The sequence below is a fragment of the Chromobacterium sp. CV08 genome (assembly GCF_051129845.1).
Classification (GTDB): Bacteria; Pseudomonadota; Gammaproteobacteria; order Burkholderiales; family Chromobacteriaceae; genus Chromobacterium.
The window spans coordinates 1,738,106-2,189,623 of the sequence record NZ_CP150453.1; the positions used below are offsets into that span (position 1 = coordinate 1,738,106).

General features: G+C 64.5%; 409 protein-coding genes, 21 tRNA genes, 3 rRNA genes and 1 riboswitch (1 of these 434 running past the window's edge). Of the genes, 255 read left to right on the top strand and 178 right to left on the bottom strand.

The features are described from left to right. The first annotated feature begins 112 nt into the window (after positions 1-112). Positions 113-1,207, top strand: a complete 1,095-nt coding sequence (locus WNM05_RS08325; RefSeq protein WP_434634109.1) for an HD-GYP domain-containing protein — start codon at positions 113-115, stop codon at positions 1,205-1,207. On the opposite strand, the gene WNM05_RS08330 is transcribed toward WNM05_RS08325, so the two are convergent. The 4 genes from WNM05_RS08330 to yjgA are packed head-to-tail and all read right to left on the bottom strand — an operon-like array spanning position 1,208 to position 3,901. Continuing rightward, positions 1,208-1,774: a hypothetical protein gene (locus tag WNM05_RS08330; RefSeq protein WP_434634111.1), complete on the bottom strand. Its 567-nt coding sequence runs from the start codon at positions 1,772-1,774 to the stop codon at positions 1,208-1,210. Positions 1,775-1,827: 53 nt separating this feature from the next. After that, entirely contained in the window at positions 1,828-2,778 is a 951-nt protein-coding gene (locus WNM05_RS08335; RefSeq protein WP_434634113.1) for a YheT family hydrolase, read from the bottom strand. Then, positions 2,775-3,353 (bottom strand): molybdopterin adenylyltransferase, encoded by a 579-nt coding sequence (mog, locus tag WNM05_RS08340; protein ID WP_434634116.1) that lies wholly within the window; start codon positions 3,351-3,353, stop codon positions 2,775-2,777. Before mog ends, WNM05_RS08335 begins: the two co-directional genes overlap by 4 nt. After that, positions 3,353-3,901, bottom strand: a complete 549-nt coding sequence (yjgA, locus tag WNM05_RS08345) for a ribosome biogenesis factor YjgA (RefSeq protein ID WP_434634118.1) — start codon at positions 3,899-3,901, stop codon at positions 3,353-3,355. The genes mog and yjgA overlap by 1 nt, the downstream gene beginning before the upstream one ends. An 82-nt stretch (positions 3,902-3,983) precedes the next feature. On the opposite strand from yjgA, the gene pmbA reads away from it, so the two are divergent. The 5 genes from pmbA to WNM05_RS08370 all read left to right on the top strand — a co-directional run bounded on the left by pmbA (position 3,984) and on the right by WNM05_RS08370 (position 8,664). Continuing rightward, positions 3,984-5,327: a metalloprotease PmbA gene (gene pmbA / locus WNM05_RS08350; protein WP_434634121.1), complete on the top strand. Its 1,344-nt coding sequence runs from the start codon at positions 3,984-3,986 to the stop codon at positions 5,325-5,327. Then, entirely contained in the window at positions 5,324-5,971 is a 648-nt protein-coding gene (gene alkB / locus WNM05_RS08355) for a DNA oxidative demethylase AlkB (protein ID WP_434634122.1), read from the top strand. The genes pmbA and alkB overlap by 4 nt, the downstream gene beginning before the upstream one ends. A gap of 2 nt (positions 5,972-5,973) precedes the next feature. Beyond that, positions 5,974-6,867, top strand: coding sequence for a DNA-3-methyladenine glycosylase family protein (locus WNM05_RS08360; RefSeq protein WP_434634124.1), 894 nt, complete (start codon positions 5,974-5,976; stop codon positions 6,865-6,867). A 71-nt stretch (positions 6,868-6,938) separates the two neighbouring features. Beyond that, a complete protein-coding gene (locus tag WNM05_RS08365) occupies positions 6,939-8,078 on the top strand; it encodes a patatin-like phospholipase family protein (protein WP_434634125.1) in 1,140 nt (379 codons plus the stop codon). A gap of 100 nt (positions 8,079-8,178) precedes the next feature. Continuing rightward, a complete protein-coding gene (locus tag WNM05_RS08370) occupies positions 8,179-8,664 on the top strand; it encodes a disulfide bond formation protein B (protein WP_434634126.1) in 486 nt (161 codons plus the stop codon). 49 nt (positions 8,665-8,713) lie between these two features. Here WNM05_RS08370 and WNM05_RS08375 read toward each other — a convergent pair whose 3' ends face one another. From WNM05_RS08375 to WNM05_RS08440, 14 genes are all read right to left on the bottom strand, one after another. After that, a complete protein-coding gene (locus WNM05_RS08375) occupies positions 8,714-10,339 on the bottom strand; it encodes a CHASE2 domain-containing protein (protein WP_434634127.1) in 1,626 nt (541 codons plus the stop codon). A gap of 56 nt (positions 10,340-10,395) precedes the next feature. Further along, the gene (locus WNM05_RS08380) at positions 10,396-11,934 is read right to left on the bottom strand and encodes a FecR family protein (RefSeq protein ID WP_434634128.1); all 1,539 of its coding nucleotides are present in this window, start codon (positions 11,932-11,934) and stop codon (positions 10,396-10,398) included. Positions 11,935-12,102: 168 nt separating this feature from the next. Next, a tRNA-Asp gene (locus WNM05_RS08385) sits at positions 12,103-12,179 on the bottom strand. A gap of 6 nt (positions 12,180-12,185) precedes the next feature. Continuing rightward, positions 12,186-12,262, bottom strand: a tRNA-Val gene (locus WNM05_RS08390). Between the two features lie 32 nt (positions 12,263-12,294). Further along, positions 12,295-12,371 (bottom strand) — tRNA-Asp (locus tag WNM05_RS08395). A gap of 7 nt (positions 12,372-12,378) precedes the next feature. Next, positions 12,379-12,455: transfer RNA gene (locus tag WNM05_RS08400), tRNA-Val, on the bottom strand. A gap of 33 nt (positions 12,456-12,488) precedes the next feature. Next, a tRNA-Asp gene (locus tag WNM05_RS08405) sits at positions 12,489-12,565 on the bottom strand. A 14-nt stretch (positions 12,566-12,579) separates the two neighbouring features. Next, positions 12,580-12,655, bottom strand: a tRNA-Val gene (locus tag WNM05_RS08410). A gap of 20 nt (positions 12,656-12,675) precedes the next feature. Beyond that, positions 12,676-12,752: transfer RNA gene (locus WNM05_RS08415), tRNA-Asp, on the bottom strand. Positions 12,753-12,765: 13 nt separating this feature from the next. Further along, positions 12,766-12,841, bottom strand: a tRNA-Val gene (locus tag WNM05_RS08420). Positions 12,842-12,861: 20 nt separating this feature from the next. Then, positions 12,862-12,938 (bottom strand) — tRNA-Asp (locus tag WNM05_RS08425). Between the two features lie 12 nt (positions 12,939-12,950). After that, positions 12,951-13,026: transfer RNA gene (locus WNM05_RS08430), tRNA-Val, on the bottom strand. 20 nt (positions 13,027-13,046) lie between these two features. Then, positions 13,047-13,123, bottom strand: a tRNA-Asp gene (locus WNM05_RS08435). Between the two features lie 12 nt (positions 13,124-13,135). After that, positions 13,136-13,211: transfer RNA gene (locus WNM05_RS08440), tRNA-Val, on the bottom strand. A gap of 213 nt (positions 13,212-13,424) precedes the next feature. On the opposite strand from WNM05_RS08440, the gene WNM05_RS08445 reads away from it, so the two are divergent. Continuing rightward, positions 13,425-14,390, top strand: a complete 966-nt coding sequence (locus WNM05_RS08445) for an acetyl-CoA carboxylase carboxyltransferase subunit alpha (RefSeq protein ID WP_434634129.1) — start codon at positions 13,425-13,427, stop codon at positions 14,388-14,390. Beyond that, positions 14,362-15,696, top strand: coding sequence for a tRNA lysidine(34) synthetase TilS (gene tilS / locus WNM05_RS08450; RefSeq protein WP_434634130.1), 1,335 nt, complete (start codon positions 14,362-14,364; stop codon positions 15,694-15,696). Before WNM05_RS08445 ends, tilS begins: the two co-directional genes overlap by 29 nt. 4 nt (positions 15,697-15,700) lie before the next feature. Here tilS and WNM05_RS08455 read toward each other — a convergent pair whose 3' ends face one another. From WNM05_RS08455 to WNM05_RS08475, 5 genes are all read right to left on the bottom strand, one after another. Next, positions 15,701-19,063, bottom strand: a complete 3,363-nt coding sequence (locus WNM05_RS08455; protein ID WP_434634132.1) for a S41 family peptidase — start codon at positions 19,061-19,063, stop codon at positions 15,701-15,703. A 129-nt stretch (positions 19,064-19,192) separates the two neighbouring features. Further along, positions 19,193-21,544: a TonB-dependent receptor gene (locus tag WNM05_RS08460; protein ID WP_434634133.1), complete on the bottom strand. Its 2,352-nt coding sequence runs from the start codon at positions 21,542-21,544 to the stop codon at positions 19,193-19,195. 501 nt (positions 21,545-22,045) lie between these two features. Beyond that, entirely contained in the window at positions 22,046-22,771 is a 726-nt protein-coding gene (locus WNM05_RS08465; protein ID WP_434634134.1) for a UDP-2,3-diacylglucosamine diphosphatase, read from the bottom strand. Between the two features lie 67 nt (positions 22,772-22,838). After that, on the bottom strand, positions 22,839-23,330 hold the full coding sequence (locus WNM05_RS08470; RefSeq protein WP_434634136.1) for a peptidylprolyl isomerase: 492 nt from the start codon (positions 23,328-23,330) through the stop codon (positions 22,839-22,841). Positions 23,331-23,366: 36 nt separating this feature from the next. Further along, the gene (locus WNM05_RS08475; RefSeq protein ID WP_434634137.1) at positions 23,367-23,924 is read right to left on the bottom strand and encodes a peptidylprolyl isomerase; all 558 of its coding nucleotides are present in this window, start codon (positions 23,922-23,924) and stop codon (positions 23,367-23,369) included. Positions 23,925-24,156: 232 nt separating this feature from the next. Here WNM05_RS08475 and WNM05_RS08480 point away from each other — a divergent pair, with 232 nt between their 5' ends. Continuing rightward, the gene (locus WNM05_RS08480) at positions 24,157-25,488 is read left to right on the top strand and encodes an OmpP1/FadL family transporter (RefSeq protein ID WP_434634138.1); all 1,332 of its coding nucleotides are present in this window, start codon (positions 24,157-24,159) and stop codon (positions 25,486-25,488) included. 58 nt (positions 25,489-25,546) lie between these two features. Here WNM05_RS08480 and WNM05_RS08485 read toward each other — a convergent pair whose 3' ends face one another. Together WNM05_RS08485 and WNM05_RS08490 are read right to left on the bottom strand one after the other, a co-directional pair. Continuing rightward, positions 25,547-26,107, bottom strand: coding sequence for a cysteine dioxygenase (locus WNM05_RS08485; protein WP_434634139.1), 561 nt, complete (start codon positions 26,105-26,107; stop codon positions 25,547-25,549). Positions 26,108-26,281: 174 nt separating this feature from the next. Continuing rightward, entirely contained in the window at positions 26,282-26,761 is a 480-nt protein-coding gene (locus tag WNM05_RS08490) for an Lrp/AsnC family transcriptional regulator (RefSeq protein WP_434634140.1), read from the bottom strand. Between the two features lie 125 nt (positions 26,762-26,886). Between WNM05_RS08490 and phhA the strand changes: the two genes are divergently transcribed. Continuing rightward, the gene (gene phhA / locus WNM05_RS08495) at positions 26,887-27,780 is read left to right on the top strand and encodes a phenylalanine 4-monooxygenase (RefSeq protein WP_434634141.1); all 894 of its coding nucleotides are present in this window, start codon (positions 26,887-26,889) and stop codon (positions 27,778-27,780) included. Positions 27,781-27,931: 151 nt separating this feature from the next. Here phhA and pcp read toward each other — a convergent pair whose 3' ends face one another. Genes pcp through pxpB form a run of 6 tightly spaced genes read right to left on the bottom strand, consistent with a single transcriptional unit; the run spans position 27,932 to position 32,618 of the window. Then, positions 27,932-28,564 carry a pyroglutamyl-peptidase I gene (pcp, locus tag WNM05_RS08500; RefSeq protein WP_434634143.1) on the bottom strand — a complete coding sequence of 211 codons (633 nt, stop codon included), beginning with the start codon at positions 28,562-28,564 and terminating at the stop codon, positions 27,932-27,934. Positions 28,565-28,577: 13 nt separating this feature from the next. Next, positions 28,578-29,534 carry a DUF979 domain-containing protein gene (locus tag WNM05_RS08505; protein WP_434634144.1) on the bottom strand — a complete coding sequence of 319 codons (957 nt, stop codon included), beginning with the start codon at positions 29,532-29,534 and terminating at the stop codon, positions 28,578-28,580. Then, the gene (locus WNM05_RS08510) at positions 29,531-30,247 is read right to left on the bottom strand and encodes a DUF969 domain-containing protein (RefSeq protein WP_434634146.1); all 717 of its coding nucleotides are present in this window, start codon (positions 30,245-30,247) and stop codon (positions 29,531-29,533) included. Before WNM05_RS08510 ends, WNM05_RS08505 begins: the two co-directional genes overlap by 4 nt. A 55-nt stretch (positions 30,248-30,302) precedes the next feature. Next, entirely contained in the window at positions 30,303-31,040 is a 738-nt protein-coding gene (gene pxpA, locus WNM05_RS08515; RefSeq protein WP_434634147.1) for a 5-oxoprolinase subunit PxpA, read from the bottom strand. Next, positions 31,030-31,956, bottom strand: coding sequence for a biotin-dependent carboxyltransferase family protein (locus WNM05_RS08520; RefSeq protein WP_434634148.1), 927 nt, complete (start codon positions 31,954-31,956; stop codon positions 31,030-31,032). Before WNM05_RS08520 ends, pxpA begins: the two co-directional genes overlap by 11 nt. Further along, the gene (gene pxpB, locus WNM05_RS08525) at positions 31,956-32,618 is read right to left on the bottom strand and encodes a 5-oxoprolinase subunit PxpB (protein WP_434634149.1); all 663 of its coding nucleotides are present in this window, start codon (positions 32,616-32,618) and stop codon (positions 31,956-31,958) included. The genes WNM05_RS08520 and pxpB overlap by 1 nt, the downstream gene beginning before the upstream one ends. On the opposite strand from pxpB, the gene WNM05_RS08530 reads away from it, so the two are divergent. Beyond that, positions 32,617-32,760: a hypothetical protein gene (locus WNM05_RS08530; RefSeq protein WP_434634150.1), complete on the top strand. Its 144-nt coding sequence runs from the start codon at positions 32,617-32,619 to the stop codon at positions 32,758-32,760. The genes pxpB and WNM05_RS08530 overlap by 2 nt on opposite strands. Before the next feature lie 5 nt (positions 32,761-32,765). Beyond that, positions 32,766-33,278: a winged helix DNA-binding protein gene (locus tag WNM05_RS08535; protein ID WP_434634151.1), complete on the top strand. Its 513-nt coding sequence runs from the start codon at positions 32,766-32,768 to the stop codon at positions 33,276-33,278. Between the two features lie 97 nt (positions 33,279-33,375). On the opposite strand, the gene WNM05_RS08540 is transcribed toward WNM05_RS08535, so the two are convergent. Further along, positions 33,376-34,206: a hypothetical protein gene (locus WNM05_RS08540; RefSeq protein WP_434634152.1), complete on the bottom strand. Its 831-nt coding sequence runs from the start codon at positions 34,204-34,206 to the stop codon at positions 33,376-33,378. Between the two features lie 114 nt (positions 34,207-34,320). Here WNM05_RS08540 and WNM05_RS08545 point away from each other — a divergent pair, with 114 nt between their 5' ends. Further along, a complete protein-coding gene (locus WNM05_RS08545; protein WP_434634153.1) occupies positions 34,321-35,109 on the top strand; it encodes a substrate-binding periplasmic protein in 789 nt (262 codons plus the stop codon). Positions 35,110-35,293: 184 nt separating this feature from the next. Further along, entirely contained in the window at positions 35,294-36,082 is a 789-nt protein-coding gene (locus tag WNM05_RS08550) for a substrate-binding periplasmic protein (RefSeq protein WP_434634155.1), read from the top strand. 9 nt (positions 36,083-36,091) lie between these two features. Here the strand turns inward: WNM05_RS08550 and WNM05_RS08555 are convergent, their stop codons facing one another. Together WNM05_RS08555 and WNM05_RS08560 are read right to left on the bottom strand one after the other, a co-directional pair. Beyond that, positions 36,092-37,270, bottom strand: coding sequence for a DUF1501 domain-containing protein (locus WNM05_RS08555; protein WP_434634156.1), 1,179 nt, complete (start codon positions 37,268-37,270; stop codon positions 36,092-36,094). A 10-nt stretch (positions 37,271-37,280) separates the two neighbouring features. After that, positions 37,281-38,726 (bottom strand): DUF1800 domain-containing protein, encoded by a 1,446-nt coding sequence (locus WNM05_RS08560; RefSeq protein WP_434634157.1) that lies wholly within the window; start codon positions 38,724-38,726, stop codon positions 37,281-37,283. Between the two features lie 122 nt (positions 38,727-38,848). After that, positions 38,849-38,943, top strand: a riboswitch (TPP riboswitch). Positions 38,944-38,988: 45 nt separating this feature from the next. Between WNM05_RS08560 and WNM05_RS08565 the strand changes: the two genes are divergently transcribed. The 4 genes from WNM05_RS08565 to WNM05_RS08580 are packed head-to-tail and all read left to right on the top strand — an operon-like array spanning position 38,989 to position 43,084. After that, a complete protein-coding gene (locus WNM05_RS08565; RefSeq protein ID WP_434634160.1) occupies positions 38,989-40,005 on the top strand; it encodes a thiamine ABC transporter substrate-binding protein in 1,017 nt (338 codons plus the stop codon). A 28-nt stretch (positions 40,006-40,033) separates the two neighbouring features. After that, entirely contained in the window at positions 40,034-40,588 is a 555-nt protein-coding gene (locus WNM05_RS08570; RefSeq protein ID WP_434634162.1) for a GNAT family N-acetyltransferase, read from the top strand. Next, positions 40,585-42,150, top strand: a complete 1,566-nt coding sequence (locus tag WNM05_RS08575) for an ABC transporter permease (protein ID WP_434634163.1) — start codon at positions 40,585-40,587, stop codon at positions 42,148-42,150. The genes WNM05_RS08570 and WNM05_RS08575 overlap by 4 nt, the downstream gene beginning before the upstream one ends. After that, a complete protein-coding gene (locus tag WNM05_RS08580) occupies positions 42,125-43,084 on the top strand; it encodes an ABC transporter ATP-binding protein (RefSeq protein WP_434634164.1) in 960 nt (319 codons plus the stop codon). The genes WNM05_RS08575 and WNM05_RS08580 overlap by 26 nt, the downstream gene beginning before the upstream one ends. On the opposite strand, the gene WNM05_RS08585 is transcribed toward WNM05_RS08580, so the two are convergent. Next, positions 43,074-43,619 (bottom strand): MarR family winged helix-turn-helix transcriptional regulator, encoded by a 546-nt coding sequence (locus tag WNM05_RS08585; RefSeq protein ID WP_434634166.1) that lies wholly within the window; start codon positions 43,617-43,619, stop codon positions 43,074-43,076. The two genes, WNM05_RS08580 and WNM05_RS08585, sit on opposite strands and share 11 nt — an antisense overlap. A 149-nt stretch (positions 43,620-43,768) precedes the next feature. Here WNM05_RS08585 and WNM05_RS08590 point away from each other — a divergent pair, with 149 nt between their 5' ends. Both WNM05_RS08590 and WNM05_RS08595 read left to right on the top strand, forming a co-directional pair. Further along, on the top strand, positions 43,769-44,176 hold the full coding sequence (locus WNM05_RS08590) for a VOC family protein (protein WP_434634168.1): 408 nt from the start codon (positions 43,769-43,771) through the stop codon (positions 44,174-44,176). Positions 44,177-44,284: 108 nt separating this feature from the next. Then, entirely contained in the window at positions 44,285-44,896 is a 612-nt protein-coding gene (locus tag WNM05_RS08595; RefSeq protein WP_434634169.1) for a hypothetical protein, read from the top strand. Here the strand turns inward: WNM05_RS08595 and WNM05_RS08600 are convergent. Next, on the bottom strand, positions 44,869-45,366 hold the full coding sequence (locus WNM05_RS08600; RefSeq protein WP_434634170.1) for a GNAT family N-acetyltransferase: 498 nt from the start codon (positions 45,364-45,366) through the stop codon (positions 44,869-44,871). The genes WNM05_RS08595 and WNM05_RS08600 overlap by 28 nt on opposite strands. A 91-nt stretch (positions 45,367-45,457) precedes the next feature. Next, positions 45,458-46,327, bottom strand: a complete 870-nt coding sequence (locus tag WNM05_RS08605) for a serine hydrolase (protein WP_434634171.1) — start codon at positions 46,325-46,327, stop codon at positions 45,458-45,460. A 283-nt stretch (positions 46,328-46,610) separates the two neighbouring features. Here WNM05_RS08605 and uvrB point away from each other — a divergent pair, with 283 nt between their 5' ends. Next, positions 46,611-48,623, top strand: a complete 2,013-nt coding sequence (uvrB, locus tag WNM05_RS08610) for an excinuclease ABC subunit UvrB (protein WP_434634172.1) — start codon at positions 46,611-46,613, stop codon at positions 48,621-48,623. 68 nt (positions 48,624-48,691) lie between these two features. Here the strand turns inward: uvrB and WNM05_RS08615 are convergent, their stop codons facing one another. Together WNM05_RS08615 and WNM05_RS08620 are read right to left on the bottom strand one after the other, a co-directional pair. After that, positions 48,692-50,263 (bottom strand): hypothetical protein, encoded by a 1,572-nt coding sequence (locus WNM05_RS08615; protein ID WP_434634173.1) that lies wholly within the window; start codon positions 50,261-50,263, stop codon positions 48,692-48,694. Between the two features lie 196 nt (positions 50,264-50,459). Beyond that, positions 50,460-51,431, bottom strand: a complete 972-nt coding sequence (locus tag WNM05_RS08620) for a bile acid:sodium symporter family protein (RefSeq protein WP_434634174.1) — start codon at positions 51,429-51,431, stop codon at positions 50,460-50,462. Positions 51,432-51,526: 95 nt separating this feature from the next. On the opposite strand from WNM05_RS08620, the gene WNM05_RS08625 reads away from it, so the two are divergent. After that, complete coding sequence (locus tag WNM05_RS08625; protein ID WP_434634176.1) at positions 51,527-52,447, top strand: LysR family transcriptional regulator; 921 nt, start codon at positions 51,527-51,529, stop codon at positions 52,445-52,447. Positions 52,448-52,460: 13 nt separating this feature from the next. On the opposite strand, the gene WNM05_RS08630 is transcribed toward WNM05_RS08625, so the two are convergent. Together WNM05_RS08630 and WNM05_RS08635 are read right to left on the bottom strand one after the other, a co-directional pair. After that, positions 52,461-52,802, bottom strand: coding sequence for a hypothetical protein (locus WNM05_RS08630; protein ID WP_434634177.1), 342 nt, complete (start codon positions 52,800-52,802; stop codon positions 52,461-52,463). A gap of 511 nt (positions 52,803-53,313) precedes the next feature. Beyond that, on the bottom strand, positions 53,314-54,000 hold the full coding sequence (locus WNM05_RS08635; RefSeq protein ID WP_434634179.1) for a hypothetical protein: 687 nt from the start codon (positions 53,998-54,000) through the stop codon (positions 53,314-53,316). A gap of 542 nt (positions 54,001-54,542) precedes the next feature. On the opposite strand from WNM05_RS08635, the gene WNM05_RS08640 reads away from it, so the two are divergent. The 4 genes from WNM05_RS08640 (at position 54,543) to WNM05_RS08655 (ending at position 56,748) form a co-directional block, all read left to right on the top strand. Beyond that, positions 54,543-54,668, top strand: coding sequence for a hypothetical protein (locus tag WNM05_RS08640; protein WP_434634181.1), 126 nt, complete (start codon positions 54,543-54,545; stop codon positions 54,666-54,668). A 389-nt stretch (positions 54,669-55,057) separates the two neighbouring features. Beyond that, entirely contained in the window at positions 55,058-55,621 is a 564-nt protein-coding gene (locus WNM05_RS08645) for a porin family protein (RefSeq protein ID WP_434634182.1), read from the top strand. Between the two features lie 55 nt (positions 55,622-55,676). Beyond that, complete coding sequence (locus WNM05_RS08650; RefSeq protein ID WP_434634184.1) at positions 55,677-56,003, top strand: hypothetical protein; 327 nt, start codon at positions 55,677-55,679, stop codon at positions 56,001-56,003. Between the two features lie 394 nt (positions 56,004-56,397). Then, on the top strand, positions 56,398-56,748 hold the full coding sequence (locus tag WNM05_RS08655; RefSeq protein WP_434634185.1) for a hypothetical protein: 351 nt from the start codon (positions 56,398-56,400) through the stop codon (positions 56,746-56,748). Between the two features lie 161 nt (positions 56,749-56,909). Here WNM05_RS08655 and WNM05_RS08660 read toward each other — a convergent pair whose 3' ends face one another. Beyond that, positions 56,910-57,323, bottom strand: a complete 414-nt coding sequence (locus WNM05_RS08660) for a hypothetical protein (protein WP_434634187.1) — start codon at positions 57,321-57,323, stop codon at positions 56,910-56,912. A gap of 825 nt (positions 57,324-58,148) precedes the next feature. Between WNM05_RS08660 and WNM05_RS08665 the strand changes: the two genes are divergently transcribed. The 25 genes from WNM05_RS08665 (at position 58,149) to WNM05_RS08785 (ending at position 78,880) form a co-directional block, all read left to right on the top strand. After that, the gene (locus tag WNM05_RS08665; protein ID WP_434634189.1) at positions 58,149-58,622 is read left to right on the top strand and encodes a low molecular weight protein-tyrosine-phosphatase; all 474 of its coding nucleotides are present in this window, start codon (positions 58,149-58,151) and stop codon (positions 58,620-58,622) included. Between the two features lie 117 nt (positions 58,623-58,739). After that, positions 58,740-59,435, top strand: a complete 696-nt coding sequence (locus tag WNM05_RS08670) for a chemotaxis protein CheB (protein WP_434634192.1) — start codon at positions 58,740-58,742, stop codon at positions 59,433-59,435. Positions 59,436-59,455: 20 nt separating this feature from the next. Further along, positions 59,456-60,832: a sigma-54-dependent transcriptional regulator gene (locus WNM05_RS08675; RefSeq protein ID WP_434634195.1), complete on the top strand. Its 1,377-nt coding sequence runs from the start codon at positions 59,456-59,458 to the stop codon at positions 60,830-60,832. Between the two features lie 2 nt (positions 60,833-60,834). Continuing rightward, positions 60,835-61,158 (top strand): flagellar hook-basal body complex protein FliE, encoded by a 324-nt coding sequence (fliE, locus tag WNM05_RS08680; protein WP_434634197.1) that lies wholly within the window; start codon positions 60,835-60,837, stop codon positions 61,156-61,158. A 95-nt stretch (positions 61,159-61,253) separates the two neighbouring features. After that, positions 61,254-62,969 (top strand): flagellar basal-body MS-ring/collar protein FliF, encoded by a 1,716-nt coding sequence (fliF, locus tag WNM05_RS08685; RefSeq protein ID WP_434634199.1) that lies wholly within the window; start codon positions 61,254-61,256, stop codon positions 62,967-62,969. Further along, positions 62,962-63,960, top strand: a complete 999-nt coding sequence (gene fliG, locus WNM05_RS08690) for a flagellar motor switch protein FliG (RefSeq protein ID WP_434634201.1) — start codon at positions 62,962-62,964, stop codon at positions 63,958-63,960. The genes fliF (WNM05_RS08685) and fliG overlap by 8 nt, the downstream gene beginning before the upstream one ends. After that, a complete protein-coding gene (locus WNM05_RS08695; RefSeq protein WP_434634202.1) occupies positions 63,941-64,819 on the top strand; it encodes a FliH/SctL family protein in 879 nt (292 codons plus the stop codon). Before fliG ends, WNM05_RS08695 begins: the two co-directional genes overlap by 20 nt. Then, a complete protein-coding gene (fliI, locus tag WNM05_RS08700; RefSeq protein WP_434634204.1) occupies positions 64,803-66,194 on the top strand; it encodes a flagellar protein export ATPase FliI in 1,392 nt (463 codons plus the stop codon). Before WNM05_RS08695 ends, fliI (WNM05_RS08700) begins: the two co-directional genes overlap by 17 nt. A gap of 9 nt (positions 66,195-66,203) precedes the next feature. Next, positions 66,204-66,656 (top strand): flagellar export protein FliJ, encoded by a 453-nt coding sequence (fliJ, locus tag WNM05_RS08705; RefSeq protein WP_434634206.1) that lies wholly within the window; start codon positions 66,204-66,206, stop codon positions 66,654-66,656. 54 nt (positions 66,657-66,710) lie between these two features. Further along, positions 66,711-67,673 carry a flagellar hook-length control protein FliK gene (locus WNM05_RS08710; protein ID WP_434634207.1) on the top strand — a complete coding sequence of 321 codons (963 nt, stop codon included), beginning with the start codon at positions 66,711-66,713 and terminating at the stop codon, positions 67,671-67,673. 108 nt (positions 67,674-67,781) lie between these two features. Next, the gene (locus WNM05_RS08715) at positions 67,782-68,294 is read left to right on the top strand and encodes a flagellar basal body-associated FliL family protein (RefSeq protein WP_434634208.1); all 513 of its coding nucleotides are present in this window, start codon (positions 67,782-67,784) and stop codon (positions 68,292-68,294) included. A gap of 5 nt (positions 68,295-68,299) precedes the next feature. Next, positions 68,300-69,304: a flagellar motor switch protein FliM gene (fliM, locus tag WNM05_RS08720; RefSeq protein WP_434634209.1), complete on the top strand. Its 1,005-nt coding sequence runs from the start codon at positions 68,300-68,302 to the stop codon at positions 69,302-69,304. Further along, a complete protein-coding gene (gene fliN, locus WNM05_RS08725) occupies positions 69,301-69,741 on the top strand; it encodes a flagellar motor switch protein FliN (RefSeq protein WP_434634210.1) in 441 nt (146 codons plus the stop codon). Before fliM ends, fliN (WNM05_RS08725) begins: the two co-directional genes overlap by 4 nt. A 5-nt stretch (positions 69,742-69,746) precedes the next feature. Continuing rightward, positions 69,747-70,205, top strand: a complete 459-nt coding sequence (fliO, locus tag WNM05_RS08730) for a flagellar biosynthetic protein FliO (protein ID WP_434634212.1) — start codon at positions 69,747-69,749, stop codon at positions 70,203-70,205. Beyond that, a complete protein-coding gene (fliP, locus tag WNM05_RS08735) occupies positions 70,205-70,957 on the top strand; it encodes a flagellar type III secretion system pore protein FliP (protein ID WP_434634213.1) in 753 nt (250 codons plus the stop codon). The genes fliO and fliP (WNM05_RS08735) overlap by 1 nt, the downstream gene beginning before the upstream one ends. 32 nt (positions 70,958-70,989) lie before the next feature. Further along, positions 70,990-71,454, top strand: a complete 465-nt coding sequence (locus WNM05_RS08740; RefSeq protein ID WP_434634214.1) for a GNAT family N-acetyltransferase — start codon at positions 70,990-70,992, stop codon at positions 71,452-71,454. Further along, positions 71,451-71,720, top strand: a complete 270-nt coding sequence (gene fliQ, locus WNM05_RS08745; protein ID WP_043579223.1) for a flagellar biosynthesis protein FliQ — start codon at positions 71,451-71,453, stop codon at positions 71,718-71,720. Before WNM05_RS08740 ends, fliQ (WNM05_RS08745) begins: the two co-directional genes overlap by 4 nt. Continuing rightward, complete coding sequence (gene fliR / locus WNM05_RS08750; protein WP_434634215.1) at positions 71,720-72,499, top strand: flagellar biosynthetic protein FliR; 780 nt, start codon at positions 71,720-71,722, stop codon at positions 72,497-72,499. The genes fliQ (WNM05_RS08745) and fliR (WNM05_RS08750) overlap by 1 nt, the downstream gene beginning before the upstream one ends. Before the next feature lie 99 nt (positions 72,500-72,598). Next, positions 72,599-73,324 carry a YebC/PmpR family DNA-binding transcriptional regulator gene (locus WNM05_RS08755; protein ID WP_434634216.1) on the top strand — a complete coding sequence of 242 codons (726 nt, stop codon included), beginning with the start codon at positions 72,599-72,601 and terminating at the stop codon, positions 73,322-73,324. A 150-nt stretch (positions 73,325-73,474) separates the two neighbouring features. Further along, positions 73,475-74,776 (top strand): aminopeptidase P N-terminal domain-containing protein, encoded by a 1,302-nt coding sequence (locus tag WNM05_RS08760; protein ID WP_434634218.1) that lies wholly within the window; start codon positions 73,475-73,477, stop codon positions 74,774-74,776. Continuing rightward, positions 74,773-75,942 carry an FAD-dependent oxidoreductase gene (locus tag WNM05_RS08765; protein WP_434634220.1) on the top strand — a complete coding sequence of 390 codons (1,170 nt, stop codon included), beginning with the start codon at positions 74,773-74,775 and terminating at the stop codon, positions 75,940-75,942. Before WNM05_RS08760 ends, WNM05_RS08765 begins: the two co-directional genes overlap by 4 nt. Before the next feature lie 2 nt (positions 75,943-75,944). Continuing rightward, on the top strand, positions 75,945-77,099 hold the full coding sequence (locus WNM05_RS08770) for a UbiH/UbiF family hydroxylase (protein ID WP_434634223.1): 1,155 nt from the start codon (positions 75,945-75,947) through the stop codon (positions 77,097-77,099). A 25-nt stretch (positions 77,100-77,124) separates the two neighbouring features. Beyond that, positions 77,125-77,856 carry a DsbC family protein gene (locus WNM05_RS08775; RefSeq protein WP_434634226.1) on the top strand — a complete coding sequence of 244 codons (732 nt, stop codon included), beginning with the start codon at positions 77,125-77,127 and terminating at the stop codon, positions 77,854-77,856. 58 nt (positions 77,857-77,914) lie between these two features. Continuing rightward, entirely contained in the window at positions 77,915-78,517 is a 603-nt protein-coding gene (locus WNM05_RS08780; protein WP_434634228.1) for a hypothetical protein, read from the top strand. A gap of 102 nt (positions 78,518-78,619) precedes the next feature. After that, the gene (locus WNM05_RS08785; protein WP_434634230.1) at positions 78,620-78,880 is read left to right on the top strand and encodes an acyl-CoA-binding protein; all 261 of its coding nucleotides are present in this window, start codon (positions 78,620-78,622) and stop codon (positions 78,878-78,880) included. Positions 78,881-79,056: 176 nt separating this feature from the next. Here the strand turns inward: WNM05_RS08785 and WNM05_RS08790 are convergent, their stop codons facing one another. The 7 genes from WNM05_RS08790 to nhaR form a co-directional block, all read right to left on the bottom strand. Continuing rightward, positions 79,057-79,515 carry a type IV pilin protein gene (locus WNM05_RS08790; protein ID WP_434634231.1) on the bottom strand — a complete coding sequence of 153 codons (459 nt, stop codon included), beginning with the start codon at positions 79,513-79,515 and terminating at the stop codon, positions 79,057-79,059. Further along, positions 79,512-82,775 carry a pilus assembly protein gene (locus WNM05_RS08795; RefSeq protein ID WP_434634233.1) on the bottom strand — a complete coding sequence of 1,088 codons (3,264 nt, stop codon included), beginning with the start codon at positions 82,773-82,775 and terminating at the stop codon, positions 79,512-79,514. Before WNM05_RS08795 ends, WNM05_RS08790 begins: the two co-directional genes overlap by 4 nt. 2 nt (positions 82,776-82,777) lie before the next feature. Further along, complete coding sequence (locus WNM05_RS08800; protein ID WP_434634236.1) at positions 82,778-83,323, bottom strand: pilus assembly PilX family protein; 546 nt, start codon at positions 83,321-83,323, stop codon at positions 82,778-82,780. Further along, positions 83,320-83,994, bottom strand: coding sequence for a PilW family protein (locus tag WNM05_RS08805; RefSeq protein WP_434634238.1), 675 nt, complete (start codon positions 83,992-83,994; stop codon positions 83,320-83,322). The genes WNM05_RS08800 and WNM05_RS08805 overlap by 4 nt, the downstream gene beginning before the upstream one ends. After that, positions 83,991-84,533 (bottom strand): type IV pilus modification protein PilV, encoded by a 543-nt coding sequence (pilV, locus tag WNM05_RS08810; protein ID WP_434634239.1) that lies wholly within the window; start codon positions 84,531-84,533, stop codon positions 83,991-83,993. Before pilV ends, WNM05_RS08805 begins: the two co-directional genes overlap by 4 nt. Beyond that, a complete protein-coding gene (locus tag WNM05_RS08815; RefSeq protein ID WP_434634240.1) occupies positions 84,524-85,078 on the bottom strand; it encodes a GspH/FimT family pseudopilin in 555 nt (184 codons plus the stop codon). Before WNM05_RS08815 ends, pilV begins: the two co-directional genes overlap by 10 nt. 107 nt (positions 85,079-85,185) lie before the next feature. Next, the gene (gene nhaR, locus WNM05_RS08820; protein WP_434634241.1) at positions 85,186-86,073 is read right to left on the bottom strand and encodes a transcriptional activator NhaR; all 888 of its coding nucleotides are present in this window, start codon (positions 86,071-86,073) and stop codon (positions 85,186-85,188) included. A 132-nt stretch (positions 86,074-86,205) separates the two neighbouring features. On the opposite strand from nhaR, the gene htpX reads away from it, so the two are divergent. From htpX to WNM05_RS08850, 6 genes are all read left to right on the top strand, one after another. Continuing rightward, positions 86,206-87,087, top strand: coding sequence for a protease HtpX (gene htpX, locus WNM05_RS08825; protein ID WP_434634243.1), 882 nt, complete (start codon positions 86,206-86,208; stop codon positions 87,085-87,087). A 57-nt stretch (positions 87,088-87,144) separates the two neighbouring features. Continuing rightward, positions 87,145-88,137 carry a TerC family protein gene (locus WNM05_RS08830; protein ID WP_434634245.1) on the top strand — a complete coding sequence of 331 codons (993 nt, stop codon included), beginning with the start codon at positions 87,145-87,147 and terminating at the stop codon, positions 88,135-88,137. Positions 88,138-88,411: 274 nt separating this feature from the next. Then, a complete protein-coding gene (locus tag WNM05_RS08835; RefSeq protein WP_434634247.1) occupies positions 88,412-89,125 on the top strand; it encodes a response regulator in 714 nt (237 codons plus the stop codon). After that, the gene (locus tag WNM05_RS08840; RefSeq protein ID WP_434634248.1) at positions 89,122-90,576 is read left to right on the top strand and encodes an ATP-binding protein; all 1,455 of its coding nucleotides are present in this window, start codon (positions 89,122-89,124) and stop codon (positions 90,574-90,576) included. The genes WNM05_RS08835 and WNM05_RS08840 overlap by 4 nt, the downstream gene beginning before the upstream one ends. 373 nt (positions 90,577-90,949) lie before the next feature. Next, on the top strand, positions 90,950-92,032 hold the full coding sequence (locus WNM05_RS08845) for a porin (protein ID WP_434634250.1): 1,083 nt from the start codon (positions 90,950-90,952) through the stop codon (positions 92,030-92,032). Positions 92,033-92,196: 164 nt separating this feature from the next. After that, positions 92,197-92,811 (top strand): LpxA family transferase, encoded by a 615-nt coding sequence (locus WNM05_RS08850; RefSeq protein WP_434634251.1) that lies wholly within the window; start codon positions 92,197-92,199, stop codon positions 92,809-92,811. A gap of 51 nt (positions 92,812-92,862) precedes the next feature. Here the strand turns inward: WNM05_RS08850 and mgtA are convergent, their stop codons facing one another. The 7 genes from mgtA to WNM05_RS08885 form a co-directional block, all read right to left on the bottom strand. Then, positions 92,863-95,607, bottom strand: a complete 2,745-nt coding sequence (mgtA, locus tag WNM05_RS08855) for a magnesium-translocating P-type ATPase (protein WP_434634253.1) — start codon at positions 95,605-95,607, stop codon at positions 92,863-92,865. 230 nt (positions 95,608-95,837) lie between these two features. Continuing rightward, positions 95,838-96,179, bottom strand: a complete 342-nt coding sequence (locus WNM05_RS08860; protein WP_434634254.1) for a hypothetical protein — start codon at positions 96,177-96,179, stop codon at positions 95,838-95,840. Positions 96,180-96,419: 240 nt separating this feature from the next. After that, complete coding sequence (locus WNM05_RS08865; protein WP_434634255.1) at positions 96,420-96,797, bottom strand: hypothetical protein; 378 nt, start codon at positions 96,795-96,797, stop codon at positions 96,420-96,422. 689 nt (positions 96,798-97,486) lie between these two features. Continuing rightward, entirely contained in the window at positions 97,487-98,434 is a 948-nt protein-coding gene (gene lipA / locus WNM05_RS08870) for a lipoyl synthase (protein WP_434634257.1), read from the bottom strand. After that, a complete protein-coding gene (gene lipB, locus WNM05_RS08875; protein WP_434634259.1) occupies positions 98,431-99,054 on the bottom strand; it encodes a lipoyl(octanoyl) transferase LipB in 624 nt (207 codons plus the stop codon). The genes lipA and lipB overlap by 4 nt, the downstream gene beginning before the upstream one ends. Positions 99,055-99,071: 17 nt before the next feature. Further along, entirely contained in the window at positions 99,072-99,341 is a 270-nt protein-coding gene (locus tag WNM05_RS08880) for a YbeD family protein (protein WP_434634261.1), read from the bottom strand. An 81-nt stretch (positions 99,342-99,422) separates the two neighbouring features. After that, a complete protein-coding gene (locus tag WNM05_RS08885) occupies positions 99,423-100,568 on the bottom strand; it encodes a D-alanyl-D-alanine carboxypeptidase family protein (RefSeq protein ID WP_434634263.1) in 1,146 nt (381 codons plus the stop codon). 205 nt (positions 100,569-100,773) lie between these two features. Between WNM05_RS08885 and ilvA the strand changes: the two genes are divergently transcribed. The 9 genes from ilvA (at position 100,774) to WNM05_RS08930 (ending at position 111,369) form a co-directional block, all read left to right on the top strand. Next, positions 100,774-102,303: a threonine ammonia-lyase, biosynthetic gene (ilvA, locus tag WNM05_RS08890; protein WP_434634265.1), complete on the top strand. Its 1,530-nt coding sequence runs from the start codon at positions 100,774-100,776 to the stop codon at positions 102,301-102,303. Between the two features lie 45 nt (positions 102,304-102,348). Beyond that, on the top strand, positions 102,349-102,996 hold the full coding sequence (locus tag WNM05_RS08895) for an HAD family hydrolase (protein ID WP_434634268.1): 648 nt from the start codon (positions 102,349-102,351) through the stop codon (positions 102,994-102,996). Positions 102,997-103,434: 438 nt separating this feature from the next. Beyond that, a 16S ribosomal RNA gene (locus WNM05_RS08900) occupies positions 103,435-104,970 on the top strand. A 192-nt stretch (positions 104,971-105,162) separates the two neighbouring features. Then, positions 105,163-105,239: transfer RNA gene (locus WNM05_RS08905), tRNA-Ile, on the top strand. A 122-nt stretch (positions 105,240-105,361) separates the two neighbouring features. Further along, positions 105,362-105,437 (top strand) — tRNA-Ala (locus WNM05_RS08910). Between the two features lie 254 nt (positions 105,438-105,691). Continuing rightward, positions 105,692-108,580 (top strand): 23S ribosomal RNA (locus WNM05_RS08915). A 154-nt stretch (positions 108,581-108,734) separates the two neighbouring features. Then, positions 108,735-108,849 (top strand): 5S ribosomal RNA (gene rrf / locus WNM05_RS08920). The 16S, 23S and 5S rRNA genes sit together here with 2 tRNA genes alongside, the layout of an rRNA operon. Before the next feature lie 156 nt (positions 108,850-109,005). After that, a complete protein-coding gene (locus WNM05_RS08925; RefSeq protein ID WP_434634270.1) occupies positions 109,006-109,146 on the top strand; it encodes a hypothetical protein in 141 nt (46 codons plus the stop codon). Positions 109,147-109,176: 30 nt separating this feature from the next. Continuing rightward, positions 109,177-111,369, top strand: coding sequence for an ATP-binding protein (locus WNM05_RS08930; RefSeq protein ID WP_434634273.1), 2,193 nt, complete (start codon positions 109,177-109,179; stop codon positions 111,367-111,369). Here the strand turns inward: WNM05_RS08930 and WNM05_RS08935 are convergent, their stop codons facing one another. The 4 genes from WNM05_RS08935 to WNM05_RS08950 all read right to left on the bottom strand — a co-directional run bounded on the left by WNM05_RS08935 (position 111,370) and on the right by WNM05_RS08950 (position 114,751). Beyond that, entirely contained in the window at positions 111,370-112,368 is a 999-nt protein-coding gene (locus tag WNM05_RS08935) for a GlxA family transcriptional regulator (RefSeq protein WP_434634275.1), read from the bottom strand. It abuts the gene before it with no gap. Between the two features lie 127 nt (positions 112,369-112,495). Continuing rightward, positions 112,496-113,227 carry an ABC transporter permease gene (locus WNM05_RS08940; RefSeq protein WP_434634277.1) on the bottom strand — a complete coding sequence of 244 codons (732 nt, stop codon included), beginning with the start codon at positions 113,225-113,227 and terminating at the stop codon, positions 112,496-112,498. Continuing rightward, on the bottom strand, positions 113,224-113,913 hold the full coding sequence (locus WNM05_RS08945; protein ID WP_434634279.1) for an ABC transporter permease: 690 nt from the start codon (positions 113,911-113,913) through the stop codon (positions 113,224-113,226). The genes WNM05_RS08940 and WNM05_RS08945 overlap by 4 nt, the downstream gene beginning before the upstream one ends. Positions 113,914-113,986: 73 nt before the next feature. Beyond that, positions 113,987-114,751, bottom strand: coding sequence for an ABC transporter substrate-binding protein (locus WNM05_RS08950; RefSeq protein WP_434634281.1), 765 nt, complete (start codon positions 114,749-114,751; stop codon positions 113,987-113,989). A gap of 481 nt (positions 114,752-115,232) precedes the next feature. Here WNM05_RS08950 and WNM05_RS08955 point away from each other — a divergent pair, with 481 nt between their 5' ends. Then, on the top strand, positions 115,233-120,041 hold the full coding sequence (locus WNM05_RS08955) for an NAD-glutamate dehydrogenase (RefSeq protein WP_434634283.1): 4,809 nt from the start codon (positions 115,233-115,235) through the stop codon (positions 120,039-120,041). A gap of 225 nt (positions 120,042-120,266) precedes the next feature. Beyond that, a complete protein-coding gene (locus WNM05_RS08960; protein ID WP_434634285.1) occupies positions 120,267-121,955 on the top strand; it encodes a bifunctional metallophosphatase/5'-nucleotidase in 1,689 nt (562 codons plus the stop codon). 6 nt (positions 121,956-121,961) lie between these two features. Here the strand turns inward: WNM05_RS08960 and WNM05_RS08965 are convergent, their stop codons facing one another. The 3 genes from WNM05_RS08965 to coaBC all read right to left on the bottom strand — a co-directional run bounded on the left by WNM05_RS08965 (position 121,962) and on the right by coaBC (position 124,765). Next, positions 121,962-122,978 (bottom strand): GGDEF domain-containing protein, encoded by a 1,017-nt coding sequence (locus WNM05_RS08965; RefSeq protein WP_434634287.1) that lies wholly within the window; start codon positions 122,976-122,978, stop codon positions 121,962-121,964. 101 nt (positions 122,979-123,079) lie between these two features. Further along, on the bottom strand, positions 123,080-123,532 hold the full coding sequence (gene dut / locus WNM05_RS08970) for a dUTP diphosphatase (protein WP_434634289.1): 453 nt from the start codon (positions 123,530-123,532) through the stop codon (positions 123,080-123,082). Positions 123,533-123,583: 51 nt separating this feature from the next. After that, positions 123,584-124,765: a bifunctional phosphopantothenoylcysteine decarboxylase/phosphopantothenate--cysteine ligase CoaBC gene (gene coaBC, locus WNM05_RS08975; RefSeq protein WP_434635137.1), complete on the bottom strand. Its 1,182-nt coding sequence runs from the start codon at positions 124,763-124,765 to the stop codon at positions 123,584-123,586. A 156-nt stretch (positions 124,766-124,921) separates the two neighbouring features. On the opposite strand from coaBC, the gene radC reads away from it, so the two are divergent. The 7 genes from radC to WNM05_RS09010 all read left to right on the top strand — a co-directional run bounded on the left by radC (position 124,922) and on the right by WNM05_RS09010 (position 129,474). Further along, positions 124,922-125,596: a RadC family protein gene (gene radC, locus WNM05_RS08980; protein WP_434634291.1), complete on the top strand. Its 675-nt coding sequence runs from the start codon at positions 124,922-124,924 to the stop codon at positions 125,594-125,596. 118 nt (positions 125,597-125,714) lie between these two features. Beyond that, positions 125,715-125,966: a hypothetical protein gene (locus WNM05_RS08985; protein WP_021475733.1), complete on the top strand. Its 252-nt coding sequence runs from the start codon at positions 125,715-125,717 to the stop codon at positions 125,964-125,966. Between the two features lie 145 nt (positions 125,967-126,111). Next, positions 126,112-126,486: an oxidoreductase gene (locus tag WNM05_RS08990; RefSeq protein ID WP_434634292.1), complete on the top strand. Its 375-nt coding sequence runs from the start codon at positions 126,112-126,114 to the stop codon at positions 126,484-126,486. 215 nt (positions 126,487-126,701) lie between these two features. Beyond that, positions 126,702-127,148, top strand: coding sequence for a DUF2844 domain-containing protein (locus WNM05_RS08995; RefSeq protein WP_434634294.1), 447 nt, complete (start codon positions 126,702-126,704; stop codon positions 127,146-127,148). A gap of 9 nt (positions 127,149-127,157) precedes the next feature. Continuing rightward, positions 127,158-128,381 carry a DUF3443 domain-containing protein gene (locus tag WNM05_RS09000; RefSeq protein WP_434634295.1) on the top strand — a complete coding sequence of 408 codons (1,224 nt, stop codon included), beginning with the start codon at positions 127,158-127,160 and terminating at the stop codon, positions 128,379-128,381. 211 nt (positions 128,382-128,592) lie between these two features. Beyond that, entirely contained in the window at positions 128,593-128,877 is a 285-nt protein-coding gene (locus tag WNM05_RS09005) for a hypothetical protein (RefSeq protein ID WP_434634296.1), read from the top strand. A 42-nt stretch (positions 128,878-128,919) separates the two neighbouring features. Further along, positions 128,920-129,474: a flavin reductase family protein gene (locus WNM05_RS09010; protein ID WP_434634297.1), complete on the top strand. Its 555-nt coding sequence runs from the start codon at positions 128,920-128,922 to the stop codon at positions 129,472-129,474. Positions 129,475-129,540: 66 nt separating this feature from the next. On the opposite strand, the gene tyrS is transcribed toward WNM05_RS09010, so the two are convergent. After that, entirely contained in the window at positions 129,541-130,815 is a 1,275-nt protein-coding gene (tyrS, locus tag WNM05_RS09015; protein ID WP_434634298.1) for a tyrosine--tRNA ligase, read from the bottom strand. Positions 130,816-131,038: 223 nt separating this feature from the next. Here tyrS and WNM05_RS09020 point away from each other — a divergent pair, with 223 nt between their 5' ends. Beyond that, positions 131,039-131,695, top strand: coding sequence for a cytochrome b/b6 domain-containing protein (locus WNM05_RS09020; protein WP_434634300.1), 657 nt, complete (start codon positions 131,039-131,041; stop codon positions 131,693-131,695). Between the two features lie 66 nt (positions 131,696-131,761). Here the strand turns inward: WNM05_RS09020 and WNM05_RS09025 are convergent, their stop codons facing one another. Next, complete coding sequence (locus tag WNM05_RS09025; RefSeq protein WP_434634301.1) at positions 131,762-132,205, bottom strand: c-type cytochrome; 444 nt, start codon at positions 132,203-132,205, stop codon at positions 131,762-131,764. 107 nt (positions 132,206-132,312) lie between these two features. Beyond that, a complete protein-coding gene (locus tag WNM05_RS09030) occupies positions 132,313-132,741 on the bottom strand; it encodes a c-type cytochrome (protein ID WP_434634302.1) in 429 nt (142 codons plus the stop codon). A gap of 139 nt (positions 132,742-132,880) precedes the next feature. Here WNM05_RS09030 and WNM05_RS09035 point away from each other — a divergent pair, with 139 nt between their 5' ends. The 6 genes from WNM05_RS09035 to WNM05_RS09060 are packed head-to-tail and all read left to right on the top strand — an operon-like array spanning position 132,881 to position 136,961. Continuing rightward, positions 132,881-133,315 (top strand): Fur family transcriptional regulator, encoded by a 435-nt coding sequence (locus WNM05_RS09035; RefSeq protein ID WP_434634304.1) that lies wholly within the window; start codon positions 132,881-132,883, stop codon positions 133,313-133,315. Positions 133,316-133,328: 13 nt separating this feature from the next. Further along, the gene (locus WNM05_RS09040) at positions 133,329-134,246 is read left to right on the top strand and encodes a CobW family GTP-binding protein (RefSeq protein WP_434634306.1); all 918 of its coding nucleotides are present in this window, start codon (positions 133,329-133,331) and stop codon (positions 134,244-134,246) included. Then, on the top strand, positions 134,243-134,431 hold the full coding sequence (locus tag WNM05_RS09045) for a hypothetical protein (RefSeq protein ID WP_434634307.1): 189 nt from the start codon (positions 134,243-134,245) through the stop codon (positions 134,429-134,431). Before WNM05_RS09040 ends, WNM05_RS09045 begins: the two co-directional genes overlap by 4 nt. After that, positions 134,428-135,171 carry a metal ABC transporter ATP-binding protein gene (locus WNM05_RS09050; RefSeq protein WP_434634308.1) on the top strand — a complete coding sequence of 248 codons (744 nt, stop codon included), beginning with the start codon at positions 134,428-134,430 and terminating at the stop codon, positions 135,169-135,171. Before WNM05_RS09045 ends, WNM05_RS09050 begins: the two co-directional genes overlap by 4 nt. Then, a complete protein-coding gene (locus WNM05_RS09055) occupies positions 135,171-136,046 on the top strand; it encodes a metal ABC transporter permease (RefSeq protein WP_434634310.1) in 876 nt (291 codons plus the stop codon). The genes WNM05_RS09050 and WNM05_RS09055 overlap by 1 nt, the downstream gene beginning before the upstream one ends. Before the next feature lie 18 nt (positions 136,047-136,064). After that, complete coding sequence (locus WNM05_RS09060; protein ID WP_434634311.1) at positions 136,065-136,961, top strand: metal ABC transporter substrate-binding protein; 897 nt, start codon at positions 136,065-136,067, stop codon at positions 136,959-136,961. Here the strand turns inward: WNM05_RS09060 and WNM05_RS09065 are convergent. Beyond that, positions 136,942-137,619, bottom strand: a complete 678-nt coding sequence (locus tag WNM05_RS09065; RefSeq protein WP_434634312.1) for a sulfite exporter TauE/SafE family protein — start codon at positions 137,617-137,619, stop codon at positions 136,942-136,944. The two genes, WNM05_RS09060 and WNM05_RS09065, sit on opposite strands and share 20 nt — an antisense overlap. Positions 137,620-137,967: 348 nt before the next feature. Here WNM05_RS09065 and WNM05_RS09070 point away from each other — a divergent pair, with 348 nt between their 5' ends. The 7 genes from WNM05_RS09070 (at position 137,968) to WNM05_RS09100 (ending at position 142,752) form a co-directional block, all read left to right on the top strand. After that, a complete protein-coding gene (locus tag WNM05_RS09070; protein ID WP_434634313.1) occupies positions 137,968-138,753 on the top strand; it encodes an enoyl-CoA hydratase in 786 nt (261 codons plus the stop codon). 164 nt (positions 138,754-138,917) lie between these two features. Next, positions 138,918-139,820 carry a LysR family transcriptional regulator gene (locus tag WNM05_RS09075; RefSeq protein ID WP_434634314.1) on the top strand — a complete coding sequence of 301 codons (903 nt, stop codon included), beginning with the start codon at positions 138,918-138,920 and terminating at the stop codon, positions 139,818-139,820. 32 nt (positions 139,821-139,852) lie between these two features. After that, positions 139,853-140,308, top strand: coding sequence for a hypothetical protein (locus WNM05_RS09080; RefSeq protein ID WP_434634315.1), 456 nt, complete (start codon positions 139,853-139,855; stop codon positions 140,306-140,308). Between the two features lie 75 nt (positions 140,309-140,383). Further along, entirely contained in the window at positions 140,384-140,803 is a 420-nt protein-coding gene (locus WNM05_RS09085; RefSeq protein ID WP_434634317.1) for a GFA family protein, read from the top strand. Continuing rightward, on the top strand, positions 140,787-141,323 hold the full coding sequence (locus tag WNM05_RS09090; protein WP_434634319.1) for a GNAT family N-acetyltransferase: 537 nt from the start codon (positions 140,787-140,789) through the stop codon (positions 141,321-141,323). Before WNM05_RS09085 ends, WNM05_RS09090 begins: the two co-directional genes overlap by 17 nt. Continuing rightward, the gene (locus WNM05_RS09095; protein WP_434634321.1) at positions 141,320-141,955 is read left to right on the top strand and encodes a glutathione S-transferase family protein; all 636 of its coding nucleotides are present in this window, start codon (positions 141,320-141,322) and stop codon (positions 141,953-141,955) included. The genes WNM05_RS09090 and WNM05_RS09095 overlap by 4 nt, the downstream gene beginning before the upstream one ends. A gap of 149 nt (positions 141,956-142,104) precedes the next feature. Then, positions 142,105-142,752: a hypothetical protein gene (locus WNM05_RS09100; RefSeq protein ID WP_434634323.1), complete on the top strand. Its 648-nt coding sequence runs from the start codon at positions 142,105-142,107 to the stop codon at positions 142,750-142,752. Positions 142,753-142,824: 72 nt separating this feature from the next. Here WNM05_RS09100 and WNM05_RS09105 read toward each other — a convergent pair whose 3' ends face one another. Together WNM05_RS09105 and WNM05_RS09110 are read right to left on the bottom strand one after the other, a co-directional pair. After that, the gene (locus WNM05_RS09105) at positions 142,825-144,057 is read right to left on the bottom strand and encodes a c-type cytochrome (RefSeq protein WP_434634325.1); all 1,233 of its coding nucleotides are present in this window, start codon (positions 144,055-144,057) and stop codon (positions 142,825-142,827) included. A gap of 13 nt (positions 144,058-144,070) precedes the next feature. Continuing rightward, positions 144,071-145,948, bottom strand: coding sequence for an NAD(P)-binding protein (locus WNM05_RS09110; protein ID WP_434634327.1), 1,878 nt, complete (start codon positions 145,946-145,948; stop codon positions 144,071-144,073). Positions 145,949-147,121: 1,173 nt separating this feature from the next. Here WNM05_RS09110 and WNM05_RS09115 point away from each other — a divergent pair. The 3 genes from WNM05_RS09115 to WNM05_RS09125 all read left to right on the top strand — a co-directional run bounded on the left by WNM05_RS09115 (position 147,122) and on the right by WNM05_RS09125 (position 150,097). Then, the gene (locus tag WNM05_RS09115; protein WP_434634329.1) at positions 147,122-147,898 is read left to right on the top strand and encodes an ABC transporter permease; all 777 of its coding nucleotides are present in this window, start codon (positions 147,122-147,124) and stop codon (positions 147,896-147,898) included. Continuing rightward, positions 147,898-148,620, top strand: coding sequence for an ABC transporter ATP-binding protein (locus WNM05_RS09120; protein ID WP_434634331.1), 723 nt, complete (start codon positions 147,898-147,900; stop codon positions 148,618-148,620). The genes WNM05_RS09115 and WNM05_RS09120 overlap by 1 nt, the downstream gene beginning before the upstream one ends. Before the next feature lie 64 nt (positions 148,621-148,684). Further along, entirely contained in the window at positions 148,685-150,097 is a 1,413-nt protein-coding gene (locus tag WNM05_RS09125) for a glycosyltransferase family 9 protein (RefSeq protein WP_434634333.1), read from the top strand. Between the two features lie 223 nt (positions 150,098-150,320). Here the strand turns inward: WNM05_RS09125 and WNM05_RS09130 are convergent, their stop codons facing one another. Genes WNM05_RS09130 through ptsP form a run of 3 tightly spaced genes read right to left on the bottom strand, consistent with a single transcriptional unit; the run spans position 150,321 to position 155,470 of the window. Beyond that, on the bottom strand, positions 150,321-151,985 hold the full coding sequence (locus WNM05_RS09130) for a PTS fructose transporter subunit IIC (protein WP_434634335.1): 1,665 nt from the start codon (positions 151,983-151,985) through the stop codon (positions 150,321-150,323). A 30-nt stretch (positions 151,986-152,015) separates the two neighbouring features. Continuing rightward, positions 152,016-152,972, bottom strand: a complete 957-nt coding sequence (gene pfkB / locus WNM05_RS09135; protein WP_434634336.1) for a 1-phosphofructokinase — start codon at positions 152,970-152,972, stop codon at positions 152,016-152,018. Further along, positions 152,969-155,470, bottom strand: coding sequence for a phosphoenolpyruvate--protein phosphotransferase (ptsP, locus tag WNM05_RS09140; protein WP_434634337.1), 2,502 nt, complete (start codon positions 155,468-155,470; stop codon positions 152,969-152,971). Before ptsP ends, pfkB begins: the two co-directional genes overlap by 4 nt. 188 nt (positions 155,471-155,658) lie before the next feature. On the opposite strand from ptsP, the gene WNM05_RS09145 reads away from it, so the two are divergent. Further along, positions 155,659-156,645: a LacI family DNA-binding transcriptional regulator gene (locus WNM05_RS09145; RefSeq protein WP_434634340.1), complete on the top strand. Its 987-nt coding sequence runs from the start codon at positions 155,659-155,661 to the stop codon at positions 156,643-156,645. Between the two features lies 1 nt (position 156,646). Here the strand turns inward: WNM05_RS09145 and WNM05_RS09150 are convergent, their stop codons facing one another. The 3 genes from WNM05_RS09150 to aroA form a co-directional block, all read right to left on the bottom strand. Further along, positions 156,647-157,192, bottom strand: a complete 546-nt coding sequence (locus WNM05_RS09150) for a cytochrome b (RefSeq protein WP_434634342.1) — start codon at positions 157,190-157,192, stop codon at positions 156,647-156,649. 73 nt (positions 157,193-157,265) lie between these two features. Further along, the gene (locus WNM05_RS09155) at positions 157,266-157,706 is read right to left on the bottom strand and encodes a phosphoribosyl-ATP pyrophosphohydrolase (protein WP_434634344.1); all 441 of its coding nucleotides are present in this window, start codon (positions 157,704-157,706) and stop codon (positions 157,266-157,268) included. Positions 157,707-157,770: 64 nt separating this feature from the next. After that, positions 157,771-159,060, bottom strand: coding sequence for a 3-phosphoshikimate 1-carboxyvinyltransferase (gene aroA, locus WNM05_RS09160; protein WP_434634346.1), 1,290 nt, complete (start codon positions 159,058-159,060; stop codon positions 157,771-157,773). 182 nt (positions 159,061-159,242) lie between these two features. Here aroA and cmk point away from each other — a divergent pair, with 182 nt between their 5' ends. From cmk to rfaD, 10 genes are all read left to right on the top strand, one after another. Beyond that, positions 159,243-159,911, top strand: a complete 669-nt coding sequence (cmk, locus tag WNM05_RS09165) for a (d)CMP kinase (RefSeq protein WP_434634348.1) — start codon at positions 159,243-159,245, stop codon at positions 159,909-159,911. 95 nt (positions 159,912-160,006) lie between these two features. Continuing rightward, the gene (gene rpsA / locus WNM05_RS09170) at positions 160,007-161,698 is read left to right on the top strand and encodes a 30S ribosomal protein S1 (RefSeq protein ID WP_434634351.1); all 1,692 of its coding nucleotides are present in this window, start codon (positions 160,007-160,009) and stop codon (positions 161,696-161,698) included. A 7-nt stretch (positions 161,699-161,705) separates the two neighbouring features. After that, positions 161,706-162,020 (top strand): integration host factor subunit beta, encoded by a 315-nt coding sequence (locus tag WNM05_RS09175; protein WP_434634354.1) that lies wholly within the window; start codon positions 161,706-161,708, stop codon positions 162,018-162,020. Positions 162,021-162,157: 137 nt separating this feature from the next. After that, positions 162,158-162,451: a LapA family protein gene (locus WNM05_RS09180; RefSeq protein WP_434634355.1), complete on the top strand. Its 294-nt coding sequence runs from the start codon at positions 162,158-162,160 to the stop codon at positions 162,449-162,451. Positions 162,452-162,508: 57 nt separating this feature from the next. Next, positions 162,509-163,666, top strand: coding sequence for a lipopolysaccharide assembly protein LapB (gene lapB / locus WNM05_RS09185; RefSeq protein ID WP_434634356.1), 1,158 nt, complete (start codon positions 162,509-162,511; stop codon positions 163,664-163,666). Between the two features lie 63 nt (positions 163,667-163,729). Further along, positions 163,730-164,473 (top strand): orotidine-5'-phosphate decarboxylase, encoded by a 744-nt coding sequence (gene pyrF, locus WNM05_RS09190; RefSeq protein WP_434634359.1) that lies wholly within the window; start codon positions 163,730-163,732, stop codon positions 164,471-164,473. Next, on the top strand, positions 164,470-165,789 hold the full coding sequence (locus tag WNM05_RS09195) for a UDP-glucose dehydrogenase family protein (RefSeq protein ID WP_434634361.1): 1,320 nt from the start codon (positions 164,470-164,472) through the stop codon (positions 165,787-165,789). Before pyrF ends, WNM05_RS09195 begins: the two co-directional genes overlap by 4 nt. 11 nt (positions 165,790-165,800) lie before the next feature. Further along, entirely contained in the window at positions 165,801-166,763 is a 963-nt protein-coding gene (rfaE1, locus tag WNM05_RS09200) for a D-glycero-beta-D-manno-heptose-7-phosphate kinase (protein WP_434634363.1), read from the top strand. 45 nt (positions 166,764-166,808) lie between these two features. Further along, positions 166,809-167,399, top strand: a complete 591-nt coding sequence (locus WNM05_RS09205; protein ID WP_434634364.1) for a DUF924 family protein — start codon at positions 166,809-166,811, stop codon at positions 167,397-167,399. Between the two features lie 52 nt (positions 167,400-167,451). Further along, positions 167,452-168,447: an ADP-glyceromanno-heptose 6-epimerase gene (rfaD, locus tag WNM05_RS09210; protein WP_434634366.1), complete on the top strand. Its 996-nt coding sequence runs from the start codon at positions 167,452-167,454 to the stop codon at positions 168,445-168,447. A 53-nt stretch (positions 168,448-168,500) separates the two neighbouring features. On the opposite strand, the gene WNM05_RS09215 is transcribed toward rfaD, so the two are convergent. Further along, complete coding sequence (locus WNM05_RS09215; RefSeq protein WP_434634368.1) at positions 168,501-169,259, bottom strand: FCD domain-containing protein; 759 nt, start codon at positions 169,257-169,259, stop codon at positions 168,501-168,503. A gap of 180 nt (positions 169,260-169,439) precedes the next feature. Here WNM05_RS09215 and WNM05_RS09220 point away from each other — a divergent pair, with 180 nt between their 5' ends. Then, positions 169,440-170,384: a chemotaxis protein gene (locus WNM05_RS09220; protein WP_434634370.1), complete on the top strand. Its 945-nt coding sequence runs from the start codon at positions 169,440-169,442 to the stop codon at positions 170,382-170,384. Positions 170,385-170,390: 6 nt separating this feature from the next. Here WNM05_RS09220 and arsB read toward each other — a convergent pair whose 3' ends face one another. From arsB to WNM05_RS09235, 3 genes are read right to left on the bottom strand one after another with little or no spacing between them, the layout of a single operon-like run. Then, complete coding sequence (arsB, locus tag WNM05_RS09225; RefSeq protein WP_434634371.1) at positions 170,391-171,407, bottom strand: ACR3 family arsenite efflux transporter; 1,017 nt, start codon at positions 171,405-171,407, stop codon at positions 170,391-170,393. Positions 171,408-171,454: 47 nt separating this feature from the next. Beyond that, positions 171,455-171,871 carry an arsenate reductase ArsC gene (locus WNM05_RS09230; RefSeq protein ID WP_434634374.1) on the bottom strand — a complete coding sequence of 139 codons (417 nt, stop codon included), beginning with the start codon at positions 171,869-171,871 and terminating at the stop codon, positions 171,455-171,457. Beyond that, positions 171,868-172,224: an ArsR/SmtB family transcription factor gene (locus WNM05_RS09235; RefSeq protein ID WP_434634376.1), complete on the bottom strand. Its 357-nt coding sequence runs from the start codon at positions 172,222-172,224 to the stop codon at positions 171,868-171,870. The genes WNM05_RS09230 and WNM05_RS09235 overlap by 4 nt, the downstream gene beginning before the upstream one ends. Before the next feature lie 294 nt (positions 172,225-172,518). On the opposite strand from WNM05_RS09235, the gene WNM05_RS09240 reads away from it, so the two are divergent. The 8 genes from WNM05_RS09240 (at position 172,519) to zapE (ending at position 181,931) form a co-directional block, all read left to right on the top strand. Further along, positions 172,519-173,262: a (Fe-S)-binding protein gene (locus WNM05_RS09240; RefSeq protein WP_434634377.1), complete on the top strand. Its 744-nt coding sequence runs from the start codon at positions 172,519-172,521 to the stop codon at positions 173,260-173,262. Beyond that, entirely contained in the window at positions 173,259-173,957 is a 699-nt protein-coding gene (locus WNM05_RS09245; protein ID WP_434634378.1) for a LutC/YkgG family protein, read from the top strand. Before WNM05_RS09240 ends, WNM05_RS09245 begins: the two co-directional genes overlap by 4 nt. Beyond that, positions 173,954-175,411 carry a LutB/LldF family L-lactate oxidation iron-sulfur protein gene (locus tag WNM05_RS09250; RefSeq protein ID WP_434634380.1) on the top strand — a complete coding sequence of 486 codons (1,458 nt, stop codon included), beginning with the start codon at positions 173,954-173,956 and terminating at the stop codon, positions 175,409-175,411. Before WNM05_RS09245 ends, WNM05_RS09250 begins: the two co-directional genes overlap by 4 nt. Next, on the top strand, positions 175,408-178,209 hold the full coding sequence (locus WNM05_RS09255) for an FAD-binding and (Fe-S)-binding domain-containing protein (protein WP_434634382.1): 2,802 nt from the start codon (positions 175,408-175,410) through the stop codon (positions 178,207-178,209). Before WNM05_RS09250 ends, WNM05_RS09255 begins: the two co-directional genes overlap by 4 nt. 65 nt (positions 178,210-178,274) lie before the next feature. Next, a complete protein-coding gene (cysM, locus tag WNM05_RS09260) occupies positions 178,275-179,165 on the top strand; it encodes a cysteine synthase CysM (RefSeq protein ID WP_434634383.1) in 891 nt (296 codons plus the stop codon). A gap of 76 nt (positions 179,166-179,241) precedes the next feature. Beyond that, positions 179,242-179,853, top strand: coding sequence for a glutathione transferase (gene yfcF, locus WNM05_RS09265; protein WP_434634385.1), 612 nt, complete (start codon positions 179,242-179,244; stop codon positions 179,851-179,853). Between the two features lie 51 nt (positions 179,854-179,904). Further along, positions 179,905-180,687, top strand: a complete 783-nt coding sequence (locus WNM05_RS09270; RefSeq protein WP_434634387.1) for a substrate-binding periplasmic protein — start codon at positions 179,905-179,907, stop codon at positions 180,685-180,687. Between the two features lie 80 nt (positions 180,688-180,767). Beyond that, entirely contained in the window at positions 180,768-181,931 is a 1,164-nt protein-coding gene (gene zapE / locus WNM05_RS09275; RefSeq protein ID WP_434634389.1) for a cell division protein ZapE, read from the top strand. A gap of 12 nt (positions 181,932-181,943) precedes the next feature. Here zapE and WNM05_RS09280 read toward each other — a convergent pair whose 3' ends face one another. Beyond that, positions 181,944-182,693: an MgtC/SapB family protein gene (locus WNM05_RS09280; protein WP_434634391.1), complete on the bottom strand. Its 750-nt coding sequence runs from the start codon at positions 182,691-182,693 to the stop codon at positions 181,944-181,946. Positions 182,694-182,964: 271 nt separating this feature from the next. Here WNM05_RS09280 and rbsK point away from each other — a divergent pair, with 271 nt between their 5' ends. The 6 genes from rbsK (at position 182,965) to WNM05_RS09310 (ending at position 188,803) form a co-directional block, all read left to right on the top strand. Then, positions 182,965-183,855: a ribokinase gene (gene rbsK / locus WNM05_RS09285; RefSeq protein WP_434634394.1), complete on the top strand. Its 891-nt coding sequence runs from the start codon at positions 182,965-182,967 to the stop codon at positions 183,853-183,855. Beyond that, positions 183,852-184,250 carry a D-ribose pyranase gene (gene rbsD, locus WNM05_RS09290; protein ID WP_434634396.1) on the top strand — a complete coding sequence of 133 codons (399 nt, stop codon included), beginning with the start codon at positions 183,852-183,854 and terminating at the stop codon, positions 184,248-184,250. Before rbsK ends, rbsD begins: the two co-directional genes overlap by 4 nt. A gap of 10 nt (positions 184,251-184,260) precedes the next feature. After that, positions 184,261-185,769: a sugar ABC transporter ATP-binding protein gene (locus WNM05_RS09295; protein ID WP_434634397.1), complete on the top strand. Its 1,509-nt coding sequence runs from the start codon at positions 184,261-184,263 to the stop codon at positions 185,767-185,769. Continuing rightward, on the top strand, positions 185,766-186,704 hold the full coding sequence (locus tag WNM05_RS09300; protein WP_434634398.1) for an ABC transporter permease: 939 nt from the start codon (positions 185,766-185,768) through the stop codon (positions 186,702-186,704). The genes WNM05_RS09295 and WNM05_RS09300 overlap by 4 nt, the downstream gene beginning before the upstream one ends. Before the next feature lie 58 nt (positions 186,705-186,762). Beyond that, positions 186,763-187,695, top strand: a complete 933-nt coding sequence (rbsB, locus tag WNM05_RS09305; protein WP_434634401.1) for a ribose ABC transporter substrate-binding protein RbsB — start codon at positions 186,763-186,765, stop codon at positions 187,693-187,695. 91 nt (positions 187,696-187,786) lie between these two features. Next, positions 187,787-188,803: a substrate-binding domain-containing protein gene (locus tag WNM05_RS09310; protein WP_434634404.1), complete on the top strand. Its 1,017-nt coding sequence runs from the start codon at positions 187,787-187,789 to the stop codon at positions 188,801-188,803. Positions 188,804-188,809: 6 nt separating this feature from the next. On the opposite strand, the gene WNM05_RS09315 is transcribed toward WNM05_RS09310, so the two are convergent. Further along, a complete protein-coding gene (locus WNM05_RS09315) occupies positions 188,810-190,198 on the bottom strand; it encodes a CoA transferase (protein ID WP_434634405.1) in 1,389 nt (462 codons plus the stop codon). Positions 190,199-190,307: 109 nt separating this feature from the next. Next, on the bottom strand, positions 190,308-191,561 hold the full coding sequence (locus WNM05_RS09320; RefSeq protein ID WP_434634406.1) for a S10 family serine carboxypeptidase-like protein: 1,254 nt from the start codon (positions 191,559-191,561) through the stop codon (positions 190,308-190,310). A gap of 185 nt (positions 191,562-191,746) precedes the next feature. Between WNM05_RS09320 and WNM05_RS09325 the strand changes: the two genes are divergently transcribed. The 3 genes from WNM05_RS09325 to WNM05_RS09335 all read left to right on the top strand — a co-directional run bounded on the left by WNM05_RS09325 (position 191,747) and on the right by WNM05_RS09335 (position 195,008). Further along, a complete protein-coding gene (locus WNM05_RS09325; protein WP_434634407.1) occupies positions 191,747-192,604 on the top strand; it encodes a flagellin in 858 nt (285 codons plus the stop codon). A 179-nt stretch (positions 192,605-192,783) separates the two neighbouring features. Further along, entirely contained in the window at positions 192,784-193,278 is a 495-nt protein-coding gene (locus tag WNM05_RS09330) for a hypothetical protein (protein WP_434634409.1), read from the top strand. After that, on the top strand, positions 193,275-195,008 hold the full coding sequence (locus tag WNM05_RS09335) for an ATP-binding protein (RefSeq protein ID WP_434634411.1): 1,734 nt from the start codon (positions 193,275-193,277) through the stop codon (positions 195,006-195,008). Before WNM05_RS09330 ends, WNM05_RS09335 begins: the two co-directional genes overlap by 4 nt. 7 nt (positions 195,009-195,015) lie before the next feature. Here WNM05_RS09335 and WNM05_RS09340 read toward each other — a convergent pair whose 3' ends face one another. The 9 genes from WNM05_RS09340 to WNM05_RS09380 form a co-directional block, all read right to left on the bottom strand. Further along, entirely contained in the window at positions 195,016-195,261 is a 246-nt protein-coding gene (locus tag WNM05_RS09340; RefSeq protein ID WP_434634412.1) for a hypothetical protein, read from the bottom strand. 227 nt (positions 195,262-195,488) lie between these two features. Continuing rightward, positions 195,489-196,352 carry a helix-turn-helix domain-containing protein gene (locus tag WNM05_RS09345; protein WP_434634414.1) on the bottom strand — a complete coding sequence of 288 codons (864 nt, stop codon included), beginning with the start codon at positions 196,350-196,352 and terminating at the stop codon, positions 195,489-195,491. A gap of 188 nt (positions 196,353-196,540) precedes the next feature. Continuing rightward, positions 196,541-198,631: a flagellar biosynthesis protein FlhA gene (locus WNM05_RS09350; RefSeq protein ID WP_434634415.1), complete on the bottom strand. Its 2,091-nt coding sequence runs from the start codon at positions 198,629-198,631 to the stop codon at positions 196,541-196,543. After that, the gene (gene flhB, locus WNM05_RS09355; RefSeq protein ID WP_434634416.1) at positions 198,628-199,767 is read right to left on the bottom strand and encodes a flagellar type III secretion system protein FlhB; all 1,140 of its coding nucleotides are present in this window, start codon (positions 199,765-199,767) and stop codon (positions 198,628-198,630) included. The genes WNM05_RS09350 and flhB overlap by 4 nt, the downstream gene beginning before the upstream one ends. Next, positions 199,760-200,545, bottom strand: a complete 786-nt coding sequence (fliR, locus tag WNM05_RS09360; RefSeq protein WP_434634417.1) for a flagellar biosynthetic protein FliR — start codon at positions 200,543-200,545, stop codon at positions 199,760-199,762. The genes flhB and fliR (WNM05_RS09360) overlap by 8 nt, the downstream gene beginning before the upstream one ends. Continuing rightward, positions 200,542-200,814, bottom strand: coding sequence for a flagellar biosynthesis protein FliQ (fliQ, locus tag WNM05_RS09365; protein WP_011136551.1), 273 nt, complete (start codon positions 200,812-200,814; stop codon positions 200,542-200,544). Before fliQ (WNM05_RS09365) ends, fliR (WNM05_RS09360) begins: the two co-directional genes overlap by 4 nt. Positions 200,815-200,827: 13 nt before the next feature. Beyond that, on the bottom strand, positions 200,828-201,571 hold the full coding sequence (fliP, locus tag WNM05_RS09370) for a flagellar type III secretion system pore protein FliP (RefSeq protein ID WP_434634419.1): 744 nt from the start codon (positions 201,569-201,571) through the stop codon (positions 200,828-200,830). Then, positions 201,571-201,915: a flagellar motor switch protein FliN gene (fliN, locus tag WNM05_RS09375; RefSeq protein ID WP_434634421.1), complete on the bottom strand. Its 345-nt coding sequence runs from the start codon at positions 201,913-201,915 to the stop codon at positions 201,571-201,573. The genes fliP (WNM05_RS09370) and fliN (WNM05_RS09375) overlap by 1 nt, the downstream gene beginning before the upstream one ends. Before the next feature lie 9 nt (positions 201,916-201,924). Next, entirely contained in the window at positions 201,925-202,755 is an 831-nt protein-coding gene (locus WNM05_RS09380; RefSeq protein WP_434634424.1) for a FliM/FliN family flagellar motor switch protein, read from the bottom strand. A 227-nt stretch (positions 202,756-202,982) separates the two neighbouring features. Here WNM05_RS09380 and WNM05_RS09385 point away from each other — a divergent pair, with 227 nt between their 5' ends. The 18 genes from WNM05_RS09385 (at position 202,983) to flgJ (WNM05_RS09470) (ending at position 217,060) form a co-directional block, all read left to right on the top strand. Beyond that, positions 202,983-203,324 carry a flagellar hook-basal body complex protein FliE gene (locus WNM05_RS09385; protein WP_434634426.1) on the top strand — a complete coding sequence of 114 codons (342 nt, stop codon included), beginning with the start codon at positions 202,983-202,985 and terminating at the stop codon, positions 203,322-203,324. 11 nt (positions 203,325-203,335) lie between these two features. Next, positions 203,336-205,015 carry a flagellar basal-body MS-ring/collar protein FliF gene (fliF, locus tag WNM05_RS09390; protein WP_434634429.1) on the top strand — a complete coding sequence of 560 codons (1,680 nt, stop codon included), beginning with the start codon at positions 203,336-203,338 and terminating at the stop codon, positions 205,013-205,015. Continuing rightward, positions 204,999-206,057: a flagellar motor switch protein FliG gene (locus WNM05_RS09395; RefSeq protein ID WP_424644923.1), complete on the top strand. Its 1,059-nt coding sequence runs from the start codon at positions 204,999-205,001 to the stop codon at positions 206,055-206,057. Before fliF (WNM05_RS09390) ends, WNM05_RS09395 begins: the two co-directional genes overlap by 17 nt. Further along, positions 206,054-206,725 (top strand): flagellar assembly protein FliH, encoded by a 672-nt coding sequence (gene fliH, locus WNM05_RS09400; protein ID WP_434634431.1) that lies wholly within the window; start codon positions 206,054-206,056, stop codon positions 206,723-206,725. The genes WNM05_RS09395 and fliH overlap by 4 nt, the downstream gene beginning before the upstream one ends. Before the next feature lie 3 nt (positions 206,726-206,728). Beyond that, positions 206,729-208,039, top strand: a complete 1,311-nt coding sequence (gene fliI / locus WNM05_RS09405) for a flagellar protein export ATPase FliI (protein ID WP_434634432.1) — start codon at positions 206,729-206,731, stop codon at positions 208,037-208,039. Next, positions 208,036-208,473: a flagellar export protein FliJ gene (fliJ, locus tag WNM05_RS09410; protein ID WP_434634435.1), complete on the top strand. Its 438-nt coding sequence runs from the start codon at positions 208,036-208,038 to the stop codon at positions 208,471-208,473. The genes fliI (WNM05_RS09405) and fliJ (WNM05_RS09410) overlap by 4 nt, the downstream gene beginning before the upstream one ends. An 83-nt stretch (positions 208,474-208,556) precedes the next feature. Further along, positions 208,557-209,906, top strand: a complete 1,350-nt coding sequence (gene fliD, locus WNM05_RS09415; RefSeq protein WP_434634437.1) for a flagellar filament capping protein FliD — start codon at positions 208,557-208,559, stop codon at positions 209,904-209,906. Between the two features lie 24 nt (positions 209,907-209,930). Continuing rightward, entirely contained in the window at positions 209,931-210,323 is a 393-nt protein-coding gene (fliS, locus tag WNM05_RS09420) for a flagellar export chaperone FliS (RefSeq protein WP_434634440.1), read from the top strand. Next, positions 210,310-210,597: an ABC transporter substrate-binding protein gene (locus WNM05_RS09425; RefSeq protein ID WP_434634442.1), complete on the top strand. Its 288-nt coding sequence runs from the start codon at positions 210,310-210,312 to the stop codon at positions 210,595-210,597. Before fliS ends, WNM05_RS09425 begins: the two co-directional genes overlap by 14 nt. Beyond that, positions 210,594-211,580 (top strand): flagellar hook-length control protein FliK, encoded by a 987-nt coding sequence (locus WNM05_RS09430; RefSeq protein ID WP_434634444.1) that lies wholly within the window; start codon positions 210,594-210,596, stop codon positions 211,578-211,580. Before WNM05_RS09425 ends, WNM05_RS09430 begins: the two co-directional genes overlap by 4 nt. A gap of 14 nt (positions 211,581-211,594) precedes the next feature. Continuing rightward, positions 211,595-212,032 carry a flagellar basal body-associated FliL family protein gene (locus WNM05_RS09435; protein WP_434634446.1) on the top strand — a complete coding sequence of 146 codons (438 nt, stop codon included), beginning with the start codon at positions 211,595-211,597 and terminating at the stop codon, positions 212,030-212,032. Between the two features lie 4 nt (positions 212,033-212,036). Next, positions 212,037-212,732: a FliA/WhiG family RNA polymerase sigma factor gene (locus WNM05_RS09440; protein ID WP_434634448.1), complete on the top strand. Its 696-nt coding sequence runs from the start codon at positions 212,037-212,039 to the stop codon at positions 212,730-212,732. A gap of 15 nt (positions 212,733-212,747) precedes the next feature. Then, positions 212,748-213,611, top strand: coding sequence for a flagellar motor stator protein MotA (gene motA / locus WNM05_RS09445; RefSeq protein WP_434634449.1), 864 nt, complete (start codon positions 212,748-212,750; stop codon positions 213,609-213,611). Positions 213,612-213,614: 3 nt separating this feature from the next. Next, complete coding sequence (locus WNM05_RS09450) at positions 213,615-214,601, top strand: flagellar motor protein MotB (protein WP_434634451.1); 987 nt, start codon at positions 213,615-213,617, stop codon at positions 214,599-214,601. A gap of 274 nt (positions 214,602-214,875) precedes the next feature. Continuing rightward, positions 214,876-215,508 carry a Crp/Fnr family transcriptional regulator gene (locus tag WNM05_RS09455; RefSeq protein WP_434634453.1) on the top strand — a complete coding sequence of 211 codons (633 nt, stop codon included), beginning with the start codon at positions 214,876-214,878 and terminating at the stop codon, positions 215,506-215,508. A 184-nt stretch (positions 215,509-215,692) separates the two neighbouring features. After that, the gene (gene flgM / locus WNM05_RS09460; RefSeq protein ID WP_434634455.1) at positions 215,693-215,944 is read left to right on the top strand and encodes a flagellar biosynthesis anti-sigma factor FlgM; all 252 of its coding nucleotides are present in this window, start codon (positions 215,693-215,695) and stop codon (positions 215,942-215,944) included. Beyond that, positions 215,944-216,369 carry a flagellar export chaperone FlgN gene (gene flgN / locus WNM05_RS09465; RefSeq protein ID WP_434634457.1) on the top strand — a complete coding sequence of 142 codons (426 nt, stop codon included), beginning with the start codon at positions 215,944-215,946 and terminating at the stop codon, positions 216,367-216,369. The genes flgM and flgN overlap by 1 nt, the downstream gene beginning before the upstream one ends. Next, positions 216,350-217,060 carry a flagellar assembly peptidoglycan hydrolase FlgJ gene (gene flgJ, locus WNM05_RS09470; RefSeq protein ID WP_434634460.1) on the top strand — a complete coding sequence of 237 codons (711 nt, stop codon included), beginning with the start codon at positions 216,350-216,352 and terminating at the stop codon, positions 217,058-217,060. The genes flgN and flgJ (WNM05_RS09470) overlap by 20 nt, the downstream gene beginning before the upstream one ends. 106 nt (positions 217,061-217,166) lie before the next feature. Here the strand turns inward: flgJ (WNM05_RS09470) and WNM05_RS09475 are convergent. The 5 genes from WNM05_RS09475 to WNM05_RS09495 form a co-directional block, all read right to left on the bottom strand. Then, positions 217,167-217,242 (bottom strand) — tRNA-Ala (locus WNM05_RS09475). A 7-nt stretch (positions 217,243-217,249) separates the two neighbouring features. Beyond that, positions 217,250-217,325, bottom strand: a tRNA-Glu gene (locus WNM05_RS09480). 24 nt (positions 217,326-217,349) lie between these two features. Beyond that, positions 217,350-217,425, bottom strand: a tRNA-Ala gene (locus WNM05_RS09485). 11 nt (positions 217,426-217,436) lie between these two features. Continuing rightward, positions 217,437-217,512 (bottom strand) — tRNA-Glu (locus WNM05_RS09490). Between the two features lie 8 nt (positions 217,513-217,520). Then, positions 217,521-217,596: transfer RNA gene (locus WNM05_RS09495), tRNA-Ala, on the bottom strand. A gap of 305 nt (positions 217,597-217,901) precedes the next feature. Here WNM05_RS09495 and WNM05_RS09500 point away from each other — a divergent pair. The 3 genes from WNM05_RS09500 to WNM05_RS09510 are packed head-to-tail and all read left to right on the top strand — an operon-like array spanning position 217,902 to position 220,122. Then, on the top strand, positions 217,902-218,666 hold the full coding sequence (locus tag WNM05_RS09500) for an amino acid ABC transporter substrate-binding protein (RefSeq protein ID WP_434634463.1): 765 nt from the start codon (positions 217,902-217,904) through the stop codon (positions 218,664-218,666). A gap of 8 nt (positions 218,667-218,674) precedes the next feature. Continuing rightward, positions 218,675-219,361, top strand: a complete 687-nt coding sequence (locus tag WNM05_RS09505; RefSeq protein ID WP_434634464.1) for an amino acid ABC transporter permease — start codon at positions 218,675-218,677, stop codon at positions 219,359-219,361. Beyond that, the gene (locus WNM05_RS09510; protein ID WP_434634465.1) at positions 219,358-220,122 is read left to right on the top strand and encodes an amino acid ABC transporter ATP-binding protein; all 765 of its coding nucleotides are present in this window, start codon (positions 219,358-219,360) and stop codon (positions 220,120-220,122) included. The genes WNM05_RS09505 and WNM05_RS09510 overlap by 4 nt, the downstream gene beginning before the upstream one ends. On the opposite strand, the gene WNM05_RS09515 is transcribed toward WNM05_RS09510, so the two are convergent. The 3 genes from WNM05_RS09515 to WNM05_RS09525 all read right to left on the bottom strand — a co-directional run bounded on the left by WNM05_RS09515 (position 220,119) and on the right by WNM05_RS09525 (position 226,120). Continuing rightward, on the bottom strand, positions 220,119-221,063 hold the full coding sequence (locus WNM05_RS09515) for a diguanylate cyclase domain-containing protein (protein ID WP_434634467.1): 945 nt from the start codon (positions 221,061-221,063) through the stop codon (positions 220,119-220,121). The two genes, WNM05_RS09510 and WNM05_RS09515, sit on opposite strands and share 4 nt — an antisense overlap. Then, positions 221,064-225,881 (bottom strand): PAS domain S-box protein, encoded by a 4,818-nt coding sequence (locus WNM05_RS09520; RefSeq protein WP_434634468.1) that lies wholly within the window; start codon positions 225,879-225,881, stop codon positions 221,064-221,066. A 163-nt stretch (positions 225,882-226,044) separates the two neighbouring features. Continuing rightward, positions 226,045-226,120, bottom strand: a tRNA-Ala gene (locus WNM05_RS09525). A gap of 219 nt (positions 226,121-226,339) precedes the next feature. On the opposite strand from WNM05_RS09525, the gene hpnC reads away from it, so the two are divergent. The 8 genes from hpnC (at position 226,340) to WNM05_RS09565 (ending at position 232,861) form a co-directional block, all read left to right on the top strand. After that, a complete protein-coding gene (gene hpnC, locus WNM05_RS09530) occupies positions 226,340-227,152 on the top strand; it encodes a squalene synthase HpnC (protein ID WP_434634470.1) in 813 nt (270 codons plus the stop codon). Positions 227,153-227,220: 68 nt separating this feature from the next. Further along, positions 227,221-228,066: a presqualene diphosphate synthase HpnD gene (gene hpnD / locus WNM05_RS09535; protein WP_434634472.1), complete on the top strand. Its 846-nt coding sequence runs from the start codon at positions 227,221-227,223 to the stop codon at positions 228,064-228,066. Beyond that, positions 228,063-229,337, top strand: a complete 1,275-nt coding sequence (gene hpnE, locus WNM05_RS09540) for a hydroxysqualene dehydroxylase HpnE (protein WP_434634474.1) — start codon at positions 228,063-228,065, stop codon at positions 229,335-229,337. Before hpnD ends, hpnE begins: the two co-directional genes overlap by 4 nt. Then, entirely contained in the window at positions 229,334-230,095 is a 762-nt protein-coding gene (locus WNM05_RS09545; RefSeq protein WP_434634475.1) for an SDR family oxidoreductase, read from the top strand. The genes hpnE and WNM05_RS09545 overlap by 4 nt, the downstream gene beginning before the upstream one ends. 19 nt (positions 230,096-230,114) lie before the next feature. Continuing rightward, positions 230,115-230,672, top strand: a complete 558-nt coding sequence (locus WNM05_RS09550; RefSeq protein ID WP_434634478.1) for a hypothetical protein — start codon at positions 230,115-230,117, stop codon at positions 230,670-230,672. A gap of 83 nt (positions 230,673-230,755) precedes the next feature. Further along, on the top strand, positions 230,756-232,117 hold the full coding sequence (radA, locus tag WNM05_RS09555) for a DNA repair protein RadA (protein WP_434634480.1): 1,362 nt from the start codon (positions 230,756-230,758) through the stop codon (positions 232,115-232,117). Positions 232,118-232,121: 4 nt separating this feature from the next. Then, complete coding sequence (locus tag WNM05_RS09560; RefSeq protein ID WP_434634482.1) at positions 232,122-232,682, top strand: sigma-70 family RNA polymerase sigma factor; 561 nt, start codon at positions 232,122-232,124, stop codon at positions 232,680-232,682. After that, complete coding sequence (locus WNM05_RS09565; protein ID WP_434634483.1) at positions 232,679-232,861, top strand: zf-HC2 domain-containing protein; 183 nt, start codon at positions 232,679-232,681, stop codon at positions 232,859-232,861. Before WNM05_RS09560 ends, WNM05_RS09565 begins: the two co-directional genes overlap by 4 nt. Before the next feature lie 95 nt (positions 232,862-232,956). Here WNM05_RS09565 and WNM05_RS09570 read toward each other — a convergent pair whose 3' ends face one another. Continuing rightward, the gene (locus WNM05_RS09570; protein WP_434634484.1) at positions 232,957-233,307 is read right to left on the bottom strand and encodes a DUF2325 domain-containing protein; all 351 of its coding nucleotides are present in this window, start codon (positions 233,305-233,307) and stop codon (positions 232,957-232,959) included. A gap of 202 nt (positions 233,308-233,509) precedes the next feature. On the opposite strand from WNM05_RS09570, the gene WNM05_RS09575 reads away from it, so the two are divergent. Then, positions 233,510-234,310, top strand: coding sequence for a transporter substrate-binding domain-containing protein (locus WNM05_RS09575; protein ID WP_434634485.1), 801 nt, complete (start codon positions 233,510-233,512; stop codon positions 234,308-234,310). A gap of 12 nt (positions 234,311-234,322) precedes the next feature. On the opposite strand, the gene WNM05_RS09580 is transcribed toward WNM05_RS09575, so the two are convergent. Continuing rightward, positions 234,323-235,942 (bottom strand): ABC1 kinase family protein, encoded by a 1,620-nt coding sequence (locus WNM05_RS09580; RefSeq protein WP_434634486.1) that lies wholly within the window; start codon positions 235,940-235,942, stop codon positions 234,323-234,325. Between the two features lie 123 nt (positions 235,943-236,065). Here WNM05_RS09580 and WNM05_RS09585 point away from each other — a divergent pair, with 123 nt between their 5' ends. The 9 genes from WNM05_RS09585 (at position 236,066) to WNM05_RS09625 (ending at position 244,004) form a co-directional block, all read left to right on the top strand. Next, positions 236,066-236,797 carry a C40 family peptidase gene (locus WNM05_RS09585; protein ID WP_434634487.1) on the top strand — a complete coding sequence of 244 codons (732 nt, stop codon included), beginning with the start codon at positions 236,066-236,068 and terminating at the stop codon, positions 236,795-236,797. A gap of 59 nt (positions 236,798-236,856) precedes the next feature. Then, positions 236,857-237,081 (top strand): hypothetical protein, encoded by a 225-nt coding sequence (locus WNM05_RS09590; RefSeq protein WP_434634488.1) that lies wholly within the window; start codon positions 236,857-236,859, stop codon positions 237,079-237,081. A gap of 7 nt (positions 237,082-237,088) precedes the next feature. Further along, on the top strand, positions 237,089-238,327 hold the full coding sequence (locus WNM05_RS09595; protein WP_434634491.1) for a lipoprotein-releasing ABC transporter permease subunit: 1,239 nt from the start codon (positions 237,089-237,091) through the stop codon (positions 238,325-238,327). Continuing rightward, positions 238,320-239,006 carry a lipoprotein-releasing ABC transporter ATP-binding protein LolD gene (lolD, locus tag WNM05_RS09600; protein ID WP_434634493.1) on the top strand — a complete coding sequence of 229 codons (687 nt, stop codon included), beginning with the start codon at positions 238,320-238,322 and terminating at the stop codon, positions 239,004-239,006. Before WNM05_RS09595 ends, lolD begins: the two co-directional genes overlap by 8 nt. 54 nt (positions 239,007-239,060) lie before the next feature. Further along, the gene (locus tag WNM05_RS09605; RefSeq protein ID WP_434634496.1) at positions 239,061-240,368 is read left to right on the top strand and encodes a mechanosensitive ion channel family protein; all 1,308 of its coding nucleotides are present in this window, start codon (positions 239,061-239,063) and stop codon (positions 240,366-240,368) included. Continuing rightward, positions 240,365-240,973: a response regulator transcription factor gene (locus WNM05_RS09610; protein WP_434634499.1), complete on the top strand. Its 609-nt coding sequence runs from the start codon at positions 240,365-240,367 to the stop codon at positions 240,971-240,973. Before WNM05_RS09605 ends, WNM05_RS09610 begins: the two co-directional genes overlap by 4 nt. Next, a complete protein-coding gene (gene nudB / locus WNM05_RS09615) occupies positions 240,974-241,423 on the top strand; it encodes a dihydroneopterin triphosphate diphosphatase (RefSeq protein WP_434634501.1) in 450 nt (149 codons plus the stop codon). It begins immediately after the preceding gene. Positions 241,424-241,738: 315 nt separating this feature from the next. Further along, complete coding sequence (locus tag WNM05_RS09620; protein ID WP_434634503.1) at positions 241,739-243,211, top strand: hypothetical protein; 1,473 nt, start codon at positions 241,739-241,741, stop codon at positions 243,209-243,211. A gap of 148 nt (positions 243,212-243,359) precedes the next feature. Next, positions 243,360-244,004, top strand: a complete 645-nt coding sequence (locus WNM05_RS09625) for a nucleotidyltransferase domain-containing protein (protein WP_434634505.1) — start codon at positions 243,360-243,362, stop codon at positions 244,002-244,004. A gap of 34 nt (positions 244,005-244,038) precedes the next feature. Here WNM05_RS09625 and WNM05_RS09630 read toward each other — a convergent pair whose 3' ends face one another. From WNM05_RS09630 to WNM05_RS09640, 3 genes are all read right to left on the bottom strand, one after another. Beyond that, complete coding sequence (locus WNM05_RS09630) at positions 244,039-245,340, bottom strand: MFS transporter (protein WP_434634507.1); 1,302 nt, start codon at positions 245,338-245,340, stop codon at positions 244,039-244,041. A gap of 44 nt (positions 245,341-245,384) precedes the next feature. Then, positions 245,385-245,885, bottom strand: coding sequence for a gluconokinase (locus tag WNM05_RS09635; protein WP_434634509.1), 501 nt, complete (start codon positions 245,883-245,885; stop codon positions 245,385-245,387). A 184-nt stretch (positions 245,886-246,069) separates the two neighbouring features. Continuing rightward, positions 246,070-247,089, bottom strand: a complete 1,020-nt coding sequence (locus WNM05_RS09640; RefSeq protein ID WP_434634511.1) for a LacI family DNA-binding transcriptional regulator — start codon at positions 247,087-247,089, stop codon at positions 246,070-246,072. Between the two features lie 121 nt (positions 247,090-247,210). On the opposite strand from WNM05_RS09640, the gene WNM05_RS09645 reads away from it, so the two are divergent. Further along, positions 247,211-247,837, top strand: a complete 627-nt coding sequence (locus WNM05_RS09645) for an FMN-binding negative transcriptional regulator (protein ID WP_434634513.1) — start codon at positions 247,211-247,213, stop codon at positions 247,835-247,837. Here the strand turns inward: WNM05_RS09645 and WNM05_RS09650 are convergent. Further along, positions 247,834-248,658 carry a hypothetical protein gene (locus WNM05_RS09650; protein ID WP_434634514.1) on the bottom strand — a complete coding sequence of 275 codons (825 nt, stop codon included), beginning with the start codon at positions 248,656-248,658 and terminating at the stop codon, positions 247,834-247,836. The two genes, WNM05_RS09645 and WNM05_RS09650, sit on opposite strands and share 4 nt — an antisense overlap. 190 nt (positions 248,659-248,848) lie before the next feature. Here WNM05_RS09650 and WNM05_RS09655 point away from each other — a divergent pair, with 190 nt between their 5' ends. Further along, positions 248,849-253,021 carry a PAS domain S-box protein gene (locus WNM05_RS09655; protein ID WP_434634516.1) on the top strand — a complete coding sequence of 1,391 codons (4,173 nt, stop codon included), beginning with the start codon at positions 248,849-248,851 and terminating at the stop codon, positions 253,019-253,021. Positions 253,022-253,127: 106 nt separating this feature from the next. Here WNM05_RS09655 and WNM05_RS09660 read toward each other — a convergent pair whose 3' ends face one another. Then, on the bottom strand, positions 253,128-253,316 hold the full coding sequence (locus WNM05_RS09660; RefSeq protein ID WP_434634519.1) for a hypothetical protein: 189 nt from the start codon (positions 253,314-253,316) through the stop codon (positions 253,128-253,130). Between the two features lie 201 nt (positions 253,317-253,517). Between WNM05_RS09660 and WNM05_RS09665 the strand changes: the two genes are divergently transcribed. Next, positions 253,518-254,228, top strand: a complete 711-nt coding sequence (locus tag WNM05_RS09665) for a hypothetical protein (RefSeq protein WP_434634521.1) — start codon at positions 253,518-253,520, stop codon at positions 254,226-254,228. Positions 254,229-254,282: 54 nt separating this feature from the next. Here WNM05_RS09665 and WNM05_RS09670 read toward each other — a convergent pair whose 3' ends face one another. From WNM05_RS09670 to WNM05_RS09685, 4 genes are all read right to left on the bottom strand, one after another. After that, on the bottom strand, positions 254,283-254,945 hold the full coding sequence (locus WNM05_RS09670) for a hypothetical protein (RefSeq protein WP_434634523.1): 663 nt from the start codon (positions 254,943-254,945) through the stop codon (positions 254,283-254,285). Positions 254,946-255,194: 249 nt separating this feature from the next. Further along, the gene (locus tag WNM05_RS09675) at positions 255,195-255,995 is read right to left on the bottom strand and encodes a class II glutamine amidotransferase (protein ID WP_434634524.1); all 801 of its coding nucleotides are present in this window, start codon (positions 255,993-255,995) and stop codon (positions 255,195-255,197) included. 182 nt (positions 255,996-256,177) lie between these two features. Next, positions 256,178-256,696: a hypothetical protein gene (locus WNM05_RS09680; protein WP_434634526.1), complete on the bottom strand. Its 519-nt coding sequence runs from the start codon at positions 256,694-256,696 to the stop codon at positions 256,178-256,180. A 321-nt stretch (positions 256,697-257,017) separates the two neighbouring features. Further along, on the bottom strand, positions 257,018-257,923 hold the full coding sequence (locus tag WNM05_RS09685) for a LysR family transcriptional regulator (protein ID WP_434634527.1): 906 nt from the start codon (positions 257,921-257,923) through the stop codon (positions 257,018-257,020). 141 nt (positions 257,924-258,064) lie between these two features. On the opposite strand from WNM05_RS09685, the gene WNM05_RS09690 reads away from it, so the two are divergent. Then, positions 258,065-258,925, top strand: a complete 861-nt coding sequence (locus tag WNM05_RS09690) for an MBL fold metallo-hydrolase (RefSeq protein ID WP_434634529.1) — start codon at positions 258,065-258,067, stop codon at positions 258,923-258,925. A gap of 5 nt (positions 258,926-258,930) precedes the next feature. After that, a complete protein-coding gene (locus WNM05_RS09695; protein WP_434634531.1) occupies positions 258,931-259,614 on the top strand; it encodes a DsbA family protein in 684 nt (227 codons plus the stop codon). A 260-nt stretch (positions 259,615-259,874) separates the two neighbouring features. On the opposite strand, the gene WNM05_RS09700 is transcribed toward WNM05_RS09695, so the two are convergent. Beyond that, positions 259,875-261,359, bottom strand: a complete 1,485-nt coding sequence (locus tag WNM05_RS09700; protein WP_434634534.1) for a S41 family peptidase — start codon at positions 261,357-261,359, stop codon at positions 259,875-259,877. A gap of 213 nt (positions 261,360-261,572) precedes the next feature. Here WNM05_RS09700 and WNM05_RS09705 point away from each other — a divergent pair, with 213 nt between their 5' ends. Continuing rightward, the gene (locus tag WNM05_RS09705; protein WP_434634535.1) at positions 261,573-262,895 is read left to right on the top strand and encodes a chitinase; all 1,323 of its coding nucleotides are present in this window, start codon (positions 261,573-261,575) and stop codon (positions 262,893-262,895) included. Between the two features lie 22 nt (positions 262,896-262,917). On the opposite strand, the gene WNM05_RS09710 is transcribed toward WNM05_RS09705, so the two are convergent. From WNM05_RS09710 to WNM05_RS09750, 9 genes are all read right to left on the bottom strand, one after another. Continuing rightward, entirely contained in the window at positions 262,918-263,646 is a 729-nt protein-coding gene (locus WNM05_RS09710) for a peptidylprolyl isomerase (RefSeq protein ID WP_434634538.1), read from the bottom strand. Positions 263,647-263,823: 177 nt separating this feature from the next. Further along, positions 263,824-264,606 carry a peptidylprolyl isomerase gene (locus WNM05_RS09715; RefSeq protein ID WP_434634540.1) on the bottom strand — a complete coding sequence of 261 codons (783 nt, stop codon included), beginning with the start codon at positions 264,604-264,606 and terminating at the stop codon, positions 263,824-263,826. 32 nt (positions 264,607-264,638) lie between these two features. After that, a complete protein-coding gene (locus tag WNM05_RS09720) occupies positions 264,639-265,427 on the bottom strand; it encodes a peptidylprolyl isomerase (RefSeq protein WP_434634542.1) in 789 nt (262 codons plus the stop codon). Between the two features lie 18 nt (positions 265,428-265,445). Beyond that, positions 265,446-265,712: a BolA family protein gene (locus tag WNM05_RS09725; RefSeq protein WP_434634545.1), complete on the bottom strand. Its 267-nt coding sequence runs from the start codon at positions 265,710-265,712 to the stop codon at positions 265,446-265,448. Next, a complete protein-coding gene (locus WNM05_RS09730) occupies positions 265,709-266,011 on the bottom strand; it encodes a YciI family protein (RefSeq protein WP_434635138.1) in 303 nt (100 codons plus the stop codon). Before WNM05_RS09730 ends, WNM05_RS09725 begins: the two co-directional genes overlap by 4 nt. Continuing rightward, positions 266,011-266,544, bottom strand: coding sequence for a septation protein A (locus WNM05_RS09735; protein ID WP_434634548.1), 534 nt, complete (start codon positions 266,542-266,544; stop codon positions 266,011-266,013). The genes WNM05_RS09730 and WNM05_RS09735 overlap by 1 nt, the downstream gene beginning before the upstream one ends. Positions 266,545-266,604: 60 nt before the next feature. Continuing rightward, positions 266,605-267,546, bottom strand: coding sequence for an SPFH domain-containing protein (locus WNM05_RS09740; protein ID WP_434634551.1), 942 nt, complete (start codon positions 267,544-267,546; stop codon positions 266,605-266,607). 4 nt (positions 267,547-267,550) lie between these two features. Continuing rightward, positions 267,551-267,979, bottom strand: coding sequence for an NfeD family protein (locus tag WNM05_RS09745; protein ID WP_434634554.1), 429 nt, complete (start codon positions 267,977-267,979; stop codon positions 267,551-267,553). A gap of 145 nt (positions 267,980-268,124) precedes the next feature. Continuing rightward, positions 268,125-268,253: a hypothetical protein gene (locus WNM05_RS09750; protein ID WP_434634557.1), complete on the bottom strand. Its 129-nt coding sequence runs from the start codon at positions 268,251-268,253 to the stop codon at positions 268,125-268,127. A 112-nt stretch (positions 268,254-268,365) separates the two neighbouring features. On the opposite strand from WNM05_RS09750, the gene WNM05_RS09755 reads away from it, so the two are divergent. Together WNM05_RS09755 and WNM05_RS09760 are read left to right on the top strand one after the other, a co-directional pair. After that, the gene (locus WNM05_RS09755) at positions 268,366-268,953 is read left to right on the top strand and encodes an IMPACT family protein (protein WP_434634559.1); all 588 of its coding nucleotides are present in this window, start codon (positions 268,366-268,368) and stop codon (positions 268,951-268,953) included. A 30-nt stretch (positions 268,954-268,983) separates the two neighbouring features. Further along, positions 268,984-269,916 (top strand): exopolyphosphatase, encoded by a 933-nt coding sequence (locus tag WNM05_RS09760; protein WP_434634561.1) that lies wholly within the window; start codon positions 268,984-268,986, stop codon positions 269,914-269,916. Between the two features lies 1 nt (position 269,917). Here WNM05_RS09760 and WNM05_RS09765 read toward each other — a convergent pair whose 3' ends face one another. Next, positions 269,918-270,577: an HAD family hydrolase gene (locus tag WNM05_RS09765; protein ID WP_434634564.1), complete on the bottom strand. Its 660-nt coding sequence runs from the start codon at positions 270,575-270,577 to the stop codon at positions 269,918-269,920. A 146-nt stretch (positions 270,578-270,723) separates the two neighbouring features. On the opposite strand from WNM05_RS09765, the gene WNM05_RS09770 reads away from it, so the two are divergent. The 3 genes from WNM05_RS09770 to WNM05_RS09780 all read left to right on the top strand — a co-directional run bounded on the left by WNM05_RS09770 (position 270,724) and on the right by WNM05_RS09780 (position 273,454). After that, a complete protein-coding gene (locus tag WNM05_RS09770; protein WP_434634567.1) occupies positions 270,724-271,371 on the top strand; it encodes an AAA family ATPase in 648 nt (215 codons plus the stop codon). Between the two features lie 178 nt (positions 271,372-271,549). Then, entirely contained in the window at positions 271,550-272,500 is a 951-nt protein-coding gene (locus WNM05_RS09775; RefSeq protein ID WP_434634568.1) for a GMP reductase, read from the top strand. 177 nt (positions 272,501-272,677) lie between these two features. Next, positions 272,678-273,454, top strand: a complete 777-nt coding sequence (locus WNM05_RS09780) for a substrate-binding periplasmic protein (protein WP_434634569.1) — start codon at positions 272,678-272,680, stop codon at positions 273,452-273,454. Between the two features lie 242 nt (positions 273,455-273,696). Here WNM05_RS09780 and WNM05_RS09785 read toward each other — a convergent pair whose 3' ends face one another. From WNM05_RS09785 to lptF, 4 genes are all read right to left on the bottom strand, one after another. Further along, positions 273,697-274,191 carry a MaoC family dehydratase gene (locus tag WNM05_RS09785; protein WP_434634572.1) on the bottom strand — a complete coding sequence of 165 codons (495 nt, stop codon included), beginning with the start codon at positions 274,189-274,191 and terminating at the stop codon, positions 273,697-273,699. An 89-nt stretch (positions 274,192-274,280) separates the two neighbouring features. After that, on the bottom strand, positions 274,281-276,851 hold the full coding sequence (locus WNM05_RS09790) for a [protein-PII] uridylyltransferase (protein ID WP_434634574.1): 2,571 nt from the start codon (positions 276,849-276,851) through the stop codon (positions 274,281-274,283). A 1-nt stretch (position 276,852) separates the two neighbouring features. Continuing rightward, entirely contained in the window at positions 276,853-277,929 is a 1,077-nt protein-coding gene (gene lptG, locus WNM05_RS09795) for an LPS export ABC transporter permease LptG (protein ID WP_434634575.1), read from the bottom strand. A 10-nt stretch (positions 277,930-277,939) separates the two neighbouring features. Beyond that, positions 277,940-279,040: an LPS export ABC transporter permease LptF gene (gene lptF, locus WNM05_RS09800; RefSeq protein WP_434634578.1), complete on the bottom strand. Its 1,101-nt coding sequence runs from the start codon at positions 279,038-279,040 to the stop codon at positions 277,940-277,942. A gap of 195 nt (positions 279,041-279,235) precedes the next feature. On the opposite strand from lptF, the gene WNM05_RS09805 reads away from it, so the two are divergent. The 4 genes from WNM05_RS09805 to WNM05_RS09820 are packed head-to-tail and all read left to right on the top strand — an operon-like array spanning position 279,236 to position 284,466. Beyond that, on the top strand, positions 279,236-280,801 hold the full coding sequence (locus tag WNM05_RS09805) for a leucyl aminopeptidase (protein ID WP_434634580.1): 1,566 nt from the start codon (positions 279,236-279,238) through the stop codon (positions 280,799-280,801). Next, on the top strand, positions 280,788-281,216 hold the full coding sequence (locus tag WNM05_RS09810) for a DNA polymerase III subunit chi (RefSeq protein ID WP_434634582.1): 429 nt from the start codon (positions 280,788-280,790) through the stop codon (positions 281,214-281,216). The genes WNM05_RS09805 and WNM05_RS09810 overlap by 14 nt, the downstream gene beginning before the upstream one ends. Beyond that, complete coding sequence (locus tag WNM05_RS09815) at positions 281,213-283,915, top strand: hypothetical protein (RefSeq protein ID WP_434634584.1); 2,703 nt, start codon at positions 281,213-281,215, stop codon at positions 283,913-283,915. Before WNM05_RS09810 ends, WNM05_RS09815 begins: the two co-directional genes overlap by 4 nt. Beyond that, complete coding sequence (locus WNM05_RS09820; RefSeq protein ID WP_434634586.1) at positions 283,915-284,466, top strand: cob(I)yrinic acid a,c-diamide adenosyltransferase; 552 nt, start codon at positions 283,915-283,917, stop codon at positions 284,464-284,466. The genes WNM05_RS09815 and WNM05_RS09820 overlap by 1 nt, the downstream gene beginning before the upstream one ends. Before the next feature lie 71 nt (positions 284,467-284,537). Here WNM05_RS09820 and WNM05_RS09825 read toward each other — a convergent pair whose 3' ends face one another. From WNM05_RS09825 to WNM05_RS09840, 4 genes are all read right to left on the bottom strand, one after another. After that, positions 284,538-285,572 carry a lipase family protein gene (locus tag WNM05_RS09825; RefSeq protein WP_434634588.1) on the bottom strand — a complete coding sequence of 345 codons (1,035 nt, stop codon included), beginning with the start codon at positions 285,570-285,572 and terminating at the stop codon, positions 284,538-284,540. Positions 285,573-285,892: 320 nt separating this feature from the next. Then, positions 285,893-287,572 (bottom strand): hypothetical protein, encoded by a 1,680-nt coding sequence (locus WNM05_RS09830; protein WP_434634589.1) that lies wholly within the window; start codon positions 287,570-287,572, stop codon positions 285,893-285,895. Between the two features lie 539 nt (positions 287,573-288,111). Beyond that, positions 288,112-288,187, bottom strand: a tRNA-Thr gene (locus WNM05_RS09835). A gap of 46 nt (positions 288,188-288,233) precedes the next feature. After that, positions 288,234-288,629, bottom strand: a complete 396-nt coding sequence (locus tag WNM05_RS09840) for a hypothetical protein (RefSeq protein WP_434634590.1) — start codon at positions 288,627-288,629, stop codon at positions 288,234-288,236. Positions 288,630-288,770: 141 nt separating this feature from the next. On the opposite strand from WNM05_RS09840, the gene WNM05_RS09845 reads away from it, so the two are divergent. The 3 genes from WNM05_RS09845 (at position 288,771) to WNM05_RS09855 (ending at position 291,129) form a co-directional block, all read left to right on the top strand. Beyond that, on the top strand, positions 288,771-290,378 hold the full coding sequence (locus WNM05_RS09845) for a methyl-accepting chemotaxis protein (RefSeq protein WP_434634591.1): 1,608 nt from the start codon (positions 288,771-288,773) through the stop codon (positions 290,376-290,378). Positions 290,379-290,464: 86 nt separating this feature from the next. Next, positions 290,465-290,890 (top strand): LexA family protein, encoded by a 426-nt coding sequence (locus tag WNM05_RS09850; RefSeq protein WP_434634593.1) that lies wholly within the window; start codon positions 290,465-290,467, stop codon positions 290,888-290,890. Further along, on the top strand, positions 290,887-291,129 hold the full coding sequence (locus WNM05_RS09855) for a hypothetical protein (RefSeq protein WP_434634595.1): 243 nt from the start codon (positions 290,887-290,889) through the stop codon (positions 291,127-291,129). Before WNM05_RS09850 ends, WNM05_RS09855 begins: the two co-directional genes overlap by 4 nt. A gap of 192 nt (positions 291,130-291,321) precedes the next feature. On the opposite strand, the gene WNM05_RS09860 is transcribed toward WNM05_RS09855, so the two are convergent. The 11 genes from WNM05_RS09860 to sycN are packed head-to-tail and all read right to left on the bottom strand — an operon-like array spanning position 291,322 to position 300,433. Continuing rightward, on the bottom strand, positions 291,322-292,053 hold the full coding sequence (locus tag WNM05_RS09860; protein WP_434634596.1) for a lytic transglycosylase domain-containing protein: 732 nt from the start codon (positions 292,051-292,053) through the stop codon (positions 291,322-291,324). Beyond that, positions 292,046-293,101: an EscU/YscU/HrcU family type III secretion system export apparatus switch protein gene (locus WNM05_RS09865; protein ID WP_434634598.1), complete on the bottom strand. Its 1,056-nt coding sequence runs from the start codon at positions 293,099-293,101 to the stop codon at positions 292,046-292,048. The genes WNM05_RS09860 and WNM05_RS09865 overlap by 8 nt, the downstream gene beginning before the upstream one ends. After that, entirely contained in the window at positions 293,098-293,871 is a 774-nt protein-coding gene (gene sctT / locus WNM05_RS09870; RefSeq protein ID WP_011136156.1) for a type III secretion system export apparatus subunit SctT, read from the bottom strand. Before sctT ends, WNM05_RS09865 begins: the two co-directional genes overlap by 4 nt. Before the next feature lies 1 nt (position 293,872). Further along, entirely contained in the window at positions 293,873-294,142 is a 270-nt protein-coding gene (gene sctS, locus WNM05_RS09875) for a type III secretion system export apparatus subunit SctS (RefSeq protein ID WP_011136155.1), read from the bottom strand. Positions 294,143-294,157: 15 nt separating this feature from the next. Beyond that, positions 294,158-294,841, bottom strand: coding sequence for a type III secretion system export apparatus subunit SctR (sctR, locus tag WNM05_RS09880; protein WP_434634599.1), 684 nt, complete (start codon positions 294,839-294,841; stop codon positions 294,158-294,160). Between the two features lie 49 nt (positions 294,842-294,890). Then, on the bottom strand, positions 294,891-295,856 hold the full coding sequence (sctQ, locus tag WNM05_RS09885; protein ID WP_434634601.1) for a type III secretion system cytoplasmic ring protein SctQ: 966 nt from the start codon (positions 295,854-295,856) through the stop codon (positions 294,891-294,893). Then, the gene (locus WNM05_RS09890; RefSeq protein ID WP_434634603.1) at positions 295,834-296,316 is read right to left on the bottom strand and encodes a hypothetical protein; all 483 of its coding nucleotides are present in this window, start codon (positions 296,314-296,316) and stop codon (positions 295,834-295,836) included. Before WNM05_RS09890 ends, sctQ begins: the two co-directional genes overlap by 23 nt. A 2-nt stretch (positions 296,317-296,318) precedes the next feature. Next, complete coding sequence (locus tag WNM05_RS09895; protein ID WP_043596233.1) at positions 296,319-296,699, bottom strand: hypothetical protein; 381 nt, start codon at positions 296,697-296,699, stop codon at positions 296,319-296,321. Next, positions 296,681-298,015, bottom strand: coding sequence for an EscN/YscN/HrcN family type III secretion system ATPase (locus WNM05_RS09900; RefSeq protein ID WP_434634605.1), 1,335 nt, complete (start codon positions 298,013-298,015; stop codon positions 296,681-296,683). The genes WNM05_RS09895 and WNM05_RS09900 overlap by 19 nt, the downstream gene beginning before the upstream one ends. Before the next feature lies 1 nt (position 298,016). Further along, a complete protein-coding gene (locus WNM05_RS09905) occupies positions 298,017-300,068 on the bottom strand; it encodes an EscV/YscV/HrcV family type III secretion system export apparatus protein (RefSeq protein WP_434634607.1) in 2,052 nt (683 codons plus the stop codon). Beyond that, on the bottom strand, positions 300,068-300,433 hold the full coding sequence (gene sycN, locus WNM05_RS09910) for a type III secretion chaperone SycN (protein WP_434634608.1): 366 nt from the start codon (positions 300,431-300,433) through the stop codon (positions 300,068-300,070). Before sycN ends, WNM05_RS09905 begins: the two co-directional genes overlap by 1 nt. A 210-nt stretch (positions 300,434-300,643) precedes the next feature. Here sycN and WNM05_RS09915 point away from each other — a divergent pair, with 210 nt between their 5' ends. Beyond that, complete coding sequence (locus WNM05_RS09915; protein WP_434634610.1) at positions 300,644-303,403, top strand: two component system sensor kinase; 2,760 nt, start codon at positions 300,644-300,646, stop codon at positions 303,401-303,403. A 300-nt stretch (positions 303,404-303,703) separates the two neighbouring features. Here the strand turns inward: WNM05_RS09915 and WNM05_RS09920 are convergent, their stop codons facing one another. Beyond that, positions 303,704-304,357 (bottom strand): two component system response regulator, encoded by a 654-nt coding sequence (locus WNM05_RS09920; RefSeq protein WP_434634612.1) that lies wholly within the window; start codon positions 304,355-304,357, stop codon positions 303,704-303,706. Between the two features lie 223 nt (positions 304,358-304,580). Here WNM05_RS09920 and WNM05_RS09925 point away from each other — a divergent pair, with 223 nt between their 5' ends. The 9 genes from WNM05_RS09925 to WNM05_RS09965 all read left to right on the top strand — a co-directional run bounded on the left by WNM05_RS09925 (position 304,581) and on the right by WNM05_RS09965 (position 320,719). Beyond that, positions 304,581-304,970, top strand: coding sequence for a hypothetical protein (locus WNM05_RS09925; protein WP_011136145.1), 390 nt, complete (start codon positions 304,581-304,583; stop codon positions 304,968-304,970). Further along, positions 304,967-306,454 (top strand): EscC/YscC/HrcC family type III secretion system outer membrane ring protein, encoded by a 1,488-nt coding sequence (locus WNM05_RS09930; RefSeq protein WP_011136144.1) that lies wholly within the window; start codon positions 304,967-304,969, stop codon positions 306,452-306,454. The genes WNM05_RS09925 and WNM05_RS09930 overlap by 4 nt, the downstream gene beginning before the upstream one ends. 12 nt (positions 306,455-306,466) lie before the next feature. After that, complete coding sequence (gene sctD, locus WNM05_RS09935; protein ID WP_434634614.1) at positions 306,467-307,696, top strand: type III secretion system inner membrane ring subunit SctD; 1,230 nt, start codon at positions 306,467-306,469, stop codon at positions 307,694-307,696. A 21-nt stretch (positions 307,697-307,717) separates the two neighbouring features. Next, on the top strand, positions 307,718-307,939 hold the full coding sequence (locus tag WNM05_RS09940; protein WP_434634617.1) for an EscE/YscE/SsaE family type III secretion system needle protein co-chaperone: 222 nt from the start codon (positions 307,718-307,720) through the stop codon (positions 307,937-307,939). A 53-nt stretch (positions 307,940-307,992) separates the two neighbouring features. After that, on the top strand, positions 307,993-308,799 hold the full coding sequence (gene sctL, locus WNM05_RS09945) for a type III secretion system stator protein SctL (protein WP_434634619.1): 807 nt from the start codon (positions 307,993-307,995) through the stop codon (positions 308,797-308,799). A 137-nt stretch (positions 308,800-308,936) separates the two neighbouring features. After that, positions 308,937-317,963, top strand: a complete 9,027-nt coding sequence (locus WNM05_RS09950) for a hypothetical protein (RefSeq protein ID WP_434634621.1) — start codon at positions 308,937-308,939, stop codon at positions 317,961-317,963. Between the two features lie 400 nt (positions 317,964-318,363). After that, positions 318,364-319,524, top strand: a complete 1,161-nt coding sequence (locus WNM05_RS09955) for a lytic polysaccharide monooxygenase (RefSeq protein ID WP_434634623.1) — start codon at positions 318,364-318,366, stop codon at positions 319,522-319,524. A gap of 71 nt (positions 319,525-319,595) precedes the next feature. Then, positions 319,596-320,117, top strand: coding sequence for a cytochrome b (locus tag WNM05_RS09960; protein WP_434634625.1), 522 nt, complete (start codon positions 319,596-319,598; stop codon positions 320,115-320,117). A 212-nt stretch (positions 320,118-320,329) separates the two neighbouring features. Beyond that, entirely contained in the window at positions 320,330-320,719 is a 390-nt protein-coding gene (locus WNM05_RS09965) for a hypothetical protein (protein ID WP_434634627.1), read from the top strand. Positions 320,720-320,806: 87 nt separating this feature from the next. Here WNM05_RS09965 and sctW read toward each other — a convergent pair whose 3' ends face one another. The 7 genes from sctW to WNM05_RS10000 form a co-directional block, all read right to left on the bottom strand. After that, on the bottom strand, positions 320,807-321,913 hold the full coding sequence (sctW, locus tag WNM05_RS09970) for a type III secretion system gatekeeper subunit SctW (protein WP_434634629.1): 1,107 nt from the start codon (positions 321,911-321,913) through the stop codon (positions 320,807-320,809). A 181-nt stretch (positions 321,914-322,094) separates the two neighbouring features. Next, a complete protein-coding gene (locus tag WNM05_RS09975) occupies positions 322,095-322,682 on the bottom strand; it encodes a type III secretion system domain-containing protein (protein ID WP_011136136.1) in 588 nt (195 codons plus the stop codon). Next, positions 322,679-323,404: a type III secretion system inner membrane ring lipoprotein SctJ gene (gene sctJ, locus WNM05_RS09980; RefSeq protein ID WP_011136135.1), complete on the bottom strand. Its 726-nt coding sequence runs from the start codon at positions 323,402-323,404 to the stop codon at positions 322,679-322,681. Before sctJ ends, WNM05_RS09975 begins: the two co-directional genes overlap by 4 nt. Further along, complete coding sequence (sctI, locus tag WNM05_RS09985; RefSeq protein WP_011136134.1) at positions 323,404-323,742, bottom strand: type III secretion system inner rod subunit SctI; 339 nt, start codon at positions 323,740-323,742, stop codon at positions 323,404-323,406. Before sctI ends, sctJ begins: the two co-directional genes overlap by 1 nt. A gap of 22 nt (positions 323,743-323,764) precedes the next feature. After that, positions 323,765-324,046 (bottom strand): EscG/YscG/SsaH family type III secretion system needle protein co-chaperone, encoded by a 282-nt coding sequence (locus tag WNM05_RS09990; protein WP_011136133.1) that lies wholly within the window; start codon positions 324,044-324,046, stop codon positions 323,765-323,767. Further along, positions 324,043-324,258 carry a type III secretion system needle filament subunit SctF gene (sctF, locus tag WNM05_RS09995; protein WP_011136132.1) on the bottom strand — a complete coding sequence of 72 codons (216 nt, stop codon included), beginning with the start codon at positions 324,256-324,258 and terminating at the stop codon, positions 324,043-324,045. The genes WNM05_RS09990 and sctF overlap by 4 nt, the downstream gene beginning before the upstream one ends. Before the next feature lie 9 nt (positions 324,259-324,267). Continuing rightward, the gene (locus WNM05_RS10000) at positions 324,268-325,122 is read right to left on the bottom strand and encodes an AraC family transcriptional regulator (protein WP_080509009.1); all 855 of its coding nucleotides are present in this window, start codon (positions 325,120-325,122) and stop codon (positions 324,268-324,270) included. Between the two features lie 157 nt (positions 325,123-325,279). On the opposite strand from WNM05_RS10000, the gene WNM05_RS10005 reads away from it, so the two are divergent. The 10 genes from WNM05_RS10005 to WNM05_RS10050 all read left to right on the top strand — a co-directional run bounded on the left by WNM05_RS10005 (position 325,280) and on the right by WNM05_RS10050 (position 332,536). Then, on the top strand, positions 325,280-325,834 hold the full coding sequence (locus WNM05_RS10005) for a secretion protein EspA (RefSeq protein ID WP_011136130.1): 555 nt from the start codon (positions 325,280-325,282) through the stop codon (positions 325,832-325,834). 67 nt (positions 325,835-325,901) lie between these two features. Further along, positions 325,902-326,705 carry a secretion protein EspA gene (locus tag WNM05_RS10010; RefSeq protein ID WP_434634633.1) on the top strand — a complete coding sequence of 268 codons (804 nt, stop codon included), beginning with the start codon at positions 325,902-325,904 and terminating at the stop codon, positions 326,703-326,705. Between the two features lie 70 nt (positions 326,706-326,775). Further along, on the top strand, positions 326,776-327,141 hold the full coding sequence (locus WNM05_RS10015) for a hypothetical protein (protein WP_434634635.1): 366 nt from the start codon (positions 326,776-326,778) through the stop codon (positions 327,139-327,141). A 30-nt stretch (positions 327,142-327,171) separates the two neighbouring features. Continuing rightward, entirely contained in the window at positions 327,172-327,732 is a 561-nt protein-coding gene (locus WNM05_RS10020) for a secretion protein EspA (protein WP_011136127.1), read from the top strand. 65 nt (positions 327,733-327,797) lie between these two features. Continuing rightward, positions 327,798-328,283 (top strand): SycD/LcrH family type III secretion system chaperone, encoded by a 486-nt coding sequence (locus WNM05_RS10025; RefSeq protein WP_011136125.1) that lies wholly within the window; start codon positions 327,798-327,800, stop codon positions 328,281-328,283. Next, positions 328,277-329,788, top strand: coding sequence for a type III secretion system translocon protein (locus tag WNM05_RS10030; protein ID WP_115610135.1), 1,512 nt, complete (start codon positions 328,277-328,279; stop codon positions 329,786-329,788). Before WNM05_RS10025 ends, WNM05_RS10030 begins: the two co-directional genes overlap by 7 nt. Before the next feature lie 11 nt (positions 329,789-329,799). Next, complete coding sequence (locus WNM05_RS10035; RefSeq protein ID WP_011136123.1) at positions 329,800-330,555, top strand: hypothetical protein; 756 nt, start codon at positions 329,800-329,802, stop codon at positions 330,553-330,555. A gap of 70 nt (positions 330,556-330,625) precedes the next feature. Continuing rightward, on the top strand, positions 330,626-331,225 hold the full coding sequence (locus WNM05_RS10040) for a hypothetical protein (RefSeq protein ID WP_434634639.1): 600 nt from the start codon (positions 330,626-330,628) through the stop codon (positions 331,223-331,225). 61 nt (positions 331,226-331,286) lie between these two features. Further along, on the top strand, positions 331,287-331,715 hold the full coding sequence (locus WNM05_RS10045; RefSeq protein ID WP_434634641.1) for a secretion protein: 429 nt from the start codon (positions 331,287-331,289) through the stop codon (positions 331,713-331,715). Between the two features lie 230 nt (positions 331,716-331,945). Continuing rightward, positions 331,946-332,536 (top strand): DUF4113 domain-containing protein, encoded by a 591-nt coding sequence (locus WNM05_RS10050; protein WP_434635140.1) that lies wholly within the window; start codon positions 331,946-331,948, stop codon positions 332,534-332,536. Here the strand turns inward: WNM05_RS10050 and WNM05_RS10055 are convergent. The 5 genes from WNM05_RS10055 to WNM05_RS10075 all read right to left on the bottom strand — a co-directional run bounded on the left by WNM05_RS10055 (position 332,533) and on the right by WNM05_RS10075 (position 338,535). Then, entirely contained in the window at positions 332,533-333,693 is a 1,161-nt protein-coding gene (locus tag WNM05_RS10055; protein ID WP_434634643.1) for a hypothetical protein, read from the bottom strand. The two genes, WNM05_RS10050 and WNM05_RS10055, sit on opposite strands and share 4 nt — an antisense overlap. A gap of 304 nt (positions 333,694-333,997) precedes the next feature. After that, positions 333,998-335,248 (bottom strand): hypothetical protein, encoded by a 1,251-nt coding sequence (locus WNM05_RS10060; RefSeq protein ID WP_434634645.1) that lies wholly within the window; start codon positions 335,246-335,248, stop codon positions 333,998-334,000. Positions 335,249-335,382: 134 nt separating this feature from the next. Continuing rightward, positions 335,383-336,177 (bottom strand): NAD(+) diphosphatase, encoded by a 795-nt coding sequence (nudC, locus tag WNM05_RS10065; protein WP_434634646.1) that lies wholly within the window; start codon positions 336,175-336,177, stop codon positions 335,383-335,385. Positions 336,178-336,203: 26 nt separating this feature from the next. After that, a complete protein-coding gene (locus tag WNM05_RS10070) occupies positions 336,204-337,337 on the bottom strand; it encodes a YbdK family carboxylate-amine ligase (protein ID WP_434634648.1) in 1,134 nt (377 codons plus the stop codon). Then, the gene (locus tag WNM05_RS10075) at positions 337,330-338,535 is read right to left on the bottom strand and encodes a cation:proton antiporter (protein ID WP_434634649.1); all 1,206 of its coding nucleotides are present in this window, start codon (positions 338,533-338,535) and stop codon (positions 337,330-337,332) included. The genes WNM05_RS10070 and WNM05_RS10075 overlap by 8 nt, the downstream gene beginning before the upstream one ends. A 63-nt stretch (positions 338,536-338,598) precedes the next feature. Here WNM05_RS10075 and WNM05_RS10080 point away from each other — a divergent pair, with 63 nt between their 5' ends. Further along, positions 338,599-339,438, top strand: a complete 840-nt coding sequence (locus tag WNM05_RS10080; protein WP_434634651.1) for a zinc-dependent peptidase — start codon at positions 338,599-338,601, stop codon at positions 339,436-339,438. Here WNM05_RS10080 and WNM05_RS10085 read toward each other — a convergent pair. The 5 genes from WNM05_RS10085 to WNM05_RS10105 all read right to left on the bottom strand — a co-directional run bounded on the left by WNM05_RS10085 (position 339,429) and on the right by WNM05_RS10105 (position 344,780). Then, positions 339,429-340,742, bottom strand: coding sequence for an MFS transporter (locus tag WNM05_RS10085; RefSeq protein ID WP_434634652.1), 1,314 nt, complete (start codon positions 340,740-340,742; stop codon positions 339,429-339,431). The genes WNM05_RS10080 and WNM05_RS10085 overlap by 10 nt on opposite strands. A 109-nt stretch (positions 340,743-340,851) precedes the next feature. After that, on the bottom strand, positions 340,852-341,697 hold the full coding sequence (locus tag WNM05_RS10090) for a carbohydrate ABC transporter permease (RefSeq protein WP_434634654.1): 846 nt from the start codon (positions 341,695-341,697) through the stop codon (positions 340,852-340,854). A gap of 8 nt (positions 341,698-341,705) precedes the next feature. Continuing rightward, positions 341,706-342,575 carry a carbohydrate ABC transporter permease gene (locus tag WNM05_RS10095; RefSeq protein ID WP_434634656.1) on the bottom strand — a complete coding sequence of 290 codons (870 nt, stop codon included), beginning with the start codon at positions 342,573-342,575 and terminating at the stop codon, positions 341,706-341,708. 64 nt (positions 342,576-342,639) lie between these two features. Continuing rightward, positions 342,640-343,905: an extracellular solute-binding protein gene (locus WNM05_RS10100; RefSeq protein ID WP_434634659.1), complete on the bottom strand. Its 1,266-nt coding sequence runs from the start codon at positions 343,903-343,905 to the stop codon at positions 342,640-342,642. A 29-nt stretch (positions 343,906-343,934) separates the two neighbouring features. Beyond that, a complete protein-coding gene (locus tag WNM05_RS10105) occupies positions 343,935-344,780 on the bottom strand; it encodes a BadF/BadG/BcrA/BcrD ATPase family protein (RefSeq protein ID WP_434634661.1) in 846 nt (281 codons plus the stop codon). Positions 344,781-344,952: 172 nt separating this feature from the next. On the opposite strand from WNM05_RS10105, the gene WNM05_RS10110 reads away from it, so the two are divergent. Then, on the top strand, positions 344,953-346,164 hold the full coding sequence (locus tag WNM05_RS10110) for an ROK family transcriptional regulator (protein WP_434634663.1): 1,212 nt from the start codon (positions 344,953-344,955) through the stop codon (positions 346,162-346,164). 40 nt (positions 346,165-346,204) lie between these two features. After that, entirely contained in the window at positions 346,205-347,890 is a 1,686-nt protein-coding gene (locus WNM05_RS10115) for a glycoside hydrolase family 9 protein (RefSeq protein WP_434634665.1), read from the top strand. A 12-nt stretch (positions 347,891-347,902) separates the two neighbouring features. Here the strand turns inward: WNM05_RS10115 and WNM05_RS10120 are convergent, their stop codons facing one another. The 5 genes from WNM05_RS10120 to WNM05_RS10140 all read right to left on the bottom strand — a co-directional run bounded on the left by WNM05_RS10120 (position 347,903) and on the right by WNM05_RS10140 (position 360,893). Beyond that, positions 347,903-348,733 carry a hypothetical protein gene (locus WNM05_RS10120; RefSeq protein ID WP_434634667.1) on the bottom strand — a complete coding sequence of 277 codons (831 nt, stop codon included), beginning with the start codon at positions 348,731-348,733 and terminating at the stop codon, positions 347,903-347,905. A 27-nt stretch (positions 348,734-348,760) separates the two neighbouring features. Further along, a complete protein-coding gene (locus tag WNM05_RS10125; protein ID WP_434634669.1) occupies positions 348,761-352,885 on the bottom strand; it encodes a hypothetical protein in 4,125 nt (1,374 codons plus the stop codon). Between the two features lie 584 nt (positions 352,886-353,469). After that, the gene (locus WNM05_RS10130; RefSeq protein WP_434634672.1) at positions 353,470-356,601 is read right to left on the bottom strand and encodes a hypothetical protein; all 3,132 of its coding nucleotides are present in this window, start codon (positions 356,599-356,601) and stop codon (positions 353,470-353,472) included. Between the two features lie 54 nt (positions 356,602-356,655). Continuing rightward, entirely contained in the window at positions 356,656-358,698 is a 2,043-nt protein-coding gene (locus WNM05_RS10135) for a hypothetical protein (protein WP_434634673.1), read from the bottom strand. A gap of 872 nt (positions 358,699-359,570) precedes the next feature. Next, positions 359,571-360,893 (bottom strand): DEAD/DEAH box helicase, encoded by a 1,323-nt coding sequence (locus WNM05_RS10140; protein WP_434634675.1) that lies wholly within the window; start codon positions 360,891-360,893, stop codon positions 359,571-359,573. Between the two features lie 449 nt (positions 360,894-361,342). Here WNM05_RS10140 and WNM05_RS10145 point away from each other — a divergent pair, with 449 nt between their 5' ends. Both WNM05_RS10145 and WNM05_RS10150 read left to right on the top strand, forming a co-directional pair. Next, complete coding sequence (locus WNM05_RS10145; RefSeq protein ID WP_434634678.1) at positions 361,343-362,419, top strand: EAL domain-containing protein; 1,077 nt, start codon at positions 361,343-361,345, stop codon at positions 362,417-362,419. A 61-nt stretch (positions 362,420-362,480) separates the two neighbouring features. Beyond that, positions 362,481-363,305: a hypothetical protein gene (locus WNM05_RS10150; RefSeq protein WP_434634680.1), complete on the top strand. Its 825-nt coding sequence runs from the start codon at positions 362,481-362,483 to the stop codon at positions 363,303-363,305. A gap of 81 nt (positions 363,306-363,386) precedes the next feature. Here the strand turns inward: WNM05_RS10150 and WNM05_RS10155 are convergent, their stop codons facing one another. Continuing rightward, complete coding sequence (locus WNM05_RS10155) at positions 363,387-364,184, bottom strand: response regulator (RefSeq protein WP_434634682.1); 798 nt, start codon at positions 364,182-364,184, stop codon at positions 363,387-363,389. A 32-nt stretch (positions 364,185-364,216) separates the two neighbouring features. Next, a complete protein-coding gene (locus WNM05_RS10160; protein WP_434634684.1) occupies positions 364,217-364,438 on the bottom strand; it encodes a hypothetical protein in 222 nt (73 codons plus the stop codon). On the opposite strand from WNM05_RS10160, the gene flgB reads away from it, so the two are divergent. From flgB to flgL, 11 genes are read left to right on the top strand one after another with little or no spacing between them, the layout of a single operon-like run. Continuing rightward, on the top strand, positions 364,437-364,847 hold the full coding sequence (flgB, locus tag WNM05_RS10165) for a flagellar basal body rod protein FlgB (RefSeq protein ID WP_434634687.1): 411 nt from the start codon (positions 364,437-364,439) through the stop codon (positions 364,845-364,847). The genes WNM05_RS10160 and flgB overlap by 2 nt on opposite strands. Positions 364,848-364,851: 4 nt before the next feature. Then, the gene (gene flgC / locus WNM05_RS10170; RefSeq protein ID WP_101707740.1) at positions 364,852-365,262 is read left to right on the top strand and encodes a flagellar basal body rod protein FlgC; all 411 of its coding nucleotides are present in this window, start codon (positions 364,852-364,854) and stop codon (positions 365,260-365,262) included. 24 nt (positions 365,263-365,286) lie between these two features. After that, positions 365,287-366,009 (top strand): flagellar hook assembly protein FlgD, encoded by a 723-nt coding sequence (locus tag WNM05_RS10175; RefSeq protein WP_434634691.1) that lies wholly within the window; start codon positions 365,287-365,289, stop codon positions 366,007-366,009. Between the two features lie 41 nt (positions 366,010-366,050). Further along, positions 366,051-367,295: a flagellar hook protein FlgE gene (gene flgE, locus WNM05_RS10180; protein ID WP_434634694.1), complete on the top strand. Its 1,245-nt coding sequence runs from the start codon at positions 366,051-366,053 to the stop codon at positions 367,293-367,295. A 22-nt stretch (positions 367,296-367,317) separates the two neighbouring features. Then, positions 367,318-368,058 (top strand): flagellar basal body rod protein FlgF, encoded by a 741-nt coding sequence (locus WNM05_RS10185; RefSeq protein WP_434634695.1) that lies wholly within the window; start codon positions 367,318-367,320, stop codon positions 368,056-368,058. Positions 368,059-368,094: 36 nt separating this feature from the next. After that, entirely contained in the window at positions 368,095-368,877 is a 783-nt protein-coding gene (gene flgG / locus WNM05_RS10190; RefSeq protein ID WP_434634698.1) for a flagellar basal-body rod protein FlgG, read from the top strand. A 47-nt stretch (positions 368,878-368,924) separates the two neighbouring features. Then, positions 368,925-369,608 carry a flagellar basal body L-ring protein FlgH gene (locus WNM05_RS10195; protein ID WP_434634699.1) on the top strand — a complete coding sequence of 228 codons (684 nt, stop codon included), beginning with the start codon at positions 368,925-368,927 and terminating at the stop codon, positions 369,606-369,608. A gap of 22 nt (positions 369,609-369,630) precedes the next feature. After that, positions 369,631-370,731: a flagellar basal body P-ring protein FlgI gene (locus WNM05_RS10200; RefSeq protein WP_434634702.1), complete on the top strand. Its 1,101-nt coding sequence runs from the start codon at positions 369,631-369,633 to the stop codon at positions 370,729-370,731. A gap of 43 nt (positions 370,732-370,774) precedes the next feature. After that, positions 370,775-371,734 (top strand): flagellar assembly peptidoglycan hydrolase FlgJ, encoded by a 960-nt coding sequence (gene flgJ, locus WNM05_RS10205; RefSeq protein ID WP_434634704.1) that lies wholly within the window; start codon positions 370,775-370,777, stop codon positions 371,732-371,734. Between the two features lie 49 nt (positions 371,735-371,783). Continuing rightward, entirely contained in the window at positions 371,784-373,571 is a 1,788-nt protein-coding gene (gene flgK / locus WNM05_RS10210; protein ID WP_434634706.1) for a flagellar hook-associated protein FlgK, read from the top strand. A 30-nt stretch (positions 373,572-373,601) separates the two neighbouring features. Next, on the top strand, positions 373,602-374,528 hold the full coding sequence (gene flgL / locus WNM05_RS10215) for a flagellar hook-associated protein FlgL (protein WP_434634708.1): 927 nt from the start codon (positions 373,602-373,604) through the stop codon (positions 374,526-374,528). Between the two features lie 64 nt (positions 374,529-374,592). Here the strand turns inward: flgL and astE are convergent, their stop codons facing one another. Further along, entirely contained in the window at positions 374,593-375,582 is a 990-nt protein-coding gene (astE, locus tag WNM05_RS10220; RefSeq protein WP_434634710.1) for a succinylglutamate desuccinylase, read from the bottom strand. A gap of 455 nt (positions 375,583-376,037) precedes the next feature. Here astE and speA point away from each other — a divergent pair, with 455 nt between their 5' ends. Beyond that, on the top strand, positions 376,038-377,918 hold the full coding sequence (speA, locus tag WNM05_RS10225; RefSeq protein WP_434634712.1) for an arginine decarboxylase: 1,881 nt from the start codon (positions 376,038-376,040) through the stop codon (positions 377,916-377,918). Between the two features lie 48 nt (positions 377,919-377,966). Here speA and WNM05_RS10230 read toward each other — a convergent pair whose 3' ends face one another. Then, on the bottom strand, positions 377,967-378,491 hold the full coding sequence (locus WNM05_RS10230) for a GNAT family N-acetyltransferase (protein ID WP_434634715.1): 525 nt from the start codon (positions 378,489-378,491) through the stop codon (positions 377,967-377,969). A gap of 116 nt (positions 378,492-378,607) precedes the next feature. Further along, the gene (locus WNM05_RS10235) at positions 378,608-380,008 is read right to left on the bottom strand and encodes an L-serine ammonia-lyase (protein WP_434634716.1); all 1,401 of its coding nucleotides are present in this window, start codon (positions 380,006-380,008) and stop codon (positions 378,608-378,610) included. Positions 380,009-380,507: 499 nt separating this feature from the next. On the opposite strand from WNM05_RS10235, the gene WNM05_RS10240 reads away from it, so the two are divergent. The 4 genes from WNM05_RS10240 to WNM05_RS10255 all read left to right on the top strand — a co-directional run bounded on the left by WNM05_RS10240 (position 380,508) and on the right by WNM05_RS10255 (position 397,407). After that, positions 380,508-382,199 carry a ShlB/FhaC/HecB family hemolysin secretion/activation protein gene (locus WNM05_RS10240; RefSeq protein WP_434634718.1) on the top strand — a complete coding sequence of 564 codons (1,692 nt, stop codon included), beginning with the start codon at positions 380,508-380,510 and terminating at the stop codon, positions 382,197-382,199. A 36-nt stretch (positions 382,200-382,235) separates the two neighbouring features. Further along, positions 382,236-395,603, top strand: a complete 13,368-nt coding sequence (locus WNM05_RS10245; protein WP_434634720.1) for a hemagglutinin repeat-containing protein — start codon at positions 382,236-382,238, stop codon at positions 395,601-395,603. After that, positions 395,588-396,037 (top strand): hypothetical protein, encoded by a 450-nt coding sequence (locus WNM05_RS10250; protein ID WP_434634723.1) that lies wholly within the window; start codon positions 395,588-395,590, stop codon positions 396,035-396,037. Before WNM05_RS10245 ends, WNM05_RS10250 begins: the two co-directional genes overlap by 16 nt. Positions 396,038-396,738: 701 nt before the next feature. Then, the gene (locus WNM05_RS10255; protein WP_434634725.1) at positions 396,739-397,407 is read left to right on the top strand and encodes a hypothetical protein; all 669 of its coding nucleotides are present in this window, start codon (positions 396,739-396,741) and stop codon (positions 397,405-397,407) included. A 173-nt stretch (positions 397,408-397,580) separates the two neighbouring features. On the opposite strand, the gene WNM05_RS10260 is transcribed toward WNM05_RS10255, so the two are convergent. After that, positions 397,581-398,132 (bottom strand): YqaA family protein, encoded by a 552-nt coding sequence (locus WNM05_RS10260; RefSeq protein ID WP_434634726.1) that lies wholly within the window; start codon positions 398,130-398,132, stop codon positions 397,581-397,583. Positions 398,133-398,395: 263 nt separating this feature from the next. On the opposite strand from WNM05_RS10260, the gene aqpZ reads away from it, so the two are divergent. Beyond that, on the top strand, positions 398,396-399,085 hold the full coding sequence (aqpZ, locus tag WNM05_RS10265) for an aquaporin Z (protein ID WP_434634729.1): 690 nt from the start codon (positions 398,396-398,398) through the stop codon (positions 399,083-399,085). 76 nt (positions 399,086-399,161) lie between these two features. Here aqpZ and WNM05_RS10270 read toward each other — a convergent pair whose 3' ends face one another. Next, positions 399,162-400,199, bottom strand: coding sequence for an LLM class flavin-dependent oxidoreductase (locus WNM05_RS10270; protein WP_434634730.1), 1,038 nt, complete (start codon positions 400,197-400,199; stop codon positions 399,162-399,164). A 189-nt stretch (positions 400,200-400,388) separates the two neighbouring features. On the opposite strand from WNM05_RS10270, the gene WNM05_RS10275 reads away from it, so the two are divergent. Beyond that, complete coding sequence (locus tag WNM05_RS10275; protein WP_434634732.1) at positions 400,389-400,781, top strand: nuclear transport factor 2 family protein; 393 nt, start codon at positions 400,389-400,391, stop codon at positions 400,779-400,781. Positions 400,782-400,851: 70 nt separating this feature from the next. Here the strand turns inward: WNM05_RS10275 and WNM05_RS10280 are convergent, their stop codons facing one another. Continuing rightward, positions 400,852-401,517, bottom strand: a complete 666-nt coding sequence (locus WNM05_RS10280) for a 7-cyano-7-deazaguanine/7-aminomethyl-7-deazaguanine transporter (protein WP_434634733.1) — start codon at positions 401,515-401,517, stop codon at positions 400,852-400,854. Positions 401,518-401,704: 187 nt separating this feature from the next. Then, positions 401,705-402,880 carry a hypothetical protein gene (locus WNM05_RS10285; RefSeq protein WP_434634735.1) on the bottom strand — a complete coding sequence of 392 codons (1,176 nt, stop codon included), beginning with the start codon at positions 402,878-402,880 and terminating at the stop codon, positions 401,705-401,707. A 331-nt stretch (positions 402,881-403,211) separates the two neighbouring features. On the opposite strand from WNM05_RS10285, the gene WNM05_RS10290 reads away from it, so the two are divergent. The 5 genes from WNM05_RS10290 (at position 403,212) to tauD (ending at position 408,474) form a co-directional block, all read left to right on the top strand. After that, positions 403,212-404,828 carry a methyl-accepting chemotaxis protein gene (locus WNM05_RS10290; RefSeq protein ID WP_434634737.1) on the top strand — a complete coding sequence of 539 codons (1,617 nt, stop codon included), beginning with the start codon at positions 403,212-403,214 and terminating at the stop codon, positions 404,826-404,828. 169 nt (positions 404,829-404,997) lie between these two features. Further along, a complete protein-coding gene (gene tauA, locus WNM05_RS10295; RefSeq protein WP_434634738.1) occupies positions 404,998-405,987 on the top strand; it encodes a taurine ABC transporter substrate-binding protein in 990 nt (329 codons plus the stop codon). Between the two features lie 2 nt (positions 405,988-405,989). After that, positions 405,990-406,775 carry a taurine ABC transporter ATP-binding subunit gene (gene tauB, locus WNM05_RS10300; RefSeq protein ID WP_434634740.1) on the top strand — a complete coding sequence of 262 codons (786 nt, stop codon included), beginning with the start codon at positions 405,990-405,992 and terminating at the stop codon, positions 406,773-406,775. Continuing rightward, positions 406,772-407,611: a taurine ABC transporter permease TauC gene (tauC, locus tag WNM05_RS10305; protein WP_434634741.1), complete on the top strand. Its 840-nt coding sequence runs from the start codon at positions 406,772-406,774 to the stop codon at positions 407,609-407,611. Before tauB ends, tauC begins: the two co-directional genes overlap by 4 nt. 29 nt (positions 407,612-407,640) lie before the next feature. Continuing rightward, entirely contained in the window at positions 407,641-408,474 is an 834-nt protein-coding gene (tauD, locus tag WNM05_RS10310) for a taurine dioxygenase (RefSeq protein ID WP_434634743.1), read from the top strand. A 58-nt stretch (positions 408,475-408,532) separates the two neighbouring features. Here the strand turns inward: tauD and dbpA are convergent, their stop codons facing one another. Next, positions 408,533-409,915 carry an ATP-dependent RNA helicase DbpA gene (dbpA, locus tag WNM05_RS10315; RefSeq protein ID WP_434634745.1) on the bottom strand — a complete coding sequence of 461 codons (1,383 nt, stop codon included), beginning with the start codon at positions 409,913-409,915 and terminating at the stop codon, positions 408,533-408,535. Positions 409,916-410,077: 162 nt separating this feature from the next. Next, positions 410,078-411,706 (bottom strand): methyl-accepting chemotaxis protein, encoded by a 1,629-nt coding sequence (locus WNM05_RS10320; protein WP_434634747.1) that lies wholly within the window; start codon positions 411,704-411,706, stop codon positions 410,078-410,080. A gap of 264 nt (positions 411,707-411,970) precedes the next feature. Between WNM05_RS10320 and WNM05_RS10325 the strand changes: the two genes are divergently transcribed. The 3 genes from WNM05_RS10325 (at position 411,971) to WNM05_RS10335 (ending at position 414,240) form a co-directional block, all read left to right on the top strand. Beyond that, positions 411,971-413,209, top strand: coding sequence for a TIGR03862 family flavoprotein (locus tag WNM05_RS10325; protein WP_434634749.1), 1,239 nt, complete (start codon positions 411,971-411,973; stop codon positions 413,207-413,209). A 96-nt stretch (positions 413,210-413,305) separates the two neighbouring features. Continuing rightward, on the top strand, positions 413,306-413,644 hold the full coding sequence (locus tag WNM05_RS10330; protein WP_434634751.1) for a YkgJ family cysteine cluster protein: 339 nt from the start codon (positions 413,306-413,308) through the stop codon (positions 413,642-413,644). A gap of 173 nt (positions 413,645-413,817) precedes the next feature. Beyond that, positions 413,818-414,240, top strand: a complete 423-nt coding sequence (locus WNM05_RS10335) for a DUF1801 domain-containing protein (protein WP_434634753.1) — start codon at positions 413,818-413,820, stop codon at positions 414,238-414,240. Positions 414,241-414,252: 12 nt separating this feature from the next. Here WNM05_RS10335 and WNM05_RS10340 read toward each other — a convergent pair whose 3' ends face one another. After that, entirely contained in the window at positions 414,253-415,527 is a 1,275-nt protein-coding gene (locus WNM05_RS10340; RefSeq protein ID WP_434634755.1) for a DEAD/DEAH box helicase, read from the bottom strand. A gap of 169 nt (positions 415,528-415,696) precedes the next feature. On the opposite strand from WNM05_RS10340, the gene hflX reads away from it, so the two are divergent. The 8 genes from hflX (at position 415,697) to WNM05_RS10380 (ending at position 428,512) form a co-directional block, all read left to right on the top strand. Continuing rightward, positions 415,697-417,085, top strand: a complete 1,389-nt coding sequence (gene hflX, locus WNM05_RS10345) for a GTPase HflX (RefSeq protein ID WP_434634757.1) — start codon at positions 415,697-415,699, stop codon at positions 417,083-417,085. Between the two features lie 503 nt (positions 417,086-417,588). Then, entirely contained in the window at positions 417,589-419,727 is a 2,139-nt protein-coding gene (locus tag WNM05_RS10350; RefSeq protein WP_434634758.1) for a type I secretion system permease/ATPase, read from the top strand. 6 nt (positions 419,728-419,733) lie between these two features. Then, entirely contained in the window at positions 419,734-421,155 is a 1,422-nt protein-coding gene (locus WNM05_RS10355) for an HlyD family type I secretion periplasmic adaptor subunit (RefSeq protein WP_434634760.1), read from the top strand. 1 nt (position 421,156) lies between these two features. After that, positions 421,157-422,383, top strand: coding sequence for a glycosyltransferase family 4 protein (locus tag WNM05_RS10360; protein WP_434634761.1), 1,227 nt, complete (start codon positions 421,157-421,159; stop codon positions 422,381-422,383). A gap of 65 nt (positions 422,384-422,448) precedes the next feature. Further along, positions 422,449-422,847, top strand: a complete 399-nt coding sequence (locus tag WNM05_RS10365) for a hypothetical protein (RefSeq protein WP_434634762.1) — start codon at positions 422,449-422,451, stop codon at positions 422,845-422,847. Positions 422,848-422,940: 93 nt separating this feature from the next. Continuing rightward, a complete protein-coding gene (locus WNM05_RS10370) occupies positions 422,941-423,144 on the top strand; it encodes a hypothetical protein (protein ID WP_434634763.1) in 204 nt (67 codons plus the stop codon). Further along, positions 423,134-423,322, top strand: coding sequence for a hypothetical protein (locus WNM05_RS10375; protein ID WP_434634765.1), 189 nt, complete (start codon positions 423,134-423,136; stop codon positions 423,320-423,322). Before WNM05_RS10370 ends, WNM05_RS10375 begins: the two co-directional genes overlap by 11 nt. A gap of 165 nt (positions 423,323-423,487) precedes the next feature. Next, positions 423,488-428,512: a calcium-binding protein gene (locus WNM05_RS10380; RefSeq protein ID WP_434634767.1), complete on the top strand. Its 5,025-nt coding sequence runs from the start codon at positions 423,488-423,490 to the stop codon at positions 428,510-428,512. A 35-nt stretch (positions 428,513-428,547) separates the two neighbouring features. Here WNM05_RS10380 and WNM05_RS10385 read toward each other — a convergent pair whose 3' ends face one another. Next, the gene (locus tag WNM05_RS10385; protein WP_434634768.1) at positions 428,548-429,474 is read right to left on the bottom strand and encodes a LysR substrate-binding domain-containing protein; all 927 of its coding nucleotides are present in this window, start codon (positions 429,472-429,474) and stop codon (positions 428,548-428,550) included. A gap of 103 nt (positions 429,475-429,577) precedes the next feature. Between WNM05_RS10385 and WNM05_RS10390 the strand changes: the two genes are divergently transcribed. The 4 genes from WNM05_RS10390 (at position 429,578) to WNM05_RS10405 (ending at position 432,848) form a co-directional block, all read left to right on the top strand. Then, complete coding sequence (locus tag WNM05_RS10390; protein ID WP_434634770.1) at positions 429,578-430,780, top strand: MFS transporter; 1,203 nt, start codon at positions 429,578-429,580, stop codon at positions 430,778-430,780. A 79-nt stretch (positions 430,781-430,859) separates the two neighbouring features. After that, entirely contained in the window at positions 430,860-431,342 is a 483-nt protein-coding gene (locus tag WNM05_RS10395) for an aldo/keto reductase (protein ID WP_434634773.1), read from the top strand. 36 nt (positions 431,343-431,378) lie between these two features. After that, on the top strand, positions 431,379-431,666 hold the full coding sequence (locus WNM05_RS10400) for an aldo/keto reductase (protein WP_434634776.1): 288 nt from the start codon (positions 431,379-431,381) through the stop codon (positions 431,664-431,666). Positions 431,667-431,735: 69 nt separating this feature from the next. Continuing rightward, entirely contained in the window at positions 431,736-432,848 is a 1,113-nt protein-coding gene (locus WNM05_RS10405) for an alkene reductase (protein WP_434634778.1), read from the top strand. 82 nt (positions 432,849-432,930) lie between these two features. Here WNM05_RS10405 and WNM05_RS10410 read toward each other — a convergent pair whose 3' ends face one another. Continuing rightward, entirely contained in the window at positions 432,931-433,548 is a 618-nt protein-coding gene (locus WNM05_RS10410; protein ID WP_434634780.1) for a LysE family translocator, read from the bottom strand. A 126-nt stretch (positions 433,549-433,674) separates the two neighbouring features. Here WNM05_RS10410 and WNM05_RS10415 point away from each other — a divergent pair, with 126 nt between their 5' ends. From WNM05_RS10415 to WNM05_RS10460, 10 genes are all read left to right on the top strand, one after another. Then, positions 433,675-434,163 (top strand): Lrp/AsnC family transcriptional regulator, encoded by a 489-nt coding sequence (locus WNM05_RS10415; protein ID WP_434634782.1) that lies wholly within the window; start codon positions 433,675-433,677, stop codon positions 434,161-434,163. A gap of 359 nt (positions 434,164-434,522) precedes the next feature. Next, entirely contained in the window at positions 434,523-435,872 is a 1,350-nt protein-coding gene (locus tag WNM05_RS10420; RefSeq protein ID WP_434634783.1) for an MATE family efflux transporter, read from the top strand. 544 nt (positions 435,873-436,416) lie between these two features. Further along, positions 436,417-436,887 carry a chemotaxis protein CheW gene (locus WNM05_RS10425; RefSeq protein WP_434634785.1) on the top strand — a complete coding sequence of 157 codons (471 nt, stop codon included), beginning with the start codon at positions 436,417-436,419 and terminating at the stop codon, positions 436,885-436,887. Continuing rightward, positions 436,884-438,371, top strand: coding sequence for a CheR family methyltransferase (locus WNM05_RS10430; RefSeq protein ID WP_434634786.1), 1,488 nt, complete (start codon positions 436,884-436,886; stop codon positions 438,369-438,371). Before WNM05_RS10425 ends, WNM05_RS10430 begins: the two co-directional genes overlap by 4 nt. Continuing rightward, the gene (locus WNM05_RS10435) at positions 438,368-438,898 is read left to right on the top strand and encodes a chemotaxis protein CheW (RefSeq protein ID WP_434634788.1); all 531 of its coding nucleotides are present in this window, start codon (positions 438,368-438,370) and stop codon (positions 438,896-438,898) included. The genes WNM05_RS10430 and WNM05_RS10435 overlap by 4 nt, the downstream gene beginning before the upstream one ends. A gap of 42 nt (positions 438,899-438,940) precedes the next feature. Next, positions 438,941-440,920 carry a hybrid sensor histidine kinase/response regulator gene (locus WNM05_RS10440; protein ID WP_434634791.1) on the top strand — a complete coding sequence of 660 codons (1,980 nt, stop codon included), beginning with the start codon at positions 438,941-438,943 and terminating at the stop codon, positions 440,918-440,920. Next, the gene (cheB, locus tag WNM05_RS10445; RefSeq protein WP_434634792.1) at positions 440,917-441,957 is read left to right on the top strand and encodes a chemotaxis-specific protein-glutamate methyltransferase CheB; all 1,041 of its coding nucleotides are present in this window, start codon (positions 440,917-440,919) and stop codon (positions 441,955-441,957) included. Before WNM05_RS10440 ends, cheB begins: the two co-directional genes overlap by 4 nt. Then, a complete protein-coding gene (locus WNM05_RS10450) occupies positions 441,954-444,851 on the top strand; it encodes a response regulator (protein WP_434634795.1) in 2,898 nt (965 codons plus the stop codon). The genes cheB and WNM05_RS10450 overlap by 4 nt, the downstream gene beginning before the upstream one ends. Continuing rightward, complete coding sequence (locus WNM05_RS10455) at positions 444,826-445,212, top strand: response regulator (RefSeq protein ID WP_434634798.1); 387 nt, start codon at positions 444,826-444,828, stop codon at positions 445,210-445,212. Before WNM05_RS10450 ends, WNM05_RS10455 begins: the two co-directional genes overlap by 26 nt. A gap of 46 nt (positions 445,213-445,258) precedes the next feature. Continuing rightward, positions 445,259-446,728: a CHASE3 domain-containing protein gene (locus tag WNM05_RS10460; RefSeq protein ID WP_434634800.1), complete on the top strand. Its 1,470-nt coding sequence runs from the start codon at positions 445,259-445,261 to the stop codon at positions 446,726-446,728. Positions 446,729-446,753: 25 nt separating this feature from the next. Here WNM05_RS10460 and WNM05_RS10465 read toward each other — a convergent pair whose 3' ends face one another. Next, the gene (locus WNM05_RS10465) at positions 446,754-447,551 is read right to left on the bottom strand and encodes a helix-turn-helix domain-containing protein (RefSeq protein WP_434634802.1); all 798 of its coding nucleotides are present in this window, start codon (positions 447,549-447,551) and stop codon (positions 446,754-446,756) included. Between the two features lie 312 nt (positions 447,552-447,863). Here WNM05_RS10465 and WNM05_RS10470 point away from each other — a divergent pair, with 312 nt between their 5' ends. The 4 genes in view from WNM05_RS10470 to WNM05_RS10485 are tightly spaced (at most 58 nt apart) and all read left to right on the top strand, a layout consistent with a single transcriptional unit that may run on beyond the window. Next, the gene (locus WNM05_RS10470) at positions 447,864-448,790 is read left to right on the top strand and encodes a 4-hydroxyproline epimerase (protein WP_434634803.1); all 927 of its coding nucleotides are present in this window, start codon (positions 447,864-447,866) and stop codon (positions 448,788-448,790) included. A gap of 55 nt (positions 448,791-448,845) precedes the next feature. Continuing rightward, positions 448,846-449,793: a dihydrodipicolinate synthase family protein gene (locus WNM05_RS10475; protein ID WP_434634804.1), complete on the top strand. Its 948-nt coding sequence runs from the start codon at positions 448,846-448,848 to the stop codon at positions 449,791-449,793. 58 nt (positions 449,794-449,851) lie between these two features. Then, positions 449,852-451,426 (top strand): aldehyde dehydrogenase (NADP(+)), encoded by a 1,575-nt coding sequence (locus tag WNM05_RS10480; protein WP_434634806.1) that lies wholly within the window; start codon positions 449,852-449,854, stop codon positions 451,424-451,426. Positions 451,427-451,429: 3 nt separating this feature from the next. After that, a protein-coding gene (locus WNM05_RS10485; protein WP_434634808.1) for an NAD(P)/FAD-dependent oxidoreductase crosses the window boundary here: on the top strand, positions 451,430-451,518 show its start. The gene runs 1,171 nt beyond the window's last position; the window shows 89 of its 1,260 coding nt (coding positions 1-89); it begins with the start codon at positions 451,430-451,432; its stop codon lies beyond the right edge, outside the window.

Genomic DNA, 451,518 nt, shown 5'->3' on the forward strand with positions numbered 1-451,518 from the left:
GAAAGATTTGCCGGTATTCCGCCGGCGCAACCTCGGCTAGTGAAATATGACGGATTCGTCTCCAAAGGTAAAACTGCCGCGCAATTTTCTACGGCCGGGCCAGCGGACGCCGGTGGACGTCTATGCCAAGAACGGCGTGTTGCTGTTGCGCAAGGGCCACTACGTGCTGACCGAGGATCAGCGCGACCGCCTGGCGCGGCTGGGGCACGGCGAAAGCGGCGAGGTGGAGGCCAGGCTGGAGCGCGAGCGGCTGGAGCGCGCGGCGCAGCGGGAAAAGGAGGCGGCGCAGCAGCGGAACAGCGCGAATCCGCTGCAGGAAATGGCCTTTCTGCTGCGGCGGGCCGAGGGCGTGCTGCAGCACGGCCTGGCGGTGCGCGATCTGCAGGCCAGCCTGCTGGACATGGTCGAGGCCCTGCTGGCCTTGAGCCGGCGCCATCCGGACGGTGTGCTGGCCAGCGTCTTCCTGCTGCCGTACCAGGACATAGGCAGCGCGCAGAGCGTCCACGTGGCGGCGGTGCTGGCGGTGCTGGGGCGCCGGCTCGCGCTGGCCGACGCCGAGCTGCGGCCTATGCTGGGCGCGGCCCTGAGCATGAATCTGGCGATTTCCGGCCTGTTGAACCAGCTGGCGACCCAGAGCGGGCCTATGGATCTGGCGCAGCAGGAGGCGATGTTCGCGCACCCGGCGCTGGGCTCGGCGATGCTGCGCGAGGCCGGCGTGCTGGACGAGCACTGGCACCTGCTGGTGCAGCAGCAGCACGAGCAGCTGGACGGCAGCGGCTACCCGCTGGGCTTGGCCGGCGACGAGATCGACGCCGACGCGCTGTTGCTGCAGATGGTGGACCTGGTGTGCGGCTGCGTGCACCAGCCGCAGCCGCAGTTGCCGGCGCTGGTGCTGGGCAGCCTGTTCCGCGGCGAGTTGGGGCATTTCCCGCCGCAGCACGTGTCGCTGCTGGTGAAGGAGATGGGCATCTATCCGCCGGGCAGCTTCGTACGGCTGGCCAGCAACGAGGTGGCGGTGGTCACCCACCGCGGCGACAAGGCCAATACGCCGAAGGTGGCGGCCTTGCGCAAGCTGGATGGACCGCCTTACGCCGATCCGCTGTTGCGCGACAGCCGCCAGTCGGCCTTCCAGGTGCAGGAGGCGGTGGCGGCGACGACGGCGGCGATCAAACCCGCCTATCTGTACAAGCTGTGGTACAAGCCCTGATCAACGGGCGACCGGCGCCGCCAGCGGGCGGACCTTGACCCGGCTCAGATCCTCTATCTTCCAGACCCGGCGCATATGGCCGAAATCGCGGCCTTGTTCGTTGCCCAGCCTGACTTCCGGCAGGAAGGACATTTCCACCAGCACCTGGCCGAGATAGACGGTTTCTCCGGCGTCCAGATGGAAGGGCGCGTTCAGCGGGAACTGCCGCATCCGCAGATCGGGCCCGAACACGCCGTCGTCGCTCCAGTGGCCCCAGGCGCCGGAGACGCGGTAGTCGCCCGGCGGCAGCGTCATCAGCACCAGCTTGCCCTCCACCGGCGACATGCCTTCCTCGCCGAACACGGTGTCGGTGATCAGGCTGGCGGCGTCCCGCGCGACGACGCGGCCGGAGGCGTCGCTGACGGCGAGGCCTATGGTGGCGCGGTCGGGGTCGAAGGCCTTGCCGACCAGCGAGACGATGGCGTAGGCCTGGCCCGGCGGCGGCGTCAGCGAGCCGTTGAGGCGGCCGGCCATCGTGGTGCAGCCGGCCAGCAGGGCCAGGCAGCAGGCGAAGAGCAGATTGCGCATGGCGCTTCCTTGTCGTCGTTTTCGACAGTGTACGCCGCTAGCGGCGCGCGCGCTCAGGGCGCCAGGTGGGGGGAGAGGAAGGCCAGCAGCCGTTGGGGCAGCCAGTCTATCCGGCCCGGGAACGGGCCGGTGGCGAAGCCGACATGGCCGCCGTCGCTTGGGAAGTCCAGCGTCACCGCCGCCGACACCTGGCCGGCGTCGGGCAGCGCGCTTTCGGGCAGGAAGGGATCGTTGCGGGCGTTCAGCAGCAGCGTCGGCCGGACGATCTGGCCGAGCCGGGGCTTGCTGCTGGCCCGGGTCCAGTAGTCGAGCGCGGTGCCGAAGCCGTGCAGCGGCGCGGTGACCAGATCGTCGAATTCCACGAAGGTGCGGGCGCGGCGCAGCCGGGCGGCATCGAACAGGCCGGGATGCCGCTGCAGCGAGGCCATCGCCTTCGGCTTCAGCGTGTCCATGAACATCCGGGTGTACAAGAGCTTGCCCAGGCCGCGGTCCAGCCGGGTGCTGGCGGCGACGAGGTCCAGCGGCGCGGATACCGCGGCGGCGGCCAGCGGCAGGGCGGCCGCGCCGTCTTCCGCCAGGTAGTTCAACAGCATGCTGCCGCCCAGCGACACGCCGACGGCGGCGATGGCGGCGAAACGGCCGGACAGCCGCTGCAGTATCCAGCGCACCTCGGCCGCGTCGCCGGCGTGATAGGCGCGCGGCAGCGGATTGTCGACGCCGCCGCAGCCGCGGAAGTGCGACACCGCGCCGTTCCAGCCGCGCGCCGCCACCGCCCGCATCAGCGCCTTGGCGTAGTGGCTGGCGCTGCTGCCCTCCAGGCCGTGGAACAACAGTACCAGCGGCGCGTCGGCGCGGCCGTCGACGAAGTCGAGCGCGATGCGGGCGCCGTCCGGCGTGTCCCACAGCTCGCGGCGGTAGGCCGGCGGGTCCACCTTGACGGCCAGCGCCGGCCAGATGGTCTGCGCGTGGCCGCCGCGCAGCCAGCGCGGGGCGCGGTAGCTCATGGCGTCGGCTTGACGGCGGATTTCGGGCGGAAGGCCTTGACCACCGCCTCGTCGGTTTCGATATAGGGCGCGCCTATCAGGTCCAGGCAATAGGGCACGGCGGCGAAGATGCCGGGCGTCTCGACCTTGCCGTCGGCGCCGCGCAGGCCCTCCAGCGTTTCCTGTATCGCCTTGGGCTGGCCCGGCAGGTTCAGGATCAGGCTCTGCTTGCGGATCACGCCGACCTGGCGGGACAGGATGGCGGTGGGGACGAAGCGCAGGCTGATCTGGCGCATCTGCTCGCCGAAGCCGGGCATCACGCGGTCGGCCACCGCCAGCGTCGCGTCCGGCGTGACGTCGCGCGGCGCCGGGCCGGTGCCGCCGGTGGTCAGCACCAGCTGGCAGCCGTCCTCGTCGACCAGCGCCTTGAGCGCCGCCTCTATGCCGGGCTGCTCGTCCCGGATCAGCCTGTCCACCGTCTCGAACGGCGTCGTGACGGCGCGGGCCAGCCAGTCGCGCAGCGCCGGCAGGCCCTTGTCCTCATAGACGCCTTGGCTCGCGCGGTCGGAAATCGAAACCAGGCCTATCTTCAGCATCACTCGTCGTCCTCTTCCTCGTCCTTTTGCCAGATGCGCGGCTTGCCCGGCTCGGGGATCTGTTCCTTGATCAGCTGGTACAGCTGGCGATAGGACTTCGGCGGCTTGTTGTCCTGCTTTTCCTTGCGCGACTGGCGCACCAGCGAATGCAGCTGCTTGGGGTCGGTCTCCGGGAAGCTCTGCAGGAACAGCGGCTGGTTGGCGTCGTCGGCCATCAGCTTCTCGCGCCAGCGTTCCAGCAGCTTCTGCCAGGCGATGTGCTCGGAGGATTCGCCCTTGAGTATCTGCAGATACTGCTGGATGGGCTCGGGGTCGACATTGCGCATCAGCTTGCCGATGTACTGCAGCTGACGGCGGATGGCGCCGTGGGCGGTCAGGCGCTTGTATTCCAGCAGCGCGGACAACAGATCCTCCGGCAGCGCCATTTTCTTCAGCGTATCCTTGGACAGCTCGACCAGTTCGCTACCCAGATCCTGCAGCGCGTCCATGTCGCGCTTGCGCTGGGACTTGCTGACGAAACCATCGTCGTCGTTCTGGTGGTCGGTCATTGTTGCTAGGTCTCACTCGGTTTTCAAGGCTGGTATGATACCGGAAAAGGCCGCCGGCCGTTTCCACGTTCCGAAAGATACTATGGCAGATAAGACATTCAGTTTCAGTCCCGACACCCTGGACGGCGTCGCCGCCCGAGTGCTTGAGCTGGCGCGTCAGCAAGGCGCCAGCGCCGCCGAGGCCGATGTTTCCGAGGGCGTAGGCCAGACCGTCAGCGTGCGCCTGTCCGAGGTGGAGACCATAGAGTACAACCAGGACAAGGGCGTCAGCGTCACCGTGTATCTGGGGCGGCGCAAAGGCCACGCCAACACCTCCGACTTCTCCGACGAGGCGCTGTCCGACACCGTGCGCGCCGCGCTGGACATCGCGCGCTACACCGCCGAGGACGACTGCGCTGGCCTGGCCGATCCGCAACTGCTGGCCGACGACCTGCCCGACCTCGACCTGTTCCATCCGTGGCAGCTGCCGGTGGAGGAGGCGATAGCGCTGGCGCGCCGCTGCGAGGACGCGGCGCGCGCGGTCGACGCCCGCATCCGCAATTCCGAGGGCGCCAGCGTGTCGGTGCAGGCCAACCAGTTCGTCTACGCCAATAGCAACGGCTTCAGCGGCGGCTTCGCCAGCAGCCGCCACAGCCTGTCGGCGGCGGTCGTGGCCGAGGCCGACGGCGCGATGCAGCGCGACTACTGGTATACCGCCGCCCGCCACCGCGACGATCTGCTCCCGGTGGAGGAGGTCGGCCGCCTGGCCGGCGAGCGCGCGGTGAGGCGGCTGGGTTCGCGCCGCGTCAAGACCGGCCAGTACCCGGTGTTGTTCGAGGCCCCGGTGGCGATGTCGCTGCTGGGCCATCTGACCGCCGCCATCAGCGGCGGCAGCCTGTACCGCAAGTCGTCCTTCCTGCTCGACTCGCTGGGCAAGCCGGTGATGGCCCCGCTGGTGACGATAGACGAGGATCCGCTGCTGCTGCGCGGCCTGGCCAGCAGCGCCTTCGACAACGAGGGGGTCGCGACGCAGTCGCGCCGCCTGGTCGACGGCGGCGTGCTGCAGGGCTATCTGCTCGGCAGCTATTCGGCGCGCAAGCTGGGCATGCAGACCACCGGCAATGCCGGCGGCGCGCACAATCTGGTCGTGCATTCGACCGGCGAGAGCCTGGCCGAGCTGCTGGCGCAGATGGGCACCGGCCTGCTGGTGACCGAGCTGCTGGGCCAGGGCGTCAACACCGTCACCGGCGACTACTCGCGCGGCGCGGCCGGCTTCTGGATCGAGAACGGCGTGATCGCCTATCCGGTAGAGGAAATCACCGTCGCCGGCAATCTGCGCGACATGTTCCGCAATATCGAGGCCATCGGCAGCGATGTGCTGGACCGCGGCGGCCGCCGCATGGGTTCGGTGCTGATCGGCTCCATGATGGTGGCCGGCGGCGAGTGAGCGGCAGCCTGTTCGCGCCGGACGACGGCCCCTGGGCCGAGCGGCTGGCGGCCGGCACCGTGCTGCTGCACGGCTGGGCCTGCGCCGACGCCGAGCGCCTGCTCGCGGCGGTGGACGAAGTGGCGCGGCGCTCGCCGCCGCGCGGCATGGCCACGCCGGGCGGCCAGGCGATGTCGGTGACGACCACCAGCTGCGGCGACTGGGGCTGGGTGTCCGACCGCCGCGGCTACCGCTATTCCGCCGTCGACCCCGACAGCGGCCAGCCGTGGCCGGCGATGCCGGCCGCCTTGCGCGCGCTGGCGCGGGACGCGGCGGAGGCGGCCGGCTTTCCCGGCTTCGATCCCGACGCCTGCCTGATCAACTGCTATCTGCCCGGCGCCCGGATGGGCCTGCACCAGGACAAGGACGAGCGCGATTTCTCCGCGCCCATCGTGTCGGTGTCGCTGGGCCTGCCGGCGGTCTTCCTGCTCGGCGGTTCGCGCCGCGCCGATCCGGCCGCCGCGATGCTGTTGCAGCACGGCGACGTGCTGGTGTGGGGCGGTCCGGACCGGATGCGCTTCCATGGCGTGAAGCCGGTCAAGCCGGGCGAACATCCGTTGCTGGGCGGGCGCCGCGTCAATCTCACTTTCCGCAAGGCCCGCTGATCATGTCCGTCCTTCATTGCACCATCGATCTGCCGGCCGGATTCCGGCCGCAGGACATCCTGGCCTTTCATCGCCGCGACGGCGAGCGGCTGGCCGAGCAGGTGGACGACGACGGCCTGAGGAAGGGCTTGTTGTGGCGCGGCCTGCCGGCCTGTCTCGACCTGCGCTTCCGCCCCGGCCGCGCCGTGCTGCGGCTGGAGGTGGACGGCGCCGCCGGGGAGGCCGGCGAGCTGGAGGGCATGGGCCGGCGCATGCTGGGCCTGAACCAGCCGGTGGACGCGTTCGAGAGCCGGTATCGCGGCCATCCGGCGCTAGGGGGCCTGATCGCCGCGCGCGCCGGCCTCAGGGTGCCGCAGACCGCCACGCCGTTCGAGGCGCTGGCCTGGGCGATCACCGGCCAGCAGATCAGCGTGGCGGCGGCCGTGACGATACGGCGGCGCATGCTCGTGCTTTGCGACTGTCGCCATTCCTCCGGCCTGCTGTGCCATCCGGACGCGGCGAGGCTGGCGGCCTTGACGGCCGATCAGCTGGGCGAGGCGGGCTTCTCGCGCGCCAAGAGCCGGGCGCTGCTGGCGCTGAGCCATGGGGCGGCCGACGGTTCGCTGCCGCTGGACGGCTGGCTGGACGGCGCGGCGGCACAGGACATTTCCGAAAGACTGCTGGCGGTGCCCGGCATCGGACCGTGGACGGTCAGCTACGCGCTGCTGCGCGGCTACGGCTGGCTGGACGGCTCGCTGCACGGCGACGTGGCGGTGCGCAAGGCGCTGGGCATGGTGCTGGGCATGGCCGACAAGCCCGATCAACGGCAGGCGGAGGCCTGGCTGAGCGCGTTTTCGCCATGGCGCGCGCTGGTGGCCGCCCATTTGTGGGCGCTGCTGCAGGCTGGAGGCTTCTGACGCTTGCCGTCCCTTCGTCTTTTTGACTATGCCTAAATAGAACTGAACAAGGCGATAAGAAAGAGACGAGCATGGGCAGACCCAGCAGGATCGGTTTGGTGTTGTCGGGCGGGGGGGCCCGCGCCGCCTACCAGGTGGGGGTGTTGCTGGGCATCGCCCGATTATTGCCGGACCCCAGGCACAATCCCTTTCCCATCATCTGCGGCACCTCGGCCGGGGCGATCAACGCGGTGGCGCTGGCTTCCGGCGCCGACAACTACCAGCTGGCTGTGAACTCGCTGGCGCGGGTGTGGAAGCAGCTGCACATCCGCGACGTGTACGACGTCAGCTTCGGCTATTTCGCCAAGACCTTCCTGCACTTCGGCATTTCGCTGCTGAGCGCCGGTCACGCCTGGCCCAATCCGCAGAGCTTCCTCGACAACGCGCCGCTGCGCGAGACGCTGGGCCGCTCGATGCCGTTCGACGCGATCGAGCCGGCGATAGAATGCGGCGCGCTGCAGGCGCTGGCGCTGACCGCGTCCTGCTACACCACCGGCATGTCGGTGACCTTCTTCCAGGGGCAGGACGGCTTGGAGGAGTGGACGCGCTATCAGCGGCTGGGCATACGCGAGCGGATCGGCCTCGACCATCTGATGGCCACCGCGGCGATCCCGTTGATCTTTCCATCGGTGCGGATAGGCGAGAAGTTCTACTGCGACGGCGCGGTGCGCCAGCTGTCGCCGCTGTCGCCGGCCTTGCATCTGGGCGCGGAAAAGCTGTTCGTGGTCGGGCTGGCCAGCCAGCGGCCCGACACGATAGAGCGGCGCAGTAGCGGCGCCTATCCGATGCCGGCGCAGATCTTCGGCCATCTGCTTAACAGCGTGTTCATCGACAGCATGGCGGTGGACATGGAGCGGCTCAGCCGCATCAACCACACCGTTTCCTTGCTGCAGAGCAGCGAGGAGCTGGCCAGCCGGACCCAGCTGAAAAAGGTGGAAATCTTCCAGCTCAATCCCAGCAAGTCGCTGGAAGGCATCGTCTACCGCCACACCCGATTGTTCCCGCCGATACTGCGCTTCATCATGAAGGGCACCGGCGCCACCCGGCAGCGCGGCACCGCGCTGGCCACCTATCTGCTGTTCGAGCCCGACTACTGCCGCGAACTGATCGCGCTGGGCTACCGCGACACCTTGCAGCAGAAGGACGCGATCCGGGCGTTTCTGGAACTTTGACATTTTTTGAACTTTGCCTGCGTACTAAAATCTCAGCTTTTTCGTTTACACTGCGTTCACGCAGCAGACAACCAGAAAGCCTAGGGGGATGGGTTTTAGTATGACGAACAGACAGGGACTTTTCCTGGTGGCGGCCGCCTGCGCCGCCGCCATCGCATTCGCGCTGTACGCGCAATACCAGTTGGGGCAGGAGCCTTGCCCGCTCTGCATACTGCAGCGCATCGGCGTGATGGCTGTCGGCGTCATCGCCTTGCTGGCCGCGCTGCATAATCCGGGACGCGCAGGCGCGCGCGTCTGGGGCGGCCTGCTTGTGCTGGCGGCATTGGCCGGCGGCGGCGTGTCGCTGCGCCAGTTGTGGCTGCAGAGCCTGCCGGCCGACCAGGTGCCGCAGTGCGGACCGGGCCTGGAGTTCCTGATGGAGTCGTTCCCGCTGTGGGATGTGCTGTCCAAGGTGCTGAAGGGCAGCGGCGAGTGCGCCGAGATCCAGGGCCGCTTCCTCGGCATGACGATGCCGTTCTGGGTGGCGGTCTTCTTCGCCGGCGTCATCGTCTGGACGCTGTGGCTGGTGTCGCGCCGCCGCCGCTGAGCGGGCCCGCTCCGTTTACGCGAACCGCCGTCGTCAGCCGGCGGTTTTTTTATGCCCTGAGTTCGGGCGCGCGCGCCGCGCACACCCGGTTGCGGCCCTGGTCCTTGGCCAGGTACAGCGCGTGGTCGGCGTCCTCGAACAGGCTGCGCGGCGTGTCGGCCAACGGCGGCCGGGCCGCGACGCCTATGCTGCAGCTGACCTTGCCGTGAGGGCTGGCGGCGTGCGGCAGCTCCAGGCCGGCAAGATGGCGGCAGAAGCGCTCGGCGGCCGCCATGGCCGCCTCCGGCGAGCAGTTTTCCAGCAGGACGCCGAATTCCTCGCCGCCCAGCCTGGCCACCGTCTCGCCCTTGCGGTCGAAGCAGTGGCGCAGCGCGTCGGCGGTGCGCCGCAGCACGTCGTCGCCGGCGTAATGGCCGTAGCGGTCGTTGTAGCCCTTGAAGTTGTCGAGGTCGATGATCATCAGGGCCAGCGGCCGACGGCGTCGTTGGTGCGCGGCCAGCACGGAGGCGAAGGTTTCGTCGAAGCTTCGGCGGTTGGCGAGACCGGTCAGGCCGTCGGTCATCGCCAGCGCGTGCAGCCGCGTCTGGCCGGCGGCGAAGCGCAAGGCCCCGGCCATCATCAACAGCAGCGCCGCGACGCTGCCGCCCAGCCAGACATGCCCGAAGTAGAGCGTCAGCGCCGAGGCGCAGGGAATGGCCAGCGCGGCGGCGGCATAGCTGCCCAGCAGCCGGTACGGCGCGGTCTGGCGCGACAGGCGCCAGTCGGCCAGCAACAGAACCAGGGCGCCGAGCACGGCCTTCCACGGCGCTTCCAGCGGCGTGACGCGCAGGCCTTCCAGCAGGCCGTGCAGCAGGAAGGCGTTGATCTCCACGCCGGACATGCCGCGGTTGTTGGCGGAGATCGGCGTCAGATGGCTGTCGCCGAGGCCGGTGGCGGTGGCGCCGATCAGCACGATGCGGCCGGCGAAACTGTCGGACGACAAGTGGTTCAGCGCGTCGGAATACGAGACCAGCTGGTAGGGGCGCTCGCCGCCGGAGAACGGCACCATCGCCGCTTTGGCGCGTACCCAGGGCTGGCCTGGCGTGGCCGGCGGCGGGATGTCGCGCCGGCAGCCGTCGGCGAGAGCGGCGACGGCGCCGGCGAAGCTAGGATAGCGGGGCGCGCCCAGGCCGGCCTGCAGATAGACGCGGCGTATGATGCCGTCGTCGTCCTGTTCGAAGTCGGTGTGGCCCAGGCCCGCCATGTTCCGGGCCAGCTGCGGCAGCGGTCGCGTTTCCACCAGCCGCTTGCCTTGCAGTTCGGGAAACACCGGACCGATGACCCGGCCGTTGCGGCGAATGGCCTGCGCCAGGTGCTGGTCGGCCTCCGGCTGCGCCGACGGTTCGGCGATGGCGATGTTCAGGCCGACCGCGCGGGCGCGGTGCAGCTTGTCGAGCAACTGCGCATGGTAGGCGCGCGGCCACGGCCAGCGGCCGAGTTCGGCCAGGCTTTTCTCGTCGATGGCGATCACGGTGACGCCGATATGGTCGCCGTGATCGAAGTTGCCGCGGGTGAGGCCATCGTACAGCCAGAAATCCAGCCGGCTCAGCAATTGGCTGCTGATCAGCAGTAAGCCCAGCAGGGCCAGCAGCAGCGAAGCGAGCTGGCCGGCTCTGGGCAGTCGGGGGGCATGCATTCAACGTTGTCCGGATTACGTCCGCGCGCCGATTGTGACGGCGCCGGAGGCCGAGTTCATGGCAAGGTCAGCGACGGATATTGTTCTTCGGCGTGGTAGCCATCGTTGTCGTCGACGTGGATGGTGACGGCAAACCGGCCTCGCGGCAAGTCGCGCAGCAGCCACAGCGGTTGAGCGGAGGCGAGGCGGAACGTCGTGGCGGCCGGCGCTTCCAGCGGCGCCAGTTGCAGCGTGTAGCGCAGGGCGGGTAGCGGATAGCGGCGGCCGGCGAGCGCGGCGGGGCGAATGTCCGGCACCGTCATCCAGCCGGTCACGTCCAGCCGCTGGACGTCGCCGTAGGGACCGAGCCGGCCGTCGGGGCCGACCGAGGCCGCGCGCCAGTACCAGACGCCCTGGCCCGGCAGCGTCAGTTGCCACTGCGGATGCGCCAGCCGGCCGTCGTACAGCGGCTGGCGGAAGTCGGCGTCGCGGGCCACCTGCAGCCAGGCGGGGTGCTCGGCGTCGGCGGTACTCCGCACCGTCAGCACGGCGCCGCGCTGCTCCGGCCCGGAGACGATCAGCAACGGCGGCGGCGGATAGGCGAGCAGCTGTAGCGGGCGGTGGCTGTCGAAGCCTTCCAGGCCGGCGGCATTGACGGCGCGGATGCTCAGCTGGTAGTCGCCGTTTTCCGGCAATAAGGGATAGAACGAAGGCGCGGCGCCGGTCCGTTCCTGAATCAGGGCGCCGTCGCCAAGCCGGTTCAGGGCCAGGTGGTAGCCGGTTTCGCCTGCGCCGGCCCGCCAGCGCAGCGGCGGCGGATTGAAGTCGTAGCGCGGCGCCAGGCCGTCCAGACGCGGCGCTTCCGGCAGCGCTTCCGGCTGGCCGCCGTCGGACTTGCCGCGCCTGCCGAAACCGGCCGGCACGTCGACCTCCTGCCCTCCGCCTTGCACATGGACTTTGCCGCGCAGCACTTCGGCGGCGGTGTCGTCGGCGGCGGTGCTGCGGACGCGGAACTCGGTGCCTCGGACGGTGGTGACGGCGGACGGGGTTTGGATGCTGTAGCGGCTAGGCATCAGCAGATTGGGTATGACCGAGCTGCCCGTGCTGCCCTGGTCCAGCCGGTTTTGCGAGCGGATCGCGCCGGTGCTGGGGTAGTAGGCCTGGTTTTCCAGCGTCAAGGTGGTATTGGCGTTCAGCACCAGCAGCGAGCCGTCGCGAAAGCGCAGGCGCAGCATGGAGTCGCGGCCGGTGCTGAAGCGGGTGCCGCTGGCATAGCGCTGGCCTCGGATCAGGTCGAGCGCGGCGCCGTTGCGGCCCTGCGCCGTCACCTGGCCGGACATTTCGTCCAGCGTGGCGGCGGCGGCATCCTGTTTGACCCAGGCGTAGGGGATGTTCAGCACGCTGCCGGACGATAGTCGGTATGGGTTGGCGATATGGTTCTGCGCCTGCAGTTGGGGCACGTAGCCGGGGGAAAGCAGGTGCTGCGAGGCGACCGACCACAGCGTGTCGCCGGCTCGTACCCGATATTGCCAGATGGCGGAGTCTGCGGCGGGGGCGGTGCCGGCCAGTATGGGCGGGGAGGCGAGGCAGGCCGCCAGCAGCATTGCCTTATTCATTGTGTAATCTCTTGATATGCAATGTATAAAGTCAGACAGTATCAATGCCAACGGCAATTTTGGCAAATTTACCGCATATGATTGCGAATGCCGTGCATGATGAGCGGAATGCATGCCTTGCCAGGATCGGAATGCAAAAAAGCAGCCCGCGGGCTGCTTTTTCGTCATTGGCGGAGTGGACGGGACTCGAACCCGCGACCCCCGGCGTGACAGGCCGGTATTCTAACCAACTGAACTACCACTCCGTTTTCTGGTGGGCGGTACTGGACTCGAACCAGCGACCCCTGCCGTGTGAAGGCAGTGCTCTACCAACTGAGACTAACCGCCCGAAAGCTTAAAACTGGCACTGCTTTATAACGTTGGCGGAGTGGACGGGACTCGAACCCGCGACCCCCGGCGTGACAGGCCGGTATTCTAACCAACTGAACTACCACTCCGTTTTTCTGGTGGGCGGTACTGGACTCGAACCAGCGACCCCTGCCGTGTGAAGGCAGTGCTCTACCAACTGAGACTAACCGCCCGAAAGCTTAAAAACTGGCGCTGCTTTATAACGTTGGCGGAGTGGACGGGACTCGAACCCGCGACCCCCGGCGTGACAGGCCGGTATTCTAACCAACTGAACTACCACTCCAAACCGTAACCTTCTGGTGGGCGTTGACGGAGTCGAACCGCCGACATTCTGCTTGTAAGGCAGACGCTCTACCAACTGAGCTAAACGCCCACGATGCTGCTTTGTCTTGTTGGCGGAGTGGACGGGACTCGAACCCGCGACCCCCGGCGTGACAGGCCGGTATTCTAACCAACTGAACTACCACTCCAAACCGTAAACCCTGGTGGGCGTTGACGGAGTCGAACCGCCGACATTCTGCTTGTAAGGCAGACGCTCTACCAACTGAGCTAAACGCCCTTCGATACTGCTTGTCTCGTTGGCGGAGTGGACGGGACTCGAACCCGCGACCCCCGGCGTGACAGGCCGGTATTCTAACCAACTGAACTACCACTCCAACCGTAAACCCTGGTGGGCGTTGACGGAGTCGAACCGCCGACATTCTGCTTGTAAGGCAGACGCTCTACCAACTGAGCTAAACGCCCTTCGATACTGCTTGTCTTGTTGGCGGAGTGGACGGGACTCGAACCCGCGACCCCCGGCGTGACAGGCCGGTATTCTAACCAACTGAACTACCACTCCAACCGTAAACCCTGGTGGGCGTTGACGGAGTCGAACCGCCGACATTCTGCTTGTAAGGCAGACGCTCTACCAACTGAGCTAAACGCCCTGAATTCGTTTCGCTGCTTGCGTTTCAGCGAGGAGGCGAATTAAAGCACAGGGTTTAAGCTTGTGCAAGTGGCGGGGCGAAGTTTTTTTGCCGAAGCCCGGGATTTTGAATATTTGCTCCAATTTTCCGTTGTTTTGCCGGCTCAACGGGTGACGGCGAGTTTGCGCCTCATGTATGATGCCGCGAATCAAGGTTTGACGGATGATGTGAAGAATGAAGCCGACCTTTCTCGATTTTGAGCAACCGATTGCCGAGCTCGAGAACAAAATTGAAGAGCTGCGTTTCGTGCAGGACGATTCTGTGCTGGATATCTCCGAGGAGATCGCACGCCTGCAGAAGAAGAGTCTGGAACTGACGAAGACGCTGTATGCCAAGCTGACGCCGTCGCAGATCGCGATGGTGGCGCGGCATCCGCAGCGTCCTTATACGTTGGACTATATCCAGGCGATCTTCACCGACTTTGAAGAGCTGCACGGCGATCGCGCGTTTGCCGACGACGCCGCCATCGTAGGCGGCCTGGCCCGTTTCAACGGCCAGTCGGTGATGGTGATCGGCCAGCAGAAGGGCCGCGACACCAAGGAAAAGATCCGCCGCAACTTCGGCATGCCGCACCCGGAAGGCTATCGCAAGGCGCTGCGCCTGATGAAGCTGGCCGAGAAGTTCGGTATCCCGGTGTTCACCTTCGTCGATACCACCGGCGCCTGGCCCGGCATCGGCGCCGAGGAGCGCGGCCAGTCCGAGGCGATAGGCCGCAATCTGTACGAGATGACCCGTCTGCGCGTGCCCATCGTCGTCACCGTGATCGGCGAGGGCGGTTCCGGCGGTGCGCTGGCCATCGCCGTCGGCGACAGCGTCAACATGCTGCAATACGCGACCTATTCGGTGATTTCGCCGGAAGGTTGCGCCTCCATCCTGTGGAAGACCGCCGAGCGCGCGTCCGACGCGGCCGAGGCGCTGGGCATCACCGCGCCGCGCTTGAAGACGCTGGGTCTGATCGACCGCGTGGTCACCGAGCCGACCGGCGGCGCCCACCGCGATCACGCGCAGATGATGACGACGCTGAAGCGCGTGCTCCAGGATCAATTGAAGGAAGTCCAGAGCAAGGCGCTGGACGAGCTGCTGAAGCAGCGCTTCGACCGCTTGATGAGTTATGGCCGCTTCAAGGAAGACGCCGCCTGATCCGGCGGACAGCCTGACCCTGCATTGGCCGGACGATCTGTCCGGCCAATGTGCTTTTGAGGTCGGCCTGTCCGGCGGGCTGGATTCGGTGGCGCTGTTGGCGCTGTTGTGCGCCGAGCGCGAGCGGTGTCCCGGCCTCGAATTGTCTGCCGTCCATGTCCATCACGGCCTGAGCCCGAACGCCGACGCCTGGGCCGAGCACTGCCGCCGGCTGTGCGCCGACCTCGCCGTGCCCTTGCGCGTCGAACGGGTGACGGTGGCCGTCGGCGGCGGAGACAGCCTGGAGGCGGCCGCGCGCGAGGCGCGCTACGCCGTCTACCGCGGTTCGGCGGCCGGCGTGGTCGCGCTGGCCCACCATCTGGACGATCAGGCCGAGACGGTGCTGCTGCAGCTGCTGCGCGGCGGCGGCGTCCGCGCGCTGGCGGCGATGCCGGCGCTGCGCGAATTGGCGCCCGGCAGGCTGTTGTGGCGGCCGCTGCTGCGAATCGGGCGGGACCGGCTGCACGACTACGTCCGCGCCCGCGGACTGGCCTGGGTCGACGACGAGAGCAATCTGGACACCCGCTACCGCCGCAATCTGCTGCGGCACGACATCCTGCCGCGCATCGCGCGCGCCATCCCCCATTACCGCAGCCACCTGGCGCGCGCGGCCGCCTTGCAGGCCGACGCCGCCGCCGTGCTGGACGAAGTGGCCTCGGCCGACGCGGCCGCGGCCGCGATGGACGGCGGGCTGTCCTGGCCGGCGCTGGCGGCCCTGTCGGCGCCGCGGCGGCGTCTGGCGCTGCTGTACTGGCTGGACAGCCTGGGCTGGGCCGCGCCGGAGCCGGCGGCCTTGCTTGAGTTCCTGCGCCAGCTCGACGAGGCGGGCGCGGGCGCCAGCCCTCAGTTGGAATTGATCGAAGGCCATCTGTTGCGTTATGCCAACGTCGTGCAGGCCTGGACGAAAGTACAGTGTCATATCGGCGACAGTCGGCTCGACTGGCGGGGCGGGGAGGCGCTGGAGCTGCCGGATTGGGGCGGTCGTCTGGAGTGGGAGAAGCGGCCTTTCGGCTTGTCGGAATCGGCGCTGGCCGGCGGCCTGTGGCTGCGGCAGCGCCGGGGCGGGGAAAAACTGCCGGCCCGGGTCGGCCGGCGCGAGATCAAGGACCTGCTGCGCGAGGCCGGCGTGCCGCCGCTGCTGCGGCGGCGCTGGCCCTTGTTGTTCGATGGCGGCGGCGAGTTGCTGGCCTTGCCCGGCATCGCCGTCTCCGCCGCCCATGCGGCGGAGACGGGCTGGTGGCCGATGTGGCGGCCGCGGCGGCCGTGATCCGCTAGAAGCCGCCGAAGCGGCTGCCCTGGGCGCCGCCGGTCGGCGCCTGCGGCGATGCCGCCGGCCGGGTCGGCAGGTTTTGCCGCAGGTAGCGGATGGCGGCCTCCAGCTGGGCGTCCTCGCCGCGGAAGCTGGCCCAGGGCGGGTTGTCCACCTCGATGTCCGGCGCCACGCCGCGTCCCTCCACTACCCAGCGGCGATCGCCGTCCGCGTCGACGACGAACTGCGGCATGCTGGCGGCGCGGGCGATGCCCTTGTCCCGCGTTTCGTTGTTATCGCTGAGCCACATGCCGGCGCCGGCGGTGCGCTGGCCTATCAGCGTGGCGATGCCCAGCCGCTGCAGGCCCAGCGCGAAGGTCTCGCCGTCCGAGTAGGTGTCGCCGTCTATCAGCGCCACCACCTTGCCGCGGAAGGCGTGCGGCGGATTGGAGACGGCCGGCAGCTGGTTGCCCGGCTGCCACCATACCCAGACGCGGCGCAGCAGCTTTTCCAGCAGCCACTGGTCGATATTGCCGCCGTTGTTGCGGCGCAAGTCTATGATCAGGCCTTCGCGCTCGAATACCGGATAGTATTCGCGCGCCCAGCGCGCCGCGTCGGCCTTGCCCATCGCCTGCAGGTGCAGGTAGCCGATGCGTCCCGCCGCCGCCTGCTCCACCCGGTGCCGGCGCTGCCCTTCCCAGCCCAGGTAGCGCAACTGGCGGTCGCGGCCCAGATTGACCGGCTGGACGATGACCTGGCGGGAGGCTTCGCCGCGGCTGACCTTCAGCAGAACCTGCTTGCCGATCTGGCCGCGCAGCGCGCTGGCCAGCGCGTATTCGGTGGCCAGCGGCTGGCCGTTGATTTCGCGGATGACGTCGCCGACGCGCAGGTCCGCTTCCGGACGCGCCAGCGGCGAGCGCTCCTCCAGCAATTCGGGATCGCCGCTCCAGATCGCGTCTATCCGCAGGCCGCCGGCGACCGGGCTGAAGTCGGCCGACAGCTGGCCGACGTCGCCGGCCGTCGCGCCGTCCCGCAGGCCGACCTGGCTGTGCTGGATGCCGATTTCGGCGATCATCTGCGCGATCACGTCGTTCAATTCCTGGCGGCTGGTCACCTTGTCCACCAGCGGTTCGAAACGGCGACGCACGGCGTCCCAGTCGACCGCGCGCAGCGTGGCCAGATGCACGGTGTCGCGGTGCATGCGCCAGGTGTCGGCGAAGATCTGCCGCCATTCGGCGCGCGGATCCAGCGGCAGCGCCCAATCCCTCAGGCTGACGGTGTGTTTGTCCAGTTCCGTCGGCAATTTGGCGGCGGCCGGCACCACCAGCAGACCGGCCTGGCCGGCGGTCTCGCGTCGCAACAGCAGGTGCTTGCGGTCGGCTGACAGCCGGTATTCCTTGACGCCGTCGCTGAGGACGGCGGGCTTGGGCGGAGTCGGGTCCGGCGCCTCTATCGCCAGGCTAAGCAACTGCCGTAGCTCGGCTTCCGGCTTGTCGGCGCGGGTGAAGTACAGGCGCTTGGCGTCGACCTGCAGATTGTCGTAGTTGCCCGGTTCCAGCGGCACCTCGTACAGCCTGTGCATGGCGCCGGCGTCCAGCTTGACCGGCGCGGCCTTTTTGGTGGCCTTGTCGGCGCCGGCCGGCTTGTCGTCCTGCTCGTCCTTGCCGCCTTTTTCGTCGCCGGCGCTCGGGCGCGCCAGCTCGTCGCGCGGCTGGAACGGCCAGCGGGCGGCGGCCTCCAAGAGCAGGCCGTAGATCTTGGCCTGCTTGTTGAAATAGGGGCCGGGATCGCGCTGGCCCCATGGGCTGGGTACTTCCGAGTCGAGATTGCGGTCGCTGAGGAAGTACAGCACCTTGCCGTCCGGCGAGAAGGCCGGGCTGCGGGCGTGGTAGCGGTCGCTGGACAGCGGCTGGTGCATGCCGCTTGCGTCATCGTACAACCACAGCCGGCTGAAATCGTTGGCGGCGTCGGCGGCGTAGGCCAGGTAGCGGCTGTCCGGCGACCAGGCGAAGTCGGCGAATTCGCCCTGGTCCAGCTGGCGCAGCAGCATCCTGGCGCCGCTGGCGGTATCCAGCAGCCAGAGCCGGCGCCGGCCGTCGGTGTAGACCAGTTTCCTGCCGTCGGGGGCGAGGCTGGGCCGGTAGATCGGCGAGTCGCCACCGCGGCTCAACTGGCGGGCGCCGCCGCCGCGGGCGTCGACCCGCCAGAATTCCTGCTCGCCGCTGCTGTCGCTGGTGATCAGCAGCGATTTGCCGTCGGCGGAGAAAAGCAGTTCGCGCGCGCGCTGCCCGCTGTCGGCCAGCACGTCGGCGCGACGGCCTGCGCCGACCGGGAACACCGATACGAAGCCGCGCGCCTGCGCGGCGACGCGGTCGCCGTTCGGCGATACCGCCAGCGCCGACAGATACGGCGCCGGGCTGGCCATCATCCGCGGCCGCAGCTGTTCGAAGTCGGAATTCAGCCGTATCGCCGGCGCGCGGTCGACGCCGGTCCGCGGGTCCAGCACATGGATGGCGCCGGCGCGGGTATAGACGATGCGGCTGCCGGCGGCGGTATGGGCCAGGCTGGCGCCCCGCACTTCGAAATCGCGGTAGGCGGTCAGCGCTTTGCCGTCGGCGAGGACGCCGTCGGCGTCAAGCCGCGCCTGCCACAGATTCAGCCGGCCGCCCTTGTCGCTGATGAAATAGGCCAGGTCGCCGTCGCACATCGGCTGGCGGCTGGTGCCGGGATGGCCGGGGAAGGCGGGCCTGGCTTCCCGGCCCGGCCGCCAGCTCCACAACTGCTGCCGCTGGCCGCCGACGTAGCCGACGACATTGTCCGACGGCTGCGGCTGGCGGGCGAACAGCGTCGGCAGACCCTCGCCGTCGAGACAGGCTTCGGCCGCCTGGGCCAGCGGCAGCGGCGCGCGCCGGCCGCTGGCCGGGTCCAGCAGATAGAGCCGGGTGTCGGGCTTGCCGCTGTAGCGGCTGCTGGCCACCAGCACCCGACCGTCCCGGCTCCAGCCCTCGACCCGGACGCCGCGGTCGCCGTCCACCGTCAGGCGGCGGGTCGGACCGCCGGCGGCCGGCATCAGATAGACCTCGGGCGCGCCGTCGTAGCTGGCGACGAAGGCCAGCCAGCGGCCGTCGGTCGAGATGGCCGGCATCGCGGCGTCGACCGGCCCGCCGGTCAGCCGGCGCGCGACGCCGCCATCGTAAGGCACGCTCCACAATTCGCCCTCGGCGGCGAAGACGATGCCGTCCGGTCCGGCGGCGGCCTGGCGGTAGTAGCCGAGCGCGCCGTCGTCGACGGCGCTGGGCGCCGAGGGCAGGGCGGCGAGGGCCTGGCCGGACAGGCTCAGCGCGAACAGGCAGGACGACAGCGGAAGCGGGATGCGGCGTGACACGGCGATTCTCCGGATGGTTTGGACTGCGAACGAATGGCGATGATGGGGCAAAGCGCCATTGATGACAACGGCGTTAAAAATAAAAACCGGCCGCGTCGGCGGCCGGTTCTGCCAGAGGGTCGGCGATGCTTACAGGTCGACCGACATCGTCACGGCGACGCTGCGCGGCGCGCCCAGGTTGTAGCGCACGGTATCGGCGGCGTTGACCTTGTACGAGCTCGGAATGCGGTAGCTGGTGTTGAACATATTGCTGAGGTTCAGCTTCAGCGTCGGATTCTTCAGCATGCCTATATTGCCGAAGCGGTAACCGGCATCCAGATCCACCGTCGTGTATTCCGGCACCACCTCGTCGTTGACCAGGGTGGCGAACTGCTTGCCGGTGTGTTTGACGTCGGTGCGGACATACCAGGCGCCCGGCGAGTATTGCAGCGACAGCGCGGCCATCCAGCGCGGCGTCATCGGGAAGTCGTTGCCCTGGGTCGCCAGCACGGTGTTGTTGCCGGACGGGTCCTTCCAGCTCAGGTTGTTCTGGATCTCGCTGTGGTTGCTGGTGAACGAGGCGTAGGCGCTCCAGCCCTTGACCGGCACGGTGCCCAGTTCGATCTCGCCGCCCCAGGTATGCACGCCGCCGGCGTTGATGTTCACCGATTTCAGCGTCACCGGGTCATAGGAATTGGCCTGGCGGTTGCGGAAGTCCACGTTGAACAGCGAGCCGCTGAGCGTCAGGATGTCGCCCTGCCAGCGGTAGCCCAGGTCGGTATTGACCGAGGTTTCCGGCACCACGTCGTTGCTCATCACCACCTGTCCGTTGATCACCTGCACATTGCCGTTGCTGCTGCTGTAGGCGTAGTTCGGCACCGCGCGGTAGTTCTTGGTGATGTTGAAGAACACTTGCTGCTTGGGCGCCAGGTAGTAGCGCATGCCGAAGCTGGGCAGGGTTTCGCGGTAGGTCTTGTTGATCGTGTAGTCGTAGGCCGCCGCGCAGGTCTTGCTGGAGGCGCCGCAGCCGTCGTTGGCGTGGTTGGTGAATTCGCGCTTGATCTGCGGCGTGCGCAGGCCGGCGTTGATGCCGAGGCGGTCGTCCAGGAAGTTGAAGGTGCCGATGGCGAACAGCTGGGTGGCGGTGCTGACGGTTTCCCAGTCGCGGTACTGGTACAGGCTGCCGTCCGGGCGGGTGACCAGATTGGACTGCATCCAGGGGTCTTGCGGGCTGCCGTCGGCGTTGGTCAGGCTTTCCGGACCGGTCTGGATGTGCTGGGCCCGCTCGTACCACACGCCGGCCTGCAGCAGATGGTTGCCCAGGCTCTGCTCCATGGTGACGGTGATGCCCGGGCGGCGGGTGCGGGTGATGCTGCTGCCGTTGACCACGATGGTGTCCAGCGTGTCGCCGTCGCCGTTCAAATCCTTGGCGGCCGTGTCGGTATGGGTGGACTTGTTCAGGAAGGCGCTCTCGGACTGGGTCTGCTGGCTGGTGGCGCCGCCGTAGCCGTACCAGAAGTAGGGCTGGATCTTGACGCGGGTGTCCGGACCGAGCTTCAGCACGGCGTCCACCTTGGCGATCACGTTCTCGAACGGGTTCTGCTGCAGCTGGTAGTAGGCCGGATTCGGGCCGGTTTCCTTCTGCGCGGTGCCGTTCTTCGGCGTCAGATGGCCGGGAATGAAGCTGGTGGAGTAGTCGTAGCCGTAGCCGGTCTGCTGCAACTGCTGCAGCGTCGGGGTGCCGAAGGCGTTGCCGATCTGGCGGTTGTACAGCACGGACGCGTTGATGTAGCCGCCGCTGAAGTCATAGCGGATGCCGGTGTCGACGTGGTCGCGCTTCATGCCGCCGGCGCCTTTCCACTTGTCGGTTTCGCTGTGCGAATAGCTGGCGAAGGCACGGGCCTTGCCGTCGGCGAACAGACCGGTATCGCCGCGGATGTAGGTGCGTTGCAGGCTGTTGCTGCCCAGGCTCTGGGCGAAGCGCACGCGGCGCTCCTTTTCCGGATCGCAGGTGACGAAGCTCATATTGCCGCCGCTGGCGCCCATGTGCGGCGCGTCGGTGTCGCTGGAGCCCTGGGTGACCGAGCCCTGGCACAGGTTTTCCAGGTCGACGAATTCCTGCGGGTACACACTGTAGCTGCCGGAGTCGTTGACCGGCACGCCGTTGATGGTGACGCCGATCTGGTCGGAGTTGAAGCCGCGTATGGTCAGCGCGCCGCCGAACATGCCGGAGTTGTCCTGGCTGGACGCGTTGACGCCGGGCAGCATATTGATGCCCTGGTAGATGTTCGAGGTCGGGCTTTGTTTCTCCAGCGCGGCCTTGCTGACGTCGCTGCGCGCCCGCGCGCCTTCCTGTTGTTGCAGCAGGCCGACTCCGAGCTTGTCGCCGGCGCCGGTGATGGTGACGGATTCCAGCTGGGTGCTGTCCGCCAGCGCGGCCGGGCTGCTCAGCGCGGCCAGGACCGCGAGCGCGACGGGGCGCAGATAGTGATGTCGTTTCATTCTATTTCCCTGTTTTGAGCCAGATACGTGGTTTTAATGCTTTTGTCTTGTCGGGCGGGATGGCCTGGGCATGCTGAGAACAAGCTGCCTTCAGGCCGGAGCGGCTAAGTCGCCGTTTGGGTTTCGAGGCAGGCGGCGTTCACGCCGGGCTCGATGGAAAGCGGGGAGGCTGCGGCGGCTCCCGGCGCTTCTGGCTGGATGAACATATTTTGCCTTGAAAGTAATTTCGAAAGCGGCAAATCTAGTCGAACGTCATTTCATTTTCAATAAACGATCATTGCAAAAATAATAAATAAATATGTCTTTATCTTAAATTTTATGCTTTTGGGGCATGAAGTGTGTCGAGTGGTGTCGGCCGCGCGGCCGGCCACAGGTATGGAGAGGCGGGTATTTTTCTGTTGCGCTTCAGGCGTTTGCGGCCGGGGGTGGCCGACGAGGAGGGGACGGCGAAACGGGGGAGCGGCGCCGGCTGGCGGCGCGGCGTCCTCGGAGAGCGGAGGCTTAGCCCCCCAGCGGCAGCGCCTGGATGCCGGCGTCGTCCAGCAGCAGATAGCCGCCGGCCTCGCCGTGCCAGTCACGGATCACCCAGCGCTCTGCATGGCTGTCGCCGGCCTGGTGCCGATGATGGCCGGGCCGGTGCGTGTGGCCGTGGATCAGCGTCGGCCAGCCATGGGCGGCCAGCAGCTGTTGCACGGCGGTCTCGGTGACGTCGGAAATGGCGCTCAGGCCGTTGGCCTGTTTGTTCATTTCGCTTTGCGCGCGCGCGTGGCGGGCGATGGCGTGGCGTTCGGCCAGCGGCCGCGCCAGCATCGCCTGCTGCCATGCGGGGCTGCGGCTGACGGCGCGGAACTGCTGATAGGCGGTGTCGTCGGCGCACAGCGCGTCGCCGTGGCTGAGCAGGATGCGCCGGCCATGGGCCTCGATCAGCGTCGGGTCGTCCAGCAGCCTGGCGCCGCTACGGGCCTCGAAGCCGGCGCCGAACAGGAAATCGCGGTTGCCGCGCATCACGAACAGCGGCGTCTCGGCGGCGAAGGCGCGCAGCGCCGCCAGCGCTTCCTCCAGATACGGGGAATCGTCGTCGTCGCCCACCCAGTATTCGAACAGGTCGCCGAGGATGTACAGCGCCTCTATCCGGCCGCGCCAGCCGGCGAGCGTGTCCAGGAACAGCCTGGTGAGCGCCGGCGTGTCGTCGGCGAGGTGCAGATCGGAAATGAAATGGATGGCCATGGCTGCGCTTGACAGGGATGAACGGAAGCCGGGGCTGGCGCCCCGGCTGCGTGCGAACGGCGGCGTATTAGATGATTTCGGCCTTTTCCAGCACGACCGGATCGACCGGCACGTCCTGATGCATGCCGTTGCGGCCGGTGCGGACGGTCTTGATGCGGTCGACGACTTCCTGGCCGGCGACGACCTGGCCGAACACGGCGTAGCCCCAGCCCTGGCTGCTTTCCGATTTGAAATCGAGGAAGTCGTTGTCGGAGACGTTGATGAAGAACTGCGCCGAAGCGGAGTGCGGGTCCATCGTGCGGGCCATCGCGACGGTGTAGGTCTTGTTGGACAGGCCGTTGTTGGCCTCGTTCTGGATCGGATCCTGCGTCGGCTTCTGGTTCATGTCGACGTCGAAACCGCCGCCCTGGATCATGAAGCCGTTGATCACGCGGTGGAAGATGGTGCCGTCGTAGTGGCCGCTCTTCACGTACTGCTCGAAGTTGGCGGCGGTCTGCGGCGCTTTTTCATGGTTCAGTTCCAGCGTGATTTCGCCGAAGTTGGTCGTCAGTTTGATCATGGTGCTTTCCTTGGTGCGGCAGCCGCAAGCGCGGCCTTACGGTTTGACGGTGACTTTCTGGATGACGATGGGCTCGAACGGCACGTCGTCCATGCCGTTCATGCTGCCGGTGCGCGTCTTGGCGATCCGGTTGACCACATCCATCCCCTTGGTGACCTTGCCGAAGACGGCATAGCCGGCGCCCTGAGGCGTCGGCGACTTGTAATTCAGGAAGTCGTTGTTGGCGACGTTGATGAAGAACTGGGCGGTGGCGGAATTGGGGTCGGCGGTCCGCGCCATCGCGATGGTGCCGACATCGTTCTTCAGTCCGTTGCCGGCCTCGTTGGCGATCGGCGCGCGCGTCGGCTTCTGATTGAGCTTGGTGTCGAAGCCGCCGCCCTGGATCATGAAACCGTCGATCACGCGATGGAACACCGTGCCGTTGTAGTGGCCGGCCTTGGCGTAGGCGACGAAGTTGGCCACGCTCTTCGGCGCGCGGGCCTGGTCCAGCGTGATTTCGATATTGCCCTTGTTGGTGCTCATTTCCACCACCGGGGCGGCCAGCGCCAGCGCCGGCAGCATGGCCAGGGTCAGACTGCAGATCAGTTTCTTCATGATCGGAAGCGATGCCTCGCTGAGGAAGTCGGGGCTGGAATTCTAGCACAGGCCGCCGCGACGATTGCGCCGGCGCCTCTTCATGATGTTTAACGATCTTATGTGTTTTTGTTGCGAAGAGGACGGTTCGAGTTTAGACTCCAGCGCCTAAAAAGATGCGGGCGCTATCTATTTATCATCGCCGCCGCCGTCAGGCGCCGGATCCGCCCGCGCATACAGGAAACACAATAATATGCATCCGCTTCTCCGTCCCCGCCTGCTGTCCTGCGCCGTCGCCACGCTGCTCATCGCCGCGCCGGCCGTCCAGGCGGCCGGTTTCCAGCTGACCGAGCAGAGCGTCGCCGGAATGGGCCGCGCCTACGCCGGCGCCGGCGTCGCCGGCGACGATCTGTCCGCCGTGTTCTACAATCCGGCCGGCATGACCCTGCTGTCCGGCACCCGTGTGCAGGGCGGCTTCACCTACGCCGAGATCGACGCGCCGTTCCACGGCAGCAATACCAGCACCACGGTCAATCCGCTGACGCGGCAGGTCAGCGTCGGCACGGTCGCGGCCGACGACAACGGCCGCGCGCCGGGCGAATTCATTCCCCACGCCTATCTGACCCGCCAGCTCAGCGACAAGCTGTACGCCGGCATCGGCCTGACCACGCCGTTCGGCCTCGGCGCGCGCTACGGCGACAACTGGGGCGGCCGCGACAACGGCATCTCCAGCTCGATCAAGACGCTGGACATCAATCCGTCGCTGGCCTACAAGCTGGACGAGCGCTGGAGCTTCGGCGCCGGCGTCTCCGCCCAGTACGCGAAGGCGCACCTGAAGAAGGGCGCCTACCTGCCGGGCGCGACCGGCGAGATCAAGGCCGACAGCTGGGGCTTCGGCTACAACCTGGGCGTGATGTACTCGTTCGACGCCGATAGCCGCGTCGGCCTGTCCTATCGTTCCAAGATCCATCACCAGGCCGAGGGCGACTACATCAATACCGGCTTCCCGACCCAGGGCGCGCTGGCGCCGCTGGGCCTGAAGCTGAACGGCACCTTCGCCGGCTCGGCCGACGTGACCGCGCCGGAATCGCTGCTGCTGAGCGGCTACAGCAAGCTGAACGGCAAGTTCGCCGTCGGCGCCGCCGCGCGCTGGACCCGCTGGAGCCGTTTCGACCAGCTGGTGATCAAGGGCAGCCCGGCCTTCGGCCCCATCGACACCACCACCCGCATCGACAACCACTGGAAGAACAGCTGGATGCTGTCGCTGGGCGGCGACTACTTCTACAACGACGCGCTGACGCTGCGCGCCGGCCTCGGCTATGAAACCACGCCGGTGCCGAACGCCCAGCATCGCAACGCGCTGATTCCGGACGCCGACCGCGTCTGGCTGAGCCTGGGCGGCAGCTACCAGATCAACAAGCAGGCCCGCGTGGACCTCGGCTACGCCTATCTGCGCGCCGTCGGCGACACCAAGATAGACAACAGCTCGCCTCCGAGCCCGTTCGGCAGCCGCAGCCGGCTGCAGGGCGAGTATTCGTCGATCACCGGCCACCTGCTCGGCCTGCAGATGCAGTACCGCTTCTGAGCTCGGTCCGTCGGTCCCGGAAAAGCACGGCTTAGGCCGTGCTTTTTGTTTGCCGGGATCAGATCTGGTATTCCAGGCGGTCGTCGCAGTGGCGGAAGCGCCGTTGCTGCGGCTCCATGCCGAACAGTTCCATCCGTGCCAGCGGCGGCGAGTACAGGTGCAGCGTCACCAGATCGGCGCCGTCGGCTTGCAGATTGGCCACCTGGTGGATGTCGACATGGCCGTTGATCACCAGGCTGCCGGCCGCCAGCTCGCGCGTTTCGCGCGAGGCGACCAGGCCGGCCGGCGTCTGCGTGAACACCGTCTCGGTGGCCACGCCCTCGACGATGCGGACGCCGCACAGGCTGCCGCGGTGGTTGTGGATGGGGCTGCGCTGGCCGCCGCGCCAGCACAGCAGCAGCAATTCGCAGCAGTCGTCGGCGTAGATGCGGTTGCGGCGGTAGTGGTCGGCGCCGAATTGCCGGAACGGCAGCAGGTCGGCGGCGCCGAGCCGCAGCGAATGGAAGAACAGGCGGATCTGTTCCAGGTTCAGCGGGGTCCGGTACTGCGCCAGTTGGCCGACCGAGGCGGCCAGGCTGGGGCTGAGGGCGGGCGGCGGATACGGGGACGACGCTTCCATCGGCTTCTCCTTCGGGACTGGGCGGGGTGCGGCGGCGTGCTCGGCCGTCGCCGAACTTCAAGGCGCGCGCGATCTTTATATTCTTGTCCGGCCATTCCGTTTCCGGACAGCCGGACCGGGCCACGATTGCGGTATAGCCGCGGCCGACGCCGAGCCGCACGACAGAAATGCCAGTCAGGGCAGCGATGCCAGCGGCAGCTTCATCGTCTGCTTGATCGCATTGAGCACGATGGTCGATTTGACGCTGCGCACCAGCGACAGTTGCATCAACTTGTTCATCACGAAGGCGGACAGCGACGGAAGGTCAGGTACGACGATGCGCAGCAGGTAGTCGGCCTCGCCGGCGGCTGCGTAGCATTCCAGCACTTCCGGCAGCGCGTGGATCGATTGGGCGAAGTCCAGCAACGCCGCCTCGTTGTGCCGTTCCAGGCTGACGTTGGCGAAGGCCATCACCGACAGGCCGACGTGCTCGGGATTGAGCGCCACCTGATAGCCCTGTATCACCTCGTCCTGCTCCATCCGCTGGATGCGGCGTCCGATCTGCGAGGCCGACAGCGGAATGCTCTGCGCCAGCTTCTGGTGGGTGGCGCGGGCATCCTGTTGCAGCTGCTGCAGAATCTGGAAATCGAAGCGGTCCAAGTCTATTTTGCGCATTTGATGCACCTTATGACATTTGATGCGGTAATTCTGCAAAATAAATCGATAAATGGCAAACTATGCGGACTTTCCGCATCGGCAAGGGGCTAAACTAGAGCAAACATCCAATACCGGAGCCAGACATGAACGACCGCGCCGATTTCGTGGTGCCGGACATCACCACGCGCAAGAACGCCGGCTTGAGCCACGACCCGCGCGACTACACGCTGCCGCAGCCGCTGGACCGCTACAGCGCCGAAGACCACGCCACCTGGGCCACGCTGTACCGCCGCCAGAGCGCGCTGTTGCCGGGACGGGCCTGCGACGAGTTCCTGCAGGGGCTGGCGCGGCTGGAGGTGGACGTCGACCGGGTGCCGGACTTCGAGCGCCTGAACCAGAAGCTGATGGCCGCCACCGGCTGGCGCATCGTCGCGGTGCCGGGCCTGATCCCGGACGACGTGTTCTTCGAGCACCTGGCCAACCGCCGCTTCCCGGTCACCTGGTGGCTGCGCGAGCCGCATCAGCTCGACTATCTGCAGGAGCCGGACGTGTTCCACGATCTGTTCGGCCACGTGCCGCTGCTGATCGATCCGGTGTTCGCCGATTATCTCGAGGCCTACGGCAAGGGCGGCATGAAGGCCAAGGCGCTGGGCGCGTTGCCGATGCTGGCGCGGTTGTACTGGTACACGGTGGAGTTCGGCCTGATCCGCACCGCCGCCGGCATGCGCATCTACGGCGCCGGCATCGTGTCCAGCAAGTCGGAATCGATCTACTGCCTGGACAGCGCCAGCCCGAACCGCGTCGGTTTCGACCTGATGCGTATCATGAACACCCGCTACCGGATCGACACCTTCCAGAAGACCTATTTCGTCATCGACAGCTTCCAGCAGCTGTTCGAGGCCACCGCGCCCGATTTCGCGCCGCTGTACCGCCAACTGGCGGAAGCCGCGCCGTGGGGGGCCGGCGACATCGCGCCGGACGACGAGGTGATCCAGCGCGGCGACCGCCAGGGCTGGGGCGACAGCGACGACGTCTGAGTCGGACGGTCCAAAAGCAAGGGCCCGTCTCGCTTGAGCGAGGCGGGCCTTTTTCCAGGACTGCTTCCGGTTCCGGCTTCAATGGTGCGTCGCCCCTTCGGGGTGACGCACCCTACCGGTGACGCAGGTGACATACGGGGGGATGCAGGGGTCAGTGCGTCGCGCCGTCGGCGATCCTGATGTCGTCGCGCCGGGTCAGCGCCACTTGCACCGCCAGCCTCAGCGCCGCCACGCAGTCGTCCAGCCGCATGCTGGGCGCGCCCGGATGCTGCGCCGCCTGCTCCGGCAGATAGGGGATGTGGATGAAGCCGGCGCGCGGCCCGCCGTGGTGCAGCAGGCCGTACATCACATGGTTGCAGACGAAGGTGCCGGCGCTTTGCGACACCGAGGCCGGGATGCCGTTGTCGCGCAGGCCGGCGACGATGGCCTTGATCGGCAGCGTGGAGAAATAGGCCGCCGGGCCGCCGGCCGCCACCGGCCGGTCGACGGGCTGATTGCCGGCGTTGTCGGCGATGCGGGCGTCGTCGACATTGATCGCCACCCGTTCCAGCGTGATGTCGGGTCGGCCGCCTGCCTGGCCGACGGCGATGGCCAGCTCGGGGCGCAGCGCGTCCAGCTGGCGATGGAGCTCGTCCAGCGCGGCGCCGAACACGCAGGGCAGCCGGCGCGCGACGACGCGGGCGCCGGCGATCTGTTCGCCGTCGAGGCGGCGCACCGCCTCCCAGGACGGATTGACGCTTTCCCCGCCGAACGGTTCGAAGCCGGTCAGCAATACCGTTTTCATCCTGCTCTTCCTTTCAGCGGAACATCAGCCAGTTCAGCAGCGCCGCGTTCACCGCCAGCAGCGCCAGCGCGGTCGGCGTCTGCGCCTTGATCACCGCGTTCTTGTCCGGCAGCTCCAGCAGCGCCGCCGGCACGATATTGAAATTGGCCGCCATCGGCGTCATCAGCGTGCCGCAGTAGCCGGAGAACATGCCTATCGCCGCCATCACCGCCGGATCGCCGTGGTGGGCGACGACCAGGAAGGGGATGCCGATGCCGGCCGTCATCACCGGGAAGGCGGCGAAGGCGTTGCCCATCGCCATCGTGAACAGCGCCATGCCCAGCACATAGGCCAGCACCGCGACCCAGCGCGTGTCCAGCGGCAGGTAGGCGGTGGCGACGTGGGCCACCGCCTTGCCGACGCCGGCGTCGGCGAACAGCAGGCCCAGCAGCGCCAGCAACTGCGGCAGCAACACCGCCCAGCCCATGCAGTCCAGCAGCCGGCGCGTTTCGCGCACGCCTTGCGCCGGCGTCTCGCGCGCCAGCAGGCAGGCGGCGCCGAGCGCGGCCAGGCAGGACAGGCCCAGCGCCAGCAGCGTGACGTTGGCCGGGTCGAACAGCGGGCGGCCGGCGATGCGGACGTCCTTGGCCGCCAGACTGAGCAGCACCGTCAGCAGCGGGACCAGCAGCGACGGCAGGAAGACCCGGCCGCCGAGCCGCTGAAGGCTCTGGCGCAATCGCTCGGCGGGGAGTTCGACGTGCCGGCCGGCGCCTAGCCGGCCGAAGACGGCGATGGCGACCATCGCCAGCACCATGGCGCCGGACAAGGCCGCAGGCAGCGCGTCGCCGGTCACGAACAACAGGCCGAACAGGCCCCAGAACGCGGCGCTGCCGAGGCGGCGCGGATGGGCGCGGTCGGCCAGCGTGAACGCCGCGACCGCCAGCAGCACGGCGCCGGCCAGCCAGTACAGATAGTCTATGCGCAGCGTCATGCGCGTTTCTCCGCGGGCAGGGCGGCCGGCGCGCCGGCGCGCAGCAGGGCGCGTTCCAGCCTGAGCAGCCGGGCGCCGTGTATCAGCAGCGCGAACAGCGCGGTGGGAATGCCCCACAGCGCGATGTGCAGCGGTTCGGCGGCGATGCCGCTCTCGCGCAGAAACGTATGCATCAGGATGACCGCGCCGAAGGCGACGAAGATGTCCTCGCCGAAGAACAGGCCGATATTGTCGGTGGCGGCGCACATCGCCCGCAGCTTCTGCGCTAGCGCGGCGTCCGGCTTGCCGTGGCGCTGTTCCCAGGCGCCTTCGGCCATAGGCGCCAATATCGGACGCACCATCTGCGGGTGGCCGCCGAGGCCGGTCAGGCCGAGCGCCGCCGACAGCTCGCGGACCAGCAGATAGGCCGCGAGCAGCCGGCCGGCGGTGGCCTTGCGCATCCGCCGCACCAGCTCGCGCGCCTGCTCTCGCAGGCCGTGGCGCTCCATCAGCCCGACCACCGGCAGCACCAGCAGCACGATCAGCGTCAGGTTGCGGGTTTTCATGAAGCCGTGGCCGAATGCCGCCAGCAGGGCCAGCGGCGCCATGCCGGCCGCCAGTCCGGCGACGACGCCGGCGCCGCATACCACCAGCAGCGGACTGCCGCGCAGCACGAAGCCGGCGACGACGACCGCGATGCCCAGCAGCGGCCACAGATTGACAGCTTGGTCCATGTTTTCTCCTTTGTCTCGACGGCGCCGCGCGGTCTGTCGCCGCGCTGGCGCGGTTTCAGCCGGCGCTTATCCGTACGCCGGCGGCCAGCAGCCGCTCGCGCAGCAGGCGGGCGAAGCGTAGCGCGTGCGGGCCGTCGCCGTGCAGGCAGACGGTATCGGCGCGAAGCGGCACGCTTTCGCCGCCGACGGCGATCACCCGCCGTCGCTCGACCATGTCCATCACCTGGTCCAGCATCGCCTGTTCGCCGTGCAGCAGGTCGCCCGGCGTGCCGCGCGGCACCAGGCTGCCGTCGGCGCGGTAGCCGCGGTCGGCGAAGCCTTCCTCCCAGACCTCCAGCCCCTCGGCGCGGCAGGCGTCGACGAAGCCGCTGCCGGCCAGGCCGACCACCCGCAGCGACGGGTCGAAGTCGCGCACCGCGCGGGCCAGGACGGCGGCCAGTTCCGGTTCGCGGGCCGCCTGGTTGTACAGCGCGCCGTGCGGCTTGACGTGGCGCAGCCTGCCGCCCTCGGCGCCGACGATGGCGGCCAGCGCGCCCAACTGGTACAGAAAGCCGGCGCGGACCTCGTCCGGCGGCAGCCGCATCTCGCTGCGGCCGAAATTGTCCCGGTCCGGAAAGCTGGGGTGGGCGCCGACGGCGACGCCCTTGGCCAGCGCCTGCGCCGCGACCCGTCGCATGGTGGCGGCGTCGCCGGCGTGCCAGCCGCAGGCGATGTTGGCGGAGCTGACCAGGTCCAGCAGCGCGGCGTCGTCGCCGCAGCCTTCGCCCAGGTCGGCGTTCAGATCAATCTTCATCGCACAGCCTTTCTATGCGTCCCAGATAGCGTTGCAATTGCAGTTCGGCCCGGCGGGCGTCCTCGCGGCCGGATTCGACGAAGTGCAGCTGGCCGCCGAGGCGGGCCTGGCCCAGCTGCCACAGATCGGCCGCCACCACCATGCCCAGCCGCGGGTAGCCGCCGGTGGCCTGGGCGTCGGCCATCAGCACGATGGGCTGGCCGTCCGGCGGCAGCTGGATCAGGCCGGGCAGCACGGCATGCGACGGCATGTCGGCGGCGTCGTCCATCTGCAGGCTGGGGCCGGCCAGCCGGTAACCCATGCGGTTGCTGCTGGGCGTCAGCTGCCAGGGACTGTTCCACATCCGTTCGCGGGCGGCCTTGGACAGCCGCGCGTATTCCGGTCCCGGACAGACGCGGATCTGACTGCCTGGACGCGGCAGCCACACGCCGAGGCGACGGCGCGGCGGCAGCGGCGCGCCCAGCGGCAGCCGATCGCCGTCGCGCAGCGCGCGGCCGCCAAGGCCGCCGAAGCCGGCCATCAGATCGGTGCTGGCCGAGCCCAGCAGCGGCGGCACGGCGATGCCGCCGTCCAGCGCCAGGTAGGCGCGCATGCCGAAGCGCGGCGCCTGCAGCCGCAGCGTCTGGCCGGCCCGGAAGGCGGTGCGCCAACCGGGCCAGACCGGCGTGTCGTCGAGCTGGGCCTGGCAGTCGGCGCCGGCCAGCGCCAGCATGCCGTCGCGCAGCAGCCGGAAGCCGGCCGGCGGCAGCGTGATCTCCAGCGCCGCGGCGTCGGCCGGGTTGCCGACCAGCCGGTTGGCGACGGTCAGCGCCAGCGCGTCCATCGCTCCGGCGCGGCAGACGCCGAGGTGGCGGGCGCCGAAACGGCCGAGATCCTGGACCGTGGTCTGCGGTCCGGCCTTGATCACCTCCAGCATCATGCCTCCCCCGCGTCGACGAAGCGCACGGTATCGCCCGGCTGCAGCAGACAGGGCGGTTGTCGCGCAGGGTCGAACAGCGTGACCTCGCTATGGCCGATGATCTGCCAGCCGCCGGGCGACGCGGCGGGGTAGATGCCGGTCTGGCAGCCGCCTATCGCGACCGAACCGGCCGGCACCTGTTGCCTGGGCGTGGCGCGTCGGGGGACGGCCAGCGCCGGATCCAGTCCGCCCAGATAGGCGAAGCCGGGCTGGAAGCCGAGGAAGAACACCGTGTAGTCGGCGGCGGCGTGGCGGGCGACGACTTCGCCGGCGTCTAGGCCGCAATGCCGGGCCACCGCGTCGAGGTCCGGGCCGTGGCGGCCGCCGTAGCGCACCGGGATTTCCACCACCCGCTCGCCGGCTTCGGCGCTCTCGGCCTGTTGCCACAGCTTGCGCAGCCGCGCGGGCAGGGCGTTCGCGTCGGCGCCGTCCGCCAGTTCCAGCGTCAGATTGTTCATGCCGGGGATGATTTCGCGTATGCCGGGACTGCCTTGCAGCCGCTGGGCCAGCCACCAGATGCGGCGTTGGCGCTCCAGCGTCGCCGGCGGCGGCGTCTCCAGCGTCAGGGCCTGGTTGCCCAGCCAGTGGATGGTGGGGGACGATGATGTGGCGGAAAGCATGGATTTCGGCTGGTCAATGGTTTGGGAATATGTTTATGATAAACGCTTAATTGAATGTAATACTGCAATGTTAATAATTTCTCGTCAATTTGCAGTTGTAAATGGCGGGATGATGGCGGAATTCGCCGAAATCGGAGAATGATTGCAATGACCAAGGATTTGCCGAAGATCGTTTCTTCGCAGCATCTGGTATCGGAGCGCAGCCCTGAGTTGTCGGAGTTCGAGTTCAGCCTGACGGTGGTCAACAACGCCTTCCACCGCTGGATGGTGCGTTGCATGGCCGCGGCCGGCGAAAAGGACATGACGCCGACCGAGGTGCTGCTGGTCCATCACGTCAACCATCGCGGCCGGCAGAAGAAGCTGGCGGACATCTGTTTCGTGCTGAACATGGAGGACACCCATGTGGTGGCCTACGCGCTGAAGAAGCTGGTGAAAATGGGCTATGTGGCCAGCGAGAAGAGCGGCAAGGAGGTGCTGTTTTCCACCACCGACAGCGGCCGGGAGCTGTGCGAGCGCTACCGGGAGGTGCGCGAGCGCTGCCTGATGCCGACATTGAACGACTGCGGCGTTTCCAATCCGGAGATAGGCGGCATCGCCCAGCTGATGCGCATGCTGGCCGGCATCTACGACCAGGCGGCGCGCGCCGGGGCCTCTTTCTGATACGGCGGCGGCGCAGACGGGGCCGTCCGCAGCCTTGTCGGCGTCGCCGGGAATTGCGTGGGGCCGCGACGCGCGGGAAAGCATCGCGGGCAGGCGCTCAGATCACCGCCCATATCGCGACGATGGCGGCCACGATCAGCACCCCGGTCAGGATCTGCGAGGTGCTCTTTTCCTTTTGCAGCGCGCGCTTCAGGCTGTCGTGCGCGCTTTCCAGCTGTTCCAGCTTCTGCTGCAGCGCGGCGCGCGCCTCGTCCTGGCCGGCCAGCATCTTCAGCATCTCCTCGCCGCCGAACTCGCGGATCGCCTCCTTGTTCCATACGCCCAGGAGCTTGCTGACCTTGTCCTTGAAGTACAGCGCGCTGCGCTGCGTCTGATCCTGCCATTCGAACTGGAAGGCCTGGCCGGCGTAGAAGGCGTGCTTTTGCATCCTTTCCTCTTCGCTGGTGGTCTGGCCCATGGTGATCAGGCCGGGCGCGATCGCGTAGTCCGGACAGACGCCCTTGGCCCAAGCGATGACGTTGCCGAACAGATAGGTGTCCAGGCCGCTGCCCTGCAGGGCCTGGCTGCACTGCACGCCGCTTTTCGGGCCGAAGGTGACGGTCTGGCTCGGGCGGTCCAGCCTGACCCAGGCGTGGTTGTAGACGGCGTGGAAGCGGCTGTCGTCGCCCTCCAGCAACTGCCAGTGCGCGCCGACGGCGCGGGCGTAGCCGCGGAATTGCAGCCGGAAGTAGTCGGACTGGGCGGTCATCGCCCGGCTGCGCTGCAGGATGCCGTAGACCGGCCCGCCCTCGAGATTGAGGGTGAGGATGGTCTCTCCCAGCGGGATGGCCAGATTGGCCAGATTGACTTCGTTTTCCGGCGGCGGCAGCGGGATTTCCTCTTCGGCCTGCGGCGTCGGTCCAGGGGTCTTGATAGGGTTTGAAGTCATTATCGCTGGTCGTTCATTGGGCGCGTGGATCGGGATGGGGCCCGCATGGGCTGCGGAATTCTATCCTACATTGTAGGGGAGCGCGCTTGCGCTTGCCGAGGGAGGGAGAGGACGGTGCGGTTCATCGGGTATTTCGTTTCCCTGGCCTGCTGGGCTTTGCCGGCGATGGCGGGCGGCCTGTGCGGCAAGACTATCCAGGTGGGCTGGGAGGAGCGGCCGCCGTATCATTACCAGGGACGGGATGGCCGGCCCGCGGGCTACTCGGTGGCGCTGCTGGACCAGGCGGCCGCGCGCATAGGCTGTCGCCTTGCGTATCGCCAGATGCCCTGGTCGCGCACGCTGCAGGAACTGCGGCTGGGCAAGGTCGATGTCGCGATGCAGGCGCTGAAGACGCCGGAGCGGGAGGCGTACGCCTGTTTCGTGCCGGGCTACAGCTCCTCGCTGGTGCGGCTGTGGGTGCGCGGCGACCGCGCGGCGCAATGGCCGGTTTCCCGGCTGCAGGACCTGGGCGGGCTGGGCACGGTCAGGCTGGGCGTGACGCATGGCGACAGTTACGGCGACATATTGGACAGTTGGCTGAAAGCGCCTCCCGGCACGGTGAAGCTGGATGTCGGGGAAACGCTGGCCGGCAGTTTGCGCAAGCTGCAACTGGGGCGGATAGATCTGCTGCTGGCCAGCATGGACACGCTGCCGAATGAACTGGCCCGTCTGCCGCAACAGCCGTCGATCGTGGCCTTGCAGCCGGCATGGCGAGCGGGCGGGGCTTTTTACGTTTTCAGCAAGCGCAGCGTGTCCCCCGGCTTGTGCCGGGCTTTCGCCGGCGCGCTGAGCGAGATGAAACGCGACGGCGTGGTGGACCGGCTCTACCGCAGCCGCTTCAATATCGCGTATCCCGATCCCTGAGTCTCAGAGCCTGTTCACGATTTTTGTACGGCATCGGTCGTTTTCCGCCGGGCTCCGGGGGGAGGTCATTGCCGCCGGTCGTTCATCGGGCGCGTCTTGGGTCGGGATGGGGCCCGCATCGGCGGCGGAAGGCCATCCTGCATTTCAGGGGCGCGCGCTTGCGCTTGCTGTCGGGGAGGAAAGAGTGAGGGAGATCGGTCTTGGCGTCTGGCTGGTGTTCTGGAGCTTGCCGGCCATTGCCGCGGGAATCTGCGACAGGCCGCTCAGCGTCGGCTGGGACGAGTGGCCGCCGTTCCACTACCAGGGGCGCGACGGCGAACCCGACGGCTACGCGGTGCAGCTGTTCAAGCTGGCGGCGGACAAGCTGGGCTGCCGGCTGGTCTATCGGCTGATGCCGTGGCCGCGCACCTTGCAGCAATTGAGGCTGGGCCAGGTGGACGCGGCGATGCAGGCGCTGAGGACGCCGGAGCGCGAGGCCTACGCCTGCTTCGCGCCCGGCTACAGTCCGACGATAGTCAGGCTGTGGGCGCGGCGGGACCGGGGCGCGAAATGGACGATACGCGATATCGCCGACCTGGGTCGGCAGGGCCCGCTGCATCTGGGCGTGACCCGCGGCGACAGCTATGGCGCCGAAGTCGACCGCTGGCTGCAGGCGCCGCCGCCCAATGTCCGGATCGATGTCGGCGAAACGCTGGCGGTCAGCATGCGCAAGCTGCAGCTGGGACGGATAGACCTGTTGCTGGCGACGATGTCGACGGCGTCGCGCGAACTGGCGCGGCTGCCGCCTCAGCCGGCCATCGCGCCGCTGGCGCCGACCTGGCGCGCCGGAGAGGGGTATTACGCGTTCAGCCGAAACAGCGTGCCGGAGCCGCTGTGCCAGGCCTTCGCGCGTACCTTGCAGGCGCTGCGGCAGGACGGCACGGTGGAGCGTCTGTACCGCAGCCAGTTCGGCGAGCCGTATCCGGCGCCGTGAGCCGGCGGTTCAGGCGCGCAGCAGCGGCAGCGGCGCGAAACGGCCGCCCAGCACATTGCGGCTGTCCTTGCCCCACCAGCCGTCTATCGCCGTCGCGTACAGCTGGCGGAAGTCTATCGCGTGCGGGAGATTGCCGTCGCTGACGCCGGCCAGCTGCGGCGTCTTGCCGTAAAGGCCGCCGTTGACGCGGCCGCCGAGCGCGAAGTGGACGCTGGCGGTGCCGTGGTCGGTGCCGCGGTTGCCGTTCTCGCGCGGCCGCCGGCCGAATTCGGCATAGCTGAGCACCAGCGTGTCGTCCCAGCGGCCCAGCCGGGTCATCTCGGCCCGGAGCTGGGCCAGGCCATCGGCCAGCTCGGCCAGCAGGCGGCCCTGCACCGGCTGCTGGTTGCCGTGGGTGTCGAAGCCGGTCAGCGTGATGCGGGCGACGGCGATGTCGACGCCGCGGGCCACGGTGTCGGTCAGCGTGCGCACCGCGACGCCGAAGCCGCCGTTGGGCCTGGGGCCGGCCGTCGGCGCCTCGCTGGGCGCGGTGCGCGGCAGCGGCGCCAGGCTGGCGGCGGCCTGGCGGATGTCGCCTTCCACTTTCAGGATATGCTCCAGCGCCGAGCCGGCCCGGCCGGGCTGCTGGTCGGCCACCAGCTTGGCCTGGCGGGCGAAGTCCTGCGGATTGCTGAGCACCACCGCGCGCGCGCCGCCGTCCAGCGGCCCCAGCACCTGGCTGGACAGCACGACGCCGTCGGCGGCGAAGTGCTTCGGCGTCGGCTGTTCGCGGAACAGCCGCGTCAGCCAGCCCTCGGTCAGGAACTGCTGGCTGGCCGAGGCGGTGTCCCAGATCTCGATCGAGCGGAAGTGCGACAGATTCGGCTCCGGATAGCCGACGCCCTGCAGCAGCGCCAGCTGGCGGTCCTGCCACAGCGGCATCAGCGGCGCCAGCGACGGGTGCAGGCCGATCTCGCCGTTCAGTTGCAGCACCTGCTCGCGGGCGATGGCGATGCCGGGGCGCAGCCGGTAGTAGTCGGCGCTGGCGTAGGGCACGGCGGTGTTCAGCCCGTCGTTGCCGCCCTTCAGCTCCACCAGCACCAAGAGGCGCTTGTAGCCGGCTGGGGCCAGCGCCCAGCTGAGATTGGGCAGCACCGACATCATCAGGCCGGCGCCGGCCGCTTTCAGAAATTCGCGTCGTTGGAACATGGCGGGCTCCTCATTCGACCTGGTAGGCCGGGTCCAGCAGCAATTGGGCGACGGCCCTGGCGCCGCTGGCGCCGGCCGGCAGCGGATTGGCCGGCGGCACCGCCAGCAGCAGGCGGGCGGCGTCGGCGCCGCTTTTGACGCCGTAGATCGCGGCCCACTCGTCCGGCTGAAGCTTCATCGAGTTCAGGCCCTTGCTGACGAAGCGGCGGATCCGCGCCTCGCGGCCGGCCATCTCGTTCAGGCTGCCGTCGGCCTGGACGTAGGCGTCGCGCGCCGGCGCCGCGTCGCGGGCGATGCGGTCCAGGAACTGCTTGCGGCTCAGCAGCGTGGCGCTGTTGATCCAGGCCTCGCCGCCGGGCCAGCCCTTGACGTTGGGCGGCGCGAACACGTCCTGGCCCAGCTGGCGGTTCAGACCGGCGATGACGCGCCAGTCCGGCGGATTGAGATCGAAGGTCACCAGCGTGCCGACGGTCAGCTCCACCGGCGACTTCACCAGCAGGCCCTGGCTGCGCCAGAACTGCGGCGTCAGCAGCATGGCCCGCATCAGGGGTTTCAGCTGGTAGTGGCCGCGGCGGAAGTCGGCGGCCAGCTTGTTCACCGTCGCGGCGTCCGGCGTCGGCGACACGAAGTTGCGCCACAGCTTGTTGGCGACGAAGACGGCGGTGCCGGGCTGCTGCAGCAGCAGCTCGATCACGTCGTCGCCGTCGAAATTGCCGCGCTGGCCGAAGATGAGCTTTTCGCCGGTGTCGCGCAGCCGCGGGCGGACGATGAACTGGTCGTCGCGGTCCAGGCCCCAGCCGGTGAAGGCGCGCGCCGCCTCGCGGATGTCCTGCTCGCTGTAATGGCCTTCGCCCAGCGTGAACAGCTCCATCACCTCGCGGGCGAAGTTCTCGTTGGGCTGTTCCTTGCGGTTGTTGGCGGTGTCCAGGTAGCGCATCATCGCCGGGTCGCGCGCCACCGCGTGCAGCAACTGGCCGAAGTCGCCGAGCGCGTAGTGCCGCAGCAGCAGGTTCTGCTGGTACATCATCTGCGGCGAGCGCACCTTGTCCAGCGCCGACACGAAATGGTTGTGCCAGAACAGCGTCATCTTCTCGGTCAGCGGCGACGGCGTGTCGCGCATCTCGGTCAGCCACCAGCTGCGCAGCTCGACGGCGTGCTGGTTGCGCTCCTGCTGCAGCGCCTTCTTCTGTTCCTCGGAGAGGCCCGGCTGTCCGGGACGTTCGAACGGCTCATTGGCCCAGCCGGGCGGCGCGGTGACCGGCTGGCTGCGGACGCCGGCCAGGATCTTGTCGACGGCGGCTTCGCGGCTCAGCGGCGCCAGCGCGGCGATCTGCGCCGGATTGGCGCCGAAGCCGGTGCGCAGCAGCAGGTGGCGGGCGCCGTCGACGCCGATGTCGGCCAGCGCCGTCAAAGGCAGGCCGAGCAGGGCGGAGGCGAGCACTATGGTTTTGATCATCCAGATTCACCACGGCATGCGGAATGACTATTCGACCGTCAGCATAGCCGTCGGTTTTCGCTGCGGTATTAAGCGAGGGGGTCAGAGTGTTAAGTTGTTTGCTCATCTGGGCTATACTGGCGCCCTGTCACCGGGGGTGCCCGCAACGCGGGCTGAGAGACACCCTGAGAACCTGATCTGGGTCATGCCAGCGGAGGGAGCGTGATGCGCGGGCGCCGTCCCGCCGGCCCGCTTGCTCCGTCGTCCACGCACGGAGAGTTTGATGAAGTTCATTCCCACGCTTGTCGCCGCCGCCCTGGGCCTGTCCGGCCTGTCCGTCCACGCCGCCGAACTGCGCGTGCTGGCGCACAGCTCGTTCAGCGTCGACAAGCCGCTGCTCGCCGCCTTCGAGAAGGAGACCGGCGCCAAGGTGTCCATCATCAAGGCCGGCGACGCCGGCGAGATGGTCAACAAGTTGATCCTGACCAAGTCCAATCCGATCGCCGACGTGGTGTTCGGCCTGGACAACAGCCTGATGGGCAAGGCCGAGCAGGCCGGCGCGCTGGCGCCGCTGCCGGCGGAGTTGGCGAAGGGCGGCAAGGTGAGCCTGCCGGGCGCCGCCGCCGTCGACTACGGCTATGTGACGCTGAACTACGACAAGGCCTGGTTCGCCAAGAACAAGCTGCCGCTGCCGAAGAGCCTGAACGATCTGGCGCTGCCGGCCTACAAGAATCTGCTGGCGGTCGAGAATCCTGCCACCTCCAGCCCCGGCCTGGCTTTCCTGGCCGCGACCATACACGCCTTGGGCGAGGACAAGGCCTTCGCGTTGTGGGGCAGGCTGCGCGACAACGGCGTCAAGGTCAGCAAGGGCTGGACCGAGGCCTATTACACCGATTTCTCCAAGAACGGCGGCGGGCGGCCCATCGTGGTCAGCTACGCCACCAGCCCGGCGGCCGAGGTGTTCTACAGCAAGGAAAAACTGAACGAAGCGCCGACCGGCAATCTGCTGTTGCCGGGTACGGTGTTCCGCCAGGTCGAGGGCGCGGCGCTGGTCAACGGCGGCAAGGAGGCCAAGCTGGCCGAGCGCTTCATCGCCTTCCTGCGCTCGGACACGGTACAGAAGGACATCCCGACGCGGATGTGGATGTATCCGGTGTCGGAGCGCGTCGCGCTGGACCCGGTGTTCAGGCACGCGCCGCAGCCGTCGGCGCACGACACGCCGGACAACGCGACGCTGGCCGCCAAGCAGCGCGGCTGGATTGCCCGCTGGACGCGGGTGGTGCTGAAATCGGGCGTCTGAGCCGCTGTCCCATCATCGCGGAGCCTCAATGAAGATAAACGACATCGTCAGTTCCCGGCTGATCCTGCGCCATCTGGACGCCGATTGCCTGCGGGCCTGCCTGAGCGGCGACGCAGTCGCCGCCGCCGAGCGCCTGGGCGCCCGGCCGGCCGAAAGCTGGCTGGAGGAGGCGGCGCTGATGGAAGTCCGCCTCGCCGACATGGCCGAAGAGCCGCGCTACGCGCCGTGGTCGGTGCGGGCGCTGCTGCGTCGCGACGATCTGGCCATGGTCGGCCACATCAACTTCCACACCTTGCCCGGCCACCCGTATCTGAACGGCTACGGCGACGTCGAGCTCGGCTATACGGTCTACCCGGCCTTCCGCCGCCTGGGCTACGCCCGCGAGGCGCTGCTGGCGATGGCCGGCTGGGCGGCGGCGCAGGGCGGCGTGTCGCGGCTGGTCCTGTCCATCGCGCCGGACAATCTGCCGTCGCAGGCGCTGGCCGCGCAGCTGGGTTTCGCCAAGGCGGGCCAGGTGCGCGACGACGACGGCTGCGAGGATGTGCTGACGGCCGACTGGCCGTTGCCGGGAGCCGCTGTTTGAGGCAGTCCGCCGTTCCCCGGGCCATGCTGGCCGGACTGCCTTTGTCGTTCCTGCTGGCGCTGGCCGTCGCGCCGCTGCTCCGGCTGCTGGCCGAGGGCGGCCTGCAGTTCAGTTCCGGCCTGCTGGCCGATCCCTATCTGCGCTGGCGCCTGCTGTGGTCGCTGGGCCAGGCCGCGGCCAGCTGCCTGGCCTGCCTGGCGCTGGGCGTACCGCTGGCCTGGCTGCTGGCGCGCTACCGTTTTCCCGGCCGCGCGGCGCTGCTGCGCCTGCTGTTGCTGCCCTTCGTGATGCCGACGCTGGTGGCGGCGATGGGCGTGCTGGCGCTGTTCGGTCCGCAGGGCCTGCTGGGCGTCGATCTGCAGGATACGCCGTGGCTGCTGCTGTACGGCAATCTGTTCTTCAATCTGCCGCTGGTGGTGCGCGCCGGCTGCGACGGCTTCGCCCAGGTGCCGGCCAGCCGGCTGGCCGCCGCGCGCACGCTGGGGGCGTCGCCGTGGCGGGCGTTCTGGCGGGTCGAGTGGCCGGCGGCGCTGCCGTGGCTGCTGTCCAGCCTGTGCCTGGTCTTCCTGTACTGCTTCTCCGGCTTCGGCCTGGCGCTGATCCTCGGCGGCCAGCGCTACGCGACCTTGGAAGTGGAGATCTACACGCTGGTCGCCTACGAGTTGAACCTGGCCGACGCCGGCGCGCTGGCGCTGCTGGTGTTGGCGGTCTGCGGCGGCATCGCCGCGTGCTACGCCTGGCTGGCGCGGCGGCTGGCGACGGCGGCCAAGGTCGAGCCGCTGCCGCGGCGGCCGGTGCGGAGTCCGGCTGAGAGGCTGGCGCTGTTCGCCGCGCTGGCCGCGCTGCTGCTGTTCGCCGGCCTGCCGTTGCTGGCGGTGTTGTGGCGCGGCCTGACGGCGACGTCCAGCTGGCTGGCGCTATGGGACGACGAGGTCCGGCTGGCGCTGTGGAACAGCGCCCGCTTCACCGGCCTGACCGTGCTGGCGGCCGGCGCGCTGGGCCTGGCCCACGCGCTGGCCTGCGGCCGCAGCCTGGCCTTGCGCGCCGCGATCTTCCTGCCTTTCGTCGCCTCGCCGGTGTGCGTGGCCTTCGGCCTGCTGCTGCTGTATCCGCAATGGAGCGCGGCGCTGGCCCTGCTGCTGGCGGCCTACGCGCTCTTGGCCTATCCCTTCGTCGCCAAGGCGCTGCTGACGGCGCTGGACGGCCAGCCGCCGCACTGGGGCGATGCCGCGCGCAGCCTGGGCGCCAACCGCTGGCGGGTGTTCCGCCGCGTGCAATGGCCGCTGCTGCGGCCGGCCCTGCGGCGCGGCCTGGCCTTCGCCGCCGCCACGGCAGTCGGCGAGTTCGCCGTCACGCTGTTCCTGTCGCGGCCGGAATGGCTGACGCTGACCACGCTGATCTACCAGCGGCTGGGACGGCCAGGCGCCGCCAACGCCGACGCGGCGATGCAGCTCGCCTGTCTGCTGATGCTGCTGGCGCTGGCCGCGTTCCGGATCATAGAAACCGCCGGCGGCGCCGGCAACGGGGAGGACGGCGGTGCTGACGCTGCAAAACCTGAATAAGCGCTTCGGCGCGCGCGTGGTGGCCGACGGCGTTTCGCTGACGGTGGCCGCCGGCGAGACGCTGGCGCTGCTGGGGCCGTCCGGCTGCGGCAAGAGCACGCTTCTGAAGATGATAGCCGGGCTGGAGCGGCCCGATGCCGGCGAGTTGGCCTTCGACGGCGAGGATCTGGCGCGCGTGCCGCCGGAACGGCGCGGCTTCGCGCTGATGTTCCAGGATTTCGCGCTGTTCCCGCATCTGGACGCGCTGGGCAATGTGATGTTCGGCCTGATCGAGCAGGGCGTGGCCCGGCGCGACGCCGCCGTCCAGGCGCGGACGATGCTGGCGCGGGTGGGACTGGCCGAGCACGGCGGCCGCAAGGTGTGGACGCTGTCCGGCGGCGAGCAGCAACGGGTCGCGCTGGCGCGCGCGCTGGCGACGCGGCCGCGGCTCCTGCTGCTGGACGAGCCGTTCTCCAGTCTGGACGCCGACCTGCGCCGCCAGCTGCAGCGCGAGTTCCGCGCCTTGCTGCGCGCGGCGGGCGTGCCGGCCATCATCGTCACCCACGATCGCGACGAGGCCTTCGCGCTGGCCGACAAGGTGGCGGTGCTGAAGGACGGCCGGCTGTTGCAATGCGCGACGCCGGAGGACATGCTGGCCGCGCCGGCCGACGGCTGGCTGGCGCGCTTCATCGGCTACGACAATGTGTGGGACGGCGCCGTCGTGCCGCCGCAGGCGCTGCTGTTGGGGCCCGATCAACCGCCGGCGCGCATCGTCGAGCTGGCACGGCTGGCCGACGGCGTCAGGCTGAGGGTGGAGGCGCTGGCCGGCGCCTTGACGCTGACCTTGTCGGCGCGCGAGGCGGCGGCGCAGGGCGATGGCCTGCGCGTAGGCGGCGAGATAGGCGTCGGCGTCGATGCGGCGCGACTGCTGCCGCTGGGCGGCGTCAGGGCTTGACCCGGTTCCAGACTTTGCCGAGCAGGCGCAGCAGCTGGCGCCGCTCCTCGAGGTCCAGGCCGTCGCTCAATTCGGCGCAGGCGCGCCAGAAGCCGGGCAGGGTGTCGGCCAGCAGGCCGCGCGCCTGATCGGTCATCCGCAGCCTCAGGCTGCGCCGGTCCGTCGGATGCGGCAAGCGGGCGATCAGGCCGCGCTTCTCCAGCCAGTCGAGCAGGCCGGTCGCGGACGCGCGGGTGATGCCGAAATAATCGGCGATGCTGGACGGCGTCGGCGCTTCCTCGCCCAGCAGGCCATCCTCGAACAGGCGGAACTGCAGCAAGACCTGCAATTTGTTTTCCGACAGGCCGGAGCCGGCCAGCTTCCCGTTCAGCCGCTGCAGCACGTCGTCGCCGAGCCAGAGCAGCAGCAGGCCGGCGGCCGCGGCGTCTGCCGGGGTGTCCGGCGCCGCGGTGGCCGCCAGCAGGCGCAGGTGCGGGGCCATCAGGCGGCCGGCGTCGGTGTCGGCGAAGGAGGTCGGATCGGCTGGGGTCGGCATGATGGCGGCGATGAGGAGAAGACTGGATAGCCGGGGATGCTAGCGGAAAAGCGGTGGCGCGCCAATTTGATTCGTCGACCATTTTGTTAGCTTGACTAATTATATGTTTGGCGTATTATTTGAACGGCTTATTGGAAAAGGAGAAGCCAATGTCGATTCAAGTAAGGGAGTTGCACCATGTCGGTTTCAGCGTGCCCAAGCAACTGGTGGGGCCCATGCATGATTTCTACCGGCAGGTATTCGGCCTGCCGGCCGATCCGGGACGCTGGCACATTCCGGGCGTGCCCGGCTATTTTCTGGAGATGCCGGACGCCACCCAGTTGCACATCATGGGCAATGACGGCGTGTCGCCGTACGCGCAGGGCGAGGGCAGGGACCCGGTCTGCAACCACCTGGCGCTGACGGTGGCCAGCCTGGAGCAGGCGGCCGAAGAGCTGAGGCGTCGGGGGATAGACTTCTTCGGCCAGCGCAACGTCGCCGCGGCCGAACTGAGCCAGCTCTTCGTCCGCGACCCCGCCGGCAATCTGCTGGAGCTGAGGCAGCGGCAGGACGATTGAGGCGCGCTTGGGCGGCGCGACGGGCGCCGCCTGTCTGGTCGGCCAGCATGGGGCGGCGGCCGGCTGGCGTATGGTGGACGCTCTTCATCCGATCAAGGAGGGCAGGCCATGGCGGACGTGCTGAGGTATGGGGACACCATCCGGCTGATCAACGGCTATGCCAATTTCAACGGCGGCTATCTCGATGGCTGCGAGCGCCGGGAGCTGCCTCCCGACGCCAGGCTGGGCGTGCAGACGGCGGTCTCGCCGAACCGCGACAACGGCTCCGGCAGCTGGCGCGTCGAATCGGCCGGCGGCAAGCCGACGGGCGCAGAAGTGCTCAGCTGCGACCCGGTCCATCTGTTCAATCTGCATCGGGACGACGGCGGCTACCTGGCGGTTTTCGGCCAGGCCGCGCCGCCGGAACTCTACCTGGTCGGCACCACGCCGCAGGTCGGCGGCCCGCTGGGCGAGCCGCAGACCTGGCATCTGTTCGCCGACGCCGCGGTGGAGGACGACGGCAAGATACGGATAGGAGAGGCGGTCAGGCTGCTGAACGGCAGGAACCACGGCCAGGGAGGCTTTCTGGACAGCTGCGGCAGCCGGAGCCGGCCGGGCTCGCTGTACGGCGTCTATACCTCGCGGCTGTCGGACCGCGGCGTCAGGCTGGGCGCGCACCATTGCACCGGCTTGTGGCGCATTGTCAGGGCCGGTCAGCCGGTCCCCTGCGCCTCGCCGTAGGCGAAGTCGCGCAGCGCCTGGCCGGCCAGGCGGTAGCGCACCCATTCCGACTGCGGGGCCGCGCCTATCGCTTGATAGAAATCTATCGCCGGCTGGTTCCAGTCCAGCACGCTCCATTCGAAGCGGCCGCAGTCCTGTTCGCAGGCCAGTCGTGCCAGGTGGCGCAGCAGCGCCTTGCCCGCGCCGGACCCGCGCATTTCCGGCGTGACGTACAGGTCTTCCAGATACAGGCCGTTCTTGCCCAGCCAGGTGGAGTAGCTGAAGAAATACACGGCGAAGCCGGCCAGCTCGCCGTCGACGCGGCACAGCAGCGCCCGCGCGGCGGCGTCGGGGCCGAACAGCGTGGCCTCGATGTCGGCGACGCCGGCCTTCACCTCGTGTTCGGCGCGCTCGTAGACGGCCAGTTCGGTGATGAAGCGGTGGATGTCGGCCGCGTCCTGCGGCTGGGCGGGGGTGATGCGGATGTTCAAGAGCGGCTCCGGCAATCAGATGGCGGACCAGTATCGCATGAAAAAGCCGCCCGTCCGATGCGGAGGGCGGCTTGATGGTCCGGCGTAGGGATCAGCCGGCCAGCCAGCTGCCCGGGTGGGCCTCCAGCCAGGTCCGGATGTTCTTGGCGTCGTTGACGCGGGCGGAACTGGCGCCGGCGTCCAGCAGCACGATGACCAGCGGCTGCGAGCCGACGACGGCCTGCAGCACCATGCAGCGGCCGGCCTCCTGGATGTAGCCGGTCTTCTGCACCGCGATGTCCCAGTCGCCCTCGCGCACCAGCGCGTTGCTGTTCTTGTACTGCAGCACGCGGTTGCGCGCCGACAGGATCTGGTGACGCTCGGTGGTGGTGAATTCGCGGATCAGCGGATACTGCTGCGCGGCGCGCACCATCTTGGCCAGATCGGAGGCGGTCGAGGTATTGCGCACGTCCAGGCCGGTCGGGTCGTGGAACACCGTTTCGACCATGCCCAGGCTGCGGGCCTTCATATTCATGCGTTCGACGAAGGCCGGGGTGCCGCCGGGATAGGTGGTGCGCGCCAGCGTCGCGGCGGCGCGGTTTTCCGACGACATCAGCGCCAGCAGCAGCATCTCCTGCCGGCTGAGCGTGGTGCCGACCGCCAGCCGGGAGGTGGTGTGCTTCAGCCGGTCGATCTCGGCGTCCGACACCGTGACCAGCTGGTCGAGCGACACGCCTGAATCGAGCAGCACCATCGCCGTCATCAGCTTGCTGATCGACGCGATCGGCATGCGCTGGTGGGAGTTCTTTTCGTACAGGGTTTCGCCGGTGACGCTGTTGAGCACCAGCACCGAGTGGGAATTGAGCCTGGGGACGGTGTAGCCGGACATTTCGCTGGCCACCATCACGCCCTTCGGCGAAGCCGCCAGCACCGGCATGGCCAGGGCCGCCGATACCAGCAGGCTTGCGATTTTCTTGATCATGCGTCACTCCATCATGTGCGCTTATTTGGAGGAATGCGGACGCCATTCCGTGGGCATTTGTCGCTAAATTCCGACAAGATGTCGGCATCATTCGCAGCATCTGCTATTGGCGCCCTGTTTGCATTTTAAACAATGTTCCGCGTCTGTATAGTGCAAAAAAAGGGGCGCCGGGACTTGTCTTCGGCCCCGGCCGGCGGGGCTCGCGGCCGCGCTCGTCGACAGGGGGTGAGATTGGCGGCGGACAGGCGTAAAATCGGCGGTTTCGCCACCTCGATCGCCCGCCATGCTGCTGACCTTCCCCGACAGCCCGTTCCAGCTGAACCAGCCCTTCCCGCCGGCCGGCGACCAGCCGTCCGCCATCGAAAAACTGGTGGAGGGCCTGTCCGACGGCCTGTCCTACCAGACGCTGCTGGGCGTCACCGGCTCCGGCAAGACCTACACGATGGCCAACGTCATCGCCCGCACCGGCAGGCCGGCCATCATCATGGCGCACAACAAGACGCTGGCCGCGCAGCTGTACAGCGAGATGCGCGAGTTCTTCCCGCACAACGCGGTCGAGTACTTCGTCTCCTACTACGACTACTATCAGCCGGAAGCCTACGTGCCCAGCCGCGATCTGTTCATCGAGAAGGACTCCAGCATCAACGAGCACATCGAGCAGATGCGCTTGTCGGCGACCAAATCGATACTGGAGCGGCCGGACTGCATCATCGTGGCGACGGTGTCGGCGATCTACGGTATCGGCGATCCGTCCGATTACCACCAGATGATCCTGCATCTGAAGGAGGGCGAGCGCACGCCGCAGCGCGACATCATCAGCCGGCTGACGACGATGCAGTACAGCCGCAACGACCTGGACTTCGGCCGCGGCACCTTCCGCGTCCGCGGCGACGTGATCGACATCTATCCGGCGGAAAGCAGCGACACCGCCTTGCGCGTCAGCCTGTTCGACGACGAAGTTGAAACGCTGACGCTGTTCGATCCGTTGACCGGCGCCACCAAGCAACGCGTCGGCCGCTACACCGTTTTCCCTTCCAGCCACTACGTGACGCCGCGCGACACCGTGGTCCGCGCCTGCGAGCAGATCAAGGACGAGCTGCGCCACCGCATCGAGTGGTATCAGAAGGAGGGCAAGCTGGTCGAGGCGCAGCGCATCGAGCAGCGCACGCGCTTCGACCTGGAAATGTTGTACGAGATGGGCTTCTGCAAGGGCATCGAAAACTACTCTCGCCACTTCTCCGGCCGAGGTCCCGGCGATCCGCCGCCGACCTTGATCGACTACCTGCCGAAGAACGCGCTGATGTTCATAGACGAGAGCCACGTCACCGTGCCGCAGGTCGGCGCGATGTACAAGGGCGACGCGGCGCGCAAGGCCAATCTGGTCGAGTACGGCTTCCGGCTGCCGTCGGCCGCCGACAACCGGCCGCTGAAATTCCACGAGTTCGAGAAGCTGATGCCGCAGACCGTTTTCGTTTCGGCGACGCCTGCGGTGTACGAGAAGGAGCACGCCGGCCAGGTGGTCGAACAGGTGGTGCGGCCGACCGGCCTGGTCGATCCCGAGATCGAGATCCGTCCGGTGGCGACCCAGGTCGACGATCTGCTGTCCGAGATCCGCGACCGGATGGAGCGCGGCGAGCGGGTGCTGGTCACCACGCTGACCAAGCGGATGGCCGAGCAACTGGCCGACTACTACACCGAGCACGGCGTCAAGGTGCGCTATCTGCACAGCGATATCGACACCGTCGAACGGGTGGAGATCATCCGCGACCTGCGTCTGGGCATGTTCGACGTGCTGATAGGCATCAACCTGCTGCGCGAGGGCCTGGATATTCCGGAAGTCAGCCTGGTGGCGATACTGGACGCCGACAAGGAAGGCTTCCTGCGTTCCGAGCGCAGCCTGATCCAGACCATAGGCCGCGCCGCGCGGAACCTGAACGGCAAGGCGCTGCTGTACGCGGACCGGATCACCGACTCGATGAAGCGGGCGATGGACGAGACCGAGCGCCGCCGCGCCAAGCAGATCGCGTTCAACGCCGAGCACGGCATCACGCCGAAGGGCGTCGAGAAGAAGGTCAAGGACATCATAGACGGCGTCTACAGCGTCGAGGCCGAACGCAAGAAGCTGGTGGACCAGGCCAAGGTGGCGATGATGGACGAGAAGTCGCTGGCCAAGGAAATCAAGCGGCTGGAGAAGGAGATGCTGGAGGCGGCGCGCAACCTGGAGTTCGAGCGGGCGGCGAGCATACGCGACGAATTGAAGCAGTTGAAGGAAAAGGCCTGGCTAGGCGACTTGTGAGTCGGCGAGGCCATCGCCGCCGCCCACCCCGCGGCGGGGCCGCGGGGTTCGCCGGCCTCGGCGCCGGTTCAAGTCTCCAGCAATTCCTGCGGCAGCGCGGCCAGTTCGGCGCGGAAGAAGCTGCGCTCGTTGCGCCGCAGTTGCGGCAGCAATTGCATCAGCCGCGCGGCGCTGTCGCAGGCCTCGTGGCTGACGCCCTGTTCCCAGGTCTGGAACCATAGCGCCTCCAGCAGCAGATTGGCCAACTGCAGCGGCGTCAACGGCAGCCGGCCCTGATCGTGCTCCTCCAGCGTCAGCGCCGCCAGCAGCGCCCAGCCGCCATCGCCTTTGGCGGCGGCAAACGGCCGGGGGCTGAGCCGGAGGATACGCTCCAGCTGAGCCGGCGGCAGGGGCCGCTGGGCGCGGAAGCCGCGCAGCGTCGGATGGAGGGCGGGCGCGCAGTTCCCGCGGGCGATGCGCAGCAGGAACACGGTGTTCCAGGCCGAGCCGTTGCCGCCGCCGAAACGGTCGCAAATCCATTCGGACAGGCCCAGCCAGCGTATCGCCTGGCGCTGCATCGCCTCCGTCGCCTGCGCCCGTCCGCCGTCTATCAGCCGCTGTTGCCAGAACAGCCACAGGCACCAGCCGATATTGGCCGCCACATGCTGGGCAGAGTCTATCGAATCGGCCTCGTAGGCCGCTTCCAGCGCGCCTGCCAGCGCCTGCAGCGCCGCCTGCGCCCGCTGCGGGCTGCCGTCGCCGAGCGCGGCCTGCTTGTGCAGCAGCGCGCTCAGGTTCAGGCATTCGAAACGGACGCGGGGGTTGTAGCGGAACACCGGCTGCAGGTCGGGCGAGGCGCGCAGCTGGGCGAGGCAGGCTTCGGCGGCGGCCGCCTCGCCGCGGGCGTAGCAGTCCCAGGCTTCGGCGATTCGGGCCATCGCGGCAAAGGTCGGCTGGGCGCTGTCGAAGCGGCTGCCGGCCAGCGCCCGTCCCAGTTTTTTCAACGCCATCCGGCTGTCGTCCAGCTGGGCGCTGCGCCGCCAGGCCAGGCTTTCCTTCACCAGGGCCAGCGCGTGCTGGAAATCGTTGTGGGCGGCCTCGCTGGCGGCGTGGAAGGCCACCGCGGCCTGGCGCCCGGCCAGTCGGCCCCGGCCGTCGCGCTCGTCGCGCATCGCCTGGGTCAGCTGGCTCCAGTAGTCCAGGTCCTGCATCAACTCGTCCAGCGGGCTGCCGTCGGCGGCCAGCGCCTCCGGCCGCAGATCGAGAAACTGTTCCAGCTGGGCGCGTTCCGCCGGCCTGCCGTTGATCAGCAGGCTCAGCCGCTGGCGGCTGGCCATAGGCAGCCAGAACGGACCGCGGCTGCGTCCGGCCGGGTTCAGCAGCGCGACCGGCGTCGCCTGCGGCGCTCCCCAGCCGGCCTCGACGCCCCAGCGGGCGAAGTCGGCGAAGGCGCGCGAAACCAGCATACGTATCGCGTGGTTGCCGGGAAAGCGCAGGCGCAGCGCGGCGGCGGGCAGCGCGCCGTCCTCGTACAGGCTGGCGTAGTAAAGCCGGGCCAGCAGCCACAGCGACTGAAAGCGCGCGGGCGCGCCGTCGACGAGGTAGGGCGGGCTGAGTTCGAGGCAGACGGAACGGTGGGGCTGGCTCATCGATTTCGACATGACGGAAGTTGCGGAGCGGGACGCTTGCCGGCGAAGGCGCGTCCCCGGCGTTTCACGGGCGGTCCGCCGTGAGGCGGCCGGTGCTCGCCGTTTGAGCGGCGCGGGCGCGGCAAGTTCGCGGACGATGCGTTCGTCGGCTGTTTTCGTGAAGATTATCGATGACGGAGGACGCGGGGGCGCAACCGCCTGGCGCCGGTCAGGCTTGCGCCGGGCGCGGCCGGCTGCGGCGATAGCGTTGAGCCAGCATCGCGCACACCATCAACTGGATCTGATGGAACAGCATCAGCGGCAGCACGATGGCGCCGATCGCGTGGCCGGCGAACAGCACCTTGGCCATGGGCACGCCGCTGGCCAGGCTTTTCTTCGAGCCGCAGAACAATATGGTGATCCGGTCCTCGCGCGTGAAGCCAAGCTTGCGCCCTGCCAGCGAGGTCAGCGCCAGCAGCAGCGCCAGCAGGATGCCGTCGACCGCCAGCAGGCCGGCCAACGCCGCCGGCGGCGTCTGCCGCCACAGGCCGCTGATCACCGCCGCGCTGAAGGCGGTGTACACGACCATCAGGATGGATCCCTGATCGACGTATTTCAGCAAGCCCTTGTGTCTGTCCACCCAGCCGCCTATCCAGCGGCGGGCGATCTGGCCAGCCACGAAGGGCAGCAACAGCTGATAGACGATGTCCAGCGCCGAGCCCATCTGCTGGGCCGCGCTGCCATGGTCGATCACCAGCCAGCCGACCAGCAGCGGCGTGATGAAGATGCCCAGCAGATTCGAGGCGGTGGCGCTGCAGATGGCGGCCGGCACATTGCCCTGGGCCATCGAGGTGAAGGCGATCGACGACTGGACGGTGGACGGCAGCATGCACAGATACAGCACGCCCAGATACAGCTCCGGCGTCACCAGCGGCGTCAACGCCGGCCTGAGCAGCAGGCCCAGCAGCGGGAACAGGCCGAAGGTGCAGGCCAGCACCGTCAGATGCAGCCGCCAGTGGCCAATGCCGGCCAGCACGGCCTCGCGCGACAGTTTGGCGCCGTGCAGGAAGAACAGCAGGCCGATCGCCAGATTGGTGGCGAGGTTGAAAATCTGCGCGGCCTCGCCGGAGCAGGGCAGCAGGCTGGCCAGCGCGACGGTGGCGATCAGCGCGAGCGTGAACGAATCCAGCAGTTTGGGCATCGGCGGTCCGGTGGGGGGGTATCGATGCCGATATTGAAGCGCAGCTCAATTAAGAATACAAATGCATTTGTATGATCAATTAATGAGTTGAATTTATGAATTACACGCTGCGGCAATTGCGGGTGTTCCGCAAGGTGGCCGAGCACGGCGGATTCAGCCGGGCCGGCGACGAGCTGGGATTGACGCAGCCGGCGGTCAGCCGCGCGGTGCGGGAACTGGAAGAGACGCTGGCGCTCAGGCTGTTGGACCGCACCACCCGCGAGGTGGTGCCGACCGCCGCCGGCCGCAGGCTGCTGCCCAAGCTGGCCCGCGCGCTCGATGAACTGGACGAGGTGCTGGCGACGGCGCGCAAGGAGGGCGGGCAGGCGATGGGCAGCGTCCACGTCGCCAGCAGTCCGACGCTGTCGGCCAGCCTGATGCCGGCCATCATCGCTGCCAGCCGGACGCGTTATCCGCAATTGAGCCTGCATCTGCAAGACCAGGTGCAGCGCCTCAATGTCGAGGCTGTCCGCGACGGCACCGTCGATTTCGGCCTGGTGGTCGAGCCGGAGCCGGCCGACGACCTGGAGCAGGAAACGGTGCTGGTCGACGACTTCTGGCTGGTGTGCCGCGTCGATCACCGCTTGGCGGAGCAAGAAGAGGTGGCGTGGCGGCAGCTGGACGGCGAGCCGCTGGTGCTGCTGGACGGCAGTTCCGGCAGTCGGCCGCTGATAGACCAGCTGCTGCTTCGCCACGGGCTGGATTGCCCGGTGGCCCAGCAGCTCGGCCATTCCAACTCGGTGTTCCGCATGGTGGCCGCCGGCATAGGCGTCAGCGTGACGCCGGGCCTGGCGATGCCGCTGCCGGCCGATTGCCGGTTGCTGGCGAAACCGCTGTCGCCGCGCGCCAGCCGCCGCATCGTGCTGATACGGCGCCGAAACCGCACGCTGTCGCCGGCCGCGGAAAGCCTGTGGCGGCTGATGCTGGAGATGCGCGGCGAATTGCAGCGGCTGGCCGTTGCGGCCAGCCGGACATAGACCGCCTTCGGGCTTATTGCGCGGTGTTGGACGCCCAGACCGGAATCTTGGGCTCGTAGATCACCAGATTGCCGTCGTCCTGCATCGTGATGAAGGAGCCCGGCTTGCCATTGGTGCCGCTGGCCCACAGCGGTTTGCCGTGGAAGTCGTACAGCACGAAGTTGCCGTCGGTCTGCATGATGGCGCGCATCGCGTCCTTGCCGTTGGTGTTCGACGCCCAAAGCGCGTGGTGATTGGCCATCCGGTACAGCACCAGATTGCCGTCGCTTTGCAGAATCATCTGGTAGGCGCCGTTGGTCGACATCAGATATTGATTGATGCCGAGGAATTGATTGGGGAGAAGGGTGTTTGCCATATTGCTACTCCTTCGAATTGGATTGATGAGAACAGCTACGGCATTGATGCGATGTAATTCGCTATTTGTTTGAATACGCGTTTTGGCGAAATGGCGAGATACATGGCAGGGCGATGATATTTTCTGGCTTTGCCATGGTCAAGATATGCTTTCCCGATTTTTGAATAAATACCCCGTTTGTGACCGAAAGGATGGCTGTGATATTCATTGATTGAATTGGCGTGGATGGTTGGCGTAATTAATGACCGGGCTCGGATTTACTCTTTTCATTTATCGGTATATGGATAAAGCCCATCCTGTTTGTTGGCGTGATTGCGGCAATGTCGAGTGGGGCGGGATTTTAATGCGTTTGGCGATTGTTTACGCGCGGTTGAATGAATTGGAAAAGCTTCGCTTGCGATTCTGCGCCGCTGAGAAACGTTGTAAATGAAAATGGCCCTGTTGCCAGGGCCATTTTTTGAGTCGGCGATATCCGGTCCGCTTCGAATCGGACATCGTCGGCCGCCATCGATTACAGTTCGCGCGGCGGCCGGTAGCCCTCGATGAACACGGCGGGCTCATTGGTGCTTTCGGTGACGAGGACGGCCGGGATGAAGAACGGTTTCCCGGTGGCGACATTCGTGCCCTGGGCGGTGACGCGCATGCCGACCTGCAGCGGATTCACGCGTTCGCCGCCGGTGACGGTGATCGACCACGAGCCGTGCGGGACGTAGGAGGCAATGCCCTTGCCGCCGGCGATCAGCGGAAGCACCAGCGGTTCGGTCGGATGGATGTAGGCGTTGATGACGACATCTTCCATATGGACCTGGTGGGAGACCGCGATGTCTTCGCTAAAGCCCGAGGCGGTCGCGACGGCTTGGTCCGAGGTGGTCGGGGCAGCCGAGGAGGCGCGGCGTCCGTGGGTGATGGTACGGCCGAACTGAGGGGTCGGGCCGCCCTTCAGGCAAGTCAGCCAAGTGGTGGTGAACTCCTTGCCCTCCGCGGTCTTGCCGACGGCGTAGTATTTGTTGCCGGCGTGAGGGCCGCCGTTTTGCGCTTCGCCCGAAGTCATGTCCAGGTTGTAAAAAACATTCATGCCCAACGTGCCGACAGAATAAGTGCCGGCGCCGCTGACAAATACCGGAGGCACGACGATGTGCGAATCCGGGATGTACGGGAAAATACGGACTTGGGTGACCGGTTGCGGGTTCGGGGCCATGAAATTCTCCTGAATAAATAGATGCGGGACTTAGGATCTGCATGGGTTAAGCATCGTCCAGCGATAATGACCGCGCAGACGCCAGCTAAGCTTAGATTAAAAAAATCAAACAGTGCTGTGCAAAAGGACAGGTTGAGTTGGGTGTCAATTTTGATGTCGGATAATTCGAAGTTAAGTAAACATGTTTATTATTGGTTTTGAAAGTTTTTGAGAGAGGCATTGGCATGCCGACATGCTTGTCAATAAAAGTGTTTTGGCTTGATTGGCGATGATGGCGAGACATATTAAGTCAATGGGCTTTCTGTAGAATTACCTAAGCCTGCGAGCGTTAAGTGGACTTGTCTGTTTCGACTGTCCGCCGAGGTGAACCGGTTTGCCGTCCGATATCGTTGGCAGCGGCGGAGAGCTTAGCCGGCGGTGGCTACGACCTGGCAATTTGGCCTCATCGTTTGAGCGATGGCGCCGCACGTATGATTCCGCCGATCGCGAAGCCTGCGCTTGGCAAGGCGAAAGGGCGCTGAGGTTTTTGTGGCTGACGGAAGGTGAGGGAGGTATCCACCGCGCTGATGATGCCGTACCAGGGGCTAGTCGGCTGGCAGCTGCGGCGGCGGGTGACGCATGCCAAGCCTTGCCAAGGCGGCGAACTGGCCGGCTTACCGGAGATGTAGCCGGAGGAAACGTGGCTGATCAAACGCCGCGAGGCCGACAACGGCGATGCCACCATGTTTGAGCTTAGGAGCCGGCTGAACCTGGCTGGCAAGCGCGCGTCCGGCGTGCTGGTGATGCGGTGTTGCCCGGCTGGCCTCCTGCCGTGTCCGGGGCAAGCTGGCCAACTATGGGGGTGTCCTGGTATGCGGCGATATAGTTGAATTGCTCTAATTCATTGAATTCCCATATAAAATTTAAATTTTTAATATTTTCTTAATGTTGAAGTATCTATGTAAGTATCTGTTCACATACTGTTACGTAACTTGCTCCGCCGGACTACGGAAGGAAAACATACGTTTGATTTTTTTGTGGAAAATGACCTCTCCACTAACAATTAATTGATTTAAAAATGAAAAAACTCATCATTGCTTCCGTATTGGGTATGTCTGCAGTTACCGCACACGCGGCTGAAAGTGGTGCATACGTCTTTGGCAATTTGGGGTACAACACCGATAAGATAAAAGACTCTGAGGGCGTCAAAGAGGGCAAGGCAGCCGGTGGAGGATGGGAAGTCGGTGCCGGCTACCGTTTCGGCTCGTACTTTGCGACGGAATTGTCATATATCGACCTCGGCAAGATGCAAGCGACAGTTGGCGACGAGGACGGCGACACGACCAAGGCATCGGTTAAGTTACAAGCTGAGCGTCTGGCTTTTGTCGGCATCCTGCCGGTGTCAGATGCTGTGGAGGTCTTTGGTAAGGTAAGTCTTAACACTCTGCATGCCAATGTTAACGGTGAAAAAGGTAGCAAAGTAAAACCTGGCTTGGGCATTGGGGCCAGCTATGCCATTACCAAAAGCTTGGCTTTGCGCGGTGAGTATGAGCACATCGCGAATATGTTTAAAGATGATGGCGGCAATAGGCTGACTTCTGGCACCAACCTATTCAAGGTTGGTGTTAGCTACAAGTTCTGATGCTTTGGCCCCCCATTGGGGGGCTTTGTTTTAGATGCGGTGAAAAGGGTTTGTCATGAGGTTTGTGTTGTTTGGAGTGGCTTTGCTAGTGGTTTCGATTTCTTCGAGAGCTTCAGGAATGGATGCGGCCGCATTAAGTAAATATAGTGCATGTGTCAATGTTGCTAACTCAGTAGCTCAGCAAGTGACAAGCCTTAATACCATGAGTGGCATAGCACTGCAGCAATGGTTGAATATGCGGCTGCTTGAGTGCAAATTTGTTTCGGAAGAGAAAAGCTCTAATTATGATGAGCATATGGATAAAATGCTGAGATTTGGACATGATCAGCTTATGCAAAGCTATAAGCTAAGGGGGGGAGGCATTAAAGCCTTTGATGGCTAAGTAGTTGTCAGATTGAGTGGGGATATTGGGGGATGAAATTGACTTGTTTTGTCGGAGGCAGGTGTGAGTTGCCAGCCAAATAGATCTAAAGGCCGCAATTGCGGTCTTTTTTTATGGGGTATTCGATGGCGGTTATCAAGGAGCGCGATATTAGGCGCGCGGGCATCGCCGGTGACGGACCCGCGTTTAGACAAATGCAGTAAGCGGCTGGCCTTCTGCCGTGTTCGGGGCAGCCTAGCCAATTATGAGGGGCCTGGCATGCGACGATATGGTTGAAATTGAGTGATGTGGATAGGTTTTGTACAAGAATCGTGAGATAATGTCTGAGATGGTGGAAGCCTAATAATGTCGCGTGCTTTTTTGGGGTGTGCGATCTTTTAAAGAGATGCGGTCAATGCCAGATCTTGATGCACGAACAATAACCAATGTAGCCATGCCGTTGCTGATTTTTTTACCTCTTGCTTATGGCATGCTGCTTGAAAATGCGCGCCGTGAACGGATTGCGAGGGAGTTGGCGACGAAGTGGCTGAATACTGAGCATCCTGGTTGTGTAATTAAGGAAATAGAAGCGACTAAGCTCGCCATGCCTATTTTGGTGGTAATGAAGGTTCGTACGCCGAAGAATGAGGATTTTGAAATTAAGCTTAAGGTTGGAACGATATTGGGCGGTGTTTTTATGGCTAAGATTAAAGTGGTTTATATATGGCGTAAAAATCCGCCATCGGAGCTAAATAAGAACGCTTAGTTAAAGAATCAATTATCAAAGAGGTCGCCAATTGGCGGTCTTTTTATGGGTAAAACGGCGTTGCTGTAAAGTGTAGGTGGCTTGTTTAAAGGACCGGCGCACTTTGCCTGTTGAGGAAAATGACCGGTATTCGGTGGCGCGGTTAGCAAGCCTTATTTTTATTAACTATGGGTAACTATTTTCTGGTCAGTGCAGAAGGTGTAAGGTCCCCCCGTATTACTTTGCCGATATGCCTGCATAACCATCATTTGGTTTTTGGTACTATTGAATCCCATAAATATCAAAGTGATATCGTAGTCGTTGCCCGGATATGCACCATTGTTGTTGCCAAAATAGTGGTCTCTGTTTAAGTCGACTCCATAGCCCCTAGAGGGTTGATTGGAACCCATGGCTTGGCTGAGGACTATGATTTTAAGATCGGAAAAGCTGGAGGCTGTCGCCCCATTAAAAGTTGACTGATTTTGAGATGTGCCGAAAGGAGCAAGTCCTAGCGCTTGAATAGTAGTTTTGTTATTTACCGTTATCGTGAAATCTGCAGAAGTGCCCAAGCAATTGACAATGTTGAGTTGGCCCATTTCTTTCTCTAATTATGGTTGGTGGAGGCAGTTTTAATCAAAAGCATGTTGTTCCATGGATATCTGATTTTTAGCTGTTTGAGGGCGGATCTCTTTCTGGTTGGCGAGTAAGTTTTTAATTACGGTTGATTGTATTTTTCCGTTTTTCATATTGTTAGTTGAAGTATTTCACTGCTATTGAATGTGTCCATGTATTAGATTGTTCGGCTGCCTGCGAGCGGCCTTTTTTTATGGGCAAAACAATGACAGCAATATCGGAACAGATCGCCGCGATGCAGGACTATGCGGCGCAGGCCGGCAAGCGCGAAGCCTGCGGCCTGGTGCCGGACTAGGGTCGTGTCTATCGCTGCCGCAATGTCGTGGCCGAGCCGGCCCACTTCTTTCAGATCGATCCGGCCGGCTGTGCGGCGGCCGAGTCGCTGGGCCGCGTCTTCGGCATCTGGTACCGCCATCCGCAAGGGCTTGCGGAGCGGTCGCTGATTGATATTGATGCTAGTTTCTCGCGGGGGTGTGCTGATCATGTCGGAGGTGTTGGGTTTCAGGCGCCGGCCGATAAGGACGAGTGGTAAAAAATGTTTTGAAATTGGCGAAGGCGGGTGTAAGCAATATTCAAATATAGCTGTTCTAGGCCCTATTTTTTCAAGTAGAAGAGTGAGGTAATGAAAATTTTTCCCATCTCGTCGCACTCCGAAAGAGTGGTTTTGAAATGAATTTCATGTCAATATTCGCACGTAAGTTATTGATCTATTTGTGATGCTTTGTGCAGATTTGAGCCTTTTTTGAGTCTGAAAATCTGGGGAGATAACTCATAAGGCATTGATTGTTATGAATAAGCTATCAATTTTGTTTGTCTGCCACGGCAATATCTGCCGCTCGCCGACCGCCGAGGGCGTGATGCGGGCCAAGCTGGCGCGTGCCGGCCTGGCGGACAGGGTCCGCGTCGATTCGGCCGGCACCCATGGCTACCATGTCGGCGAGGCGCCCGACGAGCGCAGCGAGCGGGCGGCGGCCCGGCGCGGCTACGATCTCGCGCCGTTGCGCGCGCGCATGGTGGCCGACGCCGATTTCACCGGCTTCGATCTGATCCTGGCGGCCGATGCCCACAATCTGGCCGATTTGCGCCGGCGCTGTCCCGACGAGCTGGCCGGACGGCTGCACCTGATGCTGGAACCGTTGGGCGAGGGGCGCGAGGTGCCGGATCCGTACTATGGCGGCGGGCAGGGATTCGAGAACGTGCTCGACCTGCTGGAAGCCGGCTGCGACGGCTGGCTGGCACGCATCTCGGCGCGGCTGGGCTGACCAGGTCGGACATCTCCTGCTAAGCTACCTGAAACAACCCTGTCATGCCCGATGTGAGGCCGGCGCCGCGAAACGGGCTGCCGCCGGCACGGGCGGACTCTGCTGCAAGGTAAATAGATGGCCCTGACTTCGCGCGAGCGAGCGAACAAAGCCCCGCTGGAGATCGTTCCCAGTCACAGCGCGGACGTGATACTGCCGCGCCAGCCGGGCAAGACGCCGCTGGCCAGCCAGACCGTGATCGTCATCGGCTCGTCGACCGGCGGCACCGAGGCGCTGCGGACGCTGCTGACGGCGCTGCCGGCCACCATGCCGCCGATACTGGTGGCGCAGCACATGCCGGAGATGTTCACCCACTCGTTCGCGCAGCGGCTGGACTCGCTGTGCCGTTTGCGGGTGAAGGAGGCCGAGGACAACGAAAGGCTGCAGGCCGGCACCGTCTATATCGCGCCCGGCCATTCCCATCTGTTGATCAAGAGCGCGCCGACGATAGGCTACAGCACCTCCTTGAACACCGGGCCGGCGGTGAACCGGCACCGGCCGTCGGTGGACGTGTTGTTCCGTTCGGCGGCCAATCTGGTCGGCAAGAACAGCATAGGCATCATATTGACCGGCATGGGCCGCGACGGCGCCAACGGCATGCTGGAGATGAAGCAGTCCGGCGCCTGGAACATCGCCCAGGACGAGGCCAGTTGCGTGGTCTTCGGCATGCCCAAGGAGGCGATCGCGCTGGGCGCCGCCCACGAGGTGCTGGCTCTGACCAGCATCGCCCAGCGACTGGTGACGCTGGCGCATCAGCGCCAGCCGTCCGTTTAGAACCTGAAACCCTGGATCTCATGAAGTTTCTACCGATTCTGGTGGTCGAGGATGATGCCGATCTGCGCGAGGCCATCGTCGACACCCTTTCCCTGTCCGGCTATCCGACGCTGGAGGCCGCCGACGGCACCCAGGCGCTGCAGCGACTGAAGCAGGAGCCGGTCGGCCTGATCATTTCCGACGCCCAGATGGCGCCGATGGACGGCTACGCGCTGTTCGAGGAAGTAAAGAAGCATTATCCGGGCGTGCCCTTCATCCTGATGACGGCCTACGGCGTGATAGAGCGGGCGATCGAACTGCTGCGCGCCGGCGCCACCCACTATCTGCTGAAGCCGTTCGAGCCGCCGAGTCTGCTGGCGGAAGTGGAGAAGCATCTGCTGGCGATGCCTGGCGACGACGGCGGCGAAGTGGTGGCGGAGTCGGCCGCGATGCGGCAGCTGTTCGCGCTGGCCGGCCGGGTGGCGCAGAGCGACGCCAGCGTGATGATCAGCGGCCCCAGCGGCACCGGCAAGGAAGTGCTGGCGCGCTATATCCACCGCCATTCCCGGCGTCATGCCGGGCCCTTCGTCGCGGTCAACTGCGCGGCGATACCGGACAATCTGCTGGAGTCCACGCTGTTCGGCCATGAGCGCGGCGCCTTCACCGGCGCGGCGCAGGCGCTGCCCGGCAAGTTCGAGCAGGCGCAGGGCGGCACGATACTGCTGGACGAGGTGACCGAGATGCCGTTGCCGCTGCAGGCCAAGCTGTTGCGGGTACTGCAGGAGCGCGAGGTCGAGCGCATCGGCAGCACGCGGACCATAAGGCTGGACATCCGGGTTCTGGCGACGTCGAACCGCGCGCTGCAGGCCGAGGTCGAGGCCGGCCGCTTCCGCGAGGACCTGTACTTCCGGCTCAATGTCTTCCCCTTGCGCATCCCGGCGCTGGCCGATCGCCCCGACGACATCCTGCCCCTGGCACGATTCCTGCTTAAAAAACATGCGGAGGCCGCAGGACGGGCGTCTCTGGTGTTTTCCAGGGATGCGGAACGTCATTTGACGGCCTATAGTTGGGAGGGTAACATCCGCGAACTGGATAATGTCGTGCAGCGGGCGGTGATTCTTGCCGCCGGGGCGGAAATTCTTGCCGCCGACCTGTTGTTGGGCGATATTTCAGGCGTGGGGCAGCTTACCCGGACGGTGTCCGATTCGGACAGTTCGGTGTCGGATGAAACCGACATGAAAACCCTTGAGAAACGCCATATTCTGGAAACATTGACGACCGTCGGCGGCGTGAAGAAGCTGGCGGCCGAGAAACTGGGCATCAGCGAGCGCACATTGCGCTACAAGCTGCAGCGATACCGTGATGAAGACGCTGCGGCGGCTGGCCAGGATGTTCCGGAGGGAAATGGCACGGAGTAGCCATGTCAGTCAACAATATCGACCAGTTGCTGGGCGAGCTGAGAAGCGCGGCGGCGCTGGCGTCGGGCAAGCAGCCGCAGGCGACGCAGCAGACGCCGCAGGTCGACTTTTCCGACGTGCTCAAGTCGACGATAGAGCAGGTCAATTCGGCGCAGCAGACTTCGGAGGAGATGCAGAAGCAGTTCCAGCTGGGCGACAACAAGGAGGTCAACCTGCAGGACGTGATGGTGTCGCTGCAAAAGGCCAGCCTGTCGTTCCAGACCATGGTTCAGGCGCGCAACAAGCTGGTCAGCGCCTATCAGGAAATCATGAATACCCAAGTCTAGCGCTGTCCGAAACCAGACAGCGGTGGACCTAAATCCAAAACCACCGTATGGCTGATCTGGCAGAAGAAAACGCAACCCCTGTCTGGCGCGCGCGGATGAACGAGGCGGGTGACCGCTTCAAGGCGCTGCCAAACAACAGAAAAATTCTGTTCCTCGCGGCTTTGGCGGCGATCTTCGCCGTCGTCGTCGGCGCCGTCGTCCTCAATCGCACTCCTTCCTATAAGATACTGTTCTCCAATCTCGCCGACCGCGACGGCGGCCAGGTGACCGCCGCGCTGCAGCAGATGAACATCCCGTACCAGCTGGGCGAGGGCGGCGTGATCTCGGTGCCGGCCGACAAGGTCTACGACGTGCGGCTGAAGCTGGCGGCCCAAGGCCTGCCCAAGGCCAGCGGCGTCGGCTTCGAACTGATGGACAATCAGAAGTTCGGCATCAGTCAGTTCAACGAGCAGGTCAACTACCAACGCTCGATAGAGGGCGAGCTGGCGCGCACGATAGAGGCCGTTTCGTCGGTGCAGAGCGCGCGCGTCCACATCGCCACGCCCAAGCAGAGCGTGTTCGTCCGCGAGCAGCAGTCGCCGACCGCCTCGGTGATGCTGCAGCTGTATCCGGGCCGCATCCTCGACGCCGGCCAGGTGGCCGGCATCCTGCACCTGGTGTCCAGCTCGGTGCCGAACCTGCCGGTGAAGAACGTCACCATCGTCGACCAGGACGGCAATCTGCTGTCCAAGCAGACCGGGCCGGAAGACAACTCCGGGCTGGACCAGCGCCAGCTGGGCTTCGTGCGCCAGATCGAGGACGGCTACGTCAAGCGCATCGAGGACATACTCGAGCCGATCTTCGGCCACGGCAACGCCCGCGCCCAGGTGACGGCCAATGTCGACTTCTCCGAGATCGAGCAGACCGCGGAGACCTACCGACCCAATTCCAGTCCGAATCCGTCGGCCACCCGCAGCCAGCAGATCAGCGAGAAGCTGGTCAACGGCTCGGCCAACCCGAGCGGCGTGCCGGGCGCCTTGTCCAACCAGCCGCCGTCGGCGGCCTCGGCGCCGATCACGCTGCCGCCGGGCGCGGCGCCGGGCACCGCCAATCTGTCCGGTCAGGCGGTCAGTCCGAACGGAACCTTGCAGCGCGACATCACCACCAATTACGAGGTGGACAAGACGATACAGCACACCAAGGTGCCGACCGGGGTGGTCAAGCGCCTGTCCGCGGCGGTGGTGGTCAATTACCGTCGCATGCCGGACAAGAGCGGCGAGATGAAGCCGACGCCGCTGACCGCGCAGGAAGTGCAGCAGATCAATAATCTGGTCAAGGAGGCGATGGGCTACAACTCCGGCCGCGGAGACACGCTGAACGTGGTCAATGCCGCCTTCGCCGACAACGCCCAGCCGGTCACCGTGCAGGAAAGGGTGATGGATTACGTCACCGACAACGGCACCAGCCTGGTCAAGTACGGCCTGCTGGCGATCGCGGTGCTGTATCTGCTGTTCGGCGTGGTGCGTCCTATCATGCGCGATCTGGTCAAGCCGCAGCCGGCCCCCGGCGCTGCGGGAGCGGCGGGCGCCGCCGGCGCGGTCGGTCCGGGAGGCCGCCTGCTGGGCGTGGCCGGCGAGGAGGGCGAGGCCGGCGTGGCCGGTGCCGGAGCCGGAGGCCCCGGCGGGGCGGGCGGCGCCGGATCCGGCGAGGATCCGCGCGAAGCGCAGCGGCGCCAGTACAGCAGCAATCTGGAAGCCGTCCGCGAGTTGGTGAAATCCGATCCGCGCATGGCGGCGCAGATCATCAAGGAATGGATAAGCGCCGATGAGTGACAACGGAATACGCAAGAGCGCGGTGCTGCTGTTCAGCCTCGGCCAGAACGAAGCGGTCGAGGTGTTCAAGTACCTGGGCCCGAAAGAAGTGCAGAAGATCTCGCTGGCGATGGCGGCGATCAACAACCTCAGCTACGAGCAGATAGACGAGGTGGTGGCCGACTTCCGCAAGGAATGCGACGCCCGCGCCAGCATAGGCGCGTCCGACGAGTATCTGCGCAATGTGCTGATCGAGGCGCTGGGGCCGGACAAGGCCGCCAACCTGCTGGACAAAATCATGCAGGGCAACGATCACAGCGGCATCGAGAGCCTGAAGTGGATGGATCCGTCCTCGGCGGCCGACCTGATCCGCCACGAGCACCCGCAGATCATCGCCACGATACTGGTCCACCTGGAGCCGGACCTGTCCAGCTCCATCCTGGCCTTCTTCCCGGAGCGGATGCGCAACGAGGTGCTGATCCGCACCGCGACGCTGGAGGGCGTGCAGCCGCAGGCGCTGCGCGAGCTGAACGACGTGCTGACCCAGCTGCTGTCCGGTTCGGACCGCATCAAGAAGAGCGCGTCCGGCGGCGTCGGTCTGACCGCCGAGATCCTCAACTTCATGGGCGGCAACGTCGAGGCTTCGGCGCTGGGCTTCATCCGCGAATACGATCCGGAACTGGCGCAGCGCATCCAGGACAAGATGTTCGTGTTCGAGAACCTGCTCGACATCGACGACCGTTCGATCCAGACCATCCTGCGCGAAGTCCAGTCGGATTCGCTGGTGATCGCCCTGAAGGGCACCAGCACCGACCTGAAGGAAAAGATCTTCCGCAATATGTCGCAGCGCGCGGCGGAAATGCTGCGCGACGATCTCGAATCCAAGGGGCCGGTCAAGCTGTCCGAGGTGGAGGCCGAGCAGAAGGAGATCCTCAAGGTGGTGCGCAAGCTCGCCGACGACGGACAGATCGTGCTAGGCAGCAAGGGTGGCGATGAAGGCCTCATCGAATAACGATCCCATCATTCCGGGCGAGCAGCTGGAGAGCTGGTCCAGCTGGAGCCCGGCCTCTCTCGACGGCTTCACCCAGGCGCTGACGCCGGCTCAGCTGGTCGCGATGGCGCAGATGCGCCGCCCCGGCGCCAGCCTGGCCGAGCGCATCGCCGCCGTCGAATCCGACGCCGCGCCGGCGGCGGCGATGCCGCTGGCGGAGGCCGAGGCCTTGGCGGAGCAGGCCGACGAGGAGGCGCCCGCAGACGAGGGGCCGGCCCTGGGCTACCCGACCGCCGCCGAGCTGGAGGCCATTCATCAGGAGGCCTGGCAGACCGGTCACGACGCCGGCCTGGAAGCCGGGCGGGCCGAAGGTTTCGAGCAGGGCATGCAGGCCGGGCGCGAACAGGGCTCGGCCGATGCGCGCGCCGAGCTGCAGCCCCGGCTGGAGCAGGCGTGGCAGGCGCTGGACGGCATGGCCTCGGCGTTTTCCGCCGAATTGTCGCGTGTCGAGGCGGAGCTGGCCGACGATGTGCTGAGGCTGGCCTGGCGGCTGGCGCAGAAGCTGGCGCAGCAGCAGCTGGAGCGGGACGCGCAGGCCTTGCTGCCCTTGCTGCGGGCCGCGCTGGCCGAGCTGCCGGCCACGCTGGCCAGCGCCAGATTGCGCGTCAATCCGGCCGATCTGGCCGCCGCGCGCGAATTCCTGCAGCAGGAGACCCCGGAGACGGCGTGGCAATGGATAGAGGACGCGGCGATCCGTCGCGGCGGCTGCGTCATCGACACCGCCTCGATACGGCTGGACATCACGCTGGAAACCCGGATGGCGGCGTTGGAGAAGGCGCTGGGCCTGTCTGCAGAGGGCGGCGATGAGCAATCTGATTGAGCGCCAGCGGCGCTGGCTGGACGCCTGCGGCGCGGCGGCGGAATCGGCCGCGCCGTGGCAGCCCTGCGGCCGCCTGGTGCGCGTCACCGGCATGGTGATGGAGGCGGTCGGCATCAAGCTGCCGGTCGGCAGCGCCTGCCGGGTCGCCCTGCCCGAGGGGCGCGAGGTCGAGGCCGAGGTGGTGGGCTTCTCCGGCGACAAGGTGTTCCTGATGCCGTTGAGCAATGTGCACGGCCTGCTGCCGGGCACGCCGGTGCTGCCGATGTCGACGCAGACGCCGCCGGAGTACGGCCGTTCCGGCGGCCCGGCGTCGGCGTCGGGTTCCGATGGCCGCCGGGTGCCGGTCGGCATCGGCCTGCTGGGCCGGGTGCTGGATGCGCTGGGCCGGCCGCTGGACGGCCAGGGGGCGATCGACGTCGACGCCTGGTTCCCGCTGTACAGCCAACCGATCAATCCGCTGGAGCGCACGCCGGTGCACGATGTGCTGGATGTCGGCGTGCGCGCGATCAACGGCCTGCTGACCGTCGGCCGCGGCCAGCGCCTGGGCCTGTTCGCCGGCTCCGGCGTCGGCAAATCGGTGCTGCTGGGCATGATGGCCCGTTTCACCCGGGCCGACGTCGTCGTGGTCGGCCTGATAGGCGAACGGGGCCGCGAGGTGAAGGACTTCATCGACAACATCCTCGGCGAGGAGGGGCGGGCCCGTTCGGTGGTGGTGGCGGCCCCGGCCGACGTGCCGCCGCTGATGCGGCTGCACGGCGCCGCCTATGCCACCGCGCTGGCCGAGTATTTCCGCGACCAGGGCAAGGACGTGCTGTTGTTGATGGACTCGGTCACCCGCTACGCGATGGCGCAGCGCGAGATCGCGCTGGCCATCGGCGAGCCGCCGGTCACCAAGGGCTATCCGCCGTCGGTGTTCGCCCGGCTGCCGCAATTGATAGAGCGCGCCGGGAATGGTGGAGACGGCGGCGGCTCGATCACCGGCTTCTACACCGTGCTGTCCGAGGGCGACGACCAGCAGGATCCGATCGCCGATTCGGCGCGCGCGATCCTGGACGGCCACTTCGTGCTGTCGCGCGACCTGGCCGAGTCCGGCCACTATCCTGCGATAGACATCGAACAGTCGATCAGCCGGGTGATGGTGGACGTGGTGCCTCAGGCGCAGATGGATCTGGCCCGCCAGTTCAAACAGTTGTACTCGCGTTATCGCCGCAACCGCGACCTGATCAGCGTCGGCGCCTACGTCGCCGGCTCCGATCCGGTTCTCGACGACGCGATGCGGCGCCAGCTGCCCATGGTCGGTTTCCTGACCCAGCCGATGCACGAATCGCATGATTACGCCTCCTGCTGCGAGCAGCTGGCGGGCGTGCTGGCCTGAGGCTAGGCGATGGCCGAGAGCAAATACCAGCTGCTGATCCGGCTGGCCGACGAGCGCCAGCAGGCCGCCGCCGAGCGGATGAGCCTGGCGCAGAACAGCCTGAACCAGTCGCGGATGCGGCTGGAGCAGCTGGAAAACTTCCGCGACGAATACCGCCAGCGCCTGGTCGCCGGCGGCAGCCAGGGCATGTCGGTGGTCCAGTATCAGGATTTCCGCCGCTTCCTCGCCAGGCTGGACGAGGCGATGGAGCAGCAGCAGCAGGACGTCGAGCGCTGCACGCAGCGTTTCGTGCTGGAGCGCCAGGCCTGGCAGATGGAGTACAAGAAGCTGAAGGCCTACGAGAAGCTGTTGCAGCGCGAACGCGAGCGCGAAGCGCTGCGCGAGGCCAAGCTGCTGCAGAAGCAGACCGACGAGTTCGCCACCCGCCGTTTCTGGGATCAGACCCACGGAGACGACGCCTGACTTGGCACGCTCCTTGCTTTCATTGACGGCGTCACTGTCAGTCGAGGCTTCATCATGACCATCATCGTCAATACGCCCAGCGCGAACGCGAATCCGGCGACCGGCGCCGCAGGCGGCGCGGCGGGGGCCGCCACCGGCGCGGGGGGCGGCGCCTCCGGCGATCTGTTCGCCAGCCTGCTAGGCATGCAGATGAGCATGGTGGGGGCGATGTTGCCGGGTCTCGGCGATGGCGGAGATGGCAAGCCTGCCGACGACAAGCCCGCCAGCAAGGCCGAATCGACCGATGCCGGCGATGCCCAGGCCGCGCTGGCGATGCCGCTGGTGGCGGCCTTGCAGGCCAGCCTGCAGCCGCAGCAGACGCAGCAGGCCGACGTCAAGGCGCCGACCCAGGATCTGCTGGCGCAGCAGACGGCGACGGCCGCCGTCGATCCGGCTGCCTTGCTGCAGGCCAAGCAGGTGTTCAACTGGCAAGGCGACAAGCAGCAAAAATTGCCGGACCCGGATCAGACCGCCGCGCAATTCTTGCCGCTGCAGCAATTGCAGCCGCAGCAGAATCCGCAACCGCAGCAGCAGGCGGCCGGCGTGGCCGCGCAGCAGCTGACGCTGCCGCAGACGCTGAGCGACCCCAGCTGGGGCAAGGCGCTGGGCGAACAGATGCTGACCATGGTCAATCTGAAGATGGACAAGGCGCAGATCCAGCTGAATCCGCCGCAGATGGGGCCGATCGAGGTCACGCTGAAGATGAACGGCACCGATCAGGCCCAGGTCTTGTTCACCGCGGCGGTGCCGGCGACGCGCGAGGCGCTGGAAAACAATATGCACCGGCTCAGTTCGATGATGTCGGCCAACGGCATACAGCTGACCGATTCTCAGGTGTCCAGCGGCCAGTCCGGCCAGCAGCAACAGGCTTATCAGCAGAGAAAAAACCGTCAGGAACAAGGCCTTGGCGAAGTCGACGGCAACGACGCGCTGACCGCGATCAAGGCCGCGCGCGGCATACTCAGCATCTTCGCCTGACCCGATTTTGATATTGACACTGTTCATTGCGCCGAGAAAACTGGAAAATAAGCTTGGGAAATCGTTTAAGATTTCACTAGGCACTCGATAAAAGAACAGGTCATAAATATGTCTGATGATAAAAAGGCGGAAAAAAAGGCGGGCGGTGGCGGCAACAAGCTGATGCTGATCGTCATCATTCTGCTGGTCCTGGTGCTGGCCGCGGTAGGCGGCCTCGCTGCCTATATGTTCACCAATATGAACAAGCCCCAGGCGGGGGCGCAAGCCGAGCAGGTCAAGGAAAAACCTAAGAAGAAACACGAAGGTCCGCCGATTTTCGAGAAGATGGACACCTTCGTCGTCAATCTGGCCGGCAACGACGGCAGCCTGCTGCAGATCGACATGCAGGCCGAGCTCGGCGACGAGGAAGCCAAGAAGAAATTCACCGATTATGCGCCGAAGATCCGCAGCGCGGTGATTCTGCTGCTGTCGTCCAAGACCGCCGCTGAAATCAGTTCCGCCGACGGCAAGGTGAAGCTGAAGGCCCAGGTCAAGCAGATCATCAACGAGGCGATGGACGCGGGCGACGAACCCGTGGTCGACAGCGTTCTCTTCACTTCCTTCATCATCCAGAAGCAATAAGCGCCATGGGCGACGATATCCTGTCCCAGGAAGAGGTAGACGCGCTATTACGAGGCGTCTCCGGGGAGGACGAAGACGACGACAGCGGGCAGGATGGCCAGGGTGTCCGCGGCTACGACATCGGCCGGCAGGAACGCATCGTCCGCGGGCGGATGCCGACGCTGGAAATCATCAACGAGCGTTTCGCCCGCAATCTGCGCATCGGCCTTTTCAACTTTCTGCGCCGCAACGCCGAAATCTCGGTCGGTCCGGTGCGGGTGCAGAAGTACAGCGAATTCATCCGCAACCTGGTGGTGCCGACCAACCTGAACCTGGTGCACGTCAAGCCGCTGCGCGGCACCGGCCTGCTGATCTTCGATCCGGACCTGGTGTTCCTGATCGTCGACAATCTGTTCGGCAGCGACGGCCGTTACCACGTGCGGGTGGAGGGGCGCGATTTCACGCCGACCGAGCAGCGCATCATCCACCGGCTGCTGGAAGTGGTGTTCACCGAATGCCAGAAGGCGTGGGAGCCGGTCTACCCGATCGAGTTCGTCTACCTGCGCTCGGAAATGAACACCCAGTTCGCCAACATCGCCACGCCGACCGAGGTGGTGGTGGCGATGACCTTCCATATCGAACTGGGCGCAGGCGGCGGCGACTTCCACATCTGCCTGCCGTATTCTATGGTGGAGCCGATCCGCGACCTGCTGTCCAGCACGATGCAGGCCGACCGCACCGAGGTCGACAACCGCTGGGTCAATCTGATGACCCACCAGGTGCAGGCGGCCGAGGTGGAGCTGGTGGCCAGCCTGGCCCACGCCAAGGTGACGCTGGGGCAGATCCTCAATCTGAAGAACGGCGACGTGGTGATGATAGAAATTCCCGAGCGGGTGGAGGCCGACGTGTCCGGCATCCCGGTGTTCGAGGCCAGCTACGGCACCGTGCAGGGCCGTTACGCGTTGAAGGTGGAAAAGATACTGGCGGGGGCCCATGAGTTCATGGAGTCGCCTGGAGAGCAAGAGCAATGAGCGAAGAAGAGCAGCAGGCCGGCGCAGCCGGCGCCGAGGAAGAAGTGTCGATGGACGACTGGGCCGCCGCGATGGCGGAGCAGGAGGTCGCGGAAGAGCAGCAGCCGGCGGCGGAGCCGGTGCCGGCACAGGGTCTGTTCCAGGAGATCGGCGCCGGCGCCATCGCAGGCGGTCCGCCGAACCTCGACATGATCCTGGACATCCCGGTGCAGCTGACGGTGGAACTGGGCCGCACCAAGATCGCCATCCGCAACCTGCTGCAACTGGCGCAGGGCTCGGTGGTGGAGCTGGACGGCATGGCCGGCGAACCGATGGACGTGCTGGTCAACGGCTGCCTGATCGCCCAGGGCGAGGTGGTGGTGGTCAACGACAAGTTCGGCATCCGCCTGACCGACATCATCACGCCGGCCGAACGCATACGCCGCCTGCAGAAATAATGACGATGAGCCGAATCCGAAAAACGCGCCCGGCGTGGCCGGGCGCGCTATGCCTCCTCGCGTCGGCCCCGCTGCTGGCCGCGCCCGTCCAGGCGCCGGCCGCGGCGCCGTCGCCGTTCGTCAGCCTGCTGCAGGTGATATTCGGCCTGGCGGTGGTGCTGGGCGCCATCGTCGGCGTCGCCTGGCTGTTCAAGCGCCTGTCCGGCGGCGTGATGGGCGCCGCGGGACGCATCCGCGTGGTCGGCGGCACCATGGTCGGCCAGAAGGAACGGGTGGTGATCGTCGAGCTGGAGGGCGAGTGGCTGGTGCTGGGCGTGACGCCGCAGCAAGTCAATCTCTTGAGCAAGATGCCGCGGCCGGAAGGCGCGGAGGCGCCGCCGGAGATGCCGGCCGAGCCGTTCGCGCGCTGGCTGAAGGCCGCGCTCGACAAAAGCCGCGCGTCGCAGGGGCGGCAGGACAAATGATGAACAAGAAGATGGCGATCGCCCTGCTCAGCGGCGGGGCGTTGATGCTGCCGTTGCTGGCCGACGCGGCGGCCGGGCTGCCGTTGATGACCAGTACGCCGGCGGCCGGCGGCGGGCAGAGCTATTCGCTCAGCCTGCAGATGCTGTTGTTCATGACCGCGCTGACCTTCATCCCGGCGATGCTGCTGATGATGACGGCCTTTACCCGCATCGTCATCGTGCTGTCGCTGCTGAGGCAGGCGCTGGGCACGACGCAGTCGCCGCCGAACCAGGTCATCGTCGGCCTGGCGCTGTTTTTGACGCTGTTCGTGATGGGGCCGACCTTCGACCAGGTGTACAACAAGGCCTGGGTGCCGTTCTCCGACGACAAGATCAGCTTCAACCAGGCGCTGGACGAGGGTTCCAAGCCGATGAAGGCCTTCATGCTGCGCCAGACGCGCGAGAAGGATCTGGCCTTCTTCATCGAAATCTCGCAGTCGGAGAAGCCGCAGAGCAAGGAAGACGTGTCGATGAAGACGCTGGTGCCGGCCTTCGCCATCAGCGAATTGAAGACCGCGTTCCAGATCGGCTTCATGATCTTCATCCCGTTCATGATCATAGACCTCGTCGTCGCCAGCATACTGATGGCGATGGGCATGATGATGGTGTCTCCGGTGACCATCTCGCTGCCGTTCAAGATGATGCTGTTCGTGCTGGTGGACGGCTGGACGCTGCTGATGGGCTCGCTGGTGCAGAGCTTCTACACCGGATGAGCGCGCGGCTGCAGACGTTGGCGGAGGCCGATTTGCCAGCCTGCTTCCGCCTGTTCCGCGAAAGCGTGCTCGCGCTGGCCGGAGGCGTGTATTCCGCCGAGCAATGCGAGGCTTGGGCGCCGGCGCGGCCATGGGACGAAGGGATCGACGGCGCCTGGCGCAAGCGGCTGGACGGCGCGTGGGCATGCAAGGCGGTGGCCGGGGACGGTCGCCTGGCCGGTTTCGCCTGGCTGAGGCGCGACGGCGAGTTCGACATGCTGTTCGTCGCGCCTTGGGCGGGCCGCCGGGGCCTGGCCGGGCGGATGATCGCCGAGCTGGAGGCGCAGGCTGCGCGCGAAGGCGTGACCGCGCTGTACGCCTGGGCCAGCCATGCGGCCCGGCCGGTGTTCGAGCGCGCCGGCTACGGCCTGCTGCGCGAGAACCGGGTCGACAAGGGCGGCGTGGCGATCGACAATGGCTTGCTGGCCAAGGGCGGCTGGCGGGAGGAGGGGGCATGAGTCCGGAACTGATCATCAGCATCGTGCAGAACGCGCTATACATCCTGATCATCGTGTCGGCGCCGGTCTTGCTGACCTCGCTGCTGGTCGGCCTCCTGGTCAGCATCCTGCAGGCCGCCACGCAGATCAACGAGATGACGCTGACCTTCATTCCCAAGCTGCTGGCGATGTTCCTGGTGCTGGTGCTGGCCGGGCCGTGGATGCTCAATACGCTGATCGAGTACACCACCCGGCTGTTCCAGAGCATACCCAATGTGATCGGCTGATGGCGTTTCCGATCACCGATGTGCAGATCAATGCGCTGGTCGGCGCCTTCGCCTGGCCGTTCGCGCGCATCATAGGCCTGTTCCTGGCCGAGCCCATCTTCGCCTACCGGGGCGTGCCGCGCAGCTTCAAGGCCGCTTTCGCGCTGGTGCTGACCGTGCTGCTGACGCCGTTGCTGCCGCCGTTGCCGGCGGTGCCGCTGGTTTCGGGCGAAGGCGTCGCCATCCTGCTGCAGCAATTGCTGATCGGCCTGGCGATGGGCTTCGTCATGCGCATCGTCATCAGCGCGGTGGAGCTGACCGGCTTCATCGTCGGCGCGCAGACCGGCCTCGGCTTCGCGATGTTCTTCGATCCGATACACGCGGCCCAGGTGCCGGTGCTGTCGCAGATGCTGTCGCTGTTCACCTTCTTCATCTTCCTCGCCTTCGACGGCCACCACATGGTGTTGCGGGCGCTGGCGGAAAGCTTCCAGGTGCTGCCGATAGGCATGGCGATGCCGGCGCAGGGGCTGAAGGCGCTGGCGCTGTGGGGAAGCCATCTGGTCGAGTGGGGCGTCTGGCTGGCGATGCCGGTGATAGGCGCGCTGCTGATCACCAACCTGGCCATAGGCGTGATGACGCGCGCGGCGCCGCAGTTCAACATCTTCACCTTCGGCTTTCCGCTGACCATCATGGTCGGTTTCGGCGCCCTGTATCTGACGCTGCCGATGATGATTCCGGTGATAGAGCAGATGTACCGCGCCGGCTTCGAGATGATGCTGAGGATGCTGCAGGCCAAGTAGCGCCGCCTCTCGTGGACTGCGGCCGCTTTCTGTTAAAATGGCGCGATCTTCAAGAGCGAACCGGGTTCGCCCGAACCGAGACAACAGACAGAGGCAAATATGGCAGGTCACAGCAAATGGGCTAACATCCAGCACCGCAAGGGTCGCCAGGATGCCAAACGTGGCAAGATCTTCACCCGCCTGATCAAGGAAATCACCGTCGCCGCCAAGATGGGCGGCGGCGACGTCAATATGAACCCGCGGCTGCGCCTGGCGGTGGACAAGGCCAAGGCCGAGTCGATGCCCAAGGACAATATCGAGAACGCGATCAAGCGCGGCACCGGCCAGCTGGAAGGCGTCGACTACGTCGAGTGCCGCTACGAAGGCTACGGCATCGCCGGCGCGGCGGTGATGGTGGACTGCCTGACCGACAACAAGACCCGCACCGTCGCCGACGTGCGCCACGCCTTCTCCAAGTACGGCGGCAATATGGGCACCGACGGCTGCGTGTCCTACCAGTTCAAGCACTGCGGCTATCTGGTGTTCGCCCCGGGCGTCGACGAGGACGCGCTGATGGAAGCGGCGCTGGAAGCCGGCGCCGAGGACGTGGTGACGAACGAGGACGGTTCGATCGAAGTGATCACCGGTCCGTACGAGTTCAGTGACATCAAGGACGCGCTGGAGGCCAAGGGCTTCAAGTCCGAGGTCGGCGAAGTGACGATGCGCGCCGACAACGAGACCGAACTGAGCGGCGACGACTCCGCCCGCATGCAGAAGCTGCTGGACGCGCTGGAAGATCTGGACGACGTGCAGGACGTGTACACGTCGGCGGTGCTGGCCGAATAAGCCGGCCCCTATCGTCGCAAGCAACCCGGCCCTGGCCGGGTTTTTTCATGCCGGAGGCGGTGAAAGCCGCCACAGGCTTGGGTCGCGGACGCAGCCGGTGTAAACTGGCGTTTTGCGCCAGCCGCACCCGCGCCAGGAACCGAAACGCACATGCATCGACCGCACGCCGCACGCCGCCAGCACCTGCTGAACCAGATCGGCGCAGGCATCGCCCTGCTGCCCACCGCGCCGGAGGCGGTGCGCAACGCCGATTGCAACTATCCCTACCGCCCCGACAGCTATTTCCTGCATCTGACCGGCTTCTCCGAACCGGAGGCCGTACTGCTGCTCGATGGCCGCAGCGGCAAGTCCGTCCTGTTCTGCCGCGAACGCAATCCGGAAATGGAAATCTGGGACGGCTTCCGCCACGGCCCCGACGGCGCGCGCGAAGCCTTCGGCTTCGACGAGGCCTATCCGCTGTCTGAGATGGACGAGCGGGTGCCGGAGCTCTTGGACGGCTGCGAGCGGCTGTGGTGGCCGCTGGGCCGCCATGGCGCCTTCGACCGCCGCGTCAACGGCTGGCTCGACGCCGTGCGCCGGCGCGCGCACGCCGGCCGCCGGCCGCCGGCGCATTACGGCGATCTGTGCTCGCTGCTCGACGAGATGCGCATGGTCAAGGACGAGGCCGAGATCGAACTGCTGCGCCGCGCCGGCGAGATTTCCGCCGCCGGCCACGTGCAGGCGATGCGGGCGGCGCGGCCCGGCCTGTATGAATACCAGCTGGAGGCGGAGCTCTTGCACGCCTTCGTGCGGCGCGGCGCGCGCCAGCCGGCCTACGAGAGCATCGTCGCCGCCGGCGCCAACGCCTGCACGCTGCATTATGTGGCCAATGACGCGCTGATCGCCGACGGCGAGCTGGTGCTGATAGACGCCGGCTGCGAATGGCAGGGCTACGCCGGCGACATCACCCGCACCTTCCCGGCGAACGGCCGCTTCAGCGGCCCGCAGCGCGACGTGTACGAGATCGTGCTGGCGGCCGAGCTGGCCGGCATAGACGCGGTCCGGCCGGGCGCGGCGTGGAACGCTCCCGGCGACGCCGCGCTGGCGGTGCTGGCGCGCGGCCTGCTGGACCTGGGCCTGCTGTCCGGCACCGTGGACGGCGTGATCGAGTCCGGCGCCTACCGCCGCTTCTACATGCACGGCGTCGGCCACATGATAGGGCTGGATGTGCACGACGTCGGTCTGCGCAAGCAGGGCGACGAATGGCGCCGCTACCGGCCCGGCATGTGCACCACCGTCGAGCCCGGCCTGTATATTCGGGCCGCGGCCGATGTGCCTGAGGCCTTCCACAATATCGGCGTGCGCATCGAGGACGACGTGCTGGTGACGGCCGACGGCAACGAGGTGTACACGGCGGCGGCGCCGAAGACGATAGACGAGATCGAGGCGCTGATGCGCGGAGAACAGACATGAAGGCGATGAACGGCGAACACGCCGACGCGCTGGTGGTCGGCGGCGGCCCGGTCGGCGCGCTGGCGGCGCTGCGGCTGGCGCGGCAGGGCCGCAGCGTGCTGCTGGTGGAAGCCAGGGCGCGCGGGGCCGAAGTCAGCGACGCCCGCGCGCTGGCCCTGTCCTGGCACAGCCGCCAGCTGCTGGCCGAGGCCGGCGCCTGGCCGGACGGCTTGTCGGCCACGGCGATAGACACCGTGCACGTGTCGCAACAGGGCAGCTGCGGCCGCACGCGGCTGGACAGCGCCGACCTGGGCCTGCCGCACCTGGGCGCGGTGGTCGATTACCCGGCCCTGGTCGCCGGTCTGGCCGGCGCGCTGGAGCGGGCCGGCGTGAGGGTGCTGTGGCAAAGCCGCGTGCTGTCGGTGAAGAGCCTCAGCCAGTACGCCTGCGCCGAGGTCGACACGCCGGATGGCCGGCGCCTGCTGACCGCGCGCCTGCTGGCGCTGGCCGAGGGCGGGGCGCTGGCCGATTCGCTGCCGGGCGTCAGGCGCCTGACGCACGATTACCGCCAGTGCGCGGTGCTGGCCGAGGTGGAGACCGAATTGCCGCCGGCCGGCGTCGCCTACGAGCGCTTCGCCCACGACGGTCCGCTGGCGCTGCTGCCGCACGGCGATCGCTACATGCTGGTGTGGACCCGCAGCCGCGCCGACGCCGAACGGCTGGCGGCGGCCGACGACGCCGATTTGTGCGCCGAGCTGCAACAGGCTTTCGGCGAGCGCCAGGGACGCATCCTGTCCATCGGTCCGCGCGCCGGCTTCCCGCTGGCGCTGCGCCAGGCGAGCCGCGTGGTCAGCGGCAGGGTGGTCCTGATCGGCAACGCCGCGCAGACCATGCATCCGGTGGCGGCGCAGGGCCTGAACCTGGGGCTGCGCGACGCCGTCGGCCTCGTCGACGCGCTGGACGGCGCGGCCGATCCGGGCGACGCCGCCGCGCTCAGGCGCTATGCCGGCTCGCGCAAGCTGGACAGCCACGCGGTGGTCGGCTTCACCCATGGATTGATCAAGTTGTTCGACGGCCACCGGCCATGGCAGAACGCGCTGCGCGGCATCGGCATGACGGCGCTGGACGTCCTGCCGCCGCTGCGTCGCAAGTTCGCCGGCCATCTGGTGTTCGGCGTGCGGGGGTGACGATGACTCACGACAGATATCACGCCGTCGTTGTCGGCGGGGGCCTGGTCGGCGCCAGCCTGGCGCTGGCGCTGGGCCGAGCCGGCAGGCGGGTGGCGCTGCTGGAGGCGCGCGAGCCGGACTTCGCCGATCTGGAACAGGGCTGGGATGCCCGCGTCTACGCGGTCAGTCCGGCGAACCGGCGTTTTCTGGACGGCATCGGCGCCTGGCCCGACATGGAGCGGATCGGCACGATAGCGACGATGGACGTGCGCGGCGACGCCGGCGGGCGGATCGCGTTCTCGGCCAGTGACGCCGGCGGCGACGCCGACGCGCTGGCCTGGATCGTCGAGAACCGCTGGCTGCTGGCCGCGCTGTGGCGGCGCTTGCGCGACGAAGGGGTCGAGTTGCTGACCGGCGCGCCGGCGGCGGCCTTGTCCACCACGCCCGGCGAGGCGCGCCTGAGCTTGGCCGACGGCCGCGAATTGCGGACCGAGCTGCTGGTCGGCGCCGACGGCGCCAACTCCTGGGTGCGCGGCCAGCTGGGCCTGCAGGCCAGCGTCAAACCGTACGGCCAGAGCGGCGTCGTCGCCAATTTCGCCTGCGAGCGGCCGCACGGCGGCGTCGCGCGGCAATGGTTCACCGGCGACAGCGTGCTGGCCTGGCTGCCGATGGCCGGGAACCGAATCTCCATGGTCTGGTCCACCTCTGATCCGCAGGCCTTGCTGCAACTGACGCCGCAGGCGCTGGCGGCGCGCGTGGCCGAGGCCGGCGGCCGCCAGCTGGGCGCCTTCGAAACCATCACGCCGGCGGCGGCCTTTCCGCTGCGGCTGGTGCAGCCGGAGGCGGTGGTGGCCGAGCGCGTGGCGCTGGTCGGCGACGCCGCCCACACCGTGCATCCTCTGGCAGGCCAGGGCGTCAACCTGGGGTTCCAGGACGCGGCGCAACTGGCGGCGCTGCTGGCGGGGGCGCCCGACTGCGGCGACTGGATGCTGCTGCGCCGGCACCAGCGGCAGCGCCGCGAAGCGGTGGCCGCCATGCAAATGGGCTGCGATGGCCTGTACCGGCTGTTTCATGCCAAACTGCCCGGACTGCCATGGCTGCGCAATACCGGCCTGTCGCTGACCAACTGCCTGGCACCGCTGAAGCGGCAGTTCGCTCGGCAGGCGATCGGATAACCATTCCACACGGACAAACTACCTGATGAAAACAAGACTGAAATCGCTGGCGCTGGCCAGTTCCATGCTGATGTCGCTGGCCGCCTGCTCGCAAGCCGCCGGCGGCAATCTGGAAGACGTGAAGAAGGCCTTCCTCAGCCACTTCCCGAGCAAGCAGGTGAAGAGCGTCAGCGCCACGCCGGTCAAGGGCATCTACGAGCTGGTGGTGGAAGGCAAGCAGGTGGTCTATGTCAACAGCGACGCCAGCTATCTGTTCGTCGGCGACCTGATCGACACCAAGAGCAAGGAAAGCCTGACCGAGAAGAAGATGGCCGAGCTGTCCAAGGTCGACTTCAACTCGCTGCCGCTGCAATACGCGTTCAAGGACGTGCGCGGCAAGGGCGAGCGCAAGATGGCGGTGTTCACCGATCCCGACTGCCCGTACTGCAAGAAGCTGGAGCGCGAGAGCCTGAAGGACATCGACAATGTCACCATCTACACCTTCCTGTATCCGCTGACCCAGCTGCACCCGGACGCGATGCGCAAGGCCAAGCAGATCTGGTGCTCGCCGGACAAGGCCGCCACCTGGACCGCCTTCATGCGCGACGGCAAGCCGCTGACCGGCCCGGACAACTGCGACACGCCGCTGGACAAGATCCAGGCGCTGGGCGAGAAGCTCGGCGTTACCGGCACGCCGGCGCTGGTCTTCGCCAATGGCCGCGTGGTGCCGGGCGCGATAGACGGCAGCGACATCGAGAAGCTGCTGAGCGCCAAGTAAGCCGGACGAAAACGGGGCCGCGGTCCCGTTTTTTCCGGGAGTTTGAATGGGAGCGGGCATGAGGGCGCGGCGCGGGGAAACGGCGGGACGCCTGCTGCTGATGCTGTGCTTGTCGCTGCTGGCCCATGCGGCCTTGCTGTGGCTGCCGCTGCGGCCCGGTCAGTGGGAGGGCGTCCGTCGCGACGGTTTGCGGGTCAGCTTGACGGCGGCGACAGAGCGCGTTCCGCAAGCGGCGCAGCCGCAGCGACCGCAGCCGCCATCGTCCGAGGTCGCCGCCGCCGGGTCGTCCGGCACGGCCTCGGCCGCCGTGGCGGCGCCGCTGCGCGAGGACGGCGACAGGCTGAGGCTGGGCGCCGACGTCTACTACCCGGCGCGCGAACTCGACCAATTGGCGCAGCAGCTGGGACCTATCACGCTGCCGGACGTCGATCTGGCCGCGCCGGCGGCTCCCATCGTCGCGCTGGTGTTCATCGATGCCGACGGCCAGGTCGACGCGGTGCGCTTCGAAGGCAGTCCGCCGCCGGCGCTGGCGGCCGTCGTCGCCCCGGTCTTCCGCTCGACACGCTACCTGCCCGCCCGCAAGGACGGCCTCGCGGTCAAAAGCTACAAGCGCATCCGTATCGAACCGCAGGTGGAGCCGCCGGCTGCGATGTCGCATTGAGTCCCGCTTCATGCTAAATTGTCCACCGTTCCGGCGCATGCCGGAGGGCTAACACTTCCAGGGGCGGAGCGAACCGCCCCGGTAATCGACAAAGGAAACGCCATGTCTGATCTGCAGACGCTGTTCACCCAGGCCCAGGCCGACGTCAAGACCCTGTCCGAGCGCCCGGACAACCAGACCCTGCTGCAGCTGTACGCGCTGTTCAAGCAGGCCACCGAAGGCGACGCCAATGGCGAACGCCCGGGCATGATGGATTTCATCAACCGCGCCAAGTTCGACGCCTGGGAAAAGCTGAAGGGCAAGGACGCCGCGGCCGCGATGCAGGAATACGTGGACGTGGTCAACAAGCTGCTGGCCGACTAAGACCCGCTAACAAAACCCCTGATCCTGCGTTGCGCCTCCTTGTCGTACTACTTGTACTGCCTGCGTCGGCGCGCCTTGGCTCAGGTACGCTGCGCGGTTTTGTTAGCGGCTCTAAGCCGAGCCGGACCGCGAATCCAGCCGAACGGCGCCCGATGGGCGCCGTTTGCTTTTGGCGCTCACCAGCAGCCGCTGACGCTGAGCGAGCCGCCTCCGGCGGCTATATTGCTCTGATTGCCCAGATTGTCGAGCTGGTAGGTCTGGCAGCTGTCCTGCGCCTGCGCGCCCTGCGGCGTCGCCGTCAGCACGAAGGCGGTGGCGCTGGCGCTGGAGATGGCCAGCGCGTAGTAATTGTTGCCGTTGCCCGGCACGTAGACCGGCCCGCTGGCATAGCCCAGCGTCGCCAGCTGGCTGGCGTAGCCGTTGTTCAGCGAATAATAGCTCTCCTGGCGGGTGGCCAGGTCCTGCAGCGCGGTCTTGGCGGCCGTGCGGTTCGATTGCAGGATGAAGGTCCGGTAGGACGGGATGGCGATGGCCGCCACGATGGCCAGCACCGCCATCGCGATGACCAGCTCCAGCAGCGAGAATCCCCCGGGTGCGCGCTTGTTCCTCACCTTGCCTCCGTTCGCGGCGTTCATCGCAGTTCTATCCAGTTCAATCTGGCGTGCAGATCGAAGGCGGCCGGGTTGATCTGCGGCGGCGTGGCGATCGGGCCGCCGTTGATGCTGCTGCCGATGGCGAAATAATTGTTCTGGTAGCTTACCACGCTGGGACTGCCGGCCATATTGATGGCGATGCCGTTGATCGCGTTGCCGCTGATGCCGCTGAAATTGCCGGCGTCGTTGGCGTAGAAGGAGCGGGCGGTCGCGCCGCCGGTCTTCATGTTCAACGACATGGTGAAGCCGGTGGCGGAGGAGACGGTGCACGAGGAGGCGGCGGTGCTGGGCGGGATCGTGGTGTTGACGGTGAAGGTGCCCAATTCGTTGACCGGGTTGTACACCACCTGCTCGCCGCTGCCGGGCAGGTTCAGCAGCCAGCCGTAGCTGTTGTTGGTGCTGCAGCCGCTGCCGCCCTGCCAGCACACGGCATTGCTCGACAGCGCGCGGTAGCCCTGCACCGAGCCCAGCGTCGAGCTGTAGGAGGCGGTGACGGTCTGCGCGCTCAGGTTGCCGGGACGCAGCGTCAGGCCGCCGACCGGCGCGCTCTGGCCGTAATAGTCCGACGAGGCGCTCAGCGCGTTCCAGCCGGACATGTCCCAGTCCCATACGCCGTACAGGCTCTGCGTGCCGCCGGCGTAGACGTCGGGCGAGGTGGTGGTGAACGGGATCTTCTGGCCGGTGCCGAAGCCGATCAGCACGCGAGGGAGGGCGTCGCCGACCGGGATGGCCGACACCAAGAGCTTGCTGGTGATCGGTTGCAGGCTGCGGCTGCAAGTGCCGCCGCTGACCTGGGCATTGGTGCAGTAGGTGTACTGGCTGGTGAACAGCGGCGCGGCGACGCCCTTGCCGTATTGCGACACGCTCCAGGCCGACGGGCTGCTGCCGGTGACGTCGAAGCGCCAGACATTGCCGAACAGATCGCCGGCGTAGAGGTAGTCGGTGATGCCGTCGCCGTCCAGGTCGGCGGCGGTCGCGTAGTAGATGCCGTTGTTGCCCCCGCCGCCGGACGGATCGTTGCCCGGGCCGCTGCCGGTGTCCAGCTCGTAGAAACTGAGGGCGCCGCTGCCGGATACCAGCATGATGAAGATGGCGGCATGGCCGTTGGCGCTGTTGTAGCCGTTGCCGAATATCGCTCCCCACTGGCCGTTGTGGAAGCGCGCGATCACCGGCGTGCCGAAGGTGTAGCCGAGATCGTTGCCGCAAGTGCTCTTGTTCACGCAGCTCAGCGTGCCGCTGCCGATCTCGCTCAGCACCAGGCTGGCGGCGTTGGCCTCGGAGAAGTTGGCCGGATTGGTGACGTCCAGCAGATACAGCGCCTGGCCGCCGGCGCCCATGCCGCCGAGCAGCCAGGTATGCCAGGCGTTGTTGAAGAACAGATCGTCGGCGGCCGGCGTCGCGTCGACGAAATACTGGTGGGCATAGGTCGGGCTGCTGAACTGGACGGTGTTGGCCTGGGCCGCCGCCGGCAGATAGGCGATCATCTCCTGGCCATCGTTCGGCACCGTGCTGGTGGCGTAGTTGCCGCTGCTGTCCTCGGCGCCGCTGCGGAAGCCGTGCAGCATGCCGTCGTTGCCGCCGCCGTAGATGATGTTGGCGCGCGTCAGATTGGCGGACTTGAAGCTGCTGTAGCTTTGCGCGCCGCCGGCGTTCTCGGCCGGCGTGGCGGACGGATACAGCCTGTCGCTCCAGACGTCGGCATAGCCGTTCTGCGGCGGGCCGACCCAGATCGGACTGCTGTTGACGATGTCGCCCAGGACGCTGTCGCGGTCGCGGAACAGGCCGACGCCCAGCGTGTTGACCTCGTTGCCGCGCGAGCCGCGCAGATACGAAACCCGCGCCGAGCCGTTGCCGTCGCCGTTAAGCGCGCTCTGCTGGGCGGTCGACAGATTGGCCCACTGGAACGGAATGCCCTGACTGCCGTTCCAGCTCAGTATCGCCCGGCTGGCCTGAGCGCTCATATTGTTGACGCCTGTGGCGCTGCAGTTGCCGCCGGTCAGCACGCAGGAGGCGTCCCAGCTGGCGGTGGTGGCCACCGTCACCTGGCCGGTGGCGCTGTTGCCCATCAGCGCGTACGACGCCAGCTCGCCCCACCAGTTGTCGGCGTGGTAGCTGGCCACGTATTGTTGGGTGCCGGTCTTGACCAGCGCGGTCTGCTGGCTGTTCAGGCCGCTGGAGCTGGCGGTCTGCGTCGATGGCTGCACCTGGAAGCAGGCCAGTTCGTGGACGTTGCGGCTGCCGCCGGTCGAACCGGCGAAGCCGAAGGTGATCTGGCTGGGCAGCGGCCCGCTGACCGCGGTGTTGTTGATGTCGTAATTGGAGATCACCGGCACGTAGGCGCCGTTGTTGTAGCTGTACCAGAGGCTGAGCAGATTGCCGGTGGTGATCTTCAGCTTGTAGCTGATCGGCACCGCCTGGCCGCGTTTGGCGGCAGACTCGTTGGCCATCGGCTGGCTGGACGGCAGCTGATAGACGCCGCTGCCGGTGCCGGGGATGTTGATGAACGGGTAGTTCATCACGCTCTGCAGGCCGTAGCGGCCGGTCTTGCACACGCCCTGCACCATGGACGCGCTGAAGCTGCCGCCGAACTGGCCGGCCAGCGCGCTGGCGGCGACCGAGCCGGCGCCGCGCAGCGAGATGTTTTGCGGTCTGGCGCCGGGGCCGGTGGCCGTGTTGTCGTTGCTGGAGCCGCCGTTGGGGAAGTTGCCGTATTCGTCCATGCCCAGGCCGAGGTAGCCGCCTATGATGCCGTTGTACGGCGAATTGACGTTGGAGCAGCTGTAGCCGAGGCTGCCGCCGAAGGAGCCGACCGCGCTCGGAATGGCGGACAGCAGGAAGAAGCTCATGCCGTCGGCGCCGTCGCGCGCCGAGCCGCCGGAATCGCCGTTGTAGGTATAGGTGGTGAAGGTGGCCTGCAGACCGCTATTGGACGGAAACAGATTGTTGTAGACGATGGCGCCGGACTGGTTGCCGGCGCTGTTGGTCAGTCGCAGGGCGCCGTTGCCGACCGGATCGGGCAGCGTGCCGGCGTAGCCGCCGATCTGGGTGTTGCCGCTGGGATCCTTGCTGCCGCAGGCGGGAACCGAGCCGCTGCCGCCGCCGGCGGTCATGCAGGCGCCGCCGAAGACCAGCCAGTTCAACTGGGCGGAGGCGCCGGTGAAATTGTCGGCTATCGTCACCGCTAGGCCGGCGTAGGGCCAGCAGGCGAAGGCGAGGCAGGCGGCGAGGAGGCGCGGTTTCATCGTCATTTCCCCAGGTTGGACACGCCGGAATACAGCGTGTAGGTACTCTGCAACACCACGACCGAGTTGGCGTTGCCGCCGTAGCCCAGCGTGGTCAGCTGGTAGAGGGCGCCGTTGCCGCCGGCATTGAGCCCCAGGTACTGGATGTAGAGCTGGGGCGCCTGGTAGAAGGTCTGGCTGCCGCCGTTGGCGGCGACGCTCATATACGGCGGAGAATAGGTATAGCCGCCGGCCCAAGGCAGCGCCGAGGGATTGGACAGCCCGTTGGCGCAGATCTGCGGCGAGCTCTGGGCGCCGCTGCAACTGACGGCGACGGCATTGGCGTTGTTGCCTTGGGCCAGCCACCATTCGCCGTACTGCAAGGCCGCCTGCGCCGCCTCGAAGGCGCGGCCCTTCTCGCGCATATTGCCGGCCATCCGGCCCTGCAGGCCGACGTTGCGCATCATTGCCAGGCCGATGATGGTGATCACGATCAGCATCATCAGCGCCGCGATCAGCGTGAAGCCGCGCGGGCGGTCGGAGTCGGGGGGGCGGACGCGGCGGCTCATAGCTGGTTCATCAGTCCTATCAGCCAGGACAGCGTGACGCTGGCCGGCTGCCCCGGCTTGCCGGCCAGCGGATTGGCCATCGTCAGCGTCACCCGGATCGAGCGCACCGTCTGGCCGGCCGGCAGATTGGCGGCGTTGTAGTAGTGGTTGACCGAGCCGCTGTTGTTGGAATCGACGCCGTACAGCACGCGCATATTGCTGACTCCGTCGACCAGCACTTGGGCCGCGCCGCCATTGACCGAGCAGGTCAGCTGATTGTTGGGGCTGACGGAGAACTGATTGACGTAGACCTGGTTGGCGCTGCCGGTGTTGCCGGCGCCGTTGCAATTGAGGATGTTGTCGCCCGGCGCGGTGGCGAAGCGCACGCTCAGCGTGTCCGGCGGGCCGTAGCCGCCGGCGATGGACTGCCCGGCGGCGAAGGCGCCTGCCGCCGGCAGCGCGGTGGCGACTGTCTGCGTCTGCGGGGACGGGTAGTAGCCGGCGGACTGGACGATGGTGTTGATGATGGTCATCGCTGTGCGTTGGTTGTCCTGCAGCTGGGCCAGGCCGCTCTGATTGCTCTCGGTCAGCTCGGTGGAGGTGAAGATCATGATCAGGACGCTGAGCAGGAACAGGCCTATGCCTATGGCCACCAGCACCTCGATCAGGCCGCTGCCGCGTTGCCTCCTCATGGCTCCACCACCATCTGGTAATTCTGGGTGGCGGTGCCGGACGCCGTCGAGGCTGCGTTCACCGCGCTTTTCTTCTCCAGCCAGTACACGGTGATCGTGCAGGCGGTCGGCGAGGAGCCGCTGCCGGCGGCGCAGACGATCTGGCCGCTGCCGCCGGGCAGGGCCGCCAGCGTGCCGCTGCCCCATTGGACGACGTCGTAGCCGGCCATCGCGGCCGCGCCGCAATTGGTGCCCGACGCCGCGCAGTCCACGCTCTGGCTCAGCGTCGGCGAGCCGCTGACGCCGCTGGCGCCGACGCTCCAGCTATTGCTGGCGGCGGCGGACAGGCTGCCCCAATAGGCGGTGTTGGCGTGCATCGCCGCCGCCATGCTCTCGGCGGCGATCGAGCCCAGGCTGCGGGTGCGGGCGATGCTGGTGTTGTTGATGGCGGCAGCCTGCATCGCGGCGATGCCGAGCAGGCCCAGTGAAATGACGATCAGCGCCACCAGCACTTCCAGCATGCTGAAGCCGGCCTGCGGAGGAGGGCGGGTCATGGGCATGTGAACTGTCCGGTGGCGTCGGTCTGTCCGCTGCCCAGCATCTGCGGATGGCCGACCGCGGCCAATGCCAGGCAGCGGCGGTTGGCGGCCGCATTGTCAGCGGTATTGAACGTCAGCATGCCGACATTGGCGGCCGGCGCGTAGCCCATGCGATTGAAGCACAGCGCCGGGTTGGCGCCGTTGCTGTAAACGGCGGAGTCGCCGCTGGCGAAAGCCTTCTGCAGCCGCAGCACGGTGCCGCCGCTGTCGCCGCAGCTGTTGTTGGCGGCGACCAGCACGATCCAGCCGGTCGCCCAGTTGGTGTTGCTGCCCGATCCGTTGCAGCTGGCGCCGTTGCTGGACGGGCAGACCAGCACCACCTGTCCGCGCTTGATCGCCTCGTTGCGGGCGAACAGTACATCGCCGTACAGATTGCCGCTTTCCGACAACAGCGCGTTGGTGGCGACGGTGCGCTGATAGGCGGGAACGGCGAAGGCCAGCACCAGCCCCAGCAGCGCCATGACGATCAGCAACTCCAGCAGGGTGAAACCGCGTTCTTCATCCATGACATGATGCCCAGTCTGCCGCAGACGTTTTCTCATTATCGATCAAGTCGATAGCGGATCAGTGGCCGCTAGTCCGGCGACGCCGGCCTTTCGTCGTCAAAACAATCCTAATTGTAGGACCAGGCTTGCAGGATGGCCTGCAGCGCCGGGTGCTGCAGCTTGCGGCGGCTGGCGCTGAGGTAGTAATGCTCCCAGACGCCGTCCAGCGCGCCGACCCGTTCCAGGCCGGGCAGGCCGGCGGTGTCGTCGGGCAAGGCCGGCGTCGGACAGAGTCCCAGCCCCTCGCGGGCGAAGGTCTCCATCAGCGCGTAGTCGTCGAATTCGCCTATCACGCGAGGCCGCAGCCGCTGCGCCTCGAACCAGTGCTCCAGCTGGCGGCGCAGCACGTTGTCGCGGCTGGGCATCAGCAACGGAGCCTGCTCCAGGCTGGCGGGAAAGCCCGGTCGATAGCATTCGCCGAGCGCCGGGCAGGCCAGCAACAGCACAGGGCAGCGCAATAGCTGCCAGGACTGGAATTGCTGCTGCTCGCTGCTGGCGACCGGCCGGTCCGCCAGCACCAGATCGAGCCGGTGGCGACCCAGTTCGCCTATCAGCTCGTCGAAATCGCCCTCGCTGCAACTGAGGCGCAGGCTGGCGTCCAGTTCCAGCGCCGGCTGCAGCAGGCGGCTGGCGATGCGTTTCGGCAGCACGTCGGACACCCCGGCCGCCAGCCTCAGCACCTGATCCAGCCGCGGGTCGGCCAGCGCCTCCGCCAATTCCTCGCCGAGCAGGAAGATGCGGTCGGCGTAACCCTGCGCCACGCGGCCGGCTTCGGTCAGTTCCAGTCCGCGGCCCTGCTGGCGGAACAGCGACCGGCCCAGCTGCTGCTCCAGCCGGGAGATCTGGCCGCTGACGGTCTGCATGCTGACGCCCAGCTGCTCGGCGGCGCGGGTGACGCTGCCGGTGCGGGCGACCGCCCAGAAATAATGCAGATGCTTGTAGTTGAGGCTGTCCATTTAATTATTCGAAAAATTCGTATCGATTATCAGATTTTACTTTATTTTTTCGATGTTTTCCGTGGCATACACTGCAGTGTGGCTATGGCGGAGCCGTGGCCGATGACGGGATGCATTTCGGGAGACTGAACAATGAAACGGGTGATTTTGCTGATTGTGACCAACATCGCGGTGATGCTGGTGCTGAGCCTGAGCGTGAGGCTCTTGGGCCTGGACCGCTTCGTCACCGCCGGCGGGCTGAACCTGGGCATGCTGCTGATGTTTTCGGCGGTGCTGGGCTTCGGCGGCGCCTTCATCTCGCTGGCCCTGTCCAAGACCATGGCCAAGTGGAGCACCGGCGCGCGGGTGATCACCCAGCCGTCCGGCCAGACCGAGGTCTGGCTGCTGAATACCGTGCGCAAGCTGGCCGACCGCGCCGGCCTGGCCATGCCCGAGGTCGCCGTGTACGACGGCGAGCCCAACGCCTTCGCCACCGGCCCCAGCCGGTCGAATTCGCTGGTGGCGGTGTCCACGGGCCTGCTGGCCAATATGACGGAACAGGAAGTGGAGGCGGTGCTGGCGCACGAGATCGCCCACATCCGCAACGGCGACATGGTGACGCTGACGCTGATCCAGGGCGTGGTCAACACCTTCGTATTCTTCCTGGCCCGCGTCGTCGGCTATCTGGTCGACAGCTGGTTGAAGCGCGACGAGGAAAACAGTTCCGCCGGCACCGGCATAGGCTATTTCGTCACGGTCATCGTCTGCGAGATCGTGTTCGGCATCCTGGCTTCCTTGGTGGTGATGTACTTCTCGCGCCAGCGCGAGTTCCGCGCCGACGCCGGCGCCGCCGAGCTGCTGGGCTCGCCGAGGCCGATGGCCGACGCGCTGCGCCGTCTGGGCGGCATCGAGGCGGACGGTCTGCCCCAGAACCTGGCCGCCTCCGGCATCGCCGGCGGCCGCGGCCTGCTGGGCCTGTTCGCGACCCATCCGAGCATGGAAGAACGCATCGCGGCGCTGGAAGGCCGCGGCTGATGGAGCCGGCGGCGGTTTTCCGCCGCCGCGCGTTGATGGATGGAACGGAGTGTTGAATTGATCGATTTTCTGACCGCGCCGGCGCTGGGCTATCCGCTGTGGATCTGGCTGGCCTTCCTCGCCGGCGTGCTGGCGCTGCTGGCCTTCGACCTCGGCGTGCTGCAGCGGGACGGCCGCGAGATAGGCGTGCGCGACAGCCTGAAGCTGTCGGCTTTCTACATAGGCGTCGGCCTGGCTTTCGGCGGCTGGGTGTGGTGGTATCGCGGCGCCGACGCCGGCGTGCAGTATCTGACCGGCTATCTGCTGGAGAAATCGCTGTCGCTGGACAATGTGTTCGTGATCTCGCTGATCTTCGGCAGCATGGCAGTGCCGCGCGCCTACCAGCACCGGGTGCTGTTCTGGGGCATCCTGGGCGCCATCGCGATGCGGGCCTTGATGATAGGCGCCGGCGCCGCGCTGGTGGCCCAGTTCCAGTGGGTCTTGCTGTTGTTCGGCGCCTTCCTGCTGCTTGCCGGCCTGAAGATGCTGTTCGCCGCCGACGAGGAGGCCAAGCCGCTGTCGGAGCAGAAGTTCTACCTGTGGCTGCGCCGCCGGATGCGGCTGACGCCGGATTTGCACGGCAGCGCCTTCCTTGTGCGAGGCGAGCGGCACGGTCTGGCGAAAGGCTGGTGGGCGACGCCGCTGCTGCTGACGCTGATCCTGGTGGAGTCTGCCGATCTGGTGTTCGCGGTGGACAGCATCCCGGCCATCTTCGCGGTGACCCAGGACCCGTTCCTGGTCTACACCTCGAACATTTTCGCCATCCTGGGCCTGCGCGCGCTGTATTTCGCGCTGGCGGCGATGGTGCACCGCTTCCACTATCTGAAGTACGCGTTGGCGCTGGTGCTGGTGCTGATAGGCGTCAAGGTGGGGCTGGTCTATCTGCACGATGCCGGCCTGGTGGCGTTCAAGCTGCCCACCGCCTGGTCGCTGCTGGCGACGGTGTGCCTGCTGGGCGGCGGCGTATTCTATTCGCTGTACCGGACCCGGGGCGGCGAGGCGGCGGGCTGAGGCGAGGAACCAATCGGCTTTTCCACCGCTCAAACAGGCGGAGCGTCCGTCGCTTTCGCGATGTGCTCCGCCTGTTTGCCGCCTGCGCGGCGCGGGCGCCGATTAGAGTCTGTTGACGTCGAGCCAAGCCGTCCACCGCCCCGTTGCCGGCTCTGCGCTCGCACGCCCTGCGCCGCATCCTCCGCCATGCATGGCGCGATCGTTCACGGTCGCGCCGCGCCGGGTGGCGTCGACAGCCCTTGAACCCCCAACCGAATTGTTTAGGAATAGCTTGATGTCCCAACCTTCCCGACTGCTTATCGTTGACGACGATCCGGATTTGCGCGAGCTGCTGAGCGACTACCTGAGCCGGCAAGGCATGGCGGTGGTCGCGGTGGGCGACGGCGAGGCGATGAACCGCATTCTGGCCGAGCAGACCTTCGACATCCTGATTCTCGACCTGATGTTGCCGGGCACCGATGGCCTGACCCTGTGCCGCGATCTGCGTTCGCGTTCCGGCATCCCCATCCTGATGCTGACCGCCCGCGGCGACGAGCTCGACCGCATCATCGGCCTGGAGATGGGCGCCGACGACTATCTGCCCAAGCCGTTCAATCCGCGCGAGCTGCTGGCCCGCGTGCGCAGCATCCTGCGCAGGGTCGAGGAGCGGCGCGACGGCAGCGCCTTGAGGGCGCTGCAATTCGCCGACTGGCGGCTGGAGCTGGGCGCGCAGCATCTGGTGGACCGCGAGGGCGTGGTGACGCCGCTGTCCGGCGGCGAATTCAAGCTGATGCAGGCACTGGCCGAGAACTCTCAGCGGGTGATGTCGCGCGATCAGTTGATGGAGGCGATGAACGGCAAGGAGGCCGGCCCCTTCGACCGCACCGTCGACGTGATGATAGGCCGGCTGCGCCGCCGCCTCGGCGACGACGCGCGCGAACCGTTGCTGATCAAGACCATACGCAGCGGCGGCTATATGCTGGCATGCGAGGTGGTGTCGGTGCGATGAGGCGCTTGCCGCGCACGCTGTACGGCCAGTTGCTGCTGACGCTGCTGACCAGCGTGCTGCTGGCCAATGTGGTCGGCATCGCGCTGGTGCTGACCGACCGCGAGCGGCTCACCCGGACATTGCGCGCCGAGTACGTGGCCCAGCATCTGGCTGACATGATCAATCTCCTGGACGAAACCGCCGCCGGCAACCGCCCGAAGCTGGCCGCCGCGCTGACTTCGCCGTCGGTCCAGGTTCTGCTCGACCACCGCTGGGTGGAGAATCGCAAGACCAGCTTGCCCGAGGCCGGCAAGCTGTGCCAGTTGATCCGATCGGATCTGAATTTCCCCTATCAGATGCAGGTGCTGTCATTCCGCGAGGACTCGCCGGAGGCGGCGGAGGATCTGCTGCGGCCGTTTCTGGCGCCGGGCCAGCATGTGTTCACGCCCGGCAATAAATTCTGGGTGCAGGCGCTGCCGAGCAAGCTCGGCGACGGCGAGGCCGAGTTCAAGATACAGATGGCCACGCTGCAGGTGCGGCTGCGCGACGGCATGGTGGCGACCTTCCGCGTCGGCCAGATCGCCTCGCCTGAGGAGACGCCGTGGCGGGTGACGGCCTGGCTGCTGCTGGTGGCGCTGGTGGTGGCGGCGGTATCGGCCTGGGCGGTGCGTCGGCTGACCCGGCCGTTGGCGCTGTTCTCGCAGGCGGCCACCGGCCTGGCGGCCGATCTGGATCGGCCGCCGTTGCCGGAAACCGGCACCCAGGAGGTGGTGAACGCGACGCGCGCCTTCAACCGCATGCAGAAGGAGCTACAGCGTTATCTGCAGACCCGCAGCCAGATGCTGGCCGGCGTATCGCACGATCTCAGGCTGCCGATCACCCGGATCCGCCTGCGCCTGGAGCAGCTGCAGGAGGGAGCGGCCCGCCAGGCGATAGAGCGGGACCTGCTGGAGATGGACCAGCTGATAGCCGACACGCTGGCCTATCTGCGCATGGGGCAGGGCAACGAGAACTGCGTGTTGTTGAACGTCGGCGCCTTGCTCGAAGGCGTGATCGAGGACGTCGAGGCGCTGGGCGCCGAAGTCATATGCCGGGCCGAGCCGGTCAAACCGTTGTATGCCCGGCCGCAGGCCCTGCGCCGTTGTATCGCCAATCTGCTGGAGAATGCCCGCCGCTACGGCGGCGCCGGCGCGATCGAGGTCAGGCTGCGCGAGCGCGACGGCGCGGTGGCCATCCAGGTGCGGGACCATGGTCCGGGAATAGCCGAGGCTGATCTGGAACGGGTGTTCGAGCCCTATGTGAGGCTGGAGGATTCGCGCGCCAAGCATACCGGCGGCAGCGGGCTGGGTCTGGCGATCGCCCGCGCCATCGCCCGCGAGCATCGCGGCGACATCGCGCTGTTCAATCATCCGCAAGGCGGTTTGTGCGCCGAGCTGCATTTTCCGGCGGAGCGCGGCAGCGGCGCCGCTTAACAATGATTGACAATCGCAAGACGGCGGTGTCTTGCCATCTAAATTGAAAGCAAATACAATCTAACAGTGAATTCTATTGTGGCCCGTTAGCTGTGGGGTTCAGAGAATTCTGGTCAAGTCTATCTTTAATAAGGTCCGCTCAGCGGGCCTTTTTTTTCGTTTTTGTTCATATAAGAAGATTAACAACTTTGTTAATGTTGGTTACGCAACAAAATAACTAGAAGTTGTTAACTTATACACAAATCACTGCTGTTGTATTTACGCACATGGTGTGTCTTTTTTACTACATGAACAGTAGCGTACACTTGCATATATCGAGGCTGGAAATTAGTATGTGATCGCTTTCTAAGACAACCTCAACAGGATGTACGAAATGAAAAAGACTCTGATTGCTCTGGCAGTAGCGACTCTGCCGGCTGCGGCTTTTGCCGATGTGACCATCTACGGCCAACTGAAGGGCGGCATCGAGAACGTTGACGCCGGCGGCGTGAACAAGACCAATGTCGACGACCTGGGCTCCCGTATCGGCTTCAAGGGCAGCGAAGACCTGGGCAACGGCCTGAAGGCCATCTGGCAGGTTGAAAGCGGCTTCGACATCGACGGCAGCAACCGTCAGGGCTACGGCTCCTTCGCCAGCCGCGAATCCTTCGTCGGCCTGGACACCGGCTTCGGCAAGGTCCGCATCGGCAACCTGTCCACCTTCAGCGACTCCAATATGAGCGTCGTGAATCCGTGGGAAAGCGCCAGCAACGCGCTGCAGCTGAATGCCTTCACCCGTGACGACGTTCGCGTGAAGAACGCCATCCGCTTCGACACCGCCAACTACAACGGCTTCCAGGCTGCCTTCCTGTACGGCACCAAAGAAGTCAAGAACGATGTAGTGCGCTCGGACGCCGCTCTGAACGAAGCTCAGCGCGAAACCTACAACCTGGGCCTGTCGTACGAGAACAGCGGTTTCTTCGGCAAGTACCAGTACATCCACCAGACCCCGATGACCCTGGTGAGCGGCGTTCAGACCCAGGCCAACGACAGCCACCGTCTGGAAGCCGGCTACAACGCCAACAATCTGCTGGTGGCCGTCGGCTACCGCAACGACCGCGGCGACAACACCGTCACCCCGCTGAGCTTCTTGTCTGGTGTCAACGTGCCGGTCGACGGCAGCAAGTACAAGTCGCAGGAATACGCGCTGACCGCCGCCTACACCATCGGCGCCTTCACGCCGAAGTTCACCTACGCCCAAGGCGCCAAGGTCAAGATTGACGGCAACACCGAGCCGGATAGCGGCTACAAGCAATACCTGCTGGGCGTGGACTACCAGATGTCCAAGCGCACCGTCGTCGGCCTGCAGTACGGCGAAGTGAAGGCCGACCAGGCCATCTTCAGCAACGTTGCCGACGGTTCCAGCGCCGGCAACAAGCTGCGTGGCGTTGGCCTGAACATGGTTCACTCGTTCTAAGCCAGCACGGCTGAAGGACACGCCGGTGCCGATGGGCTGACATCGGCGGCCGGTTCGCGAAACTGCCGCTCTCCGCGAGGAGGGCGGCAGTTTTGTTTTGCGCCGCCGGCTTGCCGGCCGGCCATCGCCGGTGTTCAATCGTCTCTTTGCGCGAAGGAAGCGAGATGTCCGGATTGCAGCGCTTGCTGGCCTCCGTCGGCGCGGCCCTGCCGTGGCTGGACGCCGAGGCCGCCCCGTGGTTCTGGTTGCGGGATCTGTCCCGCTCGATAGCGTCGGCGCGCGACGGCGCCGCCGTCGGCGACTGGATCGTCGACGGCGAGGCGCTGATCCACCGCAGCGCGGTGCTGGAGGCGGGCGCCATCGTCAAGGGCCCGGTCTGGATCGGGCCGGGCTGCCGCGTCGCCGCCCATGCCTATTTGCGAGGCGGCGTCGTCCTGTGTGCCGGCGCGACGATCGGGCCCGGCTGCGAGATCAAGACCTCCATCGTCGGGCCGGGCAGCCGGCTGGCGCATTTCAACTTCGTCGGCGATTCGGTGCTGGGCGCCGACGTCAATCTGGAGGCCGGCGCCATTCTGGCCAACCACTGGAACGAACGGGCCGACAAGCGCATACGGCTGCATGTCGACGGCGAAACGCTGCTGCCGGGCGTCGACAAGCTGGGCGCGCTGCTCGGCGATGGCGTGAGGATAGGCGCCAACGCGGTGTTGTCGCCGGGGACGGTGCTGGCGGCCGGCGCCGTGGTGCCCAGGCTGGGGCTGGTGGAGCAGGACCGGCAATGAAAAAAGCCGGCCTCTTGGGGCCGGCTTTTCGCGCGAGCGCTTGGCGGTGGCTCAGAACCACTGGCCGTAGCGCTTGATGTAGATCGTCTTCACCGTCTGCGTCAGCGCCAGGTAGCCGGCCATCGTCAGCAGCAGCCACCAGAAGTAGCTGGTGTCGAGCCGGATGAAGCCCAGCGACGAGGCGATCGGCGAGAACGGCAGATAGCAGGCGATGGCGATGGCGACGCTGGTCGACAGCAGCACCGGCAGCGACGCCGTGCTCTGCAGGAACGGGATCTTGCGGGTGCGCAGCATGTGAACCACCAGCGTCTGCGAGATCAGGCCCTCCATGAACCAGCCGGTGTTCATGATCAGCTGGCCGCCGTCGCCGCCGTGCAGATGGTAGGCGGCGCCGGCGCCGAACACCGTCCACAGCAGGATGTAGGTGGTGATGTCGAACACCGAGGACGTCGGCCCCAGCCACAGCATGAAGCGCTTGATGTTGCCGGCCTCCCACTTGCGGGGCTTCTTCAGGAAATCCGGGTCCATCTTGTCCCAGGGCAGGAACATCTGCGACAGGTCGTAGATCAGGTTCTGCAGCAGGAGCTGCATCGCCAGCATCGGCTCCCACGGCAGCCAGGCCGAGGCCACCAGCACCGAGAACACATTGCCGAAGTTGGAGCTGGCGGTCATGTTCAGATACTTCAGGATGTTGCCGAAGGTCTCGCGGCCCTTGATCACGCCTTCTTCCAGCACCATCAGGCTCTTTTCCAGCAGGATGATGTCGGCCGTCTCCTTGGCGATGTCGGCGCCGCTGTCCACCGAGATGCCGACGTCGGCGTCGCGCAGCGCCGGCGCGTCGTTGATGCCGTCGCCGAGGAAGCCCACGGTGTGGCCGCCCGCCTGCAGCGCCTTGACCACCCGGGATTTCTGCAGCGGGGTCAGCTTGGCGAAGATGGTGGTGCGCTTGACGGCCGCGCACAGCGCGACATCGTCCATCGCCTCGATTTCCTGGCCCAGCAGCGGCTTGCCCGGATTCAGGCCGACGTCGCGGCAGACCTTGGCGGTGACGATGGGATTGTCGCCGGTCAGCACCTTGACCGCGACGCCGTATTCGTTCAAGGCCTTGATCGCCGGCGCGGCCGAGTCCTTCGGCGGGTCGAGGAAGGTCAGGAAGCCGCGTACGACCAGGCCGCGCTCGTCGGCGGTCTGGTAGGCCGCCTTGCGAGCGTCCTGCGGAATATGGCGGGTCGCCACCAGCAGCACGCGGTAGCCGTCGGCGTTGAACTCCTGGCTCAGGCGCAGCAGACGGGCGCGCTCCTCGGCGTTCAGCGGGCGGACCTCGCCGTTGTCCTGGATGTGGCTGCAGACGGCCAGCATCTCCTCCACGGCGCCCTTGGATACCATCAGTTGTTGGCCGTTGTCGTCCTGTACGATGACCGACAGCCGGCGGCGCTCGAAGTCGAACGGCAGCTCGTCCACCTTGGCGTAATGCCGCAGCTTGACGCGCTCGCCGAGCGCGTCGGCATGTTCGACGATGGCGATGTCCATCAGATTCTTCATGCCGCTCTGGTGGAAGCTGTTGAGCCAGGCCAGCTGCAAGGTGGTCTCGTCCTTGCGGCCGTGGACGTCGTAGTGGTGCTCCAGGATGATCTTGTCCTGGGTCAGCGTGCCGGTCTTGTCGGTGCACAGCACGTCCATCGCGCCGAAGTTCTGCACCGAGTTCAAGCGCTTGACCACCACCTTGCGCCGCGCCATCGCCACCGCGCCCTTGGCCAGGTTGGCGGAAACGATCATCGGCAGCATTTCCGGCGTCAGGCCGACGGCCACCGCCAGCGCGAAGGTCAGCGCCGACATCCAGTCGCCCTTGGTGACGCCGTTGATCATGAACACGATGGGCACCATCACCAGCATGAAGCGGATCAGCAGCCAGGAGACGCTGTTGACGCCCTTGTCGAAGCTGGTCTCGATGCGCTTGTGGCTGACCACATTGCGCGCCAGCGAGCCGAAATAGGTGTCGGCGCCGGTCGCCACCACCACGGCGCGGGCGGTGCCGGACACCACATTGGTGCCCATGAAGCAGGCGTTGGACAGGTCGAGCAGGCCGGCGTCGCCGTCGGTCCGGCCGTCGGCGGACTTGGCGGCAACCGCGCCCAGCGTGTCGTATTTCTCGACCGGCAAGGCCTCGCCGGTCAGCACCGCCTGGCTGATGAACAGATCGCGCGATTCCAGGAGCCGCACGTCGGCCGGAATCATGTCGCCGGCCTGCAGGTGGACGATGTCGCCTACGACCAGTTCGGTCATCGGAACCTCCAGCCGCACCGGCGCGCTGGGGCCGGCAGGTCGGCGCTGCACGGTGGCGGTGTTGCGCACCAGCGATTTCAGCTTTTCCGCGGCCTTGGCCGAGCGGAATTCCTGCCAGAAGCGCAAAAGGCCGCTGACGGCGATCATCGCCGACAGGATGATGACCTTGGTCCAGTCCTGATCGTCGGGCGGCGCCATCGCGATGTCCATCACGTAGCTGATCGCGCCGAGCACGATCAGAACCATCACGAACGGGTTCTTGAAGGCCAGCATCAGCTGGACCAGCGCGTGCGGCGGCTTGTCGTGCGCCACTTCGTTGGCGCCGTACTGCTGCAGTCGCTGGGCGGCCTCGACGGCGGTCAGGCCCTCCGGCTGGCTGCGCAGGCGCTTGAAGGTTTCTTCCTGCGGTTGCAGCGCTTCGTGGGCCAGCCGGAAGGCGATCTTGTCGCCGGTCTTGCCCGGGGTGGCGATGAAGCCCCGGTTCTTGTCGCGCGGGGTGATGTGTTTGCTCATGGTGTATCTCCAGGCGCTGAGTACGGGCGTGAGCATCCCTGCCGTGAGGCATCAGCGCCGACAACGTGTCAGCTCGAAATCGAGAGAACCTTGCCGCCCGTTGGGGTGCTCTGCGCGAACGCCCCAGCGGGTGGCATCTCAGTGGACATGTGGCGGGTCTAGGTCATGCCGGCTCCTGTGTTGCGTGCGGGGGCGGGCGGCCTTGTCCCGCCCCGCGATGGAAGGGCGGTTCAGCCGGCCAGCGCCCGGTTGGCGGCCGGCGGCAAGGACAGGCAGTCCAGCTTGACGCGGATCAGCGGCAGCGTGGCCAGCCGCTGGGCGACGCCCTGCAGGAAATGCATGCAGGTTTCGGTATTGCAGCGGAAATCGGCGCAGATCAGCCAGGGCGCGAGCGTATGGCAGGTGTCGGGCTCGGCGGCTTGCGGCTGTTCCAGCCACTGCTGGATGCGCAGGCCATGCTTTTGCGCCAGCGCGCGGATTTCGCGCCTGGCCATGCCCAGCGACATCGACGGGCATAGAATGGACAGTTGATAGATTTGCCGCGGGTGTTGGCGGGTAAACGATTTTTGCATCGCGGGCTCCTCCGGTGAGGGAAGGCGCCGGCTGGCGCCGGCGGGGTTCGCGTGGCGACAGGCGGCCCGCGCGGACATGCCGGCGCGGGGCGTGTCGGGTCATGCCGCCGGCGGCATGTCCCGACGATTGCGATCAGCGGGGCGATGCGTGGTGGCGGCGAAGATCCTGCGGTCTCGGTTCGGGTTCTTCGGGCATGGTCGGGCTTTCGGTATGGCGGCAGGCGGCGGTCGGCCGTCGGTTCAGGCGATATGGGCGCGGCCGGGATGGAACATCGCGCGGTGGCCGGCCGGCGCGCCGTGCAGACGGCGGCCCCAGTGCACGCGGCGGATTTCCGGAAGCTGGCTCAGGCGCAGCGCCATCTCGTCCAGTTCCTGGCGTTGCGCCAGCGGACAGTTCAGCACTACCGACAGTTTGCATTGATCGCTGCTGCCTTCGGGGCCGATGGTGACTTGCAGCGCGCGCAGACCCAGATCGTGCATTTCCCAGAATAGCCGTTTGCGCAGCGTGGTAATCACGTCCTTGTCGCAAACGATATTCAGTCGGAAAGCGGCCGATTCATCGGAGCGGTCGCGGCGTTGGAAATATTTCAGCAGTTGGGCCAATTTCAGGGCTTGCATATTGAATCCCCCCATTATTGATTTCAGCGGGTAATAACCATCCCGTTCCGGTTTGAATCAACCGTAATCGGGATACAGCGCAGATTGAATGAGCGATAAGACGCCACGGCTGTTTCCGGCTATTCCCGATACGGGAAATCAGCCGTCCTGCGAAACATGCGTCGCATCCGCTCGCGGTTCTGGTTCTTCCGGCATCGGAACCTCCTGTGCGAAACGAAGCTAGCGCAAACAATCGGTGATATGTCGATCTGTAAGGGGGGGCATCCACGCGGCAGGCGGCCAGCGTCCGACGCGGCGCGCGCGGCAAGTGCCAAGCGGCGCTGGTGCTATGACGAGGTCGGTGCTGTGCGTGCTGGCCAGCGCTGGGCTGGCGATAAGACGCCACATCCTGGCTTTGCAGGATATGGCAGAGGGAATGGTTTCGGTCTGCTGAAATCCTGCAAGGCTATACTGCGATCGAAGATCGACTGGAACCGTCGTTGTCCACGGTTTGCCTTTGCAAAATTAATAACAATCCGACTATAAGCGAAGTTGGCTATTAAAGCAAACCGGATTGTTATTTTGTTGGAAGAGCGTGGCGAATTCGCCATTGTTTATGCGAAAGCCATTTAATTGAAATGGCGAGATCGGCGGGAATTAAAAAACGGCGCCGGGGCATGGGCGCCGGCGCCGTTTCGGAGGGGGCGGATTTACACGCCGGCTTCGTGAGCCTGCACGTCGGCGTGGTAGCTGGAGCGCACCATCGCGCCGACCGCCGCGTGGACGAAGCCCATTTCATAGGCCTTTTCCTCGAACATCTTGAACGTGTCCGGGTGGACATAGCGCAATACCGGCAAGTGGCCGTCGGACGGCTGCAGGTACTGGCCTATCGTCAGCATGTCCACATCGTGGGCGCGCAGATCGCGCATCACTTCGAGGATCTCCTCATCGGTCTCGCCCAGGCCGACCATCAGGCCGGACTTGGTGCGGACTTCGGGATTCTTCGCCTTGTAGTCCTTCAGCAGCTGCAGCGAATGGGCGTAGTCGGCGCCGGGTCGGGCCTGCTTGTACAGGCGCGGCACCGTTTCCAGATTGTGGTTCATCACGTCCGGCGGCGTCTGGGTCAGGATGTCGACGGCGATGTCCAGCCGGCCGCGGAAGTCGGGCACCAGCGTCTCGATCTGGGTGGCCGGCGACATTTCGCGCACCGCGCGGATGCAGTCGGCGAAGTGCTGGGCACCGCCGTCGCGCAGGTCGTCGCGGTCCACCGAGGTGACGACCACGTATTTCAGCCGCATCGCCGCCACGCTCTCGGCCAGATGCCTGGGTTCGTTCGGGTCCAGCGGATTCGGGCGGCCGTGGCCGACGTCGCAGAACGGGCAGCGGCGCGTGCAGATGTCGCCCATGATCATGAAGGTGGCCGTGCCCTTGCTGAAGCACTCGCCGATATTGGGGCAGGTGGCCTCTTCGCACACGGTGTGCAGCTTCTGCTCGCGCAGGATCTGCTTGATCTCGTGGAAGCGCTGGCCGTTGGGCAGCTTGGCGCGGATCCATTCCGGCTTTTTCAGCTTTTCTTCCAGCGGCACGATCTTGATCGGGATGCGGGCGGTCTTGGCCGCGCCCTTGTGCTTCACCCCGGCCTGGTTGTCCGGCTTCATGCGGTCTCCTTGCTTGTGCTCAGGTGGCGTTCCAGGTGCGGCAGCAGCTTGTCGGCGGCTTCGGCGACCGTGAGGTTCACGCCCAGATTCTTCATTTGGGTCACCTTGAGGTTGGCGTAGCCGCAAGGGTTGATCCAGCTAAATGGAGTCAGGTCCATGTCCACGTTCAGGCTCAGGCCGTGATAGGTGGCGCCGTTCTTGATGCGCAGTCCCAGCGAGGCGATCTTGGCGCCGTCCACGTAGACGCCGGGGGCGTTCACGTCGCCATAGGCGGCGATGCCCTGTTCGGCCAGCATGTCTATGATGGCCTGCTCGATGTGGCGCACCAGCTCGCGCACCGCGACGCGCATGCGCTTGAAGTCCACCAGCAGGTAGACCACCAGCTGGCCGGGGCCGTGATAGGTGATCTGGCCGCCGCGGTCGGTCTTCACCACCGGCACATCGTTCTGCTGCAACAGGTGTTCCGGCTTGCCGGCCAGCCCCTGGGTGAATACCGGCGGGTGCTCGACCACCCACAGCTCGTCCGGCGTGTCCGCCGCGCGGTTGTCGGCGAAGGCCTGCATGGCGCGCCAGGTCGGCTCGTAATCGACCCGGCCCAGATGTTTGATGATGCGTGGCACCTGAACTCCCGGCGTTTTTAAAGAACCATCTTGACCATCGGGTGGCCGGTCAGCGACAGGTAGATATCGTCCAGTTGCTGGCGCGAAGTGGCGGTGACGGTGACGGTCAGCGCATAGAAGCGGCCGCCGGAACTTTCGCGCAGCACCACGTCGACCTCGGCGAGATCGGGGGCGTTGATGCGGACCACTTCGGTGAGGATGGCGACGAACTCGTCGTGCCGCTCGCCCATGATCTTGATCGGGAAGCGACAGGGAAATTCAAGCAGTTCCTGTTTTTCGTCGGACATGTCTAGCTACTCTAATGCAATTACAAAACAACGGGCCGCGGACAAGCCGCGGCGCCGCATGGTTTCTCCGGGGGAGGGTGTTTACTTCCAGCCCAGCATCAGCTTCAGGCTGTCCCACAGGCGGCTGAAGAAGTTGCCCTCGTCCACGGCTTTCAATGCTACCACCGGACGCTCCAGCAGTGGCTTTCCATCGAGAGACACGGTCAGCTTGCCGACCACCTGGCCGGCCTTGATCGGCGCGATCAGCGGCTGCATCGTGCTCATGTCGGCTTTCAGCTTGGCGGCCTGGCCCTTGGCCACGGTGGCGAACACGTCGCTGGCGAAACCCACCGACACGGTCTTGCTGTTGCCTTTATATACGGAAACGTCCGATACGCGGGTATTGGCTGCATAAAGTTTGGGCGTATCGAAGAATTGCAAGCCGTAGTTCAGCAGCTTCGAACTTTCCACCGCGCGGGCTTCCGGGCTGGCGGTGCCGACGACGACGGAGATCACGCGGCGGCCGTCGCGGTGGCTGGACGTCACCATATTGTAGCCGGCGCTGTCGGTATAGCCGGTCTTCATGCCGTCGACGTTGGGGTCGCGGTACAGCAGCAGGTTGCGATTGGGCTGCTTGATATTGTTGTAGGTGAACGACTTCATCGAGTAGATCGGGTAGAACTCGGGGTAGTCGCGGATCAGCGCGGCGGCCAGGATGCCCAGATCGTGTACCGTGGTGTAGTGGCCCTCGTGCGGCAGGCCGGTGGCGTTCTTGAACTGGGTGTTCTTCATGCCCAGTTTCTGAGCCTGCTGCGTCATCATCTGCGCGAACACGTCTTCGCTGCCGGCGATGGCTTCGGCCAGCGTCACGCAGGCGTCGTTGCCGGACTGCACGATCATGCCCTTGATCAGATCGTCTACCTTGGCCGGGACCTTGGGATCGAGGAACATCCGCGAGCCCTCGGTCTTCCAGCCGCGCTGCGACACGGTCAGCGTCTGATCCAGCGACAGGCGCTTTTCCTTCAGCGCCTTGAAGGTCAGGTAGGCGGTCATCAGTTTGGTCAGCGAGGCCGGTTCGATGCGGGCGTCCGGATCGCGGGCGGCCAGCAGCTGCTGGCTGTTGTAATCGAGCAGGTAATAGGCCTTGCCGGCGATTTCCGGCACCGGCGGGGTGAAGGCGGTATTGGCGAAACTGACGGACGGCAGGGCCAGCGCGGCGGCCAGCAGGGCTGTGGTGAATTTTTTCATTTTGGCGGGACTTGCTTCAAAGAGGTCGCAAACAGTAGCGGTTGATTATACACACAGTGGCCGGCGCCGTTGCCGGAAATGACCTGTCCGACATCCGGCATATTGCAATGCAGCAACGTTTGCGCGCCGGGCCTCCCGCAGGCTTGGAGTTCCTGCTACTCTGGCAGTTCAAAACAAGAAACTATCAGGGACTTAAGGCATCGCCATGAGCAAGAAGCAAGACTATCTGGAACGCATCCTCACTTCGCGGGTATACGACGTCGCCATCGAAACGCCGCTGGAACTGGCGCCGAATCTGTCGCGGCGCTACCGCAACAACATCCTTCTCAAGCGCGAGGACCTGCAGCCGGTGTTCTCGTTCAAGCTGCGCGGGGCCTACAACAAGATGGCCAAGCTGTCGCCCGAACAGCGCGCGCGCGGCGTGATCACCGCCAGCGCCGGCAACCACGCGCAGGGCGTGGCGCTGGCCGCCTGCAAGCTGGCTTGCGAAGCGGTGATCGTGATGCCGGTCACCACGCCGCAGATCAAGATAGACGCGGTGAGGCAGCGCGGCGGCCAGGTGGTGCTGTCGGGCGACTCGTTCAACGAGGCCTACCTGCACGCAGTGGAATTGGCGGAAGAGAGCGGCCGCACCTATATTCCGCCGTTCGACGATCCGGACGTGATCGCCGGCCAGGGGACGGTAGGCATGGAGATCCTGCGCCAGCACCCGGACGATCTGGACGCGGTCTTCGTCGCCATCGGCGGCGGCGGTCTGGCGGCCGGCGTGGCCAGCTTCATCAAGCGCTTGAAGCCCGAGATCAAGATCATAGGCGTGCAGCCGGTCGATTCCGATGCGATGCGCCAGTCGATAGAGAAGGGCGAGCGAGTCGAATTGAAGGATGTCGGGCTGTTCGCCGACGGCGTGGCGGTCAAGCTGGTCGGCGAGGAGACGTTCCGCATCTGCCGCGAGCTGCTGGACGAGATCATCCTGGTCGATTCCGACGCGATCTGCGCGGCGATCAAGGACATCTTCGAGGACACCCGTTCCATCGTCGAGCCGGCCGGCGCGCTGGCGGTGGCCGGCGCCAAGGCCTATGTCGAGCGCGAGGGCTGCGAGGGACAGTCGCTGGTGGCGATCTCCTGCGGCGCCAATATGAACTTCGACCGCTTGCGTCATGTGTCGGAGCGTTCCGAGCTCGGCGAGCGGCGCGAGGCCATCATCGCCGTCACCATCCCGGAGAAGCCCGGCAGCTTCAAGCGCTTCTGTTCGGTGATAGGCGGGCGCAATATCACCGAGTTCAACTACCGCTTCGCCGACCCCAGCGTCGCCCATGTCTTCGTCGGTGTGCAGATAGCCGGCAAGGACGATGTCGAGAGGCTGCTCGGAGATCTGCGCGCGGCGGACCTGGACGGCATTGACCTGACCGACAACGAGCTGGCCAAGCTGCATATCCGCCACCTGGTCGGCGGCCACGCGCCGCAGCTGAAGGACGAGCGGGTGCTGCGCTTCGAATTCCCGGACCGGCCCGGCGCGCTGATGCGCTTCCTCGAGGCGATGCGCACCGACTGGAACATCAGCCTGTTCCACTACCGCAACCACGGCGCCGACTACGGCCGGGTGCTGGTCGGCATCCAGGTGCCGCCCGGCGACGCGCAGGCCTTCCAGCAGTTCCTCGACACGCTCGGGTATCCTTATATAGAGGAAACCGACAATCCGGCTTATCGACTGTTTCTTGGCAAGACCATCCGTTGATGGTGCAATGTCGGTCTCATTTCCCAAACCGGTAGAGTAGGAATCATGATCAAGGCAGTATTGTTCGACTTGGACGGCACGCTGGCCGACACCGCCCGCGACCTGGGCGCGGCGTTGAACCGCCTGTTGGCGGAGGAGGGGCTGCCGCCGCAGCCGTACGAGGCGATACGGCCGGTTGCCAGCCATGGCGCGCGCGGCCTGGTCCAGCTCGGTTTCGGCGCCGGTCTCGACGCCGAGCGGATGGAGGCGCTGCGAGTGCGTTTCATGGATCTCTACGATGCCAATCTGGCGGTGGATACCACGCTGTTCGACGGCGTCAACGAGCTGATCTCCGAGTTGGACAAGCGCGGCCTGGCCTGGGGCATCATCACCAACAAGTCGATGCGCTTCACCGACCGTCTGGTGCCGTGGCTGCCCTTCGCCGTGCCGCCGGCGGTTACGGTCAGCGGCGATACCGTCGGCGTCGCCAAGCCCGATCCGCGTCCGATGCTGCACGCGACAGGCCAGATCGGTATCGCGCCCGAACATTGCATCTATGTCGGAGACGCGGAGCGGGACATCCAGGCCGGCCGCAATGTCGGCATGAAGACGGTGCTGGTCAACTGGGGCTATTTCTCGGCCCAGGACAAGCCTGAGCAGTGGGGCGCCGATGTCGACATCGACCACCCGCTGCAATTGCTCGATCATCTGTAGGGCGGAGTTAAGGGCGCCCGTGACGGGCCGGCGGCGACGCCGGCCTGTCGGTTTTCGGCCGTTGCGGCCGATTCCGGGCGGTGGGCATCAGCTTTCTTGCGGCCGTCTGTAAATACCCCTCGTTCATATCTCCTGTCGGATCAGTGGCTTGTCCGCGCGGCGGCACTCCGGCGATGAATTTTCCTGATTTTTCGTGCGGAAAGTGTTGACGCAGGTCGGGCTGGGACGTATAGTTCGCCTCCTCAGCTGACGCAGCGAACGAAACGACGGGAACGAAACGGTTCCCGATGAAGACGACGCGGCGATCGGCACCGCTCTTTAACAGAACGAATAACCGATAGGTGTAAGTGCTTGGCGAAAGCCGACACTTGCACTGCAAGAGATAGGAAATACCAGTTATTTCTTTGAACTTGCGTGCCAGAAAATTGCTATGAGATTGAACTGAAGAGTTTGATCCTGGCTCAGATTGAACGCTGGCGGCATGCTTTACACATGCAAGTCGAACGGTAACAGGGTGCTTGCACCGCTGACGAGTGGCGAACGGGTGAGTAATGCATCGGAATGTACCGTGTAATGGGGGATAGCTCGGCGAAAGCCGGATTAATACCGCATACGCCCTGAGGGGGAAAGTGGGGGACCGTAAGGCCTCACGTTATACGAGCAGCCGATGTCTGATTAGCTAGTTGGGGAGGTAAAGGCTCACCAAGGCGACGATCAGTAGCGGGTCTGAGAGGATGATCCGCCACACTGGGACTGAGACACGGCCCAGACTCCTACGGGAGGCAGCAGTGGGGAATTTTGGACAATGGGCGCAAGCCTGATCCAGCCATGCCGCGTGTCTGAAGAAGGCCTTCGGGTTGTAAAGGACTTTTGTCAGGGAGGAAATCCCCAGGGTTAATACCCTTGGGGGATGACAGTACCTGAAGAATAAGCACCGGCTAACTACGTGCCAGCAGCCGCGGTAATACGTAGGGTGCGAGCGTTAATCGGAATTACTGGGCGTAAAGCGTGCGCAGGCGGTTGTGCAAGTCTGATGTGAAAGCCCCGGGCTCAACCTGGGAACGGCATTGGAGACTGCACGACTAGAGTGCGTCAGAGGGGGGTAGAATTCCACGTGTAGCAGTGAAATGCGTAGAGATGTGGAGGAATACCGATGGCGAAGGCAGCCCCCTGGGATGACACTGACGCTCATGCACGAAAGCGTGGGGAGCAAACAGGATTAGATACCCTGGTAGTCCACGCCCTAAACGATGTCAATTAGCTGTTGGGGGTTTGAATCCTTGGTAGCGTAGCTAACGCGTGAAATTGACCGCCTGGGGAGTACGGCCGCAAGGTTAAAACTCAAAGGAATTGACGGGGACCCGCACAAGCGGTGGATGATGTGGATTAATTCGATGCAACGCGAAAAACCTTACCTGCTCTTGACATGTACGGAACTTGCCAGAGATGGCTTGGTGCCCGAAAGGGAGCCGTAACACAGGTGCTGCATGGCTGTCGTCAGCTCGTGTCGTGAGATGTTGGGTTAAGTCCCGCAACGAGCGCAACCCTTGTCATTAGTTGCCATCATTTAGTTGGGCACTCTAATGAGACTGCCGGTGACAAACCGGAGGAAGGTGGGGATGACGTCAAGTCCTCATGGCCCTTATGAGCAGGGCTTCACACGTCATACAATGGTCGGTACAGAGGGTTGCCAAGCCGCGAGGTGGAGCTAATCTCAGAAAACCGATCGTAGTCCGGATCGCACTCTGCAACTCGAGTGCGTGAAGTCGGAATCGCTAGTAATCGCAGATCAGCATGCTGCGGTGAATACGTTCCCGGGTCTTGTACACACCGCCCGTCACACCATGGGAGTGAGTTTCACCAGAAGTGGGTAGGCTAACCGCAAGGAGGCCGCTTACCACGGTGGGATTCATGACTGGGGTGAAGTCGTAACAAGGTAGCCGTAGGGGAACCTGCGGCTGGATCACCTCCTTTCTAGAGAATGGCGATTGCCAAGTACTTACAGCCTATCGGTTATTCAAGTTAAGGGCATTTTGATGAAAACCGGCGCGACTCTGCGTTGGAAAGCTCCTCGTGTACTGGATGTACACGTCGTCGCCTTCCGCCTTGATTCGCTTGGTTTTGATCAAAATGAAGTTGTGGATGCCACGACTTCATAAGTCAACTGGGTTTGTAGCTCAGCTGGTTAGAGCACTGTGTTGATAACGCAGGGGTCGTAGGTTCGAGTCCTACCAGACCCACCAGTTACACTCTGGGTGTTCTGATGAGCACTACAGAAAGCCATTTTTGTGCCAGGCAAGGCGCGAGGGCGCGACGTGTACAGATGTACACGAGCGACGGAGCAACGCAGCATGGGACAAAAAGAGGGGGATTAGCTCAGTTGGGAGAGCACCTGCTTTGCAAGCAGGGGGTCGTCGGTTCGATCCCGTCATCCTCCACCATACGCCGCAAACAAAATCGAATTGAAAAGTTTGATTCTGTTTGCGTTGTTGAAACGCCCGATCTTTAACAAACTGAAGAAGCCGAATATATAAGACGGCGAGACAAACAGCAGGAGTTAACTCTTCTGTTGAATGAATCGTCATCTTGGGTATTTGATTGTATCTAAGGCTGCGGCGCCATATCAAAAGGGGCGGTGCAGTCGTCGCACAAACACTCTCTGTCGTTTTGGTGATCTAGGTTACTGAAATGATAGGGTCAAGCGACTAAGTGCATCTGGTGGATGCCTTGGCGATCACAGGCGATGAAGGACGTGTAAGCCTGCGAAAAGCGCGGGGGAGCTGGCAATAGAGCTTTGATCCCGCGATGTCCGAATGGGGAAACCCCTCCGCAAGGAGATCCCTGACTGAATCCATAGGTCAGTGGAGGCGAACCGAGTGAACTGAAACATCTAAGTAACTCGAGGAATAGAAATCAACCGAGATTCCGTAAGTAGTGGCGAGCGAACGCGGAACAGCCTGTATGTGTTATGAGTTGCGTTAGTGGAATGGAATGGAAAGTCCAGCCGTAGTGGGTGATAGCCCCGTACACGAAAACGCATCGCAAGAACTAGGCATACGAGAAGTAGGGCGGGACACGCGAAATCCTGTCTGAAGATGGGGGGACCATCCTCCAAGGCTAAATACTCGTGATCGACCGATAGTGAACCAGTACCGTGAGGGAAAGGCGAAAAGAACCCCGGGAGGGGAGTGAAATAGAACCTGAAACCGGATGCATACAAACAGTGGGAGCGGACTTGTTCCGTGACTGCGTACCTTTTGTATAATGGGTCAGCGACTTACGTTCAGTAGCAAGCTTAACCGAATAGGGGAGGCGTAGGGAAACCGAGTCCGAATAGGGCGATTGAGTTGCTGGGCGTAGACCCGAAACCGAGTGATCTATCCATGGCCAGGATGAAGGTGCGGTAACACGCACTGGAGGTCCGAACCCACTAGTGTTGCAAAACTAGGGGATGAGCTGTGGATAGGGGTGAAAGGCTAAACAAACTCGGAGATAGCTGGTTCTCCCCGAAAACTATTTAGGTAGTGCCTCATGTATCACTTCCGGGGGTAAAGCACTGTTATGGCTAGGGGGTCATTGCGATTTACCAAACCATGGCAAACTCTGAATACCGGAAAGTGCGAGCATGGGAGACAGACGGTGGGTGCTAACGTCCATCGTCAAGAGGGAAACAACCCAGACCGCCAGCTAAGGTCCCAAATGATCAGTTAAGTGGTAAACGAAGTGGGAAGGCCTAGACAGCCAGGATGTTGGCTTAGAAGCAGCCATCATTTAAAGAAAGCGTAATAGCTCACTGGTCGAGTCGTCCTGCGCGGAAGATGTAACGGGGCTCAAACTGATAACCGAAGCTGCGGATGCACAGTTTACTGTGCGTGGTAGGGGAGCGTTCTGTAGGTCTGTGAAGGTGTCTCGTAAGGGATGCTGGAGATATCAGAAGTGCGAATGCTGACATGAGTAGCGATAAAGCGGGTGAAAAGCCCGCTCGCCGAAAGCCCAAGGTTTCCTACGCAACGTTCATCGGCGTAGGGTGAGTCGGCCCCTAAGGCGAGGCTGAAAAGCGTAGTCGATGGGAAACGGGTTAAAATTCCCGTACTTTTATGTAGTGCGATGTGGGGACGGAGAAGGTTAGGTCAGCAGACGGTTGGAAGTGTCTGTTCAAGCCGGTAGGCTGGAGAGGTAGGCAAATCCGCCTCTCCTTAAGGCCGAGACGTGATAACGAGGGTCTACGGACCTGAAGTGACTGATACCACGCTTCCAGGAAAAGCCACTAAGCTTCAGCTACATAAGAACCGTACCGCAAACCGACACAGGTGGGCAGGATGAGAATTCTAAGGCGCTTGAGAGAACTCAGGAGAAGGAACTCGGCAAATTGATACCGTAACTTCGGGAGAAGGTATGCCTGTTGAGGTGTAGGACTTCGCGTCTGAAGCTTTGACAGGTCGCAGAGAATCGGTGGCTGCGACTGTTTAACAAAAACACAGCACTGTGCCAACACGAAAGTGGACGTATACGGTGTGACGCCTGCCCGGTGCCGGAAGGTTAAGTGATGGGGTGCAAGCTCTTGATCGAAGCCCCGGTAAACGGCGGCCGTAACTATAACGGTCCTAAGGTAGCGAAATTCCTTGTCGGGTAAGTTCCGACCCGCACGAATGGCGTAACGATGGCCACACTGTCTCCTCCTGAGACTCAGCGAAGTTGAAGTGTTTGTGAAGATGCAATCTCCCCGCTGCTAGACGGAAAGACCCCGTGAACCTTTACTGTAGCTTTGCATTGGACTTTGAACAGACTTGTGTAGGATAGGTGGGAGGCTTTGAAGCTGAGACGCTAGTTTCAGTGGAGCCGACCTTGAAATACCACCCTGGTGTGTTTGAGGTTCTAACCTTGGTCCGTGATCCGGATTGGGGACAGTGCATGGTAGGCAGTTTGACTGGGGCGGTCTCCTCCCAAAGTGTAACGGAGGAGTTCGAAGGTTACCTAGGTACGGTCGGAAATCGTGCTGATAGTGCAATGGCAAAAGGTAGCTTAACTGCGAGACCGACAAGTCGAGCAGGTGCGAAAGCAGGACATAGTGATCCGGTGGTTCTGAATGGAAGGGCCATCGCTCAACGGATAAAAGGTACTCCGGGGATAACAGGCTGATACCGCCCAAGAGTTCACATCGACGGCGGTGTTTGGCACCTCGATGTCGGCTCATCACATCCTGGGGCTGTAGCCGGTCCCAAGGGTATGGCTGTTCGCCATTTAAAGTGGTACGTGAGCTGGGTTCAAAACGTCGTGAGACAGTTTGGTCCCTATCTGCAGTGGGCGTTGGAAGTTTGACGGGGGCTGCTCCTAGTACGAGAGGACCGGAGTGGACGAACCTCTGGTGTACCGGTTGTCACGCCAGTGGCATCGCCGGGTAGCTAAGTTCGGAAGAGATAACCGCTGAAAGCATCTAAGCGGGAAACTTGCCTGAAGATGAGACTTCCCTGGAGGCTTGACCTCCCTGAAGAGTCGTTCGAGACCAGGACGTTGATAGGTCGGGTGTGGAAGCGCTGTGAGGCGTGAAGCTAACCGATACTAATTGCTCGTGAGGCTTGATCCTATCATTTGAGTGGCTTGGGATAGCGTGCGAATCTGAGATTCGTTCAGCAGCCGAGACGCGAGATAGAGTGTGTGTGCGACACAATTGAATACCGAATATTCGAGAATCAGGGCGATGTTCTGATTCAGGCTTCTTGAGTTTGTACCAGTTTATGTCTGGTGGCCATAGCGAGGTGGTCCCACGCCTTCCCATCCCGAACAGGACCGTGAAACGCCTTAGCGCCGATGATAGTGTGGCATTCGCCATGTGAAAGTAGGACACCGCCAGACGCCCAATAACGAAGCCCAGCTCAGACGAGCTGGGCTTTGTGCATTGGTGGGCCGCGCCGCGCCCCAAACACAAGCCCCGCCGGGTATCCGGCGGGGCTTTGTCGTTGATGGTTTCCGCCGCATTCGTTTCGGACTGTGGGAAAGAGGCGCGCGACGATGGCCAAGCTTCCCGTCGAGGGCGACCCCGATCCTGTCCAGCTAGCCGTTTGTACGCCGGGGCAGGTGACAGTCATTGCCTGGACCGGACATTTTTGCAAAAATGCGCGGCAGATGTTTTATGCAATGCATATTATTTGAAATGTCAGATGAATTCCTGAGGCAGGACTCTTGAGCAAATTCAAAGGCCGCGAATGGCTACTATTCAGTGCAATCTGGCTGATTTGCAGCTTGTTGGCGGCGGCGCAGTGGGGGGTGGGGGAGTACCGGAGACTGCAGGACGGCTTCGAACAGGCGGCGCATCAGGCTTATGCCGGCGTGGCGCGGCGATTGGATCAGAACGAGTCGGTGCTGTCGGCCATCAACGCCCTGCTGATTTCCCGTGCGACGTTCGACGCGCCTGCCTTGAGCGAGTTCGCCCGCGAGATGCTGCCGCGCTACCAGCAGGTGTACGCGATAGAGTTCCTGCGCAATGTCACCGCCGCCAACCGGCCCGCCTTTCTGCGTGAGATGGAAAGCCGCTTCGGCGAGACCTTCTATATCCGTGATTTTGATGTGACCGGGCGGCGCGCCTGGCAACCTGCTCCGCCGCGCGAGCAGTCGCTGGTGGTGTCTCAGATCGAGCCGGATCTGCCGGCCGCCAGCGCGGTGTTCGGCTACGATGTGCTGGGCGATCCGCATTTCGCCCCGGAGTTGCGCCGCGCCTTGGCGAATGGGCAGAAGGTGTCGTCGCGGCCGTTCGAGTTGTATGACGGCGGGGGGCGGGCCTATCTGCTGATGCAGCCGTTGTTCCGCGATGTGTCAGATCAGCAGGCGCACCGGCGCGAGCTGGCCGGCGTGATGGCATTGGTGGTGTTCTGCGACCGATTGCTGCAGTTGCCGCTGGAGCAAGGCTTGCCGGGCAGTCTCGACCTGTCCTTGTTGCCGAAGGAGGTTGGAGGCAGCGGGGAGCCGCTGTATGAGCGGCCGCATCGTTTCGCCGAGCACGACTGGTGGCCGGTGGTGACCCGCCTGGAAGCGCGCCTGCCGTTGAGCAGCGAGGCGCAGCCTTTCGTGCTGGGCGTGGCCCAGGATGTCCGATTGAACGATCTGGCCTTGTTGCCGCTGCTGCTGCGAGAACTCTTCATCACCTTGCTGCTGGCCGCGATCGGCCTGATCTATTCGCAGCGGATGGCCTTGCGGAGACAACGTAGTCTGGCCGACGAGGAGTTATTCCTGCAGAGCGAAAGGGCGTCCGTGACGCTGAACGCCATTCACGACGGCGTGGTGATACTGAGGCAGGACCGCAGCATAGAAATGGCGAATCCGATGGCCCTGCAATTGGTGGACATGCCGGCCGAGGAGGTGCTGGGCCAGCCTTGCCACGAGGTGTTCAGGCTGCTGGGGGAACTGGCGGCCGAGTTTGCCGAGGATCCGATCGGCGAGTGTTTTCGTACCGGCCGTCCGGTCGAGCTGGCGGAGCGGATGCAGCTGACCACCGCGCGCGGCAAGGTACATTTCGTCGAGGGCGGCATCGCGCCGCTGCTGTCGCGCGACGGCGTGCTGATAGGCGTGGTGTGCGCCTTGCGGGACATGGGGCCGTTGCGCCAGCGCACGGCCGAGGCGCTGGAGGCGAGCGAGACCCGGGTCAAGGAGCATCTGGAGAAGCTGTCGCATGTGGCCAGGCTGCATACGATGGGCGAGATGGCTTCGGGCATCGCCCATGAGCTGAATCAGCCGCTGACCGCGATTTCCAATTACTGCCAGGCGGCGATCCAGTTGCTGGACGGTGTCGACGATGCGCCGCCGCAGGTCAATTCGGCGCTGAAGCTGGCGGTGGCCCAGGCCGGCCGGGCCGGCGAGATCATCAAGCGTTTGCGCGCGCTGGTCAGCAAGCGGGCGATAGAAACCCGGCTGATCGATATCAATCAGGTGGTCGGCAATTGCATGTTCCTGGCGGAGTACGATCTGCGCGAGCGAGGCATCGAGGTGGTGCAGCTGTTGTCCGGTTATTCGATACCGGTGATGGCCGACAGCATACAGCTGGAGCAGGTGGTGTTGAACCTGCTGTCCAACGCGATGGATGCGCTGAAGGACGAGCCTGCGCTGAAGCGCCATGTGATCGTCCACACCCGGCGCGAGGGCAGGAAGGGGATACTGGAGGTCCGCGACACGGGCCGGGGCATCACTCCGGACCTGCTGGAAGTGCTGTTCCACCCGTTCTTCTCGACCAAGCCGCACGGCATGGGTCTGGGCCTGTCGATCTGCCAGACCATAGTCGAGCAGTACGGCGGCCTGATCTCGGCCGAGAACATACCGGCCAGCGGCGCCTGCTTCCGCATCGAGCTACCGCTGGCATTGCAGGCCGAGCGGCAGCTGAGTTAGCTAGGGCTGTGCGCGCTGCAGGCTGCCGGTCTGGGTGCGCTGGGCGCGCTCCTCGCGCGGCGTGATGTTGAAGTGGTTGCGGTAGGTACTGGAAAAATGCGGGCCGCTGGAGAAGCCGCAGGCCAGGCCGATCTGCACGATGGACTTGCTGGTCTGCTGCAGCAGCTGGCGCGCGCGGCCCAGGCGCAGTTCCAGATAGTATTTCGACGGCACCGTGCCCAGGTATTGTTTGAACAGCCGCTCCAGCTGGCGACGCGACACGCCGACGTAGTAGGCGATGTCGTCGGTGGACAGCGGCTCCTCGATATTGGCTTCCATCAGGCTGACCGCCTCGGTCAGCTTCGGCTGGCTGCCGCCTATGCGCGTGGCCAGCGGGATGCGCTGGCGTTCGTTGCCGGGGCGGATCCGCTCCATGCTGAACAGCTCGGACAGCTGGGCGATGAACTCGTGGCCCTGCTGCCGGCCGACCAGATCCAGCATGAAGTCGAAGGTGGCGGCGCCGCCGGCGCAGCTCAGGCAGCGACCCTCGCTCTCGTAGAGATTGGACGTGACGATGACGTCCGGAAACTCCTCGGTCAGCCGAGAGATCTCGCGCCAGTGTATCGTCGCTCGCTGCCCGGCCAGCAGTCCGGCGCGCGCCAGCCAGTAGCTGCCGCAGCCGAGGCCGGCCAGCGTCATCTTGTCCGCGTTTCCTCCTGCCAGGGCCTTGCTCAAATCTTCCAGCGCGAAATCGCTGATGATCTCGTCGGCCAGGATCAGCAGGTAGTCCAGCTTGGGCGCGTAGGACAGCGGCAGGTCCACCGGGAGCCGGATGCCGTTGGACAGCAGCACCGGCGAGCCGTCCAGCGACAGCAGCAGGGTTTCGTACAGCTTCTTTTCCGCCAACAGATTGGCGTGGGTGAGCACCTCGGACGCGCTGGCGAAGTCGGCCATCGAGGCGTGCGGGAGCAGCAGGAAGCCGAAGCGCAGCGGCTTGGCGGTTTGGGACGTGTGGCCCATGGTTCGCGTATCGGTAACGGTTGGCAAAAACGCCGCCATGTCAGGAGGCCTGGCATGGCGGCTTGTCTTGCCCTGCATTGTACGATTTATTTCGGCGGCTCGGGCAGAATTGTCGCCGCGGCGCAGCCTACGATTTGCGCGGGGCGAGGAAGGCCAGGTAGCGGCGTTCGGCCCGCTTCATCAGCCAGACCAGCGCGAAGGTCAGCGCCAGGTAGATGGCCGCGGCGGTCAGGAACGGTTCGAACGGCATATAGCTCTCGCTGTAGATGCGCCGCGCGACGCCGGTCAGGTCGGCCAGCGTCACCAGGCCGGCGATGGCGGTGCTCTGCAGCATCATGATCACCTCGTTGCTGTAGGCCGGCAGCGCGCGGCGCAGCGCCGACGGCAGCACGATGCGCCTGAGCATCAGCCACTGGCCCATGCCGACCGATCTCGCCGCCTCGATTTCGCCCCAGTGGGTGTTGCGGATCTGGCCGGCGATGATCTCGGTGGTATAGGCGGCGGTGTTCAGCGTGAAGGCCAGGATCGCGCAGACGTAGGCGTTCTGCAGATACTGCCAGGCCCAGCTGTCGCGGACCCAGTCGAACTGCGCCAGACCGTAGTAGATGATGAATAGCTGAACCAAGAGCGGCGTGCCGCGGAACAGGTAGCCGAACAGCCAGACGGCGCCGGACAGCGGCCGGTTTTTCGAGGTGCGGGCGACCGCCAGCGGGATGGCCATCAGCAGGCCGAACAGCAGCGACAGGCCGAGCAGCTCCAGCGTCAGGATCAGGCCGTCGCTGCTGGCCAGCATCGGTCCGCCGTCATGGGCGCCGAAAAATTCCGGCAGCCGCTCGATAATCAGTTTCGGATCGATCATAGTCCGCTCTCCTTGACGCCGATCGAATAGCGCTTCTCGGCCCAGTGCAGCAGCAGATTGGACGCGCCGGTCACGATCAGGAACAGCAGGCCGACGACGACGTAGACGTCGAATGGCTGCTGGGTGGCCGATTTGGCGGCGTCGGCGCGGTACATCACGTCGTTGAGGCCGATCACCGACACGAGGGCGGTCGATTTCACCAGCACCAGCCAGTTGTTGGAAAAGCTGGGCAGCGCGTAACGCACCATCTGCGGCAGCTGGATGCGGAAGAAGACCCGCAGCGGCGACATGCCGTAGGCGAGCCCGGCTTCCATCTGCCCCTTGTGCACGGCCATCATCGCGCCGCGGAAGGTTTCGGTCATATAGGCGCCGAAGATGAAGCCCAGGGTGGAGACGCCGGCGACGAAGGGGTCGATGTCGGGACTCTGCCAGCCCAGGTAGCCGCAGATGTCGTTCAGCGCCATCTGGGCGCCGAAAAACAGCAGGAACATCCACACCAGGTCGGGGATGCCGCGCACCACGGTGGAATACAGTTCCGCCAGCAGCGTCAGCGCGCGCGACTGGGTCGATTTGAACAGCGCGCCGACGAGGCCCAGCGCGACGGAAACGGCCAGCGCGGCGCCGGCGAGCTTCAGGGTCAGCACCGCTCCTTCGAGGATGCTGGGGAGGTAGCCTTGCAGAAACATGGAGCCGTCTCGAACAGGGGGGATTGCGGGCGCAGGCGCGCGACGGCGCGCCTGCCCGAGGCGGAGGCCGGGATCAGCCGCCGTAGATGTCGAAGCTGAAGTACTTGTCCTGCACCTTCTTGTAGCTGCCGTCCTTGCGCACTTCGTCGATGGCCTTGTTCAGGCGGTCGAGCAGGGCCTTGTTGTTCTTCTTGACGGCGATGCCGCAGCCGGGACCGAAGTACTTGACGTCGGTGTAGCTGGCGCCGACGAAGCTGTAGCCCTTGCCCTGGGCGGTCTTCAGGAATTCCTGCTCGCCGACGGCGCTGTCGACGAAGACGCCGTCAACGCGGCCGGACTTCAGGTCGAGGAAGGATTCCGGCGATTTGGCGTACGGCACGATGGTCGCGCCGTTCTTGCCCCACAGGTCCTTGGCGAACTTTTCCTGGGTGGAGGCGCGCAGCACGCCTATCTTCTTGCCCTTGAAGCTGGCGGCGTCGACCTTGGTGCCGTCCTTGGCCACCATGCGGCTGGCGATGTTGTAGTACTTGCGGGTGAAGTCCACCGCCTTCTGGCGTTCCGGGGTGATCTGCATCGACGAGATGATGGCGTCGAACTTGTTGGCGTTCAGCGCCGGGATCAGGCCGTCCCAGTCCTGCGGCACGATCTGGCAGGTGACTTTCATTTCCTTGCACAGCGCGTAGGCCATGTCGATGTCGAAGCCCTGCGGCTTGCCGTCGGCGCCTTGCTTGGAGAACGGGGGATAGTTGAGGTCCACGCCGAAACGGAGGGTCTCCGCCTGGGCGGACAGCGAGGCGATCAGGGCAAAACCGGCGCTTGCGATCAGTGTTTTTTTCATGGCGTTGCTTCTCTACTTCTCTCTCGTTGGTCTGCGCCGCGGCGACCGCGCGCGACCGGCTTGTAAACCCCGCACCGGAGGCGACGTTAATGTTCCGATCCGGGCCATTTTGTATTGCGGACTGGCCGTCTTGTGCCGCCAGTTTGAACAGCAAGTGGCGGGTTTGGTCAATCCCCATAAGCAAGTGCGCACATTCTACCTTACTTTTTCCTTTAAATGGAAATATCATATAAATCATGTATTTATTGGTGGTTTGTGCGATTGTCTACAATATTTCACCTTACAGTCTTTGTATAATTGACTGTCGCTTTGCTGTAAGGTATCGGCTGGGTTTTCGGACTGCTTATGCCTATGGGGTGCCTCCCGGGAAAACGGTCTTGCGCGTTTTGTGTAAGTCCGTGTCGCATTAAGGAAATCCGGCTTGGGTGGCGCTATCTACAATGCCCCCGACAACCTCCCTGCTCACAACAAGAGAAGCTAAATGTCGCTTACCAACAAGACCGAACTGGCCAGCCTGATCGCAGATATCCAGGCTGTCGCCGAGAGCAAGCTTTCTTCCAAGGAGACCCAACAACTCGCCGCCTTCTTCCCGATCTACTTCGAGGAGACCGAGCACGCCGACCTCCGGCAGTTCTCGTCGCTCGATCTGTTCGGTGCCGCGATGGCGCATTACGAGTTCGCCGGGAAGCGCTCCGCCGGCCAGGTCAAGTGCCGCATCTACAATCCCGATTTCGAACGCGACGGCTGGCAAAGCACCCATACGGTGATCGAGGTGGTGAACGACGACATGCCGTTCCTGATCGATTCGATCACCATGCTGCTGTCGCGTTACAACCTGAATCTGCACCTGTTGGTGCACCCGGTGCTGTCGGTCGGCCGCGACAAGGGCGGCGTGCTGACCGCGGTGAAGCGCACCGAGGACCGCAGCCTGCCGCTGGAGTCGCTGATCCATGTGCAGATCGACCGCATCAGCGACGCCGCGCTGCTGCAGCAGCTGGAAGCCGAATTGAAGCGCGTGCTGGCCGATATCCGTCTGGTGGTGCGCGACGAGCCCAAGATGCGGGAGGTGTTGGGCGGCATCAGCAAGGATCTGGCCAAGCTGAAGGGCGAGCGCAGCGCCGAGGCGAAGGAGGCGGTGGCCTTCCTCGAATGGATGGCGTCCCGCAACTTCCTGTTCATGGGTTATTGCGACTACGATCTGGTCAAGCGCGACGGCAAGGACAGCCTGAAGATCGTCAAGGATTCCGGCCTCGGCATCCTGCAGGACCAGGGCGACAAGGAGTATTCCGCCAGCTTCGAGCAGCTGCCGCAGGAATTGCGCGAACTGGCCCACCTGCCGCAGCTGATCATCCTGAACAAGTCCCAGACCCGTTCCATCATCCACCGCCCGGCCTATGTCGACTTCGTCGGCATCAAGCGCTTCAACGACAAGGGCGAAGTGATAGGCGAGCGCCGCTTCCTCGGCCTGTACACCGCCAGCGCCTACCAGACCTCGCCGAAGGACGTGCCCATCCTGCGCCAGAAAGTGGCCAGCGTGGTCAAGGGTTGCGACTTCGTCGACGACAGCTACAAGTCCAAGACGCTGGGCTTCGTGCTGGAGAGCTATCCGCGTGACGAGCTGTTCGAGATCCCGGCCGAGGTGCTGGCGCCGATCGCCGAGGGCATCGTCAGCCTGCAGGAGCGCCCGCGCGTGCGCTTCTTCGTCCGCGCCGATCGCTACCACCGCTATGTCAGCTGCCTGGTCTATGTTCCGCGCGACAGCTTCAGCACCGAAGTGCGGCTGAAGATAGAAAAAGTGCTGATGAACGCCTTCAACGGCAGCAGCGCCGAATTCAGCGTGCAGATCGGCGACGGCATGCTGGCCCGCGTCCATTACATCATCCGCACCGCGGCCGCCAAGCTGCCGGAATTCAACGCCTCCGACATCGAGGCCGAGATCGCCCGCCTGGTGCGCGGCTGGAGCGAGGAGTTGCACCAGCAACTGGTCGAAGCCCATGGCGAGGAGCGCGGCAACAGCCTGTTCAACTGCTACAAGGACGGCTTCCCGCTGGCTTATCGCGAAGAGTTCGCGGTGCGCAACGCGGTGCTGGACGTGCAGCACCTGGAGGCCATCGACGCCAGCCAGCCGCTGGCGATGAAGCTGTACCGCCCGTTCCACCGCGGCGGCGCTTCGTTCAATCTGAAGCTGTTCCGCGAAGGTGAGCCGATGGGCCTGTCGGCCAGCCTGCCGATTCTGGAGAACATGGGCGTCAAGGTCCGCGACGAGCACCCGTACTGCGTCAAGCGCAGCGACGGCTCGCAAGTGTGGATCAGCGACTTCGGCCTCGACGTCGGCGGCTTCGGCGAGCAGATGGCCCAGGACCAGGTGCAGCAGGACTTCCAGGAGCTGCTGTCCCAGGTCTTCGCCAAGCGCTGCGAAAACGATGGCTTCAACCGCTTGGCGCTGGTGGCCGGCCTGGACTGGCGCGAAATCTCGCTGGTGCGCGCGCTGGCCAAGTACCTGCGTCAGGGCGGCCTGACCTTCAGCCAGGCCTATATCGAGCAGTGCGTGGCCAACTATCCGGCCATCACCCGCGGCCTGGTCGAGCTGTTCTATGCCCGTCTGGACCCGGTTGGCTTCGACGATGAAAAGGCCGAGCTGCTGCTGGCCGCCGTGCGCGGCATGCTGGACGGTGTCGCCAACCTCGACGAGGACCGCATCCTGAACGGCTTCCTGGCCGTGATCCTGGCCACCCGCCGCACCAACTTCTGGCAGCCGGGCGAGGACGGGCAGTTCAAGTCCTATATCTCGTTCAAGCTGGAATCCAACCAGATTCCGTTCCTGCCGCAGCCGCGGCCGATGTTCGAAATCTGGGTGTACAGCCCGCGCGTCGAAGGCGTGCATCTGCGCGGCTCCAAGGTGGCCCGCGGCGGTCTGCGCTGGTCCGACCGGATGGAAGACTTCCGCACCGAGGTGCTGGGCCTGGTGAAGGCGCAGATGGTGAAGAACTCGGTGATCGTGCCTATGGGTTCGAAGGGCGGCTTCGTCGGCAAGCAACTGCCGGCGCCGTCCGAGCGCGAGGCCTTCCTGGCCGAGGGCATCGCCTGCTACAAGATCTTCATCTCGGCGCTCTTGGACGTCACCGACAATCTGGTGACCGGCCAGATCATCCCGCCTAAGGACGTGCGTCGCCTGGATCCGGACGATCCGTACCTGGTGGTGGCCGCCGACAAGGGCACGGCGACCTTCTCCGACATCGCCAACGGCATTTCCGAGGCCTACGGTTTCTGGCTCGGCGACGCCTTCGCCTCCGGCGGCTCGGCCGGCTACGACCACAAGGGCATGGGCATCACCGCCCGCGGCGCCTGGGAATCGGTCAAGCGCCACTTCCGCCACCTGGGCATCAATACCCAGGAGCAGGACTTCAGCGTGATCGGCATCGGCGACATGGCCGGCGACGTGTTCGGCAACGGCATGCTGCTGTCCGAGCACATCTGCCTGAAGGCGGCGTTCAACCACCTGCACATCTTCCTGGACCCGACGCCGGACGCGAAGAAGAGCTTCGCCGAGCGCGCCCGCCTGTTCAATCTGCCGCGCTCCAGCTGGGCCGACTACAACCGCGAGCTGATCTCCAAGGGCGGCGGCATCTTCGAACGCAGCGCCAAGTCCATCCCGCTGTCGCCGGAAGTGAAGGCGTGGCTGGAGACCGACAAGGACCACATGGCGCCGAACGAGCTGATCCATGAAATCCTGAAGGCCAAGATCGACCTCTTGTACAACGGCGGCATCGGCACCTACGTCAAGGCATCGACGCAGAGCCACGCCGATGCCCGAGACCGCGCCTGCGATCCGGTGCGCGTCAACGGCAACGAGCTGCAGGCCAGGGTCGTCGCCGAAGGCGGCAACCTGACTTGCACCCAGCTGGGCCGCGTCGAGTTCGCGCTGGCCGGCGGCCGCATTGCCACCGACGCCATCGACAACTCGGCCGGCGTCGACTGCTCGGACCACGAGGTCAACATCAAGATCCTGCTGGGCGCGGTGATGCAGGCCGGCGACATGACGCTGAAGCAGCGCAACGAGCTCTTGGCCGAGATGACCGACGAGGTCGGCCATCTGGTGCTGCGCAACAATGTGCTGCAGACCCAGGTACTGGCGATCAAGCGTCTGGAGGCGGCATCGATGCTGTCGACCCACGCGCGGATGATCGCCCACATGGAGAAGACCGGCGAGCTGAACCGCGAGATCGAGTACCTGCCGTCTGAAACCCAGATCAACGAGCGCCGTCTGGCCCGTCAGGGCCTGACCGTGCCGGAGATCGCGGTGCTGCTGGCCTACAGCAAGATTTCGCTGGACCAGGCCATCCTGGCCACCGACGTGCCCGACGACAAGGACTTCCTGCCGGTATTGGTCAACTACTTCCCGAAACCGCTGCAGCAGCGCTTCGGCAAGCAGATGGAACAGCATCAGCTGCGCCGCGAGATCATCGCCAACCAGCTGGCCAACCAGATCATCAACCGCATGGGCACCACCTTCGTGTTCCGCCTGCAGGAGGAGTCGCCGTTCTCTGCGGCAGACATCGCCCGCGCGTGGTGGATCGCCAGCCGCGTGTTCGATGCGGAAAACCTGTGGGGCCGTATCGAGGCGCTGGACAACAAGGTGCCGGCCGATCAGCAGATGCAGCTGATGGTGCTGGTGCGCACGCTGGTGGAGCGCGTGACCCGCTGGGTGCTGCGCAACAAGCGTCCGTTCGGCTCCGTCAACGCGGTGATCGAGCAGTACGCGTCCAAGGTGCAGGGTCTGCTGGCGCAGCTGCCCAAGCTGATTCCGGCGGCCGACTACCCGGCTGTGGACGCGCTGGAGCAGCGCATCGCCCACGCCAATCTGCCCCAGCCGCTGCAGCAGGTGCTGGCCCGTCTGGAGTACGCGGTGCCGCTGATGGACATCATCGAGATCGGCGAAGGCAGCAAGCTGAAGCTGGAGCAGGTCGCCGCCAACTACTTCCAGCTGGGCCGCTCGCTGCAACTGGACTGGCTGCGCGATGCGATCACAGGCCTGCCGCGCGACAACCGCTGGCAGTCGCTGGCCCGTTCGGCGCTGCGCGACGATCTGTACAGCGTCCATCGCAATCTGGCCCGTCAGGCGCTGGAAGGCGTGTCGGCGGCGGACTTCGCCGCGCAGTGGCTGGAGAATCGGCAGGGCGCGGTGGAGATCTGCGGCCAGATGTTCGCCGAGCTGCAGTCGTTCAGCGCGCTGGACCTGGCGATGCTGTCCGCCGGCATGCGCGAGTTGAACAACCACCTGCTGGCCTGATCCGCCGATCATTCCGCGCGGCCGCGCGGAGATGAAAACGACGCCGCGAGAGCATTCTCGCGGCGTTTTTTTTGGGGCGGGCCGCGCGAGCGGCGCGCAATTAAATTTCCGGCGGTGATATTTTTTACAGTTTAAATGTCATGCCGATTGTGTATGGTGCGCACTCCGGCGCGCGATCGTGGCAGCGGCGCGCGCCGGCGAGTCCATATAACAAGGAGCATGTCGATGAAACTGGTTCCGTTGAGCCTGAGCCTGGGCGCCGCGCTGACGCTGAGCGCCTGCCTGTCCACTTCCTCGTCGGTGGCGACGCCGCGAGACGATCAGCAGCGACCGGGCGGCCCGGTGGCCGTCAAGATGATCGCCTTCAACGATTTCCACGGCAATCTGGAGGCGCCCGGACAGCTTGCCGTGCCGGACGCGGCGAATCCGGGGCAGACCGTCAAGGTGACGGCCGGCGGCGCCGACTATCTGGCGGCCTGGGTGCAGCGCCTGCGCCAGCAGTCGCCGAACACCGTCGTGGTGTCGGCCGGCGATCTGATCGGCGCCAGCCCGCTGGTGTCCGGCCTGTTTCACGACGAGCCGACCGTCGAGGCGATGAATATGCTGGGGTTGGATCTGAACGCGGTCGGCAACCACGAATTCGACGACGGCCAGGACGAGCTGTTGCGGATGCAGAACGGCGGCTGCAAGCCCGGCTCGGCCAATAGCTGCCTGATGGGACGCTTCGCCGGCGCCAGCTTCAAGTTTCTGGCGGCCAATGTCAAAAAAAGCGACGGCGGCACGCTGTTCCCCGCTTATTCGATCAAGCGCTACGGCGGCATCCCGGTGGCCTTCATCGGCATGACGCTGAAGGGCACGCCGGAAATCGTGTCGCCGACCGGCGTCGCGGGACTGAGCTTCCGGGACGAGGCCGATACCGTCAACGGCCTGATTCCGCAATTGAAGGCGCAGGGCGTCGGCGCGGTGGTGGTGCTGATCCACGAGGGCGGCTACCAGGCCGGCAGCTACAACGACTGCAACGGCATTTCCGGACCGATCGTCGACATCGTCAAGAAACTGGACAAATCGGTAGGCCTGGTCGTCAGCGGGCATACCCACCAGGCCTACAACTGCGTGATAGACGGCCGCGTCGTCACCAGCGCCAAGAACTACGGCCAGCTGTTCACCGAGATCGATTTCAAGCTCGACCCGGTCGGTCACGGTTTCGTGCCGGGTTCGATCCGGGCGTTGAACCGTCCTGTGACGCAGGACATCGCGCCGCGCGCCGACATCACGGATCTGATCCGGCGTTACCAGGGCCAGGCGGCGCGGGTCGCCAACCAGGTGGTCGGCCAGGCGGCGGGACCGCTGAGCCGCAGCGCCAACGCGGCCGGCGAATCGACGCTGGGCGATGTGATCGCCGACGCCCAGCTGGCGGCCGGAGCCGGCGAGCGCGCGGTCGTTGCCTTCATGAACCCGGGCGGCATCCGCGCCGACCTGGCGCCGGACGCCGGCGGCAACGTCAATTACAAGCAGGTCTACACCGTTCAGCCGTTCGGCAATACGATGATGACGATGGATCTGACCGGCGAGCAGATCGACCAGCTGCTGGAGCAGCAATGGAGCGCGTCGGCCCAGCCCAAGATGCTGCAGGTGTCGGCCGGCTTCAGCTACAGCTGGAGCGCGTCTGCGCCGGTCGGCAGCAAAGTCGACATCTCCAGCATCCGCATCAACGGCGTGCCGGTCGATCCGGCGCTCAGCTACCGGGTGCAGGTCAACAACTTCCTGGCCGGCGGCGGCGACGGCTTCACTGTGCTGACCCGCGGCGTCAACCGCGTCGGCGGCGATGTGGACACCGATGTGCTGGTGCGGTATTTCGGTCAGCGCTCGCCGGTTCAGGTGCCGGCGCTGAACCGCATCTCCAGGCAGCCCTGAGTCTGCTCAGAAGTAGTCGACCGGACTGTCGTGCGTCTGACGGGCGAGCCGCCCGTCGGCCACCAGCTTCTCGTAGCTCTGTACCTGGTTCCGGCCGTGGCCCTTGGCGTAGTAGAGGGCGCGGTCGGCCTGCTCGATCAGCTGCGCGGGCAGCAGCAGCGGATCGATCCGGGTGTGCCCGATGCTGATGGTGATGTTGCGGACCTGCGGGAAGGCGTGGCGTTCGACGGTCTGGCGGAAGCGTTCCAGCGCCAGCTCGGCCTCTTCGGCGGCCGAGCTTTTCAGCAGCAGCGCGAATTCCTCGCCGCCGTAGCGGAACAGGCCGTCGTCCTCGTGGAAGTTCTGCTGCATCAGCTGGGAGAGCAGCAGCAGCACCTCGTCGCCGACCATGTGGCCGAACTGGTCGTTGACCCGCTTGAACAGGTCGACGTCGAGCAAGGCCAGGATGTGAGGCGATTGCGGCGTTTGCGGGTGTTGCAGCGAGGCCAGCAGATTGTAGAAGCGCAGATCGAACTTGCGGCGGTTGTGCAGCGCCGTTAGCATGTCCCGGTCGGCTTCGAACAACAGCCTCAGGAAGTTTTCATGTATGCGGGCCATCGCCTTCAGCATCGCGCGGTTGGCCCGCGCCTCGCCGGCTATGTGGATGATGACCAGCGAGGTGATGTTGCCCATGCAGCGCAGCGGCAGGCACAGGCCGGTCGGCGTGTGCAGGATGCCGTCGTCGTTGTCCGGCCGGTTCAGCAACTCGTAGAGAAAGCCGGGCGGCGGCAGCCAGTTGTCGTCCGAGGTTTCGCGGACCACCGGTTTGCCCGGCCCGGACAGCGCCTCCAGCCGGCGGTGCAGATAGGGGGCGTTGTCGATCCAGCGGCAGGCGAACAGCTCCACCCGATCGACGTGCATCGCCTCCACCAAGGTCGACAGCAGGCTGGATTCCAGCATGTTCTGCTCGCGCTGAGACGTCAGCTCGACCAGATTGTCCAGGATCAGCTTGCTTTCATTGTGTTCCGGCTGCGGCGTCTGCATCGTCGGGAAGCTCCTGGCATGGCCTTGTCGGCGCCGGGCGGGCCCGGACGCCGTGATCTTCACCGAATTATAGCCATGCCGCGGCGCGGCGAAAGCGTGGCTCAGCCGCGGCCGGTGCTGCCGAAACCGCCGGTTCCGCGGTCGGAGGCGGAGAAGTCGTCGACGATGTTGAAGCCCGCCTGGACCACCGGCACGATGACCATCTGGGCGATGCGTTCCATCGGTTCCAGGCGGAACGGCTGCTGGCCCCGGTTCCAGACCGAGACGAAGATCTGGCCCTGGTAGTCGGAGTCGATCAGCCCCACCAGATTGCCGAGCACGATGCCGTGCTTGTGGCCGAGACCGGAGCGTGGCAGCAGCATCGCGGCCAGGCCGGGATCGTTCAGGTGGATGGCGATGCCGGTCGGGATCAGCTTGGTCTCGCCGGGTTCGATGGTCATCGTGTCATCGGTGGCGGCGCGCAGGTCCAGGCCGGCCGAGCCGGAGGTGGCGTAGGCGGGCAGGCTCTCGCGCAGGCGCGCGTCCAGGATCTTGACGTCGATAACGGCTTGCATGGTGTTTCCTTGTGATGCGGCGGCGGCCGTCCGGCCGCCGGGATGGTTGATTCAGCGCGTGGCCAGCAGGGCGGCCAGGTGGCGGACGATGGCGGCGGCCACCTCGTCCTTGGGCATCGAGGGCAGCGGATGTTCGCCGGCGTCGTCGAGCAGCACGACCTGATTGTCGTCGGCGCCCATCGCCTGCTGGGCCAGATTGGCCACCAGCATCGGCAGCTTCTTGCGCTTGCGCTTGGCCTCGGCGAATTCCAGCAGCTTCTGGCTTTCCGCGGCGAAGCCGACGCAGAACGGCGCGGCCGGCAGGCCGGCGACGGTGGCCAGGATGTCGGGGTTTTCCTCCAGCTCGATGGCGGGGGCGGCGGCGCCTTTCTTGATCTTGTGTTCGCTGCGGTTCTTCACCCGGTAGTCGGCCACCGCCGCCACCGAGATGAACACATCGCTGCGGCCGACCTCGCCGAGCACCGCCTGCTGCATCTCGGCCGCGCTTTGCACGGCTATGCGGCGCACGTTCAACGGCGCCTCCATGCCGGTGGGGCCGGAGACCAGCGTCACTTCGGCGCCGGCGTCGCGGCAGGCGCGCGCCAGCGCGTAGCCCATCTTGCCGGAGCTGATATTGGTGATGCCGCGCACCGCGTCTATCGCTTCGTAGGTCGGGCCGGCGGTCAGCAGCACTTTCTTGCCGGCCAGCAGCTTGGCGGCGAACAGGCCGTGCAGCAACTCGACGATTTCATGCGGCTCCAGCATCCGGCCGTCGCCGGTCTCGCCGCAGGCCTGGAAGCCGTTGCCGGGGCCGAGCACGGCCACGCCGTCGGCCTCGAGCTGGGCGACGTTGCGCTGGTTGGGCGGGTTCTGCCACATCTGCAGATTCATCGCCGGGGCGACGGCCAGCGGGCAGGTGCGGGCGGCGGCCAGCGTCGAAACCAGATCGTCGCAGGCGCCGTGGGCCAGCTTGAACAGCAGATCGGCGGTGGCCGGCGCGATCAGGAAGAGGTCGGCGCGGCGCGACAGCTCGATGTGGGCCATCGCATTGCTGGGGCGAGGGTCCCACAGATCGGTGTACACGGTGTGGCCGGACAGGGCCTGGAACGTGGCCGGCGTGACGAAGCGGGTGGCCGCTTCGGTCATCACCACTTCCACCTGATGGCCGGCCTTGATCAGCAGGCGGGTCAGCTCGGCCGACTTGTAGGCGGCAATGCCGCCGCCGATGCCGAGCAGGATGCGTTTGGCGCTCATCATTCGTTCTTCGAGCCGGAAACCGTCCATTCTAGCGGATTTGGCGCGCCCGGTGGTCTTGGGCTTGGTCTTTCGGGGCATGTTAATGTCATTGCTTGTTGCTATCTTGTTGGCCTGTAGACACAAACAATGCTATAGCCAGAAGGAGGTTTCGCAATGTCTATCGCCAAGTGGCCGGAGTCGGAGCGCCCGCGAGAGAAATTGTTGCGGCAGGGGGCGGCGGCCCTCAACGATTCGGAGCTGCTGGCCATTTTTCTGCGCACCGGCGTCAAGGGCGTCAGCGCGGTGGAGCTGGCCAGGAGAATGTTGAGGGACTTCGGTTCGCTGTCCTGCCTGCTGACGGCGGCGCCGGAGGATTTCAGGGCGAGGCCGGGGGTGGGCAAGGCCAAGTACGCGCAGCTGATGGCGTGCACCGAGCTGGTCCGCCGCGCCCTGTCCGAACAGATGAGGCTGGGCGACGCGCTGTCCAGCCCGCAGCAGGTGCGGGATTATCTGCGGCTGAGCATAGGCCGGAGGGATGTCGAGATATTTGTGGTGATATTCTTGTCGGCACAAAACCGGCTGATAGAAGTCGAAGAGGTGTTCGAGGGCACGCTGACCGAAACCAGGGTCTATCCGCGAGAAGTGTTGCGAAGGGCGCTGAGGTACAACGCGGCGGCTGTGATCGTGGCGCACAATCATCCGTCCGGGCTCAGCGAACCTTCCTCGGCCGACAGGATACTGACCCGCACCTTAAAGGATGCGCTGGCGCTGGTCGATATCAAGTTACTGGATCATTTCGTCGTGACCGGGGGGCGCGCGGAATCGTTTGCCGAGCGCGGCTGGCTATAGTGGATGCAGGTTTTCGGTGAGATGGCGGTTCGACAGTGCCGCCATTGGATACGGGGCTTGTGAAGCACAACTGTCTGTTTGGCCTTGAGTTCCCCCACCGCATCACAAGGAGGTCGTCATGAACATCCTGCGTTTGCTGAATGAGTCGGATTACATTCAGGTCAACAACCAGTTCGTCAAGCCGGACTTCCATACGGTTTCCGAAGAGTTTTCCGACGATGACGATGTGGTGCTGGAAGCCACGCTGGACGGCCAGGAATTGGTATTGACGGTGGCCGATCTGACCGACGCCACGCCGTTGGCCGACGGCGGCTTCTGGCTGGAAGGGCTCGGATATCTACGCTTCCTGTCGCAACAGAATCTGCATTGAACCGCCAGGCAGGCGGTTGAGGACGGCCCGGCTTTTGCCGGGCCGTCGCATTTTCGCCGCGCCGGTTTGACCTGCCTCAAGTCCGGAGTGGAGGCGATGCTCTAGAGTGGCAGCGTTATCTGGAGGTCATACGAGCGGGGTGGTCATGCAAAAGTTCAGGATAGGCATGGTGGGAGTGGGAGAAACGGGCACGCCTTTGCTGAAGCAGCTGCTGGACGCGCCATTCGTGGAGCTGGTGGGCGTTGCTGACTTGAATCTGGATCTGCCCGGCATCCGTCTGGCCCGAGAGCGCGGCGTGGCGGTGACCGACAATTTCATCGAGATCGCCGAGCAGGGCGAACGGGTGGACATCATCATCGACGTCACCGGCTCGCGCAAGGTGCGCGAAGACTTGCGCCGCTACATGCAGTTTTCCGGCAACGCGCACACGGTCATCGTCCATGAGCGGGTGGCGCTGCTGATGCTGTCGCTGGGCGCCGGACACCGGGTGGAGACCCGGCATGACGAGTTGAGCTATTGATTGGCAGCGTGTTTGACATGCCCGGCCGCGCCGAATGGCAGCGGGCGACCGGACGAGGAGATGCGGGAGGCGAGAGCCTCCCGTTTTTTTATCAACAAGACGGCGGGAGCCTGGTTGCCGGAGATCGAGTATGCTGAAATGGCTGGACGGGCGCAGCATGCCGCTGCAGTGGCGTTGCGCGCCGGCAATCATGCTCAATGCAAGGGGAAAGCGGAATGATCAAACCAGCCTCGAATTGGATGTGGCTGCTGTTGCTCGCGCCGGGGCTTGCCGGCGCGACGCTGGGGCAGCGTCTGGACGCGGCGTCGACCGGCAGCGTCGCCGGGCGGTCCATGATGGCGGCGCCTGCCTCCACGGCCTTTCGCGTACAGCAAAGCGTCGACGCCGGCGGCCGCCTGATCCGGCAGTACGCCGACGGCAACGGCACGGTGTTCGCGGTGGCGTGGAGCGGCAAGAGCCTGCCGGATCTGCAACAGTTGCTGGGCACGTACTTTCCGGCATACCGCCAGGCGCAACAGGCCAACCGCGCCGGCTTGAACCTGATGCGCGGCCAGATCGGCAGTTTCGTGGTCCACTCGATCGGCCGCATGGGGGCGTTCAGCGGTTTCGCCTACGACGCCGCCCTGATGCCGGCCGGCGTGACACCGGCTCAACTGAACTAAGGGGGCGGCATGAAAAGAATATTTGCGGCATGCCTGGCGTTTGCCTTGCTGCTGGCCGGCTGCGGCGGCGGGGGCGGAGGCGCCGGCTCGTTCTCCAGCGGCAACAACAACAGCAGCACGACGGCCAACAGCGTCGCGATGGTCGTCGACACCGGTCCGGCGGGCGCCCAGGGCGAGTTGAACATCCCCTACGTATCGGTGAAGGTGTGCGCGCCGGGCAGCGCCAGCAATTGCCAGACCATAGACCATGTGCTGGTCGATACCGGTTCCAGCGGCTTGCGGGTGCTGGCGTCGGCGCTGGGCAGTTCGGTGCTGGCCGGGCTGGGGGGACAGCAGGTCAACAGCCGGCAGGTGGTCGAGTGCGCGCAGTTCGCCGACGGCTATACCTGGGGCGCGGTCAATGTGGCCGATGTAAGGATGGCCGGCGAGGTGGCGAGTTCGGTGCCGATCCAGGTGATTTCCGATCCGGTCTATACCACGGTGCCGGCCAATTGTTCCGCCACCGGCACCGATGAGGGCAATCTGGCCGGTCTCGGCGCCAACGGCATCATAGGCGTCGGCCTGGACAAGCAGGATTGCGGACCCGATTGCGTCACCGGCACCAGCAACGGCTTTTATTATCTGTGCGCCAGCGCGTCTAGCTGTCTGCCGGGAACGGTGCCGCTGGCGCAACAGGTCACCAATCCGGTGTCGGCCTTCTCCAGCGACAACAACGGCGTCTTGCTGCAGCTGCCGGCGCTGGCGGCGACCGGCGCGGCGTCGGCCCAGGGCTCGCTGATCTTCGGCATAGGCACGCAGTCCAACAACGCGATTCCGAGCGCGGCCAAGACCTTCCAGGTCTCCAGCGACGGCTTCACGATCAACACCGTCTACAAGGGCCAGACCTATCCGAGCTTCATCGACAGCGGTTCCAACATACTGTATTTCAACGACAGTTCCATCGCGACCTGCACGGTGGGCGGCTCCACCTGGTATTGCCCGGCCTCGCAGCTGAACCTGAGCGCGACGCTGTCCAGCGGCGGCAGCAGCAGCGCGGTCAATTTCAGCCTGATCAGCGCGACGTATCTGAACAGCTCCAACTATGCGGCGATCCCGGCCATAGGCGCACCGATGACCGGCCTGTTCGCCGCTTATTTCGACTGGGGCCTGCCGTTCTTCTACGGTCGCAGCGTGTTCACCCGTTTCAATACCACAGGCGATCGGAGCAATAGCAACGCGGCGTACATCTTCTGATCGGCGCTTTATCTTGCGGCGCAGCAAATGCTCGCCTATAACACAAGCGTCATCACGATGACATCTCCTCTGTCTTTGTGCTTGAGGATAATGGCAAACAGGCCCGGCATAGTCCGGGCCTCTTTTTTGCATAAGGGCCGCACGAAAAGTCAGTTAGCAAACGATTTATTCCATGTTAATTTTTCATGTCGATTTTATTTCTGGAAACGGCGTGAACGCGGCAAAGAAGATCCGGCAACTGCTGGAGCGGGGAAGGGACAGGGAGCAGACGGAGGTGCTGTCCGAACTGGCGGCCGATCTGCAACTGGGGCGGGCATTCGATCTGAGGCGGCTGTTCCGGCTGGAGGCCGAGTATTTCGAGCTGGGCCTCGCGCTGATGCGCGACTGGCGCTTCGGCTACCACATCGCCGAGCGCAGCCGCCTGTTCGACGACATCCTGGCGCGCGACCGGGGGCTGCAGGGCCGGCTGTGCCGGCTGGGGGCCGAGGCCGGTTGACGGTTTCTGTTAGAATCGGCCATTTGCGCAATGGAGACCGGCATGCTGGCCGATGTGGAACTGGCTAAATCGTATCGTTTGCTGAACCACGGACCTACCGTGCTGGTCAGCAGCGCCGCCGGCGGGCGGCGCAATGTGATGGCGGCAGCCTGGGCGATGCCGCTGGACTTCGATCCCCCGAAGGTGCTGGTGGTGATCGACAAGTCCACCTATAGCCGCGAGCTGATCGAGGCCAGCGGCGAATTCGTGCTCAACATCCCGTGCCGCGCCCAGGCGGCGCAGGTGGTGCAGGTCGGCAGCGAGAGCGGCCACGGTCTGGACAAGTTCGCCGCCAGCGGGCTCGAGCCCTTGCCGGCGCAGAGGGTGGGCGCGCCGCTGGTGGCCGGCTGCATCGCCTATCTGGAATGCAAGGTGGTGCAGGAGCCGCACAATCAGCAGCAATACGACCTGTTCATCGGCGAAGTCGTCGCCGCCCAGGCCGACGCCGCCTTGTTCAGCGACGGCCATTGGCATTTCGACGACGATCCGGCCAGGCGCAGCCTGCATTACATTGCCGGCGGCGCCTTCTTCGCCACCGGGGAGGCGTTCAAGGTGTAGGCGCTGCCGAATCCGGCGATAAAAAAGCCCGCCTTCACGGCGGGCTTTTGGATTGACGCGGGGCGCTTACTGCCAATCGACCAGCGCGTACAGCTTCTTGCCGCGCTTCAGCAGCGTGTACTGGCCGAACAGGCGCTCGCCGTCGCCGATCGCATGCTCCAGGCTGTCGGCCTTGGCGCCGTTGACGCTGACCGCGCCGCTCTGGATGAAGGTGCGCGCCTCGCTCTTGGACTTGGCCAGGCCGCCGGCGGCCAGCGCGTCGATCAGGCCGTTGGCGCTCCTGTCCAGCTTGATGGTCGGCAGGCCGTCCTGCGCCAGTTGGGCGAAGTCGTCGGCGGTCAGGCTGGACAAATCGTTGCTGAACAGGCTCTGAGTGATGCGTTGCGCCGCTTCCAGCGCGGCCTTGCCATGCACCAGGGCGGTCACTTGCTCGGCCAGGATGCGCTGGCCTTCAGGCTTGCCTTCGCGGGTCTTGTCGGCTTCCTCGATCGCTGCGATCTCGTCCACCGACAGGAAGCTGAAGTAGCGCAGGAACTTGTAGACGTCGGCGTCGGCGGTGGAGAGCCAGAACTGGTAGAAGGCGTACGGCGAGGTTTTCTTCGCGTCCAGCCAGATGGTGCCGGACTCGGTCTTGCCGAACTTGGTGCCGTCGGCCTTGGTCACCAGCGGCATGGTCAGGCCGAACACCTGGGTCTGGTTCAGGCGGCGCGTCAGGTCGGTGCCGGCGGTGATGTTGCCCCACTGGTCGGAGCCGCCGATCTGCAGCTTGCAGCCCAGGCGCTGGTTCAGTTCGGCGAAATCGTAGCCCTGCAGCAGGCTGTAGGAGAACTCGGTGTAGGAGATGCCCTGGTCGTCGCGGTTGATCCGCTGCTGCACCGACTCCTTCTTGATCATCGCGTTGACCGAGAAGTGCTTGCCGATGTCGCGCAGGAACTCGAGCGCGTTCATCTTGCCGAACCAGTCGTAGTTGTTGGCCATCAGCGCGGCGTTGCCGCCTTCGAAGGACAGGAAGGGCTCCACCTGCTTGCGGATCTTCTCGACCCAGCTTTCGATGACGTCCGGGGTGTTCAGCTTGCGCTCGGTGGCCTTGAAGCTCGGATCGCCTATCATGCCGGTGGCGCCGCCGACCAGGGCCACCGGGCGGTGGCCGGCCTGCTGGAAGCGCTTCAGCATCAGAATGGGCACCAGGCTGCCGATGTGCAGGCTGTCCGCGGTCGGGTCGAAGCCGCAATAAAGCGTAACCGATTCCTTGTTCAGCAGTTCTTGCAGCGCGGCCATATCGGTGGTTTGCGCGATGAGGCCTCGGGCCTCCAGATCCTGAAGAAGGGCGGTTTGCGTCATTTGACTGGGTCTCCAACACGGTAGAAAACAACGGCCCGCACGGGCCGTCAGGGATGCAGTGCCGGCGCCGCGTCGCGATGCCGGGAAAAACGTCCATCTTAACCGAAAATGGGCTCAATTGCGCCTTCAAGCGTAGAATATCCCTTCCCTCGACAGGGATGAGTTTGCCTGGCCGCCGCATTGCGGCAAAATATCGGGCGGTAAATCAGCAAAGGAAGAAGCGATGTCGCAGCAGGTCAAGGTATGGGATGCGCCCACCCGTTTGTTTCACTGGACGCTGGTGGGATTGTTCGGCGCCATGTGGTATTGCGCCGAGCAGGGCGGCGAATGGCTGCAATACCATATCTATTGCGGCGTCGCGTTGGCGTCGCTGCTGGTGTTCCGGCTGATCTGGGGCGTGATCGGCAGTCAGACCGCGCGTTTTTCCAGTTTCGTGCGCGGTCCGAAAGCCATCCTGCGCTATCTGAAGGGCGAGCTGCCGGAGCATGAGGCTCCGGGCCACAACCCGCTGGGCGGCTGGATGGTGGTGGCGATGCTGCTGGCGCTGGCCGCGCAGGTGCTGACCGGCCTGTTCGCCGCCGACGTCGACAGCTATCTGTACGACGGCCCGCTGGCCAAGCACATCGACAGCGGGCTGGCCGAATCCGCCACCGGCGCGCACAAGCTGCTGTTCAACGGCCTCTTGGGTCTGGTGGCGCTGCACATCGCCGCCATCGTGCTCTATCGGGTGGTGAAGAAGCAGAACCTGGTCGGGCCGATGCTGACCGGTTACAAGCCCATGGCCGGAGAGAAGCCGCGGCTGCGCTTCGCCCACGGCGCGCTGGCGCTGGCGACGCTGCTGCTGTCGGCGGGCGGGCTGTATTTCGTACTGTTGCGCTGAAGCGCTTCCGCGGAAAACGACAAAGCCGGCAATCGCCGGCTTTTTGATTTCCATCGCGCGGGGCGCTTATTTTTCCGGGCCGCGGAAGGCGTCGTGACAGGTCTTGCAGTTCTGCGCCACCTGGCCGTAGGCCTTCTTGACCGCGGCCAGGTCGCCGCCCTTGGCGACGGCGGCCAGATTGTCGACCGATTTCAGGAAGGCGTCGCGGTCGGCCTGGAACTTGGCCGGCTGGCTCCAGATTTCCGGCTTGGCGCGGCTCTTGCCGGTGACGCTGTTCGCCGGGAAGTGCTTGAACGGCTCCGCGGCCAGCGTTTTCATCGCTTCCGCCTGCTGCTCGAATTTCACCTTGTCGTAAGGCGCGCGCTCGCGCACAGCCATGCCCATGGGCTCGAACGATTGCAGCAGCATCTTCTTGAAGGCCTGGGTGCGGATTTCGGCCGGCGTGCCGTCGGCGTGGGCGGCGGGGATGGCGATCGCTGCCAGCAGCAGCGCGGTCAGTGTCTTGTTCATGGCGTCTCGAGTCGGTGGCTGGGTTTGTCGGGTGGGCGCTCGGGGCGCAGAAAGCCGATTATATCGATGACGATGGGAAATGGGGCCGGGGGGGCGGCCCGAGCGGATCAGTCTTTGCGGAAATCCTTGTGACAGGCCTTGCAGGTCTGCTGTGTGGCGCCGAACTGGGCCTTGATCGCGGCCAGGTCGCCGGCCAAGGCGACTTGCTTCAGCTTGGCGGTGGCGGCCTTGTGATTGTCGATGGCTTTCTGCCAGTCGGCGGGCTTGCTCCAGATTTCCGGGCGGGCGTCGGTCTTGCCGGCGCCGCTGCCGGCCGGGAAGTACTGCCAAGGCTGCTGCGACAGCTGTTCCAGCTTGGCGGCCAGCTTGGCGAATTCGTCCTTGTTGTAAGGCGTCTCGCCCTTGACCACCTTGCCCATCTCGCCGACCACCGGCTTGTACTGTTTGAACGCGTCCTTGCGCTGGCTGACCGGATCGGCGGCGAACGTCTGGCCGGCCAACAGCAGGGCCAGCGAGGCCATCAACATCTTTTTCATCGAAAATCCTTTTGCATCAAAACGACGCCCGCAGCCTATCACAGCGGGCAGGGCGTCAAAACCCGCATTATGTAAATGGTTGAATGCTTGTGATGTTATACAGTAACATTTGTTCATTATCTAAGCCGATACCGATGATATGGACGTTTCCGCCTATCTCGCCGCCGCCGAGCGGCACTGCGCCGCGCGCGGCAGCAAGCTCACCGATCTGCGCCGCCAGGTGCTGGAGCTGGTGCTGAACCGCAGCGGCGTGGTCAAGGCCTACCAGGTGCTGGCCGACCTGCAACAGCAGCGCGGTTCGGCCGCGCCGCCGACCGTCTACCGCGCGCTGGACTTCCTGGTCGAGCATGGCCTGTTGCACAAGGTGGACGCGCTGAACGGCTTCATCGTCTGCGAACATTTCGATTGCCAGCACGAGAGCCTGATCCTGGTGTGCGAACAATGCGGCCGCGTCAACGAGGTGGACGCCGCCAGCGGCCTGGCCCGGCTGCGCGAAATGGCGCAGGTCGCCGGCTTCGCGCTCAGCCCGCAAAACCTGGTGCTGGCCGGACGCTGCCGGTCCTGTGCCGCCTGAATCTGAAGAAATCATGAACAAGACCAAAGTCAACCTGTTTACCGGCTTTCTGGGCGTCGGCAAGACCACCGCGCTGCGCCACCTGATAGCCAACCGTCCGCAGCATGAGAAATGGGCGGTGATCGTCAACGAATTCGGCGAAGTCGGCATAGACGGCGCCGCCTTGCTGAACGACGAGCTGGCGGTGGCCGAGATCGCCGGCGGCTGCCTGTGCTGCGTCGCCGGCCCGCAGATGACCGCCACCGTGGCCACGCTCTTGCGCCGCGAGAAGCCGGACCGCCTGCTGATCGAGGCCAGCGGCCTGGCTCACGCCGCCGGCGTCATCGACGAATTGCGCGCCAAACCGTTGGGCGAGGCGCTGGAAGTGGCCGCCGTGCTGACGCTGGTGGACCCGCGCCAGTTCATCCAGTCCGACTACCACCGCCAGCCGCTGTACCGCGACCAGATTTCCATCGCCGATGTGTTGGTGGCCAACAAGACCGATACCGCCGACATCCCGACGATGGAGGCCTTCCGCGCGCAGGCGGCGGCGTTGTTCCCGCCGAAGTCGTTGGTCGGCGAGGTCAGGGACGGCCAGTTGGACGTCGCCTGGCTGGACGCCGAACTGGCGGCCAAGCCGCGCTACCGCCCGGCGGTGCTGCCGGATAACACAAGCGCGTGGCAGTCCGCCGGCTGGACCTTCGATCCGGAATTGAATTTCGACGGCGAGCGGCTGACGCGGCTGTTCGACGAGCTGCCGGCCAAGGTGCCGGGCCTGGTTCGCGCCAAGGGCGTGTTCCGCGTGCTGGACAGCTGGGTGTGGTTGAACTGGGCCGCCGGGCAGTGGGGCGCCGCCCAGGTGTCCTGGCGCCGCGACAGCCGCTTCGAGCTGATCGCGCCGGAGTTCGACGCCGCCGCGGTGGAAGCCTGGTTGAAGGAGTGCCTGGAATGAGCGGACGACATTCGCACGATCACGGGCACGGCCATGCGCCGCACCATCATCATGTCACCGCAGCCACGCTGCGCGCGCCGCTGAGCCTGTTGGCCATGTCGGCCGTCCAGCGCGTCGCGCTGACGCTGTTGCCGCTGGCCGGGCTGTGGCTCTTGGTGTGGTGGGCATTGCGGGAGCTGGCATGAGCATCATCCTGAACAATCTGACGGTGTCCTACCAGCGCCACCCGGCGGTGCATCACATCAGCGGCCGCTTCGCCGACGGCGACGCCACCGCGATATTCGGGCCCAACGGCGCCGGAAAGAGCACGCTGCTGAAGGCGATGATAGGCGCGCTGACGCCGGACTCCGGCCATGTGGACCTGAACGGCCACCGCCGCAGCGACATCGCCTATCTGCCACAGCAGGCGGAGATAGACCGCAGCATGCCGGTCAGCGTGCTGGAACTGGTCGGTACCGGCCTGTGGCACAAGAGCGGGCCGTTCGGCAGGGTGGGGCGCGACGGCATCGCCCGCGCGATCGAGGCCTTGGAGCAGGTGGGCCTGGCCGATTTCGCGTTGCGGCCGATCGCCGCCTTGTCCAGCGGCCAGTTCCAGCGCGTGCTGTTCGCCCGCATCCTGGTGCAGGACGCCAGGTTGATCCTGCTGGACGAGCCGTTCAACGCGGTGGACGCCAAGACCACCGAAGACCTGCTGGGCCTGGTGGCGCAATGGCGGCGGGAGAAGCGCACGGTGATCGCGGTGCTGCACGACGCGATGCAGGTCAGGGCGCACTTCCCGCATACGTTGCTGATGGCGCGCGAGGTGATCGCCTGGGGCGACAGCGCCTCGGTGTTGAACGATGACAATCTGCGGCGCGCGGTGGACACCGCCGCCCACTGGCAGGCCCAGGCGCCGGTTTGCGGCCTGGATGGAGCGAGAGCCTGATGCAACACTTGTACGATCTTCTGGTTTCGCCCTTCGTCGAATTCGCCTTCATGCGGCGCGCCTTGGCCGGCTGCCTGGCGCTGGCGCTGGGCTCGGGGCCCATCGGCCTGTTCCTGGTGATGCGGCGCATGAGTCTGATGGGCGACGCGATGAGCCACGCGGTGCTGCCCGGCGCCGCCGTCGGCTTCATGTTCGCCGGCCTCAGCCTGCCGGCGATGAGCCTGGGCGGCTTCGTCGCCGGCGTGCTGGTGGCGTTGCTTGCCGGTCTCGCCACCCGCTTCACCAGCATCAAGGAGGACGCCAGCTTCGCGGCCTTCTACCTGCTGTCCTTGTCGCTGGGCGTGCTCTTGGTGTCCAAGGGCGGCAGCAATGTCGACCTGATGCACATCCTGTTCGGCTCGGTGCTGGCGGTGGACGACGCCGCGCTGTACCTGGTGTCCGGCGTGGCGACGGTGACGCTGCTGACGCTGGCCGTCATCTATCGGCCGCTGCTGCTGGAAAGCCTGGACCCGGTCTATCTGCGCGCGGTCGGCGCGCGCGGCGCCTGGTGGCATCTCTTGTTCCTGATGCTGGTGGTGCTGAATCTGGTGGCCGGCTTCCAGTCGCTGGGCACGCTGATGGCCGTCGGCCTGATGATGCTGCCGGCGATCACCTCGCGGCTGTGGACCGAGCGCATCGAGGCCATGCTGGCGCTGGCCGTCGGCATCGCCTTCCTCAGCGGCCTGGGCGGCCTCTTGCTGTCCTACCACTTCGAACTGCCGTCCGGCCCCGCCATCATCCTGCTGGCCGGCGTGGTCTATCTGCTGTCTTTGTTGTTCGCGCCGGTCGGGGGAGCGTTGCCGCGCTACATCCGCGCGCGGCATCTCGAATCTTGAACCGATAGGGGAACTCCCATGAAGAAGACTCTAGCCGCCTTGCTGCTGCTGGGCATGCCGGTCCTGGCCTTGGCCAAGGTGCCGGTGGTGGCCAGCTTCAGCATCATCGCCGACATGACCCGCGAAATAGGCGGCGACCGCGTCGACGTGGTGTCGCTGGTCGGTCCGGACCAGGACGCGCACGTGTTCCAGCCGTCGCCGGCCGACATCAAGAAGGTGTCCGCCGCCAAGGTGCTGGTGACCAACGGCCTGGGCCTGGAGGGATGGATGTCGCGTCTGGACAAGGCGGCCAACTTCCGCGGCGTGACCGTGGTGGCGTCCAAGGGCATCAAGACCAGGCAGGCGCCGGAAGAGGAGCATGCCGACGAGGACCACGGCCATGAGCACGGCGACGTCGATCCGCACGCCTGGCACGACCCGGCCCGCGTGCAGACCTATATCAAGAACATCAGCGCCGGCCTGATCCAGGCCGATCCGGCCGGAAAGGCCGAGTACCAGCGTCGCGCGGCCGATTACGCCGCCAAGGTGAAGGCGCTGGACGACTGGGCGAAGCGGCAGTTCGCCGCGGTGCCGGCGGCCAAGCGCAAGATGCTGACCTCGCACGACGCCTTCGGCTATCTGGGCGAGCGTTATCAGTTGAAAGTACTGGCGATCCAGGGCGTCAGCACCGAGGCCGAGGCGTCGGCCAAGGGGGTCGCGCAATTGACGAGGCAGGTGAGAAAGGAAGGGGTGAAGGCGGTGTTCATGGAGAATATGAGCGACGCCCGGCTGCTGAAGCAGCTGTCGGCCGAGGCCAAGGTTCAGATCGGCGGCAAGCTGTACGCCGACGCGCTGTCCGGACCGGGCGGTCCGGCGGCCGGCTATCTGCAGCTGATGCGCTACAACGTCGACACCATCATGAAATCGTTCCGCTGACGAGCTGAACCAGCTTCCACGCGCCGATTCCCGCCACGCCCAGTCCGGCCGCCAGCCGCACCGGGCGTTTTTGCATCCAGCGGCGCAGGCCGTCGGCGAACACGCCCATCAGCAACAGATTGGGCAGCGTACCCAGGCCGAAGGCCAGCATCAGGCCGGCGCCGTTCCAGGCGGAGCCGCTGGCCAGTGCCGAGATCGACGCGCTGTACACCAGGCCGCAGGGCAGCCAGCCCCACACGGCGCCCACCGCCGCCGCGCCGCTCATCGAGCGAACCGGCAACAAGCGGCCCAGCAGCGGCTGCAGCCGCCGCCACAGCGGTTTGCCCAGTTTTTCCAGCGCGACGACGGCCTGGCCCAGGCCGGCGAGATACAGTCCCATCGCGACCAGCATCAGGTCGGCCAGCGCCGCCAGCGCCAATTGCCAGGAGTGGGTGGAGGCCAGGCTGAGTCCGCCGGCCGCGAGGCCGCCAAGCAGCGCGCCGATCAGCGTGTAACTGGCGATGCGCCCCAGATTGTAGCCGGCCAGCACGCGCCAGCGGGCCGCGCCGGCGGGGTGGTGCAGCGTCAGCGCGGCGACGATGCCGCCGCACATGCCGACGCAGTGGCCGCCGCCCAGCAGGCCGGCGACCAGCAGGAGCCAGAAATTGGTTTCGATCATGCCGCAAATTGTCCATCAAAGCTCTATGGTAACAGAGAGCCATGACGAAGTTGCATTACGGGGCGGCGGGACTTGACGTGGTGATGACAGTGGCGGGATCTGATTATTTTTGGCATTGTTGACGCAAGCATTCTACAAAAAAGGTTGGATATAATTGTTTTGCCTACTGGCTAAAAGTACAGTTTGCAAAGAGAATGTCTGACCGGACGCGAAACGCGCGCCCGATTGAGCGCGGCGACACGCGTCGGACCCGATCCGGAATTGGGAGCGAGCCATGCCTTTTCGGCTGGGTCGATCCGGATGGGGGCTAAACGTAAAGATAGATGGGGATACAGTGAGGAACACAATATGGCCAGGTATCTGACACTTGAACGGCTGGGAAGATCGGCCATCATCACGCTTTCGAACCTGCCTGCCAATTTGCTGACGGCCGACAGCCTGAACGAGCTGACGGCGACGCTGCAGGCCTTGAATGCCGATGAGGCCGTCCGTTCGGTGGTGATTACCGGTGCGGGCGACTCGTTTTTTTCCGCCGGAGCGGATCTGAAGCAGTTCGCCGCCGGCGACAAGGGCGCGGCCGATGTCGTGCTCCAGGCGTTCGCCGGGGCCTTGCAGGCGATACGCGGCTACCGCGGCGTCACCGTGGCGGCGGTCAACGGCTACGCGCTCGGCGGCGGCCTGGAGTGCGCGCTGGTGTGCGACTACATCATCGCCGAACGCGGCGCGAAGCTGGGACTGCCCGAGGCCAAGGTCGGCCTGATCCCGGCTGCCGGCGGCACGAAGACGCTGGCTGACAAGGTCGGCGTGTCCTGGGCCAAGCGCATCATTCTCGGCGGCGAGCTGGTCAGCGCCGAGAAGGCGTTGAGCATAGGCCTGATCGAGGAGGTCGTCGACCAGGGCTTCGCCAAGATCGTCGCGGTCAGCCTGGCCAACAAGGTGGCGACGCAGGGCGCTTGCGCGGTGGCGGTGGCGCGCAAGCTGATCGAGGACAGCCCCAACCTGAATCTCGACGAGCATCTGAAGCGCGAGCGCGCCGCCATGCTGGGCCTGGTCGGCGGCGACGAGCAACTGGAGGGCGTGTCCGCCTTCCTGGCCAAGCGCACGCCGGGTTGGGCGCAAGAGGATGACGATTGATGCGGTTCGCCGAGTGCGAGCCGCGAACCGACCGCCTGCCCGCATCGATGCGGCAGGCGGTTTGTTTTTGAACGGACGGACATGCTAGCCTAGGCGACATTTGGCATATTCGACCCGGTCGGGGCGCCGGTCGAGTGCCCGGCGGTCGCACAGCAGGGGAAGACATGGAAATTTACCAGTTGCGGACCTTTGTCACCGTGGCGCAGCAGGGCCACCTGACACAGGCAGCCGAACTGTTGCACTTGTCGCAGCCGGCGGTGACGGCGCAGATCAAGGCGCTGGAGGAAGAAGTGGGCATGCAGTTGTTCGAGCGCAGCGCCGGCGGCGTCCGGCTGACGCGGGCCGGACAGGAGCTGTTGCCGGAAGCCCAGGGCGTCCTGGGCGCCGCGCGGGACATCATCAACCATGCCAAGCGGCTCAAGGGCCAGCTCGCCGGCCAGGCCCGGATAGGCGTCAGCCTGATGCCGGACATCCTGAGGCTGGGACCGTGGGTGGCGGCGTTGGTCGACGCCTATCCTTTGCTGGAAGTCCAGCTGACCCATGGCGTATCAGTCGATGTGCTGAACCTGGTGCGCAAGAAGGAACTGGACGCCGGTTTCTATCTGGGCAGGAATCCCTATATGAATGTCAGCACCGTGCCGCTGCGGACGCTGGATTTTCGCGTCGCCTTGCCGGCGGCCTGGGCCGGCCAGCTGGACGGCGGCAGGCTGAAGGAATTGGGCAAGCTGCCGTGGGTCGGGGTGTCGCAATTCTCCAGCCTGTCGAAAATCACGTCCGAATTGTGGCGGGAACTGAACATCTCGCCTAAAAAGGTGGCGGAGAGCGACCACTTGTCGGTGATTCTGGAGCTGGTCGCCGCCGGCGTCGGCGTGGCGCTGGTGCGCGAGGAAGAGGCCCTGGCCTGGCAGGCCGACGGCCGAATCTGGCTGGTGCCGGAATTGCGCCGCAGCGCCGATCTGCAGTTTGTCTATCCGGCGGACCGGGCGGGCGACCCGGTTCTGGAAACCCTGTTGAGGGAGCTGCTTGCGGTGTGGGCCTCGCCCTGTCCGCAGCCTGTTGTCGCCTGAGGCGCGAACGCGCCGCCTGTTGAGGAGGCCATATGGCCAGTTGGATTGTCGGTGCGGTGGAAAACTATTGCGGCGTAGTGGAAAGCGGCCAGCGGCGCTGGCTGGAGGCGCAGCAGGATGCCTGTATCACATGGCTGGCTTCGCTGGCGCCGAAGTTCCCGTTGTCTGAAGGCGAGATGGAGAAGCGGATAGACGGCGGCCTGCTGGTGGGGGCGGCGCTGTGGCAGGCCCAGGCCGATACCCAGCGCGAGCTGATGCTGGCGACGGAGAGACTATGGACCGAGATGGGGCGCTGTATCGCGCGGCAGCTGCCCGACGACGGCGCGGCGCCGATCGCCGCGGTGCGCCAGGCGCTCGAGGTGGGCTGCGTCTCCGGCGCGGCGCTGTCCAAGGCCTCGCGCCAGGCCGGCCACTTCGCCGCGACCAGCTTTTCCGGCATACCGCTGAAGGCCACGCGCGAGGTGCGGCGGGTGTGGGGGCGACGCTGAGCACGGAACCGGGCAAGTCTGTTATGCTTTCCGCATTAATGGAATGGCGCAGCGCGCCATCGAGCGGAGGCCAGCATGCAAATCCATGGCGCCTGCCATTGCGGCAATATTTCTTTCGATCTCGACTGGCCGCCTGAGACGGCCGTCATCCCCGCCCGCCGTTGCGACTGCGGCTTCTGCCGCAAGCACGGCGGCATCTGGACCGCCTCTCCCGCGGCCGGGCTGACGGTGGCGCTGCGCGATCCGCAACGGGTGTCGCATTACCGTTTCGGCACCGGCACCGCCGATTTCCACATCTGTTCCGGTTGCGGCGTCGCGCCGCTGGTCACCAGCGAGATCGACGGCCGCTTGTACGCCGTGGTCAGCGTCAACGCCTTCGAGACGCCTGGCCTGCCGCTGGGCGAGGCGGCCGACGTGTCGTTCGATGGAGAGAGCGAAGCGGAAAGGCTGGCGCGGCGCGCCCGCAACTGGATCCCCGATGTCCGTTTCGCCTGATCGTTTTCCCTTCATCCGGCTGGAGGCCCTGCCGGCCGCCGCCTTGGCCGATTTGGCCGCCGGCAGGCGGCCGACGGCTTGGGACCGCGATTGCGAGGAGGGCGCCTTGCCGCCGCCGGAAGTGGCGAGGCGGGCGCTGCGCCTGCAGGCTGAGGGCGTGGAGGCGCGCTGGAGCCTGCCTTATGCGATGATCGATGAGGGTGGCGCCCTGGTCGGCGCCTGCGGCTTCAAGGGACCGCCCAGCCTGGGAGTGGTGGAAATCGGCTACGCGGTGGCGCCTGCGCGGCGCGGGCGCGGCATCGCCGCCGCCGCCGTGGCGCAATTGCTGCAGAAGGCTGCGGCCGGCGGCGCGCGCCGGGTGCTGGCCAGGATCAATCCGGACAATGCGGCGTCGTCTCGGGTGGCGGACAAACTGGGTTTCGTCCGCGGCGAGGTGGCGCTGGACGACGACGGCGAGCCCTTGGCTCAATGGCTGTGGCCGCCGGCAAGCGGTTTTCCCGATGATGGAGAAGTGTCATGAAGCTGATAGGCATGCTGGACTCCCCCTACGTCCGCCGCGTCGCGATTTCCCTGCAATTGCTGGACCTTCCATTTGAGCACCAGCCCTTGTCGGTATTCAGCGCATTCGAGCGTTTCCGGGAGATCAACCCGGCGGTGAAGGCGCCGACGCTGGTCTGTGACGACGGTACGGTGCTGATGGATTCCACGTTGATCCTGCAGTATGCGGAGTCGATCGCGCCGGGGCGCAGCCTGCTGCCGTCAGATCCGCAACGCTTGCTTCGCTGCCTGCGGGTGACGGGGCTGGCGCTGGCGGCCTGCGAGAAGAGCGTGCAGATCGTCTACGAGCGCAAGTTGCGGCCGGAAGACGCGCGCTACCGGCCCTGGCTGGAGCGGATCGGCAACCAGCTGCTGGCCGCTTACGGCGAGTTGGAGCGGGAGCTGGCATCCGGTTTGCCGGATGTCGGCGGCGGGGCCGTCGATCAGGGCTGGCTGACCACCGCCGTCGCCTGGCATTTCAGCAGGCGGATGGCGGCGGACATCGTGCCGGAGGACAAGTATCCGGCATTGGCCGCCCTGTCCGCCAAGGCGGAGACGCTGGAAGCGTTCCGGGCGGCGCCGTATGGAGATGGCGCGTATCCGCTCCGTGTTTGATGCGATGCGTCAAGCAATGTGTCCGCGATGATTATATTTATTTGATTTATGCTTTTGGCAACTTGTTCGCGCTGATAGTATTCGCTCTTTGCCTGCCGACGGCGGATTGTCCGTGGCCGCCGGCGGGCAGCACAGCGATGGAGCGTGCGATGAAGAAAATCTTGTTGTTGGCGGTGTCCTGCGGGTTCGCCGCGGCGGGGCAGGCTGCCACCGTGCCGGCGGTCGATCTGGAAAGCGCCGGCGTGATCGTCAATGGCAATACCGTCAATCTGTACCGGGTGCCCAGCCTGGATGCGGCGGGCAAGACCCATTATTCCGACGTCACTCTGACTCTGCCGGTGGACAAGAACGGCGCGATCGGCAAGCCGGCGCAGACCGTCAAGCCGTCGGCCAGTCCGCAAGGCCTGCAGTTCGTCGCCGGCAACTACGTCGGCAGCAGCGGCGCCCTGTGCTCGGTCACCACCTCCGCGTTGGCGGATGGGCGGCAGCAAAGCGCGCTCAGCTGCCGTCCGTCCGTCGGCGGCTTCTCCACCGGCCTGGCGGTCAACTGGGTGAGCGGCCCGCTGGCAGGCCACCCTTATGAAGTGGATCTGACCAAGGCCGGCATCGATCAGATCGCCGGCCGCGCCGCCTACTCCTGGGGGGTGATCAACGATCGCAGCGGCGGCTGGTATTACTGCTTCACGACCGGCGACATCGTCAGCGCGGTGCAGTCCGGGCGCCAGATCGCCCTTAATGTCTATGGTCGGGCCAATACGGTGAAGTGCGGCGATGTGTTCACGCTGAACGCGCCCTGATCCCGTAGCGAGCACAAAATAAAACGCCGCCGCATTTCACGATGCGGCGGCGTTGTCGTTGATGAATGGACCTTACTGCTGATGCGCGCCGTCGGCCACGATGCCGCGCACCTTGGCCACGTCGCCGGCGGCCACCGGGCTGGCGGCATTGCCCCAGCTCTGGCGCATATAAGTGAGCACGTCGGCCACTTCCTGGTCGCTCATCTGCTGGGCGTAGCCCGGCATGCTGTATTCCCAGGCCAGATGGCGGGTACGGGCGTTGACGCCGCCTTCCAGCACCACGCGGATCAGCGAGGTGGCGTCGCGCGCCATCACCGCCGAGCTGCCGGCCAGCGCCGGCACCACCTTGTCGTGCCCCTGGCCGTTGGCCTGGTGGCAGGTGGCGCAGTTCTCGAAGAACAGCGTGGCGCCGGTGCGTACCGGGGCGACGTCGGCCGCGCCCGCGCCGGGCAGGCTCTTCAGGTAGACGGCGATCGCCGACAGGTCGGCGGTGTTGATGTGCTGGCTGCTGTAGTGGACCACTTCCGCCATCGGGCCGAAGGCCGCGGTGTAGCGGTTGCGGCCGGTCTGCAGATACTGCACCAGCTCGTCGGCCGACCAGCCGCCCAGGCCTTCGCGCGCGTCGCCGGTCAGGTTGCCGGCGTACCAGCCCGCCAGTTGCGCGCCGGTCAGGTAGCCGGGCTTCTTGTCGCTCAAGGCCACTTCCTGGAAGGCGACGCCGCGCGGGGTGTGGCAGGTGCCGCAGTGGGCCATGCCCTGCACCAGGTAGGCGCCGCGGTTCCACTCGGCATTCTTGCCGGCGTCCGGCTGGTAGCGGCTGTCGTCGTGGAATATCCAGCGCCACAGCGTCAGCGGCCAGCGCATCGACAGCGGCCAGGGGATATCGCTGTCGCGGTTGGCCTGCTTCACCGGCTCTACGCCGTGCATGAAGTAGGCGTACAGATCGCGCATGTCGTCGTCGTTGATGCGGGCGAACGAGGTGTAGGGCATCGCCGGATACAGCGAATGGCCTTCCTTGGCGACGCCGTCGCGCAACGCGCGGGCGAAGTCCTCGTAGCTGTAGCCGCCGATGCCGGTTTCCTTGTCCGGCGTGATGTTGGTGGAGTAGATCTTGCCCACCGGGGTGTCCATCGGCAGCCCGCCGGCGTTTTCCTTGCCGCCGGGGGCGCTGTGGCAGGCGATGCAGTCCGACACGCGGGCGAGGTAGGCGCCGCGTCGCACGCTGTCGGTGTCGACATTCGCCAGCGCGGCGTTCGCCGCAAAGGCCAGCAGGGTCGAGAGGCCCAGGGTTTTCATCAGTTTCATCACGGTGTTCCTGTTAGCTCAACTCGTTGACGGCGCGCCATGCCTGATCGATGGCGGCGTGGGTGTACGGATTCCAGTCGGAGTCGGAGTTGGCGATCGCCACTTTGCCGGCCGGACGACGGGCGGTGGCGATGATGCGCTTGGACTCTTCTTCGTCGTCGTACATCGAGTTGAGGAAGTAGGAATAGCCATGCGACCAGCGGTTGACGGTGATGGCCGCGATGTCGCGCTTGTGTTCGAAGCCTACGGGGCCCAGGATGCGCTGCAGCTGGCTGCGGATCATGTCCTCGTGCTCGGAGAACGGCATCGCCAGCAGTTTGGCGCGGCCCATCCTCCACTGGGTGCGCGGGTCCAGGTTGGAGCCGGCGATGGTGGGCACGTAGACCATGTGCAGGCACATCGGCTCGGACGGCTTGCGCGGGTGCTGGTAGCCGCCGATGTCCACCGGGTAGTCCATCTTGATGCGGCTGTACGGCATCGACGGACAGTAGAGCTCGTGCACGCCCAGCTTCATGAAGCTGTCCCAGTTCTTCAGCACCACCTTGGTGTAGACCAGCGGTGCCTTGACGTTCATCGCCAGCGCCTGCTTCTGGTCGTTTTCCAGTTCCGGCATGATGTGCGGGATCATCATGTTGTAACAGGCCATCACCACGTGGCGGCCCTGCACGCGGTGCAGCCTGCCGCCCTTGTCCAGGTAGCCGACGTCCACCGGACCCTTGGCGTTCTCGACGCGCACCACGGTGCTGTTCAGCCGCAGCCGCACCGGATTTTCCGGCAGGTCCAGCTTGCTGTAGTCGAAGCGGGCCAACACGATGTCGTTCATGTCCTTGCCCGGTGCCGCCTGCGGGATCATCTTGCGCACCAAGAGGCGGGCGATGGACGCGTTGCCGTCAGGGAAGTGGTAGATGTAGGGATCGCGCAGCTCGGCTTCCGCCTCGGCGCTGATCTTGCCCAGGCCGGCCACGCCGTGGAAGCCAGGCAGGTCCAGGTTGCGCGCGTCCAGCGCCGGCAGGCCGTCGATGCCCACCGCCTGGAAATCGTTGCTGCGCGACTGGAAGAAACGGATCGCGGTGGCGCTCAGGCCGACGTGGCGGGACAAATAGGTGCTGTAGCTGATCTTGGCGAGATAAGCCTCGCGCTTGTTCTTGGGCATGTCGCCGAGGTAGTCGCGGGTGCTGGTGTGCAGATCGATCAGCGCGTCGCGGTCCTTCTTAGACATCGGGAAGTCGTTGATGAAGTCGCGGATCGGGCGCGCGTTCAGGCGCTTGGGGTCGATGTCGTCCGCCACCTGCAGATAGGGGTCGCCGCCTACGGTCTTGTCGACGCCGAAGTCCTCCTTGTTGAAGAACACGCCGCGCGACAGCTTGAGATCGGGGTAGAAGTTGCGGTGGAAGTGGCTGGCCAGCCCATCGATGTCGATGGTCAGTTCCTTCATCAGCGCCAGCGCTTCCTTGCTGAACACGTGCTTGGGCGATTGCAGCGATTCGGTGCCGCCGTAGCCCAGCATCAGGCGGTTGCCGACCTTGAACTCGTTGCGTTTGGCGTGGCCGCCGAAGTCGTCGTGGTTGTCCAGGATCAGTACCTTGGCCTGCGGATGCTTCTTGCGGTAGTAATGCGCGGCCGCCAGGCCGCTGATGCCGCCGCCGACCACCACCAGGTCGTAATGCTCTTCGACTTTGGCGCCGCCAAGATTGAACGCATGGTGGGCGCGGCCCAGCTTGTGCGCGTTCTCGAAGGAGCCGTCATGGTTGCCGCGCAGTCCGGTGAGCGAAGGAGGGTAGTAGCTGGCGCTGATCTGTCGGGGGGCGGCACGGAGGATTTCCAGCGGAGTGAGCCCGGCAGCCACCGTTAGCGCAAAACCGTTGAGGAAGTCTCGTCGGGTAATGGACATGGCTTTTCCTGTGTTGTTGTTGGAATAAACCAGCAGCATCTGCGTGCCGTCTGGCGTTCCATTATAACAAACTGTAAAAATTGTTAATTTTTATGCTGCAGGAATGGGGAGGCCGCGGCGGTGAGCGTATGGATCAGGCTGGTCCAGGGCTGAGAGAATTGGATCAGGACGCGCGGTGGCGGGATTGGGCCGGGACGACTTTCTTCTATGCCTACGCGGTGACGATGGTGCCGGCGCAGATGGTTCATCGTGGTGTACCACCACCGTGTTGGGGATGGGCTGCACGAATACGCTGCCGTGCGACATTTCAACGGTATGCGTGAATCCATGAGGATGACCACTGTCGCGTCGAGCCGGCTACCTGCGCCGAGATCACCCGCAGTGGCCTGCTGCCATTCAATGGAAAAGCGCTCAAGTCTTGTGGTGACGGGCAGGGTGGTTCCTGATGGTGGAAATGACGTGGGCTTGAGCTTGGGGGCGTGTCCATGTGAGGGTTTGCAAGAAGCCACATCAGTCTTTTAAACGCATCGGATGGTGGATCCGACCATGCTGCTGAGGGGGGAGGTGGGCCGCTATGGCGGTGCCGGAAGGCACGTCGCGCGTTCGTTGTGATTGCTTGGGGAGGTCACCATGATTGCCGTTTCACTTGGGTCTACAATGGAATTTGTTGCAGTCGATACTGTCATACTGGCGGCGGAATGCGTAAGGTTTGAATCGAACCAGCTCTGTCATGCGGTATGATTCCGCTGCTGCGAGAGGGATTGAAAAAACATTGACATTAAGGTTACCATCCGGGCGAGACGGATAGGGGCTTGATTTTTCAGCGTGGCTCCGGCTGCGCGTTCGTTTATCGAGGCTGTGCACACTCTACGGACAGAGGCTTGCCGGTACGTTCCTCGAGTTTGGGATATTGGCGAATAGGGTTTTGTCATAAATGCCTTGAATTTCCATCTGCTTGGAAGCAGCAGAAGGAGAAAAATATCCAGTATTTTATGAGATAAAAAAGTAAAGGCTGATACTGCCTGCTTTTATAAAGCTTTTTTGCTACGGACTATTCAAAATAAGCCTTTGGATTCCTGTCGAGGCACACTTCAATGGTGGAATCGTTTTGTCTAACGTTGACAATCGAGTTCTTTTTTTTGTCAAATTTTAATAAAGAGCACTGTTTGGGTTATGCATTTGAAATCTCTTCGTGAAATTCCTTATGTGGATTTGGTTTTTAATCTGGTTCACAAAGAAATTAGGACACGTTATTTTGGTGCAGCATTAGGTTTTGCCTGGTCGCTTGGCTCTCCTTTGATAAACACATTGACATATTGGGTGGTTTTTACTTGGATATTTCCCAATAAAAATCCGAATTTTGCACTGTATTTGGTAACTGGGAATTTACATTGGATGTTATTTACCCAGATTTCATCAAATAGCTGCGAGTTGCTGACGGGGGCGGGAGGGCTGATTAAGAAGATACGCTTCCCTAGAGTGCTCATTATTGCATCTGGCTTGTTGACGACATTCACTTTTTGGTTATCTGCATTTGCTATTTATATGGTGCTTTACCCATTGCTGGGAGGAGTATTTACCGCGGCATGGTGGGTCTATCCGTTGTTTTTGCTGCCATATTTGATTTTTATATGTGGTGTTGCGATGTTTTTGTCGATCGGGCATGTTCTGTTTCGTGATTTGAAACATATTGTTGATGTTGTTTTGCCATTGCTGTTCTGGCTAACTCCGATTGTGTGGCATGTTGATTTGATTCATTCCGATAAAATGTTTTTGTTGAATTTTAATCCGCTCTTGCCTTTTATTCAGAGCTTTTCTCAGATATTTGTTTATGGGACGGTTCCAGCATTGCATATGTGGGTGAAAGTTTATGTAATTGCTTTTTCTTCTCTTGCTATCGGTGGTTATCTTTTCCGCTCGAGAGTAAATAAGTTGGTGGAGATTCTGTGATGGCGGTGGGTAAAGCAATTATCAGCATTGAAAATGTTAGCAAGCAATTTATTCTGCATCACAATGCGGGGGCAAGCCTGAAACAAAAATTTGTAGGTTTGTTCAAGAAGCGCTGGCGTTCTCATAAAGAACCCTTTCAAGCGCTTCATGATGTTTCTTTTCAGTTGCATCCGGGCGAGTCATTAGCCCTGCTAGGACACAATGGCTCCGGTAAGAGTACCTTGATGCAGATTATTGCAGGTATTTTAGAGCCAACAAGCGGAAAAGTGGTCACTTCAGGTCGTATTGCACCATTGATCGAGCTGGGTGTGGGGTTCAACCCTGAGCTGACTGGTGAGGAAAATATCTACCTGAACGCTAGTTTGTTCGGTCTTAGCAATGAACAAACCAGATCAAAATTTCAAGATATCGTTGAGTTCTCTGGTCTCGGTAGTTTTATTGATACCCCGATCAAAAATTACTCTTCAGGTATGTTCATGCGGCTAGGGTTTTCCATTGCGGTTCATATTGAGCCGGATGTATTGCTTGCTGATGAGATCCTTGCTGTGGGCGATGCGGATTTTCAGCAAAAATGTTATGACCGCATTCGTGAGCTTCAAAAGGGTGGAATGGCTTTGATCCTTGTGACTCATGCTAAAGAGCAAGCGGCAAAGTTCTGCGATCGCTTTATCCAGCTTGATCATGGTAGAGTGATTGATCAGGGTAGTTTTTGCCATAACTAGTTTTAGGGGCCTCGTCGTTGGATGAGGCTTTTCCTTTGTTTTAGATTGACATGATTTGTGCTGGATGGTCATATTTTTGGCCAGTTGCTTGATTTTGCAGTATGAAAGTGAAAGCTTTTTTGTGCTGAATATGGAAAAAAGACACTCGAATCATGAGTTGAAAAGGTTGAAATTGCATCGAGTTGAAGGGTTGAAGACTAGGCGCAAATCGAGCTTTTTGATTCGAGGTGGGCGCAAGTTCAAGAATCTGATGCGGTCGAATATCGGCGTAGCTTCAGTGTCAAATTATTTTGTGTCGGAAGTGATCAAGCGCATCAGAAAGCGTTTGCTTTCGCTTCGGTCTCGCGAGCTTCGCCTGGATGTCAGGAAGCAAGTTGAGTATTTGCGGCAACACGGTAAAGTTGTCTTGGCTTTTCGTCTGGCTGGTGGAGTTGGCGATGCCGTGATTCATGCTCGTCTGTTAAGAGACCTGGTCATGGCATGTGGAGCATCAGTGCAGATCGATGTCTATTTCAATGGTCCGCAGGTATTAAAATTTATTTTTGCCAATCTGCATGGTGTCAGAAAAGTATTGGACGATGCGCATTTCAATCGTTTGAAAGGCGCTTATGATGTGGCTTGTATATTGACGCATTATTTTCAGCTAGATGATTATGGTAAAAGCCTGGCCAGAATCGAGTCTGTTTCGCCCAAGCTGGCTGATGTATTGCGACGGATTGAAAGCAGTCAGGCCAATCTCGGTGCGTTCATACACCATCAGCCCTCGCTGGATGGTGCATTTTCCGACTATGCGATTGAGAGGGGCTTGACTAGGGAGAAGGGCTTGCACCAGTTGGCTGGCATTGCCTATTCCGGTGCGCAGCTGCCGATCAGGATTCCGAAAAACTGGCCAAGCAATGAGATTCGGCCAGGCGATTTGTATATCACTATCCACGATGGTTGGGATAATTCAATGACCTTGGCATCATCTCGTCCGACCAAGGCCTATCCGATCGACTCATGGAACCAGCTGGTCCATCTGCTCAAGTTGCGTTTTCCGAGCTTGAAGATCGTGCAACTAGGAGGCGGAACCGGGGAAGCCATCGAGGGAGTCGATGTCTGCTTGAGGGGGAAAACCAAGTTGCCAGAGTCGGTCGCCGTGATGAAGAAGGCGCTGCTGCATATCGATTCCGAGTCCGGATTGGTGCATCTGGCGGCGGCGATCGGCATCCCGGCGGTGGTGTTGTTCGGTCCCACCAATATCGAGTATTTCAGTTACCCGGAAAATGTGAATGTGGGTTCTCAGGAGTGCCGCAACTGTTGGTGGAGCGTCGACTCGTGGAGCGATGCCTGTCCGCGCGGATTTGAAGTGCCGATCTGCATGAGCGGCATCATGCCGCAGACCCTGGTCGACAAGGTCGCGGCCTTGCTGGAGAGGCAGCCAAGATGGCGGGCTGCGGGAGCCGGCGGCCTGCCAGACTTGCCGATGGCAGGTTAAGTTGAGGGCCGGTTCGATGACGGCCGCACGCTAAGAGCCTGTTCAACGCCTTTCTTGTGGCATCGGCCGCGCCGTCAGACTAGGCCTTGGAATCACCAAGGCCTAGGCCCTCCGCCTGGCATCCGGGCTGTGCCGCTCACAAAAAGACTCTGAACAAGCTCCAAGGGCCCCGGCGGCATGGTCGTCGGGGCCTTGGTTTTTGGAGTCGGTTCGATGGCAGGGCCTACCGATTTGTTGCCGTCTGCTTCAGCAAGCGCAGCATCACGGCGGTGAGCGCGGTGCCGGCCGCCAGCGCCGCGAGGTAGCCGCCCAGGTGTTCCACCGCGTTCGGAATGGGTAGCACGAACACGCCGCCGTGCGGCACTTTCAGTTCCACGCCCATGGTCATCGAGATGGCGCCGGCCAGCGCCGAGCCGGCCATCAGCGCCGGGATCACCCGGAACGGGTCGCGTGCGGCGAACGGGATGGCGCCCTCGCTGATGAAGGCCAGGCCCAGCACGCCGGCGGCCTTGCCGGCCTCATGCTCGTCGGCGGTGAAGCGGTCGCGGAACAGACGTGTAGCCAGCGCGATGCCCAGCGGCGGCGTCATGCCTGCCGCCATCACCGCCGCCATCGGCGTGTAGACCTGGCTGGCGATCAGGCCGGTGGCGAAGGCGTAGGCCGCCTTGTTGACCGGGCCGCCCATGTCGAAGGCCATCATCGCGCCCAACAGCGCGCCCAAGGCCAGCGCGCTGCCGCCTTGCATGCTTTTCAGCGCCTCGGTCAGCGCCGCCAGCACGGCGGCCACCGGCTGCCCCACCACGTAGATCATCAAGAGGCCGGTCAGCAGCGAGCCCAGCACCGGCAGGATCAGCACCGGTTTCAGGCCGTCCAGATGCTGGCCCAGCTTGATCCGGCGGTTCAGCTCCCGCGTGCCGTAGCCGGCGATGAAGCCGGCGACGATGCCGCCGAGAAAGCCCGATCCCAGGCTGGCGGCCAGCATGCCGCCGACCATGCCGGGGGCGATGCCGGGCCGGTCGGCGACGGAGTAGGCGATGTAGCCGGCCAGTATCGGCACCATCAGCGCGAAGGCCGATTTGGCGCCGATCTGGAACAGCGACCAGGCCAGCGTGCCCTTGTGGGCGTCGTCGAAGGCATAGATGCCGCCCAGCGCGAAGGCCAGCGCGATCAGGATGCCGCCGGCGGTGACGAAGGGCAGCATGAAGGACACGCCGGTCATCAGGTGGCGGTAGGGGCCGTCCTTGGCTTTTTCCTGGTTCGCGGTTTGGGCTGCGGCCGAGCTTGCGCCTTCCCATGGCCGCGCTTCTTCGATGGCGCGGCGGATCAGGCCCTGGCCGTCGCCGATGGCGGCCTTGGTGCCGCTCTTGAACAGCCGCTTGCCGGCGAAGCGGTCCAGCTGAACCTGGGTGTCGGCGGCGATCACGACCAGGTCGGCGGCGGCGATCTCGGCATCGGTCAGCGCATTCTGCGCGCCGACCGAGCCCTGGGTTTCCACCCGCATCGCGTGGCCCAGCGACTTCGCGCCCTGAACCAGGCCCTCGGCCGCCATGAAGGTGTGGGCGATGCCGGTAGGGCAGCCGGTAATGGCGACGATGCTGAGCGCGTGCTCGGCCGCCGCCGCGCCTTCCAGTTGCGCGGCCGGATCGGCCAATACCGCATCCAGCGTGGCATGGCGCGCGGGCCGCTGCCCGGCGCGGCCGTCGTCTGGACAGTCCACCAGCAGGATCTGGCTGGCGGCCTGCAGGACGCCGGCATCCAACGGAGGCTGGCCGTCGATCTCGATGTCTATCCGCTTGCCCTGCCGCTGGGCGGCCTGGCGCAGCGCTTCGGCGGCCAGCCTGGCCTGGGTGCTGCGCTCTCCCGCGCGGATGATGGCGACGATGCTCATGTGTTTCCCCTGTTTCTCAGCGGACGCGGCTCAGGCCGCGTCCAGGGTTTGCAGGCTGACGGCGGCGGCCAGCTCTCGTATTTGTTGTGCCGGCGGCAGGTGTGGACCGACGCGCTGCAGCTTGGCGGCGGCGAAAGCCACCGCCAGCCTCAGGCTATCCCCCGCGTTCAGGCCCTGGAGCCGGGCGGCGGTCAGGCCGGCCACCAGCGCGTCGCCGGCGCCGACGGTGCTCAGCGGTCGCTGCGGCGGCAGGCCGGCCAGCAGCGCCGCGTCGGCGTCCACCAGCAGCGCGCCTTGTTCGCCCAGCGACACCACCACCCGGCCGACGCCCATCCGCTGCAGGCCGCGCGCGCAGCGGACCACGTCGTCCAGGCCGGGCAGCGGGCGGCCGGCCCATTGCGCCAGCTCTTCGCGGTTGGGCTTCACGCAGTCGGGCAGCTCTTCCGGCGACTTGGCCAGAACGGCGGCCAGCGGCGAGCCGCTGCTGTCGACCAGCGTCCAGGCGCCTTGCCGTTTCAGCTGGGCGCACAACCGCGCCAGCGCGTCGCGCGGCAGGCCGGGCGGCAGGCTGCCGGCCAGCACCGCCAGATCGCCGGCTCCGACGTGGGCGAGGCCGCAGGCCAGCGCTTCCAGTTCAGCCTCGCCGGTCTCCGGGCCGGGCAGGTTGACGTCGGTGGTGTCGCCGGTTTCGAGATCGGCCAGCTTGATGTTCACCCGGCAGGCGCCGGCCACCCGCAGCATGCGGTCGTCGATGCGCTTGTCTGCGAACAGTTGCTCGAACGGACCGCTGTTGTCGCGGCCCAGCAGGCCGTGGGCGTGGACCGGCAGGCCCCAGTCGGCCAGACAGGAGGCGACGTTGACGCCCTTGCCGCCGGCGTTGACGTGGGCGGCGCGCGCCAGATTGACCGAACCCGTCCGCAACGCGTCCAGCGTGACGGTCTGGTCGAGCGCCGGATTGGGGGTGACGGTGTGTATCGCGCCGCTCATGCCAGCGCCTCCAGCAACTGCCGCACTTCCTCGGCGCTGTCGCAGGCCAGCGCCTGTTCCGCCAGCTCCCGCAGCCTGGCGTGGCTGTGGCGGCGCAGCATCGCCTTCACCGCGGCGATGTCGTGCGGGCTCATCGACAATTCGTCCACGCCCAGGCCAGCCAGCACGGCGGCGCCCTGCGGATCGCCGGCGATGCCGCCGCAGACGCCCACCCAGCGGCGGTGAGCCGCCGCGCCTTGCACGGTCTGGCGGATCAGCCGCAGCACGGCCGGGTGCAGGCTGTCGGCCTCGGCGGCCAGTTCGGGGTGCTGGCGGTCCATCGCCAGCGCGTACTGGGTCAGGTCGTTGGTGCCGATAGAGAAGAAGTCGACGTAGGGCGCGAACTGGTCTGCCAGCAGCGCGGCGGCCGGCACTTCCACCATGATGCCGATCGGCACCGGCGGCGCGTCCAGTTCCTTGCGCACGCCTTCGCACAGGCCCTTGAGGCGGGTGATCTCCTTCAGCGAGCTGATCATCGGGAACATGATGGACAGCGGTTTGCCGGCCTTGGCGGCGCGGTACAGCGCCCGCAGCTGCGGTTCCAGCAGCTCGCGGCGGGACAGCAGCAGCCGGGCGCCGCGCATGCCGAGGAAGGGGTTGTCCTCATGCGGCAGGTTCAGGTAGGGCACCTGCTTGTCGCCGCCGATATCCAGCGCGCGGACGATCAGCGGCCGGCCTTGCAGCGCCTGCTGCATCGCCAGATAGGTGCGCAGCTGCTCTTCCTCGTCCGGCGCGGCCTCGCGCTCCAGGAACAGGAATTCGGTGCGCATCAGGCCCACGCCTTCCGCGCCGGCCTCCAGCGCGGCGGCGGCCTGGTCCGGGCGATTGATGTTGGCGGCGATCTCGATGCGCTTGCCGTCGGCGGTCTGGCCCGGCTGCCGGCGCTCCGCCTGCTGCTTGTGCCGGTCTTCCCGCTGGCGCCGCTGCCAGGCGCGGGCGGACTCCAGATCCGCCTCGCTCGGGTTCAGATACAGCCGGCCGGCGTCGCCGTCCAGGATGGCGGGGCTGCCGTCGGCCACGTCCAGCAGCGCCGTTCCGGCCGCGACCAGCGCAGGCAGGCCCAGGGTCCGGGCCAGGATGGCGGTGTGGGCGGTGGGGCCGCCGTGGGCGGTGGCCAGGCCCTTGACGCGGGCGAGGTCCAGGCTGGCGGTGTCGGACGGCGCGAGATCGGCCGCCAGCAACAGGGTGTCGGGGCCGAATTCGGCCGGCGCATGGCCTTGCAGCGCCGGGTCCAGCTGGAACAGCACGCGGCGGCCGACATCGCGCAGGTCGGCGGCGCGCGCCGCCAGCAACGGGTTGCCCAGCACGGAAATTTTTTCCGCCAGCCGCTCCACCGCCTGGTGCCACGACCACTCGACGCCATGGCCGGCCACCATCAGTTGGCAGCTGAGCGTGATCAGGTCGGTGTCGTTCAACAGCTCGGCCTGGGCGCGGAAGATGCCGGCTTCGCCGGCGCCCAGCGTCGCCTGGGTGGCCTCGGCCAGATCGGCCAGCTGCCTGCGCGTGGCGGCCAGCGCCTCGTGCAGCCGGTCGCCGCCGTCGGCCAGACTGACCGGACGGTCGGGCACTTGCAGCCGCTCGCCGGCCAGGATGCGCACGGTGCCGATGGCGAGGCCGGGGCTGGCGGCGATGCCGGGCAGGGAGATCATGGGGCCAGCGGGCTGCCAGCCGGCGGTTTTGCGCGTACCGGCGGCGCGCTGGGCGGCGATGGCGGCGGCGGTTTGCTCGGCGATGCTGGCTTCGCGCATGGCCTTGAGCAATTGGCGCACGCCGTCCCCGGCCTGCGGGCCGCGGCCGGACACGGAGACGAGATCGCCCTGGCGCAGGCCGAGCTGCAGCAAGGAGATCAGGTTCTTGGCGTCGGCGACGCGGCCGCCGTGGCGCACCTGAAGCTGGGCCGGACTGCGCCGCGCGGCCTCCACCCACAACGCGGCGGGGCGGGCGTGCAGGCCGTTGGGGTAGTCGAGCCGCCATTCCTCGCGCACGTCCAGGTCCTGCGCCTCGGCGTCCGGCGGCGGGGTTTCCGGCGGCTGCTCAAGCGCGGCGATCAGGTCGGCGCTGTTCTCGGTGGAGAACAGCGGCAGCAGCCTGGCCTCGTCCTGCAGCAGCCGGGTCAGCTGGCGCAGCATCACCAGGTGGTCGTCGGAGCGGGCGGCGATCGCGCACAGCAGGTGGGTGCGCTGGCCGGGGTTCCATTCCAGCCCGGCGGGGATCTGCAGGATGGCGACGCCGGTGCGCAGCACCATCGCCCGGTCTTCCACCATGCCGTGGGGGATGGCGATGCCGTTGCCCAGATAGGTGTTGGCCACTGCTTCGCGGCGCAGCAGGCTGTCTATGTAGTCGGGCGCGATGCAGCCGGCGTCGGCCAGCATGCGGCCGGCCTCGCGGATGGCGACCTCCTTGCCGGCGGGCTGGCAGCCCAGGCGTATCAGTTGCGGAGTGAGCAGGGCGTCGGACACGGCGTACCTCGTTTTTGGGCTCGATATGGCTGGCATTGAAAACGATTACATTTTTGCTGTCAATCCGACAGAACTGGTTAAAATCAAACTTGTGGCGCAATTCAGAAAACTGTTGCGATTCTGCGCTTGCCAGCGTGGCATGCACGGGCGCAACATCGCTTCCGTCAATTGAAAACGATTTCCAAACCATGACTACCAGCATCAAGGACGTCGCGCTGCTGGCCGGCGTGTCGGTGGCCACCGTGTCGCGCGTGCTGGGCAACGGCCCGGTCAGCGCCGCGCTGCGCGCCAAGGTGGAGGCCGCCGTCGCTCAGAGCGGCTACCGTCCCAATCTGTCGGCGCGCCGCTTGCGCTCGCAGATGTCGCGCACCATAGGCCTGATCGTGTCCGATATCCGCAATCCCTTCTTCACCTCGGTGAGTCGGGCGGTGGAGGATGTCGCCTACCAGTCCGGCATGCGGGTGATCCTGTGCAACACCGATGAAAACCCGGACAAAGAGGCGATGTATCTCCGGCTGATGCAGGAGGAGCGGGTGAGCGGGGTGATCTTCGCCGCCACCCGCGCCACCGCCGATTCGCTGGACGTCGCCGGCCTGGGGTTCCCTGTGGTGATGATAGACCGGACGGGGCCGTCCGCCCGCTGTGACGCGGTTCTGCTGGACAACCGGACAGCGGCGGCCCAGTTGGTCGAGCATTTGTTGGATCGAGGTTATCGCCGCATCGGCGGCCTGTTCGGCAATACCAGCAGCACCGGCGCGGAGCGCCATGCGGGTTTCGCCGAGGCGATGCGGAAAGCCGGTTTGCCGGCGGAGGCGCGTTTCGTCGCGCCCAGCGCGGAAGCGGCGCGGGCCGAGGCGGCCATGTGGCTTCAAGAGGCGGACGCGCCGGAGGCGCTGATCGCCAGCAACGGCCTGCTGTTGTTGGGCGTGGCCAAGGCGGTGAGGGAGGCGGGCGTCGTCGTGCCGGGCCGGCTGGCCTTGGCCGGCTTCGACAACGACAGTTGGACCGAGCTGGCCGATCCCGGCATGACGGTGATCGAGCAGCCGGTCGACGAGATCGGCCGCGCGGCGATGGAGATGCTGCTGGAGCGGTTGCAGCAGCCTGAGCGACCGCTGCGCAAAGTGGTGCTGGCGGGCCGGCTGGTCGCGCGCGGTTCCAGCCGGGCGAAGGAGTGAATCAACGCATCGGGCCGGTCAGCCGGGTGACGGTGTCGTCCTTGACGATGAAGTGATGCCACGCGGCGGCGGCGGCGTGCACGATGCTCAGCCATAGCAGGATATTGCCCAGCAATTCGTGCAGCTCCTTCAGGCTCTTGCCCAGCTCTGGGTTGTCGGGCATGAAGGAGGGCAGGCCCAGGCCGAACAGGGCTACGTCGCCGCCCTTGGCCTGGATGAAGGCGACGCCGAGGATGGGCAGCGCCAGCATCAGCGCGTACAGCGCCCAATGGCCGGCGTGGGCCAGCAGCTTCATCAGCGGACTGGGGGCGGGAGAGATGCCGGGAGGCGGATTGCCCAGCCGCCAGGCCAGCCGGGGAAGAACCAGCAGCAGGACGATCAGTCCGGCCTGGACGTGGGCGTAGCCGAGGCCGCTGCGGACCGGATCCCCTTTCGGAAAATTGCCTTTCAGCTCGATGAAGGCCAGTGCGGCGATGACGGCCAGCGCGCACAGCCAGTGCAGGGCGCGGGCGATTTTGCCGTAGCTGTATCGGGTGTTGCGCAACATGTCGGCTCCTTTTGTTTTGATCGTGACATGTTGCAAGCTTAGCTGCTCGAGCCTGGGCGGGCTTTAATCCAATTCAAGAAAAGGACGCGGAACCGCGGGTCTCGGCGTCGCGTATCACGGCCAGCTTGTCGGCGGGCCGCCAGCCTTCCGGTTTCAGCACCTTGCCGTCGGCGCGGCGCACCACCTTGCCGTCTACGCATTTGCGCAGATTGGCGTCGTGTATCGCCTCGCACATCGCCTCCAGCGGCAGGCCTTGCGACAGCAGGAGGCCGCACACCACGTTCAGCACGTCGACGGCCTCGGCCGTCAGCTCGGCGCGGCTTTGCCGCTGCTGTTCGGTAGACTGTGCCGGCAGCGCGCGGTAGTCGGCCAGCGCCTGCTGAAGTTCGGCCAGTTCCTCGTCCAGCATGGTCTGCCACATCGCCAGCTGATCGGGCTGGAATTCGGGGCGGGTGGGGGAGGGGATGTCGAAGCGCCGCATGAAATCGCGGCGCATCCGGAACAGATCGCTCATCGATAGACTCCTTTGTATTGTATATATTGTGTAGTCTATCGATTAAATCATCAATATATTGTGATTATTGCGCCTGCAGCGCGGCCAGGGCCCGGAAGTAGTCCGGGAAGGTCTTGGCCACGCAATTGGGGTCGTTGATGACGACGGGCGCACCCAGGAGCGAAACCAGCGAGAAGCACATCGCCATCCGGTGGTCGTCGTAGGTGTCGATCTCGGCGTTCGGCGTCAGCGCGGCCGGAGGCGTGACGCGGATGTAGTCCGGCCCTTCCTCCACCGTCGCGCCCACTTTGCGCAGCTCGGTCGCCATCGCCGACAGGCGGTCGGTTTCCTTGACCCGCCAGCTGGCGATATTGCGCAGCGTGGTGGTGCCGTCGGCGGCCAGCGCGGCCACCGCCAGCGTCATCGCCGCGTCCGGGATGTGGTTGCAATCGAGGTCTATCGCCTTCAGCCGGCCTTCGGCGCGGGCTTCTATCCAGTTTTCGCCGCGGCGCACTGTCGCGCCCATCAATTCCAGCGCCTCGGCGAAGCGCACGTCGCCCTGTATGCTGGCCTCGCCGACGCCTTCGACCCGCACCGGGCCGCCGGCCAGCGCGCCGGCCGCCAGGAAGTAGGACGCGCTGGAGGCGTCGCCCTCGACGTAGACTTCGCCCGGCGAGATGTAGTGCTGGCCGCCCGGAATGACGAAGCGCTGCCAGCCGTCGCGCTCGACGCGGACGCCGAAGCGCGCCATCAGGTTCAGCGTGATTTCGATATAGGGTTTGGAGATCAGCTCGCCGACCACTTCGATCTCGGCCTGGCCGCCGGTCAGCGGCAGCGCCATCAGGAGCGCGGTCAGGAACTGGCTGGAGACATTGCCCTTCACCTGGATGGGGCGGGCGCAGCGCACGTCGGCCGGCGAGATGGCCAGCGGCGGGAAGCCGGGCTGGCCCAGGTAGGCGATGCTGGCGCCGGCGGCGTTCAGCGCGTCGACCAGGTCGCCTATCGGGCGTTCATGCATCCGCGGCACGCCGGACAGCTGATAGCTGCCGCCCATCAAGGCCAGCGCCGCCGTCAGCGGCCGGAAGGCGGTGCCGGCGTTGCCCAGGAACAGTTCGGCGTTCTTCACCGGGAAGTCGCCGCCGCAGCCGTGGACGCGGAAATCGCGGCTGTCCCCTTGCTGTTCGATCTTCACGCCCAGCAGCTTCAGCGCGCTCAGCATGTGGCGGATGTCGTCGGAGTCCAGCAGCTCGCGCACCAGCGTGCTGCCGCCGGACAGCGCCGCCAGCAGCAGCGTGCGATTGGAGATGCTCTTGGAGCCGGGGAGCTTGATGGCGCCGCCGAGGCGGTCGCAGGCGGACAGATGCAGTTGTTCCATGGGTTTGCGCTTTTTTCAGGATGCGATTCGATCAGTAAGGGACACTGTACCCGCCCACGGCGGCCGCTTGCAATTGCCTTGCTCCGCACCGCGACCGGCCGGCTTGCGCTACAATGCGCGGTTTGGCCGGCCCGTTCCGCAGCGGCGGAGCGGCTTGGCATCGCAACAGGATCAGACTTTTGATGACAGCTCCGGTAATTACCATCGACGGCCCGTCCGCCTCCGGCAAGGGCACGGTGGCGGCTCTGGTCGCCGCGCGCCTGGCCTTCCATTATCTCGACTCGGGCTCGCTGTACCGGCTGCTGGCGCTCCATGCCCGCCGCCGCGGCATCGCCTGGGACGACGAGGCCGCGCTGGCCGAAGCCGCTGCCGGCCTGCCGGTGGAATTCGCCGACGGCGCGGTGTGGCTGGACGGCAACGACGCGAGCCTGGACATCCGCGCCGAGGAAATCGGCATCGGCGCATCCCGGGTCGGCGCGCTGCCGGCGGTGCGCGCCGCGCTATTGCAGCGCCAGCGCGATTTTCGACAGGCGCCGGGCCTGGTGACCGACGGCCGCGACATGGGGTCGGTGGTGTTTCCGGACGCCACGCTGAAGATATTTTTGACCGCCAGCGCCGACGAACGAGCGCTGCGTCGGCATAAGCAGTTGATCGGCAAGGGGGAATCTGCTAACCTCGCACAGATCAAGCAGGACATTATCGAACGGGACGAGCGTGACGCCGCCCGCGCGGTAGCGCCGCTGCGCCAGGAGCCGGACGCCTTTTTGCTCGATACCACGGAGCTGACCATAGACCAGGCGGTCGACAAGGTCCTTGTGTGGTTCGAGGAAAGACAGGTTTCCGGCCATTGATTTTTTTAACGGTCGTTTTTGTTGCAATGCAATAGCGACCGCGTGTTCAACCCTAACCCCGCAAGCCGCAAGGCCTGCAACCGAGAGTACGCTTGATGACTACCCTCTCCATGGAAAACTTCGCTCAACTGTTCGAGGAAAGCCTCACCCTGCACGATATGCGCGTGGGCGAAGTGATCACTGCCGAAGTCGTGGCAGTCGATTCCAATTTTGTAACCGTGAACGCAGGCCTCAAGTCCGAGTCCCTGATTCCGGCTGAAGAATTCAAGAACGACCAAGGCGTCGTTGAAGTTGCCATCGGCGACTTCGTGACCGTCGCCATCGACGCGCTGGAAAACGGCTTCGGCGAGACCAAGCTGTCCCGCGAAAAAGCCAAGCGCATGGCTGCCTGGGTCGAGCTGGAAGAAGCTCTGGAAGCCGGCACCATCCTGTCCGGCCTGATCAGCGGCAAGGTCAAGGGCGGCCTGACCGTCATGGTCAACGGCATCCGCGCCTTCCTGCCGGGTTCCCTGGTCGACGTGCGTCCGGTGAAAGACACCACCCCGTACGAAAACAAGCAGATCGAGTTCAAGGTTATCAAGCTGGATCGCAAGCGCAACAACGTCGTGGTTTCCCGCCGCTCGGTGCTGGAAGAAACCCTGGGCGAAGAGCGCAAGGCTCTGCTGGAAACCCTGAAAGAGGGCGCAGTCATCAAGGGTATCGTCAAGAACATCACCGACTACGGTGCGTTCGTTGACCTGGGCGGTATCGATGGCCTGCTGCACATCACCGACCTGGCATGGCGCCGCGTGAAGCACCCGTCCGAAGTTCTGGCCGTGGGCGACGAAGTGGAAGCCAAGGTACTGAAGTTCGACCAAGAGAAGAACCGCGTATCGCTGGGCCTGAAGCAACTGGGCGAAGATCCGTGGGTGGGCCTGTCCCGCCGCTACCCGTCCGGCACCCGTCTGTTCGGCAAGGTGACCAACCTGACCGACTACGGCGCGTTCGTCGAAATCGAACAAGGCATCGAAGGCCTGGTGCACGTGTCCGAAATGGACTGGACCAACAAGAACGTACACCCGTCCAAGGTGGTTCAGGTTGGCGACGAAGTGGAAGTCATGATCCTGGAAATCGACGAAGACCGTCGTCGTATCTCCCTGGGCATGAAGCAGTGCCTGGCCAACCCGTGGAACGAGTTTGCCGACAACTTCCACAAGGGCGACAAGCTGAAGGGCGCGATCAAGTCCATCACCGACTTCGGCGTGTTCGTCGGTCTGCCGGGCGGCATCGACGGCCTGGTTCACCTGTCCGACCTGTCCTGGAACGAAGCCGGCGAAGAAGCCGTTCGCAAGTTCAAGAAGGGCGACGAGGTTGAAGCCGTTGTTCTGTCCATCGACGTGGAAAAAGAACGCATCTCCCTGGGCATCAAGCAACTGGAAGGCGATCCGTTCAACAACTTCGTTGCGATGAACGACAAGGGCGCCCTGGTCAAGGGTGTGGTCAAGTCCGTTGACGCCAAGGGCGCGGTTATCGCTCTGGACGCCGATGTCGAAGGCTACCTGCGCGCTTCCGAACTGTCCCGCGACCGCGTTGAAGACGCTCGCTCCGTCCTGAAGGATGGCGATGCCGTTGAAGCCGTGATCGTCGCCGTGGACCGCAAGTCCCGCAACATCAGCCTGTCGATCAAGGCCAAGGACGCTCAGGAAGACAACGCTGCTCTGAAGAGCCTGTCCGTTGACAGCGCTTCCGCCGGCACCACCAATCTGGGTGCCCTGCTGAAGGCCAAGCTGTCCGGTTCCAACGAGTAATCGCGTCATGACCAAATCTGAGCTGATCGCGAGGCTGTCGGAGCGACTGGCCGAGCGCAATTCTCAGTTGGTCTACAAAGATGCTGAGTTGGCCGTCAAGACCATTTTGGACGCGATGGCCAACAACCTGGCCCAGGGAAGCCGGATCGAAATCCGCGGCTTCGGTAGCTTCGACCTGAACTACCGTCCGCCGCGCGTCGGCCGCAACCCGAAGTCGGGCACCAGCGTCTCGGTTCCTGAGAAATACGTGCCTCATTTCAAGGCCGGCAAGGAATTGCGAGAGCGAGTGGACTTGTCCCTCGCCGAACAGGCCCAGGCCTGATCGCGGTTTTTGCGTAGCTTGATTGTCGAAAGCGCCGCTTGATGCGGCGCTTTTTTCGTTTTTGCCGCCTGTCGCGACTTGGGTTGTCGCCGGCTATCGTTTAAAATTGCACTCCGGCAAACTCATCGAGCGAACTCATGCGATATTTGTTGCGTATCGTCGAACTGGCCCTGCTGCTGTTACTGATCGCGGTTTCCGTGCAGAACAGCCATTCGGTCGAATTCAAGCTGTTCTTCGGCCAGTCCTGGTCGGCGCCGTTCATCGTGTTCCTGTTGCTGTTCTTCGTCGTCGGCGCCGTGATCGGCCTGCTGGCCACGTTCAGTTTCTATCTGAAGACCCGCCGTGAACTGTCGCAGCTGAAGAAAGAACTGCGCAACCGTCCGCCCGCCAGCAAGGTGATCAACGATCCCAGCGACGCCATCGCCGATTGACGTCTTCCCCCTGGGCCGCGTCCGCGGCCTGTCTTTACCGTCCCGAAAGGATTGCTGTTGGAACTCGATTTGTGGTGGCTGCTGCTGTTTCCGGCCTTTTTCGGCCTGGGCTGGTTCGCGGCCCGGGTGGATATGCGCACGGTGCTGAAACAGGCGAAGTCGGTGCCGACCTCGTATTACCGCGGCCTGGACGCGCTGGTTGACGACAAGACCGACGTCGCGGCGCAGGCGCTGGCCGAAGTGGCGCGCCAGCAGGGCGCGGCGCTGGAGCTGCAACATGTGCTGGGCAAGCTCTACCGTCGTCGCGGCGAGAACGACCGCGCCATCCGGCTGCACCAGCAGATGCTGGATTCATCCGATCTGCCGGGCGAGCACCGGGATCTGGTCCGCAACGAGCTGGCGCAGGACTTCCGCAAGGCCGGCCTGGTCGATCGGGCCGAGGAGATCCTGCTGAAGCTGCTGAACGGCAATATGGCGCTGGCGGCGCGCCGCCAGCTGCTGGACATCTATCAGCAGGACCGCGATTGGCAGAAGGCGATCGAAACCGCCAGGGAGCTGCGCAGCGACGCGCACTCGTTCCAGCACGAGGTCGCGCAGTTTTATTGTGAACTTGCGCAGGGCGAATTGTACAAATCCGATTACGCCAAGGCGCGGCAATATGTGGCCGAAGCCATCGCGGCCAATCGAAAGTGCGTGCGCGCGAGCCTGATTCTCGGCGACATCGAGTTCGCCGAAGGCGCTTTCGATGCGGCCATCGCCGCCTGGCAAAGCATAGAGAAACAGAATTACGAATACCTGTCGATGGCCGCCGAGCGGCTGTTCGACGCTTACGAGAGGCAGGGCAGGCCGCTGGAGGGCATCGCGCTGCTGCGCGGCTACCAGCGTACCTTCCCGCAACTGGAGCTGACCGATCTCTTGTACCAGAAGATCGCGACCTACGAGGGCGAGGCCAGGGCGCTGGAAGGCGTGCGCGAAGCGGTGCACGCGCGCCCGAGCCTGGCCGGCGTGTACCGGATGATAGAGGCGCAGATGGACGAGCTGTCGCCGGAAGGGCGTATGGACGCCGAGGTGGCGCGAGCGCTGATCCTCAAGCATTCGCAGCGTCTGAGCGTGCACCGTTGCAAGTGCTGCAACTTCCGTTCGCGCGCCTTTTTCTGGCACTGCCCGGCCTGCGGCGAGTGGGAAAGCTTCACCGCCAACCGCTCGGAAAACTGAATCACTCGGCGCGAGGCCGCCTGAACGGCGCGCGCCGCGGCAATATAGAATGATGGAGCATTGATGAATCCCCTGATCGCACAAAGCGAAAGCCGGACGGCTTCTCCGGTGGTGGTGGCGCTGGACTTCGCCGACGCGGACGGCGCATTGGCTTTCGCCAGCCGCCTGGATCCGGCCGAGTGCCGCTTGAAAGTGGGCAAGGAGTTGTTCACCTCCAGCGGCCGCCATCTGGTCGAATCGCTGGCGGCCCGCGGCTTCCAGGTTTTCCTGGACATGAAATTCCACGACATTCCCAATACCGTCGCCCAGGCCTGCAAGGCCGCCGCCGAGTCCGGCGTGTGGATGGTCAACGTCCACGCGTCCGGCGGCCGCCGGATGATGGAGGCGGCGCGCGAGGCGCTGGCCGCTTATAGCCAGCGTCCGCTGCTGATCGCGGTGACGGTGCTGACCAGCATGGAGGCGTCGGACCTGGCCGATGTCGGCATAGACGTCTCGCCGCAGCAGCATGTGTTGCGGCTGGCCACGCTGACCCGCGACTGCGGCCTCGACGGCGTGGTGTGCTCGGCGCAGGAAGCCGTGATGTTGAAACGGGAGCTCGGCGCAGACTTCCAGCTGGTGACGCCGGGCATACGCCTGGTCGACGGCGCCGTCGACGACCAGCGCCGCGTGATGACGCCGCTGGCGGCGCTGGAGGCCGGTTCCGACTATCTGGTGATCGGCCGCGCGATCACCGGCGCCGCCGATCCGCTGGCCACGCTGCGCGCCATCAACCAGGACATCGTCCGTTTCCGCGCGGGGCAGGCATGAAAGTCACCGTGATTGGTTCAGGCTATGTCGGTCTGGTGACCGGCACCTGCCTGGCGGAAACCGGCTACCAAGTCTGCTGCCTCGACGTGGATCCGCGCAAGATCGAGATCCTGCAGAGCGGCGGCATCCCGATTTTCGAGCCGGGCCTGGAAGACATGGTGAAGCGCAATGTGGCCGCCGGCCGCCTGCATTTCACCACCGATGTGGCCGAATCGGTGGCCTTCGGCGAAGTCCAGTTCATCGCGGTGGGCACGCCGCCGGACGAGGATGGCTCGGCCGATCTGCAGTACGTGCTGGCCGCCGCGCGCAATATCGCGCGCCACATGACGGCCTACCGCGTGGTGGTCGACAAGTCCACGGTGCCGGTCGGCACCGCCGACAAGGTGCGCGCCGCCATCGAGGACGAACTGGCTTTGCGCGGCGCCGAGATTCCGTTCAGCGTGGTGTCGAATCCGGAATTCCTGAAGGAAGGCGCGGCGATAGACGACTTCATGCGGCCGGACCGCGTGGTGATAGGCGTAGACGACGAGCGGGCCGCCGACATCATGCGGCGGCTGTACAAGCCGTTCCAGCGCAACCACGAGCGCGTGCTGCTGATGGACGTGCGCTCGGCCGAACTGAGCAAGTACGCGGCCAATGCGATGTTGGCCACCCGGATCTCCTTCATGAACGAGCTGGCCAATCTGGCCGAGACCATGGGCGCCGACATCGAGCAGGTGCGCCTGGGCATCGGTTCCGATCCGCGCATCGGCTATCACTTCCTGTATCCGGGCGTAGGCTATGGCGGTTCCTGCTTCCCGAAGGACGTCAAGGCGCTGGTGCAGACCGCAAAGGAGAACGGCCACACGCTGCGGGTGCTCGCCGCGGTGGAGGAGGCCAACGACGCGCAGAAGCTGCGCCTGGTAGAAAAAGTGACGGCGCGCTTCGGCGAGGACCTGTCCGGCCGCCGCTTCGCGTTGTGGGGTCTGGCGTTCAAGCCGAACACCGACGATATGCGCGAGGCGCCTAGCCGGGTGGTGGTGGACGAGTTGTCGCGCCGCGGCGCCGAGATCGTCGCCTACGATCCGGTGGCGGTGCGCGAGGCGCGGAGGGTGATGGGCGACAACGCCCGGCTTTCCTTCGCCGACGACATGATGTCGGCGCTGGACGGCGCCGACGCCTTGCTGATCGTCACCGAATGGAAGATGTTCCGCGCGCCGGACTTCGACCGTATCCGCAGCAGCCTGAAACAGCCGTTGATCATAGACGGACGCAATATGTACGACCCGGTCTGGCTGCGCGAGCAGGGTTTTGATTATTTGGCCATTGGCCGCTAGAGGACTGTGTTATGAGTTTGATGCAAGATCTCGGGCTGGAAAGCGCGAGCTTGGCGGGCGACCTGTCGAAAGCCCGGGTGTTGGTGGTAGGGGACGTGATGCTGGACCGTTACTGGTTCGGCGACGTTTCCCGCATCTCGCCGGAAGCGCCGGTGCCGGTGGCCCGGATCGGCCGCTGCGAAGAGCGCGCCGGCGGCGCCGCCAATGTGGCGCGCAATATCGCCGGTCTCGGCGGCAAGGCCACCATTCTGTCGGTGGTGGGTTGCGACGAGGCGGCCGACGCGCTGGAGCGCCTTCTGGTGGATGATGGCATCGTCACCTCGTTCAAGCGCGACCCCAATATCGCCACCACCGTCAAGCTGCGGGTGGTGGCGCGCCAGCAGCAATTGATACGGCTCGATTTCGAGGACGCGCCCAGCCGCGAGATTCTGACCGACAAGCTGCAGGAGTTCGCCGCGGTGGTCGCCGAGCATGATGTGGTGATACTGTCGGACTACGGCAAGGGCGGGCTGACCCATGTGGCGGAGATGATAGGCATGGCGCGCGCGGCCGGCAAGCCGGTGCTGATCGACCCGAAGGGCGACGATTACAGCAAATACGCCGGCGCCACCTTGTTGACGCCGAACCGCAGCGAGTTCCGCCAGGTGGCGGGCAGTTGGCAGGGCGAACAGGCTTTGACGGACAAGGCCCAGGCCTTGCGCGCAGAGTTGAATCTCGATGCGCTGCTGGTGACCCGCAGCGAGGAGGGCATGACCTTGTTCCGCGCCGATGGTGCGCTGCATCAGCCGACTTTCGCGCGCGAGGTCTATGATGTGTCCGGCGCCGGCGATACCGTGATCGGCACGCTGGGCCTGGCGATGGCGGCCGGCCTGGCGCTGCCGGAGGCGATGAGCCTGGCCAATGCCGCGGCCGGCGTGGTGGTGGGCAAGCTCGGCACCGCTGTCTGCACGCAGCGCGAGCTGTTCGCTTTGTAAAGCCGCGTCCGGCATGCCGGACGCGTCCAGTTTTCGGGAGCGGATATGGCGGTTTTGAGCGTAAATCCGGCGCGGCAAGTACTGGAATTCTGGTTCGGGGGCCTGGATGCCGCCAGGCTCGGCACCGCGCGCGAGATCTGGTTTCGCCGCGACGAGGCTTTCGACGCCGCGATCCGCCAGCGTTTTTTGGCGCTTTGGTCGCAGTTGGAGCGGGGCGAGTGGCTGATCGACGCCGGCGATGCCGAAGCGGCTCTGGCCTGGCTGATCGTCGCCGACCAGTTTCCGCGCAATCTGTTTCGAGGCGAGGCGAGGGCGTTTGCCAGCGACGAAAAGGCGCGAGCCGGCGCGACGCTGGCGCTGCAGCGCGGGCTGGATCAACGACTGCCGCCGGTGGCACGGGTATTCGTCTATCTGCCGTTCGAGCATAGCGAGGATAGGGACGACCAGCAGCGCTCGGTACGGCTGTTTTCCGCGCTGGACGCCGTTTTGCCCGGTTCCAGCTATCTTGACTACGCCAGGCGCCATCAGCAGGTGATCGCCGAATTCGGTCGCTTTCCGCACCGCAACGCGGCGCTGGGCCGGACCAGCACCGCAGCCGAACTCGCCTATCTGGCCACGCCGGGCGCGGGTTTTTGAACAACTTAAATTGCCGGGCGTCAAAAGCCCGTCACAGAGCAAGGATCAACACATGACTATCGTCGTCACCGGCGCCGCCGGCTTCATCGGTTCCAACCTGGTCAAGGGCCTGAACCAGCGCGGCATCACCGACATCATCGCCGTCGACAATCTCAGCAGCGGCGACAAATTCCATAATCTGGTCGATTGCGAAATCTCGCACTATCTGGACAAGCATGATTTCCTGCACCTGTTGCTGGACGGGGAGTTCGAGGGCGAGTTGTCCGCCATCCTGCACCAGGGCGCGTGCTCGGACACGATGAATCACGACGGCAAGTACATGATGGACAACAACTATCAGTACACGCTGGCCCTGTTCGACTACTGTCAGCACCAGGAAATCCAGTTCCTGTTCGCCTCCAGCGCCGCCACCTACGGCAAGGGCACGGTGTTCAAGGAGGAGCGCCAGTACGAGGGACCGCTCAATGTCTACGGCTATTCCAAATTCCTGTTCGACCAGGTGCTGCGTCAGCGGATGAAGGAAGGCCTGACCGCGCAGGCGGCCGGCTTCCGCTATTTCAACGTCTACGGTCCGCGCGAGCAGCACAAGGGGCGGATGGCGTCGGTGGCCTTCCACCATTTCAACCAGTATCGCGAGTACGGCAAGGTCAAGCTGTTCGGCGGCTGGGACGGCTGGGGCGACGGCATGCAGAGCCGCGATTTCGTGTCGGTCGAGGACGTGGTCAAGGTCAATCTGCATTTCCTCGACAATCCGGGCAAGAGCGGCATCTACAATCTGGGCAGCGGCCGTTCGCAACCGTTCAACGACGTCGCGCACGCCACCGTCAACGCCTGCCGCCGCCATGAGGGCAAACCGGCGCTGACGCTGGATGAAATGGTGCAGCAGGGCATCGTCGAATACGTGCCGTTCCCGGATGCCTTGAAGGGCAAGTACCAAAGCTTCACCCAGGCCGACATCGGCAAGCTGCGCGAGGCCGGTTACGGCGCCGAGATGCTGTCCGTCGACGAGGGCGTCAACCGCTATGTCGATTGGCTGATCGGTCGCTGAGTCACGGGTTTTCGGATCCAGACCGCGCCATCGCACGATGGCGCGGTTTTTTTTCAGGCTTCGTTCTGCCGCAGCCGGGCGCGGGCGTCGCGCTCGTCTTGCAGCCGTTGGGCCCGCAGGGTGTCGGCGACGAAGTCTATGTGCCGTTCGGCGGCCTGTTGCGCGGCGTCTGGCAGGCGATCGCGGATCGCCTGCCAGATGGCCAGGTGCTGGCCGCGCAAGGCCTCGGCGACTTCGCCTGCTGCGAACAGGCTGGCGACGTTGTCGTGGATGTGGCGGCGCAAGACCGCCAGCAGGCTGCCGGACAACTGGACGAAGAGCGCATTGTGAGAGGCTTCGGCGACCGCCCGGTGGAATTCGGCATCGGACTGCGCCTGCTCGGCCAGATCGCCGCCGCGGTAGGCCTGCTGCAAGCGGTCGACGCAGCGTTGCAGCCCTTGCAGGTCCGCCGCGGTGGCGCGGCTGGCGGCGTGGCGGGCCGCCGCGCCTTCCAGCACGCGGCGGAACTCCAGCAGATCGCCATGCAGCGCCTGGTGTTGGCGCAATAGCTTCTCCCACGGATCGGAGAAGGAGGCTTCCAGCCTGTCGGTGACCCAGGTGCCGCCGCCCTGGCGGCTGGCGAGCAGGCCGCGCGAGGCCAGTTGCTGGATCGCCTCGCGCAGCGACGGCCGCGATACGCCCAGTTCTTCGGCCAAGCGCCGCTCGGGCGGCAGGCGGTCGCCCGGCTTCAGGACGCCGTCGAGAATGCGTTTCTCCAGTTGCTGCACGATGAGGTCGGACAGTTTGGGCTGAGTGACTTTGGGGTAGGCCATGTGAGGATGTCCGCAATGAGCGCGTTGGTCTGACCAGATGGCCAAGCATAGCAGAATGCGCGGGCGGCGATCGCCGCGGCAAGCGACCGCTGCGGGAAAAAGATCATGAACAGGCTCCAAGCCTCGCCGATTCTGGATATTTGCTATAAAGACGTACTGTCCTTTGCCCGGAGTGCCGTGATGTCGGACCTGCTGAAGAAGATCGATGCCCGCACCAAGCTGGCCGGCACCAACAAGCTGGAGATTCTGCTGTTTTCGCTGGGCAACGACCAGCGCACCGGCCGCAAGGAGGTGTTCGGCATCAATGTGTTCAAGGTGCGCGAGGTGATGCGCACGCCGGAGATCACCACGGCGCCGGAAATGCCGGCCTCGGTCGAGGGCATGGTCAGCCTGCGCGGCGCGCTGGTGCCGGTGATAGACCTCGGAAAATACACCGGCATCGTGACCGCCAAGCGGCCGGAAATCATGATTGTCACCGAGTACAACGGCCACACCCAGGGCTTTCTGGTGGAGGCGGTGGACACGATTCTGCGGCTGGACTGGTCGGCGATGCGGGTGCCGCCCGACATGATCACCAACCGGATGGCGGGCCTGGTCACCGCCGTCACCGAGCTCGAAAACGGCACGCTGGTGATGATGATGGACGTCGAGAAGGTGCTGGCCGAGACCTGCCTGGCCGACGAGGTCCAGAACTATATCTCGATCGAGCCGGTGAAGGAGGACCGCCACATTTTCTTCGCCGACGACAGCGCGGTGGCGCGCAAGCAGATCGAGCGGACGCTGGAAGCGATGCATATCCGCTATTCGTCGGAAATGAACGGCATGCGCGGCTGGGAAACGCTGCAGAAGATGGCGCAGCAGGCGGAGGCGGCCGGGCGCAAGCTTTCCGAAGAGCTTCACCTGATCCTGACCGATGTGGAGATGCCGGAGATGGACGGCTATATGCTGACCAAGATGATCAAGGACGACGCCCGTTTCGCCGGCATCCCGGTCTTGATGCATTCGTCGCTGTCCGGCATGGCCAACAAGAAGCTGGGCGAATCGGTCGGCGTCGACGCCTATGTGTCCAAGGACGAGCCGCAGAAGCTGGCGAGCAAGCTGCGGGAGATGCTGCTGCTGACCTAGGCGTGTTCAGCTTTCATACCATTGCTTGGTCCCGTTGACCGCCTTGACCACCAGCAACATCGCCGGCACTTCGATCAGCACGCCGACCACGGTGGCGAGCGCGGCGCCGGAGTGCAGGCCGAACAGGCCGATGGCGGCGGCGACCGCCAGTTCGAAGAAATTGGACGCGGCTATCAGCGCCGACGGGCAGGCCATGCAGTGCCGCTCGCCCGCCTTCCTGTTCAGCCAGTAGGCCAGCGCCGAGTTGAAGAACACCTGGATCAGGATGGGCACGGCCAACAGTGCGATCACCAGCGGCTGGCCCAGGATGGCCACGCCCTGGAAGGCGAACAGCAGCACCAGCGTCGCCAGCAGCGCGGCCATCGACCACGGGCCGATCCGGGCCATGGCGGCATCGAAGGCGGCCTGGCTTTTGGCGAGCAAGGCCTTGCGCCACAGCTGGGCCAGAAGCACCGGAATCAGGATGTACAACACCACCGAGGCCAGCAGCGTGTCCCACGGCACGGCGATCGCCGAGATGCCCAGCAGCAGGCCGACGATGGGTGCGAAGGCGAACAGCATGATGGCGTCGTTCAGCGCCACCTGCGACAGCGTGAACAGCGGGTCGCCGTTGCTCAGCCGGCTCCAGACGAAAACCATGGCGGTGCACGGCGCGGCGGCAAGCAGGACCAGGCCGGCGACATAGCTGTCCAGCTGTTCGGCGGGCAGCATGGGCGCGAACGCGTGCCGGATGAACAGCCAAGCCAGCAGCGCCATGGAAAACGGCTTGACCAGCCAGTTGACCAGCAAGGTGACGGCGATGCCGCGCACATGTTGCCGCACCTCGTGCAAGGCGCCGAAATCCACCTTCATCAACATCGGGATGATCATCACCCAGATCAGCAAGCCGACAGGCAGATTGACGCCGGCGACCTCCAGCCCGGCTATCGAATGAAACAGGCCGGGCGCCAGTTGGCCGGCGGCGATGCCGGCGGCGATGCACAGCAGCACCCACAAGCTCAGATAACGTTCGAATGTTCCCATCGCGGGGGCTTGGGCCGATGTGCCTGCAGCCATGTCCTGATGCGCGCTCATGAAATGCCCAACGCTTCGCGCACGGCGGGCACCAGCCTGGCGCGGATGTCGTCGCGCACGCGGATGAAGCTGTCCAGCGTTTCGCCATGAGGATCGTGGAAGCCGACATGGATGCGCTTGAGCGGCCGTGGAAAGACGGGACAGCTTTCCCTGGCCTTGTCGCACACGCTGACCACCAGATCGATGTCCTCGTTGATCACGGCGTCCACATCCTTGGGATGCAGGCCATCGGTGGGCAGACCGGCCAGCCGCAGCGCTTCTATCGCGCCGTCTGCCACCGTGGCTTGCGGCGCGGTGCCGGCGGAGAGGGCGCGCGCCAGGCCCGCCAGCTCATGATTCAGGATGGCTTCGCCCATTTGCGAGCGGCAGGAGTTGCCGGTGCACAGCACCAGCACGGTTTTGAGTCGGCTCATGTCGGCGATGCTCCATCGCGGGCGGGCTGGCTGTCGGGCGCGCAGCAGACTGCCGGGGGCCGACAGGGTTCTCCCTGGCAGCAGTTACGGGTCAGAAAGCCGATCAGCGCGTCCATCGCGCCGTATTCGGCCGAATAACGGATGAAGCGGCTCTCGCGCTCGCCTTTGACCAGGCCGACCCGGCTCAGGTGCGACAGGTGGAAGGACAGCGTGGCGGCGGGCAGGCCCAATCGTTCGGCGATGGCGCTGGCGATCAGTCCTTGCGGACCGGCTTCCACCAGCAGGCGATAGGTGGCCAGCCTGGACTCATGCCCGAGAGCGGCCAGGCGTTCGGCTGCGCTTAATATTTCCATATTTCCATTATTATGGAAATAATGAACGCTTGCCAAGCGAGAAATGCGTTGAGCGCATCTCGTCCTCCCCGACTATCCGCTGGGCTCCTTGCGCGCAGCGGCATGGCCCGAGTCCCGACTTTCTCCAAAAAACCACAAAGCGCAATCTTCCGCCAGGCGTGCCTGCCGCGCCGGCGGATGGCTGCGGGCGCATCGGCATGCCGGGGTCGCTCTTGTCATATTGACGAACTCAAGCATTCACTCTAAAGTGGTTTTCATAATAATAATTGGTCTTACCAATTTACAAAGAGAGCCATGAAGACGCCTGCCGACGTATACCTGTTCGGCACTTGCCTGCTCGATCTGTTCCTGCCCGAGGCCGGTCTCGACGCCATCGCGCTGCTGGAACGGCTGGGCATGCGGGTGCACTATCCCCAGGCCCAGAGCTGCTGCGGCCAGCCGGCCTATACCAGCGGCCATCCCAGGCAGGCCCTGGCGGTGGCCCGCGCGCAGCTGGCCTGTTTTCCCGAGGACTGGCCCATCGTGGTGCCGTCCGGTTCCTGCGGCGGCATGATCAAGCACCACTGGCCGCGGCTGTTCGCCGGTGAGCCGGACGAGGCTGCGGCCTGCGCCGTCGCGGCGCGGGTGGCGGAGTTTTCCGATTTCCTGCTGAACCGCCTGGACTGGCGGCCCGAGGACATCGGCCCGCCGGTGGCGGTGGCGGTCCACACCTCCTGTTCGGCGCGGCGCGAGATGAACGTCCACCGGAGCAGCTGGGCGCTGGTCGACCGGCTGCAGAACGTCGAGCGGGTGCTCCACGATCACGAGTCCGAATGTTGCGGCTTCGGCGGCACGTTTTCGATCAAGCATCCGGACATCGCCGGCGCGATGGTGGCCGACAAGGCGCAAGCGCTGCGGGACGGCGGCGCGACGGAGTTCGTCACCGCCGACGCCGGCTGCCTGCTCAATATCAACGGCAAGCTCGGGCAGTGCGGCAGCGCCTTCCAGGGGCGCCACCTGGCCAGCTTCCTGCTTGAACGCACCGGGGGCAAGCGATGAGCGCGCGCGACGCCATTCTGGCCAAGCTGCGCGCCGCGCCGCGCCGGGAGCTGCCGCGGCCGGATCTGGCCGGCCATTTCCGGCGTTTCGCCGACGGCGAGGACGAGGTCGCCAGGCTGCGCCGCTGGGCGGCGGCGATGCGCGCGGCGAAGACCGAAATCCTGTGGACGCGCGAGGCGGACTGGGACGCGGCGCTGGCCGGCTGGCTGGACGCGCATCCGCAGCCGTCCTTGCTGCTGCCGGACGCGCCGCATGGCCGCAGGCTGGCGCGCCGGCTCGAGGGCGGCGCGAATCCGCCGCGCATCGTCTGTTTCGACCGCGAGGTCGACGACTGGAAGGCCGAGCTGTTCGACGTCGCCGCCGCTTTCACCATCGCCCGCTGCGGCATCGCCGCCACCGGCACGCTGGTTCTGTGGCCGGACGAGACGGAGCCGCGGACGATGAGTCTGGTGCCGCCGCTGCACATCGCCTTGTTCGACGCCGCCGCCCTGTACCCGGATTTCTATTCGGCGATGGAGGGTGGGCGCTGGGCCGACGGCATGCCGACCAATGCCTTGCTGATCTCCGGCCCGTCCAAGACCGCCGACATCCAGCAGACGCTGGCCTACGGCGCGCATGGTCCGCGCGAGCTGCTGGTGGTGGCGCTGGTCCCGCCGCATGTCGCGCTGGCCGAGCTGGAAGGGGGCGGGCGATGAGGGCGCATCCCGTCACCGTCCATCGGTCCCGGGCTTTCAAGGACAATGCCCGCGCCGCGCTGGCCGACGACAAGCTGCGGGCCAGCCTGCGCGGCGCGATGGATTTCCTGATGGCCAAACGACTGGCCTCGTTTCCGGACCCGGCGGAACTGGCGGCGTTGCGCACGCTGGGTGAGGGGATACGCCGGCGTTGTCTGTCCAAGCTGCCGGATTTGCTGGAACAGCTGGAAGAAAGGCTCGCCGCCAACGGCGTCCAGGTGCATTGGGCCGAGACGCCCGCCGACGCCAACGGCATCATTCACGGCATCGTCGCCGGCAGGCGGGGCAAGCTGATGGTCAAGGGCAAATCGATGGTCAGCGAGGAGATCGAGCTCAACGATTATCTGGCGGAACGCGGCGTGGAGGCGGTGGAGAGTGATATGGGCGAATACATCGTCCAGCTGGCCGGCGAGAAGCCGACCCACATCATCATGCCGGCGATACACAAGACCCGGCAGGACATCGCCAAGCTGTTCCATGAGCAGTTGCCGGACACGCCTTACACCGAGGACGTCGATGAACTGATCCGGATCGGCCGCCGCGTGCTCAGGCAAAAATACCTGGACGCCGACGTCGGCCTGTCGGGCGTCAACTTCGCCGTCGCCGAAACCGGCACGCTGTGCCTGGTGGAAAACGAAGGCAACGGCCGGATGTGCACGACGGTGCCGGACGTGCACATCGCCGTCACCGGCATCGAGAAAGTGGTGGAGAAGCTGGAGGACGTGGTCCCGCTGTACAGCCTGCTGACCCGTTCCGCGATCGGCCAGGCCATCACCACCTACTTCAATATGATCAGCGGACCGAGAAAGCCCTCCGAGAAGGACGGCCCGCGCGAGGTCCACCTGGTGCTGCTGGACAACGGCCGCAGCCAGGCCTACGCCGACGAGCAGTTGCGCCAGACCTTGCAATGCATACGCTGCGGCGCCTGCATGAACCACTGTCCGGTCTACACCCGAATCGGCGGCCATGCCTACGGCACCACCTATCCGGGACCGATAGGCGAGATCCTTTCGCCGCATCTGATGGGCTTGGCCGACACGCGCGACCTGCCGACGGCGTCCAGTCTGTGCGGCGCCTGCGGCGAGGTGTGTCCGGTGCGCATCCCGATCCCGGAGATGCTGATGCGGCTGCGCGAGGAGAGCCAGCGGCCGGCGAACGAGCCGGTGGACCATCCGCTCGCCGGTCAGGGCGCGGCGGCCAGCGCGGTGGAACGCGCAGCGTGGACGGGTTGGCGCCTGGTCAACGCCTCGCCCGGCCTGTACCGCTTGTTCGGCTGGACGGCGACGCGGCTGCGCAGGCACGCGCCCAAAAATCAGCTGGGTTGGACGCAGAACCATCTGCCGCTGACGCCGGCGCCGAAGACGCTGCACGAGCTGGTGCGCGAGCGGGAGGCAAAGCGGGAGGGGCCGGCATGACGCCCGCCCACGCCGCCTTCCTGGACGACCTGCGCCGGGCGATGCCGGCGTCGCGCATTTTCACCGACCCCTTGTCCACGCTGGCCTACGGCACCGACGCCAGTTGCTACCGCCTGCGGCCGCAGATCGTCGCCCGGGTCGACAGCGAGGCCGAGGTCGCCGATCTGCTGCGGCTGGCCCGCCGGCACCGCGTCGCCGTCACCTTCCGCGCGGCCGGCACCAGCCTGTCGGGCCAGGCGGTGTCGGACTCGGTGCTGGCGCTGCTCGGCGACGGCTTCAACCGGGGCGAGGTGCTGGACGGCGGCGCGCGCATCCGGCTGGGGCCCGGCATGATAGGCGCGCACGCCAATGCGATGCTGGCGCCGTACGGACGCAAGCTCGGGCCCGATCCGGCGTCGATAGACACCGCCAAGATAGGCGGCATCGCCGCCAACAACTCCAGCGGCATGTGCTGCGGCACTCGCGACAACAGCTACCACACGATGCAGGCGATACGGCTGATGCTGGTCGACGGCACGGTGCTGGACAGCGCCGATCCGTCCAGCGTGGCGGCCTTCCGCGATTCGCACGCCGGTCTGCTGGACGGCCTCTCGCGGCTGTCGCGCGAGCTGGCCGGCGACGCCGGGCTGGCGGAGCGGGTGCGGCGCAAATACCGGCTGAAGAATACCACCGGCTACGGCATCAACGCCTTGCTGGATTTCGCCGATCCGCTGGACATGCTGACCCATTTGCTGATCGGCTCCGAAGGCACGCTGGGCTTCATCGCCGAAATCACCTTCCACGCGGTGGTCGAGCATCCGCACAAGACGTCGGCGCTGGTGTGGTTCGACGATCTGAGGCGCTGCTGCCGCGCGGTGTCGGCGCTGGGCGAGGCGAGGGCGCGCCACGGCGTGTCGGCGGTGGAGCTGATAGACAGCCGCAGCCTGCGGGCGGTGCAGGGCAAGCCGGGCCTGCCGGATTTCCTGCGCCGGCCGGTGGGGCCGGACAGCGCCTGCCTGCTGATCGAGCTGCGCGCCGCCGGCGCGGCGGAGCTGGACGGACACGCGGAGGCGATACAGGGGCTGTTGGCCGGTTTCGAACCGCAGGCGTCCAGCGGCTTCAGCCGCGACGCGGGCGAGTGCGCCGGCTACTGGGCGCTGCGCAAAGGCCTGTTTCCGGCGGTGGGCGCCGCGCGGCGGACCGGAACGACGGTGGTGATAGAGGACGTGGCCTTTCCGGTTCCGCAGCTGGCCGACGGGGTCGCGGGGCTGACCGCGCTGTTCGACAAGCACGGCTACGACGAGGCGCTGTTGTTCGGCCACGCGCTGGACGGCAATCTGCACTTCGTGTTCGCGCCCGGCTTCGACAGCCCGGCCGAGGTGGCGCGCTACGCCGCCTTCATGCAGGATGTCAGCGACCTGGTCGCCGGCGAGTACGACGGATCGCTGAAGGCAGAGCACGGCACCGGCCGCAATGTCGCGCCCTTCGTCCGCCAGGAGTGGGGCGACGCAGCGTGGAACATCATGCGCCGGATCAAGGCGCTGTTCGATCCGGACGGCCTGCTGAACCCCGGCGTCATCATCACCGACAACGACAGGCTGCATCTGGAAAACCTGAAGCTTATGCCGGCGGCCGACGACATCGTCGACCGCTGCACCGAGTGCGGTTTCTGCGAGCCGGCCTGTCCGTCTCACGGCCTGACGCTGAGTCCGCGCCAGCGCATCGCGGTCTGGCGCCGCATCCGCCAATTGGAACGCGACGGCGTCGGCGCGGCGGAACGGACGGCACTGAAGTCCGGCTTCCGCTACCGCGCGATCGATAGCTGCGCCGCCACCGGCATGTGCGCGACGCGCTGTCCGGTCGGCATCAACGCCGGTCTGCTGATGCAGCGGCTGCGGGGGCCGGTCCGGCATCCCGGCCTGGCCCGCTTCGCCGCCCGTCACATCGCGTCGATGACGGCGGCGGCCCGGACCGGCTTGACGCTCGCGCGCATGGCGGGCGGGCGCAGGACCATCCCGCTGATCCCGGTCGGCTTGCCGCGCGCCGCCGCGCCGTTGCCGGAGCCGGGCGGCGACGGCGAGCCGGTGGTGCTGCTGGTCAGCTGCGTCAACCGCGCGCTGGCCGACGGCGACGACGGGCGGTCCTCTGCGTTCCATGCGGTCAGCCTGCTGCGCCGAGCCGGTTTCGCCCCCATCTATCCGCCGGGCCGCGACGGCCTGTGCTGCGGCCAGCCGTTCGCCTCTGCCAACGCCGCCGAGGCGCTGGCCATCAGCCAGGACGCGCTGAACGCCGCGCTGCTGCGCGCCAGCGGCGACGGCCGCCACCCGGTCTATCTGGACAACGGCCCGTGCGCGGCGCGGGTGCTGCAGGCGCAGCGCGACGGCTTGCTCGACGCCAGGCTTCGCCTGTGCGACGCCGCCAGCTTCCTGGCCGAGCGCGTCCTGCCCCGGCTGACGATACGGCGGCGGCTGCCGGAGCTGGCGCTGCACATCCCGTGCAGCGTGAGCGCGATCGGCGGGGCCGGCCATCTGCGCCGGCTGGCCGCCAGTTGCTGCGAGCGGCTGACGGTGCCGGACATCGCCTGCTGCGGTTTCGCCGGCGTCAAGGGTTTCACGGTGCCGGAATTGAACGCGCACAGCCTGAGGCGGCTGGCGCCGGCCTTGCCGGCGACCTGCCGTCACGGCGTGTCGATCAGCCGCAGCTGCCAGATCGGCCTGAGCGAGCACGGCGGTATCGCCTACCGCGGCATCGAGGCCCTGCTCGACGCCTGCAGCGCCGAGGACGCCGAACTGTCCTGTTACCGATGGTTATTAGATTAGACAGAACGATTTCGTATCTGCTGATAGCCAATCGATATAATGGGGCCAGTTCTGGGAGAGCCTCTGTGTACAAATATCTGGAAGATTTCGTCGGCGGCACGCCGCTGGTCAGGCTGAAGCGCCTGCCTGCGGGCAACGGCAATGTGGTGTTGCTGAAGCTGGAGGGCAATAATCCGGCCGGCTCGGTCAAGGACAGGCCGGCGCTGTCGATGATACGCCGCGCCGAGCGGCGCGGCGACATCCGGCCCGGCGACACGCTGATCGAGCCCACCAGCGGCAACACCGGCATCGCGCTGGCGATGGCGGCGGCGATGATGGGCTACCGTATGGTGCTGATCATGCCGGAGAACTCCAGCGCCGAGCGGGTGCAGGCGATGCGCGCCTATGGCGCCGAGGTGATCCTGACGCCGGCCGCCGGCTCGATGCCGGCGGCGATAGACCTGGCGCGCAGCATGGAGGCGGCCGGCCAGGGCCGCATCCTGGACCAGTTCTCCAATCCCGACAATCCGCAGGCGCACTATGAAACCACCGGCCCTGAAATCTGGGCCGACACCGGCGGCGGCATCACCCATTTCGTTTCCAGCATGGGCACGACCGGCACCATCATGGGCACCGGCCGTTTCCTGAAGGAGAGGAATCCGGAGATCCGCGTCATCGGCGTCCATCCCGAGCCGGGCAGCCAGATCGCCGGCATCCGCAAATGGGAGGATCCGTATGTGCCGAAAATCTGCGACTTCTCCCGCATAGACGAAATCCAGCAAGTGGGCCAGCGGGAGGCCGAGGACACCGCGCGGCTGCTGGCGAGGCGCGAGGGCATCTTGGCCGGGCCGTCGTCCGGCGGCGCGCTGGCGGTGGCGTTGCGGCTGGACGCCCAGTTGAGGGGCGCCGTCATCGTGTCCGTGGTCTGCGACCGCGGCGACCGCTACCTGTCGACCGGATTGTTCGACCAGGCTTGACGCGGCGGGGTCCGACGCCCGCTTGGCAGCGGACAGCTTGGCGATTAGCATGGTTTTTTGTTCGAAAGATGCCGATATGCTGCAACTTTATGTCGATCAGGATTTTCTCAGTCCCTATGCGATGGCCGTCTTCGTCGCGCTGAGCGAGAAGGGTCTGCCGTTCGAAACGCTTACCCGCGATCTCGCCGGAGGCCAGCAGTTCGAGCCGGCCTACCGCGCGCAGTCTCTGACCTCGCGGGTGCCGACGCTGGTGGACGGCGATTTCTCGCTCAGCGAGTCTTCGGCCATCATCGAATACCTGGACGACGCCTACCCGGCCACCGCCCGCGCGCTGCCGACGGAGCCTAAGGCCCGCGCCCGCGCCAGGCAGCTGCAGGCCTGGCTGCGCAGCGATCTCTTGGCGTTGCGGAACGAGCGCAGCACCGAGACGGTGTTCGGCCTCAAGCCGGCCTTGCCGCTGGGCGCGGAGGCGCGCGCGGCGGCGGACAAGCTGATCGCGGTGGCCGAGGCCGTGGTGCCGGCCGACGGCGGCGAGCTGTTCGGCGGCTGGTGCGTGGCGGACGCCGAACTGGCCCTGCTGCTGAAGCGGCTGACGGCCGACGAGCTGCCGCCGAGGCTGGCCGCCTACGCCGAACGGCAGTGGCGGCGGCCGTCGCTGGCGGCCTGGCGCGCCCGGCAGACTCGCTGAGCCGGTTTCGCCCGCTCTATACTGCGGAAAAGAAGGCAGGGGACGGGGACGATGAGTGTCGGGAAAACGGGCTTCAGGCTGTGGGCCGCCCTGCTGCTGGCTTGCGCCGGCGCGCAGGCGGACGCGGCGACGCGCGATCTGCATTTCGTCACCCAGCTGTTTCCCCCGTTCATCACCGAAGGCGCCGGCGGCAAGCTCGACGGCGCGATGATCGTCATTCTGCGCGAGGCCTGCCGGCGGGCGGACTGGAACTGTACCGTCCAGGCCATGGTGTGGAAACGGGCCTTGCTGACTGTCAGCCAGGGGGGCGCCGACGGGCTGGTGCTGGCGCAGGACGCGCCGGAGCGGCGCGCGGTGATGGAATTGTCCAAGCCGGTGCTGGCCAGCAGCTACGGCCTGTATGCGAAAAACGGCAGCGCCCTGCGCTATCGCGCGCCGGCCGATCTCGCCGGCCGGACCGTGGCGGTCTACGGCCCGTCGCTGTCGCAGACCAATAGCGAGCGGCTGATACAGGGCGTGCCCGGCGCGAGACTGGCGGTGGAGCCGGATCCGGAAACGGTGCTGCGCAAGATGGCCGCCGGCCGCTACGGCGTCGGGGCGGTGGCGTTTTCCAACGACGACGTCGCGCGCTACTGGATGCGGCGCGACGGCCTGGCCAATCTGAACAGGCTGGCCGAGGTCAGGCAGCTGACCTATCTGTACGGCTTCACCCGCAGCCGGGTGCGGACCGGCATGCTGGAGACCTTCAACCGCACGCTCGACGACATGTGCCGCGACGGCAGCCTGAAACGGCTGGCGGCGCCGTCCGGCATCCGCCTGGCCTCCTGCCGCTGAGCGGACAAAGCGGTTATCATCTGGGATTCACGCCGCGCCGCGCAAGCGGCGCCCAACGCAGCGCAGAACAAGCACAAGACATGTCGCAACACACATTCTCTCCGGACGAGAACGTCCACTGCAGCCCCAAGGGCTGGTATCGGATGGCCAGCGAAAAACCCGGCTTCATCCACGACGAGGCGCAGGCCGCGGCGATCGAGCAACTGGACCGGCTGTGGCACGCGCTGGTGGATTTCAAGGCCAAGCGCAACCGCTTTCTCGGCCGCAGCCTGAGAAGTCCGGAGGTGCCGCGCGGCCTGTATTTCTGGGGAGGCGTAGGACGGGGCAAGAGCTTTCTGATGGACGCCTTCTACGCCTGCGTGCCGTATCGCCGGAAGCGCCGCATCCACTTCCACAGCTTCATGGCGGAGACGCACCGCGAACTGAAGAAACTGGCCGGCGGCAAGGACCCGCTGCTGGCCTATGCCGACCAGATCGCCAGGGCGACGCGGCTGCTGTGCTTCGACGAATTCCACGTTTCCGACATCGCCGACGCGATGATACTGGGCCGGCTGCTGTCGGCCTTGCTGGAGCGGGGCGTCGTCGTGGTGACCACGTCGAACTACGCGCCGGACGATCTCTATCCCAATGGCCTGCAACGGCAGAACTTCCTGCCGACGATAGCGTTGATCAAGCGCGAACTGGACGTGCTGAACGTGGACGGCGGCCACGACTACCGCTTGCGCGAGCTGACGCGCGAGCCGCTGTTCATGGTGCCGGCCGACGAGGACAGCGAGCGGCGGATGGAGCAGCTGTTCCGCAAGGTGGGCACCGGCGCCGAGCTGCCGCAGAAGTCCATCGCGGTGCTGGGCCGCGAGATCGCGGTCAGGCGCCTGTCGCCGGGCGTGGCCTGGTTCGATTTCGCCGCGCTATGCGACGGTCCGCGCGCGCAGACCGATTATCTGGAGATCGCCAGCGAATTCCACACGGTCTTCCTGTCCGACATTCCCAGGCTGTCCGCCAAGCAGGCGTCGATCGCGCGGCGCTTCACCTGGCTGGTCGACGTGTTCTACGACAACCGCGTCAAGCTGATCGCCTCGGCGGCGGCCGCGCCGGAGGAGATCTACACCGAGGGCCTGCAGGCCGGCGAATTCTTCCGCACCGCCAGCCGGCTGACCGAGATGCAGTCGAAGAGCTATCTGGAACTGCCGCACCAGTCGATGGCGCAAAGCCACGACCAGCCGCCGCCGGGCGTGGTGCTGTAGCCGGCGGCGCGCTCAGTTGCGCGCCGGCTGGATGTCCAGTTCCTGGATGTGGTCGGCCGCCATGATGTCGCGCGACAGGTCGACCACGCTGATGAAGGTGCGGCGGTTGCGCGCCGAGATCAGGAAGGTCCAGCGGGTGCCGGCCTGGTCGGCCTGTATGCTGACGCTCTCGTCGTGCAGCTCCAGGCCGAAGCGTTCCAGTCGCGCCGCCAGCTTCTCCACCGACCAGTTGTGCGTCGGGTCCAGCCGTATCGTGACGAACAGGCTGACCCGGCGCGGCAGGATGTGTTCGATGCGGTTGACCACGACGACGAAGGCCATGCACAGCACCGTCATCGCGATGGCCGCGCCGTAGAAGCCGACGCCGACCAGGATGCCTATCACCGACGACATCCACACCGAGGCGGCCGAGGTCAGGCCGCTGATGCTCAAGCCCTCCTTCATGATCATGCCGGCGCCGAGAAAGCCTATGCCGGTCAGCACGCCCTGGGCCACCCGGGTCATGTCGCCGTGCACCGTGTCGGGGCTGTGGCCGCCGTACCAGAAGCCGGAATAGCCGATGATGCTGATCGCCGCCGCCGAGGCCATGCAGACCAGGCCGTAGGTGCGCATGCCGGCGGCGCGGCCGTTGTACCAGCGCTCGTAGCCGAGCAGGCTGCCCAGCAGCAGGCCGCCCAGCAGATTGGCGATCAGCAGCAGATTGACCTCGCACTTCGCGCCGCTCCAGTACAGCTCGGTCAGTTGCTGCCAGCTTAAATCCATGTTTTGCTCCCCCGGCGGTTCCATCGTAGATGCCACGATGATTGCATATCCGGCGGTTTTTCCCCAGCATGGCATGTGCGGTCGCCGTGCGTAAGGGAATGGACTGATCGGTATTTCTTTACGTAAAGACATGTAGTCCGCTTGCTACATTTTTGCGTCCGCCTCTTTCGGAGTGCGGAAAATATCTGTTATAAATTCGTGCTGATTACGTTTTAGCTTGTGAATTCCAGTTTATGAACCGCGATGTAGCAAAGATACACAAGGGGGTGGCATGACTCGGGTGCTGGTGGTAGGCAGTATCAATATGGATCTGGTGGTGTCCGCCAGACGCTTGCCGCAGCTCGGCGAAACGCTGCTGGGCGACGGCTTCGCCACCTATCCGGGCGGCAAGGGCGCCAACCAGGCGGTGGCCGCCGCCCGCCTCGGCGCCGAAGTGGCCTTGCTCGGCTGCGTCGGCGACGACGCTTTCGGCCGCGATCTGCGGGCCCATCTCGAACGCGAGGGCATAGACACCGGCGGCGTGCTGACGGCGGCCGCGCCGACCGGCATCGCCGTCATCACCGTCAGCGGCGGCGACAACGCCATCATGGTCGTGCCCGGGGCCAACCACCATTTGCTGCCCGAGCACCTGGACGCCGCCGAGCAGGCTTTCGCCGACGCCGACGTGGTGCTGACCCAGCTGGAGATTCCGCTGGCGACGGTGCGTCGCGCGGCCGAGCTGGCGGCGCGGCACAAGAAGCCGCTGCTGCTGAACCCCGCGCCGGCGGTGCCGCTGCCGGAGGAACTGCTGGAGCGGGTGGCGCTGCTGACGCCGAACGAACACGAATTCCTGACCATGCTGGCCCAGCCGGACGCCGACTGGCGCGCGCTGCTGGCCGATCGGCCCGGCAAGCTGGTGATGACGCACGGCAAGCACGGCGCCTATTTCGCGCTGGCGCGCGGACAGTTGCGCCACCAGCCGGGTTTCAAGGTCGAGGCGGTGGACAGCACCGGCGCCGGCGACACCTTCAACGGCGCCCTGGCGGCTTTCCTGCCGCAGGGGCTGGAAGAGGCGGTGCGCCGCGCCAACGCGGCGGGCGCCTTGGCGGTGACCCGTCCCGGCGCCCAGGGCGGGATGCCGACGCTGGCCGAACTGGAGGCGTTCCTGGAGCGCGGCGCATGAAGAAGTACGGCCATCTGAACCGGGACATCGCCCGCATCCTGGCCGCAATGGGCCACGGCGACAGTCTGGTGATCGCCGACTGCGGGCTGCCGATCCCGCCCGGCGTCGAATGCATAGACCTGGCGCTGCAGCTGGGGCGGCCCGGCTTCGGCGAGACGCTGGACAGCATACTCGCCGACTTCCAGTGCGAGCGGGCGGTATTTGCCGTAGAATGTCAATCGCATAATGTGATGGCGAGGGACAAGGCCGAGGCGCTGGCCCGCGCCGGCGTCGCGCTGGATTTCGTCAGCCACGAGGAGTTGAAGCGGCGCTGCCACTCGGCGCGCGCGGTGATACGCACCGGCGAGTGCACGCCTTACGCCAACGCCATTCTGCATTCCGGCGTGATTTTCTGAGGGGCCGGACATGCAAGTGACCATGCGCGGCATCGACAAGGCCTTCGGACCGGTCAAGGTGCTGCAGAACGTCGAATTCACGGTGCGCGGCGGCGAAATCCACGCGCTGATGGGCGAAAACGGCGCCGGCAAGTCGACGCTGATGAAGATACTCAGCGGCGTGCACCGCGCCGACGCCGGCGAAATCCTGCAGGACGGCCGCCGGCTGGACCTGCGCGACACCGCGGCGGCCGAGGCCGCCGGCATCGCCATCATCCACCAGGAACTGAACCTGATCCCGCAGTTGTCGGTGATGGAGAACCTGTTTCTCGGCCGCGAGCCGTCGCGCTTCGGCGTCATAGACTTCGCCGCGATGCGCAGCCGGGCGCGGGAGCAGCTGGCGGCGCTGGGCGCCGGCGGCATAGATCCGGACGCCGAGGCCGGCAGTCTGTCGATAGGCCAGCAGCAGATGGTGGAGATCGCCAAGGCGCTGGCGCTCAACGCCCGCGTGCTGATCATGGACGAGCCGACGGCGGCGTTGACCGAGCGCGAGATAGACCGGCTGTTCGACTTGATGGCCGGCTTGAAGGCCGGCGGCGTCGGCATCGTCTACGTCTCGCATCGGATGGAGGAGATCTTCCGCGTCTGCGACCGGATCAGCGTCCTGCGCGACGGCTGTTTCGTCGGCGAGCGCGACGTCGCCGCCACCGATTTCGACGAGGTGGTGCGGATGATGGTCGGACGCGAGATAGGCGAGCGCTATCCGAAGCGGCAGGCCGCGCCGGGCGCGGTCAGGCTGGCGGTGGAGAACCTCTCCGACGGGGACATGATAGAAGGCATCTCCTTCGACGTCCGCGCCGGCGAGGTGCTGGGCATCGCCGGACTGATGGGCTCGGGACGAAGCGACATCCTGAAGACGCTGTTCGGCGCCAAGCGCCGCACGGCCGGCCGCGTCGCGCTGGACGGCGTGGCACTCGGGGTGGCCGCGCCCGGCGACGCCATCGCCGCCGGCCTGGGCTTCGTGCCGGAAGACCGCAAGGGCAGGGGGCTGGTGCTGGGCATGTCGCTGCGAGAGAACGCGACGCTGGTCCACCTGGACCGCTACGCCCGTCTGGGCGTGGTGCGCGCCGACGACGAAAAGCGCGCCGTCGACGAGCTGATCGCCCAGCTGCGCATCCGCACCCGCGACGCCGAACTGGACGTCAAGTCGCTGTCCGGCGGCAATCAGCAGAAAGTGGTGTTCGCCAAATGGCTGGCGCGCCCGCCCAAGGTCTTGCTGCTGGACGAGCCGACGCGCGGCGTCGACGTCGGCGGCAAGGCCGAGATCTACCACATCGTCAACCAACTGGCCGCCGCCGGCACCGCCATCGTGATGGTGTCGTCGGAGTTGCCGGAAGTGCTGGCGCTGAGCGACCGCATCCTGGTGCTGCACGAGGGCCGCCAGGCCGGCATCTTCGCCGCCGCCGGCTGCAGCCAGGAAACCCTGATGGCCGCCGCGACCGGCGGGGCCGTCGCCACCGAAACCAGGAAGCAAGCATGACCCCGCAACAAAAAGCCACTCTGCAACGTCTCGGACCGTTCATCGCGCTGGCGCTGGTGGCCGCCGGCCTGTCGGTGATGAGTCCGGATTTCCTGACCGTCAACAATCTGCTGAATGTGATGCGCCAGGTGTCGATCAACGCGCTGATCGCCTTCGGCATGACGCTGGTGATCCTGCTCGGCGGCATAGACCTGTCGGTCGGTTCGATATTGGCCCTGTCGTCGGTGATCGCGGCGACCTTGCTGCGCGCCGGCGCCGATCCGATGCTGGCGACGCTGGCCGGCATCGCCGCCGGCGCCGCGATGGGCCTGTTCAACGGCCTGGTCATCAGCAAGGGCAGGGTGGCGCCGTTCATCGCGACGCTGGCGACGATGACGATACTGCGCGGCCTGGCGCTGGTGTTTTCCAACGGCAGCCCGATCACCGGTTTCGACAGCGAGCTGTTCTCGATGCTGGGCGGCGGCTACGTCGCCGGCCTGGTGCCGGTGCCGGTGGTGTCGATGCTGGTCCTGTTCGCCGTCTTCTGGTTCGTGTTGAAGAAGACGGTGTTCGGCCGCCATCTGTACGCCGCCGGCGGCAACGAGGAGGCGGCGCGGCTGTCCGGCGTCAAGGTCGACAGCATCAAGCTGTGGGTCTACTCCGTTTCCGGCGCGATGTCGGCGCTGGCCGGCGTGGTGCTGACCTCGCGGCTGAACTCGGCGCAGCCGACGGCCGGCACCGGCTACGAGCTGGACGCCATCGCCGCGGTGGTGCTGGGCGGCACCAGCCTGACCGGCGGCCGCGGATGGATCTTCGGCACCCTGGTCGGCGCCTTGCTGATAGGCGTGTTGAACAACGGCCTCAACCTCCTCGGCGTGTCCTCGTTCTACCAGCAGGTGATCAAGGGCGCGGTGATTCTGCTGGCGGTGCTGCTGGACCGCCGCGGCAACAAGTGATTCCGGCGGCCCCGCCGCCCAATGCAGTGCATCTGTCCATTCTTCAGGGAGTCTCAGCATGAAACGCATTCTCACCCCGCTGATGGTTGGCGTTCTGGCCCTCGGCGTCGCCGCCTGCTCCAAGCAGGGGCCGGGCTCGGCCGCCGGCGACGCCAGCGCCGCGGCGGCGGACGGCAAGATCACCGTCGGCCTGGCGGTGTCCACGCTCAACAACCCCTTCTTCGTCGAGTTGCGCGACGGCGCGGCGGCCGAGGCCAAGAAGCAGGGCGTCAATCTGATCACCGTCGACGCGCAGGACGATCCGGCCAAGCAGCAGGCCAGCGTCGAGGACCTGATCCAGAAGAAGGTGGGCGTGATCCTGATCAATCCGACCGATTCCTCCGCCGTCGCCAATGTGGTGAAGGAAGCGACCGACAAGGGCATCAAGGTGGTGTCGCTGGACCGCAGCGTCAACGGCGCCGCGGTCAGCTCCCACATCGCGTCCGACAACACCGCCGGCGGCGTGATGGCCGGCCAGTATCTGCTGGGCAAGCTGGGCGGCAAGGGCCGCATCGTCGAGCTGGAAGGCATAGCCGGCTCCTCCGCCGCCCGCGAGCGCGGCGAGGGCTTCCACCAGGTGGTCGACAACAAGGGCGGCGTCAAGCTGCTGGCCAGGCAGCCGGCCGATTTCGACCGCGCCAAGGGCCTGTCGGTGATGGAGAACATCATCCAGGGCAACAAGGACATCCAGGGCGTGTTCGCCCACAACGACGAGATGGCGCTGGGCGCGGTCAAGGCGATCCAGGCCGCCGGATTGAAGAACGTCGTCGTGGTCGGTTTCGACGCGACGCCCGACGCGGTGGCCGCGGTGAAATCCGGCACGCTGTCCGCCACCGTGCAGCAACAGCCGGCGCTGATCGGCGCCTATGGCGTGCAGACCGCGAAGAAGCTGGCCGAGGGGCAGAAGGTGGAGCGCTTCATCCCGGTGCCGCTGAACCTGGTCAAACAGTAGGCGGCGGCAGGCGGACGGGTCCGGCGCGGTGCGCCGGACCCGTTTTTGCCGATATCATCTATTTCGTCAGTTCCCATCGTCCGCACCGCCAATGAGCCATTTCAAACGCCTGACCATAGACGACATCGCCGAGTTGGCCGGCGTGTCGCGTACGACCGCCAGCATGGTGCTGAACGGCCATGCCGAGCGCTACCGCATCTCGTCCGCCACCGTGGAAAAAGTGCAGCGGGTGGCGCGCGAGCACCATTTCCGTCCTTCGCAGCAGGCGCGCAGCCTGCGCAGCCGGCGCAGCAGCAGCATAGGCCTGGTGATTCCCGACCTGACCAACTCCAGCCACGCCGCGCTGGCGCAGGCGCTGGAGAACGGCTGCCGCGCCCTGGGTTATCAGCTGTTGATGGTGACCAGCGACGAGGACGCCGAACGCGAGAGCGCCGGCATCGGCCAATTGGCCGCCCGCCAGGTGGACGGGATGATAGTCGTGCCGTGCAGCGGCGACGCCGAGCGCTATCTGCCGTGGACCGGCAGGCTGCCCTTCGTCTTCGCCGACCGTCACATCCCCGGCAGCGGCATTCCGGCGGCGGTGACGGCCGCCGCGGCCAGCGTCGAAGCCTTGCTGGGGCCGGTGCTGGCGGCCGGCGTCGACGAGCTGGTGTATTTCGGCGGCCAGCCGACGCTGTCGTCCGGCCGCGAACGGCTGGCCGGCTATCGGCAGGCCCTGGCGGCGCACGGCATCGCGCCGGCCGGCGACTGGGTGGCCGAGCGCGACTTCCAGCGCGAATCCGGTTATGCCTTGATGCGGGACTGGTACCAGCGGCGCGGCCGTTATCCGCGCGCGCTGTTCACCACGGCGATCACCTTGCTGGAGGGCGTGCTGTCCTTCATCCGCGAGCGGCACCGCCTGCGCGAGGCGCCGCAATACCTGCTGACTTTCGACGATCATCCCTTGCTCGATTGCCTGCCGCTGCCGATAGACGCGATCCGGCAGGACAGCGACCGCCTGGCCGAGGCCAGCCTGGGCCAGGTGATGGCGCTGCTGCGCGGCGAGGCGCTGGCCGAACGCGATGTGCGGGTGCCGGCCAGCCTGAACCTGCGCCGCCTGTCGGCTTAGCGTTTTTCAATCGGCCCAGACCGGCGCGTGCGCGTCCAGCGGCATTGACGGCAGCGCCCAGCGCGCCGGCGTCGCCGACAGCAGGGCGGCGTGGCGCACGCTCAGCAGGCGGCCGAAGCCGGATTCGCTTTCTTCCAGCCACGGACGGGCCTGTTCCAGCGTCGGCAGCGATGCCGTCGTGGCGATGCGGCCCAGGCCGCGCAGCCAGCGGCCGGCCTGGGCCAGCGATACTTCGACATGCCAGCTACCGCCCTCCCGCTGCTGGCGGTGCAGCGCGGCGATCGCGCCCAGCGCGGCCAGGGTGCCGGCGCTGTGGTCCAGTATCTGGCCCGGGAAGGCGCGCGGCGCGTCGGCGCCGAAGGCCTCGGCCTCGGCGACGTTGAAGCCGGAGGCGGTCTGGGTCAGAGAGTCGAAGCCGTGCCGGCCGGCCCAGGGGCCGGCGTTGCCGTAGGCGTTCAGCGTGACGTAGACGATGCCGGGCCTGAGGCCGGCCGCCGCTTCCGGCGAGAAGCCCAGCGCCGCCAGGCCGCCGGGGCGGTAGCCCTGTATGAAGACGTGGGCGCCGGCCAGCAGACCGCGCAAGCGCGCCTTGTCCGCCTCCATCGTCAGGTCCAGCCGGGCATTGCGCTTGCCGCGGCCCATGTCGATGTCCAGCGTCGGAATGGTCGGCAGGCGGGGCGAGGTGATGTGCAGCACGTCGGCGCCGTGGGCGGCCAGCACGCGGCCGGCCACCGGGCCGGCGATGACGCGGGTCAGGTCCAGCGCGCGCACGTTCTCCAGCGGGCGTTCGCCGGCCGGCAGCGGCAGCGGGGGCGCGTCGGCGATGCGGTTGATGCTCAGCGTCGGCAAGCCGGCCACCGCCAGGCCCTGGGGGTGGGCGTCCCATTCGTCGAAGCTGCGCAGCGCCGTCGCCACCAGGCCGCGTTCGGCGGCGGCGTCCTCGAAATCGAAAGCGCGCCAGTCTTGCAGCGCGGCGGCGACCGCGGCCTTGTCGTAGTCGCAGTTCAGCAGTTGCAGCACGCCGTCGCGGTGGTGGGGGAAATTGGTGTGTATGCGCAGCCAGCGGCCGTCGCCGCAGCGGTAGACGCCGGCTATCTTGTCCCACGGGTCGGCCGGCGGCTCGCCGTCCACCCGCAGATACAACTCGCTGCGGAACTCGGCCGCGGCGTGGCCCATGTCCACGCTGACCGTCTGCGGGCCGCCGCCGCGCAGTTGCCGGAAGGAGGCGGCGGCCAGGCCGCTGGCGGCGACGCAGGCCTGGGCGGCGCGGCCCAGCGCGAAGGACGACGGCAGCGCCGGCTCGTCGCCGGACAGGCTTAGCCTGTCCAGCCATTCGGGGGCCAGGCCGCAGTGCAGCCATAATTGACGGACGGCGTCGCCGACGATGGCGCTCATGATCGAATCTCCTGGATATCGGATCGGATATTTAAGCGTCAAGCGCGACCGACGGTCAATCTGTTTGTCATTTTTCGGCCTTGTCGGCGCATGGAGCGTGCGCGGGATTTCAGCCGGCGTCGTCGTGCAGGAAGTGTTTCAACATCGCCTGGACGATGGCCGGCTGGTCGTGGGCCGCGTGCAGGCCGGCGTTCTGTATGATGATGTGCGACAGATGGTGGTGTTGCCGGATCAGGCCGGCGGCCAGGCCGTAGGGCCGCCAGCTCTGGCGTTTGCATTGGCGGAATTCAGCCGCGCCGCTCCAGGGCAGCGCGTCCAGCCAGGCGTCGGCGCCCAGATAATTGCCCTCCAAGCAGTATTCGCCGTGATAGAGCAGCACTTTCAGCTTCTCCAGCAGCCGCGGAAACAGCGGCGCCGACGATTCCAGCCACGCGGCCTCCAGCAGCGATTGCGGCGTCGGCTTTAGTTCATTCAGCGAGCGCGGGTCTATGTGCAGGGCCTGCTGCACCGCCGGCCGGGCCAGGTACTCCTCGACCCGGCGGTGACGCGTCGACGGCGGATGGCGGACGTCGTCGAGATCGCGGCCACTGCACTGCCGGATGTAGGCGTTCATGTCCTGGGCGATGTGGCTGGCTTCCTTGCGCTGCAGCGGGGTGACGGCGGTCCGGGTCCGGATGTAGTCCTGGAGCATCGCCTCCAGCCGCTGCCTTTCCTCCTCGTTGATCAGCCGGTGCTGGCTGGCGTAGTCGATATGGCTGGGCAGCTGGATTTCCGGCGCGACCTGGCCGTTGCCCAATCCTATCCCCTTGAGATTGATCAGCGGCTGGCCGCAGCCGTTGCCGTCCAGTATGGCGTTGGCGAGCCGGGCCAGCGTGTGGCCGGTCTGGCCGGCGCCGAACAGATAGCAATCGACTTCGCGGTAGCGCGGCCAGCGCAGCAGGAATTCCTGCAGCGCGTGGTAGAGCTGTTGGCAGGACTCGTCGTGGCTTTCCGGCAGATAGCGCGGATGGGTGGAGAACGACAGGCCGTGGCCCAGCGGCTGGTCCAGCAACAGGTAGTTGGCATGGTGGTGCCAGCTGAACGGATTGGAGTAGACCCGGCCGCCGCTGTCCAGCAGATAGGGACCGTGCTCGTCGAACAGGGTGGCCAGCGCGCCGATGCCGGGACCGCTGTTGATCCATACCAGAAGCGGCGCCCGCTCGGGACTGCCGACCGCCTCGCTGAACCAGAAATACAGCCAGCCGCCGGCCGAGTCTCCTATGGACAGATAGCCGCACAGCTGAGTCGAGCGCACCGGACCGTAATTGGGCAGATGGCTCAGCGCCGCGCTTTCGAACAGGAAGGGATTGGCTTGGACGTTCATGGCCGGGTTATGCCGACGGCTTGTTGGTCTTGATCCGTTATAGCTGTCCTGGCAACGAATAACCGTTTATAAAAAAGGCGTGATTATTCACATATGCTTGCAGTTAAGTTCCGTCCGCCATCGGCCGCCTTGTCTCGGTAACGGCAGCGATGCCGCTTTACGACCAACTAGAGACGGAGCACCCCATGCTGAGCCTGTACACCAATATCGCGGCACTGAACACCAAGTCCAACATGAATTCCACCCAAAGCGCGCTGTCGACCTCGATGACGCGCCTGGGCACCGGCCAGCGCATCAACTCCGCAATGGACGACGCCGCCGGCCTGCAGATCGCCACCCGTCTGGACGCGCAAAGCCGCGGCATGACCGTTGCGATGAAGAACGCCCAGAACGGCATCTCGATGATGCAGACCGCCGAAGGCGCGCTGAACGAAGTGACCAACATCCTGCAACGGATGAAGGACCTGTCCACCGAAGGCGCCAACGGCACCGCCACCGCCAACGACAAGACCGCGATGCAGTCCGAGTACGACGCGCTGGGCAAGGAACTGAACAACATCGTCAGCAACACCACCTTCGGCGGCGAAAAGCTGCTGGCCAAGACCGGCGGCAAGCTGGCCGCGGCCGTGAACTTCCAGATCGGCGCCAGCTCCTCCGAAGTGATGTCCACTGACGTATCCGCGCAGATCACCGCGCTGGACACCGCTCTGCAAGGCGCTTCCGCCCAGTACAAGACCCCGAGCGCCACCGCCGGCACCGAAATCGGCGCCGCCGCCACCATCGACTTGCTGAACACCGCCCTGGACAGCGTCGGTGCCGTGCGCTCCGCCCTGGGCGCCAACTCCAACCGCCTGGATCACGTGGTCAACAACCTGAACAACGTGAACAACAACACCCTGGCGGCCAAGGGTCGCATCATGGACACCGACTACGCCAGCGAAAGCGCCACGATGACCGCCAAGCAGATGCTGATGCAAGCCAGCACCTCGATGCTGAAGCAAAGCGGCAGCATGAACAGCCTGGCCATGTCCCTGCTGCAGTAATATCGTTGCAGGCGGCGGTTTTCCGCCGTCGCACCGCAAGCCAGTGGCGCGAGCCGCTGGCTTTTTGCTTTATGGCGCCCGCCTTGTGTGGCGGCCGCGCGCCATTTATCGGTACAGGGCTGGTTGCGCCCTCCGGGGGTGAATATAATTGGCCGTTTTTGATGCGTGACGGAAAGAGGATGGCTATGCGAAAGGCCTTGTGTGCGTTGATAGGCCTGTGCTTGAGCGCTTGTGTCCTGGCGGATGCCGACCCGGTGGTGCTGACCGTGTCCGGCCGCATTGGCCGTTTCACCGATGCCAAGCGCGGGATCTACCAGTTTCGCGACAGCGATCTGGCCCGCTTGCGGCAGATGAGTTTCACCACCACCACCAGCTGGACGCCGTCGGTGACCTTCAGCGGCCCGCTGGTGCGCGACATCCTGGCCAAGGTGGACGCCAAGGGCACGACGGTGCGGGTGCTGGCGATCAACTATTACCGCTACGACATTTCCACCGTCGAACTGGTGCGGCGCAATGTGGTGCTGGCGCGCCGCATCGACAACAAGCCGTTCGACGTCGCGCACTACGGTCCGCTGTGGCTGATGTATCCGCTGCCGGAGATGACGGATTCCGAAAAGGGCCCGCCGCTTGACGCCAAGCTGGTATGGCAGGTCGAGGCGATGGAGGTGATGTGACGCTGTCCCGCGTGAAGCGCTATCTGCAGGCCCCGTGGTGGCTGATGCTGTCTCTGCTGTTGCTGCTGCTGGCCGCCGGCTGGAATTTCTACCGGATAGACCGCGCCAGCCAGGGGCTGATAGACAGCGGCAAGAGCGAGCAGCTGTACTGGACCGTGGCCCAGTTGCACATCGAGCTGGAGAAGACCCGGGCCGAGCTGATAGGCTTCGCCGCCGATCCCGAGTCGCAGGCCGATCTGCTGCAGCAGTTCCAGCTGCTGCAAAGCCGCTACCAGGTGTTCGAGGCGCCCGACAGCGTGCTGGTGCACCGCCAGCTCAGCAAGGTCAGCGGTTTCGAGGCGCTGGTCGGGGCGCTGAAGCCCTTGCTGCGCGACCAGGAGTGGCAGCGTCTGACGCCGCCGCTGGCGCGCAAGATGGTGGTGAGGATAGACGCGCTGAGACCGGTGCTGGCGAATTTCGCCGTGCAAAGCCGAGAGGCCGAGGTGTCCGCCCGGGTGGCGCGCACCAGCGCGCTGTCCAGCCAGCGTTCGCAGATGATGGTGCTGCAGCTGGTCTTGTGCGGCGGCATAGGCGGCATCCTGTTGATGCTGATGCGCTACCGGGAGCTGAAGGAGCTGGCCGAGGCGCGCCAGTCCTTGCTGGAGCAGGAGCGCGCCGCGCATCAGGCGACGGTGGCGCTGGAGCTGGACCGCACCACCTTCCTCGGCACGCTGGGACACGAGATACGCTCGCCGCTGCAGTCGATGCAGATGTGCATGGAACTGGTGGAGCCGGCGGTGGCGCCGCAGCCGGGCGCGCAGATGGCGCTGAAGCGGCTGAAGGCGGGCATGGGGCAGCTGGCCAGCCAGGTGCACGACATCATGGACATCTCGGCGATCAAGAATATGCAGCTGCGGCTGAATCCCGGCCGGGTCCGTCTGGCGTCGGTGCTGCGCGCCGTGCAGGACGTGATGCAGCCGCTGGCCGACGCCAAGGGGCTGACGCTGAACTGCCGCGTCGACAATCTGCCCGAGATGGTGCTGATGGACGAGATCCGGCTGCGCCAGATCATAGGCAATCTGGTTTCCAACGCGATACGCTACACCGATCAGGGCGCGGTGACGCTGACCGCCCGCGGCCAGACCTGCAACGAGCATATGGAGTTGCTGCTGCAGGTCAGCGACACCGGCATAGGCATCGCCGACGAGGACCGCCAGCGCATCTTCCAGCCGTTCAGCCAGGGGCGCAACCGCCGGCCGGGCAGCAGCGGGCTGGGCCTGTCCATCGTCAAGGAGCTGGTCAGGCTGTTCGGCGGCCACATCGAGATGGAAAGCCGGGTCGGCGCCGGCTCCGTCTTCAGCGTGAGGCTGCCGCTGCGCGAGGTGCAGGACCGCGACGTCAGCCGCAGCCTGCTGCTGGTCGACGACGACGAGGTGATACGCAGCTCGGTGGCCGACTGGCTGGCGCAGGACGGTTTCCAGGTCGCTTGCGCCGCGACGCTGAGCCAGGCGGCCGCCTGCCTGGCCCAGCAGCGCTTCGACATCCTGCTGCTGGACATGCAACTGGGCGAGGACAGCGGCTATCTGCTGGCGGAGCTGGCGCGCAAGCAGCCGCAGCGGCCGCTGATGCTGGCGATGAGCGCCGACCCGACGGAGTTCTCCGACGCGCGGGCCGCCTGGTTCGCCGCCAGGCTGGACAAGCCCTTCGACGGCCCGCGACTGCGCGAGGCGCTGGCGGCGCTGCCGCTGTGACGATGTTTTAAAGCGCTGCCTTGTTCGCAACAGGCCTTGAACAGGCTCTGATGTGGACAGTCTTCGGGCGGGCGGCATGGCCGGGTACGGCTTGTGATACGCCGACTTGAGCGTCGGCCTGTGCGGCAAGCGCCGGCGTGACTTTAGTCACGCGAGCCGCGTTTCCAGACTTCATTGCGAGCACGGATTCAAGTAATTCCTCGCCCGGATTCCTTCGGGCATCCCGTTCCGCGATGGGTTTTTCAGTCAGCATCGATGGCCTCCTTTAGACCCGCTAACAAAAACCCTGATCCTGCGTTGCGCCTCCTTGTCGTACTACTTGTACTGCCTGCGTCGGCGCGCCTTGGCTCAGGTACGCTGCGCGGTTTTGTTGGCGGCTCTTAATGAAAACGCCATTCTCGACGGGCGAGAGTGGCGTTTTTCATCGTCGGCGGCGGAAATGGAGAGGCCGCTTCAAATTTATGGGCGTTGTCCGCCGTCTCAGGCGTGTTCCAGCGCGTTGGTGACCATGTTCTTGATCTGCAGCGCCAGGATGGAGCCGGGCGTCGGCTTGCCGATGTAGTAGACGCCGGGCATCTGCAGCGCCTTGGACAGCTCGCTCTCGTGCTCCAGCGCGTAGCCGGTCAGCACGACGATGGGCACGGTCGCCGACTGGCGGCGTATCGTCTCGATCACGTCCATGCAGCTGGTCGGCTCGCCGAGCACCCAGTCGAGCACGAAGGCGTCGAAGTCCTCGTGCGGCAGCGCCTGCAGCAGCGTCTGCGGATGGCTGTACGGCAGGGCGAACAGGCCCTGCTGCACCAGGATGGCCGACAGCAGGTCGGAGTCCTTGTCGTCGAGCACCGCGACCAGCAGCCGCTTGGTATTGGCGCGGGTCGGCGGGCGTATCGTCAGGTAGGTGACCTCGTAGCCGTCCTCGCCGTCGAACTGGGTGCCGGGGAAGACGTGCCAACAGTCGTGCAGGCGCTTGGCCAGCAGCAGCGGCGAGCAGGAGTCGTCGGCCAGTTGCTCGCCCAACTGTATCCAGCAATGCGCCTCGCCGCTGTGGCTGTTCAGGTGCAGGATGGCCGGCGTCAGCTCGTTGCCGGCCGGGATCTGGCTGTCCTGCTGGGCCGGGTCTATCAGCAGATTCGATGTCGGGATGTTCAGGTAGTGGGCTAGTCTCTCCACCTGGGCCAGCTGCCACGGGCTGCTGCCGTTCAGCTTGCGGTAGGCCTGCGAGGTGCTGAGGCCGAGGATCTGTTCTATCAGGCCGGCCTGCTGGGCCTCGGGCCAGCGGAACTGCTCCAGCTGGCTGCGGATATTGTCGCAAATGATCTGGTTGGCGGACTTGGGTGTCGACATGGGCATATACCGTCACAGGAAATTCATATTCGTGATGCTAACACCCATGCGGCCGGCATGGCGGGTCAATCCGCGCAAAATGGCAAATTTCCCTAATTTGCGAAACATGCATTTGCATTTTCACAACATGCGAAAAATTACAATAGTAATTGCAAGAACTGACCATACCAGTCCGAAACGCGCCTTCGTCAGCCCAGCGTGCCGGTCAGGCTGACCTGGCGATTCTCCGGCACCTCGTTGTACGACAGCACGTTGAGGCCGGGCGCGAACAGCCTGCCGTAGCGCGCCAAGAGCGGTCGGATCTGCGGCATCACCAGCAGCACCGGCGGCTGTCCCAGCTGCTTCATCTGGTCGCGCACCGCCGGCATGCCGGTCTGCAGCTGCTGCAGCACATTGGGATCGACCGGGAAGCTGTCCAGCTGCGGCTTGCCGGTCTGCTGCGCCTGCGACAGCGCGCCGAGCAGCAGGTTCTCCAGTTCGGCCGACAGATTGAAGGCGCGGATCTCGTCGCGCGGGCCGGCGATGGACTGCACGATCTGCCGCCGCAGCGCGCAGCGCACCTCGGCGGCCAGCATGATGGGATCCTTGGTGCTGTCGCTGGCCTCCAAGAGCGCGGTGGCGATAGGCACGATGTCCTTCAGCGACACATTGTCCTGCAGCAGCTGGCGGAAGGCGCGCAGCTGCTGCACCGGCGTCAGCGCCTGGTTCAGCGCCGCCGCCAGCTTGGGCGCCAGCGCCGCCAGCCGTTCGGACAGCGCCGTCACGTCGTCGTGGCGGAACAGCTCGGCCAGGTGCTCGCGCATCACCTTGTTCAAATGGGTGGCCATCACGCTGGCGCAGTCCACCACCTGGTAGCCCAGGCCCAGCGCCTTGCCCTTGTCGGCCTGGGCTATCCAGGTCACCGGCATGCCGTAGGCCGGGTCGATGCCGGGGACGCCGTCGATGTCGCCGTAGACGTCCGGCGAAGGAATCGCCATCAGCCGGTCGGCGTAGACCTCGGCCTCGGCGACGGTGCCGCCCGACAGCTGTATCGCGTATTGCGACGGCCTGAGCCTGAGGTCGTCGCGCAGATTGACCGTCGGCAGCAAGAGGCCCATCTGCTCGGACAGGCTCTGGCGCACGCCCTTGACCCTTTTCGTCAGCGGCGCGCCCTGGCCGGCGTCCAGCAGCGCCACCAGCCGGTAGCCGAGCGCGATGCCCAACGTGTCGGCGTACGGCAGCGTGCTCCATTCCAGTTCGATCTCGGCCTCGCCTTGCAAGGCCGATTTGACCGCCGCCTGGCTGGGGGCGGCGGAGGCGGGCGGCCGGCGCGCGTGCATGCGCCAGGCGACATAGCCCAGGAGCGCGGCGAAGCCGAGGAAGGTCGGCCACGGCATGCCGGGGATGACGGCCAGCACCAGCATCATGCCGGCGGCGCTCATCAGCACCGTCGGCGACGCCAGCATCTGGCTGCCGACCTGCTTGGGCATGTCGGCCTCGTCATTGATGCGGGTGACGATGATGGCGGCGGCCGACGACAGGAGCAGCGCCGGAATCTGCGCGACCAGACCGTCGCCTATCGTCAGCAGCGCGTACTGGCGGAAGGCGTCGCCCATCGACAGATCGTGCATCAGCGCGCCGATGGCGACGCCGCCGAACAGGTTGATGATCAGGATCAGGATGCCGGCGATGGCGTCGCCGCGGACGAATTTGGACGCGCCGTCCATCGCGCCGTAGAAATCGGCCTCGGTGGCGATGTCGCGGCGGCGCTGCTGTGCCTGCTCCTGATTGATCAGGCCGGCGTTCAGGTCGGCGTCTATCGCCATCTGCTTGCCCGGCAGCGCGTCCAGCGTGAAGCGGGCCGACACTTCGGAGATCCGTTCGGCGCCCTTGGTCACCACCATGAAGTTGATGATCATCAGGATGACGAAGACCACCATGCCGACGACGAAGTTGCCGCCTATCACCACATTGCCGAAGGCCTCGATCACCCGGCCGGCGGCATGCGTCCCCTGGTGGCCGTGCAGCAGCACCACCCGGGTGGACGCCACGTTCAGCGACAGCCTGAGCAGCGTCGTGGCCAGGATGATGGTGGGGAAGACCGAGAAGTCCAGCGGCCGCCGCGCCGACACGCTGACCAGGATCACGATGATGGCCAGCACGATGTTGAAGGTGAACAGCATGTCCAACGCCAGAGGCGGCAGGGGCAGCATCACCATCGCCAGGATGGCGAGGAGGAACAGCGGGGCGGCCAGCTTGTGGCGGCCGATGTCGGCAAGCAGTTTGGTCAGCGAGTTCATGATGCGGGCTCGGGGTCGGACAATTCGCGCGGGACCGACAACTCCGGCAGCACCGGATTGTTGCGGCGGCTACCCGCCTGGAACGCCTTCAGTTGCAAAACATAGGTCAGCACCTGCGCCACCGCGCGGTACAGCGGCGCGGGGATCTGCTGGTTGACCTGGGTCGTGTGGTAGACGGCGCGCGCCAATGGCGGCAGCGGCAGCACCGTCAGCTTCATTTCGTCGGCCAGCTGGCGGATGTACAGCGCCATCTCGTCGACGCCCTTGGCGACGATGAACGGCGCCTCGGCGCGGTCCTCGTCGTATTTCAGCGCCACCGCGTAGTGGCTGGGATTGACCAGGACCACGTCGGCGCCGGGCAGCGCCTTGCGCACGCCGCGCTGGGCCAGCTGGCGCTGCAGCTGGCGTATGCGCTGGCGCACTTCGGGGCGGCCCTCGGTGTTCTTGTATTCCTCCTTGATCTCCTGCTTGCTCATGCGCTGCTGCTTCAGGAACAGGAAGACCTGCAGCGGCAGGTCGGCCAGCGCGAACAGCAGGAAGACGGCGGCGAGCTTCAGCAGGCAGGACAGCAAGAGGTCGGCGGCCCCGGCCAGCGTCGGCAGCAGCGGCATGCCGGCGAGGGCGAAGAAATCGCCGAGCGCGGAGGAGGCGATGCGGTACAGCAGCCAGCCCAGCAGCAGCGCCTTGGCGATAGACTTGCCGATTTCGCTGGCGTGCTTGGGCGAGGCCAGCCGCGACAGGTGGGCCAGCGGGTTCATCCGCTCGAACTTCGGGCTGATCTGGGACAGCACGAAGATCCAGCCGCCGGGAAACAGGCTGATCAGCAGCATGGTCAGCGGGATCAAGGCCAGCGGCGCCAGCATCTTCAGCGTCAGCAGCAGCGTGCCGGCGAACAGCTTGGACCAGCTGTTCTCCAGCGCGCCTTCGCCGGCCAGCGAGGCGAAGGCCAGCGCGAACAGCCGACGGAAATCATCCAGCCAGTCCGGCGCCAGCCAGAACATCAGCTTCAAGGCCAGGACCAGGCCCAGCGCCGCGGCCAGGTCCTTGGAGCGGGGCACCTGGCCCTGCTCGCGCGCCTTGCGCAGCCGCTGAGGCGTGGCCTTTTCGGTCTTGTCGCCCTGGCGCGTCTCAGCCATGGCCGGCCGCCAGCAGCGTGTCGAGCAGGCGCAGCGTCTGCCCGCTCAGGCTCAGGTATTGCGGCGGCAGCACCTGCATCAGCAGGCTCAGCGTGCCGAGGCCGAACAGCGTCACCACCGGGAAGCCCAAGGAAAACAGGTTCAGCGCCGGCGCCACGCGGTTGATCATGCCGAAACCGGCCTGGACGACGAAGGTGGCGAACACCGCCGGCAGCGCCAGCACCATCGCCGCCGACATCACCCAGCCGACGCTGGCGGCCAGCGCCGGCAGCGAGGCCTGCGGAATGCCGCCGCCCAGCGGCCAGGCGCGGAAGCTGGCGTACACCACCTGAACCAGCACCAGGTGGCCGTCCAGCGCGAAGAACAGCAGCGCCGCCAGCAGGTAGAGCAGGCCGGACACCACGTCGGAGCTGTTGCCGTTGCCCGGATCGTTCATCACCGCCATCGACAGGCCCATCTGCGACGACAGCAGGAAGCCGAGCAGCGCCAGCACCGACATCGTCAGCTGGAAGGCGAGTCCGAACAAGAGGCCGATGACAGCCTGTTCGACGCTGGCGGCAACGCCGGCGATGGTGAACGGATCGATGGGGGAGTGGGCCGGCATCGCCGGCAGGCAGGCGACGGCCAACAGCAGCGCCAGGCCGATGCGGGCGCGCATCGGCACCACGGCGTCGCCGATGAAGGGGGCGACGACGAAGGCGGCCATCAGGCGGCAGAACGGCCACCAGACCGCCGGAATCAACTCCAGCAACTGGGCGTACAGGCCCTGCATCGTCATCCGACCTGGCTGGCGGCGCGCTGGAACATCGCGACGCAGAAGTCCATCAGGTAGCCGGTGATCCAGTGGCCGGCCAGCGCTATCGTCAACAGCACGATCAAGAGCCTGGGCAGGAAGGACAGCGTCTGCTCGTTGATCTGGGTCGCGGCCTGGATCAGGCTGACGACGACGCCGACGATCAGGCTGGGCAGCACCAGCAGCACCACCAGCGTCACCACCACGCGCAGGCTGTCGTTGACGATGTCGACGGCGATATCGGGCGTCAGCACGGCTTCATCCCTCCTAATAGGCCTGAATCGACGTGACCAGCGTGTTGACGGTCAGCGACCAGCCGTCCACCAGCACGAACAGCAGCAGTTTCAGCGGCAGCGAGATCACCAGCGGCGACAGCATCATCATGCCCATCGCCATCAGCACGCTGGACACCACCAGGTCTATCACCAGGAAGGGGATGAACAGCATGCAGCCGATCTGGAAGGCGGTTTTCAATTCGGACAGCACGAAGGCCGCCAGCTTGACGGTGAAGGCGTGGTCTTCCGGCCGGGCGACGTTCTCCTCGCCGGACAGCTTGGCCACCTGCGCCAGCGCGGTCTTGCCGGTCTGGGCCAGCATGAAGCGGCTGATCGGCTTCGCGGCGATTTCCAGCGCCTGCTGCATCGTGATCTTGTCCTGGTCGAACGGCGCCAGCGCCTCGTTCCACACCTGCAGCCCGACCGGGCGCATCACCAGCAGCGTCAGGATCAGCGCGACGCCGGTGATCAGCCGGTTGGGCAGGCCCTGCTGCAGGCCCAGCGCCTGCCTGAGCAGCGACAGCACGATGACGAAGCGGGTGAAGCTGGTCATCATCAGCACCAGCACCGGCAGCAGGCCCAGCGCCGTCATCAGGATCAGGATCTGGGTCTTGATCGTGAAGTCGACGGAGGCGCCGCCGGCATTGGCCGACAGCAGCTTCAGCGGCTCGGCCCAGGCGGGCGCGGCCGCGAGCAGGGCGGCCGCGATCAGCGGCAGCGTAGCGACGCGCCGCATCAGGCCAGGCTGTCCAGCTGCAGGTCGTTCAGCTCCAGCACGCGCAGGCCGTAGTTGTCGCCGGACACCACCACCTCGGCGCGGCCGATCACGGTGCCGTTGACCTTGATGTCCAGCGGCTCGCCGGCGATCTTGTCCAGTTCGACGACCGAGCCGGCGCCGATCTGGCACAGGTCGGCCAGGCTGATGTCGGCGCTGCCGACCTCCAGCGTCAGTTTGACGGGGATCTTGCGCAGGAAGGGCGTCATGTCGCGCGGGACCGGCGCCGGCGCCGCAGTCGTGTCCGATGCGGCGTCCAGGCCGTCCAGGATGCCGTCCAGGTCGAAGTCTTGATTCAGTTCCATCCGGGTTCCTTATTCGATGTCGGCGAAGCCGCTGAGACACAGCTTGCCCTGGCGTTCCGCGACCTGGGCGCCGAACAGCGGCGAGCCGGACACGCAGGCCAGCGCGCGCGGCGGCAGCTTGATGGGCAGCACGCTGCCGGGTTTGAGGTCGAGGATGGCGCCGAGCGGCAGTTCCTGCTCCAGCAGGCGGGCGTTCAGCCTCAGCCTCAGTTGCTCGCTGAAGCGGGTGTGCTCGACCGCGCCGGGCAGGCGGGGCCGCTGGCCGGAAAGGCTTTGCAGCAGCGCCTCGAAGGCGACGGCGTCCAGCCGCAGCCTCAGCGTGCCCAGCGCCTTGTCGCCGTCGCTCAGGTCCAGCTCCAGCTGCCAGGCCGGCTGCGGCGCGAACGGCAGCTCGCGCGGCGCGGCCTCGGGCGCGGCGGCGCCGAGCCGGCGGATCGCGTTCGCCAGCCGCGGCAGCAGCCGCTCGGCCAGGTTGCGGCCCAGCCGGCGTTCGGTTTCGGTTTCGTCCGGCGTCTCGTCCGACTGGACGGCGGCGCCGAAGCGGTAGTCGAGTATGCCCAGCAGCAGGCTGCGGTCGAAATGGCTGCCCAGCCGCCAGTCGCCGAGCGCATGCCAGCGCCAGCGCCGCTCGTCGGCGGGCGGGGGCAGCTGGCGCAGCGCGGCGATGTGGAAGGAGGCGCGGTAGCGGCGGTTCAGCTCGCGGTCGAGGAAGTCGCCCAGTTCCTGCTGCAGGGCGCGGTCGAACAGCGGCAGCAAGTGTATCGGACGGCCCAGGGTGCGCAGATCCAAGGCCTGCAGGCGGGCGCCTTCCTCGGGCGCAACGATTTTGGCTTTGGGCATGGCGGTATTCGTTTACGGGCGGCGGCTGCGCGGCAGCCTCCGGCGATTGCTGGGAGTGTGCATCTTACTGGCTGTCCGCCAACGGTAAAGGGGGAAAATTCACGGTTTACATTGTGAAAAGTACCGGCTGATTGATAAACCATTAAGTTTAAAATCCGCCAGCCTGCCTAAATAAGGCGACGCCTGCGCGCCCGCAGCGTTTCGATACCGTTGATTAAGGATGTGTGATGGCCACCAATCTGGGCTTGATGATTCATGCCGACCGCAAGCAGCTGCTCTCCGATATGGGCGCGATCGGCCAGGGCGCCGCCGCGCTGCCGCGCCCGGCCGGCGACGAGGTGCCGGCCGGCCATAGCTTCAGCCAGGCCATGGTGTCGGCGGTGAAGGATGTCGACCAGCAGAACCGCCTGGCCTCGGAAAAGATGACCGAGGTCGACAGCGGCCAGAGCGACGACCTGGTCGGCGCGATGCTGATGAGCCAGGAGGCCGGCCTGTCGTTCTCGATGCTGATGCAGGTGCGTAACAAGGTCGTCGGCGCCGTCGACGACCTGATCAAGATGCAGCTGTAACGGGAGCGGACGTGGTCAAACAATTGCGCAGCGGCCTGGCCGCGGTTCAACAAAGAATGGCCGGCCGCGCGTTGCCGCCGGCCGCCGCCTGGCGCTATCTGCTGCCCATCGTGTTGTTGGCCGTCGGCCTCAGCGTGGTGGCGACGCTGTGGCTGTGGCGCGACGACGCCAGCTACAAGCCGGTGTTCGGCGCGCAGGAGAAGGTCAACGGCGCCGACATGATGGCGGCGCTGGACGCCGACAAGATTCCCTACCGCATCCATCCGCAGACCGGCCAGGTGCTGGTGCCGGACGCCGATCTGGCCCGCGCCCGCATGCAGCTGGCGGCCAAGGGCGTCGTCGCGCAACTGCCGGCAGGGCTGGAACTGCTGGACAAGAACGATCCGCTCGGCGTCAGTCAGTTCGTCCAGGACGTGCGTTTCCGCCGCGGCCTGGAGGGCGAGCTGACGCAGAGCATACAGGCGCTGGACCCGGTGCGTTCGGCGCGCGTCCATCTGTCGCTGCCGCGCAGCACCTCCTTCGTCACCGCCGGCAACGAGAAGGGCTCGGCCTCGGTGGTGGTGAGCTTGAAGCCGGGGCAGCAGCTGTCGAACGAGCAGATCGCCGCCGTCGTCAAGCTGGTGGCCGGCAGCGTGTCCACGCTGGAGCCGTCGCAGGTGACCCTGGTCGACCAGGCCGGCAATCTGCTGTCCGCCCACGTCGATCTGTCCGACGGCGGCGTCGCCGGCAACGACAGCGAGGCGGCGAAGCGCTTCCGCCAGGAGGCGTTGCAGAACGTCCGCGACCTGCTGACGCCGGCGCTGGGCGCCGACAACTACAAGGTCAGCGTCACCGCCGACGTCGACAACGACCGGGTCGAGGAGACGCGCGAGAAGTACGGCGAGGCGCCCAAGGTCACCAACGAGGCCTCGCGCGAGGAAACCAGCACCGAAAAGATGGCGCTGGGCGTGCCGGGTTCGCTGAGCAACCGTCCGGTCAACACCGACGCGTCCGGCGGCGCCGGCGAGAAGGCCGGCAACAGCAAGAACGCCGTCACCCGCCAGTACGCCTACGACCGCAACATCACCAATATCAAGCGCGCGCGCGGCACGCTGCGCCGCCTCAGCGTCGCGGTGGCGCTGAATCAGGCCGCGGCGCCGAGCCGCAAGGGCTGGCAGCCGGCCGAGCTGGCCAATATCGACAAGCTGCTGCGCAACGGCCTCGGCATCAACGCCGCGCGCGGCGACGTGCTGGCGGTGTCGACGCTGCCGTTTGCCGCCGCGGCGCAGCAGGAGCCGTTCTGGCAGCAGCCGGAAACCTGGTACGAGGGCGCGCGCTGGGCAGGCTACGCGCTGGCGCTGCTGCTGGCCTATCTGCTGCTGGCGCGGCCGCTGCTGAAGATCGCCCGCCAACTGGCCGAGCGCAAGCTGAAGGACTACGCGCCGGACGAGCTAGACGTGACGCCGGACGATCCGCTGCTGGACAAACGCCCGCCGCGCGAGGCCGCCGGCCAGCGCCAGGCGGCGTTGGCGTCGGCGGCCGCCGCGACCGACAGCCCGGTGGTGCCGCTGCTGGAAAATTACGATCTGCCGCCGGCCGGCTCCCCGGTCGACGTGCTGGTGGACCACCTGAAGGCGCTGGCGGCCAAGGAGCCGGAGCGGGTGGCCGAAGTGGTCAAGCAATGGGTGCAGAACAATGGACGCAAACAATAATCCGGCGCCGGAGTCCCCGGCCTACGCGCCCCCGGCGCCGCCGGCCGGCAACGGCCAGATGAGCGCGATCGAGCAGGCGGCCGTATTGCTGCTGTGCATGGGCGAGGAGCCGGCCGCGGCCGTGTTGCGCTGCCTCAGCCGCGAGGAGCTGCTGCAGGTGACGCAGGCGATGTCCGGCATGAGCGGCATCAAGGTGGACGCGGTGAAGGCGACGATGCAGCGCTTCTTCGACGAATACCGCGAGCAGAGCGGCGTCCACGGCGCCAGCCGCAGCTTCTTGAAGCGCTCGCTGGAGCTGGCGCTGGGCGGCGACATCGCCGGCAGCGTGCTGGACACCATCTACGGCGACGCGATCCGGCCGAAGATGGCCAGGCTGCAATGGGTGTCGCCGCAATGGCTGGCCGAGCGCATCGCCGCCGAGCACGTGCGGATGCAGGCGGTCTTCCTGGCCTTTCTGCCGCCGGCGCTGGCCGGCCAGGTGGTGGAGGCGCTGCCGGCCGCCAGCCGCGACAGCGTGCTGGTCAATGTGGCGCGGCTGACCGACGTCGACCGCGAACTGCTGCACGAGCTGGAGGAACTGGTCGACCGCTGTCTGGAAAGCCTGCACACGCAGAGCACCGCGGTCGAGGGCATGCAGCAGACCGCCGACATCATCAACCGGCTGCCGGGCGACCGCGGCCGGATGATGGAGCTGCTGCGCGCGCACGATCCGGACATCGTCGACGAGATCGAGGTCAGGATGTACGACTTCTTCATCCTGTCGCGCCAGACCGAGGCGGTGCTGATGCGCATCTGCGAGGACATTCCGCTGGAGCAGTGGGCGATCGCGCTGAAAGGCGCCGAGCCGGCCGTGCGCGACGCCATCGTCCAGACGATGCCGCGCCGCCAGGCGCAGAGCTTCGAAGCGACGATGCGCCGCTCCGGCCCGGTGCCCAAGAGCCGCGTCGAGGAGGCGCGTCGCGACATCATGGCCCAGGTGCGCCAGCTGGCCGCCGCCGGCGAGATAGACCTGCAGCTGTTCCCCGAGGAAGTGGTCGAGTGAAATCCTGGCGCCCCTTCCGTTTTCCGCCGCTGATAGACGGCGCGCCGCTGGCGCCCGAGGCCGCCGCCGAAGTGCAGGCCTCGGCCGCCGACGGCTTCCGCCAGGGCATGGACGCCGGCTATCGCGAAGGCTATGACAGCGGCGAGGCCGCCGGCCGCGACGCCGGCTACCAGGCCGGCCTGGAGCAGGGCCGCGCCGAGGGCGCCGCCGCCGCGCGCGCCGAGACGCTGGCCGGACTGGCCTCGCTGGGCGCGCCGCTAGAGGCCGCCATCGACCAACTGAACAGGCTGTGCCGCGACTACCAGGCGGCGCAGCGCGACGAAGTGGTGGAGCTGGTGGCCAAGGTGGCGCGCCAGGTGATCCGCTGCGAGCTGGCGCTGAAGCCGGTGCAGATACTCGACTTGGTGGAAGAAACGCTGGCGGCGCTGCCGCAGGGCGCGCATGCCCGCGGCGAGGTGACGGTGCTGCTGAATCCCGAGGAATGCCAGCGCATACGCGAGCTGGCGCCGGAGCGCGCCGCAGAATGGAGGCTGGAGGCCGATCCGGCGCTGGCGCCGGGCGAATGCCGGGTGCGCGGCGCCGAGTTCGAGGCCGACGCCGGCTGCCAGCAGCGGCTGCAGCACTGCGTCGACAGCCTGCGCGAACAGCTGCGGGCCGAGGAAGGCTAGGCCATGCTGCGCCAGGCCCTCAGCCAGCTCTCGGTGCCGGACGCGCCGGTCGCCACCGTCAGCGGCAAGCTGGTCGGCGTCAGCGGCCTGCTGCTGGAGAGCGTGGGCTGCCCGCTGCAGACCGGCCAGCGTTGCCTGGTCGAGACCGGCAACGGCGGTTGGCTGCAGGCGCAGGTGGTCGGCTTCCGCCGCGAGGTGTCCTTCCTGATGCCGTTCAAGAAGCCGGTCGGCCTGTCCACCGGCGCGCGCGTGCTGCCGGCGCCCGAAAACGGCGGCCTGATGGTCGGCCACGGCTGGCTCGGCCGCATCGTCAACGGCCTCGGCGAACCGCTGGACGACAAGGGCAGGCTGTCCGGCGACACGCCGCTGCCGGCCCATCCGCCGCAGATCAATCCATTGCGGAAAAAACCGGTCGACGCGCCGCTGGACGTCGGCGTGCGCGCGATCAACGGCCTGCTGACGATGGGCCGGGGCCAGCGCGTCGGCCTGTTCGCCGGTTCCGGCGTCGGCAAGAGCGTGCTGCTCGGCATGATCACCCGCCATACCGAGGCCGACGTCGTCGTCGTCGGACTGATAGGCGAGCGCGGCCGCGAAGTGCGCGAATTCGTCGAGCACGCGCTTGGGCCGCAGGGCCTGGCCAAGGCGGTGCTGGTCGTCGCGCCGGCCGACGAGTCCCCGCTGATGCGGCTGAAGGCCACCGAGCTGTGCCACACGCTGGCCGCCCACTACCGCGACCGCGGCCGCAATGTGCTGCTGCTGGTCGATTCGCTGACCCGCTACGCGATGGCGCAGCGCGAGGTGGCGCTGGCGCTGGGCGAGCCGCCGGCGACGCGCGGTTATCCGCCGTCGGTGTTCGGCCTGCTGCCCAGCCTGGCCGAAAGCGCCGGCAACGGCGAGGGCGCGGGCAGCATGAGCGCCATCTACACGGTGCTGGCCGAGGGCGACGATCAGCAGGACCCGGTGGCGGACACCGCGCGCGCCATCCTGGACGGCCACATCGTATTGAGCCGCGAACTGGCCGAGCGCGGCCACTATCCGGCGATAGACATCTCGCGCTCGGTCAGCCGCTGCATGGGCCAGCTGGCCGACGCCGGCCACGGGGCGGCCGCGCGCGACGTGCGCGGCGCCTGGAGCCGTTATCAGGAAGTGCGCGGCCTGTTGCCGCTGGGCGCCTATGTGCCCGGCGCCGACGCCGCCACCGACCGCGCGCTGCGGCTGCGGCCGCAGATCGAGGCGCTGCTGTGCCAGGCGGCCGACGAGGCCGCGCCTTACGCCGACAGCCTGCGGCGGCTGCAGGAGCTCGCCGCCTCATGAACCAGCCGCTGAGACAACTGGACCTGCTGCTCGGCCTGCGCCGGCGCGACGGCGAGAAGCTGGAAGCCGAACTGGCCGCCAAGCGCCGCCTGCAGGACCGTTATCGCCGCAATATCGAGCGGCTGGACCAGCTCAGCGCCGCCAGCGGGGCCAGCGCCGCCGCCGGGCATCCGGCGCTGGCGCTCAATTGCGCCGGCTACAAGAGCCATCTGGCCGGACTCAGGCAGTCGCAGCAGCAGGATTTGCGGCTGGCCGAGGCCGACGCCGAAGTCAGCCGGCAGCGGTTGCAGGCCGCGCAGCGGCGCGAGGAGCAGGTCAAGCTGCTGCGCGACGAGGCGGCCGCGCAGTGGCGGCTGCTGCAGGCGCGCGGCGAGCAGAAAGGCAGCGACGAGGCCGCCGGCCAGGTCTGGCTCAGGGGTGGCGGGAGATGGTGAATATTCACGGCGTTTCAGTCCGCGCGCGCGGCGGTCGCCCTGTAACGGTGCAGACCATTGAATAGCGGACGAAAGGGATAGCGATGGCGATAGATTTCAACGCGATGCCGCCCAGCACCTGGGCGGACAACCTGGCCAAGAACAGCCTGGGCAAGATGCAGAGCGCGCTGGACACCCAGACCAAGGCCTCCAAGGCCCGCAGCGACGCGCTGGGCCAGCTGCAGAAGGCGCTGCAGGACTATCGCGGCAGCCTGACGACGCTGACCGGCAAGAAAAGCCTGGTGGCGATGAACGCCAGCGCCAGCCCGGACGGCGTGGCCACCGTCAGCGCCAAGGGCAACGCCCAGCCGGGCAGCTACAGCCTGTTCGTCGAGCAGCTGGCCACCGCGCAGCAGCTGGCGATGGGCGATCTGTCCGCCGCCACCGCGCAGGCCGGCGACAAATTCACCGTCAAGCTCGCCGGCGGCGACAGCTTCGACGTGCCGATGGCCGGCGCGGACCGCGACGGCGACGGCAAGCTGTCCGTCAGCGAGCTGGCGCTGGCGATCAATCGCGCCAGCGGCAACGCCGGCAAGGTCAGCGCCATCGTGCTGAACAACAACGGCGTGAGCCAGCTGGTGCTGTCGTCCGGCAAGACCGGCCAGTCCGGCGCGATCTCGCTGGATCTGAGCCAGGTGTCCGACGCCGGCCTGAAGAGCGGCCTGTCGACGTCGAAGGAGCTGACCCAGGCGCAGGACGCCGTGGTGTGGCTGGGCGGCAAGGGCAGCGGCGTGCGCATGCAGCAGGCGTCGAACACGCTGAGCAATATCGACGGCGTCAGCGTCACCATCAACAAGGCGATGAAGGACGGCGACGCGCCGCTGCAATTGACGGTGGCCCGCAGCGACAGCGACACCACCGCCAACGTGCAGTCCTTCGTCGACGCGTACAACAAGATCTACAAGGCGATTTCGGACCTGTCGCAGCCGGGCACCGGCGGCAACGCCGCCGGCCCCTTCGCCGACGATTCCAGCGTCCGCGGCCTGAAGAACCAGCTGAACGCCATCCTGCGCCAATCGTTCGACGGCGTGACGCTGGGCCAGCTGGGCATCAGCGCCAGCCGCGACGGGACGCTGACGCTGGACAGCAAGAAGCTCGGCGACACGCTGAAGAACACGCCGGACGCGCTGGACCGCTATTTCAACGGCGTCAGCCAGAACGGCGCGTTGAAGCAGAGCGGCGACTACCTGGACAAGTGGCTGAACTACAGCAGCGGCATGCTGAAGATGCGCAAGGACAGCGAAGACCGCACCGCGAAGGACCTGGGCCGCCGCCAGGACGCGTTGCAGCAGCAGTACCAGCAGCTGTACCAGCGCTATCTGGCGCAGTTCACCCAGCTGCAGGGCATGCAGGACCAGATGACCCAGACCATGGGCATGTTCAATTTCAACTGATTCGAGAGAAGCGGGATCTAGATCGTGGATTACGAAGCCTACCGCAGCTACCACGCGGTAAACCTGGAGTCGCAGACCCACTCGGCCAGCCAGGTCGAGCTGGTGCTGGTGCTGTTCGACGGCCTGCTGGAAGAGATCGCCCGCGCCCGCGGCCACATCGAGCATGGGCGCTTCGAGCAGAAGGGCGAAAGCATCAGCAAGTGCATCAACATCCTCAACGGCCTGTCCAGCGCGCTGGACTTCGAGGCCGGCGGCGACGTGGTGACCAATCTGGCCCGCTTGTACGACTACTGCGCGCACAAGCTGTACCAGGCCAGCATCGAGCTGGACGCCGAAGCGCTGGCCGAGGCCGAGTCGCTGATCGTCAAGCTCAGGGGCGGCTGGGTCGGCGTGCGGGACCAGCATGCCGAGGCCTGACACGGCGAGCTGGTGCCGCGAGATCGCCGCCGCCGCCGAGCGGCGGGACTGGGCGACGCTCGCGGCGCTGGACGCGCGGCTGCGCGCCCGGCTGTCGGCGCCGGACTGCGATCTGACGCCGGAGGACAGGGCGGCGCTGGGCGCCGCCTATCGCAGCGCGCTGGCGCAGAGCCAGGGCGAACTGGACGAATTGCAGCACAGGCTGGCCGGACTCGGCCGGCAGCGCGAAGGCCAGCTGGCCTACGCGCAATTCAGCGAATGGGAACAAGCATGAGCAGAGTGGCACCGCCGCAGATTCCAACTTCGCCGCCGCAGGCCGGCGGCGACGCCGTCGCCGCGGCTCAGGACGAGCTCGGCGGCCTCGCCGCCGCGCCGGACCTGGATTTCGCCGACGCTATGCAGTCGGCGGCCCAGCCGGAACCGCTTGAGGCCGCCGAGCCGGAGACGGCCGCCTTGCCGGCGCTTGTTGCCGATTCCGCCGCAACGAGGACGCCGCCGCCGGGCGAGAGCGACGAGGGCGACAAGGACGGCGACGCGCCGCGCCGGCCCGATCCTGTCGCGCTGAGTCCAGCGATGCTGCCGTCGCCGCTGTTGTCGGCCTTGCTGCCGCAGCAGCAGCAGCAGCAGCCGGCCCCGGCCCGGCCGCGCGAGAACGCCGCCGTCGACGCCGCGCCGGCCGGTCTGGCCGCGACGCCCGCGCCGACGCCGCTCGCCGCCAAGGCGCTGGCCTCGCAACTGGCCGAACTGGCCGCGCCGCGCGAGCAGGCGGCCCCCGCCGCCCAGGCCGCGCCGTTGCCGGCCGCGCCGGTGGCGGAGCAGCCGTCCCGGCCGGCGGAAACTTTCAGCCTGGCGCTGCCGCCGGCGCAGCCGGACAGCTGGAGCGGCAAGCTGCAGACGGCACTGGGCGAGCGCTTGCCGCAGTGGGTCGGCCAGAACATCGATCGCGCGACGCTGAGGCTGGACCCGCCGGCGCTCGGCACGCTGGAAATCGCCATACGCCACCAGGCCGGCGCGCTGACGGTGGAGTTGACCGCCTCGCACGGCGAGGTGGTGCGCCAGTTGCAGGGCATAGGCGAGGCGCTGCGCCAGGATCTGGGCAGCCGCCAGTACACCCAGGTGGCGGTGGACGTCAGGGAAGGCCTGCCGACCGGCCACGGCCAGGGCGGCCGCCAGGGGCGCGAGCAGCAGGCCCAGCAGCAGCCGGGCCGCGCGCTGGGCGGGCAGCTCGCCGGCGAATTTGAATTGGATCAGGGCTAGGAAGGCAGCGACAGATGAATAGCAGAACCCTGATCACGGCCGCGCTGGTGGCCGTCATGGTGGCCGGCGCCGGCGCCGGCGGCTGGTGGTATTACCAACAATCGGCGCAGGCCGCGCCGGCCCGGCCCAAGCCGGTCGACTACCGTTTCATCACGCTGGACAAGATCATCGTGATGCTGAGGAGCGAGGCCGGCGGCGATCCGCGCTATATGGCGGTCGACCTGGTGTTCCGCAGCAGTCCGGAGGGCGAGGCCAAGGTGAAGGAACAGCTGCCGCTGCTGAAGAGCGTGGCGGTGCGCGCGTTGTCGCAGTTGACGCGCGAGCGCGCCAACGCGCTGGGCATAGACGACTACCAGCAGCTGCTGGACCGCGCCTACCGCGCCAATTTCGCGCGCGAGGCGCGCGAGCGGCCGTTCAGCGAGGTGATGGTCAGCAAGCTGATCATCGAGTAGGCCGATGTACGCCGAGAGCTACGCGCAGCCGTCCCGCGCGGCCGACGAGGGCCGGCACCTGGCCGCCTACGCGCCGCTGGTCAAGCGCGCGGCGCGCCAGCTGGCCAGCCAGGCCGGCGGCGTGTTCGATCGCGAGGACATGGAGCAGATCGGCCTGATGGCCTTGCTGGACTGTCTGCGCCGCTACGGCGGCGAGCCGGACGAGCGCTTCGCCGGCTTCGCCATGCTGCGCATCCGCGGCGCCATCCTCGACGAATTGCGGCGGCTGGACTGGCGGCCGCGCGCGGTGAGGCAGGAGGCGCACCGCGTCCGCGACGGCTTGCGCGAGCTGAGGCGCAAGCTCAGGCGTGAGCCGAGCGAGGCCGAGGCGATGTCCTTGCTGGGGCTGGACGCCGACGGCTATCGCGAGGCGCTGCTGGCCGAGAACGCCGAGGCGATGGCCAGCTTCGACGAACTGGTGGCCTCGGGCATGGAGATGGCCGCCGACGGCACGCCGGAGGCGCGCCTGGAGCGGCAGAGCGAGCTGGCGCGCGCGCTGACCGCGCTGAACGAGCGCGAGCAGCAAGTGATCCAGATGTATTACGAATTCGAACTGAGTCTCAAGGAGATCGCGGCGGTGCTGGACCTGACCGAGGCCCGAATCTGCCAGATCAACAAGAGCGCCCTGAAAAAGATGCAGGCCTGCCTGACGGCGGCCTGAAGCAAGGAAACACCCATGCAGCAATTGTTTGGCATTGTGATCGTGCTGGTTTGCGTCTTCGGCGGCTTCATGCTGCACGGCGGCGTGCTGTCCATCATCTGGCAGCCGACCGAGCTGCTGATCATCTGCGGCGCGGCGCTCGGCGCCATCGTGCTCGGCAATCCGCCGCATGTGCTGAAGGAGATGGGCGGCCAGATCAAGCGCGTGGTGGTGCGCAAGAAGCAGGGCGCCGAATTCCAGCGCCAGCAGCTCTTGCTGATGTACGAGCTGCTGATCACCGCCAGCGGCGGCCTGAAGGCGCTGGACCAGCACGTGGAGGCGCCGCGGCAGAGTCCGCTGTTCAACCGCTATCCGCTGGTGCTGGAAAGTCCCAAGCTCCTGGCCTTCATCGTCGACAACTTCCGGCTGATGGCGATGGGCAAGATCAACGCCCATGAGCTGGAGGGCGTGCTGGACCAGGAACTGGACGCGATCCACGAGCAGCTGAACCAGCCGTCCAAATCGCTGCACAAGATCGCCGAGGCGATGCCGGGCTTCGGCATCCTGGCGGCGGTGCTGGGCATCGTGATGGCGATGAACACCGTCGGCCAGGGCGCCGGCGCCGGCGAGATCGCCGCCGACGTCGCCGCCGCCATGGTCGGCACCTTCATCGGCATCTTCTTCTGCTACGGCGTGCTGGACCCGCTGTCCAACGTGATGGGCCAGCAGGTCAAGGAAGAGCTGTCCAACTTCGAGTCGGTCAAGGTGGTGCTGACCACTCACGTTTCCGGCAAGCCGCCGCTGCTGGCGATCGACGCCGGTCGCCGCCTGGTGCAACTGAACACCAAGCCCAGCTTCTCGCAGCTGGAGTCTTGGATCAACGCGCTGGAAGGCGTGTAAGCGATGGCGCCGATCAAGAACAAGGACGGCCACGACGGCGCGGTGATCAAGCGGGTGTCACGCCGCCACGACGAGGAGGGGCACGGCGGGGCCTGGAAGGTGGCGTTCGCCGACTTCGTGCTGGCGCTGATGTGCTTGTTCCTGGTGCTGTGGGTGCTGGCCGCGCGCGATCAGGAGAATCTGCAGCAGCTGCTGACGACCTCCGGCGGCAGCCCCTTGCTGCAGGGCAACGGCCGGCAGATCGACCATATGGGCAATCCGCCGGGCACGCTGATTCCGCGCGACCCGATTCCGGGCCAGAACGGCAGCCAGGCGGCCAGCAAGTCGGCGGTGCGCGACAGCGACAAGCGCGCCAGCGAGCAGCCGGAACTGCCGCGCCGCAGCTACGACAGCGAGGCCGATCTGCGCAAGCTGGCCAGCCAGTTGGCCGAGATGAGCAAGCAGGCGGGCCTGTCCAGCAATCTGCAGACGGTGATCACGCCGTACGGTCTGCGCATCACGCTGCACGACACCGACCAGCAGGGCATGTTCGAACGCGGCAGCGCCATTGTCGAGACGCGTTTCCGCGGCTTGCTGCAGCAGATGGGCGCGATGCTGGGCGAGATCGACAACCGCCTGCTGCTGGTCGGCCACACCGACGCCGCGCAATACCACAGGGCGGGCAGTTTCAACGCGATGTCCAACTGGTCGTTGTCCAGCAACCGGGCGATGGCGGCGCGCATGCATCTGATGCAGGGCGGCCTGGCCGGCGACGCGGTGCTGCAGGTGGTGGGCATGGCGGACCGCGCGCCGCTGGATGCCGGCCATCCGCTGGCGGCGGTGAACCGGCGCATCGAATTGCTGGTCCTGACGTCGGGCCAGGCTCAGGCCGTGGTGGCGATGTATGGTTCGGCGGCAGACGGCAAGACGGGGCTGGCCGGTGTTGCGTCGGCGCTACCAAATGCGAATGACTTGCAAAAACTGAGGGAAAATACCATCGGTATTCGTTGATTTGCTGTTAAGATTGTTTGATCACAAAAGCCTTTGCGTTGCAAGGCTTTTTTTTGTGCGATTTTCACACAAATTTTAACCAAATTATTTACAATTTCCCCGCCGTTGATAACAATGTCGCCTGTATGAGCCAAATCTCATATCGCGAACAATAAATAATGACTCAGGCATCTCCCGTCTCGCGGGGGTTGTGTCGGATAGTCGGGGACGTGTTACCGAGATGAATCAAGAACAAGTTAGGCAGATGTTGCGGCAGACGCCGCTGTTTGGTCATTTGGCAGATGACACCCTGGAGCGGGCTCTGGAATGTTGCGAGACCGTGCGCCTGGCGAAGGGGGAGGCCTTGTACGCCGAAGGGGGCGATTCGGACGCGGTTTACCTGCTGCTTGCCGGTTGCATGCAGGTCTTCGTCGCCGATCCGGGTGGCAAGAAATACGTTTTGCAGATGGCGATGCCGGGCGCGATGCTGGGCATGGAGTCCTTCGTCGACGGCGGCGAGCGCAGCAGCGGCGCGGTGGCCGACGAGGAAAGCGCGCTGTTGGCGTTCTCTCGCGCGGCCTTGCGCGAATTGTTCGACAGCGAGGACGGTCTGCCCGGCTGCGACAAGGTGCGCGGCAGCATCATGTGCTATCTGGTCTCGCTGGTGCGCCACATGACGACGCTGGCGCGCAATCTGGCGCTGCTGGACGTCTACGGCAGGGTCCGCATCCTGATCAATCAGATGCTGATCGAGCAGGACGGCGTGCTGATCCTGCGCAAGCAGTTGACGCAACAGGAGATCGCAGACCAGATCGGCTCCTCGCGCGAGATGGTCGCGCGGATACTGAAGGAGCTGATCTACGGCCACTACATACGGATGGAAAACCGCCGCATCGTGGTACTGAAGATGCTGCCGGAAAATTTCTGACGCCGTGGGCGGCGGCCTCCGGCCGCCGTTTCCGTTTGGAGCCGCACCTGGGCCGGGGCGCGCCGACGCAGCCGGTACGGAGCGGCGCAACCGAGGATCGGGGGTTTTGTCGGCGGGTCTTAAGTTTGACGCGCAGGCGTCGCCTTGTATCGATATCAGACCGCTATAGTCCACAGGCAGACAGATGCAGATATCTTCCATTTTTTCCCGCGGCAGCGAGCCGGCGGCGGCCGGCAAGGCCGAGTCCGCCGCGGCCGCGCCGATCGCGCGAGCCGTCGAGCCGGCCGCGCCGGCACTGGCAGCCACCTTGCAGGCGATGCCGGAAATCGACCAGGCCAGGGTGGACGAGGTGCGCGCCGCGCTGGCGCGCGGCGAGGTGCGTTTCGACCCGCGCCGCTTGGCCGAGCTGATCGAGCAGTATCACGGCGGACGCTGATGGAGGCGGGGCAGGCGTATCGCTGCTTGTTCGCCACGATAGGCGCCGACCTGGCCGACTATCCGCGGCTGCTCGAATGGCTGGAGACCCAGTTCCGCGCGGCGCTGGCGCATGACGCCGAGGCGCTGGAGCGCTGCGCCGGCGAGATCTCGGCGCTGTGCGACAGGCTGGAGCGCAGTCGCCGCGAGCGCCTGGCGGTGGTCGATGCCTTGCTGCCGGCGTCGGCCGAGCGTTCGATGGCCGAAGTCTTGAAGGCCTTGCCGCAGGCGCTGCGCGAGCAGGGCGACGCGCATTGGCGGCGCCTGCGCGGCCTGATCGCCGATTGCCGCGAGCGCAATCTGCGCAACGGCCGGCTGTTGCAGGAGCGCAGGCAGTTGTTGCAGCGCGTGCTGGAGGGGGAGAGCGATGTTTACGCAGCGCAGTGAGGGCTGGCCGGCGGTCGGGTCCGTCCCGTCGGCCGACGCGGTGGCGCTGCCGCTGGATCTGCCGTCCGGCGGCGCCGGTTTTTCCGAGCAGTTCGCCGGCGTGCGCGCCGAGGTCGAGCGCTTCATCGCCGACGGCGAGCCGGGTTCCGCCCAGTCCTTGTCGCCCGAGGCCTGGCGGGTCCGTCAGCAGCTGGGCGCCGGCGGCGCCGATTTTTCCGGCGTGCCGCAGGATGCCCGGGCCTTCGTCGACGAGATGCTGCCGCATGCGCAGGCGGCGGCGGCGCGTCTCGGCGTGACGCCCGATCTGGTGCTGGCGCACGCGGCGTTGGAGTCGGGCTGGGGGCGAAAGCCGCTGACGCGCGCGGACGGCAGCAACGGACATAATCTGTTCGGCATCAAGGCGGACGCGCGCTGGCGCGGCGAGGCGGCGGCGGCGCTGACGACGGAATTCGTCGGCGGCCGCAGGCAGAGCAGGGTGGAGTCGTTCCGGGCCTATCCGGATTATCGCGCGGCCTTCGACGACTACGCCGATCTGCTGGCGTCGAATCCACGCTATCGCGCGGCGCTGGGTGTCGGTTCGGACGCCAGGGCCTTTGCCGACGCCCTGGCGCGCGGCGGCTATGCGACCGATCCCGGCTATGCCGGCAAGTTGGCCGGTCTGGCTGAGCAGTTCCGCAAGCGCGCCCGTTGAGCGGCGCGGACGATGGATTGGCGCCAATGGCGCCAATTTTTGTTTTTGCTGTTTTTGGGAAAATAAAAAGGAAAAAGCCGAAATCTTGCGATTTCGGCTTTTTGACTGGTGGAGGTAAGCGGGATCGAACCGCTGACCTCTTGCATGCCATGCAAGCGCTCTCCCAGCTGAGCTATACCCCCAGTATGCTGGCGTCCCCACGGGGATTCGAACCCCGGTTGCCGCCGTGAAAGGGCAGTGTCCTAGGCCTCTAGACGATAGGGACGTGAATCTGAATCAAATTGTGATGTGGTGGAGGTAAGCGGGATCGAACCGCTGACCTCTTGCATGCCATGCAAGCGCTCTCCCAGCTGAGCTATACCCCCACATAAAGCCTTGGCGTCCCCACGGGGATTCGAACCCCGGTCGCCGCCGTGAAAGGGCAGTGTCCTAGGCCTCTAGACGATAGGGACTAAATTGTTGGTGGAGGTAAGCGGGATCGAACCGCTGACCTCTTGCATGCCATGCAAGCGCTCTCCCAGCTGAGCTATACCCCCACATATCCGCCGATTTCGCTTTCGCGATGACCGTTGGGTCTCGACAGGAGGCGAACTATACCTTGACCAATTTCGCCGTGCAAGCGCTTCGTGAAAATATTTTGAAAAACCGTAGAAATTACCCATTTTGACTGGCGAATGCGGTATCGGGCGCGACAGGGCGGCCCGGTATGGATATTGATATTTATTTATGGAATAAGATCGGAAAATAATATTACTTAACGTTCTAACTTGCCGCTGATAAGGTAGCGCCATGTCCGGCCGCAGGGGCCGGGGGAACACCGCATACCGATGGAGATTCGACGATGAAGAAACTGAATGCCGTGCTGCTGTTGGGACTGTCGCTGGCCGCCGTCGCGGCCCAGGCCGACGATCTGGCCGATATCCGCAAGGCGGGCGTGCTGAAGATAGGCACCGAGGGCACGTATGCGCCGTTCACCTACCATAACGCCGCCGGCGAGCTGACCGGCTTCGACGTCGAGATCGGTCAGGCCATCGCCAAGCGGCTCGGCGTCAGGCCGCAGTTCGTCGAGGGCAAGTGGGACGGCCTGATCGCCGGCCTGGACGTCAAGCGCTACGACGTGGTGATCAACGAGGTGGCGGTCACCGACGCCCGCAGGCAGAAGTACGACTTCTCCACGCCCTACATCGTGTCCAAGGCGGTGCTGATCGTCCGCGACGACAACCGCGACATCAAGCGTTTCGAAGACCTGAAGGGCCGCAAGTCGGCCAATACCCTGACCAGCAATTTCGGCAAGCTGGCGCAGCGCTACGGCGCCGAGATCGTGCCGACCCAGGGTTTCAACGAATCGGTCGCGCTGCTGGAGTCCGGCCGGGTCGAAACCACGATCAACGACAGCCTGTCCTTCCTCGATTTCAAGAAGAAGCAGCCGGGCAGCAAGCTGAAGGTGGCCGCGACCGAGGCCAGCGGCGAGGCGTCGGCGGTGCTGCTGCGCAAGGGCAGCCCGGAATTGAAGGCGGCCATCGACAAGGCGCTGGCGGCGATCAAGGCCGACGGCAGCTACCAGAAGATTTCGTATAAGTATTTCGGCGCCGACGTGTCGCGTTGAGTTGAGGAATGGCAATGCCCCCGTGGTTGCAACTGATGGCGGACTCGCTGCCGTCGCTTCTGTATGCCGGCATGATGTTCACGGTGCCGCTGACGCTGCTGTCCTTCGCCGGCGGCCTGGCGCTGGGCCTCGTCGTGGCGCTGGTCCGGCTGTTCGGGCCGCGCCCGCTGGTCCTGCTGGTGCGCGGCTATTCCTGGCTGGTGCGCGGCACCCCGCTGTTGGTGCAGCTGTTCGTGATCTTCTACGGCCTGCCGCGCGTCGGCATCGTGTTCGATCCGTTCCCGGCGGCGCTGCTCGGCTTCGTGCTCAGCGTGGGCGCCTATACCTCGGAGGTCATACGGGCGGCGATCGCGTCGGTGCCGAAGGCACAGTGGGAGGCGGCGTATTCGCTGGGCATGAGCTGGTCGCAGGCGATGCGCCGCACGATACTGCCGCAGGCGGGCAGGGTGGCGGTGCCGCCGCTGGCCAATTCCTTCATCTCGCTGGTCAAGGACACCTCGCTGGCGGCGGTGCTGACGGTGCCGGAAATGTTCCAGGCCGCCCAGCGCATCGCCGCGACCACTTACGAACCGCTGTTGCTGTATCTGGAGACCGCCTTCATCTATCTATTGCTGAGCACCGTGCTGACCTGGCTGCAGGAGCGGCTGGAAAAACGTTTCGACCGCCATGTGGCGCCTGTGGGGGCGACGGCATGATCCGGCTGAACGACATCGTCAAATCCTTCGGCGGCCATACGGTGCTGGACCGCGTCAGCCTGGAGCTGGCCGAGGGCGGCGTCACCGCGCTGATCGGCCCGTCCGGCAGCGGCAAGAGCACGCTGCTGCGTTGCGCCAACCTGCTGGAGACGCCGGATGCCGGCGAGCTGTCGCTGGCCGGCGAGACGCTGCGCTTCGCGCCCGGCCGCCGTCTGCCGCGCGAGGCCATCCTGCGCGTGCGCCGCGCCACCGGCATGGTGTTCCAGAGCTTCCAGCTGTTTCCGCACCAGACCGCGCTGCAGAACGTGATGGAAGGCCTGTTGACCGTGCAGCGCTGGCCGCGGGACGAGGCCGAGGCGAGGGCGCGCGAATTGCTGGACAAGGTGGGCATGGCGCACAAGGCCGATGCCTGGCCGTCCACGCTGTCCGGCGGCCAGCAGCAGCGGGTGGCCATCGCCCGCGCGCTGGCGCCGTCGCCGCGGCTCTTGCTGTGCGACGAGCCGACGTCGGCGCTGGATCCGGAGCTGGCGGCCGAGGTGGTGGCGGTATTGCGCCGGCTGGCGGAAGACGGCGTCACCATGCTGATGGCGACGCACGATCTGCGGCTGGCGGCCAGCGTCGCGCGCGACGTGGTGCTGCTGGAGCACGGCAAGGTGGTGGAGGCGGGGCCGGCCGCGCAGATTTTCGGCGCGCCGCGCGAGGCGCGCACCGCCGAATACGTGGCGACGCTGACCGCAGGCGCGCGCGCGGTTTCGCTCTAGCCTTCCGCCGACGACGAGGCGCAGACGCGGGCCCGTCCCTGGCGCTTGGCCTGGTAGAGCTGGCGGTCGGCTTCCTCGATCAGCGCCTGCGGCGTCAGCTCGTGGCGGGCGACGACGGTGGCGACGCCTATGCTGGTGGTCACCACGTCGGCGACGTCGGAGGCGGCGTGGGGAATCGCCAGCTCCCGGATCGCCGCCAGCGCGGCGTGCGCGACGCCGACGGCGCCGGCGCTGTCGGTGTCGGGGAGGACGCAGGCGAATTCTTCGCCGCCGTAGCGCGCGGTCAGGTCGTGGGGGCGCCGCGCCGATTGCCTGATCGCCTGCGCGACGCGGCGCAGGCAATCGTCGCCCGCCTGGTGGCCGTAGTGGTCGTTGAAGCGTTTGAAATGATCGACATCGAGCATCAGCAGCGAGATCGGCTGCTGCAGCCTGGCGCATTGCAGCCAGTCGGCCTGCAGCACCTCGTCGAAGCGGCGGCGGTTGGCGACGCCGGTCAGGCCGTCGACCAGCGCGATGGCGCTGAGCAGGTCGGTCTGGAACTTCAGCGCCAGATGCGTGCGCACCCGGGCGCGCAGTATCGTGTGGTTGACCGGCTTGACGATGTAGTCGACGCCGCCGAGCTCGAAGCCGCGCGCCTCGTCGGCCTCCTCGCGCTGCGCCGACACGAAGATGATGGGCACGGCGCGGGTGCGGACATCGGCCTTCAATAGCCGGCACACCTCGAAACCGTCCATGCCGGGCATCACCAGGTCGAGCAGGATCAGGTCCGGCATCACGGCCTGGCACTGTTCTATCGCCTGCTCGCCGTTCAGGGCCATGAAGATCTCGTAATCGTCCTTGAACAGATCGCGCACCAGCAGGATGTTGGCGGTCTGGTCGTCGACCACCAGAATCTTGGGCCGCGTCGCGGCGTCGGTCGGCTCGGTCGGCAGTGGATCCATTTACGCTTCGCTTTCGATCAGATGCTTGACGATGCTGGCCGCCGGCGCGAATTGCAGCAACTGCACCTGTTCGACCAGGTCTTCGACCTGCGGCCGGACGCGTTCCGCCGCTTGCGGCGGCAGCGACATCACCAAGTCTATCGCCGCCAGATTGCCGCTTTCCAGCAGCGGAAGTATCGCATGCAGCCGCTCCCGCCATTGCTGCGGCGACAGCGGCTCGACCGGCGCGTCCTCGGACGGCGGGGGCAGCCGTTCGGCCAGCCGGCCGATGCTGTCGCGCGTCAGCTGCCTGAGTTCGGCGCCGGCCCCGCGCCAGTCGCCGGCATCGGCGCCGGAACCGGCTTTGGCGCGTCGCTCCAGCTCTGCGGCGCGGCGAGCCAGCGCGGCGGCGCCGACGGTGGCCGCGATCCCTTTCAGTGAATGGAAGGTGGCGGCCAGGCCGGCCGTCGCACCGTCGTCCAGCTGCCGTTCCAGTTGTTCCAGCACCCGTTCGGCTTCCGGGCCGAAACGGCGTAGCGCCTTGTGCATCGCTTCCTGGCTGAGGCCGAAGCGCCGCAGCACCCGCTCCTCCGGCTCGATGTCCTGTTCGGACGGCGTTTCGGCGCCGGCATCGGCGGGCGCGTCCGCCGCCCGGCCGGTCAGCGCGAGCAGCCTCGGCACCAGTTGGTTGATGTCTATCGGTTTGCCGATGTGGTCGTTCATCCCGGCGGCCAGGCACGCGTCCCGGTCGGCGGGGCTGGCGTTGGCCGTCATCGCCAGTATGGGCAGGCCGACGCCATGGTCGCGGATGCGGCGGGTGGCCTCCAGGCCGTCTATGTCCGGCATCTGCATGTCCATGATCACCGCATCGAAGCGGGCGCCGGCGGCGGTGGCCATGGCCACGCCCTGCAGTCCGGCTTCGGCCATGTCCACCCGCGCGCCCTCTATGGCCAGCAGCTCCGACGCCACCTGCCGGTTCAGCGCATTGTCCTCGACCAGCAGCAGCCGCATGCCGGCCAGCCGCCGTTCGGACGCGGCCGGCGGCGGCGTTGGCGCGTCGTGCAGACTGCGCGCCACGGTTTCCAGCAGTTGCTGGGGCGTGACCGGCTTGCTCAGGAAATCGGCGAACGGCGTGTCGTCGAGGTCGAGCAGTTCCGACAGTGCTTCGCGGCCGAAGGCGGTGACCATGATAAGCACCGGGGGATGCTCGGCGACGGCTTGACGCAGACGGCGGGCGGCGTCGATGCCGTCCATGTCCGGCATGTACCAGTCCATCAGCACCACGTCGTAACGCCGGCCGGCCTCTGCGGCGTCGACGACCGCGCTGAGCGCGGCGGTGCCGCTGGCCGCGTAGTCGGCATGCCAGCCGGCCGCGCGTATCGTGCCGCCCAGCACCTCGCCCATCAGCGGATTGTCGTCCACCACCAGGATGCGCAGCCGTTCCGGACCGAGCGGAGGCGGCTCGGCCAGCGGCGCGGCGTCGGCGATGTCCATTTCGAGATCGAACCAGAAGCGGCTGCCGCGTCCCGGTTCGCTTTCCACTTGCAGCCGGCCGCCCATCAGCGAGGTCAGGCGCTGGCTGATCGCGAGACCCAGGCCGGTGCCGCCGAAGCGCCGGGTCGTGGAGGCCTCGGCCTGGGTGAAGCCTTCGAAGATGCGACGCTGCTGTTCGGGGCTGATGCCTATGCCGGTGTCGCGGACGGCGAAGCGCAGCAGCGCGCGTTGCTCCCGGAGTCGCCGCAGGCCGACGCTGATCACCACCTGGCCTCGCTCGGTGAATTTCATCGCGTTGCCGGCCAGATTGATCAGTATCTGCTGCAGGCGCAGCCGGTCGCCGGCCACCGCCGTCGGCAGGGCCGGGTCGATCTCGAATACCGTCTCCACCTCTTTCTTGCCGTGGCTGCCGGACAGGATCACGCCGAGCTCGCGCAGCAGTCCGTCCAGCAGGAAGGGGTGCAATTCCAGCTGCAGCTTGCCGGCCTCGATCTTGGAGAAGTCGAGTATGTCGTTCAGCAGGCCAAGCAGCGATTTGGCGGCGGTCTGGGTCTTGGCGACGTAGTCGAGCTGGCGCGGGTCCAGCGTGGTGTGCTGCAGCAGCTGCAGCAGGCCCAGCACCGCGTTCAGCGGCGTGCGGATCTCGTGGCTCATATTGGCCAGGAACTGGCTCTTGGCCATGCTGGCCTGCTCGGCCTGCTGCTTGGCCTGCATCATTTGCGCCTCGGAGCGGCGTCGTTCGGTGATGTCGACGGCGATGCCGACGTAGCCGTCTATGGCGCCGGCTGCGTCGCGTATCGCGGTCACCGCCAGCGAGACCGCGACATGGCTGCCGTCCTTGCGCACATAGGTCCATTCGCGGATTTCGGCGCCGGCGATTTCGGGCAGATGGACGAAGACCCTGAAGCCGGCGACCTCCTCGCCGTATTGCGCGCTCAGTTCGCGTCCGCGGGCGACGACTTCCTGCTCCAGGTGGAAGCGGGCCGGCGTGCAGAGGCCCACCATCTCCTGCTGGGTGTAGCCCAGCATCCGCTCGGCGCCGGCGTTGAACACGGTGATCAGGCCCTTGGCGTCGGTGGCGATGATGGAGACCTCGGACGCGGCGGCCAGCACATTGGACAGCAGCAGGTTCAGCCGCTGGATTTCGGCGTCGGCCAGCTTGCGGCGGGTGGTGTCTATGCGCAGGGCGATGATGCGCTCGATGTCGCCGTGCTCGTCGGCCAGCGGCGCGATCACGGTGTCGGACCAGCGCAGGCTGCCGTCGCGGGCGCGGTTGCAGATCTCGCCGTGCCAGGCCTCTCCGTGCTGAAGCGTTTCGCGCAGTCCCTGCCAGAAGGCGCTGTCGTGTTGGCCGGAGGAGAGCAGGCGGTGGTCCTGGCCGAGCAGGTGTTCGCGGGCGTAGCCGCTGACTTCGCAGAAGCGGTCGTTGACTTCCAGGATGCGGCCGTCGGCGTCGGTGACCGAGTATTGCAGCTGCTGGTTGATGGTGCGCAGCAGCGCCTCGTTTTCGCGCAGCGCGGCGGCCAGCCGGATGCGGCTTTCCACCATTTCGGTGACGTCGTGGACCACCGAATAGAAGCCGCGCACGACGCCGTCGACGATGTCCGGCATGTAGTTGACCAGCGTGTGGCGCATCCTGCCGTCGGGGGCGGGCTGGGTGCGCTCGAACTGCACCGCCTCGCCGCGCAGCGCGGCCTCGATGTGGGGGAGGCTGGTCGCCAGCGAGGCCGGGTCCATCAGTTTGGAGAGCGGCGTGCCGGGCAGGCTGTCCGGCGGGCGCCTGAACCAGTCGTGGTAGGCGCGGTTGGCCAGGTGGTTGACCAGGTCGCGATCCCAGTAGCCTATCATCGACGGCACGGCGTCCAGCATCGTGCGCAGGTCGCGGCGCATGCTTTCCAGCTGTCGGGTGCGTTCCTCCACCTGCTCCTCCAGCCTGGTGTTCAAGGCCTGCAGCTGCTCCTCCATCGCCTTTTGCTGGGTGATGTCGCGCAGCGTGGCCGAGATGCCGACCGCCCTGCCGTCATTGTCGTAGATCGGCGACAGCGATACCGCCGCGTCCATCAGCGCGCCGTCCTTGTGGCGGCGCAGCGTCTGGAAGTGTGCGACGCGCTCGCCGCGGCCGATGCGGGCGAGCAGCGCCTCCTCCTCCGCTTGTCGCTGCTCCGGCACGATCAACTTCGGCAGCGACCGGCCGACCGCTTCGGCGGAGGCGAAGCCGAACATGTCCTGCGCCCCCTTGTTCCAGCTGACGATGGTGCCGTCCAGCGTCATGCCTATGATGGCGTCTATCGAGCTTTCGACGATGGCGGCCAGGTTTTCCTGGGTGTCTTGCAGGCGGCGGCGCGACAGCACATTGCTGCGCCAGGCGTAGGCCAGCGCCCCGCCGATCAGGCTGAACACGGCGCCTATCAGCGCGGCGAGGTCGGTCGACGGCAGGCGCAGGCCGGCGGCGAAGGCCGGGCTGGCGTGGAAGGTCAGCTGCCAGACGCGGCCGAAGATCGGGGCGGACTGGATGGCGACGGCCGAAGGATGCGGCGCCCGGGCCTGGGTGCGGAAGAAGGTGATGGGGCTGGCCGGATTGGTGGTGTCGCTGAGCTCCAGCCAGCCGCTGCCGGGGGCGAAGGGGACTTTCTTCAGCGCCTCGTCTATCTGCAGCGGCGCGTAGCTCCAGCCCAGCGCCAGTCGGCGGCGCGCTTCCACGCCTTCCGGCGTGCGGACGCCGCGGTAGATGGGCAGCAGGAGCAGGAAACCCTGTCCGGGGCGGGCCGAGGACTGTTTCAGCGTGATCGGCTCCGACAGGCGCGTCTCGCCGCTGTCCACCGCCTCCTGCGCGGCGCGGCGGCGGGCCGGGTCGGAGGCGATGTCCAGGCCGATGGCGGAGGCGTTGGCTGGGGGCTCGATCAGCTGGACGATCGCGTGTTCGCCCCGGTAGGGCCGGAACTGCTGGATGGCGAAGGCTTTGTCGCCGCCGGCGCGGATGTCGGCGACGAAGCCGGCCAGCGCGTCGGCGGGCACGCGGCGGATGAAGCCGAAGCCTCGGGTGCCGGGGAACTCGCGTTCGATGTCGCGGCTCAGGCCGTAGCGATGGAAGGCCGCGCGATCGGGGCCGCGCTCGCCGGCGGCGACCACGACGCCGCGAGCGCCGCGCAGGCCGTACTGGTAGCGGTTGAGCCGCTCGGTGACGCCGGTCAGCGCGTCTTGGGCCGCCTGGCTGGCGGCCTGGCGCAGGATGTCGGTATTGCGGCTCTCCATCAGTCGGCAGGAGAGCGCGGTGAGGAGCAGGCCCAGGATCAGCGTGCCCGCCGCCCACCGGATGGCGGAATAGGGGGAAAGCTTTCTCGTCATGGCTCGTTTCGTCGCAGCGGTTGGCGCGGGGCTCCGGGTCGCTTGGCGAGCCCGGCTGTTTGATCATAGTTGCGATTTGGCGACGATGGGACGATGACGGATGGTTTGGAAACGAAAAAAGCCCGCGTGTGCGGGCTGTTTCCAATAATGTGACGCGGTCGTTTGGTGGAGGTAAGCGGGATCGAACCGCTGACCTCTTGCATGCCATGCAAGCGCTCTCCCAGCTGAGCTATACCCCCGCTTGACGCTGCGTTCACAGTGAGGCGCAGTATAAGGGCATCGATTTGGCTTGTAAATACCCGGTGCCGCGAAAAGTGAAAATTGCCGAGAGCGCGCCTGTGCGCGGGCATGGAGGGGGCGTCGATGACATCCGGGCATGGCGATGCCGGCGGACAGGACGCTGTGGCCGGCCTGGGCCTCGGTTATAATCGGCGGTCCGGATATGCAGGAAGGCGCCGATGTCGGTTGGCCATTACGAAAACTTCCCGGTGGGATCGCTGCTGTTGCCGCGCAGGATGCGGCGCGCGGTGCATGCCATCTACCATTTCGCCCGTTACGCCGACGATGTGGCCGACGAGGGCGACGCCGACGCCGCGAGCCGGCTGGCGGAGCTGGACCGGCTGGAGGCCGATCTGGACCGCATCGCGGCAGGCGAGCCGCCGAGGATAGCGCTGATGCGGCCGCTGGCGGCGGCCGTCGCCGAGCACGGCCTGCCCTTGCAGCCGATGCGCGACCTGTTGTCGGCCTTCCGCCAGGATGTGGTCAAGACGCGCTACGACAGTTTCGGCGAACTGGTCGACTACTGCAGGCGTTCGGCCAATCCGGTCGGCCGGCTGATGCTGGCCTTGTACGGGGAAACCGATGCGCGCAGCCTGGCGCAGGCCGACGGCATCTGCACCGCCTTGCAGCTGATCAATTTCTGGCAGGATGTGGCGGTGGACTGGAGCAAGGGCAGGGTCTACCTGCCGCAGGAGGATCTGGCGCGCTTCGGCGTGTCGGAGCGGCAGATCGCCGACGGCCGCGTCGATGCCAAGTGGCGCGCGCTGATGCTGTACCAGGTGGAGCGCGCCCGCAAGATGCTGCAGGCCGGCGCGCCGCTGGGCAGGACGTTGAGTGGCCGGCTGGGGCTGGAGTTGCGGCTGATCGTGATGGGCGGCGAGCGCATTTTGCACAAGCTGCACGCGTCCGGCGGAGATGTGTTCGCGCAGCGGCCCAGGCTGGGCGCCGGCGATTGGGTCTATATGATGTGGCGGGCGTGCCGGGCCAGGTGAGCCGGCGCGACGCCGTGAAATGCAGTCGGCTCGCGGGGCGGGCCGTCGACAAGTTGGGGGAGAGGCGCGTGACGCCGGATCAGTATTGCGAAGACAAGGCCGCGGCCAGCGGTTCCAGTTTCTACTACAGCTTCCGTTTTCTGCCGGAGGAGCGGCGGCGGGCGATCACCGCGCTGTACGCCTTCTGCCGCGAGGTCGACGACGCGGTCGACGAGTGCCAGGACCCGGGCGTGGCCCAGGCCAAGCTGGCCTGGTGGCGGGGCCAGGTGCAGCGCGCCTACCGCGGCGAGGCCGACCACCCTGTGATGCGGGCGCTGCTGCCTCATCTGGAGGCTTTCGGCCTGCCGCAGTCCGAGCTGGAGGAAGTCGTCGACGGCATGGAGATGGACCTGGGCATGGTCCGCTACCAGCGTTTCCAGGACCTGCTGCTGTACTGCCACCGGGTGGCAGGCGTGGTCGGCACGCTGGCGGCGCGCGTCTTCGGCTACAGCGACGAGAAGACGCTGGAGTACGCGCACGAATTGGGCGTGGCCTTCCAGCTGACCAATATCATCCGCGACGTCGGCGAGGACGCGCGCCGCGACCGCATCTACCTGCCGATGGACGAGCTGCAGCGCTTCAACTGCCCGGCGATGGACATCCTGCATTACGAGGAAAGCGAGGCCTTCAAGGCCTTGATGACATTCCAGATCGAACGCGCGCACGAATATTACCGCAAGGCCTGGGAGCTGCTGCCGGCGGCCGACCGCAAGGCGCAGCGGCCCGGCCTGCTGATGGCGGCGATCTATCGCGCCACGCTGGAGGAGATCAGCCTGGACGGGCCGGCCAAGGTCTTGAACCAGCGGCTGTCGCTGACGCCGGTGCGCAAGCTGTGGCTGGCCTGGAAAACCTGGACCTTCGGCTACCGGCCGTGAAGCCCCGCGTGGCGGTGGTCGGCGCCGGCTGGGCCGGCCTGGCCGCGGCGGTGGAGCTGGCCGGGCGCGCCGACGTCGCCGTCTACGAGGCCGGCCGCGAGCCGGGCGGTCGGGCGCGCTGCAGCGGCCGCGGCGACGACAGGTTTGACAATGGTCAGCACATCCTGCTCGGCGCTTATGCAGAATGCCTGCGCCTGATGCGGACGGTCGGCGCCGATCCGGACCGCCTGCTGCTGCGGCGTCCGCTGCAATGGTGGCGGGACGGCGGCGTCAAGCTGCGCTGTCCGAGGCTGCCGGCGCCGCTGCATCTGCTGGTCGGGCTGCTGAGCGCCGACGGCCTGGCCTGGTCCGACAAGCTGGGCCTGCTGCGCGCGCTGGGCGGCCTGAAAGCCGCCGGCTACCGGCTGCCGCGCGATTGCAGCGTGGCGGACTGGCTGGTGGAGCGGGGGCAGGGCGATGCCCTGGTCCGCGATTTCTGGCGGCCGCTGGTGCTGTCGGCGCTGAACACGCCGCCGGAACAGGCGTCGATGCAGGTGCTGGCGACCGTGCTGCGCGACAGCCTGGGCGCCGGGCGCGCCGACAGCGATCTGTTGCTGCCGGCGGCGGACCTGTCGGCGCTGTTTCCCGAGCCGGCCTGGCGCTGGCTGGGCGAACGCGGCGCGGCGCTCCATCGCGGCAGCCGCGTGCGGCGACTCGAGTCCGGAGACGGCCGGCCGCGGGTGGACGGCGTCGAATACGACGCCGTGGTGCTGGCGACGGCGCCCTACCATGCGGCCGACCTGCTCGACGACGCCGGATTGCGCGAGAAGCTGGCGGCCTACCGCTACTGGCCGATCGCCACCGTCTATCTGCGTTTCGACGCGTCGCCGCGGCTGCCGGCGGCGATGATGGGCGTCAGCGGCGGCGCGGCCGACTGGCTGTTCGACCGCGAGGCGCTGGCCGGCGAGGCCGGGCTGGTCGCGGCGGTGCTCAGCGCGCCGGCCGAGCTGCCGGAGCCGGCCGAACTGGCGCGGCGGGTGCTGGGCGACGTGCGGCGGCTGGCGCCCCACCTGGGCGAACCGTTGCAGAGCAAGACGATAATCGAGAAGCGCGCCACGTTTGCCAGCGCGGTCGGCCTGGAGAGGCCGGGACCGCTAAGCCCGTGGCGGCATATTTACCTTGCCGGGGATTGGGCCTGTCCCGACTACCCGGCGACACTGGAGGGGGCGGTGCGCAGCGGCGTGGCCGCGGCGGCGGCCGTGATGCGGGACTTGCGGATAGAGCGACAATGACGATGAAGACAGAATGGGCCGGCGACGCGCTGGCAGGGCGCGTGATCCTGGTGACGGGCGCCACCCAGGGGATAGGGCGCGAGACGGCGCTGGCCTTGGCCCGCCACGGCGCGGCGGTGGTGCTGCTGGCGCGCAGCGTCAAGGGGCTGGAGAAGGTCTACGATGAAGTAGCGGCCACCGGCGCGCCGGAGCCCGCCGCGGTGCCGCTGGACCTGCTGAGCGCCGGAGAGAACGAGTTGGGCACGCTGGCGATGACGATCAAGCGCGAATTCGGCCGGCTGGACGGCATCGTGCACTGCGCCTCGCACTTCTACGCCTTGTCGCCGCTCTCCAACCAGACCATAGAAGAATGGATGAACCAGTACCGGATCAATACGGTGGCGCCGTTCGCGCTGACCCGGGCCTGCCTGCCGCTGCTGAAGGAGGCGCCGGACGCGTCGGTGCTCTTCGTCGGCGAGCATCACGCGCTGCATCCGAAAGCCTATTGGGGCGGCTTCGGCGCCTCCAACGCCGGCCTGCCTTATCTGACCGCGGTGGCAGCCAGCGAATGGGACATGCATCCGAATCTGCGCGTCAACCTGCTGCTGCCGGGGCCGGTCAATTCGCCGCAGCGCAACCGCACCCATCCGGGCGAGGACAAGAGCGAGCGCGGCGACCTCGCCGACCTGATGCCGCACATGCTGTACTGGCTGGGGCCGGACAGCCGCGGCCGCAGCGGCGAGGTGGTGGAACTGGACCTGCGCAAGCCGCGCAGCTGACAAGAAAGGCGGGACGAGCATGAAAAGACTGCTGTTGCTGGCGGCGATGCTGGCGCTGGGCGGCTGCAACTGGGTGAACAGCGTCACCGGCCTGAGCAAGGAGTCGGACAAGGCGGTCGGCGCCGCCTGCCGGCAGACCGGCCGCTCGCTGGAGGCGTGCTATCTGCGCAACCCGGACGCCGACAAGGCCTCGATCTACTCCGGCTGGCGCGAGATGAACGAATACATGGCCAAGAACAAGCTGGAGACGATGGAGCCGCCGCCGGAGAAGCAGGCCGCCAGCGCGGGGCCGGGTGGCGGCGCCCGGCCCGCCAGCTCGGCGATGGCGTCGCCGGCCGGGGCCGGCGGCGGCGACGGCCAGCCCAAGCCGCTGAGCAGCGACGAGGCCGACCAGGCGGCGAAGAACGACCCGCAGGTGGCGGCGGTACTGGCGGCGATACGCAACGGCGGCAAGGACGGCAAGGACGCCAGCGGCGGCAAGCATTCGCAGGGCAATAAGGGCGAGGCGGACCAGAACCGGCTGCTGAACATCATCAATCAATTGAACAAGACCGACGCCAGCCGTCCGCCGGGCTGAGCGTAGGCCGATTGTCCCCGGGCTGCCCCGCGCGCGCCGTCCTGTTATCCTTGCGCCTTTAGATCCCAGCTTTCCATTCGCAGATGGCCAAGAACAAAACCGTATTCAGCTGCACCGAGTGCGGCGGACAGTCGCCCAAGTGGCAGGGCCAGTGCCCGCATTGCAACGCCTGGAACACCCTGGTCGAGGCGGTGGCCGCCCCGGCCGCCGCCGGTCCGCGCTTCCAGTCGTGGGCGGCCAACGTCACCAAGGTGCAGAAGCTGTCCGAGGTGCAGACCGAGGAGACCCCGCGCGATCCGTCCGGCATCGACGAGCTGGACCGCGTGCTCGGCGGCGGCATCGTCCGCGGCGCCGTGGTGCTGATAGGCGGCGACCCCGGCATCGGCAAGTCCACGCTGCTGCTGCAGGCCTTGTCGCAGATCGGCCGGAGCCGCAAGGTGCTCTACGTGTCCGGCGAGGAGTCGGCGCAGCAGATCGCGCTGCGCGCGTCCCGGCTGGCGCTCGACACCAGCAGCGTCGACCTGTTGGCCGAGATCTGCATCGAGAACATTCTGGAGACGCTGAAGCGCGAGCAGCCCGAGGTGGTGGTGATAGACTCGATCCAGACGCTGTACACCGAGCAGGTGACCTCGGCGCCCGGCTCGGTGTCGCAGGTGCGCGAGTGCGCGGCGCAGCTGACGCGGATGGCCAAGCAGAGCGGCATCACCGTGCTCCTGGTCGGCCATGTCACCAAGGAGGGCTCGCTGGCCGGCCCGCGCGTGCTCGAGCACATGGTGGACACCGTGCTGTATTTCGAGGGCGATTCCCACTCCAGCTACCGGATGATACGCGCGATCAAGAACCGTTTCGGCGCCGTCAACGAGCTGGGCGTGTTCGCGATGACGGACCGCGGCCTGAAGGGCGTGTCCAATCCGTCGGCCATCTTCCTTTCCTCTTACCGCGATGATGTCGCCGGTTCCTGCGTGCTGGTGACGCAGGAAGGCACGCGGCCGCTGCTGGTGGAAATCCAGGCGCTGGTCGACGACTGCCACGGTTTCCAGCCGAAGCGGCTGACCGTCGGCCTGGAGCAGAACCGCCTGGCGATGCTGCTGGCGGTGCTGCACCGCCACGGCGGCGTCGCCTGTTTCGACCAGGACGTGTTCCTGAACGCCGTCGGCGGCGTCAAGATCAACGAGCCTGCTGCCGACCTGGCCATCATCCTGGCCATGGTTTCGTCACTGCGGAATAAGGCGTTGCCGGAGAAGCTGGTGGTGTTCGGCGAGGTGGGCCTGGCCGGCGAGGTGCGTCCGGTGACGCGCGGCCAGGAACGGTTGAAGGAGGCCGCCAAGCTCGGTTTCACCCGCGCCATCGTGCCTAGCGCCAACAAGCCGCGGCAGGAGATCGAGGGCTTGAAGGTGTTGGCCGTCGACCGCCTCGATCAGGCGGTGGAATTCTGCAGGGAGTAGCGGCATGGTCGATCCGCAGGCGATAGAGCAGGAACGCCCGTATCTGTTGCGCTACGCGCTGGCCCAATTGCGCGAGCGCGACGCCGCCGAGGAGGCGGTGCAGGAGACGCTGCTGGCGGCGCTGGAATCGCGCGGCAGCTTTTCCGGCAAGTCGACGCTGCGCACCTGGCTGACGTCGATACTGCGCTTCAAACTGATAGACGCCCTGCGCCGCAAGGGCAGGGAGAAGCTGTTCGAATCGCTGGACGACGAGGCCGACGACGGCGACTTCGACGGTCTGTTCACCGACGACGGACATTGGCGCGATACGGTGCGCGCGTGGAGCGGGCCGGAGTCGCAACTGGTTTCCAAGCAGTTCTGGCAGGTGTTCGAAGAATGTTCGAAGGTGATGCCGCGCCGCACCGCGATGGTGTTCGCGATGCGTGAGGTGATGGGCATGGAGATCGCCGACATCTGTAACAATCTGGAGATCAGCGCGACCAACTGTTCGGTGCTGCTGTACCGGGCGCGGATGAGTCTGCGCGAATGTTTTTCGATACGCTGGAGTCGGGAGGACGAGCGATGAGGTTGAGTTGCCGCGCGGCCAGCCGGCTGATATCGGCCGGGCTGGACCGGCCGCTGACCGTGGCCGAGCATCTGAGGCTCAGAATGCATTTGCTGTTGTGCGGCAACTGCCGGCAGTTTTCGCGGCAGCTGGACCTGCTGCGGCAGGCGGCGCGCCGCGCCGGAGACGGGGCCGATTGAGGCCGCCGTTCCGGTAAAAAAAGAGCCGGCTTCGCGCCGGCTCGTCAATCTACAAAGGTAGAGATAGAGAAAAAGCTTTAGCGAAGCAGTCCGCGTCAGCGCTTGCGCTTGACGACCTTGTCGCCGCCGCGCTGCGGGCAGGCGGCGCACGGCTGTTCGCACATCCCGGCGCCGGTCAGCGACTGCTTCAGCGCGCAGACGGAACGGCGACAGGCGATGAAGCGGATCTGCTGTTCGGCCGCCAGTTCGCGGAAATGGCGCATCACATTGTGGCCGAGGAAATCGGTGAACAGGATCAATAGCTCGGTGCCGGCCGGCAGGCGGTCCACCTTGCGTTGATGCGAGCTGTTGCGTCCGCTCAGATGGCGGTGGATGGTGATGCCGTAGTTCTGCAGCACATCGGGGATATTGCCCAGGGTGTCGGCTCCGACCAGCATGGCATTCATGGGACTTCTCCGGTGAGTGGTTTAGTAAACGATAATCGTTCTCATTAATCGAGTCAATGAGAATTTGTCTCAACTCCGCTTCGACTGTTCCTTGGGGCAGTCCGCCGCCGCCTCCCGCCGCTTGCCCGTCTACCGCCGTCGTCCGCCGGTAAATGACCTATCTTGAACCATGCGCGGCATCGCGCCCGGCGGGAGAAAATGGATGACGATAGGCAGGATGGCGATGAGGCTGCTGGCGGCGGGCGGCCTGCTGGCGGCGTTCGCGGCCCCGGCCGTCGCCGGCGACGCGCTGGCGCGCGTGCGGCAGCGCGGGGAACTGGTGATCGGACTGGAGGGCACGTTTCCGCCGTACAGCCTGCGCGCGGCGGGCAGCGGCGAGTTGCAGGGCTTCGAGGTCGACTTCGGCCGCGCGCTGGCGCGGCAACTCGGCGTCGAGGCCGGCTTCCACACGATAGTCTGGCAGCAGATGCTGGACAGCCTGGCGGCGGGGCGGGTCGACGCGGTGATCAACCAGGTGGTGGCGACGCCGGAGCGGCAGCTTCGCTTCGACTTCTCGATACCGTATACCTACTCCGGCCTGCAACTGGTGGTGCGCAAGGCCGACCTGGAGCGCTTCCGCGGCGCGGCGGACCTGGCCGGCGCCCACGTCGGCGTCAGCGCCGGCACCAATTACGAGCAGTGGCTGCGCGCCAACGCGCCGGGCGCCCATATCCACCTGTACCAGGACGATCTGGTCAAATACGACGGCCTGCGCCGCGGCGAGGTCGACGCCATCGTGATCAACCGGCTGGCGGCCTTCAATCTGACGCTGAAGACCCACGGCGAACTGGTGCCGTCCGGCCGCATGCTGGCGCGAGAGGACGCCTGCGTGGTGTTGCGCAAGGGCAGCCCGAAGCTGCTGGCCGAGCTCAACCGCGCGATAGGCCATCTGCAGCGCGACGGCACGCTGCAGGCCTTGTCGCGCAAATGGTTCAAGGCCGACATCGTCAGCCGGCCGCAGTAGCGGCGGGCGGGGCTACAGGTCCTTGCCGGAGCGCCAGATCGCCCAGACCAGCCACACGCTGTTGAACAGCGCCAGCATGAAGCCGAAGAAGCCGAAGAACGGCAGGCCGAACAGCTTGGGGCCGGCGTTGACCGTCATCACGATGGACGAGCCTATGATCAGGCAGCCGGTGACGATGCCCATCGTCAGCCGGTTGCTGCTGCGGTCCAGCTGTTTGCCGAAGCTGTCCAGCCGCTGCAGGTCCAGGTTGACGCGGAACTTGCCGTGGCGCATGTCGCGGCCGACGCGGACCAGGTCGCGCGGCAGGCCGGCTATCATCTCCAGCCCCTCGCTCAGAGACTGGCGGCCGCGTTTCAGCAGCGCCGCCGGATGGTAGCGGGCGACGATCAGCTCCTTGACGAAGGGCGTGATGTGGGCCACCAGCTGGAATTCCGGATTCAACTGCCGGCCCAGGCCCTCCAGCGTGATCAGCGCCTTGAACAGCAGCGCCATGTCCGGCGGCAGCACGATGCCGTGATTGCGTATCAGCGCCATGATGTCGACGATCAGCTGGCTGATGTTCAGCCCCTTCAGCGGCACGTGCTCGTACTGGAACATGAACTCGCCGACTTCGTCGGCGAACTTCGGCATGTCCACCGGCGTATTGCCGGTCCATTCGACCAGCACGTCTATGATGCCGTGCTCGTTGCGCTCGGCGACCGCCGACAGCAGGTCGACGATTTCGTCGCGCCGCGCGTGGCTGATGCGGCCGACCATGCCGAAGTCTATGAAGGCGATGCGGTGCTCGGGCAGGAAGAACACATTGCCCGGATGCGGGTCGGCGTGGAAGAAGCCGTGGACTAGGATCATCTTCAGCACCGCGTCGGCTCCGCGCTGGGCCAGCAGCACCGGGTCCAGCCCGCCGTCCTCCAGCCGGGCCAGCTCGCCGGCCGATACGCCTTCGACGAAGCTCTGCACATTGACGGCGGCGTTGGTGTAGGCCCAGTGCACGCGGGGCACCACCACGCAGGGATCGTCGGCGAAGTCGCGGCCGAAGCGCTCCATATTGCGCGCCTCTATCGCCAGGTCCAGCTCGCGCCTCAGCGAGCGCGAGAACTGGGCGACGATGCCGGCCGGCTGGTAGCGGCGCAGCTCGGGGAATTCCATCTCCAGCAGATGTGCCAGATGGGCCAGGATGCGCAGGTCGGCTTCCACTTTCTCGACGATGCCGGGGCGGCGCAGCTTGACCGCCACCTCGTCGCCGTCCTTGAGCCGGGCGCGGTGGACCTGGGCGATCGATGCCGAGCCTATCGGCTGCAGGTCGAATTCGGCGAACAGCTCGTAGGCCTCGGCGCCCAGCGCGTCGACGATCAGCCGGCGCACCAGCGTCGGCGGCAGCGGCGGCACCCGGTTCTGCAGCTTCTCGAACTCGTCTATCCAGTCCGGCGGGAAGACGTCGACGCGGGTCGACAGGATCTGGCCGAGCTTGATGAAGGTCGGGCCGAGCTCCTCGAAGGCCAGCCTGACCCGCACCGCGGTCGGCTGGGCCGACTCGCCGGCCGGCAGCGACAGATTGAGCCATTCGCCGGCCTTCTCCATCGCGCGCGGCAACTTGAGCCGTTGCGCGAACTCTCCCAGGCCATGACGGATCAAAATGCCGCTGATTTCTCTTAGTCGCGGTAAGTCCCGCATTGCAATCAAGGTTTCCCTAATCATGTGCTTTCCGCTGCCCCGCTTGGCTTTACACTGTTGGCCCCGTCCGATAGAGTGCGGCCTATGAAATTGCAACTCCGCTTATCAGCGCTGGCGCTGGCGGGCTTCATGGTTTTCGCCCAGGCCGCGCCAGACAAGGCAACACCGGACAAGCCCCCCGCCGAAGGGAAGGCCGCCACCGAAAGCGCGGCGCCTGACAAACCGGACGATCCCATCTCCAAATACGCCGCCCCTCCCGAGGATGCGGTGGGCGACCTGCTTTTGCAAGCGATGAGCCTGTTGGGCGTCGCCTACCGTTTCGGCGGCAACACGCCGGACGACGGCCTGGACTGCAGCGGCTTCATCCGCTACGTGTTCCAGAAATCGCTGCGGGTGAACCTGCCGCGCACCGCGGCCGAGATGGCACGGGTCGGCAAGTCGGTCGGACGCGGCGAGCTGATGCCGGGCGACCTGGTCTTCTTCAACACCCTCGGACGCAATTATTCCCATGTCGGCATCTATATGGGCAATAACAAATTCATCCACGCGCCGCGGACCGGCAAGAACATCGAGGTCGCCAACCTGTCGCAGAGCTACTGGGTCGCGCGTTACAATGGCGCGCGCAGGGTCAATCGTAGCACCGCCTACCAGGCGGCCGATACCTCGGATGACGTCAGCGTAAAAGGCGCGGCCAGGAAGCCGGAGGCGGCCAAGTGCCGCAAGGGCCACAAGAAGTGCAAGGCGGAGGCGGCGTCAGGCGCCAAGAAGGGCGCCAAGAGCGCAAAGAGCGGCAAGAAGAAAAAAGGCCGGCACTGAGCCGCCGGCCGAACGACGATGCCCGCTGTCCGCGGGCATCGTGTTTTCAGGAACGGAAAATGGCATTGAAAATCGAGATACCGGTGTGGCGTGATCCCGACGGCAACGTGGTGGCCTGCGTCGAAAAACTGAAGGTGATGCGCGAAAACCTCGAAGAGATCGCCCAGCTGGCGCAGGACGCGTTCGAGGACGCGGTGCTGATGGGCTGCGACGAGACCCAGGTGCGCGACTTCCTGTCTGCGCTGATGCAGAGCCTGGAAAATCCCTACCGTTCCGAAGAATAGGAAAACGATGCCATTCGAAGCCTTTATAGGCCTGCGCTATCTGCGCGCCAAGCGCCGCAACGGATTCATCTCCTTCATCTCGCTGATCTCCATCGTCGGCATCGGCCTCGGGGTGGCGGCGCTGATCATCGTGCTGTCCGTGATGAACGGTTTCCAGAAGGAAATCCGCGGCCGCATCCTCAGCGTGGCGTCCCACCTGGAGGTCAGCGGCTATGACGGCCGGCTCGGCAACTGGCAGGGCACGCGCGACATGCTGGTCAAGCAGCCGCACGTGCTGGCGGCCGCGCCCTTCGTCAGCAGCCAGGGCCTGTTCGTCGCCTACGGCAATGTGCGCGGCGGCCTGCTGCGCGGCATCGAGCCGACGCTGGAGAACCAGGTGGTCGACGTCGGCCGCCACATGGTGGCCGGCAAGCTGGAGAGTCTGAAGCCGGGCAGTTTCGGCATGGCGCTGGGCGTCGAGCTGGCGCGCCAGCTCGGCGTCGGCGTCGGCGACAAGGTGACGCTGATGACGCCGCAGGGCAGCGTCACGCCGGCCGGCATGATCCCGCGTTCCAAGCAGTTCACCGTCGTCGGCGTGTTCAAGGTCGACATGTACGAGTTCGACGCCTCGCTGGCCATGGTCAATCTGCGCGACGCCCAGGTGATGGAGCGGATGGGCGACGCCGTCAGCGGCGTGCGGCTGAAGCTGGACGATCCGCTGCTGGCGCCGCAGCTGAAGGCCGAGCTGCGGCCGCGACTGCCGCAGCTGATGGTGACCGACTGGACCGACACCAATGCCAATTATTTCCGCGCGGTGCAGATCGAGAAGCGGATGATGACCATCATCCTGACGCTGATCGTCGCGGTGGCCGCGTTCAACCTGGTGTCGACGCTGGTGATGGTGGTCACCGACAAGCAGGCCGATATCGCCATCCTGCGCACGCTGGGCGCCTCGCCAGGCAGCATCATGAAGATATTCATGATACAGGGCGCGGTGGCCGGCGTGCTCGGCACGCTGGCCGGCGCCGTCGGCGGCGTCGTCATCGCGCTGAACCTGGACGTGATCGTGCCGGTGATCGAACGCGTCATAGGCGCGAAGATACTGTCCAGCGACGTCTACATGATCGACTACCTGCCGTCCGACGTGCAGTGGGGCGACGTGTCGACCATCACCGTCATCTCGCTGCTGCTGGCGCTGTTCGCCACGCTGTATCCCAGCTGGCGCGCCGCGCGCACCCAACCGGCGGAGGCGCTGCGCTATGAATAAGGTATTGAGCTGCCGCCAACTCGGCAAGCGCTATCAGGAAGGCAAGCTGGCGCTGGATGTGCTGTCCGACGTGAATCTGGAAGTGGGCAAGGGCGAGCATCTGGCCATCGTCGGCGCGTCCGGTTCCGGCAAGAGCACGTTGCTGCATCTGCTGGGCGGGCTGGATACGCCGACTTCCGGCGCGGTGGAGGTGCTGGGCCGCGACCTGTCCTCGCTGTCGGAAACCGAGCGCGGCCGGCTGCGCAACGAGGCCATGGGCTTCGTCTACCAGTTCCATCATCTGCTGCCGGAATTCTCGGCGCTGGAAAACGTGATGATGCCGCTGCTGATCCGGCGAATGAACAAGGGCGAGGCCGCCGCGCGCGCCGAAGCGATGCTGGAGCGGGTCGGCCTCGGCAAGCGTCTGGCGCACAAGCCGGGCGAGCTGTCCGGCGGCGAGCGCCAGCGCGCGGCGATCGCGCGGGCGCTGGTCACCGAGCCGGTCTGCCTGCTGGCCGACGAGCCCACCGGCAATCTGGACGTCCATACCGCGCGCCAGGTCTTCGAGCTGATGCTGGAGTTGAACCGCACGCTGGGGACCAGCCTGATCATCGTCACCCACGACCTGGAACTCGCCGCGTGCACGCAGCGGGTGCTGAGGCTGAACGAAGGCCGGCTGTCTGTGTCGGACACGGTATGACGCTGGCCGTGCCGCCCCGAGGGGCGGCACGGCGCTTTGACTAAGGAGTCGGAATTGCTGTTGTTCATCCGCAAGGAAATGGATTTCTTCGCGCTGCTCGACGCGCTGCAGACCCGCAACGGCCTGATCGAGCTCGCCATCGGCGCCTTGTGCGTGGTGGCCGCCTTCCTGATCGCCCGCCATCTGTTCCTGCGCTGGTTCGCCCATAACCCCGAGCGTTACGAGCGTTTCCTGCCCTATGTGGGCTTCCGCCTGGTGCTGCCCTTGTCGGCGCAGCTGCTGGTGATCGCGGCCGGCCTGGCGTGGAGCCATTACGAACACGCGCCGATGCTGGTGTTGCACATCTTCAGCGCGCTGCTGTTCTGGCTGGCGGTGATACGGCTGTGCACGGCGGTCGTGCGGCAGGCCTTTCCGAAGGGGCGCTTCGAGCGCACTTCCGAGCACTTCCTGGCCTCGGCGTTGTGGCTGGGCTTCGTCAGCTGGGCGATAGGCTTCGACGTGGCGGTGATGGACTGGCTGGAGTCGATATCGTTCCATATCGGCAAGACCCGGCTCGATCTGCTGACCATCATCAACGGCCTGCTGTGGGTGACGGTGATCGTCGTGGTGGCGCTGTGGGCAAGTCGCCTGCTCGAGGCGCGGATCATGAAGCTGAAGCACCTCGATCCGAATCTGCGCATCGTGTTCGCCAAGCTGACCCGAACCGGCCTGGTGGTGGCGTCGGTGCTGGTGGCCCTGCCGGTGATGGGCATAGACCTGACGGTGCTGTCGGTGTTCGGCGGCGCGGTCGGCATCGGTCTCGGCCTGGGCCTGCAGAAGATCGCCAGCAATTTCGTGTCCGGCTTCATCATCCTGCTCGACCACTCGATCCGCATCGGCGACCGGCTGATGGTCGACAACCGCGTCGGCTATGTCACCAAGATGACCTCGCGCTATGTTGTGCTGAAGGGGGGCGACGGCACCGAGGCGCTGATCCCGAACGACGCGCTGATGTCCAATACCGTGATCAACCAGTCGTACTCCGACAAGAATATGTGGACCAGCCTGCCGGTGCAGGTGGCCTACGACACCGACCTGGACCTGGCGCTGGAGCTGCTGAAGCAGGCGGCCGACCACCCGCGGGTGTTGAAGACGCCGGCGGCGAACGCCTTCGTCACGCTGTTCGCCGACAGCGGCATCAATCTGGAACTGGGCTTCTGGGTGGCCGATCCGGAAAACGGCTTCATGGGCCTGAAATCGGACATCAACCTGGCGATCTGGCGCTTGTTCAAGCAGCACGGCATCGAAATCCCGTTCCCGCAGCGCGAGGTGCGCATCGTCGGCGACAAGCCGGCCGGCAGGGCGGGCGCGGAGGCATCATGAGCGCGAAACGGCTGGCCATCATCGACGACGACGAGGCGGTGCGGCAGGCTTTGCTGTGGCTGCTGGACGGCCAGGGCTATCAGGCCGACGGCTTCGACAGCGGCGAGGCCTTCCTGGCCGCCGGCAACGGCGAAGAGTACAATGGCATCATCCTGGACCTGAGGCTGTCCGGCATCAGCGGCATCGTGCTGCTGGAAAAGCTGGCCGACCGCCCCTACTGTCCGCCGGTGATCATGCTGACCGCGCACGGCGACGTGCCGCACGCGGTGGCGGCGCTGAAGCTGGGCGCGCTCGATTTCATCGAGAAACCGTTCGACGATGTCCACCTGCTGCAGCGGGCGGCAGCCGCGGTGGAGCTGGACGAGCGCAACCGCCGGCTGCATGGCCGCCAGCGCAAGGTGTCGGCGGCGCTGGCGCTGCTGACCGAGCGCGAGCGCGAGGTGATGGGATTGATCCTGGCCGGCAAGCTGAACAAGCAGATCGCCGAGGAACTCAGTATCAGCATGAAGACGGTGGAGGTCCACCGTTCCAGGGTATTCGAGAAAATGGGCGTCAAGTCGGCGGTGGAGCTGGCCGGCATGCTGGCCGCGGGAAGCGAGATCTAGATGGGCAACAAGCAGCCGGTATCGGTACTGGTGGTGATACACAGCGCGGACGGCAGGGCGCTGCTGCTCGAGCGGGCGGACAAGCCCGGTTACTGGCAGTCGGTGACCGGCAGCCGCGAAGGCGACGAGGCGCTGATGGCCACCGCGCGCCGCGAAGTGGCGGAGGAGACCGGCCTCGACGCCTCGCGCTTCGAGCTCAGCGACTGGCGCATCGCCAACCGCTATGAAATCTACCCGCACTGGCGCCACCGCTATCCGGAAGGCGTCACCCACAACGACGAGCATGTGTTCGGCCTGCTGCTGCCCGAGCCGTGCGAAGTGACGCTGGCGCCGCGCGAGCATCTCGGCTATCGCTGGCTGCCGTGGGACGAGGCGGCCGAGCTGGCGTTTTCGCCGTCCAACGCCGAGGCGCTGCGCCTGCTGCCGCAGCGGCTGGCCCTGCCGATTTGAGGCCGGCGAGCCGACGCCTTGCGCGTTCGGCCCCCCGCGCCGCCGTGATGCGCACCCCTGTCGAAGGCGGTGCGTTTTTTCAGGCCGCCAGGCCGGGACGCTGCCGCGCGCAAGCGGTGGGACCATTCTGAAAATTCAAACTCCGACGTATTCGAACCGGCGTCCCGCCTAAGCTGGCGCCGCGATTCCGCAGCCATGGCAGGCGATGCCGCAAAGGCATTGCGGCAATCGCCGGCCCGCCTGAAACCGCGAATCCGGCCGGCTTCCTGTTGGGACGACCCAGGCAGGCATGCAGGCATTCACAGGAGTTTGATCATGTCCTTTACCTTATCCGATCTGAAATACACCGTCAGTCATGCAGGGGAAGTCGAGGAAAAGCTGGGCGAGCCGCTGGTCTTGCTCAATTATTCCTCGTTGGAGCATACCGGCGAACTCAGAAACGCCGGCATGCAGATCGCGATGCGACCGGACGGCACCATTCTCGCCAAGGCGAGCTGGGACCAGCATCTCCACGCCCTGACCCCGCACGCCTCGGAAGGGCTGCGCACGAAATGGACCTTGCCGATTCCCGCCGGCGATCAGCAGTTGCAGCGTCTGTGCGTGGGCGCCAACGGCGATACGCTGGTGAGCTCGCTGTATATCATCGAGCACGCCAATATCTTCCTGGGATTCGGCTGCCGGATCAATCTGGTGCGCGAAGACCGCGACAATCCTGCATCCGCGGCCATACTCTGGCATTACGACGTGCCGAACCGGATCGTGAATGGGCATGTGATCGGTGAGAATGTTTGCTGGCCCATTATTTCGAATGACGCGATTTACTTTTCACATGTGCAGTTTGCCGGCGACGGGGATAAGGAGGCGGTCTATTTCCACGCGCTGGATCTGGCCGATGGCAAGGAATTGTGGACGCAAGTCCATCAGGAATACCGGGGCGAGCATGTCAGCCAGCTGCGCTTCGGAGCGGACCGCCTGCTTTATGTGCCGCTCTGCACGGAACAGGGCGGGGAAGGGCGCATCCTGCAGCTCGCGCCCGGCGACGGCCAGATCGCGACGGCCGCCAACGGAAGCGCGTGCTGCGGCATAGGCATGAACGCCGACGGCAGCATGTATGCGCTGACCGGCGCATACGACGAGGGGATGGGAACGTGGAGCCATCTGTCGTTGTGCAGCTTCGCGCCGGAGGGCAGGGGCTACGCCAAGAAGACGCTGTTCACCTTCCCTGCCGATTTCACGACGACCGAGTTCAATCCCAGCCTGATCCTGGGGCCGAAGAAGACCGTCTATCTCGCGCTCAACCGGGTCAAGGCCGGCGTCCCGGAGGCGCAGCTCTACGCGATTCGGCCAGACGGCTCCCTGCTGTGGATGCAACACGTGGACGGAACGGTCTCGGGGGCGCCGGTCCTGACCGAGGAGGGCAGCCTGTACGTCAGCGTGGTCAAGGCCCCGAGCGACGCGGAGAGGGCCCGTTTCGTGCACAAGGGGGAAATCCAGGCGCGCGATGCCGCCACCGGGGCGCCGATCTGGACGACGAGCATAGCGGACATCGTCCACGATTTCGGCAATATCAATCCATTCCTGACTTCGCCGGTCGTGGCGAAGGACGGCACGGTATACGTCGGGGTCATGCTGGCGCGCGAAGATAAGAGCAAACCCGAGGGGGCGAGCTACCACTCTTGCGCGCTGGGGCTGCGCGCGCATCAGCCGCTGGCCAGCACCGACGCCGCTTGGCCTATCGCCCATGGCACGGCCGGCCATTCCGGCATGAGCCCGCTGTGGCCGCTGTGATGCGCGGCGGGGCCGCCTGAACCGTACGGCGCCGTCGGTGGAGAGCCCGCGCAGGCGGGCTTTGTCGCATCCTGATCTTGCCGCAGGCCGATGATGACGTCATCGGTGATATGCTGGCCGATTTGTACATCCACAGGGAAAAGGGCGCATGGAGTCTAGCGATCTGCTGCTGCGCATCGTCGCCGAACTCGAACGGGACCCACGGCTGCACACGGTGCTGCTCTACGGTTCGCGCGCCGACGGCAGCGCCAATCAGGGCAGCGATTACGATATCGCCGCCTTTGGCGAGGTGGCCGATCTGACACGGGACACCCGCCGCATCGACGGCGAATACCTGGACCTGTTCCTGTATCCGGACAGCGTGCTGCAGGCGCCGACCGAGGAGCAACTGTCTCTGCGCGGAGCGAAAATCCTGCGCCAGCGCGGCGAGGAGGCGAGCCGTTTCCTGGACAGGCTGGACGCCCTGCATGCCGCCGGACCGCAGCGGCTGCCGGACGACGAATTGCAGGCGCGACGGGATTGGGCGCACAAGATGGCGGCGCGGATCCGGCGCGGCGATGTCGAGGGCGACTACCGCCGGGCGTGGCTGCTGACGGCCTTGCTGGAAGACTATTTCGTGCTGCGCGGCCTGTGGTTCGAGGGGCCGAAGAAGGCGCTGCGCTGGCTGGCGGCGCATGACCCCGATAGCCGGCGGGCTTTTGAACGGGCCTTGAAACCGGATGCCGGATGCGAGGCGATAGAAGCGCTGGTGCTGAGCGTGGCGGGGCCGCCGCGCGGCTGCGCCATCGAATGAAAAGCCCCGGCTGGGGCCGGGGCGGCGGGTCGCGCTAATCGGCGCCGGGGCCGGGCAGCGGCTCGATGCGGCCGAGCAGGAAGACGAAGGCCAGGATGCCGATGACCAGCATGCAGCCGGCTACCAGGAAGGCGTTGGCGAAGGAGTGGGTGGCGCCGACGATGAGGCCGGTGACGATGGGGGCGACGGCCCCCATCATATTGTTGGCGAAGTTCATGATGCCGCCGACGGTGCCGGTGCCGCCGCGCGGCGCGATCAGCGACGGCAGCGACCAGCCGACAGGCGCGGCGGCGGCCAGGCCGCTGAGCGCGATGGTGATCCAGACGATGGCGACATAGGGATCGGTCGTCGTCGTCGCGCCGAACACCGCCATGCCCATGGTCATGCCGCACAGCAGCACCGTCTTGCGTACGCGGGTCTCGTCGCAGCCGCGCGCGATCAGCCGGTCTATCAGCCAGCCGCCGACGAAGAGGTCGGCCGCGGTGGCGAACAGCCACGGGATGGCGGAGAACCAGGCCGACTTCAGGATATCCATGTGCATCGCCTGAACCAGGTAGCCGGGCAGCCAGGTCAGGAACAGGTAGAACACATAGCCGTAGGCGGCGAAGCCTATCGACAGGCCCCACACCTTGCGCTGGCGCAGCAGATAGCCCAGCATCGCCAGCGAACCCTGCGGGCTGACGCCCTCGGCGGCCGCGCCGCCGTCGACGATATGGCGCCGTTCCGCCTCGCTCAACTTCTTGTCGGCGCTGGGGTCGCGGTAGATCAGGCAGAAGGCGAGGAAGTACAGCACGCTGAGTATCGCCGACACGCCGAAGCCCCAGCGCCAGCCCAGGTGCACGACGGCCAGGGCCACCAGCGGCACGCCTATCACATTGGAAAACTTGGCGGCGGCGTCGAAGATGGCGGTGGCCATCGCCCGTTCGCGGCGCGGAAACCAGTAGCCGGTGGCTTTGGAACTGACCGGGAAGCCCGGGGCCTCGGCGACGCCGAGCAGCACGCGGGCGGCGAAGATGCCGGCGAAGCCGCCGGCGCAGGCGGTCAGCGTGGCCGCCACGCCCCACAGCAGCGCGCCTATCCGGCCGACGCGGGTGGTGCCGAAGCGGTCCAGCACCAGGCCGGTGGGAATCTGCAGCAGCGCATAGCTCCAGAAGAAGGCGCTGAACAGCAGGCCCAGTTCGGCATTGCTCAGGCCGAACTCGACTTGCAGCTGCGGCGCGGCCACCGACAGGCTGATGCGGTCGAAATAGTTGACCAGTATGCCTATGCCCAGCAGCCAGCCTATGCGCCAGCGCCGGGTCGGAATCTTGAAGGGGTGCGGGGACGGGGCGTTCATTGTTGTTCTCCTCGGTACTGCCTCATGGTTTGAAACGGGCGGGGCTAGCCCAGCGCCGCCAGGATCTGCTCCAGCATCGCCTCGGGCGGCTGCGCGATGTCCAGATCGATGGCCCGCTCGTCGGCGCCCGGAGGCTCCAGGTCGCGGAACTGGCTGTCTAGCAGGCTTTCCGGCATGAAATGGCCGTTGCGTTCGCGCATGCGGCTGGCGATCAGCGCCCGGTCGCCTGCGAGGTGGACGAAGAGCAGTTCCGGATCGGCGCCGCGAAGCAGGTCGCGGTAGCGCCGCTTCAATGCCGAGCAGCTCAGCACCAGCGGCGCGCCGGTGGCGCGGCCTCGGCGCAGCTCCTCGGCCAGATTGGCCAGCCAACCGGCGCGGGCGTCGTCGTCCAGCGGGATGCCGGCGCGCATTCTTTCGATATTGGCCGGCGGATGGTAGGCGTCGCCCTCGATGAAGCCGGCGCCGAGCGCATCGGCCAGCAGGCGGCCGACGCTGCTCTTGCCGCAGCCGGCCACGCCCATCACCACGATATTGCGGGTATGCATGTTAGCGCTAACATAAGAATGTGAAACAAAGCCGGCGAGAGGCCGGCGACTCGTTGATGATGTTAGCGCTAACAAATCCAGGGCAACAAGCAGCCGGATCAAGTTTCGCCTTGTCGGACAAGGCAATGTAGTCGGCGCACAACAGCGCTTGCCGCGGCGATCCGCGGGCGGATTTGAGCGGCTGTCAGCTGCTGCGGCGCAGCATCAGCTCGAAGCCGAGGTCGGCGCGCAGCGTCTCCGGCTCGCCGCCGTCCAGCCGCGCCAGCAGCGCGCGCGCGGCGCGGACGCCGATCTCGCGCCGCGGCGTCGCCACCGTGGTCAGCGACGGCGTGCACCAGGCCGCCGCCTGCAGATCGTTGAAGCCGGCGACCGCCAGCCGTTCCGGCACGGCGATGCCCAATTGCTGGCAGCGCGCCAGCGCGCCTATGGCCAGGTCGTCGTTGCAGCAGAACAGCGCGTCGCAGTCCGGCCTCGCCGCCAGCGCGGCGTCCAGCATGTCGGCGCCCATCCGCATGCTCGACGGTGCCGGGTCCAGCCATTCCAGAGCGGCGTCGGCCAGGCCGGCCTCGGCCAGCGCGGCGCGGTAGCCGGCCAGCCGCTTCAGCACCCGCTCGTCCAGCTGCGCGCCGAGAAAGCCGATGCGGCGCTTGCCGCGCGACAGCAGGTGGCGGGTGATGGCGGCGCCGGCGTCCTCCTGCGAGAAGCCGACGCAGCAGCGGCCGTCGTCGGCCAGGTCCATCATGTAGACCGCCGGCAGCGCGTGCCGGCGCAACAGCGCCTCGACCGGCTCGGCGTGGGAAAGCCCGGTCAGCAGCACGCCGTCGGGCCGGTGCTGAAGATAGGCGCGCAGCAGTTTCAGCTCGCGCTCCGCGTCGTAGCGGCTGTCGCCTATCAGCATCTGGTAGCCGGCGGCGTCCAGCACCGTCTCGATGCCGGCCAGCGTATCGAGGAACACGGTGTTGCCGAGCGAGGGGATCAGCACCAGCACCGTGCGCGAGCGCGCCGACGCCAGCGTGCGCGCCGAGCGGCTGGGCACGTAGCCGAGCGCGTCCACGGCCCGCATCACCTGTTCCCTGAGCTGCTCGGACACCTGCTGCGGCTGGTTCAGCGCGCGCGACACGGTGATGGCGCTGACGCCGGCGGCGCGGGCCACATCGTGCATGGTGGCGCCGCTGCCGGAGCGGATGCGCGGCTTTCTCGACATGTTTCTCCCGGGTGGACGAGGGGGACCGCCGCCATTGTAGCGCAGCGGCGGCGCGACGGCTTGCCATCGCATGACGCTCGCTTGTAATGTCTGAGATATCGGACTGTTCCGGAGCGACGCGATGTATCTGCCCAGACATTTTCAACAGGACGACGCCGAGGCGCTGCTGAGGCTGATCGCGGCGCGGCCGCTGGCGACGCTGGTGGTCAACGGCGCCGACGGCCCGCTGGCCAACCATATCCCGATGCTGGCCGAGCGGGACGGCGAGGCCCTGACGCTGCGCGGCCATGTGGCGCGCGCCAATCCGCTGTGGCGATTGCTGGACGGCGCGACGCCGGCGCTGGCGATCTTCCACGGCGACGACGCCTACGTGACGCCGTCCTGGTATCCGGCCAAGGCCGAGCACGGCAAGGTGGTGCCGACCTGGAACTACGCGGTGGCGCACGTCCGCGGCCGCTTGCGCGCCATCGACGATCCGGCCTGGCTGCACGGCCTGCTGCGGCGGCTGACCGACACGCAGGAGGCGGGTTTCGCCGTGCCCTGGCGGGTCGACGATGCGCCGGCGGACTATCTGGACCGGCTGCTGGGCGCCATCGTCGGCATCGAGCTGACGGTGGAGAGCCTGCAGGGCGCGTACAAGCTCAGTCAGAACCAGGACCGGGCCACGCAGCTGCGGGTCCGGGACGGACTGTCGGCGAGCGGCGACGCGCGGGCCGCCGGCGTGGCCGCGGCGATGGCGGAACGTTAGCGCCGGAACCGGGCCAACAGCGTCGCCACATCGTCCTGGACGTGGCGCTGTCCCTGCCGCAATTGCTGCAGAAAGCCGTCCAGGAAGCCGGGCAGCTGAGCGGCCGACGAGGCGACCGCGCCGACGCCTGCGTGGTCCCATTCGCACACCAGGCCCTGCAGATAGGCGGTCAGGCGGTTGCTGTCCTGCTGGAAGGAATGGTACAGGCTGATCGCCGGCGCGCCGCGCAGGTGGTAGTAATCCAGCAGGCCGGGCTTGTCCAGCCTGGCGCGGCTGAGGATGTCGCGGCTGTCGAATTCGACGAACAGCGGCTGCATCGCCTGGCTGCGGCGGCTGTCGCCTCGGTAGGCGCGCGACACGATGCCGATGCCGGTCGGCAACGGCGGCGCCGGCCGGGGGCCGAGCGCCGGATAGCCCAAAAGCAGCGTGAAGGCGCTGGACAAGGGATCGGGCGGCCCGGCCTGGCCCAGCTCGAAGCGGTGGGTCACCGGATGGCGCGCCAGCCAGGCTTCGGGCAGATGGATGGCGGCGATGTCCAGATACTGGGGACTGGCGCAGGCCAGGTCCTGCAGCGGCCATTGGCGGCCGTCGGCGCAGGCGACCGCTTTTTGCCGGTGCGTCACGCAGATTTCGGACAATACCGCTTCGGCGGTGATGATGAAGGTCTCGTCGCGGTATGTCAGCAGCAGGCCGCTGCCCAGGCAGGGCCCGGTCCTGCCGCCGATTTTCTTCGGGTGCAGCGACACCACCATCGGATTCAGGCGCTGGTAGATCTGCTCCAGGCACTGCAGGGGATCATCCAGATCGAACAAGAACTCCATCCCCGGCTCCTCGCGCGAACGGTCGTTACCGCTCAAGCATAGTTCAGATGCGAACCAGGCGGCGGCCGATTCGGCGCCGGCGCGGGCTTGGGCGGCGCGGAATGCTATACCGGTAGTGGACATGCCCGCGCGCGCCTGGCCGCGGCAATCGCCGGACCTTCCGTCCGCCCGGCCCGGAGACGACAACGTCATGCAGATGAGTCCGCGCACCCGCTTCTCGCTGCTCGCCGCCGCCAGCTACGTGCTGTTCGCGCTGGGCTGGGTCTTCTTCTCCGATCAGTTGCTGGCCGGCGTCGCGCCCGGCCGTACCGGCGATTTCACCACCGCCAGGGGCGTGCTCTTCGTGCTGGCCTCCACGGCCTTGTTGCTGGTGGCCCTGAGAGCGGTGCCATCGGCTCAGAGCTCGGCGCCGCCGGACTGGCTGGGCGCCTTACCGGGCGGCATGCTGCCGGGGCGCTGGCCGGCCTGGAGCGGCTATTTGCTGGCGCCGGTGCTGACCGCCGGCGCGGTGGGCTTGCGGCAGCTGCTGCTGGGGCCGGAGGCGGGCACCCATCCGATGCTGGCGCTGTTCCTGCTGCCAGTCATCCTCAGCTCGGCCCTGGGCGGGCTGGGGCCCGGCCTGTTGGCCACGGCGCTGGCGGCGCTGGCCGCCGACTACGGCGTGCAGCCTTATCTGCATGCGGCCGAGGCGTCGTGGAACGGCAAGCTGCAACTGGCTTTCCTGGTGGTGGACGGCCTGACGGCCAGCCTGCTCTGCGCCGTATTGCGCAAGGCCCTGTCACGGGTGGAGATCAATCGCCGCCTGCTGGACGCGGTGGTGTCCAGCACTTCCGACGCCATTTTCGTCAAGGATGTCCAGGGGCGCTATCTGATGGCCAACCGCGCCGCGCTCGCCGTCGTCGGCAAGAGCGACGGCGACGTGCTCGGCCGCGACGACCGCGCGCTGTTCGACGAGATCACCGCGCGCGACCTGATTTCCAACGATCGCGCCATCATGCAGTCGGGGCGGGTGCAGACCCGGGAGGAATTCCTGACGCTGTTCAACGGAGACCAACTGGTCTTCCTGGTGACCAAGGGACCGTTCTATTCGCAGGATGGACGGCTGGGCGGCCTGTTCGGCATTTCGCGCGACATCACCGAACACAAGAAGGCCGAAGACGCGTTGCGCGAGAGCGAGGCCGCCTTGCGGCTGGCCCAGCAACTGGCCGGCATAGGCAGCTGGAGCTGGGACCTGAACGGCGGCAGCCAGAAATGGTCGGTGGAAACCTACCGGCTGTTCGGCCTGGACAGTCGCGATCCGCCGCCCGACTATCCGGGTCTGAGGCGCTTTTTCACCGCCCAGAGCTGGGCCGAGCTGGACGAGGCGGTGGAGCGCTGCCGCACCATAGGCCTCGGCTACGAATGCGATCTGGAGTTGCCGCGGTCGGACGGCTCCTCCAGTTGGATGACGGCGCGGGGCGAGGCGCGGCGCGGCGAAAACGGCCAGGTGACGGGCTTGTACGGCACGGTGCAGGACATTACCGCGCGCAAGCAGATGGCCTTGCAGCTGAAGGCCAGCGAGTCCCGGCTGCAACTGGTGGCCGAGGCGACCAGCGACGGCTTCTGGGACTGGGACCTGCGCAGCGGCCGCGTCTACCGCTCGCCGCGCTATTACGAAGTGACCGGCACCCGGGCCGAAGACGACAGCGGCGATTTCCGCTTCTTCCGCCAACTGGTGCATCCGGCCGATCTGCCCTTCGTGCTGCAGGCCATCGAGGCGCACCGCCGCAACAAGACGCCGCGGGTCGAACTGGAGTTCCGCCTGGCGAATCAGGATGACGGCGTGCGCTGGCTGCAGGTGCGCGGCCGCGCGGTGGAGCGGGACGAGAGCGGGGCGGCGCTGCGGCTGGTCGGCAATCTGTCCGACGTCACCGAGCGCAAGCGCGTGGACGAGGACCTGAGGCTGGTGTTGAACGAGGCCGGCGACGCGATCTGGGTCACCGACGCCGAGGGCTATTACATCTTCGCCAATCCGGCAGCCTGTCGGCTGACCGGCCACGGCGTCGAAGAGTTGCGCGGCATGCATATCCGCGATCTGGTGGCGCCGGAGTGCCTGCCTGCCTTGCCCGCCCATCTGGCCAAGTTGAACAACGCGCCGTTCCAGCGTTCGGAATGGCTGCTGCGCTTGAAGAAGGGCGGCAGCATCTGCGTCGACCTGACGACGGGGCGGCTGAAGGACGGCCGCTACATGGCCTTCGGCCGCGATCTGACCGATCAGCGCCGCGCCGAGCAGGCGCTGCGCAGCCGCGAGCAGCAACTGGCTCGGGTGATAGACGGTTCCGACCAGGGATATTGGGACTGGAACCTTAAAACCGGCGATTTCCAGGTCAGCCCGCGCTGGGAAAGCATGCTGGGTTATGGGCCGGGCGAAATGCGCGTCAACGCGGAGAACTGGTACGAACACGTCCACGCCGACGATGTGGCGCGGGCGCGCGATTCGATCCGGCGCAATCTGGAGGGCGGCTTGTCCAGCCACGAAGTGGAGATACGCTGTCGCACCCGGCTCGGGGACTGGCGCTGGATACTGTCGCGCGGACGGGTGGTCGAGCGCGACGACGACGGCGCGCCGCTGATGATGTCGGGCACCCATACCGACATCACCGAGCGCAAGGTGTTCGAGCAGGCGCAGAAGGAGGCGGCGGCGGTATTCGACAGCAGCTACGAAGGCATACTGGTGGTGAGTCCCGACGGCGTGATCACCAAGGTCAACCAGGCGTTCACCCGCATCACCGGCTACGATGCCGACGAGGCGATAGGACAGCGCCCCAGCATGCTGTCCTCGGGCCAGCAGCCGGCCGGCTTCTACGAGGAGTTGTGGAGCGAGGTCAAGGGGCACGATTTCTGGCGCGGCGAATTGTGGAATCGCCGCAAGAGCGGCGAACTGTACGCCGAGCTGCTGTCGATCTCGGTGGTGCGGGATCAGCAGGGCCAGATCCTGCACTATATCGGCATCTTCTCCGACATCACCCAGCTGAAGCAGCACGAGGCGGAGCTGGACCAGGTCGCGAATTTCGATCCGCTGACCGGCGTGCCCAACCGCCGCCTGCTGTCCGACCGTCTGAGGCAGACCATCGTCCGCGCCACCCGCAGCGGCAAGTCGTGCGCGGTGTGCTTCCTCGATCTCGATGGCTTCAAGGCGGTCAACGACCAGCACGGGCACGAGATCGGAGACAAGCTGCTGGTCGCGGTCAGCAGCCATCTGAAGTCGATTCTGCGCGGCGACGACACGCTGGCCCGGCTGGGCGGCGACGAATTCGTCGTGCTGCTGTCCGATATCGGCACGCCGGAGGAGTGCATGCTGGTGCTCGACCGCGTGCTGGCCGCGGTGGCGACGCCGGTGCCGATAGGGGAGGCCGAGGTCAGCGTCACCGCCAGCATAGGCGTCAGTCTCTACCCGCAGGACAATGCCGATCCGGACACGCTGCTGCGCCATGCCGATCAGGCGATGTATCTGGCCAAGGAGGCCGGCAAGAACCGCTACCAGCTGTTCGATCCGGAAAACGACCGCAAGGCGCAGGAACATCGCCAGTTCCTGGAGTCGCTGCGGCAGGCGCTGGGACGCGACGAGTTCGCCCTGTTCTATCAGCCCAAGGTGGATCTGCAGACCGGCGACATCATCGGCATGGAGGCGCTGATCCGCTGGCGGCATCCGCAGCGCGGTCTGCTGGAGCCGGCCGAGTTCCTGCCGCATCTCCACGGCAACGAACTGGAGACCGCCTTCGGCCTGTGGGTGCTGGACGCCGCGCTGGAACAGGCCGAGCGCTGGCGGCGGGCGGGCCAGGACATCGGGGTCAGCGTCAACGTCAGCGCCCACCATCTGCTGCGCGCCGATTTCTGCCGGCAACTGGAGGAGGCGCTGGCCCGGCATCCCGGCGTCAGTCCGGCCGGTTTCGAGCTGGAGCTGCCGGAAAGTGCGGCCGCCGACGTCGAACAGACGGTGGCCGTGCTGCAACGCTGCCGCGAGCTGGGCGTCGTCATCGCGCTGGACGATTTCGGCACCGGCTACGCCTCGCTGACCTATCTGCGCCGTCTGCCGGTGGACACGCTGAAGATAGACAACAGCTTCGTGCGGGACATGCTGGGCAACGAGGACGACCGCCGCATCGTCGAAGGCGTGATCCAGCTGGCGGCGGTGTTCAATCGCAGGGTGATCGCCGAGGGCGTGGAGACGCTGGCGCACGGCGCGCTGCTGTGTCGCCTCGGCTGCCGCCATGTCCAGGGCTTCGGCATCGCCCGGCCGATGGAGGCCGAAGCGGTGCCGGACTGGTGCCGGCGCTGGCGCAAGGACCAGGTGTGGCTCAAATTGGAGAGCGAGGCGTCCTGAGTTCGGCAGAAATCAGGCCCCATCCCGCGTTTCGATGCGCGGGCCGTTGCGGTTCCGCGGGCTCCCTTGCCATGAACGACAAGGCCCGCGTTGGCGGGCCGGAGCGTCAGCGCTGCAGATAGGTGAACAGCGCCAATAGCACGATGCAGGCAATGACCATCAGATTGAGGGCGACTTCCTCCTGCATGGGCTCGAAATGATGCTTGTCCTGGATGGAGAGGCGGGCGCCGGACAGTTTGTGCAGCCAGTACTGAAGCAGATTGCGCGGACTGGGGCCGTCGGAGTCGGCTTTCATGATGGTTGGCCTGTGTAAAGGAAAATTGATGTTTCGGCCATTCTACTCTTCCCGGCTATGCTTTCAACATTTTTTCGAAACGGAACTGTAGATTATTCGGAATCGAACCGTTCGAGTCGTCTCCCGGCGCGCCGCCGCTGGTCTACACTGGATGCGTATTTCCAGTTGGCTCGTCAGGCGGGGGGAGGGATGCGAAAGGCAATGATGGCGGCGTCCCTGGCGCTGGCCGCCGCCGTCGCGCAAGCTGCGCCGGCCCACTATCTGTCCTATACGCTATCGGTGGAACCGTGGGGCGTGGCCGATACCGATCGCGGTGTCGGGCCGGATTTCATCCGTTTTCTGGCCGCCCAGGCCGGCTTCACCGTCACCGCCGAGGCCCGGCCTTATCTGCGCGTGATCGACGGCATGCGCAGCGGCGAGAACGCGATCAATCTCGGCATTCCCACCGCCGAGCGCAAGCGTTACGGCATATCGATATGCACGATAGGCTCGGTCAAGGTGTCGCTGCTCTACCTGAAGGCGGCGGGACGCGAGCACAGGACGGCGGCCAGTTTCTCCGGTCTCAACGTCGGCGAGCTGCGCGGCAGCCGCACGCTGGACGAATTCGACCGGGCGGTATCGCACAACCGGGTGCTGATCGGCGATATGGCCCAGGGCCTGCGCATGCTCGGCGCCGGACGGCTGGACGCCACCGTCTGCGTCAGGCCGGGATGCGGCAATCTGCTGGGCGCAGTCGGCGTCGACGAGGCGCAGATCGGCGAATGGCTGTTCAGCGAGCAGCCGCTGGCGATTTATGTGTCGCGCGCGAGCGCCTTGTCGCGAGACGCCGCCGCGATGTCGCGGCTGCGGCTGGCCTGCGATTCCTATGCCGGCCGGCAGGAAATACGCCGCTTGCTGGCGCCCTACCATTAGGCTGGAACAACGCAAAACGGACGCCGACAGGCGTCCGTTTTGCGTAGCGGGAACTCAGGCCGACATCGACATCAGCAGGCTGGAGATGTCGCTGGTGCCGGCATTGGCCTGGTACAGGCTGAGCATGGCCTGCATCTGCTGCTGGCTGGCGCTGGCGGAGCTGGACGCGTTCGACGAGCCGGCGCTGCCGCTGGCCGCGCTCAGCAGGCTGTCCAGACCGTTGCTCTGGCCTTGCTGTTCGCCGCCGCCGTGATGGCGGTGGTGATGGTGGCCCTGCCGGCCCGGCTGGGTGGCGTCGGCCTGTTGCAGGCCCTGCTGCAATTGCTGGAAGGCCTGCTGCGCCTGACTGAGGTTGCCGGCCTGTAGATCCTGGCCCAGCGTGTTCAACAGCGAGGACACCGAGCTGCCGCTGTCGGCGGTCGAGCCGGTCTGGCTGGCGTTGATGGCGGCGAACGGATCGGCGGCGCTGGCGGCGGCCGTGCCCGAGCTTGCGGACGACGCGCTGCTGACGGCGTTGTTCAGCGCCGAGGCGAAGTCCTGGCCGCCGTTGCCGGAGCCGTTCAGCTGCTGCAAGGCGGCCAGCGCCTGCTGCGCGCCGGCCAGATCGCCTTGCTGGACCGATTGGGTCAGATTGCTGAAATCCTGGCGTCGCTGCTGGTGCAGCGTCTGCATTTGCTGCCAATAGCTGTTGGAATTGCTGGTGCTGCTGATAGACATGTCGCCTCTCCTTGAGAACGGGTTTTCAGGCCAGAGCTTGCACGGATCCGCTCGTGTCCCTGGCAGCGGCAGGCGTTCACCGCCTTGGAGCCGATCTGCCGGCAATTGTTGCCGCCTTGCCGTCCTCCGTTTCCGCCATCCCGGCCCCTGGGGGCGATTTTGGCGTTTTTTTCAGCAGGAACAATGGCTTGGCTGTATCAATGTCAGCAAGAGGCGTGCCAGCCGGAAGGGCTGGCGTCGGGGAGATGTTTACAGATGTTGCGGCTGTGCTCGGCCGGCCTGCTTGCCCAGCAGCGGCGCGCCGTCGCGGAACAGCAGCAGCTCGCCGGGCGCCAGCGCGGTCCAGCTTTCGTTGTCGGTCAGCGGCTGGGTGGCCACCATCGCCACCTGGTCGCGGGGCGTGGTGACGGTGGCGAAATCGACGCTGACGTCGTCGTCGACCAGATGGGCCGTGTTGAACGGCGAGCGGCGGATGATGTAGTGGAGATGGGTGGAGCAATGGACGAACAGCCACTCGCCGTTGCTCAGCATGAAGTTGAAGACGCCGTTGGCGCTGATCTCGGCGGCCAGCCGCGCCACCTCGTCGAACAGCGCCTCCAGCTCCGGCGGCTCGGACCACTTGGCGCGCAGCCTCTCCATCAGGTGGCAGAAGGCCAGCTCGGAGTCGGTGCTGCCCACCGGACGGAAATACTGGCCGGTCGCCGGCGCGAATTTCTCCAGGTTGCCGTTGTGGGCGAAGATCCAGTACTGGCCCCACATCTCCCGCATGAACGGATGGGTGTTGGCCAGATTGACTTCGCCCTGGGTGGCCTTGCGGATATGGGCGATGACGTTTTCCGACTTGATCGGATAGCGCCTGACCAGATCGGCCACCGGCGATTCCACCGAGGGCTTGTCGTCGAGAAACACACGGCAGCCCTTGCCCTCGAAGAAGGCGATGCCCCAGCCGTCGGCATGATGGTCGGTCAGGCCGCCGCGGCGGTGGAAGCCCTCGAAGGAAAACAGGATGTCGGTAGGGGTGTTGCAATTCATGCCCAGCAGCTGGCACATCGGCTTGATTCCACGTCTTGTCAGGGTTGTCACGTCTTCGGCGGATACCGAAGCACTCATGTAGCTGAGCTTAGGCGATCTGGCGGCGGCGGGCAATCGCCGTGCGGCAAGACCCGGCGTCCGCGTCCACCCGCCGGCGGCGGCGAGCCGGCTTCCCTGACAATCTTGTGGATGGCCTCGGCCTATATCGCGGCGAGCAGCCGTTCCGCCAGGCCGAGCAGCGGCGTGGCCAGCGTGCGTGCGGATTCCGACAGCAGATTGAATTGCACCTTGGCCAGCGCGAGCAGACCTTCGGCCAAGGCCTTGTCTTTCCTGGCGAGGCCTTGCTCGAATCCGACAAGATCATGCTCGAGCTCGCCCAGCTTGTCCTTGTCGTGGTTCATCGCCATCAAATCCTTGGACGCGGTCTCGAAGGCGGCGGCGCTGAACTCCTGCCGCAGCACGGTTGCGACGGACTGCATGGCCTGATTCACGGTCTGGGCCTCCGCGGGCAGGTTCTTGCGCTCTTTTTGAGCGCTTTCGAAATCGAGACGGGCCTTCTCCATCCATTCGGTCCGCTTTTCGGGGTGCTCCTGCGCCGATTCGATCTCGCTGAGCGTCAAAGACAAGAAATATCCCAGGCCATTCCAGGCCAGATACCTGTCGTTATTGTCCTTCATCGCCTTGTCGAACGCCGCCTTCGTTTCTTCAAACGTTGCCATCGAAATTCTCCGGTGAAAGAAAATCGGCCACTTCCCGGTCGAGTCGCCGGCGGCCATATCCCGATTCCGTGGCCCCGGGCGGGCCGCATGGTCGTATCCGATCGGCCATGGGGAAGCTCCCCGGGGAACGCGCGGATTTTTTGCAATCCGTCCACGGCAGACTGTTTCGGCAGTCTATTTCCTCCGGGGAGCGGAAGGAGGCGGCGTCAATTCAAATCGGATCGATCCTAACGGGGATTGCCCGCGCGAAAACCTGCGCGGACGGGGCAGGCGCTGCCGGCCACTCGAATCGGTCGCGGCCGACGAGGTCCGGGGCGGGGCCTAGGTCCGGTCCCACGGCGCTTGCGGGCCGCCGAACTTCTCCACGAGGAAATCCAGCAGGCTGCGCAGCGCCAGCGGCAGCAAGCGGCGCGACGGGTAGAGCGCATGAATGCCGAGCACGGCCGGCTGCCACTCGGGCAGCAGCGCCACCAGCTCGCCGCGGCGCACGTACGGCGCGGCCAGATAGCTGGGTTGCAGGCTGACGCCGGCGCCGGCCAGCGCGGCGCTGAGCAGCGCGCTGGCCTCGTTGGCGCTGATATTGCCGGCCACCCGCACCCGCGATTCCTGCTGGCCGCGCCGCAGCCGCCATTCGCTGCGGCCGAAGTTGCTGTAGCTGAGGCAGCGGTGGCTCTCCAGGTCCTGCGGCTCCCGAGGCGTGCCGTGGCGGGCCAGGTAGGACGGCGAGGCCACCAGCAGCGACAGGCAGTCGCACAGCCGCCTGCCGACCAGGCCGGGATCGGGCTCGTTGGTGATTCGGATCGCGAGGTCTATTCTTTCTTCAATCAGGTTGACGGCGCGGTCGCCCAATTGCAGGTCCACGCGCAGCAGGGGATGCAGCTCGCCGAACTCGGCGATGGCGCCGCCCAGTACCGCGAGGCCGAAGGAGGTGCTGGCCGCCACCCTGAGCAGGCCCCTTACCTGTCCGTCGCGCTGGCTGGCGTCGGCGCGCACCTCGGCCGCCAGCTCCAGCATCTGCTGGCAGCGCGAGAGGCAGGCCAGGCCGGCGTCGGTCAGCGTGACCTTGCGGGTGGAGCGCTGCAGCAGCCGAGCGCCCAGCCATTGCTCCAGTTCGTCGACGTAGCGGGTGACCATCGGGCGCGACATGTCCAGCTTGTCGCCGGCGGCGGTGAAACTGCCCAGCTGCGCCACCTCGGCGAATACCTGCATCGCGGTCAGCCTGTCCATTGATATGCTCGATTTTTGAAACAATAATGTGCAGTTTATCGTATTTATTGGTTCGATTCATGAGCTTATAGTGTGCTCATCTTCACTGAAACGCAGTGCAAACCGCCGGCGGGCGCCGGCATTAGACCCAAGGAGTCACTCATGATCCGTCAAACCCTGATCGCCGCCGCTCTCGCCGCCGCCGGTTTCGCCCACGCCGGCGACCTGAAACTGTCGGTCTACAATGCCGACGGCAACAGCTTCAACGTTTCCTCGGTACTGGTCACCGGCGACAAGGACGCCGTGCTGATCGACACCGGCTTCACCCGTGCCGACGCCTACCGCATCGCCGCCAGGGTGCTGGACAGCGGCAAGAACCTGAAGACCATCTACGTCAGCCAGGCCGATCCGGACTACTACTTCGGCGCCTCGGTGCTGAAGCAGATCTTCCCGAAGGCCGAGCTGGTGGCCGCGCCCGAGACCCTGGCCCACATCAAGGGCAATGTGAAGGGCAAGGTGGCCTTCTGGGGGCCGAAGATGGGCGCCAACGCGCCGCAGGCCAAGCCGCTGTTGCCGACCGCCTTGAAGACCGATACCATCACGCTGGAAGGCAAGAAGCTGGAAATCAAGGACAGCCACGGCATCCTGGGCCATCGCAGCTATATGTGGATTCCGTCGATCCGCGCCATCGTAGGCAACGTCGGCGTCTACTCCGGCATGCATGTGTGGACCGCCGACACCCAGACCGACGCCGAGCGCAAGGCCTGGTTCAAGCAACTGGACGACATGGAAGCGCTGAAGCCGGAAACGGTGGTGCCGGGCCATATGATCGCCGGCGACAAGATGGACGTGTCGACGATACGCTTCACCCGCGACTACCTGAAGACCTTCGAGGCCAAGAACGCCGAAACCCGCGACAGCGCCGCGCTGATCGAGGCGATGAAGCAGGCTTATCCGAACGCGGCGGAAGTCTCCACGCTGGAATTGGGCGCCAAGGTCCGCAAGGGCGAGATGAAGTGGTAACGGGCATGAAACTGCATTATTTCTACGACCCGCTGTGCGGCTGGTGCTACGGCGCCTCCCCGCTGTTGCAGGCGGCGGCCGCGCTGCCGGGGCTGGACTTGGAGATGCACGCCGGCGGCATGCTGGACGAGGCGGAGGGACGCACCGTCACGCCGGAATGGCGGTCCTACGTGATGCCGCACGACAAGCGCATCGCCCAGATGAGCGGCCAGCCTTTCGGCGACGCCTACTACGATGGTCTGCTGAACGACGTCGGCGCGCCGCTGGCGTCCGATCCGCCCATCGCCGCCGTGCTGGCCGCCGCCCGACTCGGGGCCGATCCGCTGGCGATGCTGGCCCGGATACAGCGCGCCCATTATCTGGAGGGGCGCCGCATCGCTGAGTTCGCTGTGCTGGCGGAGCTGGCCGCCGAGCTGGGCATCGCCGCCGAGCGCTTCGAACCGGCCTGGCGCGAAGCCCGGACCGAGGCCGAGCGCCACATCGACGACACGCGCCGGCAGATGGCCAGGCTGGGTTTGCGCGGCTTTCCGTCGGCGGTGCTGGAGCAGGACGGCAAGCTGGAACGGCTGGAGCTGTCCGGCTGGCTGGGCAAGCCGGCCGAACTGGCCGCCGCGCTGTCCCAGAGGCTGCCCCAGCCGGCGGCCGGCGACGGCGACGCGCTGTTCTGCACGCCGGACGGTTGCCGCTGATCCGATCTTGTCCATCGACAACGCCGTCCCATCCGGGGCGGCGTTTTTTCTTTCGCCGAGACCTGGCGTCCGGCGTCGTCCGCCGGGCGGCACTCGGGGTGGGCGGCCTGCTTCATCGCCGCCGCCATCCGCCGGAAGGTGTCAAGCCAGGCCGAACCCAGCTCCGGCGTCCAGTTCTCCGTTCCCAGCTTGGCTCGCGGCCAGGGGCCATGCCTCTCTCCGCGGCGGCGGATGACGCATTCGGGATAGCAGAGGCCGGCTCAGCGCAAGGACGCCAGATCGGCGGCGACGGCGTCCAGCGTTTTCCGCGCCAGCGCCCGCCGGCTTTCCCCCGGCGAGATGGCGACCGGCAGGTCCGGCGCGACGCCGGCGACCTCGTCGCCGCCGTCGGCCCGCAGCCTCGCGCAATCGGGGATGCGAAAGCGCATGCCGGAATGGGGCAGCGTCAGCGGCGTGATCTTGTTCATGAAGCCGCAGCCGTCGCCGCCGGTGCGCGAGCCCACCGTTTTGGCCAGGCGGTTGTCCTGGCTGACGGCGGCGAACATCTCCGCGGCCGAATACGTCTGGCCGTCGGTCAACAGGTAGACCGGACCGTCCCAGGCGGCCTGGCTGCCGAAGGTGAGCGCCGGCCAGAACAGCGTCTCGGCGACGACGCGCGAATAGCGGCCGGCCTCCAGTTCGGCCACCGCGCCGGAGGCATAGCCGGCCTGGATCAGCCGGCTGTGTCGCGCGGCGGGATCGAAGCGGCGTTGCTCGCGCCATACCCAGCCCATGTCCGGTACCGGTTCCGCCCGCAACCGCGAGAGCTTGTCGCGGAAATCGTCGGCAAAGGGGCGCAGCGCGGCCCTGTCCGCCGGCGTCGCGTCGGCCGGCAGATTGGCGTCCAGGTCCGCCAGCCATTGCCGCAGATAGGCCTCGCCTTGCGGGCTCTGCGCCAGCCACAGGGGTTCGGAGCGTACTGGACCGGCGCCGAGCAGCCTGGACATCGCGTCGCCGCTGTCGTTGCCGCCGGGATTGTCGCCGATGTCTATCACCAGCGCCCGGGCGCCGGCGGCCCTGAGCTCGCGCATCCGTTCGGCGGTTTCGCGGTACCAGGCCCGCATGGTCTGGGTGTACAGCCGGTCGGCATCGAGTCGGCCGTCCGGCGTCAGCGCCGAGGCCCAGGCGTTCAGGCATGCCTGCGGATAGTCCTTCGGGTTGAACGAGGGAAGGCGCAGCAGGGCGAGCTTGCCGGCCGCTCCCAGATCGGCGATGCCGCTGCGCATCGGCCGGGCCAGCCCGTCAGCGCTCAGCCGGATGCCGGCCAGCGTTTCGAAGGGCAGCGAGAAGGCGATGCGATTGCGCGGGACATAGCCTTCGGCCGCGCAGCCGCTGATGGCGTCGTCGCGGGAAGCGGGGCGCGGCGGAGGTTCGTGGCGGGGAGACGCTTGTTTCTCGGCCGGCGGGAGCGGGGAAAAGTGGCCGTCGTGAAAGCCGCGCTGGAAATCGAGCAGGGCCTGGCGCGCCTCGGCGTCGCCGCGGGCGCGGGAGAGCGCGCTTCGCGTCTCGCGATCCAGCCGAGGTAGATCGACGCCGCTGCGCGGCGACGCCATCCAGGCCAGGTGGGAATAGCGTTTTTCCAGTTCCTGTTTCAGCAGGCGGTAGTCCTGCAGCCAGGCGGAGCGGTCGAAGCCGGCGGCGGAAGCGGAAACCGAGGCCGCGAGCAGCGCGGCCGCCGCGGCGCGGACGGGATGGAATCGGGACATGGCATGCGGACACAGTGAAATGGAAGTGGATATTATGTCCCGCCAGCAAAAATGCCAATGGATTGTTGGTGTTCTCCGTGTTCATAGATCCGCTAAATAGACGTTACCCATCCCATTGGTATTTATTTGGTATTTATGTCTTGAAAGAAAACGCCAAAGTCATACTATGAAATACCAATCTGATACCAATTAACCGGAATAGGAGCGTCGACGATGCAGAGGGCGATACGTAAGGGAAGGGGCATGCTGGCGATGGCGCTGTTCTTGGCGTGTTGCGGCGCGGCGCAGGCCGCCTGCCCGGGCTGGGCCGAGGGCACGAGCTACAAGGCCGGCGACGTGGTCAGCTACAACAACGCCAACTACACCGCCCTGGTGGCGCATACCGCCTATGTCGGCGCCAACTGGAACCCGGCGGCCTCGCCGACGCTGTGGACGCCGGGCGGCAGCTGCTCCGGCGGCGATCCTGTGCCGCCGAGCCCGCCGAATCCTCCGACGCCGCCCGGCCCGCCGGGAAACACCGTGCCGTTCGCCAAGCACGCGCTGGTCGGCTACTGGCACAATTTCGCCAATCCCAGCGGCAGCGCCTTCCCGCTGGCCCAGGTCAGCGCCGACTGGGACGTGATCGTCGTGGCCTTCGCCGACGACGCCGGCAACGGCAACGTCAGCTTCACGCTGGATCCGGGCGCAGGCAGCGCCGCGCAGTTCATCCAGGACATCCGCGCGCAGCAGGCCAAGGGCAAGAAGGTGGTGCTGTCGCTGGGCGGGCAGAACGGTTCGGTGACGCTGAACAACGCCACCCAGGTGCAGAACTTCGTCAACAGCCTGTACGGCATCATCAGCCAATATGGTTTCGACGGCATAGACCTGGACCTGGAGAGCGGCAGCGGCATCGTCGTCGGCGCGCCGGTGGTCAGTAATCTGGTCAGCGCGGTCAAGCAGCTGAAAGCCAAGGTCGGGCCGAATTTCTACCTGTCGATGGCGCCGGAGCATCCGTATGTGCAGGGCGGCTTCGTCGCCTACGGCGGCAACTGGGGCGCCTACCTGCCCATCATCGACGGCCTGCGCGACGATCTTTCGGTGATCCACGTCCAGTACTACAACAACGGCGGCCTGTACACGCCTTACTCCAACGGCGCGCTGGCCGAGGGGTCGACCGATATGCTGGTCGGCGGCAGCAAGATGCTGATCGAGGGCTTCCCGATCGCCAACGGCGCCTCCGGCAGTTTCAAGGGCCTCAGGCCGGACCAGGTGGCCTTCGGCGTGCCGTCCGGGCGCAGTTCGGCCAATTCCGGCTTCGTCACCGCCGACACCGTGGCCAAGGCGCTGACTTGCCTGACCGCGCTGCAGGGCTGCGGCGCGGTCAAGCCGGCGCAGGCCTACCCGGGCTTCCGCGGCGTGATGAGCTGGTCGATCAACTGGGACCGCCACGACGGCTACAACTTCTCCAAGCCGGTAGCCGCCAGCCTGCATCAGTTGCCTGTCGCCGCGCAGGCTGGCAAGAAAAAAGCCGTCCGCGCGACGCGGACGGCTTGGTAGGGCGGGACCGGATGGCCGCCTCTTAGGCGGCGGTCATCTGGTAGCCGCTGATCTGGGCGGCCGACACCAGGCTGTTCAGGTACTCGTGCATCGCCTGGTTGAACGCCAGGTCGGTCAGGTACTGCTGCAGGCGGTCCTTGATCTCGTCGAAGCCGATCTTGCCGCCTTCGACGCGCTGATCCACCTGGATGATGTGGTAGCCGAACTGGGTTTCAACCAGGTGCGGGGTGATCTGGCCGGCCTCGGTGCCGAACACCGCCTGCTCGAATTCCGGAACCATCTGGCCGCGGCCGAACTGGCCGAGGCTGCCGCCCTGCTTGCCGGACGGGCAGGTCGAATGTTCCTGCGCCAGCGCGGAGAAGCGCGACGGGTTGGCCTGGACTTCAGCCAGGATGCCTTCGGCCTTGGCCTTGATCAGGCTGGCTTCCAGGCCCTCGCCCTTGGGCAGCAGGATGTGGCTGGCGACGGCGCTGTCGCCGCCGACGAAGCGGTCCGGATAGCGCTCGTAGAAGTCGCGGCAGCCGGCCTCGTCGATAGGCTCGACCTGCAGCTTGCCGTCCAGCAGGGTCTGGATGGCCTGTTGCTCGTCGGCGGCTTCTATGCCTTCGGCCTTGGCCTGCTGAACCAGCAGCGTGTGCAGGATCAGTTGCTGGACCGCGGTGTCGCGCGGGCTGGGCGTGTCCGCGTAGTGGTCCAGCTGGGAGGCGATCATGTCTTCGCTGATTTCAACGCCGTTGACGGTGATGGTCATATGAATTTCCTGTGAGGGAGCGGCCAGTCCTGGCGTTTCCGTATGGGGCTGCCGGCGGCAGCGCTGACAAGGGCAGGGCGGGCCTGCGTGCGGATGTGCGCGAAGGTAAGCGCGGCGGGGGGCGCTGTCAAGCAAAACGGGGACGGCAAGCCGTCCCCGTCGCGCCGTCGGTCGCGTTTACTGCTGGATCTGGGCCTTGGCCTTCAGATCGGCGACGTACTTCTCGATGCGGGAACCCATCACGCGCTGGGTCAGCTGCGGACGGATTTCATCGAGCTGCGGCACGTTGCGCTGGGTGCGCACGTCGTCCAGCTTGATCACATGCCAGCCGTATTCGGTCTTCACCGGCTTCGCGGTCACTTCGCCCTTGGCGAGCTTGCTCATCGCCTCGGAGAACGGCGCGACGAAGGTGCCGGCCTCCTGCCAGCCCAGGTCGCCGCCATTGGCCTTGCTGCCCGGATCCTGCGACTTTTCCTTGGCCAGCTTGTCGAAGGACTTGCCCTTCTTCAGCGCGTCGATCACCGACTTGGCCTCGGTCTCGCTCTTCACCAGGATGTGGCGGGCGTGGTACTGCTTGGTTTCCGGCACCGAGGCGACCAGCTTGTCGTATTCGGCCTTCAGGTCGGCGTCGCTGACCGGGTTGGCCTTCTCGAAATCCTTGACCAGGCGGTTGGCCAGCGCCATCGCCTGCATGTTCTGCAGCTCGGCGGTGAATTCCGGAGACTTGTCCAGCCCCTTTTTCACCGCTTCCTGGCGCAGCACTTCGGCGGTGACCAGCTGGTCCTTGATCTGGTCGCGGGCCTGCGGCGTGACGTTCTGGCCCTGGGCTTCCATCATCTTGGCGACGGCGTCGATGCGGGCGTCGGTGATCTGCTGGCCGTTGATGGTCGGGCCGGCTACGGCGATGGCGCTGCCGGCGAAAGCGGCGACGAGGGCGGTTTGCAGCAGGATTTTACGCATTATGTTTTATTCCTGGATCGGGATGGGGTGGATTACTGGATCTTGCTCTTGGCGCGCAGATCTTCGACGGCCTTGGCGATCGCCTCTTCCTGCAACTGGCGGCCGAGCTGCGGCTTCAATTGCTCCAGCGGAGGCACCTGGGCGTCGCGCACATCGGCAACCTTGAACACGTGCCAGCCGTACGACGACTGGTAGGGCTTGCTGCTGATCTGGCCCTTCGGGATGGCCTTCAGCGCCGTGGCCAGAGCCGGGTCCATGCGGGCCATATTGCCCCAGCCCATGTCGCCGCCGGTCTGCTTGGCGTTCGGATCGACCGAGCGGGTCTTGGCCAGATCCTCGAACTTGCCGCCCTTCTTCAGCTGGGCGATGACCTTCTCGGCGTCGGCTTGGCTGGCCAGCGTGATCTGGTAGGCGTGGATGTCCTTGGTGCCGGCGAACTGGGCGGCGAGCTGGTCGTAGCGGGCCTTGATCTGGGCGTCGCCGATGGCGGCCTTGTCGGCGATGTCGGCGAACAGCGCGTCGCGCAGCAGTTCGGCGCGCACCTCGTCCATGCGCTTGACGAAGGCCGGCTGCTTGTCGAGGCCGCGGCGCGACGCTTCCTGCAGGATCACCTGGCGGTTGATCAGCGAAGTCTTCAGCTGTTCGCGCAGTTCGGGCGTGTCCTGCTGCTTGCCGCCGCTGCTCTGCACCACATTGGCGACGGCGTTGTCGAGTTCGGATTTGTCGATGGCGACGCCGTTGACGACGGCCACCGATTCGGCGGCGGCCGGCAGGCTGATCGAGGCAGCCAGCAACAGCGCGGCGATGCGGGAATGTTTCATGTTAGCCCTTTGCAGAATTCACAGCTCTTCTGGGGTGAGCGCGCGGATGGCGAGCGCGTGCACGCGACCGGCCATCAGTTCGCCCAGCGTTTGATAGATCAGCCGGTGGCGCTGCACGCGGCCCAGACCGGCGAAACGGCTGCTGACTATCGTCAGCGTGTAGTGGCCGCCACCGCCCTTGGCGCCGGCATGTCCGGCGTGCAGGGCGCTGTCGTCCTGAATGTCCAGGTGTTCCGGCGCGAGCTGCCGCAGCGCCGTTTCCAGCAGTTGCACGGTATCGCTCATGCCGGGAACACCTGGCGGAAAGGCTTGACCTCGACCGAGGCGTAGACGCCGGCGGCGCGGTAGGGGTCGGCGTCGGCCCAGGCGCGGGCGTCGTCCAGCGAGGCGAACTCGGCGACGATCAGGCTGCCGGAGAAGCCGGCCGGGCCGGGGTCGACGCTGTCTATCGCCGGAAACGGACCGGCCAGCTTCAGGCGGCCGGCGTCCTGCAGCGCCTGCAGGCGGGCCAGGTGATCGGGGCGGACGGCCAGGCGCTTGTCCAGCGTGCCGGGCGCGTCCTGGGCCATGACGGCGTACAGCATCATTTCTTTTCCTCGATGTATTTGCCCAGGAACAGGCTCTGCGCGATCACGAAGACCAGCATCAGCCCCATGCCGCCGAACAGCTTGAAGTTGACCCAGACGTCCTCGCTGAAGTGGTAGGCGACGAACAGGTTCAACGCGCCCATGAAGGCGAAGAAGCCGCTCCAGATCCAGGTCAGCTTGCGCCACACCGGATCGGGCATCTCGATCTGCTTGCCCATCATCATCCGCAGGCCGTTCTTGCCGGCGAACTCGCTGATCAGCAGGCCGACGCCCATCACCCAGTACAGCACCGTCGGTTTCCACATGATGAAGTGCTTGTCGTGCAGCAGCAGCGTCGCGCCGCCGAGCACCACGATCAGCCCGAGGCTGATCCATTGCATCGTGTCCACCTTGCGGTGCTTGAGCCAGGCCCAGCCGACCATCAGCACGGTGGCGGCGATGGCGACGCCGGTGGCGACGAACATATTGCGCGTCAGCCAGTAGGCGCCGAAGAACAGCAGGACGGGGAGGAGGTCGGTAAAAAATTTCATGCGGGTGATTATGGGGGCAGGCGCGGCCAGATTCAAGCCGCGCCGGGCCTCCCAGGCCGATTAACGGTTAGTTTGTTTGATGACGCTGAGCGCGCTGGCGACCAGGCCGCCGACGTCGGCGACATTGCTCGGCATGATGATGGTATTGTTTTCCTTGGCCAATTTGCCGAAGGCGGCGATGTATTGCTCGGCCACTTTCAGATTGACGGCCTCGACGCCGCCGTCGGTGCGGACCGCGCCGGCGACGCGGTTGATCGCGTCGGCTGTTGCGTCGGCCACCAGGCGTATCGCCTCGGCCTCGCCCATCGCCTGATTGATCGCGGCCTGCTTGCTGCCCTCGGAATTGTTGATCGTCGCCTGCATCTCGCCCTGCGATTTCTGGATCGCCGCCTCGCGCGCGCCGGTGGCCAGGTTGATCTGCTCCACCTTCACGCCCTCGGACTGGGCGATGCGGGCGCGCTTCTCCCGCTCGGCGGTGATCTGCGCCTGCATCGCGTGCAGGATGTCCTGCGGCGGCACCAGGTCCTTGATCTCGTAGCGCAGCACCTTGACGCCCCAGTTGATCGCCGCCTCGTCCAGCGAGGCCACGACGCTGCGGTTGATGTCGTCGCGCTCCTCGAAGGTCTTGTCCAGCTCCAGCTTGCCGATGACCGAGCGCAGCGTGGTCTGCGACAGCTGGGTGATGGCGACGATGTAGTTGCTGGTGCCGTAGGAGGCCAGCTTGGCGTCGGTCACCTGGAAGTAGAGGATGCCGTCCACCTTCAGCTGGGTGTTGTCGCGGGTGATGCAGATCTGGCTCGGCACGTCGAGCGGAATCTCCTTCAGGCTGTGTTTGTAGGCGATGCGGTCGATGAACGGCGTGATGATGTTGAGGCCGGGCGTCAGCGTCGCGTGGTAGCGGCCCAGCCGCTCTACGATATAGGCGTGCTGCTGCGGCACCACCGCCAGCGATTTGAAGATGAAGACGACGACGGCCACGAACAGGATCAGGGCGATTTCCATGGATTCATTCCGGTTGTTGAGACGAGATCTTGAACAGATTGCCTTCGCGGCCGGCGATATAGCCTGTGGCGCCGGCGTCCAGCGCCGGATCGAGCAGCAGCGCGTCCCACTCGGCGCCGCGGTAGTGGACGCGGGCGCGGCCGGGCGAGGTCAGCGCGACGATGGCGACCGGCCGTCCCCAGTCGGGGTCGTCCTGCGGCCGCGCCGCCGCGGGCGGATGGCGGCGTCGCCGCTGGCGGATCAGCAGCACGCCGGCCACGCCGCAGACGCTGGCGATCAGCCATTGCAGCGCCGGAGGCGCGTCCAGCCAGGCGGCCATGCCGCCGCAGGCCATCGCCACGGCGATCACCAGCAGGTAGAAGGTGCCGGACATGAATTCGGCGATCAACGCGACCAGCGCGCAGCCGAACCAGAAGATCAGGGCTTGCGACATGCGAGTTTCCGTTCAATGGCCATGAAGGGCATTGTCCGGCTAATCGCCGTCGATGACAACGCGTTGAGCGGACCCGAAGCCTGTTTGCGCGATTTCCGTGGGGAAACGGCTCCGAAACGCTCGCAGCCGGACCGTGGGCAGGCGTTCAGACGTGGTCGCGATCCGGCAGGTGATGGGACAGGTGGATGGCGTCCTCGCTGTCCAGCCAGAACTTGCGGATGTAGAACCACAGGGCGACCACGACCGGCACCGCCGTCAGCAGCAGGATTTTCATGGCGACCGTCCTTCCACTCGGATTCACGTTTCCAGTCTAGACGGTAAACGCGCGGACAACAGACCGGCCCGGCGTTACAATGCCGGCCCGTTTCAAACAGCAAGACGCAAAAATGTTCGAACTGGAAGCAAGAGCCGTCGCCGAGGTGGAAATCCGCAAGAGCCGCTTCATCGGCGTGCTGCTGCCGGCGGCAAGCCGCGAGCAGGCGTTGCGGGAGCTGGCCGCCATCCGCGCGCGCTGGCCGGACGCGCGCCATTACTGCGCGGTGCTGCTGTGCGATGGCGATTCCATGCTGGACGACGACGGCGAGCCGTCGGGTACCGCCGCGAAGCCGATGTACAACGTGTTGCAGCATAAGCGGATCACCAATGTGCTGGCGGTGGTGGTGCGTTATTTCGGCGGCATCAAACTGGGTGCGGGCGGCCTGGTCAGGGCCTACACTCAAGCTGTCAACGCCGCGCTGGCCGAGGCGAGGCTGCTGCCGGTGCGGCGGATGCGCCGGATGCAGCTGGCGGTGGCCTTCGCCGACGAGGCCCGGTTGCGGCATGCCTGCCGCGAGCTGGGGCTGACGGTGGGCGGGCAGCGTTACGCCGAACGGGTCTGGCTCGGCGTCGAGTTGCCGGACGACGAATGGCAGGCGAGGCTGGCCGAGCTGGCCGACCGGATGGCCGGCGCGCTGGAGGCGAAGCCGGACGACTGAGACAACGCGGGTGTAATCGGAGGCAAGCAGATGACGCAGAAAAAGTATCGCTTGGTGACGCGCAGCGATTTCGACGGCCTGGTGTGCGCGGTGCTGCTCAATGAGCTGAACCTGATCGACGAGGTGAAGTTCGCCCATCCGAAGGACATGCAGGACGGCAAGGTCGATATCGGCGGCGGCGACATCACGACCAATCTGCCGTATGTGGCCAAGGCCCATCTGGTGTTCGACCACCACCTGTCGGAGACGCTGCGCAACGCCACCGATGCCGACAACTACGTCATCGATCCGCGCGCGCCGTCGGCGGCGCGGGTGGTGTACAACCACTATGGCGGCAAGAAGGCGTTTCCCGGCATCAGCGACGAGATGATGGAGGCGGTCGACAAGGCCGATTCGGCGCAGTTCAGCATAGAGGAGATCCTCAATCCCAAAGGCTGGGTGCTGCTGAACTACCTGATGGACGCGCGCACCGGCCTCGGGCGCTTCCGCGAGTTCAGCGTCAGCAACTTCCAGCTGATGATGGATCTGATCGGCTACTGCCGCAACCACTCGATAGACGAGATCCTGCAACTGCCGGACGTGCAGGAGAGGGTGGCGCTGTACCGCGAGCACGAGACCGAGGCCAAGGCGCAGATCCTGCGCTGCGCGCGCGCCCACGGCAATGTGGTGGTGCTGAACTTGCTGCGCGAGGAGACGATACATCCGACCAACCGCTTCATGGTGTACGCCTTGTTCCCGGAATGCAGCGTCTCCATCCATGTGATGTGGGGCTTGAACCGGCAGAACACCGTGCTGGCGGTCGGCAAGTCCATCGTCAACCGCAGCTCCCACTGCAATATCGGCGCGCTGATGCTGCAATACGGCGGCGGCGGGCACGACGGGGCGGGCACCTGCCAGGTGGGGCACGATCAGGCCGAGGACGTGCTGGACGAATTGATCGCCCGCATCCGCGGCCTGGGGTGAGCTACAGCGAGCGTATCAGCGCCAGCGCCTGGCGCAGGTCGCCGCATACCGCCAGCGCGGCGGCGCGGTCCTCGGCGCTGGGGACGAGCAGGTCCGGCACCATGATGACCCGGGCGCCGGCGGCCACGCCGGCCTGCAGGCCGAAGCTGGAGTCCTCCAGCACCAGGCAGCGGCCGGGGGCGACGCCCAGCTTGGCCGCGACGTCCAGGTAGACGTCCGGCGCCGGCTTGGTGTGCTCGACCTCGTCGCCGGCGGTGCTGATCTCGAAAAAGGCCCCCAATCCGCTGCGGGCGAGCTTCAAGTCGGCGATCTGGCGCCGGGTCGACGTGGCCACCGCGCGCGGGATGCCCTCGGCGCGAGCCCACTCCAGCAGCTCGACGATGCCGGTCTTCAGCGGTATCTCCTCGTGTTGCAGCATGTGCGAGTAATGGCGGTGCGAGCCCTGCTGCAGCTGGTCGGCCTGACGCGCGTCGCCGAGATAGTCGGCGACGAAGCGCACGCAGCGGGCCATCGACATGCCGACCATCGCCAGCAGCATCTCCTCCCGTATCTCGATTCCGAGCTCGGCGCCTGCGCGGCGCCAGGTTTCGTTGGAAATGCGTTCGGTGTCCAGCATCAGGCCGTCCATATCGAACAGCAGCGCGTCGAAACTGCGGGGCATTGCTTCTCCTGGTTCATGGCGCGTGGCCGATTGCATCCGATTGTGCGGTCGCGGCGGCCCGCTGTCGAGTCGCGGCCGTCATCGGCGGCCGCGGGCCGGTATCGCTCTGGTATAGTGGGCGGGTCACGGCAAGGGGGGAGGAAGAGGTGCGGTCGGTACTGATAGCGAATCCCAAGGGAGGCAGCGGCAAATCGACGCTGGCCACCAATCTGGCGGCCTATTTCGCAGCCGGCGGCAGCAAGGTGATGCTGGGCGACGTCGATCGTCAGCAGACCGCGTTGAACTGGCTGGCGCGGCGCGACGCCGCCTTGCCCGGCATCGCCGGCTGGGAGGTGGAGCCGGACCAGCCCAAGCGTCCGCCGCGCGGCACCGAGGTGGTGGTGCTGGACAGCCCGGCCGGCCTGCGCGGCAAGAAGCTGGCCGCGCTGCTGTCCCAGGTCGGCCATGTCATCGTGCCGATACAGCCGTCGCCGTTCGACATCTGGGCCGGCGAGGCCTTTTTCGAGCAGATGCTGGAGGAAAAGGCGATACGCAAGCAGAAGGCCTTCATGGCGGTGGTGGGGATGCGGGTGGACCCGCGCACGCGCTCGGCGCGGGAGCTGGAGCAGTTCCTGGCGCGGCACGACGTGCCGGTGCTAGGCTGGCTGCGAGATACCCAGCTTTACGTGCAGGCGGCGGCGGCAGGCATGTCGCTGTTCGACCTGCCCGATTCGCGCACCGCGCGCGACCGCGAGGCCTGGCAGCCGATCCTGCGCTGGTTGGGCGAGGACCCGCGGGCGTGGTGCGACAAGTAAAAATTTTTACGTTCAAACTCTTGACGTCGAGAAACAACAGGCGTAGCTTTGTTTCGTAACTGCGTGCGAGCCGACCACAGGCGTCGCAGGGGTAGCTGCAAATGGGAGCCGACAGGGCTCCCGTCTTTGTTTGGGGCCCCTGTTTTTTTATTCCAACCCGTTTTGTGGGAGCACACGCATGATCAAGACCGAACTCAACTACGGCGACGTATACCTGGTGCCGAAGAAAACCGTCGTGGACAGCCGCAAGGAGTGCGACACCTCGGTCCAGTTCGGCCCGCGCCGCTTTGCGATGCCGGTCTATCCGTCGAATATGAAGTCGGTGGTGTCGGCCGAGGGCTGCGAGTTCTTCGCCCGCCAGGGCTGGTTCTACACGATGCACCGCTTCAACGTCGACGCGGTGGCCTTCACCCGCGACATGCAGGACAAGGGCCTGTTCGCGTCGATCAGCGTCGGCGTCAACGACGACACCTACGAGCAGCTGGACGCGCTGAAGGCGGCCGGCCTCACCCCCGAATACATGACGCTGGACATCGCCAACGCCTGGTGCGTGAAGGCGGAGCGCATGATCAAGCACATCAAGCAGCACTTCCCGGCCACCTTCCTGATCGGCGGCAACGTCGCCACCGCCGAAGCCGCGCGCGACCTGGAGGCCTGGGGCTGCGACGCGATCAAGGCCGGCATCGCCGGCGGCCGCGTCTGCATCACCAAGAACAAGACCGGTTTCCACCGCCCGATGATCTCCACCGTGCGCGACTGCGTCTCCGCGGTCACGGTGCCGGTGATCGCCGACGGCGGCATCGTCGAGCACGGCGACATCGCCAAGGCGCTGGTCTGCGGCGCGGCGATGGTGATGGCCGGCTCGCTGTTCGCCGGCTACGACGAATCGGCCGGCGACATCGTCGAGATCGGCGGCAAGCACTACAAGGAATACTTCGGCAGCGCCTCGCAGTTCAACAAGGGCGCCTACGTCAATGTCGAGGGCAAGAAGATCCTGGTCGAGTACAAGGGCAGCATAGGCAAGCTGCTGCGCGAATTGCAGGAAGACCTGCAATCGTCGGTCAGCTACGCCGGCGGCACAACGCTGTCCGCATTGCGCGACGTGGAGATGATCCAGGTTTACCGCTGAGTCCAGGCGGCAGTTTAGGCGGCAGAGTGTCCGGCCCCGCGGTTTTTAGCCGCGGGGCCATTTTTTTCCGGCGATGAAAGCGTGTTTTGAGAGGCGAACTATGATGAAACACGACATCGCGTGGCGGACTGGCATCCTCCTTGGCGAGTCGCATTGGTTTTATGCCTGGAGAGTGTCATGTCGCGTACAGGGATGTGGTTATTAGGTGCTGCGATCGGCATGATCGGCGCGGCATGGTCGGCCCCCGTGCCTTTGCAATTGGGCACTGATGAGTGGTCGCCTTACGAGACGGTGAACGAGTCCCAAGCGCCGGGTTTCAGCGTCGAAGTGATCAGGCGCGTGTTCGAGGCGATGGGGCAGCCGGTGGAAATTCACCAGTATCCATGGGCGCGGGCGCAGAGCATGGCGTTTTCAGGGCAGAACGACGGCTTGTTTTCGGCGTTCCGCAATGCTGAGCGGGCCGCGCATTGCTATTACCCGGATGAGCCGCTGGCCTTGGATCGCTGGGTGCTGTTCGTGCGGCGCGACAATCTGAACCGCTTGGCTTTCCATTCTTTGGCGGATTTGAAAGGCCGTCTGGTGGGCGTGGTTCGGGGGGCGGCGGTTTCGCCGGCGTTTTGGAACGCGGTGAAGAGCAGCGGCAATTATGAAGAGTCCGTGGACGATGACGCCAACTTCCGCAAGCTGCTGGCTGGGCGGGTCGATTACGTCGTGGCCAGCCAGGCTAACGGCGCTCGGGAGCGTTTTCGCATTCCCGGAGGAGAGCAGATCGCGGCGCTGCCGGGCGCAGTGCTGAAGGAGGATGCGCTATATCTCATTTTCAGCAAGCAGTCCGTTAATCAGAAAACTGTTGCCGCATTTTCAAAAGCGCTGCGCCAGTTCAAGCAGACCGGAGAATACCGCGCGATCTTCCAGCGCTACTTTCCCGATATGGCGGATGGAGTCGGCAAATAATCTTCCCGCGGGATATTCGCGATTTTTCTTTCATCTGATCTTTGCCGCCGGATGGCCGGACGTCGGCGCTATTCGGCGCCAGGGTCTTGGTTGGCTGCGCTAAGAACCTGTTCAAAGTCTGCAGAGCTTCTGCGATACGGCGTTGAAAACAAGCTCAACATGCTCATGTACCACTTGTACATTCCGCTTTTTCACTCGTTTTCGCCTTGTCTCGCTCTTGCTCGCGAGACTTTGAACAGGTTCTAAGTCGGAATGTTCTTGGATTCGGCCGGCGGCAGAGTGTCGCCTGGCAGCGGGAGGCGGCATTGCAGCCAGAGCGCCGACTCCAGCTGCATCGCGGTTTCGCCGCGCTGATTCCGGGTGGTCCAGCGAACCTTGACCACGCCGAAGCCGGGCTGGCTGCCGGAGCGGCGCAAGTCCAGTATTTCCACTTCCACCTGCAGCGTGTCGCCGGGCCGGGTCGGCCGCGGCCAGCGCATATTGTCTATCTGCATGCCGATCAGCCCGTTGGCCGCCTGGCCCAGTTCGGACTCGGTCACCAGCCGCATCGACAGGCTGCTGGTGTGCCAGCCGCTGGCGGCCAGGCCGTTGAAGAAGCTGTGTTCGGCCGCTTGCGGGTCGGTATGGAAGGGCTGGGGGTCGAACTGGCGGGCGTAGCGGACGATCTCGTCCTCGCTCAGCGTGTGGCTGGGGCTGAGGAAGCGCTGTCCGGCTTGCAGATCTTCGAAATAGAGCATGGCTTACGTTCGCGTCATGTCGGGCCGTGCAGCATAGCGCCGGCGGCGGCGATGGTCAAAGTCCGAATTGTCGGCGGCCGGACCGCTGCTCAGACGCGCAGCGCGGCGATCAGCGCCGCCTCCAGCGCCAGCGCGGTCTTGTCGTCCTTCAGCGCCGCGCCGGAGACCTGGAAGGAGTCCTCGGCCCGGCTGCCCAGCGTCATGATCTTGGCCGACTGCACGTCGAGGCGGTAGTCGGCCAGCACCTTGGCGATGCGCGCCAGCAGGCCGGGACGATCGCCGGCGACGATGGACAGCACATAGTAGTTGTCCTTGTCGTCCGGGCGGATCGATACCTGGGGCGTGATCGGGAAGTGCTTCAGGTGGCGGCTGATGCGGCCGGTCGGCGGCAGCGGCAGCGGCTGATCGGCGGCCAGCGCCGCCGCCAGCTCGAACTCGATGAAGTTGATCATGTCGCGGTAGTCCCCGTCGTGGTGCTCGGGGACGAAGACGTGGAAGGTGTCCAGCGCGTAGCCGTGGCGGGTGGTGTAGACCTTGGCGTCGGCGATGCTGTAGTTGGTGCGGCCGAAGAAGGCGCAGGCGCGGGCGAACAGCTCGGGCTTGTCGGGCGAGTAGACCAGCACCTGGATGCCGTCGTGGTCGTCGGCCAGGCGCGCGCGTACCATCGGCGCCTGGGGCGCCAGCTGGCGGTTCAGCGCGCGGGCGTGCCAGGCGATCTCCTTGGCCTCGTGGCGCAGGAAGTAGACGGTGTCGAGCTGGGCCCACAGACCGGCCTCGACGCCGTCCGGTATCGCGTGCAGCCTGAGCAGCGCGCGCGCCTGGTTCTTGCGCGCCTCGAGTTCCGAGGCGAGGTCGGTCTCGCCGCCGCGCGACAGCACCCGCAGCGTCGCGTGGTACAGGTCTTCCAGCAGCTTGGCTTTCCAGGTGTTCCACACCTTGGGGCTGGTGCCGCGGATGTCGGCCACCGTCAGCAGGTAGAGCGCGGCCAACCGGCGCGGCGTCGCCACCCGCTCGGCGAAACGCTGCACCGTCTCCGGATCGTAGATGTCCTGCTTCTGCGCGATGCTGGACATGGTCAGATGCTGTCCGACCAGCCAGGCGACCAACTGGCAGTCCTCTTCCGGCAGGCCGTGTGCGCGGCAGAAGGCGTCGGCGTCGGCGATGCCGAGCTGGGAATGGTCGCCGCCGCGGCCCTTGGCGATGTCGTGGAACAGGCCGGCCAGGTACAGGACCTCGGGCCGCTCGAAGTCGTTGATCAGCCGCGACATGAACGGGTATTCATGGTTGTAGGCGCTGATGGCGAAGCGGCGCAGATTGCGCACCACCATCAGGATATGCTCGTCCACGGTGTAGACGTGGAACAGGTCGTGCTGCATCTGGCCGACGATCTGGCCGAAATTGGGCAGGTACTGGCCGAGGATGCCGTACAGATTCATCCGCCTGAGCGTGCGGGTCAGGCCGGAGGGCTCGCGGAAGATCTGCAGAAAGGTTTCGCGGTTGCGCGGATCCTGGCGGAAGCGGTCGTCGATCAGGCTGCGGCTGTGCCACAGCGCGCGCAGCATGCGCGGCGCGAAGCCCGACAGTTCCGGATGGCGCTGCAGCGTCAGAAAGGCTTCCAGTATCGCTGGCGGGTGTTTGGCCAGGGCGTTGACGTCGCGTATGCCCAGCATGCCGTTGACGGCGTGGAAGTATTCGTTGATGTGCTGGGTGACGCGCGGCACCTGCGAGTAGATGCGGCCGCGCAGATTGGGCAGCAGGATGCCGTTCAGCTGGTTCACCGTCTTGGCGGCCCGGAAATACAGCTGCATCAACTGCTCGCTGGCGCGCTTGGCCGGCGTGTCCGCCAGGCCCCAGGCCTGCGCCACCTGCTGCTGCAGGTCGAAGATCAGCCTGTCCTCGCGGCGGCGCGCCAGCAGGTGCAGGTCGATGCGCAGCTTCTGCAGCTGCTCCTCGCTGTGCTTGATCAGCCGCGCCTCGGCCAGCGTCAGGATGCCGCGCCGCACCAGCGAGTCCCAGTTGTCGCCGAGGCCGGCCGCCTTGCTGATCCACAGTATCGTGTGCAGATCGCGCAGGCCGCCCGGGCTTTCCTTCAGATTGGGTTCCAGATTGTTGCTGACGCCGAACTGGCGGGTGTGGCGCTGCTGCTGCTCGCGCGTCTTGCCTTCGAAGAAGGCCAGCGGGTCGCGTTGCGCCTCCAGTCGCGCCATCAGTTCGCGCCAGGGCCGGTCGGGGCCGGCCACCAGCCGGTTTTCCAGCAGATTGGTCTCTATCGTGATGTCGGCCGCCGCCTCGCGCAGGCATTCGTCCAGCGTGCGCACGCTGTGGCCTATCTCCAGGCCGATGTCCCACATCAGGCCGATGAAGTGGCTGACCTTGTCGTTGACCTCGGCCGGCGTCGGATCGGGCAGCAGGATCAGGATGTCGATGTCGGAGCCGGGAAACAGCTGGCCGCGGCCGTAGCCGCCGACCGCGGACAGGCTGGCCTGTCCGTCCAGGCCCTGTTCGCGCCACAGCGCCTCCAGCGCCTGGTCGACGATGCGGCTGTACGCTTTCAGGTAGGCTTGCGGCTCGCGGTCGGCGCGGTAGCGCTCGGCCAGCTGCCGTCTGGCGTCGGCCAGCGTCTGCCGCCAATGCTGGAGGGAGGAGACGCCGGCCGTCATGTCAGCGCCGCTCCTGCTTGGCGATGATGGCGATGCCGCCGACGAGGAAGATCAGCGTCGGCAGCGTCGCGGACAGGATGGCGTTCCAGTCGTACAAGAGGCCCAGATGGCCGAACAAGCGGTTGACGAAGTGGAAGCTGACGCCGAGGCAGATGCCGGCGAACAACTTGATGCCGAGCTGGCCGTGGCGGCGCTGTTGCGGCGTGAAGGCCAGCGCCACCAGCGCCATCGAGATGCAGGCCAGCGGGTAGAACAGCTTGCTCCACAGCGCGATCTCGTAGCGTTGGGTCTGCTGCTTGTTCTTCTTCAGGTGCTCGATATAGGTCAGCAGGTTCAGCGCCGACATCTGTTCCGGCACCACCAGCAGCACCGACAGGATTTCCGGCTCGACGATGGACTTCCACTTCAGCGACGGATAGCTGCGGCTGGTGGTGTGGTCGCCGCCCAGCTCGGTTTCCTTGACGTTTTCCAGCAGCCAGCTGTGCTCGCCCTTGTCGAAGGTGCCGCGTTCGGCCAGCCGCGTGCGCTCCAGCTTGAAGTCCTGGTCGTAGGTGTAGATGCGTATGCCCAGCAGCGTGTTGTCCGGCAGCATCTCGTGGACATTGATGAAGTTCTGGTTGTCCTTGACCCAGATGCCGGAGCGGAACTCCTGGGCGACCATCGAGTGGGTGGCCGACAGCTTGTTGCGCTCGGCCTCCTGCATCGCCCACGGCGCGACGAACTCGCCGAGCAGTATGGTCAGCAAGGCGAAACCCAGGCCGAATTTCAGCAGCGTGGCGGCGATCTGCCGCAGCGTGACGCCGGAGGTGCGGATCACCGTGTATTCGCTGGAGCTGGCCAGCTGCGTCATCGCCACCATGCCGCCTATCAGCACGGCCAGCGGCATCAGTTCGTAAGCGTGGCCGGGCGCCAGCAGCGCCACGTAGCCGGCCATCACGCCGACGGTGTAGCTGCCTGTGCCGAGATTGGGCACCTCGGCCAGCAGGTCGAAGAAGCCGTACAGGCCGAGCAGCGCCAGCAGGGTGAACAGCGTGGACTGGGCAAGGGTGCTGATGATGTAGCGGTGTATCAGTTTCATCGGGATTCTGTCAGTTTTTGCCGAACATCTGGGACAGCGACTGTCCGAACGGAACCTGGGGCTTGTCGCGGTGCTTGAGCAGCAGCAGCGCGATCAGCAGCATCGCCAGGTGCACCAGCGCGACGGTCCAGACGCCGGTCTTGCCTTGCGCGATCCAGTTGCGGGCGATGGTCAGGCCGTTCTGGTAGACGAAGAAGGCCAGCAGCGCGAACAGCAGATTGTAGGTGTGGCCGCTGCGCGGATTGTAATACGACAGCGGCAGCGCCAGCAGCGCCAGGATGACGCAGCTGATCGGCATCGACAGGCGCCAGGCCAGCTCGGCCCGATATTCGGGATTGGCGCTGCCCAAGAGCTGGCCGGTCGGAATCGATTGGCGGTTGCTGGCGGGGCCGACGGCCACCTGGCTCTCGCCTATGCTGGCGCTGTAGCGCTTGAACGCGCCGATCTGGTAATCGGCCTTGCCCGGCTCGCCGACGTAGCGCTGGCCGTCCTCCAGCACCAGCAGGCGCTCGCCGTCCGGCTTGATGGCGATATAGCCGTGCTTGGCGAAAATGGTGCTGACTTTTCCGTCGGTCATGTCCTGCATGAAAATATTGGAAGCGGCGCTGTGCAGGCCGGAATAATTCTCGATGAAGTAGACCTTGGTCGACGAGGCCGATTCCTTGAACACGCCCGGAGAGATCGCCGATATCTCTTCGCGCCGTTTGATGATCTCGGCGTAATCCTGGCTGCGCTGGTCGGCCCAGGGGCCGACGAACAGCGTGACGCCGGCGATCAGCATCGCCAGCGGCACGGTAAAGCGCATGATGGGCCAGATCCAGTCTCGCAGCGACAGGCCCGAGGACAGCCATACCACCATCTCATGGTCGCGCCAGGTGCGGGTCAGTACCACCAGCACGCTGACGAAGACCGTCAATATCATCAATACCGGGAAGAAGCCCAGCGTCCAGAAGCCTATCAGCGCGGTGACGGCCTCGTTGGCGATCTGGCCTTCCGCCGCGCGCCCGAGCAGGTTGATCGCCTGGGTGGAGACGATGATGGCCAGCAGCACGACGAATACGCCCAGAGCGGTGAAAGTCAATTCGCGTGTCAGGCTTTTTTGAAAAACCATTTATTCAGTGCCTTTTTGACTTTTTGTGAAAAGCATTGTGATAATTCGATGAGACAATTCTGAAGCGCCATTTCCGGCAAATTTGGACCAATACAACAATCCTGCGTTCACCGGCGGCGAAGCCGTCCGTCTGCCCCGAGCTTAGACGGCCGTCATGAGGTGGAGCAACGACACTCGTTCTACAGCGGAGTACTTATGGAATTTAACATAAAAAGCGGCAGCCCGGAGAAGCAGCGCGTCGCCTGCGTGATCGTCGGCGTATACGAGTCGCGCAAGCTTACCTTTGCCGCCGACCTGCTCGATCGCATCTCCAACGGCTTCATCAGCGACGTGATCCGTCACGGCGACATGGAGGGCAAGCTGGGCAGCACGCTGGTGCTGCATTCGGTGCCGCATACGCTGTGCGACCGGGTGATGCTGGTGGGGCTGGGCAAGGAACGCGATTTCCGCGCCAAGGAGTACCGGGAGGCGGTGCGCGCCTCCATCCGCGCGCTGACGCAGACCTCCGCCGGCGAGGCCGTCAGCTACCTGTCCGAATTGACTGTCAAAAAACATGACGTCGAGTGGATGATCGAACAGGCCGCCGTGGTGACGCTGGACGCGCTGTACCGCTTCGACCGCTTCAAGAGCAAGCAGGACGAGTCCGTGCGCGAGCCGCGCAAGCTGACGCTGGCGGTGCCGCGCCGCAGCGACCTGGCCGACGGCGAGAAAGGCCTGCAGCGCGGCCTGGCCATAGGCAACGGCATGCGGCTGGCGAAGGATCTGGGCAATCTGCCGGGCAATGTGTGCACGCCGTCCTACCTGGGCGACGAGGCGCGCAAGCTGGCCGAGGCCTTCGGCGCCGAAGTCGAAGTGCTGGGGCCGCGGGAAATCGCCGAGCTGGGCATGCACTCCTTCCTGGCCGTGGCCAAGGGCAGCAGCGAGGAGGCGCGGCTGATCGTGCTGAAGCACAACGGCGCCAAGGACAAGAACGAAAAACCCATCGTGCTGGTGGGCAAGGGCATCACCTTTGATTCCGGCGGCATTTCGTTGAAGCCGGGCGAAGGCATGGACGAGATGAAGTACGACATGTGCGGCGCCGCCACCGTGCTGGGCGCCTTCCGCGCCGCGGCGGAGATGAATCTGCCGCTGAACGTCATCGCCATCGTGCCCAGCTGCGAGAACATGCCGAACGGCAACGCGGTCAAACCGGGCGACATCGTCACCTCGATGTCCGGCCAGACCATCGAGATACTGAACACCGATGCCGAGGGCCGGCTGATCCTGTGCGACGCGCTGACCTATGCCGAGCGCTTCCAGCCGTCCACCGTGATCGACGTCGCCACGCTGACCGGCGCTTGCGTGATCGCGCTGGGCCACATCGCCACCGCGCTGTACAGCAATCAGGACAGCCTGGCGCGCGAGATGCTGGCCGCCGGCGAGGAAGTCGCCGATCGCGCCTGGCACATGCCGCTGTGGGACGAGTATCAGGAGATGCTGAAGAGTCCGTTCGCCGACATGGCCAATATCGGCGGCCGTCCAGGCGGCAGCATCACCGCGGCCTGCTTCCTGTCGCGCTTCGCCAAGGCCTACGACTGGGCGCACCTGGACATCGCCGGCACCGCCTGGAAGGGCGGCAAGGACAAGGGCGCCACCGCGCGTCCGGTGCCGCTGCTGGTGCAGTTCCTGCAGGACCGCGCCGACATCGCGCTGGGCAATGTGGTCCGTCGCGGCCGTCCGCGCCGCGAGGCGCCCGAAGTGGCAGAAGATGACCAGGATTGATTTCTACACCAATGTCGCCGATCCGCAGGATTTCGCCTGCCGATTGGCCGACACCGTGCAGCGCAAGAAAGAACGGTTGCTGATCTGGCTGGACAGCGAACGCGACGTCGAAGTGTTCAGCAACCGCTTGTGGAGTTTCGGCGATACCCGCTTCGTGCCGCATTGCCGGCTCGAGGCGCCGCAGGCCCAGGAAACGCCGGTGTGGCTCGCCGCCCGGTTGCCGGACGAGCTGTCGCACCCGGTATTGTTGAATCTGGGCTCGCAATTGCCCTATGAAATAAACAGGTTTGAGCGCATTCTTGAGATAGTTGGGCGGGATCCGGCCTCGCTGGCGACCGCCCGCGAGCGCTTCCGTGCCTACCGTGAGCATGGTTGCGCGATCGAACATCACGACATGAGTCAAACGCCAACATGACCGAGTCGCCGAAACCGAATGAAGCCGACTGGAATGCCCTGAACCTGCCGGTGTTGACCGATGTGGTCGACGACGCGGCGGTGCCTACGCTGGCGGAAGAGGCGCCGCCGGCGGGCGTGGACGTCCCGGAATTCGATTTCTCTTCCGAGCTGGATCTGCTGGCCTCCGAACTGGACGGCCAGACGCCGTCCGACCCGCCGCCGCTGGAAATACCGGAATTGACGCTGGAGGATTTGCTGGCGGTCGACGCGACGCCGGTGGAGGAACCGTCTCCGCTGGACTTCAGTTCGCTGCCGTCGCTGGAGCTTGCCGACGACGACGGTCAGCCGGAGGCCGACGCCGGCCTGGATTTCGTATTGCAGCCGCGCGCGGCGGAAGCGGACGTCGAAGCCGGCGGCCTGGCCGCGCTGATGGCGCGGGCCAGCCCCGAGCAGGCGGAAGCGGTATTGACCGAGGACGCGCCGCCCGCGGCGTCAGCCGAGGAGGCCGGCGGCGACGATCTGAGCTGGGCCGATGTCGTCGCGGCCGCGTCGCCGCCCGAATCGCTTGCGCCGCAGGCCGCCGCCGCCGAGCCTGCTGCTCCCGAACCCGAACCCGAACCCGAACCCGAACCCGAACCCGAACCCGAACCCGAACCCGAACCCGAACCCGAACCCGAACCCGAACCCGAACCCGAACCCGAATCGGCGGCGCCGGCCTTCACCTCGATTTCGCTGGACAGCCTGCCCAGCGGCGTCCTGGGCGGCGGCGTCGGACGCGAACAGGCGCCGACAGGTTTGGAGTGGCTGTCGACATTGCCTGCGCCGCAGCCGCCGGCGGAAATGACCATGCAGGAAAAGCTGCAGCAGGCGGAACGGATACTGGCCGAGGAGCGCGCCAAGCAGGAGGCGGCCGAAGCCCGGAAGCTGGCCTCGGCCGCGCCGCAGCAGGTCGAACCGCCGCACCCGGAGCCCGAGGTCCAGCCGACGCCGGTGGATTCGGCGGTGCCGCCGGCGTTGACGATGAAGGAACAGCTGGAACAGGCCGAACGGATACTGGCCGAGGAGCGCGCCAAGCAGGCGGCGGCAGAAGCCGAGAAGCTGGCCGCGGCCGCGCCGCAGCAGGTCGAACCGCCGCACCCGGAGCCCGAGGTCCAGCCGGCGCCGTTGGATTCGGCGGCGCCGCCGGCGTTGACGATGAAGGAACAGCTGGAACAGGCCGAACGGATACTGGCCGAGGAGCGCGCCAAGCAGGCCGCGGCCGAAGCCGCGAAGCGAGCCGCTCCGGCGCCGTCCGCGATCGAACCGGCAGAGTCCTCGCCGGACATTCCGGAGTTGAGCGCCGAGGAGCCGGCGTCCGAGCCGGTGACGCCATCGCCGATCGAGGAAGCCGCCGTTCCGGCCGCCGAGCCGGAGGCGGTGGAGATTGCGCAGCCGCAGGCCTCGCCGGACATTCCGGAGTTGAGCGTCGAGGAGCCGGCATCCGAGCCGGTGACGCCGTCGCCGATCGGGGAGGCCGCCGTTCCGGCCGTCGAGCCGGAAGCGGTGGAAAGCGCGCAGCCGCAGGCCTTGCCGGACATTCCGGAGTTGAGCGCCGAGGAGCCGGCGTCCGAGCCGGTGACGCCGTCGCCGATAGAGGAAGCCGCCGTTCCGGCCGTTGAGCCGGAGGCGGTGGAGATTGCGCAGCCGCAGGCCTTGCCGGACATTCCGGAGTTGAGCGTCGAGGAGCCGGCGTCCGAGCCGGTGACGCCGTCGCGGATCGGGGAGGCCGCCGTTCCGGCCGCCGTGCCGGAGGCGGTGGAGATCGAGCAGCCGCAGGCCTTGCCGGACATTCCGGAGTTGAGCGTCGAGGAGCCGGCGTCCGAGCCGGTGACGCCGTCGCCGATCGGGGAGGCCGCCGTTCCGGCCGTCGAGCCGGAGGCGGTGGAAAGCGCGCAGCCGCAGGCCTTGCCGGACATTCCGGAGTTGAGCGCCGAGGAGCCGGCGTCCGAGCCGGTGACGCCGTCGCCGCTCGGGGAGGCCGCCGTTCCGGCCGCCGAACCGGAGGCGGTGGAGATGGAGCAGCCGCAGGCCTTGCCGGACATTCCGGAGTTGAGCGTCGAGGAGCCGGCATCCGAGCCGGTGACGCCGTCGCCGATCGGGGAGGCCGCCGTTCCGGTCGCCGAACCGGAGGCGGTGGAAAGCGCGCAGCCGCAGGTCGAGACGCTGACGGCGGTGCCGGAACTGGGCATCGAGGCGTCGGAATCCCCGGTCGATGAGGCCGTGGCCTCCGAACTGGCGCCGGCGGCGGAGACCCCCTCTGCCGCGCCGCTTGCCGACGACGAGGACTTGCCGGCGCTGTCCGGCCTGCTGGGCAGGCGCGCCGAGCCCGAGCCGGTCGCGCCGGCGGCCCAGCCGTCGGAGGCGCCGCGGCAGGAGGCCGAGGCCGTCGCCGTGGTGAAGGTCGCCGCGATGAGTTCGGGCGCGGCGGTTGGCCGCCAGTTGCCGGCGGGACCGCAGCTGGACGAGAAGGTGCTGTTCGATTCGCTGTACGAGCAGATGCTGCCGCGGATGAAGGTGGAGCTGTCGTTGTGGCTGCAGGATGCGATCGACGTGCAGGCCAAGCAGATGCTGTCCGGCATGATGCACCAGTTGAAGGAAGACTATGAGATGCTGTTCGGCGACGCGTTGAAGGAAAGCCTGCGCCAGGCATTGAACGATGCAGGCAAGGACGTAGACTGATGAGCGATAGATTGTCCAGCATCATCACCCGTACCGGAGACGACGGCACGACCGGCCTCGGCGACGGCAGCCGGGTGGCCAAGGACGGCGCCCGTATCGAAGCCCTGGGCGATGTCGACGAGCTGAACTCGGTGATAGGCGTGTTGCTGGCCGAGCCGCCGCCGCAGCCTATGGCCCAGTGGCTGGCCGAGATTCAGCACGATCTGTTCGATCTCGGCTCGGAGCTGGCGGTGCCCGGCTACGCGGCCATCTCCGATGGCCATGTGCAGGCGCTGGAGGCGCTGGTCGCGTTCATGAACGAGGAGCTGGGACCGCTGAAGGAGTTCATCCTGCCCGGCGGCCTGCGCAGCGCTGCCCTGGCGCATCAGGCGCGCGCCGTCTGCCGCCGTGCCGAGCGGGCGGTGGTGGCGCTGGCGCGCGAGGAGGAGGTATCCCAGCCTTTGCGCCGCTATCTGAACCGCCTGTCCGACTTCCTGTTCGTGCTGGCGCGCTACCTGAACCGCGAAGGCGGGGTGCCGGACGTGCTGTGGCAGGCCGGCCGGAAGCGCTGAACGGCGCCCGTTTTTGATCGTCAGGAACGCCCCGCATCGCGCGGGGCGTTTGTCTTTCCGGCCTCAGCCGTTCAGGCATAGAACTTCGATTTTCCCTCCCGGTCGCTGGCGACGAAGTCACGTACATGATCGAGAAACTTGTCGTGGCGTCCCAGACGGCTGTCGTCCGAGCGATGGTCGGCCGGCAGCTGGTACAACTGGCCGACGTGGCGCACCGAGAACAGGCCGTCCAGCGCCGGGACGATATCGCCTTTGACGCAGTAGTGTCGGATATTGGCGGAGGCCGCGCGCGCCTGCTCCTGGTCGCCGCCGTGCTGGGCAAGCAGCTCGCGCTGCAGGCCTCGGCCGAACTGGGCGCTGCTGAAACATTCGGCGCGTATCGGATGTTGCGGAGTGGACAGCTTCATCGCGGCGTAGGCCGCCATGCCGCCGCCCAGCGAATGGCCGCCGGTGGAGACGGTGTAGGCCGGCTCGCCCGCGCGCATCAGCGGCAGGCCCGCGGCGAGCTGCTGCAGCTTGTGGGTCAGCTGGGCGGCCTGGCGATAGCAGGCCGGTCGGCCGCCGAAGACGGCGTTGCTGATATTGGCGCGCCATTGCCGCGCGACGCTGCCGATATTCTTCAGGTTGCGCGGCGCCAGATCGCCGACGCCGCGGCCGCTGGTGGTGCCGCCGAACACCAGCCGAATCTCGCCTTCGGCCCGGTTGCGGAACACATAGGCCACCAGGCCGCTGTCCGGGTCCAGCAGGCGGCCCTGCTGCGGCTGGTATTCCAGCTTGCCGCCCTTGGCCAGCAGCCTTGCCAGCTCGGTATCCGGCTGCCACCGGGTGTGCTTCAGGCTGTCCAGGTCCCGGCTATAGGGGAAGTTGGCCAGCAGGGCGCTGTCGCCCAGCTGCCGTCTGGCCTGAGGATGATCGAAACGTTCCAGCGTCTGGCGCACGCACAGGCCGTCCAGCGGGTTGGCGTGCCGGCCGGCCTGGGGCGGGGCGGACGCGGCCGGACGGTTCTCCGTCTGGCGCAGCTGCGCCGCCAGTTTGCCGGCGGCGGGCGCGTCGACGGCCGAGGCTGTGGTTTGGCGCGCGCTGGGGCGAAGTCCTTGTATCTGCATGGTAGTGGTCGGCGATGAGATGGATGCGCAGTATGCTAGCGGCGGACAGGCATCCGGCCTTGCAGATTTTATCCATGCCGGGGCGGCGAGTCTAAGAGCGGCTAACACACGGCTGAGCCAAGGCGCGCCGACGCAGGCCGTACAAGTAGTACGACAAGGAGGCGCAACGCCGCATCAGGAATTTTGTCAGCCACTCTAGGCCCTGATCCTGCGTTGCGCTTGGTATTGCCCGCGCCGGCGCGCCTTGGCTCGGGGACGCTGCGAGCTTAACGTCGCCGGCCCGCGCGTCGGCGTCGGGCCGGCTGCCTCCTCGCGCGCGATCAGGGCTTTTCCTGCAGCGAGAAGGGACTGGCGCTGGCGGGATCGTATTTGACCACCGGCGGCGCAAGCCGCTGCGGTACGCCGGTGGCCTTCATATACTGGGCCTGATAGGCGAAAGCGCCGGTGTCCGCATTTCCCGCGACAAAGAAGAAGGCTTCGATCGGCAGGTGTTTGACATCCTCCGCCCCTTTCGGATAACTGCGAACCATGCCCTCGTTCCAGTTCAGGAAGTAATACAGCGGCGAGGCGAGAATCGCGGCATGGAACTGATTGGCTTTCTGGGTGCTGAACGAACACCGGTAATGCCCGTCCATCCTCTGGCTTTCTTTCCAGGCTTCGTAAAGCTGCGGCCCCGTCGCGTCGTCCAGCGTCAGCTTATGCTGGTCCAGATAGGTCTTCAGCGGCTTGGAATCCTGGCAGGATGACGGATCCGCCGGATTGGCGTGACCGTTGAAATACGTGCTGATGGTCGCCTTGAATGGAGAGCGGGGATTCATCGTGCAGAACGCCGTCGTCCGGTCAAACAAAGGTTCCGCTTCGGCGATGGCGTAGTTGGAATCGACATCGGACGGATACAGGCAGGCAAAGTCGACGCGCTGCCCGTCCTGCTGCTGGTCGTCGGTAGGTTTGAACACCACGCCCTGGGGACCGACATGCGCGGCAAGATTCTGCAGCAGCGAATTCGTATCCCTGCGCAGGTAGACGAACGATATGCCGGCCTGCTCACGGCGCGGCGGATAGTCCCATACCGGGTAGGCGCCGGCTGCCGCCATGTGCACCAGCAGCCCGGAGCAGTGGTGCGCCGGTTTGCCGTCGCAGTCAGGCACCGTGTTGTTGAAGCGCCGGTTTAATTCGGCGACGACGGCTTGTCCGTTCCGGTGGGGAGCCGGATTGTCCTCGTCAAGATATTTGAAACCGTGGCTTGCCGCGTCGAAAGCCAGTACCGGGATGTCCAGTTTCCAGTCATTGTAGAAGGTTTGCCTGGTCGACCGGGCCGCGCTGCGGCCCGACTCCGAGCCTGCGGCGTAGACGACGGCCCGCGTGGTCATGCCTTTCAGATCGGAGACCCGCCATTCCGGCATCGGCAGCACCACGGGAACCGACAGTTTGGCGCCGGTCAGCACCGCCTGCTTGAACTCCGCATGGCGCCGGGTGCTGAACGAACATGCCGCCTGTCCGTCGGCGCGCCGCTTCAGCCAGTTGTCCATCGTCACTTCGCACCCGTATCTCACCATCAGCTTGCCGCAGGACGACGGGTCGGAGTCGTTGGCCTGGACCGCCTCGGCGGCCGGCCAGCATCCGCCGGCCGCCCGTTTCTCATCGGCGGGATCGCCGGCCAGCGCGCAATCGGGCAACGTCGCCTTTTGATTCGCGTCCATCGGAAAAACCAGCCCGACCAGTCCCGGCTTGTCGGTAAACGGGTTGGCCGAGGCCTGGTGCAGATACCAGGTCTTGCCGTTGACCGGCAGCGGACCGGCTTCCCGGACCAGCAGGCCGCTCGCGCGGTCGCAGGCGCCGGGGTCCTTTTGGTACAGGCTGCTGAGCCGCTTGGCCAGCTCCGTTCCCTTGAAGACTTCGTCTGCGCGGGCGGGCAGGCTGGCCGTGTTGCCGAGCAACAGCAGGACAAGCAGATTCGTCCGGAATCGCGTAAGGGTTTTGTTTCTCGGCAGGAAAAACATGCGGCCACCTCGTTAAAACTGATTGGGTGGAATCAGATTAATTGCGAGTCTTGGCCCGGCTGCGGCGCCAGTTGAAATTAAGATCGGTCCTAGCAGCCCGTCGACGCCGGTTTGGCGTTTACCCGATCCCGATCCCATCTGTTTTTCCATGGCGATTCAAGGCGGCGGGCCATTTTTCGCGCCCTGCATCCGCTAGAAAACGACCGCTGCCACAAAAAGACCTTGAACGGGCTCTAAGAGCCGCTAACAAAACCGCGCAGCGTACCTGAGCCAAGGCGCGCCGACGCAGGCAGTACAAGTAGTACGACAAGGAGGCGCAACGCAGGATCAGGGGTTTTGTTAGCGGGTCTAAGAATCGGTATTGGACTGTAGGTTATTCTGTTTATATAAAATGGGCGGCGATGTTGGATGGCCAGCGAAAACCGCGTGGCCGCATACTATTTTGCCGGGGGGAGGGGATATTAGACGGCGCTGTCTAATATTCTGTCTAAAACGCATCAGGGGCTTACGGAAATTAATCCGTAAGCCCCTGATTTAATTGGTGCCGGCGGCAGGAATCGAACTCGCGACCCCCTGATTACAAGTCAGGTGCTCTACCAACTGAGCTACACCGGCGAAGAGGTGCGAATTATGCCGCGCTCAACCTGGTTTGGCAAGAGTCTTAGCGTTTTTTATGATGATGGCGGCGATGTTTCTTCACCGGCTTTTTGTGGTGCTTGCCCTTGTGCGCCTTGGCCGGTTTGTGCGGTTTCTTGCCGGCATGGGCGTGGGTCTGCTTGCCGTGCTTTTTCACATGGGCGTGCTTGGCGGCATGCGCGCGGGCCTTGCTCGCCTTGTGCTTGCCGTGGGCCGACTTCGCCTGCTTGTGGCCGGTCTTGGCGTGGCGCTTCGACTGGACCGACTTGGAGGCGGCATGCGGCTGGTGCAGCGGCTTGGCGGCCGGCGCCGGCTGGAAATCGCCGGGCAGAGGCTGGTCTTCCGGTTCGGCGCGGCTCAGCGGACTGGCCAGTGCGAGGCCGACGGCGACGAGGGGAGCGATGAGCTTGATCAGTTTCATGTTCGACTTGTTCGGGTAAAGTGGGACCGGCGATTGGGATCGCGCTGGTATCTGCCTATATTAGCATGAGTGCGGCATGCGGCCAGCGACGGGCCGCATGCGCGAGTGTGACGGGGATGTACTGGATCAGGAGAGACGGCGATGAAGCTTTCCACCCGCCTGGGCATTCTGGTGCTGAACGCCGGCCTGGGTTTGACGGTTCTGGCAGCGGTGGCCTTGTACGGCCTGCATGACTCGCTGCTGGAGAATCACCGGACGCAGATTCACACGCTGCTGACGCTGGCAGGCAAGCAGGTGGCCCATTTCCAGCAACTCGAGCAGGACGGCAAGTTGCCGCGCGCGGAAGCGCAGCGGCGGGCGGTCGAGGCGCTGAGCAGCCTGCGCGACAAGGGCACCTATGTATTCGCCCGCGACGGCAAGGACCTGGTACTGGTGCATCCGGACAAGCGCAAGCTGGGCAAGACCGACCCGGGCGAGAAGCTGCCCGACGGCCGCACGCTGGTGCAGGCCTACCGCGACGCGCTGCGCGACGCCGATATCGGCTTCGTGCAGATTCGCACCCGCCGTCCCGACGGCGACGTCCCGTTGCCGAAGCTGAACGCGGTGATGCGCATCCACGGTTGGGACTGGACCATAGGCACCGGCGTGTTCCTGGACGATGTGGACCGGGTGTTCGATCAACTGGCGATGCGGCTGCTGTGCATAGGCGGAGCGGTGCTGGGGCTGGTGATGTTGCTGGCCTGGCTGGTCGCGCGCTCGATTTACACGGTGATAGGCGGCGAACCCAATCAGGCTTCGCGCACCGCGCGCGGCATCGCCGCCGGCGATCTGTCGCTGCAGGTGTGCAGCGAGCGCGACGACAGCCTGATGGGGGCGATCGCGGCGATGCAGGGCAGCCTGCGCGACATGATACAGCGGCTGCAGGGCGGGGCCGACGATCTGGGGCGGGCCGTCGGCGGCCTGAGCGGCCAGATCGAGCGGATCGACCATGTCGCGAAGGAGTCGCTGCAGGTGACGCGCGGCACGTCGCAGGAGATCGAATCGATGGCGGCCAGCAGCAGCCAGGTGACGGCCTGCGCCGATGAGACCGAGAACAATTCGTTGCGTTCCTGCAAATTGGCCAGCGAGGGCGAGAAGCTGGTGACGCAGGCGGCGGAAGAGATCCAGCTGGTTTCGGGGCAGATCGCCGACGCGTCGTCGCTGATCGGCAGCCTGGCGGGGCGCTCGCGCGAGATCGACGGCATCGCCGCCGAAATCAAGGAAATCGCCGACCAGACCAATCTGCTGGCCTTGAACGCGGCGATAGAGGCGGCGCGCGCCGGCGAAACCGGGCGCGGCTTCGCCGTGGTGGCCGATGAGGTGCGCAAGCTGGCAGAGCGCAGCTCGCATGCGACGCAGCGCATCACCGACATGGTGCAGCGGATACAGGTGGATACCGATTCGGTGGTGGACAGCATGAGCGAGGTGAGGCCGCTGGTGGCGCGCGGGGTGGACCGCGCGCGCGAGGCGGCGCTGGCGCTGCGCGAGATCAACCAGGGCGCGGAGCACTCGCTGGACCAGATCCGCGCGATGGCGCGGGTGGCGACCGAGCAGGCGCAGGCCAGCCACAGCGTGGCGGCCAATGTCGCGTCGATCACGCGCATGGTCGACGAATCGCAGGCCTCGGTATCGGTGGCGAACGGCGATGTGGCCGCGCTGGCGGAACTGGCGCAGCAGCTGAAGGATTCGGTGTCGCGGTTCCGCTTGTAGGCATGGCCGGCGCCGGCTGTCGGATGGCGGTGGCGCGCGGCGCGACTCTGCTGTATCTTGAATGTGTACATATTCAAGGTGCCGGCATGAGCGCATATCATCCCTTATCGATTCCGCCGCAAGGCGGCGTCCTGCCGCTGGCGGGCGGCACCGTCCGCGCCGGCTTTCCGTCGCCGGCCAGCGACCACATGGAAAGCGCCATCGACCTGCACGACTACCTGGTCGGCGATCCGCTGGCGACCTTCATGGTGAGGGTCAAGGGCGACTCGATGGAGGGCGCCGGCATAGACGACGGCGATCTGCTGGTGGTGGACAAGGGGCTGACCGCGCATCACGGCGACATCGTGGTGGCGGTGGTGGACGGCGAGTTCACCGTCAAGCGCCTGCATCAGAAGCGCGGCTGCTGCGCGCTGATGCCGGAGAACCCGGCCTATCTGCCCATCGTGATGGAGGAGGGGCAGGAGCTGCAGGTCTGGGGCGTGGTCACCGCCTGCGTGAAGAAATTCCGATGAAGACCTTCGCGCTGGTCGACGGCAATAATTTCTACGCCAGCTGCGAGCGCGTGTTCCGGCCCGACCTGGCCGACAAGCCCATCGTGGTGCTGAGCAACAACGACGGCTGCGTGGTGGCGGCCAGCGCCGAGGCCAAGGCGCTTTCCGGCATCAAGATGTTCGGTCCCTTCTTCGAAATCGCCGGTTTGTGCCGGCGGCACGGCGTCACGGTGTTTTCCAGCAATTACGCGCTTTCCTAACTTTATGTGGAATAGAAAATCAAGAAATAAAACGGTTCATTGGCGGCGGCTTCCGCGACAATCATCTTGGCTCGTCGGCTAGGATAGGTGTCGCTCGTTACTCGGTTACGATGGGCTTGACGGCGACGATTAGCCTGTCCACTGCTCGTTGCGCGGCGACGGTTGGACTGACCCGGGTGCAGTCCACACTATCTAGCTTCTAGGAGGGGGCGGAGATGACAGCAGCAAGCCGAATAGCTTGGCCGGGATGGATTGTCCCGCAGGGGTCGGTATCTGGGTTTTGCTGGGGCCGGGGGTGGGGCCTGGAGGCAAGGGACGGGACTCTGGCTCCGAATACGATGCCATTACTTTTTTTACATAGTTTTGCGTTTCCGGATACGGCGGGATTTTCCTGCCATGCTTTTTAACTGCGCCTTCCCCCGCGTTATACCCAGCGATTGCAAGCTCCAGATCGTTCTCGAAGTGATTCAGCAGCCATTTCAGATAGCTGGCGCCGGCGCGCAAGTTGTTTTCCGGATTCATCAAATCGGTAAATCCAAAGCGTTTCCCGGTTTCCGGCATCACCTGCATCAGGCCTTGGGCACCCTTTGACGAGATGGCCCGAGGCCGATAGCCGGATTCGACCTTGATGATCGCATGCAGCAGTTTGGGATCGAGATCCAGCTCATGGGATATTTTATGGGCCAGCGGCAGATGCGCGGCGATGCCGTCTTGAGGTGCTGTCTTGGTTTCCGGGCCGGATGAGACGGGTTGGCTGGAGGCCGCCGGCTCCGAACCTGCGCGAGCGGATGGCTCTGGACCCCGGGTCCAGACCAAGGGCGCGGATTGGGATGGAGAGGACTCGGCAAGCGGGGCTGCCCACGCATGCGAAACCAAGCTGACACTACATAGCAGAAACCTGATAATGGGCTTGATGTCAATCATCGTCTTCATCGTCATAGTTAATATTCATGGCCAAGCGCAGGATCTGCGCAACCGGTTCGAATAGCTCGGCGGATATGTACCCGCCGATCTTGGTTTTCGCGGCCAGCGCGCGCGCGACTTCAATGTTTTCCACCACCGGGATGCCGGCTTTTTCGGCCAGCTTCACGATATGCAAGGCCATCGCATCGCGGCCGACTGCGGTCACCAGAGGGAGAGGGGTTTCGCCGGGCTGGTAGCGCAGGCAAACCGCGATGTGGGTGGGGTTGCGGACCACCGCGGTGGATTTGGAGACATTGTCGGCCAGGCTGCCGCTTTGAATCTCGCGATGCGCTTCCTTGCGCTTTTGCTTGATCTCGGGATTGCCTTCCGAGTTTTTGAATTCCTGCTTGATGTCTTCAAGAGACATCATCAGTTGTTTGGTCGTGTTGTAACGCTGGAAGGCGAAATCGGCGATGCCGAAAATGATGTAAAAGCCGATCAACGAAGCCCACATCCAGAACAGCAGCTGGGTGCTGACGCGCATGCCGGTCGCGACATCGCTCAAGGGCAGAAATTGGATGGATGGGCTGTACTGCCGCAGCAGGTAGAAGAAGATCAGCGACAATATCGTCACTTTGAAGATGGACTTCATGAACTCGAACAGGCTACGCATCGAGAACATCTGCTTGAGGTTGGAGACCGGGTTCAACTTCTCCAACGACGGCTTCAGCGCTTCCGTCGCCAGCAAGGGGCCGATCTGCGCGATGACCGCCGCGATGGTCATGACGACGACCAGCGCCGCGATGCCGCCGAGGAAACGCATGGCGAGCTCGAGGAAGGCGCCGGTCAATTGATTGATGCCGAAGACGAGATCCTGGTTGACGACGCTGATCGCGACGTCGAGCATAGCCTGCAGCGCTTGCAGCAGATGGGGGCCTTCGAAGCAGAAATACGCGAGCAGTACGGCTAATTGCACGCCGCTGGTGATCTCGGTGCTTTTGGCCACCTGTCCCTTGTTGCGGGCGTCCCGGATTTTCTTGGGGGTGGGTTTTTCAGTTTTCTCGCTCATCTCAACTGCTCCAGCAAGGCGTCGGTCAGCTTGGTGAAGTGCGCGCTGTAATCCAGCAATCCATTGAAGGCGAAGCTCAGGCTGACGATCAGCATCAGCAGCGCGAACGCGCTCTTGATCGGCATGGACAGAAAAAACACGTTCAATTGCTGAGCGGAACGGTTGACCAGGCCCAGCGCCATGTCCACCAGCAGGATGACCACGATGGCGGGCATGGAAAAACGCAGGCACAGCTCGTACATCAGCTGCCATTGACGATAGAAGAACGACAGGGCTTCGGGCGAGTAGTGGATGGCGGCGCCGGGCGGCAGGGTCACGTAGGACTGGTAAATCGCTTCGAGCAATTCATTGAAGCCGCCGCTGATCAGAAACAGCACGCCGAATATCTGAGTGAACAGCAGGCCGAACAGCGAGGACTGCTGGCCCAGCAAGGGGTTCAGCACGCTGGCCATCGACGAGCCGCGCATGGTGTCTATCAGGAAACCGGCCATGTCCAGCACCCAGAACGGGATGGCGGCGCAGAAGCCGATCATGAGCCCGATACATATTTCTCCGGCAGCGAGCAGGACATAGCCCCAGGCGCCGGCAGCGGGCAGCTGCCATTGCGGGTAAACCGGCAGCAGGGGCAGAGCGATCATCAGCACCAGCGAGTTGCGGATCAGCGCGCCGCCCAGATTGGCGGTGCTGAACAGCGGCATCAGCAGAAAGACACCCAGCGGGCGCAGCATGCATAGGCCGAGCACCGGCAGCCATTGTGTCCAGTAGACCATGTCAGTCCCGCATTTGCGTGATCTGATCGAATGCCAATCCCGCGTAATTGAGCAGCACGTCGCCCATCCAGTGATAGGTCATGGCCAGCGTGACCGACACGGCGAGCAGCTTGACCAAGAATTGCACCGTTTGGTCCTGCACCTGCGTCAGCGCCTGTACCAGGCTGACCAGCACGCCGACGAAAGAGGCGACGACGACGACGGGCAGCGACAACAGTAGCACCAGCCACATCATCTGCGTGGCGAGCTGGGCGATCATGGCTTCGCTCATAATGGTCTCCCCGTCTCAGGAAAAAGAAAGAACCAGTTGGCCCAGCAACTTTTCCCAGCCGTTCATCAGAACGAAAACCAACAGTTTCAGCGGCATGGATATGGTCATCGGCGATACCATCATCATGCCCATGGCCAGCAGCACGTTGGATACCACCAGATCTATCGCGACGAAGGGCAGAAACAGCAGCAAGCCGATCTTGAACGCTTCGATCAGCTGGCTCACGGTGAAGGCCGGCATCAGCACCAGCAGCGAATTGTCAGGAATCCTCTGCTGGTATTTCTCAGGCCAGATCTGATGGCCGATGTCGGCGAAGAAGTGTACCTGTTCCGGAGCGGTGTTGCGTTCCAGGAATACGCGGTACGGGGTGAAGACACCAGATTCGACCTGCTGGATGAAGGCTGGGGATTCGATCTTGATCGGGCGGGCGATCAGATTGTCCTGAATCTCCAAGCCTATCGGCGCCATGATGAACAAGGTCAAAATCAGCGCCAGCCCGTACAGGGCGATATTGGGCGGAATCTGCTGGATGCCCAATGCGTTGCGCAGCAGCGCGAACACAACGGCCAGCTTGAGAAACGAAGTGCCCAGCACAACCAGTAGCGGCAGAATGGACAGAGCGAACAGCAAGACGATTAATTGCAGCGGTTGGTCTAGTAAGGACATGGGGAAAACCGGCGTAACATTGAATATCCTCATTATTCAATTGTGATCGCCAGCCTCCCATCGGGTAGATACCTGAACCGTCTCAGCACAGGTGTTCGATCCGTACCGCCAGGCAAGAGTCGATGTCCAGCAAGGTGCCGCGGGCAATAGGACGGCCGCCGGCCTTCAACGTGACCAGGCCGTCGCTGCTGACCGCGCTGGAGAGCAGGGTGCCGGGTTGGAGGTTGCCCAGCTGGTGCAAGGGGAGTTCCATCTTCGCCACTTCCACGGTGACGGTGATCATGGCGTCGCCCAGGGCCTGCTCTTCCGCTGGGCTGAGGGTCGGGGTGATATCCATCCAGTCTTCAAAATCGCTCATCAGAGTCTCCACGGTGAAAATACCGGTTTCGCCGTCCTGCACCAGGCTGGCGATCGGCTGTCGATTGAATAGTCCGAATTTCCCGGCCGCGACGTCGAAGCTGTAGCGCAGCAGCAGCGCATCGCCGACGACCAGCTTGCGAACGGAGGCCATTTCCACCATGCTCCAGCCCGCGATCAGCGAAACGCCTGCTGTAATGGCCGTCTCCGTTTCATCCATTTCCATTGGATAGGCCTGTTCGGCAAGGGCGTCCAGCCAGGACTGGGGGGCGTCCCGCACCAATAGATCAAGCTGTCGTTCACCCCGCAGAATCCTCAGCCGCCAACCCATGCCCGCATCGATGGGTTCCGGTTCCAAGCGCGTGGCCTGCGGCCAAGGCAGACCCTGGTCGTCCAGGCCGCTGCCTGCGTCGGCAAGGGTCCAGACGGCGAGCAATTCGCGCAAATCGGGCGGGGCCATGTCCGAGGAGGGGAGGGACAGCATGGGCTCTACCCATTGCAGCCATTGGGCCTCAGCCATCCATAGCCTTACCGGCTGGTCATCCAACTGGGCGATCAGGCTCAGTCCTGGGCCAGCCTCGCGGTGGTTGAAGGACAGGATCAGGCTGCCGTCGGTGGAATCCAGCCGCCGGCCATGGCCGACCTTGCTCAACAGCAGGCCGGTTTCCTTACTTAAGCGGGGAATTGGCATCTATCACCTCTATCTGCACGGGGCGATCGAACTGCTGGCTCAACATGCATTCCAGTTCGGATGCGCTGCCGAAGGCGTGACGGCATGCTTGCAGATCGAGCGAACGCAGCTTGATCAGCAACTCGATACCATGACATTCGGCCTCCAGTTCCAGGCCGGCCAGCGGGCCATTGGTCAGCCGCAATCGCAGATGGTCCAATTTATTAGCCGCGGCCTGTGGCAATGGTTGTTCCTGCGCGGATGTAGATTGACTCGCAGATAGGCGCGGGTCCGCGGTGGACGTTACAAAATCGATCCAGGCGCCGGCGTTAGGCCGTTGACGCTGAGGGTCGGGTTGTGTTTCCGCAGCCGCCATCAGGGCGGCGAAATGTTTTTCGTCATGCTCGTCGGACGGGCCATGATGCGTGTTGTCGTCCATCTGGCTGGCGTAGCGGCGCAGATGCAAGGGGAAGATATCCATGTTCACTCCATCAAAAGCTTGAATTTTTCCTGGTCCAGCAGGGCCTGGCGCAACAACTGCCGCTGCTCCGCCTTGGCAATTTGCAGATCGGCGCATTGCTTGTCAGTCGCCGCCACTTGCTCGAGAAGGCATTGATCCAGGTGGTAGTAGTCGGCCAGCTGGGACTTGAACGACTGCCATTCCTGCTGATCGAGCACTTGCTCGGCGGCGCCGCAATTGCGCCATTGGCGCCAGAGCTGCTGCCGTTCTTGCAACAGCTGCTGCTTATGGCCGTTCAGATCGGCTTCCCGCTGTTCCAGTTTGGCGATGGCCGCCCGGATGCCGCGTTCGCGCCTTTGTTTGAGAGACAGCAGAGTGGCCAAGGTCAGTCGACTGTCTGCCATAGTTGTTCCAGTGTTTCTGCAAAGTCGTTCTTTTCGGTGACGGATTGGCAAAGGAATTGCCGGATCGCGTCCTTGCGTTCCAGCGCCTCGTCCGCCTCTGCATCCTGGCCAGGTTGGTACTCACCCACCCGGACCAATAGCTCGATTTCCTTGTACGCGGCCATCAGCCGGCGTAATTTCCCGGCTTGCTGGCGATGCTCGGCGCTGACGATCTGGCCCATGATCCGGCTGACGCTGGCGCCGATATCGATGGCCGGGTAGTGGTTGGCCTCGGCCAGCTTGCGCGACAGCACGATGTGGCCATCCAGGATGGAGCGGACTTCATCCGCGACCGGCTCGTTGAGATTGTCGCCCTCGACCAGAACGGTGTAGATGCCGGTGATGCTGCCGGTTTCAGCCGGACCGGCCCGTTCCAGCAGGCGGGGCAGGCGGGCGAAGAAGCTTGGAGGATAGCCGCCGGCGGCTGCGGGCTCTCCCGCGGCCAGGCCGATCTCGCGCGAGGCGCGGGCAAAACGGGTCAGGGAGTCCATCATTAACAGTACGTTCTTACCCTGGTCGCGGAAATGCTCGGCGATGGCGGTGGCGGTGTAGGCGGCTTTCAGCCGTTCCAGCGCCGGACGGTCCGATGTCGACACCACTACGATGGAGCGGGACCGAGCCTCCTCCGACAAGGTATGTTCGAGGAATTCACGCACCTCACGGCCCCGTTCGCCAATCAGCGCCAGCACGATGACGTCGGCAAGGCTGCCGTCGCAGATCATGCCCAGCAACGTGCTCTTGCCGCCGCCCGCCGCGGCGAAGATGCCGATGCGCTGACCCATGCCGCAAGTCAGCAAGCCATCGATGGCCCTGACGCCCAGCGGCAGCGGCGTGTCTATCAATTGCCGGGTCAGCGGATTGGGCGCGGGTCCGTCCAGGCTGCGCAGCTCGCTGTCGGCGGGAAGCTCGTCGCCATCCAGCGGACGGCCGAGTCCGTCGACGACCCGCCCCAGCAGGAAATCGCCCAGGCGCAACTGGTGTGGGCTGCCGGAAGGCCTGACCCGGCTGCCGATGGTGACGCCCAGCGGTTCTTTGAATGGCGATAGCATCACGTGGTCTCCAGTGACGGCGACCACTTCGGCCTCGATGCCGGAAGGTTCCAGCCGGCATAACTCCGACAGGCTGGCGCCGGGCAGCGAGGCTTTCAGCAGGGTGGGGCCAATTTCCGTGACCCGGCCGAACAGTTCGATGCCGGAGCCTTGCCCAGGCGGCGCCGGGGCCAGGACCAGTCGTTCCCGCAGCGTGTTTTCGATGAGACGGATGTCTGGAAGCCGCATTCTAATACTCCCCGATCAGATCGATATTGCCGACCACGCGCAATTCCGCTTCTTCGCCGATTTCCTGAAACGACAACACGTGCAAGTTGAAGAATTCTCTCTCTACCACCTTGCGCAGGAATCGCCGCACGTCGATCGCCGTGATCAGCACCTGATTGCGTTTCTCCGCGTCGCCGACGGCCTCGCGGATGCAGCTCATGATGGCCTGGTTATGCTCAGGATCCAGCGCCGAGTAGGAGCCCGCCGAAGTCTGCCGTATCGCTTCGCGCACCATGCCTTCTATGGTGTCGCCTATCATCCAGCCGCTGATCCAGGGTTGTCCGGCGCGGTAACGCGTGACGATGTGCCGGCGCAGGCCCATGCGGACGTATTCCAGCAACATGACCGGGTCTTTTTCCCGCGGCGCCCATTCGATCAAGGCCTCGAACACGCTGCGCAGATCGCGGATGGACACGCCTTCCGCCACCAGGCGCTGCAGCACGTCGGCGATGCGGCCGATGGGCAGCTGGCGTTGCACTTCCTTGATCAGCTCGGCGTATTTCGACTCCATCGCATCCATCAGGAAGCGGGTTTCCTGCACACCGACGAATTCGGCGGCGTAGCGGTCGATGATGATGGACAGGCAATGAACGATCCGGTCTTCATCCTGATGCAGCTGGACGCCGATGGCGGACAAGGCTTCTTTTTGCGCCGGGCTCTGCCACTGCAGGCTCAGATTGCCGAAAGGCAGCTTGTCGGTCTGCTCGGATTGCGGCAGCTTGGGCGAGGCGATGTCGGCCAGCAATAGCCGCTCGGGCAGCGAAACCGTCAACACCGGTTCTTGGTACAGCAGAATCTGCAATGTGCCGGCAGCCAGCGAAGCGTCCTTCTGCAGCTGGATTTCCGGGAGTGGAATGCCCAACTGCTCGAACTTGCCGTGCCGGAAGGTGTCTAGCAGCGCCGGCAGGCGGCTGGAACGGATAAGGTCAGGCGACAGGCGCATCATCAGCGGCGTGGCGCCGGGCGACATATTGGCGGTCTCGCCGCCGGCATCGGCTCCAGATTCGGAGGAGGGCGAGCCCGTGGAGTCGCTCCTGGCGGCACGCTTGCACTTTTTCACCCACCATGCGGCGGCGCTGACCATCGCGGCGAGAAGGATGAAGTAGATGGCTGGGAAGCCGGGAATCAGCGCGAAAACCAGCAGCACCGACGCGGCCAGCAGCAGGGCCTGCGGCTGTTTGCCGATCTGGTCGGTCAAATCGCTGGCCAGGTTCAGCCTTTGCTCGCCCGGCACCCGGGTCACGATGGTGCCGGCGGTAATGGAAATCAGCAGCGCCGGTATCTGGCCGATCAAACCATCGCCGATCGACAGGATGGCATAGGTGGACAGGGCCGCGCTCGCGCTCATGCCATGCATCATTACGCCGATGGCGGTGCCGCCCAGGATGTTCACCAGGATGATGATGATGCCGGCGATGGCGTCGCCCTTGACGAATTTCATCGCACCATCCATCGCGCCGTACAGCTGGCTTTCCTTTTGCACCAGTCCGCGCAGGCGGCGCGCCTCGTTGGCGTCTATGACCCCGGCGCGCATGTCGCCGTCTATGCTCATCTGCTTGCCGGGCATGGCGTCCAGCGAGAAGCGGGCGCTGACCTCCGCCACCCGTTCCGAACCCTTGGTGATGACGATGAATTGCACCACGGTGATGATGACGAATACGATCAAGCCCACGCCGAGGTTTCCTCCCACCGCGAAACTGCCGAAGGTGTAGACAATTTCACCGGCATCGGCCTGCAGCAGGATCAGCCGGGTGGTGCTGATGGTCAGCGCCAAGCGGTACAGGGTGGTGATCAGCAATACCGAGGGGAAGGCTGAAAATTCCAGCGGCTCCCGGATGTACAGCGACATCATCAGCAGGATGACGGCGATCATCAGATTGAGCGCAATCATGAAGTCCACCAGGCCGGTAGGCAATGGAATGATCATCATGAACACGGCTACCAGCAGCATGACCGCCAGGACGATATCCTGCCGCCCGGCCGCCATCATCAGGAAGGATTTGATCCGGTTCATCAGCCTTCTCCAGCCGTAGCTTCGAGCAGGCGCCGCATGGTTTGCACACAGGAGAGCCAATGGTTGGTTTCACTGCCTGCGGAGGGAGCGCAACTCAGTACCAGCTGATCGCGCAGAATATAGGCACGCAATGGCGTGCCCTGGGTTCTGGCCGGTTGGCAGGATGCCAGCAAGCGTTTCAAGGCTTCACTCTGGTGAACATGTTCGATGCTCCGGGCCAACGACAGCAGGACCCGGCCGTCCAGGTATTCGATGTATAGCCGGAACGGTGGCATGGAGAACTCCATCCGCGGTTCGACACGGGGCGTGGGCAGCTCGGACAGCTGAAGAAACTGTTCCAGCCGCCGTGCGGTTTGTAATTCCATCAGGCTTCTCTGAGGTGGTGGTGGGTGGGCTCGGCCGGAAGTCCGGCATCGTGTGCTAAGCGGCAAAGGCGCCAGGCTCGGGCTATGATCTAAAAATGCTCGGAGTGGGACTATCGGGTGAATACCTGAAGGAGTAGACGTACCGTATGATTTAACTATGCAAAAGGGATGGGGCGCCCCTTGCGCATCGGTTTCAGGATTATTTGGATTATGAAAAAATTATGGGAAACCGCTCTGACCTGGCGTCTAGTCATCACGCTTGGCTGTGTCATCATCATTTTTTGGCTTTCCTCGGAATGCATTGTTTTTTATTCGCGTTATATCAGCACGCAAAGCATTATCCGCAATGAGCTTTCATTGGAACTCAGCGCTTCGGTAAATGAAGAGAGCAACCATTATGAACAGGCTGAGCGGCGCATTCATACCCTATCTACTTTATGGGCATCGATGAAAAGTGGAGCGGATCTTGACGTCGCCGTCGAACGAACGGTATTCGTGCCATTTTCTGGGGCAAAGCCCGATCCGCAACAGCTGAAAAAAGCAATGCAGATTGTGGAGATATTCGGCGATGAGAACGGAAGTGATCACGAATCGACTTTCGTAATGTTGCCGAAGCAAGGGTTTGTTTTCTTTAATCCAAACTCTATGTCCGATGTCTATTTGCAGAAAAGGATGCATATACTTAGCCAGCTTGCCAATACGCCCGGTACGCATGGTTTTCACTGGGGTAGGCCCTTTTGGGATGTTACTAATAAATTATATGTTTCCGTTGCCGAAATTCAGCCTGACACCGGAGTGATGATAGGCAAGAATGTTGAAGTCTGGCGGATGCCCATGCCGAATCATGAGTTGAGAAACGATATTTCTTTTGCGATGTTGACCTATGATGGAGAATGGCTGCCTATAGCGACGACGGATAAAGCGATTCCTTTCGAAGATTTTCCTGCCGCCCATTTCCCATCTTGCAATGAAGACGTCTCTGTCCGGATTGATGATTTTTACTATGTATGCAAGCCCTTTAAGGGGCCTCCATGGAGCATGGTCGCCAGATATCCACAGCGTGCAGTGGCAAGCAAGTCTTTGGACCTGCTACTTGGAACCTTGCCATCAACCGTCATAATGCTATTTATGCTGCTGGTCATTACGTTTTTGGTGCTTAAGCTACAAGTGGGCAGTCCTTTGCAGCGGATTATTGCGGTGATAGATCGTTTCAAGTTGTTGAACTTAGATTACCGTCTGCCAGACAACCGCCAGGATGAATTGGGTCGCATAGCCAAGGCTTACAATAAGCTGTTGGCCACGATTCGGTCCCACTATCGGACACTGGAAGCACGTGTGCATAAGCGCACCCAAGAGTTGGACGAGGCCAGAAAAATAGCAGAGCTGATGAGCCGGCGTAAGAGTGAGCATATTGCCAGCATCAGTCATGAAATACGCACACCACTGAATGGGGTGGTGGGCGCATTGAGCTTGTTGCAGCGCAGTACACTCACATTGCAGCAAAGAGAGCTCATCGATACTGCGCGGTTTTCCACGGATTATCTACTGATCATAATTAATGACTTGCTGGACTTTTCCCATATCGAAGCGGGCCAGCTGGAGTTGTCATACGAATCCGTATCTGTTTTGCAGGTACTGGATCAGGTCATGTTGACCATTCATTTGCGGGCCCAAGAAAAAGATTTGGCGCTAAGAGTTTTGGTAACGGATGAGGTTCCGGCTGAAATGGCTATGGATCGCATGCGGGTGCAGCAAATTCTAATCAATCTGCTAGGCAATGCGGTCAAGTTTACCGAGAGCGGGCACATTAGCGTGCTGGTTGCGCGCAAGGGAGACATGCTGGCGATCTCCATTGAGGATACGGGCCCAGGCATTGCGGAAGACAAGCAACTGGATATTTTTCGACCATTTGTTCAGGTTCATATGCATAATGGTGGCAATGGATTGGGTCTGACCATCGCCTCTCGGCTATCCAATCTGATGGGCGGGGAAATTTTGTTGCAGAGCGAACTAGGGACGGGGTCTTGTTTTACTTTGATGTTGCCGTTGAATGGTCCGCTTAATACGCTTGGAAAGTTCTCCGGCCCTTTCATTGCGCCAAAGGCTTTGCATCCGCAATTACGCATGTGGGGAATGGATCCGCAGGAAGGAGAGGATTCGCGCCTGAAGTCGCCCTCTCTGGGATATTTGCCGGGGCGTTTATGGCGGAGTTTGCAGGCCATTATCCATAATGAGGAGCTGGTTGAAGATGCCTCAGCGCCGCTCTCCTTGTGCCCGTGGTCGTTGAAGGTATTGTTGGTGGACGATGTCAGCGTCAATCGCGATATTGTCGGCCGGATGTTGCTCGAGCTGGGACACAAGGTGGAAACGGCTGCTTCCGGCCGGGAGGCGTTGGAGCATGGGAGGCAGGCTGTCTACGATCTGGTGCTGATGGACGTGCGCATGCCGGATATGGATGGTTATGAGACGACGCGGCGCTGGCGCGACTCGGACGCCGATGTTCTGGATGCCGAGGTTCCCATCATCGCGCTGACAGCCAATGCGATATCCGGAGAGGGGGAGAGGGCCAAAGCGGCGGGAATGAGTGGTTATTTGCCCAAGCCCCTGAGTTTGGAGCAGTTGATGGCGGCGATTGAGCTGGCGGTATCCTTGCAACTGGCCCGAGGCGCTGAATTGATGCCGAATACCCAGTTGCAAAAACCGATGCTGGAACTGGTGGATAACAAGCTTCGCGAGGAGTTGGGCGCGACCCTTCTGTTGTTTGGCGAACGCATCGGCAAGGCATGGGAAGCGCGAGAATCACAGGAGCTGTTGGAAGCGCTCCATGCGTTGAAGGGGTGCGCGGGCCTGGCTGGGATGGAAAGCGTGCATCTGGTTTGCGAACGGCTGGAGGGGGGAATCATGAAAGATGCTTGGCCAAGTCGGCAAGAGATAGACGGGTTGCGAGAATTGCTAAGAGTCGATGGTTGAGGCTCCTGCAATGACAACATCTGTGCGTGTTGCATCACAACTGAATGCCCGCAATGGCGCATCGATTTCATGAACTTGGGCGGCGCTCATTCTCGGGTCCGCTTCACCGCTTTGGGGGGATGATTTCCTGTGATCCGGCCTTGAGCCAGCGAGCCTGCGCATTCGCTTTGAACGTCGGCTCGATACGCATTATGCGTTGTTGAAGCTGGCTTGTTCCCTGATTTTCTCACGGTTTGTTGATGAATTCTGTTAGCGACTCTTAGCCTTCTTTCTTCCAGCTTTCGGTAGCGAACCACTGAGCTAGTGTATGCCGAGCCGTATTGCCCAGTTGGTTAGCTCTACCGCATTGTGGGCATCCAGTTTGCGCATCAGGTTCAGCCGGTGGGTTTCCACTGTCTTGATGGTGATCTTCAGATTCTCGGCAATATCCCGGTTGCGCATTCCTTGGGCGATAAGCTTCAGTACCTGGCTTTCCCGCATGGTCAGCCGGGTTGGCCCTTCTACGTTGCGGGTTTCGGTGATTTGCTCCAGATCGAGGGACGGGTCGAGGAAAGTACGACCCTGGGATGTGATCTGCAATGCTGCCAACAAAATTTGTTGCGGACTTTTCTTCAGCACATAAGCGAGCGCCCCAGCCTCCAGCGCTGCCCGCGCCCTATGTTCGGCGCTGTCGGCGGTGATCACGATGATGGCCAGCTCCGGCCAGCGTTGTCTCAATTGGCGAATGACATCGATGCCATCCATGCCCGGCAACCCCAAGTCCAGCAGCACCAAGTCCGGCTTCAGCTGCAGACAGGCGGAATAGACTTCCAGGCCATTACTGATTTCCCCGACCACATGATAGGCCGGCGATGCCGACAACAGGTTTTTGATGCCACTGCTCAGCAAGGAATGGTCTTCTACCAACAGTACCCGCTGTACGACGGCACTTGGGGAATGTCCGGCTGGAGTCATTGAGGCTACCCATTTGACGTTTCTGATTTTTAGGAATTTTCTTAAATTCAGAGTAATGACTCTGTATCGTTTCCGTCAAGTTTCGCAAACAGGCAAGCACAAGCGCGGGCAGGGAAGGCGTGGGTGGGGCACGTCGCCATGTGGGGTTTCAGGTCATCACCTGATAAATCTCCGCTGACGATCTTCGCACAATGTCAGCCTTCCCCAACGTAATCGAGACGCGATGAAACTTCCTGACTCTTTGGCCGCATTGGAATGGGTTTGCGTGCTCTCGCCCCGCAGTGATCGCTGGCTCCTGGATCTGGCAGGCGTCCCCGCTTGGGGATGGTCCTATCCGCAAGGAATCACGTTGGCTATTGAAATCGAACTGGAGGTCTTGGATGACGCCTGGCTCCAGCGCGTTTGTCTATGGCTGGCGTCGATACGCACCAATCTGGATGATGGCTTATTGCTCGAGCGCGGCAAACTGTATCTGGTCCGCCGTCATGAGCATGGTCTCAGTGCCGTCGAGTGGGAAGCCACATTGAATCAGCAACTGGCCGTGGTGGCCTGGCTGGTCAAGCATGCTTCTTCGGTTTCATCCATTGGCTCGGCAGCTGGGAGGCGGGTATGAGAGCATCGAAATGGCTTGGCCCTGGCTTGGTCGCATTGACTTGCGCACAGGCGTTCGCAGCTATCCCATGGCAGAGTAGCGCGCCATTTTTCCTGTCCACTCGCGGCAGCAAGCTGGCGGATGTGCTGCGCGATCTGGGCGCCAATTACAGCGTCCCGGTGGTGGTAAGCAAGCAGGTCGACGAGCCCTTTATCGGCGCGATCCGCAGCATGCCGCCGGAACAGGCGCTGGATCAGCTGGCGCGCCTGCATAAGCTGGCATGGTATTACGACGGGCAAGCCATCTACGTTTACAAAGCGCAAGAAGTGAGCAGCCAGCTGATCACCCCCGCCTATCTGCAGGTGAGCACTTTGATCAGCCAATTGCAGGGCAGCGGCATTCTGGACCGGCGCTATTGCCGGGTGCGCGCGGTGCCGGCGTCCAACGCGATGGAGGTGCATGGCGTGCCGATTTGCCTCAACCGGGTGGAACAGCTGGCCAAGCGCATCGATGAGCAGAAGCTCAATCACGAACAAAACCAGGAAATCATCCAGCTGTTCCCGTTGAAATACGCTACCGCGGCGGATGGCAGCTACAGCTATCGCGGCCAACAGGTGGCGGTGCCGGGGGTGGTGAGCGTGCTGAAGGACATGGCGCAGGGCCGCACGCTGCCATTGAAGGAAAACCAAGGCCAGCAGCCGCCGACCGACCGCAGCTTGCCGATGTTCTCGGCGGATCCGCGCCAGAACGCGGTCATTGTGCGTGATCGCAAAATCAATATGCCGCTATATGCCAGTTTGATTGAGCAGTTTGACCGCAAACCGGCGCTGATTGAGGTGTCGGTGATGATCATCGATGTCAATTCCCAAGATTTGAGCGCGTTGGGCATCGATTGGTCGGCATCGGCCAGCATCGGCGGCAACGGCATCAGTTTCAACAGTGCTGGTCAGCAAGGCTCGGACAATTTCTCCACCGTGATTTCCAACACCGGTGGCTTCATGGTCAAGCTCAATGCGCTGCAACAGAAGGCCAAGGCGCAGATCCTGTCCCGTCCTTCTGTCGTGACGCTGGATAACACCCAGGCGGTGCTGGACCGCAACATCACGTTCTACACCAAGCTGTTGGCGGAAAAAGTCGCCAAATTGGAATCCATCTCCACCGGTTCTCTGCTACGGGTCACACCACGGCTGGTTGATGAAGGCGGCCAGCGCAACGTGATGTTGACGCTGGTGATTCAGGATGGCCGCCAGGCCGGCACGGTCAGCCAGCATGAGCCGCTGCCGCAGACGCTGAATGCTGAAGTGTCCACCCAGACACTGCTGAAAGCCGGTCAAAGCTTGCTGTTGGGCGGGTTTGTCCAGGACGAGCATAGCGAGGGCGAGAGCAAGATTCCGTTGCTGGGCGATATCCCGCTGATAGGCAAATTGTTCCGCTCCACCCAGAAAAATAGCCGCAGCACCGTTCGCCTGTTCCTGATCAAGGCCGAACCCGCGGTTCAGTCCTAAGGCGCAGTGAAAATGGAATATTTGTTCAAGCTGAAGTGGCTGAACGGCCCGCTGGCGGGGCGGGAATTGGAATTGCCTGCCGGTGAGCTCCGCTTGGGCGGCGACGACCCGGATATCGCGCTGGCGCTGGAAGAGGGGGCCGCGACCGTGCTGACCGTGACGCCGGAAGGCGTGACGATGGCGCCGCCGGTCCCAGTGTGGGTAGAGGGTTTGCCGTGGGATGCTGGCCAGGCGCTGCCGTTGGGGCAGGCGATAGACCTGGCCGGACAGGGGCTGGTGCTGGCCGAAGCGGAAGCGGATGCGGCTTTGGCGATGTTGACGCTGCCGTCCCGACGGCTGCCTGAAGTCGCCACGACCAAGCCCGCGGCCCGCCCCTGGCGTTTGGCCGGCGGCATCGTGCTGATTTGCGCCGCATTGGCGACAGCGGTGCTGCTGTGGCCCAAGCCGGTCGAGCCGCCGCCGTTTGATGTGCGGGCTTGGCTGGCGCGGGAAATGGCCGACCCAGGCCTGTCGGGTGTGAAAGCCGAATGGGATGAGCGCGGCGTGGTCCGTTTGAGTGGCTTGTGCGCCTCATCGAAAGCCATCGAGCGGCTGCGGGGCCGGATGCGTGAGCAAGGCTTGAACTTCAGTGACGAGAGCCTGGACGCCGACACCTTGCGCCACCAGGTTCGCCAGGTGCTGGAATTGAACGGCTACCGCGAAGTGGAAGTCAGCGCCGGACCCAAGCCAGATCAAGTTGTTATCCACGGCGCGATCCAGGCCAATGCCGCTTGGCTGCGCGCGAGTACGCAGCTGAGGGCGATATCTGCGCTGAATGGCTGGCGTGTGGTTAATGATCGAGCCGAATTGTTCGGCCGGTTGGTCGATCGGCTGAGTCGCCAGCGTCTGCTGGACGGACTGAGCATCGGCGTGTCCGGCCAGGAATTGCTGATCAGCGGACAGCTGCCTCCTGAGCGCGCCCGCGCGGTAGCGGCGGAGGCAGCGGCCTTCAATGCGGACGGCACGCGGCTGAAAGCCCGTTTCCAGAATATTCCCGCCGCGGCGCCGGCAGCGAATATCTTGCCTGCGGCCATCGTCAGCGTGGGCGGAAACGCCAACTCCATTTATGTGGAACTGGCCAATGGCATGCGTCTGCAGCAAGGCGGCACCTTGCCCAGCGGCTACCGGATTTATGCGCTGAGCCACACCGCGCTGACCCTGATACAGGAGCAGCGGCTGGTTTCCATTCCACTTCATCTGTAAATCGCCAATAAGGAAAAACCGATGGCCCGTATCACTCATCTGGAAGACGCACTGCGGCGGGACGTGCATGGCGCGGTGCGCGATGCGCTGCTCGCCCGGCTGGATGCCGGCGAGGCGCAACTGAAACAACAGCTGAATCAGCCTCATAGCCTGCAACGGCGGCAGGAGATTGCCTTATTGCAAGCCGCCTGCGCACAGGCTGGCCGAGTTATCGCCATCTTGTGGCGAAGATATCACCCCTAACGATGCCTGCCGAAACGGCGGCGACTACCTGCTTACCCAGAATTGGATGCCTCATGACTCCGCTTTTCCTCCCTGTCACGAAACTGCCGGGCAGCGCGCCGGCTGGACCGATTATCCCTGCCAGTTATTTGGCCGACTATATAGAAGCGAGTGAGATAATCGAACAAGCTAGAGAGCAGGCGAAAAGTATTATCCAAGATGGTGAGAAAAAAATCGAAAATTTGTGTGAAATGTATGAAGAAATAAGTGAAGCCGCATGGCAGGATGGGCTGAAAAATCTAGAGCAGCAAGCACCTGCGCTTCGGCAACAAGCGGTTGCCAATGTCGTTGAATGGTTGATTGCCGAGCAGGAACTGGAACATAAGATTATTGAGCGGCTGGAAGGTCAATTGTACGATGTTCTGGTTCAAGTTTTTAAAGAATATTATGGGCAGCAAAGCGAGTCACAGCTGCTGATTAATCTGCTGCGAGAGCGTGTCAGAGCATTGCTGGATAGTGAAGAGGGCGTGTTGTATGTTTGCCCTGAGCAATATGAGGAACTCAAGCAGGGGTTGATTTCTTTCCCTAAGCTGCTTATTGAATCTGACGCCAGCATTATGGCGGGCAAGGCGTTATTGCAGACGCCGTTGGTGATTCTATCATTGAGCTTGAATGAGCAATTTGATTGGGCTATAAGCCGTTTGTTTTCGCATAGTCATGAAATATGGCAAGAGCGCTTGCTTGATTGCAATATCCCACAACAAGGCGAACTCTCTCTTTTTCCTAAAGATTTTATAGAAGCACGCGGCGGTAATTTTATGAGTGTGAGCGCCAGTCGGGGTAGCGCCGCTGAGCCTGTTGTCGATTCTAGTCAAGGATGAATATAGGAACTCTCGCATAAGATGTTTTTGTGGTGCGAGTGAGGTGAGCTGTAAGGGCTTAATCTTTTTCAGAAGATTTTTCAGTAATCTTCTTGTTTATGAATATTTGTCTTTTAATATTGTCTGGAGTGTAAATCATGGTCCAAAATACATCGCGATTGTATCTTACCCAAAACCGTGTAGATGCTAGTTCGTCTGTGGCCACAATTCAGAAAAGTGGTGAAAAAACGCTCGCAGAGAGCCCGTCCGCGCCGCTGATGAATTTGTTTACGGCTATCCAAATGAAATCCGGCCTCGAGTCTGCTGGTCAGGACTGGACTAAAGATGATTTTATCCGCGATCTATATCAGTGCTGCCTTAAACTTATCCCCTCTCTCCCATCCGAGCTTAAGGAAAATGGAAAGCTGAGTGATGGCGAGATGGAAAGGTTATCCACTGGCATGTCCGATGCTGGTGGAGTGTCACAGCATTTGACTAAGTACGAGCTAGGGCGAATAGAGCATGCGATTGAGGAAACCCTTCAGCAAATGGTCAGTAATCAGGAAAACAATTGGATGCCCGAAAATGATGGGAAGCCTGATGAGCTGATCGAACTGGAAGAGAAATACACGCAGGAGTTCCTATCTAATGATCCAGAAATCGAAGGTGGCTTTAAAAGTGAAGAGCTGGCCGTGCTGGAAAGAGAGTTAGTCAAGCTCTTTTCAGAGCAGTCTGTCAAGGAGTCGGCAGCAGATGGGTTGGGGGCAGAGAAATCGGAAGAACTGTATCATCAGGCAGTTAAAAAATTCGATGCCGAGTTCAAGGGCGAGTACTTGGGATGGAAGACGTTTCAGATTAAAGGGCACAGCCCAGAAAGACCAGAGCTAGATAGGGCAGAGTTAAATAGTATAAAGGATGATCTGGGTACCATATACGAGGAATTGCCGGGTGAACTGCAACCTATTGCAAATGAGTTGCAACTACTTCAACAGAGCTTGGTGCAGATGGCGGACTGCTCACAAGCGATATTGGGGAAACAGCAGGATACCGATGAGGCCACCAAAACCCGTCATTCAGTCAGGCAGCTGAATGGCATAATTACCGCCATGAAGGCAGCGGTGATAGGGCTGACGCAGGCAAAAGAGATGCTAATCTCTGCCGAAAACTGGACGGTCGAAACGGCAGAGAAAAGTAATCCGATGGCAGGGAAACTGCTGGAGACGATAAAAGAAATAAAGAGTGTAGCGAAGGTGACTGAGGCGAGGGCCTATGAAGTTTTAAGCCTTCCCGGACCTTCAGGGTTGGATTATCTTAATAAAAAAGAAGATATGAAGGAACTGCAAAATCATTTTGGAAAATCGACGCCACATATTCTGATTGCGAATGGGGTTGCTACGGCAGTTGATTCGCTCGCTGGCATTGTCGGCCAATTAAAGGAAATCGCAAACTATGGTTCGCTTTTGGATAGTGTTGCTGGGAAAATTAAGGCCGAAGAGAAAAGAGACTGTGATAATGTTGCCGTTGTAAGAGCTCTGAACGGAAGCTTGCTTAACACGGATTGGCAAGCAGTAAAAGAGAGGTTAAGTATTGACAAAAATGATCCTTTCTTTAAGCTTGTGGCTCGTGTCGGAGAAAAAGTAGAAAATAAATTCACGCGCGGAATGGATGTGTTACGGTTTGCGCTGGGCGATCCGAAGCCAGCGCCAAAACTGAATAATAACTATTATAAAGCCCCTAACCGAGTTGATGAATTTTTCCAACCTGTAATCGAAGCGATGAGGTTGATTGCAGCAGGGGAAAAATGGCATATCAAATCCCCCCCCCCGGCATTCAATGCTCATGCGGCACCCTATTCTCGGGAACAACAAGGGGACGCTTTGCTCAGAATGCTGAAAGGCGAATTTAACAAAGGCGTGACAAAGGCCCCCTTTTCTGTCGCTGCGCTGGAAATTTTGACAACGACTGAAAAACTCAAGCGAGTCGCGGATGACCTGAAAGCAGCTGTAGAGATGGCGAAAAAAAGTAAAAATTACTTTTCTGATGCGTATCTTGACGCTTGCAAAAAGACGAGCGCGTTTGCACAGGAAGTGAGTCAGTCAGTTGCAATAAATTTGCAGGAAAGCCTTGAACATCTCCCGGTTCCTAAAAATGAGTATGAAAATAAAGAAACACATCAGTTCAAGGAGTCTCTCACATCGGCTGCGGCGATGCTATCCCGTACTGCAGCAGATCTCGAAAAGGCCGCTTCATCAAATAACAAAGCATATCTGTTAAATGCATTGAAAGTAATAGACACAAACAATAAAAATATTAAGGCTAAAATTAAAGACTCGGTAGAGTCGGTTACAGGGCATAAGTTGCACAATTTCGACATAGATGGCCGGTTGGGCAAGGCTATCGGTATGTGGGCATCTGAGCAGGTCGAACAATATTCGAAAGCACACCCTGAGGTTCCACCTGAAATCATCGAGCGGGCGATGGACCATGTGTTTAATGAGAACCTGAAGCAGCGCTTTGGTCGAACTAATGATCCGAATGCTGTTTTGCTGCGTAATCGTGTTGTTCAGGCACTCAATGACACAGAGGATGGCAATTTATCGCTGCCTGATAAAATAACAAAGGAGCTTGAGCGTACCGATACGTTCGGCAAGTACCTGCAGGAATGGGGGCTGAAAAAAATGACTAGTGCGGCTGCGGCCGGAGTCATTGCGTCATCTGTAGATCTTGGATTTAGCTCAATAGACGGCTTGGTGAATCACGTTCTGAATAGAATGATTTCTATTGAAGGGAGAAAAAACCTGGATATACCACGCCCGGCGTGGTTGAAAGCGATGATCGCTCCCGCCACCATCACTCTGGGAATGCGGGCGCTGCAGAACAGTGCCATGCCAAACCAAGGGGAGCCAGTGGAAGCGATCAAGAAGTATCTGAAACGGGAAGTCCCTAAAGCCGTGTTTCGGTTGGTGACCTCTTTCCTTCCTCGGGGAGTGAATCTGGCTATGGCTGCTCCACTGGCCATTTGGGCAATTGCCGATAAAGACCGGATGGAACATCTGAAGAAGCTGGGTGAAAAATTTCCTCGTGAGCTGATATTTTCGGCGGCTTATGTGGCCGCAATTGGATGCCAGAAATGGGATTCCATATCGGCTCCGCAGGCGCGCGCTTATCAAGGGAAGGATGACGCGGTGGAGGAGCAGGTCAGCAAGTCGGCCGATATCCTCCGCCGGGGGCGTGGTGGCCCGGACGGAATGCAGCCCAGTGAGGAAGCGGCTATTGACTGGGCATTGAGTGAGGCATTGCAACAATTGAAGCAGGAAAAAGACATACTGAATAATCTGACTCCGAAGCAGCGTGATCAGATAAGAGGAATGGGTAGAACGCCTGAGGGACTGCAAACTCAATGTGAAGACCAGATCAAGAGAATACACTCCTATATGAAGGGAGGAGAGAACGAAAATCAGCTGGTTATTGTTGGCCCTGCGAAAATGGGACATTCAAAATTTGATGCATGCGTCCAGAGGGGGGATAGCCATCAGCGTATTTTTATTCGGGAAGGCGTAAACGACCTGAACGACCTGACACACGTACTGCGGCATGAGTTGGTCCACTTGGTGGGTACGGAAGAGCAGGAGACCCGACAATTGATGGCGTTGCTGGACAGCCTGCGAACAGGAAGACCTGTTTCATTGGACGAAGATAAAGAGATTAGGGACACGTCGTCCGGGTTAAGTTTTGCGGCCTTACGAGAAAAACAGGAGAAACTCGAGAAAGAAAAACGTATACGTGAGAGGCTCGCACGTCGCGAAGGATGGAAGACTGACCCCGATCATTATACTACTCGCGAACAGAGAAATCGCTCATCCCACAAACCACAACCATCCCGCGCGCCACAAAAAGTAGTAGAGAATAGTTCTTCTAACCCGCCATCTCATCACATCGAACGTCGCGAACCTACATTGACTGATCTGATAAAGGAATATGATGAGGCTCACCCGATAGTGAACGGGAGGCGTAATGTAACAAAGAATCAAGCTAGAAGTTTTTATACTCAGCTTGCCTCTGGATTAAAACGTTCGAGCAGTATGACGGAACGGGAATTAAGTGTTGTTAATGATATTTATCGCAGGGCTTATCCGCATGAGATGAATATAGCGAAGTTAAGCTGGAATGCATTGAGTGAAATTTTAAAAGATAAAGGTGTAAGTAATATTACGCCTGACACCATCGTAGATATTACAGTTAAAAAAATTACAGTTGATGGAACTTTTGGGCCTGAGCAGCCGATGAAGGTCAAGTTATTGGATCTCGCCCGGGGTGCGTATGTCGATAGTATCGGAGATGGCCATGTCGATGTAGTCACGGACCTTCCTCCTAGCATTAAAGGTCTTTTTCATACGACTCCGTATGTCGGCAGGCAGACATTCGATATTACAACAATGCTTAATAGCAGTGTTCAACGCAAATTGTCCGACATGGAGCAGAATGAGTCTGTTGTATTTCGCGAGCAAATCTGGAAAGGAACGGTTAAAAATACACTGCGGCGAATTGGGGAAGAAAAAAACATAAAAGAATTGAAAGATGCGGCAGATTCAAAAATAAAAACAGGGTATTTTACTCTAAAGAATGACGGTAATCCTGTCGAGGTGGTTGGTATTGTTGCTATCCCTAAGGGTAATGGAAAGCAAATACTGGTTAATATCTTGACCGGAAAAACGTTGGAGGTAGAACCAGACAAAGACTATGGTCCAAGAAATAGTGCTAGTGAAGCTAGCATTAAAAATGATGCTGAAGCTCTCAAAGCGTTTCTTTTGCCAAATTTCAACTTGAATAAAAACAAATTCTTTACAGAAACTGATAAAGACGCCTATGCTTTTAGCGCCACTCGTTATGAAGGCCATCTTGTAGGGCACGCATTGATGTCGGGGCAAAGTGAGGCTCCAACCTTTTACCGTGGCAAATTTGAAATTCATTCGGTGGATTCACTAGATCAGTTGGCAGAACAATTTTCAGCTATGGAAATTTCAGATGCTAAAAATAATGCTAATTTCTTGTTTACTACGGAAGGCGAGGTTTGGGCAAAGAGCTTGACTGCACTCGGTAAGAGGTTTGTTAATGGAGTGGCAATGGCTACTCTGCCGGTATCTAACGTGGCGGGTGTCGCTTTTTTGAATATCGGTTTGACTTTGTTGTCTCATGGCTTGAGCGCACTAGAGATAAGCGTCGAGGACGATGACACCAAGAGAGCGCAGCTGAAAACAGACCTTGCATTGGATATCGTACTCTCTCTCCCTGGGGATGCCGGCGATGTTGTGGATGTGATCAATCGTTTCAAGGGGATGAAGCAAGCCATCACGCTGGGTGGCGGGCAAGGATCTTGGCATAATACCCGACCTCCTCTGGGGGTACAGGGTAACCCACCTGTTCCCCCTACCATCGGTCGTCAGCAGTACGGTCAGAAGTTGGACATCAAACCAACTCCAGAGAATGGACGCGGCCAGTGGGACCAGCAGCACGGCACGCTGCCGGTGCTTGACAGCAGAATGGGCGTGAACGGCGTTGACCTGAACGGCGTCGACATCGTGCGCTCCGGACCCAACCAAGGGACTTACTTGAAAGACGGGAAGACTTACATTCAGCAGGACGACATCGTCTATGAGTTGCGCTGGGACGATAGCGATTCTACCTGGCGGATACAGAAACCCGGTGTCGAAAACGGCACGCCGGTGCACTACGACGCGGATACCGGCAGCTGGCGCCCCGGTGGTCAGAAGGCGGGTATCGTTGGAGATAATAATTCGACCGGGCGGCATGGCACGCTGCCGGTGCTTGACAGCACAATGGGCGTGAACGACGTTGACCTGAACGGCGTCGACATCGTGCGCTCCGGACCCAACCAAGGGACTTACTTGAAAGACGGGAAGACTTACATTCAGCAGGACGACATCGTCTATGAGTTGCGCTGGGACGATAGCGATTCTACCTGGCGGATACAGAAACCCGATGGCGGATACGGCACGCCGGTGCACTACGACGCGGATACCGGCAGCTGGGGCCCCGGTGGTACAGTTCCGCCGCAAGTCCTTAACTCTGGAAATCGGGCCGGTAGTTCGGGGCAGGTAACAGGCCCGAGGAAGAGGCCTCAAGAACTGGACTCTGTGATTACGGATCTTAAAGGCAACGCCGTACTGAAGACTTACATGGATACGCCAGCTGATCGGTGTCGAGATGTCACTAAGATAGCGTATCACAGAGCCAAGGCTCAAGGGCATGATCCAGAGATTGTGCAGTTGGTGAGTTGGAATGGAAGAATAGAAGATCCAGAGAATCATTTTGTGATAAGAATAAAGGTTAATGACGAATTTTATATCATTGATCCGTCGATCACTCAATTTAATAGACTAAAAGAGAAATTAGGAAGCGAAATTGGGGGCGGTGTGGAAATGGTTGACGGCAAGATGTTTGTTGGGCCTGAGTCTGAGTGGAAAAAATTGATGCTATCCAATTACGAAACAAGACTGCTGAAGATGCAGGTTACAAAAAATGATGACTTGCTGACGAATGCCACTAAAGTAGCAGGTGGGCCCTCTGCTGTTGTGGGCGAAGTGATAAATCAACCTCCATGGGTTGGTGAATTGATGAGTACTCAAAAAAGTGCACAGATTTATAAAAGTGAAATCCGAACAAGCCCATCTACCATTGGCGATACTGCGCTAAGGGGAAAGATAGATAGTTGGAAGCCGGAAAAATTCGATTTTTTATTAAAACCAAAGCTGAAGGATGTCAATGCATTGGGGCTAAGAAATAAGGCTCGATTGGAGTCAGCGCTTGGGCTGAATCGAACACTATTAAGTAAACCACCACATTCTCAAGATTTGTCCAGGCTGGTCGATATGCAAAATGCTTTAGGTGGTGAAGCGTTTTTAAGAAAATCACCAGAAGCCAAAATGGATGATTACAAGCACTTAGCTGCGGCCATACATGCGGAGTTGATCAGCAAAACAGAGTCTGGTGCTTATAAACATAGTCTCGAGATGCGTGAGAAATTGGCTGTGTGGTGGGTGGAGGTAAAAACCTCAGAACGTACGTTTGGATATAAATTAAACAATTTTACCGACCCCTATAAAAGCACTCAAGCGGTTGAGGATTCTGTGGGGCTTAGACCATCTGTCTCAGGCGTGGTGAATGGCCAGGCAGGGAGAATTGAATACGATCTTAATGAGCAAGGACTGTATGAGCGAAGAGCTCAAGTTTTTGAAAGGGTTGAAAATAGACAAGGGGCAGAAGTGCGCCTAACAACTAGCGAGACTAATGGTATAGTTGTTAATAATCAGGTCATGGATGCGTTGAATAAAAATCCTAACGGCAAAGTTTATGTATTGACAGGCACTCATGGAAGTCCAAATGGAGTGCGTGATCGTGAGTTGAATGCAGAAATGCGTTTCACCATAGAGGATACACAAAATCTTCCTCCTGCCGTGAGAGACCGGGTTGTTGTTGTTGATTTGGCTCACTCGACTGATGCGTATGTACAAGATCTTCTCAAAAATGCAGTAAAAGGCGATACTATCATCGGCGGGTTTTGCTTCAGCAGGAATGACAATGTAATAAGAAGGGCGCTGGGGTTAGAAATTAAACCTTCTCATATTCCAAAGTACCCGGAGCAGAGCAAGGCATGGCTGTCTAATGTACCTGCTAATCAATACGGGCCTACTTGGGGAACTACGGTTAGACCTGGAGGGGCGGGTAGTGCACCTGTGACAGCTTCTACCTTGCCGGCTGGCACGACTGATGAGTATTTTGAGATGCCTGGCAATGTTAACCTTGACTCAGGAAAACGATATGTTTTCCAGATCGGTGATACGGGGGGAAGGAACTGGACATTGTTTGATGATTATGCGAAAAGCTCCATGGCGAAGCATGGAATTCCCCAGGAAAATGTCTTTGGTGAGCTATCTGCCACTCGGCCAACAAGTCTTTTAAATCCTCCGCAAAGCAATACTCTGTCTCAGCTAACGCTGAATGACAGATTGGATATTCCTGTTCATGGAAGCATTACGGGGCCATCCGATCCGGGAGACCTAGGGGTTGGTCGACCACAGCATTTCAGTCCGAAACAACTTGCTGAAAAACTGCAGAGTTATGGTCTGAAGCAAGTTGGCGTTCTGCGTATTGATTCTTGCAATGTAGGGGATGGAGATTATCTTGTAAGGTTGAAGAAAGAGCTGGATAAATTAAATATTAAGGTTGGTTATCTTAGTGCGCCAAATGGCTATTTGCAAGCAACGCACTTGCCATTTTTGCATATAAGGCCGGTTTGGCAAACAAAATTCTGGAACCCATGGAATGTGGTCGAAGGCAATGCGAAGGTGGATTTTAAGGGAACAAAATATAGCGCCAATCCCAGTGGGCGAATAAATGAAAATGCCAGTACAAGCGCAATGGAAGCCAAGATAGACTTTGGTACGCTTAATTATTCTGAGAAAGTTGGGTATTTGACGCAGAGTGCAATGAATACGACTACGGGTCAAACGCTGATCACAGCGCATGGAAGAATAGGCGCTTGGAAAATTATACGTGCTTGCGTACTTAATAATTTGTCTAAGGATCAATCTGCGGAAGGCATGGATGAAGAGGCAATGATGGCGGGGGTATTAAGCAGTTTGAATGAGATTGATAAGCCTGCACCCACTATGGTTCCTGGTGGAGAGTATCGGAGTAAGCCAGGTGATACCTTTTATAAAGTGAGAGGTGAATTTAAGAAAGAAAATCCTAATGCTAGTGCTTATGATATGGCACAGTTTACTTTGCTTAATATGGGGATTCTTAGCGATCATCCCGATGAGGTTCCGGCTGGAACAGTGTTTAAAATTCCACCGTTAACACAGCAACCGCAGCAGAGCCAAGGTGTTTCCGAGATTCAAGACGCGGACCAGGACAAGATATCAGGTAAGCCTGCTCTCACTATGGTTCCTGGTGGAGAGTATCGGAGTAAGCCGGGTGATAACTTTTATACAGTGAGAAATGAATTTAAGAAAGAAAACCCTAATGCTAGCAATGATGACATAGTGCGATTTCAATTGGATAATGCGGAGATTGGTAGAAAATATGGCAGCAAGGAGGTACCGGTTGGAACAGTGTTTAAACTCCCACCGTTAACACAGCAACCGCAGTCGAGCCGGAGCTAGGCGAAAGAGAAAATGAGTATGACATCAAAAATACTTGCTATGATAACAGGCTGGATCACTGGGTGAGTAAATCATCATTGTGAATTGAAGAGCAGCCATTTAATCAGAGAGTCGCTCAATTTTCATCATCCAGACAGCGGCCATGTTCCATGAGGGGCATGGCCGTTATTATTTTTCTGATTTGCCGGCTCTGAATATAGAAGAATTCGGCTGGTTTCAAAAGAAAATGGCCCCGAGATCAGATAAGGTCTTGACCGAGCAAGGCATCTGAAATCCCGTCTCTCAACAGGCATAAGCCAGCAGTCAAGAGACATCACGCGTTCAGGCGCTGTATCCAATGCCTTGCAGTGAATGACGTTCGTGTTTTTGGTATCTCAATATCAGATCAAGGGGTCTTAAAATGAAATTAGCTTTCATGCCCGCGGGCATTGCTATCGCCTTGGCAGGCTTGAGCGGCGCGTCATGGGCGCACGGCACCATGGAGGTGCCCGTCAACCGGATCTACAGCTGCTATCAGGAAGGCGCGGAATCGCCGAAGACGCCCGCGTGTCAGGAGGCCAAGCGCGTCGGCGGCACGCAGGCGATGTACGACTGGAACGGCATCAATCAGAACCCGCCTGGCGACAATCATCAAGCCGTGGTTCCCGATGGCACGCTGTGCGCGGCCGGCCAGTCGAAATTCAAGGGTTTCAACCTGGCGCGTACCGACTGGCCCGCCACCAATATCGTGCCGAACGCCAGCGGCAATTTCGAGTTCATCTATAAAGCGCCGGCTCCGCATGCCACCAAATACTTCCGGTTTTATGTGACCAAGAACGGCTGGAATCCGAGCCAGCCGCTCAAGTGGTCTGATCTGGAACTGTTTGGCACCTATAACGGCAATCCGCCGCTGGACGCCAGCCAGCGCTATCACATGACCATGAAGCTGCCGACCGGCAAAACCGGCCGCCACATCATCTACAACGTGTGGAAGCGTTCGGATAGCGAAGAGGCCTTTTACTCCTGCTCCGACGTCAACTTCGGCAACGGCGGCCCGCAGCCGGAGCCGCCGCCGATCTCCAATCCGTGGAAGGAAGTGGGCAGTGTGACCGCTCACGAGAACCTGCCGAACAAGAGTTCGGTGACGCTGCGCATCTTCGACGGCAGCGGTCGCGATGTGGAGAGCCACAAGGTGGATCTGAGCGCCACGACCGGCCAGGCGGCCAACTGGCCGTACGAGCTGGGCGTCAAGGTCAACGCCAGCTCCCAGATCGGCCGCATCGGCGTGATCAGCAGCAAGCAACGCACCGTCACGATCAACCCGGTCCGCAGCGCCACCGCCAACCGCGTGTGGCTGAATGAGCGCTATAGCGGCTACCGGTACCAGATCGACATCAAGAAAGGCGATGACGGGGTTACGCCGCCGCCTGCCGGCGATGCATGGCGCGAAGGCGTCGCCTACGCCGTAGGACAGGTCGTCAACTATCAGAATCGCCGTTACCGCTGTCTGCAGGCTCATACCGCTTGGGTTGGCGCGGGTTGGACGCCGTCCACCACGCCGGCGCTGTGGACTCCCGTCTAAATAAAGGCGCGCTTGGAGAGGGTTCGGGAGGCGGCATGCCGCTTCCCGCCATCCTGCCGATTGGAGTATTCATGAAACGTTATCCCCCTTTGGCGATGGCGCTGCATTGGTTGTGCGCCGCCGTCATGCTGTGGGCGCTGCTGAGCGGATTCGCGCTGGCCTCCGGCATTCTGCCGCCGGCCCTGGCCAAAGCCGTGCCGCCGCTGAACGTCGCGCTGACCACCTTGCTGGTCCCGTTCTGGTTGTTGCGCTTGCTCAACCGAATCCGTTTCCGCATGCCGCCGCCGGCGAGCATGCCGGCGCGCGGATGGAAAATGGCTCGCCGCGGGCACTTGGCGTTGTACGCACTGGGATCCCTGTCCTTGCTCAGCGGCATGTTGATGATGGAGCGCGCGGTGGATGTGTTTGGCTGGTTCACCCTGGCCGCGCCGCTGCCGCCTGGATCGCTGACGCGCGGATTCGCGCGGGTTCATTTCGCCAGCAATGCGGTGTTGGCCCTGGCGGTAATCGCCCATATCGCGGCGGTCGTCCTCCATCATCGCCGGGGTCTGCCTATCCTGTGGCGCATGAGGCCAAGTCAAACCGAACTATGATAGCGCATGCTTCATTTTTGTGCGGGGCATGCAGCGACGATGATGGACGTCATTCAGTGCTGGCGATCCGTTAACAAATAACGGATTTTGTGTGATGCCACCTTGCGATACGACTGGTGCCGCATGTGTCATGCGTCTATACGACAGTTGTTATGCGTCGTGTTCTATGATCTGTAATTGCGAACATGTGCTTTCTAAATTAGGAGTGTGAAATGAAGAAAATGGCTGCAATGGCAGTTTTTTTGATTTGCAGTTTGGGGACGTCGGCGGCAAATGCCGGCGCCGGAGTTTCCATCGATATTGGGCAGCCAGGTTTTTATGGCCGCCTAGACATCGGAAACTATCCCCATCCGCAAGTGATTTCTCCGCGCCCCATCATCGTGCGTCCGGGTTATGGCAGGCATGAGCCGATTTATTTGAGAGTCCCTCCCGGACATGTCAAGCATTGGAAGCGTTATTGCCATCGCTATAACGCGTGCGGTGAGCGTGTCTTCTTCGTTCGGGATGACTGGTACCGCCAAGTCTATGCGCCTCGGTATCGAGAACATCATCGCGGCAAGCATGGCGGGCATCATCGCCATCATCATCGGCATGAGCGGTAAGTACGGTACTTTGCTGGGTTGCCGGAACAACAGGCGCTGTCGGATCTCCGAGCGCCTATTGTTCATTTCTTTGGCTTGCCGGTCTGCTTATTCTTCGTCCGCCAGCTGTTCTTGGTATTCCAGAAACGCGGCCAGTATGGTTTCGCGTTGGTCTATGTCTTCGAAACAGTCATCGGGCAGCAGCTTGACCAGTTCTCCCATCCGCCGGGCATAGCCATGCCGGCTGTGTTCTTCCGGCATCAGGGCGTCGGCGCGGCTGGATAGCCAGTCCGGATACACCCAGGACTGTTGAATGATTTCCAGCAGCTCCTCAATGATGCGGTTGCCGTCCAGTTCCGGGATGGCCAGCGCTTTGGCTACGCGGTCGCAATGATCTTCCATCCCCAGGAATTGCAGCACCCGTTTCAAATCGGTGATGACCGCGGCCAGGCGGATGTCGGTGGCGCCGCCTTGCGCGGACAATTCGAAAGCCAGCGCCCGGATCAAGGTCTTCAATTTGCGCTGGCGGTCATCCATCTGACGGAACTGTCCAAACCAATAGACTAGCCCTGACTGACGGCTAGCCGCGCGCTGGTATAAGCGGCGCAGCTCGGCCAGGCCGCTCTTGCCGACAGCGCCGAACTCCAGGTGGCTGAATAGTTGCAGCGCCCAATCCTCGTCGTCCATCACCCGGTCTAGCGCTTCTTCCAGGCGCCGACGGCGCGTGGGGGAAAGGCCGTCCTTGCCCAGCATGGCAGCCAGCAGCAGGGCCATCTCGCCAGCGTCGAACTGGTGCTGGCGCAGGCTGTTGAGCAGATCATCCACTTCTTCCACCGCCTCGATGCCAGGCACGCGTTGGCGCAGCTCTTCCAAATGGTCTGGGGCGGTCGCCGATACTTGTTTGGCAAGACGCTGCATCATGGAGCGCGGCCGGGCGCGGTCGGCGCTGGAGGAGAGGCCACGCATCCTTTCCCTGGCCTGCGTGCCCAAGGCGAAGCTCATGTTTTCCAGGGTTTCCGCGCAGCTTTCCTCCACGGGGAAGATGCTGCCGAGCTCCTGCATGTCGGTGCCGAGCTCGCTTTGCGCCAAATTGAGGACGGACTGGGCAGGCAACACCTGGGTGGCGGCCAGAGGCTTGGGTTTAGCCTGAGGAGGCGTGGAAGGCTGGACCGTCGTTTGGGGGCGCCGAGCCGTGGGGTCGATTGGATTGATCATTGAGGATGTCCTTGGTGTGGGCCGCAACTGAGACCTGCGTAGACGCGAGGCCTGTGTCTGGAACCGCTACAAAACCCCTGATGCTGCGTTGCGACTTGTACTGCCTACGTCGGCGCGCCTTGCCTCAGACGCTTGGCTGGGTTTGGTTAGCAGCTCTTATGCCTGATGCGGGCGGGGGCGGTCATAAAAAGCGTCCGATCCGAATCAGCCATGAGATGGCGTCGCCCATGGCCGGCATGGCTTCAGCGGGACCGGGCGGCAACAGTATCGACAGTGCAGCTTGCACCGGGCAGCTAGGATCGGCGCTTCGCCACCAGCGTGTTCCTAGGTCCAGTGCCGCAGCCGCCACTTGTTCCGGCGCCAGGTTTGGTTGCCGGGGGGCGGGGAAGGCGCTCAGCGCCAGCAATTGATCGCAGCCGCGTTCGCCCAGGCAGGCAGCCAGCGGGCGCCGGTAGCTGCCCAGCAGCAAGTAATCCGGACACTCCATGGCTAGCAGTCCCAGCGCGGTAAGCACGCGGGGCAGGCGCGACTCCAGTGCCAGCATGGCTTGCTGTCGCGGGGTCAGCGATGCGGGCAGAGGCGTTTGCGGAAAGCCGCGCCGATTGGCGATCAACCGGTCCAGCGCCGGACGACAGACTGGATGGCGCTGGTAGCTTTGCTGCCAGGGCCGCAAGTCCAGCTCATGCCACCAGCCTTGGTCCATCCAGGCGCCGGCGCGCCAAGCCAGCTGATGCAACCGTTGCAGTTCGGCGGATATCGCGGGTTTCATGATGCGGCCGTGCGCCGGCGCCAGGCCAGCACACCGATGGCGGCGGCGCAGCCCAGCAGGGTTAGGCCGCCGACAAGCCATATGGCGTATTTCCGCAGCCAACTCTGCGTGTTTTTAGCTGGTTGCGCGGTAGTCGCGGTTGGGCGATAGCGATAGTCGGCTGCTTGCAACACCACGCTGATGTTTTCCGAGCGCAGATTAGGCACGCCAGTGTGGATCAGCCGTTTGATATCGGTTTCGCGACTTTGCATATTGATGCCGGGGCTGTACTTGATGAAGACCGAGGCGGACGGCGCAGGCGCCTCCCGCCGGTTCTGGCTGACGCTTTCCGCGATGGAAACCTGGGCGCTGATCACGCCGTCCATGCCGCGCAGCATCTTTTCCAGCAGCTGTTCCTTCAGATAGCCGATCTTGGCTTGTTCTTGTGCGGGCGAAGTGACCAGTTGGCCGGAGGGAAACAGATCCGCCATGGTTTCGGTGCGCTTGCTGGGCAGACCATGCTGGCGCAGCACTTCCACCGCATCGGTGAACTGCTCTTTTTCCACCCTGACAGTGACATTGCCTTCCTTGATGATTTTCTTTTCGGCATCGACATTGCGCAACATTAGCAAGGCCAGCATCTGGTTGGCTTCATCCTCGCTCAGTCCGCTATACAGGTCCACTTTGCAGCCCATCAGGCTCATCAGGATCAATAACGGCCATAAACGGCGGAGGGCTTTCATCACTGCATGCTCACCAGTTTGTTCACGCCTTGCGACAAGGCGCCCGCGGTTTTGGCCACCAGGTCCACTTCTACGATGGAGTGCAGCAGCTTGGATTGCGCCGCCAGCATTTCGGCCGGATTGTTTAGTACGCCTGTGGTAGCGCGCGCGTTGTCAATCGCTTCGCCTATGGCCTGGGATTTCGTTTGCAAACCGCCAGCGGCGACTTCTTCCGGGGATTGGGCCGCATGGCCGAACATGGCGCGAGTGAACGCATCCACATCGGCCGCGGCCGGCACTGCGGGAACCTGTTCCATGCTGGCTTGAACGGTGTGCAATTTGACTGCATCGATTTCCATTGCAATGACTCCTAAAAGAGAATTAACAGATGCGCCGCGATTGCTGCACATGCATGCTGTTGATGAGGCGGCGCAGCATTCCGGCCTCCTCGGAGTGGTCGTTGCGCAATAAAGAGGTTGCCGCTTCCGTATGCCCCATGCCGAGCAGTAGGGTGGCTTCCACGATTTTCCGCGCATGCGTGTTTTCGGTTAGATGCGGCATCGCCAAGCGAATAGAATCTGCCTCGTCATATAAGCCGTGATTCACGGCGGCTAAGCCGGTTTCTACCACTAGCCGGCAAATATCGGTTGCGAGTAATTTCATATCTTCTGAATAATCCCTGACAACATGTCTTTCACCGCCCGCATAATGGCGCTTTCGTAGCTGACGAATACCGAATACTGTTGAATGGCAAACTGTGCTTGCAGCATTCGGGCGGGGTCGTTCAAATCGGCGGCGGTGACTTTCGATTGCACCTCATTGCCGGCTTGTTCAACCAGTTGTGATAATTGACTGGTGATGGCTTCGATATCCATGAACTGTCCTTATGTTTCTTTATCACGCAGCTTGCCCAGTGCTTGCTGTCTAAATTGCTTGGGGTTGCATTGAAAATGGCGCCGAAAGCTATCCGTGAAATGCGCATGGTTTGAAAAACCGCATTCCAGCGCCACATCCAGCACCCTCATCGAGGTGGTGAGCAATAGCTTTTTGGCATGCGTCAAACGATGCTCCAATATCCAGCGCTTGGCGGGCTTGCCATACGCCTCCTGAAACAATTGGTTGAATTTCCGCAGTGGCATGCCAAATCGATCAGCCAATGTGGAAATGGACCATTGTTGCAAAGCATTTTTCTCAATGAATTCGTAAAAATCCTTATTTCCAGCTATGCAGCTGCGCAGCAATGCCGAGAAGTAAGCTCTATCCAGATTCAAGCAGTAAAGATAAGCAAAATACAGGAAGGAGGAGGGCGCCAACTGGGAAAGCGAGGCCAATACCTCAGTTGCATTGCAGTCTGTTTTTACTATTTTCACCGCTTCCTTTTTGAAGGTTTTCTGATTGTCTGCTTCCAGTAATTCGACGACTTCCGGGAGAAGCCGCTGCAAATCCGAGGCGAGAAAATCCAGAGACAGCATGGCATTCGGATGGCTATCCGTAGAAATTCGAGCTTTATTATTTGTGACAATCAGGCAGTGTTCTGGAAAGGCGTAAGTATCCTCTTGGATGGTTATTTCACCTTTACTCCTGCTGATTATGAGTCGAATCGCTGGCATCTCAATCCTATGCGCGCTGTTGTAACGTGATGCATGATCTATCTTTGCTGTGTCAAGCGGCATCCGGTGATCACCTGATATCTGGATGACCTCCTGCTCCGGGGTGTTCGAGATGGCAGGATAAGTCATGTGCAAAAAAACAGAATATTTGTCGCAGTTCTAGAAAATATTTGCCTGGTGGTTTTGTATCATGCAGCAGTCGAAGTTGAGGCGCAGATTGTGTGGCGATAATGACTTTGATAGTGAAAAGCATCAATTTTAATCTTGAATTTTTAAAGGTGACTATATGTCCAGTATTAATGCTCAAGGCGGTGTGCAACCTGCATCTATTACTACCGATGAGGTGATCGATAACGATCACATCGAGTATCTGCGCGCGGCGCGGAACTACTCGCTGCTGGGCCAGGCCATCGCCACGATGGAAGAGGTCATGCTGCTGTTTACCGAACTGTCCAATGCCAAGTTCGCGCAGATGTCGAAGAAAATGGAAGTGTCGCGCGATGCGCAGGAAATGGCCAATAAAGTGGAGGCAGTGCTGGCAGGCATCACCGACCCCAAAGATACCAAGAAACTGCCTCAGGATGTGCTGGATTATCTGAAGGCTAACGGCATCAGCGTGGATTCGGTGGAAAACCTCGAGGGCGATCTCAGCCAGGCGGATCTGACGGCAGTGAAATCTGCGCTGGAGTCCTTCTCCGGCCGCGCGTCTGACTTCGTGCAGCAAAGCCAGTTGAAGATGCAGCAGCTGATTCAGAACTTCAACACCGCGGTGACCATGGCCAACAGCCTGCAGAGCATGAACGCGGAATCGACCAAGTCCATCGCCCAGGCTATCCGTTAATGGATAAAGGCGGGCGGGTCAGTGCGCGGCGCCTGCCTCCCAATACCACTCTTGAAAGGAAATATCGATGAACACTACCGTAAACCAAACTACTCCCGGCGTAAACGCGCTCACCACTGGCGCTGCAGACTCCAGCGACAACAATGACTACCTGCGCGCGGCGCGGAACTACTCGCTGCTGGGCCAGGCCATCACCACGATGGAAGAGGTCATGCTGCTGTTTACCGAACTGTCCAATGCCAAGTTCGCGCAGATGTCCAAGAAAATGGAAGTGTCGCGCGATGCGGCGGAAATGGCCAATAAAGTGGAGGCGCTGCTGGCCAGCATCACGGATCCCAATGGCAAAGTCTCGCTGCCGGAGGATGTGATTGAGTATATGCGCCAAAACGGCATTCCCATCAATGGAATGAGCATTGATAAATTCCTTAGAGGCAACGAGGGCAACGATGGTGGTGCCAAGCTGGATTCGCTATGGGCGCTGAATAATATTGATTCTTATATCAAAGGTATTGTCGGATGTTCTAATGCATCGGCTGAGCAGATCGCTAAAGATCTGGATGCTGCCGGCGTCAAGATCGATGGCCAGAAAGCTAGCGATTGGCTGAAGAATCAAAAAAACGAAGACGGCACTTATAACAAAGAGTCGATGAAGAAATTGGTCAATGCTGGGCGGCTACTGGGTAAGGCTGACTTGACGGCGGTGAAGTCGGCGCTGGAGTCCTTTTCCGGCCGCGCGTCTGACTTCGTGCAGCAGAGCCAGCTGAAAATGCAGCAGCTGATTCAGAACTTCAACACCGCGGTGACCATGGCCAACAGCCTGCAGAGCATGAACGCGGAATCGACCAAGTCTATCGCCCAGGCTATCCGTTAATGGCTGAGCAGTTGGCTGCCGCGTGCCGGCAGCCAAACTGGAAAGCCCGCAATGAACAGGAGGCATTCCAATGAATGAAATGACGCAATTGAAATCCATGATCGACGGTTTGAAAAAACGCCGGATGGGTTTCAAGAAACAGCTGGACGATTTCAAGGCGTTGCAAGGCGAGATCGCTGCATTGGAGGCGCGCGCAGGATCGGATCCGGTGGCGCGCGGCAAGTTGCAAAAGCTGGAGGCGATGATGAAGTCCGGCGGCGAGCAGCTGCATCAGCAAATCGTATCTAAGGTTGCCATGGCGGAAAAAACCTTTTCCCAATTAGGCAAGCAATTGAAGCAGCTGGCGCCAGAAGACGATGCCAAGGCTAGCGCCATGGCCGAACCAGTCAAGGCCGCTCCGGTTCTTGCCAAAAAACATCGCCGTTCTTTTGTTTAAATCACGTTAATTTAGTAAGGAGTTTTATTTATGAGCACTGCAATCTCTTCGATCTCTTCCTTCAGCAACGGCCAGGTGGATTCTGTCGGCAAGGCTGGCGACGGGGACAATATTGACTACCTGCGCGCGGCGCGGAACTACTCGCTGCTGGGCCAGGCCATCGCCACGATGGAAGAGGTCATGCTGCTGTTTACCGAACTGTCCAATGCCAAGTTCGCGCAGATGTCGAAGAAAATGGAAGTGTCGCGCGATGCGCAGGAAATGGCCAATAAAGTGGAGGCAGTGCTGGCAGGCATCACCGACCCCAAAGATACCAAGAAACTGCCTCAGGATGTGCTGGACTATCTGAAGGCTAACGGCATCAGCGTGGATTCGGTGGAAAACCTAGAGGGCGATCTCAGCCAGGCGGATCTGACGGCAGTGAAGTCCGCGCTGGAGTCCTTCTCCGGCCGCGCGTCTGACTTCGTGCAGCAGAGCCAGTTGAAGATGCAGCAGCTGATTCAGAACTTCAACACCGCGGTGACCATGGCCAATAGCTTGCAGAGCATGAACGCGGAATCGACCAAGTCTATCGCCCAAGCCATCCGTTAAGCCACGACATGTTGCCGGGTGGTCTTGTCTCCGGCCGGCGCGTGTCAGTACAAGGAGTTTATTTTATGACTGATATCCATCATCAGCCTGAGCAGACAGACGACGAGTTGTACCGGCATTTCTTCTCGCGCGGCGGCTCGTTGCGCTTGCTGGCCGACATTCAGGGCGAGGACCTGGAGTCGCTGTACGGCTATGCCAAGCAGCTGTTCGATGGCGGCGAAATCGCTGCCGCCCGAAATGTCTACCAGTTGCTGAGCACGCTGGACCACTGGAATTTCGACTACCTGCTGGCGCTGGGCCTGTGCCATCAGCGGCTCGGCGCGCACAACGAGGCCGTGGTCTGCTTCGGCCGCGCCGGCCTGATCAAGGTGGACGACCCGCGCGCCGCGTTCTACGCCGGCATCAGCTATCGGCTGGACGGGAATGCGGAGTATGCGAGCAAGGCTTTCAAGGCGGCCATCAACTGGTGCGGCGAACAAATCGATTATCAGGCAATCAAGGCCAGCGCCGTAGACATGCTGGCTCTGCAACAGGAGGAAGTACCATGCTGATCGCACTCGATCGTTTCATGCCTGGCGCCGGCTTGCCGGCTGATTGGGCGGAGAAGGAAGAAGGAAAAAGCGGCGCCGCCCGCAAAGTCGGCGATGCCGTCAAGATGGTCTCCAGACCGTTGGCGGAGGTGCAATCGCAGCAACTGGGGCAGTTGGCTTCGCCGCGTGCCGCCAAGGAGCCGGTATCCCGGCAACAGGCAGCCGATGCGCTGGGCCGGATCATGGGAACTATCGATCAAGCCTCCGGCAGCGATGGCGCGGCCAAGGTGCCGGCATTCAGCTTGTCGGAGATCGAAAAGATTCCGATGGACTCGATGATCATGGCTTCCACGCTGATGACCTCGCAAATGCTGGGCGATACCGCAGCAGTCAAGAGCAAGGCTCTCGACATCATGAGTACGAAGCAGGAAGCGCTGCGCAAGAAGGAAGTGGAGAACATTCGGGAACAGATGAACAAGGCCATCGAGCAGCAGGACAAGGCCAAGAAGGCTGGCATTCTCAGCGTGGTTTTCGACTGGGTGGTCGCTGCGGTGGAGGTGGTGACTGGCGTCGCCAAAATGATAGGCGGTGTGATGACCGGCAATGTGATGCAGGCTGCCGGCGGTGCGATGGACCTCGTTGCTGGCATGGCGGGTCTGGTCAAGGCTATGGCTAATACGATGGCGCTTATTGACCCGGAGAATGCCGAAAAATACCAAAAGGTAGCGGACATTGCTGGAAAAATTCAATTGTCGTTTGAAATCGCCGGAGCAGTGGTGGACGTTACCAGTGCGGCGCGCAATCTGTTGGTGACCAAGATGATTCCGAAAGTCGCCGGCAAGGTACTGAAAGAAGGCGCGGAGCAAATGGTCAGTACAGCCATCAAGAAAGGCACGGCAGGCGCAGCCAAGAATGCGGCAAACGCAGTTGGCAAGCAAGTGGCGGATCAAGTCGCGACACAAGTTGCACAAGCGTTGGGCAAGGCCGCTGTCGATGCCGCCAAAGCCACCACCAAGAAGACAGTTGAGAAGTTCGCCCAGAAGTTTACCAACCAGATGCTGGAAAGGTTCACCCACGAAGCGATAGAAAAGATGGTGAGCAAGTCGGTGGAGAAAGTCATCAAGAAGGCTGTCAAGGAAGGTGTGGAACTGACTGCCCAGGAGGTCACCAAGCGAGTCGTGAATCAGGTATTCGCGGACGTGGTCAAGGCTACGATCAAAGCGACGCTGAAGGCACCGGCGCTTGTCGTGTCCAGCACGGTCCGCGGAGTGGCGGCAGGTGCAAAGGAGATCATGGTCGGTGAGATCGAGAAACAGCGAGCCAAACTGCAAAAGGAAATCGATTTGTTGATTCTGGATCAGCAATGGCTGCAGAGCTTCTTCGAGTTCTATGAGCAGGAAAAGAAGGAAGTCATCAAGAAGACGCGCGAACTACTGGACAGCAAGAGCCAGGTGATCGATGACGGCCTCCAGGCGATGAGCCAGGCAGCTTCCACCCAGGCGCAGATCGCGTCTTCCATGGTGTAGAGGGGAGAGAGATGACGGATTTTTCGGTGGCTAGATTTAGCCAGAGTACAGGTGCGAATGGCGTCCCCGGGGAGTATTCCGTCAACTCGAAAAAAACCGGCGAACTACCCAAACTGCCAGAGTTGCAAATCGGCGCCGATCCATTGCACAACGTTCTCAATGACCTGAAGTCGCTTGATTTCGAGTCTTGCGGCCTGGAAGCGCCGATCCCGGATGGCCTTAACTACACGGTGCAGTTGCTGGCCGGCAACGAGGGCTTCGGGGCGCTGGACTTGCATGGCACGTTCAGCATCGGTGATCTGATGGCCAAGCTGCAAAGTTTGTATGGCCAGCAGCGCGAAGGTTTTTGGGCGATGCAGGCGGAGTTGCTGCCCTTGGTTGCTGCTGTCGCGCTGCTTGCAGTTCAGCAGCGCAGCGAGGCGGCGGAGCTCAATGCCCGGGCGCTGCAGGAAAACGCGGCGAGCGAGGTGGTTGGAGGCGCCGGCCAAGTGTTCTCCGCGGTTGGGGGAGAAACAGCTCGAGCAGTAGCGAGCAAAGGCGCGGCGCAAATCAGTGAAGCTATCTCCCTTCATGCCGTGGGCCATGAAGTGCAAGGCGCGCAGGAGGAAACGTCGGGAGAGTTGGCCCAGAAGCTGGCAAACAGTATCGGCCAACATCTGGCCAATGATGCCCGACAGGAAACTGCGAATCGGCAGGAGTATATCCCATTGATGGAGGGGATGATCGCTGTGTTAGCTAAGGATGGCCAAAGCTGGGTTCGCCGGTGAAGCACAAGCAGTGAAATCAATTATCGTGACACCACAAAGTGGCACGCAACATTTGTTTAGGAAAGTTATCATGATGGATATTAACAAAGTTGGAGTCTCGAACACGGTACCAACCGTCCCACAGCAGCTTTCGGGACAGAGTGTGGATAAGGGCAGTACTGGGGTATATGCCACCATAGACAACCTGATTGCGATGCTGCAGAAAATGAACATCGATATCCGCGACATGGAGCGCGATTTCCATGCCGCTGGCCAGCAGCTGGCAGCGGCTGTCCAGTTAAAGTCGATCGATACCAAGCTGGAGAGCATCGAACTTAAGTACAAGGCTGCGTGGAAGAACGCCAGCGCTAAAGTCCTGTCAGGATTTTTGAGTGCGGGCGGCGCGGCCATCGGAGGAGTCGCGGGCTCGGGGGGAGACCTGATATCCACGGGGCTGTCGGGGGTGGGCAAAGCGGCGGAGGGCGGCATTAACTGGGGTACCGCTAGCCTAACACGCGATGCTGAGCAGAAGAATATTCTTGGCGAATTCCAGGCTGATCATGCTGCCGAGCGGTATAAAGCGTTGAGTGCCGCTGCCGATAAGGCGGCCGAAGCATCGAGCCGCATGCATGATTTGACGCGTCAGCTGATGAGCATGCAAGAGCGAATGATGTCGGCCGTCAAAATTTAACTCCACTTATGAATCGTGAGCGGATATGGGTTTCCCCATGTCCGCCGAATGGAGAGTCGAAATGCAAGAAATGAATATCAAACTGGATGCCGTTACACAATTCCTGCAGTCGCAGGGGCTGGTCCCTGAGGCAGAGTATTTTGGAAATAGCCATGTTTTGATTGGACAGCGAGTAAAAATGTTGGATTGTGAACTGGTTTATCGTTTGGAGGATGAAGAGCTGATTATTTGCGACTTCGTCGCCAAACAGCCGGTGGAGGGTTCCGCTAGCGCCGTTTCGGCTTTTATCCATCTGATCCATAAAATTGAAAAATCGGTTCCCAAGGTGAAGCGGGTGCGAGGGCTGTTTTTGGAAAGCATGACTCGGCCTGAGCTGAATCAGATCCGGACGCGACTGTCCAAAGTCCTGGAGGCTCAAGGTGCCATGTGGCGGGACATCGATGGAGAGTTGTGGCTGGTCTATGAAACTGGGCTGGCAAAGGTCGTATAGATGCTGCATCCTGAACGATTATCTGAGTAAACGCCTCTGGAAACTTACCCGTGCCCTGTGAGGGTTTGGGTAAGCTTCTGGAAGAGGTGACCTCCTCCAGCAAAAACGTAGCGGCGAAAAGTAGAGATTTCTGGCAAATTTAAGCCCATCCGGGCAGGAGATTTGTCATGAAAAAATCGAAGTTCACCGAAGAACAGATCATCGGCTTCCTGCGCGAAGCGGACGCGGGAATGTCCATTGCCGAGTTGAACGGCATCAGCTGCATCGAGCTGGACGAAGCGGCGCCGGAGCGGCAGCAGATCATTTCCAGCCGCTCCTTCGGGGAGAAGGCGCGCGATTTCAATGTGCTCGCCGCCGCGGTCAGCCACCATATCGCCACGGCGGGGGAGAAGCTGCGCGCGCAGCGCGGCGTGGCGCGTCTGGTCGGCGTCGGCATCCGTACCAGCCCGTTCGGCGACGACGGCTACAACGGCTATACCGTGGTGCCGCTGCCTCAGCCCAGCGACGACTCGATGACGCTGACCCGCGCGGCGCTGTCCGGCCTGCGTTCGATCTACCGGCGCGGTCCGCGCTATCAGAAGGCCGGGGTGGTGTTGATGGAGATTTCACCGCGGGCGCGCCTGCAGGCCGACCTGTTCGGCCCGGCGCCCGATCCGCGCAGGCAGCGCCTGATGCAGACGATGGACGCGATCAACCGGACTTTCGGCCGCGGCTGCGTCAAGCTGGCTTCGGAGGCGCTGACGCCGGACTGGGAGATGCGGCAGGACGTGCGCTCGCCCTGCTATACGACCCGGCTGGACCAGGTGCTGGCCGTGTCCTAGCGGCGGCCCGGCAGCGAGGCGGCGCGCTGCGACTTCACCAGCAGGAAGCGCGAGAAGGCGTCGATGCGGGAGGCGTTGCTGCCGTCCTGTATGCCGGCGTCGCCCATCATGGTGTAGTAGGCGTCGGGCCGGAACAGGGCGGTGAACAGGTAGCCGCTGCGCAGGTAGTTGGTGTCCTTGCTGTTGCCGGCGCCGGTGGTGCCGTTCAACCGGCCTGCATAGTGGCGGTCGCCCAGGCGCATCACGTCGACGACGGTGTTGGCGATCGGCGCCAGCTGCGCGGCTTTCAGGCCGTAGCGTCCGCTTTGATACAAGCGGTACAGGCCGGCGCTGTCCAGGCTGCCGTGGCTGTTGTCCTCGCCGGCGGTGTCGGGCATGGCGTAGCCCCAGTCGTAGGCGGGACGACCGGCCTTGTCGGTGTAGCGGGTGAGGCCGGACTGGAGGAACCAGTCCAGATTGGCCTGCAGGATCTGGTCGTAGCGCTTGACGCGCGCCGGGTCGTCTTTCAGCAGCTCATGCGCCTGGGCCAGGTTGAGGAAGCCGTAGCCGAACATCATCTGCTGGTTCCACGGCACAGGCTGGCCGCCTTTGTACGGCGCGTTGGCGGCGAAGTACATGCGCTTGCCGTCGTCGAGGTTCAGCAGCGATTTCAGGATGTGCTGATCGACCGTCTTGTCGGCCTCGGAGAGATAGGTCTTGGCGCGCTGCAGATAGGTGGCGCCGAAACGGAAGGGGTCGCCGCCGGTGACTTTCTGGTTGTAAACCGCGGTGGTTTTCAGGATCTGCCGGGCGCAGCTGCCCAGGTGGCCCACCGGATCGCCCTGTTCGCCGCCGGTCTGGATCGGGCTGACGTCCGGCTTGTTCGGCCATATCGGATCGATGCGGTCGGTCCAGATCACTCGCTGGCCAGCTGGCGCCGGCAGGATGTCGTTGCGTTCCGACAGCAGCGCGTCGCAGAAGGACACCATCTTGTCCAGCAGGGGCTGGCTCGGCGCGATGTCGTAAACCAGGCTCATGGCTTTCAGGTTCTCGCCGCTGGGGCCTTGCGCCCATTCGTTGTTGAGGTTGGACGCGCCGGGTTGCAAGCCCTGCGCGAAGTTGACGAAGGACTGGATCTCGTTGCGGGTGACCGGCCCGTCCAGGCTGTCCACGGTCATGGCAGCTGCTCCCGCGTTGGGGCAGGCAAGAAGCAGGCTTGATATCAAGGCAAGGCTTAGCAGATATTTTTGTTTCACGATTGGCTCTTTTATCCGGAAGTAGACTAGGCAAGCAGCACTTTGCAATGCTTTTCTTGAGCAAATATTCTATTTGAATTGCTGGCGGAGCGGGGGGTAGCCGCGCGCGGTTTTATTTGTATGGGTTGAGGGATTGGCGGATGTTGATTTTTGGCATCACGCATCTATTTGTGAGCGAATCATCCGCGCTGCCGAGGCGGGCAGATGATTCGCCGGCTGGCTCAGATCAATGCTTCTTGTCCTTGCTGGCGTTGCCGCTGGCGCGCAGGGATTTGATTGTCAGGAAGTTGGCGTAGACGCCGGCCGCGCCAGAGGAGCCGCCGTCCTGGATGCCGGCGTCGCTCATCATGGTGTAGTAGGCGTCCGGGCGCGACAGGGCGGCGAACATGAAGCCGGCGCGCAGGTAGTTGGTTTCGCCGCCGTGCTTGCTGGCGTTGTCGCTGCTGCCGTCCACCCGGCCGGAGTAGTCGCGGTCGCCCAGGCGCATCACGTCGAACACGGTGTCGCCGAACGGCTCCATCTGCTTGGCGGCGAGGCCGTAACGGCCGCTCAGGAACAAGCGGTAGAAGCCATACACGTCCATGCTGCCGTGATTGCAGTCCTCGCCGTCGGTGGCCGGCATGGCGTAGGCCCAGTTGTAGGCCGTCTTGCCAGCCTTGTCTGTATAGCGGGTGAGGCCGGACTGGAAAAACCAGTCGAGATTGGTTTTGACGATGGCGTCATAGCGTTGGACGCGGGCCGGGTCGTCCTTCAGCAGCTCATGGGCCTGGGCCAGGTTCATGAAGCCATAGTCGAACATCATCTGCTGGTTCCACGGCACCGGTTTGCCAGTCTGGTACGGCGAGTTGTCGGCGAAGTACATATGGCCGTCCTTCATCGTCAGCAGCGATTTCAGGATGTGTTGGTCCACCGTTTTGTCGGCTTCGGCGAGATAGGTCTTGGCGCGTTGCAGATAGGTGGCACCGAAACGGTAGCGGTCGCCGCCGGCTACGTTTTGCTTGTAGAGCGCCGGAGTCTTGAGGATCGCGCGGGCGCAGCTGGCCAGGTGGCCCACGGGGTCGCCTTGTTCGCCGCCGGTCTGGATCGGGTATTTGTCGGGCGTGTTGGGCCATACCGGGTCGATGCGGCCGGTCCAGATTTTGCGCTGGCCGGCGGGGGCGGGCAGGATATCGTTGCGCTGGGACAGCAAGGCGTCGCAGTAGCTGGTCATCTTGTCCAGGATTTCCTTGCGCGGCGCGATATCGTAAACCTGGGACAACGCCTTCATAGCCTTGCCGTCGTCGCCCTGGCTCCATTCCTCGCCCGATTCGGAGAGGATGGGCTGCATGCCTTGGATGAAGTCGACGAAAGACTGGATCTCGTTGCCGGTGACGGGGCCGTCCAGGCTATCCACCGTCATGGCGGCGGCTTGCGCGCCGGCGCATGCGGCGCCGAGGTACAGCGCCAGGGTCAGTTCACGGGCGTGTTTTACTTTCATATGGCATTCCGTTTTGGCGAGTAAGAGGCCTCCCGCGCGGGTTTGAGCGGGAGGCAGTAAGCAAAACGGAACGATGGCCAGACGGGTTTACTGGATGACGGAGTTAAATAAAATTTAATATTCCGCCAGAAAAACTACATGGCATTGTTGCGAATCAGCTCGCGTCCATGCGCGATCAGGTGATGGGCGATAGAGATCGGGGTGGGCAGCATCGGCAATGCGTCGATATCGAACCAGCCGGCATCCTCGATTTCCCCTTCCTGCGGACGGATGTCCCCGCCGTCGTATTCGGCGGTGAAGGCCAGCATCAGCGAGTGCGGGAAGGGCCAGGACTGCGAGAAGGCGTAGCGCAGGTTCCTGATGCGGATGCCGACTTCCTCCCAGGTTTCGCGGTGCACGCATTCCTCCAGCGTCTCGCCGGGCTCGACGAAGCCGGCCAGCGCGCTGTACATGCCGGGGGTGAAGTGCGGACTGCGCGCCAGCAGCAGTTCGCGGCCGCGGCGGACCAGCACCATCATCGCCGGCGAGATGCGCGGATAGTGGACCTGGCCGCAGCTTGGGCAGTGCCGGCCCAGCTGGTCGTCGCCGACGATCAGCGGGGTCGCGCAATGGCCGCAGAAGCGGTGGCTGCGCAGAAACTGGCGCAGTTGGGCGGCGCGCGCCGCCGCCGGAATCTGTCCGGCCGGCAGCGTCGTCAGCGCCGGCCGCAGCGCCAGCCACTCGCCGTCCCGCGGCGGCTCGCCGACCAGTTCGGCGAGAAACAGATTGCGCCCTTCGTGGATGCCGAGGAAGCGCTGGCCGGTCAGCGCGCAGCCGGCCGGCGGCAGGGAAGGCAGCTCGCCGTCCAGCAGCCACAGCCGGCCGCCGTCGAAGACACACCAGCGCGCGGGCAGTTCCGGCGCGGCTTGTTGCGGAAGTTCAAAAGGCATGATGCGAGGGGCATGATGGGAAGCGCTCAGTTTACGCCGACTCCCGGCGGCGCGTACATCCAGTGTTCGCTCTGGCGCCGCACCACCTCGTTGAGCGAGCCGCTCTGCTCGTAGACCTGGCGCAGCCAGCGGCTGTCGCTGTGGCATTTGAGCGCCCGCTGCCGCAGCGCGGCCAGCTGGTTCCGGCTGTTCAACGCCTCGGCGTGCGGCTCCAGCGCGCGCAGCGTCTCCAGCAGGTCCTCCTGCAGGCCCTGCTGCTGGTTCGAGCGGGCGTCGACCAGCACGCCGTCGAAGCCGAAGCGGCAGGCCTGGAAGCGATTGTAGCTGTAGGTCAGATACGGCTCGGCGCTGATGTCGGACCATTCCTCGGCGAAGCAGCGCCGCGCCAGCATCTGGGCATAGGCGGCCAACAGCACCGGTGTCTCTATCGACAGCGGGGTGTCGCAGATGCGGATCTCCACGGTGCCGTATTCCGGCTTCGGACGGATGTCCCAGTAGAAGTCCTTCATGCTGGCGACGATGCGCAACGATTCCATCCGCTCGAAATAGCCGTTGAACGCCTGCCAGCTGTCCACCAGCGGCATGCAGCCGGACAGCGGGAAGGCGTTGACGCTGGTCAGCCGCGAAGTCTGGAACGAGGTGTCCACGCCCTGGTAGAACGGCGACGACGCCGACAGCGCGATGAAGTGGGGAATGTAGCGCGCCAGGTAGTGGGTCAGCCGCACCGCGGCGTCGCCGTCCGGACAGCCGATATGGATGTGCTGGCCGTAGACGGTGAACTGCTTGGCCAGATAGCCGTACAGCTCGGACACCAGCTGGTAGCGCTCCTTCGGATAGATGCGCTGGTCGTCCCAGTGCTGGAACGGGTGGGCGCCTCCGCCGGCCAGGCCCAGGTTCAGCTTGTGCGCGCCGTCGACCAGCAGCTTGCGTATCGCCAGCAGCTCTTCCAGCATCGCGTTGACGTCGCTGTGGACGGCGGTGCCTATCTCTATCATGCCCTGGGTGATTTCCGGCTTGATGTCGAAGCCGTGCGGCTTGCGGTTGATCTGCAGCAGCAGGTCGTCGGAGCCGCGGGTCAGATTGTAGTCGCGGCGATTCAATATCATCAGTTCCAGCTCCACGCCCAGGGTGAGCGGCTGGCTTTGGCTGAATTCAAGCATGGCTGGCTCCTGCGGTTTCGCCGGCCAGGCGCAGCGCCAGCCGGGTGAGGATGGGGGCGGCGATCTCGTTGATCATCAGCGCGGCCATCAGCGCCGAGCTGAAGCTGGTGGCGGCCGAGCCCAGCGACACCATGCCCAGGCCCAGCAGCAGCGCCGAGCCGCTGTTCAGCGGGCTGAGCGCCAGTCCGAGCAAGGCCCCCTGCCTGCGCGACAGGCCGTTGGCGCGCGCCGCCAGCCACCACACCAGCATGCCGATGCCGCTGCGCAGCAGCAGGCACAGCAGCGCCAGCTGCCAGTGCGAAGCCAGCGCCTGCGGCGACAGATAGGCGCCGGCGGCGACGAAGAAGGCGACGGTGAACACATGGCTCAGCGACAGGATGCCCGGTTCGCTGACGGTATAGCCGTGGCGCAGCGTGCGGGTGCTCATGCCGGCCACCAGCAAGGCCAGCAGCGCCAGCAGCGCCAGCATGTCGGCCACGCCGACGACGAGGGCGATCAGGCCGAACAGCAGCACGCGCTGCGCCTCGCGCTGGTGGCCGCCCAGCCAGCGGTTCAGCAGGGTGGTGACCAGGCCGGCGGCCAGGCCCAGCGCGACCGAGCCGAGTATCAGCCAGCCGGGCAGCAGTATGCCTTCCTCCACCGTGTGATTGGCCGACAGATGGCTGTAGGACAGCGCCAGCGCGAAGCCTATCATCGCCAGCACGCTGGACAGCGCGGTGGCGGTCAGCAGCCGTTCGCTGACCTGGCCGTCGGCGCGCGACTCGCGGACGATCTCCAGCACCACGATAGGCGAGGTGGCCATGCCCAGCGCCGCCAGCATCAGGCTGGCCGGCGCGCCGAAGCCGCTGCCGTTCAGCAGCGCGTACAGCGCCGCGAACACCAGCAGGCAGTAGAGCAGGGTGGTGGCCAGCAGCGTCTTCTCCACCCGCAGCCAGCGCAGGTCGACGCGGCGGCCGGCCTCGAACAGCGCGATGCCCAGCGCCAGCTGGACGAAGAGCGAGGCCTCGTTCAGCAGTTGCTGGTTCAGCAGATTGAGGCTGTAGGGGCCGATGATCAGGCCGGTGACGATGTAGCCGGTGATGGCGGGCAGGCGGGCGACGCGGACCGCGATCTGCCCGCCGATCACGCCCAGGGCCAGCAGGATGCCGAACGCCGCCAGCGGGTTCAGCATCAGCTCGTGCCAGAGTGGAACGGTCATGCGTATCTCCTGGATGTCGGACGCGGCGGGCATTGAATTGCGCCGCGGCGCCCAAAGGTATCCATGACTGACGCGATTCAAGGCCAAGAGTTCATGCTGCTAGACTGGATGCGCCGCCTAGGCGGCAAGCGCGCGCCGCCCGCGCTGCTGGAAAAACTGCGGCGCGAGGCCGCCGTCATGCCATTGTTGCAAGGCTTGTCCGCCGACGAAAGCGGCCGTCTGGTCCAGCTGGCCGGACGGCTGCTGCTGGACAAGGCCGTCACCGGCCTGGAGGGCATGGAGGTGGACGACGCGATGCGTTGCCGGCTGGCCTTGCAACTGGCGCTGCCGGGCATGAACCTGGGGCCGGCCGCCTACGGCAACTGGCGCGAGGCGGTGTTGTACCCGGCGCCCTTCGTCGTGCGCAGCCGCTGGCAGGACGGCATGGGCCTGACCCACGAGGGCGAGCAGGTGCTGATAGGCCAGGCCCATTACCAGGGGCCGCTGGTCCTGTCGTGGCCGGATGTCGAGGAGTCGCCGCTGCTGGACGGTTGGAACGTGGTGCTGCACGAGATCGCCCACCAGTTCGACATGCTGGACGGCCCGGCCAACGGCGCGCCGCCGCTGCACAAGGGCATGGACCGCAAGGCGTGGAGCCGGGCCTGGAACCAGGCCTACCGGCAGTTTTGCCGCGAGGTGGACCGCGGCGTCGAAGGGTGGCTGGACCCGTACGCCAGCGAGAGCCCGGCCGAGTTTTTCGCGGTGCTCAGCGAGGCCTTTTTTGAAATCCCGCACCTGACGGCGCGGGACTATCCGGAGCTGTACCGCCAACTGGCGCTGTTCTACCGGCAGGATCCGGCACTCAGGCTGCCGGCGGTGGAGGAGGACGGCCTGCTGCCGCCCCCTCCGCCGTCTCACCCCTGAGCCAGCAGCGTCTTCTCCCTTCTGTCCTGCAGCAGCAGCCAGCTGCCGACGCCGATGCCGATCAGGCATTGCAGCAGCAGGTAATAGGCCGGCGCCAGCGCGTCGTACTTCAGCCACCAGGACAGCAGCACCGGCGTCAGGCCGCCGGCGAAGGCGTAGGCGACATTGTACGAAAACGACAGGCCGGAGAAGCGGACCGCCGCCGGAAAGGCGCGGACCATCACCAGCGGCACCGCGCCGACGATGCCGACGCAGAAGCCCAGCAGCGTGTACAGCGGATAGAGCTGGCTGCTGTCCACCGCCATCGTGGTGTAGAAGGTGTAGCTGGCGGCGCCGAGCAGCAGGCTGCCACCGAGGAAGGTCAGGCCGCTGCCGATGCGGTCGGACAGCACGCCGGCCACCAGGCAGCCGCCGGTCAGCGCGACGATGGCCAGGCTGTTGGCGCGCAGCGAGTCCACCGGCAGGATGTTGAACTGCTTTTGCAGATAGGCCGGCGCCATCAGTATGGTGACGACGATGGCGATGGCCAGGAACCAGGTGACGAACATCGACAGCGCCACGCCGGTCTTGTGCTTCTTCAGCACCGTCTTCAGCGGCAGTTCGTCGGCCAGCGCCTTGCGCGCCTTCAGTTCGGCGAACACCGGCGTTTCATGCAGCCATTGCCGCAGCTGCATCGCCACCAGGCCGAACACGCCGCCGATCAGGAAGGGCAGCCGCCAGGCCCAGTCGGCGATCTGCTGCGCGCTGAAGGCCAGATTGATGGCGGTGGCGATCAGCGAGCCGAGCAGGATGCCGGCGGTCAGGCCGGAGGTGATCACGCTGCAGGCGAAGCCGGTATGGCGCGCCGGCGCATGCTCGGCGACGAAGACCCAGGCGCCGGGCACCTCGCCGCCTATCGCCGCGCCCTGCAGGATGCGCAGCGCCAGCAACAGCAGCGGCGCGGCCATGCCGATATCGGCGTAGGTCGGCAGCAGGCCCATCGCCAGCGTCGGCAGCGCCATCAGCACGATGCTCAGCGTGAACATCCGCTTGCGGCCCAAGAGGTCGCCGAAATGAGCCATCACGATCCCGCCCAGCGGCCGCGCCAGATAGCCGGCGGCGAAAATGCCGAAGGTCTGCAGCTGGCTCAGCCAGTCCGGCATCGTCGGCGGAAAGAACAGCTTGCCCAGTGCCACGGCGAAGAAGACGAAGATGATGAAGTCGTAGAATTCCAGCGCGCCGCCCAGCGCGGCCAGCAGCAGGGTCTTGCAATCCTGGCGGTCGAGCGGGCGCGTGGCGTGCGGCGAAAGGGGGCGGTGGTTCATTGCGGGGGGTTTTCCTCTGTTGTGCTTATTTATGGTTATTGGCGGGCGAGGCCCGCTCCGGCCAGATTAAATGAGCCGCCCGGTGTCTGACAATACGACTTGTTCCCGTCTACTTCACCGCCCCCTCCATGCCGCGCATGAAGAAGCGCTGGCACAGCGCGAACACCGCCAGCACCGGCAGTATCGTCAGCACCGCGCCGGCCGCCACCATGCGGGTCGAGCTGGCGAAGGCGCCCTTCAGGTACAGCACGCCGACCGACAGCGGATAGAGTTCCGGCGTCTTCAGCACCACGCTGGGCCAGACGTAGACGTTCCATGACCACACCAGCGTGAACACGCCCAGCGTGGCGAGGTAGGGGCGCGACAGCGGCAGGCAGACCCGCCAGAACAGCTGCCAGTCGCCGGCGCCGTCCATCCGCGCCGCGGCGACGATGTCGTCCGGGATCTCCTCGAAGGCGTGCTTCATCAGGAAGATGCCGAAGGCGCCGGCCAGCGACGGCAGCACCACGCCCAGCCGGTTGTCGTCCAGGCCCAGCGCGGCGATGGTGGCGTAGTTGCTGATGAAGTTGATCTCGCTGGGCAAAAGCAGCGTGGCGATGACGGCGTAGAACACCGCCTGGCGGCCGCGGAAGCGCAGCTTGGCCAGCGGGAAGGCCGCCAGCGCCGACACCGCCAGCGTGCCCGCCGTGGTCAGGCCGGAAATCCACAGCGAATTCCACAGGAAGCGGCCGACGGGGATGGCGTCCCAGACCGCGACGAAGTGACGCCAGCCGGCGTTTTCCGGCCACAGCGGCGGCGGGAAGTCGAAGACCTGCTCGCCGTCGCCGACGGCGACGCCCAGCGTCCACAGAAAGGGATAGCAGCAGGCGAAGGACAGGATGGACAGCAGCAGGTAGTCGGGCAGCTGCCGCAGCAGCCGGCGCGGCGCGGCGCGTTTCAGGGCGATGGCGGTCATGGCGGTCCTCAGCGGTGGTCGGCGCGCAGCAGCCGGAAATTCAGCCAGGCCAGCAGCAGGCAGGCGGCGGTCAAGACCAGGCCGGCGGCGCTGCCGCGGCCGAAGTCCAGCTGGTTGAAGCCCTGGTGGAAGGCGTAGTAGAGCACGGTGTAGGTGGCGTTCATCGGCGCGCCGCGCGTCATCACCAGCACCTCTTCGAACGATTTGAGCGCGTCCAGCGTCGAGATCAGGCTGCAGAACAATATGGTGGGCTTCAACAGCGGCAGCGTGACGCGCCAGAAGCGCTGCCAGCCGCCGGCGCCGTCCAGCCGCGCCGCCTCCTGCACCTCGGCCGGTATCGCCTGCAGCCCGGCCAGGTACAGCACCATGTAGTAGCCGACGCCGCGCCAGTAGGTGACGAACATCACCGAATACAGCGCCAGGTCCTCGTCGCTGAGGAAGCCGATGTCGCGCTCCGGCGCCAGCAGCCGCAGCCAGCGCAGCGCGCCGTTGATCACGCCGTAGTCGGCGTACATCCAGCTCCACATGATGCCGACCACCGATATCGTGGTGACCACCGGCAGGTAGAAGGCGGCGCGGAACAGCCTGATGCCGGGACGCTGCCGGTCCACCAGCGCGGCCAGCGCGATGCCGGACAACTGGATGGCCGGCACCACCAGCAGGTAGCGCAGCGAGTTCAGCAGCGCCTGCGGGAATACCGGGTCGTCCAGCAGGTAGCGGAAATTGTCCAGGCCCACCCAGCGCGGCGGAGACACCAGATCGTAGCGGGTGAAGGCGACATAGCCGCCGAACAACAGCGGCCAGAAGGTGAAGGCCCCCATCAACAGCAGCGCGGGGGAAAGAAAGAGCCAGGCATTGCGGGTCGACGATTTCATCATGTGGACATCCTGCCGGGAGGCGCGGTGGGAGGCCGCGCCCGCGATGGCGGGCGCGCGGGCCGGGCTATTTCAATTGCCGGTTCCAGAAGGCGACGGCGTCGTCCAGCGCCTGCTGCGCGTCCTTGCGGCCGGTGACGGCCGCCTCGACGTTGTCCACCAGGTTTTTCTTCAGATCGGCGACCTTGGGCACGTCGGTCAGCACCAGGGTGCGGATATGGCTCGCCACCTTGGCGCCTTCGACGCGCGAGCTTTCGATGGCGCCGCCGCCGGCCGAGGTCTTGACGAAGTAGCTGTCGCCCAGCGCCTGGCGCGTGGACGGAAAGGTGGCGCCGGTGATCTTGGCGAAAGCCAGCTGCTGGCTGTCGCTGGTCAGGAACTTGGCGAACTTGACCGCCTCCTGCCGCGTCGCGGCCGGCAGGCCGCGCGACACCGCCCAGCTGAACAGATAGCCGCCCGGGGCGATGCCGGTCGGGCCCAGCGGCGCGGGCTGCACGACGGTGGCGGCATAGATGGCGCGCGCGTCGCTTTGCGTCTTCTGCGCCGATGTCGGCGCCGTTTCCATCATCGCCAGCCGGCCGCTGTTGTACAAGCGGACGCAAGCCTGGTAGTTGTCGTCGGCGAACAGATTGTCGCGGGCCAGCGCGCCGGCCTTGTAGGCGTCGGCGAACTTGCGGATCAGCGCGACATGGCGCGGGCCGTTGAATACCGCCTTGCCGTTCCGGACCAGCGGCAGGCCCTGGCCCAGCATGATGCCGTCTATCTGGCCCAGCTGCGGCAACAGGCCGGCGACGCCGGTCCTGGCCTTGACGATCTTGGCCAGCTCGAGCTCGCGGTCCAGGCTGGTGATCGGCTGCTTCGGATCCAGTCCGGCCTTGCGGAACAGTCCGCCGTTGATCACCAGCACATTGATGTTGTTGTACCAGGGCAGGCCGTACAGCTTGCCGCCGAAGCTGAGGTCGGTCAGCGCATTGGGCAGGTAGCCGGCCTTGTCGGCGCCGAGCGTGGCGTCCAGCGGCTCCAGCGTGCCTTTCTGCGCGTATTTGAACAGCCGCGGCACGTCGTGGTTGACCAGGGCCGGCGGGCGCCCGGCGGCGATGGCGGCGTTCAGCTTGGTCTCGAAATTGTCGTTGAAGACATCGACCCACTGGACTTCGACATTCGGATGCAGGGCCTCGTAGTGCTTCTTGACGCCGGCGAAGTAGCCGTCGAAGGTCGGTCTCAGCGAATCGGTCCAGAACTCCAGCCGTATCTTGTCGGCGCTGGCCGGCGCGGCCAGGCCGCAGGCCAGCAGCGCGAGTCCGGCCACCGCGGCGCGACGGGATGGTTTCATGCTCGTCTCCTCTTGTCTTTATCGAGTCGTCAACGTTGCAGCAACCGCAGCGCGCCGTCGGCGGCGTCGCCCTGCGGCGGCGTCAGCCGGCGGCGGAAACCCGGCGGCAGCCAGTCGCTCAGCGCGCGGCCCAGGCCGCCGCACAACGCCACCGGCAATTCGCCGCGCGGATCGAGCGCGCGGGCGATGGCCCAGGCGTCGTCCCCGGCCCGGCGCAGCAGCGCGTCGGCCTCCGGATCGGTACGCGCCGCGGCGATCACCAGCGGCGCCAGCCGGGCGAAGCCGGCCGGATCGGCGTCGCCGTTCCAGCTCATCATCGCCTGCCAGCTGCCGCCGACGAATTCCAGCACCGCCCGCGTCAGCGGGCCGTGCGGACCGCGGCCGTCCAGCGCCATCTGGGCCAGTTGGGCGGCGCGCTGGCCCAGCCAGGCGCCGCTGGCCTCGTCGCCGCTGGGATAACCCCAGCCGCCGACTTCGCGGCGGCCGCCGTCCGGATACAGCGCCTCGCCTATGCTGCCGGTGCCGAGCGCGACGATGACGCCGGGACGGCCGCCGTGGGCGCCCAGCAGCGTGGCGTAGCCGTCGGTGGCCAGCCGCAGCACGGCGAAACCGGGCGATCGCGCCTCGAATTGCCCGGCCCATTGCCGGTTGTGCACGCCGGACAGGCCGAGTCCCAGCGCGCAGGCGCCGCGCTCGGGCAGGGGCAGGGCCGCGGCGTCGAAAGCCCGCGCGATGGTGGCCAGCACGACGTGCCAGGCATGTTCGATGCCCAGCGACAACGCCGAGCCCGGCCCCTCCGCCGCGCCAACCGGCCGGCCGTCGGCGGAGACGACGCGGACGCGGGTGCCGCTGCCGCCGCCGTCTACGCCGATCAAATACCGTATCGAAGCATCCATGAAGTGTGGGGCATTGCGCCGGCAAATAATGACATTTGAATTATTTGCAGTAAAGCATTCGTCATTTATTTCGTCAAGTTGATTTATTTAATAATCAAAAAATGACAATATCCTGTTGTCTGCCGGCGTCGGCGCCGCCATACTGCCGGCCATGAAACTGTTCGCCGACAGGCCGGAACCGCTGACGGTATCCGGCACCAATCTCGAACACGCGCGCTCGCACAATCGCCGCGCGGTGCTGGAGACCATCCGGCTCAATCGCCAACTGACCCGCGCCGAACTGGCCAGGCTGACGGCGCTGACGCCTCAGACCGTGTCCAATATCGCCGCCGAGCTGCTGGACGCCGGCATGCTGCTGGCCGGCCAGCCCTTGCGCGAGGGCGGGCGGGGCCAGCCGGCGGTTCCGCTCAGCATCAATCCGGACGGCGCCTATTCGATAGGCGTGCAGCTCGGCCATCGCTCGCTGAGCGCCGTCGCGGTGGATCTGGCCGGCCGGGTGAGGGCGCGGACCGAGCGGACCGTGCTGCGGCCGGCGCCTGAGCAGGCCTTGCCGCTGATCGCGGCCATGCTGGGTGAGATGCGCGGCGCCGCCGAGCTGGACTGGCGGCGTTTGCTGGGCGTCGGGCTGGTGATGCCGGGACCGTTCGGCGTCGAGGGCATGACCTCGGTCGGGCCGACCACGCTGCCGGGCTGGGAGGAGGTGGACGGCGCCTGGCTGAGCCGCGAACTCGGTCTGCCGGTATTGCTGGAAAAGGACGCCACCGCCGCGGCCATAGGCGAGCGCCTGTACGGGATGGCCAGCTCGCTGCGCAACTTCGCCTATCTGTTCATCGGCACCGGTCTGGGCGCCGGGCTGTTCCTCGACGGCCGCCTCTATACCGGCGGCCGGCACAATGCCGGCGAGATCGGTCACATGATCGTGGTGCCCGGCGGGCGGGTCTGCGAGTGCGGCAACCGTGGTTGTCTGGAGCGCTATGTATCGCTGCGGGCCCTGCATGAGGAGCTGGGCTTGGGCGACGGCGCGCTCGCGAGTCCGGATCCATTGGCCGGACTGCCTATCGGTCCGGACGGGGAGCGCTGGCTCGAACGGGCCGCCGCGCCGTTGGCGCAGGCGGTCAACATTCTGGAATGCCTGCTGGACATCGAGGCGGTGGTGATAGGCGGCCTGCTGCCGCCGCACTGGCTGGATGCGCTGGTGGCGCGGCTGCATCCGTTGCCGGCGTCGACCCGGCGCGGGGACGGCATACGCTTGCGGCTGGGCAGCGCCGGGCGCGATGTGATGGCGCTGGGCGCGGCGGCGCTGCCGATTTTCGACGAGTTCAATCCGCAGTACGAGGTGTTGCTGAAAAACGGCCGGCGCTGACGGCGCACCGGTTTCAAAACCTGGCGGCAAGGAGGGCGGGATGGCGTTGCAATTTCTGTTCAATCACCTGGGATTCGAAACCGGCGCCGCCAAGCGCGCGCTGCTGCAAGGGCCGGCCGACGCGACGGTGGACGGTGTGGCGGTGCTGGACGCCGGCCGTCGGGTGGCCTTGCGCAGCCCGCTGCGCGCGCTGGGACCGGCGGACGGCTGGGGCGACAGCCATTACTGGCTGGCCGATATCGGCGCCTTGAGCCGGCCCGGCATCTACCAGCTGTGGCTGGAAGGCAGCGCGCCGCCGCTGGTGTCGGCGCCGTTCGAAGTGGCCGACGGCCTGTACGGCCCGGCCCTGCTGTCCGACCTGCTGTTCTATTTCAAGTCGCAGCGTTGCAGCGGCCTGTACGATCTGGCCGACCGACAGGTCGAGGAGGAGGGCGGCGGCGGGCGGCGTGACGCCCGCGGCGGCTGGTACGACGCCTCCGGCGACTGCTCCAAATACCTGAGCCATCTGTCCTACGCCAACCACCTGAATCCGCAACAGACGCCGCTGCTGGCATGGAATCTGGTCCGCGCGAGGCAGGCGCTGGCGCCGCAGGGCAAGTGGTTCGACGAGCGCTTGGTCGACGAGGCGCTGGTCGGCGCCGATTTCCTGCGGCGTATGCAGCATGAGTCCGGCTTCTTCTACCAGACGCTGTTCGACGGCTGGAGCAAGGACGAGACGCGCCGCAGCCTGTGCGCCTACTCGACCCAGCAAGGTCTGCGCTCCGCCGCGTTCCAGGCCGGCTGGCGCCAGGGCGGCGGCATGGCGGTGGCGGCGCTGGCGGCGGCATCCGGGCTGCCGCGAGACGGCGAGCACGCCCGCGGCCGGTATCTGGCGGCGGCGCGGCAGGGCTTCTCCCATCTGCAGGAGCATGGCCAGGATTATCTGCCCGACGGACGGGAAAACCTGATCGACGATTATTGCGCGCTGCTGGCCGCCTGCGAGCTGTACGCCGCCGACGGCGGCAGCCATTACGCCGACGCGGCGGCCGAGCGCGTCGCCTGCCTGTTGGACCGCCAACACGAGGACGGCTGGTTCTGGCTGGACGGCGAGCGCGCATACAGTTACTGCCACGCATCCGACGCCGGGCTGCCCTACCTGGCGCTGATGCGCTATCTGGAAGTGTTGCCGGATGGCCCGTATGCGGCGGAGGCGGAGCAAGGGTGGCGGCGCGGCTTGCTGGCAGAGCTGGCAAGCACCGCGCGGCCCGGCAATCCCTTCGGCTACCCGCGGCAATGGGTGCAGCGCCCGGGCGAGGAGGCCGGCGCGCGCTTCTTCATGCCGCAACGCAATGCCAGCGGCTACTGGTGGCAGGGCGAGAACGCGAGGTTGGCGTCGCTGGCCGCCGCGGCCTGGGCCGGCGCCGCGCGCTGGCCGGCGCAGTCGGCCGGGCTTGGCGATTACGCGCAGTCGGCGTTGGACTGGATATTGGGGCGCAATCCGTTCGATGCCTGCATGTGGCAGGGACGCGGCCGCAACCATCCGCAGTACGAAGCCGGTTATTACAACGCGCCCGGCGGCGTCTGCAACGGCGTCACCGCCGCGCCCGGCCGCGACGGCGGCATCGCCATGCTGAGGCCGGAAGAGACCGACATCAGCCAGTCGTGGCGCTGGGGCGAGCAGTGGCTGCCGCACGGCGCCTGGCTGTCGCTGGCGCTGGCGTTGAAGATGGCTGCGGCGCGGGCTTGATTGCTCGATGCTTCAGTCTATGCCGATCAGGCCGCCCAGCGTGCGCTTGTACGGGGGCGTGGTGGCGTACTGCATTGCGCTTGAATAAGCGGCGCGGCTGGGGCCGAATATCCTGATCGGCAAATAACCGGCATGGGAGCTCATGCCCTGGCCTATGGTCAGAATCAGCTCCTGCCTGGTCAGCATCGAGGCGAGCTGGGGCGTCAACGGCTTGCCGGCGGTGACGGTGCGTGTCGTGGTGGTGACGACCGGCAGGGCGAAGCTGGTGCGCGCAATGCCGATCAGTCCGTTCGCGGCAACGGTCAGCGCGGTGCCGATCAGGCCGGTCAGGGCCGAGATGATGCCCGCCGCCGCCGCGATGGCAGCCAGCTGCCTCGATGTCCTGGGGAGGCTCTTCGACAGCGCGCCGGCCAGTATGCCGAGCGAGCCGCTGATAATCCCGAAAAAGCCGCTGACCAGGGTCAGCGACGCGGCGGCGGCGGCCATCATGGTGGCTGCCGCCATGAAGGCGATGACCCCCGCGCCCAGCGTCAATATGCCAATCACGACGGCGATGATCCCCAGGCCTATATTGACGGAAGCCGCAGGGCTCAGGCTGCCATCCGAGCCTGTCACATAGTGATCGAACCAGGTTTTGTTGAAGCCGTAATCGGAACGCCGCACATCGTCCTTGTTCGTTTCTACGGCTCGCAATGTAAGATATTGGACGCTTCCACCATCGAATATCTTTCCATCCCTCAAGGAAATGTATTGAATGATTTCGAACTGACCTGGCGGCGTATCAATCGTTTCGCCTTGCATGCCGATAATGGGAGGAAGGGACCTTTTGACTATGTTAGACATATTAGCCTCCATGCGTGAAGAAATGATTCAAAGCGCCAGAGTCAGTACACCCTCGGTCAGTATCTGGCCACTAGGATTACGGGTATAGCGTTCTATGCTCAAAGTGCCGGCATCCAGCTGATCTATGGTGGCCACCGGCGTGCCGTCCGGCATGTTTAGATAAAGTTTGGTGCTGACTGAGTGGTCGGCGGAAAGAGTGAATGCGCATTCCAGCCTGTCCTCTACTTTGAAAAATATCATTTCTCCTTCAAAAGACTTTTCATCGGTTGACGAGTAATACGTGGTCGAAATCTTGCTGTTGCAGGAAAAACGATTGACTGTGCGTGTGTTGGGTTGATCAAATATTCCACTTATCGAAGCGGCATAGCCGGATCCGTCATTGGTTCCAATCAGGCGTTCCTCAGCATCATAGAAATAAAATTTTGCCTCATTGCTCAAATAAACCGGTGTGTCATTCGATGCAGGGAAAGAGACGCTGATATCTTTAACGGCGGCATTGTTTTTATATTCATACAGAATACATTTCAGGCCGCCTTCTAGGCTGTGCATCAGAATCTTGTTCACATTCCCCGAGTATCTGTCGTATCGGTGGGTAATGGTTTTGGGTGCGCCGCGCGGTACAGTATTGCGGTGGATGACATCCAGGCGGCCGCTTTGTGGGCTGTAGATGTAATTTGCCGTGCTGACTATAGGGGCATGACGGTATTTCGAGGTAATGCTTCGCACGTTTCCTAATGCATCGTAGTCATAATCGATTCCCCTGAGCTCATTGTTATACTCGTCTCTTCCCAAGTGATCCTCACCGGCACAAGTCCAATTCCTTAGTTGATTTTTACCGTCATAGTGAAAGGTTTCACTGTGCTCGGGCTGATCCGACAGTTGATGGGAGAAACGCTTTATTCTATTCGTTGCGTCCCATTCCCAGCGTAGAACGGCAAGTTGAGCGCTTTTCCCATTCGGACGAATCAGGTAATAGGCACAGCCATTTTGTCTGAATTGCGCATCATGGCTTACGGTTTTTTTGATTTGATGAGTAGTTTTGTTATCCAGCATGATGCGGTAAGTGATCTCGTCCAGCTTGGAATAGCTGCCAAATGCCTTGCCGCCGCTTCTGGCATATTGAATCGAGACGCGTTCCACACCTTCTATTATCGCAGTAGCCTTGGCTAAACTCCCTTGCTTGTATTCATAGGCTTCCAGGTATTGGGAGTCCTTGTTGCTGATTTTTGCAAGCTGGGTTTGGAAAAAGGTTTTCAGAATCCTGCCATCTACGGACCATAGGTGACTAATGTTGGAATCATGAAATGGTGTGGCTGTTTTTTCAGTCTTTACGTGGGAGAAAAAGTCGTATTCATAACTGGATGCCAAGCTTGTATTGGTTGCTGCAGACAGCAGCCTTCCATCGGGATTGTACAAGTAGGTATAGGTTTCTGTTTCACCGTCTTTTTGAGTGTATATGGATTTGCTATACAGCTTTGCCAGATGCTGGTAATAGGTATAGGCTGTTTGAGGGGTGGTATCGTCCGCATGAGCCTGATTTAATTCGCTGCCCAAGTATGCAAATGATTTCTGGTTGGCTGGGTGCAATTTTGATATCGAAGGGTCGTAACTGTATTTGGTTATAATGCCTAAGCGATAGTCGTATTCTTTTCTGAAGGCATCGTCAAATTTACTGATGAGAACGATATTTTCGTCAATCTTTATTTCTTCTGGCAAGCTCCCATTGCACGGAGCGTATTTTGTTTTTTTAACACCCCAGGTCGGGCCACCGTCTTCTTCGACAATTCTGCCATAGTTATCATATTTAAATTTCTTGATGTTTCCAGCAGCATCCTTGGTTTCGGCTGGTCTATTCAGGCTGTCATAGTATATATATTCAGACCATAGCTTTGTGCTGTCGTCTTTCATGAATAGTGCTTTGCTAGTAACTGCATTTTGAATATCGACTTCTTCACGCAGAATCGTGTTCTCAGGTTGATTTTCAATGCGTGATATTTTATACGGGATGTCACGAAAAATGAGGGTTTTGCTATGTGTGAAATTATCGTGCTTGATGGTAATCGATAATAACTCCCCGTAGACATCATAATGGTATTCGGTTTTGTCGTGAAGGATGGCTGGGCTGGTCATTATGCTTTGCACCGAATAGTCAAATGTTTCTTCGCTCGTGACTTGATGCAAAGCATTATAGGTTGTTCTGGATAGTAATTTGGCAGGAGTGGAGAAGCCGGGCATGGTAACGAATTCTTCAATCATTAGCCCTAGTCGATTGAAATTTCTTTGAAAAGATATGCCATTCCATTGCCTGGCAGTGACACTGTTCAAAGTGTAGGAGTAAGTCTCGGTGGCGGCATGACTGGTATCGGCTCGGAGTGTTTTTCTTAGCAGTCGTCCTAGCGAGTCATACTGATAGGTCGTTTTTGCAGTATTTTCATCAATTTCATAATCTAGCACGCCGGTGAAGACATTGCTGGCAGTAGTCTTCAAAACAGAATCAGCATTATTGGACTCCTGGCAGGTGATGGATGCGCCGTTATCACTGACATAGTAGCTGTAGTTTATGGTTTTCCCATTTTCAGGCAGAGCATCATCCGATGCCACATCCATATACTCAGTGCAACTGGCCAGGCAACCGAAAAAGTCGCCACTGCGATGGTAGGAAAAGACGGTTTTTGAGAATTTTTTGTCATGATCAAGCACGGCTAACGTATTGTCGGTGTAGATTTTATTGCTGACATCTTTTACCAGGCGAATTTTTTTATTACTGTTGGGGACGTTCAGCTCATGATACGTATAACGCTGCACTTGTACGCGATTGAAATGGTACTCGGCTAGAGTACTTTGCGGTGTGTTGATACTGGAGACTTGCTCTTCTTCCAGGTATTTTGCAAAGATGTCATCTCCCAGCCTGCTGGGTTGCTGGTATATGCTGGTTTTTCTCAAGCCTTTTTCATCTATGCTATGAATGATGTTCCCATATGGGTCGTAATTTTTCTGCGTTGCCGGTCCCGAGTAAACGGTACCGTTTATTGTTTCAAACTCGGATACATTCGTCGCTAGAAAAGGAAAGTAGTTATTATTGTATTGGTAACAGATCATGCGGCTAAATCGGTCTAGTGGCTTGTCGGCATTGTCTTCACCTTCCATTTCAATAAGCAATTGATGATCGGCATTATATTGTCGTCGGATGATTTTTACACCATTCAACTTGGTTTCAGTTTCATAGCCGGTAATTTGCCTTTTGCTTATGTCGTACAAGGTAATATTGGCGAAGCTGGAAAAATTTCCGCTGGGGCTGCTGTATTGAGTCGTTCTGACAGTTTTGTTATCTATGCTTTGGTCAATCGATTGAACCAGGTACAAATTTCGGTCTCTGCTGCTTTGTGTCTCGTAGATGACTTTGTATTCTTCATCATATCGTTCCAGCGAGGATGCACTACTGATGCGGCAAAAATCATTGCTGTCTTTCTGGTATTCAAAGCGGTGGCGTGGAAACTCTCTATCCTTGTCTTTTAAGATTATATTGGTTAGTTCATTTTCCTCGTTTATTGTGCACTCTTCGGTTATTGGATCGCCGGAAGAATTTTTCTTTTCAATTTTTACTAATCTCGAATCGCTATAGTCGAATGAGATTAAGCGGTCTTTTTCATCTTCAATACGATTCAATAAGTGTGTATTTTCTACCCATTTTAAGGTGGCAATACGGCCGGATGGCATTTTCACGCTCACCAGCCGACCTTTATTGTCCAGGTATTCAATTATGCCGTTTTTGTATAAAAGACGATAGTTACGGTCCGCAAGGCGATCGAGAGAAAATTCACAGGCAATATAATTGCTCATGCCAATGCCGATGATTGGAGAGTCTGGTGTCGCATGGGTAGGCAAAACCATAGTGTATCGCCTGCCATCTGCCATAATTAATGTATTGGTTTCAACATCAATCCTGCTTAACGCCAATTCCCAGCCAATGCCAAAGCCATAGTTGTTGCTGCTTAGCTGATTGAATCGTATGCTGACATCAAATAAAGGACCTTGAAGCTGATTGGCATGTACAGAGCCAAGCAAGATATTGTATATAAACATCCTCGTTCTTGGATCAACTCCATTGTCTTTCCAATTGACCTGATTCATCGGTACGAAAAAGCGGCTCATGTTTTACTCCAAATTTAGTTGGATCTAGATGCATTTTCTTGTCTCAGGAATTGAATTTTTAATTTTTGAAGGCTGTTGATTTTTTGATCAGGCCAGCGTTATCCTGAGGGCGGCGCTTTGTAATGGTGACTTGATGTATTTTTCTGTGAGGAATCGAGAAATTCGCAACCATTACCGGTTCTGGTGCCAATGAAAAACTGATAGCGATCTACTGCTTCATGCAAGTTGAATTGATAAATGTCTCAGTTGGCCATGGCACCTCGTTTCTTGCCGGAGCCCTGGGTCTTTGCTTCGGCAAACCGCGACACGGTCGCTTGTCTTCTGAAAAGTGCCTTCTTCTCGTCTACAATCCTCGAGGCCTTGCCCCGCCTGACCGGTATCGGCCGGGCGGGGCGCAGGCATCGCAGGTGGCGACGACCTGGTATTTAGAGCGGCTAACAAAATCCCAGATGCGGCTGCTTGTATACGCGGCGCGGGCGGGGCTGAATACCCTGATCGGCAAATAGTGTATATAAACATTCTTGCTCTTGAATCCACACCATTTCGTTGCCAGTTGATTTGATTCATCTGAGCGGAAAATCGATTCATATTATTTCTCCAGCCTTAAACGCATTTACAGCTCCGTTGTGCTTGGTTTCAGGGATCATTTTTTGAATCTGTGGAAATTTTTCTGTAATTTCTTGATTAGGCCAGATCACAATGCCACTGGAAAATCTTGTGGCGTCATGTAATAACATGGTGAGACTTTTATCTGAGAAGAAGAGGAGAAATTCAAATCCGTCATAGGATTTAGCTCCATCAATCGAATTGTTTTCAACTAGCGTGTCTACCATTTTATCCAAACCAAACTGATAGACACCCAGATTGGCAACTGCATCAATTGTCTTGTTGAAGCCCTGAGCTTTCAGCTCTGGAAATAGCGATAAAGTAGGCTGCTTTTTTTGAATAAAAATACCTTCCTGCAGATCTATTACACAACAGTCCAAGCCGGATATCAGTAAGGTGCTGCTGGCGATATCGCAGCACGCGTCGATATAATTAAATCCCAGTGCGGTAAATTGACTTAACGGTTTATTGATCCAGGCATACCAGTTATTCGCTGGCTGATTTTCTGAGATGGGTATGCATTTGGCGTTGGGGAAGTCAGCGCTGTCAGCTAGCAGGGAGTTGAAATATGCGCCATTGCTGAATATGAAAAGATCATTTTCTTCTTTACCATTTTTCCCAGTTCTGAAAGCCGAGCAGATCGCATCTACGGCACCGGTATGGGGTACGTTATTATTGGCAGGCAAAAACAAATCAAAGGGGTTGCTGGAGATAGGGAGAACGTTGGCTTTTTCTCCTTTCAGTACATCCTCGATAATGAAACTCAACTTGGGAGTAAATACAGCTATCTTCCCCTTGGTGGCTTTTTTTTTCGAATTGGAATAAACGGAGCGGATGTAGATCTTGGATGCTGCATTTTCGATTGGCGTCAGCGTCAGATTGCCAAATAAAAATGGCGCTTCGGCATTGCCGTAGCTGGGAAGGTAGCAGACGGAAAGAACTATGTTTGAGTCGCCATCGAATGGCAAAAAACCGAATGGTTGATTAAAATCATAAATGTAGAAATCAGCCATTTTTTCATCACCATACAGCCCTTTGAAGCTAAAGTCATTTTTCTTGTCAAGCGGTGCGCTGGCTGATAATAGGCCGGTAATAAGAGGTTGGCTGGCTATGGATAGCGTATTGCCGCCGTCACAAATGGCAAAATACCCGGTGGCTGTCGATGCCTGGTCAATGGGATTGGCAATCAGCTTGGCAGTCCAAAGCGTGCGTTTGGACGACTGTTGCTTGAAGGTAAGGTCAACGTGTTTATCGATAGAGACAATTTTTAGTCCAAGCAGGGGATCGCTGTGGTGGGGAATATGTTCAGCGCTGGTTTGCAAAGCTTCGGCAACCAAGCCGCAAAAAGCATCCAGTGTGAAAGTGGCATCGATACTATTAACAACTTGATAGGCATAGGATGATTGGTCTCGCATGACCAGCCCGCCAATTCTCAAACTATCGCCATTTTTCAGACCATCGGCTGCATCGGAGTAGACTTCCCCAGTATTGGGCGTCAAGTCGAATAAACCTGAGAAAAAGAAACTGCTTAATCCATTTTCTATGCTTCCATGCAGGCAGATGCTGTTTCTATCGGCCCAGTTGTCGGATTCTGCTGTGAGTTTCCCTTCTAGATAGAAAGTCTTGTAGTGGCGGTACATTCCAGCTCTATAGCTGGTTTTTCTTTTATCGAACTCATCCTCACTTTCACTCTTCCCCTCTTTGACGGGTTCAAAGCCGAAGTCGATCGCACCAATGCCGGTTGTGAAGTTGATTGCGCTTGCACAGGTAACCCCATTGCTTGGAAATGTATAAGTCTTGCGATATGAATCGTTCAGTTTGGGATCCAAATAGAATGTTTTTTCTACCGGCTTGGAAAAGGGGTGATGCGCACTGGTTGCTTGTAATGCATAGCAAGTGACGGGTGTTTTAAGTTGATCTGCTTTTTTATATTCTGAAACATAGGAAGAGCCGAATGCATCTTTATGGAGGATGCTGAACTGAAGAATATGATCCAGCAGGGTGTAGCTGGTAAGGCTGATCGGAGGAGATGGGCGTTCCCAGTAGCCAACATCCTGGCTATTTAAATAATTTCCATCTTTGTAAGTTTTCAGGGATTTGGAAAAGACTTCTGTTGTTATTCTAGCTCCGGTATTGATGCCTTTTACTGATGATAGATAGGATCTTGCGATAATTATCCATGAATTAATTCCATTGCTGACGAGTGTTTGAATGGCTTGGTGGTAGCGATCCCAATTATTTCCATCCTTTTTGATAAGTCTTTTTACTCTTTCCAATAGTTTTTGATGTGTGGATTTGATGAATTTATCGGCATCTTCCTCATTGGCTTTGATAAATTCGGCATGATTTTCTACCAATACTTTCGTAGTCAATAGTGAGTGATAAGCACTGAGCCGGTAGTGGCACATATCAGCATAAATGGCCAGTGCCATCCAGCCACAGTTATCACCGACTATGCAAAAACTGAAGTCATATGTTCCAAGCTCGGTGAAGAGTGAAATGTATTCTTGAATGAGTAATGTATGTTTTGATATGTCCGGCTCATCAGTCAATGCATTCTCTAAGCTCAAACCCTTACTAATAAAGGAACTATATTTATCGGCTAGATCGTTTCGTTTCGATATGACCAATTCCAGATCATTTTTTGATATTTTTGCGTCGATCAGTTTTGTGATTTCCTCCAGCTGATCTTTCTGTTCATTGGTATTTAATACTTGAAATAATATTGACAGGACGCCGCCGGTGACTGGGCCGACAAAGGGAATTTCCGATGCAATGGCAATGGTTAAGGTTTCCCCCATATTTTTTAGCAAGCCTATGCTGTCAAATTCGCCTTTCGAGTTGACTACCTGGCTTCCCGCTACACCACCAAAGCTTAGTAAAGTTGAGAAAGTATGACCAATTCCCTTGAGCTTCCCAGTGAAGTAATTATTTTTAGGCAGTAGACTCAGTTTTTCTGAAAATGAGGTTTTTATCCGGCTTGTCGATGAATCAATGGTCGTGGTGGTCACCCCCTTTTTTTTGGCGGTTTCAGCGATATGGTCAATTATTTTATTAAAATCATTTTGAACTTGCTTGCTTGCGGTTGCAAAATCTGGGGCGGTTTTCATCACGTATCATCCTGTTAAATTGAATACAGTACGGCTAGGAGCGTGTAGAAATTTTCAGCCCTTGGTCTCTCTTTCCGCCATGTCCTGGAGATGGTTTTTTATGTCTTCAATTCTATTTTTTAATTCGGCAATCTCTTCGGAGATGTTGAGTGTCAGGGTTTTGTAGTCGTTGTAATTCGGGGTTGGCAAGCTGGCACTGAGCACCTGTTTATTCAAATTGTCAAAATCATGGTTGAATGCATCTAGCTGCGACTGATGGTTCTGGGTGTATTGGTTAATTCGATCAAAAAGTGTAGAGAGTTTGACTTTGTTATTGCTCAAGAAATCGCTTGTTGCTTGTGTGCTTATAATGAAACTGTCTACTGTTTTTACTAACTCGTTTTTTATTTTCAAACCTTCTGCGCTTGTATTGGCAATCTTAGCTATATCGTCATGGTATTGTGTAATGATGTCTGTCAGATTTGTACTGAGGTTTTCACCAGTCAGCATTTGTTTCAAGTTGATCACTTGCTGATTGGCCTTCAAGATAAGCGTGTTGGCCTTTTTTATCGAGGATTCGATTTTTTGTCCGGTGCTGTACAAAATAAATTGTACTTTGAAGGCACTGGCCGCCTCGGAGCCTATATAGTTTTTGATGGTATCGATATGAGCTTCGAACGTGGAGGGGGATTGAGCGACATTGTATGCTGCTAGCAGCTCTCGCGTTGGTTTGATGATTTTTTTTATAAAGTCGAACCCGTTTAATTTTTTTATGATGTCCACGGTTTTTCCAAGCGTTGGCTCTCTTGCTGTTTCTGTGACTATCAAGTTATCAGTTTCAATTTCTGCAGTATTGATTTCAGAATCCAGATCATCATCCAGTGGAATGGATTGAGCATAGTCATTATTGAAGAAAGTCCTTCCCAGTCTTGGGAACTGCCGGCTGAGTTTTTTACCGCATGCATATCTTCGCATCAGACACCAGCCCATTACGCTGGCAGCGGTTACCAATATGCCTAAAAAGGAAAATCCAAGCTTGGTTTTCCATTGTGCATCGTCAGGTGTAGCCGCTTTTTCTTTAGTAGATGGAGGCGGAGACTTTGGGTCTGGTTTTTTGCTGTTCTCCTCAGTTTTTATTTCATCTGGAATGCCTAGCGCGCCACGATTTAGATATTCTCCAATGAATATGGTAATGATGCTTTCCGGATTCGCATCGTTATGTGTCAATGTATTCAAACCTTGATAAATGATCTTGCGCTTCAGCCATGCCGGCTTAAGCTTGATTTTTCCGTTACTGTTGGTGAATACGCCATCTTTGTAGAGTAAATCTATTGGGTCGTGCCCGCTCATGACAAATTGAACTTTGTAGCCGCCATTATCGTTGGCGCCAAGTGGAAGCTCTCCGACCTTCGGCGAGGTGATCTTGATTTGCGCCACCACTTGAAGCGGGGGTTTGATTTTCTGATCAAGCTCGCTGTCGCCGGCGTCGTAGACATGGTATGTCGGGCCGGCGTCGTGCAGGAGTGCATTGGGGAAGCGATTGATATAGCTGGCTACGATGGCAAACGAGGCCAGGCTTTGTAGTGTCTGTGTGGTTTTGTTTTCCGTTTTCTGATCCACACCGAGCGTGTTGTTGATGTAGCTTATGATCAGATTGTTCGCCTTGCTCCATTGCAGAATGGGCATGGTTTTCATGAGTATCTGATTGAAAGAGGTGGCGATTTTTGTGCTGGGATCTGCCCAAACCTGTTTCAGGTATTTGAGAGCCAGCATGGTTTGATCTGGCGCATCTTTGGGAATGGTCGATTTGGCGTATTTGCCTGTCTCGATATCGAGATCCAACTCTTTTTCGGAAATTGGGAAAAGGTCGCTTTCCCGAGCGAAGATGACGTTCCAGTCCTTGTCGGCATCGTAAGCAATGTCCAGCGTCTCGCTGACTTCCGGCTTCAAGGCAAAACTGCTCTGTGCTTCGAGATAGCGCAGATTTTTTGCCTGATATAGCGATTCATCATTTTCTTCTTCATTGGCTGAAGAGGAGGGCGATGGCGAAGCATCAAGAATTTTTAGCGTTTCCGCTGACGAGTTTTCAACGGGCCATGGGGCCTGAATATTGGGCACGATATTCTCCTGTACTGTAATCGGATTTCGATTTAGACCCGCTAACAAAACCCCTGACTCTGCGTTGAACCTCCTTGTCGTACTCTCTGTACTGCCTGCGTCAGCCGTGAAACTGATTTTTGTTAGCCGCTCTTAGACTCGCTAACAAAACCCCTGATCCTGCGTTGCGCCTCCTTGTCGTACTACTTGTACTGCCTGCGTCGGCGCGCCTTGGCTCAGGTACGCTGCGCGGTTTTGTTAGCGGCTCTTAATACAAATTGATGCTAGCTCCACCACCAAAATCCAAGCGGCATTCTGAATAAGTTCGGATATTTCTTATGCATAACGACGGCGCGCGTTTCGCCGCGCTCCCGCGGGAGTGCGGTCGTGCTTTGGTGTCACCGCCTGCTGGGAACGGGGCTTTGGAGGCTTTGGATTGGCGCTTTAGACCCGCTAACAAAACCCCTGATCCTGCGTTGCGCCTCCTTGTCGTACTACTTGTACTGCCTGCGTCGGCGCGCCTTGGCTCAGGTACGCTGCGCGGTTTTGTTAGCGGCTCTTAACAGTGGCTGGCAAAATTGCTGATGCGGCGTTGCGCCGACTTGTCGTACTCAAGTGCTGCCTGTGTCGGCGCGCCTTGGCTCAGCCGTGAGACTGATTTTTGTCAGCCACTCGAAGAGCGTAATGCCGGGATATGGTCGTTCTGGCGGGGTATTGGGTGCGGCGGACACGTCGCCGTCCGCCGGCATCGCTCGTTTGCGGCATTGGAGGGATGCGTGGGCTTCCGGATGGGGGGCTGGCTGGCGGCGAGCGCCGAACTGTCGCGGTCTGGTTCTGCGGGCATGAAAAAACGGCGGGATGTCCCGCCGTTTTCGTAGTTTGGAGCAAGCCGCTTATTGCGCGTTGTTGCGCGGACCGCGATTGCCCTGGTAGCCGCCTTCGCGGCGCTGGCCTTGATAACCGCCTTCGCGACGGTTGTTGCCGTAGCCGCCGCGGCCGTTGCCGCTGCCATGGCGACGGTCACCGTAGCCACCGCGGCTGTTGCCGCCGTTGCGGCGCGGGCCCTTGGGCGGACGACGGGTCGGTTCCATGCCTTCGATCACGCCTTCGGTGATCTGGCGCTTCAGGTACTGCTCGATGCGGCGGACCTTGTGGAATTCCTTGGCTTCGGCCAGCGTGATGGCGGTGCCGTCGCGGCCGGCGCGGCCGGTACGACCGATGCGGTGAACGTAGTCTTCGGCCTGCTTCGGCAGGTCGAAGTTGACCACGTGGGTGATGGTCGGCACGTCGATGCCGCGGGCGGCGACGTCGGTGGCCACCAGCACCTTGATGCGACCGCGACGCAGATCGTTCAGCGTACGGTTACGCCAGCTTTGCGGCATGTCGCCGTGCAGGCAGGCGGCGGAGTAGCCCTGGTCGGACAGCTTGTCTGCCAGTTCCTCCGAGTAAGCCTTGGTCGCGGAGAAGATCACGCACTGGTCGAAGCCGGACTCCTTCAGGATGTGGTCCAGCAGACGATGCTTGTGGTTCAGGTCGTCGGCGTACAGCAGGTGCTCTTCGATGGTGCCGCCGGAGCTTTCGGTGCGGGCGATCTCGATACGCTGAGGATCGCGGGTCATCTTTTCAGCCATGCGGCCGACGATGCCGTCCAGCGTCGCGGAGAACAGCACGGTCTGACGGGTTTCCGGCGTGGCCTTGACGATGGCTTCGATGTCGTCGATGAAGCCCATGTCCAGCATGCGGTCGGCTTCGTCCAGCACCAGCATTTCCAGGCGGGAGAAGTCGATGCGGCCCGAACGCATATGGTCCATCAGACGGCCCGGAGTGGCCACGATCAGGTCGATCGGGCGCGACAGCGCGCGGATCTGGTAGCCGAAGGAGGAGCCGCCGACCAGGCAGGCGGTCTTCATCCAGCGCAGGTCCTTGCCGTATTCCAGCGCGTTCTTCTCGACTTGCTGAGCCAGCTCTCGGGTCGGGCACAGCACCAGCACGCGAGGACCGTTGCCGCGCATGGTGGAGCGCTCGGACAGCTTGGTCAGCGCAGGCAGCAGGAAGGCGGCGGTCTTGCCGCTGCCGGTCTGGGCGGAAACCAGCAGGTCGCGGCCGGCGATGGCGGCCGGAACGGCTTCGGCTTGAACCGAGGTCGGGTTTTGGTAGCCGGCGGCTTCCAGCGCGCGCAGGATGGTCGGGGCGATGCCCAGATCGGAGAACGTCATGATGTCCTTTCAGGCCGGCTGTGGCCGGCGTCACTCTTAAAGCCAGGTTTCGTGGCGGTTATACGGCGCCTGTGGCCGTAACTCATCGGCACTAACCTGGCAAGCGGCGAACAGCGGTCCAGTCGAATCAAAACGACGACATTGCATGGACGAAGCCTGAAAATGGTCAGGGACGATGAAGAACTCACTCGGGCGAGGCGTGGTTTGGATTTGCCCGGTGAAAATACAAGAGGCCGGACTATACGTTAATTTCCGGCCCGTGACAACAGTTTTCTACAATCTGGCCGCATAAGTATTTGATTGTTTGTAGCTTGACTGATGGCTATTCGCAAAATAACGCCGGCCTGGCCGGGGCGGGCTGCGCCGGCTGTCGCCGGCCGCTACACTGGAGCATGACGAGCCGCGCCGGTCGGGCCGCGCGGCGGGGCAATGGGTGAAGCGGGCGTTCGATGACGAGAAAACTGACGCGGCGCTTGTCGCTGCACGCGTTGCGGCGCAGGCCCGCCGCGGTGTACGCCGCGATGATGGCCGCGACCGGCGTGCCGGCCGCGTCCTTGCTGCTGCTGCAGGGCTGGTGGCTGTCCGGCGGCGGGACGTGGTGGCGGCCGGGCTGGCGCGAGGTCTTGCCGAGCGCCGAGGCGTTGTCGCTTGCCTTGCTGCTCGGCGCGATGCTGGCGGGCTGGCTGCTGCGAGGCGCCGGCGTCCGCAATGCCAGCGAGTGGGAGATACTTGAGGGCATCCGTCTGCAGGAGTTCTTCGCCCATTATCAGCCCATCGTCACCGCCGGCGGCGGCGAGTGCGTCGGCGTCGAGGTGCTGGCGCGCTGGCGCCATCCGGTCCAGGGCAATGTCCGGGCCGATCTGTTCATTCCGGCGGCGATCGATGCCGGTCTGATCATGCCGTTGACGCGCTATCTGTTGCGGCGCGCGGCCGACGAGCTCAGGCAACTGGTGTTGCCGCCCGGCTTCATCGTCGGCATCAATATCGCCGGCGAGCATCTGGAGCGGCCCGAGCTGGAGGGTGATTGCGGCGAGTTGCTGGAGGTGCTGGACGGGAAGCAGGCGGTGCTGGTGCTGGAGTTGACCGAGCGGACGCCGCTGCGGGACGCGCCGGACACGCTGGACAGGGTCCGCCGGCTGCGCGCGCGCGGGGTCAGGCTGGCGCTGGACGATTTCGGCGCGGGCCACGCGGACCAGGCCTATCTGCAGCGTTGGGGCTTCGACTACCTTAAGGTGGAGAAGGGCTTCGTGTCGGCCTTGGGGCGGGAAACGCTGCGAGGCAACGTGCTGGACGGCTTGTCTCAGGCGTCCGAGCGGATCGGCGTGCGGGTGATCGTCAAGGGAGTGGAGACCCAGGGGCAGCAGAACTATCTGAACGCCAAGGGCTTCGAGCTGCTGCAGGGTTTTTACTTCGGCAAGCCGATGGCGCTGAACCATTTCCGCCAGTGGCTGTACGCCGGGATCATTGAGGAGCGGCGCAATGCCGCCCAGCGGCCGCTGGCGCGCGGAGGCCGGTCCGGCGATTGAGCCGTCCGGGCCCGGGGCTGCTACAATGCGGCCCTTTTTCGTTTTCTAAGGGATCACAGGAATGCAGTACGCCGTGCAGCGCTACGCCGCCACCCGACCGTGGGCCAAGCGGATCGGCCAGCTTTACGTCCAGGCGGCTCAGCCCGCCGAGGCCAGGGCGCAGATGAAGGACGCGATCAAGCGCGAGCTGGAGCGGGCGGCGCAGGTGTTCGAGATTCCGCAGTCGACGATAGTCTGCGAGTTGGCGCTGGCCGAGGCCTGGGGGCATTTCGTCTGCCGCGGACGGGTGGTCTCCCATCTGGACGACGCGCTGGCGCAGGCGCTGGCGCATACCCGGCAGCCGGCCAATCTGCCGGATGCGCTGACGCTGCCGGCCGACGCCTTTTTCCTGCATGTGCCGGGCGAGGGCGGCGCCTTCGTCGTTCATCAGCCGGAGCGGCGTGCGCTGCTGCTGACGCTGGTGCGGATGGGCTTCGCGCCCGACGGCGTCAACTGGCTGCAGGCGGCCGATCAGGTGGAGCTGGCGCGGGTCGAGTATCCGGGCGAGCTGGCGCCGCAGCTGGCGGCGGTCGGCGACGGTTGGCAAGGCTTGCTGGCTTCGGTGCTCAACGGCCTGGCGATGATGACCCAGCCCAAGCTGCGGCTGAGCAAGGAGTGGGAGGCGTCGGCGCCGGCCGAGTGGGTGGCGGCCGCCTCGCACCCGAGCTGCGCCAAGACGCGGCAGAAGGCGCGCAGCCAGTTGCTGAAGAGCGGTTTCGGCGAGATCACCTTCTGCCGGGTGGACGAGCTGGTCGCGGGGGCGGGCTATGAGGGGCAGGGTTATTGGCGCCGGCAGGCGGCCGGCAGCGGCGGACATTCCCGCCTGGTGTGGGTGGCGCCGCGCTGAGTCACGGGGCGACGGGCCGCTTTCCGTGCCCGGCCTCCGGTGGAACACGGCCGCTGCCACAAAAAGACCTTGAACGGGCTCTCAGTATTCGTTGAGCAGCTGCCGGATCAGGTCGCGTATCTGGTCGACGTCGAAAGGCTTGCGGCAGCAGGCGGCGACGCCGGCGTCGTCCAGCTCGTCCTGGCTGGCGTGCTCGCTGTCGCTGGTGATCATCAGCACCGGCGCGTCCGGCTGTAGGCCGCTGGCGCGGATGTGGCGCGCCAGGTCCAGTCCGTCCATGCCCGGCATGTGGTAGTCGGTGATGATCAGTTTGAACGGTTCCTGCTCCAGATAGGGCAGGGCCGCCTCGCCGCTGGCCGCCTCGCAGAAGTGTTCGAAGCCCAGCCGTTCCAGCACCTGGCGGATGTGGTGGCGAGAGGTGCTGCTGTCGTCGACGATGAGCACGCTCATCAGCGCCATGTCGGCATCGACTTCCGCGCCCAGGCTGGCGCCGTTGATCAGGCTCATCGCCGATTGCAGCGCCTTTTCCAGCAGCGGGGCGTCGAACGGCTTCGGCAGAATGGCCAGGCTGCCCGCCTGGCGGATGGTTTCCAGCCGTTCCGGATTGGTCTCGCTGGAGATCAGGATGAAGGGCAGGTCGTACAGGTCCTCGCTGTCGCGCAGCGCCTGCACCAGATCGCTGCCGGTCATGTCGGGCAGGTGATAGGCGCTGATGACCAGATTCGGGCGGCGCTCGCGCGCCTGTTCTATCAGCTCCCCGCCGCCGGGATGGACTTCTATCTGGGCCGCGCCCAGGTCCTGCAGTGCCTTGGTGATGATCTGCGCCTGCACCGGCGATGGCTCGGCCAGTGAAATCAGTAATTGGTCCAGGGCCAGCATCGTTCCACTCCCGTCTTCTTGGCTTGATTGCATTATTGACGTTTTTTCACGAAATGGCCGGCAAGGCGAGAAAAAGCGCGTGAGCGGCACTGGGCGCCTGTTTCGCGGCAGGCGGCAAGTTTTGCCGCCCGTGCGCGGCGGTGTCGGTTTTTGTCGTCCAGTCGTTTTCCTCCTTGCTTGAAAAACAACGGTTTGCGGAGGTTTTTCAGGCTGGCACGATTTGTGCTTATGTTGTCCGCCAAGGAGATGCCCATGTTAGACAAGATTGCCCACTATTTCGATTTCCAGCAGCGCGCGCTGAATCTTCAGGCCTATCGGGCCGAGGTGATCGGCAGCAATATCGCCAACGCTGAAACGCCTTATTACAAGGCGGTGGATTTTGATTTCAAGGCAGCCTTGCAGGCGCAGCAGGACAAGCAGGGCCGTCTGGCGATGACGGTGACGGACCCGCGCCACATGGGCAACGACGCCGGCGGCGCGTCCGCTACGGCGCCCTTGCAGTACCGCAGCGCGGTGCAGCCCAGTCTGGACGGCAACACGGTGGACATGGATGTGGAGCGCGGCGCCTTCGCCGACAACGCCTTGCAATACCAGACCACGCTGACCTTCCTGGGCAAGCGCATCAGCAGTCTGAGTTCCGCGATTCAAGGTTCCGGGAGCTAATTAAGTGTCTCTGTCGAATCTGTTCAATATTTCCGGCTCGGCGCTGTCGGCGCAGTCGATGCGGCTCAACGTGGTGGCCAGCAATATCGCCAACGCCGAAAGCGCCACCAGCTCCACCGGCCAGCCGTACAAGGGCCGTCACGTGGTGTTCACCGCGACGCCGGTGGACAACTCGCAGCCGCAGGTGGCCGGCGTGCGCGTCACCGCGGTGGTGGAGGACCAGACGCCGCCGCGCTTGAAATACGAGCCGGGCAATCCGCTGGCCGACGAGCGTGGCTATGTGACCATGCCCAATGTCAACGTGGTGGAGGAGATGGCCGACATGATCGCCGCCTCCCGCGCCTATCAGAACAACGTTGAAATGATGAACACCGCCAAGAGCCTGCTGCAAAAAACGCTGCAGCTCGGCCAGTAAACCAACTAGTGGAGGATGACGGTCATGGCATCTGCTACCGGCAACAGCTTCAACTACAGCAATCTGAACAATCAGCCGGTGCCCGGCGCGTCCGGCATCCAGGCCGTCAACGGCTCGTCCTCCGGCAATACCGCGTCGGCCGCCAGCGCCCAGACGCTGCAGAACAACTTCCTGAGGTTGCTGACCGCGCAGCTGAACGCGCAGGATCCGCTGAATCCTATGGACAACAGCCAGATGACCAGCCAGATGGCGCAGATCAGCCAGGTGTCCGGCCTGCAGACGCTGAATCAGACGATGCAGCAGCTGGTGACCGCGCAGAACTCCACCCAGTCGCTGATGGCGTCGTCGATGATAGGCAAGAACGTGATGGTGGCCGGTAATTCGCTGCCGTCCCCGGCTTCTGGCCAGACCACCCAGGGCGGCGTGGTGTTGAACGGTCCCGCCGCCTCGGTGCAGATCAGCGTGCTGGACAAGAACAACAATGTGGTGGATTCCGTCAGCCTGCCGAATCCCGGCGCCGGCCTGAACACCTTCAACTGGGACGGTACCGACGGCAAGGGCAATGCGCTGCCGTCCGGCAACTACACTTTCCAGGTCAAGGTGATCCAGGCCAGCGCCGGCGGCAGCACCACCGCCACCGCCTACAACACGCAGCAGGTGAAGGCGGTGAGCTGGGCCAGCGGCGTGCCGATGCTGGTCTTGCCGAACGGTTCGGTGCCGTTGTCCAGCGTAGCGCAGATGTCCTGATTCGCCCTGTCGTGAATCTAGCTTGAGTCAAGGAGCAGCAAATGGGTTTTCAACAGGGTTTGAGCGGTCTGAACGCCGCGTCCACGCAGCTGGACACCATAGGCAACAACATCGCCAACGCCAACACCGTCGGCTTCAAGAGCTCGCGTACCGAGTTCGCCGACATCTACGGCAACAGCCTGTACGGCATCACCGCGACCACGCCGGGCATAGGCGTGCAGGTGCAGGGCGTGACGCAGAACATGGGCGGCGGCAACCTGGAGACCACCGGGCGCAGTCTCGACCTGGCGATCAACAACAGCGGCTTCTTCATGATGGGCCTGCCGAACGGCACCCAGGCCTACAGCCGCAACGGCCAGTTCCAGGTCAACAACCAGGGCTATATCGTCAGCACCACCGGCAACTACCTGCAAGGCTGGACGGCCAACTCGTCCGGCAATATCTCGCAGGGGCCGGTCGGCAATCTGCAGCTGACCAACACCTCGGTGCCGCCGGTGGCCACCAGCAAGATGAATCTGGCGGTGCAGCTGGACTCCACCAAGAAGCCGCCGGTCAACACGCCGATCAACAATCCGGCCGATCCGAACTCCTACACCTGGACCAATAACCAGACGGTGTACGACAGCCTCGGCAACTCGCACCAGATGACGCTTTACTATTCGATAGGCACGGCCACCCCCGCCGGCAACACCTGGACGGTCAGCGCCTATGTCGACGGCAACGCGGTATCGGCGCCGAATCCGAACACCTTCAATATGGTCTTCAATACCAGCGGCGTGCTGACCAGCCCGACCGCGCCGGTGGCGATCACCTTCACGCCGACCACGCTGAACGGCGCGGCGGTGCCGCAGACGGTCAACGTCAACTTCGCCAACTCGACGCAGATCGCCCAGACCTCGGCCACGCTGACCACGACGCAGGACGGTTCGGCGCCGGGCACGCTGCAGGGCATCAACATCTCGAGCAACGGCCTGATCCAGGCCAGCTTCTCCAACAGCCAGACCAAGACCATCGGTCAGGTGGCGCTGGCCAACTTCGTCAATCCGCAAGGCCTGCAGGACATAGGCGGCAATCTGTGGATGCAGACCGGCAACTCCGGCGGTCCCACCGTCAACCCGCCGGGCGCCGGCAATACCGGCACGCTGTCGTCGGGCCAGGTGGAGGATTCCAACGTCAACCTGACCAACGAACTGGTGAACATGATCACCGCGCAGCGCTACTACCAGGCCAATGCGCAGACCGTGAAGACCCAGGACACGTTGATCCAGACCCTGCTCAACATCTGATCGGCGAAATAGAGACTGAAGCATGGATCGAGTGCTGTTTCTGGCGATGACCGGCGCCAAGCATGAAATGTGGCAGCAGGCCACCACGGCCAACAATCTGGCCAACGTCAACACCAACGGCTTCAAGGCGGACCTGGCCGCGTTCCGCGCCTTGCCGGTGGTCGGCGACGGCGCGCCGACGCGGACCTATGTGGTGGACAACACCATAGGCTTCGACGCCAGCCAGGGCAGCCTGCAACACACCGGCAACCCGGCCGACTTCGCGCTCGGTTCGCCGGGTTTCTTCGCCGTGCAGGGCGCGGACGGCCAGGAGGCCTATACCCGCGACGGCGGCTATGTGCTGGACGCCAACGGCATGATGCGCACCCGCACCGGCCTGGTGATCCTCGGCGACGGCGGTCCGATCACGGTGCCGGCCGGCTCCTCGGTGCAGCTGGGCAACGACGGTTCGGTGATGGCGGTGCCGCAGAACGGCAACGATCGCGCGCCGCAGCTGGTCGGGCAGATCAAGATGGTCAATCCCGGCCCCAAGGACGTCTACAAGGGCGAGGACAGGCTGTTCCACGTCAACGGCGGCGGCACGCTGCCGGCCAGCGCCGATGTCAAGCTGGTGCCCGAGACGCTGGAGTCGTCCAACGTCAACTCGGTGGACGCGCTGGTGCAGATGATCTCGCACGGCCGCCAGTATGAAATGAATATCAAGATGATGCAGACCTCGCAGCAGAACGACCAGCAGGCTGCGCAGTTGCTGTCGATGAACTGACGGCATCGCTGAAAGAACAGACAAGGTAGAACCGCCATGATGCGCGCACTGTATATCGCCAAGACCGGCATGGACTCCAGCCAGTTCCAACTGGATGTGGTGTCCAACAACTTGGCCAACGTCAACACCATAGGCTTCAAGCGGGGCCGCGGCGTCTTCGAGGATCTGTACTACCAGACGCTTCGCCAGCCGGGCGGCCAGCTGGCCAACGGCAACGCCAACCCCACCGGCCTGCAGCTGGGCACCGGTTCCGCCGCGGTGGCGACGACGCGTATCTTCGCCCAGGGCGTGCCGCAGCAGACCGGCCAGCCGCTGGATCTGGAAGTCAACGGCGAGGGCTTCTTCCGCGTGCTGCAACCGGACGGCACCACCGCCTACACCCGCAACGGCGAATTCCAGCGCAACGCCAACGGCGACGTCGTCAATGCCGACGGCCTGCCGCTGAACCCGAACATCAATATCCCGGCCACCGCGCAGCAGATCACCGTTTCCGCCGCCGGGGTGGTGCAGTACACGCTGGCCGGCGCCACCGCGCCGCAGACCGCCGGCACGATTCTGCTGACCACCTTCATCAATCCCCAGGGCCTGCAGAGCCTGGGCAACAATCTGTATCTGCAGACCGCCGCCTCCGGCGACCCGCAGGACGGCAACGCGCAGACCGACAGTCGCGGCTCCATCCAGTCCGGCTTCCTGGAAACGTCCAACGTCAACGTCACCGAGGAGCTGGTCAATATGATCACCGCCCAGCGCGCGTTCGAGATGAACTCGCGCGCGGTGACCACCGCGGACCAGATGCTGCAGAAGCTGAGCAATATGTAAGGCGGCGCGGGCAACGCCCGCGCGGCTGTTTTGACGGGAGCATGGCAATGAAGATCCGATTGGCGATGATGGCGATGGCGGCGGCACTATTGGCCGGCTGCGCGGTGCAGGAGCCGCAGCTGGTGCAGGGGCCGACCACGGCGCGGCCGCAGCCCAGGCCGGTGGGCCTGCCGGCCAACGGCTCGATCTTCCAGGCGGCCAGCTACCGGCCGATGTTCCAGGACGCGATGCCGGTGCAGGTCGGCGATACGCTGCAGATCACCATCCAGGAAAACTCCTCGACCTCGCAGTCCGAGCAGACCACCGACACCCGCACCTCGGCGCTGACGTCCAACATCACCGCCGGCGTCAAGATTCCCTTCCTGCCCAGCGGGCTGGCCGGCGGTCTCGGCGGCACCAATTTCAACAGCTCGGGTTCGGCCAACAACACCGGCAAGGGCAACAACCAGGTGGCGACCAGCTTCATCAGCTCGATCACCGTCACCGTGATCGACGTGCTGGCCAATGGTAATCTGGTGGTCAGCGGCGAGAAGATGGTGCGCATCAACAGCGATACCGAGTCGATACGGCTGTCCGGCGTGGTCAATCCGCGCGACGTGGCGCCGGACCGCACCGTGTCTTCGCTGAAACTGGCCGACGCGCGGGTCGAGCAGCAGACCAAGGGCAACAACCGTCTGTACAACGAGCCGGGCTGGCTGTCGAAATTCTTTATGTCGCTGCTGCCGATCTGATGGCGGCGGCGGGAGCGGCTTGATGAAAAAATGGATTGTGCTGGCCAGCCTGTTGCTGGCCGCGGCATGGCCGGCGTGGTCGGCGCAGCGTTTGAAGGACATCGCCAATATCGGCGGCGTCCGTCCCAACCAGTTGATAGGTTATGGCCTGGTGGTCGGTCTGGACGGCAGTGGCGACAAGGTCACCTCGTCGCCGTTCACCGGCCAGGCGATGATCAATATGCTGAACCAGCTCGGCGTGCAGGTGCCGCCGGGAACGAAGATCGATCCGAAGAACGTGGCGGCGGTGACGCTGACCGCCACGCTGCCGCCGTTCGCGAAGCGCGGCCAGATGCTGGACGTGACCGCCTCCTCGTTCGGCGACGCCAAGAGCCTGCGCGGCGGCACGCTGCTGCTGTCGCCGCTGAAGGGCGCCGACGGCCAGATCTACGCGATGGCGCAGGGCAATGTGGTGGTCGGCGGTGCCGGCGCCTCGGCCGGCGGCAGCTCGACCCAGATCAACCAGCTGAGCGTCGGTCGCATCCCGGCCGGCGCCACCGTCGAGCGCGAGGTGCAGACCGCGCTCGGCGACGGCGAGTTCATCCACCTGGAGCTGCAGGAAGCCGACTTCACCACCGCCAATCGCGCGGTCCAGGCGATCAACCGGGTATTCGGCGCCGATACCGCGCGCGCGGTCGACGGCCGCCTGATCGAGGTGAGGGCGCCGTTCGACAGCAACCAGCGCGTGCAATTCCTGTCGCGGATGGAAAATATTGCCGTCGATCCGGCAGATCTTTCCCCGCTGGTCATCATCAACGCCCGCACCGGCTCCATCGTGATGAACCAGGCGGTCACGCTGGGCGCCTGCGCGGTGTCGCACGGCAATTTGTCGGTGACGATCAACAACACGCCGCAGGTCAGCCAGCCCAATGCCCTGTCCGGTGGCAAGACCACGGTCACCAACCAGGCCGACATCACCATCAACAGCACCAGCGGCAAGGTGGTGGGTTTGAAGGGCGGCGCCAACCTGGCCCAGGTGGTCAACGCGCTGAACGCGCTGGGCGCGACGCCGCAGGATCTGATCTCGATCCTGCAGGCGATGAAATCGGCCGGTTCGCTGAAGGCGGACCTGCAGATTATCTGATTCTTGGCATGCTTATTGCTGTAACGGCGCCGAGGAGCAAGATATGATCGCAAAGTTTCAGGGAGTCGTGCCGCAGGATGCGATGAGCCATCAGCTGGCGATCGACCCCGTCAGCATGCAGAAATTGAAGGCCAAGGCCAACAAGGATCCGCAGTCCGCCGCGCGCGAGGCGGCCTCGCAGTTCGAGGCCCTGCTGATGAACACCATGCTGAAAGGCATGCGGGCGACGCATTTCGACGAGACCGAACAGTCCAACAGCATGGACACTTTCCAGAGCATGGCCGACCAGCAGCTGGTCCAGGGCCTGTGCGCCCGCGGCGGCATCGGGCTGGGCGACATGATCTACCGCCAGATCGCGCGCCAGTCCGGCTTTTCGCCGGAAGACAGCCAGCTGCGCGCGCCGCTGCAGAGCCACGGGCCGGCGTTGTCGGCGCAGCCGATAGGCGGCCACCGCGTGCTGCAGGCCTACCAGGAAGCGCAGGCGGCGGCCTCCGGCGCGGCCGCGCAGGCTTCGGGCACCGCCACGACGGCCGGCGGCGGCAAGTCCTTCGTCAACGGGCTGATGCCGCACGCGCGCGGCGCCGCCCAGGCGCTGGGCGTGGCGCCGGAATGCGTGGTGGCGCACGCGGCGCTGGAAAGCGGCTGGGGCAAGCGCACGATACGCAACGCCGACGGCTCGGACAGCCACAATCTGTTCGGCATCAAGGCCGGCGCGGACTGGCAGGGCAAGACCGCCACCGTGATGACCACCGAGTACAGCGGCGGCGTGGCGCAGAAGCGGATGGAGACCTTCCGTTCCTACGACAGCTACGCCGACGCCTTTTCCGATTACGCCAAGGTGCTCAAGGGTTCGTCGCGCTACCGCAATGTGCTGAACCAGGGGCAGAACATGTACGGCTTCGCCCAGGGCCTGCAGAACGGCGGCTACGCCACCGACCCGCGCTACGCGCGCAAGCTGGTGGACGTCGCAGCCAGTCTGGCGCAGCAAGTGGCCAGGTCCTGATCAAGTTCGGGCGCCAGCGGCCGATAAGGGAATGGAGAGGGGATAAATCATGTCAGTCGTCGGAGCGGACATATTCGGTATCGGCCTGAGCGGTCTGAACGTCGCCCAGAATGCGTTGTCGGTGACCAGCAACAACATCGCCAACTCCAATACGCCGGGCTACAACACCCAGTACGTCACCCAGGCAGACCGCCAGCCGCAGAACGCCGGTTTCGGTTTCCTCGGCCAGGGGGTCGACGCGACCAATGTGCTGCGCAGCTACAACCAGTTCCTGGTGGGTCAGCTGCAGACCGCCCAGACCAACAGCAGCTATTACACCACCCAGTTCCAGCAGCTGAGCCAGATCAACTCGATGATCGCCAGCTCCACCCAGAGTCCGAGTCCGGCGATCCAGGATTTCTTCAGCGCGATGCAGACGCTGACGCAGCAGCCAGGCTCGCTGCCCAGCCGCCAGAACGTGCTGAGCATGGGCCAGGCGCTGGCCAGCAAGATCACGTCGATGAACTCGCAGCTGGTGCAGCTGCAGCAGGGCGCCAACGGCCAGATCGCCAACTCGGTGAAGAGCATCAACGCGCTGGCCAGCCAGATCGCCACGCTGAACCAGCAGATCGGCGCGTTGACCGGCGGCAATCCGAACACCCAGCAGCCGAACGGCCTGCTCGATCAGCGCGACCAGGCGGTGCTGCAGCTGAACCAGCTGGTCGGCGCCTCGGTCAGCAAGCAGAGCGACGGCTCGTACACGGTCTATATCGGCAGCGGCCAGACCCTGGTGACCGGCAACACGGTCAATCAGCTGGCCACCCAGAGCGACCCGAACAATCCGGCCAATCTGCAGGTGGGCTTCACCAATCCGAATAATACGCTGACCATCCTGCCCGACACGCTGCTCGGCAGCGGCCAGTTGGGCGCGCTGCTGAATTTCCGCGACAACGCGCTGGTGCAGACGCAGAACCAGCTGGGCACGCTGGCGATCAATTTCTCGGCGGCGATGAACTACCAGAACCAGCTGGGCATGGACTACAACGGCCAGCCCGGCGGACCGATCTTCCAGGATCTGTCGTCGTACGCCAGCAATCCGCAGTACGCCGCCGGCCAGTTCGCCGTCGTGATGTCCGATCCGACCAAGCTCGCCACGGCATCCAATCTGGTGCCGACCGGCGGCACCGGCGGCAGCGGCGTGACGATGAGCGGCGTCTGGTCGTCGCTGCCCGGCACGTTCCAGACCGATATCAACAAGACCCCGCCGGTCCTGGACTCCGTCGCGCAACACCCGTCCACCGGGCTGACCGGCATGACCATCACCGCGTCGGCGACGACGCCGGTGACGATGACCGCGACCATCGCCGGCACCAACGGCGGCGGGCCGTACAATGTGGTGGTGGACCCGTCGCTGCCCAACAGCTACAAGCTGCAGACCACGGCGACGCCGCCGGTGGATGTCGGCATCGGCTTCCAGCTGTCCGGCGCGCCGGGCGCCAGCCAGACCTTTACCGTCGGCCCGGCGCCGGTCGGCACGAAGTCGCTGGGCGACGGCAACAATCTGCGCCAGCTGACCGCCCAGCAGAATATCGCCCTGGTCAACAATCAGTCGTACCAGACCTATTATTCGACTACGGTGGCGTCGGTCGGCAACCAGACCAATACCTCCAGTCTGCAGAACACGGCGGCGGCGAGTTCCTTGCAGCAGGCGACCACCGCCAACTCCAATGCTTCCGGCGTGAACCTGGACCTGGAGGCGGCGAACCTGATCAAGTACCAGCAGTCCTATCAGGCCTGCAGCAAGGTGATACAGATCGCGCAGTCGACCTTTTCCAACATTCTCAACATCATGTCCTGACGTGGATAGTCATTTTGAAGGAGAGCGGCGATGCGCATCAGTTCGTCTACTCTGTACCAGTCCGGCGTAAACAATATGTCGAATCTGCAGGCCCAGCTGCTGCAGGTCAATATGCAGATCGACAATCAGAAGCGGGTGGTCACGCCCGCCGATGATCCGGTGGCCGCCGCGCGCATCGAGCTGTTGAACACTTCCAGCGGGCAGAACGACCAGTACCAGAAGAACACGCAGGCGGTGTCGTCCTGGCTGTCGCTGTCTGACTCCACGCTCAGCAGCGCCGTCAACCTGATGAACGCGATGAAAAGCCAGGCGATCCAGGCCGGCGACGGCAGCCTGTCCCCGGTGCAGTTGCAGCAGATCCAGAAGACGGTCCAGGAAGGCATCAACGAGCTGGCCGGCTACGCCAACTCCACCGACGGCAACGGCAACTATCTGTTCAGCGGCAACGCGGTGACCACGGCGCCGTTCACCGTCAATCTGGCGGGTTCGCCGGCGGTGACTTACAACGGCGACAACGGCCAGCGCAGCGTCCAGATCAGCTCCTCGCGCACGATGACGATCTCCGATCCGGGCAATGCGGTGTTCGGCACGCCCGGCGGCAGCGCGACCGGCGCCTTCGACTCGCTGGTCAATCTATACAATCTGCTGGGGCAGAACCCGCAGCCGGCCAATTACGCTGCCCAGCTGAACACCGTGATCAACCAGATCACCTCGGCGACCCAGCAGATTTCGGTCAGCCAGGCCTCGGTCGGCGCGCGCGAGCAGGAGAACGCCAATCTGCAGAGCATGAGCAGCAGCCTCAACCTGCAGTACAACACCAGTATCGGCGACTTGCAGAACCTGGACATGGCCAAGGCGATCTCGGACTTCACGATGACGCAGACCTCGTTGCAGTACACGCAGAAGACCTACGCCCAGGTGTCGCAGCTATCGCTGTTCAACTACATCTCCAGCTGAGCGCGGGCGCGCCGGCGCATCAATGAAAAACGGGCCGCGATGCGGCCCGTTTCGTTTGCGGCGTTCAGTCCAGCCGCACCGGCTCGACGATGATGCCGGCGCGCAGGCCCGGCTTCACCGTCGGGTTCGGAAACAGGATGCGCTCTTCGCCGCCGCTGGCGACATAGCGGATGTCGCCGTCGTCGGCGATCAGCATGCCGTCGGCCAGCGGCGTGAAGTTCTGCACGTCGTCGGCCAGATGGAGCCGGAACGCCTCGCTGTGCTTCAGCAGATCGTATTTGGCGCGGAACAGCGGCAGGTCGTCTTCGCGCAGCGGCGCGATCTCGGTCCGCGGCTCGGTCAGCAGTCGGCGCAGCGCCCGGTCTATGCCGGCGAAGCGGGACAGCTCGTTGTGGCCGAACGGCCGCGCCTTGCCCAGCTCCAGCGTGAAGGCGTCGGCTTCGCAGTGGCGGCTGGTGTGGTAGCTGAAGGTGTTGGCCGGCTGGCTGTGCAGCAGCACCGCCTCGATGCCGCACTGCTGCAGCCAGGCCAGTTGCTCGCGGTTGTGGGCGCGCTGGTGCGGATACGGATAGATGGCGAATTTCTCGAAGGCCGAGCCGCGGATGGCGGTGTGCAGATCGTAGTGCAGCCGGCGGCCGGCGGACTCGGCGAAGAAGGCGGCGGCCAGCGCCTCCAGCTCGGCGGCGCGGCTGGCCTCCGGCAGTTCCGGCTGTTTGGCGTGCGCGCCGTTGAACAGGCGGTTCATATCGTAGTTCTGGTAGCGCACGCCGGCGCGGATGGCGTCCGGATTGGCGAAGATCACCAGCAGCCGGCAGCGCAGCGCCAGCCGGCCGGCGGCGATGTCGTCGAGTATCGCGTCGACGACCTCGATCGGCGCGGTCTCGTTGCCGTGCACGCCGCAGGACAGCAGCACCGAATCGGCGCCGTCGCCGGGCGGATCTATCTGCACGCAGCCGGAGGCCGGCCAGCGGGCGGCGAGGCCGCCGGGCAGCGGCCAGCTGGCGGCGGCGTCGGCGGAGAGGGCGTGTTGCAGGAAGCGGCTGTGTGGCGTCATGGCGTGTGCGGTCGGGTTGCGCGATGGCCGATTGTAAACCCGGCCGCGGCCGCAGTCATGCCGCGCGGCGGCGGCCGGGTGTTGCGTATATGGTGAAAACGGCGCTTCGATGTCGAAAATTCGCTGACCGGACGCGGCGTAGGAAGATTGTCGCTTGTCATTGCTGACGGCCGGTGTGGCATGCAATCCATTGTTTTGACTGCCTGGAATTTTCGCGATGCGGACGACGGTCGGCGCGGCGCGGCGCCGCCGTCATTGAGCGCCACGGAACGGCAACATTTTTTTACTTGTCAATCAGCGAGATGTTGTTACAATCCGCGCTCGTTTGCGCTGTGCAACAACTACAATTCACTCTGTTTCGCTCCGACATCCCAGGCCCACATAAAAGCTGTAGAGCCCGAAAGCCGTGCACTAAGGAGCGGGGTTATCCATCATAAGTTCTGAGAGGAAAACTCATGGCTTGGTCTGTGGCTGATAGCCGGAGCCTGTACGGCATCCGGCATTGGGGGGCTGGTTATTTCGACGTCGGCGACAACGGCAATATCGTCGTGCGCCCGAATGTGCGCCAACGCAAGGACATCGATCTGTACCGCCTGGTGCACGATCTGGGCGGCAAGGGCCTGGACCTGCCGCTGCTGGTCCGTTTCCCGGACATTCTGCAGGACCGCGTCGCCCGTCTGTGCGGCGCCTTCGACAAGGCGATCGCCGAGCAGGGCTACGGCAACCGCTACACCGCCATCTATCCGATCAAGGTCAATCAGCAAGAAGCGGTGGTCAAGAGCATCATCGCCACGCCCGACGTGTCCATCGGCCTGGAAGCCGGCTCCAAGCCGGAACTGATGGCGGTGCTGGCGCTGGCGCCCAAGGGCTGCACCATCGTCTGCAACGGTTACAAGGACCGCGAATTCATCCGCCTCGCGCTGATGGGCGAGCGCCTGGGCCACCAGGTCTTCATCGTCATCGAGAAGGAGTCCGAGGTCGAGCTGGTGATCGAGGAGTCCGGCAAGCTGGGCGTGCGCCCGAATATCGGCCTGCGCGTGCGGCTGTCGTCGCTGGCCTCCAGCAAGTGGTCCGACACCGGCGGCGAGAAGGGCAAGTTCGGCCTGTCCGCCGGCCAGCTGATCTCGGCCGTAGACAAGCTGACCGCCGCCGGCCTGGCCGACTGCGTGCGGCTGATGCACTTCCACATGGGTTCGCAGATCGCCAATATCGCCGACTACCGGCTGGGCTTCCGCGAGGCGATCCGCTACTTCGCCGAACTGCGCGCGCTGGGCATGCCGGTCGACCATGTCGACGTCGGCGGCGGCCTGGGCGTCGACTACGACGGCACCCACTCGCGCAACGACAGCTCGATCAACTACGACATGGACGAATACGCCCACGTGATCGTGTCGATGCTGTCCGAGTTCTGCGCCGAGAACGGCATCCCGCATCCGCGCATCCTGTCCGAATCCGGCCGCGCGATGACCGCGCACCACGCGGTGCTGCTGATGAACGTCACCGACGTCGAGCGGCTGCCGGATTCCGTGGCCCGGGTCGACGACGTCGAGGCGCTGTCGCTGCCGCTGCGCAAGCTGGTGGAGCTGGCCAACCTCAACGACGAGGAACTGGTCACCGAAATCTACTACCGCGCCAGCCACTGCGTGTCCGAAGTCAGCGAGATGTACGCCGAAGGCCGGCTGTCGCTGAAGGAAAAGGCGCTGGCCGAGGATCTGCACGCGACGCTGTGCCGCCGGCTGCACAATCAGCTGCAGGCCAGCCAGCGCTCGCAGCGCCAGGTCTACGACGAGCTGACCGACCGCCTGGCCGACAAGTACTTCTGCAACTTCTCGGTGTTCCAGAGCCTGCCGGACACCTGGGCCATCGACCAGGTACTGCCCATCATGCCGGCGCACCGTCTGGCCGAGCAGCCGACCCGCCGCGCGGTGTTGCAGGACCTGACCTGCGACTCCGACGGCAAGCTGAAGCAGTACGTCGACCAGCAGAGCATCGAGTCCAGCATGTCGGTGCACGAGGTGAAGCAGGGCGACGAGTACCTGATCGCGGTGTTCCTGGTGGGCGCCTACCAGGAAATCCTCGGCGACATGCACAATCTGTTCGGCGACACCGACTCGGTCAACGTCTATGTCCGCGAGGGCGGCGAGCTGGAGATATCCGGCGTCGAGGAGCACGACACCATCGAGGACATGCTGCGCTATGTGCACCTGTCCCCGGAGGATCTGATCAACCGCTACGAGGCCAAGACCCGCGAATGCGACCTGTCGGCCGATGAGCGCAGCCAGTTCTTCGCCGAGTTCTGCCGCGGTCTGAAGCAGTCGTCCTATCTGGCCGTCTGACCGCTGTCTGTGTCGGAATCAAAAAACCGGGCCATGCGCCCGGTTTTTTTATCGGTCGTCGCCGACGGGGACGAAGTAGAGGCTGGGGCCGTCTATGCCCGGCAGGTCCAGCGTGCGGTCGTAGCGCAGGCCCAGCTTTTCCAGTACCCGGATCGAGCCCTGATTGTCGGGCGCGGTGATGCCGACCACATAGGCCAGGTCCAGCCGGTCCCGGCCGTGTTCCAGGCAGGCGGCGCCGGCCTCGCAGGCGTAGCCTCGGCCCCAGTGGCGTTCAAGGAAGGCGTAGCCGATGTCCGGGTGCGGCAGGCTGTCGCGCTTGACCAGGCCGCAGATGCCGACCGGGATGTCGCCGTCGCGCAGCGCCACCCGCAGCAGGCCGTGGCCGTGCTGCAGATAGCTCGCCTGCGGACCTTTTTCGATGTAGTTGAGGGCGCCGGCCAGATCGCGGACCGACTTGTCGCCGATATTGGCGATGAAGGCCGGCTCGTTCAGCAGTTCCAGGATGAAGGCGGCGTCGCCGCCGTCCAGCGGACGCAGCCGCAGGCGGGGCGTTTCTATTTCTAGCGATTGCACGGGTGTCGACTCGGTTGGTGGGGCCGACTCCAGTGTGCCAGCGGCGCGGTCCGGATGCCAGCGTAAAAAAAACGGCGGCCGGGCAAGGCGCGGCCGCCGTTTTCAGCTTTGCGGGGTCAGCATTCGACGATGTTGACCGGCACCTCGATCACATTGATCGCCAGGCCGCCGCGAGCCGTTTCCTTGTACTTGGTGCTCATGTCCATGCCGGTGTCGCGCATGGTCTTGATCACGCGGTCCAGCGACACGAAATGCTGGCCGTCGCCGCGCAGCGCCATCCGCACCGCATTGATCGCCTTGACCGAGGCCATCGCGTTGCGCTCGATGCACGGCACCTGCACCAGGCCGCCGACCGGGTCGCAGGTCAGGCCCAGGTTGTGTTCCATGCCGATCTCGGCGGCGTTCTCCACCTGTTCCGGCGTGCCGCCCATCACTTCGCACAGCGCGCCGGCGGCCATCGAGCAGGCCGAGCCGACCTCGCCCTGACAGCCGACCTCGGCGCCGGAGATCGATGCGTTCAGCTTGAACAGGATGCCGATGGCGCCGGCCGTCAGCAGGAAGCGGACGATGCCGTCCTCGCTGGCGCCGGGCACGAAGCGGGCGTAGTAGTGCATCACCGCCGGGATGATGCCGGCGGCGCCGTTGGTCGGCGCGGTCACCACGCGGCCGCCGGCGGCGTTTTCCTCGTTGACGGCCAGCGCGTACAGATTGACCCAGTCCATCACCGTCAGCGGGTCGCGCATCGCGGCTTCCGGCGAGGCCAGCAGCTTGCGGTGCATGTCGGCGGCGCGGCGCTTCACCTTCATGCCGCCGGGCAGGATGCCCTCGCGTTCGCAGCCGCGCTTCACGCAGGCCTGCATCACGTTCCAGATGTTCAGCAGGCCGGCGCGGACCTCGTCCTCGCTGCGCCAGGACAGCTCGTTTTCCAGCATGATCTGGCTGATGCTCTTGCCGTGGCGCTGGCACAGCGCCAACAGCTCGGCGGCCGACTTGAACGGGTGCTTCAGCTCGGTGACGCCCGGCGGGACGAAGCCGGCGTCTATCGCCGCCTCGTCGACGACGAAGCCGCCGCCGACCGAGTAGTAGGCGCGCTTGGACAGGCTTTCGCCGGCGGCGTCGAAGGCCTCGAAGATCATGCCGTTGGGGTGGTAGGGCAGGGTCTTCTTCTTGTGCAGCACCAGGTGTTCGCCTTCGACGAAGTCTATCTCGCGCTTGCCCAACAGCTTCAGTTTGCGCTGTTCGCGTATCGCCGCCAGCATGCCGTCCACGGCGTCGGTGTCGACCAGGTCGGGCTGCTCGCCCTGCAGGCCCAGCAGCACCGCCACGTCGGTGCCATGGCCTTTGCCGGTGGCGCCCAGCGAGCCGAACATCTCGGCGTGGACGCGGACGGTGGCGTCCAGCAGGCCGTCCTTCTCCAGGCGGGCGATGAATTGGCGGGCGGCGCGCATCGGACCCACGGTGTGGGAGCTGGACGGGCCGATGCCGATCTTGAACAGGTCGAAAACACTGATTGCCATGGTAATGCTTCTCGTAAGGGAAAGTTCCGGCTCGCGGCCGGCTTGTTGTCGGGCACCGTTGGCGGTGTCGCTATCTCTTTTTAGATTGTATCGGCTGCCGGGCGAGGCCGCGCGGAAACGGTCGCCGAGCCGGGCCGGCGTCGTGGCGGACACACAGCCGGAAGGTAGGTTAACCCAGCGCGAAAGCCCGTGCCACCCTGTCGGAAAAGGGGTTTTGGATGGCATATGCCATGCGGGCGGCGCGTTTCCGGCCTGGGGGCGGCGGGCGCGGCGCAAGCCTTGCCACGGGCGGCCGACCGCGGTGTGGCGATGGCTGCGGAGTTATTTGTCAATAAATTGTAAATATTGAAACCAAATGGTCAAAAACGACGTACGAGTCAGAGTTTGCTGCCAATCGTATCGATTTAAGTATTTTTACTTAGTTAAATGGCATTCATATTTGGTTAACATTCACCACATTTTTGTTAACTTTCCTTAAGTAATCACTCTAGTGTCTGCCGTGTCGATTTCCTCCCGGGCCGCCTTGATGGGCGGCTTGCTGTTTCCGGCGCTGTGCGCCGCCGCCTTGCCCGAAGCGCTGCAGCAACAAGCCGACCAGCTGCTGCGCAACCATCAGCAACAGCTCGACCTGCAACGGCAGGAACTGCAACAGCGCCCCGACATCATCCTGCCTGCACCGGCCGCCAAGCCGGTGCCGCGGGCCGTGCCGCCGGCGGCCGAGGCCGCCTGTTTCTCCATCCGCGAAGTCGTGCTGGACGGCGCGCCGGCCGACTGGCAGGCCTGGCTGCAGCCGCTGGCGCGCGCGGCGGCCGGGCATTGCACCGGCCTGGCCGAGCTGAACCGCCTGGTGGCGGCGCTGACCGACGCGATGGTGGCGCGCGGCTACGTCACCAGCCGCGTCTATCTGCCGGAACAGAACCTCGGCGGCGGCGCGCTGCGGCTGGCGGTGGTGCCGGGCCGCATCCACGCGATCCGGTTGAAGGCCGGCGGCAGCGACATCGGCTTGCGCACCGCCTTTCCGACCGGTCCGGGCGACATCCTGAATGTGCGGGACCTGGAGCAGGGACTGGAGCAGCTGGGCCGGGTGCCCGGCCAGCAGGCGACGATGGAAATGGTGCCGGGCGACGCGCCGGGCGACAGCGATGTGGTGGTGACGCGGCAGGACGGCCGCCCGCTTGGCGGCGCGTTGACGCTGGATGATTCCGGACAGCGCGCCACCGGTCGGCTGCAAACCACCGGCAGCCTGACGCTGGGCGGCGTCACCTGCCTCAACGACGTCGTGTCGCTGTCCTGGACCCAGGACGCCGAGCACCTGGTCCACCCGCTCAGCCGTTCGACATCGCTGTCCTGGCTGTTGCCGCTGGGCAACTGGACCGGTTTCGTCAGCTATAGCGGCTTCGACTACAGCCAGACGGTGCAGGGCGTCAACCAGGACTTCACCGCCAGCGGCCACAGCCGCAACGCGCTGCTGTCGCTGTCCCGGCTGTTGCAGCGCGACCAGAACGGCAAGACCGACATCAAGCTGAGCCTGACGCGCAAGGCCTCGCGCAGCTTCGTCGAAGACGCCGAAGTCGTGCAGCAGCGCCGCGACCTGACGATAGCTGGGCTGGAGCTCAGCCACCGCCATTATCTCGGCGAGGCGGTGCTGGACGCCTCCATCGGCTACCAGCGCGGCATCGGCGCCTGGGGCGCGCAGCCGGACGCGCTGGCGGCGCAGGGCGGCCCGACGGCCCGCCACGAGTTGTACCAGGGGCGGCTTGCCGTGCAGCTGCCGCTGCATGTCGCGTCGCAGACGCTGCGCTGGAGCAGCGAGCTGCGCGGCCAATACAGCCCGGACCTATTGATGTCCAGCGAGCAATTCGCCATCGGCGGCCGCGGTACCGTGCGCGGCTTCAATACCAGCACCCTGGTCGGGCAGAGCGGCTATTACCTGCGCAATGAGCTGAGCTGGCCGCTGCCGCCGGCCGGTTCTCTGGCGCTGGAGCCCTACCTGGGCCTGGACGCCGGCCAGATCGCCCGTCCGGCCTACGACGGCGGGCCGGATCGCAGCCTGTCCGGCTGGGCCGCCGGCCTGCGGCTGAGCCTGGGCGGCCATCTGTCGGCCGAGCTCGTCCACGAGCGCGCGCTGCACCAGCCGCAGGGCTGGGACCGTCCCGCCATCACCCATTTCTCGATTACCGCGCAGTGGTAAGCCCGCTGCCCCGTTCCGCATAGCAGACCCGATATCATGAACAAGCAACTCTATCGCATTATTTTCAACCAAGCGCGCGGCCAATTGATGGTGGTGCAGGAGGATGCCTGCGGACAGGGCAAGGGCAGCGGCGCCGACGGCGTCGCCGCGACGCTGGCGGCGGCGTGCAAGGCGTTCTCGCTGCGGCTCAGCGTGCTGCTGATCGGTCTGGGGCTCGGCGCCAGCGCGCTGGCGGCCGACATCGTCGCCGATCCGCACGCGCCGGCCGGCAAGCAGCCCGGCGTGATCCAGTCGGCCAACGGCCTGCCTGTGGTGCAGATCGCCGCGCCGACCGCCGCCGGCGTATCGCACAACCAGTACCAGCAATTCAATGTCGGCCCCGGCGGCGCGCTGCTGAACAACAGTCCGGTCAACGTCAATACCCAGCTGGCCGGCTATATCAGCGGCAACGCCAATCTGAAGAACGGCAGTGCCCGCATCATCCTCAACGAAGTGACGCAGGCCAACCCGTCGCAGCTGCGCGGCTATCTGGAAGTGGCCGGCCAGCGCGCGCAGGTGGTGATCGCCAACCCGTGGGGCATCACGTGCAGCGGCTGCGGCTTCATCAACACGCCGCAGGTCACGCTGACCACCGGCGTGCCGCAACTGAACGCCCAAGGCGCGCTGAGCGGCTACCAGGTGGCCGGCGGCCGCGTCAGCATAGACGGCGCCGGCCTGAACGCCGGCAATGTCGACAGCTTCGCCATCATCAGCCGGGCGGTGTCGGTCAACGCCGATCTGTACGCGCAGAAGCTGGACCTGGTGCTGGGGCGCAACCAGGTGGACGCCGCCACGCTGGCGGCGCAGCCGCTGCCGGCCAGCGCCGGCGACGCGCCGGCCTTCGCGCTGGACGTGGCGCAGCTGGGCGGCATGTACGCCAACGCGATCAAGCTGGTCGGCACCGAGAAGGGCGTCGGCGTCAATCAGGCCGGCACGATGGCGGCGCAGGCCGGCGATCTGCAACTGAGCAGCGCCGGCGACCTGATCCTGCGCGGCAAGACCCACAGCCAGCAGAATCTGCTTCTGCAGGCCGACGGCCAGCTGCAACACGACGGCGTCACCCGCGCCGAAGGCCAGGCCCGGATAGACGTGGCCGGTCAAAGCACCTTGCACCAGACGCTCAGCGCCGGCGGCGATCTGACGCTGAACACCGGCTCGCTGCAAGGCGACGGCGCGCTGGCGGCCGGCGCCCAGGCCGACGGCAAACTCAGCGACCACGGCCGGCTGGCGGTGACCAGCGCCGGCATGCTACAGCACAGCGGCCAGCTGCTGGCCGGCGGCGATGTCAGCCTGCAGGCCGGCCTGGCCGATCTGTCCCAGGCCACCGTCAGCGCCAGTCACGGCGCGCTGGACCTCCAGGCAACAGATGACCTGAACACCCGGAACGCCAGGCTGACCGCGGCCGGCGCCGCCAGCCTGGACGCCGGCGGCCTGCTGGACAATCGCGGCGGCCAGTTGTCCGCCGCCAAGGTGGACCTGCGGCTGGGCGCGCTGGACAATCGCCAGGGCAAGATCGTGCAGACCGGCCAGGACGACTCGGCCTGGCATGTCGACGGCGCGGCCGACAACCGCCAGGGCCTGCTCGCCAGCGCCGGCCGCTCGCTGAGCCTGCGCAGCGGCAGCCTGGACAACCGCGGCGGCGAAGTCGGCCACGGCGGCGCCGGCACGCTGCAACTGACAAGCGGCGCGCTGGACAATCGCGAACAGGGCCGCATCGCCAGCGACGGCAGCCTGGACGCGCGGGCGGCGCAACTGGACAATCGCCAGGGTCGGCTGGTCGGCCAGCAGGGCGCGGACGTGCGTGTCGACGGCGCGCTGAGCAACGACGGCGGCGTGCTGGGCAGCGACGGGCAGTTGAGGCTGGGCGCCGGCCAGCTCGACAACGGCGCCGGCCTGATCCAGTCCGGCAAGGACTTGCAGCTGAGCGCTGCCGGCGTGACGAATGCCGGCCAGATCCTGGCTCTCGGCAAGGACGCGGCCAGCCAGATCGATGTCAGCGGCGATTTGCACAACCAGGGCAAGATCGCCGGCAACGCCGATCTGACCGTCAACGCGGCCAGTGTCGACAACAGCAAGGGCACGCTGCAGGCGGCCGGCCATCTGGAATTGAGCAAGCAAAGCTCGCTGAGCAACGACGGCGGCCATATCGCGGCGCAAAGTCTGAACGTCACCGCCGACTCATTGACTAATAAAACCGGCGAAATCTACGCTCAGCAGCAGTTGAGCGGCAGGTTGAAGACGCTGGAAAACAGCAAAGGCAGCCTGATCGGCGGCCAGGCGGTCGACCTGGCGGTATCCAATCAGCTGCATAACGATGGCGTGCTGGGCAGCGATGGCCAGGTCAAACTGACGGCCGGCAAGCTGGACAACGCCGCCGGCACGATTCAATCAGGCAAGGACCTGCAGCTGACGGCGGCCTCCGTCACCAACGCCGGTCAGATTCTGGCGCTGGGCAAGGACGCGGCCAGCAAGGTCGACGTGGCGGGCGAGCTGCACAACCAGGGCAAGCTGGCCGGCAATGCCGATTTGACCGTCAACGCGGCCAGCGTGGACAACGTCAAGGGGACGTTGCAGGCCGCGGGCAGCCTCGGTCTGACGAAGCAGACGACCCTCACCAACGACGGCGGCCGCGTCGCGGCGCAGAACCTGAATCTGGACGCCGACAGCCTGAGCAACCGGGCCGGCGAAATCTACGCCCAGCAACAGCTGAGCAGCCAACTCAAAACCCTGAACAACAGTCAGGGCAGCCTGATAGGCGGTCAGGGCATCGACCTGACCGTTTCCGGACAACTGCACAACGACGGCGTGCTGGGCAGCGACGGCCAGGTCAAACTGACGGCCGGCCAACTTGACAATGCCGCCGGCACCATCCAGTCCGGCAAGGAGCTGCAGTTGACGGCGGACCGTCTCTCCAACGCCGGCCAGATCCTGGCGCTGGGCAAGGACGCGGCCAGCCAGGTCGACGTGGCGGGCGAACTGCACAACCAGGGCAAGCTGGCCGGCAACGCCGACCTGACGGTGAATGCGGCCAGCGTCGACAACGCCAACGGCGCCGTGCAGGCCGCCGGCCATCTGGAGCTGAGCAAGCAAAGCTCGCTGAGCAATGACGGCGGGCGCATCGCCGGCCAGAGCCTGAAGTTGGACGCCGACAGCCTGAGCAACCGGGCCGGCGAGATCTACGCCCAGCAGCAGCTGAGCAGCACGCTGAAGACCCTCGACAATAGCCGGGGCAGCCTGATCGGCAGCCAGGGCGTCGACCTGGCGGTATCCAATCAGCTGCATAACGACGGCGTGCTGGGCAGCGATGGCCAGGTCAAGCTGACGGCCGGCGCGCTGGAGAATGTCGTCGGCACCATCCAGTCCGGCAAAGATCTGCAGTTGAGTGCTGCTAGTCTGAGCAACGCGGATAAAGGCCAGATTCTGGCCCTCGGCAAAGACGCGGCCAGCAAGGTCGATGTGGCGGGCGAACTGCACAATCAGGGCAAGCTGGCCGGTAATGCGGACCTGACGGTGAATGCGGCGACGGTCGACAACAGCAAGGGCACCTTGCAAGCGGCCGGTCAGCTGAATCTGACCAAGCAGAGCACCCTCACCAATGACGGCGGCCACCTCGCCGCGCAGAGTCTGACCCTCAACGCCGACCACCTGAGCAACCAGGCCGGCGAAATCTATGCCCAGCGACAACTGAGCAGCACGCTGAAGACGTTGGACAATACGAAAGGCAGCCTGGTTGGCGGCCAGGGCGTCGATTTGACGGCGAGCGACAAGCTGCATAACGACGGCACGTTGGGCAGCGGCGGCCAGGTCAAGCTGACGGCCGGTGCGCTGGAGAATGTCGCCGGCACCATCCAGTCCGGCAAAGATCTGCAGCTGAGCGCTGCTAGTCTGAGCAACGCGGATAAAGGCCAGATTCTGGCCCTCGGCAAAGACGCGGCTAGCAAGGTTGACGTCAGCGGCGACTTGCACAACCAGGGCAAACTGGCCGGCAATGCCGACCTGACGGTGAACGCGGCCACGGTAGACAACGCCAACGGCGCCTTGCAGGCCGGGGGCCATCTGGAACTGAGCAAGCAAACCACGTTGACGAATGACGGCGGCCATATCGCCTCCCAGGGTTTGAATCTGAAGGCCGACAGCCTGAGCAACCAGGCCGGCGACATCCGCCAGATCGGCGCAGGCGAAGCCAGGCTGCAGATCGGCCAGGCCTTCAACAACCAGCAGGGCCAGCTGCTGAGCAACGGCGGCCTGACCGTAGAGGCCGGCCAGCTCGACAACCGCCAGGGCGTGCTGGGCAGCCAGGGCGCGCAGGCCTTGAATGTGCGGCAAGACCTGAACAACCAGGGCGGCACGCTGGCCAGCGGCCAGGCGCTGAAGCTGACGCTGCAGGGCGCGCTGGACAATCAGAAGGGGACAATGCAGGGCGACAGCCTGCAACTGGACGCCGCCGCCCTGGACAACCGCGGCGGCGGCATCAAGGCGCTGGGCGCCGGAGGCAACCGGATCGCGCTGGGCGGCAAGCTGGACAACTCGGCCGCCGGCACCTTGGCCGCCAACGGCGACCTGACGCTGCAGGCTAATCAACTGGACAACCGCGGCGGCCTGTTGCAAAGCGCCGCCAGCCTGGACGCGCGGCTGGCGCAGGATGCGCAGAACGGCGAGGGCAAGCTGCAGGCAGGCCAGTTGCAACTGAGCGCCGCCAGCCTGGGCAACCAGCACGGCCTGATAGGCCAGGCCGGCGGCGGCCTGGCGAAGCTGGCCGTCCGCGGCCAGATCGACAACAGCAAGCAGGGCAGGATCACTTCCGCCGGCCAGTTGCAAGTCGACGCCGGCGACCTCGACAACAGCCAGGGCGTGCTGAGCAGCCAGGGCGACCTGACGCTGCACGGCAAGGCGCTGAACAACCAGCAGGGCACGCTGGGCAGCAACGGCGCGCTGACGCTGGGCGCCGCCAGCCTGGACAACGGCGGCGGCCTGCTGCAGGCCGGCCAGACGCTGCAACTGGACAGCGGCAGCCTGCGCAACGCCGGCGGCAAGATCTTGGCGCTGGGCGCCGGCGACAGCCGGCTGACGATAAGCGGCCAATTGGCCAACGGCGGCCAGATCGCCGGCAACGGCAACTGGCAGCTGAAGCTGCAGGGCCTGGACAACGGCGGCGGCAGCGTTTACGGCCAGCGCAATCTGGCGATCGACACCGTGTCGCTGGCCAACGCCGGCACCTTGTTGTCAGGACAGGACCTGTCGCTGAGCCTGCAGGGCGATTTCGTCAACAACGCCGGCACCCAGTTGCAGGCCAACCGCAATCTGAGCATCAGCGCCAGCGGCAACCTGGTCAACAACGGCCAGCTGCAAAGCAGCGGCAACCTCAGCCTGTCCGGCGTCAACTGGACCAATAACGGCAGCGTCAACATCGGCGGCACGCTGAGCACCCAGCTGAGCCAGGGCCTGTTCAACTATGGCAGCCTGGGCGCCGGCGCCTTGAACCTGAACGCGGCCAGCCTGAGCAACGCCGCCTCCATCACCGCCGGCGACATCGCCATCCACGCCGGCAGCCTGGACAACGGCGGCGGCAAGGCCGTGCTGGCTTCGGCCGGCAATCTGTCGCTGAACATCGCCGGCACGCTGAACAACCATGACGGCGCCTGGCTGTACAGCCAGGGCGATATGCGCATCGGCCAGGCCGGCGCGGCGGCGGGGCAGGTGGTGAATCACATCGCGACCTTGCAGTCGGATGGGAATATGTTTATTGAAGCGGGGAGGGTGAGTAATGAGTCGAATCCGGTAACTGTTAGTCAAAGCTCTACAACTGTGACTTCAGAAAAAACCACATATCAAATACCCACATACGTTACTAGTTATACTGAATGTGGACATGATGGAATGAGATCATGTGCATCTGGCTATATGGCTTATGTTGGGCAATTCAATTTTTTGAATGGATTGGATTTAAGTACCCAGCATGTTTATAATGATTGTAGTGGTAATCATTGTCATAGCACACCAGACCAAGTTGTTAAATATCGATTTGTCAGCGATGATCAGAAAAATCAAATATTGACGGTTCGTAGAGATTACGATGGGACTCCTCCGTTTTGGCTAGGGAAGCAGCCAGAAGACACGATGACGGTTTACTATTTGTGGCGAGATGGTAATCGATATACATTCCTGCCTGGATTTGATCCAAATAAAAACCTAGCTTCTTTAGACAGCCCGTTTCCAGTTCGACCTATTCGTATGGGTGATATGCTTTCTTCTTGGGAGCCTGGGGCAGCATACAAAGGGGGGATGGGGCCTGTTGTTTCTTTGTCGAATACGAACCCAAATATAGAGATAGCCCATTCTGGTGAGTTTTCCAGAGTTACTACAACTACGATTGTTACAGATGTCGCAAGTGGATTTGTCCAGCCTGCCCGGTTGTTGGTGGGTGGGGATCTACATGTCAGTAGTGGTGAAATATATAATCAGTACAGCTCAATTTCCACGGGAGGTGGCCTTTTTGCGACATCAGGCAGTGTGCAAAATATTGGGCAGCAGTTAAAGAAAACTACCACAATCACAGCTGTGTCTAATGCAATGTCATTGGGCAATCCTGGGACGATTTTTTCTTGTGCAAGTAATATTTTTACTTGCACTACACCAGTAGGGTTGCCGGCTATTACTAATAGCCAAGTGATTGGTTCGCTCGATGCCACTGTTGCCACTAATCAGCATTTGAGCCTGCAGGCGCCAACCATTGTCAATGGCAAAGCTGTGAAGCAGCTGGACATGGGGCCGGTAGCGAATGCCGTATCGCAAGTCTCGGTGATGTTCGATCAGGCGACGGGGCAGGCAGTCACCACTGCCGGCCAGTCGGCAGCGAGCGCCACTGGTCAGGCGTTGGGCGGCAAGACCGTTGACAGTGCGAGCGGTCAGACCTTGCAAGGCCATATTGGCCGCAATGCCGAGGCGGAGCTGGCTAATCGCGTGCCGCTCTTTATCCCGGGACTGGGGGGGCTCGGCAGCAGCTACCAGCCGGCGCCGGCCACGCAGCAGGTGACGCTGGCGGCTGGCGGCGCCAAGGCCGGCAATCCGGTGGCCGGCGGCTACGCGGTGCCGGACAACGGCATGTTCCACGCCAGGCCGGCGCCGCAGCAGCCGTATCTGGTGGAAACCAATCCGCAGTTCACCCAATACAGCAACTTCGTCTCGTCCGACTACCTGCTGAAGCAGCTGAACTACGACCCGAGCAAGGTGGAGAAGCGGCTGGGCGACGGCTTCTACGAACAGCAGCTGGTCAGCCGCGCCGTCACCGACCTGACCGGCAAGCGCTTCCTGTCCGGCTACGGCAACGCGATGGAGCAGTACCAGCAGCTGATGAGCAACGGCGCGCAGTACGCCAAGCAATTCCAGCTGACGCCGGGCATGGCCTTGTCCGCCGATCAGATGGCCAGGCTGACGTCCGACATGGTGTGGCTGGTGAAGCAGAACGTCGGCGGCCAGGACGTGTTGGTGCCTATGGTCTACCTGGCCAACGCAGATCAAAAATCCCTGCGCGGACAGGGCGCGGTGCTGGCAGGCAACAGCATGAGCCTGCTGGCCAGCGGCGACCTGGTCAACAGCGGCACGCTGAAGTCGGACACCGCCTTGCTGGCGCAGGCCAACAACATCCGCATCGAGGGCGGTAAGGTGCAGGCCGGCGGCGATCTGGGCCTGTCCGCCAAGCAGGATCTGATCATCACCGACGACGCGCAACACAGCCAGGCCGGCAGCAGCGTCAAGGCCGGCGGCGACATGCAGCTGCAGGCCGGCAACGACCTGAAACTGCAGGCGGTGGCCCTGGACGCCAGCGGCAGCGCCAGCCTGCAGGCCGGCCGCGATCTGGACATCGCCAGCCGCGAAACCCGTTACGCGCTGGGCGGCGCCAACCGCTACGGCGGCTTCCAATACCAGCAGACCGACCATGTCGGCAGCCAGCTGAACATCGGCGGTAGCTTGATGTTGAGCGCCGGCAACGACCTGACGCTGTCCGGCAGCGGCGCCAAGGCCGGCGGCAGCGTATTGGCGCTGGCCGGCAACAGCCTGACGTTGGAATCGACGCTGGACAGCCAACACGGCGCCGGCAACTGGTGGGGCGGCGGCTACGACACGCTGAGCCAGAACCGCAACGCCTCGCTGCTGCAGGGCGGCGGCGACGTGTTGCTGAAGTCCGGCGGCGATCTGAGCCTGAGCGGCTCGTCGGCGCAATCGACAGGCGGTAGCCTGGCCGCGCTGGCCGGCAAGCAGCTGACCGTGCAGAGCCAGGTCAATAGCAAGCACGACAGCGGTTACAACTGGAGCAACAGCCACAACTGGCAGACCGACAAGCTGACCGTGGCCGGCCTGTCCGGCAAGAACGGCTTGCAGCTGCAAGCCGGCGGCGACGCGCAGCTGAACGGCGCGAGCCTGGCCAGCGGCGGCAAGCTCGCGCTGTCCGCCGGCAACGACATCCTGCTGGGCGCGGTGGCGACGGAAAGCCGCAACGACAATACCTGGGGCGAGCGCGTCCGCAATAATTACGACCTGACGCAGCACGGCACATCGGTGCAGGGCGAGGGCGGGCTGATCCTGCAGGCTGGGCGCGACATCGCCACCCACGCCGCCGGCCTGCGCAGCGACGGCGAGGCCACGCTGGCCGCCGGCCGCGACATCAATCTGGGCACCGCGGCCAACCAGCACAGCGATTACAGCAAGACGGTGACCTCGTCAGGCGGCTTCCTGAAGCACAAGACCACGGTGGACATCAGCGCCCATCAGAGCGCGACCCAGGTGGGCACCAATCTGTCGGCGGACAAGCTGACCGTCAGCGCCGGCCACGATCTCGACATCGTCGGCAGCCAGGTGGCGGGCAGCGACGCGGTGCGTCTGGCGGCCGGCAACAACGTCAACATCCTGGCCGGCACCAATACCAGCCAGAGCTTCCAGTACCACCACGAAAAAACCTCCGGCGTGTTCGGTACCGGCTGGGGCGGCTTCATGGTGGGCAGCAAGGAGCTGACCGACGCGCTGAACACCCAGGGTATCATCCAGAGCCAGAGCAAGAGCCTGGTAGGCAGCCTGAACGGCGATCTGTCGGTGCAGGCCGGCGGCAATGTGTTGCTGCAGGGCTGCGGCCTGAGCGCCTTGACCGGCAATGTCGACGTCGGCGCCAAGTCGGTGATGGTGCAGGAGGGGCGCGATCTGACGGTGGTGGACCACAGCCATGTGGAAAAGCAGAGCGGCTTCTCCGTCAACGCGGTCAACACGCTGAAGGACACCTTTGACAACCTGAAGGACATCGCCAACACCCAGCATGGCTTCGGCCTGCTCAAGGGCATAGGCACCGAACTGGCCGCCACCTCGATGTCCAGTGGCGAGCTCGATATGTCCTACACCAAATCGGAGCAGGGTTATCAGCAGCATACCCGCACCGTCAACAGCGTCGGCAGCGCCATCCTGGCCGGCGGCGACATCTCGCTGCAGGCCAGCGGCAAGCCGGTCGAGCAGGTCGGCGACATCACCGTGGTCGGCGCCCAGCTGAAGGCCGGCAACAAGGTGGATCTGTTCGCCAACGGCAAGGTCGACATCCTGGCCGGTGTCAACGAACAGCAGAGCGACAGCAGCAGTTACAGCCATACCACACGTCTGTCGCTGTACACGCCGCAAATCGGCGACGCGATCCGGGCGATGGAAGGCGGACCCAACCACAGCGGCACCTCGCTGACGCCTTACAACCAGTCGCGCCAGGACAGCCAGTCCAGCCAGAACGGCCAGCAGTTGAACGGCAGCCAGATCCAGGGAGAGCAGATCCGCGTGGTGAGCCTGGGCGGGGACGTCAATGTCGCCGGCTCCTCGCTGCAGGCGGTGCATGACGTCGCCATCGCCGCCAGCCAGGGCAATGTCAATATCGGCGCGGCCACCGCCAACTACCAGTTCAACCAGGACAGCAAGGGTTTCACGCTCGGCAATGTCGGCGGCGGCAACCACAGCGCCACCATAGGCGTGCAGCATACCGAGGACACGGCCGCAGGCCATGGCAGCACGCAAAGCAGCGCGCTCAGCCAGATAGTCAGCCAGCAGGGCAATGTCACGCTGAGCGCCGCCGACGCGATCAATGTCGCCGGCGCCCAATTGCAGGCCGGGCAGGACCTGTCGCTCAGCGGCAAGGCGGTGCATGTCGCGCCGGGCGTCGATCAGGACAGCCGCGTCGAAACCCACCACATGGACCAATGGGGCATTACCGCCACCGTCAGCAGCCCCATCCTGACGGCGATGGATGCGGCGACGAATATGGGCCAGATCGCCGCCGGCGGCCAAAACGCAGACTCCCGCACCCGCGCGCTGGCGACCGGCACCGCGGCGCTGGCGGCCTACAACGGCTACCAGGCGGTGCAATCGGCCACCAACGGCCAGCTGGTGTCCGGCAGCGTCACCATCGGCGCCAGCCACAGCGACAGCAAACAGGAAACCCAGTCGCAGACGCATGCGGGCACCAGCCTGAGCGCCGGCCGCGACCTGATGTTGCAAGCCAGCGGCGGCAAGGATTCCAATATCGACGTGCTGGGCAGCCAGTTGCAAGCCGGACGCAATGTCACGCTGCAGGCCGACAAGCAAGTCAATCTGCTGTCTGCGCAGGACAGCAGCAGCCTGCATGGCGAAAGCAGCGGCAGCAGCTGGGGCGTAGGCATCGGCGGTTCGTTCGGGCAAAACGGCTTCAGCTTCGGCATCACCGCCAATGCCAGCCGCAACGCCGGCCATGAGAATGGCAATACGGTGGATCAGCGCGACACTACCGTCAACGCCGGTCAGACGCTGCATATTCAGTCCGGCGGCGATACCACGCTGAAGGGCGCGGAAGCGCGCGGCCAGACCATCGTCGCGGACGTCGGCGGCAAGCTGGACATCGAAAGCCTGCAGGACCAGCACCAGTACCACAGCAGCAATCAGAGCATGGGCGGCAGCGTCACCGTCGGCTACGGTTTCAGCGCCAGCGCCAACTATAGCCAGCAGAAGATGGACAACGACTATGCCAGTGTGCAGCATCAGTCCGGCCTGAAGGCCGGCGACGGCGGCTATCAGGTGACGGTCAAGGGCAACACCAATCTGGCGGGCGGCGTCATCGCCGGCAGCGACAAGGCGGTGGCAGACGGCAAGAACAGCCTGAGCACCGGCACGCTCACCGTCAGCGATGTGCAGAACCATGCCAACTCTTCCGGCAGCAGCGTAGGCCTGGGCGTCAGCGGCAGCTGGGGCAGCGGTTCCGGCGGCAAGTCGGCTGACAAGCCTGCCGACAGCGCTGCCGACAAGTCCGTCGCGCAAGACCAGAACGGCGCTCAGCCTGCCACCGGTCCCTATGGCGTGCAGGTGCAGAAGTACGATAACGGAGGCAGCGTCGTGCCGACCGGCGTGATGGCCGCGCACGAAAGCGAGGACAGCACCACCCGCGCCGGCATCAGCGGCGGCAAGCTGACCATAACCGACGGCGCGGCCCAGCAGGCGTTGACCGGTCAGACCGCGGAACAGGCCACGGCGGCGGTCAACCGCAATGTCAGCAGCGACAAGGACGGCGCCAACGCGCTGAAAGACAAGTTCGACAAACAGCAGCTGCAAACCGCCTTCGCCGTGGTGCAGACGTTGACCGACCAGGTGGGCACCTTCACCGCCAACAAGGCGGCGGAAGCCAAGGCGGCGAAGGACCTGGCCGACAAGGCCAACGCCGATCCCTCGTTGACGCAGGCGCAGAAGGACCAACTGCAGGCGCAGGCCGCCGATGCGGCCAAGTGGGCGCCGGGCGGCGAATACAGCCAAATCCTCACCGCCGCCACTGCCGGCATAGGCGGCAATGTGGCCAACGGCCTATCCGGCATGGCGCAGAACGCGGGCATCGCCTATCTGCAGGGCCTGGGGGCGCAGAAGGTCAAGGAGATGGCGGATCAGCTGGAGAAGGACGGCAAGCCGATGGCGGAGAGCGAAACCGTCCGCGCGGTGCTGCACGCTGCTGTGGCCTGCGCCGGGGCGGAAGCCAGCGGCCAGAGCTGCGGCGCCGGCGCGGCGGGCGGCGCGGCCAGCGTGGCGTTGAACAACGCGCTGGACCTGATCCAGCATACCGATGCCGAGAAGATGACGGCGGAGGAGAAGCTGCAGCGGGAGAATCTGGTCAGCGGTCTGTTGACCGGCTTGGCGGCGGGAACCGGTGGTGCGGATACGGCAGCGACTACGGTGAATGCGGCTAAGACGGAGATGGAGAACAATGCTTTCGCGGACTGGCAGATTCCAGTGCGTGGTGGCCCTGAGGTTCAGGCTGCGGTTAAGGCCGGAGAGAAAAAAGGTAGTACATTAGCCTTGAGGTCGGTAGCCGATCAGTTACCCGTGATTGGTACTATTTTGTCCTTAAAAGATGCAGAAAACGCGACGGATGTTGTGCTCGCATTGGCAAGCAGCATGCCGGATGCTGGATTGGTCGTTTCTCTGGCGAAGGAAGCAAAAGCAGCACTGGCTGCAGGCGATATCGCGAAAGCAAAAAAATATCTCAACGAAGCTGAGTCGGGGATTCTCAGTGTTTGTACTGACGGAGCTTGCTTTGTAGCCGGCACACCAATCTTGACAGATAAAGGGCTGAAAGCGGTCGAGACATTTGTTGGAGGAGAGTTGGTATGGGCGCGTGATGATCAAACAGGAGAGTATGGCTTCCGTCCAGTTGTGGCGCATAAGGCTACTGTGGATCAAGACATCTTCAGGGTCGTGGTGGAAGATGCGGCGGGTAAGCAGGAGGTGTTGAGAACGACGGCGGAGCATCCATTCTGGATCAAAGATTGGGGATGGAGGAAGGCGGCGTTGTTGCAGCCTGGCATGACTTTGCTGGACAAGGCGGATGGCTTGTTGACCGTGATCAGCCAGGGGAAGGAGGACGTACGGGAAACCGTCTTCAATATCCAGGTAACCGAATTCCAGACTTACCACGTGGGTGAGCTTGGGGTTTGGGTGCACAATGCAAAATGCTGTCCTGAGCTTGATAAAAATGTAGGGAAGCAAGGGAGCAGGCGGCTGCCAGTACCAGAAGCTACAGTCGCTGAAAATGGCTTGGCTTATAAATCTAATGAAAAGCATACCCCAGGAGCTGGTGGTGGTGGTGCTGGAGGGGCGCCTAGAGGGATTGAGCCAAGAAACTCATTAGATTTGTTTGATAAGTCAGTTGGGATACCAGGTACTGAAGCAAGATATACTATGGATGAAAGTGGAGGCGTGCATAGGTTTTTCGATGATAATGCAGGGACGTATCACTGGAGTGGCAGTACAGGTGATGCTAGAGCTCCGTTGAAAATACCTGAACGAGATAAGGCACAATTGAGGAAGTTGGGATGGAAAATAAAGTAATCATTGGCGATGTGAATCTATTTGCTATAAAAATAGAGCCTCTTGATGTGGTGGGTAATCTGATTTATGGATCGGTTGATATATTTATTGAAGGGGATTCCGTTCTGCGGGTGAAGTATAATGATTACACCATTAATTCTATTGTTGCTGAATTGAAGTGTAACTTCCGATCTGAATTGTCTGTAAGGGATCTGGGTAAGGTGTGCGTGAAAGAGATTGACTTTCATGCTTTGAGTGAAGATAGGGTTGTTTATATCCCAACTGGGGAATTGTGGGATTGTGGTCTCTCATTGTATTTAGGGTTTGATGGGGCGGAAGAAAGATTATTTTATAGTAATGATTTTGAAGAAACGATTTTCGAGAAAAGACTTCCAAAAGGAACAACTCAGAAAGTAATTTTAAGTATTCCAGATTATGGAAAGAAATTAGGTTGATTTTGCGAAGATAGAGCATGGAGGGGAATGAACGGCGCGAAGTTAGAAAGCACATCACGATTAAATTCGTTCTAATCGAATAGATCACCATTCTTAAAGAGTTCAGCCTTCTTGTGTGGGCAGCCATTTGCTTGGCGTGACATGATGTTCTGAGAGGAGAGTGTTGTGTATGTGCAATTTGTCGTGCCGCTCTAGCCCGTTTCCAGGAAGACTCCGGCAGTTTAACGCGGCATGTTTGCATTACGAGAAATCAGCTGTGGCTTTTCAGGCAAACCATTGATTGCATGTAAATGTCCAATTAATTGACATGCTAAGGGCGGAGGGGTAGCTTGAAGTTTCTCTCAAAGCACAGCTGCATCCGCCCAGTTTAGGCGGTATCATTTGCACCTTCATTCCGCAAGGTGTGCATTCGCACGCCGCCGCGATCAAGGGGGGTGTCGGGTATCCGTAAGGACCCGGACGGCTGTGCCGTTGAGAGCACCCCCACCCCCACGGTGGGCTTCTTCTCTCAAAGCACAGGAGGCCGCCATGGCCATGATCAATCTTGTTTCTGAAGCGCCTTCCGCCTTCAGCTCCCATCTTCCTTTCTCCGCGATCTACCCTGGGCCGTGCCCGGACATGCGGTCGCATCGCGCACTACCGCATCCGATTTCTCCCGCCATGGGCTTGCAAGCACCCAGGCCGTGCCGGAGCGGCCGGCGATGAACCATCACATCGACCTGGATGTCAACGCGCCGCTACGCCTCGACTACGCCAAAGACCTGCCGCTGCGCGTGGTCCGTCGGCAGGAGGGCTTCTGGTTTGTCGCCGCCGAAGTGGCCGCCGCGCTGCAACAGGACGTCAACGAGCTGCTGCCGGCGCTGGAAGCGCCGGCCGGTCGGCTGCTGCTGTTGGCCGGCGAGGCCGAGCCGGTGCTGTGCCTGTCCGAAGGCGAGCTGGACGAGCTGGTGCGGCGGGTGAAGAAGCCGGGCGCGCGGCGGCTGCGGCGCTGGTGGCGGGAGGAGACGCGGCCGGCCTTGCTGCATGAGGGCGGATCGGCCACCACGGCGGAGAGCCTGCATCTGGCCTTGGCGCTGGCGGCGGAAGCCGCCCAGCAGGTCAGCCGGGCGGTGATGGAGGCGGTGTTGCGCGGCCCCGGGCCGTGGCAGCATTCGCGCTGGGTGGTGGCACTGGATTACGAGCGTCGCAACCGGCAGCGTTGGCCGCATGGCAAGCTGATCGGCCTGTCCTGTTCGGTCTCCACGCTGGAAGGGCTGGCCGAGCTGATCGCCGAGCCGGGCAGGATGCCGGTCAACAACGCCGATCTGGTCAAGCTGGCGGCGGCCTGCCATCTGCGGCTGGCGGAACGGATGGGGCGGATTGCCGGCTAGCTTCGGCCGACGTTTTCCCGCTATGGGCGTTCGCCGATGCCGGGGGCGGCGTCCGCTCTTCCCAAGCCCTCTCCCGCGAGGGGAGAGGGGCTTTGCCGCAGTGCCGAACATGTCATTCAGCCCAATCGACTTCCGCATGTAATCGGGATAGGGTCCGGGGCCTTGCGCGCCGCTCAAAACCACTGCCCCAGGCTATGCCAGAAGCTGTCCGGCACCCACAGCAGCGCCGAGGTGGTGACGAGGTAGCGCAGGAATTTGCCGACCGCCATATAGCAGGCGCTGGGCCAGAACGGGATGCGCAGCCAGCCCGCCACCGCGCATAGCGGGTCGCCTATGCCGGGCAGCCAGGACAGCAGCAGCAGCGGCGCGCCTCTTTGGCGCATCCAGCGGACGTGGCGCGGGTTCAGCGCGGGCTTGCCGGCGCGGGGGCGGGCGTGCGGATGGCCGTGCGCGCGGTGGCTGCGGCGGACGCGGTAGCGCAGCAGCGCGAGCTTGGCGCCGTATCCCATCCACCAATTGATCAAGCCGCCTATGGTGTTGCCCAGCGTGGCGACGGCCAGCACCGGCCAGAACAGGTCCGGCTTGAGCTTGATGTAGGCGAACACGGCCGGTTCCGAGCCCAGCGGCAGCAGCGTCGCCGATGCGAGGCTGATGATGAAAGTGGCGGACAAGCCGGCTTTCGGCAAGGCCAGCGTTGCGAGCATCCAGTCCAGCAGTCCTTCCATCGCTTGCGCTCGGTTGGTGTCGGGCCGTCGATGATAGCATCGCCCCGGCACGGTTTCGTCGCCGATCGCTGCCTGGCGACCCGGCATTGCCGCCGCGAACGGATCGGTCGGGGATTTCGGCCAGTTTGCAGCGCGGCGCGTCGCGGGCATGCTGGCGCTCTTCACTTGCTATGGTTAAACGGCAATCGATCAGGTTCCGCGGCGCATCGGCCATGCCGGCTGCCGAGGGTCCGGTTTTTTTGAAACCTTGAAGAGGGGCGGCGATGAAATCCTATGGCGCGGAGTTTCTGGGCACTTTCTGGCTGGTGCTGGGCGGTTGCGGCAGCGCGGTGCTGGCGGCGGCGTTTCCCAATCTGGGCATCGGCTTCGCCGGCGTGGCGCTGGCTTTCGGCCTGACGGTGGTGACGATGGCCTACGCGATCGGCCATATTTCCGGCTGCCACCTGAATCCGGCGGTTTCGGTCGGCTTGTGGGCCGGCGGGCGGTTTCCCGCCGCTCAGCTGGGGCCTTACATCGTGGCGCAGGTGCTGGGCGCCGTCGCCGCGGCGGCGGTGCTGCATGTGATCGCCAGCGGCGCGGCCGGTTTCGATGTGGCCAAGGGCTTCGCTTCCAACGGTTATGCCGAGCATTCGCCGGGCGGCTATTCGTTGCCGGCGGCCCTGGTGTGCGAGGTGGTGATGACGATGTTCTTCCTGCTGGTCATCATGGGCGCCACCGACAAGCGCGCGCCGGCCGGTTTCGCGCCGCTGGCGATAGGCTTGGCGCTGACCTTGATCCACCTGATCAGCATCCCGGTCACCAATACCTCGGTCAATCCGGCGCGCAGCACCGGGGTGGCCTTGTTCGTCGGCGACTGGGCGGTGAGGCAGCTGTGGCTGTTCTGGCTGGCGCCGATCGTCGGCGCGGTGCTGGGCGCGCGGGTGTACCGCTTGATCGCCGGCGAGTCCGAGTAGCGGCGGGCGGGCAGGGTTGCAGAGAAAAGCCGCGGCGCTTGTCGCGGCTTTTGCTTTGCCGGCGCGGCCCTTCGTGTCAATCGACGGCGGCGGCGGCCGGCCGGCGGGTTTTCAGCTGCGGCAGGAGGCCGGCGACGATGTCGCAGGCGCGCAGCCGGTCGGCGAAGTCGTGGCAGTCTATCGACAGCATGATCTCGTCGACGCCGGTGCGGTCCAGCAGCGCCTGCAGGCCGGCCTTGACGGTGTCCGGGCCGCCGAACACCGCGGCACCCAGCCAGTCGTGGCGGACGGAGAATTCCTCGCGCGGGTTCCACAGGCCGTCCATGCTGTCCACCGGCGGCGGCAGCGGGCGGCGGTCGCCTCGGATCAGGTTGAGGAATTTCTGGTACGGCGTGGTGGCCAGCCGCTGCGCCTCTTCATCGCTGTCGGCGGCCAGCACCGGGATGCAGGCCATCGCGTACGGTTCGGACAGCTCGGCGGACGGCTGGAACAGGTGGCGGTACAGTTGCAGCGCCTCGTCCAGATGGGCCGGGGCGAAGTGGGCGGCGAAGGCGAAGGGCAGGCCCAGTTGCGCCGCCAGCTGCGCGCCGTAGAGGCTGGAGCCCAACAGCCACACCGGCACCCGGGTGTCGATGCCGGGAATGGCGCGGACCTGCTGGCCGGGCTGTTCCGGCCCCAGGTAGCCGCGCAGTTCGGCCACCTGCTGCGGGAAGTCCTCGGCGGCGAAGCGGTCGCGGCGCAGCGCGCGCGAGGTCAGCGGATCGGTGCCGGGGGCGCGGCCCAGGCCCAGGTCGATGCGGCCGGGAAACAGCGTGGCCAGCGTGCCGAATTGTTCGGCCACCACCAGCGGCGGGTGGTTGGGCAGCATGATGCCGCCGGAGCCGACGCGTATGCTTTCGGTGTGGGCGGCGACATGGCCGATCAGCACCGCGGTGGCGGAGCTGGCCACGCCTTGCATATTGTGGTGCTCGGCCACCCAGAAGCGGGTGTAACCCAGCTGTTCGGCGTGGCGGGCCAGCGCGGCGCTGTTGCGCAGCGCCTGGGCGGCGTCGCCGCCGGCGACGATGGGGGCCAGGTCCAGGATGGAAAGGCGGGGAGAGGCTGGGGGCGTCATGCTGATGGTCCGTATCGGTATCGGGCCAGTATACGGCCGGCCGGGGCGGGCCTGAAGTAGGCACCGGCAGGTGGGATAGTTGCCTCGAGGTGCCTATGGCCGGCGCGGCGGCTATGATGCGGGCTGGGGCTTGCAATTCCGCGATGCGCCATCACTTGAGAACGATTGTTATTTGAGAGGTCAAGCAGCATGGCTAGCAATCTGGACATCGTCCGCGCCACTTACGAAGGAAAATCCGAGGACAACGGCCGCAATCTGCTGGCGGCGCTGGCGCCGGACGCGGAATGGACGGAGGCGGCGGGTTTCCCGTACGCCGGCACCTATATCGGCCCGCAGGCCATCGTCGACAATGTGTTCAAGCGCCTGGGCAGCGAATGGGAAGGCTACCGCGCGGCGGTGGACCGCTATTTCGTCGACGGCGACAACGTGGTGGCCCAGGGTTTCTACCACGGCACCTACCGGGCCACCGGCAAGGGCTTCACCGCGTCCTTCGCCCATGTCTACACGCTGCGCGACGGCAAGATCGTCAAGTTCGAGCAGATCGTCGACAGCGCCAAGGTGTGGGAGGCGATGCGTCCCTGAGCCGCCGGCGCGCAAGACAAAACGGCCGCGTCCCGACGGGACGCGGCCGTTTTTTACGTCTGGGGACGAATCACGCCGCCTGCGGCTGTTCGACGGCGCCGGCCTGCAGCAGCTTCTGCACGATCACTCTCAGCACCACGCCGTACATCGGCAGGAAGAACAGCATGCAGATCAGCACCTTGAAGCTGTAGTCGACCAGGGCGATCTCCACCCAGTTGGCGGCCATGAAGGCATCGCTGCTCTTGTAGAAGGCGATGAAGAAGAAGGACAGCGTGTCGCTGATGTTGCCGAAGAACATCGCGGCCGCCGGGGCGACCCACCAGGCCTTGAGCCGGCGCAGGCGGTTGAACACCTGCACGTCCAGGATCTGCCCCAGCGCGTAGGCGGCGAAGCTGGCGGCGGCGATGCGGGCGACGAAGAGGTTGAAGTGCTGCAGCGACTGCGCGCCCTGCCAGGCGCCCTGGTAGAACAGCGTGGACACCAGGTAGGAGATCAGCAGCGCCGGCACCATCGCCGCCAGAATGATGCGGCGGGCCAGCGGCGCGCCGAAGATGCGCACGGTCAGGTCGGTGGCCAGGAAAATGAACGGGAAGGTGAACGCGCCCCAGGTGGTGTGGAAGCCGAACACGGTGATCGGCAGCTGCACCAGGTAGTTGCTGGAGGCGATGATGGCAATGTGGAACAAAGACAGCCACAGCAGCGCGGACAGGCGCTGCCGGTCGGTAAAGGCGAACATCCGGTTGAATCCTTTTTGCTGGATGGGGTGAGGGAACCCAGGAAACACTGCCCGTCCGCCGCGCGGCCGGGCTCGAAGCGGCCGCATGATACCGTTTTTCCGGCCGCGAGGGAAGGCGGCGGCGCGCGCAAGGCCTTGAATTCTTTGTCGCAACGGCCCGCCCGGCTTCGGGCGGGCCGGCCGGCGCTTATTGATTGATGAACAGGATGCCCCAGATGAAGTCGCTTGGCGCGATGTCGGCCGGCAACTGGACGTTGCCTGTCGGCGAAGGCTTGCCGGCGAGCAGGTCGGTGTAGGGCTTGCCCGCCTGGTTGAAGCCGGCGGCGGCGTGGCAGGCGATGCACGAGGACTGGTCGATCGGCACGCCGGCGGCGACCCGCTCGGTGAAGGAGTTGCCGTTGATCAGCGGCGCGCCGCTGGCGCTGGTGTAGCTGATCTGCGAGGCCTTCAGGCAGTAGTTGTCCCACACCTTGGCCAGACCGTGCAGTTTGAACAAGGCTTTCAGCGCCGGGGTCTTCGTGCAGGCCGGGTACTGGGTGTTGGCGGTCTTGGCCGGCGACAGGTTGGCGGTGACGGCCCCGTAGCTGTCATGGCAGCCCATCGTATCGCAGCGGCCGGGGTTGTATTGGTGCTCGAAGGTGGCCCAGACCCAGTTAGGAATCTCCTTGGAGCTGATGTGCAGGCCGGCCAGGCCGTAGACCACGCCCTGGGAGCGGGTGGTGTAGTAGGCGGTCATCGCCTGTCTCTGGCTCAGCTTGCGGCCGTTCTGTCCCAGCCAGGCTATCAGCGTCTTGATCGGCACCCAATCGGCCTTGACCTCGATGGCGCTGGTCGGCAGCGATACCGGCTGGCCCTGCTGGGCGCGCTGCCAGGCGGCCTTCAGGCCGGCGGTGGTATGGAGATTGTTCTGCACGATGTAGTCGAAGGACGGCCGGTTGCGCCGCACTTCCTCGGCGTAACAGGGGGCCTGGCCGCCGCTGGACGTGGTGGGGAAGTTGCCGGCGGCCGGATTGTTCACCTGGTCGCAGCTGGTGCCGGGCGCGATGGCGTCGACGCGCAGCGAGTGCGGGGTCAGCAGCCGTTGCAGCAGGCCGGGGTGCAGGCGCTTGATGATCGGCTTGGAGCCGTCCGGCCAGACGGGCGGGTTGGTTTTGTAGATGTCTTCGTCGGAGGCCCAGGTTTCAAACCTGACCGTGCCGCCGCCGGTGGTGGAAACGACGTCGGCGAAATGCTCCCAGACGAGCTGGTCGGAGTTTTGACCACTCGGCAGGGTGCCGCCGGTGGCGGGCGCCGGCGAGGCGGCCTGCGCCGGGGGAAGGGCCGCGGCCAACGCCGCGGCGCAAAGCAATATGCGTAATTGCATCGAATACTCTCCCTGTGTTGTTTAACAAGCATCCAGGCATCGACACACAATTTTCATATGGCATCGGTAAGTGAAGATGCATTTTAAATACTAATTGGGCATGGATGGGAGTCAAGGCGGCATAAATGGCCTGGCTGGATCGGCAATCGCGGTTTAAAAAACAATAGACGGCGTAAAAGCACTGAAAGCCAGTGATGGCGGGACATTGTGCGCCTATGCAAATAGATTGGTTGTTTGCGCGGCTATGCGGTCTATAAATACCCTTAAGTAAATTCTCGTAAATGTGAATGGCGATGAATTGACGGCGGTATGGTTTATCGAGGAGCCGGACATGAGCATTACCAAGAGATTGCTGTTGACCACCGCGCTGGCACTGATCGCCATGCTGTTGATCGGCATTCAGGGCGTGTGGCAGCAGAAGCAGGCGGACGGGCGTTTCGAATACCTGAAGATCAATACCTTCCCCAGCATCCATACGCTGGACGAAGCCAAGGAGGCGCTGGCCGACATGCGGCTGACGCTGGCGCGCAGTGTGGCCCTGTCCGATCCGGCGGCCAAGGCGGCCCAGCTGGCGGCGCTGGGCGATCTGGACAAGCGCTTCGACGCCGCGATGGACAAGTACGACAAAGACCTGGTTTCCAACGACGACGACCGCAAGCTGCTGGTCGTGGACCGCGACGGCATGAAGCTGTACCGCCAGCAGCGCGATAAATATTTCCAGTTGTCGGCCGCCGGCAATGTGGCCGGGGCCGACAAGCTGATGACCGGCGACATGGCGGTCGAGGCCAAGACCTTGAACCAGGCCTTGATTGATCACATCGAGTTCAACTACAAGCTGGCCGATACGCTGAGCGTGGAAAACGCCGCCGCCTACGAGGCGGCGCTGTGGCAGTCCATCGTGCTGATCGCGCTGGTCGTGGCGGTGTGCGGCTGGCTCAGCGGCCAGCTGTTCCTGAATATCCGCAGCAGCCTGGCGCAGATGCTGCACACGATGCAGTCGGTGCGCACCTCGCTGGATTTCCGCCTGCGCGCGCCGGTGAGGCGGATGGATGAGATAGGCAAGACCGCTTCCGCCTTCAATGAGCTGATGGGGCGGCTGCAGCAGAGCTTCCAGGAGATCCGCCAGAGCGTCGGCGCGATGGAGGGCGCCATCGTCAGCATGGCGGACTCGTCCGGCAATATCGCCGACAGCTCGGTGACGCAGAGCGAATCGGCGTCGGCGATGGCGGCGGCGGTGGAGCAGATGACGGTCAGCATCAACCACGTGGCGGACCGCGCGCGCGAGGCCAATTTGCAGGCGCGCGACGCCGGCGAGGTGGCCGACCGCGGCAGCCGCGTGGTGATGGGCACGGTGGACGGCATCAGCGCGGTGGCGGCGTCGGTCGGCGACGCCGCCGACCGCATCGGCAAGCTGCGCGAGGACAGCGCCACCATCGCCACCGTGCTGGGGGTGATCAAGGACATCGCCGACCAGACCAATCTATTGGCGCTGAACGCGGCGATAGAGGCGGCGCGTGCCGGCGAGATGGGACGCGGTTTCGCCGTGGTGGCCGACGAGGTGCGCAAGCTGGCCGAGCGCACCGCCAGTTCCACCACCGAGATTTCCGAGGTGATAAACAAGATGCAGCAGGGCACGCAGGCGGCCGTCAGCGGCATGCAGCAGGTGGTGGACCGCGTCAACCAGGAGGCGGAGAAGGCGCGCGGCGCCAGCGAGGCCATCCAGCAGATCAAGACCAGTTCCGAGCACGGCGTGATGCTGATAAGCGAGATTTCCAACAGCATCGTCGAGCAGGGCGGCGCCAGCAACATCATCGCGCAGAAGGTGGAGCAGATCGCGCAGATGGCCGAAGCCAACTCCAGGACCTCGACCGATTCGGCCAGCTCCGCGCGCCAGCTGCGCGAGCAGGCCGGCCATATCCAGCAGACGGTGGCGCAGTACCAGGTCTGAACCGCATAACAAGGAAGTTCGGGGAAGTTCGACAGGGCCGCGAGGCCCTGTTTTCATTGGTTTGCGCAAAAACGGATAAGCAAACCATGATTAATTGCTTAGCGGAGCCGGGGCGGCTTGCTAGATTGGCTTGGCGTTTGCAACCCGTTGACACCCGTAGGATACCGCCATGGCAAAACCGTCCCCATCGTTCCGCCTGCTTGTCGCCGCCGCCCTGTCGCTGGCGGCCGGCCTCGCCGCCGCGGCCGACGCCGTCACCGTCGGCTACCAGACCGGCATCGACCCCACCAAGATTCCGCAGGCCGACGGCGTCTACGAGAAGGCCACCGGCAGCCGCATCAACTGGCGCAAGTTCGACAGCGGCGCCGATCTGATCGCCGCGCTGGCTTCCGGCGACGTGGCCATCGGCAATATCGGCTCCAGCCCGCTGGCGGCGGCCGCCAGTCGCGGCCTGCCTATCGAGACCTTCCTGGTGGCCGACGAGATCGGCTCCGCCGAGGCGCTGGTGGCGCGAAACGGCAGCGGCATCGCCACGCCGCGGGACCTGGCCGGGAAGAAGGTGGCCGTGCCCTTCGTCTCCACCACCCATTACAGCCTGCTGGCTGCGCTGCGCCACTGGGGCGTGGACCCGGCCAAGGTGACGATCCTGAATCTGCGGCCCGGCGAGATCGCGGCCGCCTGGCAGCGCGGCGACATCGACGCCGCCTATGTGTGGGACCCGGCGCTGGGCAAGATCAAGACGGGCGGCAAGGTGCTGACCAGCTCGGCCGAGGTGGCCAAGTGGGGGGCGCCCACCTACGACATCTGGGTGGTGCGCAAGGACTTCGCCGCCGCCCATCCGGCATTTGTCGCCCGCTTCGCCAAGGTGTCGCTGGACGCCATCGCCGGCTATCGGGCCGATCCGCGGGCCTTCGCCGCCAATCCCGGCAATATCGCCAAGATCAGCCGGCTGACCGGCGCCGCCGCGCCGGACGTGGTGGCCGGCCTGAACGGCAACCGCTTCCTGAACCGCGACGAGCAGGCGGCGCTGCTGCAATCGCCGTTCGCGGCGGCGGTGGGCAGGACGGCGGCCTTCCTGAAGGCGCAGGGCAAGGTGGAGTCCTTGCAGCCCGACTACGGCCCCTTCGTGACCAGCCGCTTCGTCAAGACGGCGAGGTAGCGATGGCCGCCCTGATTGCCGACCGGGTGTCGGTGCGCTATCCGGGCCAGGCGCGGCCGGCGCTGGACGGGGTGTCGCTGGAGGTGGGACCGGGCGAGCTGACGGTGGCGCTGGGGCCGTCCGGCTGCGGCAAGACCACCTTGCTCAATCTGTTCGCCGGCTTCCAGTTTCCCGATTCCGGCAGCGTGCGCTTCGGCGGCGCGCCGGTGGCCGGGCCCGGCGCCGAACGCGCGGTGGTGTTCCAGCAGCATGCGCTGCTGCCGTGGCTGAGCGCCCGCGACAACGTCGCCTTCGGCCTGCGCTTGCGCGGCGTGGCGCGCGCCGCCCGCCGAGAGGCCGCCGACGAGGCGCTGCGGCGGGTGGACCTGGCCGACGCCGGCGCGCGCTATCCGTGGCAGCTGTCCGGCGGGCAGCGGCAGCGCGTCGGCATCGCGCGGGCGCTGGCGGTCCGCGCCGGCGTGCTGTTGCTGGACGAGCCGTTCGGCGCGCTGGACGCCTTCAGCCGCGAGCAGATGCAGCTGTTGTTGCTGAAGGTGTGGGCCGGCTCCGGCGGCAGCGTCTTCCTGATCACCCACGATATCGAGGAGGCGTTGTTCCTCGCCACCGAGCTGGTGTTGATGTCGCCGGGGCCCGGCCGCATCGTCAAGACGCTGCGGCCGCCGTTCAGCCGCCGCTGGCGCGCCGGCGAGAGCGCGCGGGCGATCAAGTCCGATCCGGCGTTCATCGCGTTGAGGGAGCAATTGCTGGCCGAGGTGTTCGCCCAGCGCCAGACGGAGGCATGGTCATGAGCGGCATCGAAACCACGGCGGAACAGGAACTGCTGTCCGTTTCCGGGCGGGACGGCGGGTCGCCGCGCAGGCTGCCCCGTCCCGGAGCGGGCGCGGCCGGCGCGGCGGGGATGCTGGCCGGCTGGTGGCTGCTGGCGCACAGCGGCTGGGTGCCGCCGCTGTTCCTGCCGACGCCGGAGGCGGTGTGGGCCAAGCTGCTGACGGTGGCCGGCCAGGGCTTCATGGACGCCACGCTGTGGCAGCACCTGGCGGCCAGCCTGCAGCGCATCGCGCTGGCCCTGGCCGCCGCGGTGGCGGTCGGCGTGCCGCTGGGCGCGCTGATGGGGCGCAGCGCGCTGGCACGGGGTTTGCTTGATCCGATGCTGGAGGCATACCGTCCGGTGCCGCCGCTCGCCTATCTGCCGCTGATCGTGATCTGGTTCGGCATAGGCGAGTTGTCCAAGGTGCTGCTGATCTTCCTGGCCATCCTGGCGCCGGTGGCGATCGCCGCCCGCCACGGCGTGGCCGGCGTCAGCCGTAGCCGGCTGCGCGCCGCCCAAAGCCTGGGCGCCGGCCGCGGCCAGCTGCTGTGGCTGGTGGTGCTGCCGGAGGCGCTGCCGCAGATACTGACCGGCATCCGCATCGGCCTCGGCGCCGGCTGGTCCACGCTGGTGGCGGCGGAGCTGGTGGCCGCCACCCGGGGCCTGGGCTTCATGGTGCAGTCGGCGGCGCAATTCCTGGCCACCGACGTGGTGGTGCTGGGCATCCTGGTCATCGCCGCGGTCGCCTTCGCGCTGGAACTGGGCCTCAGGGCCTTGCAGAACCGGCTGGCGCCCTGGTACGGACAAGAAGACTGATAGACAACGATAATAAGGAGAAGACTCTGATGAGTTTGACACTGACCCGCCTGAGCCCGGCGCTGGGCGCGGTGGTAGAGGGGATGGACCTGGCGCGGCCGCTGGAGGACGCCGAGCGGCGCGCGCTGAACGAGGCCTTGCTGCGCCACCAGGTGCTGTTTTTCCGCGGCCAGGACATCACGCCGCTGCAACAGCGCAATTTCGCGGTCCGCTTCGGCGATCTGCACACCCACCCTATCTACCCGCAGCATCCGGACGCCCGCGAGATCGTGGTGCTGGACACCGACGCGGTGGACCTGCGGGACAACGCGATCTGGCACACCGACGTCACCTTCATCGAGACCCCGCCGTTGGGCGCGGTGCTGGCGGCGAGGCAGCTGCCGGAGCTGGGCGGCGACACGCTGTGGGCCAGCGGCATCGCCGCCTACGAGGCCTTGTCCGCCAGCCTGAAGGCCAGGCTGGAAGGCTTGAGCGCCGTCCACGACTTCGCCAAGTCCTTCCCGCTGGCGCGCTACGGCCTGACCGACGAGGACCGCCGCCGCTGGGACGAGACGCGGCGCAAGCATCCGCCTATCAGCCACCCGCTGGTGCGCATCCATCCGGAGAGCGGCCGCCGCGCGCTGTTCGTCAACGAGGGCTTCACCGTCGCCGTCAACGAGTTGCCGGAAGCCGAGGGCCAGGCGCTGCTGCAGTTCCTGTTTTCTCACCAGTCGCGGCCGGAGTTCTCGGTGCGCTGGCGCTGGCAGGCCGGCGACGTGGCGTTCTGGGACAACCGCTGCACGATACATTACGCGGTGGACGACTACCGGCCGGCGCGGCGGGTGATGCACCGGGCGACGATACTGGGCGACCGGCCGTTCTAGGCGCGGCAAGCAAAAGGCCATCCCCAGGGATGGCCTTTTTGTTCGACGGCGGGGCGGATCAGCCGATCAGGCGCATCTTGAACTGCTTGCCCTTGATCTTGCCCTGGGACAGCTTGGCCAGCGCCTGTTCGGCGATGGCGCGGTCCAGCGCGACGAAGCTGGCGAATTCGAAGATGTTGATCTTGCCGATCTGGCTGCCGGCGAAGCCGGCCTCGCCGGTCAGCGCGCCCAAGAGGTCGCCCGGACGCAGTTTCTCGCGTTTGCCGCCGGCGATCTCCAGCGTCACCATCGGCGGCAGCAGCGGGCCGCCCGGGGCCGGGGTCAGCTCTTCCACGTCGGCCCAGGTCAGGTCGGCCTGCTGGTAGTTCTCGATCTGCACCAGACGCTTGGCCTCGCTGTCGGTGGCCAGCGTCAGCGCCAGACCGTGCTGCTCGCCGCGGCCGGTGCGGCCGATGCGGTGGATATGCACTTCCGGATCGTGGGTGACGTCGACATTGATCACCAGGTCCAGTTCCTTGATGTCCAGGCCGCGCGCCGCCACGTCGGTGGCCACCAGCACGGTGGCGCTCTTGTTGGCGAAGCGCAGCAGGATCTGGTCGCGCTCGCGCTGTTCCAGGTCGCCGTGCAGCGTCAGCGCGTTGAAGCCCTGTTCCTGCAATTCGCGCACCAGCTCCTTGCAGCGCTCGCGGGTGTTGCAGAAGGCCAGCGCCGAAGTGGGGCGCAGGTGGCGCAGGATGCGGGTGACCGTCTCCAGCCTGGTTTCCGGCTTCACCTTGTAGAACCACTGCTCGATGTGGTCGGCTTTGTGCAGCGACTCCACCTTCACTTCCACCGGGTTTTTCAGGAACTGCGCGCTGGCCTTGCGGATGTCTTCCGGGTAGGTGGCGGAGAACAGCAGCGTCTGGCGGTTCTTCGGGCAGGCGCGGACGATGCCGACGATCTCCTCGATGAAGCCCATGTCTATCATCCGGTCCGCCTCGTCCAGCACCAGCGTCTTCACGCCGGCGAGGTTCAGCGTTTCGCGGAACAGGTGGTCCTGCAGCCGGCCCGGCGTGCCGACGACGATGTGGGCGCCGTGCTCCAGCGAGCCGATCTGCGGGCCCATAGGCGTGCCGCCGGTCAGCGTCACCACCTTGATATTGTCGATGGCGCGCGCCAGGCGGCGGATTTCCTGCGCCACCTGGTCGGCCAGCTCGCGCGTCGGACACATCACCAGCGCCTGCACGCCGAACCAGCGAGGGTTGAGGCTGGCCAACAGGCCGAGGCCGAACGCAGCCGTCTTGCCGCTGCCGGTCTTGGCCTGGGCGATCAGGTCGCGGCCTTCCAGAATGGCGGGCAGGCTGGCGGCCTGGATGGCGGTCATCTGGTGGTAGCCCAGGCTGTCCAGGTTGGACAGCAGCGGGGCGGGCAGGGGCAGGGTGGAAAAAGCGGCTGGTTTCACAATGACTTGGCGCGGTTGGCTAAAGGCTGGGCAGTGTAACAGCAGTGAGGCTCGCGGCCAAATGCCCGGCGCATTTCGGCTGAAAAAAGCCCGGCGGAGCCGGGCGCTGGGGTCTTCCTCTCTAGTTTTAACAGATGCCGTCGTTTTTGCCGGCCCGCCTGCTCATACCCGGAAGCGCGACACCGAGTCGGTCAGCCGTCTGGCCAGCGCCTCCAGCTCCTCGGCGGCGCCGACGGTCTGCTGGATGTCCTGGTCGTTGGTGCGTGCCATCTCGGCGATGGCGTCTATGTTTTCGTTGACGGTCTGGCTGCTCAGCTTCTGCTGTTCGGTCACCTCGACGATCTGCCTGAGGCCGCTGCGCACCGCGGCCACCGAGCGGTTGGCCGCGTCCAGCACCCCGGCCACGCTGTCGGTGGACTGGCGGCTGGCCTCCAGCGACTGCAGGCCGGCGCTGACCGCCTGGCGCACCGCGTCCGTCTTGCCGTTCAGCGCGCCGGTGACGGCGTCGATCTCGCTGGCCGACTTGGCCGACTTCTCGGCCAGCTTGCGCACCTCGTCGGCCACCACGGCGAAGCCCCGGCCCTGCTCGCCGGCGCGCGCGGCCTCTATCGCCGCGTTCAGCGCCAACAGATTGGTCTGCTCGGCGATCTCGCGCACCTGCTTGGTCATATGGGTGATCACCGCGGTGGAGCTGGCCAGTTCGTTCTCCGCCTGCGCCATCAGCTGCACCGCGCTTTCCGCCTGGCCCACCTCGCGCTGGAGCCGGTGCAGGCTCTGCCGTCCCTGTTCCGAGCGCTGCAGGCTTTCCTCGGCGCCGCTGCTGACGTGTTCGGCCTGGCCGGCGATCTCGCCGATGTGGGCGGCCAACTGGTCCACCGCCTCGGCCGCGGCCTGCGACTGGCTGTTCTGGCGGTGGGAACTGGCGGCCAGCTGTCCGGCGCCGTTGGACAGCCGGCGCGCGGCCAGCGCCACCGCGTCGGCGCTGGCGCCCACCTGGCGCACCAGGCCGGCCACCGTGCCCAGCATGCGGTTGAACAGATGGGCGGTGGTGCCGATCTCGTCGCGGCTGCGCTCCGGCAGCCGGCGCGTCAGGTCGCCTTCGCCGCCGGCCAGCTCGGCCAGGCCCCGGGCCATGTCCTGCAGCGGCCGCGTGACGAAACGGCGGATGAACAGATAGACCACCGCCAGCATCGGCAGCGAGGCGAACAGCGCGAACAGGATGCTGCGGGTGCGGAAGGCTTCGACCGCCGCGTACGGCTTCTCCAGCGAAATCCTCATGCTGACCGCGCCCAGCGGCGTCTTGTCCGCCACCTGGTGGCAGGCCAGGCAGTTCTTGCCCAGGTATTTGGCGGAGGCCAGCGCCGGATAGACCACGCGCAGATGCTCGCCCAGCTGTGGCGTCGATTCGATCGCGATGCGCGGCTTGCCGTCGCGCAGCGCGGCGCGCTCGGTCTCGTCGGCGGCGCCGGCCCTGTCGCCGGCGTTGCCGGGGCCGAACTGCCTGCTGACCGCGTCTCCGCGTATCACGCGCAGATCGCGCACCGCGGCCAGCTCCCGGATCTGGTCCAGGAACACGTCGCGCTGGCCGACGGTGCCGGTGATCATCATGCCGGTCAGCCCGGCCAGCGTCATTTCGTTCATGCTGTGCGCCAGATCCTTGGCCTGCTCGACGGCGATGTCTCGGCTGGCCTGGGTTTCCCAGGCGATCAGCCCGCCCCAGGCCAGCACCAGGCAGGTCCAGATCGCGCCGGTCAGCCGCAGCCAGATCGGCCAGTCGGAAAATTTTCTCATGATCGCTGCAGGGGCGGCGGCCCCGTCTCCTGTTGTTGTCGTGTGTCCGCGCCGCGCGGACGCCGGGGAGGCGCCGCGCCGGCATGCCATGGGGATTCTAGTGGCGCGCGCGGACGCGCCATTGGCGCAGATCAAACAATCGGCGGATAGGCCTTGCCAGCGGCGGGCTATGCTGTGCTTGGGTTCGGCGCCGATTTCTGCAACAATCGCGCCCTTGTCGCCACGGCTATGGCGGAATCGGGACAGGAAACACAGGGAATGGGCATGAATGACGGAATGGGGCGCGGCGTCGCCATCATAGGCGGCGGACCGGCGGGCCTGATGGCGGCCGAGGTCTTGTCGCAGCGCGGCTACGCGGTGGACGTGTACGACGCGATGCCGTCCGTCGGCCGCAAATTCCTGCTGGCCGGCATAGGCGGGCTGAACATCACCCATTCCGAGCCGTACCCGGCCTTCGTCGGCCGCTACGGCGAGCGCGCCGGGCAGATCGAGCCGCTGCTGCGGGACTTCGACGCCGACGCGCTGCGCGCCTGGGTGCACGGCCTGGGCGTGGAGACCTTCGTCGGCAGCTCCGGCCGCGTCTTCCCGCGCGAGATGAAGGCCGCGCCGCTGCTGCGCGCCTGGCTGGGCCGGCTGCGAGCGGCCGGCGTGCGCATCCATGTGCGCCATCGCTGGCAGGGCTGGGGCGCCGACGGCGGCTTGCGTTTCGACACGCCGGACGGCGAACTGGCGGTGCGCGCCGACGCGACGTTGCTGGCGCTGGGCGGCGGCAGCTGGAAGAAGCTGGGCTCGGACGGCCGCTGGTTGCCGTGGCTGGCCGAGCGCGGCGTCGTGACCGCGCCGCTCGCGCCGTCCAACTGCGGTTTCGACGCCGACTGGAGCGACTTCTTCGCCGACAAGTTCGCCGGCGAGCCGCTGAAGGCCGTCGGCCTGTCCTTCCTGGGTTCCGATGGACGCGAGTTCAAGCGCGTCGGCGAATGCGTGATCACCAGGCACGGCATCGAGGGCAGCCTGATCTATGCCTGCTCGGCGCTGCTGCGCGACGAGATCGCCCGCGCCGGCGCCGCCACCTGCCATCTGGACCTGATTCCGGCCTGGGACGAAGCCAGGGTGCTGGCCGAGGTGGCGCACCCGCGCGGCTCGCGCTCGCTGTCCAGCCATCTGCAAAGCCGACTGAGCCTGAAGGGCGCGCGCGCCGGCATCCTGCGCGAGTGCCTGGACAAGGAATCGTTCCAGAACCCGACGGCGCTGGCCGCCGCGATCAAGCGGCTGCCGCTGACACTGACCGCGCCGCGGCCTATCGACGAGGCGATCAGCACCGCCGGCGGCGTCGACTTCGCCGCGCTGGACGCGCGGCAGATGCTCAGCGCGCTGCCCGGCGTGTTCTGCGCCGGCGAGATGCTGGACTGGGAAGCGCCGACCGGCGGCTATCTGCTGACCGCCTGCTTCGCCAGCGGCCGCGCGGCGGGGCTGGGCATCGCCGATTGGCTGGCATCAAGATAGTTTCGCTTGAAGACGGCTAGCAAGCCTGACAGAATACCCGAATCGCATTTCCTGCCCATCCCGGGCGCGATCCGCAACCTGTTTTTCTTGCTTGCCATGAGTGAAAAAAGCAATCCCTGCCAATCCTGCGGCGCGTGCTGCGCCAGCTTCCGCGTTTCCTTCTACTGGGCCGAGGCCGACGACGGCGGCGGTCTGGTGCCGAACACCCTGACCGAAAAAGTCAACGACTGGACCCGCTGCATGCGCGGCACCTGGTCCGGCAGCCCGCATTGCGCCGCGTTGCGGGGCGAGGTGGGCGCCGGCGTCGCCTGCGACATCTACCCGCGCCGCCCCAGCCCCTGCCGCGAGGTGGAGGCCGGCTCGCCGCAATGCCTGAGGGCGCGGGCGATGCATGGGCTGGGCGCGTTGCTGGACGAGGCCTTGCCCGTCGCCTGATGCGGGAAAGGCCGAGCCGTGTCGGCACGGTCATTCGGGCGCATCAATCGCAGCTTGGCATCGTCGAGCGGCTACGGCCATTATCCAATGGATGGCGCCACCGCCATGAACGCGAACGGACGGAAAGACGCGGGAGCATCGCGCAACCGGTCCGGCTCACCAGGGGAGGGACGATGCAACAGCCTGATTCGGCCGCGCCGGCGTCGGCGCGGATAGACGCGAGAATCGCCGAGCTGGCGGACTGGCGCGGCGAGGCGCTGGACAGGATGCGCCGGCTGATCCGCGAGGCGGACCCGGACATCGTCGAGGAATGGAAGTGGATGGGCACGCCGGTCTGGTCGCGTGGCGGCATCGTCTGCACCGGCGAATCGTACAAGTCGGTGGTGAAGCTGACCTTTCTGAAGGGCGCCTCGCTGGACGATCCGACCGGGCTTTTCAATGCCAGCCTGGACGGCAACGCCAGGCGCGCGATCGACATCCGGGACGGCGAGGAGGTGGACGCCGAGGCGTTCAAGGCGCTGGTCCGCGCCGCGATCGCGCTGAATCTTGCGGCCGGCAAGACAAGGTCGAAGCGAACGAAAACCGGTTCGGCCTGAGCGCCTGTCCCGTCAGCGCTCGTCCTGGCCGCTGTCGGCCTGCTGCCGGGCCGCGGCCTCGCGCAGCTTGTCCTTCTTGCTCTTGCGTTTGCCCTTGATGCCGCCGTTGCCGTCGGGGTCCGTCAGCGAGGCCGCCGGGACGGCGGTCCCGGTCGGCTCGAAGCCGGCGATTCGCTCGCGCGGCAGCTGCACCCGCTGGCGTTTCTCTATCAGCCGGAAATGGGCCGCGCAGTCGGCGCTGACGAAGCTGATGGCCTCGCCGCTGGCGCCGGCGCGGCCGGTGCGGCCGATGCGGTGGGTGTAGTCCACCGGCGAGCGAGGCAGGTCGTAGTTGACCACTACCGGCAGCCGGGCGATGTCTATGCCCCGCGCCGCCACGTCGGTGGCCACCAGCACCCGCAAGCGGCCCGACTTCAGATCGGCCAGCACCTGGCCGCGCTGGCTCTGGCTGCAATCGCCGTGCAGCGCGGCGGCCGCCACGCCGTTGCGCTGCAGCTTGCCGGCCACCCGGTCGGCCGCCTGCCGGCTGGCGACGAAGACCAGCGCCCGGTCCCAGCCATGGGTTTGCAGCAAGTGGCGCAGCAGCATCGTGCGCTTGTCGGCGTCGACCTCGATGGCGCGCTGGACGATGTCCGGCGCGGTGTCGGCGGTCTGTTCGATGTCTATCCGCGCGGGCTGTCTCAGCAGCGTCTCAGCCAGCCCCCGCACCGCCGGCGGGAAGGTGGCGGAAAACAGCAGGTTCTGCCGCGACGGCGGCAGGCGGGCCAGCACGCTGGCCAGCTCGTCCGCGAAGCCCAGGTCCAGCAGGCGGTCGGCCTCGTCCAGCACCAGGGTCTTGATCGACGACAAGCGCAGCGCGTTGTGGTCCAGCAGGTCGAGCAGCCGTCCCGGCGTGGCCACCACGATGTCGGCGCCGCCGCGCAGCGCCATCATCTGAGGATTGATCGATACGCCGCCGTAGACCACGGCCACTTTCAGCTTGCGCGGCAGCGCCTGGGCCAGATCGCTCAGGATGTCGCCGACCTGTGCCGCCAATTCGCGGGTGGGCAGCAAGACCAGTGCCCTGGGCTGGCGCAGCATCGCGCGCGGGCTGGCCAGCCATTGCTGCAGCAGCGGCAGGCAGAAGGCCGCGGTCTTGCCGGAGCCCGTCTGCGCGGTGGCCAGCACGTCCACGCCGTCCAGGATGGCGGGGATGGCGGCGTTCTGGATGGCGGTGGGCCGGATATAGCCTTGATCGATGGCGGACTGGACCAGGTCGGGCTGCAGGCCCAGGGAAGTAAATGGCATGAATGACGACAGCTATTGAATAAAGAGTAGGGGCCTGATGGCCATGAAGCGGCACGAGTATCGGCGGCGGCGGCCGTCCGGTCAAGGAAGACGCTCAACTTGCCAGCGGGAAACGCCGTTTGCGGGTACTATCTGGGCTCTGTCATCCAACAAGCAAAGCCATCCGTAGATGCAAACTGAAGTCAAAGAGAAGCCCCGCTACGCCATTGTGGCCTCGGTGCAGTTGCCGGAAGTCAGCGATGTCGAGTTCGAGGCCTCGCTCACCGAGCTGAGCGAGCTGGCCAAGACCCTGGGTTTCCAGGTGGTGCAGACCTTTGTGCAAAAGCGCAACAGCTTCGACCGCACCGCCTATATGGGCGTGGGCAAGCTGGAAGAAATCAGCCAATTCGTCAAGCGCGGCATCCGAGCCGACGAACTGGAAGACGATCCGCAGCAGATGGACGCCAGTGCCGTCGAGATCGACGCGCTGCTGGTGGACCACGAAATTTCGCCGTCGCAGGCGCGCAATCTGGAGCTGGCCGTCGGCTGCGAGGTGATGGACCGCACCATGGTCATCCTGGAGATCTTCCACCGCAACGCCCGCTCGCGCGCGGCGCGCGCCCAGGTGGAAATCGCCCGTCTCGGCTATATGGCGCCGCGCTTGCGCGAGGCGGCCAAGCTGGCCGGCCCGCAGGGCCGGCAGCGCAGCGGCATGGGCGGACGAGGCGCCGGCGAATCGCATACCGAGCTGGACCGCCGCAAGGTGCGCGACCGCATCGCCGAATTGCAGCGCGAAATCGTCGCGATGGAGCTGGAGCGCAAGACGCAGCGCGCGCGCCGTCTGGAGCGGCAGGGCCTGGGCCTGGGCGGGGTGTCGCTGGTGGGCTACACCAACGCCGGCAAGTCCACGCTGATGCGCGCGTTGACCGGCAGCGAGGTGCTGGTGGCCAACAAGCTGTTCGCCACGCTGGACACCACGGTGCGGGTGCTGTACCCGGAAAGCGTGCCGCGCGTGCTGGTCAGCGATACCGTCGGCTTCATCAAGAACCTGCCCCACGGCCTGGTGGCCTCGTTCAAGTCCACGCTGGAAGAGGCGCTGGACGCCTCGCTGCTGCTGCACGTGATCGACGCCAGCGACCCCGGCTTCCAGCGCCAGCTGGAAGTGACCGACGAGGTGCTGAAGGAGATCGGCGCCGACGAACTGCCGCGCATCCGCGTGTTCAACAAGATCGACCATGTCGGCGACGAAGACCAGCAGGCGGCTTGGGCCGCGGAACTGCAACAGCGCTATCCCGGCTGCGTGGTGATGAGCGCGCGCCGCCCGGACGACGTATCCAGCCTGCACGCGACCATCGTTTCCTTCTTCCAGCAGGACCTGGTGGAGGACGAGCTGCTGCTGCCGTGGTCTGCCCAGCAGCTGCGCGGCGAAATCTACAGCCACTGCCAGGTGCTGGAGGAGCATGCAGAGGAAGAGGGCAGCCGCTTCCGCGTCCGCGGCGAGCCGGAAAAACTGCGCAGCCTGCGCGAGCAACTCAATCCCGGCTCGCAGGGCCGGGAGAAGGAGTATTGGGAAGTGTGACGAGGCGCTTGCCGCAAGCGCGACATTGCTGTTTGGCGAAAAGCCTTCCCGACTCGGGAAGGCTTTTTAATTTTTGCTGCCTGCTACCTGTATTCTCCTATTCAGCTTTTGGGTGAATTTGAGACGATTCTTAATTTTTTTGAAAAAGCGGGTCAGGCATTGTCGGTTGTTATTGTAGAAGGAGTAACAGCATTGGCTATGGGAGGCTTAATTGCCGATTTGTGGCGAAAATTCAAAGTCCTTTTTTCTACGCAGGAAAAGCCGCGGCCCTTGAGTGGTCAGGGCGCGGAGGGTTTTGCTGCATAGGGGAGAGATCGGCAGTAAGCGCAATGTTCGGAACGTTATGATTAATTTCTGATGCATGATAAATAATAATAAATATATCTGTGGTCAGCTATTGATTGTTTTGCAACAAATATCATCCATCAGAGGTGATGAGCTTTGACCGATAAGTAATTTTGTTAAAGTATGTGGGCATTTAAATTTTGCCCATGGTGTGTTTTATGGAAACCACCATATCGCGTGTGGTCGAAAACAGCCGACTGGACCATGGTTTATTAGGCTTGGTGCTGTTGGCCCAGTTCCACGGCATTGCCGCCGATCCCCAGCAACTCTCTCACCAGTTCGGCCGTTCCGCCGATCCGTTTACCGAAACCGATCTCCTCCTCGCTGCCAAGCGCCTGGAACTGAAAGCCAAGATTGTCCGCCAGCCGCTGGATCGCCTTGGGTTGATGGCGCTGCCGGCGCTGGCGCTGGCCGCCAACGGCGAGCACTTCATCGTCGCCCGCTGCGATGACGGCAAGGTCTTGATCCACGATCTGAAGCAGGGCCGCCCTGTGGTGTTGAGCCTGGCCGAGCTGGCGGCGCGCTACGATGGCCGGCTGCTGGTGGTGGCGTCGCGCGCGTCGGCGGCCGGTGCGCTGGCCAAGTTCGACTTCACCTGGTTCGTGCCGGCCGTCGTCAAGTACCGCAAGCTGCTGCTGGAGGTGCTGGGCGTGTCCTTGGCGTTGCAGCTGTTCGCGTTGGTGACGCCGCTATTCTTCCAGGTGGTGATGGACAAGGTGCTGGTCAACCGCGCCTTTAACACGCTGGACGTGATCGCCGTCGGCCTGCTGGGCTTGTCGGTGTTCAACGTGATCCTGTCCGCCTTGCGCGGCCACGTGTTCGCCCACACCACCAGCCGCATCGACGTCGAGCTGGGCGCGCGCTTGTTCCGTCACCTGCTGGCGCTGCCGCTGGCCTATTACGAGGCTCGCCGGGTCGGCGACACGGTGGCGCGGGTGCGCGAGCTGGATACCATCCGCAACTTCCTGACCGGTCAGGCGCTGACCACGGTGCTGGACCTGCTGTTCTCCTTCGTGTTCCTGGCGGTGATGTGCTATTACAGCGGCTGGCTGACGCTGCTCGTGGCGGTATCGCTGCCGTGCTACGCCGCCTGGTCGGCGTTGCTGACGCCGCTGTTGCGCCGGCGGCTGGACGAGAAGTTCGCCCGCGGCGCGGACAACCAGTCTTTCCTGGTGGAGTCGGTCGGCGGCATCGGCACCATCAAGTCGATGGCGGTGGAGCCGCACATGACCCGGCGCTGGGACAACCAGCTGGCCGCTTACGTGGCCGCCGGCTTCCGCGTGACGCGGCTGGCCAATATCGGCCAGAACGGCGTGCAGCTGATCCAGAAGCTGGTGACGGTGGCCACGCTGTGGTTGGGCGCCAAGCTGGTGATCGGCGGCGAGCTGTCGGTGGGCCAGCTGATCGCCTTCAATATGCTGGCCGGCCAGGTGGCGGCGCCGGTGGTGCGGCTGGCCCAGCTGTGGCAGGACTTCCAGCAGGTGGGCATTTCGGTGGAGCGGCTGGGCGACATTCTCAACACCCGCACCGAGCTGCCGGCCAGCCGCGCGATGCTGCCGGCCATCCAGGGCAAGATCGAGTTCGACCAGGTGGTGTTCCGCTACCGCCCGGACGGTCCGGAGATCCTGCGCCGGCTGAGCCTGGAGATCGGCGCCGGCGAGGTGGTGGGCATCGTCGGCCGCTCCGGCTCCGGCAAGAGCACGCTGAGCAAGCTGGTGCAGCGGCTGTACGTGCCGGAATCCGGCCGCGTGCTGGTGGACGGCCATGACCTGGCGCTGGCCGATCCGGCCTGGCTGAGGCGACAGATCGGCGTGGTGCTGCAGGAGAACCTGCTGTTCAACCGCAGCGTGCGCGACAATATCGCGCTGTCCGATCCGGGCATGCCGCTGGAGGCGGTGATCCGCGCCGCCCAATTGGCCGGCGCCCACGACTTCATCATGGAACTGGCCGAGGGCTACGACACCGTGGTCGGCGAGCACGGCGCCAGCCTGTCCGGCGGCCAGCGCCAGCGCATCGCCATCGCCCGAGCGCTGGTCGGCAACCCGCGCATCCTGATCCTGGACGAGGCCACCAGCGCGCTGGACTACGAATCCGAGCGCGCGGTGATGCGGAACATGCGCGCGATCTGCCAGGGCCGCACCGTGCTGATCATCGCCCACCGGCTGTCCACCGTGCGCGGCGCCCATCGCATCATCGCGATGGACAAGGGCGTCATCGTCGAGGCCGGCAGCCATGCCGAGCTGCTGCAAAAGCCGGGCGGCTACTACGCCCATCTCCACCGCCTGCAGCAAGGATAAGCCGCGATGAAACATCGAATCGAGGCGCTGAAGGCCTTTCTGCAACGTTACCGCCAGGTCTTCGCCGACCACTGGTCCATCCGCCACCAGCTCGACCCCAAACCGCGCAGCGCGGACGAATTGGCCTTCCTGCCGGCCCACCTGGAGCTGACCGACAGTCCGGCCTCGCCATTGCCGCGCTGGAGCATGCGTGTCATCGTCGCGCTGTTCGGCTGCGCGTTGCTGTGGGCGCTGATCGGCCAGCTGGACATCGTCGCCGTCGCCGCCGGCAAAACCGTCAGCGGCGGCCGCACCAAGATCATCCAGCCGCTGGAGCCCGGCGTGGTCCAGGCCATCCACGTGCGCGACGGCCAACTGGTCAAGGCCGGCCAACTGCTGATCGAACTGGACGCCACCGCGGTCAGCGCCGACAAGCGCAAGGCGGACGAGGCGCAAGACGTGGCGCAACTGACGGCCGCCCGCTACCAGGCGCTGCTGACGGCGCTCGACAACGGCAGGCTGCCGCAACTGGCGGCGCTGGACGGCGTCGAGCCGGCCAAACAACTGAACGAAGAGACGCTGGCCGTCGGCCAATGGCGCGCCTACCAGGCCAAGCGCGACGCGCTGCAAGCCACCTTGAGACAGCGCGAGGCCGAGCTGTCCACCGTCCGCCAACAGGTGCTGAAGCTGCAGGGCACGGTGCGGCTGGCCGAAGCGCGCGAGCACGACTACCAGGAATTGCTGGACAAGAACTTCATCTCCAGGCACGCCTACCTGGACAAGCAGCAGGCGCGCATCGAGCAGCAGGGCGATCTGGCCAGCCAGCAGAGCCGCATCCGGGAACTGGCCGCCGCCCTCGCCAGCCAGCGGCAGGAGCTGGAAGCGTTGAGCGCCGACTTCCGCCGCGACGCGCTGGACAAGCTGCGCGAAGCGCGCGAGCAGACCACCCAGTCCGGCGAGGACGTGAAGAAGACCGGCCGCCGTCAGGCGCTGACCCGGCTGACCGCGCCGGTGTCCGGCAGCGTGCAGCAATTGGCCATCCACACCGTCGGCGGCGTGGTCACCGAGGCCCAGCCGCTGCTGGCGGTGGTGCCGGCCAATGAAACGCTGGAGGTGGAAGCGCAGATCGAAAACAAGGACATCGGCTTCGTCCGGCCGGGCCAGACGGTGACGGTCAAGGTGGAAAGCTTCCCCTACACCCGCTACGGCTATCTGGACGGCGTGGTGGAAAGCGTCAGCCACGACGCGCAGCAAGACGAAAAGCGCGGCCTGCTGTTCCCGGCCCGCATCCGGCTGAAGCAAAACCACCTGCTGATAGACGGCGCCCGCGTCAATCTGAGCGCCGGCATGGCGGTCAGCGCCGAAATCAAGACCGGCCGCCGCCGGGTGATCGACTACTTCCTCAGCCCGCTGCAGGAACACGTCGGCGAAGGCCTGCGGGAGCGTTGAGATGAAGATCCTGCTGATCCACCAGAACTTCCCCGGCCAGCTGTGCCACATCGCCAACGATTTGAAAACCCGGGCCGACGTCGAACTGCTGGCGGTGGGGCGCGACACCGCGCCCGGCTTGCCGGGCGTGCGGCTGCTGCGCTACCGGCCGCACCGCGGTCCGCGCCGGGAAACGCATCCCTACCTGCTCAGCTACGAAGACGCGGTGCTGCATGGCCAGGCGGTGCTGCGGACCCTGCTGCCGCTGGCCCGGCGCGGCTACCGGCCCGACGTCATCCTGGCCCATCCGGGCTGGGGCGAGACGCTGTTCCTGAAAGACCTGTTTCCCGACGCGCGGCTGATCCACTACTGCGAATACTTCTACCACGGTCGCGGCGCCGACGCCGACTTCGACCCGGAATTCCCGCTCAGCCTGGACGCCGCGGCGCGGCTGCGCGCGCGCAACGCGCTGCACCTGCTGAACCTGGACAACGCCGACGCCGGCATCTGCCCGACCCGTTGGCAGTACAGCCTGCATCCGGCCGCCTACCGCGACAAACTGCACATCGCGCACGAAGGCATCCGCACCGAACTGCTGGGCTCGGACCCGAGCGCCGAACTGACGCTGCCGAACGGCCGCAGGCTGCGGGCCGGACAGCCGATTGTCAGCTATGTCGCGCGCAACCTGGAACCCTACCGCGGTTTCCACGTCTTCATGCGCGCGCTGCCGGAGCTGTTACGGGCCGAGCCGGACTGTCAGGTGGTGATCGTCGGCGGCGACGGCATCAGCTACGGCAACGCGCCGACGGACGCCGCCAACTGGCGCGAGAAGCTGCTGCGGGAAAACCCCGTCGATCTGAACCGGGTGCACTTCCTGGGCAAGGTGCCGTACGACGTCTATCGCAAAGTGCTGCAAGTCTCCGCCGTCCATGTCTACCTGACTTACCCCTTCGTGCTGTCGTGGAGCCTGCTGGAAGCGATGGCCAGCGGCTGCCGCATCGTGGCGTCGGACACGGCGCCGGTGCGCGAGCTGGTGCGCGACGGGGTGAACGGGCGCCTGGTGGGCTTCTTCGATCGGGACGCTTTGATGGAGCAGGTGAGGGGAGCGTTACGGGACGAGATGGCGGAGATGCGGCGCCAGGCACGCTTGTCGACTGAGCGTTTTGGTGTGTCTGGCGCCCAGGCGGCATATCGCAAGTCATTGGGCGTGCCTGAATGGGCGATGGCTGGGTCAGTGGCAGTGAGTTGATTTCTCATCGGAAATATGCAGCGGCGTGGAAAACTTTCCGGATCGGGTCAACGAGGGAGGTTGAAATGAAGAAGGCAATAATCGCAATGATTGCAATCATCGCAATAGCGATGGGGGTTTCTTTCTACTCTCGGCAGGACATGGTGGATTGCAACATCGTTGTCGATATCAAGCAGATTCGGAAGGTAAATCGAAAAGCAAGAGTGGATATCGCGGATGTTGTTAGGAAGCATGTGGCCGTGGGTGATGGGAGGGAGAAGGTTGAGCAGTACTTAAAGGCGTGCAGATTTAGATGGCGTCAGTTGCCGAATGCGACCGATAAAAAGCAAGAAGTAATAGCGGCTTATATTGATGAAAGCAGCAGAAACTTTTTAGGGTTTCATGATGAATTTCGAGTTGTTTTGGATTTTGAAGATGGTGTCGTGGCTAAGGCTGAAGGGTGGATATTTTATCATGTCTCGTGATTTTGAGTGGTGCCTGCGTTTGGAATATGGAGTGGTTTGGTGATGGAGAGCGATGCAATGAGGAGGTGGGTGTGCAATAAAAGGAGATTGAAAGTGAGAGCAGTTGTAGTTGTAATCATTGCGAGTATTCTCGCTTCTCTTCAGGGCGGCGTGATGGAGGGCGGCATTGTTGGCGACGTCAGGGAACTGAGAAAGGTAAATAGACGTATTGAAGTGGATATTTCAGATATCGCAAGAAAGCATGTGGCGCTTGGGCAAAAAAAAAGAAAAGGTAGAGAAATATTTTATGGAGCATAATTTCAAAATAAATTATGTGCCGATTGTTGCTGATGAAAAAAAAGCCATCATTGCTGTTTATGTTGTGGAGAGTTCAAGGAATGTTTTAGGGTTTCATGATGAAATTCGAGTCATTGTTGATTTGGAGAGTGATGTGGTGAGCAGTATTCGCGGCAGGCTTATCTATCGTATGTCATGACGCTTGGGCTGATTAAGAGGTGATCCCATGGAAAGGATAGAAGTCAGATATATTTTGCTCGATCTAAACTACTATCATAAATATATTGTGTATACGGACTCGAGTGGTCGGCAGTATGCTGCGCGAGGCGGCCCATCTCCAGCGTATGATAATGAAAATGTTTTGTTGGATTTTTTTAAGGCGCAAAGCGGACCTTGTGAATCGCCTTTTGGTGATATCAAAACACGGGATGGAGTGTATGAACAGGGCTTTGTGGACTATGACGAGGAAGGGGATGATCCAAGGGAGGTGATTAAGGAAGGAAAAGATCTTTCATCTGATTGGCAAAAAATCAAGGATGCGATGCGCGATATTGGCAATGAGGGCCATGAGTACCGTCCTTTGGATCAGAATTCGAATACTGTAGTAGACGAAGCATTGCGGCGATCTGGCCTTCCCGAGCCGAAGAACGACACTATCGGTGAAGATTGGGCGCCCGGTTCTGGAAACAATTTGCCTGGCGGGGCGGATGATGCGGCAGATGGCATCAGCTCATATGCATGGAAAACTCTTTCAAAGCTGATATGCGCCAACGAGTTTCCCGATTTCAGCAAGTCGACCCAGACGATCTCGCCAATCATCATCGATCTCGATGGCGATGGCGTGGAGACGGTTTCCCGCGCCCGAGGTGCGTATTTCGACTTGGATGGCAACCGTTTTGCCGAGAGAACGGGCTGGGTGGGCGGCGATGACGCCTTGCTGGTGCTGGATCGCAATGGCAATGGCGTGATCGACGGTGGCGGCGAGCTGTTTGGCAGTGAGACACTGCTGGTCAATGGCGAGAAAGCGGGCAATGGCTTCGATGCGTTGCTCGAGCTGGATGGCAACCACGATGGAAAACTGGACAGCCGGGACGAGGCCTGGTCCAGGCTGAAGCTGTGGCAGGACAACGATGGCGATGGCGTCAGCCGCGAGGATGAATTGAAAACGCTGTCCGAGTCCGGGTTGGCTTCGCTCGATCTGCGGTATGCCACGCAAGACAAGACCGACGAGGCGGGCAACCAGCACAAGCAGGCCAGCCAGGCGCAATGGGAGGATGGCCGCAGCACGGACGCCATTGACGTATGGTTTGCAGTGAATCGCGCGGACTCCAGAAGTATCGATGTCACGGCCTTGCCGGCGGATTTGCTGCAATTGCCGACCGCGCGCGGGTTTGGCGAACTGCCGGATCTGCGCCAGGCGATGCTGAGTGACGGGGACTTGCGGGATCTGGTCGAGCAATATGTCGCGGCGGAAACGCCGGAAGCCGCCAAGGCTTTGCTATTGCCGCTGATCTATCGATGGGCGGGGGTGGACGATGTCGATCCGGCAAGCAGGGATCCTGGCAAGGTCTACGGACATGTGATGGATGCGCGCCAACTGGTGGCTTTGGAAAAGCTGGTCGGCGAGGGATATGTCGGCATCTGGTGCTGGGGAGAGCGTGATGCCAATCCGCATGGCGTGGCGGCGCCGTTGCTGAAGGCCGAGTTCGACAAGTTCGCCGGCCATGTCGAAGCCCAGTTGCTGGCGCAGACCGAGTTCAAGCCGGTGATGGACAAGACATCCATCCGATACGATACCGAGCGGAAAAAAATAGCCATGGATTGGTCGGAGATGAACGCATTCATCAAGGCATTGGCTGGCCTGGGCGAGTTGAGGCAGCTGGATCGCTTCAACGAGATGCTCAATCACCTGGGAAATTACAACCGCTTCTTTCGTGATGCCTATCGGGAAAACTTGGCGGCGTTGATGCCCAGCTTGTCTGCCGAGGCGAAGGCGGTTCTGCAGTACAAGGTATTGCTTGGCGATGGAACAGACGACACGCTTGATGGCGGGGGCGGCGATGACAGGATTTTGGGTGTCGGCGGCAATGACGTTTTGAATGGCGGCGCGGGAAATGATCTGCTTGAGGGAGGCGATGGCGACGATGTACTCAATGGCGGCGCGGGAGCCGATACTTTGCGGGGCGGAGCCGGCAATGATGCGCTGTTGGCAGACTGGTGGGAGGGGGGCAATGTCTTTGACGGAGGAGCGGGCGAGGACACGATGGTCGGCAGCCATGCCAAGGACGCGTATCTGTTCAACTTGGGCGATGGGCAGGATGTGATCACCGACAATGCGCAGCACTACCGGCATCATGCCGGCTGGAACGCCAGTTTTCGAGACGAGCTGATATTCGGCGCCGGCATCGACCCGGGAGATGTCAAGGTTGCGCGAGACGGCGACGACATGTTGTTTCAGGTTGGCAGTGGCGGCGATAGCGTGCGGGTAAAGGACTGGTTCGCCGACAAGGCGTTCTGGATCGAGCGGCTGATTTTTGCCGACGGTACGGAATGGGATGCGAAGAGCGTGACGGATCAGGTGCAGCGTCCGGGCGATGACGATGATGCGTATGCCGTGGTTTATGGCACGGCGGGGATCGATGTGCATGGTTTGGACGGTAGCGACACGCTGGCTGGTGGCGGTCTGGCCGACTCGCTGTATGGCGACGCCGGGCAGGACTCTCTGAGTGGAGGGGATGGCAGCGACAGTCTGTTCGGCGGCGCGGGCAACGATACGCTGAACGGCGGCAACGGCGACGATCTGCTGGAAGGCGGCGACGGTGACGATGTGCTGAATGCCGGCTCCGGCGTCAATATCTTGCGCGGCGGGGCCGGCGACGACGAGCTGAACAACAACTGGGGCGGCCGCCACAACACCTTCGAAGGCGGTGCCGGCGACGACACCATCAACGGCAGCATCGAGAAGGATCGCTACCTGTTCAATCTGGGCGATGGCCAGGACCGGATCGTCGACAACTGCAGCGACTATCGCCACCGAGGCGACGAGGACGAGAACTTCCGCGACGAGTTGGTGTTCGGCGTCGGTATTCGCCCGGGGGATATAGAAGCTGTTTGCGATGGAAATGACATGGTGTTCCGGGTTGGCGGCGGTGGCGACAGCATACGCGTGCAAAACTGGTTCGCCGACAAGGCGTTCTGGGTCGAGCGGCTGGTCTTTGCCGATGGCACGGAATGGGGTGCGAAGATGTTGACTGAACAGGTCTCGGCGTGCAGCGATGGCGATGATAGCTATGTGGCGACGCCTGGCGACGTCGCGCGAGATGTGCATGGCCTGGATGGCGACGACACGTTGAGCGGCGGAGGTCTGGCCGACTCGCTGTATGGCGACTCCGGGCAGGACTCCCTGAGTGGAGGGGACGGCAGCGACAGTCTGTTTGGCGGCGCGGGCAACGATACGCTGAACGGCGGCAGCGGCGATGATCTACTGGAAGGTGGAGACGGCAACGATGTGTTGAACGCAGGCTCCGGCGTCAATACCTTGCGCGGCGGAGCCGGCGACGACGAGCTGAACAACAACCGGGGCGGCCACCATAACACCTTCGAAGGCGGTGCAGGCGACGACACCATCAACGGCAGCATCGAGAAGGACCGCTACCTGTTCAATCTGGGCGATGGCCAGGACCGGATCGTCGACAACTGCAGCGACTATCGCCACCGGGGCGACGAGGACGATAACTTCCGCGACGAATTGGTGTTCGGCGCGGGCATCCGCCCGGAAGACGTCAAGGCCGGTCGCGACGGCGACGACATGTTGTTCCAGACCGGTGGAGACAGCGTGCGGGTGCGGGACTGGTTTGTCGACAAGGCGTTCTGGATCGAACGGGTGCGTTTCGCCGACGGCGCTGAGTGGGGGGCGCAGAGCCTGACCGACCAGGCGCAGCGTCCGGGCGATGGCGACGATGCGTATGCCGTGGTCTCCGGTGCGGCTGGCATGGACGTGCATGGTCTGGACGGCAACGACACGCTGGGCGGCAACTACCTGGCTGATTCTCTGCACGGCGATACGGGGCAGGACTTGCTGAATGGCGGGGATGGTCACGACAGCCTGTTCGGCGGCGCGGGCGGCGATACGCTGAACGGCGGCAATGGCGACGATCTGCTGGACGGCGGCGACGGCGACGATGTGCTGAATGCCGGCTCCGGCGTCAATACCTTGCGCGGCGGAGCCGGCGACGACGAGCTGAACAACAACCGGGGCGGCCGCCACAACACCTTCGAAGGCGGTGCCGGCGACGACACCATCAACGGCAGTGTCGAGAAGGACCGCTACCTGTTCAATCTGGGCGATGGCCAGGACCGGATCGTCGACAACTGCGGCGACTATCGCCACCGGGGCGACGAGGACGAGAACTTCCGCGACGAATTGGTGTTCGGCGCGGGCATCCGCCCGGAAGACGTCAAGGCCGGTCGCGATGGCGACGACATGTTGTTCCAGACCGGTGGAGACAGCGTGCGGGTGCGGGACTGGTTTGTCGACAAGGCGTTCTGGATCGAACGGGTGCGTTTCGCCGACGGCGCTGAGTGGGGGGCGCAGAGCCTGACCGACCAGGCGCAGCGCCCGGGCGATGGCGACGATGCGTATGCCGTGGTCTCCGGTGCGGCAGGCATGGACGTGCATGGTCTGGACGGCAACGACACGCTGGGCGGCAACTACCTGGCTGACTCTCTGCACGGCGATACGGGGCAGGACTTGCTGAATGGCGGGGATGGTCACGACAGCCTGTTCGGCGGCGCGGGCGGCGATACGCTGAACGGCGGCAATGGCGACGATCTGCTGGACGGCGGCGACGGCGACGATGTGCTGAATGCCGGCTCCGGCGTCAATACCTTGCGCGGCGGGGCCGGCGACGACGAGCTGAACAACAACCGGGGCGGCCACCATAACACCTTCGAAGGCGGTGCCGGCGACGATACCATCAACGGCAGTGTCGAGAAGGACCGCTACCTGTTCAATCTGGGCGATGGCCGGGACCGGATTGTCGACAACTGCGGCGACTACCGCAACCATGGCGATTGGGACGAGAACTTCCGAGATGAGTTGCGCATGGGCGTGACAGCCGACCGATTGTTTTTCCGCCAGTCCGCAGATCATCTGGAGATCAGCATCATCGGCACGGAGGACAAGGTGACGGTGAATAACTGGTTCCTGGACAAGGCCTATCAGGTTGAACGGTTTGAAACTTCCGACGGAAAAATCCTGATGTCCAGCCAGGTACAATCGCTGGTCGATGCGATGGCGGGATTTTCCCCGTCAAGCGATGCATCGGAAGCAATGCCCGCCGAGTTCGACGTCGTGCAGCAGTCGATTGTGTCGTCGACTTGGCAGTAGCTTCGGCCCCGATAATGGCCAGATTCTCGGGATCGTCATCCGTTCGTCCAACCCGCCGCCCGCCGCTCGGCGTGTTTGCCGCCCAGCGCCTCGATCATGTGGTCGACGAAGGACGCGATCCGCGACGATACCGCGGTGTTGCGGTAGTAGACGGCCTGGACCGGCTGGCGCATGTCCAGGGTGTCGGAGGCGAGGATTTGCACCAGGCGGCCGGATTCTCTGTCCCGCTCGGTCATGAAGTCCGACAGGCAGACGATGCCGGCGCCGTCCAGCGCCAGCTGCCTCAGCGTCTCGCCGCTGGAGGTTTGCACCGCCGGCGTTATCCGGTAGGCCTCGCCGTCGGCGCCCAGCAGCGGCCAGACGTTCAGCGTCTCGGGCTGGTTGAAACCCAGCAACGCGTGTTTGCCCAATGCTTCTACATTCTGCGGTTGGCCGCGGGCTTCCAGATAGGCCGGGCTGGCCAGCACGCGCAGCCTGCTGTGACCGATCAAGCGGCTGTGCAGCGTCGAATCCTTCAGCTGGCCGATGCGGATCGCCACGTCGGTGCGCCGCTCCAGCAGGTCGATGATGCCCTCGTTGCTGTTCAGTTCCAGCTCCACCTGCGGATAGCGTTCGCGATAGCCGCGCACCAGCGGCACGATCACGTGCAGCATGAACGGCGTGGCGGCGTCCACCCTCAGCCGTCCGGACGGTTGTTCGCGCCGCGCCAGCATCTGCTCTTCCGCGTTGTCGACCGAATCGATGATGGCCCGCGCGCTGTGCAGGAAAGTCCGGCCTTCCTCGGTCAGCTCCAGGCGGCGCGTGGTCCGGCGCAGCAGCGTGGTTTTCAGCTTGGCTTCCAGCCGCGCCAGCGAACGGCTGGTCGCCGACACGGTCAGGTCCAGTTGCTGGGCCGCCGCGGTGATGGAGCCGGTGTCCACTACGGTGGCGAAGGCCTGGAGTTCGTCTAGCGTGATTTTCATTATTGATTTTTTTTCAAAAGAGTTTCGTTTATAAGCTAGTTTTTTCGCAAAAGTAAAGCGGGCACACTGCGTCCATTCCTCACGGACCCCATGGATGCTTATCATGCCACTCGCTCTACTCGCGCTGACGATCAGCGCCTTCGCCATCGGGACGACCGAGTTCGTCATCGTCGGCCTGATTCCGACGATTGCGGCCGATCTCCAGACCAGCCTGCCTTCGGCCGGCCTGCTGGTCAGCCTCTACGCGCTCAGCGTCGCCGTCGGCGCGCCGCTGCTGACTGCGCTGACCGGCCGCGTGCCGCGCAAGACGCTGCTGGCAGCGCTGATGGCCTTGTTCACCGTCGGCAATCTCGTCGCCTGGCGCTCGCCCGGCTATGAGTCGCTGATCGTCGCGCGCATTCTCACCGGTCTCGCCCACGGCGTGTTCTTCTCGGTCGGCTCCGTCATCGCCACGACGCTGGTGCCGAAAGAGAAGGCGGCCAGCGCGATCGCGACGATGTTCAGCGGGATGACGGTGGCCTTCGTCGCCGGCATCCCGCTCGGCACCTTCATCGGCCAGCATTTCGGCTGGCGCGCCACCTTCCTGCTCGTCGCGTTGTTCGGCCTCGTCGCCCTCATCGGCGCGGTGGCCTTCGTGCCGCGCCGCCTGGCGCAGGCCGCGCCCGCGCCGCTGGCCCGGCAATTGAGCGTGCTGGCGCAACCGCGCCTGTTGCTGGTCTACGCGATGACGGCGGTCGGCTACGGCGGCTCGCTGATCGCCTTCACCTATATGGCGCCGCTGCTGGAGCGGATCGCCGGTTTCACGCCGGCCCAGATCAGCCTGGTGCTGGTCGGCTACGGCGTGTCGGTCGCCTTCGGCAATGTGTGGGGAGGCAGGCTGGCGGACCGTGCCGGCCCGGTCAAGGCGCTGAAGCGGATCTTCCTCTTGCTGGCGCTGGTGTTGCTGGCGCTGACCTTCACCGTCCACGTCGCCTGGCTGGCGGTTCTGACGATGCTGGCCTGGGGCGCGGTGGCCTTCGGCAATGTGCCGGGCCTGCAGGTCTATGTCGTCAAGCAGGCGGAGCATTTCGCGCCGGAGGCCGCCGACGTCGCGTCCGGTTTCAATATCGCCGCCTTCAATCTCGGCGTCGCCGGCGGCGCCTCGCTGGGCGGGTTGATCGTCGAGCGCGTCGGCCTGGTCCATACGCCGTGGATCGCCGCGGCGGTGACGCTGGGCGCCTTCGCGCTGACGGCTTTCAGCGGCGCGCTGGACCGGCGCGACGGTCTGCCGGCGCGCACGGCGGGGCCCGTCGAGCTGGCGCATTGAGCGCCTGTCCGCAGTCTGTTTCCGGTGGCGGCGCCGCACGCCGGCCATCGACTTCCCATCTTTCCCACGGAGAACCCATATGAGCACCATCCCCGCATTCGGCCTCGGCACTTTCCGCTTGCAAGGCCAGGTCGTCATCGACTCGGTCCGCAACGGTCTCGAGCTTGGCTACCGCGCGATAGACACCGCCCAGATCTACGGCAACGAGGCCGAAGTGGGCGAGGCGATCGCCGCGTCCGGCGTGCGCCGCGACGATCTGTTCCTGACGACGAAGATCTGGGTGGACAACTACGCGCCCGAAAAGCTGGCGGCCAGCCTGGAGGACAGCCTGGCCAAGCTGCGCACCGACCATGTCGACCTGACGCTGATCCACTGGCCGGCCCCCGGCAACGGCGTGTCGGTCGAGGCCTTCATGGGCGCGCTGGCCGACGCCAAGGCCAGGGGCCTGACGCGCCGGATCGGCATTTCCAACTTCAATATCGAGCTGACCCGGCAGGCGATCGCCGCCGTTGGCAGGGAGGCGATCGCGACCAACCAGATCGAGCTGAGCCCGTATCTGTAGAACCGCAAGCTGGTCGACTTCCTGCGGGGCGAGGGCGTGCACGTCACGTCCTACATGACGCTGGCCTACGGCAAGGTGCTGGGCGATCCGGTGATAGGCGAGATCGCGCGCCGGCACCGGGCCACGCCGGCCCAGGTGGCGCTGGCATGGGCGTTGCAGCTGGGCTACTCGGTTATCCCGTCGTCTACCAAGCGGGAAAACCTGGCCAGCAACCTGCTGGCGCAAAGCCTGCGCCTGAGCGACGAGGACATGGCGCAGATCGCCGCGCTGGAGCGCGACGGCCGCGAAGTGAACCCGGCCGGCCTGGCGCCGCAATGGGATTGAGCGCGTTCCGCCTCATTTGAATCAAGCCGCCCGCGGCCGGCAGGCCGCGGCGAAGACAGGACAGGCACGATGAAAGACCCTTTGTTTCAAGCACTGCGGCTCGGCGCGCTGACGCTGCCCAACCGCATCGTGATGCCGCCGATGACGCGTTCGCGCGCCAGCCAGCCGGGCGACGAGGCCAACGAGCTGATGGCCGAGTATTACGCGCAACGCGCCGGCGCCGGCCTGATCGTCGGCGAAGGCACCCATATCTCGCCGCTGGCCAAGGGCTATGCGTGGACGCCGGGCATCCACACGCCGGAGCAGGTGGCCGGATGGCGCAAGACGACCGAGGCCGTGCACGCGGCCGGGGGCCGCATCTTCGCCCAGCTGTGGCACGTCGGCCGGCTCAGCCATACCAGTCTGCTCGGCGGCGAGCAGCCGGTATCGTCGTCGGCCATCCCGGCCGTCGGCGTCAATGTGTTCATCGCCGGCGAGGACGGCCGCACGCCGGGCTTCGTTGAGGCCTCGGCGCCGCGCGCGCTGACCGTCGCCGAGATCGGCGAGGTGGTGGAGCAGTACCGCGCCGCCGCCCGCAACGCGATGGCCGCCGGCTTCGACGGCGTCGAATTGCACGGCGCAAACGGCTATCTGGTGAACCAGTTCATCGATTCGAACGCCAACGCGCGCACCGATGAATACGGCGGCTCGCTGGAAAAGCGGCTGCATTTCCTCGGCGAAGTGGCGCAGGCCCTGATAGACGGCAGCGGCGACGCGTCGCGCGTCGGGGTCCGGCTGGCGCCGCTGACCACGTTGAACGGCTGCGTCGACGACGATCCGGAGACCACTTATCTGGCCGCGGCCAGGCTGCTGGGCGAGCTCGGCATCGGCTATCTGCACATCGCCGAGGCCGACTGGGACGACGCGCCGCTGATGCCGGTGGCTTTCAAGCGGAAGTTGCGCGAGGCCTTCCCGGGCGTGTTGATCTACGCCGGCAAGTACACGGCGGAGCGGGCGTGCGAGGCGATCGCCGCCGGCTGGGCCGATCTGATCGCTTTCGGCCGGCCTTTCGTCGCCAATCCGGACCTGCCGGAGCGCTTGCGTCTCGGCGCGCCGTTGGCGACGCACGACCGCGCCACCTTGTTCGGCGGCGGCGCGCGCGGGCTGACCGACTATCCGGCCTTGGCGGACGCCCCGGCCTGAACGGGAAAGAGCCATCGTCGGATGGCTCTTTGGATGGCTCTTTTCTTGGGGCTCCCGGCGCGCCGGGCGGGCCGACGGCCCATCAGCCGAAGATCAGCCGGCCGGCCATCAGCACGAACACGCCGCCGAGCAGGCCCTTCTGCAGGCCCGCCATAGTACGGCGGCCCTTCAGACGGCGGGCGATGCCGCAGGCGGCGAAGGCGTAGGCGGTGTCGAAACACAGCCCGACCGAGACCAGGATGACCGCGAGCAGTGCGAACTGCGGCAGCACCGCGCCGTGGGCCGGCGAGACGAACTGCGGCAGGAACAGCGCGCAGAACATCAGGGCCTTGGGATTGAGCAGATTGGTCAGGAAGCCGCGCGCGATCGCCGCGCGGCCGGACTCCGTCACCTCGGGTGCGTCTTCTTGCGCCGGCTTGGCGCGAATCACCTTCCACGCCAGCCACAGCAGATAGCCGGCGCCTATCCAGCGCACCGCGTCGAACAGCATGGGGTGGGTGGTCATCAGGGCGGCGAGGCCAAGGCCGGACATCATCACATGCAGGAATCGCGAGGCGGCGATGCCCAGCGCGGTCATCAGGCCGGTGCCGACGCCGCGGCTGGCCGATGTGGCCATCACCAGCGCCATGTCCGGACCGGGCAGGACGTAGACGGCGACCAGGGCGGCGAGATAGAGCGACAACACGGACAAGGACAGCATGGCGGACTCCTGCACGGGAAGGACGATGCGGCTAGTGTGCGCCCGGCGCGGTGAAATAGCTTTGCTTTCTCTTGCGTTGTCGCGCTAAATTTGGAAAGGATTTTTCTATTTTTTCATGGAAAATAAATGAACCTTCCAAAATCAGCTATCGATGATGTGGATCTTGCCTTGATGGCCCTGTTGCAGCGGGACGGCCGGTTGTCCAACGCCAAGCTGGCCGAGCAGGTGGCGCTGAGCGAGACGCCGTGCTGGCGCCGGCTGAAGCGGCTGGAGGCCGACGGCTATATCGAGGGCTACCAGGCGGTGCTGAACCGCAAGAAGCTGGGCTACGGGGTGCTGGCCTTCGTGCAGATCGGCTTCGGCAGCCATACCGGCGAGGCGCCGCTGCGTTTCGAGGAGATGGTGAGGGCGATTCCGGAGGTGCTGTCCTGTCACAATCTGACCGGCGAGTGCGATTATCTGCTGCAGGTGGTCGCCGAGGACCTGGAGGCCTTCGGCGTCTTCGTGCGCGACGTGCTGCGCGAGCTGCCGGGGGTGTCGTCGATCCGTTCCAGCCTGTCGCTGCGGGAGGTGAAGATGTCGGGCCGGCTGCCGGTGGGGGACGGCGGGCGCTGATCGCGCCATTCGGCGCGGCAAACGCGAGTCGGGCCGACCGCGGGAGCGGTGCCGGACAGGATGGGGAGCGGGTGTTCAAGCGGAGCCGCCTGCCGTGGACGTCGGTCTATTTCATAAATTATGCAAATAAAATATATATTGCATGATAAAGATGAGATATGGCTATAATCGACGACCAACGCCATATCGCCAGATCACTGCGGACCGGCGAGGTCTGCACCGGGCATTCCGCTGCACCGCCACGCCCGTGGCAAAAGGTGCGATGCCAATGGGCTGCTCGGGCTGACGCCTGCGCGCCGGGATACTGATCCAAATCCGCTCACCATCCTGACAACACTGCTCGGCGACAAGGGACCGATATGAAAGACCTCACTCAGGGGCCGCTGATTCGTCACATATTGACGATGGCGATACCTATTGCGATCGGCATGATTTTCCAGACGCTTTATTATCTGATCGATTTGTACTTCATCGGCGGATTGGGCGCCAACGCGCTGGCCGGCGTCGGCGCTGCGGGCAATGCGACCTTTCTGGTCCTCGCGCTGACCCAGGTGCTCGGCGTAGGCACGGTGGCGTTGATTTCCCAGGCGGTGGGCCGCAAGGACAGGGAAGAGGCCAACATCATCTTCAACCAGTCGCTCACGCTGGCGTTGGTGTGCGGGCTGGCCGTGCTCGTGCTGGGCTATAGCCTGGCCCGGACCTATATGGGCACGGTTTCCTCCGACGCGGAAACCATAGCGGCCGGCCTGGTTTATCTGAACTGGTATATGCCCGGACTTGCGCTGCAATTCGCCCTGGTGGCGATGGGATCGGCATTGCGCGGCACCGGGATTGTCCAGCCGACGCTGGTCGTCCAGCTGCTGAGCGTCATCGTCAACGCCTTTCTGGCGCCGATACTGATTGCCGGCTGGCTTACCCATCATCCGATGGGCGTGGCCGGAGCGGGCCTGGCCAGCACGCTTGCGCTGCTGGCGGGGGTGTTGACCTTGTGGATTTACTTCCGCCGGCTCGAACACTATGTCGGGTTCGATCGCAAGCTAATGGCGCCCAGGTGGCGCGACTGGGGCCGCATGCTGTCCATCGGCCTGCCCGCCGGCGGCGAGTATGCGCTGATGTTCGTGTTTTCCGCCATCATCTATTGGGCGATCCGCGATTTCGGCGCCGACGCGCAGGCCGCTTTCGGCGCGAGCTCGCGCCTGGTGCAGGGTTTGATCCTGCCGGCGATGGCGGTGGCCTTCGCGGCCGGCCCCATCGTCGGGCAGAACTTCGGCGCCGGCCTGGTGGATAGGGTCCGCGCTTGTTTCAGCGGCGCGATGCTGCTGATCAGCATGCTGATGGTGCCGCTGGCCCTGTTCGTCTATTGGCGGGCGGAGGGGCTGATCGGTTACTTCGCCAAGGACCCGGAAGTCATTGGTCTCGGCGTGCAGTTTCTGCACATCGTCTGCTGGGGCTTCATCGCCCAGGGCGCGATCTTCACATGTTCCAGCGTGTTCCAGGGGCTGGGCAATACTCAGCCGGCGCTGTTGAGTTCGGCCGTGCGCTTGTTCACTTTCGCCATGCCCGTCGTATGGCTGTCTACGCAAAGCGGCTTCCGCATCGAACTGGTCTGGTATTTCTCGGTCGGCAGCACATTCATTCAGGCCTTGGTCAGCCTGCTGCTGTTGCGCCGGCAGTTCGCCCACCGTTTGATACCGGCGATCGCGTCGTGAGCTGATCGCCGTTTCCGGAAAGGAGGAGCTGAATGTCCAAACCCAAGATCGTGTTTATGTTCTCCGGACAGGGATCGCCGTATTTCCAGATGGGACAGCGGCTTTGCGCCAAGTCCGCGCTCGCGCGCAGCCGCGCCCGTCGACGGTCCAGCGAGACGAGGGCGTCGCACTTGCCATTCAGCTTGTCTATCCGTTAGAAGAGCGACTACACGGCCGCGGAAGTGCACGTCTCTTGGCGTATGGCTTCCGCCAGCGCGGCGGTGTCCGCCGCGCTTCAATCTGCATATCAGCAGCGCGGTCCATCATTTTTCATGATTGAGCGAATGCGAAGTCCCTCAACCTGATCCAGGCGCTTGCGGTACCCGTCCATCCTGCCTGGGAGGTGGGCTTGGATAGGCAGGAGTTTATGCAATAAAGCTAATCTTCGGCCCGAATCTTGTGTAATCTTCATAAGGGCATCGGCTGTTCCCTGATCGCTGCGGGGGCCGGCGCCGGCATTGCATGTCGCGAGTGATTGTTCTGCTGCTCAGTGAAATGGATATCCATGGCATTCGATAGCAAATCATTGCTTTCCGTATTGTTGTGCCGAAGCGGCCATCGTCTGTGCGCGCTGCCGTTGACGCATGTGCGCGAAACCATGCGCGCGCTGCCGATCGACCCGGTGCCCGCGATGTCGGACTTCCTGCTGGGGCTGGCGCTGATACGCGGCGCGCCGGTGCCGGTGCTCGATTGCGCGCGCCTGGTGGGTTCGGCGCTGTCGACGCGGATATCGCGTTTCGTCACGCTAACACTGGGAGAGCGCCAGTTGGCGCTGGCGGTGGACGGCGTCATCGGCGTGCGGCGGCTCCCGGCCGTCGCGCTGGCCGACATCGCTCCGCTGCTGGGCGGCGGCGATGACGGCCTGGTGCAATCGATCGCGACGCTGGACGCCGAGTTGCTGCTGGTGCTGCGCGCCGGCCGCCTGATCCCGGAGGATATGTGGGAGGCGCTGGCGGCCGGGGATGGCGCGGCATGAGCATCGAGCCGTCGCCTTCCCAAGTGGCGCAGTTCCGCGAACTGATCGCCGACCGTCTTGGCCTGCAGTTCGACGAAAGCAAGCTGGGCAATCTGGCGCGCGTGCTGGTCCGGCATGGCGGCAGGGACCTGGCGGGCTACCTGGCCATGCTGGCGGCGGAGCCCAGGCCGTTCGAGGTCCTGCACAGGCTCGCCGTCGATCTGACCATCACCGAGACGTATTTCTACCGGAATAACGAGCAGATCCAGGCTTTTGCCGAGGTGGCGATGCCGGCCTGCCTGCAGGCGCGCGGGGGCCTGCCCGTGCGCGTATTGTCGGCGGGCTGCGCCTCGGGCGAGGAGCCGTACACGCTGGCGATCGCCGCGCGCGAAGCCGTCGGCGCCGGCAGCGCGCAGATACGCGCCATCGACGCCAATCCCGCCATGCTGGCCAAGGCGGAGGCGGCGCGCTATTCGGCCTGGTCTCTGCGCGAGGTGAATCCGGCGATGCGGGAGCGCTGGTTCGTCCGCGATGGCGCGTTCTACGCGCTGAACGAGGGCGTGCGCCGCTCGGTGCGCTTCGAGCGGCGCAACCTGGCGCGGGAGGATGGGGAATTATGGGCGCCGGGCAGCTACGACATCGTATTCTGCCGCAATGTGCTGATGTATTTCCGGCCGGACCAGGCCCAGGCCGCGGTGGCGCGGATCGCCGGCGCCATCTCGCCCGGCGGCTATCTGTTCCTGGGACATGCGGAAACCCTTCGGGGCCTGTCGAACGATTTCCATCTTTGCCATACCCACGCCACCTTCTATTACCGGCGCAAGTTGCACGTCGGAGAACTCGCGCCGCCGGCGAGACCCGGCCCGCCGGCATCGACGGGAGGCCCCTTCCTGCCCTTGCTGCCGGATGAGCCGGCATGGGGCGATGTGATCGCGCGCGCGGCCCGGCGGATCGACACGCTGGCGGTGGCGGCGCCTACGGCGGCTGGCGATCCGCCGGCGCAGCCCGATCTGCGCCACCCCTTGTCCTGCGCGCGCAAGGAGCCGTTCGAGCCAGGCCCGGGCCAGGCCGGGACGTTGCCGCAACCGCATGCGGACGATCCGGACGTCTTGCTGCCGAAGGCCGTCTCGCTGAGCCAGAGCGGCGCGCTGGCGGCGGCGCAGGATATCTGCCACGCCCTGCTGGCGCGCGACGAGCTCAATGCCGGCGCCCACTATGTGCTGGCCCTGTGCTGCGAAGAGGGCGGCGACAATCCGGCGGCGCTGCTGCATTACCGCAGCGCCGTCCATCTGGATCCGGGCTTTGCGCTGGCGCGGCTGCACGTCGGCGTGCTGGAGCGGCGCATGGCCGAACTCGAGGCGGCGCGGCGCGATCTGGCCCAGGCCCTGATCCTGTTGCAGCATGAGGATCCATCCCGCTTGTCGCTGTTCGGCGGCGGCTTCCCGCGCAGCGCCCTGGTGGACCTTTGCCGCGTCGAGCTGGCCGCGCTGGGAGTCTCGCTATGACGCCCGGCCTGGCGGAAAGCGCCGCCGCCCTGCGCGAGGCCTTCGATCGCTCGTTTGCCTTGGCGCCCGTCTTGCCGACCGCCGGCGGCGTCAAGCTGCTGACGATACGGACAGGAAACGAGCCCTACGCCATCCGTCTGGCCGACATCCGCGGGCTGCACGCCGACAGGCGCATTCTGGCGCTGCCCGGTCCGCTGCCCGAGCTGCTCGGGGTGACGAGCTTCCGCGGCCAGATCGTGCCGGTGTATCAGCTGGCCGCGTTGCTGGGCAAGGCCGCCAGCGCCGCGCCGCGCTGGATGGTGTTGGTGCAGGGCAGCGCGCCGCTGGCGCTGGCTTTCGAGGTCCTGGAGTCGCATATCAGCGCCAGCCCCGGACAGTGGATCGCATCGGCCGACGCCGCCGGCCCGCGGCGGTCGCTCGAGGGGGTTCGCACCGAGGCCGGCGTGGTGCCCGTGCTGGACATAGGCGCGCTGGCCGCGCAGATCGAAGCGCGCGCGGCCCGCTCACCGCAGGGACGACATCCATGAGCGCGCGCCGCGCTTCCGTCCGGCGCCATCCGGGAGCACGCGATGGCTAAAGACCCCTACCGTTATTTCAGGATCGAGGCGCGGGAACTCGTCGAGCAGCTGAGCAAGGGCGTGCTGGCGCTGGAACAGGGCGGCTGGGACGAAGAGCGGGTGTCGTTGCTGCTGCGCTGGGCCCACACGCTGAAAGGCGCGGCGAGGGTCGTGCGGCAGGCGCGGATCGCCGACCTGGTCCATGGCATGGAGGAATTGCTGGCGTCGCAGCGCTCGTCGGACGCGCCGGTGCCGGGCGGCGCCGTCGACCAGTTGCTGGGCGCCTGCGACCAGGTGAGCGCGCTGCTGGGCCAATTGCCGTCGGCTGAAGCCGACGACGCCGACAGCGAGCCCGTGCCGGCGGCGGAGGCGCCGCAGCGCATCGTCCGGGCCGATGTGCTGGAAGTGGACGCCTTGCTGGAGGGCCTGGGCGAGATCGGCACCGAACTGGCGGACATCAGGCGCGCCGTCGACACGCTGAAAGATTTGCGCGAGCTGGCGCTGACGGCCGGCGAGGCGGCGTCCCGCGGCGGCAGGGCGCTGGCGGCGCAACTGGACGCGCTGGAGCGCAGGATGGCCGGCGGGGCGGAAAGAATGGACCGCGAGCTGCGCCAGACCCGCGATGCGGCCGAGCGACTGCGGCTGATCCCGGTCGGGGGCATCTTCACCGTGCTGGAGCGCTGCGCGCGCGACGCCGCCCGCAGTTGCGGCAAGCAAGTCGTGTTCGAAGCCTGCGGCGGCCAATTGCGCATGGACGGCGAGGTGCTCGACGCGGTGTTGGGCGCCTTGCTTCAACTGGTGCGCAACGCGGTGGCGCACGGCATCGAGACGCCGGGCCTGCGCGTCGGCTCGGGCAAGGACGTGTCCGGCCGCATCGCGCTGGACGTCGCCCGACGCGGCAATATGGCGTGGTTCCGCCTCCGCGACGACGGCCGCGGCATCGACAGGGCCGCGCTGCGCGCCGCGCTCGCGCAGCGCGGCCAGCACGCGCCGGCCGACGACGCCGCGCTGCTGGCCAGGCTGCTGGACGGGGGCGTCAGCACCAGCAGCGAGGTGACCGAGTTGTCCGGGCGCGGCATAGGCATGGACGTGGTGCGCGCCGCGATGGCCAAGCTGGGCGGCCAGGCCAGCGTCAGCAGCGACGGCTCCGGCACGACGTTCGAGTTGTGCGTGCCGCTGTCGCTGGCGGCGCTGGACGTATTGCTGGTCGAGGCCGACGGCCAGACCGTGGCGCTGCCGCTGGACGCCGTGCGAGGCACGCTGCGGGTGCAGCGGGAACAGGTGGTCGACACGGCGGACGGCGACGCCATCGTGTATGAAGGCCGGTTGCTGCCCTTGCTGCCGCTGTCCGTCGGCCAGGCGGGAGGGGCCGCCAAGCCGCGCTCGCCGCGCGCGGTGACGGCGGTGGTCATCGGCGAGGGCGGGCGCCTGGCCTTGGCGACCAACCGCCTGGGCGGGGTCGACAGCGTCGTGCTGCGCGCGCTTCCCCCGCTGACGGCCGTCGACCCCATGGTGCTGGGCCTGTATCTGGACGTCGACGGCGAGCCGCGCATGGTGTTGGACCCCGAGGAGCTGGGCGGCGCGCTGAGCCGGCGCCGCGGCGACAGGGAGGCGGCGACGCCGTGTCCGCCCATCCTGATCGTCGACGATTCGCTGACGACCCGCATGCTGGAAAGCAGCATCCTGGAATCGGCCGGTTATCAGGTGGCGCAGGCGACCTCCGCCGAGGAGGGCTTGGAGCTGGCGCGGCAGAATCGCTACGCGCTGTTCCTGGTCGATGTCGAGATGCCCGGCATGGACGGCTTCGGCTTCATCAGGCAGTTGCGCGCCGACCCGCAGTTGCGCGACATCCCGGCGCTGCTGGTGACCTCGCTCGACACGGCCGAGCACAAGCGGCGCGGCAGCGATGCCGGCGCCGACGGTTACATCGTCAAGAACGAATTCGATCAGGCCGCGTTTCTGGCCCAGATCGGGGAGCTGATGCCGCGATGACGAGACTGCGGGTGCTGGTGGTGGAGGATTCGCTGACGGTGCGCATGCATTTGTGCGAACTGCTGGAGGCCGATCCGGCCTTCGAGCTGGTCGGCCAGGCCGAGGACGGCAAGCAGGCCATCGAGCTGTGCCTGGCGCTGCGCCCGGATGTGATCTCGCTGGACATGATGATGCCGGTGATGACCGGACTGGCCGCCACCGAGTACATCATGGCCTATTGCCCGACCCCTATCCTGGTGGTCTCGTCCTCGGTCAACCGCGGCGAGCTGTTCCGCACCTACGAGGCGCTGGCCGCCGGAGCGCTGGACGTGATCGAGAAACCCATGCCCGGGCAGGAGCATTGGGAGGCGCATTACCTGGCCATGCTCAAGCTGGTGGCCAAGGTCAAGGTGGTCACGCATTTGCGCGGGCGCCGCACCGGCCAGAGCCCGCCGCCGATCGCGCCTTGCGTGTCGGCGGCGCGCCAGAGCATGCGGCTGGTGGCGCTGGGGGCGTCGACGGGCGGGCCGAGCGCGCTGGTCGATGTGCTCGGCGGATTGCCGGCGGATTTCCCGCTGCCGCTGTTGGTGGTCATCCACATCGCCGAACCGTTCGGCCATGCCTTCGTCGATTGGCTGGACGACCATTGCGCGCTGGACGTGCGATTGGCGCGCCACGGCCAGCCGCTGCCGGCGCGCGGCGTGGTGCTGGCGGCGCCGGGGCTGCATCTGGAACTGCGCGGCGGCACGCTGGTGTGCGAAGCGGGGCCGGAGCGCCTGTCGTGCCGGCCGTCGGTCGACGTGCTGTTTGAGTCGGTGGCGCGGGAGTGCGGCGCGGCGGCCGCCGCCGTGCTGCTGACCGGCATGGGGCAGGACGGCGCGCGCGGACTGCTGGCCGTGCGCGCCGCGGGCGGTCTGACGATCGCGCAGGACGAAGCCAGCTGCGTGGTATACGGCATGCCGCGCGAAGCGGTGTTGCTGAACGCCGCGCAGCGCATCCTGCCGCTGGCCGACATCGGCCCGGCGCTGGCCGCGCTGGGCGCGGAGCGGGCGCCATGACGGCCCCGGTGCTCATCGTCGACGACAGCCTGACCGTGCGGGCCGACCTCGAGGAGGCCTTCGAGGAGCGCGGGATAGCGACCATCGCCTGCGCCACGCTGGCCGAGGCGCGCGCCGCGATGGCGCGGCAGGCCGTCGGCCTGATGGTGCTGGATGTCATGCTGCCCGACGGCGACGGCATCGAGCTGCTGCGCGAAGTGCGGGCCACCGCCGCGGGCGCCTGCCTGCCGGTCATGGTGCTGTCGAGCGAGGCCCAGGTCAGCGACCGCATACGCGGCATGCAGACCGGGTCCAATGATTACGTCGGCAAGCCCTACGACCGGGACGGCCTGGTGGCGCGCGCGGCGCAGTTGCTGGCGGCGGGGGCCATGCCGGCCGACGCCGCGCCGCTGATCCAGGTGATAGACGACAGCCTGACCTACCGCGAGCAGCTGGCGGCGCTGCTGCGCGAACAGGGCTATCGGGTGGCGCTTGCCCATAGCGGCGAGGAAGGCTTGCGGGCGATGGAGTCGCGCCGGCCCGCGGCGCTGATCGTGGACCGGGTGCTGCCCGGCATCGACGGCGCCGCCGTGGTGCGCAAGCTGCGGCTGGACCCGGCTTTGCGCACCGTTCCTTGCATCCTGCTGACCGGCGACGACGAGGACGGCGCCGAATTGCACGCGCTGGACGCCGGCGCCGACGCCTTCGTGCGCAAGGACGGCGACGCCGGCATTTTGCTGGCGCGGCTGGCGGCCGTGCTGCGCCATGTCGACGACGCGGGCAATCTGGCGCCGCAGCAGACCGGCAGGCGCATTCTGGCGGTCGACGACAGCCCGAGTTATCTGCACCAGCTGGCCGAGGTGCTCGGCGACGAGGGCTACGACGTGATCCAGGCCGAGTCGGGCGAGCAGGCGCTGGAGCTGCTCAAGGTGCAAACCGTCGACTGTGTGCTGCTGGACCGCCTGATGCCCGGACTGTCGGGCAGCGAGACCTGCGCGCGGCTGAAGGGCGACGCCGCGACGCGCGATATTCCGCTGATCATGCTGACGGCGGTGGAGGACAGGGCCGCGATGATAGAGGGTCTGGCCATCGGGGCCGACGACTATGTGCTGAAGTCCAGCGAGTTCGATGTGCTCAAGGCGCGCGTGCGGGCCCAGTTGCGGCGCAAACAGTTCGAAGACGAGAACCGCCGCATCCGCGCCGAACAGATGGGCAAGGAGCTGGAGGCGGCCGAGGCGCGCGCGGCGCGCGCGCTGGCGGAAAGCCGCGCCGTCCTGCTGGCCGAGCTGGAGCGGAAGAACCGCGATCTGGAGCAGGCCAACCGGCTCAAGTCCGAGTTCCTGTCCAATATGTCGCATGAGCTGCGCACGCCGCTGAACGCCATCATCGGTTTTTCCGAACTGCTGACGCGCGGCGTCACCGGCCCGCTCAGCCCCCAGCAGAACACCTATGTCGGCCATGTGCTGGCCAGTGGCCGCCATCTGCTGAGCCTGATCAACGACATCCTGGACCTGTCCAAGGTGGAGGCGGGCAAGATGGAGCTGAGGCCGGAGCCTGTCGACGCCAACGAGGTGCTGCGCGCCTGCCTGTCCATCGTGCAGGACAGCGCGGCGCGGCGGGGCATCGCCCTGGAGTTCCTGCCCTGCGCGTCGCTGGAGCCGGTCCAGCTCGACCTGCGCCAGTTCCGGCAGATGGTCTACAACCTGCTGTCGAACGCCGTCAAATTCAGCGGCGACGGCGGCCGCGTGACCTTGTCGCTGCACCGCGCGCAGCGCGGCGAAGTCGGATCCGGAGAGGACGGCGAAGGCGGCGAGTGGGCCAAGCGGCTGTTGCCGTTGCCGGAAGGGCCCGAGCAGGCGTTTCTGGAAGTGCGCGTCCGGGACGGCGGCGTCGGCATCGCCGCCGCCGACCTGCCGGCGCTGTTCGCAAGCTTCAGCCAGCTCGACTCTTCCAATTCGCGCCGGCACGAGGGCAGCGGCCTGGGGCTGGCCCTGGTCAGCCGGCTGGCCGGATTGCACGGCGGAACGGTAGGCGTCAGCAGCGCGCCCGGCCTCGGGTCGCGATTCTCCATCTGGCTGCCGCTGCGGCCCGCCGCGCCGCCGCAGGGCGCCGCGCCCCGCCGCGCGCTGGTGATAGAGGACGACGCGCGCGCCGCCGAACTGCTCCAGGCCCATCTGGAGAGGATAGGTTTCGCGGTCGACATCGCGCGCGATGTCGGGACGGACTTGGCCGCCCCCCCCGACCTGATCGCGCTGGACCTGTTGCAGCCCGACGCCAGCGGCTGGGCGGCGCTGGACCGGATCAAGCGCCATCCGCTGCTGACGAATGTGCCGGTGGTGATCGCCGCCATCGCGGCCCACGAGATGAAGGCCTGCGTGATGGGCGCCGCGCAGCTGCTGCCAAAGCCGGTGCCGCCGCAACGGCTGCGCGAGGCGGTGCGCGCGTTGGGACTGGGCGATGGGCGCGCGTCGGCGCCGACCGTGATGATAGTCGACGACGCGGCCACCGGCGCGGAGCTGAGCGACGAGCTGGCCGAGCTGAACTGCCGGGTGCTGTGCTGCGGCGATGGCGCCGAAGCGGTCGCGGCCATGCGCAATGTCAGGCCGGACCTGCTGATCATCGGCCTCGTGCTGTCCGATATCGGCAGTTTCGAAGTGCTGGCGGCGCTGCGCAAGCTGACCGCGGCCTCCATTCCCATCCTGGTCTTGAGCGGCGACAGCGTCGGCGCCGACGACAGGCGGCGGCTGAGCCGGCAGGCGCTGGGCGCGATGGAAGAGGGTAGTTTCGACCGGAGGCAGTTCTTGTTCGAAGTCGGGCGCGCGCTGCAGCAGGCCGCGCGCCGCCGGACCGCAGAAGCGGCGCCGGTCGATCGGATAAGCGGGGTGGATGATGGCGCGGATACTGGTAGTCGATGACACGCCGGGCAATATGCTGTTGACCCGCGCGATACTGGAAAGCGAAGGACACACGCTGTTTTGCGCCGAGCGGGCGCGCGACGGCATCGACATCGCCCGGCGGGAATTGCCGGACCTGGTGCTGATGGATGTCCAGATGCCGGAGATGGACGGCATCGCGGCGGTCGCCATCCTCAAGGACGATCCGCGGACACGGGCCATACCGGTGGCGGCGCTGACCGCCTGCGCGATGAGCGGCGACCGCGAGCGCATGCTGGCGGCCGGCTTCGACAGCTATATCGAAAAGCCTATCGATTACCTCCGTTTCGTCGCCGAGATCGGGCGCCTGCTCGGTCCGCAGCAGGCGCCGGAGCGGAAATGATCCAACGATGGGCGGACCTATCGACCTGCACAGGGAGCGAGCAGTCATGAAGCAGAACTGGACCTTTGGCTGGCAACTGGCGTTTGGCTTCGCGGTATCGTCGACCTTCCTGGTCGCGATCGGGATCGCGGCGTATTGGAGCATCAGCGTGCTGATCGCCACCGCCGGCTCGGTTACCCATACGCAAAAGGTGCTGGAGCGCGTGTCCGGCCTGGTCAGCATGATGAAAGACGCCGAAACCGGCCAGCGCGGCTATCTGCTGACCGGCGATCCGGCCTATCTGGAGCCGTTCCGGGCGGCCGTCGCCGGCATGCCGGCGGTGCTGTCCGAGCTGCGCGTCCTCAGCGCGGACAATGCCGGCCAGCAGGCCAAGATAGGCCAGGTCGAGGCGCTGGTGAACAACAAGTTCAATGAACTGAAGCGCACCGTCGATCTACGCAAGGCCGGCCATGCCGATCAAGCGCTGAAGATCGTCCTGTCCGGTGAGGGCAAGAAATACATGGACGCCCTGCGCGCGCTGTCCGAGCAGATCAGCCGCGAGGAGCGCGAGCTGCTGCGCAAGCGCGAGGCGGACACCGACGCCACCGCCGGCAACGCCAAGACGACCATCGTCGCCGGCACCATCCTGTGCCTGTTATTCGTGATCGGCGCCGGCGTCACCATCACGCGCTCGCTGACGGAACGGCTGGGGATGGCGGTCGGGCACGTGCAAAGCTCGTCGGCGGAGCTGCAGGCCGCCGCGACCCAGCAGGCGTCAGGGGCCAAGGAGCAGGCCAGCGCGATGAGCGAGATCAGCACCACCATCAGCGAATTGGGCGTGACTTCGCGGCAGATCGCCGAGAGCGCCCGCAGGGTGGCGCAGATCGCCGAGCAGACCGCGGCGGCGGCGCGCAGCGGCGGAGGTACCGTGGAAAGAGGGCAGGAGGCCATTGCCGGCATCCGTCGCCAGACCGACCTGGTGGTCAGCCACATGCTGGATCTCGGCCGCAAGTCGCAGGAGATAGGCGCGGTGCTCGACATCGTGTCCGAGCTGGCGGAGCAGACCAATATCCTGGCCATCAACGCCACCATCGAAGCCAGTGGCGCCGGCGAGGCCGGGCGCCGCTTCGCCGTCGTGGCGGAGGAGATACGCAAGCTGGCCGACCGGGTCGCGGCGTCGACCAAGGACATACGCACCCAGATCGACGATGTGCGCGGCGCCGTCAACACCACGGTGATGGCCACCGAGAGCGGCGCCAAGGCCGTGGACCAGGGCGCGCGCCAATTCGCCGAAGTGGCCACGGCCTTCAAGCAGATCGCCGATCTGGTCACCACCACCACCGAGGCCGTGCGCGAGATCGAGTTGTCGACCAAGCAGCAGGCCACCGCGGCCGATCAGGTGCGCACCGCCGTGTCCGAAGTGGCGCAGGCGACGCAGGAGAGCGAGACCAGCTCGACCCAGACCCTGCAAACCGCCTCGCAACTGGCCGGGCTGTCGATGGACCTGCGGCGCTTGGTCCATTCCCGGACGGTCTGAGCGGCTCCAACGCCGCCGCGCTGGGCTATTCGGCGCCGAGGCCGATGTCGTTCTTGCCCAGCTGCTGGCGGTACTGGCGCGGCGTCAGGCCCGTCAAGGCCTTGAACTGCCGGCTGAAGGCGCTGTGATCGGCATAGCCGCAGCGCAGGGCCACTTCGGTGATGGCCATGTCCTGATGCAGCAGCCGGTGCGCGTGTTCCAGCCTGGCCTTGTGTATCATCTGCCGCGGCGACAGGTGGAACACCTTCTTGCAGTAGCGTTCCAGCTGGGCGGCGGACATGCCGGCGATGCCGGTGAGTTCCGCCATCGTGACCGGCTGGCTGAAGTTGCGGCGGATGAACTCGTCCACCGCGACCAGGCGTTTGTAGGCCGGGTGGGTCTTGCTGGCGGCCTGCAGGTCCAGCGAAATGCCTATCAGGCCGATGATTTCGTCATGCCGGTCGCGCAAGGGCCATTTGTAGGTCAGGCACCAGCCCGGCTCCCGGTTCTTGAACAGATGCAGTTCCAGCTGGCTTTCCAGCACCAGGCCGTCTTGCAGCACCTTCAGATCCTGCGCCGTATACGCCGGCCCCAGCTGGGCCGGGAACACCTCCGCGCTGGTCTTGCCCAGCAGCGGCTGCAAATCCTTCAGCCCGCAGCGTTGCACCAGCGTCCGGTTGGCGCAGAGATAGCGCGCCTGTCTGTCCTTGATGAAGATGGCCGCATTGGGGATCAGGTCCAGCACCGGCAGCAGCGGGGCGATGCCCGCCAGCAGCCCGGCTATCGTCGCCGGGCGGATTTCGTCGCGCCAGCGGGCGAGGTTTTCCACGGTCGCGCTCGTCATCGTTCCCGCCTTTCCTGATGGGCCAGGCGCCGCGCCTGCTGGTCGGCGCGCCTTGCCGCGTCGTCATCCCGAATGTTCTTTCGTGTCATCCGCCTGCGGCCCGTCGCGCGAGTCCACGCCTGTTGAAACGCAAACTATGCCGATTTCGTCATCGCAATTGATGATAACCATCAAGATTCCCGACGGCAACGCAGCCATGCTAGCGGGGTGGAAGCGAATGCGGATGCGGCGTGGAGATTCAATGGAATCAAAGGTCTGCGACACGGCGGCGCAATCTGCCGGACTGGATGGGGTTTGGGAATGGACAAGCGAATGAAGCAGATGGAGATCATAGACTCCCACACCGGGGGCGAGCCCACCCGGCTGGTGCTGAGCGGGTTTCCCGCGCTGCCGGACGCCGGCATGGCCGACAAGCGCGACGCGCTGCGCGAGCGGCATGACGAATGGCGCCGCGCCTGCCTGCTGGAGCCGCGCGGCAGCGATGTGCTGGTCGGCGCGCTGTATTGCGAGCCGGTTTCGCCCGGCGCCACCTGCGGGGTGATCTTCTTCAACAACACCGGTTATCTGGGCATGTGCGGCCACGGCACCATAGGCCTGATCGCCTCCTTGCACTACCTGGGGCGCATCGCGCCCGGCACGCACCAGATCGATACCCCGGTGGGGCCGGTCGACGCCGTCCTGCATGAGGACGGCTCGGTGACGCTGCGCAATGTGCCGGCCTATCGTTACCGCCGGCAGACGGCGGTGGAGGTGCCCGGCCATGGCCGGGTGACCGGCGACATCGCCTGGGGCGGCAACTGGTTTTTCCTGGTGGCCGAGCATGGCCTGAGCGTGCGGCTGGACAATGTCGCGGCGCTGAGCGCGTTCAGCTGGGCCACGATGCAGGCGCTGGCAGCGCAGGGCATCACCGGCGCCGACGGCGCGCCTATCGATCATGTCGAACTGTTCGCCGACGACGAACACGCCGACAGCCGCAACTTCGTCATGTGTCCCGGCAAGGCCTACGACCGTTCCCCCTGCGGCACCGGCACCAGCGCCAAGCTGGCCTGCCTGGCCGCCGACGGCAAGCTGGCGGAAGGCGAGGCGTGGGTGCAGGCCGGCATCACCGGCAGCCGCTTCACCGGACATTACCAGCGCGAAGGCGATTTCATCCGCCCCTACATCACCGGCCGCGCCCACATCACGGCCCGCGCCACGCTGTTGATAGACGAAGAAGACCCGTTCGCGTGGGGCATCTGAGCCCGCGCCTCTCTCTACCTCTACCACCTGAATGAATGCCGCAAGGAGCAAGACAATGAGCGACAACATTTTCACCGGCTGCATCCCGGCCCTGATGACCCCGTGCACCGCCGCGCGCCAGCCTGACTTCGACGCGCTGGTGGCCAAGGGCCGCGAGCTGGTGTCCCTGGGCATGCGCGCCGTGGTGTACTGCGGCTCGATGGGCGACTGGCCGCTGCTGAGCGAGGCCCAGCGCCAGGAGGGCGTGGCGCGGCTGGTGGCCGCCGGCGTGCCGACGATAGTGGGCACCGGCGCCGTCAACACCCGCGAGGCCGTTTCCCACGCCGCCCACGCCGCCGGCGTCGGGGCGCACGGCCTGATGGTGATCCCGCGCGTGCTGTCGCGCGGCGCGTCGCCGGCCGCGCAAAAGGCGCATTTCTCCGCCGTCCTGGCCGCCGCGCCCCAGCTGCCGGCCGTGATCTACAACAGCCCCTATTACGGTTTCGCCACCCGCGCCGATCTGTTCTTCGAGTTGCGCCGAGCCCATCCCAACCTGATCGGCTTCAAGGAGTTCGGCGGCGCCGCCGACATGCGCTACGCCGCCGAGCACATCACCTCCCAGGACGACGAGGTCACGCTGATGGTGGGCGTGGACACCCAGGTGGTGCACGGCTTCGTCAATTGCAACGCCACCGGCGCCATCACCGGCATCGGCAACGCGCTGCCGCGCGAAGTGCTGCACCTGGTGGCATTGAGCCAGGCGGCGGCCAGAGGGGACGCCGTCGCCCGCCGCCGCGCGCACGAGCTGGAATCGGCGCTGGCCGTGCTGTCTTCCTTCGACGAGGGCTGCGACCTGGTGCTGTATTACAAGCACCTGATGGTGCTGAACGGCGACCAGGAATACGCGCTGCATTTCAACGAGACCGACGCGCTGAGCGCCGCCCAGCGCCGCTATGCCGAAACCCAGTACGCGCTGTTCCGCGAGTGGTACCGCAACTGGTCGGCCGAGCAGAACGTCGCCTGAGTCTCCATCCCCGCCGCGCCCTTGGCGGCGCGGCCGGTCCCTTATTCACGCAGGAAACATGATGAATCTGACAGGCAAGATGCTGATCGGCGGGCAGACCGTCGCCGGCCGCCGCGACATGATACGGGCGCTGGACCCGTCCGCCGATCAGCCGCTGGAGCCGGGCTATGCCGGCGCGGACCGCGAACAGGTGGAGCAGGCCTGCGCATTGGCCTGGGAGGCGTTTGACGCCTACCGCGAAACCGCGCCGGAAACGCGGGCGCGCTTGCTCGAAACCATCGCCGACGAGATCGAGGCGCTGGGCGATGAATTGATAAGGCGCGCGATGGCCGAGACCGGCTTGCCGCGCGCCCGCTTGCAGGGTGAGCGCGGCCGCGCCTGCGGCCAGCTGCGGCTGTTCGCCCGCACGCTGCGGGCCGGCGAGTGGCAGGACGCGCGGGTGGACCCGGCCCTGCCGCAGCGCCAGCCCTTGCCGCGCGCCGACCTGCGCCAGCGCCAGGTGGCGCTGGGGCCGGTGGCGGTGTTCGGCGCCAGCAATTTCCCCTTGGCCTTCTCGGTGGCCGGCGGCGACACCGCCTCCGCGCTGGCGGCCGGCTGCCCGGTCATCGTCAAGGCCCACAGCGCCCATCCGGGCACCAGCGAGCTGGCGGGGCTAGCCATCGTGCGGGCGGTGGAAAAATGCCGGTTGCCGGCCGGCGTGTTCGCGCTGCTGTTCGGCGACGGCCGCGAAGCGGGGCAGGCGCTGGTGGCCGATCCGCGAGTCAAGGCGGTCGGTTTCACCGGCTCGCGCGGCGGCGGGCTGGCCTTGTGCCGGCTGGCGCAAAGCCGGCCGGAGCCGATTCCGGTTTACGCGGAAATGAGCTCCACCAATCCGGTGTTCCTGCTGCCGGCGGCGCTGCGGACGCGCGGCGAGGCGCTGGCCCAGGGCTTCGTCGGCTCGCTGACGCTGGGGGCGGGGCAGTTCTGCACCAATCCCGGCCTGATCGTCGCCGAGCAGGGGCCGGCGCTGGACGGCTTCATCGCCGCCGCGGCCGCCGCGCTGAGCCGCAGCCCGGCGCAGACCATGCTGACGCCGGGCATCTTCCGCGCCTACCAGGCCGGCGTCGACGCTTGGTCCGGCCATGCCCGGCCGCTGGCCGCCGGCCTGCCGGCCACCGGGCCCAACCAGTGTCAGGCCCAGCTGTGGCTGGCCGACGCGGAGGACTATCTGGCCAATCCGGCGTTGCGGGCCGAAGTGTTCGGCGCCGCCGCGCTGATCGTGCGATGCCGGGACGCGGCGGAGCTGCGCCGGTTCGCCGAGCAATTGGAAGGCCAGCTGACCGCCACGCTGCAGCTGGACGACGGCGATCTGGACTTGGCGCGCCGGCTGCTGCCCACGCTGGAGCGCAAGGCCGGCCGCATTCTGGTGAACGGCTGGCCCACCGGCGTCGAAGTGTGCGACGCCATCGTGCACGGCGGGCCGTACCCGGCCACCTCGGACGCGCGCGCCACCTCGGTGGGCACGGCGGCCATCCAGCGCTTCCTGCGGCCGGTCTGCTACCAGGACTTGCCGGACGCGCTGCTGCCGCCGGCATTGCGACACGCCAATCCGCTGGCGCTGCGCCGCCTGCTGGACGGCGCTCGGGAGGGTTGAGCGATGACGCCGCCCCTTGCTCCCGGCGCCGCAGTCATCGTGGTCGGCGCCGGCGTGGTCGGCATCGCCGCCGCCTTGCAGCTGCGGCTGGC

What these genes read in the sequence shown, in the direction of transcription:
- WNM05_RS08330 (WP_434634111.1), bottom strand. Translation starts at nt 1,774, where the DNA reads ATGCGCAATCTGCTCTTCGCCTGCTGCCTGGCCCTGCTGGCCGGCTGC.
- WNM05_RS08335 (WP_434634113.1), bottom strand. Translation starts at nt 2,778, where the DNA reads ATGAGCTACCGCGCCCCGCGCTGGCTGCGCGGCGGCCACGCGCAGACC.
- mog (WP_434634116.1), bottom strand. Translation starts at nt 3,353, where the DNA reads ATGCTGAAGATAGGCCTGGTTTCGATTTCCGACCGCGCGAGCCAAGGC.
- yjgA (WP_434634118.1), bottom strand. Translation starts at nt 3,901, where the DNA reads ATGACCGACCACCAGAACGACGACGATGGTTTCGTCAGCAAGTCCCAG.
- pmbA (WP_434634121.1), top strand. Translation starts at nt 3,984, where the DNA reads ATGGCAGATAAGACATTCAGTTTCAGTCCCGACACCCTGGACGGCGTC.
- WNM05_RS08360 (WP_434634124.1), top strand. Translation starts at nt 5,974, where the DNA reads ATGTCCGTCCTTCATTGCACCATCGATCTGCCGGCCGGATTCCGGCCG.
- WNM05_RS08365 (WP_434634125.1), top strand. Translation starts at nt 6,939, where the DNA reads ATGGGCAGACCCAGCAGGATCGGTTTGGTGTTGTCGGGCGGGGGGGCC.
- WNM05_RS08370 (WP_434634126.1), top strand. Translation starts at nt 8,179, where the DNA reads ATGACGAACAGACAGGGACTTTTCCTGGTGGCGGCCGCCTGCGCCGCC.
- WNM05_RS08375 (WP_434634127.1), bottom strand. Translation starts at nt 10,339, where the DNA reads ATGCATGCCCCCCGACTGCCCAGAGCCGGCCAGCTCGCTTCGCTGCTG.
- WNM05_RS08380 (WP_434634128.1), bottom strand. Translation starts at nt 11,934, where the DNA reads ATGAATAAGGCAATGCTGCTGGCGGCCTGCCTCGCCTCCCCGCCCATA.
- WNM05_RS08445 (WP_434634129.1), top strand. Translation starts at nt 13,425, where the DNA reads ATGAAGCCGACCTTTCTCGATTTTGAGCAACCGATTGCCGAGCTCGAG.
- tilS (WP_434634130.1), top strand. Translation starts at nt 14,362, where the DNA reads ATGGCCGCTTCAAGGAAGACGCCGCCTGATCCGGCGGACAGCCTGACC.
- WNM05_RS08460 (WP_434634133.1), bottom strand. Translation starts at nt 21,544, where the DNA reads ATGAAACGACATCACTATCTGCGCCCCGTCGCGCTCGCGGTCCTGGCC.
- WNM05_RS08465 (WP_434634134.1), bottom strand. Translation starts at nt 22,771, where the DNA reads ATGGCCATCCATTTCATTTCCGATCTGCACCTCGCCGACGACACGCCG.
- WNM05_RS08470 (WP_434634136.1), bottom strand. Translation starts at nt 23,330, where the DNA reads ATGATCAAACTGACGACCAACTTCGGCGAAATCACGCTGGAACTGAAC.
- WNM05_RS08475 (WP_434634137.1), bottom strand. Translation starts at nt 23,924, where the DNA reads ATGAAGAAACTGATCTGCAGTCTGACCCTGGCCATGCTGCCGGCGCTG.
- WNM05_RS08480 (WP_434634138.1), top strand. Translation starts at nt 24,157, where the DNA reads ATGCATCCGCTTCTCCGTCCCCGCCTGCTGTCCTGCGCCGTCGCCACG.
- WNM05_RS08485 (WP_434634139.1), bottom strand. Translation starts at nt 26,107, where the DNA reads ATGGAAGCGTCGTCCCCGTATCCGCCGCCCGCCCTCAGCCCCAGCCTG.
- WNM05_RS08490 (WP_434634140.1), bottom strand. Translation starts at nt 26,761, where the DNA reads ATGCGCAAAATAGACTTGGACCGCTTCGATTTCCAGATTCTGCAGCAG.
- phhA (WP_434634141.1), top strand. Translation starts at nt 26,887, where the DNA reads ATGAACGACCGCGCCGATTTCGTGGTGCCGGACATCACCACGCGCAAG.
- pcp (WP_434634143.1), bottom strand. Translation starts at nt 28,564, where the DNA reads ATGAAAACGGTATTGCTGACCGGCTTCGAACCGTTCGGCGGGGAAAGC.
- WNM05_RS08505 (WP_434634144.1), bottom strand. Translation starts at nt 29,534, where the DNA reads ATGACGCTGCGCATAGACTATCTGTACTGGCTGGCCGGCGCCGTGCTG.
- WNM05_RS08510 (WP_434634146.1), bottom strand. Translation starts at nt 30,247, where the DNA reads ATGGACCAAGCTGTCAATCTGTGGCCGCTGCTGGGCATCGCGGTCGTC.
- pxpA (WP_434634147.1), bottom strand. Translation starts at nt 31,040, where the DNA reads ATGAAGATTGATCTGAACGCCGACCTGGGCGAAGGCTGCGGCGACGAC.
- WNM05_RS08520 (WP_434634148.1), bottom strand. Translation starts at nt 31,956, where the DNA reads ATGCTGGAGGTGATCAAGGCCGGACCGCAGACCACGGTCCAGGATCTC.
- WNM05_RS08530 (WP_434634150.1), top strand. Translation starts at nt 32,617, where the DNA reads ATGGATTTCGGCTGGTCAATGGTTTGGGAATATGTTTATGATAAACGC.
- pxpB (WP_434634149.1), bottom strand. Translation starts at nt 32,618, where the DNA reads ATGCTTTCCGCCACATCATCGTCCCCCACCATCCACTGGCTGGGCAAC.
- WNM05_RS08535 (WP_434634151.1), top strand. Translation starts at nt 32,766, where the DNA reads ATGACCAAGGATTTGCCGAAGATCGTTTCTTCGCAGCATCTGGTATCG.
- WNM05_RS08540 (WP_434634152.1), bottom strand. Translation starts at nt 34,206, where the DNA reads ATGACTTCAAACCCTATCAAGACCCCTGGACCGACGCCGCAGGCCGAA.
- WNM05_RS08555 (WP_434634156.1), bottom strand. Translation starts at nt 37,270, where the DNA reads ATGTTCCAACGACGCGAATTTCTGAAAGCGGCCGGCGCCGGCCTGATG.
- WNM05_RS08560 (WP_434634157.1), bottom strand. Translation starts at nt 38,726, where the DNA reads ATGATCAAAACCATAGTGCTCGCCTCCGCCCTGCTCGGCCTGCCTTTG.
- WNM05_RS08565 (WP_434634160.1), top strand. Translation starts at nt 38,989, where the DNA reads ATGAAGTTCATTCCCACGCTTGTCGCCGCCGCCCTGGGCCTGTCCGGC.
- WNM05_RS08570 (WP_434634162.1), top strand. Translation starts at nt 40,034, where the DNA reads ATGAAGATAAACGACATCGTCAGTTCCCGGCTGATCCTGCGCCATCTG.
- WNM05_RS08585 (WP_434634166.1), bottom strand. Translation starts at nt 43,619, where the DNA reads ATGCCGACCCCAGCCGATCCGACCTCCTTCGCCGACACCGACGCCGGC.
- WNM05_RS08590 (WP_434634168.1), top strand. Translation starts at nt 43,769, where the DNA reads ATGTCGATTCAAGTAAGGGAGTTGCACCATGTCGGTTTCAGCGTGCCC.
- WNM05_RS08595 (WP_434634169.1), top strand. Translation starts at nt 44,285, where the DNA reads ATGGCGGACGTGCTGAGGTATGGGGACACCATCCGGCTGATCAACGGC.
- WNM05_RS08605 (WP_434634171.1), bottom strand. Translation starts at nt 46,327, where the DNA reads ATGATCAAGAAAATCGCAAGCCTGCTGGTATCGGCGGCCCTGGCCATG.
- uvrB (WP_434634172.1), top strand. Translation starts at nt 46,611, where the DNA reads ATGCTGCTGACCTTCCCCGACAGCCCGTTCCAGCTGAACCAGCCCTTC.
- WNM05_RS08615 (WP_434634173.1), bottom strand. Translation starts at nt 50,263, where the DNA reads ATGTCGAAATCGATGAGCCAGCCCCACCGTTCCGTCTGCCTCGAACTC.
- WNM05_RS08620 (WP_434634174.1), bottom strand. Translation starts at nt 51,431, where the DNA reads ATGCCCAAACTGCTGGATTCGTTCACGCTCGCGCTGATCGCCACCGTC.
- WNM05_RS08625 (WP_434634176.1), top strand. Translation starts at nt 51,527, where the DNA reads ATGAATTACACGCTGCGGCAATTGCGGGTGTTCCGCAAGGTGGCCGAG.
- WNM05_RS08630 (WP_434634177.1), bottom strand. Translation starts at nt 52,802, where the DNA reads ATGGCAAACACCCTTCTCCCCAATCAATTCCTCGGCATCAATCAATAT.
- WNM05_RS08635 (WP_434634179.1), bottom strand. Translation starts at nt 54,000, where the DNA reads ATGGCCCCGAACCCGCAACCGGTCACCCAAGTCCGTATTTTCCCGTAC.
- WNM05_RS08645 (WP_434634182.1), top strand. Translation starts at nt 55,058, where the DNA reads ATGAAAAAACTCATCATTGCTTCCGTATTGGGTATGTCTGCAGTTACC.
- WNM05_RS08650 (WP_434634184.1), top strand. Translation starts at nt 55,677, where the DNA reads ATGAGGTTTGTGTTGTTTGGAGTGGCTTTGCTAGTGGTTTCGATTTCT.
- WNM05_RS08655 (WP_434634185.1), top strand. Translation starts at nt 56,398, where the DNA reads ATGCCAGATCTTGATGCACGAACAATAACCAATGTAGCCATGCCGTTG.
- WNM05_RS08660 (WP_434634187.1), bottom strand. Translation starts at nt 57,323, where the DNA reads ATGGGCCAACTCAACATTGTCAATTGCTTGGGCACTTCTGCAGATTTC.
- WNM05_RS08665 (WP_434634189.1), top strand. Translation starts at nt 58,149, where the DNA reads ATGAATAAGCTATCAATTTTGTTTGTCTGCCACGGCAATATCTGCCGC.
- WNM05_RS08670 (WP_434634192.1), top strand. Translation starts at nt 58,740, where the DNA reads ATGGCCCTGACTTCGCGCGAGCGAGCGAACAAAGCCCCGCTGGAGATC.
- WNM05_RS08675 (WP_434634195.1), top strand. Translation starts at nt 59,456, where the DNA reads ATGAAGTTTCTACCGATTCTGGTGGTCGAGGATGATGCCGATCTGCGC.
- fliE (WP_434634197.1), top strand. Translation starts at nt 60,835, where the DNA reads ATGTCAGTCAACAATATCGACCAGTTGCTGGGCGAGCTGAGAAGCGCG.
- fliF (WP_434634199.1), top strand. Translation starts at nt 61,254, where the DNA reads ATGAACGAGGCGGGTGACCGCTTCAAGGCGCTGCCAAACAACAGAAAA.
- fliG (WP_434634201.1), top strand. Translation starts at nt 62,962, where the DNA reads ATGAGTGACAACGGAATACGCAAGAGCGCGGTGCTGCTGTTCAGCCTC.
- WNM05_RS08695 (WP_434634202.1), top strand. Translation starts at nt 63,941, where the DNA reads ATGAAGGCCTCATCGAATAACGATCCCATCATTCCGGGCGAGCAGCTG.
- fliI (WP_434634204.1), top strand. Translation starts at nt 64,803, where the DNA reads ATGAGCAATCTGATTGAGCGCCAGCGGCGCTGGCTGGACGCCTGCGGC.
- fliJ (WP_434634206.1), top strand. Translation starts at nt 66,204, where the DNA reads ATGGCCGAGAGCAAATACCAGCTGCTGATCCGGCTGGCCGACGAGCGC.
- WNM05_RS08710 (WP_434634207.1), top strand. Translation starts at nt 66,711, where the DNA reads ATGACCATCATCGTCAATACGCCCAGCGCGAACGCGAATCCGGCGACC.
- WNM05_RS08715 (WP_434634208.1), top strand. Translation starts at nt 67,782, where the DNA reads ATGTCTGATGATAAAAAGGCGGAAAAAAAGGCGGGCGGTGGCGGCAAC.
- fliM (WP_434634209.1), top strand. Translation starts at nt 68,300, where the DNA reads ATGGGCGACGATATCCTGTCCCAGGAAGAGGTAGACGCGCTATTACGA.
- fliN (WP_434634210.1), top strand. Translation starts at nt 69,301, where the DNA reads ATGAGCGAAGAAGAGCAGCAGGCCGGCGCAGCCGGCGCCGAGGAAGAA.
- fliO (WP_434634212.1), top strand. Translation starts at nt 69,747, where the DNA reads ATGAGCCGAATCCGAAAAACGCGCCCGGCGTGGCCGGGCGCGCTATGC.
- fliP (WP_434634213.1), top strand. Translation starts at nt 70,205, where the DNA reads ATGAACAAGAAGATGGCGATCGCCCTGCTCAGCGGCGGGGCGTTGATG.
- fliQ (WP_043579223.1), top strand. Translation starts at nt 71,451, where the DNA reads ATGAGTCCGGAACTGATCATCAGCATCGTGCAGAACGCGCTATACATC.
- fliR (WP_434634215.1), top strand. Translation starts at nt 71,720, where the DNA reads ATGGCGTTTCCGATCACCGATGTGCAGATCAATGCGCTGGTCGGCGCC.
- WNM05_RS08755 (WP_434634216.1), top strand. Translation starts at nt 72,599, where the DNA reads ATGGCAGGTCACAGCAAATGGGCTAACATCCAGCACCGCAAGGGTCGC.
- WNM05_RS08760 (WP_434634218.1), top strand. Translation starts at nt 73,475, where the DNA reads ATGCATCGACCGCACGCCGCACGCCGCCAGCACCTGCTGAACCAGATC.
- WNM05_RS08765 (WP_434634220.1), top strand. Translation starts at nt 74,773, where the DNA reads ATGAAGGCGATGAACGGCGAACACGCCGACGCGCTGGTGGTCGGCGGC.
- WNM05_RS08770 (WP_434634223.1), top strand. Translation starts at nt 75,945, where the DNA reads ATGACTCACGACAGATATCACGCCGTCGTTGTCGGCGGGGGCCTGGTC.
- WNM05_RS08775 (WP_434634226.1), top strand. Translation starts at nt 77,125, where the DNA reads ATGAAAACAAGACTGAAATCGCTGGCGCTGGCCAGTTCCATGCTGATG.
- WNM05_RS08780 (WP_434634228.1), top strand. Translation starts at nt 77,915, where the DNA reads ATGAGGGCGCGGCGCGGGGAAACGGCGGGACGCCTGCTGCTGATGCTG.
- WNM05_RS08785 (WP_434634230.1), top strand. Translation starts at nt 78,620, where the DNA reads ATGTCTGATCTGCAGACGCTGTTCACCCAGGCCCAGGCCGACGTCAAG.
- WNM05_RS08790 (WP_434634231.1), bottom strand. Translation starts at nt 79,515, where the DNA reads ATGAACGCCGCGAACGGAGGCAAGGTGAGGAACAAGCGCGCACCCGGG.
- WNM05_RS08795 (WP_434634233.1), bottom strand. Translation starts at nt 82,775, where the DNA reads ATGAAACCGCGCCTCCTCGCCGCCTGCCTCGCCTTCGCCTGCTGGCCC.
- WNM05_RS08800 (WP_434634236.1), bottom strand. Translation starts at nt 83,323, where the DNA reads ATGAGCCGCCGCGTCCGCCCCCCCGACTCCGACCGCCCGCGCGGCTTC.
- WNM05_RS08805 (WP_434634238.1), bottom strand. Translation starts at nt 83,994, where the DNA reads ATGAGGAGGCAACGCGGCAGCGGCCTGATCGAGGTGCTGGTGGCCATA.
- pilV (WP_434634239.1), bottom strand. Translation starts at nt 84,533, where the DNA reads ATGCCCATGACCCGCCCTCCTCCGCAGGCCGGCTTCAGCATGCTGGAA.
- WNM05_RS08815 (WP_434634240.1), bottom strand. Translation starts at nt 85,078, where the DNA reads ATGGATGAAGAACGCGGTTTCACCCTGCTGGAGTTGCTGATCGTCATG.
- nhaR (WP_434634241.1), bottom strand. Translation starts at nt 86,073, where the DNA reads ATGGACAGCCTCAACTACAAGCATCTGCATTATTTCTGGGCGGTCGCC.
- htpX (WP_434634243.1), top strand. Translation starts at nt 86,206, where the DNA reads ATGAAACGGGTGATTTTGCTGATTGTGACCAACATCGCGGTGATGCTG.
- WNM05_RS08835 (WP_434634247.1), top strand. Translation starts at nt 88,412, where the DNA reads ATGTCCCAACCTTCCCGACTGCTTATCGTTGACGACGATCCGGATTTG.
- WNM05_RS08840 (WP_434634248.1), top strand. Translation starts at nt 89,122, where the DNA reads ATGAGGCGCTTGCCGCGCACGCTGTACGGCCAGTTGCTGCTGACGCTG.
- WNM05_RS08845 (WP_434634250.1), top strand. Translation starts at nt 90,950, where the DNA reads ATGAAAAAGACTCTGATTGCTCTGGCAGTAGCGACTCTGCCGGCTGCG.
- WNM05_RS08850 (WP_434634251.1), top strand. Translation starts at nt 92,197, where the DNA reads ATGTCCGGATTGCAGCGCTTGCTGGCCTCCGTCGGCGCGGCCCTGCCG.
- mgtA (WP_434634253.1), bottom strand. Translation starts at nt 95,607, where the DNA reads ATGAGCAAACACATCACCCCGCGCGACAAGAACCGGGGCTTCATCGCC.
- WNM05_RS08860 (WP_434634254.1), bottom strand. Translation starts at nt 96,179, where the DNA reads ATGCAAAAATCGTTTACCCGCCAACACCCGCGGCAAATCTATCAACTG.
- WNM05_RS08865 (WP_434634255.1), bottom strand. Translation starts at nt 96,797, where the DNA reads ATGCAAGCCCTGAAATTGGCCCAACTGCTGAAATATTTCCAACGCCGC.
- lipA (WP_434634257.1), bottom strand. Translation starts at nt 98,434, where the DNA reads ATGAAGCCGGACAACCAGGCCGGGGTGAAGCACAAGGGCGCGGCCAAG.
- WNM05_RS08880 (WP_434634261.1), bottom strand. Translation starts at nt 99,341, where the DNA reads ATGTCCGACGAAAAACAGGAACTGCTTGAATTTCCCTGTCGCTTCCCG.
- WNM05_RS08885 (WP_434634263.1), bottom strand. Translation starts at nt 100,568, where the DNA reads ATGAAAAAATTCACCACAGCCCTGCTGGCCGCCGCGCTGGCCCTGCCG.
- ilvA (WP_434634265.1), top strand. Translation starts at nt 100,774, where the DNA reads ATGAGCAAGAAGCAAGACTATCTGGAACGCATCCTCACTTCGCGGGTA.
- WNM05_RS08895 (WP_434634268.1), top strand. Translation starts at nt 102,349, where the DNA reads ATGATCAAGGCAGTATTGTTCGACTTGGACGGCACGCTGGCCGACACC.
- WNM05_RS08925 (WP_434634270.1), top strand. Translation starts at nt 109,006, where the DNA reads ATGGCCAAGCTTCCCGTCGAGGGCGACCCCGATCCTGTCCAGCTAGCC.
- WNM05_RS08935 (WP_434634275.1), bottom strand. Translation starts at nt 112,368, where the DNA reads ATGGGCCACACGTCCCAAACCGCCAAGCCGCTGCGCTTCGGCTTCCTG.
- WNM05_RS08940 (WP_434634277.1), bottom strand. Translation starts at nt 113,227, where the DNA reads ATGATCGATCCGAAACTGATTATCGAGCGGCTGCCGGAATTTTTCGGC.
- WNM05_RS08945 (WP_434634279.1), bottom strand. Translation starts at nt 113,913, where the DNA reads ATGTTTCTGCAAGGCTACCTCCCCAGCATCCTCGAAGGAGCGGTGCTG.
- WNM05_RS08950 (WP_434634281.1), bottom strand. Translation starts at nt 114,751, where the DNA reads ATGAAAAAAACACTGATCGCAAGCGCCGGTTTTGCCCTGATCGCCTCG.
- WNM05_RS08955 (WP_434634283.1), top strand. Translation starts at nt 115,233, where the DNA reads ATGTCGCTTACCAACAAGACCGAACTGGCCAGCCTGATCGCAGATATC.
- WNM05_RS08960 (WP_434634285.1), top strand. Translation starts at nt 120,267, where the DNA reads ATGAAACTGGTTCCGTTGAGCCTGAGCCTGGGCGCCGCGCTGACGCTG.
- WNM05_RS08965 (WP_434634287.1), bottom strand. Translation starts at nt 122,978, where the DNA reads ATGCAGACGCCGCAGCCGGAACACAATGAAAGCAAGCTGATCCTGGAC.
- dut (WP_434634289.1), bottom strand. Translation starts at nt 123,532, where the DNA reads ATGCAAGCCGTTATCGACGTCAAGATCCTGGACGCGCGCCTGCGCGAG.
- coaBC (WP_434635137.1), bottom strand. Translation starts at nt 124,765, where the DNA reads ATGAGCGCCAAACGCATCCTGCTCGGCATCGGCGGCGGCATTGCCGCC.
- radC (WP_434634291.1), top strand. Translation starts at nt 124,922, where the DNA reads ATGTCTATCGCCAAGTGGCCGGAGTCGGAGCGCCCGCGAGAGAAATTG.
- WNM05_RS08985 (WP_021475733.1), top strand. Translation starts at nt 125,715, where the DNA reads ATGAACATCCTGCGTTTGCTGAATGAGTCGGATTACATTCAGGTCAAC.
- WNM05_RS08990 (WP_434634292.1), top strand. Translation starts at nt 126,112, where the DNA reads ATGCAAAAGTTCAGGATAGGCATGGTGGGAGTGGGAGAAACGGGCACG.
- WNM05_RS08995 (WP_434634294.1), top strand. Translation starts at nt 126,702, where the DNA reads ATGATCAAACCAGCCTCGAATTGGATGTGGCTGCTGTTGCTCGCGCCG.
- WNM05_RS09000 (WP_434634295.1), top strand. Translation starts at nt 127,158, where the DNA reads ATGAAAAGAATATTTGCGGCATGCCTGGCGTTTGCCTTGCTGCTGGCC.
- WNM05_RS09010 (WP_434634297.1), top strand. Translation starts at nt 128,920, where the DNA reads ATGCTGGCCGATGTGGAACTGGCTAAATCGTATCGTTTGCTGAACCAC.
- tyrS (WP_434634298.1), bottom strand. Translation starts at nt 130,815, where the DNA reads ATGACGCAAACCGCCCTTCTTCAGGATCTGGAGGCCCGAGGCCTCATC.
- WNM05_RS09020 (WP_434634300.1), top strand. Translation starts at nt 131,039, where the DNA reads ATGTCGCAGCAGGTCAAGGTATGGGATGCGCCCACCCGTTTGTTTCAC.
- WNM05_RS09025 (WP_434634301.1), bottom strand. Translation starts at nt 132,205, where the DNA reads ATGAACAAGACACTGACCGCGCTGCTGCTGGCAGCGATCGCCATCCCC.
- WNM05_RS09030 (WP_434634302.1), bottom strand. Translation starts at nt 132,741, where the DNA reads ATGAAAAAGATGTTGATGGCCTCGCTGGCCCTGCTGTTGGCCGGCCAG.
- WNM05_RS09035 (WP_434634304.1), top strand. Translation starts at nt 132,881, where the DNA reads ATGGACGTTTCCGCCTATCTCGCCGCCGCCGAGCGGCACTGCGCCGCG.
- WNM05_RS09040 (WP_434634306.1), top strand. Translation starts at nt 133,329, where the DNA reads ATGAACAAGACCAAAGTCAACCTGTTTACCGGCTTTCTGGGCGTCGGC.
- WNM05_RS09045 (WP_434634307.1), top strand. Translation starts at nt 134,243, where the DNA reads ATGAGCGGACGACATTCGCACGATCACGGGCACGGCCATGCGCCGCAC.
- WNM05_RS09050 (WP_434634308.1), top strand. Translation starts at nt 134,428, where the DNA reads ATGAGCATCATCCTGAACAATCTGACGGTGTCCTACCAGCGCCACCCG.
- WNM05_RS09055 (WP_434634310.1), top strand. Translation starts at nt 135,171, where the DNA reads ATGCAACACTTGTACGATCTTCTGGTTTCGCCCTTCGTCGAATTCGCC.
- WNM05_RS09060 (WP_434634311.1), top strand. Translation starts at nt 136,065, where the DNA reads ATGAAGAAGACTCTAGCCGCCTTGCTGCTGCTGGGCATGCCGGTCCTG.
- WNM05_RS09065 (WP_434634312.1), bottom strand. Translation starts at nt 137,619, where the DNA reads ATGATCGAAACCAATTTCTGGCTCCTGCTGGTCGCCGGCCTGCTGGGC.
- WNM05_RS09070 (WP_434634313.1), top strand. Translation starts at nt 137,968, where the DNA reads ATGGCCAGGTATCTGACACTTGAACGGCTGGGAAGATCGGCCATCATC.
- WNM05_RS09075 (WP_434634314.1), top strand. Translation starts at nt 138,918, where the DNA reads ATGGAAATTTACCAGTTGCGGACCTTTGTCACCGTGGCGCAGCAGGGC.
- WNM05_RS09080 (WP_434634315.1), top strand. Translation starts at nt 139,853, where the DNA reads ATGGCCAGTTGGATTGTCGGTGCGGTGGAAAACTATTGCGGCGTAGTG.
- WNM05_RS09085 (WP_434634317.1), top strand. Translation starts at nt 140,384, where the DNA reads ATGCAAATCCATGGCGCCTGCCATTGCGGCAATATTTCTTTCGATCTC.
- WNM05_RS09090 (WP_434634319.1), top strand. Translation starts at nt 140,787, where the DNA reads ATGTCCGTTTCGCCTGATCGTTTTCCCTTCATCCGGCTGGAGGCCCTG.
- WNM05_RS09095 (WP_434634321.1), top strand. Translation starts at nt 141,320, where the DNA reads ATGAAGCTGATAGGCATGCTGGACTCCCCCTACGTCCGCCGCGTCGCG.
- WNM05_RS09100 (WP_434634323.1), top strand. Translation starts at nt 142,105, where the DNA reads ATGAAGAAAATCTTGTTGTTGGCGGTGTCCTGCGGGTTCGCCGCGGCG.
- WNM05_RS09105 (WP_434634325.1), bottom strand. Translation starts at nt 144,057, where the DNA reads ATGAAACTGATGAAAACCCTGGGCCTCTCGACCCTGCTGGCCTTTGCG.
- WNM05_RS09110 (WP_434634327.1), bottom strand. Translation starts at nt 145,948, where the DNA reads ATGTCCATTACCCGACGAGACTTCCTCAACGGTTTTGCGCTAACGGTG.
- WNM05_RS09115 (WP_434634329.1), top strand. Translation starts at nt 147,122, where the DNA reads ATGCATTTGAAATCTCTTCGTGAAATTCCTTATGTGGATTTGGTTTTT.
- WNM05_RS09120 (WP_434634331.1), top strand. Translation starts at nt 147,898, where the DNA reads ATGGCGGTGGGTAAAGCAATTATCAGCATTGAAAATGTTAGCAAGCAA.
- WNM05_RS09125 (WP_434634333.1), top strand. Translation starts at nt 148,685, where the DNA reads ATGGTCATATTTTTGGCCAGTTGCTTGATTTTGCAGTATGAAAGTGAA.
- WNM05_RS09130 (WP_434634335.1), bottom strand. Translation starts at nt 151,985, where the DNA reads ATGAGCATCGTCGCCATCATCCGCGCGGGAGAGCGCAGCACCCAGGCC.
- pfkB (WP_434634336.1), bottom strand. Translation starts at nt 152,972, where the DNA reads ATGAGCGGCGCGATACACACCGTCACCCCCAATCCGGCGCTCGACCAG.
- WNM05_RS09145 (WP_434634340.1), top strand. Translation starts at nt 155,659, where the DNA reads ATGACTACCAGCATCAAGGACGTCGCGCTGCTGGCCGGCGTGTCGGTG.
- WNM05_RS09150 (WP_434634342.1), bottom strand. Translation starts at nt 157,192, where the DNA reads ATGTTGCGCAACACCCGATACAGCTACGGCAAAATCGCCCGCGCCCTG.
- WNM05_RS09155 (WP_434634344.1), bottom strand. Translation starts at nt 157,706, where the DNA reads ATGAGCGATCTGTTCCGGATGCGCCGCGATTTCATGCGGCGCTTCGAC.
- aroA (WP_434634346.1), bottom strand. Translation starts at nt 159,060, where the DNA reads ATGGAACAACTGCATCTGTCCGCCTGCGACCGCCTCGGCGGCGCCATC.
- cmk (WP_434634348.1), top strand. Translation starts at nt 159,243, where the DNA reads ATGACAGCTCCGGTAATTACCATCGACGGCCCGTCCGCCTCCGGCAAG.
- rpsA (WP_434634351.1), top strand. Translation starts at nt 160,007, where the DNA reads ATGACTACCCTCTCCATGGAAAACTTCGCTCAACTGTTCGAGGAAAGC.
- WNM05_RS09175 (WP_434634354.1), top strand. Translation starts at nt 161,706, where the DNA reads ATGACCAAATCTGAGCTGATCGCGAGGCTGTCGGAGCGACTGGCCGAG.
- WNM05_RS09180 (WP_434634355.1), top strand. Translation starts at nt 162,158, where the DNA reads ATGCGATATTTGTTGCGTATCGTCGAACTGGCCCTGCTGCTGTTACTG.
- pyrF (WP_434634359.1), top strand. Translation starts at nt 163,730, where the DNA reads ATGAATCCCCTGATCGCACAAAGCGAAAGCCGGACGGCTTCTCCGGTG.
- WNM05_RS09195 (WP_434634361.1), top strand. Translation starts at nt 164,470, where the DNA reads ATGAAAGTCACCGTGATTGGTTCAGGCTATGTCGGTCTGGTGACCGGC.
- rfaE1 (WP_434634363.1), top strand. Translation starts at nt 165,801, where the DNA reads ATGAGTTTGATGCAAGATCTCGGGCTGGAAAGCGCGAGCTTGGCGGGC.
- WNM05_RS09205 (WP_434634364.1), top strand. Translation starts at nt 166,809, where the DNA reads ATGGCGGTTTTGAGCGTAAATCCGGCGCGGCAAGTACTGGAATTCTGG.
- rfaD (WP_434634366.1), top strand. Translation starts at nt 167,452, where the DNA reads ATGACTATCGTCGTCACCGGCGCCGCCGGCTTCATCGGTTCCAACCTG.
- WNM05_RS09215 (WP_434634368.1), bottom strand. Translation starts at nt 169,259, where the DNA reads ATGGCCTACCCCAAAGTCACTCAGCCCAAACTGTCCGACCTCATCGTG.
- WNM05_RS09220 (WP_434634370.1), top strand. Translation starts at nt 169,440, where the DNA reads ATGTCGGACCTGCTGAAGAAGATCGATGCCCGCACCAAGCTGGCCGGC.
- arsB (WP_434634371.1), bottom strand. Translation starts at nt 171,407, where the DNA reads ATGGGAACATTCGAACGTTATCTGAGCTTGTGGGTGCTGCTGTGCATC.
- WNM05_RS09230 (WP_434634374.1), bottom strand. Translation starts at nt 171,871, where the DNA reads ATGAGCCGACTCAAAACCGTGCTGGTGCTGTGCACCGGCAACTCCTGC.
- WNM05_RS09235 (WP_434634376.1), bottom strand. Translation starts at nt 172,224, where the DNA reads ATGGAAATATTAAGCGCAGCCGAACGCCTGGCCGCTCTCGGGCATGAG.
- WNM05_RS09240 (WP_434634377.1), top strand. Translation starts at nt 172,519, where the DNA reads ATGAAGACGCCTGCCGACGTATACCTGTTCGGCACTTGCCTGCTCGAT.
- WNM05_RS09245 (WP_434634378.1), top strand. Translation starts at nt 173,259, where the DNA reads ATGAGCGCGCGCGACGCCATTCTGGCCAAGCTGCGCGCCGCGCCGCGC.
- WNM05_RS09250 (WP_434634380.1), top strand. Translation starts at nt 173,954, where the DNA reads ATGAGGGCGCATCCCGTCACCGTCCATCGGTCCCGGGCTTTCAAGGAC.
- WNM05_RS09255 (WP_434634382.1), top strand. Translation starts at nt 175,408, where the DNA reads ATGACGCCCGCCCACGCCGCCTTCCTGGACGACCTGCGCCGGGCGATG.
- yfcF (WP_434634385.1), top strand. Translation starts at nt 179,242, where the DNA reads ATGCTGCAACTTTATGTCGATCAGGATTTTCTCAGTCCCTATGCGATG.
- WNM05_RS09270 (WP_434634387.1), top strand. Translation starts at nt 179,905, where the DNA reads ATGAGTGTCGGGAAAACGGGCTTCAGGCTGTGGGCCGCCCTGCTGCTG.
- zapE (WP_434634389.1), top strand. Translation starts at nt 180,768, where the DNA reads ATGTCGCAACACACATTCTCTCCGGACGAGAACGTCCACTGCAGCCCC.
- WNM05_RS09280 (WP_434634391.1), bottom strand. Translation starts at nt 182,693, where the DNA reads ATGGATTTAAGCTGGCAGCAACTGACCGAGCTGTACTGGAGCGGCGCG.
- rbsK (WP_434634394.1), top strand. Translation starts at nt 182,965, where the DNA reads ATGACTCGGGTGCTGGTGGTAGGCAGTATCAATATGGATCTGGTGGTG.
- rbsD (WP_434634396.1), top strand. Translation starts at nt 183,852, where the DNA reads ATGAAGAAGTACGGCCATCTGAACCGGGACATCGCCCGCATCCTGGCC.
- WNM05_RS09295 (WP_434634397.1), top strand. Translation starts at nt 184,261, where the DNA reads ATGCAAGTGACCATGCGCGGCATCGACAAGGCCTTCGGACCGGTCAAG.
- WNM05_RS09300 (WP_434634398.1), top strand. Translation starts at nt 185,766, where the DNA reads ATGACCCCGCAACAAAAAGCCACTCTGCAACGTCTCGGACCGTTCATC.
- rbsB (WP_434634401.1), top strand. Translation starts at nt 186,763, where the DNA reads ATGAAACGCATTCTCACCCCGCTGATGGTTGGCGTTCTGGCCCTCGGC.
- WNM05_RS09310 (WP_434634404.1), top strand. Translation starts at nt 187,787, where the DNA reads ATGAGCCATTTCAAACGCCTGACCATAGACGACATCGCCGAGTTGGCC.
- WNM05_RS09315 (WP_434634405.1), bottom strand. Translation starts at nt 190,198, where the DNA reads ATGAGCGCCATCGTCGGCGACGCCGTCCGTCAATTATGGCTGCACTGC.
- WNM05_RS09320 (WP_434634406.1), bottom strand. Translation starts at nt 191,561, where the DNA reads ATGAACGTCCAAGCCAATCCCTTCCTGTTCGAAAGCGCGGCGCTGAGC.
- WNM05_RS09325 (WP_434634407.1), top strand. Translation starts at nt 191,747, where the DNA reads ATGCTGAGCCTGTACACCAATATCGCGGCACTGAACACCAAGTCCAAC.
- WNM05_RS09330 (WP_434634409.1), top strand. Translation starts at nt 192,784, where the DNA reads ATGGCTATGCGAAAGGCCTTGTGTGCGTTGATAGGCCTGTGCTTGAGC.
- WNM05_RS09340 (WP_434634412.1), bottom strand. Translation starts at nt 195,261, where the DNA reads ATGCTGACTGAAAAACCCATCGCGGAACGGGATGCCCGAAGGAATCCG.
- WNM05_RS09345 (WP_434634414.1), bottom strand. Translation starts at nt 196,352, where the DNA reads ATGTCGACACCCAAGTCCGCCAACCAGATCATTTGCGACAATATCCGC.
- WNM05_RS09350 (WP_434634415.1), bottom strand. Translation starts at nt 198,631, where the DNA reads ATGAACTCGCTGACCAAACTGCTTGCCGACATCGGCCGCCACAAGCTG.
- flhB (WP_434634416.1), bottom strand. Translation starts at nt 199,767, where the DNA reads ATGGCTGAGACGCGCCAGGGCGACAAGACCGAAAAGGCCACGCCTCAG.
- fliR (WP_434634417.1), bottom strand. Translation starts at nt 200,545, where the DNA reads ATGACGATGCAGGGCCTGTACGCCCAGTTGCTGGAGTTGATTCCGGCG.
- fliP (WP_434634419.1), bottom strand. Translation starts at nt 201,571, where the DNA reads ATGCGGCGCGTCGCTACGCTGCCGCTGATCGCGGCCGCCCTGCTCGCG.
- fliN (WP_434634421.1), bottom strand. Translation starts at nt 201,915, where the DNA reads ATGGAACTGAATCAAGACTTCGACCTGGACGGCATCCTGGACGGCCTG.
- WNM05_RS09380 (WP_434634424.1), bottom strand. Translation starts at nt 202,755, where the DNA reads ATGCCCAAAGCCAAAATCGTTGCGCCCGAGGAAGGCGCCCGCCTGCAG.
- WNM05_RS09385 (WP_434634426.1), top strand. Translation starts at nt 202,983, where the DNA reads ATGGCCACCAATCTGGGCTTGATGATTCATGCCGACCGCAAGCAGCTG.
- WNM05_RS09395 (WP_424644923.1), top strand. Translation starts at nt 204,999, where the DNA reads ATGGACGCAAACAATAATCCGGCGCCGGAGTCCCCGGCCTACGCGCCC.
- fliI (WP_434634432.1), top strand. Translation starts at nt 206,729, where the DNA reads ATGCTGCGCCAGGCCCTCAGCCAGCTCTCGGTGCCGGACGCGCCGGTC.
- fliJ (WP_434634435.1), top strand. Translation starts at nt 208,036, where the DNA reads ATGAACCAGCCGCTGAGACAACTGGACCTGCTGCTCGGCCTGCGCCGG.
- fliD (WP_434634437.1), top strand. Translation starts at nt 208,557, where the DNA reads ATGGCGATAGATTTCAACGCGATGCCGCCCAGCACCTGGGCGGACAAC.
- WNM05_RS09425 (WP_434634442.1), top strand. Translation starts at nt 210,310, where the DNA reads ATGCCGAGGCCTGACACGGCGAGCTGGTGCCGCGAGATCGCCGCCGCC.
- WNM05_RS09430 (WP_434634444.1), top strand. Translation starts at nt 210,594, where the DNA reads ATGAGCAGAGTGGCACCGCCGCAGATTCCAACTTCGCCGCCGCAGGCC.
- WNM05_RS09435 (WP_434634446.1), top strand. Translation starts at nt 211,595, where the DNA reads ATGAATAGCAGAACCCTGATCACGGCCGCGCTGGTGGCCGTCATGGTG.
- WNM05_RS09440 (WP_434634448.1), top strand. Translation starts at nt 212,037, where the DNA reads ATGTACGCCGAGAGCTACGCGCAGCCGTCCCGCGCGGCCGACGAGGGC.
- motA (WP_434634449.1), top strand. Translation starts at nt 212,748, where the DNA reads ATGCAGCAATTGTTTGGCATTGTGATCGTGCTGGTTTGCGTCTTCGGC.
- WNM05_RS09450 (WP_434634451.1), top strand. Translation starts at nt 213,615, where the DNA reads ATGGCGCCGATCAAGAACAAGGACGGCCACGACGGCGCGGTGATCAAG.
- flgM (WP_434634455.1), top strand. Translation starts at nt 215,693, where the DNA reads ATGCAGATATCTTCCATTTTTTCCCGCGGCAGCGAGCCGGCGGCGGCC.
- flgN (WP_434634457.1), top strand. Translation starts at nt 215,944, where the DNA reads ATGGAGGCGGGGCAGGCGTATCGCTGCTTGTTCGCCACGATAGGCGCC.
- flgJ (WP_434634460.1), top strand. Translation starts at nt 216,350, where the DNA reads ATGTTTACGCAGCGCAGTGAGGGCTGGCCGGCGGTCGGGTCCGTCCCG.
- WNM05_RS09500 (WP_434634463.1), top strand. Translation starts at nt 217,902, where the DNA reads ATGAAGAAACTGAATGCCGTGCTGCTGTTGGGACTGTCGCTGGCCGCC.
- WNM05_RS09505 (WP_434634464.1), top strand. Translation starts at nt 218,675, where the DNA reads ATGGCAATGCCCCCGTGGTTGCAACTGATGGCGGACTCGCTGCCGTCG.
- WNM05_RS09510 (WP_434634465.1), top strand. Translation starts at nt 219,358, where the DNA reads ATGATCCGGCTGAACGACATCGTCAAATCCTTCGGCGGCCATACGGTG.
- WNM05_RS09515 (WP_434634467.1), bottom strand. Translation starts at nt 221,063, where the DNA reads ATGGATCCACTGCCGACCGAGCCGACCGACGCCGCGACGCGGCCCAAG.
- WNM05_RS09520 (WP_434634468.1), bottom strand. Translation starts at nt 225,881, where the DNA reads ATGACGAGAAAGCTTTCCCCCTATTCCGCCATCCGGTGGGCGGCGGGC.
- hpnC (WP_434634470.1), top strand. Translation starts at nt 226,340, where the DNA reads ATGTCGGTTGGCCATTACGAAAACTTCCCGGTGGGATCGCTGCTGTTG.
- WNM05_RS09545 (WP_434634475.1), top strand. Translation starts at nt 229,334, where the DNA reads ATGACGATGAAGACAGAATGGGCCGGCGACGCGCTGGCAGGGCGCGTG.
- WNM05_RS09550 (WP_434634478.1), top strand. Translation starts at nt 230,115, where the DNA reads ATGAAAAGACTGCTGTTGCTGGCGGCGATGCTGGCGCTGGGCGGCTGC.
- radA (WP_434634480.1), top strand. Translation starts at nt 230,756, where the DNA reads ATGGCCAAGAACAAAACCGTATTCAGCTGCACCGAGTGCGGCGGACAG.
- WNM05_RS09560 (WP_434634482.1), top strand. Translation starts at nt 232,122, where the DNA reads ATGGTCGATCCGCAGGCGATAGAGCAGGAACGCCCGTATCTGTTGCGC.
- WNM05_RS09565 (WP_434634483.1), top strand. Translation starts at nt 232,679, where the DNA reads ATGAGGTTGAGTTGCCGCGCGGCCAGCCGGCTGATATCGGCCGGGCTG.
- WNM05_RS09570 (WP_434634484.1), bottom strand. Translation starts at nt 233,307, where the DNA reads ATGAATGCCATGCTGGTCGGAGCCGACACCCTGGGCAATATCCCCGAT.
- WNM05_RS09575 (WP_434634485.1), top strand. Translation starts at nt 233,510, where the DNA reads ATGACGATAGGCAGGATGGCGATGAGGCTGCTGGCGGCGGGCGGCCTG.
- WNM05_RS09585 (WP_434634487.1), top strand. Translation starts at nt 236,066, where the DNA reads ATGAAATTGCAACTCCGCTTATCAGCGCTGGCGCTGGCGGGCTTCATG.
- WNM05_RS09590 (WP_434634488.1), top strand. Translation starts at nt 236,857, where the DNA reads ATGGCATTGAAAATCGAGATACCGGTGTGGCGTGATCCCGACGGCAAC.
- WNM05_RS09595 (WP_434634491.1), top strand. Translation starts at nt 237,089, where the DNA reads ATGCCATTCGAAGCCTTTATAGGCCTGCGCTATCTGCGCGCCAAGCGC.
- lolD (WP_434634493.1), top strand. Translation starts at nt 238,320, where the DNA reads ATGAATAAGGTATTGAGCTGCCGCCAACTCGGCAAGCGCTATCAGGAA.
- WNM05_RS09610 (WP_434634499.1), top strand. Translation starts at nt 240,365, where the DNA reads ATGAGCGCGAAACGGCTGGCCATCATCGACGACGACGAGGCGGTGCGG.
- nudB (WP_434634501.1), top strand. Translation starts at nt 240,974, where the DNA reads ATGGGCAACAAGCAGCCGGTATCGGTACTGGTGGTGATACACAGCGCG.
- WNM05_RS09620 (WP_434634503.1), top strand. Translation starts at nt 241,739, where the DNA reads ATGTCCTTTACCTTATCCGATCTGAAATACACCGTCAGTCATGCAGGG.
- WNM05_RS09625 (WP_434634505.1), top strand. Translation starts at nt 243,360, where the DNA reads ATGGAGTCTAGCGATCTGCTGCTGCGCATCGTCGCCGAACTCGAACGG.
- WNM05_RS09630 (WP_434634507.1), bottom strand. Translation starts at nt 245,340, where the DNA reads ATGAACGCCCCGTCCCCGCACCCCTTCAAGATTCCGACCCGGCGCTGG.
- WNM05_RS09635 (WP_434634509.1), bottom strand. Translation starts at nt 245,885, where the DNA reads ATGCATACCCGCAATATCGTGGTGATGGGCGTGGCCGGCTGCGGCAAG.
- WNM05_RS09640 (WP_434634511.1), bottom strand. Translation starts at nt 247,089, where the DNA reads ATGTCGAGAAAGCCGCGCATCCGCTCCGGCAGCGGCGCCACCATGCAC.
- WNM05_RS09645 (WP_434634513.1), top strand. Translation starts at nt 247,211, where the DNA reads ATGTATCTGCCCAGACATTTTCAACAGGACGACGCCGAGGCGCTGCTG.
- WNM05_RS09650 (WP_434634514.1), bottom strand. Translation starts at nt 248,658, where the DNA reads ATGGAGTTCTTGTTCGATCTGGATGATCCCCTGCAGTGCCTGGAGCAG.
- WNM05_RS09655 (WP_434634516.1), top strand. Translation starts at nt 248,849, where the DNA reads ATGCAGATGAGTCCGCGCACCCGCTTCTCGCTGCTCGCCGCCGCCAGC.
- WNM05_RS09660 (WP_434634519.1), bottom strand. Translation starts at nt 253,316, where the DNA reads ATGAAAGCCGACTCCGACGGCCCCAGTCCGCGCAATCTGCTTCAGTAC.
- WNM05_RS09665 (WP_434634521.1), top strand. Translation starts at nt 253,518, where the DNA reads ATGATGGCGGCGTCCCTGGCGCTGGCCGCCGCCGTCGCGCAAGCTGCG.
- WNM05_RS09670 (WP_434634523.1), bottom strand. Translation starts at nt 254,945, where the DNA reads ATGTCTATCAGCAGCACCAGCAATTCCAACAGCTATTGGCAGCAAATG.
- WNM05_RS09675 (WP_434634524.1), bottom strand. Translation starts at nt 255,995, where the DNA reads ATGTGCCAGCTGCTGGGCATGAATTGCAACACCCCTACCGACATCCTG.
- WNM05_RS09680 (WP_434634526.1), bottom strand. Translation starts at nt 256,696, where the DNA reads ATGGCAACGTTTGAAGAAACGAAGGCGGCGTTCGACAAGGCGATGAAG.
- WNM05_RS09685 (WP_434634527.1), bottom strand. Translation starts at nt 257,923, where the DNA reads ATGGACAGGCTGACCGCGATGCAGGTATTCGCCGAGGTGGCGCAGCTG.
- WNM05_RS09690 (WP_434634529.1), top strand. Translation starts at nt 258,065, where the DNA reads ATGATCCGTCAAACCCTGATCGCCGCCGCTCTCGCCGCCGCCGGTTTC.
- WNM05_RS09695 (WP_434634531.1), top strand. Translation starts at nt 258,931, where the DNA reads ATGAAACTGCATTATTTCTACGACCCGCTGTGCGGCTGGTGCTACGGC.
- WNM05_RS09700 (WP_434634534.1), bottom strand. Translation starts at nt 261,359, where the DNA reads ATGTCCCGATTCCATCCCGTCCGCGCCGCGGCGGCCGCGCTGCTCGCG.
- WNM05_RS09705 (WP_434634535.1), top strand. Translation starts at nt 261,573, where the DNA reads ATGCAGAGGGCGATACGTAAGGGAAGGGGCATGCTGGCGATGGCGCTG.
- WNM05_RS09710 (WP_434634538.1), bottom strand. Translation starts at nt 263,646, where the DNA reads ATGACCATCACCGTCAACGGCGTTGAAATCAGCGAAGACATGATCGCC.
- WNM05_RS09715 (WP_434634540.1), bottom strand. Translation starts at nt 264,606, where the DNA reads ATGCGTAAAATCCTGCTGCAAACCGCCCTCGTCGCCGCTTTCGCCGGC.
- WNM05_RS09720 (WP_434634542.1), bottom strand. Translation starts at nt 265,427, where the DNA reads ATGAAACATTCCCGCATCGCCGCGCTGTTGCTGGCTGCCTCGATCAGC.
- WNM05_RS09725 (WP_434634545.1), bottom strand. Translation starts at nt 265,712, where the DNA reads ATGAGCGATACCGTGCAACTGCTGGAAACGGCGCTGCGGCAGCTCGCG.
- WNM05_RS09730 (WP_434635138.1), bottom strand. Translation starts at nt 266,011, where the DNA reads ATGCTGTACGCCGTCATGGCCCAGGACGCGCCCGGCACGCTGGACAAG.
- WNM05_RS09735 (WP_434634548.1), bottom strand. Translation starts at nt 266,544, where the DNA reads ATGAAATTTTTTACCGACCTCCTCCCCGTCCTGCTGTTCTTCGGCGCC.
- WNM05_RS09740 (WP_434634551.1), bottom strand. Translation starts at nt 267,546, where the DNA reads ATGGAAATCGCCCTGATCCTGTTCGTGGCCGTCGTCGTCTTCATCTTC.
- WNM05_RS09745 (WP_434634554.1), bottom strand. Translation starts at nt 267,979, where the DNA reads ATGTCGCAAGCCCTGATCTTCTGGTTCGGCTGCGCGCTGGTCGCGTTG.
- WNM05_RS09750 (WP_434634557.1), bottom strand. Translation starts at nt 268,253, where the DNA reads ATGAAAATCCTGCTGCTGACGGCGGTGCCGGTCGTGGTCGCCCTGTGG.
- WNM05_RS09755 (WP_434634559.1), top strand. Translation starts at nt 268,366, where the DNA reads ATGTTCGAACTGGAAGCAAGAGCCGTCGCCGAGGTGGAAATCCGCAAG.
- WNM05_RS09760 (WP_434634561.1), top strand. Translation starts at nt 268,984, where the DNA reads ATGACGCAGAAAAAGTATCGCTTGGTGACGCGCAGCGATTTCGACGGC.
- WNM05_RS09765 (WP_434634564.1), bottom strand. Translation starts at nt 270,577, where the DNA reads ATGCCCCGCAGTTTCGACGCGCTGCTGTTCGATATGGACGGCCTGATG.
- WNM05_RS09775 (WP_434634568.1), top strand. Translation starts at nt 271,550, where the DNA reads ATGATCAAGACCGAACTCAACTACGGCGACGTATACCTGGTGCCGAAG.
- WNM05_RS09780 (WP_434634569.1), top strand. Translation starts at nt 272,678, where the DNA reads ATGTCGCGTACAGGGATGTGGTTATTAGGTGCTGCGATCGGCATGATC.
- WNM05_RS09785 (WP_434634572.1), bottom strand. Translation starts at nt 274,191, where the DNA reads ATGCTCTATTTCGAAGATCTGCAAGCCGGACAGCGCTTCCTCAGCCCC.
- WNM05_RS09790 (WP_434634574.1), bottom strand. Translation starts at nt 276,851, where the DNA reads ATGACGGCCGGCGTCTCCTCCCTCCAGCATTGGCGGCAGACGCTGGCC.
- lptG (WP_434634575.1), bottom strand. Translation starts at nt 277,929, where the DNA reads ATGAAACTGATACACCGCTACATCATCAGCACCCTTGCCCAGTCCACG.
- lptF (WP_434634578.1), bottom strand. Translation starts at nt 279,040, where the DNA reads ATGGTTTTTCAAAAAAGCCTGACACGCGAATTGACTTTCACCGCTCTG.
- WNM05_RS09805 (WP_434634580.1), top strand. Translation starts at nt 279,236, where the DNA reads ATGGAATTTAACATAAAAAGCGGCAGCCCGGAGAAGCAGCGCGTCGCC.
- WNM05_RS09810 (WP_434634582.1), top strand. Translation starts at nt 280,788, where the DNA reads ATGACCAGGATTGATTTCTACACCAATGTCGCCGATCCGCAGGATTTC.
- WNM05_RS09815 (WP_434634584.1), top strand. Translation starts at nt 281,213, where the DNA reads ATGACCGAGTCGCCGAAACCGAATGAAGCCGACTGGAATGCCCTGAAC.
- WNM05_RS09820 (WP_434634586.1), top strand. Translation starts at nt 283,915, where the DNA reads ATGAGCGATAGATTGTCCAGCATCATCACCCGTACCGGAGACGACGGC.
- WNM05_RS09825 (WP_434634588.1), bottom strand. Translation starts at nt 285,572, where the DNA reads ATGCAGATACAAGGACTTCGCCCCAGCGCGCGCCAAACCACAGCCTCG.
- WNM05_RS09830 (WP_434634589.1), bottom strand. Translation starts at nt 287,572, where the DNA reads ATGTTTTTCCTGCCGAGAAACAAAACCCTTACGCGATTCCGGACGAAT.
- WNM05_RS09840 (WP_434634590.1), bottom strand. Translation starts at nt 288,629, where the DNA reads ATGAAACTGATCAAGCTCATCGCTCCCCTCGTCGCCGTCGGCCTCGCA.
- WNM05_RS09845 (WP_434634591.1), top strand. Translation starts at nt 288,771, where the DNA reads ATGAAGCTTTCCACCCGCCTGGGCATTCTGGTGCTGAACGCCGGCCTG.
- WNM05_RS09850 (WP_434634593.1), top strand. Translation starts at nt 290,465, where the DNA reads ATGAGCGCATATCATCCCTTATCGATTCCGCCGCAAGGCGGCGTCCTG.
- WNM05_RS09855 (WP_434634595.1), top strand. Translation starts at nt 290,887, where the DNA reads ATGAAGACCTTCGCGCTGGTCGACGGCAATAATTTCTACGCCAGCTGC.
- WNM05_RS09860 (WP_434634596.1), bottom strand. Translation starts at nt 292,053, where the DNA reads ATGATTGACATCAAGCCCATTATCAGGTTTCTGCTATGTAGTGTCAGC.
- WNM05_RS09865 (WP_434634598.1), bottom strand. Translation starts at nt 293,101, where the DNA reads ATGAGCGAGAAAACTGAAAAACCCACCCCCAAGAAAATCCGGGACGCC.
- sctT (WP_011136156.1), bottom strand. Translation starts at nt 293,871, where the DNA reads ATGGTCTACTGGACACAATGGCTGCCGGTGCTCGGCCTATGCATGCTG.
- sctS (WP_011136155.1), bottom strand. Translation starts at nt 294,142, where the DNA reads ATGAGCGAAGCCATGATCGCCCAGCTCGCCACGCAGATGATGTGGCTG.
- sctR (WP_434634599.1), bottom strand. Translation starts at nt 294,841, where the DNA reads ATGAGGATATTCAATGTTACGCCGGTTTTCCCCATGTCCTTACTAGAC.
- sctQ (WP_434634601.1), bottom strand. Translation starts at nt 295,856, where the DNA reads ATGCCAATTCCCCGCTTAAGTAAGGAAACCGGCCTGCTGTTGAGCAAG.
- WNM05_RS09890 (WP_434634603.1), bottom strand. Translation starts at nt 296,316, where the DNA reads ATGGATATCTTCCCCTTGCATCTGCGCCGCTACGCCAGCCAGATGGAC.
- WNM05_RS09895 (WP_043596233.1), bottom strand. Translation starts at nt 296,699, where the DNA reads ATGGCAGACAGTCGACTGACCTTGGCCACTCTGCTGTCTCTCAAACAA.
- WNM05_RS09900 (WP_434634605.1), bottom strand. Translation starts at nt 298,015, where the DNA reads ATGCGGCTTCCAGACATCCGTCTCATCGAAAACACGCTGCGGGAACGA.
- WNM05_RS09905 (WP_434634607.1), bottom strand. Translation starts at nt 300,068, where the DNA reads ATGAACCGGATCAAATCCTTCCTGATGATGGCGGCCGGGCGGCAGGAT.
- sycN (WP_434634608.1), bottom strand. Translation starts at nt 300,433, where the DNA reads ATGGAATTACAAACCGCACGGCGGCTGGAACAGTTTCTTCAGCTGTCC.
- WNM05_RS09915 (WP_434634610.1), top strand. Translation starts at nt 300,644, where the DNA reads ATGAAAAAATTATGGGAAACCGCTCTGACCTGGCGTCTAGTCATCACG.
- WNM05_RS09920 (WP_434634612.1), bottom strand. Translation starts at nt 304,357, where the DNA reads ATGACTCCAGCCGGACATTCCCCAAGTGCCGTCGTACAGCGGGTACTG.
- WNM05_RS09925 (WP_011136145.1), top strand. Translation starts at nt 304,581, where the DNA reads ATGAAACTTCCTGACTCTTTGGCCGCATTGGAATGGGTTTGCGTGCTC.
- WNM05_RS09930 (WP_011136144.1), top strand. Translation starts at nt 304,967, where the DNA reads ATGAGAGCATCGAAATGGCTTGGCCCTGGCTTGGTCGCATTGACTTGC.
- sctD (WP_434634614.1), top strand. Translation starts at nt 306,467, where the DNA reads ATGGAATATTTGTTCAAGCTGAAGTGGCTGAACGGCCCGCTGGCGGGG.
- WNM05_RS09940 (WP_434634617.1), top strand. Translation starts at nt 307,718, where the DNA reads ATGGCCCGTATCACTCATCTGGAAGACGCACTGCGGCGGGACGTGCAT.
- sctL (WP_434634619.1), top strand. Translation starts at nt 307,993, where the DNA reads ATGACTCCGCTTTTCCTCCCTGTCACGAAACTGCCGGGCAGCGCGCCG.
- WNM05_RS09950 (WP_434634621.1), top strand. Translation starts at nt 308,937, where the DNA reads ATGGTCCAAAATACATCGCGATTGTATCTTACCCAAAACCGTGTAGAT.
- WNM05_RS09955 (WP_434634623.1), top strand. Translation starts at nt 318,364, where the DNA reads ATGAAATTAGCTTTCATGCCCGCGGGCATTGCTATCGCCTTGGCAGGC.
- WNM05_RS09960 (WP_434634625.1), top strand. Translation starts at nt 319,596, where the DNA reads ATGAAACGTTATCCCCCTTTGGCGATGGCGCTGCATTGGTTGTGCGCC.
- WNM05_RS09965 (WP_434634627.1), top strand. Translation starts at nt 320,330, where the DNA reads ATGAAGAAAATGGCTGCAATGGCAGTTTTTTTGATTTGCAGTTTGGGG.
- sctW (WP_434634629.1), bottom strand. Translation starts at nt 321,913, where the DNA reads ATGATCAATCCAATCGACCCCACGGCTCGGCGCCCCCAAACGACGGTC.
- WNM05_RS09975 (WP_011136136.1), bottom strand. Translation starts at nt 322,682, where the DNA reads ATGAAACCCGCGATATCCGCCGAACTGCAACGGTTGCATCAGCTGGCT.
- sctJ (WP_011136135.1), bottom strand. Translation starts at nt 323,404, where the DNA reads ATGAAAGCCCTCCGCCGTTTATGGCCGTTATTGATCCTGATGAGCCTG.
- sctI (WP_011136134.1), bottom strand. Translation starts at nt 323,742, where the DNA reads ATGGAAATCGATGCAGTCAAATTGCACACCGTTCAAGCCAGCATGGAA.
- WNM05_RS09990 (WP_011136133.1), bottom strand. Translation starts at nt 324,046, where the DNA reads ATGAAATTACTCGCAACCGATATTTGCCGGCTAGTGGTAGAAACCGGC.
- sctF (WP_011136132.1), bottom strand. Translation starts at nt 324,258, where the DNA reads ATGGATATCGAAGCCATCACCAGTCAATTATCACAACTGGTTGAACAA.
- WNM05_RS10000 (WP_080509009.1), bottom strand. Translation starts at nt 325,122, where the DNA reads ATGACTTATCCTGCCATCTCGAACACCCCGGAGCAGGAGGTCATCCAG.
- WNM05_RS10005 (WP_011136130.1), top strand. Translation starts at nt 325,280, where the DNA reads ATGTCCAGTATTAATGCTCAAGGCGGTGTGCAACCTGCATCTATTACT.
- WNM05_RS10010 (WP_434634633.1), top strand. Translation starts at nt 325,902, where the DNA reads ATGAACACTACCGTAAACCAAACTACTCCCGGCGTAAACGCGCTCACC.
- WNM05_RS10015 (WP_434634635.1), top strand. Translation starts at nt 326,776, where the DNA reads ATGAATGAAATGACGCAATTGAAATCCATGATCGACGGTTTGAAAAAA.
- WNM05_RS10020 (WP_011136127.1), top strand. Translation starts at nt 327,172, where the DNA reads ATGAGCACTGCAATCTCTTCGATCTCTTCCTTCAGCAACGGCCAGGTG.
- WNM05_RS10025 (WP_011136125.1), top strand. Translation starts at nt 327,798, where the DNA reads ATGACTGATATCCATCATCAGCCTGAGCAGACAGACGACGAGTTGTAC.
- WNM05_RS10030 (WP_115610135.1), top strand. Translation starts at nt 328,277, where the DNA reads ATGCTGATCGCACTCGATCGTTTCATGCCTGGCGCCGGCTTGCCGGCT.
- WNM05_RS10035 (WP_011136123.1), top strand. Translation starts at nt 329,800, where the DNA reads ATGACGGATTTTTCGGTGGCTAGATTTAGCCAGAGTACAGGTGCGAAT.
- WNM05_RS10040 (WP_434634639.1), top strand. Translation starts at nt 330,626, where the DNA reads ATGATGGATATTAACAAAGTTGGAGTCTCGAACACGGTACCAACCGTC.
- WNM05_RS10045 (WP_434634641.1), top strand. Translation starts at nt 331,287, where the DNA reads ATGCAAGAAATGAATATCAAACTGGATGCCGTTACACAATTCCTGCAG.
- WNM05_RS10050 (WP_434635140.1), top strand. Translation starts at nt 331,946, where the DNA reads ATGTCCATTGCCGAGTTGAACGGCATCAGCTGCATCGAGCTGGACGAA.
- WNM05_RS10055 (WP_434634643.1), bottom strand. Translation starts at nt 333,693, where the DNA reads ATGACCGTGGACAGCCTGGACGGGCCGGTCACCCGCAACGAGATCCAG.
- WNM05_RS10060 (WP_434634645.1), bottom strand. Translation starts at nt 335,248, where the DNA reads ATGAAAGTAAAACACGCCCGTGAACTGACCCTGGCGCTGTACCTCGGC.
- nudC (WP_434634646.1), bottom strand. Translation starts at nt 336,177, where the DNA reads ATGCCTTTTGAACTTCCGCAACAAGCCGCGCCGGAACTGCCCGCGCGC.
- WNM05_RS10070 (WP_434634648.1), bottom strand. Translation starts at nt 337,337, where the DNA reads ATGCTTGAATTCAGCCAAAGCCAGCCGCTCACCCTGGGCGTGGAGCTG.
- WNM05_RS10075 (WP_434634649.1), bottom strand. Translation starts at nt 338,535, where the DNA reads ATGACCGTTCCACTCTGGCACGAGCTGATGCTGAACCCGCTGGCGGCG.
- WNM05_RS10080 (WP_434634651.1), top strand. Translation starts at nt 338,599, where the DNA reads ATGACTGACGCGATTCAAGGCCAAGAGTTCATGCTGCTAGACTGGATG.
- WNM05_RS10085 (WP_434634652.1), bottom strand. Translation starts at nt 340,742, where the DNA reads ATGAACCACCGCCCCCTTTCGCCGCACGCCACGCGCCCGCTCGACCGC.
- WNM05_RS10090 (WP_434634654.1), bottom strand. Translation starts at nt 341,697, where the DNA reads ATGACCGCCATCGCCCTGAAACGCGCCGCGCCGCGCCGGCTGCTGCGG.
- WNM05_RS10095 (WP_434634656.1), bottom strand. Translation starts at nt 342,575, where the DNA reads ATGATGAAATCGTCGACCCGCAATGCCTGGCTCTTTCTTTCCCCCGCG.
- WNM05_RS10100 (WP_434634659.1), bottom strand. Translation starts at nt 343,905, where the DNA reads ATGAAACCATCCCGTCGCGCCGCGGTGGCCGGACTCGCGCTGCTGGCC.
- WNM05_RS10110 (WP_434634663.1), top strand. Translation starts at nt 344,953, where the DNA reads ATGAAACTGTTCGCCGACAGGCCGGAACCGCTGACGGTATCCGGCACC.
- WNM05_RS10115 (WP_434634665.1), top strand. Translation starts at nt 346,205, where the DNA reads ATGGCGTTGCAATTTCTGTTCAATCACCTGGGATTCGAAACCGGCGCC.
- WNM05_RS10120 (WP_434634667.1), bottom strand. Translation starts at nt 348,733, where the DNA reads ATGTCTAACATAGTCAAAAGGTCCCTTCCTCCCATTATCGGCATGCAA.
- WNM05_RS10125 (WP_434634669.1), bottom strand. Translation starts at nt 352,885, where the DNA reads ATGAGCCGCTTTTTCGTACCGATGAATCAGGTCAATTGGAAAGACAAT.
- WNM05_RS10130 (WP_434634672.1), bottom strand. Translation starts at nt 356,601, where the DNA reads ATGAAAACCGCCCCAGATTTTGCAACCGCAAGCAAGCAAGTTCAAAAT.
- WNM05_RS10140 (WP_434634675.1), bottom strand. Translation starts at nt 360,893, where the DNA reads ATGACGTTCTCCGATCTGGGCATCGCCCCGACCATCCTGCGCGCGCTG.
- WNM05_RS10145 (WP_434634678.1), top strand. Translation starts at nt 361,343, where the DNA reads ATGACGAGAAAACTGACGCGGCGCTTGTCGCTGCACGCGTTGCGGCGC.
- WNM05_RS10150 (WP_434634680.1), top strand. Translation starts at nt 362,481, where the DNA reads ATGCAGTACGCCGTGCAGCGCTACGCCGCCACCCGACCGTGGGCCAAG.
- WNM05_RS10155 (WP_434634682.1), bottom strand. Translation starts at nt 364,184, where the DNA reads ATGCTGGCCCTGGACCAATTACTGATTTCACTGGCCGAGCCATCGCCG.
- flgB (WP_434634687.1), top strand. Translation starts at nt 364,437, where the DNA reads ATGTTAGACAAGATTGCCCACTATTTCGATTTCCAGCAGCGCGCGCTG.
- WNM05_RS10160 (WP_434634684.1), bottom strand. Translation starts at nt 364,438, where the DNA reads ATGGGCATCTCCTTGGCGGACAACATAAGCACAAATCGTGCCAGCCTG.
- WNM05_RS10175 (WP_434634691.1), top strand. Translation starts at nt 365,287, where the DNA reads ATGGCATCTGCTACCGGCAACAGCTTCAACTACAGCAATCTGAACAAT.
- flgE (WP_434634694.1), top strand. Translation starts at nt 366,051, where the DNA reads ATGGGTTTTCAACAGGGTTTGAGCGGTCTGAACGCCGCGTCCACGCAG.
- WNM05_RS10185 (WP_434634695.1), top strand. Translation starts at nt 367,318, where the DNA reads ATGGATCGAGTGCTGTTTCTGGCGATGACCGGCGCCAAGCATGAAATG.
- flgG (WP_434634698.1), top strand. Translation starts at nt 368,095, where the DNA reads ATGATGCGCGCACTGTATATCGCCAAGACCGGCATGGACTCCAGCCAG.
- WNM05_RS10195 (WP_434634699.1), top strand. Translation starts at nt 368,925, where the DNA reads ATGAAGATCCGATTGGCGATGATGGCGATGGCGGCGGCACTATTGGCC.
- WNM05_RS10200 (WP_434634702.1), top strand. Translation starts at nt 369,631, where the DNA reads ATGAAAAAATGGATTGTGCTGGCCAGCCTGTTGCTGGCCGCGGCATGG.
- flgJ (WP_434634704.1), top strand. Translation starts at nt 370,775, where the DNA reads ATGATCGCAAAGTTTCAGGGAGTCGTGCCGCAGGATGCGATGAGCCAT.
- flgK (WP_434634706.1), top strand. Translation starts at nt 371,784, where the DNA reads ATGTCAGTCGTCGGAGCGGACATATTCGGTATCGGCCTGAGCGGTCTG.
- flgL (WP_434634708.1), top strand. Translation starts at nt 373,602, where the DNA reads ATGCGCATCAGTTCGTCTACTCTGTACCAGTCCGGCGTAAACAATATG.
- astE (WP_434634710.1), bottom strand. Translation starts at nt 375,582, where the DNA reads ATGACGCCACACAGCCGCTTCCTGCAACACGCCCTCTCCGCCGACGCC.
- speA (WP_434634712.1), top strand. Translation starts at nt 376,038, where the DNA reads ATGGCTTGGTCTGTGGCTGATAGCCGGAGCCTGTACGGCATCCGGCAT.
- WNM05_RS10235 (WP_434634716.1), bottom strand. Translation starts at nt 380,008, where the DNA reads ATGGCAATCAGTGTTTTCGACCTGTTCAAGATCGGCATCGGCCCGTCC.
- WNM05_RS10245 (WP_434634720.1), top strand. Translation starts at nt 382,236, where the DNA reads ATGAACAAGCAACTCTATCGCATTATTTTCAACCAAGCGCGCGGCCAA.
- WNM05_RS10250 (WP_434634723.1), top strand. Translation starts at nt 395,588, where the DNA reads ATGGAAAATAAAGTAATCATTGGCGATGTGAATCTATTTGCTATAAAA.
- WNM05_RS10255 (WP_434634725.1), top strand. Translation starts at nt 396,739, where the DNA reads ATGAACCATCACATCGACCTGGATGTCAACGCGCCGCTACGCCTCGAC.
- WNM05_RS10260 (WP_434634726.1), bottom strand. Translation starts at nt 398,132, where the DNA reads ATGGAAGGACTGCTGGACTGGATGCTCGCAACGCTGGCCTTGCCGAAA.
- aqpZ (WP_434634729.1), top strand. Translation starts at nt 398,396, where the DNA reads ATGAAATCCTATGGCGCGGAGTTTCTGGGCACTTTCTGGCTGGTGCTG.
- WNM05_RS10270 (WP_434634730.1), bottom strand. Translation starts at nt 400,199, where the DNA reads ATGACGCCCCCAGCCTCTCCCCGCCTTTCCATCCTGGACCTGGCCCCC.
- WNM05_RS10275 (WP_434634732.1), top strand. Translation starts at nt 400,389, where the DNA reads ATGGCTAGCAATCTGGACATCGTCCGCGCCACTTACGAAGGAAAATCC.
- WNM05_RS10280 (WP_434634733.1), bottom strand. Translation starts at nt 401,517, where the DNA reads ATGTTCGCCTTTACCGACCGGCAGCGCCTGTCCGCGCTGCTGTGGCTG.
- WNM05_RS10285 (WP_434634735.1), bottom strand. Translation starts at nt 402,880, where the DNA reads ATGCAATTACGCATATTGCTTTGCGCCGCGGCGTTGGCCGCGGCCCTT.
- WNM05_RS10290 (WP_434634737.1), top strand. Translation starts at nt 403,212, where the DNA reads ATGAGCATTACCAAGAGATTGCTGTTGACCACCGCGCTGGCACTGATC.
- tauA (WP_434634738.1), top strand. Translation starts at nt 404,998, where the DNA reads ATGGCAAAACCGTCCCCATCGTTCCGCCTGCTTGTCGCCGCCGCCCTG.
- tauB (WP_434634740.1), top strand. Translation starts at nt 405,990, where the DNA reads ATGGCCGCCCTGATTGCCGACCGGGTGTCGGTGCGCTATCCGGGCCAG.
- tauC (WP_434634741.1), top strand. Translation starts at nt 406,772, where the DNA reads ATGAGCGGCATCGAAACCACGGCGGAACAGGAACTGCTGTCCGTTTCC.
- tauD (WP_434634743.1), top strand. Translation starts at nt 407,641, where the DNA reads ATGAGTTTGACACTGACCCGCCTGAGCCCGGCGCTGGGCGCGGTGGTA.
- WNM05_RS10320 (WP_434634747.1), bottom strand. Translation starts at nt 411,706, where the DNA reads ATGAGAAAATTTTCCGACTGGCCGATCTGGCTGCGGCTGACCGGCGCG.
- WNM05_RS10325 (WP_434634749.1), top strand. Translation starts at nt 411,971, where the DNA reads ATGAATGACGGAATGGGGCGCGGCGTCGCCATCATAGGCGGCGGACCG.
- WNM05_RS10330 (WP_434634751.1), top strand. Translation starts at nt 413,306, where the DNA reads ATGAGTGAAAAAAGCAATCCCTGCCAATCCTGCGGCGCGTGCTGCGCC.
- WNM05_RS10335 (WP_434634753.1), top strand. Translation starts at nt 413,818, where the DNA reads ATGCAACAGCCTGATTCGGCCGCGCCGGCGTCGGCGCGGATAGACGCG.
- WNM05_RS10340 (WP_434634755.1), bottom strand. Translation starts at nt 415,527, where the DNA reads ATGCCATTTACTTCCCTGGGCCTGCAGCCCGACCTGGTCCAGTCCGCC.
- hflX (WP_434634757.1), top strand. Translation starts at nt 415,697, where the DNA reads ATGCAAACTGAAGTCAAAGAGAAGCCCCGCTACGCCATTGTGGCCTCG.
- WNM05_RS10350 (WP_434634758.1), top strand. Translation starts at nt 417,589, where the DNA reads ATGGAAACCACCATATCGCGTGTGGTCGAAAACAGCCGACTGGACCAT.
- WNM05_RS10355 (WP_434634760.1), top strand. Translation starts at nt 419,734, where the DNA reads ATGAAACATCGAATCGAGGCGCTGAAGGCCTTTCTGCAACGTTACCGC.
- WNM05_RS10360 (WP_434634761.1), top strand. Translation starts at nt 421,157, where the DNA reads ATGAAGATCCTGCTGATCCACCAGAACTTCCCCGGCCAGCTGTGCCAC.
- WNM05_RS10365 (WP_434634762.1), top strand. Translation starts at nt 422,449, where the DNA reads ATGAAGAAGGCAATAATCGCAATGATTGCAATCATCGCAATAGCGATG.
- WNM05_RS10375 (WP_434634765.1), top strand. Translation starts at nt 423,134, where the DNA reads ATGGAGCATAATTTCAAAATAAATTATGTGCCGATTGTTGCTGATGAA.
- WNM05_RS10385 (WP_434634768.1), bottom strand. Translation starts at nt 429,474, where the DNA reads ATGAAAATCACGCTAGACGAACTCCAGGCCTTCGCCACCGTAGTGGAC.
- WNM05_RS10390 (WP_434634770.1), top strand. Translation starts at nt 429,578, where the DNA reads ATGCCACTCGCTCTACTCGCGCTGACGATCAGCGCCTTCGCCATCGGG.
- WNM05_RS10395 (WP_434634773.1), top strand. Translation starts at nt 430,860, where the DNA reads ATGAGCACCATCCCCGCATTCGGCCTCGGCACTTTCCGCTTGCAAGGC.
- WNM05_RS10405 (WP_434634778.1), top strand. Translation starts at nt 431,736, where the DNA reads ATGAAAGACCCTTTGTTTCAAGCACTGCGGCTCGGCGCGCTGACGCTG.
- WNM05_RS10410 (WP_434634780.1), bottom strand. Translation starts at nt 433,548, where the DNA reads ATGCTGTCCTTGTCCGTGTTGTCGCTCTATCTCGCCGCCCTGGTCGCC.
- WNM05_RS10415 (WP_434634782.1), top strand. Translation starts at nt 433,675, where the DNA reads ATGAACCTTCCAAAATCAGCTATCGATGATGTGGATCTTGCCTTGATG.
- WNM05_RS10420 (WP_434634783.1), top strand. Translation starts at nt 434,523, where the DNA reads ATGAAAGACCTCACTCAGGGGCCGCTGATTCGTCACATATTGACGATG.
- WNM05_RS10425 (WP_434634785.1), top strand. Translation starts at nt 436,417, where the DNA reads ATGGCATTCGATAGCAAATCATTGCTTTCCGTATTGTTGTGCCGAAGC.
- WNM05_RS10430 (WP_434634786.1), top strand. Translation starts at nt 436,884, where the DNA reads ATGAGCATCGAGCCGTCGCCTTCCCAAGTGGCGCAGTTCCGCGAACTG.
- WNM05_RS10435 (WP_434634788.1), top strand. Translation starts at nt 438,368, where the DNA reads ATGACGCCCGGCCTGGCGGAAAGCGCCGCCGCCCTGCGCGAGGCCTTC.
- WNM05_RS10440 (WP_434634791.1), top strand. Translation starts at nt 438,941, where the DNA reads ATGGCTAAAGACCCCTACCGTTATTTCAGGATCGAGGCGCGGGAACTC.
- cheB (WP_434634792.1), top strand. Translation starts at nt 440,917, where the DNA reads ATGACGAGACTGCGGGTGCTGGTGGTGGAGGATTCGCTGACGGTGCGC.
- WNM05_RS10450 (WP_434634795.1), top strand. Translation starts at nt 441,954, where the DNA reads ATGACGGCCCCGGTGCTCATCGTCGACGACAGCCTGACCGTGCGGGCC.
- WNM05_RS10455 (WP_434634798.1), top strand. Translation starts at nt 444,826, where the DNA reads ATGGCGCGGATACTGGTAGTCGATGACACGCCGGGCAATATGCTGTTG.
- WNM05_RS10460 (WP_434634800.1), top strand. Translation starts at nt 445,259, where the DNA reads ATGAAGCAGAACTGGACCTTTGGCTGGCAACTGGCGTTTGGCTTCGCG.
- WNM05_RS10465 (WP_434634802.1), bottom strand. Translation starts at nt 447,551, where the DNA reads ATGACGAGCGCGACCGTGGAAAACCTCGCCCGCTGGCGCGACGAAATC.
- WNM05_RS10470 (WP_434634803.1), top strand. Translation starts at nt 447,864, where the DNA reads ATGAAGCAGATGGAGATCATAGACTCCCACACCGGGGGCGAGCCCACC.
- WNM05_RS10475 (WP_434634804.1), top strand. Translation starts at nt 448,846, where the DNA reads ATGAGCGACAACATTTTCACCGGCTGCATCCCGGCCCTGATGACCCCG.
- WNM05_RS10480 (WP_434634806.1), top strand. Translation starts at nt 449,852, where the DNA reads ATGATGAATCTGACAGGCAAGATGCTGATCGGCGGGCAGACCGTCGCC.